Source organism: Pantoea alfalfae (assembly GCF_019880205.1).
Taxonomy (GTDB): domain Bacteria; phylum Pseudomonadota; class Gammaproteobacteria; order Enterobacterales; family Enterobacteriaceae; genus Pantoea; species Pantoea alfalfae.
On sequence record NZ_CP082292.1, the window covers coordinates 859238 to 1320610 of the forward strand.

The following is a 461373-nucleotide window of genomic DNA, read 5'->3' on the forward strand; positions in this document are numbered from 1 at the left end:
TGGATGGTGGTGTTCTTTATGGCACTGGCGTTCTTTGGTAAAGGCATCGGTGCGCTGGGCTGGGCGGTAATGGCAGATACCGCGCCGAAAGAGATCAGTGGCCTGAGCGGCGGTCTGTTTAACATGTTCGGCAACTTCTCCGGCATCGTAACGCCTATCGCCATCGGCTACATCATTGCCACCAGCGGATCCTTTGAGGGCGCGCTGATCTATGTCGGCATTCATGCCTTTGTCGCAGCCTTCAGCTTCCTGGTCATTGCGGGCGATATCAAACGTGTCGAACTGAAAAACTGGCCCGGTAAGGATGCATTATGAATACGCAAAGTTCGCCGGTGATTACTGAGATGCAGGTTATCCCGGTCGCCGGTTATGACAGCATGCTGCTCAATATTGGCGGTGCGCACAACGCCTGCTTTACCCGCAACATTGTGGTCCTCACCGACAGCGCCGGTCACACCGGCGTGGGTGAAGCGCCTGGCGGTGACACCATCTATCAGACGCTGGTGGAGGCGATTCCGCAGGTGAAAGGCCAGCAGATTGCGCGAATGAACCGTCTGGTGCAGCAGGTACATAAAGGCAATCAGTCGGCTGACTTCACCACTTTTGGCAACGGTGCCTGGACCTTTGAACTACGTGTCAATGCGGTGGCCGCGCTGGAAGCGGCGCTGCTTGATTTGCTGGGGCAGTGTCTGGGCGTCCCGGTGGCTGAACTGCTGGGGCCGGGCAAACAGCGCGATGAAGTCACGGTGCTGGGCTATCTTTTTTATCTTGGCGACCGCCGCAAGACGGATCTCCCTTATCTCAGTGGCGATCAGGCCAGCCACGACTGGTATCACCTGCGTCATCAGGAAGCGCTGACGAGCGATGCCGTGGTGCGGCTGGCTGAGGCGGCTGCGGATAAATATGGCTTTAAAGATTTCAAGCTCAAAGGTGGCGTGCTCCCCGGCGAGCAGGAGATCGCTACGGCGGCAGCGCTCAAGCAGCGCTTTCCCGAGGCGCGCATCACAGTCGACCCCAACGGTGCCTGGCTGCTGGACGAGGCGATAGCGCTGTGTAAAGGGATGCAGGATGTGCTGAGCTACGCCGAAGATCCCTGCGGAGCAGAGCAGGGCTATTCGGGGCGTGAAGTGATGGCCGAGTTCCGGCGCGCCACCGGCCTGCCGGTCGCGACCAATATGATTGCCACCAACTGGCGCGAGATGAACCACGCGGTGATGCTGAATGCGGTCGATATTCCGCTGGCGGATCCGCACTTCTGGACGCTGAGCGGTGCCGTGCGTGTCGCGCAGCTATGCGATGAGTGGGGCCTCACCTGGGGTTGCCACTCCAATAACCACTTCGATATTTCTCTGGCAATGTTCACCCATGTGGGTGCGGCGGCGCCGGGCAATCCCACCGCCATTGATACCCACTGGATCTGGCAGGAGGGCGATCAGCGCCTGACGAAAAACCCGCTGCAAATCCGCAACGGAAAAATTGCCGTACCGGATGCGCCGGGTCTGGGCATTGAGCTCGACTGGGAGCAGGTAAACAAAGCCCATCAGCTTTATCAGTCACTGCCCGCCGGTGCGCGTAACGACGCCACCGCGATGCAGTATCTGGTCCCCGGCTGGACATTTGACCGCAAGCGCCCGGCATTTGGCCGGACAACAGCATAAGGAGCAGGAGATGAGTTCAACACCGAAAGTGACCGCCATGCAGGTTATTCCGGTCGCAGGCTACGACAGCATGCTGCTGAACCTCAGCGGCGCTCACTCGCCATTCTTTACCCGCAACATTGTGATTATCAAAGATAACGCCGGACACACCGGCGTCGGTGAAATCCCGGGCGGCGAGAAAATTCGCCAGACGCTGGAAGATGCCGCCTCGCTGGTGATCGGCAAAACGCTGGGTGAGTACAAAAATACCCTCAGCCTGGTGCGCAGTACTTTTGCCGACCGCGATGCGGGCGGACGCGGCAACCAGACCTTTGATCTGCGCACCACGATTCATGTGGTGACCGGCATCGAAGCGGCGCTGCTTGATCTGCTGGGTCAGCACCTGGGCGTCAACGTCGCCTCGCTGCTGGGCGACGGGCAGCAGCGCGACCGCGTTGAGATGCTCGGTTACCTGTTCTACATCGGCGACCGCACTAAAACCTCGCTCTCTTATCAGAATCAGCAAGACGATCCGTGCGACTGGTATCGCCTGCGCCACGAAGAGGCGTTAACGCCGGATGCGGTAGTGCGCCTGGCAGAAGCGGCTTATGAGAAATATGGCTTTAACGACTTCAAACTCAAAGGCGGCGTGCTGCGCGGCGGTGAAGAGGCTGAAGCGGTCACGGCGCTGGCTAAACGTTTTCCTGAAGCTCGCATTACCCTCGATCCCAACGGGGCCTGGTCGCTCAACGAGGCGATCATGCTCGGCAAACAGCTCAAAGATGTGCTGGCTTACGCAGAAGATCCCTGTGGTGCAGAGCAGGGCTATTCAGGCCGCGAAGTGATGGCGGAGTTCCGCCGTGCGACCGGCATGCCCACCGCCACCAATATGATCGCCACCGACTGGCGGCAGATGGGGCATACCCTGTCGCTGCAGTCGGTGGACATTCCGCTGGCCGATCCGCACTTCTGGACCATGCAGGGCTCGGTGCGGGTGGCGCAGATGTGTCACGACTTCGGCCTGACCTGGGGCTCGCACTCTAACAACCACTTTGATATTTCGCTGGCGATGTTTACTCATGTTGCCGCCGCCGCGCCGGGTGCCATTACCGCCATTGATACCCACTGGATCTGGCAGGAGGGCAATCAGCGCCTGACCAAAGAGCCGTTCCAGATTAAAGGCGGCATGGTGCAGGTGCCGCAGAAGCCAGGTCTTGGCGTAGAGCTGGATATGGATCAGGTGATGCAGGCCAATGCGCTCTATCAGAAGCAGGGACTGGGCGCGCGTGACGATGCTGAAGCGATGCAATTTTTAGTACCGGGATGGACTTTCGACAATAAACGCCCGTGCCTGGTACGTTAACCTTTCTGGCTCCCGCCGCGGAGCCACCGTCACAGGAGTTCAACCATGAGTAATGCAGCCTGGCCTAATGGATTTCGTCGTCGCCTGTTAGCGGGCGACACCCTGATTGGCAGCTGGTGTGCGCTGGCCAGTCCGATCTCAACTGAAATCCTGGGGCTGGCCGGTTTCGACTGGCTGGTACTGGATGGCGAACACGCGCCCAACGACATCACGACCTTCGTGCCGCAGCTGATGGCGCTGAAAGGCAGCCATAGCGCGCCCGTGGTGCGTCCGCCCTGCAACGAGCCGGTGATCATCAAGCGCCTGCTGGATATCGGGTTTAACAACTTCCTGGTGCCGTTTGTCGAGACCGAAGAGGAAGCCCTGCGGGCGGTCGCCTCAACCCGCTATCCGCCAGCCGGGATTCGCGGTGTCTCGGTGTCGCACCGCAGCAACATGTACGGCACGTTGCCGGATTACAACAGCACCATTAATGACAACATCACGGTGCTGGTTCAGATCGAAACTCAGCAGGCAGTCGACAACATTGACGCGATTGCAGCCGTTGACGGCGTCGACGGTATTTTTGTCGGGCCGGGCGATCTCTCCGCTGCACTGGGCTATCTCGGCCAGCCTGCGCATCCTGAAGTGCTGAAAGTGATTAAACACATTTTTGAACGTGCCAAAGCCGCCGGTAAGCCGAGCGGCATTCTGGCACCGGTGGAAGCGGACGCGCGTCGCTATCTGGAGTGGGGTGCCACCTTTGTGGCCGTCGGCAGCGATGTCGGGATGTTCCGCAACGCTTCGCAGACGTTATGCGACAAATTTAAGCGTTAATCAATCAAGGGGAAACGCAATGAAAATTGGATTTATCGGCCTGGGCATTATGGGCAAACCCATGAGTAAGAATCTGGTGAAAGCCGGTTATTCGCTGGTGGTACGCGACAACAACACCGAAAACGAAGCGGAACTGGCTAAACTGGGCGCGACCGTGGCGAAAACGCCAAAAGAGGTGGCTGAGCAGTGCGATGTGGTGATTACCATGGTGCCAAACTCGCCGCAGGTTATCGACGTCTGTCTGGGGAAAAACGGCATCATTGAAGGGGCGAAGCCGGGCCTGGTGGTGATCGACATGAGTTCGATTGCGCCACTGGCGAGCCGGGAAGTGCATGATGCGCTGGCAGAAAAGCAGATAAAAATGCTGGATGCACCGGTCAGCGGCGGCGAGCCAAAAGCGATTGAAGGCACACTCTCTGTGATGGTCGGCGGTGATAAAGCCGTGTTCGATTCCTGTTATGACATCATGAAATCAATGGCGGGATCGGTCGTGCATACCGGCGACATCGGTGCAGGCAACGTGACCAAGCTGGCAAACCAGGTGATTGTGGCGCTGAACATTGCGGCAATGTCCGAGGCGCTGTCGCTGGCGACTAAAGCGGGTGTGAATCCGGATTTGGTTTATCAGGCGATTCGCGGTGGGCTGGCGGGCAGTACGGTGCTGGATGCCAAAGCGCCGATGGTGATGGATCGCAACTTCAAACCCGGCTTTCGTATTGACCTGCATATCAAAGATCTGGCGAACGCGCTGGATACCTCGCACAGCATCGGCGCGCATCTGCCGCTGACGGCGGCGGTGATGGAGATGATGCAGGCACTGCGCAACGATGGACAGGGTAACGCCGACCACAGCGCGCTGGCCTGCTATTATGAGAAGTTAGCGAAGGTTGAAATCGCCCGCTAAAACCCGGTGCCGGTCTCCCCAAACCGGACTGGTCAGGAGCCGTTTTAATTACTCAACTGCGCTCGGATTGCCTATGAAAATCGTAATCGCACCGGATTCATATAAAGAGAGTTTATCCGCCCTGGATGTGGCATCGGCGATTGAAGCGGGTTTCCGTGACATTTTCCCCGATGCGCATTACGTGAAAATACCGGTCGCCGACGGTGGCGAAGGCACGGTAGAAGCGATGGTGGCGGCGACGAAGGGGAAAATCGTCAGGCTGAAGGTGACCGGGCCGCTGGGCACGCAGGTCGACGCCTTTTATGGCTTGTCCGGCGATGAGTCCACTGCTTATATCGAAATGGCAGCAGCCAGCGGACTGGAGCGGGTGCCAGCATCACAGCGTGACCCGCTGATCACGACCTCATTCGGCACCGGCGAGTTGATCCGACATGCGCTGGATAAGGGCGTCGGCCACATCATCATTGGTATCGGCGGCAGCGCCACCAACGACGGCGGTGCCGGGATGATGCAGGCGCTGGGTGCCCGATTGCTCGACACCCAGGGTAAAGAGATTGGCCAAGGTGGCGGCGCGCTCTCTCAGCTCGCTAGCATTGATATTGACGCCCTGGATGCCCGCATCCATCAGTGCCGCATTGAAGTGGCCTGTGACGTCACGAATCCGCTGACCGGCAAAGAGGGCGCATCGGCTATTTTCGGTCCGCAGAAAGGGGCGACCCCGGCGCTGGTGCAGCAGCTCGATCAGGCGCTGGCCCATTACGCTGAGATTATTCACCGCGATCTCGACATCGATGTGCTGCATATTCCCGGCGGCGGCGCGGCGGGCGGCATGGGCGCGGCGCTGCACGCCTTCTGTCAGGCGGAGCTGCGGCGCGGCATTGAGATTGTTACTGAGGCACTGGGCCTGGCTGAAGAAGTCAAAGATGCTGACCTGGTGATTACCGGTGAAGGGCGTATCGACAGCCAGAGTATTAATGGCAAGGTGCCGATTGGGGTTGCCAACGTGGCAAAGCGTTTTAACAAGCCGGTGATTGGCATCGCCGGAAGCCTGACGGCGGATGTCGGCGTGGTGCATCAGCACGGGATTGATGCAGTGTTTAGCGTGCTCTACAGCATCTGTACACTCGAAGAGGCACTTGCGGATGCCGGAAAGAATGTCGAGATGACAGCGCGTAACGTGGCCGCGACGTTAAAACTGGCCGGATTTCACTGACCGTCAGGACTATCAGGCCAGGCAATGCGGGCCTGATAGTCCTGACGGTGATGCTGGTGGTAAGCATAGTTTTACGGCATCAGCCTTTTACCCCGGAGGCAGGTGCGTCAGCGGAAGCTAACGCACCTGCCGGTTAGCGTTTGCGCGAATAACAGGCGTGGCAGCAGGTCCGTCAGACTTCCCCGAATCCTAACAGTCGCCGGGCTTCTCTGGCGACGTTCTCCATCTCATCCTGCAGTTCCAGCAGTTCCGGCTCCAGCGCAGCGATATCGCTGGCCTCCAGTAGCCCGCGTTCCAGCTGATGACAGAGTTGCTTCATGCGCGGCACGCCGCTGTAGCTGGCACTGCCGTGCAGCTTGTGAATAATTTCACGCAGGGCGTTGACCTCATTGGCCGCCATAAACTGCGCCATCTTCGCATGCACTTCCGGTAAAAATTCCAGCAGCATGCGTAGCAGATCGCGCGCCAGATCCGGTTTGTTCGCCGCCTGTCGCAGCGCCAGCTGCCAGTCCAGCGTCGGTAATATCGGCTGCAGTTCCGGCAGGGAGACCACTGGCGGCGGCGTATAGCGTGCCAGCAGTTGTCTCAGCTTGCTCTCATCAATCGGCTTGGCAAGATAGTCATTCATGCCCGCCTTGATCAGCTGCTCACGCTCGCCATCAATCGCATGTGCGGTCACCGCCACAATCGGTGTATTCGCGTGATGCGGCAGACCCCGGATAATTTCGCTGGCACGAATGCCATCAATTTCGGGCATCTGAATATCCATCAGAATCACATCCAGCGACTGCTGACGCGCTGCGCGGATGGCGTGTTCGGCGCTGCTGCACAGCAGGATGTTCTGCACCTGCTCCTCCAGCAGCGCGCCAATCAGCTTGAGGTTGGCGGGATTGTCATCCACCGCCATCACCGTTAGCGGTAGACGCGGTGACAGCGGCAGCTCGCTGATCTGACGGGTATGGAGATCCAGTAACATCGGCAGAAGCCGTGTCAGTGAGATCGGCTTAGCAATGCAGCCGTCAATGCCGCGTACCTTCAGTTCATCAGCCAGCAACATCATCGGGCTGGGAAGGGCCATCAGCACGTTGTCTGCCCGATCCAGCAGCCCATTGATCAGGCGCTCATTAAGTAGTGCAGGCTGGCTGATACCGACCGGCATCGCCATCAGCAGCAGCGGATAGTGAGATTCTTTCAAACCTTCCAGCGTTTCGCTGTAGTCGATCTGCAATGGAGTGGCGCTTAACATCTCCAGCGCGGCGCTGGCAACGTTAGCATCCGCTTCCACATAGGCAATGCGCGCATGGGACAGCGCATCCAGCACGCGAGGCATACCGGGTGCATTGGGATTAAGATCCAGCTGTACGCGAATCACAAAGGTCGACCCCTGATCCGGCTGGCTGCTGAAGGTGATTTCTCCTCCCATCTCCCGCACCAGTTTCTGGGTGATGACCAGACCCAGCCCGGTGCCGCCATGGCGGCGCGTAATGCTGGCGTCAGCCTGACGGAACGCCTGGAACAGCTGTGTCTGCTGCTGCTCAGAGATGCCGATGCCGGTGTCCTCAACCTGAATCTCCAGCTCGACGCGCGACTGGGTAATCACCCGCTGTCCGACGCGCATGCCGATGTAACCCTGCTCGGTAAACTTGATGGCGTTACCAATCAGGTTGATCAGAATCTGTTGCAGACGCAGCGCATCGCCAATCACGTTGTCCGGTACGCTGCTGTCACATACCACCGTCAGCTCCAGCCCCTTTTCATGCGCCGACGGCGCCAGCAGCACCAGGGTTTCATCCAGCGTGGCGCGCAGCGGGAAGGGGATTGCCTCCAGCATCAGCTTGCCTGCTTCCAGCTTCGAAAAATCGAGAACGTCATTGATAATACTGAGCAGGTTATTTGCCGAGCGCTCAATGGTCTGCATATAGTCGCGCTGGGTGGTGCGCAGTTGGGTTTTCAGCATCTGCCGGGTAAAGCCCAGCACGCCATTGAGCGGCGTTCGCAGCTCATGCGACATATTGGCCAGAAACTCAGATTTGATACGCGCGGCTTCCTGCGCGCGTTTCTTCGCCAGATCCAGTTCAACGTTCTGAATTTCCAGCTGCTCCAGCGTCTCTCTTAAATCCCAGGTTGCCTGGTCGATATTGTGCTGCATCTCTTCGTGATAGGCGGTCAGCGACATCGCCATCGCGTTAATGCCGTTTTTCAGAATGTTGAGTTCACCCAGCATGTAGCCCTCAACGCGGCTGTCGAGCTGGCCGCGACGGATGCGGTCAACGGTAGTGACCATATTGCGGATCGGGCCGGTGACATCGCGCATCAGACGATAAGCAAATAGCATGGCAAGACAGAGGCAGAAGAGCAGCATCAGCGTGGCAACAAACACCTCTTTGTACTGCTGCAACCGCACCGACTGCAGATCCAGTTCAATCGCCACATAGCCCAGCGGATTGCCCGCTGGCTTGGCATCTTCATCCGGTAATTCGTCCACATCGTAACGCTCAGAAGTAATCGGCGTACGCAGAATTAATAGGCTGCCGTGGCGCTCCATTGAGACATCGTCAGGCAGGGCGCGGATATCATTCTGTTGCAGCAGGCTGAGGTTTTGCTTGTGGTTCGAGGTGACATAAAGCTGATTGTGATTATCAAACACCGAGATGGCCCGGACGATGCCGGAATGGCGGCGGTGCAGCAGGCTGACCAGTTCACGCATGGCATCACGGTTGTGCCACGTCATGCTGTATTCGCTGGAGATCGCCAGGGGTTCGATGATGTTAGCCCCGGCATCAATCACCTGGCGCTGCAGTTCGTTGTAGCGGTGCACCACAAAAAAGGAGCTGAGCAGCAGGCCAACCATCAGCGTGGGTGCCAGGATTAAAATCATCATTCGCGCCCGCAGGCTGTATTTGGTCATAATAGTCGCCTGGCTACTCCGGCATTAACGTCCCTGTGCATGCTGTCGACAAAACGATGCAGGCCGTTTTCGATAAAGAGAATGAATAACACTATGGCGCAATTCTACGTTGCAAAACAGCGCGTGACGACGCAACAACGGATCACCGTCACCATTGAGGAGCTCGACCCGTTCGGGCAGGGGGTGGCGCGCCACAAGGGCAAAACCCTTTTTGTCACGGGTGCTCTGCCGGGTGAACAGGCGGAGGTCGTGCTGACAGAGGATAAACGTCAATTTGCCCGGGCGAAAGTGACACGACTGATTAGCCGCAGCCCGGAGCGCGTCACGCCGCGCTGCCCGCACTACGATCGCTGCGGCGGCTGCCAGCAGCAGCATGCCGATGTGGCGCTGCAACAGCAGAGCAAATCCCAGGCCCTGAGCCGGATGCTGAGCCAGGCCGCAGCACAGAACGTGGCGGTAGATGAGGTGATCGCCGGTCAGCCCTGGGGCTACCGTCGTCGCGCCCGTCTGGGTCTGCAATGGCAAAATAAAGCGCAACGCTTACAGATGGGCTTTCGTCAGGAAGCCAGCAACGATCTGGTCGATATTCAGCACTGCCCCATTTTAGCGCCCGAACTTGAAGCGTTACTGGTTCCGCTGCACCAGTGCCTCAGTGAGTTGCGCGCCGTCAGGCGTCCCGGACATGTGGAACTGGTGCTGGCGGATAACGGCCCGCTGATGATTCTGCGCCATCTTGATGCGCTGCATGCCAGCGATCGTGAAAAACTGGAACAGTTTTCGCATAAGCATCAGCTTATGCTGTTCCTGGATGCCGGTGATGAAGCATTGACCGCGTTAAGTGAATCGACGCCGTTTTATCATTCGCACCAGCTTAAGCTAACCTTCAGCCCACAGAATTTTATTCAGGTTAACGATGCGGTTAATCAGCAGATGGTCGCGAAGGCGATCGCCTGGCTCGATCTGCAGCCGGAAGACCGGGTGCTGGATCTGTTTTGCGGCATGGGAAACTTCACACTTCCTATAGGAATCTTCGTACATAATGTGGTTGGTGTGGAGGGGATTGCAGCATTACTACGGCAGGCAGCGTATAATGCTGATTTGAATAATCTTAAAAATGTCAGTTTCTTTCAGCATAATCTGGAAGAAGAGGTGTCGCGCCAGCCGTGGGCGGCACAGGGATTTAACAAGGTATTACTCGATCCGGCACGCGCCGGGGCTGCGGGCGTCATGGCGCATGTGGTTAAACTTGCACCAGAACGCGTGGTCTATGTTTCGTGTAATCCCACAACACTCGCCCGCGACAGTCAGACATTGCTGTCGGCAGGCTACCAATTGGAAAGGGTCGCGATGCTGGATATGTTCCCACATACCCGTCATCTCGAATCCATGGTGCTGTTCAGAAAAACATAAGCGATGAATGTCGTTGTGCAGGAGAGGTTATGGTTGCGGTCAGAAGTGCGCATTTAAATACTGAGGGGGACTTCGCCCTCGACCAGTGGATCGCCAGTCTCGGTATTGCCAACCCGCAATCCTGTCAACGCGTTGCTGAGACCTGGCGCTACTGCGAAGCGCAGACGCAGGGCCATCCCGATCAGTCGCTGCTCCTGTGGCGCGGTATTGAGATGGTGGAAATCCTCTCCATGCTCAGCATGGATATTGAAAGCCTTTGTGCGGCGCTGATTTTCCCGCTGGCTAACGATGAAGTGGTGAGTGAAGAGGAGCTGGAAACTGCCGTCGGCAAAGGCATCGTCTCGCTGGTACACGGCGTGCGCGATATGGACGCCATCCGCCAGCTGAAAGCGATCCATAACGACTCCATGGCCTCTGAACAGGTCGATAACGTCCGCCGCATGCTGCTGGCGATGGTGGAAGACTTTCGCTGCGTGGTGCTCAAGCTGGCCGAACGCATCATGAACCTGCGCGAAATGAAAGATGCGCCGGAAGATGAGCGGGTGCTGGCCGCCAAAGAGAGCACCAACATCTATGCGCCCCTGGCCAACCGTCTTGGTATTGGACAGCTCAAATGGGAGCTGGAAGATTACTGCTTCCGCTACCTGCATCCCGACGAATATAAGCGCATCGCCAAATTACTACATGAGCGAAGAATCGACCGCGAGCAGTACATCGATAACTTCGTCAGCAACCTGCGCAAAGAGATGGCCAAAGAGGGCGTGCGCGCCGAAGTCTATGGTCGCCCTAAACATATCTACAGCATCTGGCGCAAGATGCAGAAAAAGTCGCTGGCCTTCGATGAGCTGTTTGACGTACGGGCGGTGCGCATCGTGGCCGATCGCCTGCAGGATTGCTATGGCGCGCTGGGTACGGTGCATACGCTCTATCGCCATCTGCCCAGTGAGTTTGATGACTACGTCGCTAACCCCAAACCCAACGGCTATCAGTCAATTCATACGGTGGTGTTAGGGCCGCAGGGCAAAACGGTGGAAATCCAGATCCGTACCCGCCAGATGCATGAAGATGCCGAGCTGGGCGTGGCGGCGCACTGGAAATATAAAGAGGGGCCAACCTCCAGCAGCGCGCGCGGCGCGGCGGGTCATGAAGAGCGTATTGCCTGGCTGCGTAAGTTGATTAGCTGGCAGGAAGAGATGGCCGACTCCGGCGAGCTGCTGGAAGAGGTCCGCAGTCAGGTGTTCGACGACCGGGTCTACGTTTTCACCCCGAAAGGTGACGTGGTGGATCTGCCGGCCGGTTCGACGCCGCTCGACTTTGCCTATCATATTCATAGTGACATCGGTCACCGCTGCATCGGTGCAAAAATCGGTGGTCGCATCGTGCCGTTCACCTATCAGCTGCAGATGGGCGATCAGGTTGAAGTGATCACCCAGAAACAACCGAACCCGAGCCGCGACTGGCTCAATCCGAATCTGGGCTATATCACGACCAGCCGTGGACGCTCGAAGATCCACAACTGGTTCCGAAAACAGGATCGCGACAAGAACATTATCGCCGGACGGCAGATTCTGGATAACGAACTGAATCAGCTCGATATCAGCCTGCGCGAAGCGGAAAAACTGCTGCTGCCGCGCTATAACGTGACCTCACTGGAGGAGCTGCTGGCGGCCATTGGCGGCGGCGATATCCGTCTTAACCAGATGGTTAACTTCCTGCAGGCGAAGCTGAATAAGCCGAGTGCTGAAGAGGAAGATCGCGAAGCGCTGCGCCAGCTGACCCAGAAATCCTACTCGCAGCCCGCACGCAAAGAGAGTGGACGCGTGGTCGTCGAGGGCGTAGGCAATCTGATGCACCACATTGCCCGCTGCTGTCAGCCGATTCCGGGCGATGATATTGTTGGCTTTATCACCCAGGGGCGCGGCATCTCAATTCACCGCGCCGACTGCGACCAGCTCTCTGAACTGATTTCACATGCGCCGGAACGTATCGTCGATGCCGTGTGGGGCGAGAGCTACTCCAGCGGTTACTCGCTGGTGGTGCGCGTCACCGCCAACGATCGCAGCGGCTTGCTGCGTGACATCACTACCATTCTCGCCAACGAGAAAGTGAATGTACTGGGCGTCTCAAGCCGCAGCGACACTAAAAAGCAGCTGGCGACCATCGACATGGATATTGAGATCTACAACCATCAGGTACTGGGACGTGTCCTGGCGCGCCTGAACCAGGTCTCTGATATTATTGACGCCCGCCGCCTGCACTGATATTCAGCTGCACTGCGGCAACCGGCAACAGGAGGTTGCGCGGACGTTTTCTGCGGTACTTGAGAGTGCCGGACGCGGTTCATCCCGTCCGGCACTGTTATACGCCTCGCCTCCTTGCCCGCTTCCTGTCACCTGACTACTCAAGGACCCGTCTGAATGAACGCTATTGAGCGCCTGCTTGGCATCATGAAAACCCTGCGCGATCCCCTCCATGGCTGCCCGTGGGATCGTGAACAGACCTTCACTTCTATCGCGCCCTATACGCTGGAAGAGACCTACGAAGTGCTGGACGCCATCCAGCGCGAAGATTTTGACGATCTGCGCGGCGAACTGGGCGATCTGCTGTTTCAGGTGGTGTTCTATGCGCAGATGGCCAGCGAACAGGATCGCTTTAATTTTGAGGATATCTGTCACGCCATCAGTGACAAGCTGGAGCGCCGTCATCCGCACATTTTTGGCGATGCCACGGCAGAAACCAGCAGTGACGTGCTGAAAAACTGGGAAGCGATTAAAACCGCCGAACGGGCTGATAAAGCCCAGCATTCAGCGCTGGACGACATTCCTAAAGCGCTGCCCGCACTGATGCGTGCTCATAAGATTCAGAAGCGCTGTCACAATGTGGGATTCGACTGGACTACGCTGGGGCCGGTGGTGGCAAAAGTGCATGAAGAGATTGATGAAGTGATGCACGAAGCACAGCAGAGCGTGGTGGACAGTGAAAAGCTGGAAGAGGAGATGGGTGACCTGCTGTTCGCCACCGTTAACCTGTCGCGCCATCTTGGCAGTAAAGCGGAAACGGCGCTGCAAAAGGCCAATGACAAGTTTGAGCGCCGGTTCCGCGAAGTCGAAGCGATCATCGCAGCACAGGGGTTAAGCATGCCGGGCGCCACGCTGGAGCAGATGGAAGCGGCCTGGCAGCAGGTAAAACTGGGCGAAAAAAGCTGATTATTCCAGCGCTGTGCATAAAGTCGCCATGTGTGCTTACTCGTTTCAGCGCGGCAACAACTTTGTGACGCACATCAACATTTCATTGGCAGCTATCCGCTATGGTAGGACGCAGCAATGCGTTGGAGGATGGCTGTGATTCATCAATTGTGGCTGATAGCGGTTTCCAGTATACTGTTTTCCCGTCCTGGTTATTCCACCGTCTTTAAACCTAAACTCTCAGGTTCAGCATGACAACGAATTATATTTTTGTGACCGGCGGGGTCGTTTCCTCTCTGGGTAAAGGCATTGCCGCCGCCTCCCTCGCAGCCATTCTCGAAGCTCGTGGTCTGAACGTGACCATCATGAAGCTGGACCCGTATATCAACGTGGATCCAGGCACCATGAGCCCGACCCAGCACGGCGAAGTTTTCGTCACTGATGACGGCGCTGAAACCGATCTCGATCTGGGTCACTACGAGCGCTTCATCCGCACCAAAATGTCGCGTCGTAACAACTTCACCACCGGCCGTATCTACTCAGAAGTCCTGCGCAAAGAGCGCCGTGGCGACTATCTGGGTGCAACCATTCAGGTTATCCCGCACATCACCAACGCCATCAAAGAACGCATTATTGAAGGCGGTGAAGGTCATGATGTGGTGCTGGTCGAAATCGGCGGCACGGTAGGGGATATCGAATCACTGCCATTCCTGGAAGCGATTCGCCAGATGGCCGTGGATGTGGGCCGTGAACACACCATGTATATGCACCTGACGCTGGTACCGTACATGGCGGCTGCCGGTGAAGTGAAAACCAAACCGACTCAGCACTCCGTAAAAGAGCTGCTGTCGATTGGTATCCAGCCAGATGTGCTGATTTGCCGTTCTGACCGTGCCGTACCGGCCAACGAACGTGCCAAAATCGCCCTGTTCTGTAACGTTCCTGAAAAAGCGGTAATCTCGCTGAAAGACGTTGATTCCATCTACAAGATTCCTGGCATGCTTAAGTCGCAGGGCCTGGATGACTATATCTGCAAGCGCTTCAACCTGAATGCACCGGAAGCCAACCTGGCCGAGTGGGAGCAGGTGATCTACGAAGAAGCTAATCCGGGTGGTGAAGTCACCATCGGTATGGTGGGCAAGTATGTTGAGCTGCCGGATGCCTACAAATCCGTTATCGAAGCGCTGAAACATGGTGGCCTGAAAAATCGTGTCACCGTGAACATCAAACTGATCGATTCGCAGGATGTTGAATCCCGCGGTGTCGAATTACTGAAAGATCTGGATGCGATTCTGATCCCGGGTGGCTTCGGCTACCGTGGTGTGGAAGGCAAGCTGATGACCGCACAGTACGCACGTGAAAACAACGTGCCGTACCTGGGCATCTGTCTGGGCATGCAGGTTGCGCTGATGGAGTTCGCGCGTAATGTTGCGGGCATGCCGGGCGCCAACTCCACTGAATTTGTGCCAGACTGTAAATACCCGGTGGTGGCATTAATCACCGAATGGCGTGACGAAGAAGGCAACGTCGAAGTCCGCAGCGAGCAGAGCGATCTGGGCGGCACCATGCGTCTGGGCAGCCAGCAGTGTCAGTTAACGCCGGGCAGCCAGGTTCGCCAGCTCTACGGCTCTGACACCATCGTTGAGCGCCATCGCCACCGCTATGAAGTGAACAATATGCTGTTAAAGCAGATTGAAGCAGCCGGTCTGCGCGTAGCAGGTCGCTCTGGTGATGATCAACTGGTTGAGATTATCGAGATCCCGAACCATCCGTGGTTTGTGGCCTGCCAGTTCCACCCTGAGTTTACCTCGACCCCACGCGACGGCCATCCGTTGTTTGCCGGCTTTGTTAAAGCCGCGCATGAGCATCAGAAGCGTTTAGCGAAGTAAGTTTCACAGACAACGCGCGAACTTTTCGCGCGTTGTCTGTCTTAGGATTGACTAACTTGTACTGAGGAAAATCGTAATGTCCAAAATCGTAAAAGTCATCGGTCGCGAAATTATCGACTCACGTGGTAACCCGACTGTTGAAGCTGAAGTGCATCTGGAAGGCGGTTTTGTAGGCCTGGCCGCTGCGCCATCAGGTGCCTCTACCGGTTCACGCGAAGCGCTGGAACTGCGTGACGGTGACAAATCACGTTTCCTGGGCAAAGGCGTAACCAAAGCCGTTGCTGCAGTAAACGGTCCGATTGCTGAAGCGGTAAAAGGCAAAGACGCGAAAGATCAGGCGAACATCGATAAGATCATGATCGACCTGGACGGTACTGAGAACAAATCTAACTTCGGTGCTAACGCCATTCTGGCTGTGTCACTGGCAGCGGCTAAAGCTGCTGCAGCTTCTAAAGGTCAGGCGCTGTATGAGCACATCGCTGAGCTGAACGGCACCCCAGGCAAATACTCTATGCCACTGCCTATGATGAACATCATCAACGGCGGCGAACATGCCGACAACAACGTCGACATCCAGGAATTCATGATCCAGCCGGTTGGCGCTTCTAACGTTAAAGAAGCTATCCGTATGGGTTCTGAAGTATTCCACAACCTGGCAAAAGTGCTGAAAAGCAAAGGCATGAGCACGGCAGTGGGTGACGAAGGCGGCTACGCGCCTAACCTGGGTTCCAACGCCGAAGCGCTGGCTGTCATCGCTGAAGCGGTAAAAGCAGCAGGCTACGAGCTGGGCAAAGACATCACTCTGGCGATGGACTGTGCGGCATCTGAGTTCTACAAAGATGGCAAATACGTTCTGGCCGGTGAAGGCGGTAAAGCGTTCACCTCTGAAGAGTTCACCCACTTCCTGGAAGATCTGACTAAACAGTATCCGATCGTCTCTATCGAAGATGGCCTGGATGAATCTGACTGGGACGGCTTCGCTTACCAGACCAAAGTGCTGGGCGATAAAATCCAGCTGGTGGGCGACGACCTGTTCGTGACCAACACCAAAATTCTGAAAGAAGGTATCGATAAAGGTATCGCTAACTCCATTCTGATCAAATTTAACCAGATCGGTTCTCTGACCGAAACCCTGGCTGCGATCAAAATGGCGAAAGATGCAGGCTACACTGCCGTGATCTCTCACCGTTCAGGCGAAACTGAAGATGCAACCATCGCTGACCTGGCGGTAGGTACTGCAGCGGGCCAGATCAAAACCGGTTCAATGAGCCGTTCTGACCGTGTTGCTAAGTACAACCAGCTGATCCGTATCGAAGAAGCGCTGGGTTCTAAAGCGCCATTCAACGGTCTGAAAGAAGTTAAAGGTCAGTAATGACCCTGTGCTGATGGCGCGTTAAGCGGCATCGCATACACTGAAAGCCCCGCCTTGTGCGGGGCTTTTGCTTTTTCGTGTCGCGCAGCTGTTATTGTGCGGTACACGCTGGCATAATCAGCGCCCCGATTTATCCAGGCGAGTAAAAAATGTTCTACCCGATTAACGAAATGTTCCAGACACTGCAGGGCGAAGGTTATTACACCGGCGTGCCTGCTATTTTCATCCGCCTGCAGGGCTGCCCGGTGGGCTGTAGCTGGTGTGATACCAAACATACCTGGGAAAAGCGGGCAGATCGGGAAACGTCGCTGGGCGATATTTTGATCAAGACAGTGGAAAGCGACGCCTGGGGTGATGCCGATGCGGCGACCCTGGTGAGTGCCATTGCGCAGCAGGGCTGGACGGCGCGCCACGTGGTGATTACCGGTGGTGAACCGGCGATTTATGACCTGCGTCCGTTAACGACTGCGCTGGAGCAGCACGGTTTCCAGTGCCAGATTGAGACCAGCGGAACCCACGAGATCCACTGTTCCGAACAGACCTGGGTGACTGTCTCCCCGAAGGTCAACATGCGCGGCGGCTACGATGTGCTGCCCCAGGCGCTAAGCCGGGCCGATGAAATTAAACATCCTGTGGCGCGTCAGCGTGATGTGGACGCACTGGATCTGCTGCTGGCGGGGATGGATGACACCAAAGCCCGAATTATCGCCCTGCAGCCCATCAGTCGCAAAGATGAGGCTACCCGACTCTGCATTGAGACCTGTATTGCACGCAACTGGCGTCTGTCGATGCAGACCCATAAATATCTCAATATCGCCTGATAAAGCGCGCGATGTCGTTAACCGCAGGAAAGAGGTGATTCAGATACGTGACGGAAAGGGAAATAGTGTCGGATCGAAGGGTTCGATCCGACAGGTTTAGCCGCGGTAAACGCAGCCTGCGGTGCAGGTTTCTTTGATCATGACCGCGCTTAAAAGCGGCAGTTGTGGCTTCATCTGATCCCAGATCCATTTCGCCAGCACTTCGCTGGTGGGATTTTCCAGGCCAGGAATATCATTCAGATAGTAGTGGTCCAGCCGATTGTAAAGAGGCTTAAACACCGCCTTCAGTTCAGCAAAATCCATAACCCAGCCGGTATGCGCATCCACTTCGCCGGTAATCTCCAGACGAACCAGGAACGAATGACCGTGCAGACGGCCACATTTGTGTCCGGCCGGCACATTCGGAAGATGGTGCGCGGCTTCGAACTGGAACTCTTTAAACAAGGTGGTAGACATAGTGGTTCTCAGACATTTAAAAACCGCTGAATTCTACCTGATTACCGCTTTTTTCGCACCCGCGCCGCACAAAGCGATACTTCCCCATCCGGTTACCGGATCGTGTCGAGCTAATTAACTAATAAATCACCCGTTTGCTTATCAGTTTTAACGATTAACCCTACCAGAAAAACCACTTAGTCATTTTGGTTATTTGATATGTCGAAGGTGTATTTAATCGTTAATATACGGACCGGTAACCTACGCACTCTTCCGCCACTTTACGGTCCGGACTTCTGATACTGGAATTTTTAACGCGATGACGACTCAGGCACCTGGTTCACTGCTTCCGCTCTCACCGGAACAACTCGCCCGCTTACAGGCGGCGACGACAGATTATTCCCCGACTCAACTGGCGTGGCTGTCAGGCTATTTCTGGGGCCGGGTAGAGCAGACGCCGGGTGGCGCCGTCGCCAGCAGCGCACCGTCCGCGCCCGCCGCTGAAGCGCCGGTTATTACCTTGCTTTCCGCCTCTCAGACCGGCAATGCCCGTCGCCTGGCGGAGCAGCTGCGTGATGATCTGCTGGCTGCGAAGCTGAACGTAAACCTGGTGAATGCCGGTGATTACAAGTTTAAGCAGATTGGCCAGGAAAAAATGCTGGTGGTGGTCACCTCTACTCAGGGCGAAGGTGAGCCACCGGAAGAGGCGGTGGCGCTGCATAAATTCCTGATGTCGAAGAAGGCACCGAAAATGGAGGGGGCGGCCTTTGCAGTGTTTGGCCTGGGCGATACCTCTTATGAATTCTTCAGTCAGGCGGGCAAAGATTTTGACAGCCGTCTGGCGGAGCTGGGCGGCGAACGTCTGCTGGACCGCGTTGATGCGGATGTCGAGTATGCAGAGCAGGCCACGGCCTGGCGCGGTGCGCTGACGGAAATTCTGAAAAAGCGCGTGCCGACCGAATCCCCGGCGCAGGCTGCGGCGACAGCGGCAGGCACCGTCAACGAAGTGACCACCAGTCCCTACAGCAAAGAGTCTCCACTCAGCGCCAGCCTGGCGGTGAATCAGAAAATTACCGGACGTGACTCAGACAAAGATGTGCGCCATATCGAAATCGATCTGGGCGACGCCGGTCTGCGCTATCAGCCTGGCGATGCGCTGGGCGTCTGGTATGAAAATGACGCGGCGCTGGTCAGCGAACTACTGGAGCTGGTCTGGCTGAAAGGCGATGAGTCAGTGGAGGTTCAGGGCAAAACCCTGCCGCTGGCTGAGGCGCTGCAGAAGCACTTTGAGCTGACAGTGAATACCGCGCAGATTGTCGCACAGTACGCTCAGCTGTCCCGTAACGCCGAGCTGCTGTCGCTGGTGGATGATAAAGCCCGGCTGCAGCAGTATGCGCAGCACTATCCGATTGTGGATATGGTGCGGCTGGCACCGGCTGAACTGAGCGCTGAACAGCTGACCGGGCTGCTGCGCCCGCTGACGCCGCGACTCTACTCTATCGCCTCTTCACAGGCCGAAACCGACACCGAAGTGCACATCACTGTAGGTGCCGTGCGCTTCGATATTGAAGGCCGCCAGCGCGGCGGCGGTGCATCGACCTGGCTGGCCGATCGTGTTGAAGAAGAGGGCGAAGTCCGCGTCTTCATCGAGCACAACGACAATTTCCGCCTGCCGGCTAATCCGGACGCGCCGGTGATCATGATTGGCCCGGGCACCGGCATCGCGCCGTTCCGCGCCTTTATGCAGCAGCGCGACAACGACGGTGCCAGCGGCAAAAACTGGCTATTCTTTGGTAATCCGCACTTCACCGACGATTTCCTCTATCAGGTGGAGTGGCAGAAATATGTGAAGGATGGCCTGCTGACGAATATTGACCTTGCCTGGTCACGCGATCAGGCAGAGAAGATTTACGTACAGGATAAGATCCGCGCGAAAGGGGCCGAAGTCTGGCGCTGGATTGAAGAGGGCGCGCATCTTTATGTCTGTGGCGACGCGAATCGTATGGCAAAAGACGTCGAGCAGGCATTGCTGGATGTGGTGGTCGAACACGGCGGAATGGATCGTGAAACGGCCGACGAATTTTTAAGTGAGCTGCGCATTGAGCGCCGTTATCAGCGAGACGTTTACTAATGAGTGATAAACACCCTGGACCGCTGGTTGTAGAAGGTAAGTTAACCGACGCTGAGCGCCTGAAGAAGCAGAGCAACTATCTGCGCGGCACCATCAAAGAAGATCTGGAAGAGGGTCTGACCGGTGGCTTTACCGGCGATAACTTCCTGCTAATCCGTTTTCACGGCATGTACCAGCAGGACGATCGCGACATTCGCGCTGAACGTGCGGAGCAGAAGCTGGAACCGCGCCACGCCATGATGCTGCGCTGCCGACTGCCGGGCGGGATCATTACGCCGACGCAGTGGCTGGCCATCGACAAATTTGCTACCGACAAAACTATTTATGGCAGCATCCGTCTGACCAACCGTCAGACCTTCCAGTTTCACGGCATTCTGAAGAAGAACGTCAAGCCGACGCATCAGATGCTGCATGAAGTGGGGCTGGATGCGCTGGCGACCGCCAACGACGTCAACCGTAACGTGCTCTGTACGTCGAACCCGGTTGAGTCGGAACTGCATCAGGAAGCGTATGAGTGGGCGAAGAAGCTCTCCGAGCATCTGCTGCCGCGCACCCGTGCCTATGCCGAGATCTGGTGGGATAAAGAAAAAGTCGCGACAACAGACGAAGAGCCGATTCTCGGTGAAACCTATCTGCCGCGTAAATTCAAAACGACGGTAGTGATCCCGCCGCATAACGATGTGGATCTGCACGCCAACGATCTGAACTTTGTCGCCGTCGCCGAGAACGGCAAGCTGGTGGGCTTCAACCTGCTGGTGGGAGGCGGTCTTTCGATCGAGCACGGTAACAAAGCGACTTACGCGCGTACCGCCAGCGAATTTGGTTACTTCCCGGTTGAGAAGATCCTCGATGTTGCCGAGGCGGTCGTGACGACGCAGCGTGACTGGGGTAACCGTACCGACCGTAAAAACGCCAAAACCAAGTACACCCTGGAACGCGTTGGCGTCGAGACCTTTAAAGCGGAAGTTGAAAAACGCGCTGGCCTGACGTTTGAGCCGATCCGGCCCTATGAGTTCACCACCCGTGGCGATCGCATTGGCTGGATCAAAGGCATCGACAACAAATGGCATCTGACGCTGTTTATCGAAAATGGTCGCCTGCTCGACTATCCGGGCCGACTGCTGAAAAGCGGCATCGCGGAAATTGCGAAAATCCATCAGGGTGACTTCCGCCTGACCGCCAACCAGAACCTGATTGTGGCGGGCGTGCCGGAAAGCGAAAAAGCGCAGATTGAAGCGATCGCCCGCGCACATGGTCTGATGGATCATGTGACGCCACAGCGCGAAAACTCGATGGCCTGCGTCGCGTTCCCGACCTGTCCGCTGGCGATGGCAGAAGCCGAACGCTTCCTGCCCGCGTTTGTGACTAAAGTCGAGGGCATCATGCACGCGCATGGCGTTGGTGATGAGCACATAGTGTTACGCGTTACCGGTTGTCCGAACGGTTGCGGCCGTGCCATGCTGGCTGAACTGGGTCTGGTGGGTAAAGCGCCAGGCCGCTACAACCTGCATCTGGGCGGAAACCGCAGCGGAACGCGTATTCCCCGTATGTATCGTGAAAACATTAACGAAAGCGAAATTCTCGCCACCATTGATGAGCTGGTGGGACGCTGGGCCACCGAGCGCCAGGCCGCTGAAGGCTTTGGTGACTTCACCATCCGCGCAGGCATTGTTGCGCCGGTGCTGGACCCGGCACGCGACTTCTGGGAGGAAGCAAAATGAGTCAGCCCGACCTCGCAGCACTGAATGAGATGTCCAAAGTCCAGCGTGCGATGGCGCTGGCGGCGACCAATGCGCAGCTGGAGAAGTCATCAGCAGAAGAGCGGGTCAGCTGGGCGCTGGAGAATCTGCCGGGCGCCTATGTGCTCTCCTCCAGTTTCGGTATTCAGGCCGCGGTGTCGCTGCATCTGGTGACGCGTCAGCAGCCCGATATTCCGGTGATCCTGACCGACACTGGCTATCTGTTCCCGGAGACCTATCGTTTTATTGATGAGCTGGCGAACCAGCTTAATCTCAACCTCAAGGTGTTCCGTGCCGAAACCTCACCGGCCTGGCAGGAAGCGCGCTATGGCAAACTGTGGGAGCAGGGGGTCGAAGGGATTGAGAAGTATAACGAGATCAATAAAGTCGAGCCGATGAACCGGGCTATTGAAAGCCTGGGTGCCCAGACCTGGTTTGCCGGTCTGCGCCGCGATCAGTCCGGCAGCCGGGCGAATCTGCCGGTGCTGGGCGTGCAGCGAGGCGTCTTCAAGCTGCTGCCGATTATCGACTGGGATAACCGCCAGATTCATCAGTATCTGGAGCAGCACAAGCTGAAGTATCATCCGCTGTGGGATGAAGGCTACCTTTCGGTGGGCGATACCCACACCACCCGCAAGTGGGAGCCGGGTATGGCAGAAGAAGAGACGCGCTTCTTTGGTCTTAAACGCGAGTGTGGTCTGCACGAAGGCTGATGCCGTGCTTCTCTCCCCCGCCAGGGGGAGAGAATGTCTTCGTGCAGTCAGTCAGGCAGGAAGTTAAACGCCTTTTAATCCGGCAAACGCCTCCGCTGCACGGGTCACATTCACTTTCGTCACCTCATACTCCGCCACCGCGACAAACGGATCTTCCGCTAAGATCGCATCCAGCTTTTCACGTTCCATCTCCCTGACCATCAGCATGCCGCCCGTGCGTGGATCTTTACGTCCCGCGGCAATAAAAAAGCCCGCATCAAAATAGCGATCGAGCCAGTCGATATGGCCTGCCAGCAGCGCTTCAACCTCTTCTATCGGACGAACGTAATTCAGAAATACCACGTACATGTCAGATCCTCACACTTTGGGATTGGTCAGTTCGCTGAGTAGCGGCAGCAGCACGCGAACACTGTCGCGGGTTCGCAGGGTTATCTGGCCCGGCAGCCAGCGGTCGAGATAGCTCAGATTATCCAAATCAGTCTGATGACGGGTTACGCCATCAGGAAAGTGGTGGCTGCGATGACGCTGTAACGTGCCATCTTTATTTCCCAGCGTCCAGTTGCTGGCGGTGACATCCAGCAGCGGAAAGCCCGCCCTGTCGAAGGCATTCAGACCGTTGAAGTCTTTGCGATTCAGCTGGTGGCTGGCAGCGGGAATGCCCAACTGACGGGCCAGTAGCAGAGCGCGGTCGCTGGTCTGCTTGCGAACCGCCCGAGGCGTGTTCATGCCGCTGTTGAAATAGAGATGATCGCCGGTGATCAGGCTGTTCAGATCGATGACCAGCAGCGTATTTTTCTTCTCACGCGTGCTCATCCGCTCAACATAATCATCCATGCCGTGCAGATCGGTTTCTCCGGCGCTGAGCGCCACAAAGCGGATACCGTAGTGCAGCGGTTTGTGACTCAGCTGCTGTGCCAGCTCCAGCATCACGCCAAGACCCGACGCATTATCGTCGACGCCCTGCAGACGCAAGCCGCCCAGATTATGATGGACCTGGCTGCTGTTCTGCGGCGTCCAGGTATCCAGATGCGCCACGATCAGAATCTCCTGCGGCACGCTGCCTGCACGCGCGGCTATCACCGAGGTGGCCGTGAGCTTATGCCAGCGCTGCGTACCGTCATCCTCCTGCCATTTATAGCCGGTGTTGAACTGGCGGGTATCGGTTTTATACCCCAGCGCGGTAAATTGCTGTTGCAGATAGTCAGCGGCCATCAGTTCAGCCGGACTTCCGCTCATCCGGCCAGGAAAATAGGTGGCGATGTGCCGGACCTGCTGTTCGGCAAACTGACCCGCTGGCGCGGCCAGGACCAGCGGGGAAATGAGTGCGCTAAACAAAACTGTCGCGACCCTCAGGCGGAGGGAACAAAACATAGTGCATCCTTTTTTTTCATTATCCGGGAGCCAACAGGCATGCGGGCCAGGGCCAGCCATGCCGCGCGCATTATACGCCTTTTGTTCTGTGAGCTGGTTAGCGGAATCGGGCGCTGCTCTGAGCGAAAGCACGAACACACATTTATTACTGGCATTTATCTGCTTTTGCAGACGCAGGCGCGGCCCTGAATGTGTGAACCTGTTCACAAAAAAGCCATTAAATACATCTGCTAAGAACAAATTGTTCTGTGCTTTGCGGCGTCGTTATTCCATTCGGTAACTACTCATTCCAATTCGTAATTTCATCTGGATAAACTCAGCGACGTATAGTCGCGTTAATACAAAGTTAAATCATCAGGGTTAACGTGGACTATTTGCCTCTTTTTGCCGATCTCTCTGGCCGCCCGGTTCTGGTTGTCGGCGGTGGAGATATTGCGGCGCGAAAAATTGAACTGCTGCGTCGCGCGCGCGCGCGTATTCAGATCGCCTCTCGTGAACTCTGCCCTGAACTGCAGGCACTGCTGGATAAGCAGGAGCTGGAGTGGGTGGCGACCGCATTTGACCCGACCCAGCTGGATGATGTTTTCCTGGTGATTGCCGCCACCGACGACAACCAGCTTAATACCCAGGTTTTTGAAGCCGCAAACGCGCGGCATAAGCTGGTTAACGTGGTCGACGACCAGCCAAAATGCACCTTTATCTTCCCGTCGATTGTTGACCGCTCACCGCTGGTGGTGGCGATCTCCTCCAGCGGCACCGCACCGGTGCTGGCACGCATGCTGCGCGAAAAAATCGAAACGCTGCTGCCCGCCAGTCTTGGTCAGATGGCGGAGGTAGCCGGACTCTGGCGCGATAAGGTCAAACAGCGCTTCAGCCGCATGTCCGATCGTCGGCGTTTCTGGGAGCGTGCCTTCGACGGTCTGTTCGCCAGTCAGATGTCCGCCGGTAACGTCGAAGAGGCGAAGCGCACGCTGGATCGTGAACTGCTGGAAGAGCCAACCCGTCAGGGCGAGATCTTTCTGGTCGGTGCCGGGCCGGGCGACAGCGGCCTGCTGACGCTGCGTGGCCTGCAGGTAATGCAGTTAGCCGATGTGGTGCTCTACGACCATCTGGTCAGCGAAGAGGTGCTGGACCTGGTGCGTCGCGACGCCGACCGCATCTGCGTCGGTAAACGCGCCAGCGCGCATACGTTGCCGCAGGAAGAGATTAATCAGTTGCTGGTTTCACTGGCGCTGAAAGGTAAGCGCGTTGTCCGCCTTAAGGGCGGCGATCCCTTTATCTTTGGCCGCGGCGGCGAAGAGCTGCAGGCGGCACAGCAGGCGGGCGTGCCGTTCCAGGTGGTGCCGGGCGTCACCGCGGCTGCCGGCGCGACAGCCTATGCCGGGATTCCGCTGACCCATCGCGATTACGCGCAGAGCGTGATGTTTATTACCGGTCACTGCCGTCCCGATGGCGATGATATTGACTGGCCATCGCTGGCGCGTGCGCGTCAGACGCTGGCGATCTACATGGGCACGGTTAAAGCAGCCGCTATCAGCGCAGCGCTGATTCAGCACGGTCGCGCGCCATCAACGCCAGTGGCGGTGATCAGTCGCGGCACCCGTCAGGATCAACAGGTGCTGACCGGCACCTTAGAACAACTTGAGGCGCTGGCCGCCTCGGCACCTACTCCGGCGCTGCTGGTGATTGGAGAGGTGGTTAATCTGCACGGGCAACTCGCCTGGTTTAAACATTCAGCACAACAGGGGACTCGCGAGTCCGCCGTTGTCAATCTGGCTTGAGGGAAAATCATGGACCAAAAACGACTCACTCATCTGCGTCAGCTGGAGGCGGAGAGTATCCACATCATTCGCGAAGTGGCAGCGGAGTTCAGCAACCCGGTGATGATGTACTCCATCGGCAAAGACTCCTCGGTGATGCTGCATCTGGCGCGTAAAGCCTTTTATCCGGGCACGCTGCCGTTCCCGCTGCTGCATGTGGATACCGGCTGGAAATTCCGTGAAATGTACGCGTTTCGCGACCGCACCGTGAAAGCGATGGGCGCAGAGTTGCTGGTTCACCGCAATCCGGAAGGCGTGGCGATGGGGATTAACCCTTTTGTCCACGGCAGTGCCAAACACACTGACATTATGAAGACCGAAGGGCTGAAGCAGGCGCTGAACAAATATGGTTTTGATGCGGCCTTTGGTGGCGCTCGTCGCGATGAAGAAAAGTCACGCGCCAAAGAGCGTATCTACTCCTTCCGTGACCGCTTCCATCGCTGGGATCCGAAAAACCAGCGTCCTGAGCTGTGGCACAACTACAACGGCCAGATCAACAAAGGCGAGAGCATCCGTGTCTTCCCGCTGTCGAACTGGACCGAACTGGATATCTGGCAGTACATCTTCCTGGAAAACATCGAGATCGTGCCGCTCTATCTCGCCGCGCCGCGTCCGGTGCTGGAGCGTGATGGCATGCTGATGATGATCGATGACGATCGCATCAACCTGCAGCCGGGTGAAGAGATCACCCAGCGGATGGTCCGTTTCCGTACGCTCGGCTGCTGGCCGCTGACTGGGGCGGTAGAGTCCGAAGCGCAGACGCTGCCGGAGATCATCGAAGAGATGCTGGTCTCCACCACCAGCGAGCGTCAGGGTCGCATGATCGATCGCGATCAGTCCGGTTCGATGGAACTGAAAAAACGCCAGGGTTATTTCTAAGGAGACGCCAGATGAATACCGTAATTGCACAACAGATTGCCGACCAGGGCGGCGTTGAAGCCTGGCTGACCGCTCAACAGCATAAGAGCCTGCTGCGTTTTCTGACCTGCGGCAGCGTGGACGACGGAAAAAGTACCCTGATTGGGCGTCTGCTGCATGACACCCGTCAGATCTATGAAGATCAGCTTTCATCACTGCACAACGACAGCAAACGACACGGCACCCAGGGCGAGAAGCTCGATCTGGCGCTGCTGGTGGATGGCCTGCAGGCGGAGCGTGAGCAGGGCATTACTATTGATGTGGCCTACCGCTACTTCTCGACCGAAAAGCGTAAATTTATTATCGCGGACACGCCGGGACATGAGCAGTACACCCGCAACATGGCGACCGGCGCGTCAACCTGCGATCTGGCGATCCTGCTGATCGATGCACGTAAAGGCGTACTGGATCAGACCCGCCGTCACAGCTTTATCTCAACGCTGTTGGGCATCAAACACCTGGTGGTGGCGATCAACAAGATGGACCTGGTGGAGTACGATCAGGCACGCTTCGAGCAGATCAAACAGGATTACCTGGATTTTGCTGCCCAGCTGCCGGAAGACCTTGATATCCGCTTTGTGCCAATGTCAGCGCTGGAAGGGGACAACGTTGCCTCTGCCAGTCAGACCATGCCGTGGTACAGCGGACCGACCCTGCTGGATGTACTGGAAACCGTGGAGCTGAAGCGCGTTGTCGATCATCAGCCGATGCGTTTCCCGGTGCAGTATGTGAACCGTCCCAACCTGGATTTCCGTGGCTATGCCGGTACTCTGGCGTCGGGCAGCGTGCAGGTGGGCCAGCGGGTAAAAGTGCTGCCGTCTGGCGTGGAGTCGACTATTGCCCGTATTGTGACTTTTGATGGCGATTTGCAGGAAGCGGGTGCAGGCGAAGCGATTACGCTGGTACTGCAGGATGAGATTGATATCAGCCGTGGCGATCTGCTGGTGGATGCCAGCGAAGCACTGGCTGCGGTGCAGTCTGCCAGCGTTGATGTGGTCTGGATGGCGGAACAGCCGCTGCAGGCCGGTCAGAGCTATGACCTGAAAATCGCCGGTAAGAAAACCCGTGGTCGCGTTGAGAAGGTGCTGCATCAGGTCGAGATCAATTCGCTGGAGACGCGTCAGGTCGATTCGCTGCCGCTGAACGGTATTGGTCGCATTGAGATCACCTTTGACGAACCAATGGTGCTCGATAGCTATCAGCAGAACCCGGTAACCGGCGGCATGATCTTTATCGATCGCCTGAGTAACGTCACCGTGGGTGCCGGCATGATCCATCAGCCAAACCATGATGCGCCGGTTAACAGCGGTGAGTTCAGCGCGTTTGAGCTGGAACTGAATGCGCTGGTGCGTCGTCACTTCCCACACTGGAACGCGCGCGACCTGCTGGGCGGTCAATAATGGCGCAGCACGATGATAACGTGGTGTGGCATGACCATCCGGTAACACGTGCTTCTCGCGAGCAGCAGCACGGCCATCAGGGCGTGGTGCTGTGGTTCACCGGGCTTTCGGGCTCGGGGAAATCCACCGTCGCAGGTGCGCTGGAGCAGGCGCTGCACCGCATCGGTGTCAGCACCTATCTGCTGGATGGTGACAATGTGCGTCACGGCCTCTGTCGTGACCTCGGCTTCAGCGATGATGACCGCAAGGAGAACATCCGTCGGGTCGGTGAAGTGGCGAAGCTGATGGTGGATGCCGGACTCGTGGTGCTCACCGCCTTTATTTCGCCGCATCGCGCCGAGCGTCAGATGGTGCGCGACCTGCTGGAGCCAGGGCAGTTTATCGAGGTGTTTGTCGATACACCGTTAGCGGTGTGTGAAGCGCGCGATCCGAAAGGTTTATATCGCAAAGCGCGCGCCGGTGAGCTGCGTAATTTCACCGGCATCGACAGCGTCTATGAGGCGCCAGACAGCCCGGAAATCAAGCTGGATGGCGAACAATTGGTTACAAAACTGGCTGCCCAATTGTTAGACCTGCTGCGCGACCGCGATATCATCAGATCCTGAAGAGACAGCGGCAGATCGGGTCTGATCTGCCGCCCTCGCGCCAACAGGATGCCTATGCAGAACATTACCCCAATGCTCGCCCGTAAAGATGACTCAGCCCCGGATGAGCCACGCTCACTGCTGCCGGGCGGCGTTATCGGCTTTCTTGCTTACTGGTGTGCGCTGGCGATTCCATTCCTGCTGTTCGGCTCTAACACGCTGTTTTTCTTTCTCTATACCTGGCCATTCTTTCTGGCGCTGTTGCCGGTCGCTGTGGTGACGGGTATTGCACTGAATACGCTGCTGAGCGGGCAGTGGCTCTGGGCCGCGCTTGCCACAGTGATTATGGTGGTCACGCTCTTCTGGTTAATGTTCTCATTTCTTTCTGGCTGGTAAGCCATCACTGCGTCTGTGCTGATGTGCAAACGCATCGGCAGGTTACAAATCTTTTCCCGCCAGAATCGGTACTGATTACCCGGACGCGCAGCAAAGCATGCCATTTTCGCCGCTGGTGTGGAGTCCTGTGCAAAGTTATGGGATGATTGGGCCGTTTTTAGGGGGCGGGATGGGAAAACTGACGTTACTGTTATTGGTGCTGCTAGGCTGGCTGCAATATTCATTGTGGCTGGGGAAAAATGGCATCCATGACTATACGCGCGTCAATGATGATGTCGCGGTGCAACAGGCAAACAATGCCAAACTGAAATCGCGAAACGATCAGCTGTTTGCCGAAATTGATGACCTCAATGGCGGCTCGGAAGCGATCGAGGAGCGTGCGCGCAATGAACTGGGCATGATTAAGCCCGGTGAGACCTTCTATCGTCTGGTGCCTGACCAGAATAAACGCAACGCGCAACAATCAGCGCAAAACCTACAACGATAAATCATGAACACTCTGGCCTCCCTTGCGGATGTGATTGCCGTGGTGCCCGCTGCCGGGATCGGCAGCCGCATGCAGGCAACCTGTCCAAAGCAGTATCTGACGATTGGTCAGCACACCCTTCTGGAACACAGCATTGCACGTCTGTTTTCCCATCCCGCTATCAGACAGGTGATTGTTGCCCTTAGCCCCGATGACGAGCACTTTGCTTCCCTGCCGCTGGCACGCGATCCGCGCGTGGTCAGGGTCACAGGCGGAGAGACCCGTGCCGAATCGGTGCTGGCAGGACTCCAGGCCGCACAGGGTTCCGCCTGGGTGCTGGTCCATGACGCTGCGCGTCCCTGTCTGCATCCCGACGATCTCCAGCAACTGCTCAACGTGCGCGAACAGAGCCACGTAGGCGGAATTCTGGCCGCGCCCGTGCGCGACACGATGAAGCGGGGCGAGCCGGGCAAAGCGGCAGTGGCCCATACCGTAGAACGTGACGATCTCTGGCACGCTTTAACACCGCAATTTTTCCCTCATGCACTGCTCACCGCCTGCCTGACGCGGGCGCTGGCAGAAGGCGCGACCATCACCGATGAGGCGTCGGCGCTAGAGTATTGCGGCTACCATCCGCTGTTAGTCAGCGGACGCAGTGATAACATCAAAGTCACCCGGCCAGAAGATCTGGCGCTGGCGGCTTTTTATCTGAGTCAGATTCAATTAGAGGAGAGCGCATGATGCGTATCGGTCACGGTTTTGACGTTCACGCCTTTGGCGGAGAAGGTCCGTTAGTGATTGGCGGTGTGCGGATCCCGTTTGAACACGGTTTTATCGCCCATTCGGATGGCGATGTAGCGCTGCATGCGCTGACTGACGCGCTGCTTGGCGCAGTAGCGATGGGCGACATCGGCAAGCTGTTTCCCGACACCGATCCGGCCTTTAAAGGGGCGGACAGCCGCGGCCTGTTGCGAGAGGCCTGGCGTCGTATCGAAGCCAAAGGCTATCGTATCGGTAATGTCGACGTTACGATTATTGCTCAGGCTCCGAAAATGCTGCCGCACGTGCCACAGATGCGCATCAACATTGCAGAAGATTTAGGCTGCCATATGGATGCGGTCAACGTCAAAGCGACCACCACCGAGAAGCTCGGCTTTACCGGGCGCGGCGAAGGCATCGCCTGTGAAGCGGTCGCGTTAGTTCTGAAAGCTGACAGCCAATGACGCTGAATTACCTGCACGGCACGCCCACAGCCGTCGGCGTGATCAAAGCCAACCCGGAAGATTTCGTGGTGGTGGAAGACCTCGGGTATGGCGCGGATGGGGAAGGTGAGCATCTGCTGGTGCGTATCCGTAAGGTCGGGGCCAATACCCGCTTTGTGGCGGAGGCGCTGGCTAAGTATCTTGGTATTCATCAGCGCGACATGAGCTATGCCGGGATGAAAGACCGCCATGCGGTCACGGAGCAGACCCTCTGTTTTCGTCTGCCAGGCAATGCGATGCCCGATCTGCGTGGTTTTTCGCTTGAGGGCGTCGACATTCTGCAGGTGGTACGCCACAAGCGTAAGCTGCGCATCGGCGCACTGGCAGGGAATGCGTTCCGGCTGGTCATTCGCCAGATCAGCGATCGTGATGCGGTTGAAACGCGTCTGGCGCAGATTCGCGATGCGGGCGCGCCCAACTATTTTGGTGAACAGCGTTTTGGTCGCGGCGGCAATAACCTGGAGATGGCGGAAAAGTGGGCGCGCAATGAGATCATTATTCGCGACCGCAACAAGCGCAGCCTGATGCTTTCTGCCGCACGCAGTGCGCTGTTTAATCAGGTGACCAGTGCGCGTCTGCAAAAGCAGGGCAGCCTGACGCAGGTGCTCAACGGCGATGCTTTGCAGCTGACTGGCCGTGGCAGCTGGTTTGTTGCCCAGCCTGATGAACTTGCAGAGTCACAGCGCCGGGTTGAACAGCATGAGCTGCGCATTACCGCGCCGCTGCCCGGACGCGGTGAGCCTGGCCCGCAGGCTGACGCGCTGGCCTTTGAGCAGCAGGCGCTGGCGGATGAGTCGCTGCTGCTGGAATTAATGGAACGTGAGAAGGTCGATGCCGCCCGCCGCGCCATGCTGGTGGTGCCGCGCGATATGCAATGGAGCTGGTGGGATGACGTCACGCTGGAACTGGCGTTCTGGCTGCCTGCGGGTAGCTTTGCCACCAGCGTGGTCCGGGAGCTGCTGACTCAAACGGATGCGCCCGATCAGCCTGATGAGTAATCTTCGCTGCAACATGACCCGACTTGTGGGTAATGTTGCGGCAAACCCCCACCGTCGTGTGATTTACGCCTACCACTTCCTTGCGTGCCTCGCTAGAATGCAAAAATCGCTGTCCATTCATCACCTGTTGCCATGCCGTTGAAACAGGTTCAGTCACGGCGACCAGTCGAATAAAAAAAGGTCAGAACGAAATGCGGATATTGCTCAGCAACGATGACGGCATTCATGCGCCAGGCATTCAGACTCTGGCAAACGCTCTGCGGCAGATTGCTGACGTGCAGGTTGTTGCTCCCGATCGTAACCGAAGCGGTGCCTCCAACTCCTTAACGCTGGAAACACCTCTGCGTACTTTCACCCATGAAAACGGCGATATCGCGGTTCAGATGGGCACCCCGACCGATTGCGTCTATCTGGGGGTGAATGCGCTGATGCAGCCGCGTCCTGACATTGTGGTGTCAGGCATCAATGCCGGCCCTAATCTTGGCGATGATGTCATCTACTCCGGCACGGTGGCGGCGGCGATGGAAGGGCGACATCTTGGTTTACCGGCGATAGCGGTTTCGCTTAACGGCCATCAGCACTACGCCACTGCGGCAGCGGTGACCTGCGCAATCCTCAGGGCGCTGACGCATGAACCGCTGCGCACCGGCCGCATTCTCAACATCAATGTCCCCGATCTGCCGCTGGCCGAACTTAAAGGCATCCGCGTGACGCGCTGTGGCAGTCGCCATCCAGCGGATCAGGTGATTGCGCAGCAGGATCCGCGTGGCAATACCCTCTACTGGATTGGCCCGCCGGGCGAAAAACTGGATGCGGGCCCGGATACGGACTTTGCCGCCGTGGATCAGGGCTACGTTTCTGTGACCGCACTACATGTCGATTTAACGGCGCACAGCGCGCAGAATGTGCTCAGTGACTGGCTGGCTAAAGCTGAGGTGAACCTGGCATGGTGAATCGGCGTATTGAGACATTGCTGTCACAACTGCGTCAGCAGGGTATTGATGATGAGAACCTGCTGAAAGCCATCAGCGAGGTGCCACGCGAACGGTTTATTGACGAGGCGTTTGAGCATAAAGCCTGGGACAATGTAGCCTTGCCTATCGGCTCCGGTCAGACGATCTCACAGCCCTATATGGTCGCGCGGATGACCGCGTTACTCGGCCTGAATCCGCATTCGCGTGTACTGGAGATTGGTACGGGGTCCGGGTATCAGACAGCGATTCTTGCCCATCTGGTAGACCATGTTTATTCAGTGGAACGCATCAAAGGGCTGCAGTGGCAGGCCAAGCGTCGTCTGAAACAGCTGGATCTGCATAATGTCTCAACCCGCCATGGCGATGGCTGGCAGGGCTGGCCTTCTCGCGGGCCGTTCGATGCCATTATCGTTACAGCCGCTCCACCGGAAATTCCGATTGCGCTGATAGCACAACTGGCAGAAGGCGGCATTATGGTGCTGCCGGTTGGCGAAGATCATCAGGTACTGAAGCGCCTGCGTCGCCAGGGCGCAGAAGTTACGGAAGAGATCATTGAACCGGTGCGTTTTGTTCCGCTGGTGCAGGGCGATCTCGCCTGACGCTCTTCGTATTTCTTCACAACTGTTTCATGGCACCACCTGGTTGATATTGTTACTATCCAGTTTATTCAACGAAAACACAGATTTTATCGCGCCGCGCAGAGCATTCTGCTGGCCGGTGCAGTGAAACAGATAGATCAGCGTTGCCATCACGGGGGATTAATGAGCACGGGAAGCACACTTTTTCAGTTACGCCGTCTGGCGGCACTTTCACTGGTAGGATTCTGGCTTGCAGGCTGTAGCTCCGGCGACAACTCACAGGCACCCATCAGTCGCGTTGGCGATGATGGTGGCATGATGAACAGCCAGGCTGGCGCAGGCCCGGTTTCGGGTGGTGTTCCTGCCGCGCCGTCTCAGGGACAAATGTTAAGCAGAAATTCAGCATCTGTTCCCAGCAATGGTGGAATGATTAGTACCAACAGTAATGTTGAGACGCAGAACGGCCGGATAGTGTACAACCGCAGTTACCAGAATATTCCTAAGGGTAGCTACTCCGGTGAAACGTATACCGTTAAGCGCGGAGACACCTTGTTTTACATTGCCTGGATTACCGGCAATGATTTCCGTGATTTAGCCCAGCGCAATAACGTTGCCGCGCCATATAGCCTGAATGTAGGCCAGACTTTACAGATTGGTAACGGATCGGGCCAGCCGATTACCGGTGGAAATCCCATTACCGTTGCTGATGCAACGCAGGGCGGCGTGCCGGCCGCGCCACAAATTAAATCGCCTGCTGTTGCACAGCAACCTGTTATTACGTATTCTGATGATTCAGGTAATTCGGGTGGCAGCAAATTGTTGCCTTCGAAAGGAGCAAATGTTGCAACGACAACAGCTCCGGTGATTACCGCACCCCCAACGGTTAGCAGTACTACCAACAGTTCAACGCCGGTCGGAAGCTGGCGCTGGCCGACTGACGGGAAGATTATCGATAACTTCTCTGCCGCCGAAGGTGGCAATAAAGGTATCGATATCGCCGGGACGCGCGGACAATCTGTGGTTGCCACTGCTTCAGGACGAGTGGTTTACGCAGGTAACGCACTCCGGGGTTACGGTAATTTGATCATCATTAAACACAACGATGATTACCTGAGCGCCTACGCCCACAACGATACAATGCTGGTTCGGGAACAACAGGAAGTTAAGGCGGGGCAAAAGATCGCTACCATGGGTAGCACCGGAACCAGTTCAGTCAGATTACACTTTGAAATTCGTTACAAGGGGAAATCCGTAAACCCGTTGCGTTATTTACCGCAGCGATAATCCGGCAGAACAAAACTGTTTTATGTTCTGCCCTGGAATCACGGGTAGGAGCCGCTTATGAGCCAGAATACGCTGAAAGTAAACGAGTTACATGAGAACGCGGAATTCGATGAGAATGGAGCTGAAATTTTTGACGAGAAGGCACTCGTTGAAAACGAAGCCAGTGATAGCGACGTAGCGGAAGAAGAGTTGCTATCACAGGGTGCGACGCAGCGTGTATTAGATGCGACGCAGCTCTATCTTGGGGAGATTGGCTATTCTCCGTTGTTAACGGCAGAGGAAGAAGTTTTCTTCGCTCGCCGTGCATTGAGAGGTGACATCCCTTCCCGTCGCCGCATGATTGAAAGTAACTTACGCCTGGTAGTGAAAATCGCCCGTCGTTACAGCAATCGTGGTTTAGCCCTGCTGGACCTGATTGAAGAAGGTAACCTCGGCCTGATTCGTGCCGTTGAGAAATTTGACCCCGAGCGCGGGTTCCGTTTCTCAACCTATGCTACCTGGTGGATTCGTCAGACCATTGAACGGGCGATCATGAATCAAACCCGTACCATTCGTCTGCCGATTCACATTGTAAAAGAACTGAATGTTTATCTGCGAACTGCGCGTGAACTTTCCCACAAGCTCGACCATGAGCCGAGTGCGGAAGAGATCGCCGATCAGCTTGATAAACCTGTTGAGGACGTAAGCCGTATGTTACGTCTCAACGAACGCATTACCTCAGTTGATACGCCATTGGGCGGTGATTCTGAAAAAGCGCTGCTGGATATTCTGGCCGATGAGAAAGACAACGGCCCTGAAGACACCACGCAGGACGATGATATGAAACAAAGCATCGTCAAATGGCTGTTCGAACTGAACGCCAAGCAGCGTGAAGTGCTGGCACGTCGTTTCGGCCTGTTAGGCTATGAAGCGGCAACGCTTGAGGATGTGGGTCGTGAAATCGGCTTAACCCGTGAGCGTGTACGTCAGATTCAGGTTGAAGGTTTGCGCCGTCTGCGAGAAATCCTGCAGGCGCAGGGCCTCAGCATCGAAGCACTGTTTCGTGAATAATCGTCTGTAAGATGGTCTGAGTTCGAATGCAAAAAGCGGTGGTGAAAACCACCGTTTTTTTTATGCCTGCAGAAAAGTGATTTACAGAAGTGTGCCAGCGCCGCACCGTGCGTTCACACGATGCGGCGTGCTATCACACCAGTGATTTAAGCCGGTAAATCCAGTCGAGCGCCTGACGCGGTGTCAGCGTATCCGGATCCAGCGCCTCAAGCGCCTCCACCGCTGGCGAGGTCTCTTCAACCAGCAGCGGCAGCTGAGAACCATCTACCGTTGATGATGCCGAGTGATTTGAAACGGTTTCCAGCTCTTTCAGCTTGTTGCGCGCTCGCTTGATCACCTCTTTAGGCACGCCGGCCAGCGCGGCTACGGCCAGACCATAACTCTTGCTCGCTGCACCTTCCTGAACGCTGTGCATAAAGGCAATAGTGTCGCCATGCTCAACCGCATCCAGATGGACGTTGACCACGCCTTCCATTTTTTCCGGCAATGTTGTCAGCTCAAAGTAGTGGGTGGCAAACAGCGTCATCGCCTTGATGCGGTTCGCCAGGTTTTCGGCGCATGCCCAGGCCAGCGATAAACCGTCGTAGGTCGAGGTGCCGCGTCCAATCTCATCCATTAGCACCAGACTGTTTTCAGTGGCGTTATGCAGGATGTTTGCGGTTTCGGTCATCTCAACCATAAAGGTCGAGCGCCCGGAGGCGAGATCGTCAGCGGCACCGACGCGGGTAAAGATGCGATCCAGTGGTCCAATCAGCGTCTCATCGGCAGGAACGAAACTGCCAATCCATGCCATCAGCGCAATCAGTGCCGCCTGTCGCATATAGGTACTTTTACCACCCATGTTAGGACCGGTAATAATCAGCATTCTGCGCTGGGGTGCCAGTGACAGCGGGTTAGCAATAAACGGCTCTTTCAGGACCTGTTCAACCACCGGATGGCGACCGCCACTGATTTTAATGCCGGCTTTATCCTGCAGCACAGGACGGCAATAGTTCAGGGTCCAGGCACGTTCTGCCAGGTTGCTCAACACGTCCAGTTCGGCCAGCGCGGCGGCACTCAGCTGTAGCGCTTCAAGGTGCGGCAGCAACTGATCGAACAGCGCCTCATACAGGCTCTTCTCCAGCGACAGGGCTTTACCCTTCGAGGTGAGAACTTTATCTTCGTACTCTTTCAGTTCCGGGATGATGTAGCGCTCAGCGTTTTTCAGCGTCTGACGACGGACATAGTGCATCGGAACCTGATGACTCTGTCCCCGACTCACCTGGATGTAATAACCATGCACACCGTTAAAGCCGACCTTCAGCGTATCCAGTCCCAGCTTCTCGCGTTCACGGATCTCCAGCCGGTCAAGGTAGTCGGTAGCGCCATCGGCCAGCGCGCGCCACTCATCCAGCTCCGCGTTGTAGCCTGGCGCAATCACCCCGCCGTCGCGAATCAGCACCGGCGGTGACTCAATCACCGCCTGTTCCAGCAGCTCACGTAACGCGCTGAATTCGCCCATCTGCGTGCGCAGCTTCTGTAGCTGTGGCGCTTTAACGTCGGCCAGCAGTTGGTTGAGTTCCGGCAGTTGTTGAAACGCATGACGCATGCGGGCCAGGTCGCGCGGACGCGCGGTGCGCAGTGCGAGACGCGCCAGGATACGCTCCAGATCGCCGACCTGACGCAGCACCGGCTGCAGCACGTCGCTGAGATTCTGCAGTTCAGCAATCGACTCCTGACGCTGGTTAATGATGCGCACATCACGCAGCGGCATATGCAACCAGCGCTTCAGCATCCGGCTGCCCATCGGGGTGACGGTTTTATCCAGCACAGCCGCTAAGGTGTTGTCAGTACCGCCAGCCAGGTTCTGGGTAATCTCCAGATTGCGGCGGGTGGCGGCATCCATGATGATGCTGTCCTGCTGCCGCTCCATGCTCAGCGAGCGGATGTGGGGCAGCGTGGTGCGCTGGGTATCTTTGACATATTGCAACAGGCAGCCCGCCGCACTCAGTCCGAGGTGCGCGTTCTCTACGCCGAAGCCATTGAGGTCGCGGGTGCCGAACTGCAGATTCAGCTGCTGGCGCGCGGTGTCAATTTCAAACTCCCACAGCGGACGACGGCGCAGGCCACGACGCTGATCGATCAGCGACATCGCCTGAAAATCTTCAGGGTAGAGCAGCTCAGCAGGATTGGTGCGCTGTAGCTCTGCCGCCATGGTTTCGGCATCAGCCGGTTCGCTTAATCGAAAACGGCCTGAGCTGATATCCAGCGTGGCGTAGCCAAAACCGCGCGGACTTTGCACAATCGCCGCCAGCAGATTGTCATGCCGCTCCTGCAATAGCGCCTCATCACTGATGGTGCCGGGTGTTACAATGCGCACCACTTTGCGCTCGACCGGTCCTTTGCTCAGCGCCGGATCGCCTATCTGCTCGCAGATGGCAACCGATTCGCCCAGCTGAACCAGCTTAGCCAGATAGCCTTCAACCGCATGATAGGGCACACCTGCCATCGGGATCGGTTCGCCCGCGGACGCGCCGCGTTTGGTGAGTGAAATCTCCAGCAGCTGTGAGGCGCGTTTTGCGTCGTCATAAAACAGCTCGTAGAAGTCACCCATACGGTAAAACAGCAGAATATCAGGATGCTCAGCCTTGAGGCGCAGGTACTGCTGCATCATGGGCGTATGGGAAGGAAAGTCCTTTTCGGTTGGCTCTTGCATAAGGTTTTAACTCATCTTTAATGCGGTAAATTTCTGGCGGTCAACGCCCATGAAACCGAAAGGATTCGCGTCGGCGCGCAGGATAACCAGATGATAACGAATAGGGCAGGGCATATGCCAGCCTGATAATCGCCCTGATCCTGACCGGGTGTAACCTGACAGGCATCCTGGCAAATGTGGCGACGGCTGGCGACAGAAAAGTGGCGTTTTTCATGATGCTGGCGTGGTGCTGCGAGACGGCTCGCGATTTCTGCGTCAGTTTATGGCGGAAGGGGCGGCGCTACAGCGCACAGCAGAAGGAAAATACTCAGTGCAGCCCGTTCTGCAGCGCCCAGACGGCGGCTTCAAGGCGGGATTTGAGGTTCATTTTTTTCAGCAGATATTTGACGTGAACCTTGACCGTGCTTTCACTGATAGCCAGTTTGCGGGCAATCGCTTTGTTGGTCATTCCATCGCTGATCAGTTGCAGGATGTCGCGTTCACGTCGGGTCAGCTGGCTGATATCGCGCGTCTGCGCAGGCTGTGAATTGCGCAACCGCGCAACCAGAATTGGGGTTAACGCTTCGCTCAGTACGATCTGCCCGGCGGCCGCCTGATGCAGCGCTTTCAGCAAGGCTTCGGGTTCCATATCTTTCAGCAGATAACCATCCGCACCGCGCTTCAGCGCGCTGACCACATCCTCTTCATTATCGGAAACGCTGAACACCACCACCCGGCCAGAAAGGGCGATTTGGCGCAGTTGGGTGAGGGTATCCAGCCCGCTCAGACCCGGCATATTAAGATCCAGCAGGATCAGGTCGGGATCGTGCTGTTGTGCCAGCGCCAGACCATCAATGCCGTTACCCGCCTCGGCCACTACCTGCAGTCGTTCATCCAGCGCAATCAGCTGCTTCAGACCGTTGCGCAGCATAGGATGATCATCGATTAATAAGAGCGTAAATTTCTCTGCCGTCACAATCTTTCCTGTCCTATACGCCAGCCCTGTACGGGCGGAGGTGCCTATCTTACCGGTGAAGCGGGGTCGCTATATACCCCCAAAGGACTACTCCTTTATTTCCATTCAGATGCCCTTTTGCTGAAGATGTTCGCAGCTGCAATTAAACCGCATGATTTATAAGGGTTATCTGCATTCAGTTAACTACTTAACCGGGATGAGCTGAGATTGCCACGCCTTTGTAACCTGCATTGCCGTTGATTTGTATCAAGCAAGCCACCAGGCCGGATGCGCAGGATATGCACAATTATTATTCTGCTGATGAGAGATTTATGACCCAATCTGCCCCATTGCAAACCCCGACGCGCGGCGCGTTAATCCAGGACTGGCAACCTGAAAATGAGGCGTTCTGGCAGACGCGCGGCAAGCGTATCGCCAGCCGTAACCTGTGGATTTCTGTTTTTTGCCTGCTGCTGGGCTTCTGCGTCTGGATGCTGTTCAGCACCGTCGCGGTGAATCTGAATAAAGTCGGCTTTAACTTCACTACGGAGCAGCTCTTTTTGCTGACCGCGCTGCCGTCTGTGTCCGGCGCGCTGCTGCGTGTGCCTTACTCTTTTGTTATTCCCATCTTTGGTGGTCGCCGCTGGACTGCTTTCAGCACCGGCATCCTGATTATCCCCTGCCTGTGGCTCGGCTTTGCGGTACAGGACAGCCAGACCTCATTCGCCACATTTATGGTGATCTCCCTGCTGTGCGGATTTGGTGGCGCTAACTTTGCTTCGAGCATGGGCAACATCAGCTTCTTCTTCCCTAAAGCCCATCAGGGGGGCGCGCTGGGTATCAACGGCGGCCTTGGTAATCTTGGCGTCAGCGTGATGCAGTTTGTCGCACCGCTGGCAATCTCCTGTGCCATTTTTGGCTTTGCCGATGTGGGTCAAACCACCGTCACCGGCGACAGCATCTGGCTGGAAAATGCGTCCTGGATCTGGGTGCCTTTCCTGGCGATCGGCACGCTCGCAGCCTGGTTCGGCATGAACGATCTCGCGGCGGCGAAATCCTCGCTGCGTGAGCAGTTGCCGGTGCTGAAACGTCCACATTTGTGGATTATGGCACTGCTCTATCTGGCGACCTTCGGTTCCTTTATCGGATTTTCTGCTGGTTTCGCCATGCTGACGAAAACGCAGTTTCCAGATGTTGTGATCATGCATTACGCCTTTTTCGGCCCGTTAATTGGTGCGCTGGCCCGTTCAGCAGGCGGCATCGTTTCTGACCGCCTCGGCGGTACCCGCGTCACGCTGGTTAACTACATCCTGATGGCGCTGTTTGCCGCACTGTTGTTCCTCACACTGCCGGGAGATGGACATGATGGCTCGTTCATTGCCTTCTTCGCCGTGTTTATGGGCCTGTTTCTGACCGCCGGTCTGGGCAGTGGCTCCACCTACCAGATGATTGCGGTGATCTTCCGCAAGCTGACGCTGGAACGTATCAAAGCTGAAGGTGGTGACGATGCGCATGCGCAGCGTGAAGCGGCAACTGAAACCTCGGCTGCGCTGGGCTTTATCTCCGCCATTGGTGCACTGGGCGGCTTCTTTATTCCACAGACCTTTGGCCTGTCGCTTGCCATGACAGGTTCACCTGCTGGCGCGATGAAAATCTTCCTGGTCTTCTATCTCTGCTGCATCGCCGTGACCGGGCTGGTTTACGGACGAAAAGCCCGCGCCTGATAACGACAAAGCCGGTGTGGCGCACCGGCACCATTTTACTTTCTGTATCGCGACAGATGCAGAGTCAGCAATGTCATACCAGGCCTTCAGGAGTATTCCGGATGAGCAAGTTTCTTGATCGATTTCGTTATTTCAAACAGCTGGCTGAGCCCTTTTCCGGCCAGCATGGGCAGACTTTAAACAGTAACCGCGACTGGGAAGATGGTTATCGCAGCCGCTGGCAGCACGATAAAGTCGTACGCTCTACCCACGGTGTTAACTGTACCGGCTCCTGCAGCTGGAAAATCTACGTCAAAAATGGATTGGTCACCTGGGAGACCCAGCAGACCGACTATCCGCGTACGCGTCCCGATCTGCCTAACCATGAGCCGCGTGGTTGCCCACGTGGAGCCAGCTACTCCTGGTATCTCTACAGCGCTAACCGCCTGAAATATCCGCTGATGCGTAAGAAGCTGATTCAGCTGTGGCGCGACGCGAAGGCGCAGCACAGCGATCCGGTGGAGGCCTGGGCATCCATTATCAGCAATCCAGAGAAAGCGAAAAGCTACAAGCAGGCGCGCGGACGCGGCGGCTTTGTGCGTTCCAGCTGGCAGGAAGTGAACGAGATGATCGCTGCTGCGAACATCTGCACCGCGAAGACCTACGGCCCTGACCGAATTATGGGATTCTCGCCGATTCCGGCGATGTCGATGGTCTCTTACGCTGCCGGCGCTCGTTATCTGTCACTGATCGGCGGAACCTGCCTGAGCTTCTATGACTGGTATTGCGATCTGCCGCCTGCGTCACCGATGACCTGGGGCGAGCAGACCGACGTGCCGGAATCGGCCGACTGGTACAACTCCTCTTACATTATTGCCTGGGGCTCCAACGTGCCGCAGACCCGTACCCCGGATGCGCACTTCTTTACGGAAGTCCGCTATAAAGGGACAAAAACCGTGGCAATCACCCCGGACTATGCAGAAGTCGCGAAGCTGTGCGACCAGTGGCTGAGTCCGAAGCAGGGCACCGACAGCGCGATGGCGCTGGCGATGGGCCATGTGATGCTGAAAGAGTTTCATCTTGATCGCGAAGTCGGTTATTTCCGCGACTATGTGCGCCGCTACACCGATATGCCGATGCTGGTCATGCTGGAGCCACGCGAGGGTGGCTACTACGCCGCAGGCCGTCAGCTACGCGCCAGCGATCTGGTGGATGGTCTGGGTCAGGAGAATAACCCGGAGTGGAAAACCGTGGCGCTGGATCAGGCGACCGGTGAATTGATTGCGCCGCAGGGCTCTATCGGCTTCCGCTGGGGCGAAAAAGGGAAATGGAACCTGGAGCAGCGCGACGGCCTGTCACAAAAAGAAGTGGAGCTGCAACTCAGCCTGCTCGGCAGCCACGATGAGGTCGTTGAAGTCGGTTTCCCTTACTTTGGCGGCATCACCAGCGAGCATTTTAACAGCGTCGCGCTGGATGAGATTCTGCTGCACAAGCTGCCGGTGAAACGCCTGAAACTGGCGGATGGCAGTGAAGCGCTGGTCACCAGCGTCTACGATCTGACGCTGGCGAACTACGGTCTGGATCGCGGCCTTGATGATACTAACTGCGCGCAAAGCTACGACGAAATTAAAGCCTACAGTCCGGCCTGGGCAGAGCAGATTACGAGTGTTTCCCGGCAGAACATCATCCGCATTGCCCGTGAGTTTGCCGAAAACGCCGAGAAAACCCGTGGCCGTTCAATGATTATCGTCGGTGCCGGTATGAACCACTGGTACCACATGGACATGAACTACCGCGGCCTGATGAACATGCTGATTTTCTGCGGCTGCGTCGGTCAGAGCGGCGGGGGCTGGGCGCACTATGTCGGTCAGGAGAAACTCCGTCCACAGACTGGCTGGACCCCGCTGGCCTTTGGCCTCGACTGGCAGCGTCCGCCGCGTCAGATGAACAGCACCTCTTTCTTCTACAACCACTCCAGTCAGTGGCGCTATGAAACCCTGGCTACCAGCGAACTGCTGTCACCGCTGGCGGATAAAAGTCGCTACAGCGGCAGCCTGATCGACCTCAACGTGCGTGCCGAACGCATGGGCTGGCTGCCTTCCGCACCGCAGCTTAACGTCAACCCGCTGCACATCGCGGCGCAGGCGAAAGCCGCCGGTCAGTCCCCGCTGGATTACACCGTGGAAAGCCTGAAGCAGGGCACCATGCGGTTTGCCGCTGAACAGCCGGACGACCCGCAGAACTTCCCGCGTAACCTGTTTGTCTGGCGCTCTAACCTGCTCGGCTCCTCAGGTAAAGGGCATGAGTACATGCTCAAGTACCTGCTGGGCACCGAAAACGGCATTCAGGGTAAAGATTTAGGTCAGCAGGGCCGCGTGAAGCCGGAAGAAGTGGAATGGCTGGATCAGGGTGCCGAAGGCAAGCTGGATCTGGTGGTCACACTCGACTTCCGTATGTCGAGCACCTGTCTCTACTCCGATGTCGTACTGCCAACCGCCACCTGGTATGAAAAAGACGATATGAATACCTCGGATATGCATCCGTTTATTCATCCGCTGTCGGCGGCCGTCGACCCGGCCTGGGATTCAAAAAGCGACTGGGAGATTTATAAAGGCATCGCGAAAGCCTTCTCCGATCTCTGCCCTGGCCATTTAGGTGTTGAAACGGATGTGGTGACGCTGCCGGTGTTGCATGACTCACCGGCCGAACTGGCGCAGCCGTTCGAGACTAAAGACTGGAAAAAAGGCGAGTGCGACCTGATTCCGGGCAAAACCGCGCCACACATTATGGTGGTAGAGCGCGACTATCCGGCGATCTGGGAACGCTTTACCTCGCTGGGACCGTTGCTGGATACCCTGGGTAACGGCGGCAAAGGCATCAGCTGGAACACCAGCAAAGAGGTCGATTTCCTCAAGCTGCTTAACTATGTCAAAGCCGATGGTCCGGCAGCGGGGCGGCCAAATATTGACACGGCGATCGATGCAGCAGAAGTGATCCTGGCACTGGCACCAGAAACCAATGGTCAGGTGGCGGTGAAAGCCTGGCAGGCGCTGGGGGCGATTACCGGTCGTGACCACACGCATCTGGCACTGAACAAAGAAGATGAGAAGATCCGCTTCCGCGATATCCAGGCACAGCCGCGCAAAATTATCTCCAGTCCGACCTGGTCAGGTCTGGAAGATGAACATGTCTCCTACAACGCCTGCTACACCAACGTTCATGAGCTGATCCCGTGGCGTACCCTGAGCGGTCGGCAGCAGCTCTATCAGGACCATGAGTGGATGCGCGCCTTCGGTGAGAGCCTGATGGTTTATCGTCCGCCAATTGATACCCGTGCGGCGAAGCCGTTGCTGAACAGCAAACCCAACGGTAACCCGGAGAAGGCGCTGAACTTCCTGACGCCACATCAGAAATGGGGCATTCACTCCACCTACAGCGACAACCTGCTGATGCTGACGCTATCACGCGGCGGCCCGATTGTCTGGATGAGTGAAGATGACGCCCGCGAGCTGGGCATTGTGGATAACGACTGGATCGAGGCGTTCAACGCCAACGGTGCACTGACCGCGCGTGCGGTGGTGAGCCAGCGTATCCCGGCCGGTATGACCATGATGTATCACGCTCAGGAACGCATCGTGAATATCCCCGGTTCGGAGATCACCAGCCAGCGCGGCGGCATCCATAACTCCGTGACGCGAACCTGCCCGAAACCGACCCATATGATCGGCGGTTATGCCCAGCTCTCCTGGGGCTTTAACTACTACGGCACCGTCGGCTCTAACCGCGATGAGTTCGTGGTGGTCAGAAAAATGAACAACATTAACTGGTTAGATGGGGAAGGCAACGATGCCTGCCAGGGCAGCCAGCAGGAGGTAAAACCATGAAAATTCGTTCACAGGTCGGCATGGTGCTGAATCTCGACAAATGTATCGGCTGCCACACCTGTTCGGTGACCTGTAAAAACGTCTGGACCAGTCGCGAGGGCATGGAATACGCCTGGTTCAATAACGTCGAAAGCAAACCTGGCGTCGGCTATCCGCACGCCTGGGAAAATCAGCAGAAATGGAAGGGTGGCTGGATCCGTAAGATCAACGGCAAGCTGGAGCCGCGCATGGGCAGTCGCGTCGGCCTGCTGTCGAAGATCTTCGCTAACCCGGATGTGCCTGCACTGGATGATTACTACGAGCCGTTCGATTTCGATTATCAGCATCTGCACAACGCGCCTGCCGGTAAACATCAGCCGATCGCACGTCCGCGCTCACTGATCACCGGTGAGCGGATGAAAAAGATCGAAAACGGCCCGAACTGGGAAGAGATCCTTGGCGGCGAATTTGCCAAGCGCTCGCAGGATAAGAACTTCGATAATATCCAGAAGGAGATCTACGGCCAGTTTGAGCATACCTTCATGATGTATCTGCCGCGCCTGTGTGAGCACTGCCTCAACCCGGCGTGCGTGGCGACCTGCCCCAGCGGCGCGATCTACAAGCGCGGCGAAGATGGCATTGTGCTGATCGACCAGGATAAATGTCGCGGCTGGCGGATGTGCCTGACCGGCTGTCCGTACAAGAAGATCTACTTCAACTGGAAAAGCGGCAAATCGGAAAAATGCATTTTCTGTTATCCACGTATTGAAGCGGGCCAGCCCACCGTCTGCTCGGAAACCTGTGTCGGCCGTATCCGCTATCTCGGCGTGCTGCTCTATGACGCTGACCGCATTGAACAGGCGGCCGCAGCGGAAAACGAGAAAGATCTCTATCAGAGCCAGCTGGATATCTTCCTTGATCCCCACGATCCGGCCGTGATCGCCCAGGCACTGAAAGATGGCGTTGCGCAGAGCGTGATCGACGCCGCGCAACGCTCTCCGGTCTACAAAATGGCGATGGAATGGAAGCTGGCGCTGCCGCTTCATCCTGAATACCGCACGCTGCCGATGGTCTGGTATGTGCCGCCATTATCACCGATTCAGTCGGCGGTGGATGGCGGGGCGCTGGCGCATACCGGCGTGCTGCCGGATGTGGAAAGCCTGCGCATTCCGGTTGAGTACCTGGCGAACCTGCTGACCGCAGGCGACACCGCGCCGGTGCTGCTGGCACTGAAACGCATGCTGGCGATGCGCCATTACAAGCGCGCAGAAAGCGTGGACGGTGAGCATGATGTCCGGGCGCTGGAGCAGGTCGGTCTGACCGAAGCGCAGGCGCAGGAGATGTACCGTTATCTGGCGATCGCTAACTATGAAGATCGCTTTGTGGTGCCTTCCAGCCATCGTGAACTGGCGCGTGAAGCCTTCCCGGAAAGCAAAGGCTGTGGCTTCAGCTTTGGCGATGGCTGCCACGGCAGCGACAGCAAATTTAACCTGTTCAACAGCCGCCGTATTGATGCCATTGACGTCAGCAGGAAAACCAGCCGTCCGGAGGATGCCTCATGATCACGCTGCGTGTTGTGTCGCGTCTGCTGGACTACCCGGATGAGGCGCTGTTTACCCACTATCCCGACCTGATCGCGGCGCTGGAAGAGGCCAGCGAACTCAACCTGCAACAGAGCGCACGGCTGGTACGCTTCATCAATCAGCTCTGCACCCGGCCCATGCTGGATGTGCAGGCTGACTACTGCGAACTGTTTGATCGCGGCCGCGCCACCTCGCTGCTGCTGTTTGAACATGTGCACGGTGAGTCGCGCGATCGCGGTCAGGCGATGGTTGATCTGCTGGAACAGTACCGGGCTGACGGTCTGGAACTGGACAGCAAAGAGTTGCCCGATTATCTGCCGCTCTACCTGGAATATCTCGCCTGCAAAAGCGATGAGGCCGCGCGTCAGGGGCTGGAGGACATCGTGCCAATTCTGGCCTTGCTGGCCGCGCGTCTGGAAGAGCGACAGAGTCCTTATGCTGACCTGTTCACCGTGTTACTGACGCTGTCCGGCAGCGCAGTCGATCCTGCGGCCCTCAAGCCCCAGGTGGCGCAGGAAGCGCGTGATGATACCCCGGCAGCACTCGATGCGGTCTGGGAAGAGGAGCAGATTAAATTTCTCGGCGAACAGGGCTGTGCCTCAGCGCAGCAGGCGAGGCATCAGCGTCGCTTCGCCGATGCGGTCGCGCCGCAGTATCTGGATATCGCCGCGGTGACGGCGCGCACCACAGGAGAATCAGCATGAATTTTATTAACACTTTCTTCTTCGATATTTACCCTTACCTGGCCGGGACGGTTTTTCTGGTTGGGAGCTGGCTGCGCTATGACTACGGGCAGTACAGCTGGCGGGCCGGTTCCAGTCAGATGCTGGACAAAAAAGGAATGCGGCTTGCCTCTAACCTTTTCCACATCGGCATCATCGGTATCTTCTTCGGTCATATCGTCGGGATGCTGACCCCGCACTGGATGTATGAATCCTTCCTGCCGATCGACGTGAAGCAGAAGCTGGCGATGATTGCCGGTGGCCTGTTCGGTGCGATGACGCTGGCGGGTGGGGCGCTGCTGCTGAAGCGCCGTCTGACCAATCCACGAGTGCGGGCGACCAGCAGCGTCGGCGACATTCTGATCCTGACGTTGCTGGTGGCTCAGGCCACGCTGGGTCTTCTGACCATTCCGTTCTCTGCTCAGCATTTGGACGGCAGTGAGATGATGAAGCTGGTGGGCTGGGCACAGGCGGTGGTGACCTTCCACGGTGGTGCGTCGCAACATCTTGAGGGCGTCGCGTTTATCTATCGCGTGCACATGGTACTGGGCATGACGCTGTTCCTGCTGTTCCCGTTCTGTCGTCTGGTGCATATCTGGAGCGCACCAGTTGAATATCTGACCCGCCGTTATCAGCTGGTGAGAAACCGCCGCTAATCCCGGAAAGGCTGTGGGGGGAGATACCGCCCCGCAGCCATGTTAACCCACGGCTGCGTTGACGTTTTTTTAAGATTCCGGACTGTATGTCAACGCGCTGAACGACTACTATTACCGCATCTGAATTTACCCTTCGTTTATGGATAACCGATGCGTCTCAAGTTAGCCCTCCTTGCGTTCATCCCGCTTCTGGCCTCCTGCAGCAGCAAACCTGACGTTCCTTCCCAGCAGAAGATGCTGGCTGCGCCACAGGGCGGTTTCTTACTGCAGCCGTCGCACAGCGGGCAGGCGATGTTCGGCGACTTTGCCGGTAATCCGGCCGCAGAGCAGTTTATCGATAAGATGGTTGAGAAGCATGACTTCGACCGTGAGCAGCTGCACAACATCATCGGTCAGGCTAAGCGACTTGATTACGTGCTGCGGCTGATGGATCGTCAGGCACCGAGCTATACGCCTGCACCGGGACCTAACGGTGCCTGGATCCGCTATCGCAACAAGTTCATTACGCCGGATAACGTGCAAAACGGCGTGGCGTTCTGGAACCAGTATCAGGATGCGCTGCAACGCGCGCAGCAGGTCTATGGCGTGCCGCCGGAAATCATTGTCGGCATCATTGGCGTGGAAACCCGCTGGGGTCGCGTAATGGGGAAAACGCGGATTCTGGATGCGCTTGCAACCTTATCGTTTAACTATCCGCGCCGTGCCGCGTACTTCAGCAGCGAGCTGGAAACCTTCCTGCTGATGTCGCGTAAAGAGCAGGATGATCCGCTGGCGCTGAAAGGCTCTTTCGCCGGGGCGATGGGCTATGGTCAGTTTATGCCTTCCTCTTACAATGATTACGCGGTTGATTTCAACGGCGACGGCCATGCAAACCTGTGGGATCCGGTGGATGCGATCGGCAGCGTGGCGCACTACTTCCAGAAACACGGCTGGCGCAGCGGTGAAAATGTGGCGGTCCCGGCAAGCGGTCAGGCACCGATGCTGGAAGATGGCTTCAAAACCCGTTACAGCGTGAGCATGCTGGCGGCGTCAGGCCTGTCACCTCAGGGTTCGCTGGACGGTAACAATCAGGTCAGTCTGCTGCGCCTCGACTTAGGCACCAGCTACCAGTACTGGTACGGCTTACCCAATTTCGATGTCATTACCCGCTACAACCACAGTACTCATTATGCGATGGCGGTATGGCAACTGGGTGAGGCGGTGAGCAAGGCACGGCAGGGCGGCCTGTTATAAAGGCTATCCTTGTTAACTGTAAGGTTATATGATGACGCCCTTTTTCAGGCCATACAGCCACTGATACCTCTGGAGTCGTTATGTCTTTACCTGCCTGCCCAGCTTGTCACGCCGATTACACCTGGCAAGATGGTGATAATCTCAACTGCCCCTCCTGCGGCCATATCTGGACCGAAGGAGAGGGGGACAGCAGCAACGGATCGCTGGAAGTGCGTGATGCCAACGGCAATCTGCTGGCAGATGGCGACAGCGTCACGGTGATCAAAGATCTCAAGGTGAAGGGCAGTTCCTCATCGTTGAAGATCGGCACCAAAGTGAAAAGCATTCGCCTGGTTGAAGGGGACCACAACATCGACTGTAAAATCGACGGTTTTGGCCCGATGAAATTAAAATCTGAGTTTGTAAAAAAGAACTGAGATCCGGGGCGCAGGGATGCGCCCGCCTTTCTTTTAGCTGAACAGCCGATCGATTGCGGCGCACTGTTCCGCGTTCAGAGCACCACCGTAATTACGCGAATTACTGCTCATTGAGTCATAGCGACGCGCTACAGCCGTTTTAATCGTTGTCACAAAATCATCCCCGATACTGTAAATCGCCATCAGCCGACCAATCTGCTGCTGCAGACGCGTCAGCTCAGGAAGATTGCCTGTCCGCCACGCGTTCATCATTCCGGCGAAGTACTCCGGCACAATATTATTCAGGCCTGAAATCACCCCGGCCCCCCCCACCAGCAGATTGGGAAGCAGGTATTCGTCATATCCTGACAGCACGGCAAAATCACTGCGTACCTTGCGGGTCTCCTCAATCATTGCCCGGTTATGCGACAGGCAATCCACCGTATCTTTGATACCGACAAAGTTGGGCAGCTTTGCCGCCAGAGCGGCAATCAGCGTTGGCGTCAGATCGCAGCCGGTGCGAGCCGGGAAGTTGTAGGCAAACCATTTGCCACCCAGCTGCGCATCAAGCGCTTCGAAGTAGTGCAACAGCTGCCGTTGCGTCTGTCCGTAGTAGTAGGGCGGCAGCACCATCACCGCGTCAAAGTCATTTTTCCAGGCGGCTTCGGCCAGTGTCAGCATGTCCGGGATACAGGTTGCTGAGATGTTCGCTACCATTTTTAGTGGTGACAAGGGTCTGGCTTCCTGAATCAGCTGTAAACGCTCCTGCTGCGTCAGTGAGGCAAACTCGCCAATGCTGCCCATCACCAGCAGGGTGTCAATACCGGAGTCATTGAGGCGGGAGAAGTGTCGCCCGAGCGCGTCGATATCAAGGCCGCCCTGCGCACTGAAAGGGGTGACGGTAGGGCACCAGACACCGGCAAAGGCCGATTTTTCACGCATAGCTGTCTCCTGAAGTAAATGTTAAAAATGAAACAGTGTTTTAACTTAATGGATCCAGCCAGTCTCTGCCAGCGCGTGATGCAAAAATGAGCAACGAGTCGCACTTTTTCGCCTTTCATCCGTCTCAGTAAGCGAATACTTCTTACAACTGAGCGAGAGGTGATGATGAAAGAGTGGGATCCCGTGCTGTATCGCAAATTTGAAGCGGAACGAACCCGTCCAGCCCGCGAACTGCTGGCTCGGATCAGCCTGGAACAGGTTGAGCAGGTGACGGATCTGGGCTGCGGACCCGGCAACAGCACCGAGCTGCTCGCCGATGCCTGGCCGCTGGCGCAGATCACAGGACTAGACAGTTCAGCGACGATGCTAACTCAGGCCCGTGAACGTCTGCCGCACTGCCGTTTCGTCCAGGCAGATATCCGTACATGGCAGGCGGATACGCCGCAGCAAGTGATTTATGCGAACGCATCTCTGCAATGGCTGGATAATCACGCCACGCTGTTTCCTCATCTGGTCAGCCAGCTTGAACCCGATGGCGTGCTGGCGATACAGATGCCTGATAACCTCAATGAGCCGTCGCACCATCTGATGCGCGAGGTGGCGGCTGGAGATCGCTGGTCGTCACTCATTAATGCCAGTGTCGCTGAACGTACACAGCTGCTTTCTACGGGCGAGTACTACAATCTGCTGACCGAGGCTGGCTGTGAGGTAGATATCTGGCGGACCACCTATTATCACGTGATGGCCGATGCACAGGCGATTATCAGCTGGTTGCAGGCGACCGGCCTGAGGCCTTTCCTGGCTATGCTGAATGAATCTGAACAGTCGGCTTTTCTGTCTGATTATCATCAGCGCTTACTTACTGCTTATCCGGCTCAGGCCGATGGTCAGATTCTGCTCGCCTTTCCGCGACTTTTTATGGTTGCAGTGAAAAAAGGTGATGGCGCTGGAAAGCATGCCGCAAAATCAGGGCAATAATGATAAGAGCCCTTGAAAAAGTGGTTTTTCTGCACCACCTTCAACCTACGACCAAAGGGAGAGTTGCAATGGACGATCAGCAATTGCAGGCGTTAAGCGCGCAGATAGGTGAGAAGCTGAAGCAGCGTAATGCTACCGTAACCTGTGCGGAATCCTGTACCGGCGGCTGGATTGCCAAAGTCTTTACCGATATCAGCGGCAGTTCCGCCTGGTTCGAACGCGGTTTTGTCACCTACAGTAATGAGGCTAAACAGCAACTGGTCAATGTGCAGACAGACTCGCTGGCGCAGTATGGCGCGGTGAGTGATGCGGTGGTACGTGAGATGGCGCTGGGTGCCCGTAAGGCGGCCCATGCTGACTACGCGATCTCCGTAAGCGGCATTGCCGGTCCGGATGGCGGCAGTGAAGAAAAACCGGTCGGCACGGTGTGGTTTGGCTTTGCCGGGCCGCAGGATAACGTATTGACTTTTCAACAGCATTTTAGCGGCGGTCGTGATGCCGTCCGCCGCCAGTCGGTGGCATGGGCCCTGCAGAAACTGTATGGCGAATTTCTGACAAATTAAACTTGATACTGTATGACTATACAGTATAATTGTCGGCAACAGAAAGAGTGCAGGCACCCTGAGTGCGTGTTTACCCGGCTTGATTAGGAGTTGAAATGGCGATTGATGAAAACAAACAGAAGGCTTTAGCTGCCGCGCTGGGCCAGATTGAGAAACAATTTGGTAAAGGCTCCATCATGCGCTTGGGTGAAGACCGCTCAATGGATGTGGAAACCATCTCTACCGGTTCGCTCTCGCTGGATATCGCATTAGGTGCAGGCGGTCTGCCAATGGGACGTATCGTTGAGATCTACGGACCAGAGTCTTCCGGTAAAACCACGCTGACCCTGCAGGTTATCGCATCTGCACAGCGTAAAGGCAAAACCTGTGCCTTTATCGATGCTGAGCATGCGCTTGATCCGGTTTACGCCAAAAAACTGGGCGTAGATATCGAAAACCTGCTCTGTTCTCAGCCCGACACCGGTGAGCAGGCGCTGGAAATCTGTGATGCGCTGGCGCGTTCTGGTGCTGTTGATGTCATCATCGTCGACTCCGTTGCGGCGCTGACGCCGAAAGCGGAAATTGAAGGTGAAATCGGTGACTCACATATGGGCCTCGCGGCACGTATGATGAGCCAGGCGATGCGTAAACTGGCTGGTAACCTGAAGCAGTCCAATACGCTGCTGATCTTCATCAACCAGATCCGTATGAAAATTGGTGTGATGTTTGGTAACCCGGAAACCACTACCGGTGGTAACGCGCTGAAGTTCTATGCGTCTGTCCGTCTTGATATCCGTCGTATCGGTGCCATCAAAGAGGGCGATAACGTGGTGGGTAGTGAGACCCGCGTTAAGGTAGTGAAAAACAAAATCGCCGCGCCATTTAAACAGGCTGAATTCCAGATCATGTACGGCGAAGGTATCAACACCTTTGGTGAGCTGGTCGACCTGGGCGTTAAGCACAAGCTTATTGAAAAAGCGGGTGCATGGTACAGTTACAATGGCGACAAGATTGGTCAGGGTAAATCGAATGCCGGCAACTTCCTGAAAGAGAATGCTGCTGTGGCAAACGAAATTGATCTGAAGTTGCGTGAGATGTTGCTCAACGGCGCAGATGAGAAACTCGCAGCAGCCGACAAAGCTGCTGAGAAAGAAGACGCGGCAAGTGAAGCAAACGAAGACTTCTGATTTATGATGCGGGAGGGGCAAAAGCCTCTCCCGCTGTTTTATCCCCCTCATACCTTTCCTGCCTTCCCTCTGTCCTGTTCTGTCGCCATAATCTCCCTCTGTTTGTAGAAGGTGCGCAGTATGACTGAATCCTCTCAGCCCCAACCCAATGTTGTCTCTTATTCTCGTCTGCTTGACCGTGCGATGCGCATTTTGGGTCAGCGCGACCACAGCCGTGCAGAGTTATCCCGTAAGCTACAACAGTCAGCTCAGCGTGCCGCATGGGCGCAGAAAAAAGAGCCTGAAATTATTACTGAAGCGCTGCTGGAGCAGGTACTGGACTGGTGTCAGGAAAGCGGCTGGTTAAACGACGAGCGTTTTACCGATCGGTTTATTCAGAGCCGAAGCCGTAAAGGTTTTGGGTCGCAGCGCGTACGGCTTGAACTGGCCCAGAAAGGCATCGATCGTGAAGCCATTGATATTGCGATGGAAGAGACTGAAGTCGACTGGGCGGCCTGCGCGGCTCAGTTGGCTGAAAGAAAATTCGGACATCCGCTGCCTACAGAGTGGAAAGAGAAAGCGAAAGTACTACGCTATCTGCAGTCAAAGGGCTTTCAGACCGACGATATCCAGTCCATTTTCAGAAATTTTGATGACTAAAAGCCGATGTAATTTTACTTCCCACCGAAGAAAATTTATCTTATTCCCACTTTTTGTTCCGCTAATCAGGCACCACGAGAATGTGGCCGCGCCGATCAGAGGGAACGTTCGTTAGCGTGATTCCAGGACATATATGAGCAAGAGCACTGCTGAGATCCGTCAAGCGTTTCTCGACTTTTTTCATAGCAAGGGACATGAGGTTGTAACCAGCAGCTCCCTCGTACCGAATAACGATCCAACGTTGTTGTTTACTAACGCCGGGATGAACCAGTTTAAAGATGTGTTCCTCGGTCAGGACAAACGTGATTATACACGTGCGACCACGTCACAGCGCTGCGTACGCGCAGGCGGCAAACACAACGATCTTGAAAACGTCGGCTACACCGCACGTCACCACACCTTCTTTGAAATGCTGGGTAACTTCAGCTTTGGTGACTACTTCAAGAAAGAGGCGATTGGTTTTGCCTGGGAACTGCTGACGAGCGAGCAGTGGTTCAGCCTGCCGAAAGAGCGTCTGTGGGTGACGGTCTATGAAACCGATGATGAAGCCTACAATATCTGGGCGGACGAAATCGGCGTGCCACGCGAGCGCATTATCCGCATCGGCGACAACAAGGGCAGCGCGTACGCGTCAGATAATTTCTGGCAGATGGGCGATACCGGTCCTTGTGGTCCGTGCAGTGAAATTTTCTACGATCATGGCGATCACATCTGGGGTGGCCCGCCAGGCAGCCCGGAAGAAGATGGTGACCGTTATATTGAGATCTGGAACATCGTCTTTATGCAGTTCAATCGTCAGGCTGATGGCACTATGCTGCCGCTGCCAAAACCGTCGGTTGATACCGGAATGGGCCTTGAGCGTATTTCTGCCGTTCTGCAACACGTTAACTCCAACTATGAAATCGACCTGTTCCAGAAACTGATTCAGGCTGTGGCACAGGTTACCGGCGCGACCGATCTGAGTAATAAATCGCTGCGCGTGATTGCCGACCATATCCGCTCCTGTGCTTTCCTGATTGCCGATGGCGTGATTCCGTCGAATGAGAACCGTGGCTACGTGCTGCGTCGTATCATTCGTCGTGCCGTACGTCATGGCAATATGCTGGGCGCCAAAGAGGCTTTCTTCTATAAGCTGGTTGCGCCACTGGTTGAGGTTATGGGGGCTGCGGGCGAAGAGTTACAGCGTCAGCAGGCTCAGGTTGAGCAGGTGCTGAAAAGCGAAGAGGATCAGTTTGCCAGAACGCTGGAGCGCGGACTGGCGCTACTGGACGAAGAGCTGGAAAAACTGCAGGGCGACACGCTGGATGGCGAAATCGTCTTCCGTCTTTACGATACCTTTGGCTTCCCGGCTGATTTAACGGCTGACGTCTGCCGCGAACGCAACCTGAAAATTGATGAAGCGGGCTTTGAGCAGGCGATGGAACAGCAGCGTCAGCGTGCACGTGAAGCAAGTGGCTTCGGCGCTGACTACAGCAACGTTATCCGCATTGATGCCGCCTCCTCCTTCAAAGGCTACGACCAGCTTGATCTGGCCGCCACGGTGAAAGCGCTCTACGTTGCGGGCGAGGCGGTTGATGAAGTGACCGCCGGTCAGGATGCTGTAGTCGTGCTGGATGAAACGCCATTCTATGGCGAATCCGGTGGTCAGGTAGGCGATACCGGTCTTCTGAAAGGGAAGAATGCTGAATTTAGCGTCCAGGATACACAAAAATATGGTCAGGCAATCGGTCATGTCGGTAAGCTGACCGCAGGGCAGTTGCGTATCGGAGATCGTCTTGAGGCCCAGGTTGATGCGGCACGCCGTGCACGCATCCGTCTTAACCACTCCGCGACCCACTTATTGCATGCCGCATTGCGTCAGGTTTTAGGTGAGCATGTGGCGCAGAAAGGCTCGCTGGTTAACGACAAATACCTGCGTTTCGATTTTTCGCATTTCGAAGCGATGAAACCTCAGGAGATTCGTCAGGTCGAAGATATCGTCAATGCGCAGATTCGTCGCAACCTGCCGGTTGAAACTGAAGTGATGGATCTGGATGCGGCAAAGTCTAAGGGTGCGATGGCACTGTTTGGCGAGAAATATGATCAGCGCGTACGCGTTCTGACCATGGGTGATTTCTCTGTTGAGCTGTGCGGGGGGACTCATGCTGCGCGCACGGGTGATATCGGCCTGTTCCGTATTCAGGCTGAGTCAGGAACGGCGGCAGGCATCCGTCGTATCGAAGCCATTACCGGTGAAGGGGCGCTGGCGCAGGTCAATGCGCAGAGCAGCCAGCTGCAGGATCTTGCGCAGCTGGTCAAAGCGAACAGCAGCAACCTGAACGAGAAAGTACGTGGTCTGGTTGATCATGTGCGGGCTCTGGAGAAAGAGTTGCAGCAACTGCGCGATCAGCAAGCCGCGCAGGAGAGCGCTTCACTGAGCAGCAATGCCATCGACGTTAAGGGAGTGAAACTGCTGGTCAGTGAGCTCAACAATGTTGAACCTAAAATGTTGCGTACCATGGTTGATGATCTTAAGAATCAGCTGGGGTCGGCGATTATTGTGCTGGCAACGGTTACTGAAGGTAAGGTGTCGCTGATTGCGGGTGTGACCAAAGATCTGACTGGCCGTGTTAAAGCGGGTGAGTTGATTGCCGGTCTGGCTCAGCAGGTTGGCGGGAAGGGCGGTGGCCGTCCTGATATGGCACAAGCTGGTGGTAACGATGCGGGTGCTCTGAAAGGCGCATTAGCAGGGGTTGAGGACTGGGTCAGCAGCCGTCTGTAAGTGAATTAAAACAAGGCATCGTAAAAAGCGTCAGAACGGTTGTTCCGGCGCTTTTTAATACGATGCTAAAGCAGCAAATGACAAAGTCAGGTTGATGTAGTGTATTTCGGCTAAACTAACTATCAGCAGAATGTATTGGCGCATCGATGTGCATTGGTGTATTTCTCATACACATTGTGCAGCGTTAAATGATGGATAATGCCGGGAGCCTGTACAAGCCCGACTCTTTTAATCTTTCAAGGAGCAAAGAATGCTTATTCTAACTCGTCGAGTTGGTGAAACCCTCATGATCGGTGATGAGGTAACTGTAACGGTGCTGGGTGTTAAGGGTAACCAGGTTCGTATAGGGGTTAACGCGCCGAAAGAAGTGTCTGTGCATCGCGAAGAGATCTATCAACGCATCCAGGCTGAAAAAACGCAACAAACCAGCGTTTAACGGATTCAGCGTCTCGCACAAGTGCGAGGCGCTACCGCTTTGTTAAAAATCCTGCTTTTTCTTTTCTGCTTTCTCTTCCCGGTTTCGTTAACGACATCACCTTTCATTGTTGATAATTCACTCTTTTTGTCGCCATTTTGTCCCAATTGTGTGTGATTTGCGCAATCAAACAAAGTTTCGGAAAAATTGTTTGACTTAAAAGTCCGGGAAAGTAATATGTGCGCCACGCAGTGCCGATGAGCAGAAACAACGTTCAGACGCACAGTTCGAAAGAAAGCGTAAGGTGAGGTGGCCGAGAGGCTGAAGGCGCTCCCCTGCTAAGGGAGTATACGGTCAAAAGCTGTATCGAGGGTTCGAATCCCTCCCTCACCGCCATTTTCGATGCATCCATAGCTCAGCTGGATAGAGTACTCGGCTACGAACCGAGCGGTCGGAGGTTCGAATCCTCCTGGATGCACCATATTTTCGAATATGGGAAAGTGCCTCGGTGTGACATGACGCATTAGCGTTCAGGCCGCACTAAGGAGGATAACGTTGCTTTAGCAACGGCCCGCAGGGCGAAGCGCAAGCTGAGTAATCCTCCTGGATGCACCATCGAAACAAAGCGAATTAGCAATTCCTTTCATGGTGAGTAGTTAGCACCCTGCGTTGTACAAGAATTTGATTTATGCATCCATAGCTCAGCTGGATAGAGTACTCGGCTACGAACCGAGCGGTCGGAGGTTCGAATCCTCCTGGATGCACCATATTCTTCCCGAATATGGACAGTGCCTCAGTGTGTCATGACGTGATTATCGTTCAGGCCGCACTAAGGAGGATAACGTTGCATCAGCAACGGCCCATAGGGCGAAGCGCAAGCTAAGTAATCCTCCTGGATGCACCATTCTTTGTAACATCCTCAGGTTGGTTTCCGAAAGTCCATAAAAAAGTGTGACCCCCAAAGATAGACCCCAATGCATCCATAGCTCAGCTGGATAGAGTACTCGGCTACGAACCGAGCGGTCGGAGGTTCGAATCCTCCTGGATGCACCATCTTCTCGAATGTTGGCAGTTCCTCAGTGTGACATGACGCAATAAGCGTTCCGGCCGCACGAAGGGGGATAACGTTGCATCAGCAACGGCCCGCAGGGCGAAGCGCAAGCTGAGTCATCCTCCTGGATGCACCATCTTCTTCTTTAGTCTCAAAATCCAGTCTTAAAATCCCTCAAAGTATCATGGCGCGATGATCGCTAAGACCTCACTAAACACGCTAGCGTTACTTCCGTAACCGCCCGTACAGCAAACGCTGAGTGAGTATCCTGAAAAACCTCTGCAGTTTCCCTCTGGCTTCACACGCCCTCTTTTCCTGTTTAATCTGCCCCATTGATTCATCATCCTGACTTAAGCGATCCGAAACGCCTGTTTCCCGCATCAACGCCTTCTGTTTTGCTGCCCACGCCCGTCCGCCGCCGCCTGTCAGCCAAAAGAATGTTAAAAATTCGCTTAAAATTCGTACTGTTATCACTGGCCGCGCACGATCACCTTTATCTGAAAACAAAAATTGCTAATGCTTTCAAAGCATTTGCTGTTCATCCCCCCTGGCGACAACCTGTCCACATTAGGCTAAAGTAATGTCTCATTTGGTGGATGTCCGGAGTGACAATGTACGATCAATATGACGCCCTGATTTTCGATATGGACGGCACGATTCTTGATACTGAGCCGACACATCGAAAAGCGTGGCGTCAGGTACTGGCGCGTTATGGATTAACGCTGGATGAAGCTCGTATTATCGACTTCAATGGCGCACCAACCTGGCGGCTGTCGCAGTTCATCATTGAATCCAATCAGTCGTCACTCGACCCTCATCTTCTTGCCGCAGAAAAAACCGCTGCCGTGAAAGCGATGCTGCTGGAAAACGTGAAGCCACTGCCTTTAATGGAGGTGGTGAAAGCGTACTACGGGCGTCGTCCGATGGCGGTGGGTACCGGAAGCGAACACAGTATGGCAGAGGCGTTACTGACGCAGCTGGGCGTGCGTGAGCTCTTCTCTGCAGTCGTTGGTGCTGACGACGTACAGCGTCATAAACCTGAGCCTGAAACCTTCTTACGCTGCGCTGAGCTGATGGGTGTGACGCCGGCACGCTGTGTGGTGTTTGAGGATGCGGACTTTGGTATTCAGGCAGCGAAGGCGGCAGGTATGGCTGTGGTGGATGTCCGCTTACTGTGAGTGACGTTCTTACCTATGCCTCAATGTTCGGCAGCAGCTTTTTAAGTGCAACGCTCCTGCCGGGAAGTTCTGAAGCACTGCTGATAGCACTATTGATAGCAAAAAAGACATCAGTTTACGGGTTGCTTTTGGCCGCATCACTGGGAAACACCTTGGGCGGCTTAACCAACATTCTTATTGGTCGCTTGCTGCCGTTAAAACGTCAGGGGCGATGGCATGACACAGCAATGACGTGGTTGCACCGACTGGGACCTGCAGCACTGTTATTCAGCTGGCTGCCAGTGATAGGTGATCTGCTCTGCGTTCTGGCAGGCTGGTTACGTTTCGCCTGGCTACCCGCGATGCTGTTTCTCGCTGTCGGCAAAACACTGCGTTATATCGTTATCGCGACTGCCACATTACAGGGTATGCAATGGTGGCATTGATTCGCATAGATTCGAGGCTACGGTTAACATTATGCTGAACAAAAATAAATTATTATCACAGCGGGGGGGTAATGTGATCCCGGACGTATCTAAAGCGCTCTCCTGGCTGGAAGCGCATCCCAATGCCCTTAAAGGTATTGGCCGTGGCATCGAGCGTGAAACGCTGCGTGTACAGGCAAATGGCGAACTGGCAAAAAGCGGCCACCCGGAATCTCTGGGGTCGGCGCTGAAACATGACTGGATCACCACTGACTTTGCCGAAACGTTGCTGGAATTTATTACGCCAGTGGATCACAGCATTGATCATATGCTGGCATTCCTGCGCGATATTCATCGTCACGTGGCCCGTGAACTGGGTGATGAACGCATGTGGCCTTTCAGTATGCCATGCGAGATTGACGACGCAGACAATATTGAGCTGGCGCAATATGGCACGTCCAATATCGGTCAGATGAAGACGCTCTACCGCGAAGGCCTTAAAAACCGCTACGGCGCGTTGATGCAGACCATCTCCGGCATTCACTATAACTTCTCGCTGCCACTCTCATTCTGGCAGGAGTGGGCTGACGTGAAAGATCAGGAAAGCGGAAAAGAGACGATTTCGGCGGGCTATCTGCGGCTGATCCGCAACTATTATCGCTTCGGCTGGGTCATCCCCTATCTGTTTGGCGCATCGCCTGCTATCAGCTCCAGCTTCCTGCAGGGCCGTGAGAGCGCGCTGCCGTTCGAAACCAACGACAAAGATACGATGTGGCTGCCGTACGCCACCTCGCTGCGTCTGAGCGATTTAGGCTACACCAATAAATCGCAGAGCTCTCTGGGCATCACGTTTAACTCGCTGGAAGGCTATGTCACCGCGCTGAAAAAAGCGATTAAGACGCCGTCAGAAGAGTATGCAGCGATGGGCACTAAAGATGCCGACGGTAACTGGCTGCAGCTCAACACCAACGTGCTGCAGATTGAAAACGAGCTCTATGCGCCAATCCGGCCTAAGCGTGTGACACGCTCGGGTGAAGCCCCATCTGATGCGCTGCTGCGTGGTGGTATTGAGTACATTGAAGTGCGTTCGCTGGATATCAACCCATTCTCTGCCATCGGCGTTGATGAAAATCAGGTTCGCTTTCTCGACCTGTTCCTGATCTGGTGTACCCTGGCGGATGCGCCGGAGATGAGTGCCGATGAGCTGCAATGCACCCGCATAAACTGGAACCGGGTTGTGCTGGAAGGGCGTAAACCGGACCAGAAAATTGCCGTAGGATGCGGAGAAGCGGAACATTCGCTGGTGGAAGTCGGCAAGACCCTGTTTGCCGATCTGCGTCGGGTTGCTGAAGTCTTAGACAGCAATAATCAGGACAGCACGGAATATCAGCAGGTTTGCGATCAACTGGTAGCATCGTTCGACGATCCTGAGCTAACCTACTCGGCGCGCATCCTTCAGGCAATGAAGGACAATGGTGTAACCGGAACCGGCGTGGCGCTGGCTGAACAGTATCGCCATCTGCTCTGCGAAGAGCCGCTGGAAGTGCTGACAGAAGACGATTTCACGCGTCAGGCGCAGGAATCTGTTGCTGCACAGCAGCAGCTGGAAGCGAGTGATAAGCTGGATTTTGAAGCATATCTGGCGAGCCGGGAAGGGTAGAAAAGAAAAAGGCCACATCAATGTGGCCAAATTAACATCTCTGTTGTCAGGGATGATGATAACAAATGCGCGTCTTTCATATATTCAGACGTTGGGCGAACAGAAAAGTTTCATCGTTTTAAAAAAAATTCTCAGAACAGGAGGTGACGTATGCCACTACTGGACAGTTTTACCGTTGATCACACCATCATGGGCGCACCGGCAGTACGCGTTGCAAAAACCATGAAGACTCCGCATGGCGATACGATTACCGTTTTTGACCTGCGTTTTTGCCGCCCGAACATTGATATTCTCACTGAGCGTGGCATTCATACGCTGGAGCATCTCTTTGCCGGATTCATGCGTGATCACCTGAATGGTGACGGTGTGGAAATCGTCGATATCTCGCCAATGGGTTGCCGTACCGGCTTCTACATGAGCCTGATTGGTACGCCAGACGAGCAGCGCGTTGCGAAAGCGTGGAAAGGGGCGATGGAAGATGTTCTGAAAGTGAAAGATCAGAACCAGATCCCTGAGCTGAATGAATACCAGTGTGGCAGCTACAAGCTGCACTCACTGGATGAAGCGCAGCAGATCGCGCGCAATGTGCTGGCGCATGAGATCGGCGTTAACCGCAACGACGATCTGAAGCTGCCTGCTGAAAAGCTGAAAGAACTGCACATCTAGCCAGAGCCTCTCTGCTAAAAAAAACGCCGCATCATGTCGATTGCGGCGTTTTTTATGGCTTCAGGAACCGACCGATTTTTTCAGTGGCGTCTTTGGCGTGATGCGCACCTGTTTAATCATGTTGTCCTGCACGTCCAGAATATCGACGTTGTAATGGCCGATCTGAACACGGGTGGCGATGGCAGGGATCTCTTCCAGCGCTTCCAGCAGCATGCCGTTAATAGTGCGGGCTTCCTGCTCTGGCAACTGCCAGTTAAATGCCTTGTTGATTTCACGCACGTTAGCACTACCCTCAATCAGCACCGAGCCATCATTCTGCGGCATTACTTCTTCTGCCAGTGACGGTGACATGGAGGTAGTGAAGTCACCGACAATCTCCTCCAGAATGTCCTCAATCGTCACCAGCCCTTTGATGTCGCCATATTCATCCACCACCACGCCCGCTTTCTCTTTATTGCGCTGAAACTTCACCAGTTGGGTGTTAAGCGGTGTCCCTTCCGGGATGTAGTAGATCTCATCGGCGGCACGCAGCAGCGTCTCTTTGGTGAACTCTTTTTTCTCCGTCATCATGCGCCAGGCTTCGCGTACCCGCAGCATGCCGACGCAGTCATCCAGCGAGTCCCGGAACAGCACGATGCGGCCGTGTGGCGAGTGGCTTAATTGACGTACGACCGACTTCCAGTCATCGTTGATGTTGATGCCGACAATCTCATTACGCGGCACCATGATGTCGTCAACGCTGACTTTCTCCAGGTCGAGAACAGAGAGCAGCATGTCCTGGTTCCGGCGTGACATCAGGCTACGCGACTCATAGACGATAGTACGTAACTCCTCTTTGCTCAGCGCAGAGTTAATGGCACCGTCAGCGCGGATACCCGCTATCCTCATCAGCAGCCGGGTAATGGTGTTAAGCAACCAGACCAGCGGCAGCATGATGTATTGCAACGGGACCAGCAGCAGGCTGCTGGGAAAGGCGACACGCTCAGGATAGAGCGCCGCCACGGTTTTTGGCAGCACTTCAGCGAAGACCAGCACCACAAAGGTCAGGATGCCGGTCGCAATCGCGACGCCTTCATCACCGTGAATGCGCATGCCTACGATGGTGGCAAGGGCAGAGGCCAGAATATTGACCAGGTTGTTACCGATTAAAACCAGACTGAGCAGCCGGTCAGGACGACGCAGTAGCTTCTCCACCCGGCGTGCGGCGCGATTACCGTTTTTTGCCTGATGGCGCAGCTTATAGCGGTTAAGCGTCATCATTCCGGTTTCCGACCCGGCAAACCAGGCGGAAACCAGGACCATGACGCAGAGAATAATAATCAGCGTGGTGGTTGAAACATTCTCCAACGCAGAACTTCCTTTTTAACGAGAGGTAGGGACAAGCAGATGCTGCAGGATGCGACTGCCGAAGTAAGCCATGGTTAACAGCACCGCACCGCTGCAGTTAAACCAGACAACGCGGCGACCACGCCAGCCTTCATGATAGTGCCCCCAGAGCAAAACGATATAAACAAACCACGCAATGATGGAGAGAACGGCTTTATCGACGTTTTCTGCGCTGAAGAGATCCTGCATATAAAACAGACCGGTGCAGAGCACCAGCGTCAGCAGCACGACGCCGACCTGAGTAATGTGAAACATCTTACGTTCGATGGTCAGCAGTGGCGGCATATCCTGAGTAAACGCCAGTCGCTTGTTTTTTAGCTGGTAATCAATCCACGCCAGCTGCAGCGCATAGAGCGCGGCAATAATCAGCGTCGCATAGGCGAACAGCGACAGACCGATATGGATCATCATGCCTGGCGTGGTTTCCAGATGGGTAATGAACGCATTGGGGACGAAAGTGGCGAAGGCCAGATTAATCAGCGCGAAGCTGTAAACAATCGGCAGCAACAGCCAGCCACGGTTGCGTGACGCCACAATGGTCATGATGGCGCAAATCAACAGGCTGACCAGCGAGCCTATGTTGAGCAGGCTTAAATTCTGTCCGCTATCAACCGCAAATATGCGTTGCTGCAAGGCCACCGCGTGTGTCACCAGCGCCACACAGGCAGAGAGCATCGCCATTCGCCGCCAGCCGCCGTTACGTTTCAACAGGCTGGGAATGATCAGGGCAAGGCTTAAAGAGTAGGCGAATAGCGCCACTATCGCGAAAACGAACATAGATCCTTTCAGGTTCAGTCAGATAAGGAAAAAGGCAGTATAGCGCCAGCCGAAGCAGGCTCCAAACGATCTGAGGGGCAATTGCAGAGATCGCCGAGGCTTCGTGTTATAATCCGCCGCATTCTGCCGATCAGGCACCTCGCGATCTTTTTAAGTGAGAGACCATGTTTGATAATTTAACCGATCGTTTGTCGCAAACCCTGCGAAATATCAGCGGCCGCGGAAGGCTGACTGAAGAGAACATCAAAGAGACCCTGCGTGAAGTGCGCATGGCGCTGCTTGAAGCTGACGTTGCCCTGCCAGTGGTACGTGACTTCATCAACCGTGTGAAAGAGAGCGCGGTCGGCCATGATGTGAATAAAAGCCTGACGCCAGGTCAGGAGTTTATCAAAATCGTTCGCAACGAGCTGGTTGCGGCGATGGGTGCAGAGAACAACGCACTCGACCTGGCGGCTCAGCCACCAGCCGTAGTACTGATGGCGGGCCTGCAGGGTGCCGGTAAAACCACCAGCGTCGCTAAGCTGGGTAAGTTCCTGCGTGAAAAACACAAAAAGAAAGTCTTAGTGGTTTCTGCCGACGTCTATCGTCCGGCGGCAATCAAACAGCTGGAAACGCTGGCACAGCAGGTTGGCGTGGATTTCTGTCCGTCCGATCTCAGCCAGAAGCCGGTCGATATCGTCAATAATGCGCTGCGTGAAGCCCGCCTGAAGTTTTACGATGTGTTGCTGGTGGATACCGCCGGTCGTCTGCACGTTGACGAAGCGATGATGGACGAAATCAAACAGGTTCATGCCGCGATTAAGCCGGTAGAAACGCTGTTTGTGGTCGATGCCATGACCGGTCAGGATGCCGCAAACACGGCTAAGGCCTTTAATGAAGCCCTACCGCTGACCGGGGTTATCCTGACCAAGGTTGACGGTGATGCCCGCGGTGGTGCAGCGCTGTCGATTCGCCATATCACCGGCAAGCCAATTAAATTCATGGGTGTCGGTGAAAAAACCGAAGCGCTTGAACCGTTCTATCCTGACCGTATTGCGTCACGTATCCTCGGCATGGGCGACGTGCTGTCACTGATCGAAGATATCGAAAGCAAGGTTGACCGTGATCAGGCGGAGAAACTGGCTAAGAAGCTGAAAACCGGCGACGGTTTTGATCTCAATGACTTCCTTGAGCAGCTGAAGCAGATGCGCAACATGGGCGGCATGGCCAGTCTGATGGGCAAACTGCCCGGTATGGGACAGTTGCCTGACAATGTGAAATCGCAGATGGATGACAAAGTGCTGGTACGCATGGAAGCCATCATCAACTCGATGACACGCAAAGAGCGTGAGAAACCAGAAATCATCAAAGGCTCGCGCAAGCGCCGCATCGCAACTGGCTCCGGAATGCAGGTGCAGGACGTTAACCGCTTATTGAAGCAGTTCGACGACATGCAGCGTATGATGAAGAAAATGAAGAAGGGCGGTATGGCGAAAATGATGCGCGGCATGAAGGGTATGATGCCGCCAGGATTCCCTGGCCGCTAAGCGTTCTACAAAAAAGCCCGGAAAGGCACGGTTTAGGTTGCTTTTTTCGCCAAAATGAGTAAAATTTTCGGGCTTTTTATACAGCACCCGGACCCCGTTCCTCGATGGGGGCCGGGTGTTTTATTAACTGAAGAGGATGTTATGGTAACAATTCGTTTGGCACGTCACGGCGCTAAAAAGCGTCCGTTCTATCAGGTCGTCGTCACTGACAGCCGCAATGCACGCAACGGTCGTTTCATCGAGCGCGTTGGTTTCTTCAACCCGATCGCATCTGGTCAGGCTGAAGGTCTGCGTCTGGATCTGGACCGTATCGAGCACTGGGTTGGCCAGGGCGCAACACTCTCTGATCGCGTTAACGCGCTGGTCAAAGAAGCTAAGAAAGCAGCTTAATCTGTCACGGTGGTGAGCATGAGCAGACAACTTGCCGCACAGCCTCCTGTTAACCCGATTGTATTGGGTAAGATGGGAGCCGCCTACGGTATTCGCGGCTGGCTCAAAGTGTTTTCCTCCACTGAAGACGCTGAAAGCATCTTCAACTACCAACCCTGGTTCATCCAGCGCGCCGGTAAATGGCAGCAGGTCGAACTGGAAGGTTGGAAGCACCACAATCAGGACCTGATCATCAAAGTCAAAGGCATTGACGATCGGGATGCGGCGGCTCAGTTAACCAATTGCGAAATTCAGGTTGACTCGACGCAGTTGCCATCGCTGGAAGAGGGTGATTACTACTGGAAAGACCTTATGGGCTGCCAGGTAGTTAACCTCGAAGGCTACGAGATGGGTAAAGTCATCGATATGATGGAAACCGGCTCGAACGACGTACTCGTCGTTAAGGCAAACCTGAAAGATGCATTCGGTGCTCAGGAGCGGTTAATTCCGTTTCTTGATGAACAGGTTATCAGGAAAGTCGATCTCTCTACTGGCGTCATTGAGGTAGATTGGGATCCTGGTTTTTGATCTCCGAATCGAACGGTAACGTAACGGCGAATACAATGTGGATTGGTGTTATCAGCCTGTTTCCAGAAATGTTTCGCGCTATTACCGATTACGGGGTAACTGGCCGGGCTGTAAAAAACGGTCTGCTCAGCATTCAGAGCTGGAGTCCTCGTGACTTCACGCACGACCGGCACCGTACCGTGGATGATCGTCCTTATGGCGGCGGACCGGGAATGCTGATGATGGTACAACCCTTACGGGATGCCATCTCCGCAGCGAAAGCAGCGGCAGGTGATGGCGCCAGAGTGATATATCTTTCACCTCAGGGCCGCAAACTGGACCAACAGGGCGTTTGCGAACTGGCGGCACGAGACAAGTTAATTCTGGTCTGTGGTCGTTATGAAGGGATTGATGAGCGCGTAATTCATTCCGAAATTGACGAAGAATGGTCAATCGGTGATTACGTTCTCAGCGGCGGGGAACTGCCAGCGATGACGATGATTGACGCAGTTGCCCGGTTTATTCCAGGCGTACTCGGCAAGCAGGCGTCAGCCGATGAGGATTCGTTCTCTGACGGTTTGCTGGATTGTCCGCACTATACCCGTCCTGAAGTGTTAGACGGCGTGGAGGTCCCGGCAGTATTACTGTCAGGTAACCATGCTGATATTCGCCGCTGGCGTCTGAAGCAGTCGCTAGGCCGTACCTGGCTGAGAAGACCTGAACTTCTGGAAAACCTGGCTCTGACTGAAGAGCAAGCAAGGTTGCTGAACGAGTTCCAGCGGGAATCCCGGCAGCAACAAAACGATGATGTGGAAGAGTGATCTTCCCCGACTATCAGTTTACCCAGGATATGAGATTTAATTATGAGCAACATTATCAAGCAAATTGAACAAGAGCAGATGAAACAGGACGTACCTTCCTTCCGCCCGGGTGATTCCGTGGAAGTGAAAGTATGGGTCGTTGAAGGTTCTAAAAAACGTCTGCAGGCATTCGAGGGCGTGGTTATCGCTATCCGTAACCGCGGTCTGCACTCTGCATTCACTGTTCGCAAAATTTCTAACGGCGAAGGCGTTGAGCGTGTATTCCAGACTCATTCACCTGTAATTGACAGCATCGCTGTTAAACGTCGTGGCGCTGTGCGTAAAGCCAAACTGTACTACCTGCGTGAGCGTACTGGTAAGTCTGCTCGTATTAAAGAGCGTCTTAACTAAGGTATCGCTAACGCGACATCTAAAAGTTAATAGCAAACAAGGGGTTGGCGTGATGCCAGCCCCTTTTTTTATTGTCTTGTCCACGGATTGGCTACGCAGATTTATTTTGTAGTCAAATGTAGGCATTAAAAAACCCGCCGAAGCGGGTTAGAGCCAGAGTTGGCCTTGGGACGTTTTGGCGCCTCCACGGGCAGGGTGGGGCGGTACGGGATTTACTCTACCTGGACACATGATTATATCAGTTACAGTTTCTAAGGATTTGAAAGTACATCCGCAGTTGATGTTCTGGCACTGGTTGTATCGTTCTTTTGTGTTCTCAGAGAGCACAACACTGCTGCGTGTATGTGCAGCGTGAGAGCACTTTGGACAATTCATCATTTAGGATTCGCCCTGTTGAATATTTAACTTGATCATACCTATTGATTACCCAAAAGGATAATAAATATTACTATTGCAAGATTGAGTCCTCGATTTTAACTTCCAGTTCGATGCTGGTCGTATATCCGCTGTCAGCGCTCAGGCTGTGCGTCAACGTTGTGATGATCCATTCCCCCGCATCTACCTGCTGTTTGAAGCCACTTACCTTCACCGGCATTTCCGTGTATAGCTCTGCGCATCCCTTCGCCAGCTGGATTGAGAACGTTGCTACACCACGCTGCAGGCGTTCCCACTGCATTTTGGCCGCCCGTTCGGCGTTGCCCCTGTTCGCGTAAGTGCGGCTCAGTACCAGCACGTTTTCATCAGTGCCGATCAGGTAATCTCCCTGCTTCGCCTCCGGTTCTTTCTTCTTCTTCGCCGTGGTTTTACGTCGCCTGCGCTTCACCTTCGCTACAGGCTTTTTTGCCGGTTCGCGGGTGTGGAGCCAACTGGCGATCACGCCGGTGTAGGCATCGCGGTCCGCAAGGGTGAAGCGGTGGCTGTCTCCGTCCCTGCGCTGAAGGGTGATTACTGGAAGCGCCTTGCCGCTTGCCGTTTTACCCTGACCCTGTCGGATAAAAAGCAAATTACCGTCCTTGACGCAAGCCACTGCGCCGCACTGTTTAGCCAGGCGCATCAGAAAGCTGGCGTCTGATTCGTTGGTCTGATCAAGGTGATCAATTTCTGCGGCGGCCATGTCTTCACCCATTGCCGCCTTTAGCTTATGGCGTCCGGCGATGTCCCGGACAATTTCGCCTGCAGTGGTTTTGTGCCAGGACTTCTCCCGCTTCGTGTTTAGCGTCTGCCGGAAGTCCGCGCTGCGCGCCCTCAGCGTCAGCCGGTCAGGTGTGCCGCTGTGCTCGATTTCGTCAACCGTATAGCTGCCTTTCGGAAAAAGTGCCTCTCCCTGCCAGCCCAGCGACAGTGAAAGCACGACGCCCCGGCGTGGCAGCTGCAGCTGGCAGTCCGCGTCGTCCAGTTCAATGTCCAGCTGATCCGCCTCAAAGCCCCGGTTATCAGTGAGCGTCAGGCTCAGCAGGCGCTTTTCCAGCTTCTGCGTGATGTCTGCCCCGTCCATCGTCAGACGGAATGCGGGGGAATTTTGCTGGCCGTTAATCCAGGGGCTGGTCATCATGAGAATAACCCTCCGGCAGCGGCGCTCACCTTCCCGGCAGCGCTAACTGCTGCGCCCTGCATCGCAGACAGCTGATCGCTGAGGCTGCCGAACATTTCCCCCAGTGATTCATCGGTGCGCTTCAGCGTCAGCGTGAATTCAATGCGGCGGCACACGCCGCTGCTGAAGAATTCCGCTTTGGTCTGACTCAGGCTTTCAATCACGAACATGCCGTAAATTGTCCCGCTGCCCTCAATAAGCGGCCACGCGCGGCCCAGCTCCGCAATCTGTTCCAGCGCAAACAGCGACAGCCTGCCGCCAGTAATCTCCGGCAGCAGCACACCGGAAAGCGTCAGCGTGTCATTGTCCGGGCCTAAGAACTGCAGCGACGGCCTCACCCCAACGCAGCTGTTTGACGGAAAGCGCCAGCTGCGCTGATACTGCAGTTCCTGATAGGGCACCGTCCTGAGCATGAAAACAAATAAGCCCAGCGTCATCATCATCCCTCAAATCCTCCTCTGTCACTGTAACTGCTGCGGGCGCGTGCTTGCGCCTGTCGCTCTTTTGCCTCAAGCCTGCGCATCACCTCATCAACCAGATCCTGCTGGCTCTGCCCCGGCTGCTGCACGATGGTGAAGGAGGCGTGAATCTGCGGCGCAGTTCCCTGTTTAGCACTGCCACTCATGCGCGGTGCTTCCTGCCTGTACGCCTGAACTGGCAGGCTGAGCGGGTGCAGCGGCTTTACCTCCGCCGTCGCTCCGGCACCGCCCAGCGTCAGCGCAGCCAGTGCTGCCAGCCGTGCAGTGCTCCGGCGGCTGGTCACGTTCGCCGGACCGCTGACCAGTTCCGGCCCGTTTTCACCGGCAACACCGAACTGCCCGGACGGAATAAAGCCGCCGCTGTCGTACATGCCCGCAAATCCGGGGAACCCGCCCGGCGGCAGGGATACACCGCCGCCCGTTTTTACTGTCGCCAGTCGCGGCAGCTGCGGCCCGCCGGTCTTATCGCCGCCCGGCTTCAGAAAGTCCGGCAGGTAGTCGGTCAGGGACGACAGCTTGTTTTTAATCGCATCCCATTTCTGGCTGATGCCCGCCATCAGGCCGTCAATCATCTGTGAACCTGCTTCCTGAAAACGCGCGGGCAGCGCCTTCGCGTCGGCGACAATCTCCCCCCACTTTGTGCTGATGTAGGTGCGGATCGCGGTCCAGATACTGCTGACCTTTGTGCTGATAGCTTCCCAGATGGCGGCAAGTTTCGGTCCCAGCGTGTCCCAGTTCTGCCAGATAAGCAGCGCCCCGGCGGCAATCAGCCCGATAACGGCCAGAATCGGGTTTGCCATCATCAGCCGTCCCAGCCACAGCACGCCGTTACCCACGAAGCCGATGGCACTTTTAATCAGCCCAAAGGAGCTAAAGGCTTTTATCCCCAGCACGTTAAAGCTGAACCTGAGCAAAGCAAGCGGTCCAAAAAAAGCCGCGAGGCTCACCAGAAAAGCCCCGGCACCCAGCACAAGTAATGAGAGAACAGCGGCAGTCTTAACCAGCGTTCCGGCCAGCTCCTTGTTATTTTCCACCCAGCGACGGGTCACACCGGTGACTTTCTTCACCATGTTCATGATGTCCATCAGAGGCGTGCGCAGCGAATCGCCCAGGCCGCTCATGGTGTTGGAAACGCCGGTTTTGGTCAGCATCCACTGTGCAGAAAGCGAGTCCTTATTGATGTCCGACTCTTTCTGCATGGAGCCTTTCGCCCCGTCGCCCTGCGTCAGCTGCAGCTGACGCCTCAGCTCCGGCATGTTGTTAGCGAGTTTGGCCGCATCCTTGCCATACTCCTTGCCGAAAACCATCATCATAGCCGTCAGGCGTTTGTCTTTCGGCAGGTTGTTGACCTTTTCCAGCACGCGCTGGATGGTGCCCATGGCGTCCGTGGTCATCTGCTTTTCAATCTTCGCCGGGTCCAGTTTCAGCAGATCCATGCCGTCCATAAACCGGTCGCTCTGCATGGTGGCTACGGACAGCTCGCGCACCATGGCGTTCGCTGCACTGGCGGCGGTTTCCGACGTCGCGCCCAGGCTGAGGAATGTCGAACCAAGCGCGGCCGCTTTGCGGTAGTCCAGCCTGTCAGCCACGCCGCCCATGCGCTGCAGCACGTCGATGATGTCTGAACCTTTGGACATGGCGTTATCGTCCAGGTAGTTCAGCGCGTCGCCCAGCTGCTCGATGTTGCGCGTAGGGATCTTGTACAGCTGCGCAATCTTGCCCAGCCCTTCGGCCAGCTCACCGGCAGGCAGCTCAAACGCGGTGGACGCCTTCGCCGCCGTGGTGGCAAAGGCCATCAGGTCGCGTTTCTGGTCCTCATAGGAGTCGTTCTGGTTCGTCACGCCCATGCGCGCGCCGCCCTCAACCAGCGCGGCGTAGTCAATCGCGCCGTTTTCCATCGGCAGCTGCTCACTGGCGGCCTTGATGGCGGCCTGCATGTCATAGAACTGTTTTGTGCGGTTTCCTTTGTCGTCGCGCAGCCCGTTAACCTGCTTTGCCACGCCTTTCATGGCGTCTTCCATTGCCGCTGAAGATTTCACGGCGGCCAGTACCGGCGCACCCATTGCCAGCCCGGCGGCAGACGTTGCCGCTCCCGCACCGGCCACGCGATCGCGCACCTCAAGCGATCGGGAATATCGCTCACGTACCGCGCTCAGCTTTGCCTGCCGTTCTCCCAGCTTTTTAAGCGACTGCTGCTGCCGGTCAATGGCGGCGCGCGCCTCGTCAGACTGACTTTTAAGTTCGCGCTGTGCCTGGCTCAGTTTCTTCGTGTCGATACCGGCAGCGCCCAGCGCCTCACGCTGACGCTGCACCGACAGGCGCAGCCCGTTGTAAGTCTGCTGCAGCTGGCTGGCGCGGTTTTTTGCCTGCTCCAGCACGCGGGCCTGTGCAGCTGTGGGCCTGTTTGTTTCCGTAAACTGCACGGCCAGCCGGGCCGCTTCTTCGCGGGCGGCTTTAAGGTTATTCGCGGTGATGGCAAGCTGTGAGCGGGTCTTGCGAAAGCCGTCGATACGCCCGGCCTGTGCGTCCAGCTCTTTAAGGGTGTTGCGGGTGTCTCGCAGCGTGCCAGCCAGCTCCCGTGTGCTGTCGCGGGCGCTGCGGAAGGGGCGCGTCAGCTTATCGACTGCGCCCAGCACGACCTGCAAACGCAGATTTTTATCACTCATCGCTGGCCCTGTGTCGCAGGATTGCTTTGTGCCGCCACTCCAGAACTTCCGTCAGCGTCATGGACTCGGTAACGGAGGGCGGCCAGTGAAAGACGGTAGCGATATCCGCCACCAGATCGTCTACCGTCAGGCCGTCGCTAAATCCGACAGGACCGACTTCTTCAGCAAAAAAGTGACCACCTCTACCGACAGGCTCACCAGATCGGCGGGGTCCATTTCGTTGATTTCCGCCGTGGTCAGGGCCGGGGTTGTGATACGCGGCAGCACGGTGATCAGTGCGTTCACGTCCATGTCCAGCAGCGCCTGCAGGCGGGTGCCCCGCAGCGCACCGGACTGCGGCTTGCGCACGGTGACGGAGGTGATTTCAGTTTTGCCGCGCAGGATCGGGGTATCCAGCTCGACGACTTTTTCATTTGGAGCGGTTTTATTAGTCATGATGCTTTTCCATTAAAAAGAGAGATAAGCGGCAGGCGCGCGGCCTGCCGGTGTAATTACAGGCCCAGCGCGTTGCGGTGCGCTTCCATCAGGTCCTTTCCATCCACGATGTGGATCATGTTCACGATGTCGATCTCATAAACCACTTCGCCGTTAATGGTCAGCTTTGCGTAGCTGTTGGTTGCGGACACTTTGGTGGTGCTGGATTCACCGGTTTTCCATTCGCCTGAGTCCAGCTCCTTATAGCGTCCGCGCGTGACCAGCTCGACCGCCTGCACTTCACCGGTATCGTCGCGCTGAATGGAGCCGGTATAGCGCAGCTGGATGCCGTCCACGGTTTCGGTACCAAGCTGCTTAAACAGCAGGGCTTCAGTGCCGCCTACGGTAAACTCCGTATCCAGCGCACCATCATCCAGGCCCATGTCGATGTCCACCGCACCGGCCATGCCACCGCCGCGATATTTTTCGAACTTACGGGTGACTTTCGGCAGCGTCACGGACTCAACCAGCCCCTGCCAGTTGTTACCTGCATTGAACACGTTCAGGTGCTTGAGTTTGCGGGGTAATGCCATCTCTCCTTCTCCTTATGCGCTGACGCGGCTGCTGAAATCGACCAGGTACTGGTCAGTGATGCGCTGGCGCAGCAGCAGGTTTTCTAGTGGCGGCACCGGCGTATAGTCGTAATCGATCAGCAGCTTGCCCGCCTTAAGCGTGTCCTTATCGTTCACGCTCTCGTCCAGCCAGCAGTCCGCGCCAATCAGATAGCCCTGATTCACCAGGCTGCGCAGTTTCGCGCGGATGCTTTCGATGATGTCACGGGCCAGTGACGGGTTCAGCGCGCCGTCAACGGACCACATCTGCGCTTCAGCCATCGTGTCCATGAGCACCTGCGCCGTGCGGGTGTAACACTCAAACTGAAAGAGCGCGTCATCACTGAGGCAGCGGGAACCCCAGAAGCGGAAGCCGTCTTTGCGGATCAGCGTGGTCACGTCGTTCTGGTTCAGCAGGCCCGCATCAGTGGCCGGATCCTGCAGGTCCCAGAAGACGTCTTTTGAAATCCCGGTGACGCCGTTCACGCCCACGTTTGACAGGGATTTATGCCAGCCGGTCTGCTCGTCGATTTTGGCACGCAGGCCCAGCGCGCGGGCGGTAGCGTAGGCCGTTGCGTCCGCTTTCAGCACGGTGTCAAAACTGATGAAGTCAGGCCAGATCAGCATCCCTTCGCGCTGGCTGAAGTTGCTGCGGTAGGCAATCGCCTCTTCAACGCTCTTGCAGCCATACGCGGACAGGTAGGCAAAGCCGCGCAGGCTCTGCGCCACGCTCAGCAGCTCGGTGGCGACGGCTTTTGTGTCGTGCCCCGGTACGCCCAGAATGCGGGGCTTTACGCCGCACACGGACTGCGCGGCCAGCAGCGCCTTCATGCCGGTGCGCTGGCCATCGGTCACGCCGCCGATGATGTTAGCTGTGGTTTCCGCTTCAGTTTCTCCCTGCGGCACGCGCACAACGACGGTGACGGGTTTCGACTGGTCCGCGATGGCGTCCAGTGAACGGGCCAGCGTACCTGATTCCCCGGCCTTGCCGCTGGCGGTGAGTACGTCGGTTAACAGCACCGGACGATTAAGCGGGAAGGTGGCCGCGTCGGCGTCGTCGCCGGTGCAGACCAGCCCGACAATCGCGGTGCTGACGGTGGTGATGGTTCGGGTGCCCTCGTTGATTTCCTCAACGCGCACGCCGTGGTGATAATCCTGTGCCATGTGGCGGTTCTCCTGTGAAGGGGTTCCGCTATGGTCTATGGTCCGCTATGACGAGGCACGCGCTGGCTGTTGTGCCATACCTGACACAACAGGCGCGCCGTTTTCACGCAGAGTTTTCTGTTCCGGGGCGGGGATATAGCGGTAAAGCGTCTTCACTGACACGTCCAGCACCAGTGACACCTGCAGCAGCGTTGCGCCCTGCGCCAGCATCCGCCGGGCACGCTCCACCGTTTCCGGCGTCATCTTCCGCCGCCTGCCGCCGATGCGCCCTTTATCACGCGCAGCGGCCAGCCCGGCACGGGTGCGTTCTACGATCAGCTCGCGTTCCATTTCCGCCAGGGCACCCATAACATGGAAGAAAAACCGGCCCATTGGCGTACTGGTATCGATGCTGTCGGTAAGACTGCGAAAATTTACGCCCCGTTCCCGCAGCTCTTCAGTCAGCATGACCAGATGGCGCATACTTCTGCCCAGTCGGTCCAGCTTCCACACAACCAGTGTGTCGCCTGCCTGCAGGCAGCGCAGCGCCTTTTTCAGCCCCGGCCTGTCGCTGGTTTTCCCGCTTATCCTGTCCTCGAAAAGCAGCTCACAATCTGCGCTCTGCAGCGCAATCCGCTGTAAGTCCGTGTTCTGGTCATTTGTTGACACCCTGATGTAGCCAATCAGCACGCTGAGTTCTCCGCAAATGGCCGCAAGTGTGCCAGCGCCGCCCGGCACAGGGCCAGGCGTTTGTTTCTCAGAAACCTCGGTATTAGCGAAAAGTTTTCCGGGCGTTTTATGGGTTGTCAGATTTTCATCACGCCGGGCGCAATCAACTACAACCCCACTAAGGGAACTAAACGTATCAGGATTATCCTGACCGGCGGTGGTGGCAGAGGCTATGGATATCTTGGATGGGGTAATAACTTTACGAGCCGTGGCGCTGGCGGTGGCGCTGGCGGGACGGTCATTGCGTGGCTGGACGTGGACGACACTAAAACATACCCCGGTGTTGTAGGTCGTGGCAGTGATGAAACCCTGTCTGCAACGAGCAGCACATTCAACGGTCTGCTGACGGCAGGCAATGGCGTGAATACTTCATCAGGTGATGCGGGCGGCGCGGGCGGAAAGGCTGTCGGTGGCGATTTGAATATTCAGGGCGGTGACGGCAGTGATGCGCCCGGCCTTATATCGACCGGCACAAACCCTTACCGTGGCGGCTCTGGTGATGGCGGTGTGAGTTACTGGGGCGGAGGCTTCCGAAGCGGGGAAGGTACAGTAACCGGCAAAAGAAACACCTTTGGCGCTGGCGGTAGCGGCTCTACCCGCTCGGATCCCTATATCGGCAGTTACGGCTCTGACGGGGTTATTTACATTGAGGAGTTCAGCTGATGAAAACTTATGCCCGGATTGAAAATCAGTGCGTTGCTGAAATCGTCTCGCTGAATGTGAAGCCTGAAAAACTCTATCATCCGTCACTGGTATGGGTGGATATTACCGCGCTACCCGAACAGCCCGATGTAAATTACCGTTACAGTGACGGCGTGTTTGCGGCCCCGGTTACAGAAGCTGAAAACGCAGTGCTGATTGCAAGCAGCAGGCTGGCTGCTGAAATGGATGAGGCAAACAGGACAATCGCGCCGCTTCAAGATGCAGTTGATATCAGCATTGCAACAGATGCTGAGATAGCCCGCCTGGCAGAGTGGAAGCGTTACCGGGTGGCGCTCAGCCGGATTGATACCAATAAAGCGCCAGACATCGAATGGCCGGTCATGCCGGAATAAGCGAAGCCCGCAATGCGGGCTTTTTTTATGCGGGCTGTTCAGGCCAAATGATATTTTCAACGTCTTTCGTATTAATCCGCATAAGCATGACGCGGTATTTTTTCCAGGCGACAAGCTGGCTTGCCTCATCATCTGTTGCTATCCCCAAATCGCTCGCATCCTGCAGGGGTTGAATGGCCGTATCGGCTTCAGTTCTCAACCTGCTGCGCTTGTCTTCGGCCTGGCTGATAAGTTCTTCTGTTGTTGGCAGCGGCTGATCGGTCAGGCACGGAAGCATGTCAGCACCGCAGGCAATCAGCTTTCCGTCTGCCTGTCCGGCGAGTAAGTCAGCCCATTTTTTATCAGTGATTTTTACGGCATCATCAGGGATAACCAGATTGATGCTGGTATCGTAAAAAGCATTTGCAGATGGTGAATATTTTTTCATTCAGTACCCCAGCGCCAGCCATGTAATTCCCTGAAGAGTTGAGTCAGGGCCTGTATTTGTGAGATCAAAAGAGGATTTATTGCGAAATCCCGCCCCTAAGCCATATTCGCCGGACGACGGTAAAGCCGATCCCTTACAGGCGATCACGACGACACCCGCATTAGGGAATTCAATCGGCAGAACAACGGTTGTGGTTGTTTTCTGTTTAAAGCCGCCAGAACCCCACTGCAGAATCACACCGTTTGGTAGCCGGGTGTAACCATTGCCCGATTTCACAGCGGCGAAGAAACTCATATCAGGCAGCTGATCTGCGCCATTACCGACAGTCTTTTTTGCTGCGTCGCCTAAACCGAGGTTTTTGAGAACGTCAGCAACCAGCCCGGCGTCTTTGATTTCTGCCAGGGCGCTTGCGATCTGCAGGTACTGGCTGTGTGGGTTTTTAGCATCAGTGTGAGTTTTCATTACGCTGTCAGCGTAGGCTTTCACCTCGATCACAGCATCATCAACATATTTACGCGTTGCCAACACCACGGACGGGTCAATCTTAAGGGTGATGGCGTCGGTGCTGTTGATAATCAGGATCATGCGCACGGTCTGCGTGCGGCCACTGCCTTCCTGCAGTGCAGGTTTGTAGGTTTCCGGCGTGTTGCATACCGCGATCAGCGTGCCGTCGGCATCAAAGAGTCCCATTTCTCTGATCCAGAATCCGCCCGAGGTTTCAGGGATCACCTGTTCGGCAATCATCTGGCTGGCGTTGGCCGGGTCAATGCTCAGCGTGTTGATGGCTGCGCGGCGCACCTCGTTAACCAGCTTTGTCTGGCTGGCGTTCGGTGTCGGCAGCGTGCCCCCGCCGTCACCCACGGCCATCTGTGTGATATTCAGTTTCGTGCCGAGTGCGGCAGCGTTGGCAATTTTTGCCGCGCCCAGGTTGGTTACGATTGCATAGTATTTTTGTGTCATGGTCCCACTTCCATCAGATCAATAACGTGAACCGCCGCGCCGCCATAGACTGCGCCGCTAACGGAAATAAGTTCCGGGGTGTACGGGTAAACGGTCAGGTCATCACCGTCATAGCTGGCCGCTGCCATACGTGTTTCGCCACTGACCTGCAGGTTAATTGACATCCCCAGCAGGTGACGGCTGCAGGGCTTCGCATCGCTGATCAGCCGCTCAAGTTCCTGATAGGTTTCTTCAGTAATGCCCTGGTCCTGCACGCCGATGTCCAGCCGGAACGTGCCCGGCGCTTCACCATTTTTCCACCACTCAATAACACGGATCAGGAAGCCGAACGGCTCCACCACGCGGCGGATGGCGCTGATGGTGCCCTTGTGCTGATGAATGTAAAACGCATCGCTCACCACCTGCCGCTTGACGCTTTCCGCCCAGCTCTCGTCCCAGCGGTCCACCGAAAACGCCCAGGCCAGATAGGGCAGAAAGCTCACCGGGCAGGTGGCCGGGTTCCATAAATCGCGCAGCGGCACGCTCAGCCCGGAAATGCCGCTGCAGGTTTCTGCTAGGCGGCGCTCAAGCGCAGACGAACCGGGCGGCATCAGGCTGCTGTTGCTCATGTCACCCCCTGATCGCCCGCCACGGACACATCCGTGCCGGTGCAGTAGCCCGCCTGTGTGCGGTCCATGATGATGTCCTGCGCCGGTTCGGTGATTTCCACCCAGTCCACACCGGCCACGCGCATTACCGCCCCGTAAGACTCACGCCGCACGCTGCGGCCCAGCTTTTTCTGCTCGGTCAGGTAAGCGGCCAGCTTCGCGTTTGCCGCCTCAAGGCAGGGACCGGCGGCCACCCCGTCAAACAGGTGAAGCCTGGCCTTCACGCTGTAGCTGCGGATGGTCGCCCCCTGAACCGTCACCCGGTCGGCTACCGGGCGCACGCTGTCTGCGCTCAGCGCGGTATTCACTGTGGTCAGCAAATCCGCTGCTGCCGTGCCGTCGCCCTCGCGGCTCAGGACGGTGATCAATACCGTCGCCGGTGACGGGCTGGTTGCAGACACGTCCTGCACCCGGCCATCGGCGCTTTTTGCGTGGAACTCATATGCGCCCGTCGGCCCAGCCACGCTCAGCCCCTCAAACGCTTCCGGCACGCGCACGCGCAGATCATCGTCCGATTCCATTACCGCATCCACCGGCGGCACCGCTTCGGGGTTCGCAGGGATAACAGTCAGGCGCTGCACGTTGTTGCGGGCGGCCATCTGGTCCAGATCGCTGCCGATGGAGTAAGCCACCATTACCGCCTGTGCCGCCTCGTTAATGCGCTGGCGCAGTAGAATTTCACGGTAGACGTTCTCCTGCAGGCTTTTAATAATCGGGTCAGATTCCAGCGCCAGCACGCGGCGCATGGCGTCCTGTTCATCCGCCGGATAAAGCGCAACCAGCGCCTCTTTACGCTCTGCCAGCAGCGATTCAAAGTCCGGCACCTCAATAATCTGCGGTGCAGGCAGCTGGGAAAGATCAATTACTGCCACTGCTCACCCCCGTTGGTACAGACATAGCAACCGGCGAGCCGTCATCCCGCTGACCGGTCATTTCAACCACCATAGAGCCGTCAAAGTTGCTGGGAAGATTTACGGTGCTTAGCCTTACGCGAGGTTCCCAGCGGCTGATGGCGATATACACCGCCGCCATTACCTGCAGGCGGATCACGTCGTTCTGCGGCTGGTCAATCAGCACTGACAGCAGCGAACCGTACTCACGCCGGGCGATGCGGCTGCCTTCAGGTGTGATCAGGATGTCGCGCACACTCTGCCGGATGTGATCGATGTCGGTAATACCTTCGCCGGTGTCACGGTTCATGCCGAGGTACATCATTGCGGGCCTCCTGACGTATCGCTGCCACTCTTAACTTTGTTGTGTAAGTGCTTATCAGCAATCACGCCGTTAGAACTCATTGAGCCGCCGCCGTGGGTCACATCGCCGTTCATCGTGGTGTCACCGTTAATCCGTGTCTGGCTGGCCTCTATACCCAGCGCATCGGTAATCAGCTGAATGCCGTCTGCCGCTTCAATGCGCACGCTTCTGATATTTTTTATCAGCAGCTGGCCGGTTTCCGGCTCGTACTGGAACCAGCCGCCGTCCTTAAACACGGTAGTGGTGCCGTCTTCTGAATAGTCGGGCGGCGGGAAGGCTTCGGAATAGATGGCAGGCAGCGCGAAGGCAGTTTCAAGATTGCCGCCAAGGCTCAGCAGCACGACCTGTTCCCCCACGGTGGGCTTCCACCATGTGCGTGTATTACCGGCGCGCAGGGTGAGCCAGTTGACCCAGTTGGTTTCGAGGTCGCCCGTTTTCACCCGGCACAGCCAGTTCACCGGGTCCACTTCGGACACAATGCCGGTGCGGATCAGGTTGGTGATAAGGCGCATAATTTCGGTAAATTGTGTATTCATCAATTCACTTTGTTGAAAAAATGAAATTTTTAAAAGCCTTTGCATTTGTTCTGTGGATGATACAAATTGATTACTAAATCTTAATGCAGATGGAACCCGCATCGAAATGAACCCTGTAGTGTCAAATGGTGAAATTACCTTTATCTTTTGGAACTGTGCGTTAAACCCGCCTAGAGTTAAAAAGATACCCACATTGTCGGATGTAGAATTTGTCATATCCCAAATATCCGAAATAATTAACAGCAGCAATGCTGATGTCATAGTGCTATCTGAGATAACTCACGTGAGCTTTGACCAGTTAGGAAAGGCTGCTGATCCTGAAAAATATGACGCTGAACTATTGAATTTCAAAACCAATCGTAGCATTTTCGATATAGCAATTATTTACAAGAAGGAGATGAAAATATTAGAGGCAGCCCCTCTTATAAAAGAGGTTTATGGAGCTGAGTTGAAGGTGGCAGTAAAAATAAAAATTGAAGAGCCATATCAAAAGCAACCCATCAGTATTTATGCATCCCACTGGCCTAGCTTTAGAACTCCAAACTCAGAGGTATTAAAAACGCACGCGGCAACCGCTCTAAAAATTCAAATTGAGAATGGGTTGGCAAATGATGAAAATATTGTCTGCATGGGTGATTATAATACCGAACCTTTTTCTAGTATTATTTCAGTGAACTTATCAGCAACGAACGACAGGCATAACGTGATAAAAAAACCTCACCATTGGTTATACAATCCTTTCTGGAAATTATTGAATTCAAGATTGTGTTTCGAAAAGTCAGAGGGAAGTCATGATTTAGGCACATGTTTTGGCAGATCTAACCACAGACCGAATTGGGCCACATTTGATCAAATGTTTTTCTCCGCCTCCTTCCTTCGCAACAAAGGCTGGTCTATAATTGAGGAGGATACAGGAAGGTATTTCGATGATTCATTGTTGATACAACTAAGAAAAAACACATCTTCAATTAATCACTTTCCAGTTAAAACTAAGATTAGGTATTTATGATGGTCATGAAAAATAGATTCGACTCTATCCTTGAAAGCGGCCTCGAACAAGCTGATAAAGTTCAAAGCAATCTAAGTGAAATCTATGAGATTTTTAATGAGCTTGATAACTCGATTAAAAAAAAGCTTGGCGGTGAATTTTCTCTTGTTCTCGAAACAACTTCAGGAGCTGAAATTTTCTTCGATATGATCACGAAAAAATTAGATAAGCTTGAAAATTATGAGCTACGTGGTAGTTTAATATTGAAGTCCAATGTTGGTGAGCTAAAGGTATGTAAGTGGCGTAGAACTCAAAATGGCTACCCCCTTACTTTAATAAATGACATGACTCAATATGAATGTTATGAAAAAGATACGCTAATTGAGGCGCTGGGGGATATTTTTTCATCAGGAGCTCTTTGGTTGAAGGTAAAGAAAACCCTAAATTCATCTAATTCTCAAGTTAAAGTATTTAATGCCTCCGCAGCAAGCATTAGTGAAAAAACCATTATCACAACAGATTCTAAAGTTGAAAAAGATGAACACTCCGAACCAGAGTGATAGATATCTTCTTAGCATGTACTTTATTTTCTTTTTTTGTATGTGCTTTTCAATAAATTAGCATTTAAATATTGCCTCTTTCAATAAGCCAGCTAATTAAAATTTTTTCCACTATGTCTTCTGTTGTACCATTTACACCCAGCAGCGGACGTTCAGCATATTTCACCATAGGGCCACGACGGCTTACCCGGTCCCGTAGGCCGTAGTGATGGACGCGGGCCAGCTTCTGAACCCCCGGCACAAAGGCAACCTCAGCGGCGTCCGCGCCAGCCTGCGCCTTCAGATACTTCGCTGTTTTCAGCTTCGCAAACATGCCGCGACGGATGCGGCCCTTTTTGCTGCGTGCGCTGACGCGGCGCGGCTCCCATGCGGTGCCGTCAGGCGAGCGCTGCGCGGTGATGTTTGCCTGCTGAATGCGGCGCACGTCGCGTGCCACCTCGCGCAGCATCTTTTTCCGGGCGGCAGGCTCCAGCTGTGACAGCAGCGCCGCCAGCCATGCATCCACTTCATGTAGCTCAGCCACGTTTCACCGTCCAGACTTCCTCCGACGCGCCCGGCTCGGGCATCGCCTCAATACTGACTTTACCGTCTACAGTGGTTGCTACCACGCGCTCGGTCAGCTTCAGGTCCATACTGATGTCGCAGCGGTCATTCCCCAGAATATCGACTTCAAACGAAAACAGCCTTTCGCGCGCTTCGCTGTTCTGCAGCGCGTCGGGCTGATTTTCCCGCAGCCACAAAAGCACCGGGGCCATCAACAGGTTCTGGTCGCCGGTAAAGTCGGTGATCACCACGTTCAGGGTGTAGCGATACTCCCACGACAGGGACGCGGCGGACGTGGCGACCAACTGGCCGCTGTCCACGAACAGGTGCAGGCGGTCCGGGTTGTCGGCCACATACTGGACCGACTTATTGAGGGCGCTGCGTAAGGACTGCGGCTTGTTCATCGTCTTTTTCCTGACAGCTGATGATGGTATCGACTTTACCGGCACATGCCGCCCAGGCGGCCTCCGTTTCGTCCAGCAGGGCCAGAAGGTCGCCGTTAGTGCGCGGCGCTGCCGGGTCCAGCTGGCAGCGGGTGATTTTCGGACAGCCACTCACGGTAAGATTCACCTCCTGCGAGAGCCGGTCGCTGGCGCAGCCGGACAACATGATCAGGCAAAGCGGTATCGCTCCAGCGGCGAAGGTCTTGATTTTCACGTTTCAGTTCCTCAATCTTTCGCTGCCGGTCGCGCAGCAGCTGGCCGTTGCGTTCGGCGGCGGCGTAAAGCTGCGCCTGCGCCTGGTTGCTGGTCTGCATCAGGATGTTCAGGGCAATCAGCTGGCTGTTTTTCTGGCTCAGCTTTTTGCCTTGGCCCGCAATGGTGGTCTGCTGTACATCAATCCTGCCGTGGGCGCTGCTCAGCCGGTAAGACTGCACGCCGGTAATAACCAGCAGGATCAGCACGATGACTGCCAGTGCGCGCGTCATGCTGCGGCCTGCTTAAGCTCTGGCCTGATCATCCAGCGATAAAACAATGCGTTCAGGCTCATGAGTACCGTCAGCTTCCAGCCCGCTGTCCACATCACCACTGCGATAATTACGCGGTGATACCACCTCAGCGGCACGCGATCAGCCAGCTGCGCAAACCGCAGCAGCCAGGCAAACGTCCGCTTGCGCTCCCTGCCGGTTAGGGTTGCGGCGCAGAACAGCCCGGAAAAGCCGATGAAAGCCCATGAGATGAATTCCGCCCACAGCAGGACCGCCAGCGGATAGCCCGCAAAGCTGCCGTGACTGATACTGACCAGCGTCAGCAGGACCGTGAGTAAAGCCGTAAACCACCATGTTTTAACCATCTGCATTTCAGACTCCTTTAAGGCACCAGGCCAGCTCACGCCCGCGCCGGTTATCCAGCCCCTGATTGAATACGCCTTTCACGTACACCCAGCGCGGCAACTGATAACACGCGTCGCGCCACTGGCCCTTTTTCAGCAACGCCACCATCGTGGAGCCGCAGACGTTGCCGGTGCCAACGTTGAACGCCAGCGACACCAGCGCGTCATAAACCTGCTGCGGCATGGAGACCGCCACGCAGCGCGCCAGTGCCGCCTCAGTGCGTAACACGTTGGTAATGAAATTCCCCGCCGCCTGCCGTTCCGTGATGGATTTACCCGGCACAACGCCGGACGTGTTGCCGATCCCGTCGGTCCACTTTCCCGCGCTGCACTGGTACGGCTGCAGGCGGCAGCCCTCATAGTCGGCAATCAGCCGCAGCCCTTCCACAGAGGTATGCAACAACTGAAAACCGGGCATCGTGGCAGCCAGTGCCAGCACCACGCCAACGGCGCAGCGTTTAACGGTCTGCAGATTCATATTCACTCCGCGTAATGCGCCCGCTTGCCAGCAGCTGATAAGTTTTGTGTTTGTAGTACCAGCTGATAAGCGCCATAAGCAGGCCGATAAGCACACCGGCCACGGTGGACATGTCTTTCAGGTCCATGCCGCCCAGCCACGCCATTACCACCGCAATGCACCAGGTTAAGAAGGTGCTGATTTTTTCCCACATGATTCAGTCCCAAAGCTGGACGGCCTGCACGGTGGCCGTCGCTGTCACGTCCGGCAGCTCCACCTCCAGCCCGTGCGGTAAGAGGGGGCCGTGCTCCGCCAGCCCCGGATTTGCCTGCAGCACCTGTTCCGTCATGCCCTGCGTGCGCCCGTAGTGACGCCAGCAGAGTGCGTCCACCGTGTCATACTGCTGCGCACGCACTTTCATCAGATAAGCTCCACGGTGCAGTGCGGCATGTCCTGCACGCGGCTGACGGCCCAGCGCGCATCGCGCCAGAGATCGCCGCTGGCATCAGTCAGTTCTTCGCCGCGCTTCACGGCGGAGGCGGTGGCGTCAAAATCCTGATAGCGCTCGTTCAGCACCGCGCGGGTCCAGCACCACACCGCATTTTCATAGTGATGCAGCCGTACGCTCACACCGGCCAGCTTCTCAGCCGGAACATCGGCCAAACCGTTATGACCGGCCAGCTCCTGCCGCTCACGCCACGGGTAAAGCTCCGTGTTAACCTCCGCCATCGCGGTCAGTACCACCTGACGCAGACGCTCCGGCGTCACGGTGCCGTCAACGCGCATGACGCTGCGGAACTTCGCCAGATCAACATCGGGCCAGAATGAATTGTTGGGGATGATGTCCGGCGTTCCCGTCGCCTTCTGTGGCGCGATAAATTCCATTGCTCTGTTACTCCTGAATAGGTGGGCGGTGGACGGGGTTTTGATGCGGCGCTGCCTGTCGCCACCCCGTGCCGCCCCGCGCGTGGGCACGTCCGGTTATCAGCTGGCGTTACGGATTTTCCGCTCCAGCTGCTCAATGTCTTTTTTAACGCCGCATTTCTCATCCAGCTGCAGGGCGCGCTTCAGATGGTTCAGCGCGGACGCGGGGCTGCTTTCCGTCAGCACCCAGCCAATGGACTTGTGCAGACGGGCGCGTGACTGATCGGGCATGTCGTGTGCGTCGACGACCTCCAGTGCCTCCAGCAGCAGGGCCGGATCAAACGGCATCTTTGCTAGGATGGCGGCCTTTGCCGCGTCGGCAATTTCTTCGGCCAGCACCGTCGCCGTGGTGCGTTGTCCCAGCGGCATCGCCCAGCAGTGCTTCAGTGCGTGACGGCCAATCGCCAGCGCACCGGCATAGTCACCGGCGTCAACGCGCCACAGCATCACGTACATCAGTACGTCGTCCTGCTGCGCGCCGTCAGCACTCAGCACGCCCTCAGCCCAGGCGGCGTACTTTGGCAACACCTCCACCTTGATTTCAGCCTTACGGACGTTGGACTGAATGCCCTTGAGGCGGCGGCGGTCTTCGTTCAGCTGCAGCAGCATCAGGTCATAGCCCTTTGTGCTGCGGCCACTGCCGCCCGACCGGGCGGCCTCCTGTGCCTGAATAAAGCGTGTATGTGCGCGGAAAGGGTTAGTCACGGGTTACGCTCCGCCTTTGCTGCCATCACCGGCATCACCGGCATCACCGGTCTGCGTGGTGTCCGCGCTGGCGGCTGAACTGCCCGCGCCGGTCATGGTCTTGACCACGCTGGCCGCCACGGCGGCGATACGTGCAATTTCCGCTTCGCTCATTTCGCCCGGTGCTTTTTCTGGCTCCTGCTCCAGCAGCTCGATGTTCTCTACCAGGCAGGTGCAGTCGTAGTCCTCGACCACGTAAGCCTCGTTAACCGACTCAAGGTTTTCGATGCGGTCACGTTTCGGGTTGTCGATGATAGAACGGCGGCGCGTCTCTTCCTGCCAGTAGATGGACAGGTTATCCAGGCGGGTGATCAGCAGCGCATTGGCCGGGAAGTACGGCGCGCGCACCGCCTGCAGGCCACCGATGCGCTTCTGGCTGATGATAAGATCAGCGGCCAGTGCTTCGGTGTTGGGCTGGCTCTGATTGACCAGCGGGAAATACTTGTCAGCCAGCAGCTGGCGTCCGCAGATCACCACCAGTTCGGTGTCGTCTTGGTACTGCACGCCGATTTTTTCCGATACCGCACCCATCACCACCGCGTCCAGGTTACGGAACAGGCCGTTTTTACCCACGGTGATTTTGTCCGACACCACTTTGCCGTCGTCACCGATGTGCTGACCCAGCACCTGCGCGGGTTTTTCCTGACGGATTTTTTCCAGCCAGCCAATGTTTACATCCTGCAGCAGCGGGTTCTGTACACGGTTGGAGGTTTTTTCACGCTTCAGGCCGTTGAAGCCGATCATGATGCGGTCCAGCGCCTGACGCTTCACGATGGCGTCACGGATGCGCACCTGGAAATCGCTGAACTTCGCCCACATGTCCAGCTTTGAATAAGGCAGCGCCGTGTCAAAGTTAGTCTGGGTGCATTTGTAGCCGTCGCCGTCAATGTAGGTCGGATCGGTCGGCTCACGCTCTTTCTGGGTGGTGTCGGTGGTGCCTGCAATGGTGGTGCCGATCCCCAGCCCCAGCCGCTCGCCGCTCTGCTCACTGACCGGCATGATGTTGATGGCCTGCAGGAACGCGGACGACTCCTGAATTTTGCTTTCCAGCGTCTGCGACACGGACGGCTCAATGGTGAATTTGCTGTTCAGCGCGGACAGGTCAATCTTGTTGATTTCTGCCAGCACCGACATGTAAGCATTCAGCTTAAAACGGGTTGTATTTTTCATCGCTTCGCTTTCTCTGTTCGTTAAAAAGGTTTGCCGCCGCTGTATCAGCAGTCGGTGCGCACTTCGCCGCCGCTGCCATTACCCTGCGTGCGCGGGCGGACCTGCTGACGGCCATCTTCCCGGCTCAGCTGCTGCTGCAGTTCGGTGAAGTCCGCCTGCAGCTGTTCGCGCTTCAGCACTTCCTCACCCAGCGCACTGCTGAAATGTGATTTCAGGCTGTCGGCCTGTTCGCTCAGCGCCGTTTCAATGCGCGCGCTCAGGTCCTGCTGCTCGGTGGCAATCAGCTCAACGGCTTGATGCACGTCACTGAAGCGGGCCGCGTCGGTCTGCTGCTGTTTACTGAACATCGCCTTGATGCGGGTAAACAGGGTGGGTTTTACGTCGGCCACCTCCTCAAACTCGATCAGGGTTTCTTCAGCGGCAGAGAAAACGTTATCAGGATGCTGCTTGCGGTTTGCCAGCGGGTTCGCCCCGGCGCTGGCGCTGAACTGCAGCATTTCCGTGCCGAGGCTGGCCGGATCGTCGGTCACGGCCAGGCCAATCAGATAGGCCGCGCCGGTATCCGCGAATTCCGGGCGGATTTCCATTGAGGTAAAGATTTTCTGCATGGTGCCGGTCAGCGTGACCAGCTCGTCAGTCGGGTTGATCAGGGCATACAGCCCCAGCCTGCCTTTCAGCGGGCCGTCGCTGATTTCTTCGGCGTCCAGCGATTCCACTACGCCAAAGCGGCGAAACGGGCTGTCAGGCGTGTAGCCCTTGATGTGCTCCATGTTGATCACGGCGGTGTACAGCTCAGGGCTGTAATTTGCCGCCATCTGCTCAAGCCAGCTGCGCTCGATGGTGCGCCCGTCCGTGGTGGCACCTTCCACCCCGATACGAAAACGCTTTGCTTTCTTTGCCATTGTCCAGGCTCCGGTCAGTAAAACTCTGTGAGGCCCTATGGTTGCGGTGGCAGGGGTATCGAAACAACGCGCGGACGTTGTGCTGGAAACCACACAATGAGGGATGGCGGAAAAGACGGCGGCGGGGCCGTATTTTGGCTGCATGAACATGACACCCGCCCCCGACGACCTCGATCCCCGCAGGCAGGCTTTACTGCTGTACTTTCAGGGATACCGCATCGCCCGCATTGCTGAAATGCTGGGAGAGAAACCCGCAACCGTTCACAGCTGGAAGAAGCGCGATAAGTGGGGCGACTATGGCCCGCTGGATCAGATGCAGCTCACTACCGCCGCGCGCTACACCCAGCTGGTCATGAAGGAGCACAAAGAAGGAAAGGACTATAAAGAGATTGACCTGTTAAGCCGTCAGGCTGTGCAACAGGCTCGCATCGGCAAGTTTACTAATGGCGGCAATGAAGCGGATCTGAATCCCAACGTGGAGAACCGCAACAAAGGTCCGCGCAAGCCCCCGGAAAAGAACCTGTTTAGCGACGAACAGATTGAGAAGCTGCAGGAAGTTTTCCACGGCTCGATGTTCGGCTACCAGCGCCAGTGGTGGGAGGCAGGAAATAAGTATTCGGTCCGCAATCTGCTGAAGTCGCGCCAGATTGGTGCGACCTACTTTTTTGCCCGCGAGGCGCTGATCGATGCGCTGATCACCGGGCGCAATCAGATTTTCTTAAGCGCCAGTAAGGCGCAGGCGCACGTGTTCAAGCAGTACATTATCGAATTTGCCCGCGAGGTGGACGTAGACCTGAAGGGCGATCCGATGACGCTGAGCAACGGCGCGTGCCTGTATTTCTTAGGCACCAACGCCCGCACCGCGCAGAGCTATCACGGCAATCTGTACCTGGATGAATATTTCTGGATACCCAAGTTTCAGGAACTGCAGAAAGTGGCGTCCGGCATGGCGCTGCACAAGAAGTGGCGCGAAACATACTTTTCCACCCCGTCCAGCCTCACGCACAGCGCCTATCCGTTCTGGTCCGGCTCGCAGTTCAACAAGGGCCGGGCCAAAGCGGACAGGGTTGACATCGATCTCAGCCATCAGTCACTGGCCGCCGGCCGCCTCTGCGAAGACGGCCAGTTTCGCCAGATCGTCACCGTTGAAGATGCGGTGCGCGGCGGCTGTGACCTGTTTGACCTGGAGCAGCTGCGCACGCGCTACAGCCCGGAGGACTATCAGAACCTGCTGATGTGCGTCTTTATGGACGATCTGGCGTCGGTGTTCCAGCTGGCCATGCTGCAGAAGTGCATGGTGGACAGCTGGGAAGTCTGGACCGATTTTGAAGCGTTGGCGCTGCGACCGTTCGGCTGGAAAGAGGTCTGGATCGGCTATGACCCGGCGAAGGGAACGCAGAACGGCGACAGCGCCGGATGCGTGGTCATGGCACCGCCTGCTGTGCCGGGCGGCAAGTTCCGCATCCTTGAGCGCCACCAGTGGCGCGGGATGGACTTCAGGGCGCAGGCTGACGCCATCAGAACGCTGACGCAGCAGTATAACGTCACCTATATCGGCATCGATTCCACCGGCGTCGGGCTGGGCGTGTATGAAAACGTCAAAGCGTTTTTCCCGCAGGTGAAGGAGTTTGTTTATAACCCGAACGTTAAAAACGCCCTGGTGCTGAAGGCTTACGACACCATCGCCAGCGGGCGGCTGGAATTTGACGCCAGCCACCTCGACATTGCGCAGTCGTTTATGTCTATCCGCAAGGCCACCACGGCCAGCGGCAACCGTCCGACCTATGAAACCAGCCGCAGCGAGGAAGTCAGCCACGGCGATTTAGCCTGGGCGACCATGCACGCGCTGGCAAACGAGCCGCTGCAGGGACAGGCGGCACACACGCAGAACATTGTGGAGATTTATTAATGAGCAAACGCAGGAACCGCACCCGCACGCAGCCCGTGCCGCAGCCGGATAACATGACCAGCGGAGCAGCGTCGGAGGCGTTTACCTTTGGTGACCCGATCCCGGTGCTGGACCGCCGCGAACTGCTGGATTACGTGGAGTGCGTCATCAATGATCGCTGGTATGAACCGCCCGTGAGCGTTGACGGGCTGGCGCGCACGTTCCGCGCCGCCGTGCATCACAGCTCACCCATCAGCGTAAAATGCAATATTCTGGCTAGCACCTTTATCCCGCACCGCCTGCTGAGTCAGCAGGCGTTCAGCCGCTTTGCGCTGGATTACCTGATTTTCGGCAATGCCTATCTGGAGAAGCGGACCAGTCGTCTCGGTAACGTGCTGAAGCTGGAGCCTTCGCTGGCGAAGTTCACGCGGCGTGGTCTGGATCTGGATACATACTGGTATGCGCACTACGGCATTAATACGGAGCCGTATGAGTTTGAGAAGGGCAGTGTCTTCCACCTGATGGAGCCAGATATCAATCAGGAGATTTACGGCCTGCCGGGCTACCTGTCGGCTATCCCGTCGGCGCTGCTGAATGAGTCGGCTACGCTGTTCCGCCGCAAGTATTACCTCAACGGCAGCCATGCGGGTTTCATCATGTATATGACCGACCCGGCGCAGAGCCAGCAGGACGTGGACAATATCCGCGGTGCCATGAAGAGCGCAAAGGGCCCAGGTAACTTCCGTAACCTGTTTATGTACAGCCCGAACGGGAAAAAGGACGGCATTCAGATCATTCCGCTATCAGAGGTGGCGGCAAAGGACGAATTCCTGAACATTAAGAATGTGAGCCGCGACGACATGCTGGCGGTGCATCGCGTACCGCCGCAGCTGATGGGGATCATCCCGAACAACACCGGCGGATTTGGTGATATTGAAAAGGCCAGTAAGGTGTTTGTACGTAATGAACTTATGCCGCTGCAAAGGCGTTTCAAAGAGTTAAACAGCTGGCTGGGTGAAGATGTCATCAATTTTGAAGAATATATTCTAAATTAAGTATGACGGGGGACTAAGCCCCCGTCATAAAAACATAAATTATGCACGCAGGTAGTTTAGCATTTTCATATATTCCTCTACCTTTCCCTGCCATATTTTACTCCCATCGCCTATCACATCAGTAATGTTGCGAAACAACAAATCACCAGCATCTTTTATTTTTTTTATATCATGTACGCCTTCTGGTAAGAAATCGGCCATATGCATGTCAATGCTGGCTTTTTTTGTCTTAAAAGAAGTGTCGCATTCAGAGCAATAATCTATAAATTGGTTAATGGAAATATTCTTTGCTCTGCACATTCCTAATAGGTGCTCTAAACCATCGATAGTAATATAATAAACGCGACTTAGAGAAATGGGTATACCCCCGTACTCCTGAATGAGTTCCTCGCTCAATGATTGATAAATTAATGACTCAACATCGGTGCCAGTTGAAAGATAGTGGTCTCTATGTACAACTATAATGATGGACTTTTTCTTGCAATCATCAATAAACCCTGCCCTCAAAAGATTAAAAGCAGTGTGCTGCCCCTGAAAGATACCTTTAATAAAGCTGGATTTTAGCCTTTGTCTTAATCGCTCCGGGTCACTAGTGGTTTTAATGTACGGAGCAGGCTCAATAGCCTTGCAGTCTATTAAAGTAAAACCATCATCCTCATGAATCAGAAAATCAACGGATTTACCATCTAACCCGTGAGTTTTATACAGTTTTTTTATGTCATTTTCCCTAATAAAACCATAATCGTAGTGACTAAAGACATCAGCAGTATATGCTTCAAGGGCTGTTCCGAAAGCAACCTTATAATCTTCTTTGAAATGGCTCTTAAGTATTTCCGGCACTAAGTTTACTAATCCTGCTTTCAAGATTTTTTTTGAAAGTACAACCAATCCATCTTCTGCAAGAAATACAGGTTTTCTTAACATAGGGGTGTCTTCATAATATTCAATGGTGAGATTTTTATTTAATTTAAAATCTGCCATGAAATTTCTAAGACCCTCAGGCCTGACGGTAATTAGATCGTAAAACCTTTTAACCTGCTCAATGCCAATCAATGGAACCCAATGAAGAATGAAAAGCTTATGAGGGAAAATCTCAGAGTCAATTCTTTTATTTATTGAGGATAGAATGACGAAGTAGCTCGCCATTCGGTAGTAATTACTAAGGCTGAGTCCTGTAATTTCAAAAAATCTATCATTAAAATATAAGTCATCACCATACCAAATATACTGCCTAATTAGAGATGCATAATTAAACTTGTCTGTGTGCTGATAAAGAAACTGATTTATCATCAGCCTTCTAATACCTAAAACCAAATTATTTTCCGAGTTAAGATTAGATGCTTCCGATTGAAGATCGTAGATTCTATTTACTATTGAAATGAAGTCTGAATAAGACATGCTTTTTGCATCTTTATTTTCTATATTGGAAAACTTCCACTTCAATGCAAGAAAACAACACCATGGGAAATTGGAAGATATTCCAGAATGTTCATCACGAAAAGAATGGAAGTGCCTATAAAAGTTTGTGATAAAGTCGCAATCTTTAAATCTAGCCAGTTTTTTCTTTATGGCATCAACTTTCAGAGAGTAGGAAATAGGAGTTAAAGTTTTTACTCTGATTGACATTTTCCACCTAACTAGTGCTATAAGTGCCTGAGATTTTATTGTAAGCAAGTTATATACGATGATTTTACATTCAAGCTAAAAAAATTGCCCCCTTTAATATACATACCCTCAGCGCGCGCTCGTAGCCCCGCCACGCCTGCCCGCTTTATAGAGTGGTTTTCATGCACCTGCATGACATAAACAAAAGCCCGCCAGTTCTGGCGGTCAAAAGGGTAAACGATCCTTTTGGGATCATGCGGATTCATGCAGCATAGACATGCACTCACCGGCAAAGAGTCAGAACAGGGGCAGGTTGTTATCTGGTTCAGTGCTTTTCGGATCGACCGTAACAGGATTTTTTAGCGACTGCAGATAAAGCAGACCCTGCGAAAGAGAGACTGGAGCTGAAATCTCAAGCCAGAAAACACCATCATAAGTCCGGCCTAACCAGAAGCCGCCGCCGTTCTCTTTTGGCCGCTGAAAGAAAACCAATCCGGCAGGCGCATAATCAGTCAGGGTTTCGCCCCGGTAAACTACTTGGTAATTCGAATCGCTTCCGGCCATAGCCTAACGCCTCGTGGTACTCGTTGTTCAACCTTGCCAGTGCCAAAAATAAATTTTGTCACCAGCAACGTTATCAATATGCCTAGCTGCGAACTCACGCTACTCCGCAGCGTAAAAAATCTCATCGTCGGGGACTTTTTCGCAGCTCGAATGCGCTAACTCAGCGATGATACTCATCGCCAATTTCATGTCAGATTGCTTGCAATTTGCTATGAGCGACACTTCAGCAATGAACTGAACGCAAGCCATCTTACGGTTTATCGGTGCCAAATCTTGAGTGTCCATCTAACCCTCCCTTTACTCTAAATACTGTATAACTATACAGTAGTAGATGCGTTACGAAATGTGAAATGTTTTTTCATTCAATCGGACCTAATCTGAAAGTGAAATGTAAGTCTATCAGTGGTTACAAACTGTTATTTTGATTAGATAAAGCCTTGCTTTCTCCTGACTAACGGCTTCGCTTATGGCTGCTGCCTTAGTTCAGATCAATTGACTCCATTTATCATCTTCCTGCAGCCGCCCGTTCTTATAGAAAATGCGCATCCCCGCGCCTGAATTGAGACTGCCATCGCACAGAAGCAGGTTTATTTCAGAGTCTTCACCGGTAAAGCCTCTCGTTTTCAGCTCTGCAACAAGAGCAGCCCGCTGAACATCGTCAATTACTTGCTTATAACTCTGCTTCTGGCGCGGCTTCACCACCCGAAGACGCGCCAGCAGATCCCTACGCTGTTTTCTGGTCATATTGTCGAAGTCTGCCGGACCATAAAGAGGCGTTTCACCTGGTTCTATAGGTTCAACAGATAACGTATTGCCCTCTGAAATGTTCAGTTTTCCATCAGGGGGACAGTTATTGCCACGAGTCCAAGGGGCGCAAGCGCCCTGGTCGGCTGTCGCCTCCTGAACGTCAACGGCCTTACGGACCATTTTCCACTTCGTGGCGTGCGTGCAGATGCGTCCCGCCACTAACGGGGACCAGATGCCATAAATACGGGTGCCGTGATCGCCGTAAGGGGTCGGCTCGTCGTTAAGCTCATAAGCCGTTCTGACGATGTGATGTTTTCGCGGAACAAGCACGCCGCCCTGTTTCATGATGTAGGTGGCAAAGCAGCCCACATCTGCTGCGGCCAGCACGGCGTCCAGTTGCGCGTTTTCAAGCACCGGCGCACCTGCCTTTTTATCGCTCTGATTTCTCAGCGCCTGACCGGCAAGCAGGCGCAGTTCCCGGTAAGCCTGGCGGCCCGGAATGCCAAAGAAGCGGAACTGCTGAACACGATGAAGTGATGCCCACGCGCCTACGTTCTCTGCACTGTCACGCAGTGATTTACCCGTTTCTGCGCTGGTTTCATCAGACAGGCCATGCCCGTCGATATTCTTGCTCACGTATTTGGCTATATAACTGGTTGGCGAACCTTTGCGCGGGTTGATCAGCTCAGCTTTAAAACGTGGCCCGGTGTTGTTGCCAAGCTCTTCGCGGTCTTCGCGAATAGCAAATTTCCGCAGCAGTGCGGTGACTGAACGGCGCTCTTTTTTGCGCATGAAGCACAGCAGGTGCCAGTGTACGGTGCCATCATGATGTGGCTCAGCAACCCGCACGCCATACCAGCGCATACCGGCTTTGTGCATGGCCTTGCGGAAAGCGGCAAACGTATCAACCAGATAATCACTGCTCTGACGAACAGTGGCCGTGGTCCACTTCGGATTGGGCCTGCCATTGTTAAGCGTTGCGTGGAAACGTGACGGGCAGGTGATGGTGTAAAACACGGCGCAGTCGCCGCGCATTTCCGCAATAAGCTCCAGCCCCTTAACGCAGGCCATCATTTCATTGCGGCGGTGAGCCGGATTGCTGTTACTGGCATTCACCATGTCTTCCATATCCAGCGTATCGCCTTCATTGCTGACCAGCTCATGCGAACGGAAGAACTCCAGAGACTTTCTGCGCTGCTCACGCTTATGGATCACCGCTTCAAAGCTGACGTAGGGGGACGCTTTTTTGTTGACCAGGCAGACAGCACGCAGCTGCTCTTCACGCCATTCACAACGCAGCTGCCATAACTTGCGATACCACCAGTCCGCGCAGAGCAGACGGGCCAGCGAGGGCGGGATCAGATCATAGGGCGCGGGTTTGCGGCGGCGCTTTTTGCGGCGCAGCTGCTCAAAGGCTGGGGGTATAACGTCCAAGCGCATAGCTTCGGCCGCGACAACTTCCCACGCCTGGCGGACCTGCTCTGGCTTTACGTCGTCACTTATGAACAGATGGCCGCTGGCTTTATCCAGACACATGCTCATGTGCGCAGCGACCAGTGTTGATAAACGCTTGACCTGATTCTGGTTCATTTCAGGCAACGCCAGCAGGCCGTCAAGCCCGTCATGACCGGCCATAAAACGGAATGAGGCTGAAATCTGGCTTTCGCGTACGCGGGCCAGCCTCTCAAGGCAGGGGCGGATAGTTTCGCGCAGGTAACGTGAATAAGCCTGCGGCCTGCCGAGATTGTGGAAAAACTTAACCCGCTCTATGAGAGGCTTGCTGATGTGTGAAGGCTGGGCGTTGACATCGGCCACAATGACCAGATCGGGATTAAACTGCTGCTGCTCGCGGACCATCTTTGCCCGACTGATAATTCTGTCCTGCACAATTTCGCGCTGAACAGGATCGCGTGACTCGTTAAAAAAGTAGCGGTCCCAGACCTGATCGCTCACTGCCTCACGGCGCAGCTGCTCCTGCTCATTATCCGCAGCATAGAGAGCGATCAGGTTTGAAAGCGCGGACTCCGGCGCAACTTCCGCCGGGTCCAGCTGTGGATTGATTGCTTTTTTCGGGGCGTTCCACGGGTAAGCGTAACTCTGGCTCACTCACAAACTCCCAGATAAACACTGCTGCAAACCGACTTATTGTCCATAGCAGCCAGCATGTCGAACTGGCGACCACCGCGTGTAGTCAGCGCCCAGTCCCGATAGGTTTCGATGCCGTGCGAGGCGAGAGATACTTTGCTGCCGTTTGTTTCAGCTTTTACCGGGTCCATACCTGAATGAAAAAACGCTGCATTCCCGCGACGCGAGCACATGGCAACAATCCGTTCCCACTCAGCCACCCGGCTGATCTCTTCAGGCCAGCGGGTGAAAATCTCCGCCAGTTCGGCTTTATTGACGTTAACGCATGGCATGCAACCAACACGACTGCATCCTTGCTGATAAAGTGGGTTTGGTTTGATGCCGTGACGCCGGGCCAGTGCAAACACGTCATCATGTGTCCAGTTGAGAATCGGGCGGTACAGCGACAGGCCCGGACCAAGGTCGAATCCTTCCTCCCATTCAGCCAGTGCTGCCCGGCTTGCTGATTCTTGGGCACGAACTCCCTGCCACGTGATAACGTGATTACCTTCAGTAATGAGCCGGTCTACTACCTGCTCCTGCATGGGGATCTGTTTAAGCTCGAAAGAGCAGAACTTGCGCTGGCTCGAAGGGAATGTGCCTTTCCAGATACATAAATCAAGAAAAGGGATGCCGGTAGGCTTCAGGGCATTCAGCGCACGGCGTACTGTCTGCGCAGCTTCTTCCTCAGTAAATCCCAAATCTCTGACCAGAGAGACAGGCCACTTATCTTTTACAAACGTTCTCTTGTCAGCGATACGCTGTGAGAAGTCAGCCCTGACGCGACGCAGCGGACCGAGTTTCGTTTCCAGGTAATCAAGATATTCGACGGTTTCGGGGTGCTCGTGACCTGTATCAGCATGCGCGGCCTGAAACTCGACGCCAGATTCAATAGCGAGCAGCCAGTCCGCGAGGCTGTCTTTCCCTCCCGAAACGGTGACAAGGTTCATCATGCCTGGTGCGAAGCAACGAGCATCGATCATGGTTTCACCTCTGATTCAGGGGAATAATCCGTTCCCGTCGCCATATCAAAGCCCATCCAGCTCGGTGACAATTCAGGACGACGAACTGCGATGATTTCTGCCGCCTGCTTCTTCTCGCCTGCACTCAGGCTGATAGAGCGGGCCGCAGTGACTTTATTCAGACCAAACTCGCGGTAGATGCTGCGTGTAAAGAGGGTGTCACTGTTTGAAACGATGACCGGGTTACGCTCAGAAATATCCAGCAGGATGCAAGCCAGTGAGTGCTGATCATCGTCGCTGAAACCAGCAGTATGATAAGCAGTGAATGTGCCGTGATACGGCGGATCGCAGTACACGACATCACCGGCACAGACCATGTTCAGGGTTTCGCTGTAGTTCAGACACTCAAACGTCGCACGCTGGGCCTTTGCGGCAAACGCCTCAATTTCGGCCAGCGGGAAATATGGCTGTTTGTAATAGCCGTAAGGATTATTGAATTCGCCGCGCTTGTTATAGCGGCAAAGGCCACGGTGGCCGTGGCGGTTCAGATAGAGGAATTGCGCAGCACGCTCCAGCAGTGGCAGCGCCGCGTTCAAGTTAAAATCTTTGCGAACCTGATAATAATTTTCTTCAGTCTGATTCTGATTAAAAAGCGATAACGCAACGACGATAAACGGGCGCGTATGCTCTTTAACCTGACGATAGAGATTAATCAGATCGGGATTAACATCTGCCACCAAATAGGCCGGATAATCCGTATTCATCATGACGGCACAGGAACCGGCAAACGGCTCAACCAGTCGATTACCGGCGGGCAGGTGCTTAATCAGTTCAGGCATCAGGCCGGACTTGCTGCCGGCCCATTTCAGGATGGTCTTCATAATGCCGCCCCTTTGTAATGCACGCTTTTCAGCTCACTGATTTCTTTGCAGGTCACGCAGAGTGAAACGCCCGGCAGTGCGCGGCGGCGCTTCTCCGGGATTTCTTCGCCGCACGAAAGACAGAAGAACTCACTCGCCCCTGCCGGGCGGTGAGTAGCGTTAGCCAGATTGCGCGCCAGTTCTTCCTGCACGCGCTGCTGTACCATGTCCATTGAATCAGCCATCAGTGCCGCTCCTGCGCCTGGTTCTCAAAGCGTTCTGCTTCTTTATCCAGCAGCTCGATGATTTCCGCCGCTGACATTTCCTGCTGACGGGCATGAATTGCCAGTGCGGCCAGGCGGATAGAAACGGACAGCGCATCATCAGAACGCTGCTCAGTTTTTGCCTTGCTCAGCAGAGCGCTTAGCGCGTCGTCGTCAGCTTTAAAATTACGGGTCTGGATATTTCGCATTTCTCTTTCTCCTGAATTCGGGCAAAAGAATGCCCGGCGGGTTTACGCCATTTAATTTCGGTGTGTTAATTAATTAGGTAACGTCAGATTCTTTGGAAATAAACTCACGACTGCTTTTAAGTGATTCATTGCGCTAATCAGCGCCGTTTTTTCGTCACTCGTCAGTTCACTGAAATCAACGCTGTGACGTTCTTTGCTGATATTAGCCAGGAAGAAAATTGCGCTCAGTGCGCGGCCATTCTGTTCAGCCTGGTGATCGCGCTTATTACGCATGTCTGCGATAAAGCGGTTTAGTTCGTGGCTGCAATCGCCGTACATCATGGTGCGAAGTGCAGAGATATGATTAAGCGCACTGGCACGCTGCCCCGCGTTCATCTGAACAGTGATACTTTCAGCTTTGTAACCCATGATTTTTTCCTCTTACCCGTTAATCCTGCCAGCAGTTCGGCCTGTGAGATTGCCGGGTGCCAGCGCCTGCCCTTATCTGCCGCAATCCAGCCGTGGCCGTATGCGTGGGACGGGCTTTGCCGCTTCAAAAGCGGAGCCACTGAAAACGCCACCATTTATCCCATACCTATTGACGCACCGATCCCGCTAATAACATCGGCGGTGCCAGCCAGTGCAGGGTTTGAATGAATGCGAGCCTGAACTGCCAGAGCAGCAAGAGTAAGGCAGCGAATACCGGTGTTAACGCTTTGAACCACACTGCGACGGCATGCCGTAGTGATTTTTTCCTGGCTTGCAGCGTTAGCCGCCAGCACGCCAATCTCGGCGGTTGCTTTCAGCACATAAGCCGGGAATTTGTCATTAGCAACTTCGTTTACCGGCACACATGGAAGACACTGCAATTGAGCCAGTGCCCCATCAATCAGCGTTGCATCTTCAGTCAGGTCAGTAAGGAGCAGCATCTCACTTACCGTTAATTGATGAATCTGATCAGGGTTCAGTTTGTTACGCAGTGTTTGCACTTTCATGCCAGCCTGTTGGGACAATTCAACCATGTTGTGTGCTATTGCAAACTGACGGCAGGCATCGTCATAGTGTTTTTGGGTGGAAGTCTGATAATCAAACATGCCAATTGCTCCTTTTAACTTACAAAATTAAGTTACTGAAACACGGCGTAGTTTGAATTCAGCGCCTGAGCCAAAAGACGAGCGCGGAATGCGACCATATTGATACGGCCTAAACCACCCTCACGGGAGCGAGGGACAATAAGGAGTTCGCCTCTTTTTACCATTTCCTTAACGGTGTTTAGGCAGCATCCATACTGCTGTGCAAACTCGTCATATGAGAGAAAGTCAGGGCCTGAAGGGATTGCAATTTGAATACTCATAGGTGAATATCCTTAGTTACGTTGGTTTTGAGTGTGTTCTGGCACATTAGCAGTGTGCAGGACGAATATTATGATCCAAATGGATGTGTGTAAAGTATCTTTATGGATTAATTTGAGGTTCCGTTTACATGGAAAGCGATAAAGCTAAGCAGGTTGTTGAAAGAATCCTTAGTTCTTATGGAGTTAATTCGAGACAGGCTTATTCTGAGCTTACAAAAACCCCTCTGCCTACTATCCAGAATTGGGTGCAACGCGGAAAAGTACCGGGTGACTATATCCTGCAATGTGCGCTTGATACGGGAGCTGACATTAGATGGTTAGCTGAAGGTGTTGAACTTGCAAATGTAAGACGGTGTGATCCAGTTGATTATGCTTTGAAGGGAGAGATCTTACTTGAGGCGATGCAAAATTCGGGCGGGCGAGTAGTTCTCCGCAGAATTATGGATGCATATAAATTCGACCTTCAGAAGCAGTTGGGCGACCATCTTGGCATTCCATCTGGCACGATGAGTGCTTGGGTTCGTCGTGAGCACTTCCCTGGTGAGGTTGTGATTGCATGTGCACTTGATACCGGGGTGTCGCTGTATTGGTTAGCAACCGGTAATGGCGGTATGTATGAAGAGCGGCCACTGGCATCAACCGAAACCAACGATTTGGTTAAGCCAGATTTCAGAAAGTTAAAGAAATTCGACATTCAAACCGGTCAGTTAGTAGAAGAGGGAGATTGGGTATGTGATCCTTCCTTTATAAGCTCTTCAGTTATAAATGCTGCGTTGCTTTTCAAAGGCTCTAATCAGTGGTGTGTCAATCTGGATGCAAAAGCAATCGGCAATGGTCGTTGGGTGATTGACCTGGATGGAATCATTGACGTTTATGACGTATCGCGTTTACCAGGCAACAGGTTAAACGTAAAAAACGAGTCGTCACATTTTGAATGTCATGCTGATGATATTGAATGCGTGGGAATGGTATTGGTCACTCTCAGCAAAAACTCATAAATTTATGGCGGCTAAAAAACTCCCAACAGGTGAATGGCTTTGTGACTTCTATATAGATGGAAGGGGAAGCCGTCGCATCCGTAAAACATTCACGACTAAAGGCGAGGCTGTAGCTTATGAAACTTACAAACGCGATGAAGCAAAACAAAAGCCGTGGTTGGGTGAAAAAGAAGATCGCCGCAAGCTCAGTGAACTAATCACGCTTTGGAATGACCTACATGGCAAACAGCTTGCTGCCAATAAATCCCGCAAGGCAAAACTTGATATTGTTTGCAACGGTCTTGGCGATCCCATCGCTTCGCAACTCACCCCTAAAGAGTGGGCGCGTTACAGGGAGCGCCGTCTCAGCGGGGAAATCAGCAACGGTTATCACTCCGACCCTAAAAAATGGAAAGTCAAACCGATAACAGTCAATCGCGAGCATCAATATCTGTACGCCGTATTCAATGAGCTAAAACGCCTTGGCGAATGGAAATTGCCAAACCCGCTGGATGGGCTTCGGATATTTAAAGAAACCGAAAAGGAAATGTCCTGGCTGACTGACGAGCAGATCAGGAAGTTACTTGATGCAATGGATCGATATGGAAAACCACATCTGACGCAGATTGTTAAAGTTTGTCTTGCCACTGGTGCTCGCTGGAGTGAAGCCGAAAGGCTAACCCGTTCGCAGCTTTCAAAATACAAAATTACTTTCACCAAAACCAAAGGTGGTAAAAACCGAACTGTGCCTATCCCTATTTGGCTGTTTAAGGAAATGGAAAAGTTGGAAGGGCGGATGTTTAAACCCTGTTATCAGGAATTCAAAAAGGCGCTGGCATTAACCGATATCGAGTTAGTGGAAGGACAGATGACCCATGTTCTGCGCCACACTTTCGCAAGCCATTTTATGATGAATGGTGGAAATATCTTGGTTCTGCAACGCATACTTGGACACGCGAATATTCGTGAAACGATGCGCTATTCGCACTTTGCACCTGATCATCTTGAGGAAGCAGCGGAGCTGAATCCTCTTAATAGACTCATACTAGCAGATGTTTAGAATGATCATTTTAATAGACTCAGTATAAATAAAAAGGAATGAGGGTTATGAATGATAAATTAGATGGTGTTACTGAATCTTTTATAGAGTCATATGGAAGGGAATATTACTTTTTTCATGAGCTGGCTAAAGAAGTTAAAACAATAATAGAGAATAAGCTGGACTCATCAGGTGTAAAGGCTATGGTCACTTTCAGGGCCAAAAGCGTGAAAAGTATAAAGGATAAAATAGATAAGAGAAACGCATCTTCAGGTGGAAAATCCTACCAGTCAGCCAAGGATATATATGAAGATATCGTTGATCTTTCAGGAGTAAGAGTTGCATTATATTTTCCTGATGAGTTAAAAAAAGTATCAAAGATAATTGATGAGGAGTTTGATGTCATCAAGGTAAAGGATTTTCCTGATGATGAGGAAAACAAAAATGCAGGAATATACACTAAGAAATTTGATGGCTATCATGCAAGGCACTATAGGGTTAAGTTAAAAACGAATGATAATTTTTCTAATCATGTAGTGGAAGTTCAAATCGCATCAGTATTAATGCATGCATGGTCTGAAGTTGAGCACGATTTAGATTACAAGCCAGCGAGTGGTTCGCTATCCGTCGAAGAATTAATGATTTTAGATGAAATCAATGGGTTGGTTATTAGCGGAAATATTGCTTTGGAACGTCTGCAACACGCCATGTTAAATAGAATTAATGATGCAGATTATATATTTAGAGACCATTTTGATTTGGCTGCATTTTTATCATTAAAAGTCGACTATGGAGAAATAATAAATTCGCGAGAAATTTACAATTTGCTAAAGCGATTAGATGCCATTTCAAAAAGTAAAGTTAATACTTTAGTGGTGGCTGTCAATAGTCACATTGAGCAAAAAATAAAAGCATTAGAGGACCGCCACAAACAGGTGACACCAGATGGTTTGGCATCTTTTAAATCTGGCTTTCTTGAAGCGCTCATTTGTTTGATAATTTGCAGAGAATGGTCAACCAAAGTATTAGATTTAATGATGACCGGCTATAAAGTATTTGATGAACAATTTAAAAATCAGGATATTATTTTTAATTGTCTTAGGTTCGGTGAGGATAAAGAAATATCTACCGCTTTCAATATGCTTTGGAAGCTGCGTTATCTTGGGGAAAACAGGTTTGATGAGTTTGATTTGAACAAGTTTGATAAGCACTTTAAACCGATAAACCAATCTGTAACAAGAGATGAAGCACTCGCAGCTGTTGAAGAACTGGTGGAGGCTCTGAAGATAGCTGGCTCCATGTATTTCGATGCAGATAGCCTTAATAAGATTGCAAGCGCTGCAAAGGTAGTGAACGAGAAAGTCAGTGATTTGGAGGTTGTGTAACACTCCAGATTGCCTACATGTTGACTACGCAACATGTGCGAGGGTGTTCTAAACCATGCTTAGGATGTGCTTAACTTGTTGTTGTTATTGTAAATTATTGTTTTCTAATATGCGCTAGTAAAAGCGTCTTAACTAAGGTATCGCTAACGCGACATCTAAAAGTTAATAGCAAACAAGGGGTTGGCATCTGCCAGCCCCTTTTTTTTTCCTGATGGCAGCCAGCTGACAGAAGCTAACCGGCAGCCGGCCGCTGAAAATGATAAATCGCAGTATTAACCGGCCCTTTCTCTAATACGATCAGGCCATAGCGACAGCCAATGAACTGACCACCGCACTTCTCAGCCACGCTCCGACTGGCCAGGTTATCCTCTGCTGCCAGAATCTCAATCACCCGGGTCTCTGGGCGTGAAAACCCCAGCGGCAGCAACGCGGCCACCGCGCGGCTGGCGATTCCCTGACGCTGTGCATCACTGCGAACCCAGTAACCAATTGCGCTGGTGTCACCCGGATGACGGGCAAAGCGTATTCCTGCGCCCCCCAGCAGCTGGTCATGCTGATCAACGATTGCAAACTCTTCCGCCTCCTCCCTCATCCGTTGCCAGTGAGTAAAGCGGATCCAGCTTTCTGCTTCGTGAGGCTGATAATCGTGATGCGCCCAGACCATCCAGGGGATCAGGCTGTCCAGTGAGTCATTCACCGCAGCAGTAAACGCGGAAACGTCGTTAAGCTCAAAAGGTCGCAGATAGATGTTAAGTGGGGAGGCGTGCATGATGGACTCAGCATTAAAATAAACATTATGTTCATTTTGCCTGCAGCAGGCAGAAACGCAATAAAGCTAATCGTAAACTTAAATTTACGATTACCGGAAATTATTGTAGTGCGGTTATTTTTTATGATATTGATATTTATGGTTTTTATTAAGGTGCTGTTTGTTGCTTTTGAACTGTGGTAATGAATGTGTACATATAATATTGCGCTATGTATTGCCTGTGATACAGTATTTGTATTCCTCGATGAGGAGCCCCAATCAGCTAATACGAGCCAAAGGATCGCCATCATGCAAAAAGACGCGCTGAACAATGTGCATATCGCCGGTGAACAGGTACTCATCACGCCTGAAGAGCTGAAAGCGAAGTTTCCACTGACCGCTGAACAGCAGGATCAGGTTGCGGCGTCCCGCCAGACCATCTCTGACATTATTGCCGGCCGCGACCCGCGTCTGCTGGTGGTGTGCGGACCCTGCTCAATTCACGATACCGAAGTGGCACTGGACTATGCTCGTCGTCTGCAAACCCTTTCTGAAGAGCTGAAAGATCAGCTTTTTATCGTGATGCGCGTCTATTTTGAAAAACCTCGTACCACCGTCGGCTGGAAAGGGCTGATCAACGATCCTTTCATGGATAACTCGTTTGATATGGAAGCGGGTCTGCACATTGCGCGCCAGCTGCTGGTGAACCTGGTTGAAATGGGTTTGCCTCTGGCCACTGAAGCGCTGGATCCTAATAGCCCGCAATATCTGGGCGACCTGTTCAGCTGGTCTGCCATTGGTGCACGTACTACTGAATCTCAGACGCACCGTGAAATGGCCTCAGGCCTGTCGATGCCGGTAGGCTTTAAAAATGGCACCGATGGTAGTCTGGGAACGGCAATCAACGCCATGCGTGCTGCCGCAATGCCGCACCGTTTTGTCGGGATCAATCAGGCTGGTCAGGTCTGCCTGCTGCAGACGCAGGGCAATCCGGATGGTCACGTGATCCTGCGTGGTGGCAAAGCGCCGAACTACGGTCCTGAAGATGTCGCGCAGTGTGAAAAAGAGATGCTCAAGGCGGGACTGCGTCCAGCCTTAATGATAGATTGCAGCCATGGTAATTCGAACAAAGACTACAGCCGTCAGCCTGGCGTAGCGGAATCCGCTATTGCGCAGATCAAAGACGGGAACCGTTCTATCATTGGTCTGATGCTGGAAAGCCATATCAATGAAGGTAACCAGTCTTCTGAGCAGCCACGCAGCGAAATGAAGTATGGCGTTTCCGTAACCGATGCATGCATCAACTGGGAAGTGACCGAAACGTTGCTGCGTGAAATGCATCAGGATCTGCAGGGAGTGCTGTCGGCGCGTCTGTCACAAGAGGTGTAAGAGCAATGGTGGCTGAACTGACCGCGTTACGCGATCAAATTGACAGTGTTGATAAAGCGCTGCTGGATCTGCTGGCTAAGCGACTGGAACTGGTGGCCGAAGTAGGAGAAGTGAAGAGCCGTTACGGCCTGCCTATCTATGTGCCTGAGCGTGAAGCGTCGATGCTGGCTTCGCGTCGCAAAGAGGCCGAAGCGCTCGGCGTACCACCGGATCTGATTGAGGATGTGCTGCGTCGCGTAATGCGGGAATCCTATACCAGCGAGAATGACAAAGGCTTTAAAACCCTTTGTCCTGAACTGCGTCCGGTGGTCATCGTCGGTGGTAAGGGCCAGATGGGCCGGCTGTTTGAAAAAATGCTCGGGCTATCTGGCTATACGGTTAAAACGCTGGATAAAGAGGACTGGCCACAGGCTGGGGCACTGCTTAGCGATGCCGGCATGGTGATCATTAGCGTGCCGATTCATCTGACCGAGCAGGTCATTGCTCAGCTGCCGCCACTGCCTGAAGATTGTATCCTGGTCGATCTGGCGTCAGTGAAAAACCGGCCTCTGCAGGCGATGCTGGCCGCTCATAACGGCCCGGTACTGGGTCTGCATCCGATGTTTGGCCCGGACAGCGGCAGCCTGGCAAAACAGGTGGTGGTCTGGTGTGATGGAAGACAACCGGAAGCGTATCAGTGGTTCCTGGAGCAGATTCAGGTCTGGGGTGCGCGTCTGCATCGTATCAGCGCTGTTGAGCATGACCAGAACATGGCATTCATACAGGCGCTGCGTCACTTTGCGACCTTTGCGTATGGTCTGCATTTAGCCGAAGAGAACGTCAATCTGGATCAGCTGCTGGCGCTCTCGTCACCCATTTACCGGCTTGAACTGGCGATGGTGGGGCGGTTGTTCGCGCAGGATCCGCAACTCTATGCGGATATCATCATGTCTTCAGAGAGTAATCTGGCGCTGATAAAACGCTATTACCAGCGGTTTGGTGAAGCGATTGCGCTGCTGGAGCAGGGCGACAAGCAGGCATTTATCACCAGCTTTAACCGGGTTGAACAGTGGTTTGGCGATCACGCAAAACGCTTCCTGGTCGAAAGCCGAAGTCTGCTGCGTTCGGCCAATGACAGCCGCCCATAAATAACAGCCATCCATCTATGAAAAAGGCATCCAGCTGGATGCCTTTTTTTATTCTTTTTATTCGCCAGGCTCAGCGGGCACCACATTTTCGCTGGGGTAGCAGCCCAGTACCTTCAGAGAGCGGGTCATGGTCTGTAATTCCTGAAGCGCCTGCTGCATCCGCTCCGATTGCAGGTTGCCCTGCACATCAATGTAAAACATCTCTTCCCACGGATTGCCATTAATCGGGCGGGACTCCAGCTTGCTCATAATCAGATTGTGCTGACGCAGAACCAGCAGCGCATCAACCAACGCACCCGCCTGCTGGCCTGTTGCCATAATCAGCGTGGTTTTCGCTGGCACCTGATCTGAAACCTCGATGGCTTTGCGGGCCAGCACGATAAAGCGGGTATGGTTCTGCTGCTGATTCGCCAGATTACGCTCCAGCACCTGCAGCTGATAGAGCTCGCCACCGGCTTCACTGCCCAGCGCCGCCACCTTAGGTGAGTTGAGCGCAGCCACTTTCTCCATCGCTGCAGCGGTACTCTCGGTATATTCGATCTTCCAGTGCGGGAAACGGTTAATGAACTGACTGCACTGCTGGAAGGGCTGAGGATGGCTGTACACCGTCTCAATCTGCTGCAGATCGGTAGAACCATTCACCAGCACGCAGTGGTCGATAGGTAAGGTCAGCTCGCCCACAATAGAGAGACTGGTCTGTTGCAGCAGATCGTAGACATCGTTGATCGAACCCGAACTGGTGTTCTCAATCGGCATCACGGCGTAATCAGCCACGCCATTTTCGACCTGCTTAATGATGTCGTGAAACTTCAGGCAGCCACACTCCACCATGCTATCGAAATGACGTGACGCGTAGTTGCGTGCGGCAAGGTGCGAGTAAGAGCCTTTCGGACCCAGGAAAGCGATGCGGGCGGCATGTGCATGGGGATGATTGAGGTTTTTCTGCAGCAATGCCTGCTGCGTCAGTACGGAATCTTCGATGACCAGCTGGAACAGGCGGGTGATGTAGTGCGCATCCAGTTTATGCGCTTTACCCAGCACAATCAGATTCTCCAGCAGCGCGCGTTCGCGCTCCACATCGCGAATCGGGCGATGCGTTGCCAGTTTCGCTTGTGCGACTTCCACTGCCAGCAGACGACGCTCGGCCAGCAGCGTCAGAAGTTTTTTATCCACTGCGCTGATCTTATCGCGTAGTGCCAGCAATGGATTGTCGGGATTCATAGGGCTCACCTGTATGCTATCCAATAAAAAAGCCTCCCGGTTGGGAGGCTTCGTTGTTCGTCTTCGCTTTCATTTTCACACGACGAATAGCCTCCCGTTCAGGGGAAGGTAAAAAAGAAAGCGAAGAAAAACAGATCAGGTTTCATGTGAACGTCCGAAAAAAGAGTGACCTGAGAGTAACCGTACTGATTAAAAGCTGTCAATAAAAAACGCGCCCGGAGGCGCGTTATGAAAATCAGGACTCTTCGTCGGCGGGGATAATGTCTTTTACGCTGGCACTGGCGCGGCGCGCTTCAGACTTATGCTGAACTTTATTCAGCTGACGTTCGAGCTTCGCGATTAAGTCGTTGATCGCGGTATACATATCATCATGCTTGGCGCTGGCCACCAGAGTCCCGTTAGGTGTGTTAATAGTGGCGTCAGCCACGAATTCTTTGGGCTCTTTGGAGAGGACAATATGTGGGTTAATCAGGTCGGTTTGCCATTTTTCGAGCTTGGCGAGACGGTCTTCAACATGGCTTCGGATTGCCGGAGTGATGTCCATTTGTTTACTGGTAATGTTCAGAACCATCTTTCTTACCTCTCTGTCATTTCCGTCTTGGTCTTTTCAGCATAGCGCGAAAAAGCGTTGAATGTGAGATTTCGGTCACGAAAAAATGTCACTTTTTGTCAGTCACAACATTCTGTGAGAAAGGCAGAGAAACTGGCCGAAATGGCTTGAAGCGAAACGATTAACACGGCATGCTTGATGAGTTAGCTCGCTGGCAGCAGATCCACTTATGACTGTTATTTGAGCAAAAAAAAGCAGCCATCACAGGCTGCTTTTTTTATGGCTGAAAAGCTACCGGGCTATCAGCTGTTGTTCGCTGCAATGATTTTCGCCACTTTGTCTGCTTCAGCGTTCAGTTGCAGATTGCGGTAAGCATTTTCCATCAGCGGCAGTGCATCGTGTGTTGCCTGAGTATCCGGATAATCGCGCATCATACCTTCGACACGGTTAACAACCGCGACATACGCCTCGCGCTTAGTATAGAATTGCGCCACTGACAGCTCATATTTCGCCAGGCGGTCTTTCAGATAGACCAGACGTTTCTGAGCATCAGCCGCATACTGGCTGTTCGGGTAACTGCGCAGCAGTTGTGAGAAGTCGCGGAAGGCATCACGAGCGTGCGTCGGATCGCGGTCAGAACGATCAATACCAAAGAAGCCCTGCAGTGCTGAGTCATCCAGCGCCATATCCGTCAGACCTTTCATATAGATGACATAGTCAATGTTCGGATGTGTGGGGTTAAGACGCATAAAGCGGGCAATGGCAGCCTGTGCCAGGGGCAGATCGGCATTTTTATAGTACGCGTAGATTAAATCCAGCTGCACCTGCTGCGAATAAGGACCGAACGGATAACGATTATCCAGCGCTTCCAGTTGCTTAATCGCAGCTTTAAAGTTACCGTCCTGCAGCTTTTGCTGCGCTGTAGCATAGATTTCAGAAGGCGGGCTGTCCGGTACCGCGTCATTTGAGCCGGAACAACCAACAAGTGCCAGGCTCAGTGTGGCAGCAGCCACCAGATGTTTCATACGCGTCATGACGAAGTGATTATCCTCAAATGTTATGGCGGAAGCTGTCCGTATAGCTCCCGGTAATGACCAGGTACGATAGCACATTATATTAAACGGCATCGCCGTGAAAACCCAACGTTAACGAAGAAGCTGTATATGGCACAACAAGTTCAACTCACCGCAACGGTATCCGAATCACAACTCGGACAACGCTTAGATCAGACTTTGGCGGAATTGTTCCCTGATTATTCACGTTCCCGCATAAAAGAGTGGATCCTCGACCGTCGCGTGACAGTAAACGGCGTCATGGTCGATACACCTAAAGAAAAAGTGCTGGGCGGCGAGCTGGTCGCGATTGACGCTGAGATCGAAGAGGCACAGCGCTGGGAACCGCAAAATCTGCCACTCGACATCGTTTATGAAGATGAGGACATCATCGTCATCAACAAACCACGCGACTTTGTGGTTCACCCTGGCGCCGGTAACCCGGATGGTACGGTACTCAACGCCTTACTGCATCACTATCCAGCGATTATGGATGTGCCGCGTGCGGGCATCGTACACCGCCTGGATAAAGACACCACCGGTTTAATGGTGGTTGCGAAAACTGTACCGGCTCAGACGCATCTGGTGGACTCGCTGCAACGTCGCGAAATCACCCGTGAATATGAAGCGGTTGCGATTGGTAATATGACGGCGGGCGGTACTGTTGAGCAGCCTATCAGCCGTCACTCAACCAAACGCACCCACATGGCGGTTCACCCGATGGGTAAGCCGGCGGTGACGCATTACCGCATCATGGAGCACTTCCGCGCGCATACCCGTCTTCGCCTGCGTCTGGAAACCGGTCGTACTCACCAGATCCGTGTGCATATGTCTCACATCAGCCATCCGCTGGTGGGCGATCCGCTTTATGGGGGCCGTCCGCGTCCGCCAAAAGGCGCATCAGAGGCATTTATCACTACGCTGCGCGGTTTCGATCGTCAGGCACTGCACGCCACCATGCTGCGTCTGTATCATCCTATCAGCGGGATTGAAATGGAATTCCATGCGGCGCTTCCACAGGATATGGTTGATCTGATCGCGGCGTTAAAAGCAGACACCGAAGAATTCAAAGACCAGATGAACTGGTGATGAATCTGATTACGCCTCAATGGCCTGCTCCGTCACGCGTTCGGGCCTGCTCGACGCAGCGACAGGGCGGCATCAGTACATCGCCCTGGGATGCACTGAATCTCGGCGGGCACGTGGGGGATAATCCGGATACGGTAACGCGTAACCGGCAGTTGCTGATGGAAGAGGCGGGCTTGCCTGCGATGCCGCAGTGGCTGGATCAGGTTCATGGCACTGAAGTTGTGCGTCTGGCTGCAGGAGCAAGTACGCCATTGTGTGCCGATGCCTGTATCACCGATCAGCCTGGCGTCGTCTGCGCCATCATGACCGCTGACTGCCTCCCGGTCCTGTTCTGTTCGCAGGATGGGACGGAAGTGGCGGCGGCACATGCAGGCTGGCGCGGACTTTGTGCGAGTGTACTGGAAAATACGCTGGCGCAGTTTCGTTCGCCATCGGATCAGATCCATGCCTGGCTGGGTCCGGCAATCGGGCCGGATGCATTTGAAGTTGGTGCAGAAGTACGTGAGGCCTTTATGGCTCAGGATCCTCGCGCCGTGCAGGCTTTCCGTCCTTCAGGCGGCAAATTTTACGCTGATATCTGGCTGCTGGCGCGTATGCGACTGCAGGCAGCGGGCGTGAAATCAATCAGTGCCGACAGCCGTTGTACCTTCACCCAGCGCGACGATTTCTTTTCCTTCCGTCGCGATGGGATCACCGGGCGTATGGCAACTTTGATCTGGCTGTTATAACCTTACGCCATAAGACGGTCCAGTTAGCGTGTTTTTTACTCAAATCTCAGGTCATTAACCTTGAAAATTTGAGGGATGACCTCATTTAATCTCCAGTAGCATTTTGACCTGTAATGGGAGGAATTATGCGTCTGGATCGTCTTACTAACAAATTTCAGCTGGCTCTCGCCGACGCGCAGTCCCTGGCTCTGGGACACGACAACCAATTCATTGAACCTCTGCACCTGATGAGCGCGTTGCTCAAACAGGAAGGCGGATCGGTTTCACCTTTACTGACTTCTGCGGGTGTCAACGTTACGCCTTTTCGCGCTCACATTGAGGAGGCCATCGATCGCCTGCCACAAGTTGAAGGCAGCGAAGGGGATGTACAACCCTCATCTGACCTCGTACGGGTATTAAACCTGTGCGACAAGCTGGCGCAGAAGCGCAATGATAACTTCATTTCATCCGAATTATTTGTTCTGGCCGCCCTTGAATCACGTGGTGCACTGGCCGATCTGCTTAAAGCCGCGGGCGCAACGCGCGAAAAAATCACCAGTGCGATTGAACAGATGCGGGGAGGAGACAACGTGAACGATCAGGGGGCTGAAGATCAGCGCCAGGCATTAAAAAAATACACCATTGACCTGACCGAGCGAGCCGAGAAGGGCAAACTCGATCCGGTGATTGGTCGTGATGAAGAGATTCGTCGCACTATCCAGGTTCTGCAGCGCCGAACCAAAAATAACCCGGTGCTGATTGGTGAGCCTGGCGTGGGTAAAACCGCGATTGTTGAAGGGCTGGCGCAGCGCATCATTAACGGTGAAGTCCCTGAAGGCCTGAAAGGCCGCCGGGTACTGGCGCTGGATATGGGGGCGCTGGTGGCCGGGGCGAAATATCGTGGTGAATTCGAAGAGCGTCTGAAAGGCGTACTGAGTGACCTGTCGAAACAGGAAGGCAACGTCATTCTGTTTATAGACGAGCTGCACACCATGGTGGGAGCCGGTAAAGCGGACGGTGCGATGGATGCCGGTAACATGCTCAAGCCAGCGCTGGCGCGTGGTGAACTGCACTGCGTAGGTGCCACTACGCTTGATGAGTATCGCCAGTACATTGAAAAAGATGCCGCGCTGGAGCGTCGTTTCCAGAAAGTCTTTGTGGCTGAGCCGACTGTGGAAGATACCATCGCCATTCTGCGTGGTCTGAAAGAGCGTTATGAGCTGCATCACCATGTGCAGATCACTGACCCGGCGATTGTCGCAGCAGCAACGCTTTCTCATCGTTACATTGCGGACCGCCAGCTGCCGGACAAAGCGATTGACCTGATCGATGAGGCAGCTTCCAGCATTCGTATGCAGATGGACTCGAAGCCGGAGTCACTGGATCGCCTTGAGCGCCGTATTATTCAGCTGAAGCTGGAGCAGCAGGCGCTGAAGAAAGAGGCGGATGATGCCAGTATCAAACGTCTGGAGATGCTGGAAACTGAGCTGAACCAGAAAGAGCGCGAATACGCCGAGCTGGAAGATGAGTGGAAGACTGAAAAAGCCTCGCTGTCCGGCACGCAGAATATTAAAGCTGAACTTGAGCAGGCGCGTCTGAACTTAGAGCAGGCTCGTCGTCAGGGCGATCTCGCGCAGATGTCAGAACTGCAGTACGGTAAAATTCCTGAACTGGAAAAACAGCTGGCCGCAGCGACTCAGGCGGAAGGCAAAACCATGAAGTTACTGCGCAACCGGGTAACCGATGTGGAGATTGCCGATGTGCTGGCGCGCTGGACCGGGATTCCGGTGGCGCGAATGATGGAAGGTGAGCGCGATAAGTTACTGCGCATGGAGCAGGATCTTCATGGCCGGGTCATCGGACAGGATGAAGCGGTTGAAGCAGTATCAAATGCGATTCGCCGTAGTCGTGCTGGCCTGTCAGATCCTAACCGGCCTATTGGTTCCTTCCTGTTCCTGGGCCCTACCGGGGTAGGTAAGACCGAACTGTGTAAGTCGCTGGCTAACTTCCTGTTCGACAGTGACGATGCGATGGTTCGTATCGACATGTCCGAATTTATGGAAAAACATTCAGTGTCGCGGCTGGTGGGCGCACCTCCGGGTTATGTCGGCTATGAAGAGGGCGGTTATCTGACCGAAGCTGTACGTCGTCGTCCTTATTCGGTAATCCTGCTGGATGAAGTCGAGAAGGCGCATCCTGATGTCTTCAACATTCTGCTGCAGGTGCTGGATGATGGGCGTCTGACGGATGGGCAGGGTCGTACGGTCGATTTCCGTAACAGCGTGGTGATCATGACCTCTAACCTGGGATCGGATTTAATCCAGGAACGGTTCGGCAATCTCAGCTATCCGGAAATGAAAGATATTGTTATGGGTGTGGTCGGACAGCATTTCCGTCCGGAATTCGTCAACCGTATCGATGAGGTGGTGGTGTTCCATCCGCTGGCTGAGAAACACATTGCTTCTATTGCGCAGATTCAGCTGCAGCGGTTGTACAAACGTCTGGATGAACGTGGCTATCAGCTGCACATCTCCGATGATGCGATCAAACTGCTGGCGGAGAACGGGTATGACCCGGTCTATGGTGCGCGTCCGCTGAAACGGGCGATACAGCAGCAGATTGAGAACCCGCTGGCTCAGCAGATCCTTGCAGGTTCGCTGGTGCCGGGTAAAACCATCGAAATGGATGTTGTAAACGACGTCATAACTGCACATCAGTAAGGGTGCGAGTTGAAAAACGGGCCTCTGGCCCGTTTTTTTTGCCCTTTTGAGGGGTTTTTGCTTATTTATTACTCCTTTTGAGCGCAAATTGAACGGTCAGTAAAAAAGTTGTGATTTGCACTTGCGCTATCTCAGCCGTTCCCTATAATGCGCCTCCACTGACACGGCAAACCGGAAACGGGAAACGGGTTGAGAGGCACAGGAGACTGCGCCGCCGGAGAAAAACTTCTGAAATAGAGGTTGACTCTGCAGGGGGAAAGCGTAATATACGCCACCTCGCGACAGGACGCTAACGCACTGTTCGCACTGCTCTTTAAAAATTTATCAGACAATCTGTGTGGGCACTCGCAGGATTGATATCAGCGTCTTTGGACGCACAAAAGTATCAAAGCCTCACGAGTGAACACATAATGAAATTCATTATGACGTTTTACAGATGAGCATCGCTGCACTTGTTGCAGCAAATCAAACTTAAATTGAAGAGTTTGATCATGGCTCAGATTGAACGCTGGCGGCAGGCCTAACACATGCAAGTCGGACGGTAGCACAGAGAGCTTGCTCTCGGGTGACGAGTGGCGGACGGGTGAGTAATGTCTGGGGATCTGCCCGATAGAGGGGGATAACCACTGGAAACGGTGGCTAATACCGCATAACGTCGCAAGACCAAAGAGGGGGACCTTCGGGCCTCTCACTATCGGATGAACCCAGATGGGATTAGCTAGTAGGCGGGGTAATGGCCCACCTAGGCGACGATCCCTAGCTGGTCTGAGAGGATGACCAGCCACACTGGAACTGAGACACGGTCCAGACTCCTACGGGAGGCAGCAGTGGGGAATATTGCACAATGGGCGCAAGCCTGATGCAGCCATGCCGCGTGTATGAAGAAGGCCTTCGGGTTGTAAAGTACTTTCAGCGGGGAGGAAGGCGGTGCGGTTAATAACCGCGCCGATTGACGTTACCCGCAGAAGAAGCACCGGCTAACTCCGTGCCAGCAGCCGCGGTAATACGGAGGGTGCAAGCGTTAATCGGAATTACTGGGCGTAAAGCGCACGCAGGCGGTCTGTTAAGTCAGATGTGAAATCCCCGGGCTTAACCTGGGAACTGCATTTGAAACTGGCAGGCTTGAGTCTTGTAGAGGGGGGTAGAATTCCAGGTGTAGCGGTGAAATGCGTAGAGATCTGGAGGAATACCGGTGGCGAAGGCGGCCCCCTGGACAAAGACTGACGCTCAGGTGCGAAAGCGTGGGGAGCAAACAGGATTAGATACCCTGGTAGTCCACGCCGTAAACGATGTCGACTTGGAGGTTGTTCCCTTGAGGAGTGGCTTCCGGAGCTAACGCGTTAAGTCGACCGCCTGGGGAGTACGGCCGCAAGGTTAAAACTCAAATGAATTGACGGGGGCCCGCACAAGCGGTGGAGCATGTGGTTTAATTCGATGCAACGCGAAGAACCTTACCTACTCTTGACATCCACGGAATCTGGCAGAGATGCCTCAGTGCCTTCGGGAACCGTGAGACAGGTGCTGCATGGCTGTCGTCAGCTCGTGTTGTGAAATGTTGGGTTAAGTCCCGCAACGAGCGCAACCCTTATCCTTTGTTGCCAGCGATTCGGTCGGGAACTCAAAGGAGACTGCCGGTGATAAACCGGAGGAAGGTGGGGATGACGTCAAGTCATCATGGCCCTTACGAGTAGGGCTACACACGTGCTACAATGGCGCATACAAAGAGAAGCGACCTCGCGAGAGCAAGCGGACCTCACAAAGTGCGTCGTAGTCCGGATCGGAGTCTGCAACTCGACTCCGTGAAGTCGGAATCGCTAGTAATCGTGGATCAGAATGCCACGGTGAATACGTTCCCGGGCCTTGTACACACCGCCCGTCACACCATGGGAGTGGGTTGCAAAAGAAGTAGGTAGCTTAACCTTCGGGAGGGCGCTTACCACTTTGTGATTCATGACTGGGGTGAAGTCGTAACAAGGTAACCGTAGGGGAACCTGCGGTTGGATCACCTCCTTACCTGAAGATACCTTCCCGCGCAGTGTCCACACAGATTGTCTGATAAAAAAGTAATGAGCAGGACGGCTGCGAAGTCGTGACACTATCGTGTCCCCTTCGTCTAGCGGTTAGGACTCCGCCCTTTCACGGCGGCAACAGGGGTTCGAATCCCCTAGGGGACGCCACCTGCTTGGTGACAGGTGAAAGATGTCTCCATACAGTATCTCAAAGCCGTTCTGGCTGCGTAAGCAGCCGGGTCGCGTTTGAGATATTTGCTCTTTAACAATCCGGAACAAGCTGAAAATTGAAACGACGTGTCGCTTTCATTCTCCGTAATAAGAATGAAAAATGCGGCACGTTCGAGTCTCTCAAATGCTTGCAGTCTGCAGCGTTGCAAAACGCCTGTGGGTTGTGAGGTTAAGCGACTAAGCGTACACGGTGGATGCCCAGGCAGTCAGAGGCGATGAAGGACGTGCTAATCTGCGTAAAGCGACGGTAAGGTGATATGAACCGCTACAGCCGTCGATGTCCGAATGGGGAAACCCGGTGCACTCTGTGCATCATTGCAGCATGAATACATAGTGCTGCAAGGCGAACCGGGGGAACTGAAACATCTAAGTACCCCGAGGAAAAGAAATCAACCGAGATTCCCCCAGTAGCGGCGAGCGAACGGGGAGCAGCCCAGAGCCTGAATCAGCATGTGTGTTAGTGGAAGCGTCTGGAAAGTCGCAGGGTACAGGGTGATACTCCCGTACACAAAAGCACACGCGCTGTGAGCTCGATGAGTAAGGCGGGACACGTGGTATCCTGTCTGAATATGGGGGGACCATCCTCCAAGGCTAAATACTCCTGACTGACCGATAGTGAACCAGTACCGTGAGGGAAAGGCGAAAAGAACCCCGGCGAGGGGAGTGAAACAGAACCTGAAACCGTGTACGTACAAGCAGTGGGAGCCCTCTTTACGGGGGTGACTGCGTACCTTTTGTATAATGGGTCAGCGACTTATATTCTGTAGCAAGGTTAACCGTATAGGGGAGCCGCAGGGAAACCGAGTCTTAACTGGGCGTTAAGTTGCAGGGTATAGACCCGAAACCCGGTGATCTAGCCATGGGCAGGTTGAAGGTTGGGTAACACTAACTGGAGGACCGAACCGACTAATGTTGAAAAATTAGCGGATGACCTGTGGCTGGGGGTGAAAGGCCAATCAAACCGGGAGATAGCTGGTTCTCCCCGAAAGCTATTTAGGTAGCGCCTCGTGAACTCATCTCCGGGGGTAGAGCACTGTTTCGGCTAGGGGGCCATCCCGGCTTACCAACCCGATGCAAACTGCGAATACCGGAGAATGTTATCACGGGAGACACACGGCGGGTGCTAACGTCCGTCGTGAAGAGGGAAACAACCCAGACCGCCAGCTAAGGTCCCAAAGTCATGGTTAAGTGGGAAACGATGTGGGAAGGCACAGACAGCCAGGATGTTGGCTTAGAAGCAGCCATCATTTAAAGAAAGCGTAATAGCTCACTGGTCGAGTCGGCCTGCGCGGAAGATGTAACGGGGCTAAACCATGCACCGAAGCTGCGGCAGCGACACTATGTGTTGTTGGGTAGGGGAGCGTTCTGTAAGCCGTCGAAGGTGTGCTGTGAGGCATGCTGGAGGTATCAGAAGTGCGAATGCTGACATAAGTAACGATAAAGCGGGTGAAAAGCCCGCTCGCCGGAAGACCAAGGGTTCCTGTTCAACGTTAATCGGAGCAGGGTGAGTCGACCCCTAAGGCGAGGCCGAAAGGCGTAGTCGATGGGAAACAGGTTAATATTCCTGTACTCGGTGTTACTGCGAAGGGGGGACGGAGAAGGCTATATCAGCCGGGCGACGGTTGTCCCGGTTTAAGCGTGTAGGCGGAGGGTCCAGGTAAATCCGGTCCCTTATTAACGCTGAGGCGTGACGACGAGGCACTACGGTGCTGAAGTGATAAATGCCCAGCTTCCAGGAAAAGCCTCTAAGCATCAGGTAACACAGAATCGTACCCCAAACCGACACAGGTGGTCAGGTAGAGAATACCAAGGCGCTTGAGAGAACTCGGGTGAAGGAACTAGGCAAAATGGTGCCGTAACTTCGGGAGAAGGCACGCTGGCGCGTAGGTGGAGGGATTTACTCCCCGAGCCGAAGCCAGTCGAAGATACCAGCTGGCTGCAACTGTTTATTAAAAACACAGCACTGTGCAAACACGAAAGTGGACGTATACGGTGTGACGCCTGCCCGGTGCCGGAAGGTTAATTGATGGGGTTATCCGCAAGGAGAAGCTCTTGATCGAAGCCCCGGTAAACGGCGGCCGTAACTATAACGGTCCTAAGGTAGCGAAATTCCTTGTCGGGTAAGTTCCGACCTGCACGAATGGCGTAATGATGGCCAGGCTGTCTCCACCCGAGACTCAGTGAAATTGAACTCGCTGTGAAGATGCAGTGTACCCGCGGCAAGACGGAAAGACCCCGTGAACCTTTACTACAGCTTGACACTGAACATTGAGCCTTGATGTGTAGGATAGGTGGGAGGCTTTGAAGCGCGGACGCCAGTCTGCGTGGAGCCAACCTTGAAATACCACCCTTTAATGTTTGATGTTCTAACGTAGGCCCGTTATCCGGGCTGCGGACAGTGTCTGGTGGGTAGTTTGACTGGGGCGGTCTCCTCCTAAAGAGTAACGGAGGAGCACGAAGGTCAGCTAATCACGGTCGGACATCGTGAGGTTAGTGCAATGGCATAAGCTGGCTTGACTGCGAGAGTGACGGCTCGAGCAGGTGCGAAAGCAGGTCATAGTGATCCGGTGGTTCTGAATGGAAGGGCCATCGCTCAACGGATAAAAGGTACTCCGGGGATAACAGGCTGATACCGCCCAAGAGTTCATATCGACGGCGGTGTTTGGCACCTCGATGTCGGCTCATCACATCCTGGGGCTGAAGTAGGTCCCAAGGGTACGGCTGTTCGCCGTTTAAAGTGGTACGCGAGCTGGGTTTAGAACGTCGTGAGACAGTTCGGTCCCTATCTGCCGTGGGCGCTGGAGAATTGAGGGGGGTTGCTCCTAGTACGAGAGGACCGGAGTGAACGCACCACTGGTGTTCGGGTTGTCATGCCAATGGCACTGCCCGGTAGCTAAGTGCGGAAAAGATAAGTGCTGAAAGCATCTAAGCACGAAACTTGCCCCGAGATGAGTTCTCCCTGACTCCTTGAGAGTCCTGAAGGGACGTTGAAGACTACGACGTTGATAGGCCGGGTGTGTAAGCGCAGCGATGCGTTGAGCTAACCGGTACTAATGACCCGTGAGGCTTAACCTTACAACGCCAGAGGCGTTTTTGAGAGACACGATTTTCAGCTTATTCCGGATATTCTGCGCGGCCCTGAGGGGCGGCGCGGAGACAGAATTTGCCTGGCGGCTTTAGCGCGGTGGTCCCACCTGACCCCATGCCGAACTCAGAAGTGAAACGCCGTAGCGCCGATGGTAGTGTGGGGCCTCCCCATGCGAGAGTAGGGAACTGCCAGGCATCAAATAAGTGAAGAAGCCTCGCACGCAGTGCGGGGCTTTTTTACGTCTGAATTTTGCTCTTTTGAGCAGAAACATTGACCACAAACCCACTTTCTGCAACCCTCATCACCTCATATGGTCTTACGGCATCGCCAGCAACCCGCTGATTTTTCGATAATTGGCGATATGGCTCACAATATTCATCTCAGATTACCCCGCCTTTACCTCTGGTAGACTTAAATGCTTTACTCAATCCTTTAAACGCTGTTGATCAGCAAGGAACAGAGGTAAGGCATGACAACAACAAATAATAAAATTCAGCCGGATGATACCAGGAAACGCATCTGGGCTATTGTTGGCGCGTCATCGGGCAACCTGGTCGAGTGGTTCGACTTCTATGTCTATTCATTCTTCTCGCTCTACTTTGCGCACATATTCTTCCCGCAGGGAGATACCACCACGCAGTTGTTGCAGACGGCGGGCGTTTTTGCGGCAGGATTTTTGATGCGTCCGATTGGTGGCTGGCTGTTCGGCTATATCGGTGACAAACATGGCCGAAAAAATTCGATGCTGGTTTCGGTCTGCATGATGTGTTTCGGGTCACTGGTCATCGCCTGCCTGCCGGGTTACGCAACGATCGGCGTGGCGGCTCCCGTCATTCTGCTGCTGGCGCGTATGTTTCAGGGATTATCGGTAGGTGGGGAATATGGGACCAGCGCAACCTACATGAGCGAAGTGGCTTTGGAAGGACGCAAAGGATTCTACGCCTCATTCCAGTATGTCACGCTGATTGGTGGTCAGTTAGCGGCGGTACTGACCGTAGTGGTGCTACAATTCCTGCTTACTGATGCAGAACTGCGCAGCTGGGGCTGGCGAATTCCGTTCTTCCTCGGCGCACTGCTCGCGGTTGTCGCATTGTGGCTACGGCGCTCTCTGGAAGAAACGTCAGACAAGACCAGCCGGGAACATCGCGATGCGGGAAGCGTAATCGGATTGCTGCGCAATCATACCCGTCCTTTCCTGATGGTGCTGGGTTTTACCGCGGGCGGTTCCCTGAGTTTTTACACCTTCACCACCTACATGCAGAAGTATCTGGTTAACACGTCGGGTATGGATCCTAAAACAGCCAGCGGGCTGATGACCGGTGCGCTGCTGGTCTTTATGCTGATTCAGCCAATTATCGGTGCGCTGTCAGATAAAATTGGTCGTCGCACTTCGATGATGATCTTTGGCGCAGCTGCGGCGATCTGTACGGTGCCAATTCTGACCCTGCTGCAAAACGTGCAAAGTCCCGGCGTGGCTTTCCTGTTGATTATGCTGGCCTTGCTGATCACCAGCTTCTACACGGCCATCAGCGGCATTCTTAAAGCCGAAATGTTCCCGCCACAGGTGCGTGCACTGGGTGTCGGGCTCTCCTACGCCGTCGCGAATGCGATCTTCGGGGGTTCGGCAGAGTATGTAGCGTTGCTGATGAAGAAGCAGGGGATCGAGACTACCTTCTTCTGGTATGTCTCTGCGATGGGCGCGGTGGCGTTTCTGGTGTCGCTGTTGCTGCACAAGCGTGGTAAGGGGATTAAGCTTTAAAATAGCTACTGGCTCAGATTCCAGAGAGCAATGCCGCTGGCTGCACCGGCGGCATCCCAGCGAAATCTTTCCAGCTCCAGCCGCTGCCATTCGGGCGGCTGTCATACAGCTCTTTTCCCGCCCCAGAACTTAACGAAACAACAGCACAGCAAGCAGCACACTTCGCATAATGGATGCCTTATTGACCGCAGTGATTAAAGAATCCGGCTGATCAGGCGATCGATACGTATCCGGCGCAGACGGCGAATGAGCTTGCGCACCTTGGCCGGGTAATCAGCAATACTCTCTAGCTCACGGAAATGCGTCACTACCGTCGTGTTCTGCCGGATTAACGTCAATTCCTTCTCACGCTGAGCCGCTAACTCCTGATGAGGATCGTGGATCAGCACGGCATTTTCCAGATCGAGCCGCCAGGCACGTGGATTGAGGTTATTACCGGTAATCAGCTGCCATTCGTCATCAACCCACATTCCTTTAAGGTGATAACTGTTCTCGCCATCCTTCCACAGTCTCACGACCAGCTGATCGGTCGTAACGTAGTAGTGCAAACGGCTCATAAAGCGACGCAGATTGATTTCATACAGGTAAGGCAGCGCGCCTATGATTTTGAACGGCTGATCAGGCGCAATATAGAAGTCATTGGCTGTTTTATCGCCGACGATGATCTCAACCTGCTTTCCCTGGCGCAGAAGATGAATGATATTACGTACCAGCAAGGCGGGCATGTTGAAGTAGGGGGTACAGATAATCAGCTTCTGTTCTGCACACGGCATCAGATGGAAAATGGTTTTATTGAGCAGGCTATGCTTACCCAGACCGACCAGCGGTGTAACTGCCAGTTCATCGTTGCCGGCATTCCCTTCAAACTGATAATTGAAGCCACGCAGATCCTGACGGAACTGGCGCGTCTCATTTTTAATTTCGGGGCTGGAAGGGCGCTCAGCGAAATCGAGCCGGTTAACCGCTTCTGCTGGCTTCAGATTGAGCGTGATCCAGTCATACATGGTATCGGTCAGCTGCGAATTGCGGATAACCTGGTAGCGATCATAACGATACTTGTCATGCTGATGCAGGTAAACATCATTGATGCTGGCGCCGCTGTAGAGCAGCGTATCATCTATGATGAAACCTTTAAGATGGAGTACACCCAGGGCTTCACGGGTATTGACCGGGATACCATAAACCGGGATGGCAATATCGGCATAACGCGTCGCCATTTCGCAATACCAGTCGGCATTGGTTACGCCTCGTGCTGCGCCAATTCGGCCACGCTGCGCACGATGCCAGTCTACCAGAATCGAGATATCCAGCTCCGGTCTCGCCTGCTTCGCATGATAAAGCGCATCCATAACGGCGCGCCCGGCGTCATCGTTTTCCAGATAGAGCGCAACGATACAGATGCGGGTCTGCGCTGCCGCAATCTTCTCCAGCAACGTCTGACGAAATTCGGCAGGCGAGTAAAGTGTCGACATATCCGCAACGGATTGTGACAGTTTCGGCAGCTCTGCGAGGTGTTGTTGGTGTTTATTACGTTTAAATTTAGACAACATCACAGTGCACTTCTTCTCTGTTCATTGCATGGCCTTTTGCCATCAAATCAGGGTTATAACCATAAATAATAACATCAACTCCGTCGATTCGAACGTTTTTTACCTTTCTGTACAAGGTTAGTTGATCTCATTCTGTAAAGACAATTTCAGGCTGACGATACCGTCATCCAGTTGAATATCAACATGAAAATTGAGTTTTCGGGCCAGGGTAATCATGCCGCGGTTATGGGGCATGGTGATACCGTTCAATTGTTGCAAGCCGTGATGTCGGGTGTAGCGGATCATCTTTTCCAGCAGACGACGGCCCATGCCTAACCCTTTCAGGTCAGAACGGACCAGCACTGAAAACTCCGCATCGATGTTATCGGCGTCAGAGATCGCGCGAGTGACACCAATGATCTCATGACGTTCCTGATGCTGACGGACCGCCACAATCGCCATCTCGCGGTCATAATCGATCTGAGTCATATTGGCGAGGTCATCATGCGTGAACTCATTGATCTCACTGAAGTAGCGGTAGTAAAGATCCTCTTTGGTCACCTGGCTGATAAAATCGCGCAATAATGGTTCATCCTCTGGCAGGATTGGACGGAACAGGCAGAATTGCCCATCTTTTAACTCTACCTGTTCTTCCAGATGCTGCGGATAAGGGCGAATGGCCAGCCTTGCTTCGTTATCGCCGTGGAACGGAGCCAGCGTCAGGGTGACATCCAGCAGGGTAAAATCATTGCCTGCCGCCAGCAGCGGATGAATATCCAGTCGCTGGATCTCCGGGCAATCCACTACCAGATCAGAGACCTGCACCAGCAGCTGGCTTAAACCAGAGATATCCAGCGGATTCAGGGCGCTGCGGCTGCGGATTTTTCCGCTCTTAATAGCCTGAATGACCAGATAGCGTGCCAGCGTCATATTCAGTGGGGGCAGGGCAACGGCAGCCTGTTTATCAGCCTGCCATTCCACCCCGCCTTCACCCAGCATAATGATTGGGCCAAACAGTGCATCCTGTTCGACCACGACCCGCAATTCCTGCGCGCCCGCCCGGCTGGCCATGCTCTGAACCAGCAGTCCCTCTATACGCGCCTGCGGCAGCGTCTGCTTTACCCGATCAAAAATGGCTTCGGCGGCATGCTCCACTTCACTGGCATTACGCAGGTAGAGCATCACACCCTGAACCTCTGATTTATGGGCGATATCGGGTGAACGCAGCTTTAGCGCCACCGGATAGCCAATCTGGCCGGCAATGGTTACCGCTGCCGCGCTGTCACTGGCGATCCAGGTTGGCAGCGTGGCCAGCCCATAAGCCTGCAGCACCGGCTGCACTTCGTGAGTATCCAGTGAGGTAATGCCACGCGCCAGCGCCTGTGACAGCAGCTGGTGAGCATGTGCACTATCCTGGTTCAGTGTAGCGGGCAGGGCAGGCGTCTCGCGCAGCTGCTTCTGATTGCGTCGGTACTCAACCTGATGCATAAAGGCGGTTACGGTGCCTTCCGGCGTGCGCCAGGTGGGTATACCCGCCTGCGTAAAGGCACGACGTGCAGCCTGTGAAGAGAACTCGCCGCTCCAGTTGGTCAGCAGCGTCACCAGCTTACCGCGCGGGTGGCGGGCCACAGTATCGATCAGATGTGCGGCCGTTTCAGTCGCAGGCGCGACCGCGCTTGGCGCATGAATGATCATTAAGGCATCAAGTTCATGGCTGTCGAGCAGGATCTCTGTGCAGGCAGCGTAGCGCTCAGCGGTGGCGTCATCTTTTAAATCCAGCGGATTACCGCGACCCGCACCGGCAGGCAAAATAGCCTCAAGCTGCTGACGCGTTTCATCGCTGAGCTGCGCCAGTTTCCCATTGCGGGCGTAAAGCTCATCCAGCGCCAGCGCGGCGGGCGCCGCACCATTACTGATGATCATCAGCCTGTCGCCGCGCAGTGGCCGCATATGGCTTAGCGATTCAACAGCGGAGAACAGCTCATGGGTATCCTGTACCCGCAGCAATCCGGCACGCTGAATGGCCGCATCCCAGGCAGCATCCAGACCACTGTGGGTGCCCAGCAGCGCCTGCGCTTCACGGCTGCGACCACTCTTGATCACCAGAATCGGTTTATTACGGGAAGCGCTGCGTGAGGCAGAAACAAAGCGACGTGCGTCACTGAGGTGCTCCAGATAAAGGAGGATGGCACTTGTTTTACCGTCGCGGGCCAGGAAGTCGAGCAGGTCATCAACATCGGTATCCAGGCTGTCACCCAGCGCGATAAACCACGAAAAACCGAGGTTACGCTGCTGCGCCCAGTCGAGAATGGTATTCGATACGGCGGCAGACTGGGAGATAAATGCGATACGGCCTTTCTCTATCGGCACCGGCGAGAAGCTGGCATTGAGACCCTGCCAGGGCGCCAGCAGGCCAAGACTGTTCGGCCCCAGCAGACGTATCTGCCACTGGCTGGCGCAGGCTTTGAGTTCAGCCGACTGGCTGGCAGGTGCAGAGAGAATAATACAGGCCTTGCAACCTTTCTCGCCGAGCTGTTGCAGCAATTCGAGGTTACGTTTTGAGTGGGTGCAGATCACCGCCAGGTCAGGCGCGAAAGGTAAGCTGTCGATGGTGGGCCAGGCGAGTACGCCGCTGACCGCTTTATATTTTGGCGTGACCGGCAGTACAGGCCCGCTAAAACCGCCTGCCAGCAGGTTACGCATCATAAAGTAGCCGGCACGCCCGGGCGTGACCGAGGCACCTATCACCGCAATTGACTTAGGTCGTAACAGCGCTTCCAGTCCGCGTTGGCTCATCTCGCCCTCCAGAGATCGGGATTTGCGTGATTGTAAACGCTTTTTGCTGGCCGCGCTTCCGGGCAGATCGCAGGCTGAACATCCGGATCCTGAAAACTGTCAGAGCAGGCTCACGCCTGCCAGCCGGAGAGGGACACGGTTAAGCCTGTCCGGGGTGATGCGGTTTTCCTGCCAGATAGGCCGCGCGGAACTGATCGAAATGGTGAGATAACGCTTCTGCCGCCTGCCGATCGCCCGCCTGTGCCAGTAGCGCCGCCGCCACTTCAGCGGTGCAATGCTGACCTTCGCCGTGCGCCTCACGCAGCGTATAACGCGAAGGCGTGCTGACATCCAGCGACATTACCGGCAGGGCGTCGAGCCAGGGACTTTTGCGAAACATCTTGCGCGCTTCGGTCCAGGTGCCATCCAGCATAATAAACAGCGGCGGCTTGCCGCTGGCGGGCGGCGTTGTCAGCACTTCGCGACCGGGATCGGCATAGGCGGCCGGGAAGACCACCAGCGGCTGATATTCAGGGTTGCGCACAGCCGCAAGCAGCAGCGGATCCGGCTCGGTGCGTGACCAGCCAAATGCCTGGGTATGCGGCAGAATATCGGCAATCAGACGGCCAGTGTTACTCGGCTTCATTGGCTCGGTATCAAACATCACCAGGCAGAAGCGACTACGGGCAGACTGCGGCACAATCTGATTGCAGAGACAGTTGGCCTCTGGCAGCAGGCAGCCCTGGCAGCGAATGACCCGATTTCCGCGCGCCAGGAAAGGACGGGTGGCGCGGGCCAGGCGTTGGGTGCGCAAGCGCAAAACAGCATTATCAGACATGAGTATTCAGGGCAGGAAAAACGTCAGTGTAATCGAAGCGCAGATGAAAAGGAAAAGGCCAGACTGGCTGGCCGTTGAAGTTTAAAGTGATTCGTCGAGCCATTCGTTAAATGGCGCTTTGGGCATAGCGCCGTTCAGCATGTCGACCCGCTCGCCGTTTTTAAACAGCATGATGGTCGGGATACTGCGAATATTGAAACGGGCGCTCAGGGCTGGTTCCGCTTCGGTGTTCACTTTAATAAAGCGGACCTTGCCGCTGCGTTCACTGGCGACATCTTTAAACACTGGCGCAAAATTGACGCAGGGGCTGCACCAGGGCGCCCAGAAATCGATCACCACCGGCAAATCATCCTGCAGATATTTGTCAAAGTTGGCGCTGGTGGCATTCACCACTTCGCCATCGAACAGCTCATTTCCACAGCGACCACATTTCGCCACGTCGGCAAGGCGTTCGTCAGGAACGCGATTGGTTGCCTGACAGGAAGCGCATACCGTATTCATAGGAACCTCTGATGTTGAAAAGTGTCAGTCTGGTAATCGTTGTCCATTATGAAAGGGGGCGGATTTTCGCTCAATCTGGATTGCTCTATAGGTTCAATAGTTGATAGCTAAGCGCCAGCACATCAGGTAATCTGCGCGCTCTAAATGCGGGAGGAAGAGATGAACGACGAATATAAAGGCAAGAGCGGCAAAGTTAAGGTGATGTACGTGCGTGGCGAGGACGATAAAAGCGCGCGCGCGCCGAATCCTCGCACAGGCAAAGGTGGTCACTCTGCTGCCCGCCAGGATGATAATCGTCGTTCATCTGGCCCGCGCACTGAACGCACTCAGGAAGGCGGTCGCTCCGCTGGTCGTCGTAGTGACGACACCGGTCGCAGCAGTTCACCGCGTCGTGATGAAGGCGGACGTGGCGCACCACGCCGTTCAGACGATGGCGCAGGTCGCCGCAACGATCGTGGTGATGACAGCCGTGGCGCTTATGGCAGCAGCGACTCCCCGTGGCGCACCGTGTCACGCGCGCCTTCTGCCGATCGTGCGTCATCGCCTGAGAACGATAAGCCGGATCACGGCGGTATCAGCGGCAAGAGCTTCGTCGATCCTGAGCAGATCCGTCGTCAGCGTAATGAAGAGACCCGCGTCTATGGCGAGAACGCCTGTCAGGCGCTGTTCCAGAGCCGTCCGGAAGCGATTGTTCGCGCCTGGTTCGTGCAGGAAGTCACACCGCGTTTTCGCGAAGCGCTGCGCTGGCTGGCGGCTAACCGCAAAGCCTATCACGTGGTAGAAGATGCTGAGATCACCAAAGCGTCAGGTACTGAGCATCATGGCGGCGTCTGCTTCCTGATCAAAAAGCGTATGGGCATGGCGGTGTCTGAATGGCTGAGCCAGGCGAATACGAAAGATTGCGTACTGGCACTGGAAGATGTCAGCAACCCGCATAACCTCGGCGCGATTATGCGCAGCTGCGCGCACTTTGGCGTAAAAGGTTTGCTGGTCAATGATGCTTCTCTGCTGGAGTCAGGTGCAGCGGTGCGTACTGCAGAAGGCGGCGCTGAGCATGTGCAGGCCATCAGCGGTGCAACCTTCAGCGAAGGTCTGGAAGCGTTTCGTAAAGCGGGTTACACCATCGTGACCACCTCCAGCCATCAGGGCACGCCGCTGGCGCAGGCTCAGCTGCCGGAGAAAATGGTGCTGGTGTTAGGTCAGGAGCGTGAAGGTCTTTCTGACACAGCGTTCAGGCAGGGCGACATGAGCCTGTCAATTGGCGGCACCGGCAACGTGGAAAGCCTCAATGTCTCGGTCGCAACCGGCGTACTGCTCGCCGAATGGTGGCGTCAGAACGCATAAAAAAACGGGCCGAAAGGCCCGTTTTGCTGTGTGACATCAGTGCGCGCCACCGCCACCGCCACCACCACCACCGCCTGCGCCAAACGGCGGGCGGGCAAACCAGATCAGCACCAGCAGAATCAAAAAGACCCCCGCCGACGCCCAGAAGATTTCATTCGCTGAAATAATCAGTCCCTGATTGGTAATCTGCTGCGCGATATAAGCTGACGCCTGCTGCTGTGTCATCCCCAGGCTCTCCAGCTGGCTATACATCTGTTGCGAATTGGTGTTGTAAGGGGTAATCGACTCCGTCAGGTAGCTATGATGCATCGACTCGCGATTCGTCCACATGGTGGTGGTAATCGACGTTCCCACTGAGCCGGCAAAGGTACGCATAAAGTTCGACAGGCTGGAGGCAGCCGCCATGCGCTCCGGCGGCAGTCCCGATAGCGTAATGGTGGTCAGCGGCATAAAGAAGCAGGCCACGGCAAAGCCCTGAATAAACTGTGGCCAGGCTGAGGCACCAAAGTCCATCCCCGGTTCAAACGTATAAGCACGCCAGTAAAAGCAGACGGCATACATAATGAAGCTGAACGTAACCAGTCGCCGCATGTCGAGCTTATGGGCGAAGCGACCAATGATCGGCGACAGGATCACCGGCAAAATCCCTACCGGCGCAGACGCCAGCCCTGCCCAGGTTGCGGTATACCCGTAAACCTCCTGCAGCAGCTGCGGCAACAGAACTATTGAGCCGAAGTAGAGCATATAAGCCAGGCTGATCGACAGGCAGCCGATGGTGAAGTTGCGCGACTTAAACAGCGACAGGTCAATGATCGGGTGATCGTCCGTCAGCTCCCACACCAGCAGGACGGACAGCGCAATTACAGCCACGACCCCCAACACGATAATTTCGGACGAGTTAAACCAGTCGAGCTCCTTCCCGCGGTCCAGCATCACCTGCAGACAGCCGATCCCCACGACCAGCAGCACCAGCCCGACCATATCGATCCGCCGGATTTCGGTTTTGGTTTCCCGACCACGCAGGGTTTGCAGCGTCAGTATCACCACTGCCACACCAATCGGCACGTTGATAAAGAAGATCCAGCCCCAGTGATAGTTATCGCTGATCCAGCCGCCCAATATCGGGCCGCAGATCGGTGCCACGATCACCGTCATCGCCCATAGCGACAGTGCAACACTGCGCTTAGCGGGCGGATAGTTGTTGAGCAGCAGGCTTTGCGACAGCGGGATCAATGGACCTGCGACTATCCCCTGAATGACGCGGAAGAAAATCAGCATCTCCAGGCTGTCTGACATGCCACACGCCCAGGAGGCGATAGCAAACAGAATGGTCGACCAGGTAAACAGCTTCACTTCACCGATGCGTTTTGCCAGCCAGCCGGTCAGGGGGATCGAAATCGCATTGGCGACGCCAAACGAGGTGATTACCCAGGTGCCCTGCGAGTTCGACGCTCCCAGGTTACCGGCAATGGTGGGGATAGCCACGTTGGCGATGGTCGAATCCAGCACCTGCATGAACGTCGCCAGCGACAGCGCAATGGTCATCAGGACCAGCGGCATCCCTTCAAGCGGTTTTTGTGCCATTACAGCCTCCGCGTCATCATCCGGCGTTGGCGCGGACGATATCGGTGATCAGCTGATTGACCGGCGTAAGGTCAATCGCCAGAGCATTACTACTGTAAGCGGCCTGCTGACGGGCGCTGGTGGCAAGCGCGCTACCCTCTTTGCTGGTGGTATCGATTTTGACCAGCGTGGAGAGGCCGATGCGCAGCGGATGTCTGGCGATATCATCCTGATTCAGTTCGATACGGACCGGCAGACGCTGAACCACTTTAATCCAGTTACCAGTGGCGTTCTGTGCTGGCAGCAAAGAGAAGGCGCTGCCGGTGCCCATATCCAGACCCACCACTTTACCCTGATAAACCACTTCGTCACCGTAGATATCGGCGACCACGGTGGCAGGCTGACCGATACGGACTCCAGCCAGCTGCGTCTCTTTGAAATTCGCATCGACCCACAGATTGGTGGCAGGTACGACAGCGAGCAGCGGGGTGCTGGTAGAAATTTGCGAACCGACCTGTACGCTGCGACGGGAGACAAAGCCATCCATCGGGCTGCGGATTTCGGTGCGCTGCAGCGCCAGCCAGGCGTCACGCAGTTCAGCCGCGCTCTGTTGCACGGCAGGCTGATTTTCCAGCGAGGTGTTGAGGATCATCGCCTGATTGGCATTGTATTGCTGAATGGCCACGTCCAGCTGCGCTTTAGCCGTTGCAACGGCGTCACGGGCGTGCTGCAACTCTTCACGGCCAATCAGGTTGGCTGCGCCTAACGGTTCACGGCGTTTCAGGTCCGCCTCTGCCTGTGCCAGTGCGGTCTGCTGCAGCGTGATGCTGGCCTGATACTGTTTGCCATTGATCATCAGCTGATGCGTCTGACGCACGCTGGTAGCCAGAGCCGTCTGGGCTTTTTCAAACGCCTGCTCGGCATCGGTCTTATCAAGTGAAACCAGTACATCGCCTTTTTTGACGAAATCGGTATCTTCAAACCAGACCTTATTCACGCTACCGGAGACCTGTGCCATCACCTGCACCTGATTGCCCGCAACGTAGGCGTCATCAGTCTCCTGAAAATGGCGCAGGACCAGGAACCAGTAGGCGCCCCAGGCAATACCAATCAGCACAAAGATAAGCGCCAGCACAATGAGCACACTTTTGCGCTTTCTTTTCTTACTGGCTGACGGTTGCGGGCTTTGTGCTTCTGCCGTTGCACTCATGACTTTCTCCACGTTTTCCATTTAGTCGGGCAGCAGTAATCCTTTTCTGCCAGCGCCCGAGTCGAAAAAGCCAGCGACTGAGCGCTGGCCAGATTAAAAAGGAAATTAAGATAACGATTTCGACAGGTGATTGTGTCGCACTTGTTGCTATTAGCGGGACAGCGAGGCGATCAGCTGATCTTCATCCATTTTATCAAGACGATTAAGCAACTTACGGGTAATGCCTTCCAGCTGAGACTTCTCATCGACTGACAGCGACGACCAAAGATACTGCAGGCTCTGATGCTGAGGTGGCAGCAGCTGACGCAGGAATTCTATGCCTTTATCGGTCAGATGCAGGTGCAGGCAGCGACGGTCGTGATCGCTTTCGCGACGCTCAATCCAGCCGCGCTTCTCCAGCTCATCAGCAATGCGCGTAGCATTGGTGCGTGAAGAGCCAAGGGCAGAACTGAGCTCAGAGGGCTGAATGCTGTGATTTTCCTGCGCATCCAGCGTAATCAACGCCATAAACAGGGTCTCATTAATACCCTGTGCTTTCAGCATCTTATTGCGGTTGTCCAGCAGTTTACCCTGCATATGCATACAGAGACGCGTCAGAATAATTTCCTGTAACGGAAAATCCTTATGGCGATTGGCACGGATGTTTAGCATCTGCTCAATGGGAGTAAACGAACTTTCCATTAAAAAAAACCTCACTAATTGCAACTTGTATAATAACTATGGTGACAGGCTAAGCGTAGTCACTTTTCAGCAAGTGATCGCTGACAGACTCGCACGCTGCACCATCAAAGGTATTCCAGGCCAGTCCCTGGCCCTGGGTCAAAAACCCGTACGCCCGGCGGCAGCCGCAGTGCCAGGACGTTATCAAAAAGGGGGCAAATTTATTAATATCGCGAGGAAAAATAACTGAAGTGAATAGGTTTGTTACTAACCATAACAAACCTAACCATTTGTGACCAGACCAATGCGTTGTCCGGACAGCCTTCAGTTGATTTTTTCCGGCTCAAAGCGCGATCCCCCTGCCCAAATCAGCAGATTAATCAGCGTCAGTAGCGCGCCAGCTCCACAGACGCCATACCAGCCCCAAAGATGGTAAGCGGTAGCGGAGAGCAGCGAGCCCGCCGCGCCGCCGATAAAGTAGCTGGTCATGTAACCGGCATTCAGACGGTTTCGCGCCTCCGGCATCTGCGCATAAATCACGCTCTGGTTGGTGATATGCACGGCCTGCACCGCCAGATCCAGTAGCAGGATACCGACGATCAGCGGCACAAGCTGCTCCGCACCCCACGCAATGGCGGCCCAGGAGAGCAGCATAAGCAGCAGGCCCAGTCGGGTGGTCAGCTTCGCTTTACCTTTGTCGGCCAGTGAACCCGCCTGACGTGCGGCCAGCGCACCCGCAGCACCCACTAATCCCAGCAAACCAATCCTGCCCTCAGAAAAATGATAAGGCGCGCCGGAGAGCAGAAATGCCATTGAGGTCCAGAGCAGGCTGAAATTGGCAAAGGAGAGACAGCCGGTCCAGGCGCGTGTGCGGATCACCCGATTGCCTGCATACAGACGAAAGATGGAAGCCAGCAGTTGCGGATAGCTCATGGCCATTGACTGCTTTACGCGTGGCAACGATCGCCAAAGCGCCAGCGCCATAACAATCATCAGCAGACTGGCGGTCCAGTAAACCGTGCGCCAGCCGCCGAGCTGCGCCAGGCCACCTGCCACGGTGCGTGCCAGCAGAATCCCCAGCAGCAGACCGCTCATGACCGTCCCAACGATTTTGCCGCGCCGCTCTGGCTCGGCCAGCGTGGCGGCCAGCGGCACCAGAATTTGTGCGGCGACCGAAAACAGGCCGGTCATGATCGTGCCCAGCAGTAAAAAGAGGAACGTGTGCGACAGGGCGATAATTACCATGCCCGCCGCAGCCAGCAGGATCATCGTCACAATCAGGCTGCGTCGTTCAAAGCGATCGCCCAGCGGCACCAGCAACAGAAGACCGCAGGCGTAGCCGAGTTGCGCCGTGGTGACAATAAACCCGGCGAGGCTAACAGAGAGATCAAACTGTTGGGCGATAGTATTAAGCAGTGGCTGAACGTAATAGTTACTGGCTACGCAGAGGCCGGTTGCTACCGACATCAGGACCACTAAAGCAGGCGTCAGACCCTGGCGAGTCGCATTCATAAACAGCATCGGTCGCTAATAATTATTTGAGGTTAATAATAACTCAAAAAACTATTTCACACGCATGTTTATTAACAGGCCATACCAGTCATAACGAGAGGTTTAAACAACGGTAGAGGAGGTGCGCCCTAAGAAGAATGGGGCAACTCACGGCTCAGGGCTTAACGTCTTCAGAAGTTTAAAGGGATGGGAGCATACGCCTGTAGCAAAGCATAGCGGGCCATGGACAAAAACGCCGGGAGCGTTTTGAACAACGCAACGCGTTGGCCCGGTACGGGCGCACTTCAGGCATGTGGTGCGTAATCGCCCGCCCTGAGCCACGCCTTAGAGGGCATGTTTTGCGCCTTTGCGGAAGGCGTATGCTCCCTGAGCCGGCCTCTTTATCCTCTGTCGCAGGCCATCCTGACAATCAGAATGACCTGCCCGACCATCAGAAATTCCAGTCTTCGTCTTCAGTTTCGACTGCTTTACCCATCACATAGGAGGAGCCTGATCCGGAGAAGAAGTCGTGGTTCTCGTCAGCGTTGGGTGACAGTGCCGACAGAATGGCCGGATTGACGGCCGTCAGCTCTGCCGGGAAGAGCGCCTCGTAGCCCAGATTCATCAGTGCTTTATTGGCGTTGTAGTGCAGGAAGGTTTTCACTTCGTCCACCCAGCCGACATCGGCGTAGAGCGCCTCGGTGTAAGCCACTTCATTTTCATACAGCGCCAGCAGCAGATCATAGGCGAACTGCTGCAGTTCTTCACGACGCAGATCGTCAGCGCTGGCCAGCGCCTGCTGATATTTATAGCCGATGTAGTAACCGTGCACTGCTTCATCGCGGATAATCAGGCGAATCAGGTCTGCGGTATTGGTCAGCTTACCCCGGCTTGACCAGTACATCGGCAGCCAGAAGCCGGAATAGAACAGAAACGACTCCAGGAAGACGCTGGCGATCTTCTTCTTCAGCGGATCGTCTGCCCGGTAGTGCTCCAGGATGATGCGCGCCTTGTTCTGCAACGGCGCATTCTCTTCGCTCCACTGGTAGGCGGCATCCACATCCTGCGTGTTGCACAGGGTCGAGAAGATCGAACTGTAGGAGCGGGCATGTACCGCTTCCATAAAGCTGATATTCGACAGCACTGCTTCTTCGTGTGGGGTAATCGCATCCTCCATTAGCCCCGGCGCGCCGATCACGTTCTGGATGGTGTCGAGCAGCGTCAGGCCGGTAAAGACCCGGATGGTCAGCTGCTGCTGCTGTTTATCCAGCGTCTGCCAGCCGGGCAGATCGTTGGAGAGCGGCACCTTTTCCGGCAGCCAGAAGTTGCTGGTAAGACGGTTCCACACCTCAAGATCTTTATCATCCTGAATGCGGTTCCAGTTAATGGCCTGAATCTGTTTAAGTTTCATCGTTATTATTACAGGGAGCAGGAAACGCAGCCCTGAACCTCCGTGCCCTGAAGCGCCATCTGACGCAGTCGAATGTAATAGAGCGTTTTGATCCCTTTTTTCCACGCGTAAATCTGCGCTTTGTTGATGTCACGGGTGGTGACGTCATCGCGGAAGAACAGCGTCAGCGACAGTCCCTGATCGACGTGCTGCGTTGCTTCTGCGTAGGTATCAATAATCGCTTCCGGCCCAATCTGATACGCATCCTGATAGAGGTGCAGATTCTCATTGGTCATAAACGGCGCGGGATAGTAGACGCGGCCGGTTTTGCCCTCTTTGCGGATCTCGACAGGGGAGACAATCGGATGGATGCTGGAGGTGGCATGATTGATGTAAGAGATCGAACCGGTCGGCGGGATAGCCTGCAGGTTCTGATTAAACAGCCCGTACTGCATCACCGCATCACGCAGTGCCTGCCAGTCCGCCTGAGTTGGCAGCGTCAGTCCGGCATCGGCAAACAGTTGAGCTACCCGTTCAGTACGCGGCAGCCACTCGCGCTGCAGATACTTATCAAAGTAAACGCCGCTGGCGTAGTCCGAATTCGCAAAGCCGTCGAAGGTCTGCTGATGCTCCTGCGCCAGCTGATTAGAGGTGCGCAGCGCATAGTAAGTGATGCAATAGAAGTAGAGATTGGTGAAGTCCAGCGCTTCCGGCGAACCGTAGGCGATGCCTTCGCGCGCCAGATAGCCGTGCAGGTTCATCTGTCCCAGGCCAATGGCGTGCGAACGGCGGTTGCCTTCGGCAACAGAAGGTACCGAGCCGATCTCGCTCATCATTGACACCGAGGTCAGCGCGCGGACCGCCACATCCACGGTACGCGCCAGATCGCGCGAATCCATGGCGTGCGCAATATTCAGTGAGCCAAGATTACAGGAGATATCTTTGCCGATCCTGCGATAGCTGAGATCGTCGTTGTACTCGCTGGCGCTGTTGACCTGCAGAATCTCCGAGCAGAGGTTGCTCATATTAATGCGACCAGCAATCGGGTTACTGCGGTTCACGCTGTCCTCATACATGATGTAGGGATAGCCCGACTCAAACTGAATCTCGGCCAGCGTCTGGAAGAAGTCACGTGGCTGAATATAGGTTTTGCGGATGCGATCGTCTGCCAGCATCTCGTCATACTTCTCGCTGATGCTGATATCACCAAAGGCCTGGCCGTAGATCCGTTCCACGTCGTAGGGCGAGAACAGCGCCATCGGTTTGTTCTCTTTTGCCAGCTGGAAGGTGATATCGGGGATTACCACGCCTAACGACAACGTTTTGATGCGGATCTTCTCGTCGGCGTTTTCGCGCTTGGTATCCAGAAAGCGGAAGATATCGGGATGGTGCGCATTGAGCCACACCGCGCCAGCGCCCTGACGTGCGCCAAGCTGATTTGCATAGGAGAAGGCATCTTCCAGCATTTTCATCACCGGAATGATGCCCGACGACTGATTTTCGATGCGTTTGATCGGCGCACCGGATTCTCGCAGGTTCGACAACAAAAAGGCGACGCCGCCGCCCCGTTTCGACAGCTGCAGTGCTGAGTTTACGGCACGACCAATCGACTCCATATTGTCTTCGATTCGCAGCAGGAAACAGGAGACCAGCTCACCGCGCTGCTGTTTGCCGCAGTTCAGAAAAGTCGGCGTGGCGGGCTGGAAACGGCCACTGAGAATCTCTTCCAGTAGCGCCCGCGCCAGCGTTTCATCGCCCTGAGCCAGCGTCAGCGCAACCATGCAGGCACGCTGCTCGAAGGTTTCCAGATAGCGTTTGCCGTCAAAGGTCTTCAGCGTATAGCTGGTGTAGTACTTCCAGGCACCAAGAAAGGTTTTGAACTCAAATCCCCAGTTTTCGGCCACCTCATGCAGCGCAAGCAGGAAATCAAAATCGTACTGGTTCAGCATGTCCGCTTCGTAATAGCTCTCTGCCACCAGATAGCGTAAACGCTCAGCGTTGCTGGCGAAGGAAACCGTATTGGGCTGCACATGCTGCAGATAGAACTGCCGTGTCGCTTCGCGATCCTTATCGAACTGGATGCGGCCCTCTGCGTCATAGAGGTTCAGCATGGCATTGAGGGCGTGATAATCGAGCGTCACGCCGTTGAGGGTATCTGTTGTTGCCAAAATTGGGTTACTCCCGCTTTAACTTTCGCAATATCGTCAGGCGTTCCCATCAGCTCGAAGCGGTAGAGGCAGGGCACCTGACATTTTTTTGCAATGATGCTGCCCGCCAGGCAGTAACCGGCACCGAAGTTACGGTTGCCTGCCGCGATCACGCCCCGAATACCGCGTCGGTTCGCCTCATCATTAAGAAACTGAATCACCTGACCGGGTACCGCACCACGACTGCTGCCACCGCCATAGCTGGGCACCACCAGAATATAGGGCTGGTCGATATGCAGGTGCTCGCGGGCATCAAGCGGGATGCGCCGGGCGGGCAGGCCGAGGCGCGTCACAAACCGGTGGGTGTTTTCCGACTGGCTGGAAAAATAGACCAGCGGGAACATACGATTAGCCCCCGACGGCAGAAAGCGTGCGCAGAGTGGCGATCTTGTCCGGACGGAAACCGCTCCAGTGATCGTTATCTGCCATCACCACCGGAACCTGGCGATAACCCAGTGATTTCAGGTTGTCGATCGCCTCCGGCTGGCTGTCGAGATTGATCAGCTGATAAGCGAGACCCTGACGGTCCATCGCATTTTTGGTCGCCGTGCACTGGACACAATTGTCTTTAGTGTAAATAATAATGCGCATGATTCGTATTTCCTTCTGTATGCGGTTCTGATGACCGGAAATAAAGTCGATGCAGCCTGTTGCGGGCTTCATTCGGTCGGACATCGGGTGTCGTACTGATGAGATAAATACTAGATGTAGTGGTTTTGGTGGTCAAGTCCACCATATATAGGGTTTTATGATTTGCATTTGCGCAACAGAGGCAAAGCCAGCAGTAATGCGCCCTGCAGCCTGAAAAAATCTTTTGTAAATGTCGTCGGCCAGAAAAAGGGCAAAAAAAAGCCCCGCACAGGGCAGGGCTCAGGGGATTTTTTATACTTAGCGGCGAGAAGCCAGCAGTATACCGACTACGATACCGAACGCAGCACCGACACCCACACCGTGCCATGGTTTGTCATGCACGTAGGTATCAACCTGCGCACCGGCATCACGCGCAACCTGGGATACACGGTTGCTGCCGCCGTTCAGTTTAGAGCGGGTCTGCTTGAGCAGTTTTTCTGCCTGACTGCGGGCTGAATCCACTTCGTCTTTGGCGTCACTGCCATAAGATTTCAACAGCGCTTCGAGTGAATCGGCCAGCTCATTCACATCCTGATTGATATCAATGTCATCGTTTTTTACAGTGCGATTAAACATTTTTTAGCTCCCTTTGATTTAAAAACGTAATACTAGTGTAGACGACCTTTTGATAAACGAGACGCGGGAGTGTTCTTTAGGGAAAATTCCGAATGCCCACTCTGTCATGCTGATGTAAGGTTGCGAAGCTTTTGAAAGAGGAGAGGATCGAGCATGTATTTACGACCAGATGAGGTAGCGCGCGTACTGGAAAAAGCGGGTTTCGAAGTCGATGAAATTACTCCACGGGCCTATGGCTATCGCCGTGGTGAGAACTACGTTTATGTGAATCGCGAGGCGCGCATGGGGCGCATGGCTTTAGTGATTCACCCGACGCTGAAAGAGAAGAGCCAGCCGTTCGCTGAACCTGCTTCAGAAATGAAGACCTGCGATCACTACACCCAATTCCCTCTCTATCTGGCGGGTGATTCACAGGAACATTACGGCATCCCGCACGGATTCAGTTCCCGCATGGCGCTGGAACGCTATATTCAAAGCGTTTTCGGCTAACGCATCAGGCCCCGCCGCGACGGGGCACTGAACCGCCTGTCCGTCCTCCCTGTTTACCCTGCCGTTGCAATTACCCGCTGTGACGCGTATAAATTTGTCCCTTATAGATGTTTAGACGTCCATACGGATAAAAGTGATGAGCGAACAGCCAACTCCCTCGCAGGAACAATTCAAACGCACCATGAAAGTGCGCCATCTGGTGATGTTATCGCTGGGCGGCGTGATCGGCACCGGCCTCTTTTTTAACACTGGCTATATCATTTCAACCACCGGGGCAGCGGGTACGCTGCTCGCCTATCTGATTGGCGCGCTGGTGGTCTGGCTGGTGATGGTGTGTCTGGGCGAACTTTCCGTGGCGATGCCGGAAACCGGCGCGTTCCACGTCTATGCCGCACGCTATCTCAGCCCGGCAACCGGCTACACCGTGGCCTGGCTCTACTGGCTCACCTGGACCGTCGCCCTCGGCTCCAGCCTGACGGCGGCGGGCTTCTGTATGCAGTACTGGTTCCCGCAGATCCCGGTCTGGATTTGGTGCCTGGTCTTCTGCTGCGCCATCTATCTGCTCAACGTCATCTCCACCCGCTTCTTCGCAGAAGGAGAGTTCTGGTTCTCGCTGATAAAAGTTGTCACGATCGTCGCCTTTATCGTGCTGGGCGGCGCGGCGATGTTTGGCTTTATCCCGATGAAAGATAGCACCCCAGCGCCGGGCCTGAGCAATCTCACCGCGCACGGCTGGCTGCCCAACGGTGTACTGCCGATTCTGATGACCATGGTGGCAGTAAACTTCGCCTTTTCCGGCACCGAGCTGATCGGGATTGCGGCCGGTGAAACTCAGCAGCCGGAGAAAGTGCTGCCGCTGGCGATCCGCACGACGGTGGCCCGACTGATTATTTTCTTTATCGGCACGGTATTTGTGCTGGCGGCGCTGATTCCGATGGATCAGGCGGGGATTGTCAAAAGTCCGTTTGTGCTGGTGTTTGAAAAGGTCGGCATCCCTTATGCGGCTGACATTATCAACTTTGTCATTCTGACCGCTATCCTGTCAGCGGCCAACTCGGGCCTCTATGCCTCCGGGCGGATGCTCTGGTCGCTGGCCAACGAAAACACGCTGCCGCGCGCCTTTGCCAGCGTCAACAAGCGCGGCGTGCCCCTGCTGGCCATCACCGTCAGCATGATCGGTGGCTTACTGGCGCTGGTCTCCAGTGTAGTCGCGCCAGACACGGTATTTGTGGCGCTGTCGGCTATCTCTGGTTTCGCGGTCGTCGCGGTCTGGCTTAGCATCTGCGCCTCGCATTTTGTTTTCCGTCGGCGTCATCTTCAGCAGGGCAAATCGCTGGCCGATCTGGGCTACCGCGCGCCGCTCTATCCGCTGACGCCGATCCTGGGCTTTCTGCTCTGCCTGCTGGCCTGTGTCGGGCTGGCGTTTGATCCGACCCAGCGCATCGCGCTGTGGTGTGGCATCCCGTTTGTGCTGTTCTGCTATGCCGCTTACCATCTGACCCACAAATCATCCCCGAAGCCTGAGGAGGCCAAAGATGTCGCATAACCCTGTCGCGCAGGCTTTAACAGAGTCGCCGTTACTGATTCTGGATGGCGCGCTGGCCACCGAACTGGAAGCCCGCGGCTGTCATCTGGCCGATGCGCTCTGGTCAGCGAAAGTGCTGATGGAAAATCCTGAGCTGATCTACCAGGTGCACTACGACTATTTTGTTGCCGGGGCGCGATGTGCCATCACTGCCAGCTATCAGGCGACGCCGCAGGGCTTTGCCACACGTGGCCTTGATGAGGCGCAGTCACTGGCGTTGATCGCCCAGAGCGTCGAGCTGGCGCGGCGCGCCCGTCAGGATTATCTGGCGGTCCGGCCCGACGCAAAAACGCTGCTGGTGGCGGGATCGGTGGGGCCGTATGGTGCATTCCTGGCGGATGGTTCGGAATATCGCGGCGATTACGCGTTGCCGGAAGCGGAGATGATGGCTTTTCACCGCCCGCGCGTGCAGGCGCTGCTGGCGGCGGGTGCCGATCTGCTGGCCTGTGAAACCCTGCCGTCCTTTGCTGAAGCGCAGGCGCTGGTGAAGCTGCTGTCTGAATTTCCTGAAAGCCGCGCCTGGTTCACGTTTACCCTGCGTGACGCCGGGCACATCAGCGACGGTACGCCGCTGTCAGAGGTGGTGAGCTGGCTGAATCAGCAGCCACAGGTGGTAGCGCTGGGGGTTAACTGTGTGGCACTTGAGAGCGTGACGCCTGCGCTGCACCAGCTGCAGAGGCTGACCGACAAACCGCTGGTGGTCTATCCCAACTCCGGCGAGCAGTATGATGCCAGCAGCAAAACCTGGCATTCAGCGCCATCAGGCTGCACGCTGCATGACAAACTGGCAGAGTGGCAGCAGGCGGGCGCGAAGCTGATTGGCGGCTGCTGTCGCACCTCACCCAACGACATCGCGGCTATCGCCCGCGCTTGTCAACCGCAATAAGCTGGCTGAATCGGGCGATGATAGCCCGATTGAGGTGGAGAGGGCGGTCTACACTCTGATCACTGATCACTCTGTGGACCCCTTCATGAAACAGCGAATTCTGGCCCTGGCCGCCGCGCTGCTGCTTAGCGGCTGTGCCACTATTGTCGGCAATGAAACCCAGCTGGTGCGCATCGACTCTCTGCCGCAGGGCGCGCGCTTTACCGTGCAGGATGAGCGTGGTTATGCGGTGGCGCAGGGTTTCACGCCGCAGACCGTTGAACTGGAAAAATCTACCGGCCGCTACTTCGGCAAAAAGCACTACCTGCTGATGCTGGAAAGCCCGGGCTACGTGCCGGTCACGGTGCCGATCGAGGCACGCGCTAACCTGTGGTATCTGCTGGGCAATATCCCGCTGGGTGGCTTCCCCGGCTGGCTGCTGGTCGATCCCTTCTATGGTGGCATGTACGACCTCAAGCCGGAACATCCGCGTCCCTTTATGAACCCGGTTGGCGCGCGCGGCTGATTACTGCGCGGTCGGCTTCACCATTCCGCCTGGCGTTTTATGGCGTTCCAGATACTGATGCTGGAAAATGCACATGCGGATGGTGTTGCGGTACTCCCCGTTAATGAAAAACTCATGCTTAAGCACGCCTTCGATCTCAAAGCCGAGCTTGGTGTAGATGTGGATCGCTTTTTCGTTTTCCTGATCGACAATCAGGTAGAGCTTATAAAGATTCAGCACCGAGAAGCCGTAATCCATCGCCAGCTTTGCCGCCTGTGTGGCCAGCCCTTTGCCCTGATGGGCCGGATCGATGATGATCTGAAACTCAGCGCGGCGGTGCACATGGTTGATTTCGACCAGTTCCACTAATCCCGCTTTCTGCCCGCTGTGTTCCACTACAAAGCGGCGTTCGGTCTGATCGTGAATATGTTTGTTGTAGAGATCGGACAACTCCACAAACGCCTCATAAGGCTCCTCGAACCAGTAGCGCATCACGCTGGCGTTGTTATCCAGCTGATGGACAAAGTGCAGATCTTCCCGCTCCAGCGGACGCAGTTTTACCGTCATTACCTGACTCCTTTTTTAAAGAAACTGCCGCGAGTATACCGCATCAGCCTTGTGCTGCGATTTGCGCAGTCGCATACCTGTTCTGGCTTTAGGCGTTATGGCGTGGGAGAAGAGAGGTAACGGCGGGCATAGGGGCGTGTTAAGACAGGCGGGAGAAAGCAATAGCGCCGGACGGCAGATTAACGCCGTCCGGCCTGATTTCAGGCAGAGATCTGTTCGATGATGCGACCCTGCGACATGTGCACGGCGCGATCGCACATATGATCGATCACATCGGGATCGTGGCTCACCAGCACCATGGTCAGGCCATCCTGCTGTTTCAGATCGTTGAGCAGATTAAGGATCTCCGCCTGCACTGACATATCCAGCGCCGACGTCGGCTCATCCAGCAGCAGGATCTTCGGCTGCAGCAGCAGGGCGCGCACGATGGCGACGCGCTGACGCTGACCGCCGGAGAGCTGATGCGGATAGCGATCCGCCAGCGCGGGATCGAGTCCGACGTGACGAAAGCCCTGATCGATACGATCGTTGATATTGTCGCGTTTCAGTAGCTTGAGCGGCTCCGCCAGGGTGCGGCGCAGCCGGTGACGTGGATGCAGCGAGGCATAGGGATCCTGAAACACCATCTGCACTTCCTGACGCAGCGCGCCGGTAAAGACTTTGCCCGGCTGAACCGCGTGACCGGCAAGTTGCATCTGGCCCTGCCAGTGTGGATTCAGACCTGCCAGCACCCACAGCAGCGACGACTTACCGCAGCCCGAAGGCCCCACCAGACCAAAACACTCACCAGCATTAACCGCCAGGTTGACCTCGTGCACCACGGTGCGCAGGTCATAACCCTGTTTGTGGGCGACGCTTAGATTCTGCAGCTTAATCATAATTTGCCTCCAGCGCAGCGCGATCCAGCACCGGTAAAGCCTGTCCGTGAGTCGCTTTGCCCGGACGGCAGGCCCACAGCGTGCGGGTATAGGGATGGGTGGCGCGCGACAGGTCGGCGGCGGGCAGCGTATCCAGCAATCGGCCTTTGTACATCACCATGACCCGCTCGCAATGTTCTGAAACCTGCTGCAGATCATGGCTAATCAGGAGCAGCCCCATGTTGCGCGCTTCCACCAGACCGCGGATCAGCGCCAGCACCTGATCGCGCATGGCATGATCCAGCGCAGAAGTCGGTTCATCGGCGATCAGGAAATCGGGATCGGTAATCAGGGCGATCGCCAGCATCACCCGCTGACCCATGCCGCCAGAGAGCTGATGCGGATACTGCTGCATCAAACGACGCGGATCGGGCAGGCCGACCGCATCCAGCATTTCACACACTTTCTCTTTGCGCTCGGCACGGCTCAGGCGGCGATGCAGGATCAGCGGCTCTTCCACCTGCCAGCCAATGGTGCGCGTCGGGTTAAGGGCATACTTCGGGTCCTGCATCACCATCGCCACGCGGTTACCGCGCAGCTGATTCCAGTGACGCTCACTCAGCGTCAGCGTATTCTCACCGGCGACCTGAAGCTGGCTGGCCTGCAGATGCAGCGCGGGCGAGAGTAAGCCCATCAGGCTGCGGGCGGTCAGTGATTTGCCGGAACCGGACTCACCCACCAGCGCCACGCGCTCGCGACCCACGGAAAAGCTGATGTTATCGACCAGCAGCGCATCATCGCTGCGAATGGTCAGCCCTTCGGCATGGAGCAGATTATTTTGCATGACGGGTATCCAGTCGGTCGCGCAGGCCATCGCCTGTCAGGTTAAAGGCCAGGCTGGCAAACAGAATGGCCGCGCCTGGGGCGGCGGCAACCCACCACTGATCGAAGATCACTTTACTGCCTTCGGCGACCATTGAACCCCATTCCGCCGTCGGCGGCTGAACGCCCATGCCGAGGAAACCAAGACCGGCAGCAGCCAGGATAATCCCGCCCAGGCTCAGCGCGGCGCGGACGACCGCCGTCGGCATACAGAGCGGCAGGATATGACCAAACATCAGGCGAAAGCCCGTAATGCCCTGCATCCGCGCGGCAGCAAGGTAGTCGCTGCGACGCAGCGCCAGAGTCTCGGCACGCGCCTGACGGGCAAACGGCGGCCAGCTGGTCAGCGCCAGTGCCAGCGCACCGTTCATCAGCCCTGGGCCGAGAATCGCCACCAGCGCCAGCGCGATCACCAGGTTCGGCAGCGACAGGAAGATATCGGTAATGCGCATCAGCAGGCGTTCGGTCCAGCCGCCGACGTAACCAGCGGTGATGCCGATCAGCAGCCCTGCCGGAATGGTCAGCACCAGAATCAGCGACACCAGCAGCAGCGTAGGACGTGCGCCGTAAATCACGCGCGACAGCAGATCGCGGCCAAAGCCGTCGGTACCAAACCAGTGCTGCGCCGACGGTGCCAGCAGGCGGCTCGACATGGTCTGCATATTTGGGTCGAACGGCGCAATCAGCGGTGCCAGCAGCGCCATCAGGATAAGAATCGCCACCAGCGTCAGCCCAACGGTTAACGAGGTCACGCGTTGACGGCGACGGCGTGGTCGCAGCGTTTCGAGTTCAGAGAGTTGTTGCGTCATCGGGTTCTCGGATCGGTTAACCAGGTTAAAACATCCGCCAGGGCGTTAATCAGAATAAAGCAGCTACCGATCAACAGGGTGGAGCCCAGAATCGCCGGCACATCGCCGGAGAACAGCGCATTGGTCATGTAGCGACCCACACCCGGCCAGGCAAAGACAGTTTCGGTCAGCACCGAACCTTCCAGCAGCGTGGCGTAGGAGAGGGCGATTACCGTAACCAGCGTGCCCAGCACGTTAGGGAAGATATGGCGCAGCAGGATGCGCACCCGACCCGCGCCTTTAGCACGCGCCAGCACCACATACTCTTTGCTGCTTTCTTCCAGCAGCGCAGCACGCAGCAGGCGGGTAATGCCCGCCATCGCCAGCAGGCCGAGGATTACCACCGGCAGCCAGAGGTGCGCAATCGCATTGCGGAACATTTCCGGTTCACCCGACAGCCAGCTGTCGATCAGGACAAAGCCGGTCTTCGGCTCCAGGGTATAGACCCAGATATCATCCAGCCGTCCCGGTCCGGCGGACCAGTGCAGCACCGCATAAAAGAGCAGCAGACCCAGCAGGCCGAGCCAGAACACCGGCACCGAGTAGCCCAGCAGCGAGATAAAGCGGGCGAGATTATCAATCCAGCTGCCTGGTTTCCAGGCGGCCAGCAGCGCCAGCGTGACGCCGAACACCACTGCGAAGATCATCGCGCAGGTCGCCAGCTCAATGGTGGCGGGGAAGGTGGTCATCAGGTCGCCGCTCACCGACTGATTGGTCAGACGGGAGACACCGAGATCGCCGTGCGCCAGATGTTCGATGTAGCGCCAGAACTGCATCAGCACCGGTTGGTCGAGACCCAGGTCGTGACGCACCTGTTGATAGGTTGCTTCACTGGCATGATCGCCAGCGATCTGCTGCACGGGATCAATCGGCGAGAGATGCGACAGCATAAAGGTGAAGGCGAGCAGGCCAAGCAGCGTGACCAGCAGCGACAACACGCTACCGATCAGCCGTCCGCCACGCTGCCAAAAAAGCCGGGCGAACCCGGCTGAAGGAACAGACTGTGCCATTACTTAGTGACCTGCGAGTAATACACCATGTCAGGGTTGATGCCCTGCACATAGCCTTTCAGGTTGTCGCGCAGGGCAATCAGGTTCTTCGCCTGCATGCCAATCACGTAAGGAGAGCTCTTCATCACGTCACGCTGCATCGCTTCATACAGCGCGATGCGCTTCTTAGGATCGCTCTCCGCCGTGGCCGCAATCACCTGCTTGTTCAGCTCAGGAATATGCCAGTCTGAACGGTAAGCGATGGTTTTGCTGCCATCTTCCGGGTTATATGCAAACGAGGCGGCATTGGTGTTCGGATCGAAGTAGTCGGAACCCCAGGCGTTCAGCGTCGCTTCATATTTATGCGCTTTCACGTTGGTAGAGACTTCGGAACTCAGGCCCGGCACCACTTCCACTTTCACGCCCGCTTTGGCGAAGCTGCCCTGCAGCGCCTGCGCGATATCCAGATAAGGCGGCTGGTTGCTGGTGGAGAGCTTGAAGGTGACGTTGTTCAGGCCCGCTTTCTTCAGAATCGCTTTGGCTTTTTCCGGATCGTAGCTGTATGGCGTGTCGTTGATTGCGCCCAGGAAGCCCTTAGGCAGGAAGCTCTGATGTACGTCGAACTGACCTTTCAGCAACTCATTAGCAATACCTTTGTAGTCCCACAGGTAGCGTGCTGCTTCCCAGAAGGCCGGGTTCTTCATCGTCTCATTCGCGCCGATGTTGAACTGGATGTAGTAGAGTGACGCCATTGGAATCGCTTCCGTCTTCACGCCAGGTTTGCCGTTCAGGGCAGCAATCTGATCGGCACCCAGGTTACGGGCGATATCGGCATCACCCTGTTCCAGCAGCAGACGACGCGCAGCCGGTTCCGGGACGTTTTTTATCAGGATGTTCTTCATTTTTGGCGCGCCCGCCGGTGAGGTCGGGTTGGCGCTGAGCAGCACCACCTGATGCATCACCACTTTACGGATCTGGTACGGACCGCTGCCCGCTGAGTGGGTTGCCAGCCAGGCGTTACCAAAATCGCCGTTCTTCGCGTTTGCCATCGCGGTTTTTTCATCGACGATCGAAGAAACCGGTGCAGAGAGCAGGCTCAGCACGTAGGTCGGGCTGACGTTGGCGGTCCAGCTGATCTGCACGTGATTGTCGTCAATCTTCTTCAGGAAGCCATCAACGTTATCTTTGGTCCAGCCGAGCTGCGTCAGGATGAAAGAGGGATCGAGGTTCAGTTTCACCACGCGGCCCAGCGAGAAGATCACATCTTCCGGGCGCAGCGGGTTACCGGTGGAGAATTTCGCATCTTTGCGCAGTTCAAAGGTCAGGCTGCGGTTGTCGCTGCCGGGCTGCCATGAGGTCGCCAGTGTCGGTTTCAGGTCCACCGGATTCTGCGGGTCAGACTGTACCAGACGCTGATAGATGTTCGTAAAGGCCTGAACGCTGGTCAGTTCAAACCCTTTGGCCGGGTCGAAGCTGTCGGCGTCGTCGGTAGATTGAGCAATGACCAGCGTATCTTTTGGTGTTGCGGCCTGGGCTGTGAAGGCGGCAGCCAGCGTCAGCGCCAGCAGGGATGGAATTATAGTTTTCATGAAATTTCCTTGCCTCTGAAAAGTTACGCGAGTTTACGAAAGGGCCGATGCGAAGAATAGTCGAATATGGGCTAATCATATGCCAAAAGGTTATAAGGGCTATCGGGAGGTTATAAGAAGATCGCCACGCTGTTACCGAAGCGGCAACCTGAGCAGAAACAAATCCTCAACGAAACCGTTATTCAATACGTTATTGCTTTACCGAAGCCGGCCTCTCTTTATAATGGCGGCAGATAACTTCAGGAGAATTCAGTTGGACAGTCACCCGAGATTACCCTTTATTCTGGCAAGCTGAATTTCCTCTGCTGCTTGCCAACCGGCGAGCAGCGATCCCCGCTTTAATTAACGATCGCGCTCCTTATTTTTAATCCTGTTATCACCAGGAGTGCGCGTTATGCTGCTGTTTATATTGGCTCTTTTTCCTCCGCCCCGTCTGGCGTAGCCCAGGCTGCGCCCAATCGCTGATATCAGACTTTTAAAACGCCGCGTATAAACGGCGTCAGGTAACCCTGCGCGCGTCATTATTTTTCACGCAGGCGGAATAACCTGACTGTTTCTGAAAGTCACTCCATTAAATAACCCGGCCACGCCAGGTTTTATCCATGCACGTTATTTTCCGTGCAGGACAACTATTGCTTTAAATCAGGGAGATGTCGAAATGAGCGACATGAAACTGGAACAGGTTACGATCACTTCATCCGGCAACCGTAATGATAAAAAAAGTAAAAAAATGTTTGCTGTGGCGCAGCAGGCAGACCAGCACATTGATATGACGCTGGCGAACCTGCGCAGCCAGCGTCAGGGGCTGAGTCAGGATGAAGCGGCGAAACGACTGGCTTTGTATGGCCGTAATGAAGTGGCGCATGAGAAAGCGCCACCTGCGCTGATTCAGCTGCTGATGGCATTTAATAACCCGTTTATCTACGTATTACTGGTCCTGGCGCTGGTGAGCCTGTTTACCGACTATATTCTGCCGCTGCGCGCCGGTCAGGAGACCGATCTCTCCGGCGTCATCATCATCTTCACCATGGTGATGCTGAGCGGGCTGCTGCGTTTCTGGCAGGAGTTTCGCACCAACCGTGCGGCGCAGGCTCTGAAGTCACTGGTGCGCAGCCAGGTCACCGTGCTGCGCCGTGAGCCGGGCAGCGAAACCGCGCAGCGCCAGGATGTGGATATGAGTGAACTGGCGCCAGGCGATATCATTCTGCTCAGCACTGGCGATCAGGTGCCTGCCGATGTCCGTCTGCTGAGTTCACGTAATCTGTTTATCAGTGAAGCAGTACTGACCGGCGAGTCGCTGCCGGTTGAGAAACAGAGCTGCGATGCGGGTATCGATGCCGAAGGTCAGACCGCCCAGGAGCGGCTGGCATCACCGAATATCTGCCTGATGGGCACCAGCGTGGCCAGTGGCACAGCCAGCGCAGTCGTCGTCGCGACCGGTGGCGAAACCTGGTTTGGTTCACTGGCTTCATCGCTGACCGGAAGCCGTCCGCAGACCGCGTTTGACCGCGGGGTGAACAGCGTCAGCAAGCTGCTGATCCGCTTTATGCTGGTGATGGTCCCGGTGGTGCTGCTGATTAACGGCTTCACCAAAGGGGACTGGATGGATGCCACGCTGTTTGCTTTGGCGGTCGCGGTCGGGTTGACCCCGGAAATGCTGCCGATGATTGTCAGCGCCAACCTGGCTAAGGGCGCGATTGCGATGTCACGTCGCAAAGTGATCGTTAAAAAGCTCAACGCCATTCAGAACCTCGGCGCGATGGATGTGCTCTGCACCGATAAAACCGGCACGCTGACCCAGGACACCATCCTGCTGGCGCATCATCTGGATGCGCGGGGCAACGAAGATGCACAGGTGCTGCTGCTGGCCTGGCTCAACAGCGGCAGCCAGAGTGGCGCGAAAAACCTGATGGATCGCGCCTTACTCTGCGCCGGCGACAAGGTCATTTCACAGTCTCAGCGCAGCCAGTTCCAGCTGATCGATGAGCTTCCGTTTGATTTTACCCGCCGTCGGGTGTCGGTGCTGGTGGAAGATCTGACTCAGCATCGTTCACAACTGATCTGCAAAGGCGCAGTGGAAGAGATGCTGGCAGTGAGCATTGCTGTGCGGCAGGGCGACACGGTGGTCGCACTGGATGCGGCACAGCGTGCGGCGCTGCTGGCGCAGACTGAACACTATCATCAGCAGGGTTATCGCGTGCTGCTGGTGGCAACCCGTGATGGTGAGCTACACGCGCCGCTCAGCGACAGTGATGAGCGCGATCTGATTATCCAGGGAATGCTGACTTTCCGCGATCCACCTAAAGCCAGCGCGGGTAAGGCGATTAAAGCCCTGCGTGACAGCGGTGTGACGGTGAAAGTGCTGACCGGTGACAATCCGCTGGTGACGCTGCGGGTCTGTGCCGATGTCGGGCTGACCGATCCGGCGATGCTGACCGGCGATCAGATTGAGGCGATGAACGATGATGAGCTGGCGCAGGAAGCTGAACGCTGCACCCTCTTTGCTCAGCTGACGCCGCTGCAGAAATCCCGTCTGGTGCGGCTGATGCAGCAGAACGGTCACACCGTCGGGTTCCTGGGCGATGGCATTAATGACGCACCTGCGCTGCGGGCGGCTGATACCGGGATTTCCGTGGACAGCGCGGCGGATGTGGCGAAAGCCTCATCGGACATCATCCTGCTGGAGAAGGATTTACAGGTGCTGAATGAGGGTGTACTCAAAGGACGCGAGACCTTTGGCAACATCATCAAGTATCTCAACATGACCGCCAGCTCCAACTTCGGCAACGTTTTCTCGCTGCTGGTGGCCAGTGCCTTTATTCCGTTTCTGCCGATGCTGTCGATTCATCTGCTGATTCAGAACCTGATGTATGACGTTTCTCAGCTGGCGCTGCCGTGGGACAAGGTTGACCGCGAGTTTCTGAATAAGCCGCGTAAATGGGATGCCGGCAACATCAAGCGCTTCATGCTGTGGATGGGCCCGACGTCATCAATTTTTGACGTCACCACCTTTGCGCTGATGTGGTTCGTTTTCGGCGCTAACCATGCAGGCGTGCAGTCGCTGTTCCAGTCCGGCTGGTTTATCGAGGGGTTACTGTCACAGACGCTGGTGGTGCATATGCTGCGTACCCGGAAGATTCCGTTTATCCAGAGTCGCGCCACCTTACCGGTGATGCTGACCACGCTGGTGGTGATGGCGCTGGGCATCCTGATCCCGTTCTCACCGCTGGGTGCGATGGTCGGACTGGTGCCACTGCCATGGCAATATTTCCCGTGGCTGGTGCTGACGCTGTTCAGCTACTGCCTGGTGGCGCAGGGCATGAAGCGTTTCTACATCCGTCGGTTTGGTCAGTGGTTCTAGGGAGGCGAAGATGAAAAAAGGCAGGCTCGATACGGTTTTTTTCGGCGTGATGATCATCGGCTTAACTCTGATTGCGCTGACGGTCATCGTGCGGTGATGGCGTTGTGATAGAGCGGTAATTGAGAGGCAGCGAGGCAACTCGCTGCCTTTTTTATTGATGCAGTTACTCTTCGTCGCGCTCACGGCTGGCGCGCTGGCGCTCATAGTATTCATCTTCTGCTGTGATGATCTCATCCATCAGCGAATCCATATCCACCACGCGCTCCTCTTCCACAAACTTCCCGGTAAGCGGCGTTTCCGGGGTCAGTTTGCCATCTTCGTAAAGTTGCCAGATCTCTTTGCCATAGCGCGTCTTCAACAGCTGCGGAGCGAACTGACCGTAGTAAGAGGTGATGTTGTCCACGTCACGTTCGAACATCGACTCAGCATGATTGTTGGCTGCCGCATCGACCGCCTGTGGCAGGTCGATAATCACCGGCCCCTGATCGTCCAGCAGCACGTTGAACTCGGATAAGTCACCATGGACGATACCGGCGCAGAGCATACGCACGATGTTGCGGATCATGGTGTGGAAGTCGGTAATCGCTTCCTCTTCGGAGAGCGTGACGTCGCTGAGGCGCGGCGCGACAGAGCCATTGGCATCGGTCACCAGCTCCATCAATAACACGCCGTCAATGCAGAGATAAGGCTGGGGCACGCGAACACCGGCATTAGCCAGGCGGAACAGGGCGTCCACTTCAGCAGTCTGCCAGGACTCCTCCTGCTGCTTACGGCCAAACTTCGTGCCTTTCTGCATGGCACGGGCGTTACGGCTGTTGCGGGTTTTACGTCCTTCCTGATACTGCACCGCCTGCTTGAAGCTACGCTGGGTCGCTTCTTTATAAACTTTGGCGCACTGCACCTTGCCGCCGCATAGCACGGTATAGACGTCTGCTTCTTTGCCGCTTTTCAGCCGCTGCAGGACATCGTCAATCAGGCCGTCATCGACCAGGGGCTGGATTCTGTTTGGGATTTTCATGCGGCTTTATACCTTATTTCACCCGCTTTTCGTATCACTTTGCGATGATGGAAAACATTGGCAATGACTGAACAAAGTATCTGATTCTACCCTGGAAAGTGGCGTTGTGGGGATGAACCTTGATGCGTTGCGCTTTTGACCTTTGTTTTATCATAAACAACGGATTAGGCGGGAGAGCAGGGCGGTTTTATCTGCCAGAGATTCGCTTTTTCACGTCACAGGGCAGCATCATGTCAGCGAGATGTACCTGAATAGCGGGCGGATGCGGGTATAAAGGCCGAAATCCTGCTCAGAGAATTTCAGCCCGCCTGCGGGATTACTTCAGACCTTTAAGCACTTTAACCGTGCTTTCAATGTCGATCTCATCTTCGGAGAAGATCAGTGTCGTTCCCTGGAACGTGGTGACCGCCAGCTTTTTCAGCGAGCGCATCTCACTGGCGTTCGGGTCAGACTTTGGCCGGATATTATTCAGCAACAGGCCCACTGACAACACTGCGTTCTCTTTGTCGACACCGGCATCGACCGGCACTTCTTCGTTGTAGACCAGATAAGACTTAATCGAGGTGATCTTGAGCCGCTCGCCTGCGATATAGATGTATTTGCTGGTCGGCGCGACTTTCACCGCATAGGCGGATAAGCCTTTATTGTTGGTGGTGGGTTCAAATGTCACCGCCGCATCTTTCTTAATCAGATCAGGATTGGCGACTTTAATCACATGAAAATAGCGGTTATCACCGTTTTCATCTTTGATAAAGCCAAAACCTTTATCTTCAAACCAGGTTGTGATCGTTCCGTTCATCGCCATTTTTGCCTGCTTAATCTACTCAGTTTTTTACAGCGCGCAGTGTAAAGCACAATGCCTGCGCAGACTATATAAGTCTGGATGATAATTTTCGACCGGGCAAGAGGATGTGTGGGGGGCCAGCGCTGAGGTGAAAGCGCTTTGGGACAGAGAGATTAACCGGCGGACGGCGCAACGCTCGCCTGCCGGTGAATGTTAGCTACTCGTTGCCCCAGCGGTTCAGGAACTCGGCGATATCATCAATACGCTGCTCATCGATACCCGCTTCGCGCGCCATATCCTGCTGCGACTCTTCACTGATCTCTTCGTTATTCATCAGACGGGTGATCAGCAGCTGGAAGTAATGCGCCAGTGGCGTACGTTCAGCTTCGCTTACCGGCTTAGCGGACTCCGTCGCATACTCATCTGCGACATCATAGTATTTGAGAGAGATTTCGTTATTCATAAGGTGTCCGCAGAGTTGAGAGTAAGTAGCGACCGGATTCTGACCCGGTTTGTGGGGCTATTATTTCGTGTTTGGGTTGAGGCTGTAAAGGAGCTATTTTGGGGGAGTAAGACGAGGCTCTGGAGAGAAATTTTTGGCATTCAGGGTTGAGGATTTTTTAAAAGCGCCGCAAGCAAAATAACAGACACAAAAAAGCCCGCAAGGCTTTCACCTTGCGGGCTCTCAGGACTTCGATGATGGTTCTGGTAACCATCAACCAAGAATTTTGGTGGAGCTGGCGGGAGTTGAACCCGCGTCCGAAATTACTACACCGTCGGCACTACATGCTTAGTCAGTTTTTACATTCGCCGGTTAGCTGCGAACAGACACGCCACTAACAGACTAGCCTGATTGGATTTAACGCTTCAACCCCAGGCAAGGTATCCACGCGATCTCTTTTGGGTTTGACTTCTCTTGATCCCCGTCTTAAGAGCGGAAGCTAGGGAGAGAAGGCTCTAAGCAGGTTATTAAGCTGCTAGTGCGTAGTTTTCGTCGTTTGCGACTATTTTTTTGCGGCTTTTTACGAGGCAAACCGCCCCTCGGCATGCTCCTAAGGCTTCACAATCCCGTCGAGTCCAGAATCAGCCCCAGAACTTTAAATACTAGCAACTAAATAGCTTAAAATCCAGTGCTTAGCGCGCTGAATTCTTCATGATACGTGCTTTGTCTAATTTCCATTCGCGATCTTTAATGTCATCGCGCTTGTCATGCTCTTTCTTACCGCGTGCAACACCAATCTTCAGTTTGCACCAGGCATTCTTCCAGTACAGCGACAGTGCCACGATGGTGTAACCTTCGCGATTGACGCGTCCATACAGGGAGTCGAGTTCACGTTGCTTCAGCAGCAGCTTACGGCTGCGCGTCGGGTCACAGACCACGTGACTGGAGGCAACGGCTAAGGGTTGAAAGGTTGAACCGAACAGAAAGGCTTCGCCATCGCGCAGCAGAATATAGCTGTCGCTGATGTTAGCTTTACCAGCACGAAGTGACTTAACTTCCCATCCTTGTAACGACAATCCCGCCTCATACTCCTCTTCGATGAAGTACTCGTGGCGAGCGCGTTTGTTCATGGCAACAGTGGCAGAACCGGGTTTGTGTGCTTTTTTCTTTGTCATAGTGTGGCGTATTTTACATCACTTAGTCGGTTATCGCATCCCCAGTCCAGCGGGGCAGCAGGAAACGGGATATTCTAGCACACCCTCACTCGGGGACATTTTTGTTTAATCGCTGAAAATGCTACTATTCAGCGGTTTTGTGATGAACAGGAACCATTATGGCTCAGATTAGTCGTTCGGCGCTGGTCCCGTTTAGTGCCGGGCAGATGTACAAACTTGTAAATGATGTGGATGCCTATCCGCAATTCCTGCCGGGTTGCACCGGAAGCCGCGTACTGGATGCGTCTGAAAATCAGATGACGGCGTCGGTAGATGTGTCGAAGGCGGGCATCAGCAAAACATTTACTACCCGCAACACCCTTACGGATAACCAGAGCATTCATATGGAACTGGTAGATGGACCGTTCCGCAAGCTGACCGGCGGCTGGACGTTCGTCTCGCTGGGCGATGACGCCTGTAAGGTGGAGTTAAGCCTGGAGTTTGAATTCACCAACATGCTGGTAGAGATGGCCTTTGGACGTATTTTCAAAGAGCTTGCCAACAGCATGGTGCAGGCTTTCACTCAGCGTGCCAAAGAGGTATACAGTGCCTGAGATCTCCGTTGAGGTGGTCTACGCCCTACCTGAAAAACAGTATCAGCTTTACGTGAAAGTGGAGCAGGGCAGCACGGTTGAACAGGCTATCCTGAAATCAGGCCTGCCTGAACTGCGTCGTGAGATTGACCTCGCCAGCAACAAAGTAGGCATCTACAGTCGGCCAGTGAAGCTGGATGATGTGGTTCAGGAGGGCGATCGTATTGAGATCTATCGTCCGCTGATTGCTGATCCAAAAGAGCTGCGTCGTCAGCGTGCAGAGCGAGCGGCAGAAAGCAAAAAATAAGTCGTTATACCGCCAGAATCAGCGGATAGCCGGCATAAAAAAAGGCGCTCAGTGCGCCTTTTGTGCTGTCTTTAAACGGTCTGTCGTGAAATCAGTCGTTGTTCTTTGACAGATTCTGCTTGTTATCGATATTGGTCAGAACACCGTTGCCATCAAAGGTCAGCGTCAGCGTCTGCTGCTTCACGCGCTCATGACCTGGCTCCTGACGGAAAACGTAATACCAGACGTTGCTGCCAAACGGATCTTTCATCATCGGCGTACCGAGCGTGTAAGCCACCTGCTGCTGTGTCATACCGGTATGGATCTTGGCCACATCGTTGGCAACCAGATAATTACCCTGGTTGATATCAGGACGATAGACCACGCGCTCTAAGGTGGAACATCCGGCGGTCATCATCAACATTACCACTGCCGCGGCAGTCAGCGTTTTACAGCGCATCTATACATTCCTTTTCCGGGGCCAAACGCCTTTAACAGGCGGCTTTCTTGCCATCAAAATCTGAACTCTGCCTGCGGCAGGCTTTATTACTCTGGCGACATAAGTGCCGATGATAATAAACCTTTTCGCCGTTGGAAACCTCTACAGAGCAAGCATATGACCACGGTGGGTTAAAAAAGTGCGCTGCTATGCGGCTAAAAGTTCTTTTGCGTTGGCCAGGGTATTGCGTGTCACCTCGCTGCCGCCCAGCAGTCGCGCCAGTTCCTGCAGACGCGCCCGCTTATCCAGCGGCTGCATATGGGTTTCGGTCATCGCGCCATCGGTCTCTTTGCTGACATAGAAGTGCTGATGACCACAACCGGCAACCTGCGGCAGGTGGGTGACACACATGACCTGGGTCGATTCACCCAGTTGACGGAGCAGTTTACCGACGACGGCGGCGGTCGGGCCGCTGATTCCGACATCCACTTCATCGAAAATCATCGCCGGCGTTTCCATTTTCTTCGCGGTGATCACCTGAATCGCCAGCGCGATACGTGACAGTTCACCGCCCGAAGCGACTTTGCCTAACGGCTGAAGTGGCTGACCTGGGTTCGTCGTCACCTGGAAGTCAACGCGGCTCGCGCCATCTGCCGTCAGTTGATCCGGATTAAAGTTCAGGGCGATTTTAAACTGGCCATGGGGCATTGAAAGCAGATGCATACTCTGGGTAATCAGCTGCTGCAGTTCATCGGCAAAGTGGCTGCGCTGCTGATGCAGCTGCTCTGCGCTTTGCAGTGCCGCCTGATAATGTTCACCCACCAGCGATTGCAGGCTTTCCTGGTCGCTTTCGTGCTGTGACAGCAACTCGGCTTCTGCCAGCAACTGCTGATGCAGTTCAGGCAGACCTTCTGGCGTGACATGATGCTTACGTGCCAGCGCAATCTGGCGGGAAATACGCTTTTCCAGTTCGTACAGGCGATTGGGGTCAAGGTCAAGGCTGTCGCAGTAGTGACGCAGTTCGTCGCTGGCTTCGCTCAGCTGAATCGCCGCCTCCTCCAGCAGGTTATGAACGCCGTTCAGCTTCTCATCCAGCGAGGTCAGTTCTGAAATCATCTCACGCGCGGTGTAGAGCAGGCTGTTGAGATTATTGTCATCGCTGTCTGCTAATAGCTGCAGCGCCTGCTGGCTGGTCGACAGCAGCTGTCCGCTGTTGGCAAGGCGCTTGTACTCTTCGTCAATCTGCTCGTATTCGCCCTGCTGCGGGGCAAACTCGTTCAGCTCTTTGAGCTGATACTGCAATAGCTCGCGACGTGATTCGCGCTCCTGCGCCTGCTGCTGATGCAGCGCCAGGGTGCGACAGCTCTGGTGCCAGGTCTGATAACTGGCGCGCATTTGCTGCAGGAGATCGTCGTGACCGGCATAGGCATCCAGCAGATGCTTCTGATGATCGGGTTTGAGCAAAAGCTGGTGGGCATGCTGACCGTGGATCTGGATAAGCAGCTGGCCCAGATCGCGCAGCTGAGAGAGCGGCACCGCTGTGCCATTGATAAAGCCGCGGGAACGACCGTCAGCGCTGATGACCCGACGCAGCAGACACTCGTTGCCGTCGTCGAGTTGATTATCCATCAGCCAGCGCTGAGCAGAAGGGGAGGACTTAAGCTGGAAGCGGGCGCAAAGGTCAGCCCGGCTGGCACCCTGACGCACCATGTCAGCATCGGTACGGCCGCCCAGACATAATCCCAGCGCATCAATCGCGATGGACTTACCGGCACCGGTTTCACCAGTGATTGCAGTCATGCCGCGTTGGAAATCAATGTCGAGCTCACGAACGATAGCGAAATTACTGATGGTCAGTTGGGCCAGCATAGGTTCACCTGTACGAATAAACATATATGGTTTTTCATACAGTATAAACTGGTTTTTTATCCAGTAAAGAGGAGAGGCCGGTTTTTAGAACAATTTTTTTGACCAGCCTAGCTTTGAACTCAGCGTGTTGAAATAGCTATAATTTTTAGGATGAATTAAATCAAGATGACCGGCACTGCGTCGAATCAGTACATCTTCACCTTCCTGAATAGGCAGCGCAATCTGGCTGTCACAGCTGATTTCCAGGTCGCTGCGACGTGAAGAAAAGCGCAGACGGATGGTACTGCTGCTGTTGATGACCAGTGGACGCGCAGACAGCGTATGCGGGAACATCGGTACCAGCACAATGGCTTCGAGTGACGGCGTCAGAATCGGACCACCCGCAGAGAGGGAATAGGCAGTAGAGCCGGTGGGTGTTGAGATAATCAGCCCATCAGAGCGCTGGGAAAAGGCGAACACTTCATCAATGTAGACTTCAAATTCGATCATGTGCGCGACTTTACCGGGATGCAGCACCACTTCGTTGATGGCAGAGCCAATACGCGGTGAGCAGTCAGATTTGCACACCTGCGCTTCCAGCAGAAAGCGGCTCTCAACGAAATAGTTGCCCTGAAGCACCTCATCCAGCTGTTGCTGCGCATTGTCCGGGTCAAGGTCGGTGAGAAAACCGAGATTACCGCGGTTAATGCCAATCACTTTAATATCATAGCGCGCCAGCACCCGCGCAGCGCCCAGCATATTACCATCACCGCCCACGACGACTGCTAAATCAGCCTGCTGACCAATCTCCGCCAGCGTGCCGGTCTGCACGTCGTGAAGCGACAGCTCCTGGGCAATCTGCTTCTCAACGATCACCTGATAACCTTTGGCCGTCAGCCAGCGCCAGAGCATCTCATGCGTGGTTAGCGCGGTGGGATGGCGCGGATGACCCACGATACCAATGCAGTTAAAGTGTTTGTTCATCTGGTCGGTGTTCCTTATAAGCCAAAACGGCAAGGCAATGTGATAGGTTCCCTTGAATCCGTCATACCAATCCCCATAATAAGCCAACCAGCGAAATGAATGTGCAAAACGCGGAGAAATTCATGAGTAGTAAAGAACAGAACACCCCAAACGAGCAAGTCTCAGACGAAATTCAGCAGGATCAGCAGCAACCTCAGGAAGCGGAGACAGCAGCAGAGGTGGATCCGCGTGATGAGCGTATTGCTCAGCTCGAAGCTGAATTAGCGCAGTTGCAGACCGGTGTACGCGATGCCCAACTGCGTGCGCAGGCTGAGGTTGAGAACATTCGTCGTCGTGCCGAGATGGACGTTGAGAAGGCGCACAAGTTTGCGCTGGAGAAGTTTGCCAATGAACTGCTCCCGGTCATCGACAGCCTGGAACGTGCGCTGGAAGTGGCCAATAAAGAGGACCCACAGCTGGCATCCATGATCGAAGGGATTGAACTGACGCTCAAAGGCTTGCTCGGTGCCGTGCGTAAGTTCGGTGTTGAAGTGGTCGGCGAAACCGGCGTGCCATTCAACCCTGAAGTCCATCAGGCGATGTCGATGATGGAGTCTGAAGAATTTGAACCTAACCATGTCATGCTGGTGATGCAGCGTGGCTATACGCTGAATGGTCGCCTGCTGCGCCCGGCGATGGTTGCGGTTTCTAAAGCTAAAAGCTGATTCAACGCCTGAATCCTGTTACACGGCCGCGCACTGACGCGGCCGTGTGCGATCTGGCGCTATGCAGGTAAGACCGGCGTCCAGTCCACCGGATTTTTACCGGCAGCGCTCAGCAATTCATTGGTCGCTGAGAAGTGTTTGCTGCCGAAAAATCCACGATGTGCAGAAAGCGGCGAGGGATGGGGCGCCTGTAGCACATGATGGCGCTTGCGATCAATAATGCTGCCTTTCTTCTGCGCATGTGAGCCCCACAGCAGGAAAATCACCCCTTCACAGTGCTGGTTAATCGCCGCAATGACGTTGTCCGTAAAGGTCTCCCAGCCAAAACGAGCATGGGAATGAGCTTTACCCGCCTCGACCGTTAACACCGTGTTCAGCAACATCACCCCCTGTTTTGCCCAGCTCTCAAGAAAGCCGTGATCGGGTTTCCGGAAGCCGGGAATATCCTGCATCAGTTCTTTGTAGATATTCTGCAGTGACGGAGGCACCTGAACGCCCGGCAACACTGAGAAGGCGAGTCCATGCGCCTGATTCGGCCCGTGATAGGGATCCTGCCCCAGAATCACGACGCTGACGTCACCGAGTTCCGTCAGGCGAAACGCATTGAACACATCTTTCTGCGGCGGATAGACGGTTACACCCGCGGCGCGTTCATCGGCGACCTGCTTCAGCGTCTCAATAAAATAGGGTTTCTCTTTCTCTTCAGCCAGCACGTCGTGCCAGGTCAGCTTTTCAGCCATGTTTAACTCCCTTAACGTTAGTGGAGTAAGCTTAGCCGTTCCTGCCGCTGACCTGAAGGCAAAAATAATTTGAAAAATACAAATTATTTTTAACTGGCAGGTATTTTGAGATCAATGGTTTAGCGAAAAAGTGCGCCGAATGGCTGATTAATATTGATACAAGTCAAGGCTGTTGCGAATGAACGATGGTATACCGGGGCCTCAAATTTGATTTATTCACGTATTATCCGGGAGACGCAATCATGATCACTGGTATCCAGATCACTCAAACTAACAATTCTCAACTTCTGAACTCCTTCTGGCTGCTGGATGAAGAGAAAGCTGAAGCGCGTTGCCTGTGTGCAAAAGCAGGCTATGAAGAAGATCAGGTTGTCGCCATCAGCGAACTGGGCGAGTTCGCTTACCGTGAAGTGCCGGTTGAAATTAAACCGCAGGTGCGCGTTGAAGGCGGACAGCATCTGAACGTCAACGTTCTGCGTCGTGAAACGCTGGAAGATGCGGTTAAACATCCTGAAAACTACCCACAGCTGACTATTCGTGTTTCAGGCTATGCCGTACGTTTTAACTCGTTGACGCCTGAGCAGCAGCGCGATGTAATCACCCGTACATTTACAGAAAGTCTGTAAACCGCCTGAATTATCGGGTGCTGCCAATTAGCGCAAAGCGCACACAGCAATTTTTATTAGTATTGTTAAAGAGATAAGCAGTTAACTACAGGGCATGCGAATGCCAGTGTTGTCAGGAAAACGTACTGGCAGAAAAAACACTCTTAAAAGGCCGTAACTGACTATCAGATAAAAAAAATCGCCTCCTGAGAGGCGATTTTTTTATGCGTATGATGTTTTATTCCGCATTCTCGTTAGCTGGCGTAGTGCCGCTTGCCTTGCGGCGTTTGCCGACATTTTTGGCATCACGATGGCGTTTTTTCACTCGCGGTTTTTCCGTTTCGCTGGCTTTCTTCTCTGCACGCTTCGCCAGCACCTTTTTCGACGGTTTACCCGTAGTTTTAGCATTTGGCGCACGCGTTTCAGGGCGCAGCTCATCAATCACGCGCGCTTTGATCGGTTCGTTCACATAGCGGGTGATTTTGCCCAGCAGAACGAAGTCGTGCGCTTCGACCAGTGAAATGGCGATGCCTTTACGGCCCGCACGACCGGTACGACCGATGCGGTGCAGATAGGTATCGGCGGTACGCGGCATGTCATAGTTGAAGACATGGCTGACATCTTCAACATCGATACCACGCGCGGCGATATCCGTCGCAACCAGCACGTTAACGCGTCCTTCACTCAGACGCTTAATCGCTTCGTTACGCTTGGCCTGAACCATTTCGCCTTCAAGATAGCTGCTACGAATCCCCGCTTCGTGCAGCCAGCTCACCAGTTCATGCAGACGTTCACGCTTACGCACAAACACGATGCTGCGCGTCACATCCGGCTGCTTCAGCAGATGAATCAGTAATTTGGTTTTATGCTGCAGATCATCAGCGCGGTAGTACCACTGCTGGATCTTTTTGCGCTCGCGACGGCTCGGATCCGCTTCCAGCTCAACCGGTTCGTTAAGCAGACGCTCGGCGAAGTCACGGATATTGTCGCCTTCCAGCGTGGCGGAAAACAGCATGGTTTGCTTGCGCCAGCGCGTTTCAGCCGCGATGGTTTCGATATCCTGAGCAAAGCCCATATCAAGCATGCGGTCCGCTTCATCCAGTACCAGGGTTTCTACGGCGCGGCAGTCAAAGTTCTCTTCTTTGATGTACTGCAACAGACGGCCGGTGGTCGCGACCACAATGTCCTGATTTTCGCTGAAGACTTCGGCATGGTTCATATAAGCCACGCCGCCGGTGATCGTGGCGATGTCCAGATGCGTATGTTTCGCCAGCTCACGCGCATGATCGGCAACCTGCATCGCCAGTTCACGGGTCGGGGTCACAATCAGGATGCGTGGCGGCCCGGATTTCTTGCGCGGAAAATCAAGCAGGTGCTGCAGCGCCGGTAACAGATACGCGGCGGTTTTCCCGGTTCCTGTAGGTGCCGAACCCAGAACGTCACGGCCCTCCAGCGCGGGCGGAATTGCAGCGGCCTGGATCACTGTTGGGCGCGTAAAGCCTTTTTCCTGCAACGCTTGTAGCAGGCTTTCGTCGAGTTCGAGTTCGGAAAATGTGGTTACTGTCATGGTCTACCTCAGTTTGGGGCGCTGATTATAGACAGATCAGACTGAATCTTCATCTGTTAATCCGTTTCCGCTGCGCCTGGGGTTGTCTGCTGCGTGAATTCCCACTGTTGTCACGTTACACTCATGCGCTGCCGTGCGGCAGGAAAAAAACGATGGTAGTGACGAATGATGCAGGATCAGCCGCGTGAACGGCCTCAGTTAAACAAGAACGGATTTACCTTTAAACAATTTTTTGTTGCCCACGATCGCTGTGCGATGAAAGTGGGCACCGATGCCATTCTGCTTGGTGCCTGGGCACCGGTCGCCGGAGTGAGACGCATTCTGGATATTGGCAGTGGCAGCGGATTAATCGCGCTGATGCTTGCGCAGCGCACGCCGTCACAGATTCAAATCGATGCGGTGGAGTTAGAACCTGAAGCCGCACAGCAGGCGCAGGAGAATGTGCAGCAGTCACCGTGGCCTGAACGTATTCAGGTTCATCAGCAGGATATCGCCAGCTGGGCTGAACAGTGTGATAAACGTTATTCACTGATTGTCAGCAATCCCCCTTATTTCGCGCCGGGCGTAGCCTGCTCTACCGTGGCTCGGGACAACGCACGTGCAACGGCCTCGCTCGATCATCAGACGCTGTTACGCAGTTCAGCCTTATTAATTGAAGAAGAGGGGATGTTCTGTGTGGTGCTGCCCATCGATATTGGGCAGACGTTTATCACCCTGGCGCAGGCCGATGGCTGGTATCTGCGTTTCCGGCTGGACGTGGCGGAATATGCCCATCGTCCGCCGCACCGCGTCGTGCTGGGGCTGTCGCCGCAGGCCGGTGAAACGCTGCTGGAGCGTCTCGCAATCCGCGCACCAGACACCCGCTATTCTGATGAGTGGTGTAGCCTGACGCAGGACTTTTACCTCTTCATGTAACCTGGCGGGGTCAGAATAGTTGGCAGCGCTTCTGGCAGTAAGTCAGGATAGTCACGGATATAGTGCAGGCCGCGACTTTCTTTACGCTCCAGCGCGCAGCGCACCATCAGGTCAGCGACCTGCACCAGATTCCGCAGCTCCAGCAGATTATTGGAGAGGCGGAAATGGCGGTAATATTCATCAATCTCCTGCTGAAGCAGGTTTATGCGACGCAACGCCCGTTCCAGCCGCCGGGTAGTGCGGACAATTCCCATATAATCCCACATGAACAGACGCAACTCATGCCAGTTATGCTGGATCACGACGCGTTCATCGGCGTTATCAACCTGACTCTCATCCCATGCGGGGAGTGCAGTGACGGCTTCAATGCCGGGCAGGGTACGCATCAACTCCTCTGACGCGGACCAGCCATACACCAGACACTCCAGCAGCGAATTGGAGGCCATGCGGTTAGCGCCATGCAGGCCGGTATAACTCACCTCACCAATGGCATACAGGCCACTGACGTCGGTCTGACCGTGCTGATCGACGACGACGCCACCGCAGGTGTAGTGCGCGGCGGGTACAATCGGGATCGGCTCTTTGGTCAGGTCAAAGCCAAAGGTCAGCAATTTCTCATAGATCATCGGGAAGTGTGCGCGCACAAACTCTTCAGGCTGGTGGCTGATATCCAGATACATACAGTCAACGCCCAGCCGTTTCATCTCATGGTCGATAGCCCGGGCAACAATATCGCGCGGGGCCAGTTCGGCGCGCTCATCGAAATCGGGCATAAAACGGCTACCATCGGGACGTAACAGCCAGGCACCTTCTCCGCGTAACGCTTCGGTTAACAGGAAATTCTGCGCCTGCGGATGAAACAGGCAGGTCGGATGGAACTGGTTAAATTCCAGATTGGCCACCCGGCAGCCCGCGCGCCACGCCATCGCTATGCCATCACCGGAAGCAATGTCAGGGTTAGTGGTATATTGATAGACTTTGGCGGCACCGCCGGTTGCAACGACGACGGCCCGCGCCCGACAGGTTTCGACCTGCTCGCGATTACGGTTCCAGATCCACGCACCCACCACCCGGCGTGGGCCAGGCAGGCCGATTTTATCTGAAAGAATCAGATCGACCGCATTAGTCCGTTCCAGAATCCGGATGTTAGGGTGGCTTAATGCCTGGCTCACCAGCGTGGTTTCCACCGCATGGCCGGTGGCGTCAGCGCTGTGCAGAATGCGGCGATGACTGTGGCCGCCTTCGCGAGTCAGGTGATAGCGCATGTCACCCGCCGCCTGCGGATCGAGATCAAAGGCAACGCCGTTGTCGATCAGCCACTGCACGCAATGCCGGGCATTACTGGCAATAAACGACACGGCCTCACGATCGCATAATCCTGCGCCGGCAATCAGCGTATCTTCGATATGCGACTCGATGCTGTCCGTCTCATCAAATACCGCAGCAATACCACCCTGCGCATAAAGGGTTGACCCTTCATTGACCTGCGCTTTACTGAGAACGGTTACCTGATACTGTTTCGCCAGCCGTAACGCCAGCGACAGGCCGGCCGCACCGCTGCCCACAATCAACACATCACACTGATAATCCGGATTCGCATTCATCATAATGTTTAATTTACTAAACAAGACCAGGCCTGAGCATAAGCGCAACAGGAGGTTCTGTGAAGTATTTTAAACACATGCCACGCGCGTTCATCTGGCTATGATCATAAGTCTTCTATAATCAGTACGTTAAAAACGGGCTGCTTTAACTCTGGTTTTTTATAGCAAACTTATTAAACCTAAAGGATTTAATGATGAAAAAGCTGCTGTCATAGGTTACTCTGCCTGCGATTTACGCTCCTGACACTGAACGAAAACGAACAACCTGTGTTATCTCCATCGGAGCGGTAAATATCACGGCGGGAAGTGAACTTCGCACCACATCACAACTCTAAGCGCATGCTTGCTCAGAACATGAGATGTGCTGGCAGTTACTTTATGCATATGAAAAATTTGGGGAGACATTACCTCGGATGAGCGAGCAGTTAACGGATCAGGTCCTTGTCGAGCGGGTACAGAAGGGAGATCAAAAAGCGTTCAACTTACTGGTGATTCGTTACCAGCATAAAGTGGCGAGTTTGGTTTCACGCTATGTTCCCTCGGGCGACGTGCCTGATGTAGTACAGGAATCGTTTATTAAAGCGTATCGCGCACTGGACTCTTTCCGGGGCGATAGCGCGTTTTATACCTGGCTGTACCGCATTGCGGTAAACACAGCGAAAAATTACCTGGTTGCTCAGGGGCGTCGTCCACCATCCAGTGATGTGGATGCTATTGACGCCGAAAATTTCGAAAGTGCGGGTGCATTAAAAGAAATTTCGAACCCTGAGAACTTAATGTTGTCTGACGAATTGAAACAAATTGTCTTTCGTACCATCGAGGCGCTACCCGAGGACTTGCGTATGGCAATTACCCTCAGGGAACTGGACGGTCTGAGTTATGAAGAGATCGCCGTCATTATGGATTGCCCGGTAGGCACTGTTCGATCACGTATCTTTCGTGCGCGAGAGGCCATTGATAACAAAGTTCAACCGCTTATCCAACGTTAGTGATAACGGCTACTGGAAGGGTACATAGGCATGCAGAAAGAAAAACTTTCCGCTTTAATGGATGGTGAGACCTTAGATAACGAGCTGTTTTCCGCCTTGTCTAAGGACGCAGAACTACAGAAAAGCTGGGCGAGCTATCATCTTATTCGCGATACCATGCGCGGTGATGTGGGTGATGTCCTGCATTTTGATATCTCTGCGCGCGTCGCTGCTGCTATCGAAAAAGAACCGTTACGTACGGTTACCACGCTGATCCCTGAAGCTCAGCCAGAACCTTCCCGCTGGGAAAAAATGCCGTTCTGGAAAAAAGCGCGTCCGTGGGCTGCGCAACTAACTCAGGTGGGTGTGGCTGCCTGCGTGTCACTGGCCGTGATCGTGGGTGTTCAGCACTACAACCAGCCGCAGGGTAGCGCCACGCAGACATCTGACTCTCCGGTGTTCAATACGCTGCCGATGATGGGTAAAGCCTCACCGGTGAGCCTGGGCGTGCCGTCTGATGCCTTTGACACGAACAGCTCTAATCAGCAGGTTCAGGATCAGCGTCGTCGCGTGAACGCCATGCTGCAGGACTATGAACTGCAACGCCGGCTGCACGCTGATCAGCTGCAGTTTGAAACCGATGCGCCAAAACAGGCGCAGGTTGATGTTCCCGGAAACCAGTCATTAGGACAGCAGCAGCAGTAATGAAGCCGTTTTGGTATGCTGTTAGCCTGCTGACAGGCAGCCTGTTATGGTCATCTGCCGCCCCGGCGCAAACTACTGCGTCCGGGGCGCTATTGCAGCAGATGGAGCAGGCAAGTCAGAACCTCAACTATGAATTTGCCTATATTAACGTCTCACGCATCGGCATTGAATCGCTGCGCTACCGTCATGCTGTGATCGATAACCGAATATTCGCGCAGCTGTTGCAGATGGACGGGCCACGGCGGGAAGTGATCCAGCGTGGCAACGATATCAGCTACTTCGAACCAGGCCTTGATCCCTTTTCGCTCCCGGGCAATCACATTATTGACGCTTTGCCGTCGGTGATTTTTGCTGACTTCACCAAACTTGCCACTGCCTACGATTTTATTACCGTGGGTCGCTCGCGCATTGCCGATCAGATGTGTGATGTGCTGCGTATCGTGTCTCGCGATGGCACCCGTTACAGCTATGTGGTCTGGCTGGATGTGGATACCAGGCTACCGCTACGTATCGACCTGCTTGATCGTGACGGTGAAACGCTGGAACAGTTCCGCGTTATCAGCTTTGCAGTGGATGAAGGAGTACGCAATCTGATGCAAGGGCTGGAGAAAGCGAATCTGCCACCATCGCTTTCCGTGCCAAAAGGGGACGCGGTTACTGTCGCATGGCAGCCAGGCTGGATACCCGCAGGCATGACGCTGGTGTCGCAGAATCGTCGCACGCTGCCGGGGCTGAACAAAAATATTGAGTCGAAGCTCTACAGCGATGGGCTGTTTAGTTTCGCGATCAATGTGACGCCTGCCGATAAAAGCAGCACAACGCAGACATTGCGCACTGGGCGTCGTACGGTCCAGACCGTTGTGCGCAATAATAACGAAATTGCGGTGATCGGCGAATTACCGCCTTCAACCGCAAAACGTATTGCTGACAGCATCGACCTGGGGTCACAAAAATGATGAGAGAATGGGCCACCGTGGTGGCATGGCAGGATGGCATTGCCACACTGCATACCGAAGCAAAAACGTCCTGCAATAGCTGCCAGGCGCGCAAAGGTTGCGGCAGCCATATGCTGAATAAACTCGGTCCGAAGAATGCTCATGTGATGCAGATTGCCAGCAGCAAGCCGCTGCAGCCGGGACAGCGCATTGAGTTAGGCATCAAAGAGAGTAGCCTTCTGGGTTCAGCGCTGCTGGTCTATATGACGCCGCTATTTGGTTTGTTCCTGATTGCCGGACTGTTTCAGTCGCTGTTCAGCAGCGATCTGGCGGCCGCCTGCGGTGCACTGCTGGGTGGCATCGGTGGCTTTATTGTTGCGAAAGGCGTTTCAATGAAATTTGGCGATCGCGAAGCCTTTCAGCCGGTTATTCTGAACATCGCCCTCCCGCCCGATGCGCTGCGTGTTGAAAGCGAAGCGTGATGTACGCCCAGGCCGCGCATCCCGCGGCCTTTGTCCGTTCTGCCTTGCGCAGATATCTGTTTCGCTTCCACCACGTTCCATTCTTTTATGCGCGGCGTTAACAGTGTAATATGCGTCGTCATTAATGAGGCTGACAGGATTGTGGGTAAAGAGCGATCTTCCTGAATGTGTCTGTGCTCAGATTTTCAACTGAATTTTAAGCGAAGATATCCCTATAAATGAAGCACATAAGAAATTTCTCCATCATCGCTCATATCGACCATGGTAAATCTACGCTCTCTGACCGCCTTATTCAGATCTGCGGTGGCCTTTCTGACCGTGAAATGGCTGCGCAGGTTCTTGACTCCATGGATTTGGAGCGTGAGCGTGGCATTACTATCAAAGCACAGAGCGTCACACTCGATTACCACGCGAAAGACGGCGAAACTTACCAGCTCAATTTCATTGATACTCCGGGCCACGTAGACTTCTCTTATGAAGTTTCCCGCTCACTGGCTGCCTGCGAAGGTGCATTGCTGGTGGTGGATGCGGGTCAGGGTGTTGAAGCGCAGACACTGGCGAACTGCTACACCGCGATGGAGATGGATCTGGAAGTAGTGCCGGTTCTGAACAAAATCGACCTGCCTGCTGCCGATCCCGATCGCGCTGCGCAGGAGATTGAAGATATCGTCGGCATCGATGCTGCTGATGCGGTGCGCTGCTCCGCTAAAACCGGCGTCGGCGTTCCGGACGTGCTGGAACGCTTAGTGCGCGATATTCCGCCGCCGGAAGGCGATCCGGAAGGTCCGCTACAGGCGCTGATTATCGATTCCTGGTTTGATAACTATCTGGGCGTTGTCTCGCTGGTGCGTGTAAAAAACGGCACCATGCGTAAAGGTGACAAGATCAAAGTCCTCAGCACCGGTCAGGTTTATAACGCTGACCGCCTGGGTATCTTTACCCCGAAACGTGTCGACCGTAATGAACTGAACTGCGGTGAAGTCGGCTGGCTGGTCTGCGCCATTAAAGATATCCTCGGCGCACCGGTGGGCGATACCCTCACCACCGCTCGCAACCCGGCAGACAAAGCGCTGCCAGGCTTTAAAAAAGTGAAGCCGCAGGTTTATGCCGGTCTGTTCCCGATCAGCTCTGACGATTATGAAGCGTTCCGTGATGCGCTCGGCAAGCTGAGCCTGAACGATGCCTCGCTGTTCTATGAGCCAGAAAGCTCAACGGCGCTGGGCTTTGGTTTCCGCTGTGGCTTCCTCGGTCTGCTGCACATGGAGATCATCCAGGAGCGTCTGGAGCGCGAATACGATCTCGATCTGATTACCACTGCACCGACGGTAGTGTATGAAGTCGTGACCACCGGTGGCGAAATTGTTCATGTCGATAGTCCATCCAAGCTGCCGCCACTGAATAACATCGAAGAGCTGCGTGAGCCGATCGCGGAATGTCACATGCTGCTGCCACAGGAGTATCTGGGCAACGTCATCACGCTCTGTATTGAGAAGCGTGGCGTGCAGACCAACATGGTTTACCACGGCAATCAGGTTGCACTGACGTATGAAATTCCGATGGCAGAAGTGGTTCTCGACTTCTTTGACCGTCTGAAATCCACCTCGCGCGGTTATGCCTCGCTGGATTACAACTTCAAACGTTTCCAGCCTTCAGACATGGTGCGTGTCGACGTACTGATTAACTCTGAACGTGTGGATGCGCTGGCGCTGATTACTCACCGCGACAATGCGCCTTATCGTGGCCGCGATCTGGTTGAGAAAATGAAAGATCTCATCCCGCGCCAGCAGTTTGATATTGCGATTCAGGCTGCCATCGGTAACCACATTATTGCGCGCTCAACGGTTAAACAGCTGCGCAAAAACGTTCTCGCCAAGTGTTATGGCGGTGACGTCAGCCGTAAGAAGAAACTGTTGCAGAAACAGAAAGATGGTAAGAAGCGTATGAAGCAGGTTGGTAACGTTGAGCTGCCACAGGAAGCGTTCCTCGCCATTCTGCATGTCGGTAAGGACAGCAAATAAGGATTTCCAATGGCTAATATGTTCGCCCTGATTCTGGCGATAGCGACGCTGATTACTGGCATCGTCTGGGTAATTGATCGTTTCAAATGGGCACCCGAGCGTCGCGCGAAACAGGCGGCGGCGCAGGCCCAGACCGGTAACGCGCTTGACAGCAAAACGCTGGCGAAAGTCTCTTCACAGCCAGGCTGGGTTGAGACGACCGCCTCCGTGTTCCCGGTGCTGGCCGTGGTTTTCATCGTGCGTTCGTTTATTTACGAACCGTTCCAGATTCCCTCTGGCTCGATGATGCCAACGCTGCTGATTGGCGACTTTATCCTGGTGGAGAAGTTTGCTTACGGCATTAAAGATCCGATTACCCAGACGACGCTGATCCCAACCGGTCAGCCGAAGCGCGGCGACATTGCGGTATTTAAATACCCGAAAGATCCGAGCCTGGATTATATTAAGCGCGTGATTGGCCTGCCAGGCGATAAAGTCATCTATGATCCTTACAGCAAAACGCTAACGGTGAAACCGACCTGTGGTGATGATAAAGCCTGTGACACAGCGTTGGCAGTGACTTATACCGACGTTGAACCAAGCAACTTTATTCAGACTTTTAGCGGCTTTGATGGCAACGAAACCGGCAACGGTTTTTATCAGGTGCCACAGGGCGATACCCTGCGCGGTGGTCTGCGCATGGCAACCCGTAAAGAGACTATCGGTAACGTGACCCATGACATTCTGCTGGTTAACGAAGCGCAGAGTCAGGCGGGCATGTATTATCAGCAGCCGGGTCAGCCGCAGGCGAGCTGGGTCGTGCCGAAAGGGCAATACTTCATGATGGGCGACAACCGTGATAACAGCGCCGACAGCCGTTACTGGGGCTTTGTCCCGGAGCGTAATCTGGTCGGTAAAGCGGTCGCTATCTGGATGAGTTTTGAGAAACAAGAAGGTCAGTGGCCAACCGGCGTGCGATTCAGTCGCATCGGCGGTATCCACTAATAATTTTGTCTGATTAACAGGCAAATCGGGTGGCCTCCTCAGGGAGGCCACTGCACACCAAACGGAACGTGTTGGACTGCCAGCCCCGTTTGGTATGCAGAGTCACAGACGCAACAAAGAACTGGAATCGCATGAACCCCATCCTGATTAACAAGCTTCAGCGCAAACTGGGCTACACTTTTACTCATTCGGAACTGTTACAGCAGGCCCTGACTCACCGCAGCGCCAGCAGCAAGCACAACGAGCGCCTGGAATTTCTGGGCGATTCTATTCTTAGCTATGTGATTGCGAATGCCCTTTATCACCGCTTCCCGCGGGTTGATGAAGGTGACATGAGCCGCATGCGTGCCACGCTGGTGCGCGGCAATACGCTGGCTGAAATGGCACGCGAATTTGATCTTGGCGAGTGCCTGCGCTTAGGGCCGGGTGAGCTGAAAAGCGGCGGTTTCCGTCGCGAATCGATCCTGGCGGATACGGTGGAAGCGCTGATTGGTGGTATCTTCCTCGACAGCAGCATCGAGCGGGTAGAGCAGCTGATCCTCGACTGGTATCAGACGCGCCTGGATGAAATCAGTCCTGGCGACAAACAAAAAGATCCCAAAACGCGCCTGCAGGAGTATCTGCAGGGACGTCATCTGCCGCTGCCAAGTTATCTGGTGGTGCAGGTGCGCGGCGAAGCCCACGATCAGGAATTCACCATTCACTGTCAGGTGAGTGGCATGGCCGAGCCGGTCGTCGGCGTCGGCTCCAGCCGTCGTAAAGCCGAGCAGGCAGCGGCTGAACAGGCACTGATAAAATTAGGTCTCGAATAGGTCTGTCGGGTGACAGTGCCATAACCGGCGCTGAATCAATCACCCTCTGACATCTCTATCCCGGCGTCAGAAGACGCTGAATGACACATGACTCAAATAGCACTCTTCGGCGCCGCATCAGGCGCTGAACAATTCAGGACTCGAATGAGCGAAAACGTTACTTATTGCGGCTTTGTCGCGATTGTTGGCCGACCGAACGTCGGTAAATCCACCTTACTGAACCAGTTGCTGGGGCAGAAGGTGTCGATCACCTCGCGTAAGCCGCAAACCACGCGCCACCGCATCATGGGCATTCATACTGAGGGCAACTATCAGGCGATTTACGTCGATACCCCCGGACTGCACATGGAAGAGAAGCGCGCCATTAACCGTCTGATGAACCGTGCAGCCAGCAGTTCTATCGGCGACGTAGAGCTGGTGATCTTCGTCGTTGAAGGTACCCGCTGGACGCCAGATGATGAGATGGTGTTAAACAAACTGCGCGACAATAAAGTGCCGGTTGTGCTGGCTGTGAATAAAGTCGACAACATCCAGGATAAAACCATCCTGCTGCCGCATCTGCAGTTCCTGAGCCAGCAGATGAACTTCCTTGATATCGTGCCAGTCTCTGCGGAGAGCGGCAAAAACGTCGATACCATTGCGGCCATTACCCGCAAGCATCTGCCGCAGGCCGATCATCACTTCCCGGAAGATTACATCACCGATCGCTCTCAGCGTTTCATGGCGTCAGAGATGATCCGTGAAAAACTGATGCGCTTCCTGGGCGCTGAACTGCCTTACTCGGTCACCGTGGAGATTGAGCGCTTCGTGACCAACGAACGCGGCGGTTACGACATTCATGGACTGATTCTGGTCGAGCGCGAAGGGCAGAAGAAGATGGTGATTGGCAACAAAGGTGCCAAAATCAAAGTCATCGGAACAGAAGCGCGCAGGGACATGGAAGAGATGTTCGAAGCGAAAGTGCATCTCGAACTGTGGGTGAAAGTGAAATCCGGCTGGGCAGATGACGAACGAGCGCTGCGCAGCCTGGGTTATACAGACGATCTCTGATTCAATGGAAGGCTGGCAACGCGCCTTTGTGCTGCATAGTCGTCCCTTCAGCGAAACCAGCCTGCTGCTCGACCTGTTCAGCGAAAACGAAGGGCGGGTACGGGTGCTGGCCAAGGGCGCACGCTCGCGGCGCTCTCAGCTGAAAGGTGCATTACAGCCTTTTACCCCGCTGCTGGTTCGCTGGAGCGGGCGCGGGGACGTCAAAACCCTGCGCAATGCTGAAGCGGTGTCGCTGGCCTTACCGCTCAGCGGCATCACGCTCTACTGCGGTCTCTACGTCAATGAGCTGGTCTCGCGCGTATTGCAGCCGGAATCTCCCTTCCAGGAACTTTTCTTCGACTATCTCAACTGCCTTCAGGCATTAGCTTCCACGCACGGCAAGCCCGAACCGGCACTGCGCCGTTTTGAACTGGCGCTGCTCGGTCATCTGGGGTATGGCGTCGACTTCCTGCATTGCGCCGGTAGCGGCGAGCCGGTCAGCGAAGACATGACGTACAGCTACCGTGAAGATCGCGGTTTTATCGCCAGTCTGGTGGTCAATCAGCGCAGCTTTACCGGCCGTGAGTTGCACGCCCTGTGTGAACGTGAGTTTCCCGATGCCGATACGCTGCGCGCTGCTAAGCGCTTTACCCGCATCGCCCTGAAGCCCTATCTGGGTGGCAAGCCGCTGAAAAGTCAGGAGCTGTTCCGCCAGTTTATCCCGAAGAAAAAGCCCGAACAGGAAGAAGAATAGCGCTGGTCGTACCGCCTGTTTACATTTGCGCGGTACACTCAACATCACGATGGAAAAGAAGTGAGGATGGTCATGGCTGAGTTGCTGTTAGGTGTCAATATCGATCACATTGCCACGGTGCGTAACGCCCGTGGGACAAACTATCCCGATCCGGTGCAGGCGGCGTTCATCGCCGAGCAGGCAGGCGCAGACGGTATTACGGTGCACCTGCGCGAAGATCGCCGTCACATTACCGACCGCGACGTGCGTATCCTGCGTGACACTATCCAGACGCGCATGAATCTGGAGATGGCGGTCACTGATGAGATGATCGGCATCGCCTGCGATATCCAGCCCCATTTCTGCTGTCTGGTGCCCGAAAAGCGTCAGGAAGTGACCACGGAAGGCGGACTGGATGTGGCAGGGCAGCAGGAGAAGATGAACGCGGCTGTACGACTGCTGCGTGATGCGGGCATTCTGGTTTCACTGTTTATTGATGCCGACCACCGCCAGATCGAAGCGGCCGTTGCCACAGGTGCGCCTTATATCGAAATTCACACCGGCGCTTATGCCGAGGCACCAGAGGGACGGGGACGTGACGCGGAGCTGGCACGCATTCGCCATGCCGCCACCTTTGCCGCCAGCCTGGGGCTGAAGGTCAACGCCGGTCACGGTCTGACCTACCACAACGTGTTGCCGATTGCGGCGCTGCCGGAAATGCATGAGCTGAACATCGGCCATGCCATTATCGGTCGTGCGGTGATGAGTGGCCTGCCGGAGGCGGTTAAAGAGATGAAGCAACTGCTGCGTGAAGCCCGCCGCTAATGGCTATTCTGGGACTGGGCAGCGACATCGTTGAGATTGAACGCATCGCCGGGGTGATTGAGCGCTCCGGCGACCGGCTGGCGCGCCGGGTGCTGAGCGAAGCCGAATGGCAGCAGTATCAGGCACACAAGCAGCCGGTGCGCTTTCTCTCCAAGCGGTTTGCAGTCAAAGAGGCGGCAGCAAAAGCCTTTGGCACCGGCATTCGCGGTGGTCTGGCGTTTAATCAGTTTGAAGTTTACAACGATGCGCTGGGTAAACCGGGGTTACGCTTCTTTCAGCATGCAGCTGACGTGGCGGAGAGGCTGGGCGTTAAACACGTTCACGTGACGCTGGCCGATGAGCGTCACTATGCCTGCGCCACAGTCATCATTGAGAGCTAGCCGTGCAGCAGCACGAACTTCTCCCACAGCGCATCGCGTGATTCGGTGTGCTGTGGGTCAGTGATGATGGTGTTGTCGATGGGGCAGACCTGCTGACAGGTTGGCACCTCATAATGCCCGACGCATTCCGTGCAGCGGCTGACATCAATCTCATAGATCGCATCGCCCAGTGAAATCGCCTGGTTCGGGCACTCCGGTTCACACATATCGCAGTTAATGCATCTGGCCGTAATCAACAGCGCCATTTTTCCCACCTGATAACAACAGAAAAAGCGCGGGTATTATACGCGCTGTCGCTGATCAGACCAGCTTTTTCACCAGCGCTTCGCTGTGACGAATATGACTCGACGCACGCTCCGGATCGTTTTGCACCAGCGCCATAAACAGCAGATCGGTCAGCGCCAGCTGTGCGGTGGTCGAAGAGATCGCTGCGCTGCGGGTGCTCTGTTCTTCCGCCACCGTGTAGAGACAATAGCTGGCACTCTGCTGCAGGGTGTTCGGCGTAAAGCCGGTAAACGCCACCACATCGGCGCCCACCTGCACCGCTTCCTGCGCCGCCAGATTAATCTCGCGCCGTTCCCCGGTGTAGGAGATGGCCAGCAGCACATCGCCTGGCCCCATCGCCTGCACGCTGGCCAGCAGGGCGTGCATATCCTGTTCCGCCACTGCATTAATGCCAATCTTCATCAGCTTCCAGGAGAAATCCTTCGCCACCAGGCCCGATGCACCGATGCCGACCAGTAAAATGCGCCGGGCATTTTTCAGCAGCTGTAACACATCGTTGAGCTTCTCTTCGCTATTAATATCCAGCGTGGCGCGAATCGCCGAAAGCTTTTCGGTCAGCAGCTTTTCCCCCACCATTTTAAGCGGGTCGTCGCTGAGGATATGGTTATGCACGGTAATAGCATCCTTGTCCGCCAGTGACTCACTCAGAGCCAGCTTAAGCGCCGGAAAGCCTTTGTATCCCAGCTTCTGAGCAAACTTCACCACGCTCGACTGGCTGACGCCGGACTCTTCCGCCAGCTTTTGCGAACTCAGGTGACGTGCCTTATCGGGTTGCGACAGTAAAAAATCCGCCAGCCGACGCTCGTTCAATGCCAGACGTGGATAAAGCTGGCGAATGCGCAGCAATGAACTCATGCCCAATCCTCGTAATTCAGGGATAATCAGTGAAGAATAAACTATTCATCAGGCATTGTAGTCATCGGAATTAAAAATGACCGTCATCGCCGTACCGCCTGATGATGGCTACACTACTCTTTATCATCCCGGAATCAGCCGTTAAGGAGAGTTGTTTGACCAGGGGAACACAACGTCGCATCGTATTTTTCGACCTCGATGGCACTTTGCATCAGCAGGACATGTTCGGCACCTTTATGCGCTATCTGCTGCGGCGCCGTCCGCTGAATCTGCTGCTGGTGGTGCCGTTACTGCCGGTGGTGGGCATGGGCTTGCTGTTTAAAGGCCGCGCGGCACGCTGGCCCATGAGCCTGCTGCTCTGGTCAATTACCTTTGGCCGCTCCGAGCAGACATTGCTGCGCCTCGAAGCCGAGTTTGCCCAGTGGTTTCGCCTGCGCGTAAAAGCTTTCCCGGTGGTGCAGCAGCGCCTGACGGATTACCTCGGCAGTGATGATGCTGACGTCTGGCTCATCACCGGATCGCCACAGTCATTGGTAGAGCAGGTCTATTACGACTCCGCGTTTCTGCCACGCGTGAAGCTGATTGCCAGTCAGATGCAGCGCGGCTGGGGCGGGCGGGTACTGGCAATGCGCTGCCTCGGCCATGAGAAAGTGGCCCAGCTTGAAGAGAAAATCGGCACGCCGCTACAGCTCTACAGCGGCTATAGCGACAGCAAACAGGACAACCCGCTGCTGTTTTTCTGTCAGCATCGCTGGCGCGTAACACCCGCAGGTGAGCTGCAACAGCTGGAATAAATTTCTAAAGGATCGGTGAGACCGCTATAATGCGCCGCTTTTCTGTCGCCCGGAGTGGTCAGCATGAAACAACAAGATGAATACTGGATGCGCCATGCGCTTGACCTGGCGCGCCGGGCGTGGGAGCAGGGCGAAGTGCCGGTGGGTGCGGTGCTGGTTCAGAATGATCGGGTGATCGGTGAAGGCTGGAACCGACCCATCGGCCAGCACGATCCGACGGCGCATGCGGAGATTATGGCGTTGCGGCAGGGCGGTAAGGTACTGGAAAATTATCGTCTGCTGGACACCACGCTCTACGTGACGCTGGAGCCGTGCGTGATGTGCGCCGGCGCCATGGTTCACAGCCGCATCAGCCGGCTGGTCTATGGTGCGCACGATATTAAAAGTGGGGCGGCGGGGTCGCTGCTGGATGTGCTGGGCCACCCCGGCATGAATCATCAGGTTGAACTGCACAGCGGCGTGCTGGCTGAAGAGTGTGCCGCTATGCTGAGCGACTTCTTCCGTATGCGTCGCGAGCAGAAAAAAGCGCTGCGTCAGGCGCAACGCCAGGATTAATTCATGGCGATCTTTGGTTCGACCGCCGGGTAGCCTTTGGCCAGTTCGGCTTGTGCTTCTTGTGCTTCAGCCTGCTGCGCCAGGCGTTTTTCCTGCTCCTGCAGATAACCCACCAGGCTTAACTGATATTTGCGGATGTTCTCCACATAGTTATAGGCTTCATGCCCACGGGCATAGCCATAAGCCGTCTGGGTGTAGTAACGCTTCTGACTCAGCATGGGCAGACGCAGCTTCACATCCGCCCAGCTGTCCGGATTACCGCCCTGGCGTGCCGTCAGCTTGCGGACGTCAAGCATATGGGCATAACCCATGTTATAAGCCGCCAGCGCAAACCAGATGCGCTCATCTTCCGGGATGGTCTGCGGCACCTTCGCCATCATATCCTGCAGATACTGACTGCCACCGCGAATGCTCTGTTCGGGATCGGTTCGATCGCCCACATCCAGGCTATCAGCGGTGTTACGCGTCAGCATCATCATGCCGCGCACGCCGGTCGGCGAGGTAGCCTGCGGGTTCCAGTGCGACTCCTGATAGGAGATTGCCGCCAGCAGCCGCCAGTCGATGCTGGTGGCGTACTTCTCAAACAGTGGCCTGATGTCGGGCAGCGTATTGTCGATGGCGCGCAGGAACGTGCGCGTATCAACATAGTCAAAGGTGCCGACGTGACCGAGATATTTCTCCTCCAGCCGCGCCATCGCGCCTTCTTCGCCCATACCATTAAAGAAGTCGAGCATTGCTGCATTCAGGCTATCGTCATCGCTGTGCCGCACATACCAGGTTACCGGCTCTTCATCGGTAACATCGAACGCCACCGCCAGCTGCGGATAGATGCGCTGCAACAGTGCAATAGTGACGGAGTCACCAATGGTATAGTCGAGCTTGCCGTCGGCGACCGCTTCCAGCAGAGCTTTAGGACTCTGATCGGTGGAGATCGCCCAGTCCAGATCGGGGAACTGATTGGAACGCGCGCTCTTTAGCGTTGACAGATAGGCCGATCCTGATGCAACCGTCAGCCGCCCCTTTAAGTCACCGAGGTTTTTAGGGCGTGGCTTATCCACGCGATAGACCAGCTGTTGTGAAACGTTGTAGTAACCTGGCCCGGTCTGATAGCGCGTCAGGCGTTCATTGTTGTAGTTCAGGCCAGCGGCCAGCAAATCGGCTTTACCATCGTCAAGGTCATCAAACAGATCGCTCAGGTTAGGACGAACCGTCACCTTCAGTTTGACGCCAAGATAATCGGCGAAGCGTTTTGCCAGCTCATAATCCATACCGGCCGGTAACTGGTTAACTGTGTAGTACGTCAATGGGGAGTTGATGGTACTGACCCGCAGGACTCCCCGTGATTTAATCTGTGAAATCCTGTCCTGCCCACTCCCATACCAGGGAATGGATGGCCACAGCGCTAACGCTAACAGCACGGCAACCAGACCGATAAACAGATAATTAAATTTTAGGCGTTTCAAATAGTTATCTCTCGCTGGCTCTAAGGCCTCTGTCTTTTAAAGGCAGTATTTATCTTCTTTGAACTCCCAGAGCGAGGGGCATTTTGCGCAACAAAATCACACTGAGCAACTTTTATAGCAGCTTTTGCGCAAAATTCAGGCAAATCCGGGTTGCCAAAAATTGTGCGCAAACGGTTTCGTCGCGAGGTCGCTTTCTCTATAATACGCCCCGTTTTCCCTGTTGCGCCCAATCAAGCGTCGCCCGGCGCCCTGACGAGAGACTTATTAATGGAAATTCTGCGTGGTTCGCCCGCCCTGTCGGCATTTCGTGTAAACAAACTGCTGACCCGCTTTCAGGACGCTCATCTGCCGGTGAGTGATATTTACGCTGAGTACATCCATTTTGCTGATGTCAGTACGCCCTTAACCGCTGACGAACAGAGCCGCCTGCAACGCCTGCTTAAATATGGTCCCTCTCTCGCTGAACATGCTCCACAGGGACGTCTGCTGCTGGTGACGCCACGTCCCGGCACCATTTCGCCCTGGTCATCCAAAGCCACCGACATTGCTCATAACTGCGGCCTGCCGCAGGTACGTCGTCTGGAACGTGGTCTGGCTTTTTATGTGCAGGCTCCGCAACTGACGGAAGCTCAGTGGCAGACGCTGGGTACACTGCTGCACGATAGGATGATGGAAACGGTCTATAGCGATCTGGCGCAGGCTGAGCAGCTGTTTGCGCACCATACGCCGCAGCCAGTGAAGAGTGTCGATCTGCTGGGTGAGGGCCGTCAGGCGCTGGTTCAGGCAAATATCTCGCTGGGTCTGGCGCTGGCAGACGATGAAATTGACTACCTGGTGGCGGCATTTACCGCGCTGGGCCGCAATCCCAACGACATTGAACTCTATATGTTTGCGCAGGCGAACTCTGAGCACTGTCGTCACAAGATCTTCAACGCCGACTGGATTATCGACGGCGAGAAACAGCCGAAGTCGCTGTTTAAGATGATCAAAAACACTATGGAGCAGACGCCGGACTTCGTGCTCTCTGCTTATAAAGATAATGCCGCCGTGATGGAAGGGTCAGAGGTTGGCCGCTTCTTTGCTGACGCCGGCGAAAGCGAATACCGCTGGCATCAGGAAGCCGCGCACATCCTGATGAAGGTGGAAACGCATAACCATCCAACGGCCATCTCGCCGTGGCCAGGCGCCGCGACCGGTTCCGGTGGTGAGATCCGTGATGAAGGCGCAACCGGACGCGGCTCCAAGCCCAAAGCGGGCCTGGTTGGATTCTCGGTCTCTAACCTGCGCATCCCTGGCTTTGAACAGCCATGGGAAGAGGACTTCGGCAAACCGGCGCGCATCGTCAGCGCGCTGGAAATCATGACCGACGGGCCTCTGGGCGGCGCTGCGTTTAACAATGAATTTGGTCGTCCGGCACTGAATGGCTATTTCCGTACCTATGAAGAGCAGGTCACCAGCCACAACGGCACCGAGCTGCGTGGCTATCATAAGCCGATTATGCTGGCGGGCGGCATCGGTAACATCCGCGCCGATCACGTGCAGAAAGGCGAAATTACCGTCGGCGCGAAGCTGGTGGTGCTGGGTGGTCCGGCCATGAACATCGGTCTGGGCGGCGGCGCGGCGTCATCCATGGCTTCGGGTCAGTCTGATGCCGATCTCGATTTCGCCTCCGTTCAGCGTGACAACCCGGAGATGGAACGCCGTTGCCAGGAAGTGATCGACCGCTGCTGGCAGCTGGGCGATGAGAACCCGATTCTGTTTATCCACGACGTGGGCGCGGGCGGCCTTTCCAATGCCATGCCGGAGCTGGTCAGCGACGGCGGTCGTGGTGGCCGGTTTAACCTGCGTGACATCCTGAGTGATGAGCCAGGCATGAGCCCGCTGGAAGTCTGGTGTAACGAATCACAGGAACGTTATGTGATGGCTGTAGCGCCCGATCAGCTCGCACAGTTCGAGGCGATCTGCCAGCGCGAACGCGCACCGTTCGCGGTGATTGGTGAAGCGACCGAAGAGCTGCACCTGAGCCTGGAAGACAGCCATTTCGATAATAAGCCCATCGACATGCCGCTTGACGTGCTGCTGGGCAAAACGCCGAAGATGACGCGTGATGTGGTGACACAGCAGGCACAGGGTACCGAACTGCAGCGCGACGGCATTACGCTGGTCGATGCGGTGAATCGCGTACTGCATCTGCCTGCCGTGGCGGAAAAAACCTTCCTGATCACCATCGGTGACCGCAGCGTGACCGGCATGGTAGCGCGCGATCAGATGGTCGGCCCGTGGCAGATCCCGGTTGCCAACTGTGCGGTGACCACCGCCAGCCTCGACAGCTACCACGGTGAGGCCTTTGCCCTCGGCGAACGTTCACCGGTTGCGCTGCTGGATTTCGCAGCGTCGGGGCGTCTGGCTGTCGGTGAAGCACTGACCAACCTGGCGGCAACGCAGATTGGTTCGCTGAAGCGTGTGAAACTCTCCGCTAACTGGATGTCTGCAGCCGGTCACCCGGGTGAAGATGCCGGTTTATATGCGGCGGTGAAAGCAGTCGGCGAAGAGCTTTGCCCGGCGCTGGGGATCACTATCCCGGTCGGTAAAGATTCGATGTCGATGAAAACCCGCTGGCAGGAAGGCACCGAACAGCGTGAGATGACCTCGCCGCTGTCGCTGGTGATTACCGCGTTTGCCCGCGTCGAAGATGTGCGTCGTACCGTCACGCCACAGCTGCAGGCCGAACAGGACAACCTGCTGCTGCTGATTGATCTGGGTAACGGCGCGAATACGCTGGGCGCAACCGCGCTGTCGCAGGTCTATCGTCAGCTCGGCGACAAACCTGCCGACGTGCGTGATGCCACACAGCTGGCGGGCTTCTTCAATGCGATTCAGGCGCTGGTGGCTGAGCAGAAACTGCTGGCTTACCACGATCGTTCCGACGGCGGTCTGCTGGTGACGCTGGCCGAGATGGCCTTTGCCGGTCACTGCGGTATTGACGTTGATATCGCCTCGCTGGGCAACGATGCGCTGGCCGCCCTGTTTACCGAAGAGCTGGGCGCGGTGATCCAGATCAATGCCGCCGATCGCGCAGCGGTAGAGCAGATCCTGGCGGATCATGGCCTTGCCGCTTCGACGCATCTGCTGGGCAGTGCACAGCCGGGCGATCGCTTTGTGATCCGTGCCGGTGACAGCGCGGTTTACAGCGAAAGCCGTACCACGCTGCGCACCTGGTGGGCGGAAACCACCTGGCAGATGCAGCGCCTGCGCGACAACCCGGCGTGTGCCGATCAGGAACATGAAGCGAAGAAGAACGACAGCGACCCTGGCCTGAACGTGAATCTGACCTTCAATCCGCAGGAAGATGTGGCTGCACCGATGATCGCTACGGGCGCACGTCCACGCGTCGCCGTGCTGCGTGAGCAGGGCGTCAACTCCCATGTGGAGATGGCCGCCGCCTTTGATCGGGCCGGTTTCACCGCCATTGACGTCCACATGAGCGATCTGCTGGCCGGACGTCGCGGTCTGGAAGAGTTCCAGGCGCTGGTGGCCTGTGGCGGCTTCTCTTACGGCGATGTGCTGGGTGCCGGTGAGGGCTGGGCGAAATCGATTCTGTTCAACCCAAGCGTGCGTGACGAGTTCGAAACCTTCTTCCACCGTCCGCAAACTCTGGCGCTGGGCGTCTGCAACGGTTGCCAGATGATGTCCAACCTGCGCGAACTGATCCCAGGTAGCGACCTCTGGCCGCGCTTTGTGCGTAACCAGTCTGAGCGCTTTGAAGCACGCTTCAGCCTGGTTGAAGTGGCCGCCAGTCCATCACTGCTGCTGGACGGCATGGCCGGTTCGCATATGCCTATCGCGGTGTCGCACGGTGAAGGCTTTGTTGAAGTCCGTGATGCGACACATCTGGCGGCGCTGGAGTCGAAAGGGCTGGTGGCACTGCGCTTTGTCGATAACTTCGGCAAGGTGACAGAAACCTATCCGGCTAACCCGAATGGTTCTCCTGACGGCATCACCGCGGTGACCAATGAAAGTGGCCGCGTCACCATTATGATGCCGCATCCGGAGCGCGTGTTCCGTACCGTCAGCAACTCCTGGCATCCGGCCGAGTGGGGCGAAGACAGTCCGTGGATGCGCATTTTCCGCAATGCGCGCAGACAGCTGGGTTAATTTAATCCACTGAAATGAACAGGAGGCCAGCGTGCCTCCTGTTCTTTTTTGCGCCGCTGTTGGCAAATAGCGACAACAGAGCCTTTGCGCTGTCGCTGTATGGCGACATTTATCTCGTTGATTTTTAATGCGTGCTTATCAGACTGATTTTAGTGTCGCCTTACGGAGACAGACAGCCTGTGCTGATATAAGATTTTTCGCGACAGTCAGCGGGCGGGTCTGCTCAATTTGCTGAAAAATATAATGATTTATTTTCTGGCATGGAACTTGCTATACTCATGCAGCTGCTCATTCACCTGTTTATGATTGCCCCGCTTAGCGGATAAGAGCTCATAAAGCCCGAATGACGCACCAAACGGAGCCTGCCGTCCACCTGACCGATAATCGCTTGCGTTATCAAACACCGGACGTAACGTTGAGTAAGGCTCCACCCATTCTTACGCGATGCATCACGCGTCGTGCCAGCGGCAGGCCATTGAGCCTGCCGTTTTCTTTCGTTCCCCTTTCTTCCGCAGACAGAGTCCGCTAGCATCCAGACAGCGAATCTTAAGGAAGCGGCTGCGTGAAAAAATGGCGTTTATTTCCCCGTTCTCTGCGTCAGCTGGTGCTGATGGCGTTTGTCCTGGTGCTGCTGCCCCTGCTGGTACTGGCCTGGCAGGCGTGGGAAAGTCTCTCTGCATTAAGCGAACAGGCTGCGGACACTAACCGCAATACCTTTACCGATGTGCGCAGAAGTGAGGCGATGGCGCGAACGGCGGTTGAGCTGGAGCGTAGCTATCGCCAGTACTGCGTGCTGGATGATGCCTCGCTGGCGCGCCTCTATCAGACTCAGCATACCCGCTACAGTCAGATGCTGAGCTCGCACAGCGCCAGCCTGCCCGAACTGCCCGCATTCCAGACCTTACAGGCGACGCTGCCGCTGCTGACGCCACTGAAATGTGACAATGGTAATCCGGTGCCGGTTGCCGCAGAGGCGCTGGATCGCTTTTCTGCGACCAATGCGCAGATGGTGCAGGACACGCGCGAAGTGGTCTTTTCGCGTGGCTTACAGCTGCAGCGCGAAATTGCCGATCGCGGCCAGTTTTTTGGCTGGCAGGCGCTGATTCTGTTTATCATCAGTCTGGCACTGATGACGCTGTTTACCGGCATGATTATCGGTCCGGTTAAGCGCATTGAACGGATGATCAACCGGCTTGGCGAAGGGCGGGCACTGGGTAACAGCGGGACATTTCGCGGTCCGCGCGAATTGCGATCGCTGGGACAGCGCATCGTCTGGCTCAGCGAGCGGCTTCAGTGGCTGGAATCGCAGCGTCATGAATTTCTTCGCCATCTCTCTCACGAGCTGAAAACGCCGCTGGCCAGCCTGCGTGAAGGCACGGAACTGCTGGCGGACGAAGTCGCCGGCTCGCTGAATGTCGATCAAAAAGAAGTGGTCACTATCCTCGACAGCAGCAGTCGCCATCTGCAGCAGCTGATTGAACAGCTGCTCGATTACAACCGCAAACTGGCGGATGGCCCGATCGCGCTGGAGCCGGTCAGCGTGGCGGAGATTGTGGAAGATGTCGTTAACGCACATGCGCTTTCGGCGCGCGCCAAACTGATGCAGACGGTCGTCGATCTTAAGGTCAGTCACTGCCTCGCAGAACCGATGTTACTGATGCGGGTCATCGACAACCTCTATTCGAACGCCGTGAACTACGGCAGCGAATCCGGTACCATCTGGCTTCGCAGTCAGCAGCAGGGCGATCGGATCTGGATTGAGGTCGCGAATAGCGGCTCGCCGATCCCGCCTGAAGAGCAGGCGATGATTTTCGAACCGTTCTACCAGGGCAGCCAGCAGCGTAAAGGGCCGGTGAAAGGCAGCGGGCTGGGATTGAGTATCGCCAAAGATTGCCTGCGCCGGATGCAGGGCGATCTGACGCTGGTCTCCTGCGAGCAGGCTGACGTCTGTTTTCGAATTGAACTGAACACCACAGCCGGGAAAGTCTGACTGATGAAATATTTACCCGCTTTGCTGTTGAGCACGCTGACTACGCTGCTCCTCAGCGGATGTACGACCTCCCCGGCCACCTCCTCTTTGCCGTCAGGCCATCAGGTGGCGGAACCCGAGGTCAGAATCGCTGATTACCTGGCGACCCGTTGCAGTGACCTGTGGCCGATAGAAAATAGTACGGCGCTGGGTAACACCCTCTACTGGATGCGGGCGATCGACTGTGCCGAACGTCTTTCTCCCGCGGAGGCCCGTGCCGAAGCCCATCGCTGGCCGGCTGAAAACTGGTCGCGCGCCTTCAAGCAGGGCGTACTGATGTCCAACGGCAACGTGACGCCTGTTGAACGTCGTCGCTATGTTGAAACCCTGGATCGCTACAGCAGCGATTTTCCGCAGTCTGTGCGCCCGCTGATTCAGCTGTGGCGCAGTAATCAGACCGCGCAGCTTGACCTCAGTGAAGCGCGCACCCGTTATGCCCATCTGCAGCAGAGCAGTGATACGCAGCTTGAGGCGATACGCCAGCAGATGGTGAAACAGCAGCAGCAGCTCAGCGACACGCAGCATAAGCTGGAGCGGCTGACTGACATTGAGCGTCAGCTTTCATCACGCAAAGCCCCGGATGTGTCTGACAGCGGTCACGGCACGGCACTGCCGCAGGATGAGGAGCAATAATGGTGAGGCAAGCGGCAAAATTGCTGCTGGTGGATGACGATCCCAGCCTGCTGAAGCTGCTGGGCATGCGTCTTCGCAGCGAAGGGTATCAGGTCACCACGGCAGGCAGCGGACCCGAAGCGTTGCGCCTGCTGCAGAAAGAGAAAATTGAGCTGGTGATCAGCGATCTGCGTATGGATGAGATGGACGGTCTGGCGCTGTTTGGCGAAATCCAGAAACGCCACACCAACTTGCCAGTGATTATCCTGACGGCGCACGGCTCTATTCCGGACGCGGTCTCTGCCACCCAGCAGGGCGTTTTCAGCTTCCTGACCAAACCAGTAGACAAAGATGCGCTCTATAAAGCCATTGATGAGGCGCTGGCACAGCAGGTGCCGGTCAGTGATGACCGCTGGCGCGAAGCGATTGTCACCCGCAGCCCGCTGATGTTGAAGCTGCTGGAGCAGGCGCACATGGTGGCGCAGTCGGATGTCAGCGTGCTGATTAACGGTCAGAGCGGTACCGGTAAAGAGATGCTGGCGCAGGCGATTCACGCCGCCAGCCCGCGCAACGGCAAGCCGTTTGTCGCCATTAACTGTGGCGCACTGCCGGAGCAACTGCTGGAGTCAGAGCTGTTCGGTCACGCTAAAGGGGCGTTCACCGGTGCCGTCAGTGCCCGTGACGGTTTATTTAAAACCGCTGGCGGCGGCACGCTGTTCCTGGATGAGATTGGCGATATGCCGCAACCGCTGCAGGTGAAATTGCTGCGGGTGCTACAGGAGCGTAAGGTCAGGCCGCTGGGCAGCGATCACGATATTGAGATCGACGTGCGCATCATTTCAGCTACCCATCGCGATCTGCCAAAGGCGATGGAGAAGAAGGAATTCCGTGAGGATCTCTTCTATCGTCTGAATGTGGTGAATCTGAAGATTCCGGCACTGCATCAGCGCACCGAAGATATCCCGCTGCTGGCTAATCATCTGTTACGTCAGGCGGCAGAACGGCATAAACCGCAGATTCGCAGTTTTTCCGTCGATGCAATGAAGCGTCTGATGGCGGCCAGCTGGCCGGGCAACGTGCGTCAGCTGGTGAACGTGATTGAGCAGTGCGTGGCACTGAGTTCATCGCCGGTGATTAGCGATGCGCTGGTGGAGCAGGCCTTAAGCGGTGAAAACAGCGCGTTGCCGACATTTGCGGAGGCGCGCAATCAGTTTGAGCTGAACTATCTGCGCAAGTTGTTGCAGATGACCAAAGGCAATGTGACCAACGCCGCACGTCTGGCCGGGCGTAATCGGACGGAGTTCTATAAGCTGCTGTCTCGTCATGAACTGGACGCCAGTGATTTCAAAGAGTAGCGGGGGCGGCGAAGTGATACCGGGAGGTTGACTGCTCAGGCCCGACGCAGAATGGTTGCAGTCAGCACAATCTGACAGCGCTTGCGGCAACCTGAAGAAACCCGGATATTACCGCCCGACAGCGCCAGTAACATTTATACTTGATAAACCCTCTGACCATGGAGGGAGTGAAAAAGGGTCTGACATGAAAAAGATTGATGCGATTATCAAACCATTCAAACTCGATGATGTTCGTGAAGCCTTAGCGGAAGTGGGCATCACCGGGATGACCGTGAGTGAAGTAAAGGGCTTTGGTCGCCAGAAAGGGCACACCGAGCTGTACCGCGGCGCAGAGTATATGGTCGATTTCTTACCTAAAGTGAAAATCGAGATGGTGGTGGGCGACGATATCGTTGATACCTGCGTCGAGACCATTATGCGCACGGCGCAGACCGGCAAAATCGGTGACGGTAAGATTTTCGTCTTTGACGTGGCGCGTGTAGTGCGTATCCGTACGGGCGAAGAGGATGAAGAGGCGATCTGATAGTCTTTTTATCAGCTCTTTATCAGCATAAAGAAGCCCGCGCTGCGGGCTTTTTTTATGCCTGGGGAGCCTGGGACGAATAGCTTTGAGATCGAGCCAGCTCTGGGAACACGGTCAGATCGGAAAGACGCAAAAGCCAGTCCCTTAGTGCCTCATCTGGAATCGTTGGCTGTGTGATCGCGCCTGCTTAGAGAACACGGACAGATCGGAAAGACGCAAAACCCGCCATCCATGGCGCGGGACGCTTTCCTCTTCTGCCCGTGTTCCCTTCGCTTTGAGCTTATGCGTTGCTGCAAGACTCACATTGGGCAGATTCAATCTGGTACGGTTAGCGGTGAGAGCATTCCCTGCGCTTTTAGCTGATTCATTGCTGTCAGATTTAGATCGGGTTTGCCAGTAATCTAAGCCCGCAGCGCGGGCTTTTTTATCGCTCAATCACATGCCTTTATGCGGGCCAAAGAGTTCGTAATGAATGCGTGTATCTGCCACGCTGGCATCGCGCAGTTGCGCCACCACATGCTGCATAAAGGGCAGCGGACCGCAGAGGTAGAAGTGGGTGTCGGGTGAGGCGAGACGTGCGGAGATCGCGGTGATATCCATCAGACCCTGCGCGTCATAGCGACCGGCATCTTCAGCGGCGGGATCGCGATACCAGACCTCGCTGACGAAATCGGTGAGCTGCGCGCCTGTAGCTATCACTTCCGGGCCAAATGCATGCTGTTTGCCGTTCTCTGCGGCATGCAGCCAGCTGACCGGCGCGCGGTGCTGGCTTGCTGCCAGCGCATGGAGCATCGCCAGCAGCGGCGTCTGACCCACGCCTGCAGAAATCAGCGCCACAGGCGTGACAGGGTCGACCTCAAGGAAGAAGTCGCCGTGCGGTGCGGCGAGCATCAGCTCATCACCCACCTTGCCATTCTGATGCAGCCAGCCGGAGACGGTGCCCTGTGCTTCTCGTTTCACCGCGATGCGATACTCTTTGCCGTTGCTGAGATGCGTCAGCGAGTACTGACGAATCTGGTGATGTTCGAAGCTGGCAGGCTGCAGGTGGACTGTCAGATACTGACCGGGCTTAAAGGCGGCGACCGGGCCGCCATCCACCGGCGTGAAGGTAAAGCTTTTAATCACCTCGCTCTGCTGCTCAATCGCACTGATGCGAAACGCCCGGGTGCCACGCCAGCCGCCGGTTTGCTGCTCTGTGGCCTGATAAATTTCCTCTTCGCGATTGATGAATACCTCTGCCAGCACGCCGTAAGCCTGGCCCCATGCCGCCAGCGCCTCTTCGCCCGGATCCAACAGTTCTTTAATGGTTGCCAGCAGATTTTCACCGACGATGGCGTACTGTGCAGGCTGGATATTCAGGCTGGTATGTTTCTGCGCAATCTTTTCCACCGCAGGCAGCAGCACGGCCAGATTCTCCAGGTTTGCGCCATAGGCGCAGATGGCGTTGAACAGGGCTTCCCGCTGATCGCCATTACGCTGGTTATTCATATTGAAGACGTTTTTAAGTTCCGGATGGTGCGACAGCATGCGGTCATAGAAGTGGGCGGTAAGCTTTGGACCGCAGGCGGCGATGGCAGGCAGGGTCGATTTAACGGTGGCGATGGCGTGTGCATCAAGCATAAAGGCGGCCTCTTATTAAACATGTATTTTAAATGCATCTTATAGCCACTTCGTCTGCGGTGTAAATAATCCAATGAATTTTCTGGTTGTCTGAGTGGCAACTTTTTAGTGCATCAAGAAAGCCTTCGGCACAGCCTGAAGAAAAAACGTGGCGTCTGAACAGAGTAAAAAGGTGTAAAAATGCTGTGCCAGCAGCCAGCCAATCGTTTGCGTAAAAAGAGGCAGCTCACCCTACCTTCACCTGTTAAAACGGTTTACACTGTGGGCCTTCGCCCCTGAAGGGGGGTAAATACCGTCAGAAAGTTAGCTGAGTCAGGAGATCCGGATGTTAAAGCGTGATATGAACATTGCCGATTACGATGCCGAGTTGTGGCAGGCGATGGAGCAGGAGACAGTGCGTCAGGAAGAGCACATTGAACTGATTGCTTCTGAAAACTACACCAGCCCGCGTGTTATGCAGGCACAGGGTTCTCAGCTCACCAATAAATACGCTGAAGGCTATCCGGGCAAACGCTACTACGGCGGCTGTGAGTACGTTGATATCGTTGAGCAGCTGGCGATCGATCGCGCAAAAGAACTGTTTGGTGCCGATTACGCTAACGTGCAGCCACACTCAGGTTCACAGGCTAATTTTGCGGTTTACACCGCGCTGCTGCAGCCGGGCGATACTATTCTGGGGATGAACCTGGCGCACGGTGGGCACCTGACTCACGGCTCACCGGTTAACCTGTCCGGCAAACTCTATAACGTGGTGGCTTACGGTATCGATGAGACCGGTAAAATTGACTACGACGAACTGGCTGAACTGGCGAAAACCCACAAGCCAAAAATGATCGTAGGCGGATTCTCGGCGTACTCCGGCGTCTGTGACTGGGCGAAAATGCGCGAAATCGCAGACAGCGTGGGAGCCTGGCTGTTTGTCGATATGGCACACGTTGCTGGCCTGATTGCTGCTGACGTTTACCCAAGTCCGATCCCGCATGCGCACATCGTGACCTCCACCACCCACAAAACGCTGGCGGGTCCGCGCGGCGGCATCATTCTGGCGAAAAACGGTGATGAAGATTTCTATAAGAAACTGAACTCTGCTGTCTTCCCTGGCGGTCAGGGTGGTCCACTGATGCACGTTATCGCCGGTAAAGCGGTTGCCTTCAAAGAGGCGATGGAGCCGGAGTTCAAAACCTACCAGCAGCAGGTGGCAAAAAACGCCAAAGCGATGGTAGAAGTGCTGATCGAGCGTGGCTATGACATCGTGTCTGGCGGCACGCATAACCATCTGTTCCTGATCGATCTGGTGAGCAAGAACCTGACCGGTAAAGAAGCCGATGCGGCGCTGGGCCGTGCCAACATCACGGTTAACAAGAACAGCGTGCCAAACGATCCGAAAAGCCCGTTTGTGACGTCTGGTATCCGTATCGGTACACCAGCGGTTACCCGTCGTGGCTTCAAAGAGGCAGACGTACGCGAGCTGGCTGGCTGGATCGCCGATGTGCTGGATAACATCAATGACGAAGCGACCATTGAGCGCACCAAGAAGAAAGTGCTGGATATCTGCAGCCGTCTGCCGGTCTACGCTTAATCGCTAACCTGTTGTGAGACAGCATAAAAAGGATGGCATCTGCCATCCTTTTTTATTGCCTGTGCCGCAGGGCTCTGCCAGAGTAGCGCCCACTTATGCTGCGAAGCAGCAAACCTGCTGGAGGGAATATGGCAATCGGCTCCGCCAGATGGCTCGGATTGGGCTACTTCACTTACTTCTTCTGTTACGGCATCTATCTGCCATTCTGGGGCGTGTGGCTGAAAGGCACCGGTCTGGATGCTGAGAAGATTGGCCTGCTGCTCGGCTGTGGTATGGTTGCGCGCTTCGTCGGTAGTCTGCTTATTGCCTCGCAGGTTAAGAATCCCGGCCGGTTAATTACGGCGCTGCGTCTGCTGGCGCTGATGACCTCTCTGTTTGCTGCCGGTTTCTGGGTGGGTGAGCAGTGGATGTGGCTGCTGACTGTGATGATCGGCTTCAACCTCTTCTTCTCGCCGCTGGTGCCGCTCAGCGATGCGCTGGCTGCTACCTGGACACAGCAGATTGGGCTGGCGTACGGGCCGGTGCGACTGTGGGGATCGCTGGCCTTTGTAATCAGCTCGGCGTTAACCGGCGTGCTGGTCAGTGCTTACTCCTCTCAGGCCATTCTGCTGCTGCTTTCCGTCGGTGTCATCGCCATGCTCGCTGGCATGATGCTGAGACCAGCCACCCAGCCACAGGGTCATGAGCGTCAGGGTGCTGCAGGCGGCGGCTGGCAGGAATGGCGTGATTTGCTGCGTGAAAATGCTGTATGGCGATTTATGCTCTGCGTGACGCTGCTGCAGGGCGCGCATGCTGCCTATTACGGCTTCAGTGCTATCTGGTGGCAGGAGAGCGGCTACTCCGCCTCAACGGTGGGTTATCTCTGGTCGCTGGGCGTGGTAGCGGAAATTATTGTGTTCGCTCTGAGCAACCGCCTGTTCCGCCGCTGGCGCGCGCGTGACCTGCTGCTGCTTTCAGGCATCTGCGCGCTCATTCGCTGGGGCCTGCTGGGAGCCAGCACCGCGCTGCCGCTGCTGATTGTGGCGCAAATCCTTCACTGTGGCAGTTTCACCGTCTGTCATCTGGCGGCGATGCGTTTTATCGCGGCGCGGCAGGGGGCGGAAGTGATCCGGCTGCAGTCACTCTATTCCGCGCTGGCGATGGGCGGGGGTATTGCGATAATGACCATGATCTGCGGCGTGCTGTTCGCGCATCTGCAGGGGCATCTTTTCTGGGTAATGGCACTGGTAGCCCTGCCCGCACTGTTTCTGCGTCCCGGCTACGACTCCAGTAAATAACGAATGCGCTGCTGATGGTGCAGCGTCAGCGGCAGTTCAGCATGCACCAGCGGCGGTGAGAACAAGGGCAGCGAGGTCGGGTAGGGCGAGATAATGATGTCGGTGTCCCGTGGCGCGCCATCCCGCTGAAACTGCTTCACATCCAGATAAGAAATATTGATCGGCAGCAGCGTGATCTCCCGGATCTGCTGCTCCACATCCTGCTCCAGGTCGGCATCGTCGCCGGTCAGTATCAGGACCTGCTTCTCCTGTAGCGCACTCTCCTGCATCAGCCAGGCACCAAAAATAATGGTGACTAAACTCACCTCTTCCGGCGTAAAAGTAATGTTGTAGTGCTGCTCAAAAGCCTGCAGGGCCTGCTGAGTCGTACGCAGCAGGCGAGGATAGAGTCGGCTGACATCCAGTGCCACGCTATTGTCGATACCGATAGTAAAGTGAGTGCGATCGAGTGCCTGCGCCAGATGCGGATAGAGCTGGTGCAGCAGTTCGTCGCGGTCAGCAAAGGTGATTTCGGCACAGGCTTCAAAGTCATTAATCAGTTGCTGCGTCGCGTTCATCAACTGCTGTTCAGCAGGATGTGCAACCGCGTCCACGACCGGCGTATGAATCTGGCTGAACAGCAGCGTCCAGAAGTCGGTTTCACTGACATGCGGGGCAAGATGGCAGCGTTTTCGCCAGTGATGTATCACATCTTCGGCGGCCTGCCGCTCAGGCTTCTGCTGCAGCCAGAGGGACTGCGCCTCACTGAACAGCACCGGCTGACGCTGGCACAAGCCATACTTCATAAATATCTGCAGAAAAAGCCGGTCGCGTTCGCTGAAATCACGCTTCAGACGCAGGCTGCAATGCTGAATCAGCGCCTGTAAATTGGTCTCATCCCACAACGCTTTCTCAATCTTCATGACCTTCAGGCGCTGGCGCAGGGGCGCAGCAAAATGCTCGCAGACAAAATCCTGCGATAAACGCAGACTGCGTCGCAGGTTGTGCAGCAGACAAAGGCGACGGTCCAACTCTGTACCATGAAGACGAAAGCTGCCATCCACCATCTGATGCAATTCCAGCTGGTGATATCGCTGTATCTCAAGGCCTACATCCGCGATATCCTGTCGGGCAACGGCAGGATCGATGCCATTCAGCTGGCAGATTTTTTCAAGCGTAAGCACGGGTGCGGGCAGAAACAGCAACAATAAAAGATGGCACTGACGCTGTGAACGGGTGAAGAGTGGTGCCAAAGGGGTAGCAGAACTCATCAATCAGATTTCCAGCAGACTATTTTGAGCTAAGCGTAGTCAACCCGGTCAGCGCCCGCGCGGTTTACGCGGTTTATTTGCCGGAGGTTTAAAGCGGGTCACAAAATTTTGTTACTTATAGATTCTTTTCATCAGGAACGTTACTTTATAACATTATGAAACGCGCACTCTTTGCCTTACTGATGGTATTAAGTCCGGCTCTGCTGGCCCATCCTCACAGTTTCATCGATATGAAAACCGAACTGGTGGTGCAGGGTGACACCTTCACCGGATTAAAGATGACCTGGACCATGGATGAGATCACCTCCGCCGATCTGCTGTATGACGCGGGCGAGGCGAAGCCAGGCAGCGTGGTGTGGAAAAAGCTGGCGGCGGGCGTGATGGCGAACGTACTGGGCCAGCACTACTTTTCTGAAATCTGGCACAACCAACAGCGGGTAAAGTTTTTGAATCTGCCAACGGAATATAATCTGTCGCGTAACGGCCACAAAGCGGTACTGGAATTTGTTCTGCCGCTGGCGGAACCCCCGACGCTGGCCGGGCAGCGCTTTGAGATCCTGACCTTCGATCCCACTTACTTCGTCGATATGTTCTATGACAATCCCGGCGCGTTAACGCTGCCGCCGGCATTGCAGACCCGCTGTAAATTTGCGCTCAATACGCCAAAACCTAATGACTCTCTGAAGCAGTATGCGCTGTCGCTGGATAAAGCCGACGCGCCTGCAGAGGAGATGGATTTAGGCCGCCAGTTCGCACAAACGGTGGTACTGACATGTCAGTAATTTCTGCGCCCCTGCGGGCTTCCCGGCTCTGGCCTCTGTGGTTGCTGGCGGGACTCTTCATAGGCGGCGCGCTGCTGGTCTGGCTTTACTGGTCGCAGATTTTGCTGCAGAGCGTGCTGTGGCAGAAAGATCTGCACCGGCAGATGACCCAGCTGTTACAACAGGTGGCGGAGCAGCCCCATCAGGCTGGCATGTCGCTGGTGATATTCAGCCTGCTATATGGTGTGCTGCACGCGCTGGGGCCGGGCCACGGCAAAGTTGTTATCGCGACTTTTCTGGCGACTCATCCGAGCCGCGTCAGAACCAGTATCAGGCTGACGCTGCTCGCCTCACTGTTGCAGGGCTCAGTCGCGATTGTGCTGGTAACGGTGATGCTGGTGCTGCTGAAAACCTCGTCGCGCCAGCTGCATCTCAGCAGTTTCTGGCTGGAGAAGGGCAGTTACCTGCTGGTGATTGGGCTGGGTGTGATGATCGGCTATCGGGCGCTGCGCTCACTGTGGCGGGCATTGCGTCCGCGGCCAGCTCCGGTGTTCCGCGCCTTCCGTGCTCACCATCAGCATGATGAACATTGTGGCTGCGGACATGCGCATCTGCCGACGCCGCAGCAGATGAGCGGCAACATTAGCTGGAAAACCCAGCTGCTGGTGGTGGTATCAATGGGATTACGTCCCTGTTCCGGCGCGATTATGATGCTGCTGTTTGCCAAAGTAATAGGTGTTTATGGCTGGGGCATTCTCTCTGCTGCCGTGATGGCGGTCGGCACGGCACTGACCATTTCGGCGATTGGCCTGCTGGTTCAGCAGGCGCGTTCGGTGGCGCAGCGGCTGGCACAACCTGGTGCTGTCTCAGGTATCTCGCGACTACTAATGCCAACGCTGGCCTTAACCGGTAGCCTGATTTTAATTGTGGCGGGTATCGCATTATGGCAGTCAGCACAACTCACGCCGGGCGGCGGAATTCGACCTTTCTGACTATAAACGCAGCGGGAATAAAATTCCCGCGGTTATACTTACCTCGCTAATTATCTCTGAATTCATCTCTTTATTTTTTTTCTCGGGGCAGTTTAGTGGTGAAATGACTATTCCCTGTCTACGCTGTTAATACCAAAACGGCATTCCGCCGTCGGGATGATAAAAGATCAGAACAGCTTGCTGTTTATTGCGAGGAGTATATTTCATGGCTGATACCCGTATTAATAATGGCTACACCGAAACGCTGGCGACCGGGCCGGCAGGACTACCGTTAAAACGTATTTCCTGGAGCGCGGTCTTTGCCGGTGTTATTTGTGCATTAATCGTTCATATCATTCTGACGCTGCTGGGCACAGCCATTGGGGCCACCACCATTGATCCGATGAAAGAACAGAATCCGCTGGACGGCCTTGGCACTGGCGCGCTGGTCTGGACGGCTATTGAGATGCTGGTTGCGATGGCGGCAGGTAGTTATGTTGCCGGCCGACTGGCACAGCGTGAAGGCGCACTGCACGGTTTACTGATGTTTGGCCTTAGCACAATTTTCACTATTTACCTGGCTATTGCGCTGGCAACCAGCGTATTAGGCGGCGCGATGAATATTGTGGGTTCAGGCTTCCAGGCGCTGGGTAGTGGTATTTCCGCTGCTGCGCCTTCGGTTACTCAAATGGCAAAAGAAAAGCTGCAGGAAAATAATATTAATTTAGACAACCTGCAAAACGAACTGGAAACCACATTACGTCAGACCGGTAAGCCGGAATTACAGCCAGAGAATCTGAAGCAGGACGCAAATAAAGAAGCGCAGAATGCGGAAAACCAGGCTAACAACACTGCGAACCACCCACAGACAGCGGATACCGATCTGACTAACTGGGTAAAAGGTGTAATGGATCGTCATTCAGATACTCTGCAGGCAGCCGATCGTGACGCACTGAAAAATATCATTAAAGCGCGTACCGGTAAAAGCGATGAGGAAGTGGATCAGATCGTTGCGAAAACCGAGCAGAGCTATCAGCAGGCCGTCCAGAAGTATAATGAACTGAAACAGCAGGCTGAGCAGAAAGCACGTGAAGCGGGCGAAAAAGCCGCTGCTGCGACCGCTAAAGCGAGCTGGTATGCCCTGATTCTGCTGATCATCGAAGCCGCACTGGCTGGTGTGATGGGTATGGTGGGTCGTCGTACTCAGCCCCGTCAGGTGCTGGCACACGAACGTCGTTAATCATCACTGATTAGCAGGCAATAAAAAAGGCGGCTGAAAAGCCGCCTTTTTCCGTAATGAAACTTAGCGTTTTAACGCTTCGCTCAGCTCATCACGCATGTTCGACAGCATAGCTTTCACCACGCGCGGGTTACCCGCGACCAGGTTACCTGACAGCAGATAACCGTGGTTACCGGTGAAGTCAGTGACCAGACCACCCGCTTCACGAACCAGCAGTTCACCCGCCGCAAAATCCCACGGCTTCAGGCCAATCTCATAATAGCCATCTACGCGACCCGCAGCCACATAGGCCAGATCCAGCGCAGCAGAGCCGGTGCGACGGAAGTCAGCGCACTGTGTAAAGAGTTTGGTCAGGATGTTCATGTAAGCTGGCGCGTGCTGCTTCATTTTGAACGGGAAGCCCGTTGCCAGAACGGTGCCATCCAGATCGCGGGCAATGCTGCCACGCAGACGATAGCCATTCAGCTGAGCGCCCTGGCCACGTGAAGAGGTGAACAGTTCATTGCGCATTGGATCGTAAACGACGGCGACTTCAGTGCGGCCTTTGATGCGCACAGCGATAGAAACAGCAAAGTGGGGCAGACGTTTGATGAAGTTAGAAGTGCCATCCAGCGGATCGATAACCCATTGAACGTCCTGATCTTCGCCCGCCAGTTCACCGCTTTCTTCAGTGATGATGGTATGTTTCGGGTAAGATTTACGAATAATTTCGATAATCAGGCGTTCTGCTTCGCGGTCAACATTGGTTACGAAGTCGTTGCTGCCTTTCTGGCTGGCTTCGACGGCGTCCGGGGTTTCATAATATTTGGCAATTAAATTTCCGGCCTTGCGCGCTGCGCGCACGGCAATGTTGAGCATGGGATGCATCGGTATCTCTCGCTGGATGTTAAAGAACGGGGAAAACGGCGCGGAGTATAGCAGCGTGTTCGGTAAATGTCCTGCTTTATGTTACGATTCTCTCCACTGATTTTACTGACCCGTTTCTGAGTATCCCTAATCATGTTGCAAAATATTCGTATCGTATTGGTCGAGACTTCTCACACCGGTAACATGGGCTCCGTTGCGCGCGCCATGAAAACCATGGGCTTAACCAACCTCTATCTGGTTAATCCGCTGGTCAAACCCGACTCACAGGCGATCTCCCTGGCTGCCGGTGCCAGTGACGTTATCGGCGACGCAAAAATCGTTGATTCACTGGATGAGGCCATCGCCGGATGCAGTCTGGTGGTCGGTACCAGCGCACGTTCACGTTCGCTGCCCTGGCCGATGCTGGATGCGCGTGAATGCGGCGTAAAAAGCGTGGAAGAGGGCCAGCAGGCACCGGTCGCACTGGTGTTTGGTCGTGAACGTGTCGGCCTGACTAACGAAGAGTTGCAGAAGTGTCACTATCACGTCGCGATTCAGGCCAACCCGGAGTACAGCTCACTGAATCTGGCGATGGCGGTACAGATTATCGCCTATGAAGTGCGCATGGCATGGTTACAGTCTCAGGAGCAGGCCAGCCCGCCACCGAAGTATGAAGAATCCCCTTATCCGCTGGTGGATGACCTTGAGCGCTTCTATCAGCATATGGAACAGATGATGCTGAACAGCGGCTTTATCCGCGAAGCCAATCCAGGCCAGGTGATGAGCAAACTGCGTCGTCTTTATACCCGCGCCCGCCCGGAACGTGATGAACTCAACATCCTGCGCGGTATGCTTTCGTCGTTTGAAAAGCGGAAAAACGAGAAAAAAGAAGCAGATAATAGTTGAGTAAATTACCTGGTTAAATACCTGACTAATTTACCAGGTTAAATAGTTGACCAATTTACTCGGGAATGTCAGACTTCATGGCATCTGTTGCTAATCCTCCGATAACCGGACGCTATTGAGGTTGTACGCTATGAGACTGACATCCAAAGGACGTTATGCCGTTACTGCAATGCTGGACGTTGCCCTTCACTCCCATGAAGGTCCGGTCCCGCTGGCTGATATTTCAGAACGTCAGGGCATCTCGCTCTCCTATCTGGAGCAGTTATTCTCCCGACTGCGTAAAAACGACCTGGTTTCCAGCGTTCGTGGCCCGGGTGGCGGTTATCTGCTGGGTAAAGCGTCAGACACCATCTCTGTCGGCGAGGTAATTACTGCGGTTGATGAGTCGGTTGATGCGACCAAATGCCAGGGCAAAGAAGGCTGCCAGGGCGGCGAGCGTTGTCTGACCCACGTTCTGTGGCGCGATCTGAGCGTACGTATCAGTGACTTCCTGAACAATATTACGCTGGCTGAGCTGGTGAATAATCAGGAGATTCTGGATGTGGCCGATCGTCAGAATGCGATCGATAATCGCCGCTTCCAGAGCCCGCGTTCGCAGGAAATTAACGTCAACCAGCGCGCCTCGTAGTCCCCGCTATTGCGGCCCTTACTGCTAACGCGGTCAGGGCCGAATCTGCTATAAAGACGTATGATTTTTAATACGGAGCTGTAGCGCAATGAAATTACCGATTTACCTGGATTATGCCGCCACCACGCCGGCCGATCCGCGTGTGGCCAGCAAAATGATGCAGTTTCTGACGCTGGATGGCACGTTCGGTAATCCGGCTTCGCGATCGCACCGTTTTGGCTGGCAGTCTGAAGAAGCGGTCGATGTTGCCCGCAATCAGATCGCCGAACTGGTCAACGCCGATCCGCGCGAAATCGTCTTTACCTCTGGCGCCACCGAATCCGATAACCTCGCGATTAAAGGCGCAGCCCATGCCCATCAGGCGCGCGGCAAACATATCATCACCAGCCAGACGGAACACAAAGCGGTGCTCGACAGCTGTCAGCAGCTGGAGCGCGAAGGTTTTGATGTCACGTATCTGGCGCCGGCGGCAAACGGCATTATCACGCCTGACCAGCTGCGTGCGGCGCTACGCGACGACACCATTTTAGTCACTCTGATGCACGTGAATAATGAAACCGGGGTGATTCAGGATATTGCCGCCTTTGGCGAACTCTGCCGCGAACGTGAGATTCTGTTCCATGTCGATGCGACCCAGAGCATCGGTAAGTTGCCCATCGATCTCAGCCAGTTACCGATCGATTTAATGTCCTTTTCAGCTCACAAACTCTATGGACCGAAAGGCATTGGCGCGCTCTATGTGCGGCGTAAACCGCGCGTACTAATCGCTGCGCAGATCCACGGCGGCGGACATGAACGCGGGATGCGCTCCGGCACCCTGCCGGTGCATCAGATTGTCGGCATGGGCGAGGCCTATCGTATCGCGGCAGAAGAGCGCGAAACCGAGATGGCGCGTCTGCAGGCGCTGCGCGATCGTCTGTGGCAGGGTATCAGCGTATTGCCGGACATTACCCTCAATGGCGACCCGCATCAGCGTGCGCCGAACATTCTTAATATCAGTTTCGCTGACGTTGAGGGTGAATCCCTGATCATGGCGCTGAAAGATCTGGCCCTCTCTTCCGGCTCGGCCTGTACCTCTGCCAGCCTGGAGCCTTCCTATGTTTTACGCGCGCTGGGCGTAAGTGAGGAGCTGGCGCACAGTTCGCTGCGCTTCTCGCTGGGACGCTTCACGACCGAGGAAGAGATCGACTACGCCATTGCCCTGGTGCAGAAGTCGGTGACCCGGCTGCGGGCCTTAATGAAATCCTGATACCCGGTCATAGTCCGGAAACTGCGCCAATATGGGCGCTTCGCTGGCAACGTCCGGCGGAATCTGTTATCAGGTCTCTGCGAAATACATTTAACATCTTATTAAAGCCGTCATAACAATCAGGCTGGACGAAACAGATAACGATTACGGAGCTTTTCGATGACCACACAACCCATGAACATTACGCTTAGCAGCCAGCCCGCCGATGCGCGCTGGGGCGAAAAAGCGATTCTGAGCAGCAACGACAGCGGCATGACGCTGCATCTCACCGGCGTGGATGCGCTGAATACCATCCAGCGTGCGGCGCACAAAATCGACAGCCAGGGGATCCGCCACGTGGCGCTGACCGGCGAAGGCTGGCACCTGGAGCAGTGCTGGGCATTCTGGCAGGGCTTCCGTGGCCCGAAAGGTCAGCGTCAGGTTGAGTGGCCAGCGCTGGGCGAACATGAGCAGGCGGAGTTTGATCGCCGTCTGAAAATCATCGACTGGGTCCGCAACGTGATTAACCTGCCTGCAGAAGATCTGGGGCCGGAACAGCTGGCGCATACGGCAGTTGATCTGATCAGTGAAGTGGGCGGCAGCGCCGTCAGCTATCGCATTACTAAAGGCGACGATCTGCGTGTTCAGGGCTATATGGGCCTGCACACGGTGGGACGTGGTTCAAATCGCCCGCCGGTTTACCTGGCGCTCGACTACAACCCAACCGGCGATGAGAATGCACAGGTTTACGCCTGTCTGGTCGGTAAAGGCATCACCTTTGATACCGGCGGCTACAGCCTGAAGCAGAGCAGCTTTATGGACTCGATGAAGTCTGACATGGGCGGTGCGGCGACCGTTACTGGTGCACTGGCTATGGCGATTTCGCGTGGTCTGAACAAGCGCGTCAAACTCTACCTCTGCTGTGCCGATAACATGGTCAGCAGCAACGCCTTCAAGCTGGGCGACATCATTCGCTATCGCAACGGCAAATCGGTGGAAGTTATGAACACCGATGCGGAAGGTCGCCTTGTCCTGGCCGACGGTTTAATCGACGCCAGCGAGCAGAACCCGACGCTGATCATCGATGCTGCAACGCTGACCGGCGCGGCCAAGACGGCGCTGGGCAACGACTACCATGCGCTGTTTACCTTTGATGATGTGATGGCGCAGTCGCTGATGGGCAGCGCGGTAAGTGAGAACGAGCCGTTCTGGCGTCTGCCGCTGGCTGAATTCCACCGCAGCCATCTGCCGTCTAACTTCGCCGATCTCAATAACATCGCCAGCCCGTCTCATGCGGCAGGAGCCAGCAGTGCGGCAGCGTTCCTGTCCCATTTCGTGAGCAACTATCAGCAGGGCTGGCTGCACATCGACTGCTCCGCGACCTATCGCAAGGGCGCGGTTGATCAATGGGCGGCGGGTGCTACAGGTCTTGGCGTGCGTACCATCGCCAATCTGTTACTGAAATAAGTAAGGCTCAGCGGTGGCGGATGCCGCCGCTGTTCAGAGGGAAACTATGAACCGTCTTGAAGAGGTGCTGAAGCTGGCAGCCACCGAGCCTGCCCATCGGCCCGAATTTTTCCAACTGCTGCTGGAGTCTGATGTCTTTGTTCCAGGCGAAAGCACCACGCAACAGCTTGATGCCAGCACGCCCGTTGATCTGCAGCACTGGGAAAAAGAGGATGGCAGCAGCATCATTCCTTTTTTCACGTCTGAAGAGGCGATGAGTGAAGCGGTGAGCGGTGAGCAATCCTGGCTGCGTCTGCCGGTCCGGACGCTGTTTGAGATCACACGCGGCGAGACGCTGTTTCTCAATCCCAAACTGCCTTCCGGTAAAGAGTTTACTGCAGCCGAGATCACCCATCTGCTGGCTGAGGAGGGCAGTGCGCTAAGCCAGCAAACCGTGCTGGAAGGCCGACAGTCCCTGCTCTTGTCTGAAGTGGCCGAGCCACCTGCGCAGATGATCGATTCGCTGACGCAGTTGTTCAGTAAGCATAAACAGGTGCGCCGGGCATTTGTCGCCAGTATTCGTGAGCGGGCTGATGAAGCGCCCAATCTGTTGATTGGTATTGAAGCTGACAGCAACATTGAGGCGATTATTCAGGCGGCGGGCAGTGTGGCAACGGACACGCTGCCGGACGATGCACCGATTGATATCTGTGAAGTCACGCTGCACGACCGTGGCATCAGCCACTTCTTTACCGCCCACATCCCGCCATTTTATGAGCGTCGCTGGGGCAGTTTCCTGCGCGACTTCAAGGGCAGTGAGCGGATTATCTGATTCACTTAAAAGAACAGGCGGCTCATGGGCCGCCTCAGACAGTTGATAATCCCGCATCAGGGGAATCTGGCCGCAACGAATAAGCTTAACGCGCAGAGAGCAGGGCCAGAAGAGGAAAGCGTCCCGCGCCATGGACAAAAACGCCAGGCGTTTTTGAACAACGACGCGTAGGCCGAGCGGCCATGGATTGGCTTAAGCGACTTTCCGATCTGACTCTTTTTCCTGTGCAACGTCGGTATTACAGCAGAACGAACCAGGCATTATCAATAAACAGGCGGCTTATCAGCCGCCTGTTTATTATTTTGCAATCGGTAAGTCGTCACGACTGCCCCATTCGCCCCAGGATCCGTCATACAGCGTGACATCCCGAGCGCCCAGCGCCGTCAGCGCCAGAATCAATACCACCGCCGTTACGCCTGAGCCACAGCTGGCGACTACCGGTTGGGTAATATCAACGCCCGCGTCGGCAAACAGCCTGCGCAGCTCCGCTTCCGGCTTAAGTTTTCCCTGCTCAACCAGCGTATTCCACGGCACATTCAGGCTGTTGGGAATATGTCCGCGATGCAGGCCGGGACGCGGTTCGTCCACTTCAGCGTTAAAACGATTAGCGGCACGCGCATCAACAATCTGTGCGCCGCCTTCATGACTGATCAGCAGCACGTCCGTCAGGCGTTTAACCCGGCTTTCATCCGCGTGCGCTTCAAACTCACCTTCCGGGAGATTCACGTTGCCAGTTGCGAGCGCAAAACCGGCTTCTTTCCAGCCCTGCAAACCACCGGCCAGAATTGACACCTGCGCCACGCCAAAGGTTTTGAGCATCCACCAGGCGCGTGGCGCGGAAAAGAGGTTGCCCTCGTCATAGACCACCAGATGCTTATCACTGCTGATGCCCAGCTCGCGCATCGCGACGGCAAAGGTCTCGGCACGTGGCAGCATATGCGGATAAGGGCTGGTGTGATCGGAAAGCGCTTCAATATCAAAGTAAGGGGCGTCGGGTAGATGACCCGCCAGATATTCAGCCTGAACATCGCGAACCGCTTCCATCCCGGGTGGCAACAGACGTGCATCCAGCACCTGAAGCCGCTCATCATTGTAGTGCTCTTGTAACCAGTCGGCGGACACAATCAGTGGCGTCGTCATAACAACCTCATCTCAGCAATCTGTCATACCAGTGTCAGGGAATGTGCGCGCCATCTCAAGAGAAGCGTTGATTAAATGCGAGCATTGATATGAAATTGCGCAGCGTAATTAAACGACACTCCCTGCGTCCCGGTGAAGGAACTACCATGAAGAAACGCACTACCCGGCTGCTGCTCAGTATGCTGATCGGTGGCTCGCTGCTGTCAGCGACCCTGTTACCTGTTTTGCCTCTCCAGGCGGCAGAGGTACCCGCAACCGCCTTGGTCAGCAAACCGCTGACGATTATCGATCTTTCGGAACTGCAGATCGACGGTGCCGCTGCGCTGGTCTTAACCTTCAGCCAGCCACTGGATGACAAACAGGACATCACGCAGAAAGTCAGGCTGACCGACGATAAACAGGGCCGGGTGGATGGCGGCTGGGAACTTGCCGCTAATCGTAAAACGTTGCGCTTCCGCCATCCCGAGCCGTCGCGCCACTTCACCGTCACGGTGGATGCGGGACTGCGTGCGGCCAGCGGTGAGACGCTTGCCGCCGATTACAGTCAGAAAATCGCCACCCGTGATATCCAGCCGATGGTGGGCTTTGCCAGTCGCGGTTCACTGCTGCCGCTGCGTATCACCCAGGGATTGCCGGTGCTGGCGCTGAATGTTGACCAGGTCGATGTCGATTTCTTCCGGATAAAGAATGCCGGCCTGGCGGAATTTCTCTCGCAGTGGAATTACGGCAACAACCTCTCAAGCTGGCAGTCGCAGGAGCTGCTGAAAAGCAGCCAGCTGGTTTATAGCGGACGCTTTGAGCTCAACCCGGCGCGAAACACGCGTGAAAAACTGCAACTGCCGATGAGTGACATCAAGGTGCTTCAGCAGCCCGGCGTCTATCTGGCCGTCATGAAGCAGGCCGGGACTTATCACTACAGCCAGCCCGCCACGCTTTTCACCCTGAGCGATATTGGCCTGTCACTGCACCGCTTCCCGGCTCAGTTCGAACTCTTTGCCCAGAGTCTGGCAAGCGGCCAGCCACTTTCCGGCGTCAGCGTCAGATTGCTGGATGAGAAAGGGCAGGTTCTGCAGAGCGGCACCAGTGACAGCACCGGTCATCTGCGCCTGAAAGCGGATGAAAAAGGTAAGCTCCTGCTGGCCGTGCAGGGTGAACAGACCTCGATGATCGACCTGGCGCGTCCGGCGCTGGATCTCGCTGAGTTTCCGGTTGCCGGACCGCAGGGCTATGACAAACAGCTGTTTGTCTTTGGCCCACGTGATATCTACCGGCCCGGCGAAATCGTCATCGTCAATGCGCTGCTGCGCGATGCCGACGGACATCCGTTGCCCGCCCAGCCGATCAAAGCGGAGCTGGTGCAGCCTGACGGCCAGGTGATGCGGACCTTTGTCTGGCAGTCTGAAGCGGGATTCTACCAGCAGCGACTGGCGCTGCCCGCGTCGGCCATGACCGGCGACTGGATGCTGCGACTGAATACCGGCGATAACCTCAAGCGCGAGTGGAAGTTTCACGTCGAAGATTTTCTGCCGGAGCGTATGGCGTTAACCCTGAAAAATGACCCTCAGCCACAGGCCGCTGATGCCAGTGTTGAATTCGGCATTGAAGGTCGCTATCTCTATGGCGCCCCAGCAGCAGGTAACACGCTACAGGGTCAACTCTATCTGCGACCGGCACGCGAGGCGGTGACTGCACTGCCAGGCTACCAGTTTGGTGACATCACCGAAGAGGGATTAAAGCGCACGCTGGATGAGGTGGACCTCAAGCTCGATGCCAGCGGTAAAGCACAACTCACGGTAGAAAATCAGTGGGATCAGCTGCACTCCCCGCTTAACCTGATCCTGCAGGCCAGCCTGCTGGAGACCGGCGGACGTCCGGTCACCCGTCGTGCCACCCAGGCCATCTGGCCCGCTGACGCCCTGCCGGGTATCCGGCCGCTGTTTGGTAACAAGGCGGTTTATGACTACCGCAGTGACAGCTATCACGATGAGCCTACCGTGCCGGAACAGAGCCTGGCCGAATTCGACATTGTTTATGCCAACAGTCAGGGCAAAAAACTGGCAGCGGACAAGCTGGATGTGCGCCTGATCCGTGAGCGCCGCGATTACTACTGGAGCTTCTCTGACAGCGAAGGCTGGCAGTCGCAGTATAGCGACAAGGATCTGCAGGAAGATGAACGCGCCATCTCTATCCCGGCAGATGGCAGCACCAAAGTCAGCTTCCCGGTCGAGTGGGGCCACTACCGGCTGGAAGTGCAGGCGGGCGAGAAGATCGTCAGCAGCGTCCGGTTCCAGGCGGGTTATGACTGGCAGGATAACACCAACGGCACAGGTGCATTGCGTCCCGATCAGGTCAGACTGAAGCTGGACAAAGCCGCTTACCAGCCGGGCGATACCGTGCACCTGCAGGTCGAATCACCGGCGGCCGGTAAAGGTTACCTGATGGTGGAGTCGAGCAGCGGCACGCTCTGGTGGCAGCCGTTGACCGTACCAAAGGGCGGCACAACGGTGGATGTGCCGGTGGCTGAGAGCTGGCAGCGGCACGATCTCTACTTCAGCGCTATTGTGGTGCGTGACGGCGATAAGGTCAGCGGCGCAACACCCAAACGCGCGGTAGGGCTATTGCACCTGCCGATGGCGACTGAAGCACGTCGCTTAAACCTGACGCTTGCGGCACCCGATAAAATTCGCCCGGAGCAACGCCTGACGGTCAACATTCACGCCAGTCGTGACGGCGGTCCGCTACCAGAAAAAGTGAATGTGCTCCTGTCCGCGGTGGACAGTGGTGTACTGAGCGTGACGGATTATAAAACCCCCGATCCGTGGCAGGCTTTCTTTGGCCGTAAACGCTACAACGTCGATCAGTATGACGTCTTTGGTCAGTTGATCGAAGGCGGCGGCCGGCTTGCGGCACTGCGTTTTGGTGGTGATGGCGAGGATGAATCGATGACGCGCGGCGGTAAAAAACCGGTGACGCACGTCAATATCGTCGCACAGCAGTTACAGGCGGTGACGCTGGATAAAGAGGGCAACGGATCGATTACGCTGCCGATCCCGGCGTTTAACGGCGAACTGCGACTGATGACCCAGGCATGGAGCGATGACAGCTTCGGCGCGGCCGAACGCAAACTGGTGGTTGCGGCGCCGCTGATCAGCGAACTGGCCACCCCGCGCTTCCTGGCCAGCGGTGACTCGGCATCTCTGGCGCTGGATCTCACTAACCTGACCGATCTGCCGCAAACCCTGAAGGTGGATCTCTCCAGCAGTGGCCTGGTGGATCTGGCCGGTGCTGCCAGCCAGAGCGTCACGCTGGCTAAAGGTGCACGCAGCACGTTGCAGATTCCGGTCACGGCGAAAATGGGTTTTGGTGATGGCGAGATCACCGTACAGATTTCCGGTCTGAACCTGCCGGGTGAGCAGGTTAAGCCCGGCAGACAGCAGTGGAAAATTGGCGTCAGACCGCCTTATCCGGCGCAGACGCTGAACTTTGATGCCGTGATCAGCCCCGATCAGCCCTGGGAGGTCGCGGCGGCGGCGCTTACGGGGCTGGATGCACAAACCCTGAGCGGACAGCTGACGCTGAGCAATCGTCCGCCGCTGAATATCGCCAGCTATATCAGTGCGCTTTATGCCTATCCCTACGGCTGTCTGGAGCAGACTACCAGCGGGCTCTGGCCTTCGCTCTATACCAGTCATGCTGAGCTGACCGCGATGGGCATTAAAACCAGCAGCGATGAAGCACGACGGGCCGCCGTCGACACCGGTATTGCCCGTCTGGCCGGGATGCAGCGCGCTAACGGCAGCTTCGGGCTGTGGGATAAACAAGGTGAAGAGGAGTTCTGGCTGACACCTTACGTGACGGACTTCCTGCTTCGCGCCAGCGAGGTGGGCTATGCGCTGCCGGATAATGTGGTGGAGCGCGCTAATGCACGGCTGCTGCGCTATCTGCAGGATCCCTCGCAGATAAGCGGCGGCGGTGATAACAATGCCGCGCTGCAGTTCAGCGTACAGGCTTACGCCGGACTCGTGCTGGCGCGTCAGCAGCGTGCGCCACTGGGTGCGCTGCGTGCATTGTATGAAAAACGAGAGAAAGCTCGTTCCGGCCTGGCGCTGATGCAGCTTGGTGTAGCGCTGAAGCTGATGGGTGACGGACAGCGTGCACAGCAGGCGATCATGCAGGGAGCTACGCTGACGCGTTCAGACAACGAGTGGTATGGCGACTACGGCAGCACGGTGCGCGATCAGGGGATGATGATTGCCCTGTTAGCAGAAAATAAGCTGCAGCCGGATTTGCAAAATAGTCTGCTGCTGTCCCTGTCCAAAGAGGTCAACGGCAAACGCTGGTTCTCGACGCAGGAAAATAATGCACTTTATCTGGCAGCACACACTCTGCAACGTGCACAGGGCGGAAGCTGGCAGGCGCTATTATCGGGCAATCCTGAACCTCTGCAGGGCGATGCGCCACTGAATAAAGGGCTGGCGGCTGAACGCCTGTTGCAGGGCTTAGCCATCCGTAACCCGGGCAGTGCACCGCTGTATGGTCGTCTGGATGTGACAGGCTATCCGCTGACCGCCCCACAGCCGGAGAGCAATGTGCTCGGGATAAAACGTGAATACTTCACCCTGGATGGCAAAGCCGCCGATCTCAGTAATCTGCGCAGCGGGGAGTTGCTGGTAGTGCGTCTGACCGTTTCGTCAAAGCGCAGCATCAATGATGCGCTGGTGGTGGATCTGCTGCCTGCCGGTCTGGAGCTGGAAAACCAGAATCTGGCCGACAGCAGCGCCAGCCTCGGTGACAGTGCGGATGCGCTGAAGGAGAGCATGGGCGACATGCAGCAGGCCGACATTAAACACATTGAGTTCCGCGACGATCGCTTTGTCGCGGCACTGGCGGTGGATACTTATCGTCCCGCAACGCTGGTCTATCTGGCGCGGGCGGTCACGCCGGGTCGCTTCCTGGTGCCGCCTCCACAGGTGGAGTCGATGTATGTGCCGGAGTGGCGCGCCACCGGCAGCACGCCGTCGCAGTTGCATATTCAGTAAGTGACGCGACGCGTGTTAAAACCTCGCACCCTTAAAAAGGGGTGGCTCGTGCTGCCGCTTTTTTTTCTGGGTTTATGGCTGGCGACGTGGGGACTGGATCGGCTGTTTCCGCTTCCGCTTAAACAGGTGCAGCCTGCACGGGTCATTGTGGCCAGCGACGGTACGCCGCTGTGGCGCTTTGCTGACAGCAAGGGTATCTGGCGCTATCCGGTCACGCCAGAGGAGGTGGCACCGGCTTATCTGCAGGCGCTGCTGACCTATGAAGATCGCTGGTTCTGGTATCACCCCGGCATCAACCCTCTGGCCCTGCTGCGTGCCGCCTGGCAGGATTTGCGTCATCAGAGTGTGATTTCCGGCGGCAGCACCCTGACTATGCAGGTGGCGCGCCTTATCGACCCGCAACCCCGCACGTTGCGGGGCAAGCTGATTCAGGCGTGGCGTGCGCTGCAGCTGGAGTGGCATCTTTCCAAACGTGACATCCTGACGCTCTATCTTAACCGTGCGCCCTTTGGCGGTACGCTGGAAGGGGTGGGCGCAGCAAGCTGGAGCTGGCTGGGAAAAGCGCCGTCACAGCTGACACCAGGCGAAGCGGCGCTGCTGGCCGTGTTGCCGCAGGCACCCAGCCGTCTGCGGCCCGATCGCTGGCCTGAACGGGCGGAAGCCGCTCGCAATAAAGTGCTGGATCGACTGGCGCAATACCGCATCTGGTCCGCTGAACAGGTGGCGGAAATCCGTCAGGAGCCGGTGTGGCTGCCGCCGCGCCAGATGCCGCAGATGGCACCGCTGCTGGCCCGGCGACTGCTGTCGAGCAGCCGCAGCGATAAGATTGTCTCTACGCTCGATCCTTCACTGCAGCGCGAACTGGAAAGCCTGGCGCTGAACGTTAAAAATCAGCTGCCGCCGCGCACCTCACTGGCCATGCTGGTGGTGGATCACACCACCATGGCGGTTCGTGGCTACGTCGGCTCGGCTGACTTTACTGATGACAGCCGTTTTGGTCATGTGGATATGATCGCCAGCGTGCGCTCGCCAGGTTCGGTGTTAAAACCCTTTATTTACGGCATGGCGCTGGACGAAGGGCTGATTCATGCCGAATCGCTGCTGCAGGATGTGCCGCGTCGCTTTGGTGATTACCGGCCCGGCAACTTTGACACCGGTTTTCACGGACCGGTCAGCGCCAGTGAGGCGCTGGTACGCTCCCTGAATCTGCCCGCCGTTCAGCTGCTGGAAGCACTAGGGCCAAAAAACGTCGCGGCGCGGCTGCGTAATGTGGGGCTGAATTTACGTTTTCCGCCTGGCGCGGAACCCAATCTTTCGCTGATTCTTGGCGGCACCGGGGCGCGCATGGATGAGATCGTGGCAGCCTACAGCGCCTTTGCCCGTCACGGCAATGCCGCTCAGCTGCGCTGGATGCCCGATCAACCGTTGCAGCAACGGCCGCTGCTATCAAAGGAATCGGCGTGGATCATCCGGCGTATCCTCGCAGGCGAAGCGCAGCCTGCCGGTAATGGCAGCGTACCCGACGTGGTGCCGCTGGCCTGGAAGACCGGCACCAGCTACGGCTATCGCGACGCCTGGTCGGTGGGTATCAATCCTCGCTATCTGATCGGCGTCTGGGTCGGGCGCCCGGATGCCACTCCGGTTGCCGGGCAGTTTGGTTTCGCCTCTGCTGTGCCGATTATGAATCAGATTAACAGCATGCTGATGAGCCGACTCGGCAGGCGTGACGTGCCAAGCGATCCGCGTCCGGCCTCGGTCACGGTAGCGACCCTCTGCTGGCCTGGTGGTCAGCCGCTGCCCGCCGGAGATGAAAACTGTCGTCAGCGGCGGCAAAGCTGGGTCGCCTCAGACACTCTGCCGCCAACGCTGCTGGCACCGGGTCAGGAGAGCCTCAGCGGATTACGCCTGAGTTACTGGCAGAATGCGCAGGGACTGCGCGTTGCCGCTGACTGCCCCGGCGCCACCCGTCACGAACGGCTGGTCTGGCCGCTGCCGCTGGAAGCCTGGCTGCCGCCTCAGGAGCGGCGGGCGCAGCGTCTGCCAGCTGTTGATACGCACTGTCCACCGCTACAGCAGGGCAGCAGTGCACCGCTGATCGTCACCGGCGTCATTGAGGGACAAATCGTTAAGCCACTGCCGGGCAACAGTGCACTGACGATCCCGGTCGCGGTGCAGGGAGGGCAGGGCGCGCAGCGCTGGTGGTTCCTGAATGGTGAGCCTCTCACGACGCAAAACGCCGCAGAGATGTCGCTGCATCTTGATCATCCAGGCGAGTATCAGCTGGTGGTGATGGATGAAGAGGGCCAGCTTGTCTCGGTCAACTTCAGTCGGGGATGATGGTTTTCTGCGCTAAATCATAACTGAAGCGCATCCGCTTCGACTCAGATCAAGAATTTTCAACAAATTAGGGATCTCTGATAGGCAATGCCGGACTCAGCCCCTATAATCGGCGCCGTTTATTAACCGGGGCGGACGCCACCGGTTTCTTCAGAACGTCAAGACAGAGGTCATCATGGCAATCGAACGTACTTTTTCTATCATCAAGCCAAACGCCGTCGCTAAAAATGTGATTGGTGCTATCTACAACCGTTTTGAAAGCGCAGGTTTCAAAATCGTTGGCGCTAAAATGCTGCAGCTGAGCAAAGAGCAGGCTGAAGGCTTTTACGCTGAGCACCAGGGCAAGCCATTCTTCGATGGTCTGGTTGAATTCATGACCTCTGGCCCGGTTGTTGTTTCCGTGCTGGAAGGTGAAAATGCCGTTCAGCGTCACCGTGACCTGATGGGTGCCACTAACCCGGCAAACGCACTGGCTGGCACTCTGCGTGCTGACTACGCTGACAGCTTCACCGAAAACGCGACCCACGGTTCAGATTCAGCGGAATCTGCTGCCCGTGAAATCGCTTATTTCTTCGGCGAAAACGAAATCTGCCCACGTACTCGTTAATCGCCCGGCGATAAACGTTACAGCGGCTTTACAAAAATCTGCGTAGGGGAGGTCACTCCCGCCTGTTATCAGGCCGCAGATGTTGTACAATATTGCGCCTTCATTGACATCGCTTAATGAAGGCGCAATTTTTTCACCTATCCCTGAACAGCGCCATAACGTGTAACAACGAGGCCAGAGAATATTATGTCCGAACAGATTGTGACGTCCGCGTCCGCATCCCCTATTGTCGTCTCCCCCAAAAACCAGAAAATTAACCTGCTGGATCTCAACCGTCAGCAGATGCGCGAATTCTTCCTGTCGCTGGGTGAAAAGCCGTTCCGCGCCGATCAGGTCATGAAGTGGATTTATCACTACTGCTGCGATGATTTCGAGCAGATGACCGACATCAACAAAAAGCTGCGTAACCGGCTAATGGAGCTGACGGAGATCCGCGCACCAGAAGTGGCGGAAGAGATGCGCTCTACCGACGGCACCATCAAATGGGCCATTCGTGTAGGTGACCAGCTGGTGGAAACGGTCTACATCCCGGAAGGCGACCGCGCTACGCTCTGTGTTTCGTCACAGGTGGGGTGTGCGCTGGAGTGTAAATTCTGTTCGACCGCACAGCAGGGCTTTAACCGTAACCTGCGGGTGTCAGAAATTATTGGTCAGGTGTGGCGTGCGGCGAAAATTGTCGGCGCAGCGAAAATCACCGGCCAGCGTCCTATCACCAACGTGGTGATGATGGGCATGGGTGAGCCGCTGCTCAACCTCAATAACGTGGTCCCGGCGATGGAGATCATGCTGGATGACTTCGGCTTTGGTCTGTCGAAGCGTCGCGTGACCCTCTCTACTTCAGGTGTTGTTCCTGCGCTGGATAAACTGGGCGATATGATTGACGTCGCGCTGGCCATTTCCCTGCATGCGCCGAACGATAAGCTGCGTGATGATATCGTGCCGATCAACAAAAAGTACAATATCGAAACCTTCCTGGCGGCGGTGAAACGCTACATTGGTAAATCCAACGCCAATCAGGGACGTGTGACCATTGAGTACGTGTTGCTGGATCATGTCAACGACAGCACCGACGATGCGCATGAACTTGCCGCATTACTGAAAGAAACACCGTGTAAAATCAACCTGATTCCATGGAACCCCTTCCCGGGTGCGCCGTATGGCCGTAGCTCAAACAGCCGCATTGATCGTTTCTCCAAGGTGCTGATGGACTATGGTTTTACCACCATCGTGCGTAAAACCCGTGGCGACGATATTGATGCCGCCTGTGGTCAGTTAGCCGGAGAAGTGATCGACCGTACTAAGCGAACGCTGCGTAAAAAAATGGCGGGTGAAGCCATATCTGTGAAGGCTCTCTAGAAGAGTGGCAGAGTGCGTTTCCTGAAGTGATGACGCGTGGCAGGCTGCAGCCTGTCAACGTCAACCGGATGGAAACGATTATGCGTAACGGATTACCTGCTGCTTTACTGGCGCTGTTTGTTGTAAGCGGGTGTGTCAGCCAGCCATACGAACCTGGCGCTGAAGAGGTGCGGCTGCAGTTAGGGATGCACTATCTGGCCGGTGGAGACTATACCGCAGCTGAGCGAAACTTTCTGCGTGCACAGGCCGCCGCGCCCGAGGACTACCGGGTCTCGCTTGCACTGGCACGGCTGGCGCAGCAGCAGGGTAATCAGACAGCGGCGCAGGCACGGTTTATACTGGCACAGCAGCAGGCCCCGGATAATGGTTTTGTTGCTAACAATTACGGTGCGTTTCTCTGCGCTTTAAGGCAGTATGACGAAGCGCATCAACAGTTTAGTCGGGCAGGCGCTGCACCTCAGTTTGATGCACGTAATGACACGCGTGAACTGGCAGGGTTTTGTTATCTGCAGGCGGGCGATGTTGCCACTGCCCGCAGGACGTTACGCCAGGCCCTTGAGGCCGACAGACGCAAAGCGGATTCGTTGCTGTCGGAAGCTGAAAAGCTGATGGCAGATAACCAACTGGCAAAGGTGCAGGTTTTGCTCGACGTTTACCAGCAACAGCTGCCCGAAACGGCACGAAGTCTGGCGTTACACTTACGTTTCGCCGCGCTACAGGGAAATGCCGCTGACGTTTCACGTTATGGCGACCAGTTAGCGCGACGTTTTCCGCAATCGATACAGTACCAGCGTTATTTAGCTAATGAATACTGAAGCCACTCAAGAAAACTCTGCATTACATTCAACAGGTGAACGCCTGCGTCTGGCCCGTGAGCAGATGGGGCTGACGCAGCAGAACGTCGCTGAGCGCCTGTGCCTGAAACTCTCTACCGTGCGTGACATTGAGGAAGACAAATCGCCTGCCGATTTAGCCTCTACGTTCCTGCGCGGCTACATTCGTTCTTACGCGCGTCTGGTGCACATTCCTGAAGAGGAACTGCTGCCAATGATGGCGAAACAGACACCGGTTCGGGCTGCAAAAATCGAACCGATGCAAAGTTTCTCACTGGGTAAGCGCCGCAAAAAACGCGACGGCTGGCTGATGATTTTCACCTGGCTGGTCGTGTTTGTGGTGGTGGGTCTGACCGGCGCCTGGTGGTGGCAGAATCATAAAGCGTCGCAGGATGATCTGGTGCCGATGACCGATCAGAACAGCAGCAGTGATAACGGTCAGTCGATTCCGCTGGGTGAATCCAGCGGTGACAGCGTGGCACCTGCCGCGCCTGACGAAAGCAATACCACGACCCGCGATAACAGTGCGGCCAGCACGCCAGCGAGTACGGCTCCGGCCGCCAGCGCCAGCAATGGCGCGACTGCTGCACAGCAGGACACCAGCAGCAATGCGGTGGTGTCGCCGAGTCAGGCTCCTGTGGAAAACACGGCGGCTGCGCCTGCAGCCACCCAGTCCGGTACCAGCACATCACCTCAGATGCCAGTCGGCGCAGCCGCGGTCAGTGAACCGGCTGCTGACCCTAACGCAGTGGTCATGACTTTTAACGCCGACTGCTGGCTGGAAGTGAGTGATGCCACCGGCAAAAAACTGTTCAGCGGTATTCAGCGCAGTGGTGGTAAACTCAGCCTGGCAGGAACGCCTCCGTATCGTCTGAAAATTGGCGCGCCGTCCGCGGTTCAGGTGCAATATCAGAATCAGCCCGTTGATTTAAGCCGTTTTATCCGTAATAACCAGGTTGCTCGCCTGACGTTGGGTGCGCAATAACAGCGTATCGCGTACCGGGCAATTGTGGAGAAGAAATATGCATAACGAAGCACCCATTATCCGCCGTAAATCCAAACGCATTTACGTCGGCAAGGTGCCGGTCGGTGACGGCGCGCCAATCGCCGTACAGTCGATGACCAACACCCGCACCACTGACGTGGAAGCGACGGTAAATCAGATCAAAGCCCTTGAGCGAGTCGGTGTCGACATCGTTCGTATCTCGGTGCCTACCATGGATGCCGCAGAAGCGTTCAGGCTGATCAAACAGCAGGTGAACGTCCCGCTGGTTGCAGATATTCATTTTGACTACCGCATCGCCCTGAAAGTCGCCGAATATGGCGTTGACTGCCTGCGCATCAATCCCGGTAACATCGGGAACAATGAGCGCATCCGTATGGTGGTCGACTGCGCACGCGACAATAATATTCCGATCCGAATTGGCGTAAACGCCGGTTCGCTGGAAAAAGATCTGCAGGAGAAGTATGGCGAGCCGACGCCACAGGCGCTGCTGGAATCCGCCATGCGCCACGTCGATCATCTCGACCGTCTTAACTTCGATCAATTCAAAGTCAGCGTAAAAGCGTCAGATGTCTTCCTCGCCGTTGAATCTTATCGTCTGCTGGCGAAACAGATCGAACAGCCTCTGCATCTCGGCATTACCGAAGCGGGTGGCGCACGTGCGGGCGCGGTGAAATCGGCGATTGGCCTGGGACTGCTGCTGTCAGAAGGGATCGGCGATACGCTACGCATCTCGCTGGCGGCCGATCCAGTTGAAGAAGTCAAAGTCGGTTTCGATATCCTGAAGTCACTGCGCATTCGTTCTCGCGGTATCAACTTCATCGCCTGTCCGACCTGCTCACGTCAGGAGTTTGACGTCATCGGTACGGTCAACGCGCTTGAGCAGCGTCTGGAAGATCTCATCACGCCGATGGACGTCTCCATTATCGGCTGCGTAGTCAACGGACCGGGCGAAGCGACCCTCTCTACGCTGGGCGTGACCGGCGGCAGCAAGAAGAGCGGTTTCTACGAAGATGGTGTGCGTCAGCGCGATCGTCTCGACAACAATGACATGATCGATCAGCTGGAAGCGCGCATTCGTGCCAAAGCGTCGATGCTGGATGCCAGCCGCCGTATTGATGTTCAGCATCTGGAAAAATAATGGCGTGCGCGGCCTGCGTACGTGACTTTTTTGACTGAACCTGTGCGGTTTCATCCTCATAAGGTATGATGCCGGACAGGTTTTTTTGCATTAAGAGATTTTAACGTGGCGAAGAATATACAGGCAATTCGCGGGATGAACGACTACCTGCCTGCGGATACTGCCCTCTGGCAACGGATTGAAGGCGTTCTCAAGCAGACGCTGGCGAGCTACGGTTACAGCGAAATTCGCTTACCGCTGGTGGAGCAAACCCCACTGTTTAAACGCGCCATCGGTGAAGTCACCGATGTGGTTGAAAAAGAGATGTATACCTTTGATGACCGCAACGGTGAAAGCCTGACGCTGCGTCCGGAAGGCACGGCAGGCTGCGTGCGCGCCGGTATCGAACACGGTTTACTCTACAACCAGGAACAGCGCCTGTGGTACATGGGACCCATGTTCCGCTATGAGCGTCCGCAGAAAGGCCGCTATCGTCAGTTCTATCAGATTGGCGTGGAAGTGTTTGGTCTGCAGGGACCGGACATTGATGCTGAACTGATCATGCTGAATGCCCGCTGGTGGAAAGCCCTGGGTATCTCTGAGCACGTTCGCCTGGAACTCAACTCTATCGGTTCACTGGAAGCACGCGCGCATTATCGTGACGCACTGGTTGCCTTCCTTGAGCAGCACAAAGCGGTGCTGGACGAGGATTGCAAACGCCGCATGTACAGTAACCCGATGCGCGTTCTCGACAGTAAAAATCCCGAGGTTCAGCAACTGCTGAATGATGCGCCACAGCTTGGCGACTATCTGGATGACGAGTCTCGCGAGCACTTCAGCGGCCTGTGTGCGCTGCTGGATGACGCTGGCATCAGCTACACAGTCAATCAGCGTCTGGTACGCGGCCTGGATTATTACAACCGCACCGTGATTGAGTGGGTCACCGATAGCCTGGGTTCACAGGGCACGGTGTGTGGCGGCGGTCGCTACGATGGCCTGGTTGAGCAGCTTGGTGGTCGTGCAACACCTGCCGTGGGTTTCGCCATGGGCATGGAGCGTCTGGTGTTGCTGGTTCAGGCGGTTAATCCTGAATTTGAACCGACGAGCAATGTGGATGTCTATGTTATCGCTTCAGGTCAGGGCGTGCAGTCTGCTGCGATGCAACTGGCTGAGAAATTGCGTGATGAAGCGCCGGAACTGAGGCTGATGACTAACTTTGGCGGCGGCAACTTTAAGAAGCAATTTGCCCGTGCTGACAAGTGGGGCGCACGCGTTGCCCTGGTGTTAGGCGAAGATGAAGTCAAAGCCGGTCAGGTCGTGATTAAAGATCTGCGCCGTGGCGAGCAGCAAACGCTGGATCAGGCAGAGGCTGCTGCTGTATTACGCACGCTGTTACAGTAAGCGTGACACAGCACCAACCATAGAAAGGAGAGGGATTGCGTGGAAGTGTATAGCAATGAGAACGAGCAGACCGACGCGCTGCGCAACTTTTTTGCCAGTAATGGCAAAGCGTTAGCCATTGGCGTAGTCATCGGCATTGCTGCGCTGGGTGGCTGGCGTTACTGGAGCAGTCATCAGGATGATACGGCGAAATCCGTGTCCGCGCAGTATCAGCAGCTCACCAGCGCCATGCAGGCGGATAAACCGGAAACGCTGGAAGCGGTTAACCGCTTTGCCAGTGAAAACAGCAATACCTACGGTGCGCTGGCTGCGATGGATCTGGCGAAGCAGTATGTTGACGCCGGTCAGCTTGATAAGGCCGCAACGCTGCTGCAAAACGGACTGAAAGATACGAAAGATGCCAATCTGCAGGCGGTGATTAACCTGCGCCTGGCACGCATTCAACTGCAACAGAATCAAGCGGATGCGGCGCTTAAAACCCTTGACGGTGTGAAGGGTGATGGCTGGACAGCCATTGTGGCCGATATTCGCGGCGAAGCGCTGCTGACCAAAGGTGACAGGCAGGGCGCGCGCGATGCCTGGAGTAAAGGAGTCGAATCTGACGCCTCTCCGGCATTGAAGCAAATGATGCAGATGAAGATGAATAACTTAAGCTAAGCCAGTCAAGAGAGAGCGCATGGAATTACGTAAATACCTGCTGCCGGGACTGATTTCAGTCACTTTGCTCAGCGGTTGTTCGCTGTTTAGCGGCGAAGAAGATGTAGTAAAAATGGCCCCGTTGCCGAAGGTGGAAAATCAGTTCACGCCACAGAAAGTGTGGAACACCTCGGTAGGCGATGGCGTCGGTGACTTCTACTCAAATCTGCATCCTGCCTGGCAGGACAACACCGTTTTTGCAGCCGATCGTTTTGGTATTGTCAAAGCGCTGGATGCCGCAGACGGTAAAGAAAAATGGAAAGTCGATCTCTCTGAGAAAACCGGTTTCTTCTCGAAAAACCGCTCAGCGCTGTTATCCGGCGGCCTGACCGCTGATGGCGATCGGGTTTATGTTGGCAGCGAGCGCGGCAAAGTTTATGCCCTGAACAGCAGCGATGGCAGCCTGGCCTGGCAGACCAGCGTCGCAGGTGAAGCGTTGTCTCGTCCTGTAGTCAGCGATGGTCTGGTACTGGTACATACCAGTAACGGCATGCTGCAGGGACTGGATCAGAGCAGCGGTGCGGTGAAGTGGAGCGTCAACCTGGATATGCCAGCGTTGTCTCTTCGCGGCGAATCTGCACCTGCTGTCGCATTTGGCGGCGCCATTGTCGGTGGCGACAACGGTCGCGTCAGTGCCGTGGTGATGAACCAGGGACAGCTGATCTGGCAGCAGCGTATTTCTCAGGTCAGCGGTGCCACTGAGATCGACCGTCTTAACGACGTCGATACCACGCCGGTTATCGTCAATGGCGTAGTGTATGCACTCGCTTACAACGGTAACCTGTCGGCGCTGGATCTGCGCTCTGGCCAGATTTTGTGGAAACGCGAAATTGGCGGTGTGAAAGATCTGATTGTCGATGCCGGTCGCATCTATCTGGTCGATCAGGATGACCGCGTGATTGCGCTGAACGCTGACGGCGGTGTTGCCATCTGGCGTCAAAGCGACCTGCTGCATCGCAACCTGACTTCTCCGGTGCTCTACAACGGCTACCTTGTGGTTGGCGACAGTGAAGGTTATCTGCACTGGCTAAACACCACTGATGGTCGTTTTGTTGCTCAGCAGAAACTGGATAGCTCAGGCTTCCAGACTGAGCCGGTGGTTGCCAGCGATAAGCTTCTGATCCAGTCGAAAGACGGCGAGGTTTATGCGATTACCCGTTAACGGGTAAACGTCTGGCAGGTGAAATCCTCCGTTCTGACGGCTCCTGATTTAATCAGGGGCCGTTTCGTTTTTAGTCAGGCATGGTATTCTTTGCGCCTTAAGCCTGAACTTAACGGCCAGAGCCGTTATAATCACGCCATTCGGGCGATTAATTATTCATTGAGGCATTTTGTTATGGTACCTGTGGTCGCGCTGGTTGGGCGTCCCAATGTGGGAAAATCTACGCTATTCAACCGCTTAACCCGCACACGTGATGCGCTGGTAGCGGATTTTCCTGGACTGACTCGCGATCGCAAATATGGTCGCGCCGAAGTGGAAGGGCGCGAATTTATTGTTATTGATACCGGTGGTATCGACGGCACCGAAGAGGGTGTTGAAACGCGGATGGCCGAGCAGTCACTGCTGGCGATTGAAGAAGCCGATGTTGTGCTGTTTATGGTTGATGCGCGTGCGGGCATGATGGCCGCCGATCAGCAAATTGCTAAGCATCTCCGCTCCCGTCAGAAAGCGACCTTCCTGGTGGCGAACAAAACTGACGGGCTCGATCCGGATCAGGCGGTTGTCGACTTCTATTCACTGGGCCTGGGCGAGATTCATGCCATTGCAGCCTCGCATGGTCGTGGTGTGAGCAGCCTGATAGAAGAGGCACTCCTGCCGTGGATGGACAAAGTTGAGGCGGTTGAGCTCACTGAAGAAGAAGAGAACCAGGCTTACTGGGCTGCGCTTGAAGCTGACGAGATTGCTGAGCAGGAAGCGGCGGAGGAAGAAGAAAACTTCGACCCGACTGGTTTGCCAATCAAACTGGCGATTGTTGGCCGTCCTAACGTAGGTAAGTCAACGCTTACTAACCGCATCCTCGGCGAAGATCGCGTGGTCGTCTACGACATGCCGGGCACCACCCGCGACAGTATCTATATTCCGATGGAGCGTGATGGACGTGAATACGTTCTGATCGACACCGCAGGCGTGCGTAAGCGTGCCAAAATCTCTGACACCGTTGAGAAATTCTCAGTAATCAAGACGCTGCAGGCGATTGAAGATGCCAACGTCGTGATGCTGGTGATTGATGCTCATGCCGGTATTTCCGATCAGGATCTCTCGCTGCTGGGCTTCATTCTTAACAGTGGTCGCTCGCTGGTGATTGTGGTCAACAAATGGGATGGCTTGTCGCAGGAAGTGCGTGATGAAGTGAAAGAGACGCTGGATTTCCGTCTGGGCTTTATCGATTTCGCCCGCATCCACTTTATCTCTGCGCTGCACGGGAGCGGCGTAGGTAATCTGTTTGAGTCGATCACGGAAGCCTATGACTGTTCGACGCGCCGCGTAAACACCTCGCTGCTGACCCGCATCATGAACATGGCGGCAGACGATCACCAGCCGCCGCTGGTACGCGGTCGTCGCGTTAAGCTTAAATACGCGCATGCTGGTGGCTATAACCCGCCTATCGTGGTGATCCACGGTAACCAGGTTAAGGATCTGCCTGATTCTTATAAACGCTACCTGATGAACTATTTCCGTAAATCACTTAACGTGATGGGAACGCCAATTCGCATTCAGTTCAAAGAGGGTGATAACCCTTATGAAGGCAAACGTAACCTGCTGACGCCAACGCAGCAGCGTAAGCGTAAGCGTCTGATGGCGCATATGAAAAAGAATAAGCGTTAACAAAATGAGGGCCATCTGGCCCTCTTTTTTTTTTGCGCTGAATAACGCAGGGTGGAGAACATAATGCGTGTGCTTTGTGAAAAATGTCAGCAACCGCTGTCGCTCAGCGACGGTGAATTTATCTGCACAGCCTGCGGAGCGCATTACCCGGCGCATCCCTGCTGTCCTGAGTGTCACCAGCCACTTGAAGTGCTGAAAGCCTGCGGCGCAGTGGACTATTTTTGCCGTAACGGACATGGTCTGATCTCCCGCAAGCGCGTACTTTTCCAGCCACCCGGTCACTGACCTCGCTTTCAGCTACGCTTAAAATGTCAGATAAGGCAGAGCGATGCCTGGCCCTTTTTGTAGCAAAAATGCTATTACTCCGTAACAAACGCGTTGTATATGTTCACTCTGTAATGTACCAGGTGGTACAATCCTGCCGCGTCGTGGGAGGGGGCAGCCACATCCGTGCTCTTCCGGCCCACAGATTCTCACGGACGCGGGTCTGTTTATATTCGTTTTGAAACAGAGCAATGCTCTGCGCGGACGTGCATAACGCGCCAGAGTCCGGACGGCATCAGTCCGGATGCTCTGTTTATTCAGGAGAGTAAGTGTTATGGCTGAAACATCCTCCCGCTCCGGAAAGGGGCTGGGAATCGCATCCGTGCTGCTCGGACTGGTGCTGCTTGCTACCGGTCTGTTTTTTGCCATTGGCGGCGGTAAACTGGTAGCCCTTGGCGGCAGCAGGTACTTTTTAATTGCGGGTATCGTCACTGTACTCTCCGCAATTCAATTCTTCCGTCGCAAATCATCGGCAGTGGTTCTGTTCCTGCTGGTCTTTGTCGGCACCCTGATCTGGTCGCTGTTCGATGCGGGTCTGGAGTTCTGGCCGCTGGTCTCTCGCCTGATGGTGCCTGCCGGTCTGATGCTGCTGGCCTTCCTGATCTGGCCTTCACTGCGTAAGCACGAAGGTAAGCACTCACTGGCAAAACCCTCTTACGCCTTCTCTGCGCTATTGGCGGCAGGCATGGTGGTCACGCTGGTACAGATGTTCCAGCCCCATCCTACCGTTGCCGGCACCGGCGAAGAGCTGCCACTGATCCCGGTTGATAAAACCAGACAGCAGAAAGACTGGGATAACTACGGTAATACCCCGCAGGGCAGCCGCTTTGTGGCGCTGGACCAGATTACCCGCGATAACGTGAAGGATTTGAAAGTTGCCTGGACCTTCCACACTGGTGATACGCCTGTCAGCCCGACCGGAAACGGCGCAGAAGATCAGCAGACGCCATTGCAGATTGGTAACACCCTTTACCTCTGTACGCCGCACAACAACGTCATCGCCGTTGAAGCCAATACGGGTAAACAGATCTGGAAACGTGAAATCAATGCCAAAGCAGACGTCTGGCCGCGCTGCCGTGGTCTGGCTTACTTTGACGTAACCAGGCCGCTGCAACAGCCGGATAAGCCGGGTTCTTCACCTGTCCCAGCCGCTGTGCTGCCAGCTGGTGACAGCTGCCAGCGTCGTATTCTGATGAACACCATCGACGCGCGTCTGATTGCGATCAACGCCGACAACGGTGAGTTCTGTGAAAACTTCGGCGATCACGGCATCGTTGATCTTAAAGCGGGACTGGGCCAGGCACCGGATCCACAGTATCAGCTGACGTCAGCGCCAACGCTGGCGGGCACCACCGTCGTGGTGGGGGGGCGTGTCGCAGATAACGTGCAGACTGATATGCCTGGTGGTGTGCTGCGTGGCTTTGACGTTATCACCGGTAAAATGCGCTGGGCATTTGACCCAGGCAATGTTGACCCGAATGCGATTCTGATGCCGGGTAAAGATTACACCCGCAGTACGCCGAACTCCTGGGCGCCGATGTCTTACGACCCGGCAATGAACACCGTGTTCATCCCGATGGGCAGTTCGTCGGTTGACCTCTGGGGTGCGAACCGTACCGAACTGGATCACAAATACGGTGCTTCGGTGCTGGCGCTGGATGCGACTACCGGTAAAGAGAAGTGGGTCTATCAGACCGTACATAACGATCTGTGGGACTTCGACCTGCCGATGCAGCCAAGCCTGATCGACTTCCCTCAGAAAGATGGCAGCACCACGCCAGCGGTGGTGATTGGTGGTAAAACCGGCATGATCTTCGTGCTTGACCGTATGACCGGCAAGCCGCTGACCAAAGTCGAAGAACTGCCGATGCCGCAGGGCCATATTCCGAACGAGCAGTACACGAAAACACAGCCACACTCGACCGGAATGCCGCAGATTGGCAACCAGACGCTGAAAGAGTCTGACATGTGGGGTGCAACGCCGTTTGATCAGCTTGCCTGCCGGGTCGCCTTCAAATCGATGCGCTATGACGGACTGTTCACCGTGCCAGACACCGACAAGTCGCTGAGCTTCCCGGGTTCGCTTGGGGGTATGAACTGGGGCAGCATGTCGATCGATCCGAACAACCATCTGCTGTTCGTCAATGACATGCGTCTGGGCCTGTGGGTACAGATGATCCCGGCGGATACCAGCAGCATTGCCCGTGGCAGCAACGGCGGCGAAGCAATTAACACCGGTATGGGTGCCGTTCCGCTGAAAGGCACGCCTTATGCAGTGAATAAAAACCGCTTTATGTCGCCGCTGGGCATTCCTTGTCAGAAGCCGCCGTTTGGTACGCTGTCGGCGATTGACCTGAAAACCCAGAAAATCGTCTGGCAGGTGCCGGTCGGCACCGTGCAGGATACCGGTCCATTTGGCATCAAAATGCGCGTGAAAATGCCAGTTGGTATGCCAACGCTGGGCGGTACGCTGGCAACACAGGGTGGCCTGGTGTTCATCGCCGGTACCCAGGATTACTATCTGCGTGCCTTTGATTCTTCAACCGGTAAAGAGGTGTGGAAAGCACGCCTGCCGGTTGGCAGTCAGGGTGGCCCGATGAGCTACGTTTCACCGAAAGATGGTAAGCAGTACATCCTGATTTCAGCTGGTGGCGCACGTCAGTCACCGGACCGCGGTGATTACGTGATTGCTTACGCGCTGCCAGACAGCAAGTAATAACGCATAAGGAAAAGGGCCGACATTGTCGGCCCTTTTTATTTGCTTATTTTCCGTCGTGCCACAGCGCTTTTAGCTCCGGCGGCGCGACCTGTTCCGGAATCAGCAGCACAATAGTGCCTACCTCACGGCGGGTGGCATACTGAATCTGGATACGGAAATAACGCTGATCGCCACTGCCCACCTGCGCGGCTTTCTCCTCGGGTTCGCCCAGCGGCATTGCCTGCTCCAGCGCATGACAGACGCGCTGTTTTTCTGGCGCCGGCAACTCGCCAAGCATAAAGCGTCGTTCGGCGCGCAGCCCCGGAATAAAGGCCATGCCGCCTTCACGCGCGACGATGATGGTGGCATCATCTGTGAGTTCGGGCAGTTCACTCATAGCACGCCAACCTCCTTCCACGCCTGTTCAATAGCACTGCTGACCGACTCGTTGAACCGCTTTTTACCATGCTCAATGGTGAAGCGGGCAAAGGTTTTGAAATCCGCATCCTGTGGCAGTTCGTCGTCACACACCGTGTCATACCAGGCATATCCCGCCTGTTCCCAGGCATAACCCCCCAGCGCTTTGGCCGCCAGATAAAAGGCCCGGTTAGGAATGCCGGAGTTGATATGAACACCGCCATTATCTTCACGGGTTTTCACGTAGTGATCCATGTGTGCCGGTTGCGGATCTTTGCCCAGCAGCGGGTCATCGTAGGCGGTGCCGGGTTCAGACATCGACCGCAGACCACGCCCATTAATACCCTTCGCCAGCAGGCCTTCACCAATAATCCAGTCTGCTTCATCCGCACGCTGCTTTTTGCTGAACTGTTTTACCAGCGAGCCAAAAACATCCGACAGCGACTCATTCAGTGCACCAGCCTGCTCAAAGTAGATCAACCCGGCTTCGTTTTCCGTGACGCCATGCGCCAGTTCGTGGGCCACAACGTCAATCGCAATGGTAAAGCGATTAAAAATTTCGCCGTCACCATCGCCAAATACCATCTGTTGACCGTTCCAGAAGGCGTTCTGGTATTTCTCACCGTAGTGCACGGTACCCAGCAACTTCAGGCCCTGACCATCCAGCGAATTACGCTGATACGCCTGCCAGAAGAAGTCATAGGTGACGCCAAGGTAGTCCCAGGCTTCTTCAGCCGCGACGTCATCATTACCTGGCTGGCCTTCCTGACGAACCAGCTTACCCGGCAGGGTTTCCTGGCTCTGGGCATCATAAATTTCACGGTCAACATGACCGCCCGCCGCCGTTTTCACGCCAGTCGATTTTTGCCAGTGTTCCGCCATCAGGTGCTGAACGTGCGTCAGGGTGCGGCGCGCCTGCGCCTGCTGATGGCCGGAACTGTGAGCGATAATCTTGCGAAGGATATAGGGAGGAATAACGCAGTAAGCCATGTGAGACTCCTTGGCAAAAAGGAATGAGTCAAAAGTATAGACCCGTCTGGCTGGTTAGACCTCATGAGTGAGGCCAGCGGTAATTGGAAAAATGTGAGGAGGCGCGCAGAGTCAGTATCAGGGAGCGGATTTGCGGCAGCGCTTATTTTTCAGACAATCATTCTGACGGATTATATGAGAACGCCTGGTAGCAAAAATTAGTCATAAAAATAGCCGGCCAGACCAGGTGAGCCTGATAAGTGAGACCAGTGGTTAATGGAGAAATGTAAGTTGGCGGGCAGCGTCAGGAGGTGGTTTTGCGGCGGCGCTTTTTCTCAGGTAACAGCTGCGTCACCTGGCTTTCAACCCAGCCATCATCCAGACGGGTGCGCAGCAGGTCGCCGCTCTGAAGCTGTGCGGTTTGCTTCACCACCTGACCGGCGATGTCGGTGGTCACGCTAAAACCACGCGCCAGCGTTGCCAGCGGGCTGACACCTTCGAGCTGTGCGACCAGCTGACCAAACTGTTGTTTATTGCTGTTCAGCTGCGTTGCCATGCTCTGCTGCAGGCGATAGTGCCAGCTTTGCAGCTGTTTTTGCGCCTCGAACAGACGCTGCTGCGGCTGCCGGGCGTTGAGTCGATGCGCCAGGCGATCCTGCTGACGTGTGGCCTGACGCAGGCGCGTTTCCATCGCTTCACCCAGACGCTGTTGCAGGCGGAACAGGGCGGTCTGCTGACGGGCCAGCCGCAGCTGCGGATGCTGCTGCTGCAGGCGATGCTCAAGACGCGTGTAAAGCCGCTGCTGGCGCGCCAGGTAGTAATCCATCGCCATCTCCAGCCGCTGCTGCTGCGACTGCAACTGGCGCAGCAGCTCCAGCTGGTTGCGGCTGACAATTTCTGCGGCTGCTGAAGGGGTAGGGGCGCGTAAGTCGGCGACGAAGTCGGCAATGGTGACGTCGGTTTCATGACCGACGGCGCTGACGATGGGAATGCGGCTGGCAAAAATGGCGCGCGCCACCCGTTCGTCGTTAAAGCTCCATAAATCTTCCAGCGAACCGCCGCCGCGCCCGACGATTAACACATCGCACTCGTTACGCAGGTTGGCAATTTCAATTGCCCGGACAATAGCGGCTGGCGCATCGACGCCCTGTACCACGGTCGGGTAGATGACCACGGGCAGGGAGGGATCCCGGCGATGCAGGACGCGTAACACATCGTGCAGCGCCGCGCCGGAGGAGGAGGTGATCACCCCGACCTGACGCGCCGGTTCCGGCAGCGGTTGCTTATGCTGTGGCTCAAATAAGCCTTCGCTCGCCAGCTTTGCTTTCAGCAGTTCAAACTGCTGCTGCAGCAAGCCTTCCCCCGCCGGATGCATGCTTTCGGCAATCAGCTGATAGTCACCACGAGGTTCATAGAGGGTAATGTTAGCGCGTACCAGTACCTGCTGACCATGCTGGGGACGGAAGGTGACGCGACGATTGCTGTTGCGGAACATGGCGCAGCGAACCTGAGCGCCATCATCTTTCAGCGTGAAGTACCAGTGACCGGAAGCCGGTTGGGTGAAGTTGGAGATCTCAGCGCTGATCCAGACCAGGCCCATCTCTTTCTCCAGCAGCTGACGCACTGTCGTATTGAGACGGCTGACGGTAAAAATATTGGCAGTAGATGGCAGCGACATGTGACGAAGATCAAATTCCAAATCAGCAGGTTAATTCATCGATACTACAGGGCTGTCAGTGCGGATCAAGGGTTTTTCGTAAATAATGCTGGAGGCAATCGATTACGGCCTGTATAATGCCGCGGCAATATTTTATCTATTCTCAATCACCCGAGGTGGAGTATTGCCATGTTAAGAATCGCTAAAGAAGCACTCACTTTTGACGACGTTCTGCTCGTCCCTGCACACTCCACCGTCCTGCCGAATACGGCCGATCTCAGCACTCAGCTGACCAAAAATATCCGTTTAAATATTCCTATGCTCTCCGCTGCCATGGATACCGTGACCGAAGCGGGTCTGGCGATTGCGCTGGCACAGGAAGGCGGTCTTGGCTTCATCCATAAAAACATGTCGATTGAACGCCAGGCGGACGAAGTGCGCAAGGTGAAGAAACATGAAAGCGGCGTGGTTACTGAACCCCAGACCGTTCTGCCAACGACACCCCTGGCTGATGTTAAAGTGCTGACCGAGCGCAACGGCTTTGCGGGCTACCCGGTCGTTAACCGCGACAACGAACTGGTGGGTATCATCACCGGTCGTGACGTGCGCTTTGTGACTGACCTTTCTCAGCCGGTCTCTGCGGTTATGACCCCGAAAGATCGTCTGGTGACGGTGAAAGAGGGCGAAGCGCGCGATGTGGTGCTGCATAAAATGCACGAAAAGCGCGTTGAGAAAGCGCTGGTCGTGGATGACAGCTTCCATCTGCTGGGCATGATTACCGTTAAAGACTTCCAGAAAGCCGAACGCAAACCTAACGCCTGTAAAGATGCGCAGGGTCGTCTGCGTGTGGGTGCAGCGGTGGGTGCCGGTGCCGGTAACGAAGAGCGTATTGATGCGCTGGTCGCAGCGGGCGTTGACGTGCTGCTGATTGACTCTTCACACGGCCATTCTGAAGGCGTGCTGTCACGTATCCGTGAAACCCGTGCTAAATATCCGGACCTGGAAATTGTCGGCGGTAACGTCGCCACTGGTGCAGGCGCACTGGCGCTGGTCGCGGCAGGCGTCAGTGCCGTTAAAGTCGGTATCGGCCCTGGCTCTATCTGTACGACCCGTATTGTCACCGGTGTGGGCGTTCCGCAGATCACTGCCGTTTCTGACGCGGTCACCGCGCTGGAAGGCACCGGCATTCCGGTCATTGCCGATGGCGGTATCCGTTTCTCTGGTGACATCGCCAAAGCGATCGCCGCCGGTGCGTCCTGTGTGATGGTGGGTTCCATGCTGGCGGGGACCGAAGAGTCACCGGGCGAAATCGAACTCTATCAGGGCCGTTCATTCAAATCCTATCGCGGCATGGGCTCACTGGGCGCGATGTCCAAAGGCTCTTCTGACCGTTACTTCCAGACCGATAACGCCGCTGACAAACTGGTGCCGGAAGGTATCGAAGGCCGCGTGGCCTATAAAGGCCGTCTGAAAGAGATCGTACATCAGCAGATGGGCGGCCTGCGTTCGTGCATGGGCCTGACCGGTTGCCCGACCATTGACGACCTGCGCACTAAAGCGGAATTTGTCCGCATCAGCGGCGCGGGCATCAATGAGAGCCACGTGCATGACGTGACCATCACCAAAGAGTCACCAAACTACCGCATGGGTTCATAATCCCGATTTCCCGCCCGGCTCATGCCGGGCGCTTTTATTGATCAAGTCACCGTTCTGGAAACCCCTCAATGACGACGGAAAATATCCATAAGCACCGCATTCTGATTCTCGATTTCGGCTCACAATATACTCAGCTGGTTGCCCGCCGCGTGCGCGAGCTTGGCGTTTACTGTGAACTCTGGGCATGGGATGTCACCGAAGAGCAGATCCGCCAGTTCAATCCAAGCGGTATCATCCTTTCAGGCGGCCCGGAAAGCACCACCGAACTGAACAGCCCGCGCGCACCTGACTATGTCTTCAGCGCTGGCGTGCCGGTGCTGGGCGTCTGCTACGGTATGCAGACCATGGCGATGCAACTGGGCGGCACCGTTGCTGGCTCAAACGAGCGCGAATTCGGTTATGCGCAGGTCGAAGTCACCACACCAAGTGCGTTGGTTCGCGACATTGAAGATGCGATCAGCGCCGCCGGTAAACCGCTGCTGGATGTCTGGATGAGCCACGGTGACAAAGTCACGGCGATCCCGGCTGACTTCGTCACCGTGGCCAGCACAGAAACCTGTCCGTTCGCCATCATGGCCAACGAAGAGAAGCGTTTCTACGGCGTGCAGTTCCATCCGGAAGTGACTCACACCCGCCAGGGTCTGCGGATGCTCGAGCGCTTCATCATCGACATCTGTGAATGTGAAGCCCTGTGGACGCCTGCCAAAATTATCGAAGATGCCGTTGAGCGCCTGCGTGAGCAGGTGGGTAACGACAAAGTAATCCTCGGTCTGTCAGGTGGTGTGGACTCCTCTGTCACGGCGATGCTGCTGCATCGCGCTATTGGTGATCGTCTGACCTGCGTGTTTGTGGATAACGGTCTGCTGCGTCTGAACGAAGCACAGCAGGTGATGGATATGTTTGGCGACCATTTCGGGCTCAACATTATCCATGTACCGGCTGAAATGCGTTTTCTGGATGCGCTGGCGGGTATCGATGAGCCTGAAGCCAAGCGTAAAACCATTGGTCGCGTCTTTGTGGAAGTGTTCGACGAAGAAGCGCTTAAGCTGCAGGACGTGAAGTGGCTGGCGCAGGGCACCATCTATCCGGACGTGATTGAATCGGCGGCCTCAGCCACCGGTAAAGCGCACGTGATCAAATCGCACCACAACGTCGGTGGCCTGCCGAAAGAGATGAAGATGGGCCTGGTTGAGCCGCTGAAAGAGCTGTTCAAAGACGAAGTGCGCAAAATTGGTCTGGAGCTGGGCCTGCCGTACGATATGCTCTACCGCCATCCGTTCCCGGGTCCGGGTCTGGGTGTGCGCGTGTTGGGCGAAGTGAAGAAAGAGTATTGCGACCTGCTGCGTCGTGCCGATGCTATCTTCATTGAAGAGCTGCACAAAGCGGATCTCTACAACAAAGTCAGCCAGGCGTTCACCGTTTTCCTGCCGGTTCGTTCGGTCGGCGTGATGGGTGATGGCCGTAAGTATGACTGGGTTGTCTCGCTGCGTGCGGTGGAAACCATCGACTTTATGACCGCACACTGGGCGCACCTGCCATATGATTTCCTTGGCCGTGTCTCTAACCGCATCATCAATGAAGTCGACGGCATCTCCCGCGTGGTGTATGACATCAGCGGTAAGCCACCGGCGACGATTGAGTGGGAATAACCAGGCCTCAGCCAGGTAATCTCTGATAATTCTGAAGCCCGCTCCCCAGCGGGCTTTTTTTATTGCTCTGACCGTGCGCAGACTCGCTGTTTTAACCTTTCACCACATCCACACCCATCGCTGGTGTTTTCCTGTTCACTTTGCCGAAAATTACGCTATCCTCCATGCAGTAAAAGCCCGCAACTGACGTCATTGGTGTCCCGCTTTTATCCGCCGCTTTCACCGATTGTCTGTATCCCAACGCCACCGCTTACTGAAACCGCCTGCTGATCAGGCGTTTCGTGATTTTTACGTCACCAGGAATGTTGTCATGCTCTCACTGAAAGTGTTCAGCCTGTTTTTTGTTGCCGTACTGCTGTTATCGCTCGGAGCCAGCATTGCGCAGGCAGCGCGTCACGGCGAAAGTTCAGAGCCAGGTGGCTGGGCGACTGCCCGGCGCGATTCGGCTGGCATAGCGCCCGATCCGCGCGCTTTATATAGCCTGGCTATCGTCCAGGTCTACGCTGCGCCGACCTATGGCTGGAAAGGGCGGGTGGCGGTGCATCCCTGGATCATTTTTAAACGTGCGGGTGAAACGCGCTACACGCGTTATGAAGTGATTAGCTGGGGCAGCGGCGATAAGGTTCGCCGTAACACCAACCTGCCAGATGGCTACTGGTATGGCGCAAAACCGCGGCTGCTGGTGGAACATCGCGGACCGGAAGCCGAAGCGATGATCCCGCAGATAGAAGCCGCCATTAACTCGTATCCGTGGCCGACAACCTACCGTGCCTGGCCAGGACCGAACAGCAATACTTTCCTGGCGCACATTGGCCGCGAAGTGCCAGCCCTGAGGCTTGATCTCCCCGCCAATGCGCTGGGCAAAGATTACCGGCCACTGTGGCGTCCTGTCGGGCTGCCGCCATCCGGGCGCGGTGTGCAGGTGTCGATTCTGGGCGTGGCGGGCGTGACACTGGGTGCAGAAGAGGGATTTGAAATGAACCTGCTGGGTCTGAACATGGGACTCGATTTTTCGCCGTTCCGGCTGCGGCTGCCGTTTATTGGCGGTCTGGGCAACGACAATCTTCAGCAGGATAAGCCCTGACAATATGGCCCCGTCAGGGGCCGTTTTGCCTCAGCACACGCCAAAGTCACCCTCTTCGTGATAGAGGTTGACGCTCTCTGCCTTTACTTCGATCTCTTTCTTCGCTGCATCATCAACGCGCGCGCACCACAGGGTGTCGCCTTCCACGCGCAGCACCTGCATTTTAGGGCCGCCGGTTTTGGACTGAACAAAATCCTCTGCTTTAAACATATTGCCTCCATTAATTATCGTTACTGCTGCCGATCGTTTTTTGCGTGACGTTTTCCAGTTTATACCCTGACTGTTTTACTGCGAGAAAAAGTCTCCGCATGCTGAACCGCGTTAAGAAATATTCATTGAGTTGTCAGTTGACAACTCACACATTCGGCGTCAGCATAGGGGGGACATATGGCAAGGAAGCGGCATCCCAGTAAAGAGATAGAGATGGCGTTACGTTACGCTGAATCCCACGGCTGGCTGGTGGTTACCGGAGGCCATCATGCCTGGGGCAAAATGTACTGTCCAAAAAATCTGTTGATGTGCCGATGCGGGGAGTTCTGTCTGACCTGTATCTGGAGTACACCGAAAAATGTACATCAACATGCCCGTGCGCTGCGGCGCGTGGTCGATAACTGTCATTATCTGAAGTCCTGACACAGCACAAGGAGAGGCATATGGAATATTGTTTTACGCTGCGGTTCAGCCTGCCGGAAGGGCATGCGCCGGTGGATGAACTGCTTGAAACGCTGGCAGCAGCAGGCTGTGATGATGCGCTGATCGGCCTGGGGATGCCAGGGCGAATAGCATTTGAGTTCTGCCGGGCGTCTGACTCTGCAACGGACGTATTAAAGCAGGCGGAAGAGGATGTACTGCGCGCGATACCGGGTGCCACACTGGTGGAAGCGGCACCCGATTTTGTGGGCCTGACAGACGTGGCGGAGATCATCGGCATGACGCGACAGAATATGCGCAAACTGATGCTTAGCCACCGCCCGCCGTTTCCGCTGCCGGTGCATGACGGTAAAACTGCCATCTGGCACCTGTCGGATGTACTGGAGTGGCTGAGCCAGCGCGGCAATTATGCGCTGCCTGCGGCCACCCGTGAGCTGGCGCAGGTGACGCGGCAGCGCAATCTTAATGGATCGCTTCAACGTTACGGCCTTCACACCTGATCAGTGCGGCAGCAGGAAGATCGTTGCCAGTCCCAGGAAGATAAAGAAGCCGCCGGTATCGGTAAGGGCGGTGATCAATACGCTGGAGCCAACGGCGGGATCGCGATTCATTTTAGTCATGACCAGCGGCACCAGCACGCCCATCAGCGCGGCCAGCAGCAGATTAAGCGCCATGGCCAGCATCATAACGCCGCCCAGCGCCATATTGTCATACATCAGCCAGGTGATGCCGCCCATGATGCCGCCCCAGAACAGGCCGTTGATCAGCGCCACGCCAAGCTCGCGGACGATCAAAAACGAAAAGTTGCCCGGTTCAACCTGATGTAAGGCCAGCGCCCGCACAATCATGGTAATGGTCTGATTACCGGTGTTGCCACCGATACCCGCGACAATCGGCATCAGGGTGGCGAGGGCGACGATCTGTGAAATCGTTCCTTCAAACAGTCCGATGACCCGCGAGGCGACAAAGGCGGTACAGAGATTAATCGCCAGCCAGGCCCAGCGTTTACGCACCGATTTACGCACCGGCGCGAAAACATCCTCTTCCTGACTGATACCGCCCATTTTACGGATGTTGCTTTCGTTTTCGGCATTCACCAGGTCGATGATGTCTTCAATGGTCACACGGCCAATCAGTTTGCCTTTTGCGTCAGTGACGGCGGCAGAGATCAGGTTATAACGCTCAAAGGCACTGGCGGCATCTTCGGCCTTATCGTTGAGCTGGAAGGTGGTCGGGCGCGCGTTCATGACGTCGCTGACCAGGGTTTTAGGTTTGTTAAGCAGGATATCCGTCAGCATCAGCTCGCCCAGCAGCTGGTTGTCTTTATTGGTGATAAACAGCTTATCCGTGCCGTTTGGCATGTCTTTACGCTTACGCAGAAAACGCTGTACCGTTGCCAGCGTGACATCGTCGCGCACCGTCAGAATATTGAAATCCATCACCCGGCCCACGCGATCGCGATCGAGCTGTACCATATCGAGCATGCGGGCGCGCAGAGCAGGCTCCACGGTCGCCAGCAGACGTCCGGTCAGGTCACGCGGCAGATAACGCGCCAGCCAGACCTGGTCGTCGATATCCAGCGGCTGGATAGCACGCAGAATATCGCGATCGCTCATCTCCTCGGTGAGGCTGGCCCAGACCGTTTCAGAGGCTTCGACCAGTACGTGTCCGCGCCGCTCATTCGGCACCAGCCGCCATAGCGCCTGACGCTCCTCTTCGGGCAGGGCTTCGAGAATATCCGCGAGGTCAGCGGCATGCAGTTGCAGAATGTCCTGTTCCAGCGCATCACGCTGGGCCGCATTTTCACGTTGCTGTTCAGGATTGAGATCGCCGGATTTCGCCAGCAGAGAATCAACCAGATCGTGCTCGTTGAGCAGCAGCGTCAGAATGCGATGACGTATTTCACTTAAACGTTGAGAGTGAGAGGCAGACACATTGGATCCCTTTAGTCTGAAAGCACCAGCACGAAGTGTAGCGTTTCGCCTGAAAAAGGGATGCAAAAAAGAGTCCAGTTGTCTGGATAACATTTACTTTTAAGGCGTCTTTCAGGCGAAAAATCAGTATTTGTTAGCGCGTATCACCTGATGTGACGGTAACGGGTTCAGGAATCGCTTTCTGTTGCTGGTGATGCTCGAAGGCAGCGGGCAGGATAAATATCAGGCGACTAAAGAGAATGATAAAACTGATCAACAGCACAATGCGGGTCATGGTGCCGGTTTTTTGACGTCTTCGGGGAGAAATAGCGCTGTTCACGCGGGGTGGTTCCTGTAATGACCCCATCAGGGGCGACTGCAATATTTAGTCACAGTCGCCTGATGAAATCAATCGCTGTTGAAAAAAACAGCAGATAAAGATCAGTAACTCGCTTTTTGCGCCAGCAGCGTCGCAAAGCGGCAGGTAATGCGGTTGCCATTTTCATCTTTGCGATGCAGCTGACCGGGATGTTCATTGTACTTCACGATGTGCCAGTTGCGGTAATAGTGGCTCAACTCGCCCGACTTAAAAGCAAAAGCGAAATCAGCCGGGCAGGGCATATCTTCCGTGTTCATCGCTGCCACAATCAGGTTGTAACCCTCCCTGACCGTACAGGCCTGCATGTCGGCAATCAGCTGTGGAATGGTCTGCGGCTGCAGGAACATCATCACCACGGTCGACAGCACAAAGTTGAAGCCGCCGTTAAAGCGCGTGTTGTTCAGGTCGCGCTGCTCGGTATGAATGCCGCTGAGATTTTCCTGCGCAATAATTTCCTGCAGGCGCGCCAGGCTTTGCGGATTATGGTCCCATGCCGTGACGTCAAAGCCGTGCTGGTTCAGAAACAGCGTATTGCGTCCCACGCCACAGCCCAGATCAAGCGCCTTGCCGACGTTGAGCTGGGGCAGCGCCGCAACCACTTCAGAGTGGGGCGGCGTTAAACCATAGGTTTCGGCAAAATAGTTTTCGCCTGAAAGGGGTGCAGTTGGTTGTGTCATATTCATCAATTCAGTTAAACGGGCGCAAGGCGCCCGGGTTGTCAGGCTTCTTCTTCGAGGATCAGCTTCCATCCTGTTACGTCGTTCCAGTAAACCTGCTCACGTTCCAGATCGAGCTGAACCAGGTTGTTCTGGGTGAAGTAGCCCGCCGGGAAAATCAGCGTCCAGTGGCCGTCATCGCATTTCAGGGTTAACGCATCCGGACGCGTAGTAGCCTGACGCTGATTATTCAGCAGAGTACCCAGGCGCAGCAGGAAAATCAGCGGCACAAACTGCTTTTTCTTAAACAGCGTCACGCGCGGCAACTCGTCGAGCTTCACTGCTTTGCGGTGGAATCTGACCAGCGCCGCCAGCAGCATCTGCTGATCCTGATTGAAGCCAGGCAGGTTGGTGTTTTGCAAAATGTAGGCGGAATGACGTTGCAGGGCGCTGTGATTAATTGTCAGACCCACTTCGTGCAGCATCGCCGCCCACTTCAGCAGGGCTGCCAGCTGCGGATTGGCCAGTTTCGGGTTCTGCTCGCGCCACTGCAGATAAAGCTGCTCGGTGGTATCCAGCACGCGGCGCGCCTGATCGCTGTCGATGGCGTAATGATTCGCCAGACTTTGTGCTGTACGGCTGCGAATATCCTGATGGCGGAAACGGCCCTCCATCTCATAGAGCACGCCTTCACGTAGCGCACCATCAGAAAGACGCAGCTCGCGAATCGCCAGCGCATCAAAGACGCCACACAGAATCGCCAGTCCGGGTACAAACACGCCTTTGCGCTCTTCTGACAGGCCCGGCAGGCTGAGGGCCGCAAAGGATTTATGTTTCATCACCTCGTCATAGAGCTTTTCGAGGCGCTCAGGCGTAATCAGCTTCTCTTTCTCATCCATTGCCTGCAGCACTTCGCAGGCGGCCTTGATGGTGCCGGACGCACCCAGCGCATATTGCCAGCCATGCAGACGATATTGCCACGCCAGCGTTTCCAGCTTCTGCGCCGCCGCTAAGCGGGCGCGACGGAAGTTTTCACGGCTGATTTCGCCTTTCGGGAAATAGAGCTGGGCGAAACTGACGCATCCCATGCGCCGGCTCTCAACCAGTTGCGGTTCAAAATCCTCGCCAATCACCAGCTCGGTAGAGCCGCCGCCGATGTCGATCACCAGCTTGCGACCTTTCTCTGGCTGCGTGTGCTCAACACCCATAAAGATCAGACGCGCCTCTTCATGACCTGAAATCACTTCGATCGGATAGGGGATCACTTCAGCCGCACGCTGCAGGAAGGTTTCGGCGTTAACCGCCTCGCGCAGCGTATGGGTGCCGACAATCGTCACGTTGCTGGAGCTGAAGCCCTGCAGGCGCTCGGCAAACAGCGCCAGACAGGCTAAGCCGCGCTCCATCGCCTCTTCGCTGAGGTTGTGTTGAGCATCCAGCCCGTCAGCCAGATGGACGCGCTGTTTAAGGCGGCCCAGTACCTGCATCGCACCATCGACAACCCGCGCAATCACCATATGGAAACTGTTCGAGCCCAGGTCAATCGCCGCAAACTCCTGGGGTTTTGGCGTACTTTTATGAGAAATTGGCATAGGATTTATTCAGGTTGTTCCAGTTTCTTGATGTAATCATAGATGGCCAGCTGCGAGCGCACTTTACGGCGATTGCCACGCTGGACGTAATGGTTACTCAACTCTTTATCGACGATGCGGGCTTTCACCGTATCACTTAACTGAATAGCAATAATGTCGAGTATGCGCTGCCGGATGTGGGGATCGAGAATCGCCACGGCCACTTCGATGCGGTAATCAATGTTACGTGTCATCCAGTCAGCGGAGGAGAGGAACACCTTCTTATCGCCGCCATTCTCAAAAATATAGACGCGATCGTGTTCCAGATAACGGTCAACAATACTGATGACACGAATATTTTCACTGATCCCAGGCAGGTCCGGGATTAATGAGCACATTCCGCGCACCAGAAGATTGACCTTCACCCCTACGCTGGAGGCTGTATAAAGCCGATCTACCAGACCTTTGTCTACCAGATTGTTGATTTTCAGAGTAATACCGCAGGGCTTATTCTGCTGTGCATTGGCAATTTCGGTGTCGATCAGTTCATACAGCATCCGGCGCGAGTTCTGTGGCGACACCATCAGGTGATCGAACGTCACGGGCCGATAAGGATTCTCAATAAAGTTGAACACCCGACGTACTTCATTGGTGATGCGCGCATCCGCGGTCAGCAGTGAGTAGTCGGTATAAAGCCGCGCGGTCTTCTCGTTAAAGTTGCCGGTGCCGATATGCGCGTAGCGCACAATCTCTTCGCCTTCGCGGCGTGAGATCAGGAACAGCTTGGCGTGGATCTTCAGGCCAGGTGCAGAGAAAATCACATGCACGCCTGCTTCGGTCAGGCGTTTCGCCCAATAGATGTTGGCTTCTTCATCGAAGCGTGCCTGCAGCTCAACGACCACCGTGACTTTTTTACCGTTATAGGCGGCATGGATCATCGCATCCATGATGCGCGAGTGTTTCGCGACGCGGTAGATGTTGATTTTGATCGCCAGCACGCTGGGGTCAAATGACGCCTGACGCAGCAGTTCCAGCACGTGTTCAAAGGTGTGGTACGGATAGTAGAGCAGCACGTCGCGGTCGCGAATCGCATCGAAGCCGTTGCGGAAGCCATCAAAACCGATGTGGCGAATCTGCGGCAGCGGGCGGTTCACCAGGTTATTTTTGCCGACGTTCGGGAAGCCGATAAAGTCTTTGAAGTTGTGGTAGCGGCCGCCTGGCAGGATGGAGTCCAGGTTAGAGATGGAAAGCTTGTGGCACAGCAGCGACACCATCGTGTCGGGCATATCGCGCTGATAGACAAAACGCACTGGTTCCGCCGTCAGTCGCTGCTTCAGGCTGGAGGACATCAGCTCCAGCAGGCTCGACTCCATCTCCGTGACCAGATCGTACTCGGCGTCGCGCGTCATTTTCATTGAATAGGCGTTGAGCGCGTCGAAGTCATAGAAGCCTTTAAAAATGTCATCCAGGCAGTAACGCAGAATGTTATCCAGCAGGATCATCGGTTTACGGCGGCGCGGTGGCTCTGCCGGTAAATTGATGAAGCGCGGCACTTTATCGGACGGGATCTCCAGCAGCGCATACTGAATATTGTCACCGCGAATGATCTCAACCGCCAGATAGGTGTAGTCATCTTTAAGGAATTCGGTCAGATCCGTTTCCTGGGTGATCAGAATCGGGGAGATATGCTGGCGCAACTCATGCTTGAAATAGTGACGCAGCCACGCCTGCTGATTGGATGAGAGCTGACGTTCGTTGATCAGGAAGATCTGGTTGCGAGCCATTTCCAGCAGCAGATCGTTATAAAGCGCATCAAACTCCTGATCGGACTTCATTACGCGCTGCTGAATTTTTTTAAAAAGATGGCGTGGCGTACTGGCAGAACCCTGCTCTTCACCAATCAGAATGCGGCGTTTGAGGTCGGCGAAACGCACTTTATAGAATTCGTCGAGATTGTTGGAGTAGATGCCCAGAAAGCGCATCCGCTCAATCAGTGGATTGCTTTTGTCTGCTGCTTCCTGCAAAACCCGTTCATTAAAGGATAACCAGCTTAATTCTTTTTCAATATAAAGCTTTACCTGACCCATTCTCACTCCATTTAGCGGTTGCAGGACTGAAGATCCAGTATCCATCAACATTATGGCGAGAGTATGGCAGCGTTGTCCAACGCAAGGAGTTGTCTTATCAATCGGCTACGGGCAACATAGCGGCTTATTTTGGCCTGCTACCGGAACCGCATGAGCGCAAACCACATTCCTGTCCAATTCAGCGATCGCAAGCGTCGTGCCGTTGATCGTCTGACGCGGCGGCTGATCACCTGCTGTGGCGTCGCGATCCTGCTGCTGATGCTGCTGCTGTTCTGCTGGCTGATTGGCGTGGTATTACCGCTGTTTAATGCGCCGGGCCTGCAGATCGCGGCCAGCCAGCAACTCTGGGATCGTACGCCCGCCTTAGCGATAGGCAATCAGGGCAATATCGGCTGGCGTATCAGCGCGCACGGTGCAGCACGTTTTATTCCACTGGATGGTCAGCCTGCGGAGCCGGCGCTGGCGCTGACCCCGGCGCCCGATGAGGTGGTGCAGAGTGCTGATGGGCAGACGCTGCTACTGAATATGCAGGGCGCGCTGACGCTGATGCAGCCTGCGACTGACCAGCAGTGGCGCTTCCCGCTAGGCGACAAACCCTTTCATCTGCCCGACGGTGCCGTGACAAAGATGGCGCTGGCGACGCGTCATGCGGGTCAGTGGCGCATCGCTGCTCTCACTGAGGCTGGACTGCGGGTACTGACGCTGGGCACCGATCGTCAGGCGTCGGTTATCCCGCTGCCGCAACGCCAGCTGGATCTGCTGGCGATCTCGCCCTCAGGCGATCTGCTCTACACCACCGAAGGCACGCTGCTGCGGGTCTGGCAGCTCGACGATGACCGTGCCCTGCTGCGCGAAACGCATACTCTGTCGCAGCCCCCACAAAGTCTGCATCTGCTGGTGGGCGGAAAAAGCCTGCTGATTCAGGATCGCAGCGGTGTCACCCAGTGGTTTGCTATCGCCAGCGATCAGGGGCCGCGCCTGCAGCGTATCCGGACCTTCGCCGACAGCGACGGCGAGACGATTCTGGTGACAGAATCACAGCGTCGCGTGTTTGCCACACTCAGTAAGCAGGGGATGCTGCGGCTCTTTGCCAGCAAGCAAAACGGCCCGATACTGCAGCGTCAGCTGGAACCTGGCATTGTGCAGGCACAGTTTTCACCCCATGGCGACAGCCTGCTGATTGAGCGGGCGGGAAGCTGGCAAACCCTGCGGCTCGATAATCCGTGGCCGGATGTGACATGGCGTAATTTCTGGCAGAAAATCTGGTATGAAAACTACCCCGGACCCGACTGGGTCTGGCAATCCACTGCGGCCGGTGACAGCTATCAGGCCAAGTTCAGCCTGATGCCAATGGTCACGGGAACGCTGAAAGCGGCCAGTTTAGCGCTGCTGTTTGCCACGCCGCTGGCGCTGGCCGCGGCGATGTACACCGCATGGTTCATGGCACCGGAGCTGCGGCGCTGGGTTAAACCGGCCATCGAGATGATGGGCGCGCTGCCAAGCGTAGTGGTGGGGCTGATTGCCGGGATCTGGCTCGCGCCGCATATTGGTCAGGCGCTGGTGGGGGTACTGCTGTTGCCCCTAACGCTGGGAGGCGCGCTGCTGCTGTGTGGCGTATTCAGCGCGCGTTTACCGCCGCGCTGGCGTAAGCCGGGCCGGGAAGTAGTGATTCTGCCGCCGCTGTTGCTGCTGGTTACGCTATTGACGCTGTGGCTGCCCACCCTGTTTATACCGGATGCGGGCGACTGGCTGCCGCATTACGAGCAGCGCAACCTGCTGGTGGCCGCGCTGGCGATGGGCTTTGCGCTGGTGCCGCTGATTTTCACCCTCTCCGAAGATGCCCTCTTCAGCGTACCTGCGGCGCTGGGCCAGGGTTCACTGGCTCTGGGCGCAACGTCGTGGCAAACCCTGACACGCGTCGTACTGCCGGGTGCTTCCGCCGGGATTTTTGCCGCGCTGATGATCGGTCTGGGACGTGCCGTAGGAGAAACCATGATTTTGCTGATGGCGACCGGCAACACGCCGCAAAGTGAAGGTGGCCTGTTCAGCGGCCTGCGCGCGTTGTCCGCCAATATCGCCATTGAGATGCCGGAAGCCGCAGCAGGCAGTGCGCACTATCGCGTGCTGTTTCTCAGTGCCCTGATGCTGCTGCTGTTTACGCTGGTGATTAACACGGTTGCCGAGCTGATCCGTCAGCGACTGCGTCAGCGCTACAGCCAGCATGAGGAACAGGCATGAAGGCGATGCGACAGAACGATCGCTGGCGCTGGTTAACGGCTGGTGCTGTCGCCGTCTGCCTGCTGGCCTTTACGCTACTAATCGGGCTGCTGGCGTGGCAGGGCGTCCGTGCTTTCTGGCCGCAGGGTGTGGACCTCTATACCTTCAGCCAGCCTGAAGGTGGCGAAGCGCGCCTGCTGGGCGAAACTCTGGAGCATCAGCGGCGTTTCCCGGCTCCGGCCGATGAGCAGGGCAACAACGGCGGACAGGTGCATCGCTATCTGATTAAAACCGGTAACCGTGACTGGGACGCCCCCGATTTCCGCATGGTCTACAGCCGCGCGGCCGCGAAGGTCAGTCAGCCGCCGGACGTCATGGTGCTGCAGCGGCGCAGCCACGGTCAGGCCTATGGCTGGTTTGTCGGCCTGCGTGAAGATAACGAAGAGCTGACCGCGCAGGATCCCGATGCGCTACTGCATCAGCGGCTTGGACAGGTGCAGATGCTGGTGCGGCAGGCTAACCAGATTCGCCGGGTGGATATGGCGCGCCTTAACAGCCAGCGCGAAGAGCTTGATGAGCAGGCGGCCACAGACCGGACAGCCGGACGCTTTGATCTGCAGGCAGAGTCAGAATATCAGGCCAATCAGGCGGCGTTGCAGCGGCGCTTTAATCAGCTGAGTGAAACACTGGCTTCTCTGCAACAGCAGAGTCAGCGCGATCTGTTAATCCTGCGGGATGTGCAGGGCAACGAACATGCTATTCCGCTGACCGAAATTGTCGATAGCTGGAAGCCGAACGCGATGACGCTGACCGGCAAAACCGGGCATTTTCTGCATCAGTTGTGGCGTTTCGTCAGTGATTCACCCGCCGGGGGCGAAAGTGAATCAGGCGCATTTCCGGCGATCTTCGGCACCGTGCTGATGGTGCTGCTGATGTCGGTGGTGGTGATGCCGCTGGGCGTTATCGCCGCTATCTGGCTGCATGAATATGCCGGACGGAATGCGCTGACCAGACTGGTACGCATCGCGGTGGTCAATCTGGCCGGCGTCCCTTCCATTGTTTATGGGGTATTTGGTCTGGGCTTCTTTGTCTGGCTGGCAGGCGGCACGATTGATCAGCTCTTCTTTGCCAGCACGTTGCCCAACCCCACCTTCGGCACGCCAGGTTTACTCTGGGCGTCGCTGACCCTGGCGTTACTGACGCTGCCGGTAGTCATTGTGGCGACCGAAGAGGGCTTATCCCGTATTCCCAACAGCCTGCGGCAGGGTTCGCTGGCGCTGGGCGCGACCCAGGCGGAAACGCTATGGAACGTGGTGCTACCGATGGCGGTGCCGGCCATGCTCACCGGCCTGATCCTGGCGGTGGCGCGAGCAGCAGGTGAAACCGCGCCGCTGATGCTGGTGGGCGTGGTGAAAATGGTGCCGGAACTGCCGGTCGACGCGGTATTTCCTTATCTGCATCTGGATCGCAAGTTCATGCATCTGGGCTTCCAGATTTACGATCTGGCGTTTCAGAGTCCGAATATTGAAGCCGACCGGCCGCTGGTGTTCGCCACCGCGCTGCTGCTGGTGCTGATTATTCTGTCGCTTAATCTGCTGGCAATGGGCCTGCGTCACCGCCTGCGTGAACGCTATCGTCTTATGACTCAATAACAGGCTATGACTATGACGTCCGACACGGATATCGCGCTGACCGTTAACCATCTGTCGCTGTGGTATGGCGAGCGCCAGGCGCTGCAGGATATCTCTCTGCAGGTGCCGAAAAACAGGATTACTGCGCTGATTGGCCCGTCGGGCTGTGGCAAGTCGACGCTGCTGCGCTGCTTTAATCGCATGAACGACGTGATTGACCACTGCCGGGTAGAGGGTGAGGTGTTACTGGGATCGCAGGCGATCCTGCGCCCCGAACAGGATCTCTCCGCACTGCGCCGTCGGGTCGGCATGGTGTTTCAGCGGCCTAATCCTTTTCCAAAATCGATTTATGAAAATGTGGTCTACGGGCTGCGTTTACAGGGTGTGCGCGATCGGCGGGTACTGAACGAAGCCTGTGAGCGTGCGCTGCGCGCAGCCGCGCTGTGGAGTGAGGTGAAAGACCAGCTGTCACAGAATGCGCTGACGCTCTCCACCGGACAGCAGCAGCGGCTGGTGATTGCCCGCGCCATCGCGATTGAGCCGGAAGTGCTGCTGCTGGATGAGCCGACTTCCGCGCTGGATCCGATTTCTACACTGGTGATTGAAGAGTTGATGACCACGCTCAAGCAGCATTTCACGCTGGTGCTGGTGACGCACAACATGCAGCAGGCGTCGCGCGTGTCAGATTACACCGCGTTTATGCATCAGGGCGCGTTAGTGGAGTTTGATGAGACCGACCGGATTTTCACCGCGCCGAAGCAGCGACGGACCGAAGATTACATTACGGGGCGTTACGGCTGAGCCAGCAACGGGAGCAGAGCAGGTTTTTGTGTCAGACGGCTCATAGGCTTAAAGCGATGGGAGCCTATGCCCGTAGTAAAGCATCGCGGGCCATGGACAAAAACGCCGGGTGCGTTTTTGAACAACGCAAAACGTTGGGCCGGCTTCGGGCGCACCTCAGGGATGAGGTGCGTAATCGCCCGTGCTGAGCTGCCATGGATGGCATTTTTTGCGTCTTTACGGAGGGCATAGGCTTCCTGAGCCTTTACTCTGCCAGTACTTCATAAGAAGCCCTGGCTTCCAGTGCATCAATCGTTAGCATAACCCTGCGGCGGCAGCGGTTCGCCATCCAGCCAGGCCTTGCCGTCACGCATCGCCAGACGACCCTCAACAAACCAGCCGATTACCATCGGATAGATGGCATGCTCCTGATGCTGCACCCGCTCCGTAATCTCCGCTTCGCTGTCGCCGGGAAAAACCGGGACTTTTGCCTGCAGGATCACCGGACCGCCATCCAGCTCGTCAGTGACGAAATGCACGGAGGTGCCATGTTCGCTGTCGCCGTTTTCCAGTGCCTGACGGTGCGTATGCAGACCCGGATATTTCGGCAGCAGGGAAGGGTGGATATTCAGCAGTCGATCGTGAAAATGCGCCACAAATGCGCTGCTGAGAATGCGCATATAACCCGCCAGCACAATCAGATCCGGACGGTAGGCTTCGATTTCAGCGATGAGCTGACGATCAAAAGCTTCGCGGTCAGCGAAGTCGCTGGCGGCAAGCGCGTGGGCGGGGATCCCCGCCTCCTGCGCCCGCGTCAGGCCATAAGCGGCGGCACGGTTGCTGAACACGGCAGCGACACTGCCGTGAATCCGCCCGCTCTCACAGGCGTCAAGGATGGACTGAAGGTTACTTCCGTTACCGGAAATCAGTACAACCAGCTTCTTCATCCGTTGATGACCACACGCTCTTCTGCATCAGACGCTTTAATCACGCCGAGCTTCCAGGCTTTCTCGCCCGCGGCCTGCATTAGCGCAATCGCGTTGTCCGCGTCTGTCGGGCTCAGTGCGATGATCATGCCGACGCCGCAGTTAAAGGTGCGGTACATCTCGAAGCGGCTGACGTTGCCCGCCTGCTGTAACCAGCTGAAGACCGCCGGCCACTGCCAGCTCTTCTCGTCGATCACGGCCTGGGTGTTGTCGGGCAGCACGCGCGGAATATTCTCCCAGAAGCCACCGCCGGTCAGGTGCGCGATAGCGTGCACATCGACCTGCTCAATCAGGCTCAGGATATTTTTCACGTAGATGCGGGTCGGTTCCAGCAGATGATCGGCCAGCGGTTTACCTTCCAGCTGTTCAGCCAGCGGATCGGTATTGCTGACTTCCAGAATCTTACGCACCAGCGAATAGCCGTTAGAGTGCGGGCCGCTGGAGCCGAGGGCGATCAGCACGTCGCCATCCTGCACCTTACTGCCATCGATAATTTCTGACTTTTCCACCACGCCGACACAGAAACCGGCCACGTCGTAATCTTCGCCGTGATACATGCCTGGCATCTCAGCGGTTTCACCGCCTACCAGCGCACAACCCGACTGCAGACACCCTTCGGCGATGCCGGTGATCACCGCAGAGGCGGTATCCACATCCAGTTTGCCAGTGGCGTAGTAGTCGAGAAAGAAGAGCGGCTCGGCGCCCTGAACCACCAGGTCGTTGACGCACATCGCGACCAGGTCAACGCCAATGGCATCGTGACGTTTAAGATCCATCGCCAGACGCAGCTTGGTGCCAACGCCATCGGTGCCGGAGACCAGCACGGGTTCACGGTATTTTTGCGGCAGCGCGCAAAGCGCACCAAAACCGCCCAGTCCACCCATCACTTCCGGGCGACGCGTCTTTTTCACTACGCCTTTAATACGGTCAACCAGAGCGTTACCAGCATCAATATCAACACCGGCGTCTTTGTAACTGAGAGAGGTTTTGTCGGTCACTGCGAGGTCCCCACGCGAGTTGCGGTTGGTGGTTTAAAATAAAGCGCGGCAATTCTATCAGTGCAGGCAAACGTTTGCGAGTCCGGCATTGCGCATCAGGCGATTTTCATTAATCCTCTATTTGTCCCGGTAAAACCCGCGGCTTTGCGCAAGAGCAGGTGGCGCAGCGCGCAAAAGGCGGTATAATCCCGCGATTTTTTTTTAGCTCAACTCATTCCGGGAGAACACCAATGAAGATCGTGGAAGTCAGACACCCGCTGGTCAAACATAAACTGGGCCTGATGCGTGAGCATGATATCAGTACAAAGCGTTTTCGCGAGCTGGCCTCTGAAGTGGGCAGCCTGCTGACCTACGAAGCGACCGCCGATCTGGAAACAGAGCGCGTCACCATTGAGGGCTGGAACGGCCCGGTAGAGATCGATCAGATTAAAGGCAAAAAAATCACGGTGGTTCCGATCCTGCGTGCCGGCCTGGGCATGATGGAAGGGGTGCTTGAACACGTTCCCAGCGCCCGTATCAGCGTGGTGGGTGTTTACCGTGATGAAGAGACGCTGGAGCCGGTTCCTTATTTCCAGAAGCTGGTCTCTAACATTGAAGAGCGCCTGGCGCTGGTGGTCGACCCGATGCTGGCGACCGGTGGCTCTATGATCGCCACCATCGACCTGCTGAAGAAAGCGGGCTGCACCAGCATCAAAGTGCTGGTTCTGGTTGCCGCACCAGAGGGGATTGCCGCCCTGGAGAAAGCGCATCCTGACGTCGAGCTTTACACCGCGTCAGTGGATCAGGGACTGAACGAAAAGGGTTACATCATTCCCGGGCTCGGCGATGCCGGGGACAAGATTTTCGGAACCAAATAAATCGCACAGCCGACCAGAGAGTCGGCTTTTTTTTGGCAAAAAAACTCCCCGAATGAATTCGGTCTGCCGCAAGGCGCATCGGCATCACTGCTGCTGTGCCAGAGGCGCGAAACCCCGGGGATAAAAAACATAAGGGGATAAATGATGACTCGTCGCGCCATTGGCGTCAGTGAACGGCCGCCGTTACTGCAAACCATTCCACTCAGCCTGCAACACCTGTTTGCCATGTTTGGTGCCACGGTACTGGTGCCGATTCTGTTCCACATTAACCCGGCGACGGTGCTGTTGTTTAACGGCGTCGGCACACTGATTTATCTCTTTATCTGTAAAGGCAAAATTCCCGCCTATCTTGGTTCCAGTTTTGCCTTTATCTCGCCGGTGCTGCTGCTGTTGCCACTGGGTTATGAGGTCGCGCTGGGCGGATTTATCCTGTGCGGCGTGCTGTTCTGTCTCGTGGCGCTGATTGTGAAACGCGCGGGTACCGGCTGGCTCGACGTGATGTTTCCCCCGGCGGCCATGGGCGCGATTGTGGCCGTCATTGGTCTGGAGCTGGCGGGTGTCGCCGCCAATATGGCCGGCCTGCTGCCCGCTGAAGGCAGTGCGCCCGACAGCAAAACCGTGCTGATTTCGCTGGTCACGCTGGCGGTAACGGTATTCGGTTCAGTGCTGTTCCGCGGTTTCCTGGCAATCATCCCGATTCTGGTCGGCGTCGTGGCGGGGTATCTGCTCTCTGCCTTTATGGGCATCGTTGACTGGAGTGGCGTGATCAAAGCCCCCTGGTTTGCCCTGCCAACCTTCTATACACCGCGCTTTGAGTGGGTGGCGATGCTGACGATTCTGCCCGCGGCGCTGGTCGTGATTGCCGAGCATATCGGTCATCTGGTGGTCACCGCCAACATCGTGAAGAAAGATTTGATTCGCGACCCTGGCCTGCATCGTTCGATGTTCGCCAACGGCTTATCCACCGTTATTTCAGGCTTCTTTGGTTCGACGCCAAATACCACCTACGGTGAAAACATCGGGGTGATGGCGATTACCCGCGTCTATAGCACCTGGGTGATTGGCGGCGCGGCGATTCTGGCGATTCTGCTCTCCTGCGTCGGCAAACTGGCGGCGGTGATCCAGGCGATCCCTGTTCCGGTCATGGGCGGCGTGTCGCTGCTGCTCTATGGCGTGATTGGCGCATCCGGTATCCGCGTGTTGATCGAATCCAAAGTCGATTACAACAAAGCGCAGAACCTGATCCTGACCTCGGTGATCCTGATCATCGGCGTCAGCGGAGCGAAGGTGCATATCGGCGCAGCAGAGCTAAAAGGCATGGCACTGGCGACGATCGTGGGTGTCGGCCTGGCGCTGATCTTCCGTGTGATCTCGCTGTTACGTCCGGAAGAAGTGGTGCTGGAGGCTGAGGAACCACGCGAGCATTGATCGCAGCGCGCCTGACAGGATCGGGGCAGGGACGCCCCATTCATCTCTTTCTGAAAACTGTGTTAGACTTCCCCCGATTTTTTGCTTGTTCTCTTGCTGAGGTGCTTCTGAACACGCCGGCACAATTGTCATTGCCACTCTATTTACCCGACGATGAAACCTTTTCCAGCTTCTGGCCGGGGGAAAACCCGTCGCTGATTGCCGCACTCAAAGGCGCTCTCAATCAACAACATGGCAGCTATCTCTACTTCTGGTCACGCGAAGGCGGCGGGCGGAGCCATCTGCTGCACGCCGCGTGCGCTGAAATGTCCGCGCGCAGCGAAGCGGTCGGCTACGTTCCGCTGGATAAACGCACCTGGTTTGTTCCGGAAGTACTGGAAGGGATGGAGCAGCTGTCACTGGTCTGCATCGATAACATTGAGTGCATTGCAGGCGAACCGGAGTGGGAGATGGCGATCTTCGATCTCTATAACCGCATTCTGGAAACCGGCAATACGCGCCTGTTTATTACCGGCGATCGTCCGCCACGCCAGCTGAATCTGCAGCTGCCCGATCTCGCCTCGCGGCTGGACTGGGGACAGATCTATCGCCTGCAGCCGCTCTCCGACGAAGACAAACTGCAGGCGCTGCAACTGCGTGCCGGGTTACGTGGTTTTGAGCTGCCGGAAGATGTGGGTCGCTTCCTGCTGAAGCGACTGGATCGGGAAATGCGCACGCTGTTTGATACGCTGGATCGGCTTGATCGCGCCTCGATCAGCGCACAGCGTAAGCTCACGATTCCCTTCGTTAAAGAGACGCTCGGCCTTTAAAGAATGTCGAGCACCGCTTCTGGCGGACGTCCAATCCGCGCCTTATCGCCATTGATCACAATCGGTCTTTCAATCAGCACCGGATTTCCCACCAGCGCATTCAGCAGCGCACTTTCGTTTTTGTCGCCAAGTGCCAGCTCGCTGTAGATCGCCTCTTTGGTACGCATCAACTCTCGTGCGCTCTGCATCCCCAGTTTCTGTAGCAGAATTTGCAGCGTCTCGCGGTCGGGTGGCGTCTGCAGATAGAGCACCACTTCCGGCTCAATCCCGCGCGCGTTCAGCAGCGCCAGCGTTTCGCGGCTCTTGCTGCAGCGCGGGTTGTGGTAAATCGTCACCATTTCAGACTCTCCTTTTATTTTTGGCATGTCAGCAACGTCGTTTCTCAGCCTTTCTGATATTGCTTAAACCGCTGCTGCAACTGACGAAGCTGATCGATACGGGCATCGTAGCGCGCCTGTTTCAGGCTGCCGAGCGGCACCTGTGCGCTGGCGCTGCCTAACGCGGTGATTGCCTGATCAAGCTGGCCATTCAGCGCCAGGCTCTCTGCCCGTGCCGACAACTCTTCATCATTCAGTCCCTGCTGGGCAGAAGCCTGTGCCAGTAAATCCCAGCCGTTAGGATCATCTTTATTGGCCCAGGTATAGCGGTTCAGAATACGACTGGCACTGGCATACTGCTTCGCTTCAACATAGGCATTCGCCAGGTTGAGCTGCACCACCGGACTGTTTTTGGCACCAGTGGCGGCGGTGAGCAGGGCGATCGCCTGTTGTGGCTGGTTCAGGCCGATGTCGATGTCTGACATGATATCCAGGAACCAGACGTTATTGGGCTGTTTCGCCAGCAGTGGCGTCATAATCCGCTTCGCATCGGCATAGCTCTTCGCCTGTAAAAACTGTATAGCCTTGCCATATTGTGACGCCAGCTGCTCGCGGGCATTACCGCTGGCATACTGACTCAGCAGTTCGTCAGTGAGCTGATTACGCCCGGTGGCGTACATCCCCAGCGCACGCACCTTCGCCAGGTAAAAATCTTCAGTAGACTGAACGACGACGGGGCGCATCTGGTTAGCACGGTTGCGGGCATCCGCCAGACGGCTGTCGGGCAGGGGGTGGGTCAGCAGAATTTCAGGTGGCTTCGAGGAGAAGCGGCTCTGATCGGCCAGCTTCTGCAGAAAATTTGGCATCGCCTGGGGATCGAAACCGGCGCGCTGCAGCACCTGAATGCCGATGCGGTCCGCCTCCTGCTCATTGCCCTGCGTAAAGCTGATAATTCCCTGCTGCGTACCCGCCAGGGTGCCGGTCAGCGCTGCCATGCCCGCCTGCGGACTGGCCATCGCCAGCAGAATCGAACCCAGCGCTCCGACCCAGGTCAGCGGCGCATTGCGCTTCTGATCTTCCATGGCACGCGCCAGATGGCGCTGGGTGACATGTGAAATTTCATGCGCCATCACTGATGCCAGCTGACTTTCATTTTCGGTAAAGCGGAACAGCGCCGAATGCAGCACCACGTTGCCACCGAAGAAGGCAAAGGCGTTGAGCTCATCATTCTGGATCAGAAAGAAATGGAACGGGGTTTTTACGGCGTCGGCGTGCGAGACCAGCCGCTGCCCCAGCTGATTAATGTACTGATTAAGCAGCGGATCGTTGATCAGCGGCGCACTGGCACGCAGCTGGCGCACATAAAAGTCGCCCATCTGCAGTTCCTGATTAATCGACAGGGTCGAACCGGCCGTTGTGCCAATATCGGGAAGTGAATCACTGACATCAGCGTGGGCCGGTGTCAGAGTGGTGAAAATGAGCGTCGGGAGGAGCGCGGCGATTAGCGTTTTCTTTAACCGGTTCAACATGCCTTAATCCTGTAGAGAGGCCCTGAAAATGGACAGGTGCGCAGCGGGAATGTTCCATTTTTCGCAGATAACGGCGGTTTGTGACTATCTTAACCAGAGCATCAAAAGAAAGAAATGTCGTTTTCTGGTCATGGCCTGATGTAATTTGTGCAAAATCGCAGATTTTGACGAAAAAAACTGAACATCCTGCCAACTTAAACCGCAGTTAAACGAGGTAAATCCGGCGAGGTTTTACCGGGATCCTGAGCAGGTAAGTTGCCACTTATCTGTTCATTCCCGTCGCGCTTCGCCGGAATAGAGCAGAATCCGCTGACAGACATCCGGAACAGTAATCGTTCTTTTTTTAAAGTTATGTAAATTCAATCAGAAAAACTGAATATGGCACGTGTTTTTCCAGGTCTACTCTGAAAAAATAGCCCACGCTGAGCCGCAAAATGTCTCTGCGCCATTGATAAATTAAATCGATTCGTCTGCCCCCTCTTCCTGATTCCAGCTAAGCCTGGATTTTATTTTTTCGCGTCAACTCAACAGGCAGAGATTAAATCCCTGATAGTCAGATCCACTGCTGCTAAGACACTTTTTTCTGCATGATGAAAATCTTCAATTAATTCTCTCTGTGAATAATTTCAGCGGTTATCAATAGCGCGTTGACCTGAATTTACAGAAGCGAGAATTAAACCCGCGCTGTGGTATAGATAGCCGACCGGATTCAGTCCTGAATCTGACAGACATTATTTGCCGGAGAGAAGTGTTATGCGTTCAGTTGTTTCATACGCGTTAATCGCCATTATTGGCGGCGTCGTTGGCGCGGCTGTCACACAGAGTGGCGATATTTACGACAAAGTGACACGTCATTTTGCAACCGAGCCACAGGAAGCCCCTGGATTCTGGAGCACCCCGGCGATTGAAGGTTATGGCAAAATTCATTACGAGCCTGATGCCGCGTTTAAACCGGTAGCGGGCCTGAGCAACAAAATTGTTTTCCAGATTACCCGAAGCGACGGCGCGATGACCGCACCGAATCTGGGACTGGAACGTGTGGCGCGCGTGGTCAATCTCTATATCGCCTCCGGCATTCCGGCGGACCAGCTGAAGTTTGTGGTTTCGGTTACGGGTGACGCGACACCTGCCATGCTGGATAACGCCCATTTCAAACAGTTTTATGGCATCGAAAATCCAAACCTGAAGCTGATTAATGAGCTGAATCAGGCGGGAGTGAAAGTCTCGGTCTGCGATCAGTCCGTGGCATTCCATCACTATCCGAATAACTGGATTGATAAATCAGTCGTCCATGCGCTTTCCAGTCCGACCACGGTATCCACCCTGCAAAACCAGGGGTACGCGTGGCTGGCAATGTAATTGATGTTTTAAACGACCGGGAGAAGAGTTAATGCGTCCAGCAGCGTTAGTAGTGATGGCAGCCGTAGCAGGATTTATTGGCGGCAATGTTTTACAGTTGCCGGAATTATTCGATAAGGTCAGCGGCAAAATGGCAGATAATAAATCTGAGCCCGCTGATTTCTGGAGTACGCCTGCGATTGATGGCTACGGCAAAATACATTATGTCGATACGCCGGCATTTAAACCCGGCACCACAGCGGGTCTGAGTAATAAAATTGTTTTCCAGATTAACCATAATGATGGCGATATTCGTAAGCCGAATCTGGGCCTGGAGCGTGTAGCGCGTGTCACCAACCTCTATTATGCAGCGGGTGTGCCACTCGACCAGCTGAAATTTGTGGTGTCGATCAACGGCGACGCGGTGTCGTCAGCGCTGAATAATGACCAGTTCAGCAAAGCCTACGGCGTGGATAACCCAAACCTGAAGCTGATCAGCGAACTGAAAAAAGCGGGCGTTCAGGTCACGATCTGCGACCAGTCCGTGGCGTTTCATCAGCTTGATCGCAACTGGATCGACCCGATGGTCACCCACACCATCTCCAGCGGCACCACCGTTGCCACCCTGGAAAACAGCGGTTACGCCTTCCTGATGCTTTAATTCTCCAGCAGCGGCGTCACTGCCGCTGTCACCTGCCAGTCAGATTCCTGTGATACGCCTGTCATATAACGCCGCTAGTTTACATCGCAATGAGATCGATCTCATTGACGATAAACGAGGCAGTCATGACCGATTTAATCAGCGTAGCCAGACTGGCAGGGGTTTCCCGCGCAACCGCGGCGCGCGCCTTTTCTGATCCCCATCTGCTCAAACCTGGCACGCTGCAAAAGGTGCTTGCCGCCTCAGAGCAGATGGGCTTTCGCCCGAATCATATTGCCCGTCAGCTCCGTACCCAACACTCCACCACGCTTGGCGTTCTGCTGCCTTCACTGCTCAATCCGGTTTTTGCCCTGCAATTGCAGGCGATGGAGCAGCAGGCCCGGCAGGCTGGGTATGCGCTGCTGGTGGCAACCAGTGATTATCAGCCTGAGCGGGAAGCGGCTATTGTCGAACATATGCTGCACCAGCGTGTCGCCGGTCTGGTACTGACCGTGGCAGACGCCGACCGCAGTGCGCTGCTGCTGACGCTGGCGGCGGCGAAGATGCCTTTCGTACTGACCCACAACGTGCCGCAACAGCACGACTGGCCCGCACTGTGCGTCGACAATCGTAAAGCGATGACGGAAGCGACCGCCCATCTTATCTCGCTCGGCCACCGCCACATCGTGATGGCCGCTGGCCCGATGCAGCAATCTGACCGTGCGCGTCTGCGTTACCTCGGCTACTGCGAAGCCATGCAGCAGGCGGGTCTGACGCCGCGGGCAATGATTGAGATGCCCAGCCATATTCAGTCCGACTTCAGGCGGCTGCTGCCATTGATGAATGTCCCTTCGCCGCTGACTGCAGTGATTTGCAGTAACGATCTGCTGGCTATCAGCCTGCTGGGGGCTGCTGCGCGTGCCGGTGTCAGCGTACCGAATCAATTGTCAGTCATCGGCTTCGACGGCATTGAGCTGGGTGAACAGCTTTCACCGTCACTGGCCAGCGTGGTTCAGCCGATTGCGCTGATGGGCACGCGCGCCATCGATCTGCTTCTGAATCCGGCCGGTAAGATCCCCTTGCTGGCCCATCATTTACGGCTCGGGGAGAGTATCGCCCCGGCATTTCATGGCTCTTCTTCAGGGAAACATCATGTCACTCACCGTTAATATCAAACAGATCGTCAGTGCTGCGCTGCTGGCCGGTTGCTCGCTAACCAGTTCGTGGGCGCAGGCGGCGGAAAATGCTATCTGCTACAACTGCCCGCCAGAGTGGGCTGACTGGGCCACGCAGCTCCAGGCGATTGAAAAAGCGACCGGCATTCATGTGCCGCAGGATAATAAAAATTCGGGGCAGGCGCTGGCGCAGCTGGTGGCGGAGAAAAACAATCCGGTCGCCGACGTGGTCTATTACGGCGTCAGCTTTGGTATTCAGGCTGTTAGTGCCGACGTTGTCAGCGCTTACAAACCCGCTAACTGGGATCAGATCCCGGCAGGCATGAAGGATCCGAATGGCAGGTGGGTGGCGCTGCACTCCGGCACCGTGGGGTTTATGGTCAATGTTGATGCGCTGGGTGGCGTGCCGGTGCCGCGTTCCTGGGATGATCTGCTGAAGCCGGAATATAAAGGTATGGTGGGGTATCTGGATCCGGCCAGTGCTTTTGTGGGCTACGTCGCGGCCGTGGCAGTCAATCAGGCCAAAGGCGGCAGCCTGCATGACTTCACCCCGGCGATTAACTGGTTTAAGGCGCTGCAGCGCAACCAGCCGATTGTGCCTAAGCAGACCGCCTATGCGCGACTGATTTCAGGCGAAATCCCGATTCTGATCGATTATGACTTCAACGCCTATCGCGCCCGCTACAAAGATCACGCCAACGTCGGGTTTGTCATCCCGAGCGAGGGAACGGTTACGGTGCCGTACGTTATCAGCCTGGTGAAGAACGCGCCGCATCCGGCAAACGGTAAGAAAGTGATTGATTTCGTGCTGTCAGATGCCGGTCAGGCGATCTGGGCCAATGCCTGGCTGCGTCCGGTGCGGGCTGGGGCGATGTCAGCCGAGGCGAAGAAATATTTCCTGCCTGACAGCGATTATGCGCGTGCCCATACGGTCGATTATCAGCAGATGGCCGATGCGCAGAAAGGCTTCTCCGCCCGCTATCTGAGCGAGATCCGCTGATGTCACTCTCAGAAATCAATCCGTTTGCTGCTGGCGACTCAGTTCGCCACCGCCTTCGGCCGCTGGGGGCAAACTGGCCGTGGATGCTGCTGCCTGCGCTGCTGTTCTTTACTGCCTTCTGGCTATTGCCGTTTGCTCGTCTGTTACAGATCGGTATGACGGAGGATCGCACGACTCACCACAGCGGCTACTGGACGGTAATCAGCCAGCCGCAGTATCTGCAAAGCCTGCTGAATACCGTGCTGCTCTCGGCGGCGGTTACACTGGTGACGCTGCTGATTGCTGCGGTGGTGGGCTGCTTTCTGGCGCGGCAGCGCTTTACCGGGCGCGGCATGCTGCTGGCGCTGCTGACCTTTCCGCTGGCCTTTCCGGGCGTGGTGGTGGGATTTCTGATGGTGATGCTGGCGGGGCGTCAGGGTGTTCTGGCGCAACTCAGCCTCAGCCTGTTTCATGAGCGCTGGGTTTTCGCCTATTCGCTCAGTGGCTTATTTATTGGCTATCTCTATTTTTCGCTGCCGCGCGCCATCGTGACGCTGGTGGCGGCCAGTGAAAAGCTGGACCGTTCACTGGAAGAGGCCGCCCGTTCGCTGGGGGCCAGCCAGTGGCGCATCATCGTCGACGTCATCATGCCGGGGCTGAAACCGGCGCTGCTCTCCTGTGGCGCGCTCTGTTTCGCCACCAGCATGGGGGCGTTTGGTACCGCATTTACCCTGGGCACAGAGCTGGCGGTGCTGCCGCTGACTATTTACGGCGAGTTCACCAATTACGCCAACTTTGCCACCGCAGCGGCGCTCTCGGTGGTGATGGGCGCGGTGGCCTGGCTGGCGCTGATGCTGGCTAATGGGCTTGCCCGTCGCAGGGAGCGTTCATCATGAAGCGCCGGGCTCTGTTCTGGCTGCAGGTGGCGATCACCAGCCTCACCGCGCTGTTTATGATCGTGCCGATCGTGCTCTCAATGCTGGCGGGCGTCACGCAGAACTATTTCGCGGGTCTGCGCAGCGGCCTGACGCTGAAGTGGGTGGAACTGGTGTGGCAGATGTATGCCGACACCTTCTGGCTGTCGCTGCTGATTGCGCTGAGCTGTCTGGCGGTGACGGTCATCGTGGGTGTACCCGCCGCCTGGGGCTTACTGAAGTCACCGTCGCGCTGGGCCTCACGCATCGAAGAGTGTCTGATGCTGCCGGTCGCGTTGCCGGGCCTGGCTACCGCGCTGGGGATCATTCTGCTTTATGGTCAGTTCAGCGCGTTGCGCGACAGCTGGCTCTTCATCCTGATCGGCCATGTGCTCTTTACACTGCCCTTTATGATCCGACCGGTGCTGTCGGTAATGCAGGCGATTGATCTGCCGCGTCTGGAAGAGGCCGCCGCCAGCCTGGGGGCGGGTTTCTGGCGTCGCTTTTTTACCGTGGTCGTCCCGAACTGTCGCAACGGCATTCTGGCGGGCGCGTTTATGGTGATCACGCTGTCGGTAGGGGAGTTCAATATCACATGGATGCTGCACACGCCCCTGACCAAAACCCTGCCGGTCGGGCTGGCCGACAGCTACACCTCGATGCGGCTGGAAGTTGGATCCGCCTACACCCTGATTTTTATCATGATGATTTTACCGCTGCTGCTGTTGCTCAACGCCTGTAATCACTGGCTGGAACGGCAATCAGCGCGGCAGCAGAGAGAGGAAACCTTATGAAAGAGGCTATCAACGTGACGCTGCGCCACTGCTCGCGTCGCTTCAATCAGCAGGTCGCGCTGCATCCGCTCGATTTGCGGGTTCACGCCGGTGAAACGCTGGTGCTGCTGGGGCCGTCGGGCTGCGGTAAAACCACGCTGCTGCGTATCATCAGCGGTCTGGAAAGCAGCGATCCACCGGGTGAGATCTGGTTTGATAAGCGTAACGTCACCGCGCTACCGATTGAGAAACGCAATGTCGGCATGGTGTTCCAGAACTACGCGCTGTTCCCGACGCTCAACGTGGCGCAGAACGTCGCCTATGGCCTGAAGGTGCAGGGCGTGCCGCGTGCTGAGCGTGAGGCGCGGGTGGCAGAGATGCTGGCGCTGGTTGATCTGACCCCTCTGGCACATCGCGCGATTGATAAGTTGTCCGGCGGGCAGAAGCAGCGTGTGGCCCTGGCTCGCGCGCTGGCCGCCCGGCCTAAAGTGCTGCTGTTTGATGAGCCGCTGGCGGCGCTTGATGCCAGGCTACGCGATCGACTGCGGCTGGAGATCGGTGCGCTGCTCAAACGGCTGGCGATCACCGCCGTTTACGTCACGCACGATCAGCAGGAGGCGATGGCGCTGGGCGATCGCATCGCGGTGATGGAGCAGGGCCGCCTGGTGCAGCTCGATACGCCGCAGGGCATTTATCAGCGCCCGGCTTCGCGCTTTGTGGCCGATTTTGTGGGGGCCATTAACTGCATTGCGCACGATCCTACGGGTCAGCCCCTGCGTTTTTGCCGCCCGGAAGATGTACTGCTGGCCGACGACACGCGTTATCCGCAGCGCGGCGTAGTGGTGGGCAGCACGTTTCTCGGCGCTTCGCAGCGCTTACTGATCGATATCGGGCTGGATAGCCCCATTCAGGTAGAACGTCATGCGCGCGAAATCTGGCAGGCCGGGCAGCGCATCAGCTGGTCGCTGACCAGTCAGGCCGCGCTGGAATTCAGTTGCTAAGGAGTCTGTTGTGTCAGTTCAACCCACAGTGATCGCCCACATCAGCGATCTGCATATCAAGGCCAATGGCCGCCTCTCGTACAAACAGGTCGATACCCATGCGGCATTGTTGCAGGTGATCGACACCCTTAATGCGCTGCAGCCGCGGCCAGATGTGGTGGTGATGACCGGCGACCTGGTCGATTTTGGCAGGCCTGAAGAGTACCAGACACTGCGGGAAGCTTTGCAACGCCTGCGATTGCCATTTTACCTGATGGCGGGCAATCACGACGACCGCGAGGCGCTGCGTGCTGCTTTCCCGGATCACACCTATCTGCAGGCGGGACCCACCCTGAACTGGCAGCTTTGCGTCGGCGGCGTCAGGCTGCTGGCGCTGGACTCCAGCGTGCCGCAACAGCCATGGGGTGAGCTGGACGAACACCAGTTGCAATGGCTGGATCAGGCACTGAGCGCGGCTGCCGAACAGCCCACGCTGGTGATGCTGCATCATCCTCCTTTTGCCTGCGGCATTGCCCATATGGACCGGCAACGGTTACGTCATCCGGAGGCCCTTGAGGCGATCATTGCCCGCCATCCGCAGGTTGAGCGGGTGTTATGCGGTCATCTGCATCGCAGTCTGCAGACCCGCTTTGCCGGCACGCTGGCCTGTGTTGCGCCGGGCGTATCGCATCAGGTGGCGCTGGATCTGCATCCCAGAGGGCCGGCTCACTTTATTCTGGAGCCGCCCGGCTTTTTGCTTCATTGCTGGCAACCCGGCCAGGGACTGGTCACGCATCAGTGTGCGATTGGCCGCTTTTCGGGACCCTGGCCTTTTTACGATAGTCAGGGATTAATCGATTAGTACCAGTCAAACCTGGATTCTCAGGCGTGAAATTTGTCTTAATGCTGCTCAAAAATGCCGACACCGTGTAGACTTAAACCCGGATATCAGGGCTTCTGGCACACATTAAAAAAATAATCAGGCATTGACAACATGACATTTATCTCCAGGGCGGCGACGCCATGCTAAAGCTCTTTCGGCCCAAGGCCGATTTGCGCAATCTGATCGCCCTGCTGGTGATTGTCAGCATTGTTATCACGCTCGCGAATACGCTTTATGCCACCTGGCGGGTTCAGCGCCAGGTGCTGATTGACACCACGCTTGAGGCCAACCGGGCCTATGCCGCCAAGCTGGCCTCAACCAGTGAGATTTTCTTCCAGCTGGCGCAGTCACAGCTGCACTACAGCGCAAATCAGCTCAGCCGCGACTTTAATAATGAGGCGCTGCTGGAAAGCGAAGTCAGCCGCCTGCGCGAGCAGACCAGCAGTTTCAACTCAGTGGCGATAGTGGATGCGCAGGGCGTGATCAAAGCGATTTCGCCTGAGTCGTTGCCCCTGAAAGGCATGCACCTGACCAGCGACGCCTCACGGGAAGCGCTGACCCTGCGCCAGCCAGGCATCAGTAAACCCACCCTTTCTGCCGCCAACAATTTGCTGGTGTTTGTCTCCTGGCCTGTCTGGAGTGCCGATGGCGACTATCTGGGCTACATCGGCGGCACCATCTATCTGAAGAAAAAAAGCATTCTGAATGCGCTGCTGGGTGAGCAGTTTTACCGGGATGGCACCACGGTCTATGTGCTCGACAGCAATAATGAAGTGTTGTATCACCCGAACCGGCAACTGGTGGGTAAAACGCTGCCGGCCATCGTCAGTCCACGCGATGAGCAGACCAATGGCTCGCTGATGCTTGCCGGTCCGGGTGAGTCAGCTCAGCTGGCGGGCTTTGCGATCGTGCCGACTACCGGCTGGACGGTGGTGGCGCTCAAGCCGATTAACGTCACGCTGGATCCGCTGTCGGGCCTGTTAATAAAAGTCCTGACAAACTCGGTGCCGTTTGCGCTGCTGACTCTGCTGGTAGCTGTGGTACTGGCGCGGCTGATAGCCCGACCACTCTTCCAGCTGGCCCGCAAAGCCAGCCGGATGGATGCGCAGGGGGTATCAAAAGAGATTGGTGGCATCACCGCCTGGTATTTTGAGGCGGCTCAGGTCAAACGTGCACTGCTCACTGGTATTAGTCTGGTGCAGGACAAGATTGGCCGTCTTAGCTCGGAAGCGCAGACCGATCCGCTGACCCAGTTGCTCAATCGCCGTGGTCTGAACGCGGTGCTGGAGTATTACCGTACGTTGCGCCAGCCTTTCTCGGTGCTGGCTCTGGATATCGACCACTTCAAAAACGTCAACGACAGCTGGGGTCATGATGTCGGTGACCGGGTGATTCAACAGGTGGCGAGCACGCTGCGTGCCAGCGCCCGTCAGTCTGATGTGGTGTGTCGCAACGGCGGAGAGGAGTTTCTGATGCTGCTGCCGGGCACGGCCCTGGATGAGGCACAGATCATCGCAGAGCGCGTACGGCTGGGTATTGCCGAAGCCTGGCTTACGGATGTAGGACGAATTACCTTGTCTATTGGCGTTGCGGCATGGAATGGCACCCAGGATACCGGGCTGGAAACGAGTCTGAAACAGGCGGATGCGGCGCTCTACGCGGCGAAAAATGCCGGGCGAAACTGCGTTATCGTAGCCGCAGCTTAATCACACAAATAGCGGATATTTTTTTACGGCAGGGAAGCGTGAAAGGAAAGAAGATAAGCAGGGCGCGGTGGTCGGGCTACCGCGCCCCTCAACATCAGGCTGACTTAACGTAATCCAGCACCATGTCGTGGTGATTCGAGGTCTTAAAGTTATCAAACACTTTCTCAATCCTGCCTTCAGCGTCAATCAGGAAGCTGATGCGATGAATGCCGTCATAGGTTTTCCCCATAAAGGTTTTTTCACCCCAGACGCCAAACGCCTGGCAGACTTCATGATTTTCATCTGACAGCAGTGTGAAGTTCAGCAGCTCTTTTTCGACAAACTTTGACAGTTTTTCCGGTTTGTCAGTGCTGATACCCAGGACTTCCACGCCCGCTTTTTTCAACTCATCCATGTTGTCACGCAGACCGCACGCCTGCACGGTACAGCCTGGCGTCATCGCTTTCGGGTAGAAGTACACCAGAACGCGCTGTCCCTGGAAGTCGGTCAGATTCACGTGTTCGCCGTCCTGGTCGGGCAGGCTAAATGCAGGTGCAGTATCTCCGGCTTTCAGTGGATTCATCACATCTCTCCATTTTCTTATTCAGGCTGTGGGTAATACACCATCCGGGCCGAAACGACCAGAGGGAACATTACCATCAGGGGGGATTTCACCACATAGCCGATCACGCGTCAGGCATGTGGAGAAATAGCTCCGGTTTATTAACTAAAGCTTAGCGTACCGCGCTGACAGATTCGCTGCTGTCGGCGTCAGACACACTGTAGAGACGCAGCGTTCCCTGCGCATTCAGCTCCTGACACAGGGTATTAAAAGCCTGCTCAAAAGTGGTGCCACTGGTTCGTGTTGGACTGTGGGCGGTCATTTGAATATAGAGCGTTGGTGGCAAATTGTGTTGCGCGGGTGTGATACGCGACACCAGTTCGGCCACATTCATCTGATGCTTATCAATAAGATCGGTAAAGCGTTCAATAATATGCGGCGAGTCGGCCACTTCCACCTGAATGAACGCGGTATCGGGCATCGGCGGACGAACCCCGGCGTTGGTGCGCTTCATGACGATAAGCAGCTCCAGCTCTGCGCCTTTCAGCGGCAGCGTCGATTCAATCAGCGTAATTGCGTTCCAGCTGCCCGACAGCAGCATGATAAAGGTGAACTCATCCCCAAGCATGGCAAGACGGCTATCTTCAATATTGCAACCGCAGCTGCTGACGTGTCGGGTAATCGTATTGACGATACCCGGCCGATCAACACCGAGCGCGGTGATCACCAGATGATGGGGCTGAGATTGCGGCAAAATGGCTTTTCCTCTGCTTTCGCTAATAACCATAAGGTAAACATAAAAAAAACTGCTGACAAGCGCGGGAATGGCGTGGCTTGCTTGCTTTTCCCTAAGTGTAAAACGTACCATGAAGCACTTGTTTGTCGAGGGGATCGCCAATGTTTACGGGAAGTATTGTTGCACTCGTTACGCCAATGGATGACAGCGGTAATGTCTGCCGGTTGAGTCTGAAAAAACTGATTGATTATCACGTCGCCAGCGGCACCGCGGCGATCGTTTCCGTCGGCACCACAGGCGAATCTGCAACCCTGAGCCATGAAGAACATGGTGATGTGGTGATGCTGACCCTGGAACTGGCCGATGGCCGTATTCCGGTGATTGCCGGAACCGGTGCAAATGCCACCGCTGAAGGCATCTCTCTGACGAAGCGTTTTGAAAATTCCGGCGTAGTGGGTTGCCTGACCGTGACGCCTTATTACAATCGTCCGACGCAGGAAGGGCTGTTCCAGCACTTTAAAGCGATTGCGAATAGCACCAGCCTGCCGCAGATGCTGTATAACGTTCCCTCGCGTACCGGTTGTGACATGCTGCCGGAAACCGTTGCCCGCCTGGCCGAAATTAAAAATATTATCGGAATCAAAGAGGCAACCGGGAACTTATCGCGGGTTAGTCAGATCCAAGAGCTGGTTAATGAAGACTTTATTCTGGTGAGTGGCGATGACGCGACTGCGCTGGACTTTATGCAACTGGGCGGCAAAGGCGTCATTTCGGTGACCGCAAATGTGGCTGCACGTGAGATGGTCGAGCTGTGTCAACTCGCACAGCAGGGCAATTTCGTTGAGGCACGCCGCCTGAATCAGCGTCTGATGCACCTGCACCAGACGCTTTTCTGTGAACCCAATCCTATCCCGGTGAAATGGGCTGCGAAACAGCTAGGATTAATCGCTAACGACACGCTGCGTCTGCCAATGACGCCACTGACTGCAGCCGGCCAGCCGAAAGTGGAGCAGGCGCTGGTGAAAGCGGGTTTGCGATAATTTAGGGAGTTTGAATGAATTACTCAGTAAAGCGGTCAACAGTAGCCACAGTAGTCGGGCTTTCTACTCTGATGCTGTTGTCGGCCTGTTCAAGCGATCAGCGTTATAAGCGCCAGGTCAGCGGTGACGAATCTTATCTTGAAGCCAGCCAGTTAAGTGAACTGAAAGCACCAGCCGGTATGATCCTGCCGGTTCAGCGTGGTGACTATGATGTGCCGCGCACCAGCAGCCAGGCACCAACCGGCAAGCAGCTCGACATCCGTCCGCCAGCCCAGCCGCTGGCGCTGATGAACGGGACCCGCGCGCAGTTCAGCAACAATACCGGTGCGCTGATGATCGACAACAGCCGCGGTTCAGTCTGGTCACGGGTCGTTAACGTCGTTGAGTCAAACAAATTCCCGATTGCTTCACGTAACGATGCCGGTCAGCAGCTGACGACCGACTGGGTGCAGTGGAACCGTGCTGATGAAGATCAGCAGTATCGTGGCCGCTATCAGATCAGCGTGCAGTCGCAGAGCTATCAGCAGCAGCTTACCGTGCGCCTGCTGGAGCTGCAGCAGGATGGTAAAACCATTACGTCGCCTGTGCAGATCCAGCGTTACACCGCGCAGATGATGAATGAAATCAGCAGCGGTCTGGACAAAATTGATACCGCCAGTGAAAACGCGGCATCAGGTCTGGTAAGTGGTGCTATTGATGTGCAGAGCGGCGCAGATGACACCGGTCTGCCCATGCTGATTCTGCGTACGCCATACAATGTGGCATGGCAGCGTTTACCAGATGCGATGAAACGCGTTGGAATGGAAGTGACCGATACCACCCGCTCAACCGGCAGCATGAAGGTGACTTACAAGTCACCGGGCAGCAGCGACTGGGATTCAGTGGGTGCAAAAGATCCGGAATTACCAAACGGTGATTACAAAGTGCAGGTCGGCGATCTCGACAACCGCACCAGCCTGCAATTCATCGACCCGAAAGGGCATGTGCTGACCCAGTCGCAGAACGATGCGCTGGTGGCCGTGTTCCAGGCGGCGCTGAACAAATAAAGTTGCCTCAGGCCGGAGATTCTCCGGCCTTTTTATTTTGTTTTTGGCATACTAGCGCGCGGCGAAGTAAACGATTGCGTCAAGGCAATCGCCGCAGCGGCACTGGTCGCTGAACACCCGTTATTTCAAGTCTGGAGTGAACAAGATGCAAAAGCGAGCTGAGTTGTATCGCGGTAAAGCGAAAACTGTATATAGCACCGATAACCCGGATCTGCTGATACTCGAATTCCGCAACGATACGTCAGCAGGTGATGGTGCCCGAATCGAGCAGTTTGATCGCAAAGGAATGGTTAACAACAAGTTTAACCACTTCATTATGACCAAATTGCAGGAAGCAGGTATCCCGACCCAGATGGAAGCGCTGCTGTCCGATACCGAAGCGCTGGTGAAGAAGCTGGAGATGGTGCCGGTTGAGTGCGTGGTGCGTAACCGTGCCGCAGGCTCGCTGGTAAAGCGTCTGGGCGTGGAAGAGGGCATTGTGCTCAATCCGCCGCTGTTTGATCTTTTCCTGAAAGATGATGCAAAACACGACCCAATGGTCAACGAATCTTACTGCGAAACCTTTGGCTGGGTCAGCAAACAGAACCTGGCGCGGATGCAGGAGCTGACCTTTAAAGCCAACGAGGTGCTGAGCAAACTGTTCGACGATGCGGGCCTGATTCTGGTCGACTTCAAACTGGAATTTGGTCTGTTTAACGGCGAAGTGACGCTGGGCGATGAGTTTTCGCCAGACGGTGCACGCCTGTGGGATAAAGAGACGCTGGATAAAATGGACAAAGACCGTTTCCGTCAGAGCCTTGGCGGCGTGGTTGAAGCCTATGAAGCCGTGGCACAGCGGCTTGGTGTGAAACTCGACTGAGTTTGCCTGCAGCGCAGAAAGAAAGCACACAGAACAAGGAGAGCCCCGGCTCTCCTTTTTTCATTTCAGGGTAAAGCTGGTGATTGCCCCGTCACACAACTAAAATCATGCCATCTGAAAAATGACTGAGGGAATACAGCATGCGCTGGCAAGGGCGTCGCGAAAGCGACAATGTAGAGGACCGTCGCGATCAATCGTCCGGTTTAGGTGGCGGAGGCCGCCAGATTCGTCTGCCGCGTGGCAAAGGCGGTATCGTATTGCTGATCGTGGTGGCAGTCGCCGGTTATTACGGATATGACCTGACCGGACTGCTGACGGGGGGGGATGTCGCACCGACCAGCCAGCAGCAACAGCGCAGCGTCAGTGCCAATGATGACGAGGCCGCGAAATTCACGAAAGTGATCCTGGCTACAACGGAAGACACCTGGGGCAAACTGTTCCAGCAGATGAACAAACAGTATGTGGCGCCGAAGCTGGTGATGTATCGCGGTGCAACCCGCACCGGCTGCGGAACCGGACAGTCTGTGATGGGACCGTTCTACTGTCCTGCCGATCAGACCGTCTACATCGACCTCTCTTTCTATGACGAGATGAAAACTAAGCTGGGTGCAGGCGGTGACTTCGCCCAGGGCTACGTCGTCGCGCATGAAGTTGGCCATCATGTCCAGAAACTGCTGGGCATTGAGCCGAAAGTGCGTGAAATGCAGCAGGGTGCCAGCGAGAAGCAGGTGAATCAGCTCTCCGTCAAAATGGAACTGCAGGCGGACTGTTTTGCGGGTGTCTGGGGACACTATATGCAGAAGGAAAACGTTCTTGAAGCAGGCGATCTGCAGGAAGCGCTGAATGCCGCTGAGGCGATTGGCGATGACCGTCTGCAGCAGAAAGGTCAGGGCCGCGTCGTGCCGGACAGCTTCACCCACGGTACTTCTGAGCAGCGCTACACCTGGTTTAAGCGCGGGTTTGATGGTGGCGATCCAGGACAGTGCAACACCTTCGCCAGCAACTGATGAACCCAACGCAGCTTATGCAACAGGCCGGTGTGCGTCGTCTGGCAGTCATCAGCGGCGACCCGGCCTGGTGCTTAGATCGGGCTGCGGCGTGGCGTGAAGCGCTGCCAGGCGACTGGCTGGCGCTGAGTCCGGCGCCACTATTTTCTGATTCATCTGACGAGTCAGCTCTGCACAGGCAGCCTGGCGCGGTACGCACGCTGCTGGGACGCGAGTTCCATCATGCGATATTCGATGCACGCCAGGGCTTTCATGCCGAGGCTTTCGCTGCGCTGGCCGGTACGCTGACCGCCGGTAGCTGGCTGCTGCTGCTGGTGCCGCCCTGGCAAGCGTGGCCGCAACAGCCTGACAGCGACAGCCTGCGCTGGGCGGACGTCGCTGAACCCATCTCAACCCCTCATTTTGTTCACCACCTGCAACAGCTGATCCTGGCGGATGACCAGGTGCTGCTGGAGCGGCAGCATCAGCCCTGCCGTTTTCCGGCGCAGCCGGACTGGCCGCAGTGGCACTGTCAGGCACCACAGCAGCAGCAGGCGATCCTCGATAAGCTGATCGCGCTGCCCTCGGGTATCGCCGTACTGACCGCTGCCCGTGGACGGGGTAAATCGGCGCTGGCGGGAATGCTGGCCCGGCAAAACAGACATTGCCTGGTGACGGCACCGGCCAAAGCCTCAACAGAGGTGCTGGCTGCTTTTGCCGCTGAGCATTTTCACTTTATGGCACCTGATGCACTGCTGGCGCAGGAGACGCCGCCACCGGCGGAGTGGCTGATTGTGGATGAAGCCGCGGCGATCCCGGCCCCGCTGCTGCAGGCGCTGGTCAGCCGCTATCCCCGCATATTGCTCACCACCACCGTTCAGGGCTATGAAGGCAGCGGGCGCGGCTTTATCCTTAAATTCTGCGCCGGGCTTACCGGGGTTCACTATTTCACACTGGATGAGCCGCTACGCTGGTCGCGTTTTGATCCGCTGGAGCAGTGGCTGAATCAGGCGCTGCTGTTTGACGATGCCAGCGCCAGTGCGCCTGATACTCTGGTAACACCGCATCGTGTTGAACGTCACGATTTCAGCGCGCTTGAAGCCGCTTACCGTCTGCTCACCAGCGCGCACTATCGCACGTCGCCGCTTGATCTGCGCCGCCTGCTGGATGCACCAGGTATGCAGCTGTGGCGGGTGGGCAATGCACCTGCGTTACAGGGCGCGCTCTGGCTGGTGGAGGAGGGCGGTCTTGAACCTGAGCTGGCGCAGGCGGTCTGGGCGGGCATCCGGCGACCGCGCGGCAATCTGGTTGCGCAGTCGCTGGCAGCCCACGCCGGTCTGGCTGAGGCGGCAACCCTGCGCTCGCAGCGCATCAGCCGGATTGCCGTGGCGGCGGAGAGCCGTCGTCGGGGAACCGGACAGCAGCTTGTTGCGGCGGCGGTTAATGCGGCTGCCGATCACGACTACCTCTCTGTCAGCTTCGGCTACACTGAATCACTCTGGGCGTTCTGGCGTGCCTGTGGCTTTGCTCTGGTGCGGATTGGCAGTCAGCGCGAAGCCAGCAGCGGCTGTTACGCGGCGATGGCCATATTGCCCTGTTCTGCTGCGGGTGAGGCACTGACGCGCCGGGCAGCAGAACAGCTGGCGCGTGACTGGCCGCGATTGCAACAGCATATCGCGCTGGAACTGCAGTTTGATAAGACCACAGATGATGGATTGATCGCTCAGGATAACCATCTGGCCATCGGTTTCGCCTGGGCGCAGCGGCCACTGGAGGCGAGCCTGCCGGTATTGCAGCGCCTGGTTGAGTCCAGTGCCGTCTCCGTACCGCTGCTGGCCTCCGCGGTTGCTGCACCTGATGCGCTAAGCGACCTGGCCCGGCAGGCGGGCTTAAGCGGCCGCAAAGCGCTGATAGCTAAGCTACGTCAGCAGGCGGCTTCAGCCCTCGAAAGCCTGGGCGTTACTGCTGACGCGCTGCATCTGCCGTTGAAATAATTCGACCAGCTGGTTCAAATTATCCCCATATCATTTTGTGCCAGGCGGCGTAGAGTGAACACAGGAGGTCAACATGACACTGAAATATGTAATCGTTCAACAGCCTGCCACCACCGCACAGCTGTTTCTGCTCTATCACGGCGTTGGCGACAACCCGGATTCAATGGGTGAGATTGGCAACTGGTTTGCGAAAACTTTTCCCGACGCGCTGGTGGTTTCCGTCGGTTCACCCGGCGTGGTTCGTCAGTGGTTTGGCGAGACTGACCTGCACGATCAGACTATCCAGCAGCGGGTTGATGCGGCAATGCCGCAGTTTGTTGCGTCGGTGCGTCACTGGCAGAAAAAGAGCGGCGTGCGGCCGGAAGCGACAGCCTTAATCGGTTTTTCGCAGGGCGGCAGTATGGTGCTGGAAGGGGTTAAAGCCCATCCGGACCTGGCAGGTCGCGCAGTGGTGTTTAATGGCCGATTTATTACCCTGCCGGAAAAGGCCACTACCCGCACCACGATTCACCTGATCCACGGTGATTATGATGAACAGATCCCGCTTCACCATGCCCGGGAGGCGGAACAGCGGCTGACCGCCTGCGGTGGCGACGTGACACTCGATATCGTTGACGATCTGGCGCATGCCATCGATCACCGCAGCATGGAGCTGGCGCTGAATCATCTGCGCTATACGGTGCCAAAACGCTACTTTGATGAGGCGTTAAGCGGCGCAAAACCGGGTGACGATGACGTTATCGTGATGATGTAAAAAAGCCCCTGCAGTGCAGGGGCTTTTTCATTTACTTCTTCTTCGGCCAGTTGTCGTCGTCATCCCATTTATCGTTGAAATCACGATGCGGTGGCAGGTCAGGTTTGTTATCCATAAATTTTTTGTGATCGATGCGTTTCAGATCTTTATAAACATTCATCAACACACCAACCATCAGCAGGATCACCAGGATCCACCAGTAATCTTTAATAAATTCCATTTGATGCTCCTTAACATCGCCGTCAGGCGATCAGTTGTTCCATGATGCGCTGGTACATCCGGCTCAGCATCTGCAGGTCGGAGGCTTTCACACACTCATTGATTTTGTGAATGGTGGCATTCACCGGCCCCAGCTCCACCACCTGCGCGCCCATCCGGGCTATAAACCGGCCATCAGAGGTGCCGCCCGTGGTCAGCAGCTGCGGCTTAATTTCATTATAGTGCGCTACAGCTTTCACGACGGCATCCACCAGCTTACCGCGTGAGGTCAGGAAGGGCTGCCCCGAAAGTTTCCACTCGATGGTATAACGCAGCTGATGACGATCCAGCAACTCTGCGACCCGCTGACGGATCATCTCATCGGTGAGTTCGGTGCTGAAGCGGAAGTTGAACTGCACAAACAGCTCGCCGGGGATCACATTGTTGCTGCCGGTGCCCGCCTGGACATTTGCAATCTGCATGCTGGTGGCCGGGAAGAACTCATTTCCCTGATCCCACTCCGTCGCGACCAGCTCAGTCAGCGCAGGCATCGCCCGGTGAACCGGATTATCCGCCAGATGCGGATAGGCGACGTGGCCCTGCACACCGTGTACCGTCAGGTTGGCGGTAATTGAGCCGCGCCGGCCATTCTTCACCACGTCACCGACGACTTCCGTGCTGGAAGGCTCGCCGACCAGGCAATAGTCCAGGCGTTCGCGACGCGCCATCAGCCGCTCAACCACTTTAACCGTGCCGTTGGTCCCACTGGCCTCTTCATCAGAGGTAATCATAAAGGCGAGGCGGCCCCGGTGATGGGGACGCACCGCCACAAAACGTTCGGCGGCCACCACCATGGCCGCCAGCGAGCCTTTCATATCAGCCGCGCCACGGCCAAACAGCATGCCATCGCGGATGGTCGGTTCAAATGGCGGGTTGATCCAGCGACTGGCATCGCCAGGCGGCACCACATCGGTGTGACCGGCAAACGCCAGCGTTTCACCTTCACCACGGGTGGCCCAGAAATTCAGGGTATCGTCGATGTTCATCGTTTCAATCTTAAAGCCAATGGCTTCAAGACGGGCGATCAGCAGAGCCTGACATCCGGCATCATCGGGGCTGAGAGAGGGGCGACGAATAAGCTGCTGCGTCAGCTCAATGACCGGGCAAAACATATTATGACTTCTCCTGAATAGCATTCTGATAGGTGGCTTCGCTGAAACCGGCGAGCAGGGAGCCATCCGGGGTGCGCAACAGCGGACGCTTAATCATGGCGGGATGCGCCAGCATCAGCGCCCTGGCGCTGCTGGCATCGTTAACCGCTTCACGATCAGCCTCGGGCAGTTTACGCCAGGTCGTGCCGCGTGTGTTAATCAGGGCTTCATAGCCCAGCGCATCGATAAATTCCTGCAGCAGGGCATCGCTCAGGCCATCGGCACGGTAGTCGTGAAAGTGATAATCAATACCTGCATCTGTCAAAAAGCGCCGGGCTTTTTTTATGGTGTCGCAATTTTTAATCCCGAACATCACCCACTGCGTGCTCATTGCCCGATCCTTATTGTCCTGTGAGAAGAGAAAGCTGAAAAAAGCAGCCAAAGCGCGAGTTTAGCATAGTGTAATCGGTTGCGGCATCCGCGCTGGCGCGGGAATCAGGCCGGGTGTCCTGCACGCCGTCTCTTAATTTCCCCTCGGGTAAACGCTATCAATTACGCAGGCAATTATTACCCTGCTTATCGATGCGTGCTTAAGAATTTCGCCATGTTGATAAAATAGTCTACCGCTGGGCTTAAAATAAATTATTTTCAATGAGGTTAAGGAGTTGCTGAAATGTGCGTCAGCTTCCAGAATCAGCAAGATTCATGTTTTTGTGAGGCTTGCCGATAGGTATAACAGGTGTAAACGTATTCACCTGCTTAAAAAAAGCGCGTAATATTGCCAGCACAATAAGAGAGGGCATTATGATTGACACTGAAATGGGAACCTGGAAAGAATTTATCGAAGCGATGTTACGCAACAAGTAATACGCTCAGAAAAAAGCAGGTCATTCCCACTTGCTGGAATTCTTACCACACACAGAAATAAAGCGGCCACTGAGTTCAGTGGCCGCTTTTTATTTAGCGTTAGTCGTGCAGTTTCTCTTTAAGCGGGAAGCGACGGCGGACCAGCACAAAGAACAGCGGCACAAAAAAGATCGCCAGCAGCGTGGCGGAGATCATCCCGCCCATCACGCCGGTTCCCACGGCGTGCTGGCTGCCGGAACCTGCACCGCTACTGATTGCCATCGGCAGCACCCCAAAAATAAAGGCCAGCGAGGTCATCAGAATCGGCCGCAGACGCTGACGCGATGCCTCCAGCGTGGACTCCACCAGTTCACGGCCTTTGCTGTTAATCTCATTAGCAAACTCAACAATCAGGATGGCGTTTTTGGCGGATAGCCCCACGACCGTCAGCAGGCCAACCTGGAAATAGACATCATTCTCCAGCCCGCGCATCCAGGTGGCGATAAGCGCGCCCACCACACCCAGCGGCACCACCAGCATTACCGAGAACGGGATCGACCAGCTCTCATACAGCGCGGCCAGGCAGAGGAACACCACCAGCAGCGAAATCGCATAAAGCGCTGGAGCCTGCGAGCCGGAGAGCCGTTCCTGATAAGAAGCACCGGTCCACTGGAACCCGACACCCAGCGGCAGCGCATTGACCAGCTTTTCCATTTCATCCATCGCCGTACCGCTGCTGACGCCATTCGCCGCTTCGCCGACAATCTCCAGCGACGAATAGCCGTTGTAACGTTCAAGGCGTGGTGAACCGGTCTCCCAGCGGCTGGTGGCAAACGCGGAGAAGGGCACCATTTTGCCGCTGCTGTTGCGCACGTACCACTTGTTGATGTCGTCCGGCAGCATGCGGAATTCAGCGGCGGCCTGCACATAGACCTTTTTTACCCGCCCCCGATCCAGGAAGTCATTCACATAGCTGGAGCCCCACGCGGTAGTCAGGGTGTCGTTGATGGTGTCCAGCGACACGCCCAGCGCCTGCGCTTTACGTGCATCCACATCAATCTGCAGCTGCGGGCTGTCATCCAGTCCATTGTGCCGTACCCGCGATAGCGACTTATCGTTGCCCGCCATCTCCAGCAGTTTGTCGCGCATTGCCATCAGTTGCGTATGACCGATACCCGCGTGATCCTGTAGCTGCATGTCAAAGCCGGAGCTGCTGCCCATGCCGGTAATGGCGGGCGGACTGCTGGCAATCACCCGCCCCTCTTTAATTTTCTGAAACGCCTGAGTCGCACGATCGATAATGGTGAATGAGGTGCGATCGGCACCTGGCCGATCTTCCCAGTCTTTCAGCCGCACAAACAGACGTGCCACATTCTGCCCGTTGCCGCCCGGGCCGGCCCCGATGGTAGAGAACACCGACAGCACGTTGGCCTTCTCCTCAGTGAGATAATAGTGTTCAACTTTCGCGACCACGCTGGCGGTTTGCTCAAGCGTTGCGCCCGCCGGAAGCTGAACCTGAGTCAGGAAGACGCCGCGATCTTCCAGCGGCAGAAACGAGGTTGGCAGACGCAGAAACAGAAACGCCATCAGGCCGATAATGCCGAGATAGAGCAGCAGCCAGCGACCGCCCCTGCGCAGAATGCCTGCAACGCCGCGCTGATAGCGGTCAGCATTGCGATTGAAGTGACGATTGAACCAGCCGAAGAAACCGCGACGCTCAGGCTGCTCGCCCTTCACCACGGGTTTCAGCAACGTGGCACACAGCGCCGGTGTCAGGATCATCGCGACCAGCACCGACAGCACCATTGCCGAAACAATGGTGATGGAGAACTGACGGTAAATCGCGCCGACGGTACCGCCAAAAAATGCCATCGGCACAAACACCGCAGAGAGCACCAGCGCGATACCAACCAGTGCGCCCTGAATCTGGCCCATCGATTTTCGCGTGGCGGCACGCGGCGAGAGCCCCTCTTCGTGCATGATACGTTCGACGTTCTCCACCACGACGATGGCATCGTCTACCAGCAGCCCTATCGCCAGCACCATGGCAAACATGGTCAGGGTATTGATACTGAACCCGCAGGCATAGAGCACGCTGAAGGTACCGAACAGCACGACCGGCACGGCAATGGTCGGGATTAACGTGGCACGGAAGTTCTGCATAAACAGGTACATCACGCCGAAGACCAGCACGATCGCCTCCAGCAGCGTCTTCACCACATCGGTGATCGACGCTTTAACGAACGGCGAGGTTTCATAGGCAATTTTCGCTTCCAGACCGTGCGGGAAGTAGTGCGACAGCTCCTCTATACGTGCACGGACCAGCTTATCGGTGTTCATCTCGTTGGCACCGGACGCAAGTTTTACGCCCAGGCCTGACGCGGGCTGGCCGTTATAGCGGCTCAGATAATCATACTTCTCCGCGCCCAGCGCCACGGTGGCGACATCACCCAGCGTCACCACAGAACCGTCGGGATTGTTCTTCAGCGTAATGGCCCGGAACTGCCCGGGGGTCTGCAGCATCGACTGGGCATTCACCGTCGCGTTCAGCGCCTGCTTCTCTACGGATGGCAGACCACCGACCTGACCCACGGCAACCTGAGTGTTCTGCGACTGAATTGCACTGACCACATCGTCGGTGGTCAGCGCGTAGGCGATCAGTTTGTTAGGGTCGAGCCAGATGCGCATCGCATATTGCGAGCCGTAAGCGTCTACCTGGCCGACACCATCAATACGGCTCAGCGGGTCCTGAATATTACTGGCGACATAGTCTGAAATATCCTGCTTATCCATACTGCCGTCGGTTGAGACGAAAGCGACCATCAGAATATTGCTGTCACCGGTTTTATTGACCGTCACGCCCTGCGACTGAACCGCCTGCGGCAATTTGCGCAGCGCTGACTGCAACTGGTTCTGAACCTGCTGACGGGCTTCATCGGGATTGGTCCCGGCGGTAAAGGTGAGGGTGATCTGTGCCTGACCCGTGTTGCTGCTGTTCGAGGACATGTACATCAGATTATCGATGCCGGTCATGTTCTGCTCGATAACCTGAGTAACGGTGTTCTCCAGCGTCTGGGCGGATGCGCCGGGGTAGTTGGCGGTGATGCGCACGTTGGGTGGTGCCAGATCGGGATACTGTTCAACAGGCAGCGAAATAATCGAAAGCGTGCCGCACAGGCACAGCAGAATCGCCAGAACCCAGGCAAAGATGGGACGGTCGATAAAGAAATTCGACATTAAATCGACACTCCTCAGGGACTTTCATAAGCGTTCAGGCCCACCGGCAACGGGCGCACTGGCCGACAAACCGGATGGTTTTTGCCACGATTTTCCGCCGCCATTTACTCTACGTGCGGCAGCGGGGGAAATCGTGGAGAAATTGAGGAGAAAATGTAAATTCGTTGGCTATTTGCGGCTTTCAAGCCACATTACCGTGGCAGCGACGCGTGAGCGGACATCCAGCTTACGCAGCAGGTTGCGGATATGCACTTTTACGGTCTCTTCAGAAATGTGCAGAATAGCCGCGATCTCTTTGTTCGACAGGCCGCGCGCCACCTCCTGCAGCACGTCGCACTCGCGCCCGGTGAGCTGACGCAGGGGATCGGCACTGTGCTGGCGATTAGCCAGATAACGGGCCACGCCTTCACTGAAGACCTTTTCACCCTGCGATGCCTGCAGAATATGCCCCAGCAGGATTTCCGGCTCGCTGTCCTTAAGCAGATAGCCATCGGCACCCGCATCCACCATGGCGAAGATATCACTGCGGGCATCAGAGACCGTCAGGACCAGAATGCGTGAACTGATCCCTTCATGGCGCAACGCCTTCAGCGTATCCAGCCCGGACATACCTTTCATATTCAGGTCGAGCAGAATAATATCGGGTTCCTGACGGCGGGCCTCGGCCAGCGCTTCCGTGCCGTTGTTGGCTTCTGCGATGACCTCAAGTCGGGGATCCAGCGCCAGCAGCTGACGAACACCGCGGCGCATTAGCGGATGGTCATCCACAATCATCAATGTTAATGCGGGCTGTTGCATAGGTTCTCCATTTCATCGGCTTCAGGCGGCGGCAGAAGAGCAGAGCTGGCACCATAGGGGTCCGTACCCGCTGGCCTGCGCGCTGAGACCGATAGATTATCTGAATAAGTTAACATCACGTCGGGCGCTTTATGTCAGTGAGCGCGCCGGTTGCGGTGGAAAGTGCAGTTCGACCCGGGTGCCCCGTTGCTGAGTGTGAATCGTCAGATTGCCACTCAGGCGCTGGGCACGCTCTGTCATAATCGTCAGACCGTAATGGCCCGCGGGTTCGTCAGTGCTGTTCATTCCCACCCCGTCATCCGTAATTGTCAGTAAGTGCTCACCTTGTTCGCTGTGCTGATAATCCACCCGAATCACCTGCGCGCTGGCGTGACGGATGGCATTCAGCAGCGCCTCACGGGCAATCTGCAACACATGCACCTGCTGTTGTGCCTCAAGACTCTGCAGGCCGGTCTGATAGTTAAAGTGTATCTCTGCGCCGCTTTTTTCCTGCAACGAGGCGATCATCGCCTGCATCGCCGCCACCAGATCCGCCTGCTCAATGGTCAGGCGGAAGGTGGTCAGCAGCTCACGCAGCTGACGGTAGGCATCGGCCAGCGCCTGATCGAAGTCAGCGATAATCGCGTGGGCGGCGCTGTCATCCTTATCCACAGTGCGGCGCAGCAGGGTCAGCTGAATACGTAAAAACGAGAGCGACTGGGCCAGCGAGTCATGTAATTCCCGGGCAATGGTGGCGCGCTCTTCAATCAGCAGCATCTGCTGATATTGCTGCTGTGCCTGCCAGATCCAGATTGCCCGTCCCAGCATCGCCGCCAGGCTGCGCATCAGCTCATTGGGATACGTAACGCCAGCCGACTGCCAGCGCAGTTCGCCAATCTGTTGATCGTCCTGCTGTAACGGCAGACGCTGCCACTCACCGTCAGCCTGAGCATCCCCCGCGCAGAACTGAAACTGGTCGCTGTCCAGCCGGATCGCTGTCAGTTTTTCGCGCGTCAGCACAGTGGTTAACACTGCCTCAAACAGTGCCGGATGCAACGGGCTGGCCGTCAGCATCTGCGAGCTGTCGTAAAGCAGTGACAGCGTGCGATTCGCCTGGGTTAAGTCTTCCGTTTTCGCGCGTACCGTACTTTCCAGTAGTTGATAGTGCGAATGCAGACGCGCCGCCATGCCGCTGAAAGCATGCGACAGTACCCGCAGTTCATTCTGCTGCTCAACGTGCAGCGGCGGAAAAGCAAAGTTGCCGCTTTCGACGTAGCGACTGGCCGTGACCAGCGCATTAAGTGGCCGCACCACCTGCAGCCGGGTAAAGCGAATCGTCATCAGTGCCAGCACGACAATAGCAATGACACCTGCCAGGCTGCTGGCCGCCACCAGACGCATTTTCAGCTCGGTATAGCGCTGCAAACCCAGTACAAAGCGATCAATTTCACCGACGTAGATCGGCACCTGCTGCTGGTATGCCACGGTATCACCCTGCTGCAACTGCTGCTGCAGGGAAGGCCATGCAGCGCGCAGTCGCTGATAGCGAGCGCTGACTTCGCGTGGTACCCAGGGCCGATCCAGCTTTTGCAGCACCGGGGCATCCAGCGTTTGCTGATAGAGCGTCAGGTGATGCGCAAGATTTTGTGGCTGACGGCTGGCGTCCCATGCCATGCGATAGCTCTGCATGCGCAGGGATCCCGCCAGATTGATCGCCTCCGCATCGCGCTGACTGCTGAGCAGCGTGACTAAGGCGAGACCGGTGGTGAGCAGCGACAGCAGGACAATGGCGCTGAGCGCCTTAGCGATGCTTTGAGTAACGGAACGTTTAACAATCACATGGATGGCCCTGTTGAAAGTGCGGGAATTATAAGAGCGCAATAACGTAACGCAAATGATCCATCCCCTGTTTATCGCACAGGCGGTTACACATCGCACATAAAATGACCACAACTGACAGTTCCCAGGATGGGCTACCGATTTGTGGTTAAAAAAGGAACAGGTTTACATCGTCCCGATGTTGCTTTTCATTGCAACGCTAATAATTCATCCAGTCATCAGCTCAACCCGATCACAGATTAAGGAGCATCCAATGAAAAAGCTGAATGCTGTACTGGCGGGCGCATTATTGGCTACCGCTTCCTTTACCGCTTTTGCTGCTGCGCCGGTCGACCGGTCACAGGCTCAGAACATGCAGAGCATCGGCAGCGTGTCAGTCTCCGGCGTTCGCGGCTCACTGGACGATGCGAATCGCCAGTTGTCGCAAAAAGCGGAAGAGATGGGCGCCAGCCATTACCGCGTTATCGGCGTCGATAACCCAGGCGACTCCAGCCTGTGGAGCGGCACCGCAGAGATTTATCGCTAACCCAACCCTCCTGTTTCCATCCCTGTAGCTTTTACCGGCCTGAAAATGGCCGGTTTTTTTGTTTTTGTGCATCAGGATGGATTCTTACAAATCAGCCTGTGCATCTGCCCGGTATATTTTGCTTCGTTCTTGCAGAACGGGTAGGATTCATCGCCGTAAATTCCCGCGCTGCCTGGCACTCACTCACAGGCAAACGCATAGAGGAAAATACCCCATTTCACAGGGCATTACGCCCGAAACGGGGATGCGACGACTGATAGTCAGGACAAACAGGAATGCTATGAAATCTAAAAACAAAACCCCAGGCGAGATGCGCGCTGCGAAACGACGCTGGCTCAACTCTCATGACGCCGGCTACCAGAAGGCGATGGGTAACCGTCACGTACAGATGATTGCGATCGGCGGTGCCATCGGTACCGGTTTGTTCCTGGGCGCAGGTGGCCGTTTGCAGGCTGCTGGCCCCGCTTTAGCCATCATCTATCTGGTGTGTGGCATCTTCTCCTTCTTTATTCTGCGTGCGCTGGGCGAACTGGTATTACACCGTCCCAGCAGCGGCAGCTTCGTCTCCTATGCCCGTGAATTCCTGGGCGAGAAAGCCTCTTATGTGGCGGGCTGGATGTACTTCGTCAACTGGGCGATGACCGGCATCGTTGATATCACCGCCGTCGCGCTCTACATGCACTACTGGGGCGCGTTTGGTGATGTGCCACAGTGGGTCTTCGCCCTGGGCGCGCTGGCGATTGTCGGCACCATGAACATGATTGGCGTTAAGTGGTTTGCCGAGATGGAGTTCTGGTTCGCGCTGGTAAAAGTGCTGGCGATTGTCATCTTCCTGGTGGTGGGCGTGGTATTCCTTGGCACCGGCAAACCGCTGGATGGCAACAGCACCGGCTTCCATCTGATCACCGATAACGGTGGCCTGTTCCCGCACGGTTTACTGCCTGCACTGGTGCTGATTCAGGGCGTAGTGTTCGCCTTTGCCTCTATCGAACTGGTGGGTACGGCGGCCGGCGAATGTAAAGACCCGAAAACCATGCTGCCGAAAGCAATCAACAGCGTGATCTGGCGTATTGGCCTGTTCTATGTCGGCTCTGTGGTGCTGCTGGTGCTGCTGCTGCCATGGAACGCTTATCAGGCGGGTCAGAGTCCGTTCGTGACCTTCTTCTCGAAGCTGGGCGTGCCTTACGTTGGCAGCATCATGAATATCGTAGTGCTGAGTGCGGCGCTTTCCAGCCTGAACTCCGGCCTCTACTCGACCGGGCGTATTCTGCGCTCCATGTCGATGGGTGGCTCTGCGCCGAAATTCATGTCAAAGATGAACAGTCAGCAGGTTCCTTATGCCGGTATTCTGGTGACCGTCGCCGTCTATGTGATTGGTGTGGTGCTTAACTACTATGTGCCTTCTCAGGTGTTTGAGATCGTCCTGAACGTTGCCTCGCTGGGCATTATCTCCTCCTGGGCCTTTATCGTGGTTTGCCAGTTGCGTCTGCGCAAAGCGATCAAAGAGGGCAAGGCGGATGATGTCAGCTTCAAGCTGCCAGGCGCGCCGTTTACCTCGTGGCTGACGCTGCTGTTCCTGTTCAGTGTGCTGGTGCTGATGGCGTTTGACTACCCGAACGGGACGTACACCATCGCCTCCATTCCGCTGATTGCGGTATTACTGGTGCTGGGATGGTTTGGCGTGCGTAAGCGCGTTCACGCCATAGCTGAGACCGAACAGGATCATCACGAAGAAGAGCCTCAGCCGACCCGCCTGGCTGACGACACGTCACGCTGATAAGTTTTGCAGCAATCAGGCCAGCCTCCGGGCTGGCTTTTTTTTGCCCGCAAATCGACACGTTACGACAAGAATTAGGATAGTTTTCCCGTAAGCCCCCCTCTATGATGAAAAGCTCCCTTTATGCGGTAGTGGAGTCCTCATGTCGTTTAAGATCACTATCATCAAAGATAAGCTCCTGTCTGAAAACTGGTTTGTGCTGCGTAACTACACCTATGAGATTACCGATCGTCGTGGCGAGGTTATCCGCCATAAACGCGAAGTCTACGACCGCGGAAATGGGGCGACTATACTGCTCTACAACCGTGAAAAGAACAGCGTGGTCCTGACACGCCAGTTCCGTATTGCGACTTACGTCAACGGTAACGACGACGGCATGTTAATCGAAGCCTGTGCGGGCTTGCTGGACGACGACTCTCCGGAAGATTGCATTCGCAAAGAGGCGATTGAAGAGACCGGTTATGCGGTGGGCGAGGTGGAAAAACTCTATGCCTGCTATATGTCGCCGGGCGGCGTCACTGAATTAATCCACTTTTTTGCAGCGGTTTATAATGAATCGCTGCGCGACAATGCGGGGGGCGGCGTTGAAGATGAGTCGATCGACGTGCTGGAATTAAGCTTTCCGGATGCGCTGGCAATGGTCGCTGAGGGTCGCATTCGTGACGGCAAAACCATCATGCTGCTTCAGCATGCACAGATTGCGGGCTGGCTGACGCCATAAAACCGTGCCAGTAAGCCTGTTGCCGCGTGCCGGCATTGAGGGAGAGTGGTGAGAGTTAATCCACTTTATGTGCGCTTTTTAAGCAGTTAACTGCGCTTTTTGCACAGGTTCACAGATTGTAAACCCTGGCAGGCCCGTTGATGCGCTATTCTCTCCACTCTGGGTATTCGGGGATCGATCTTCTTAATGTCGTATTGGATGAAATCGTTTTGGCTGTTGCCGTCTCTGTGGGTTGCCTCTGTTCAGGCGGAACCGTTGCAAAAGTCATTCAACGACTGGCAAATTACCTGTAACAATGAAGCCTTTTGCGTGGCGCGGAATATTCCGGGGGACAAAGGGCTGGTGATGACGATTTCGCGGCATGCGGGCGTCAACGATCGCCCCTTGCTCCGAATAGACTATGGCAGCGCCTACAGTGGTGCGCTGCCGGGTGGCCCGCTACAGGATAACCTGCTGCTCGATCAGCGCCGGCTTAAACCCGACCTCAAACACTGGACGGTAGAGCCGCATCATCTCGCCACCAGCAATGCTATCGCCATTGATGAATTTTTTGATCTGGTGATGGAGGCCAAAAACCTGCAGCTCACTTTTGATCCCAATGCGCTGATCTCCCTGCGCGGCATGAAGGCCGCGCTGTTGCTGATGGATGACACTCAGGGACGGGTCAACAGTATGAGCGCGTGGATTAAACGTGGCGACAGGGCCATCTGGGATGTCCCGCCACCGCCTGCACTGCCGCCGCTGCCGCCTGCGGTCAGGTCACCCGCTGCACTGACGCGCGATGAGACCAGCGGATTAATTGACTACGGCACCTGGCGGGTTAATACCGACGCCTGCTCACTCGATCCGCTGCGCCGTGAAGTCAGCGTGGCGCCACTTACCGACCAGCGCGCGCTGCTGCTGGTGAGTTGTGAAATGGGTGCATATAACGTGATCGATCTGGCGTTTGAAGTGACACGCAGTCCGCCCTATGTGGCGCGTGGGATCACCCTGACTCTGCCGTTCACCCCGCCAGGCGCCAGCGATCGTCAGCTTGAGCTGATTAACGCCGAATATGACGCGGCCAGCGGTCAGCTCTACACGTTTGGTAAGGGCCGTGGATTAGGCGACTGCGGCAGGGCGACACGCTGGCAATTTGATGGCACACATTTTGTATTAGCGGAATATGCGGAAGAGTCGACCTGTGATGCCTGGCATAGCAGTGATGACTGGCCAACCCTGTGGGTCAGCCAGTCTGACGGTGGCGTACAGCAGCGTTAACGAATGACCTGCACCATCATCGGTGAGCCAAGCTGGTTGCCGACCAGTTCGGCCAGCATATTATTCACACCGTCGCTCATCGGCGTAAAGCGGGTCAGCGGCGAACGCGTCACCACCACAAAAACCCCCACGTTATGCTGCGGCACCATCGCCATATAGGTGATGAATCCGCCGCCGCCGCCGGTTTTCTGAATGATACCGGGACGACCACTTTTCGGTCCCATGTAGACCCAGCCCATGCCCAGCGCATCCGCTTTACCCGGCACATCCATGCCTTCGACTTTAGTGAGCTGGTCGCGGCGATAGATCAGCGTCTGCAGGCGATCGATCTGCGGCGTGCGATGGTTAACCGACGAGTTCAGGAACTGCTGCATCCAGCGGCCCATATCATCCGGTGTTGAGTAAACCCCGCCGCTGCCAATCGCGGCCAGCGTGTTATTACACGGACTGGCCCCTTTTTCGGCCACCATCAGGCGTCCGCACTGCTCAGGCGATGGCGTAAACGTGGTGTCCTTCATGCCGAGCGGACGGGTAATCAGCTGCTGAAACAACGCCGGATAGGGTGTTCCACTGGCACGTGACAGCGCATCGCCCAGCAGATCGTAGCCCAGGTTGGAATAGGCGGCACTGCTGCCTGGTGCGGCTTTGAGGTTCGCGCGCGCCAGCCATGCCCAGCGTTCGCTCTTCGTTGGCCAGACAAACACCGGACGCTGCGCTTTGCCGCCTGGCTGCTCGCGCGGCAGTCCACTGGTGTGGGTTGAGAGATTAATCAGGCGAATCGGCTGGCCATTGTAAGTGGGCACCCGTGCACCCGGGGGCGCATATTTACTCAGGGGATCGTCAAGGCGAATCTGTCCGCGCTCAGCCATTTTTACCATTACTTCACTGGTCATCAGCTTACTCAGCGAGGCGATGCGAATCAGCGAATCTTTCTGCGGACGGACATTGTTGCCGGGACGGGTTTCACCAAAGCTGGCGAACACCCGCTGATTGCCATCAATTGCCACCAGTGCCATGCCGGTTGCACCGCTGCCGTAAAAGATATGTTCCGCATAGCGATCAACAATCTGAGAGGCCAGCAGCGGATCGGGCGCGACCTGCGCCATGCTTTTTAATGGAAGCAGTGAAACCATCAGGGCCAGTAAATAGGGTGTGCGCATGTTCAACGGAAGTGGCTTCGCTATAAAATCGGAGGAAATCTGCCTTCACTCATCGGGATGCATCAGGTCCGAACCGCGTTATCCCGGCAAAACAACAGCAGGGAAAGACGGACAGCCAGCGCACAGGCAGCATTAAGTATGACGGCTCTATAGTAATGAGTTTGCGCAGGGCGGGAAGGGGGGAATGGAGTTTTTTTTATGTATCAGGCTATATGTGGAAATGGCCCTTCCCGGTGAGCCGGGAAGGGCATAAGCATTAAACTGGCTTGAGTAATGCTTCAGCGTGGCTGACGATATTCTCAACCGTGAAGCCAAACTCCGGGAACAGCTGACTGGCCGGGGCGGATTCACCAAAGGTGGTCATACCGACAATCGCACCGTCCAGACCGACATACTTGAACCAGTAGTCCGCAATACCCGCTTCTACCGCCACACGCGCTTTCACGCCGCTCGGCAGTACGGATTCGCGGTAAGCAGCATCCTGCGCATCAAACAGGTCAGTTGAAGGCAGTGAAACCACCCGCACCTTGTGACCGCCTGACGTGAGCTTATCCGCTGCACCCAGGGTGATCTCAATCTCTGAACCGGTCGCGATAAGAATCACGTCTGGTGTACCGTCGCAATCCTTCAGCACGTAGCCGCCGCGTTTGATGTTTTCGATCTGCTCCGGGGTACGTTCCGGCTGCAGCAGATTCTGACGCGAAAGGATTAGCGCTGTCGGGCCGTGATGACGTTCGACGGCGGCTTTCCACGCTACAGCCGTTTCGACCTGATCGCACGGACGCCATACGCTCATGTTTGGCGTCAGACGCAGGCTGGCGATCTGCTCTACCGGCTGGTGCGTCGGGCCATCTTCACCCAGACCGATGGAGTCATGGGTGTAGACCAGAATCTGGCGTGCCTTCATCAGTGCAGCCATACGCGCGGCGTTACGCGCATATTCGACAAACATCAGGAAGGTTGCGGTGTAAGGCACGAAACCACCATGATGCGCGATACCGTTGCCAATTGCCGTCATACCAAATTCACGCACGCCGTAGTGAATGTAGTTACCCGCAAGATCCTCTTTGATCGATTTAGAGCCTGACCAGATGGTGAGGTTACTCGGCGCCAGGTCAGCGGAACCGCCAAGGAATTCCGGCAGCATTTTGCCGTAGGCTTCCAGTGAGTTCTGAGATGCTTTACGGCTGGCGATTTTCTGCGGATTAGCCTGCAGATCCTGGATGAAGCGGGTCGCTTCGGTTTCCCATGTGGCAGGCATTTCGCCATTCATACGGCGCTCATACTCTTTCGCCAGCTCGGGATGGGCCTCTTTATAAGCCGCAAACTTCGCATCCCAGGCTTTTTCGCGTTCAGCACCCGCTGCTTTGGCATCCCACTGCTGGTAGATTTCAGCCGGGATTTCAAATGCCGGATAGTTCCAGCCAAGCTGTTTACGGGTCAGCGCCACTTCGGCCTCGCCCAGCGCTGCGCCGTGCGATTCCTCTTTACCGGCTTTGTTCGGTGAACCGAAACCGATAATGGTGCGGCAGATAATCAGTGAAGGCTTATCGGTGACGCTCTGCGCTTCTTTGATCGCCTCGCGGATAGCATCAGCGTCATGGCCGTCGATGTCGCCGATCACATGCCAGTTATATGACTCAAAGCGTTTATGCGTATCGTCGGTAAACCAGCCTTCGGTTTCGCCATCAATCGAGATGCCGTTGTGGTCATAGAAGCCGATCAGTTTGCCCAGACCCAGGGTGCCCGCCAGAGAACAGACTTCGTGCGAGATCCCTTCCATCAGACAGCCATCGCCCATAAACACATAGGTATGGTGGTCAACGATTTCATGGTCCGGACGGTTAAACTGTGCAGCCAGCGTGCGCTCAGCAATCGCCAGGCCTACGGCATTAGCCAGACCCTGACCCAGTGGGCCGGTGGTGGTTTCAACGCCAGGCGTATAACCGATCTCCGGGTGGCCTGGGGTCTTAGAGTGCAGCTGACGGAAATTTTTCAGTTCTTCAATCGGCAGGTCATAACCGCTCAGGTGCAGCAGGCTATAAAGCAGCATGGAGCCGTGGCCGTTGGAGAGGATAAAGCGGTCACGATCAAGCCAGGCGGGATTGGTCGGATTATGCTGGAGGAAGTCGCGCCACAACACTTCGGCGATATCGGCCATACCCATCGGCGCACCGGGGTGGCCTGAATTTGCCTTCTGAACCGCATCCATGCTCAGTGCACGAATCGCGTTTGCCAACTCTCTGCGTGAGGACATAAAGTTCTCCCTTGTTATGCATCAGGGCGGGAACGTCCCGCCCGATTAAAATAAAGACTACAGGCGTGCGGCGAGCACATCTTCCAGCTTCTGCTGGTCAACCGCGAACTGGCGGATGCCGTCAGAGAGTTTTTCGACTGCCATTGGATCCTGGTTATGTTCCCAGCGGAACTCCGCCTCGGAGAGCGGTGACGGCTGATGGAAGCCTTCGGTAGAAGGTTCCAGTTTTCGTTCCAGCGGCGCATCGCTGTTCTGCAGCTCTTCCAGCAGGTTCGGCGACAGCGTCAGGCGATCGCAGCCGGCCAGCGCGATAATCTGCTCCACTTTACGGAAGCTGGCGCCCATGATGATGGTGCTGTAACGGTGCTTTTTGTAGTAGTCATAGATACGACGCACAGATTTTACGCCTGGATCTTCATCCGCCACGTAGGGTTCCAGTGGCTTGCGTGAGTTATACCAGTCGTAGATACGGCCAACGAACGGAGAGATCAGGAACACGCCCGCTTCGGCACAGGCACGCGCCTGCGCAAAGGAGAACAGCAGCGTCAGATTACAGTGGATGCCGTTTTTCTCCAGCTCTTCCGCTGCACGGATGCCTTCCCAGGTCGAGGCCAGCTTAATCAGTACGCGTGAGCGATCGATGCCATGCTCTTCATACATCCGAATCAGTTTTTCTGCTTTGGTGACACACATGCCACGATCGAAGGAGAGGCGCGCATCCACTTCGGTCGAAACACGGCCCGGTATGCTTTTCAGGATTTCCATACCGAGGTTGATCGCCACTTTGTCGCTTGCATTGATAATCTGCGTCTCTTTGCTGCCGCCCTGTTTTTTCGCGTACTCAATCGCGTCATCCATCAGGTGCTTATACCCTTCCAGACCGGACGCTTTCAGAATAAGTGAAGGGTTGGTGGTGGCGTCTTCCGGGTGGTAATTACGAATCGATTCGATATCACCACTGTCCGCCACCACGGTGGTGAACTGTTTTAGGGCTTCTAGCTGGTTCATCTCTAAACTCCTTGAAAAGAAAAATGAAAGCGAACAGGGTGCACCTCAGGCCTCGCAGCCGGTCTGTGGCATGTTCTGCTACCGGTAACGCGAACCCATAACATTGCAACAGAGACTTTCTGATGAAAATGCGGTTTCTCTGATTGTTGCGCTGCGAGGCGGTGAGAAGGAGCCGTCATGCGGTTTTTACCGTGGGGTGCGCCATATTCCATCCTTAAGCATAGCAGTCAGGACAAATGACGCAGGTAACACTGTAGCAATCTGTGCCCTGTGAAACGGAACGGGTCTGTCGGGAGAAAGGTAAGCGCAGCGCGGGTTGCGGGCCGCGCTGCAGCGGGAGAAGCGATCAGATCGGGAGGTTCAGCCAGTTTTTTACCGGCAGGAAATCGCGATAGAGCGCAGCTTCAGGAGAGTCGGCATCGGGCTGATAATCATATTCCCAGCGCACCAGCGGTGGCATCGACATCAGAATCGATTCCGTACGGCCGCCGGTCTGCAAACCAAACAGCGTGCCACGGTCCCACACTAGGTTGAACTCCACATAGCGACCACGGCGGTAGAGCTGGAACTGGCGCTCACGATCGCCCCACGGGTGATCTTTACGGCGCGCCACAATGGGCCGATAGGCATCCATAAAGCCGCGGCCTACTGCCTGCATAAAGCTGAAGCTCTGCTCAAAGTCGGGCGTGTTGAGATCGTCAAAAAAGAGGCCGCCAATGCCGCGCTGCTCATCACGATGCTTCAGATAGAAGTAATCATCACACCACTTTTTATAGCGCGGATAGACATCCTCGCCAAAGGGCTGACAGAGATTAGCGGCTGTCTGATGCCAGTGCAGCGCATCTTCTTCAAAGCCATAAAACGGCGTCAGGTCAAAGCCGCCGCCAAACCACCAGACCGGATCGGCCCCCGGTTTCTCTGCGATAAAAAAGCGCACGTTGGCGTGGCTGGTCGGCACATAGGGATTATTCGGGTGGATCACCAGCGACACGCCCATCGCTTCAAAGCTGCGACCGGCCAGCTCAGGCCGGTGCGCGGTCGCTGATGCCGGCATCTGATCGCCATGCACATGCGAAAAGTTGACGCCCGCCTGCTCAAACACCGCGCCGTTGCGCAGGACGCGGCTCTGACCACCGCCGCCGCCAGGGCGCTGCCAGCTATCTTCAGCAAACTGTGCGCCGCCATCTTCAGCCGCCAGCTGGTTACAAATCTCATCCTGCAATGCGAGCAGGAACGCTTTTACGCGGGAAATATCAGCCATCTTTTCGCTTATCGTTTATCAAAGTCTGACGCGATTATACGCAAAAGCGCGCCGCTTGTATGGGCGCGGCGCGTTGCACGACGCAAACCGGCCAGATGAATCAGGCATTGCGGCGGTCAAACTCATCGAAGTAGTTGACGATGCCGCTGGCAATAGCCGAAGCAATTTTCTGGCGAAATGCGATGGTGCCGAGCAACTGCTCTTCACGTGGATTGGTAATAAAAGAGGTTTCGACCAGCACTGAGGGAATCGACGGTGACTTGAGCACCGCGAAGGCCGCCTGCTCGGTGTGCTGGCTGTGCAGATGGTGCACCGGGCGGATCTGATCCAGCACGTGCTTGCCCAGTGTCAGGCTGTTCTTGATGGTGTCGGTCTGTACCAGGTCGAACAGAATCTGCTGCAGATAGTGATCCTGCTGCTGAGCTTTTACGCCGCCCAGTTTGTCCGCATCGTTCTCCCGCTGTGAGAGATAACGTGCCATCGAGCTGCTGGCACCACGGTTAGAGAGCGCAAATACCGAGGCGCCACTGGCATCGGGGCTGGTAAAACCGTCGGCATGAATCGACATAAAAAGATCGGCACCGTGCTGGTGGGCGATTTCCACCCGCTGATAAAGCGGAATAAAGTGATCACTGTCGCGCGTCAGTCGCACTTCAATGCGCGGATGGCTCTGCAGCTGGCGCTGCACGTTACCGGCAATCTCCAGCACGATGTGTTTCTCTTCAGAACCCTCTTCGCCAACGGCACCCGAGTCGATGCCACCGTGGCCGGGATCGATCATTACAATACGTTTACCGTTTTTCGCGGGCGGGGCAGGGCGTGCATGACGATTTGCCCCGGTAATGCCCGACTGCTCTTTAGCCTGAATCGCACGCGGCGATAAAATGGCCAGAGCCAGCCCGGAAAGAAGTAACTGACGACGATGAATCAAACGTTTAAGCAGCTGCATGTACGGGTCCGGTAACAGGAATCTTGCCGGTGTTATAGCCTAAGGCTATGTTGCCTGCGATCACAGAACCATTTCAGGGCATTACTTTGTATTGCAGGTCGCGAACAGAAAATTCGCGCTTTTTTATTTTCCGCCGGCCATCGAGGGTTGCGTGCAGCAGAGAATGCGTGATAATCAGCAAATTGTGCTTATCTGCAGGTAATTAAGATGGAAATCCGCGCCTTCCGCCAGGAAGATTTTGAAGAAGTGATCACCTTATGGGAACGTTGCGATTTGTTACGGCCATGGAACGATCCGGAGCTGGATATCGAACGCAAAATGAATCACGACCCCGATCTCTTTCTGGTCGCTGAAGTGGGCGGCGTGGTCGTTGGCACGCTGATGGGCGGTTACGATGGTCATCGCGGCGCGGCTTACTATCTCGCGGTGCATCCAGACTATCAGGGGCGCGGCTTTGCGAATGCCCTGATGAATCGTCTGGAGAAGAAGCTTATCGCGCGCGGCTGTCCGAAACTGCATCTGATGATCCGCGAAGAAAACGATCAGGTGGTGGCGTTCTATGAGAAGCTCGATTATGAGCCGGTCGACGCGCTACTGTTTGGTAAACGTCTGATCGAAGACCGTGAATACTAAGCCGTCACCGGGCTATCTGCCGGACGAGTATGACGCCAGAGGGCAGCTGCGGCTGCCGTTTCTTTTTTGGCTGATCCTGTTACTCCAGGCGCGGACCTGGCTGCTGCTGGTGATGGCCGGGGCGTCACGGCAGCAGGGCAACGACCTGCTGGCACTCTTCTATCCGGATCGTCAGACGTTCTGGATCGGTCTTGCGCTGGGTTTACCGGCACTGGCGGGCCTGCTGCTGACCGGATATCGCACCCGCCTGCCGCGACTCTGGCAGCACTGGCGCAGCGTGCTGGCGCTGTCGCTGCTGGTGAATCTGCTCTGGCAGGGCTGGCAGTTTGTGCAGGGCGATCTGCTCACCTCACCGCTGCCATTGCTGCTGACGTTGTTTGACCTGCTGGCGCTGATCTGGCTGCAATCCAGCCGCCGCTGTCGCGACTGCTTTCTGCCCGAACATCATCTTCACTAAACTTTTTGTCGCTTTGCGACTCCAATCAGTTCCGCCTTTCCGGCATCGCATTTACAGGAGTTCTCATGAAAGCTGTTCGTTCCACGCTACTGATCGCCGCCGTTGTACTAAGCGGCTGTGCCAGTTCGGGTTCCGGCGCTGACAGCAGCCAGCAGGCAAGCTGGTGGAATCCGCTGACTTATCACTGGTCTTCGGCGCTGCCGTGGAACTGGTTCGGTTCCTCGCTGACCGCGACTGAACAGGGGGTGGGCGGGGTAACTGCCTCGACCGCCATGAAAGAGGACGCGATTAATGCCGGACTGAACGGTGACTATAGCCTGCGTCAGGGCATGCGCAGTCAGAACGGTCAGGTGGTCTCTTTCTGGCAGGCGCTGGATGATGGCAACGTTAAGCTGGTGATTTACGGGCAGTCGCAGGTCGAACGTATTGAGGTGATGGACAGTGCGATTGCCAGCAGTGACGGCAGTAAAGTGGGAGACGCCTTCAGTAATAAGTTCAGCAAAGCCTTCGACAACTGCACCTTAGCCAGCGGCACCGATGCGCGTGACGTGGCGTGCCGTGCGCCAGGCAGTCAGCATCTGACCTATATCTATCAGGGTGACTGGCACGGTCCGGAGGGCTTAATGCCCTCTGACGATACGCTGAAAAGCTGGAAAATCAGCAAGATTGTCTGGCAGCGTTAATCCTTTTCTTCAGCGTGCTGCCCCTCAGGCAGCCGCTGACGCCTCTTAAAACTCCTGCCCGCACGGGCTGCCCGCGGTTCCGCTCCTCTATCGGCTTTTGCTGATTTCTGCATAAACTCTGCCGTCGTCTTATGCTTTTTTCGACTTTGAAATCATCAAACGATATATAAAACCGTTACTGGTTTTCACTGAGTTATAAATAAACTGATGCCTCAGCGGGTGAGATCCGCATCAAACTTTTTCAGGGTGCCAAATGACATTACAAGCGATGAGAAAAATCGTGAGCGGTATCGCGTTGTCGCTGAGCCTGGCCGGCGCAGCCAATGCCACTGAACTTCTTAATAGCTCATACGATGTGTCGCGGGAGCTGTTTGTTGCCCTGAATGCTCCGTTTGTTAAACAGTGGGATGCCAGTCACCCCGCGGATCCACTGACCATTAAGATGTCGCACGCCGGTTCATCGAAGCAGGCGCTGGCTATCCTGCAGGGCCTGCGCGCAGATGTGGTCACGTACAACCAGGTAACAGATGTGCAGGTGCTGCACGATAAAGGCAATCTCATTGCGGCAGACTGGAAAGGCCGCCTGCCGAACAACAGCTCGCCTTTCTATTCCACCATGGCGTTTCTGGTGCGCAAAGGGAACCCAAAGCAGATTCACGACTGGTCAGATTTGACCCGCAGCGATGTGAAGCTGATTTTCCCGAACCCGAAAACCTCGGGTAATGGCCGCTATACCTACCTGGCCGCCTGGGGCGCAACAGACAAAGCGGACGGCGGCGATCAGGCTAAAACCCGTGCCTTTATGACGCAGTTCCTGAAAAACGTGGAAGTATTTGATACCGGCGGTCGCGGCGCGACCACCACCTTTGCTGAGCGCGGCCTGGGCGACGTACTGATTAGCTTTGAGTCCGAAGTGAATAACATCCGCAACCAGTATGGTAAAGATGAATACGAAGTGGTGGTGCCGAAAACCAACATTCTGGCGGAGTTTCCGGTGGCATGGGTGGATAAGAACGTCGCGACAAATAAAACCGCTGATGCGGCCAGCGCCTACCTGAACTATCTCTACACGCCAGAAGCGCAGAATATTATTACTCACTACTATTATCGTGTGAATAACCCACAGCTGATGGCGGAGCAGAAAGATCGCTTCCCGCAGACCAGCCTGTTCCGGGTCGAAGATGCCTTTGGCGGCTGGGATAAGGTGATGCAGACGCATTTCGTCAGCGGCGGTGAGCTGGATAAATTGTTATCGGCGGGGCGTGGATAATGTTTGCTGCCAGCCAGAAACGCGTGTTGCCCGGCTTTGGTCTCAGCCTCGGCACCAGCCTGCTCTTTACCTGTCTGATCCTGCTGCTGCCGATCAGCGCGGTGATTATGCAGCTGTCGCAGATGACGCTGCAACAGTACTGGGATGTCGTGACCAACCCTCAGCTGGTGGCCGCCTATAAAGTGACGCTGCTCTCTGCCGGTGTCGCCTCCCTGTTTAACGCGGTGTTCGGCATGCTGATGGCATGGATCCTGACCCGCTATCGTTTTCCAGGCCGGACACTGCTGGATGGCCTGATGGATCTGCCGTTTGCATTGCCTACGGCGGTGGCGGGCCTGACCCTGGCCGGACTCTTTTCGGTTAACGGCTGGTACGGACAGTGGTTCGCTCAGTTCGACATCAAAATTTCTTACACCTGGATTGGTATCGCCATTGCCATGGCCTTTACCAGCATTCCGTTTGTGGTGCGTACCGTGCAGCCGGTGCTGGAAGAGTTAGGTCCGGAGTATGAAGAAGCCGCCGAAACGCTGGGTGCCACGCCGTGGCAGAGCTTCCGCCGCGTCGTGCTGCCGGAAGTGGCACCGGCGCTGCTGGCCGGTACGGCGCTCTCCTTTACCCGCAGCCTGGGTGAGTTTGGTGCGGTGATCTTTATTGCCGGTAACATCGCCTGGAAAACGGAAGTCACCTCGCTGATGATTTTTGTCCGGCTGCAGGAGTTCGACTATCCGGCAGCCAGCGCTATCGCCTCGGTGATCCTGGCGGCATCGCTGATTCTGCTATTCGCGATTAATACATTGCAGAGCCGCTTTGGCCGTCGTCTGGGAGGTCACTAATGGCTGAGGTTTCACAAATTAATCATGCTGCGCGTCAGCCTGTAAACTGGGGCAAGTGGCTGCTGATTAGTATCGGCACGCTGATCTCGATTCTGCTGCTGGTGGTGCCGATGGCCTCCATCTTCTGGGAAGCGCTGAATCAGGGGCTCATTGTCGCTCTCAGCAATCTGGCGGATCCGGACATGCTGCACGCCATCTGGCTGACCGTGATGGTGGCGCTGATCACCGTACCGGTTAACCTTGTGTTCGGCACGCTGCTCGCCTGGCTGGTGACGCGCTTTACCTTTCCGGGCCGGCAGTTGCTGCTGACCCTGTTTGATATTCCTTTTGCCGTGTCGCCCGTCGTAGCCGGTCTGATGTATCTGCTGTTCTGGGGCGTGAATGGCCCGGCAGGCGGCTGGCTGGATGCGCATAACATCCAGATTATGTTTGCCTGGCCTGGTATGGTGCTGGCGACGGTGTTTGTGACCTGTCCGTTTGTGGTGCGCGAACTGGTCCCGGTGATGCTGAGTCAGGGCAGTCATGAAGATGAAGCGGCGGTGCTGTTAGGCGCGTCAGGCTGGCAGATGTTCCGTCGTGTGACGCTGCCGAACATTCGCTGGGCGCTGCTGTATGGCATCGTCCTGACCAACGCCCGTGCGATTGGTGAATTTGGTGCGGTTTCGGTGGTATCGGGATCGATTCGCGGTGAAACCTACACATTACCGCTTCAGGTTGAATTGTTGCATCAGGACTACAACACCGTTGGCGCGTTCACCGCGGCCGCCCTGTTAACCCTGATGGCAATTGTGACGCTGTTTCTGAAAAGCATTGTGCAGTGGCGTTTAGAGCAACAGCACAAACGCCTGCAACAGGAGGGAAATCATGAGCATTGAGATTAACAAGATCAACAAGTCCTTTGGTCGCACCTCGGTGCTGAACGATATCTCTCTGGATATTGCCTCAGGTGAAATGGTGGCGCTGCTTGGCCCATCAGGCTCGGGTAAAACCACGCTGCTGCGCATTATTGCCGGGCTGGAGCATCAGAACAGCGGTCAGATCCGTTTTCATGGCAACGACGTCAGCCGCCTGCATGCGCGCGATCGTCAGGTTGGTTTCGTCTTCCAGCACTATGCGCTGTTCCGTCACATGACGGTGTTCGACAACATCGCCTTTGGCCTGACCGTGCTGCCGCGTCGCGAACGTCCTTCAGCGGCGGAGATCAAGCAGCGTGTAACCCGTCTGCTGGAGATGGTGCAGCTGGCCCATCTGGCAAACCGCTTTCCTGCACAGCTGTCGGGCGGTCAGAAGCAGCGTGTGGCGCTGGCGCGTGCATTAGCGGTTGAACCGCAGATTCTGCTGCTGGATGAACCTTTTGGCGCGCTGGATGCTCAGGTGCGTAAAGAGCTGCGCCGCTGGCTGCGTCAACTGCATGAAGAGATTAAATTCACCAGCGTGTTCGTGACCCACGATCAGGAAGAGGCGATGGAGGTCGCGGATCGCGTCGTGGTGATGAGTCAGGGAAATATTGAACAGGTTGGCACGCCAGATGATGTATGGCGCGATCCGGCGACCCGCTTTGTGCTGGAGTTCCTGGGTGAAGTGAATCGCTTTGATGGCGAAATTCAGGGATCGCAGTTCCACGTCGGCGCGCATCACTGGCCGCTGGGTTATACCTCAGCTCATCAGGGCGCGGTTGAGCTATTCCTGCGTCCGTGGGAAATCGATGTATCACGTCGCAGCAGCCTGGAAACGCCGCTGCCGGTGCAGGTGCTTGAAGTCAGCCCGCGTGGTCACTTCTGGCAGCTGGTGGTTCAGCCTGTCGGCTGGCAGAGCGAGCCGGTTTCAGTGGTGTTTGAAGGTGAGCAGACAGCCCCGATTCGCGGCGAGCGCCTGTTCGTCGGGTTGCAGCAGGCGCGCCTCTATAAAGGCGATACGCCGCTGCGTGCAGTTGCCTTTGCACAGAGCGCCTGATATTTTCTCATCCACAGCGGGCGGGAGTGTGACTCCCGCCTTTTTTTCGCCTCTCGTTTGTAAGATGCCAGGAACCGCACCGTGACGACTCTTGAACACACCATCGGCAATACCCCGCTGATTAAGCTGCAGCGCCTGACGCCAGCTAACGGTAGTGAGGTCTGGCTCAAGCTGGAAGGCAATAATCCGGCGGGCTCGGTAAAAGATCGCGCGGCCTGGTCGATGATTAATCAGGCGGAGCTGCGCGGTGAACTTTCACCCGGCGATCAGCTGATTGAAGCAACCAGTGGGAATACCGGCATTGCGCTGGCGATGATCGCGGCGATGAAAGGCTACCGACTTCGCCTGCTGATGCCGGACAACATGAGTCAGGAGCGACAGGATGCGATGCGTGCTTATGGCGCAGAGCTGATTCTGGTGCCGCGACAGCAGGGCATGGAGGGTGCACGCGATCTGGCACTGGCGATGGCGGCGCGTGGTGAAGGCCGGGTGCTGGATCAGTTTAATAATCCCGATAACCCGCTGGGTCACTATCAGACTACCGGGCCGGAGTTGTGGCAGCAGTCGAACCAGCGCATGACCCATTTTATCTCCAGCATGGGTACCACCGGCACGATCACCGGCGTGGGACGTTACCTGAAAGAGCACAACACGGGCGTGCAGGTGATCGGTTTACAGCCGAGTGAAGGCAGCAGTATTCCGGGCATTCGTCGCTGGCCGCTGGCCTATCTTCCGGGGATCTACCGGCCCGACTTAGTGGATGATGTGATGGATATGACGCAGAAAGAAGCGGAAGAGACCATGCGGGCGCTGGCGCGCCGTGAAGGCATTTTCTGCGGTGTCAGCTCAGGCGGTGCGGTGGCGGGTGCACTGCGTATTGCGCAGGCGAACCCGGGCAGCGTCGTGGTAGCGATCGCCTGCGATCGCGGCGATCGTTATCTCTCGACCGGACTCTATCATCAGTAACCTCTGCTGATGCGGAAATCAAGCCTGTGCGCGCGTTTGCTGCCCACAGGCTTTTTTTTAGCCAGGATTTCCCGTGCCGGATAGACTGAATCTGTAAGGATCGCGTAAATCAGGCTGCGCGAATGCCCGGCACAGGACAAAATAGCGCCAATTCCAGTGAGAGATAACCATGAAAATTTTGCTTGTTGATGATGATGTCGAATTGGGCACGATGCTAAGCCAGTACCTGATCGCTGAAGGGTTCGATGCCCAGCTGGTGCTGACCGGCAGCGCCGGAATTCAGGGCGCGCGCTCTGGCGATTTCACTGCCATGATTCTGGATATTATGCTGCCCGACATGAGTGGCATCGATGTGTTGCGTCAGGTGCGCCAGAACAGCCGGATACCGGTGATCATGCTGACTGCCAAAGGCGATAATATTGATCGCGTGATCGGCCTTGAGATGGGGGCGGATGACTATATGCCTAAACCCTGTTATCCCCGTGAACTGGTCGCCCGCCTGCGCGCGGTATTGCGCCGTTTCGAGGAGCAGGTACCGCAGCCGGATGCCAAAGAGCCGCTGCGCTGGGGAGGCCTGACGCTTAATCCTGCCACCCGCATGAGTGAATGGCAGGGTAAAACATTTGATCTGACAGCATCAGAATTTAATCTGCTGGATTTGCTGCTGCGCGCGCCGGACAGGGTCGTGTCAAAAGATGAGCTCTCTGAAAAGGGGCTGGGCCGTCCGCGTGAAGCCTATGACCGCAGCGTTGATGTGCACATCAGCAACATCCGTCAGAAACTCAGCGCACTGACCGCTGACAGCATCAATATCGAAACTGTTCGCAGCATCGGTTACCGTATTCGATGAAACAGAGTTACCGCGGACGCATGTTCTGGAAGATCTTTATCGGCTTCTGGCTTGTTTTTATCATCATGAGCCAGCTTATCTGGCTCGGTTTTTCGCTCTCCGGTAAACGGCATGAACCGCCTGAAATTATGGCTATCCGTCGCATTGTGGATCTGCAGATGACCTCTGCTGCATCGGTACTGGAGCGGGGCGGGCCTGATGAGCTGAATGCGATGCTGTCGGACTGGGATGAAACTGATCGTCAGTTCTTTCACGTCACGCAGCAGACTAAACCGCTACAATCACAGGACAGCGGCAACCTGGATTTCAGGGGCCGTCTTCCTGAAGAGGTGGTGCGCCGGGTACACTGCGCGGATGGAAAAGAATATCAGCTGCGCTACGACCTGGATGGCATGCGCATGAACAGCAAACAGAACATGATGCCGCGGAAATTTCTGAATATCCCCGAGCCGATGTTTGTCTTCGCCGGGTCGGTGGGGTTGCTGTTCAGTCTGCTGCTGGCCTGGAATCTGACGCGGCCCATGCGTCAGTTGAGGGAGGGATTTTCCCGCGTCGCCGAGGGTGATTTAAGCGTGCGTCTGTTCCCGATTATGCGAAAGCGGCACGACGAGATTTCAAATGTCGCTGAAGCGTTTGATGCCATGGTTGAGCGGCTTGATACCCTGGTGCGCGCCCGTGAAGAGCTGCTGCACGATATCTCACATGAGCTTCGTTCACCACTGGCGCGGCTGCAACTGGCGACCGGACTCGCCAGACAGACGCCAGAAAGCGTAAACAGTTCGCTTGATCGCATTGATGAAGAGGCGCGGCGGCTGGACAAAATGATCGGTGAACTGCTGACGCTGTCGCGAGCTGAACATGAAAGCATCCCGGATGAGCAATATTTTGACCTGACCGGTTTGCTGGAGGCGGTCATCACCGATGTCCGCTATGAAGCACAGATCCCTGGTGTACAGGTGGAGTTAAAGGTTGACGAGCGGGGCGACTACACCGTGCGGGGCAATGCGGAGCTGATACGGCGCGGGATCGAGAACGTCTTACGCAACGCGCTGCGCTTCTCTTTGCCAGGGCAGCGGATTGAGGTCGACTTACGCGCTGAACAGCAGTGGCTGGCGATTCAGGTACGCGATCAGGGGCCAGGTGTCGATGAGGAGAAACTCTCCAGCATTTTTGACCCGTTTGTGCGGGTAAATTCGCCGCTGATGGGTAAAGGTTATGGTCTGGGACTGGCTATTGTGCGTAAAGTGGTGCTGGCGCATCATGGTGAAGTTGAGGCGCGGAACCGGCCAGAGGGCGGACTTGAACTGACGCTGCGTCTGCCGCACTGGCAGCCCTGAAAACCTGTACCGCAGAAACGATAACGGCACCCGCAGGTGCCGTTATGTTATATACGAATGCTTACTTTTTGATGCGAATCACCGGCGTTTCGCCGACGGTGACCTGACCAGACAGCTTAATCAATTCCTTGATTTCATCCATGTTGGAGATGACAACCGGTGTCAGGGTTGATTTTGCTTTCTCTTCCAGCAACGGCAGATCGAACTCAATAACCACGTCGCCTTTTTTGACCTTCTGGCCTTCTTCAGCGATGCGTTTGAAGCCTTCACCTTTCAGTTCAACCGTATCGATACCAAAATGGACGAACAGCTCAATGCCGTTGTCTGATTCGATCGAAAAAGCGTGATTGGTTTCAAAAATCTTGCCGATAGTGCCATCAACAGGCGCAACCATTTTGTTGCCGCTGGGTTTGATCGCAATACCGTCGCCCACGATTTTTTCTGCAAACACCACATCTGGTACGTCTTCAATGTTCACGATTTCGCCCGACAGAGGCGCTACGATGTCGATTGTCCCAGCGCTATCCGTTTTTTCGCCAAAAAGTTTAGAAAACAAACCCATGATCTTCTCCTAAGCAGTAATTTGGGGCCAGCATCATGCAGGTTAGCAGAGCGTTTTTTCCTTAATGAACTTGTTAACCAGGTTCATTAAGTCTTCCGCTGTCGGTTGAGCCAGTGCCTGCTCTGCCAATGCCTTCGCATCTTCAAAATTAGTATTACGAATGATTTTTTTGATGCCAGGGATAGAAATGGCACTCATGCTGAACTCGTCCAGCCCCATTCCCAGTAACAGTAGTGTAGCACGTTCATCACCTGCCAGCTCACCACACATGCCGGTCCATTTACCTTCAGCGTGAGATGCATCAATGACTTGCTTGATTAAGTTAAGCACAGACGGCGTCATTGGGTTGTACAGGTGCGAGATCAAATCATTACCACGATCGACCGCCAGAGTATACTGCGTCAGATCGTTTGTCCCAATACTGAAGAAGTCGACTTCTTTCGCCAGATGATGGGCAATGACGGCTGAAGCCGGGGTCTCTACCATGATGCCGACTTCAATGCTTTCATCAAAGGCTTTACCTTCATCACGCAACTGCGCTTTCAGCAGTTCCAGTTCCGCTTTCAGGCTGCGTACTTCTTCAACCGAAATGATCATCGGGAACATGATGCGCAGTTTACCGAAGGAGGAGGCGCGCAGGATGGCACGCAGCTGTGCATGCAGAATCTCTTTGCGGTCCATCGCGATACGGATAGCACGCCAGCCGAGGAACGGGTTCTCTTCTTTTGGCAGGTTCATGTAAGGCAGATCTTTGTCACCGCCGATATCCATGGTGCGCACGATAACCGCCTGTGAGCCCATCGCTTCAGCAACGGCTTTATACGCCTGGAACTGCTCTTCTTCACTTGGGAGAGAGTCGCGATCCATGAACAGGAATTCGGTGCGGTAGAGACCTACGCCTTCCGCGCCGTTACGCTCCGCACCGGCGATATCGCGCACAGTACCGATGTTGGCACAGACTTCAACCTGATGGCCATCCAGCGTCACGGCTGGCAGATCTTTCAGCTTGGCTAATTCATGTTTTTCGGACAGATACTGATTCTGTACGGCTTTCAGTTCTTCCTGAATCGCTTCGGAAGGATTGACGTGAATCGCATTGTTAACGCCATCCAGGATCAGGAAATCGCCGTTTTTAACCGTGACGGTTACATTGCCGGTGCCGACAATGGCCGGGATTTCCAGCGAGCGCGCCATGATTGAGGTATGTGAGGTACGGCCGCCCAGATCAGTGATAAAGCCCAGCACCTTTTTCAGGTTCAGCTGTGCGGTTTCTGACGGCGTTAAATCTTTGGCCACCAGAATAGATTCGTCCGGAATAGCGCTCAGGTCGACGATGTGCAGACCGAGGATGTTTTGCAGCAGACGCTTACCGATGTCACGCACGTCAGCCGCACGCTCTTTCAGATATTCGTCATCTAATTCTTCCAGTGCTTTCGCCTGGCCATCAATGACCGAGTAAGCAGCAGCGTCAGCAGTCGCGTGATCTTTTTTGATCAGGTCGATGATTTCCTGCTCCAGCTCTTCATCTTCCAGCAACATGATGTGGCCTTCGAAGATGGCTGCTTTCTCTTCACCGAGGGTTTCACCCGCTTTGACGCGAATCGCTTCCAGTTGTAATGCCGCTTTGCTGCGGCCATCGAGGAAGCGCTGAACTTCCTGCTCAACCTGATCATCAGAAATTTTCTTGCGGTTGATGACGATCTCGTCTTCTTTCAGCAGCAGTGCTTTGCCGAAAGCGATACCTGGTGATGCTAAAATGCCTGAAATCATAACGCTACCTTTTAATCACGATGGCTGATGGGACTCTTTGCGGTGCCATTGTCGCGGGACACGTACTCTACGAAAGCAATAACGCGGACAGGTTGTCCGCGATCAAGATGTTTGCACTCAATGGCGCAGAGGAGTCGATTGGCTGGCGAGCTGAGCGGAGATTACTCCAGTTCAGCCATCAGTTTGACCAGATGCTCAACTGCTTTCTGTTCGTCTTCACCTTCCGCGGAAAGAGTCACAACCGTTCCCTGGGTTAAACCCAGCGTCTGCAGTTTGAACAGGCTTTTCGCGCTCGCTGATTTGCCGTTAGAGGTCACGGTGATTTCTGACTGGAAAGCTTTGGCTTCTTTAACGAATTGCGCAGCTGGGCGAGTATGCAGACCGTTTGGTGCAGTAATGGTAACTTCTTGCTGGAACATTCTATTTCCCCAACGTTATCAGGATGAGTGTTATGGATCTAAAGTCTAGCCTGGAGCCTTCACTTTAGCCTGTGTAGGTGCGCGGGTATAGCTTCATGCTGACCAAAGACGCGCATGCGTCAAATCTACAATCCGTTGCGTCTCAAAACCGATTCTACACGTCACCGGTTAATTATGCCGTGATTCGCCGTTTCACTGAATCCGTAAATCGATTCAGCTTGATCCACTTCAAGCGCGGATTAATTTCAGGCATCGAAATAATTGGCAGTCTGAATACCAGATCGGCATCACTGAAATCAATCTGCCGGGTGATGAAAGTGAGATCTGCACCACAAAAAAGCACCCAGATGGGTGCTTTTTTCGACATTTTCAGACTATCGGCTCCGGCTACTGCAGCTCTTTTTCAGTGAAGAGATCGGCGAACAGCGCGGTACTCAGATAGCGTTCGCCAGAGGAGGGCAGAATCACCACGATGTTTTTGTTGGCGAAGGTTTCGTCTTCCTGCAGCTTCAGCGCGGCGGCGACAGCAGCACCGGATGAGATACCGGCCAGGATACCTTCTTCTTCCATCAGCCTGCGCGCCGTGCTGATCGCTTCTTCATTGGTAATGGCCACCACGCGGTCAACCAGGTTCAGTTCCAGATTGCCCGGAATAAAGCCGGCACCAATACCCTGAATTTTATGCGGGCCGGGTTTGATCTCTTCACCCGCCAGCGCCTGCGCAATCACTGGCGAATCGGTCGGCTCAACCGCGACAGTAATCAGATCTTTTTTGCCTTTGGTGTTTTTGATGTAGCGACTCACGCCGGTCAGCGTTCCGCCTGTGCCGACACCCGCAATAAAGACATCCACTTCGCCATCGGTATCTTCCCAGATTTCCGGGCCGGTGGTCTTTTCATGGATTTCCGGGTTAGCCGGGTTGCTGAACTGCTGCAGCAGCACATATTTGTCCGGGTCGCTGGCGACAATCTCTTCCGCTTTGCCGATGGCACCTTTCATGCCTTTAGCACCTTCGGTCAGAACCAGCTTCGCGCCCAGCGCTTTCAGCAGTTTACGACGTTCAACCGACATGGTTTCGGGCATGGTCAGCGTGAGTTTATAACCGCGCGCAGCGGCAACGTAGGCCAGGGCGATACCGGTGTTACCGCTGGTCGGTTCAACCAGCTCAATGCCGGGTTTCAGAATACCGCGTTTCTCTGCGTCCCAAATCATATTGGCACCGATACGACATTTGATGCTGAAGCTCGGGTTACGGGATTCAACTTTCGCAAGAATGCGGCCGTTACCGATGCGGTTCAGTCGAACCAGCGGCGTATGACCAATTGTCAAAGAGTTGTCTTCATAGATCTTACTCATAGCCTGCCCTTAACTGTATGAATTATTGGGAACCCTATGAGCATACCTGTTCTGCCAGGGGGCGGAAGGAAAGAAATCGTATATCTATATGTCCCCCGGCAATAAGCCCTGCAAAAAAGAGCATAAGGCGCGCTGATAAGTTTAACGCACCTCACTGCGCGCCAGCTGCGGTCGGTAGCGATCGACCCACATGGCGGTGGCACCGCAAACGGCAACCGGCATAATCACGAGGTTCAGAATCGGAATCATCGTGAACAGGCTGGTGAGTGCGCCAAACTGCATATTGGCTGTTTTGTGCCGACGCAGGGCGTTTCGCATTTGCTGAAACGGCACTTTGTGGTTGTCAAACGGATAGTCGCAATACTGGATGGATAACATCCAGGCACTGAACAGGAACCACAGCACCGGGGCAACCGTCTGACCAAAGCCAGGAATAAAGTAGAGCAGCAACAGTCCCAGCGCGCGGGGCAGGTAATAGCCCAGTTTTTGCATCTCGCGCTTCATGATGCGCGGCACATCTTTAAGCATTCCTGCCCAGCCGCTGTCGGGCAGAGGCTTACCGGTCAGGCGTCCTTCGAGCTGCTCGGCCAGCAGACCGCAGAAAGGGGCGGCAATCAGGTTTGCCAGCGTCGAGAAGAAGTAGCTGAACACCAACACAATCGCAATCACCGACAGCGGCCACAACAGATAGCTCAGCCACTGCAGCCAATCCGGAATATGGGCCATCAGGCGCGGGATCCAGTCACCGAGACGATAAAACAGCCAGACGAATGCGCCACCGAGCATGATCATGTTAATCAGCAGTGGCATCACTACAAAGCGGCGAATGCCAGGCAGACGGACCAGTTTCCAGCCCTGGCTAAAGTAGTGCATGCCGTTAAAATCTGAGACCGAATTCTCAAGGGCCATAAAGCCATTTCTCCTGAAAGTGTTGAGGCGCGCCCACTATAACCTGGCTTTTTTTCCAGTCCAGGTGCCGTTTGGGTAAAAAAACAGCGAAAAAGCGTGGGTTGCCTATCTTATTTGTCAGAAAATAGTGCACAGACTTGCACTTGTGTAGCAGGGCAAATACAGTTAGAGGATAAAGTTTGCCGCGGTGGCAAGGTATTGGAACAACAGAGAATACAATGATGCAGGATTTGCGTCTGATATTAATCGTTGTTGGCGCGATCGCCATTATAGCGCTCCTTCTTCACGGGCTGTGGACCAGCCGTAAAGAGCGTTCGTCAGTGTTCCGCGATCGCCCGCACAAACGTCTGAAACAACGTGAAGAACATGATGAGCAGGACCTGATTGACGACGAAGACGACGGCGTCGGCGAGGTTCGCGTTCGTTCTGATCGCAGCACACATCAGGAACCGCGATTCGATGAGATTCGTGAGCCACAGCCAGAAGCGCCGCGTAAGCAAGCGCCTGCTGAGCCTGTGCGTCAGCCTGCGCCACGACCCGCACCGCAACCTGAACCAGAAAGCGATCCGCTTTTCAACACGGCACCGCAGCCTGCTCCGCAGCCGCGCTCTGAACCGGCTCGTCAGCAGCCAGCGCCGACTTTTGTCGCGCCGCCAGTCCAGGCTGACCCGCTGCTGGATCTCGATCCGCTGGAATCTGTCCAGCCCGCTCCGCAGTACCAGGCTGAACCTGAGCCACAGCCTGAAGTGACACCGGCTCCCGCGCCTGCACAGCCTGCAGCGAAAGCGCCAGCGGAAAAACCGAAAGAAGCGGTACTGGTACTGCATGTTGCAGCCCATTCGGGCGGTGAGCTGAACGGTGAGGCATTACTGCAGGGTATCCTGCAGGCGGGCTTCCAGTTTGGTGAAATGAACATTTTCCATCGTCATCTGAGTCCGGCAGGCAGCGGGCCGGTTCTGTTCAGTCTGGCTAACATGGTTAAGCCGGGCTCGTTCAACCCTGACCTGATGACCGATTTCAGCACGCCAGGCATCTCTATCTTTATGATGGTGCCTTCTTATGGTGATGCGAATCAGAACTTCAAGCTGATGCTGCAGTCGGCACAGCGTATCGCTGACGACGTTGGCGGTGTCGTGCTGGATGATGAGCGTCGTATGATGACGCCGCAGAAGCTGGAAACCTACAAAGCGCGTATTCGCGATGTGGTTGGTGTCTGAGCTCTGCGCTAACCGCTATCTGAATTGTTAAAACAAACCCCCGCCTGTCGGGGGTTTTTTATCTGATGGGGCTATATGAAATCCGTCCAGGATCACATCACCGAACTGCGCACCACGTTGCGCCATCACGAATATCTCTATCACGTCATGGATGCGCCGGAAGTACCGGATGCTGAATACGATCGTCTGATGCGCGAACTGCGTCAACTGGAAGAGGACCATCCCGATCTCATCACCCCGGACTCGCCAACGCAACGTGTGGGCGCTGCGCCGCTGACGGTATTCGAGCAGGTCCGCCATGAGGTGCCGATGCTGTCGCTGGATAACGCCTTTGATGAAGCCACGTTCATGGCCTTCAACAAGCGGGTGCAGGATCGGCTGAAAAGCAGTGACGACATTACTTACTGCTGCGAACTCAAGCTTGATGGCGCTGCAGTCAGCCTGATGTATGAAAATGGCCTGCTGGTTCGGGCTGCGACGCGCGGTGACGGCACGACCGGCGAGAACATTACCGCCAATGTTCGTACCATTCGCGCTATCCCGCTACGGCTAAAAGGCGACAACATTCCGGCCCGGCTGGAAGTACGCGGCGAAATATTTATGACGCAGCGCGGCTTCGAAAAGCTGAATGAGGAAGCGCGACGCACTGACGGCAAAGTCTTTGCTAACCCGCGTAACGCAGCAGCAGGTTCTCTGCGTCAGCTTGATCCGCGCATTACCGCTAAACGTCCACTGACCTTCTTCTGCTACGGTTTTGGCCTGCTGGAAGGCGGGGAGATGCCGCACAGTCACATGGGGCGTCTGCAACAGTTCAAATCCTGGGGCCTGCCGGTTAGCGACCGCATTAAGCTGGTGCATAACGCCGAAGAGGCCCTGGCCTTCTATCGAGATATTGAGCAACAGCGTCCGAACCTGGGTTTTGATATTGATGGTGTCGTAATCAAAGTAGATTCACAGGCTCTGCAGGAGCAGTTGGGGTTTGTTGCGCGCGCGCCGCGCTGGGCGATTGCTTTTAAATTCCCGGCACAGGAACAGCTGACCTGGGTACGTGACGTCGAATTTCAGGTTGGCCGCACGGGTGCGATCACACCGGTGGCTCGCCTTGAGCCGGTGCAAGTCGCAGGCGTTATCGTCAGCAATGCCACGCTGCATAATGCGGATGAAATCGAGCGGCTGGGATTACGCATCGGAGATCGGGTCGTGATTCGCCGCGCCGGTGATGTAATCCCGCAGGTGGTCAACGTGGTGATTGCTGAGCGCCCTGAAGAGACGCGTGAAGTGGTCTTTCCTGCCCATTGCCCGGTCTGTGGTTCCGAGGTGGAGCGGGTCGAAGGGGAGTCGGTCTCGCGCTGCACCGGCGGTCTGATCTGCGGTGCGCAACGCAAAGAGGCACTGAAGCATTTTGTCTCGCGTCGGGCGCTGGATGTTGACGGTATGGGCGATAAGATTATCGACCAGCTGGTGGAGAAAGAGTACGTCAATACGCCCGCCGATCTGTTCCGTCTTACGGCGGGCAAGCTGACCGGACTGGATCGCATGGGGCCGAAATCGGCGCAAAACGTTGTCGATGCGCTGGAGAAAGCGAAGTCGACCACGCTGGCTCGTTTTCTCTATGCGCTGGGCATTCGCGAAGTGGGTGAAGCCACCGCCGCCAATCTGGCTAACCATTTTGGTGAGCTGCAAAAAGTGATGGATGCCGACCTTGAGGCGCTGATTGCCGTGCCGGATGTCGGCAAAGTCGTTGCCGCACACGTGCGTAACTTCATGGAAGAGGAGAGCAACCGTGAGGTTATTCGTCAGCTGACCGAAGAGATTGGCATTCACTGGCCGCAGGTGGTGGTGGTGAAAGCCGAAGAGATCGACAGTCCGTTCGCCGGTAAAACCGTGGTGCTGACCGGTTCGCTGTCGCAGATGAACCGCGATGATGCCAAAGCGCAGCTTATCGCGCTGGGTGCAAAAGTCAGCGGCAGCGTATCGAAGAAAACCGATCTGCTGATTGCCGGTGAAGCGGCCGGTTCAAAGCTGGCGAAAGCACAGGAGCTGGGCATTGAAGTGATTGATGAAGCGGAAATGATCCGTCTGCTGGGTGCCTGAGATGGATGAACATCAGCTGGTGGCGATAGCCAATACGCCTATGCCGTTTGGCAAATATAAAGGGCGGATGCTGATCGATCTGCCTGAGCCTTACCTGCTGTGGTTTGCCCGCAGTGGCGACTTCCCGTCCGGGTTGCTGGGGGACTTGATGCAACTGACCCTGACGATAAAAATAGAAGGTCTGGAGGGATTAGTTAAACCGCTCCAGACCCGTAAGTAATCGTGCCCGCGCAGGCGGGCAATGGTTTTACTTCTGTGACTCCATCACCGAATCCTTAACCTTCAGAACCTGCTGTTTCTCATTGGTCCTCTTGTAGCGTCCGGCGATAAACGAGCAGACCATCAGCTGTACCTGATGGAAAATCATCAGCGGCAGCACAATAATTCCCACGGTACTGGCCGGGAACAAAATGTTCGCCATCGGCACGCCATTCGCCAGACTCTTCTTCGAACCACAAAACAGCACCACAATCTCATCGGCGCGTTTAAAGCGGAACAGGCGCGAGGCCAGCAGGTTGATAATCAGCACGGCAGTCAGCAGGATGATGGACCCCGCCACAATCCACAGCAGCGTAATCAGGCCAACGCGATGCCAGATGCCGTTCACCACGGCTTCACTGAAGGCGGAATAGACTACCAGCAGAATCGAAGTCTGGTCAGTTTTACCAATCAGGCTGCGGTGTTTCTCAATCCAGCCACCAATCCAGCGACGGGAGAGGTGACCCAGAATGAAAGGCACCATCAGTTGCAACATAATCTTGCCGATCTGCTCCAGACCATCACTCGGGGCGCTGCTGTGAATATCCATCACCAGGTTCACCAGCAACGGCGAAATAAACACACCCAGCAGGCTCGACGCCGAGGCGCTACATACCGCTGCTGCGACGTTACCGCCCGCCATTGAGGTAAATGCGATGGCAGACTGGACGGTAGCCGGCAGGATACAAAGGTAGATAAAGCCGGTATAAATTTCCGGACCGACATCAACCGGATGCCACCACACCAGCAGCAGACCCAGCGCCGGAAACAGCACGAAGGTGCTGAACATAATCCACAGATGCAGTTGCCAGTGACTGCTGCCTGCGATGATCTTTTCACGCGAAAGTTTGGCACCGTGCATAAAGAACAACAGCGCTATCGCTGCCGTCGCAAGGTAGCTGAAGATATCGACGTAGATTCCTTTCGCTGGCAGGAAGGAGGCCAGCAGCACGGTGATGATGAGTTTAACCATCATCGGATCGAGTTTTAAAAAGCCCATTGTTAAAATCCGGTAAATTTTTCAATAGCGCGATTGTGCGACAAGTAGTTTTAGAAATAAAATTGATTTATTGAATTAATCTATGAGCGAAATTGATGAATTACACCCTGCGTCAGCTTCGTACCTTTATTGCGGTGGCCCACTACGGTGGTTTCAGTCAGGCAGGGCAGGCGATAGGTCTGAGTCAGTCGGCGGTGAGCCACAGTATTAAAGAGCTGGAGGCGGAAACCGGCGTGCGGTTGCTGGATCGCACCACGCGTGAGGTGATGCTGACGGAGGCGGGCAAACAGCTGGCATCACGCATGGAGCGCCTGCTGGAGGAGGTTCATACCACATTGCTGGATATCCGCAGTTTTGGCGAGCAGCGCAGTGGCACCGTCAGAGTCGCCGCCAGCCAGACTATTTCCGCGCACCTGATGCCGCAATGTCTTGCCGCCAGTCAGCACCATTTCCCCGATATCAAAGTCATCCTGCACGATCGCGCCCAGCAATGGGTGCTGCAAAGTGTGCGTAACGCCGAAGTCGATTTCGGAATCGTGATTGGGCCACTCAGCGACAGCGATTTCGATAGCATTGCGATTCTGGATGAGCCTTTCCTGCTGTTATGTCGCGAGGATGATCCGCTGGCGAAGGTGGAAAGGGCTGAATGGGCGATGCTGGATGCCCGCACCATGGTATTGCAGGATTACGCGTCCGGCAGTCGGGTTTTGATTGATGCGGCAATGCAGCAGCAGAATATCAGGGCTGAAGTCGTGCAGGAGATTGGTCATCCCGCCACGCTGTTCCCGATGGTACAGGTGGGAATCGGCATCAGTATTCTGCCCGCGCTGGCGTTACCCTTACCGGCGGATCGCGCACTCACGGTGCGGCGTCTCTATCCGGAAATCAATCGTAGCCTGACGCTAATCAAACGGAAAAACCGTTCGCTGACGCCTGCCGCAGAAGCCATATGGCAGGAAGTGCGCCAGCAGGCGGCGCTGCTGGCGCAACAACGCGCGGTTAAACCGGCATTTTAAATATAAACATCAACTTTGTTAGTATCGGTAGGGCGGTTAATCCCGTCCGCTTTGATCTCACTGGCGGGCGCACTGTCACTTTTTGGCTGATCCTGCTCAGCCTGTTTCTGTTCCAGCTGCGCAATCTGTGCCTGCAGCATGGTGATTTGTGACTGGTACATCTGCTGCATCTCAGACTTCTGTTCGTCAGTCAGCTCTTTATTGTCAGCCAGCTCCTTAACCTGCGTTAACACACCCTGAATCTGTTTATTCAGCGCAGCGACCTGCGAGGCCACACTGCCGTTGCCGCTGTCACCATTACTGACCGCACCGCTTAAAATTCCGGAAATTGAAGACATCATTTTCTCCCTGTAAGTCGTCACATACGTTATCGGCACGCTGCGAAACGACTTGAGAGCTGAAATTGTTAAGGTTGCGAAAAGGTGAGAGCTTATCGGTTACGCCAATGTCAGTGCAGCAGAAAAAAACAGGCAGCAGAAAGGGCTAACAGACAGCAGATAAGTTTAAAGCGAGGGGAGCGCAGGCCTGTAGCAAAGCATCGCGGGACAGGGACAAAACGCCGGGAGCGTTTTTGAACAACGCAAAGCGTTGGCCCGTCTGCGGGCGCACCTCAGGGATGAGGTGCGTAATCGCCCGCGCTGAGCCTGCCATGGATGGCGTTTTTGCGTCTTTGCGAAAGGCCTGTGCTCCCTGAGCCAGCACGCTTTTTTAAAGACTGAAGTCGCAGAAAAGGGCAGCTCAGATTTAAGTCATGCTTAAGTCAGTGCAGCAGAAACGAATAAAGCGCCTGAAAGGCGCTTTATTCTGAATTGGTGGGTCGTGCAGGATAGCCTCGGCCCATCCAGGCCTCGCCCTCCGGGTGATGCTGTCGCATCAGCCTGAATCGCATAGCGATTCAGTCGAACCTGCAGCAGGTTCTCATCCTGCACGGTGAAGTCCGTGCTCCGGAAACGAAAAAAGCGCCTTAAAGGCGCTTTATTCTGAATTGGTGGGTTCTGCAGGATAGCCTCGGCCCATCCGGGCCTCGCCCTCCGGGTGATGCTGTCGCATCAGCCTGAATCGCATAGCGATTCAGTCGAACCTGCAGCAGGTTCTCATCCTGCACGGTAAAGTCCGTGCCCCGGAAACGAAAAAAGCGCCTTAAAGGCGCTTTATTCTGAATTGGTGGGTCGTGCAGGATTCGAACCTGCGACCAATTGATTAAAAGTCAACTGCTCTACCAACTGAGCTAACGACCCGAAGTGGTGGGTGATGACGGGTTCGAACCGCCGACCCCCTCCTTGTAAGGGAGATGCTCTACCAACTGAGCTAATCACCCACTTCGTACTTCGATACTGCTAACAGGCAAGATATGGTGGGTGATGACGGGTTCGAACCGCCGACCCCCTCCTTGTAAGGGAGATGCTCTACCAACTGAGCTAATCACCCATATCTTCATACCTGTTCACTGCGGGCACCCTGTTAAGAGTGGTGGGTGATGACGGGTTCGAACCGCCGACCCCCTCCTTGTAAGGGAGATGCTCTACCAACTGAGCTAATCACCCCCGCTGTGTGGAGTCGCATTATAGGGATAGTTGATTTTGAGTCAACGCTTTTTAAAACATAAATGTGCGTTCGGTTTATTTTTAAACATCCTGTCGCGCTTTTAGTCAATGTGCTGGTTTTACTGGCAGAAAAGCCCCTTTTCCCGGAAGGCAACCTGCGGCCACGCATTGAGGATTCACCGTCAGATGCTAGAATGTGCCCACTGTTTTTTCGCGTCTAACCTGTTTTTTGTCATCCAGACAGAGAACCCGCGCATCTAAGGCAATACTCAATGAAAATCAAAACACGCTTCGCGCCCAGCCCGACCGGCTACCTGCATGTTGGTGGCGCCCGTACCGCACTTTATTCCTGGCTCTTTGCGCGTCATAACCAGGGCGAGTTCGTGCTGCGCATTGAAGATACCGATCTGGAGCGCTCCACGCCGGAAGCTATCGAAGCCATCATGGATGGCATGAACTGGCTCAGCCTGGACTGGAATGAAGGCCCTTACTACCAGACTAAGCGTTTTGATCGCTACAACGCGGTCATTGATGAAATGCTGGAAGCGGGCACGGCATACAAATGCTACTGTTCTAAAGAGCGTCTGGAAGCCCTGCGTGAAGAGCAGATGGCCAACAACGAAAAGCCGCGTTACGACGGCCGCTGCCGTGACAGCCATGAACATCATGCCGATGATGAGCCGTGCGTGGTACGTTTCCGCAATCCACAGGACGGTTCGGTCATCTTTGACGACCAGATTCGCGGCCCGATCGAGTTCAGCAACCAGGAACTCGATGATCTGATTATCCGCCGCACCGATGGTTCCCCCACCTATAACTTCTGCGTCGTGGTAGATGACTGGGATATGGGCATCACGCATGTTATTCGCGGTGAAGACCACATCAACAACACACCACGTCAGATCAATATCCTTAAAGCGATTGGCGCGCAGGTTCCGGTCTATGCCCACGTCTCAATGATCCTGGGCGACGATGGCAAAAAGCTCTCCAAGCGTCATGGCGCAGTAGGGGTGATGCAGTATCGGGATGATGGCTACCTGCCGGAAGCGCTGCTCAACTATCTGGTTCGTCTGGGCTGGTCGCATGGCGATCAGGAAATTTTCAGCGTGCCTGAAATGACTGAGCTGTTTACTCTGGACGCCGTCAGTAAGTCTGCCAGTGCGTTCAACACAGAGAAACTGCAGTGGCTGAACCATCACTACATCAATACGCTGCCGCCAGAATATGTGGCGACGCATCTGCAGTGGCATATTGAAGAGCAGAAAATTGATACCCGTACCGGGCCGGAACTGGCGAAACTGGTTAGCCTGCTGGGCGAGCGCTGCAAAACGCTGAAGGAGATGGCGGCGTCCTGTCGCTACTTCTATGAAGACTTTGCAGAGTTTGATGCCGATGCCGCGAAGAAACATCTTCGTCCGGTGGCGCGTCAGCCGCTGGAAGTCGTGCGCGATAAGCTGGCCGCAATCACTGAATGGAACGCTGAAAACGTCCATCAGGCGATTCAGAGCACCGCAGATGAGCTGGACGTGGGGATGGGTAAAGTCGGCATGCCGCTGCGTGTGGCGGTAACCGGCGCCGGTCAGTCACCGGGTCTGGACGTCACTGTTGCAGCGATTGGCCGCAGCCGCAGTGTGGCACGTATTGAGCAGGCTCTGGCCTTTATCAGTGAGCGTGAAGCACAGGCTTAATAAACACAGCCGGAAGCATCACGCTTCCGGTTTCTTTACTCTTCACCAATTCCCAGACGCTGCATAACGCCCTTAATCCCTTCACGTAAGATTAATGCGGTGAACTGATCCTGTTCATCCTGACTCATTTGCTGGATGGAACTTATCAATAACGCAGGTAAAGAATTAGCCACTGCACCATAGGTCGCTGGGGGCTCGTTGAGATTGCGTGTTGACTGAATAAAACTTTTTACGCGTTCATCAATATGAATCAGACGTGCCTTACCGCCTTGTACACCGGGCTTTGGCGTGGTTGTCCAGTTCTCTCGCTTGATCCATTTGTTCACCGTTTGCCGACTGTAACCCGTTTCTGCAGCCAGCTCTTCGGGAGTAAGCCATTCCTTTTTCACGATGCTGTCCCTGTTAAATACATTAGCGGTACATATTACAGCAAAACGTAACGGGGGAAAGTAACTGAAGCTGAAATTGCCTTTTGTCTTTTGACAAAAGGCAAAACAGGATTACTGCGGGTTGCTGGCAGGTTCTGCGGCAGGGCGGAAGGCAAGGAAGTAAGCCAGGCCAACGAAGACGGCACCGCCCACAGCATTGCCCAGGAAGACGGCAACAAAGTTAGGGAGATACTCTGCCCAGCTCATCTGACCGGCAAAAATGGCGGCCGGAATGATAAACATGTTGGCGACAACGTGCTGGAAGCCAATGGCAACAAACGCCATAACCGGGAACCACATGCCGAAGATCTTGCCGACCACATCTTTACTGGCAAACGCCAGCCACACCGCCAGACACACCAGCCAGTTACAGCCAATGCCGGAAATAAAGGCGTGCAGGAAATCGGCATGGACTTTTGCAGAGGCAATCGCAACGGTCTTTTTCAGGTAATCGCCCTCGGTCATACCCAGCATGTGACCAAAGAACCAGGCGACCGCCACGCTGCCGAGGAAGTTCGCCAGGGTCACCCAGAACCAGTTTCGCGCCACGCTCATAAAGCTGATACGGCGGGCAAACCAGGCTACCGGCAGGGTCATCATATTGCCGGTCAGCAGCTCACCACCCGCCAGCACGGTCATGATGATACCCACCGGGAAGACAGCCGCGCCTAACAGGCCACCAAATGAGCCCCACTCAGCCGGCAGGGTGTTAATCACGTGAAGATCCAGCAGGAAGCCGGTCGCAATAAATGCGCCCGCCATAAAGCCGAGAATCAGGAGGATGCTGACAGGCGCACGGCTTTTGGCCACGCCTGACTGGATCGCCAGTTGTGCGATTTCTTTAGGTGTATGCAGCGACATAGTATCTCAATAGTTTTTTATGATTAATGGGACGATAACGCCTGGTGGACGCGTGGTGTGCGGGAGAGGGTCCCGGTGACCACTAAATTAGCGGGCTAAGTTTTGCACGCGAAAAAGACGAAGACAAGAAAATTCCTATAACATATTTAACCGGGAATTAACCTCACGGCAGACTGAATAACAGTTAAAAAACGGTCCTGCCTGACCAGACACGATTTTCACCTGCAGCATGCTGCTGAAACTTCGCAGGTTGCCGCCTTTTTCAGCGATCAAACAGAGAATGTCATTTTGCCGTTGACACCCTGGAGGCGGTTTCATATTATGCCGTCCGTCGCTTAACGCGACAGTTTTTCGGTTCGGGGCTATAGCTCAGCTGGGAGAGCGCCTGCATGGCATGCAGGAGGTCAGCGGTTCGATCCCGCTTAGCTCCACCAAACTTCTTCCCAAAAGTTTGGCACTGAAAAACGAGTCCAGATGTGGGGGTATAGCTCAGCTGGGAGAGCGCTTGCATGGCATGCAAGAGGTCAGCGGTTCGATCCCGCTTATCTCCACCATTTTCTGACACGTCGTTGTCAACATCCTTTCTGCTATCTCTTTCATTCGCCTTCTCGTGCGGATAAAAACCTTATTGCTTTACTATTCACGCCACGCTGCTGCATACGCTCAGGCGTTTCAACGGGCATGACCTTCCGGGACGCGGTGCTGTCTCTCGCGCATGGTTTAACAGCAGATGTGACTTTGTTGTGCGACGTGAGAAGTGACGCCTGTGGGCGAACCAGCGGGGAGCAGAGCAGGAATGGCGCAGAAAGAAGAGGGCGAGAGACACTCGCCCTTTATTGCTTAGAAACTTATCAGAACGCCAGAACCAGACCGGCGATAGCGGCGGAGAGCACGCTGACCAGCGTAGAACCGTACAGCAGCTTCAGGCCAAAGCGCGAAACCACGTTACCCTGCTCTTCGTTCAGACCTTTAATCGCGCCGGCCACGATGCCGATTGAAGAGAAGTTGGCGAACGACACCAGGAACACGGACAGAATACCTTCTGAATTTGGCGACAGCTGACCCGCGATTTTCTGCAGATCCATCATGGCTACAAACTCATTCGACACCAGCTTGGTCGCCATAATGCTGCCGACCTGCAGCGCTTCGCCAGAAGGCACACCCATCATCCAGGCAAACGGATAGAAGACAAAGCCGAGAACGCCCTGGAAGCTGATACCAAAAATCAGATCAAACAGCGCATTCAGACCTGAAATCAGCGCGATAAAGCCAATCAGCATGGCCGCAACGATAATCGCGACGCGGAAACCGGCCAGGATATATTCGCCCAGCATCTCAAAGAAGCTCTGACCTTTATGCAGATCCTGCAGCTGCAGGTCTTCTTCGTTCTCAACACGGTAAGGGTTGATCAGCGACAGCACGATAAAGGTACTGAACATGTTGAGCACCAGTGCAGCGACCACATATTTTGGCTGCAGCATCGTCATGTAGGCTCCGACGATGGACATCGATACCGTCGACATTGCGGTCGCAGCCATGGTGTACATGCGGCGCTGTGACATCTTGCCCAGAATATCTTTATAGGCGATGAAGTTTTCTGACTGTCCCAGTATCAGAGAACTCACGGCGTTGAATGATTCCAGTTTTCCCATGCCATTGACTTTCGACAGCACGGTACCGATACCGCGGATAACCCACGGCAGGATACGGAAATGCTGCAGAATACCGATCAGTGCAGAGATAAAGACGATTGGGCACAGTACGTTAAGGAAGAAGAAGGCGAGGCCTTTATCGCTCATGTTGCCGAAGACAAAATTGGTTCCCTGAGCCGCATACTTCAACAGATGGTCAAAGAAGCCCGCGAAGCCTTTGACGAAACCCAGTCCCGCTTCTGAGTTCAGGAAGAACCAGGCGAGCACAATTTCAATCACCAGTAGCTGTATAATGTAGCGAATGCGAATGCTTTTACGATCGTGACTGACCAGCAAGGAGAGTATCCCGACCACCACCAGTGCTAAAAGAAATTGCAAAATATGGGACATGGTTGCTCCAAATTTGAGGAGGGTTGTATTTTGTTGCGTATTCTATGTAACGCGTTACTTAAAAACGAGATCTGAACCACAATATAAGTATTCGCTATCGCTATATTTTCCAGAAAAGTTCCAGAGATCACGTCCTCTTTACAAATCATTCACTTCAGATAACCACATAATTATTGTCTATATTTTACACGGGGCGTAGAGTGACACTATTGCTCACATTTTTAGCAATCACCTCCTTTACTGTAATGTATAGCAATGGCTATACTTTATAGCAGCATCTATTACACCGATAACAATAAACGAATTTTACTTGCACATGCCAACCCCTAAGCTGCCGGGGCAGGCAAATGTTCAGACAGGGTACCGGATATGTTTGAAAGTCGTACCGCCGAGCGCGCCGCTCGCGGAGTCAGAAAAGTCAAACTCGCACTGCTGGGCCCCGCCTTTATCGCCGCTATCGGCTATATCGATCCGGGCAACTTTGCGACCAACATCCAGGCGGGCGCTGCTTACGGCTACAAATTGCTGTGGGTGGTGGTGTGGGCCAATATCATGGCCATGCTTATCCAGCTGATGTCTGCCAAGCTGGGGATCGCCACCGGCAAAAATCTCGCCGAGCATATCCGCGATCGCTTTCCTCGTCCCGCCGTCTGGTTTTACTGGGTGCAGGCGGAAATTATTGCGATGGCCACCGACCTGGCGGAATTTATCGGCGCGGCGCTGGGCTTCAAACTGCTGCTCGGCATCTCACTGATGCAGGGCGCGGTACTGACCGGCATCGCCACGTTCCTGATATTGATGTTACAGAGCCGCGGTCAGAAACCGCTGGAGCGGGTGATTGGCGGACTGCTGCTGTTTGTGGCGGCGGCCTATATCGTCGAACTCTTCTTCTCTCAGCCCAGTGTCAAAGAGCTGGTGATCGGCATGGCGCTGCCCGCGTTACCCACGTCGGATGCTGTATTCCTGGCGGCGGGTGTGCTGGGTGCGACCATTATGCCGCACGTGATTTATCTGCACTCCGCGCTGACGCAGGGCAAAAGTAAGGACAGCAAAGGTCAGCGGTACTCCTCAACTAAACTGGATGTGGCGATTGCCATGACCATCGCCGGATTTGTTAACCTGGCGATGATGGCGACCGCGGCAGCGGCCTTCCACTTCAGCGGCCACAGCAAAATCGCTGAGCTTGACCAGGCCTATCTCACGCTGCAACCGTTGTTAGGTCAGGCGGCGGCAACAGTATTTGGGCTGAGCCTGGTGGCTGCCGGACTTTCCTCAACGGTGGTCGGAACGCTGGCGGGACAGGTGGTGATGCAGGGCTTTATCCGTTTCCATATTCCGCTCTGGGTGCGGCGTACGGTAACCATGCTGCCTTCCTTTATTGTTATCTGGGCTGGCTGGGATCCAACAAAGGTGCTGGTGATGAGTCAGGTGCTGCTGAGTTTCGGTATTGCGCTGGCGTTGATTCCGCTGCTCTCCTTTACCGGCAACCGCGAGCTGATGGGCGATGATATGGTTAACTCGCGTCTGATGCAGAACACCGGGCGACTGATCGTGCTGCTGGTGATTACGCTGAATCTTTACCTGCTGGTGGGTGAAGCGCTGGGGCTGTAGCGGTTATGGTAAATAAGAAAACGCCCGGTTCTGCCGGGCGTTTTTATTAATGGCGATCGTGTCCGTGATGGTCTGGACCGCGATGGTCATGATGATCCCAGCCACGATCACGATCGCGGCGATGCTGATGATCCCAGCGGCGCTCACGGTCGCGCTCATGCCAGCGACGTTCACGCTCCCACTGCTGCTGACGACGCCACTCTTCGTGTCGCCACCAGCGGCGTTCTTTATAGGAATAACGATCATTCCACCAGCGTGGTTCACGCCAGCGACCGCCATCCCAGTAATAACCACGATTGTCGCGATCGCCCAGATTCAGCGTAACGCCGGGGGCCAGAGTAATAGAGGCACTGGAGGCCTCAGCTGTGTGATTTGCCAGCGGCGACAACACCGCCAGCAGGGCAGCAAAAATAAGTGCTCTTTTCATTATATTCTCCTCATCAACAGTCTGATGCTGTTGCGGCGCAGTGATTATGCCTGCGTAATGCTGTCGTTACCGCATCATTGTGTCGGAAGATTGTGAGGAAATTGGGGAGAGAAAGGGGATTGAGACTATTCTGGTGAGAAAACACCCGGCCTGCGCCGGGCGGGGAAAAATTACAGCAGGGCCGCGTCAATCGCCGCTAACTCCGTGTCGCTGAACTGACGTCGGGCGAGCATTGCCACCGCGTCATCAATCTGAGCCGTTTTACTGGCACCAATCAGCACCGAGGTGACACGATCGTCGCGCAATACCCACGCCAGCGCCATCTGCGCCAGCTTCTGCTCGCGCTGCTGCGCAATCACATTCAGCCTGCGGACCTTCTCCATCTTCTCATCCGTCAACTGACTTTCACTCAGGAACTTGCTGCCGCTGGCCGCACGCGAATCTTCCGGGATGCCCTGCAGGTAGCGATCGGTGAGCACGCCGCCTGCCAGCGGCGAGAAGGCGATACAGCCGACGCCCGCATCGCCCAGCGTCTGAATCAATCCCTGTTCAGGCGTTCGTTCAAACATCGAATAGCGCGGCTGGTGGATCAGACAAGGGGTGCCGAGATCGCGCAGGATAGCTATCGCTTCGGCGGCGAGATCGGCCGGATAGTTAGAGAGGGCAGCGTAAAGCGCTTTGCCCTGGCGCACGACATGATCCAGCGCGCGCATTGTCTCTTCCAGCGGGGTTTCCGGATCGGGACGGTGATGATAGAAAATATCCACATAGTCCAGCCCCATTCGCTTCAGGCTCTGATCCAGACTGGCGACCAGATATTTACGCGAACCCCAATCCCCATAAGGTCCCTGCCACATGGTATAGCCCGCTTTAGTGGAGATGATCAGCTCATCACGATGGGCACGAAAATCTTCCCGCAGAATACGCCCGAAGTTCTCTTCGGCTGAGCCCGGCGGCGGACCGTAGTTATTGGCTAAGTCGAAGTGGGTGATGCCGAGGTCAAACGCATGACGCAGCAGCTCACGGCTGTTATCGACCCGGGTACTGTCACCAAAGTTATGCCACAGCCCCAGCGAAATGGCGGGCAGTTTAATGCCGCTGCGGCCGCTGCGACGGTATTGCATCTGTTGATAGCGATCGGGATGGGGGAAAGAGGACATTCAGCGCTCCTGAGTAAAAACGGGCATATGTGCCAAAAGTCTATCAGTGTATACGGTTACACTCAGTGACAGCGCGCAGCAGTTCGCATTTTTACAGAATAATCCGCCAGCGTAACGCCGCCTTTCCAGCCAATGCGGCTGGCGAAAATCGTGGCCCTCCTCGCTAATTTCATCGGCTGTCAGATACTTAACCCAACTCTTCCCTGAAAGGATTGTGCAATGTCCACATTCACTATTGGAGATTACCTGCTGACCCGTCTGCAGGAGATAGGTATAAAGCATCTGTTTGGCGTACCGGGCGACTATAACCTGCAGTTTCTTGATCGGGTCATCGACCATCCGGACATCCGTTGGGTAGGCTGTGCCAACGAGCTTAATGCCGCCTATGCGGCGGACGGCTATGCACGCAGCAACGGTGCTGGGGCGCTATTAACCACCTTTGGTGTTGGCGAACTCAGCGCGATTAACGGCATTGCAGGCAGTTATGCAGAGTATCTGCCGGTGATCCATATCGTTGGCGCACCAGCGACTTCAGCACAGTTACAGGGTGACTGTGTCCACCATTCGCTGGGCGATGGCGATTTCCGGCATTTCATACGCATGGCCGCCGAAGTCAGTGCCGCAACGGCACAACTTACTGCCGATAATGCCACTGCTGAAATTGACAGGGTGATAGAGCACGCGTTAAAGGCCCGTCGTCCCGGCTATCTGTCGCTGGCCGTCGACGTGGCGGCTATAGAGGTGCAGCCCCCTGTTCAGCCCCTGAACCCCCATCAATCCTCTTCGCCCGAGGCGCGTCGTGCTTTCCGCGACGCGGCGGAGCGGTTGCTGGCACCAGCAGAGCGCGTTTCACTGCTGGCCGATTTTCTGGCACTGCGCTGGCAGCAGCAGTCTGCGCTGGCCGCGCTGCGTGAAAAGAGCGCAATTCCCTGCGCCAGCCTGCTGATGGGCAAAGGTGTACTGGATGAGCAGCAGCCAGGTTACGTCGGAACCTATGCCGGTGAAGCCAGCGCAGGTCAGGTGTGCGGGCAAATTGAGCAGGTGGATGTGGCGATCTGCGTCGGGGTGCGTTTCACCGACACCATTACTGCAGGCTTCACGCAGCAGTTTGCGCCTGAGCGACTGATCGATCTGCAACCCTTCAGCGCCAGCATGGGCGAGGAACATTTTGCGCCGTTGTCGATGGCGGATGCGCTTAGCGAACTGCAACCGCTGTTTGAACACTACGGCCAGCAGTGGCAGCCCGCCATAGCACCGTCTGCCGTGCAACCGGATGAACCGGCAGCCGTGATCAGTCAGCAGGCTTTCTGGCAGGCGATGCAGAAATTTCTGCAACCCGGCGACCTGATTCTGGCAGAGCAGGGGACAGCCGCTTTTGGTGCCGCCGCGTTACGACTGCCCTCGCAGGCGCAGCTGGTGGTTCAGCCATTATGGGGATCAATCGGCTATACTCTTCCTGCAGCGTTTGGCGCGCAAACCGCTGACCCCGATCGCCGGGTTATCCTGATTATCGGAGACGGTTCGGCGCAGCTGACGATTCAGGAACTGGGTTCCATGCTGCGTGATGAGCAGCGACTGATACTCTTTTTGCTGAATAATGAAGGCTATACCGTCGAACGGGCCATTCATGGCGCAACACAGCGTTATAATGATATTGCCCCGTGGAACTGGACGGCCTTACCGCACGCACTGAGTCTGCAGGGCCAGGCGCAGAGCTGGCGCATCAGTGAAACCGTACAGTTAGACGAGGTGATGGCGCGACTTTCCGCGCCTCAAAGGCTGTCGCTGGTTGAGGTGGTCATGCAGAAAGAGGATTTGCCGCCACTGTTACGAAAAGTCACCGCCTGCCTGAATCAACGCAACGGCGGCTAAGATTCAGATAGTTGCCGCTGTGCAGGGTGGACTATCGCGGTTAGGCTGTAGCACACCTGAGTAAGACGCTCACCAATCGCACCGGTGAGCGTTGTTGTTTTATGGGCAGAAATTTATAGTGTCCTCCAACTCTTAAGACCCCAAGCGGAGCAACAGAAGAATGACAACCTATGCCTTGGTCGGCGATGTCGGCGGTACTAACGCACGCCTCGCCCTGTGTGAGGTGGAAAGCGGCAGCATCACCCAGGCCAAAACATTCTCAACATCAGAATACGACAGCCTCGAAGCCGTCATCCGCCACTATCTTGATGAACAACAGCAGGATGTTAAAGATGGCTGTATCGCTATCGCCTGCCCGATTACCGATGACTGGGTTGAAATGACCAACCATGACTGGGCGTTTTCTACGCGCAAGCTCAAAGAGAACATCGGTTTTGAACACCTGGAAATCATTAACGACTTCACTGCGGTATCCATGGCGATTCCGATGCTGACCGCCGACAACGTAATTCAGTTTGGCGGCACAGCCCCGGTTAAAGACAAGCCTATTGCGATTTATGGTGCCGGTACCGGATTAGGCGTCAGCCATCTGGTGCACGTGGACAAACGCTGGGTCAGCCTGCCTGGCGAGGGCGGTCATGTCGATTTCGCCGCCAACAGCGAAGAAGAAGATCAAATTCTGGAAGTGCTGCGTGAAGAGCTGGGCCATGTTTCAGCAGAACGTATCCTGTCCGGTGCCGGTCTGGTCAACCTCTATCGTGCGATTGTTAAAGTTGATAATCGTGTGCCGGAAAACCTGAAGCCTAAAGATGTCAGCCAGCGTGCGCTGGATGACAGCTGCATCGACTGCCGTCGGGCGCTGTCGATGTTCTGCGTCATTATGGGCCGTTTCGGCGGCAATCTGGCATTGAACCTCGGCACCTTTGGTGGCGTCTACATTGCGGGTGGCATCGTGCCACGTTTCCTGGAGTTCTTTAAGGCGTCAGGTTTCCGTGCTGCTTTCGAAGATAAAGGCCGCTTCCGCGACTATGTTGCCAGTATCCCGGTCTATATGATCACGCACGATCAGCCTGGCCTGCTGGGCGCGGGCGCGCATCTGCGCCAGACGCTGGGTCGCATTATCTGATTCAGTTTCACCTCGCGCGCACGGCCACTTTGCGCGCGATCGATTTTCCCGACCTGACTGCTTCAGCAGGACAGGATCGGGAAATCACTCTCAGTTTCAGTACTCGCTCTCCTGAGACATTCCCCTCTCTCCTTTGCTACAGGCGCATCAGCTGCCGAAACTGCTTCACCTTGCTGCGGCTCACCGGTACCTGAAACTCCAGATCGCGCAGCTTCAACAGATAAGTGTTGTTAAACCACGGCTCGATTTCACGAATCTTGCTGAGGCTGACGCAGTAAGAGCGGTGGCAGCGGAAGAACTGTTGTTCCGGCAGACGTGAACAGAATTCGGTAATATTCATCGACATCACGTAAGACTCACGCCGCGTGTACACAAACGTCAGCTTTTCATGGGCTTCTACATAGTATATGTCGTTCACGTCCGTGACGATAATACGCTCATCTTTGATCAGGTTGACCGTCTGCGGTGCTGGCGTGGCGCTGAGATGGCTGACCGCCTGCTGCGCCTGTGCAGTGGCTTCCAGCTTGTTCAGCATGGTGACAATCCGCGACTCCTGATAAGGCTTGAGAATGTAGTCAAACGCCTCCAGCTCAAACGCCTCCACCGCATGCTCTTTCCATGCGGTGATAAAGACAATCAGCGGCTTGTGCGCAAACTGATGGATATTCTGTGCCAGCAGCATGCCATCCAGCGAAGGAATATTGATGTCGAGAAAAATCACATCAACCCGATGCTGTTGCAGATACTTCAGCACGTCGAGGCCATCATCAAAGCAGGCTTCAATCTCGATTTTGCTGTGATGCTGAATCATCCAGCTCAACTCCTGCTGCGCCAGGAATTCATCTTCCACAATAATGGCTTTCATAACAGATTCTCCGCCAGCCGCTGGCCATTCTTACTCAGCGTAAAGGAAATCTCGGTGCCCGGCTGGTGTCGCACGATGTTCAGTCCCTGACCTGACAGGAGTTTTACCCGATGATGCACATTGAGCAGGCCGATTTTATTACCGGGCATCTCATTGCGCGCCACTCTTGCCATGACTTCGTCACTGATGCCCTGGCCGGTGTCCCGCACCGAGATCTGCACCTTATCGCCCCGATCCCGAACGCTCAGCGTTACCACGCCTTTGCCTTTACAGGGCTGGATGCCATGCACAATCGCATTCTCCACCAGCGGCTGGATCAGCAGACTTGGCAGCAGAAAATGCAGATCTTCGTCTACGTCATAGATCATCGTCAGCTTATCGCCAAACCGCGCCTGCTCAATGGCGATGTAATCTTTGACCTGCCACAGCTCCTTACGGATATCGATCAACTCATCATCGTTCAGCTCCAGGTTGTAGCGCAGGTAGCGTGACAGGTTAATCACCAGCTGGCGGGCAGTATCGGGATTAAGCCGGATAGAAGAGGAGATGGCATTCAGGGCATTGAACAGGAAATGGGGATTTATTTTACTTTGCAGCGCCCGCAGTTCCGCTTTATTGGCCATCTCTCGCAGCTGCTCGGCACGTGACACTTCAAGCTGTGTAGAGATGATTTGCGACAGGCCTATGGCCATCTCCTTCAGCGAGCCGGTAATACGGTGCGCGCGGCGATAGTAGATTTTCAGCGTGCCGGTGACTTTGCCTTTTTCCCACAGCGGGATGACGATCATCGAATGGATATCTTTGGTGCGGTGCGCTTCATCGTTGTTCTTAATGATAATTTTACCGCTGGCGATCGACTGCGCGGTGGTGGGACTGATGCCATCATCCCCATGCTGATAGTTATTTTCGCCATAGCCGACGTAAGCCAGAATCTGTTTCTTGTCGGTCATCGCCACCGCATCGGCTTTGATCTCCCGCCGGATAATGTCACAGATATTGCGAAGTGAGTCGCTGTTCACCTGACGAAACAGCGGCAGGGTTTTGTTGGCGATCTCCAGCGCCAGCTTGGCCTGACGGGCGGCAATCGCCTCTTTCTCTCCCTCAACGCTCTGCACCAGCAACACAATGATACCGATACTGGAGGCACCGAGGATCATCGGCAGGGCAATTTCTGACACAATCGCCAGCCCGAGTGAGGTTGGCCGCGCCCACAGGACGATCAGCAACATCGTCAGGGCTTCACACAGCATGCCGCCGACAATACCGGCGCGCCAGCGATGCTCTTTCAGCACCCGGCGATTAATGCCGCCCGCGACGATACCGGCAATGATGCTGGTAATCAGACAGGGCACGGAGGTCACGCCGTGAATATCGATCAGAAAACGGTGCAGCCCCGCAATAATACCGGTGGCGATGCCGACCCAGGGACCAAACAGAATGCCACCCGCCATCACGGCAATGACACGCACATTCAGCAGCGAACCGTCGACATTGACCCCAGACCAGGTACTGAACAGCGCAAACAGGGAAAAGATGGCGGTTACCGCCATTTTCTCTGCGCGCGTGTGTTCATCTTTTTGAAGCAGCTGACGAAACGGGCGGGTGCGCGTCAGGAAGAACAGGCAGATCAACATCAGGGCGGCGCGGTCAAATACTGCCAGTAACATCGTGAAGTGGGAGGACACAGGCGGCTCGTCAGCAATGGAAAGTGTGCCTATGATAAAAAATGTGATCGCGAACCGCTAGCGCCCCGCACCATCACGCCGGGACTTCATGTTTCAGATCAATTTTTGAGGCCTGTGCATAAAAAGAGGAAAGGTTGAGTGCAATAAAGGGGAACAGTTTTTCAGCCTGCGAACGCTGGTCGCTGCGGTGTCGTTTTGCTATGTTGCGCGATGACGCGTGCCAGCGACAGCTGGAAAACTGGCCCATCGGGAGCAGCAGATGCAACTTGTCACCGCCAGATTAACCCTGAATAAATTACAGCCAGAAGACTGGCAACTGTTTCGTGCTGTCCATGAAGATCGCGACACGATGACGTGGGTGAGCGAGATCCCCGATGAAGCGGATATTCGCCAGCGCTTCACCGCGCGTCTGGCTCCATGGCAGCCAGGCAGTTTTCATATGCTTTGTCTGGTGGCACGGCGACGCGATAGCGGTGAGCCAATTGGCCTGTTTGGCTGCAGCCCCGAGTGGGAGCCACACCGTCAGGCCGAGGTGGGTTATATGCTGCTGCATCGCCACTGCGGACAGGGCTATGGCAGCGAGGCGCTGGCGGCGCTGTGTCAGTTTCTGCTTGAAGCCGATTTCCATAAACTCAAGGCGATGGTGGTTGAAGGTAACTGGGCGTCACGCCGGATTCTGGAGAAAAACGGTTTCCAGATGGAGGGCACGCTACGGGATAATTATCTACTGAACGGCTGCTGGGTGAACGATTGGCTGCTGGGACGCCTGAATTCACAAAAATAAAAATATTTTCTGCCCCTCGACAAAATGATCCTCACCGCGTTATGTTCGTAACGGGTCACCGCAGTGACCCGCGTCGCTCGGATGGTCCGGGCGCTTACGTAATCCAGAGGTCATCATGGCTGATAATAGCACACCCCGTCGTTTCTCACGTATTGAACGTTTACCCCCTTACGTTTTCAACATCACCGCTGAACTGAAGATGGCTGCGCGCCGGCGCGGCGAAGATATCATCGACTTTTCAATGGGCAACCCTGATGGTCCGACCCCGCCGCACATCGTCGAAAAGTTATGTCAGGTAGCGCAGCGCGACGACACCCACGGTTATTCCACCTCACGCGGTATTCCGCGTCTGCGCCGGGCGATTTCGCGCTGGTACGCCGATCGCTACCAGGTTGAAATCGATCCTGAATCTGAGGCAATTGTTACTATCGGTTCCAAAGAGGGGCTGGCACACCTGATGCTGGCGACGCTGGACCACGGTGATACCGTGCTGGTACCAAACCCTAGCTATCCGATTCATATCTACGGTGCGGTGATTGCTGGCGCGCAGGTACGCTCAGTGCCGCTGGTGGCGGGTGTCGACTTCTTCAATGAGCTGGAACGCGCCATTCGCGAGAGTTACCCCAAGCCAAAAATGATGATCCTTGGCTTCCCGTCTAATCCCACCGCACAGTGTGTGGAGCTCGACTTTTTCGAGCGGGTAATTGCGCTGGCAAAACAATACAACGTGCTGGTGATCCACGATCTGGCCTATGCCGATATCGTCTACGATGGCTGGAAAGCGCCATCGATTATGCAGGTGCCGGGCGCGCGTGATGTCGCCGTCGAATTCTTTACCCTGTCAAAAAGCTACAACATGGCGGGCTGGCGCATCGGTTTTATGGTGGGCAACAAAGAGCTGGTCGCCGCGCTGGCACGCATCAAAAGTTACCATGACTACGGCACCTTTACGCCGCTGCAGGTGGCGGCGATTGCAGCGCTGGAAGGGGATCAACAGTGTGTTCGCGACATCGCAGAGCAGTATAAACGGCGTCGAGATGTGCTGGTCAAGGGATTGCATGAAGCGGGCTGGATGGTAGATAACCCGAAAGCCTCAATGTATGTCTGGGCAAAAATTCCGGACCACTATGCGCATCTGGGGTCCCTGGAGTTTGCCAAACATATGCTGCAGGAGGCGAAAGTCTGTGTTTCACCCGGTATCGGGTTTGGCGACTATGGTGATACGCACGTGCGTTTTGCACTGATTGAAAACAGCGATCGCATTCGTCAGGCAATACGGGGAATTAAAGCGATGTTTCGTGCCGATGGCGTTTTGCCAGGCAGCATGAAAACAGAAGAAGAGAACTGACAGCCAGCAGGGGCGACGCAAGGGTCGCCCCGTGGCGGCACTGTCACGCCATTACTTCAGCAGCAGAACAAAGGTTCCGAACCAAAGTAACGCGAAAAAAGATATTCCCATCAAGGCATATTTCACAAAGCAACTCCTCTGAGCGGTTACGATGATGGCGATCCCAAACCAGTGCAACGCGAACAGCTGTGGAAAAGAGATCACCATTTCAGTCATGGTCTGCTCATTTCCGGGTCGATCTGAATAACTCAGAACAGGATCAGGCGCTAATTTACGCGTAATCCTGCCTAAATGAAATAGGTCCGTTCTGAGATATTGCTCACAATTTTACGGCACCTGAATGTCCGGGATCGCCGACATGCCGACACGTAACTGAGCCAGATGCTGTTGGTCACTATCCAGCACAATTTTAACCGGCAGACGTTGAACGACTTTAGTGTAGTTGCCGGTGGCGTTATCGGGGGCGATCGCGGAAAAAGTTGCCCCGGTGGCCGGCGCAATGCTGTCCACGTGGCCGGTGAAGGTCTTGCCTGGCAGGGCATCGACACGAATCTGTACCCGCTGACCCGGACGCACATCGCTTAGCTGCGTTTCAAGGTAGTTAGCGGTAATGTAGGTTTGCTGCAGGGGTACTACCGCCAGCAGACGGGTTCCGGCTGACACGTAAGCGCCAGTCCGCACCGAGCGCTGACCCACCATGCCGTCAACGGGCGCCGTAATACGCGTGTAGGAGAGGTTCAGCCTGGCCTGATCGACGCTGGCTTTAGCTGCGGCAACATCCGCTTCCGCTGAACGCACCGCCGCCTGTAACACGCCGACCTGTTTCACTGCCGACGTCAGCGCAGCCTGACTCTGATGCACGGCTGCCAGTGCTGAACGCTGGTTCGAGCTGGCTTTCTGCTGATCGTCGGCGGCCACAGTGCCGCTTTTATAGAGTCGGTTGTAGCGATCGGCGCTCTGTCCGGCATACTGCGCGGACGCCTGGCTGGCCGCGACGCTGGCTTTCTGCTGATCAATCACCGACTGCTGCTGTTCCAGCTGTGCCTGGCTGCTCAGCAGTTTCGCCTGACTCACCTGCAGGTCAGCCTCGGCACTCTCCAGCGCCACCCGATAGTCACGATCGTCCAGCGTTGCCAGCAACTGGCCGGCTTTGACCTGCTGATTATCCTGCACCTGCACATTGCTGATGTAGCCGGAGACTTTCGGTGCCACCAGGGTGTAGTCCGCATTGACGTAAGCGTCGTTGGTACGGTGATCGTTGCCGCTCATCATTGACCAGACTGCAAAAGCGATGGCCAGTAACACCAGCAGCAGCAGTGTGAGCACCAGAGTTCTTCTCATTTCGAAAGCACGCATATTCAGTTATTCCGGGAAGGGTTTTGAAGCAAAGTTTGAGGCGGCCAGACCCGTTTTGGCAGGATGGCGGTAAGCAGTAACAGGCACGCGGCAAAACCGGTCAGCATCAGCCAGCTGTCGCTCAGACTCAGTACCGTGGCCTGATGCCGGACCAGCGTGGCGAATCCGCTGAGATTTTCGCTGGCGCTGATGCTGCCATCCGGCAACAGCGGCAAGCTGCTGCTGGCCTGACTGGCCGTCGGCGTTGTCATCAGCCAGCTGCGACTGGCGGCCTGATTAATCAGGATACTGGAGTGAAACTGCTCGCGATGGGAGAGGAAAACCTCAACCAGCGTAGAGGCGGCGATGCTGGAGAAGCCGCGCACCGTATTAAACATCGCCGAGGCAAACGGGCCTTCCGGTGGAGCCACCACGCTGGTGGCGCTCATCAGTATCGGCAGAATAATCATCGGTTGTCCGAACGCCTGCAGAATCTGCAGCAGCCAGAAATTCTGGCGCGCCCACTCACTGGTGATTTGCGAGCCCAGCAGACAGGACGTTACCAGCAGGCCGACGCCCGCCGTCAGCATCCAGCGGCAGTCGATCCAGCGGATATTCAGCAGGGCCGCAATCAGCGGTGCGATCAGCAGTTGCGGCAGGCCCACTGCCAGCGCCAGCGGGGCAAACTCCAGGGTGCGAAAGCCGCTGACCTGCGCAAAATAGGCCGACGGCAGCGCAGAACCAGAAAGCCCAAGGATGAGCACGCAGGCCAGCCCCAGTAAGCCATGCGCCAGATTTGGCCGGCGGAGCATCTGCAATTTAAACAGAGGCAGCGGGTGAAACCACTCATTAATCAGGAAAACCAGCAGCAGCGGCAGCGCGGTCAGTAACATACCGACGATCAGTGGGGAGTTCAGCCAGTCCAGGCGCTCACCCTGGGTCAGCACCAGAACCAGCAGCGAGACTGCACTGCAGCCGGTCACCATGCCGAACAGGTCGATCTGCTGGAAGCGTTCAGGACGCAGCGGGTCCTGCGGTATCCCCCAGCTAATCATCACCATAGCAATGAGCATTAATGGCACGACCTGCCAGAACACCATCATCCAGCTGACATGATCGGTCCATAACGACGCCAGTGAGGCCGCCATATTGGGGCCAAACGTCGCGGTCAGGGCATAGCCCGCCAGACCAAACAGCTTAAAGGGCGGCGGCAGAAAGCGCAGGGCGACGGTCATCAGCATCGGCGGCAGTGCGCCACCAAACAGGCCCTGCAGCACGCGCAGGCTGATAAACAGCGTTGGGTCAGGCACCAGCGGCAGCAGAATGCCGGTCAGCATAAATCCCGACGAAACGCCAAGGGTGAAACGCCGCAGCGACAGAGTGACGGCAAACCAGGGCGCGATCATCATGGCAGCGACTTCTGCGGCCTGATAACCGGAAATAATCCAGCTACCCTGATCGTAACCGATGCCAATGGCAGCCCGGATATCTGCCAGCGCGATATCACTGACGCGATCGTTCAGCCCGGAGGTCAGCGCAGCAATGAGCACGCCGACCAGGCCAAACGCCAGTCGAAAAGTAAAAGGATGAGGGGCCGGCGCGGCGGCTGGCTTAGCGTTCATTGCAGGCGATCTCATTATTATGATGCAGTGTACTGCGATGTGATACAGGGCATAATATTACATCCCGGTATGCTGTATTGCAATGTGGTACAGACTGTAAAAAGTGCGGCATTCGCGCTACAGTAAGGCAGCTCAAACAGGACGACGCTATGGCACATCAACCCTCCAGCCGTGAGGATGAAAAAACGGGCGGCATTCAGGTCATCGCACGTGCGGCAAAAATTCTAAATGCGCTGGGCGAACAGCCGGGCGGCATGAGCCTTGGCGAGATTGCTCAGGCGGTAGAACTCCCCCGTTCAACGGTGCAGCGCATTGTCGCCGCACTCGACAGCGCCGAGCTGGTGCGCAGCAGCGGGGCGGGTGGACTGCGACTGGGTCCGGCACTGTTAAAACTGATCTCCAGCGTCCACACCGACGTGGTCGATCTGGTCAGTCCGCTACTGGAAAAACTCTCTTCCGACACCAATGAGACGGTTTCACTGGCGCGCGCCAGCGGCAGCCAGCTGGCGATTATTCACCACGTGGTGGCGTCGCGGGAGTTGCGGGTGGTTCCGCATATGGGACTCAATCTGCCGCTCTACAGCACCTCCGGTGGACGGGCGCTGCTGGCGCTGGAGTGTGAAAAAGATGTGCGGACGATTGTCGGTGAGGGCTGGCAGGAATTAACCGATATGACGGTGAAAACGCTGCCGCAGTTGCTGCAACTTATCAGGGAAGTGCGCGAAACCGGTATCGCTGTGGATCGCGGTGAAACGCTGGAAGGTATCTCTACCATGGCGTTTGCACTGGATACACTGTTTGGTCGCTTTTCTGTCTCTTTGCTGGTGCCCTCTGCACGTTTTCTGCGTCACGAAGCCCGTTTCCGTGACGAGATGCTGAAGTGCAAAGAGGCTCTGGTGCGTGAAATCGGCAAAGTCGCCGCGATAGAAGGATAAGCATCTGATGAAAACCCTGCTGATGGCTATTGATCACTCTCCGGTCGCGGAGAAAGTGGTTGCCTTAACCATTGAAGAAGCGCTGGCGCATCGCGCCGATGTGGTGGTGCTGTGCTGTGTTGATCCTGCTTACTCCTCCTGCAATCAGCCAATGGAAATCGATGCAGGTGAAGATCCCGCCGATTTTGTGGCGGCGCAGGATGAGCAGAATACGGCGGAAATGGTGGTGCGCCATGCGCTGGCACCGTTATTGCGCGCGGGCATTAATGCGCGTGGCATGATTCTGGCGGGTGACGCAGCAGACACCATCGTTGCCCAGTCGCAACAGCTTAAAGCCAGCATGATTATCATGGGACGTCGCCATCTCTCCTCTTTTAATCGGCTGTTAAAAGGCTCGGTCAGCGCATCAGTTATTGAGCGTGCTCACTGTCCTGTGCTGATCGATGTGCGTAAGGATTAATCGCGCAGCATGAACTCTCTGTTTTTTATTACGCTGGCCGCGTTTACGCTGCTGGCGCTGATTATCATTGTGCTGATCAGAACCACCCGGCTGCGTTTGTGGCAGGGGCTGATCCTCTTTCTGTTGCCACTGATACTGGCAAATCTGCTCTGGTTCAGCTGGGTCGCGCCGCATCAGCAGCAGACTGCTCAGCATGAGCAGGCGGTGAATCAGCTGGCAAAGATGCCGGGCTATCGGGTATTGCAGACGCAGGAACCAGCATTATGGTTGTTGCTGACTCAGGAGCTGACCCGGCGGATCCGTGCGGGCGAGCAGCCTGAAAGGGCGACAGGTGAACTGCGTGGCTGGCTGATTGAGGTGATTAATCAGCGACTGATGCGCGGAACAGATGCGGCGGTCGTTAACTATATCAGCGTCTCGGTAGAAGAAATGCGCGCGTTGAACCAGATCGATCCGGGCCTCTGCTTCCGTTATCTCTATCCGCAGGTCAGTGGTGGCATCAATTTGCAGACCACACTTCCAGCCTCGCTGAATCAGAAAGAGGCCGATGCCATGGAGCTGCTGCTGCTCAATAGTCCGCCACCCGAGCAGCCCCTTGATAAGGCTCAGGCGCAGGATGATCTGCAAAAGATTGTCGGCCGGCTTTATCTGAAGTGGGGCGACAAACTGCAGCAACTGAATATGCCTGCCGACACGGCGGTGGATCGCTCTTCGCTATGTGCCATGTCAATTGACCTCTACAGCGCCGTTCTGGCATTACCTGATAAGCGCGCCGCTAACCTGTTACGTAAAATGGTGGCACTGACCGGCCAGTAAACTCGCGTTTAGCGGGCGAAAAAAAGCCCGCTAAACGCGGGCAGGGAAGAGAGAGGAGCAGATTTTTATTTTTGGCATTTCCTGGTGTGGTGCAGTCTTCGTTTGGTCTGAATATATCCTGTCACTTTTGGACTGATAGTAATAGCCGTTTAATCGTATTGAATTAATCGGCTAAAGCTTCTCAATTTTTGATTTTTCGCGCATTAATCTTATGGATGCGTGGCATGCTGCGTCATACACTGCGTGACAACGTGAGGATAACTAAATGAAAAAATTAATTACCGGCGCACTGGCGCTGATTCTGCTGAGTGGATGTACCGCCAGCAAACCCGGGGCATTTGAACGCGTTGATGAAGATCCAGGCTCAAATACCGTGCAGTACCGTTATGACCCGGTAAAGGTCAATCGTGATGCAATGGATATTGATCTGGCGAATTACTGCAGCAATAAAGGCTTTGATAAAGTCGAGGCGTTACCTGCGCAGGAGAGTCATATTCCGGGACTGCAGAAAGCGTGGTTCCAGTGTAATTATGCTGTGAAAAGCTAAATAAAACGGGCGGGATAATTATCCCGCCCTTAAAGTTACTGCTTTTATTTTATGCTGTGTGACATCTTTGCCCGTTAGCGGCGATGGTGACCGCCATGATACCCACCGTGATAACCTCCATAGTAGCCTCCATGATATCCGCCGCCACCCCCGCGATGCCAGCCATTGTCGTGTCTGGGGCTGATGATACAACCACTTAATAAGGTCATCAGCGCAACCACCGAAGCGACTTTAATTAATCTCTTCATCGGAAGCTTCTCCTCTTTTCCAATGACTATGACACTACGCTGTAAAAGTGGAGTGAAGATGCAGGCTTTGTAGAGTTATTTAAGAAGATATGACGGAATATTTCAGATCGCTCTGTTCTTCAGCGGCAGGAAATAAAAAAATCGGAATCAACTGAATAATAAATACTATCAAAGAGAATAGTCTTAAAATCAAGCGAAAATAATTCTCATTTGAAAGTTTTTACCACTACATTATTAGCATGTCATTTCAATGGGAGAGAAACATGGCGCATAACGTAAAAAATATTCTGGCTTTACAGGCTGAACTGGGCGAATGCCCGCTCTGGTCAGTGGAAGAACAGGTGCTGTACTGTGTCGATATTCTGGCATCCGCCATTCACCGTTTTGATCCGGTCAGCGGTGAACTGCAAACCTTCCCGCAGGCGGAAGAGGTGGGATGCATCGGTCTGCGTGAGCAGGGCGGGCTGATAGCCGCATTGCGCAACGGTGTCTGGCTGCTGGATGCGCAGGGTAAACCCGAGAAAAAGATTGCAGAGAATCCCGGTGTGGCCGCTAAGAGTCGATTTAATGATGGCCGTGTGGATCCGTGGGGTAACTTCTGGTGCGGCAGCCTGTGGGAACCGCAGGATAAAAATGGCGGGCTGCTGTGCCGCGTGACGCCTGACCTGAAACTGGAGGTCAAAGCGCGTGATATTAAAATTTCCAATGGGCTGGCCTTCTCTCCCGACCGGCGCTGGATGTATCACAGTGACACGCCGAATGAATCGCTCTATCGCTATCCATTAAACGCGCAGGGCGAACCGGGCGAACGCACCCTGTTCCGCCGTTTCGACGCGAAAGGTGGATTACCGGATGGTGCCGCGGTGGATAGCGAAGGTTTCTACTGGTCAGCACAGTTTGATGGCGGACGCGTGGTGCGTATCGATCCGCAGAGCAGTGACATTGTCGATGAGATTCTGCTGCCGGTGAAGTGGCCAACCATGGTGGCCTTTGGCGGGGCCGATCTTAAAACGCTGTTTATTACCAGTTCACGTGAAGATCGCACCAAAGAGGAACTGGCGCGCTATCCGCAGTCCGGCGATATCTTTGCCGTGGACGTCGCGGTGGCAGGAATAGCAGAGCCGCGATTCCGCGGCTAAACGTTAACGGGCCGCGTAATGGCGGCCCGTGGTCGTTGCCCGTGATTAGTGACGTTGCAACACAGGTTCTGTTGTGACGGGACTTTGCGGCAGGCGAATGGTAAGCGACAGAAACAGGGAGATGACCAGTAGCGTCATAATCAGGCTGAAGGTAACGGTGAAACCACCAAACAGCGAGGCGACCAGCGATCCCAGCACGCTTCCGATACCAAAGCCCAGGTAGAGCAGGCCATAGTTTTTTGTCAGGTTGTTGAGTCCAAAGAAGTCACTGACCAGCGACGGGAACACCGTAATGGTCCCGCCAAAGCTGAAGGCCACACAGGCGAGTGACAGGAAGAAGGTGACCTCATTCATCCGGGTAAACAGCAGCACACTCATACCAATCAGCGACACAATTTGCGCCAGCGAAATGACCCGGATGCGCAGCATTTTGTCAGAGAGCACACCCAGCACCAGACGGCCACTCAGGTTGGCAATTGCAATCACCGTTACCGCGCTGGCAGCAGTCTGCGTGGAGAGATGCACCAGACCTTCGCCGATATCTTTGGCAACCCCTATCACATAGAGTCCACTCATACAGGCGGTCAGGAACATCAGCGCCAGCATCCAGTACTGCGGCAGACGCACTGACTGGGCCAGCGTGTAATCCCGCGCATGTTGCTGACCTTTAGCGGTGGTTCCGGTCTGTTGCAGTGGCGCTTCACGCATCAGCAGCGCACCGAGAATAATCATCGACATGGCCAGCACGCCCCAGATCATAAAGGTTTGCTCCAGACCGACCGTCACCAGCAGTGTTCCGCAGATAAACTTGAATCCCAGACTGCCAAGGCCGTAAGCGCCAATTGCACAGGCCGAGATCATCCCCTTACGCTCCGGGAACCATTTCACACAGTTTGAGAGCGTCATCAGATAACCGGCGCCATCGGCCAGACCAACCAACAGTCCGGCACTGAAGTAGAGCATCATCAGGTTATTAGCCTGCGCGGTGAGCCAGAAGCCCAGCGCCATCAGTACACCCGCGCCAATAGTGACGCGGCGTACGCCAAAACGTTCCTGTAATTTTCCGGCCAGTGAAGAGGCGATAGCCAGACCCAGGCTCAGCAGGCCAAAGGAAAATGCGACCTGACTGATCGGTGCATCCAGCTTCTGTGACAGCTGGCCGTTAAACAAACTCCATGTATAAACTGACCCCAGCGCAAACTGAGTAATAACCGTTCCGAACAATGTAAGCCAGCGGGAACGCTGGTAAGACGCCTGTTGAGTCTGGTTCATAATTTATCTCTCCCGTCCGGGAATCTGGAAACTGCGGTCAGAATAAAACAGTGATTCGCGCGCGTGAGCAGCAAAGGTATGAACGGAACGTATCAGGGAATGAAATGCCATTCAGGCGGTATGAATGACATCAAAAGGGGGCGCGACACTGCGTCACTAGTAAGCAAAGTGGCATGTTAATGATTAAGCGTAATTAGCCGTAAGATAATGTTTCAGATAGCTCTTTCTGTGAGCAGGTTTACAGATTATTTGCCATGCTTACAGTTCACTTAACAGGAGGAAATATGAAAGACCGGACATATGAATCCAGTACCAGTGAGGATGACGTTTGCTGCATCATCGGTCAGGCGGTGATTGAACTCAGTACAGAACAACAGCCTGTGACCAAATCGACGCTGGCATTAAAACTGCTGTCGATGGCCGATCGTGATAGTGACGATGAGCGTGTTCTGCTTTACTGGATTGCGCGTAAAGCGATCAATCAACCACAGAAACTTCTTCAGCAGCAGTGGGCGTAATGCCCATCCGGACGCGGGTCTGAGCCCGCTCCGTGTCAGGTAGTGACCCGGCAATGGCTTGCCGGCCAGCGGGCAAACATCACGATATTGCCCAGCAGAATCATGACAAGGCCAGGGATGGCGCTGACATGCCACTCATACCCCTCAAAGCGCGTAGAGAGTGCCAGCGCAACCAGCGGAAACAGGACCGTTGTATAGGCAGCCCGACTGGCGCCGATGCGTCCCGCCAGTGTGAAGTAAGCGCCGAAACCCATCACCGATCCCACGATAGCCAGATAGAGCAATGCCCCAAACCACTGTGTATTCCATGTCGGCTGCAGCGAAACACCCTGCAGCAGCGAGACCAGTGCCATGATCAGCGCACCGTATAACATGCCGTAACTGTTAGTTGTCAGCACGTCACGTTGCAGACGCTGATGCCGCTGACTGATCATATTGCCGAATGAAAATCCCAGTGTGCCCAGCGCACTTAACCCAATGCCCCACATCAGCCCGGCAGAGGCCTGCGTGCTGCGCAGATCGTGCCAGAACAACGCCACAATGCCTGCCATGCCCAGCACGATGGCCGGAATCAGACGTGCGGAAGGGCGCTGACGGAAAAATATCCAGCTGTTAATGGCGTTATACATCACGGCCATCGAGAAAATGACCGACTCCAGTCCGCTGCTGATATAGCCGGAAGCGTAATAAAAGCAGACAAAGTTGAAGCCAAAGACGCTGCAGCCCTGGAGCATGCAGAAGAGATGATCGCGCAGCGTCAGCCTGTGCAGACGCTTTATCAGCTTAAGCAGCAATAACATGACCAGCGAGGCCAGCAAAAAACGCCAGAAGACAGCGACAGTTACGGCCCCTATGCCCGCAGACTGTTGCGCATAAATCGCAATCCAGGTCGTGCCCCAGATCAGCACGACTGAGAGATACAAAAACAGGTTCATTGCCAGATTCTCCACCCTAAAACGCCGAGTCTGCACCCGCAACGCTCCCTGGTCTTGCAGCGGATTGCGCAAGGTTTGCAAAATCTTGCGCATTTTTGCCGCCCGTCCCGATATGGCCTGTTTTCTGTCCCCTGCAATCCGTAAACTGGCCTTCTGTTTATCTGAACTGATGCTCCAATGCGTACCTATCAGACCTTTGAAATGCTGCAACGCCACAAAGCACAACTGCGTGATCAGGTGCAGCTTCACAGCGGCATTCAGCTGGCAGCCTGGTTCAATAGTGGCGATCGCGTGACAAACCTCAGCGATCATCACACGCTGAGCCTTTACGTAGCGGGCGGCTACGATACCTGGCATAAAACCCCGCATGGCTGGCGTAACGGTGGCGCACCGGACCGCTTCTGTCTGATGCCGGCTGGCACGGAATCGACCTGGGATCTGCGTGCGGATCTCGCCTTTGTTCATCTCTATTGCAGCGAGAACCAGCTGCGGCAACTGGCCGAAAGGGTCTGGGACCGTAATCCGGCGCAGTTAAACCTGCATGAGAAAATCTTTTCTGTTGATGACCGCATTACCCAGCTCTATCGACACTTTCTGCTGAGCAGCGACTGGCAACAGCCCGCCAGCCAGCTGACGCTGAGCAGCGCATCAACACTCCTGTTGACCCATCTGCTGCAGCACTACAGTGAAGTTAAATGGCGACTGCCCCAGGTGCGGGGTGGACTCGCTCCAGTGGTATTACGGCGGGTTCTGGAATTTATTGAAACCCATCTCGATCAGCCTTTAACCCTGGCGGTGCTGGCGCAGGAAGCGGCATTGAGTGAGTTTCACTTTGCCCGCATGTTTCGTCATACCACTAGCGAGGCACCACACCAGTTCGTGATGCGCCGTCGTATGGATCGTGCAAGGATGTTGCTTGAGCGGCCCGAGCTGACGCTGACCGATATTGCCCTTCAGTGTGGTTACCACTCTTCAGCCCACTTCAGCCATCGTTTCCGGCAGGTTTATGGCATGACGCCCTCGGCGTGTCGTCGGGAAAGTCGATGAACTTCTTAGCGGTAACAGAAATATTAGCAGCGCATAATAGCGCCACAAATCATTAACATTTCTTACTATAAAAACTAACCTTTTTGGGTGGGTTCCCGTTTTCACTTTCTGCCGTGATCCTGTAAAAAAAGCATTAACCGCACTTTTTAGCTATGGGTCATTTTTCTGCTTAATCCCGCAATGAACTACTTACTGAAACATTTTTTATTCCCAGCTATCATGCGCCTCACAAGCAGAATCTTAAGAAAAATCTTATGTATCAAATCAGTATAAGATTTTTGTTGGCAACTTTATCCTGTTACATATGGTTACATATTATCATTTCCTTTGGCTGACCCACTATTTCTAAACTCGCGCCATGAGTGTTTATCTGAAAAATGAATTTCGGATTTACGCTCTTTCATCACGTCATATCGCCAGTAAATGGAATGTACTCGCTTCTGACTGCAGGTTCTGCTTTTCACTGAATGTTTAATGGCAGGAATGTTTTATGGCAGGGTAAGCCGTTCTTAATATTTGACACTGGCTGTGGCGGTTTCTATCACTCCATAGAACAGGGACAATGCATAGCGAAGAATTCCAGGCAGTGGAGAGCCTGTGGCGCGGCGTGAAATCGCTGGTCGACAAAACCGATTTCCGCCAGAACGTGAAAGTTGAACTGCTGGATATGTCTAAAGAAGATCTGCGTCAGGACTTCGAAGACAGCCCGGAAATCATTCAGAGTGGACTGTATAAACACACATATATCGATGAGTATGACACACCGGGTGGAGAGCCGATCGCTGCGCTGATTTCCGCTTATGAGTTTGATGCGTCTGCGCAGGATGTCGCGCTCCTGCGCAACATCTCTAAAGTGTCTGCTGCAGCACATATGCCGTTTATCGGCTCTGCCGGCCCGAAATTTTTCCTCAAGGATTCGATGGAGGAAGTTGCGGCCATCAAGGACATTGGTAACTACTTCGACCGTGCGGAGTACATTAAGTGGAAATCCTTCCGTGAGACGGACGATGCCCGCTATATCGGCTTGGTGATGCCGCGCGTGCTGGGTCGCCTGCCGTATGGTCCGGATACCGTGCCCGTACGCAGCTTTAACTACGTGGAAGAAGTGAAAGGCCCGGATCACGATAAATACCTGTGGACTAACGCATCCTTCGCCTTTGCATCCAACATGGTTCGCAGCTTCATCAACAACGGCTGGTGTGTACAAATTCGTGGCCCGCAGGCCGGTGGTGCCGTGCAGGACCTGCCTATTCATCTGTACGATCTGGGTACCGGCAATCAGGTGAAGATCCCGTCAGAAGTGATGATCCCGGAAACCCGTGAATTTGAGTTTGCGAACCTGGGCTTTATTCCATTAAGTTACTATAAAAACAGAGATTATTCCTGCTTCTTCAGCGCTAACTCCACCCAGAAGCCAGCCCTGTATGACACAGCGGATGCCACGGCCAACAGCCGTATCAATGCGCGTCTGCCGTACATCTTCCTGCTGTCGCGTATTGCACACTACCTGAAGTTGATTCAGCGTGAAAATATCGGCACAACCAAAGACCGTCGTCTGCTGGAGCTTGAGCTCAACACCTGGGTGCGCAGTCTGGTGACCGAAATGACCGACCCGGGCGACGAGCTACAGGCCTCTCACCCGCTGCGTGATGCGAAAGTTGTGGTGGAAGATATCGAGGATAATCCGGGTTTCTTCCGCGTGAAGCTGTACGCCGTGCCACACTTTCAGGTGGAAGGGATGGACGTCAACCTGTCGCTGGTTTCCCAGATGCCGAAGGCGAAATCATAAGCTAAGGCAGGAAGCCAATGAAAACGGAACAACCGTTATGGGGCAGGGGCGTTACCGCCCTCGTTCTGCGTATCGACGACCGGTCTGTAAAATTTGTGCCGGCGTTCCTTTATGGTCAGGGTGTGAACGGGTGCGTGGAGGCGACCTTCCGTGATGGGAGACATACGACTTCACTGGGACGTTTATTCATGCGGTCAGGAATGGTGAACAACTGGACCTTTAGTCCGCCAGGTACTTTATCCCGCCCTGGGCAGCATTTTGATGAAAGCATTTTCTTTGACCTGATTTTAGCGCTTCTGCCATAGCTGGAGCTGAAAATGAATCATTATTTTAATGCTTTAAATCATTGCTCGTTTTCCTGACGAAGCGGTTAATAGCTTTCGGATTACTTAGCCACAAAGTAACGAAATAAATAACGGATATGGAAATGAGAAAATTAATCTTTATTCTGGTCTCAGGGATACTGTTTACGGCACAAGCCGATGCTGCGCGTGGAAGGCAACCCTGCTCAGGTTCAAAAGGCGGTATAGCGCACTGCACATCGGATGGACGTTTTGTCTGTAATGACGGGAGCCTGAGCCAGTCGAAGCGATTCTGCTCCGGATATAGTTCTTCAGCAACCAGCAATCCGGTTAAACAGTCTACTTCCACTCCAAAGCTAAAACGAAAAAAGTGACAACTGCGAAAAAGCAGGAGCCGCAACGTGTTGCAGAAAATGACGAACCGGTCAGTACCCAACCCCGACAGCCCACATGCGCTCCCCTCTATATGGCCAGTAAGCCCGGATACACTCATTTACCGATTTGCTCAGGGAATCAGTATTAGTCGGATAGGGCAGAGATTCTCTTCTCGTTATTCAAATTAAATCGTCAGGATAAAAATAAGAAAGGAGAGACATAAAATATGACAAGAAGAAAAAAAGATGACAATGCTGCGGGTATTTTTCTGGTTATTATTGGCGTCATTGCCTGGGGTATTTATGTCGCGGTAAGAGCATTAATCAATATTAATGGGCGATTTAAGCAGCGTAAGGCGTTTTTCCGGGTCGAGCTCAGCCGGATAATCGATGAGGTTGAACGTCATCATGGGCAGGTTGAATATATTGCTGACCCGGTGGCGCTACAGTATCTGCAGAGTCTCGAATATGCAGAAAGCCAGGCCGCATAAGCAATAACCTTTAATAGTCCCTGGTACGTCAAATGGACAACTGGTCATGAATGACATCACCCCGCGTAAAATCAAAACCGGCGGCGACCCGCGCACGCTACCGGACTATGCCACCCTGCGTCATGAACTGAGTAAGCTGACACATCCGGCTCGCCCGGATGTGAACTGGCATTATGTCGAAAAACTCTGTCTCTCACTGTTTGAGCAGAACGGTGTGGAATTGCAAACAGCAGCCTGGTATACGCTTGCGCATACACAACTGACCGGCTTACCCGGGCTCAATAAAGGGCTGGCGATACTCGAGGCCCTGATAAGCCATCAGTGGGGGGCGCTGTGGCCGCAGCCAGTCCATGCGCGCATGGAAATCCTCAGCAGCCTGAGTCAGCGCCTGCAGCAACGGATGCGCTCGCTGCCGCTGAATTACAGCGACCTCAGCCACCTGTATCGGGCGGAGCAACTGCTTACCGGACTCGGAGAGGTACTGCAGCGTCTGGAACTTAAGCATCTGAGTCAGCTCGATACGTTGCGTACCCTGATGCACAACAGTGCTGTCCGGCTGGAAAACAGCGATGGGATAACCAGCAGCGGGTCGAACATTCAGCCAGGTATCGTGTTGGCTGCCACCGTGATGAATGATGCGACAGCATCCACCAGAGACTTTGCTGGTGATCCGGATGAAGATACGCCAGAGAGTGCAGTGAAGAGGGCTTACGTTGCGCAGTCGGAACAGCAGCCAAATGTGGAAGTGCTGGCAACTATGCCCACTCCGATAAAAAAATGGAAATCCTTCTCCGCCGGGATGTGTACCATGCTGGTAATAAGCATAGTTTCAGTGTGGAGCTGGCATTTTCTTCACCGGCCAGACCCTCTACAGAATCAGCTTGCTGCTTCACTGGCTCCGTTCCCTGCACCTCTCACGTCTGAACAGTTGGGGATGTTGCGTCAGCAGACTCCGTTACCGCAGGATCTTATCGCACAGACACAGCGGCAGCTTGCCAGGCTGGATAAGTTGCCGCCTGACTGGAATATGGACTTCAGTCGACAGCTTGTAAAACAGGCGCAGGTGCTTTCGCCAGAGCAGGCTAAACCTCTGGCACAAAACTGGCAGCAGCAACTCAAGGCGATTGCATTACCGACAGAACATCTTGCTGACTGGTATCAGGGAATGACAACGCTACAAAAACTCAGCGACAGACTTAACGGGCTTGATGAGCAGAAAGGTAAATACGTAACGGTCAGTGAGCTGAAGTCAGTCGTTTTTTCAGCCATGCAGTCTTTCAGCCAATCGATACCGGCTGAAGAGCAGCTAAGGGCATTGTCACAAAATCCCGCAGGCGAACCTCTGCCTGCTGCTGCCAAAGCTCAGATGGAGATGCACCTGAAGCAACTGACTGCCCGTTATGCAGAAATAAAACAGAATGCATCTAAATAAAAAATATCTGAAGCATTCGATGCAGCCAATTACCCATACCCGGCCGGTCATGATTACAACGCATTCGCAGGTGTTCATTCATTTGTCTGAAGAGCATAGCCATAGCCGTTAAACAATCAATGGTAAGTGAGCAGAAAAAAGGCAAAGGGGTGTAGCCGTCATTAATAGCATAATGTTGATTTTTAAGGGTTTTAAATGATGGGGGCGTTTTCAAAAGAGGAGAAGTCTGGTGTCCCCTGCAGGAATCGAACCTGCAACTAGCCCTTAGGAGGGGCTCGTTATATCCATTTAACTAAGAGGACCGCGGCGTGCAGTATAGCGAAAGAGGTCTGAAGATTCACCAGGTTGCCGTGCGTTTGCTCATTCCGCCAGCAACACTGCTTTTATGTCTTCCTTCTGCTGCTATTCAGGTCGTGACGGCGAAGGTGCTAAACCCAAAATAAGCGCATCGCCGCCAGTAAGCTTACTCATATTCCATATAGATAATAATGGTGCCGACCACGGTGCCAGGTGATGCGTTCGCTGCATCAAAAATTTTATAGCGTGCACCAATATCGATCGCCGTCAGCGATGAAACGAGATCTTTGCCTTTGGTCATCGCTGCCAGTGAGGTTGATGCGGAGTCATAACCGGTCGTGAATTTCAATGGATCAGAAAGGGTGTTAAACAGCTGAAATCCAATGCCTGAAGAGGTGGAAGAGGCATTCCTGACGATATAATTAGCACTATCAACAATATCGTTACTATAGGCGCGCAGGTTAAACGTTTTCGTTGCCTTACTGTCAATGCTTCCACTGCAGGAGAGGGGAATAGAGAAGCGCGTATCCGAGTAATCACCGGATTTAAGGGTAAACAGCGTTGTAGAAGGCAGGGTGAACTGCTGATTCTGGATGCTGCAGGTCGTGCTGACCGGCACAAATGAGATATCGATCGACGCAAATCCTTTTAGATCGATATAAGAAGCGGACGCGGCTGCAGCTTTAGTCGCTACCAGACCACGAAGCGCACTGGCAGTAGGATAAGCAGTACTGCCGTTCGATGAGATCAAATACATCAATGGAAGTTCTGTCTTGCCATTGGTGGTGGCGGTATCATAAGTAGTGCTGTCTGTTATTTCAGCATGAATTGTAATGTCAGTATCAAAATCGGAAGCCGGATAATCCTGTGACAGTCCCGCACTAAAATTTTTACTGGTCACCGGAAGAGATGCCGTAAATTTGATGTAATTTTCCTGGTCGCCTGTCGTGAATTTTACTGTGTAGCCGCCTTCAAGACCGTTACGGTAATAGAGGGTTTCACCACCATTGGCACAGCCCAGTTTAAATGCCGAAAAATTTGAGCTACTGGTGACGGAATAACTGCTTGCCAGTGAAAGCATATTAGCCAGATCAATATCACTTGTTGTGGAAGTGGCAACAGTCGCCTTATCAGTAGCCAGCGTATAAGGGTTACAATATGCCAGCGCCTGATTAATTGAAACGATGGCGAGTGCGAAAAATAATCCCGAGGCGATTAACAGATTCTTTATAAACGTGTGCATAGATTATCTCCGGTGAGAACCGCGTTTTTAATTACGCAGGACTGCTGTTTATCGGTCCGTGCCAGAATATAGTCAGGCAGGGTATCGGCTTTAACGTAAATAAGCCCACCCTGCGCCACATACCCTAATTCGCCACCTTTACGGTCGAACAGAGCGGCACCAAACGCCAGCGGCGTTCCATCTGTATAGCGCGCCTGCAGAGAAAAGGTTTTACGGGTATCCGTAATGTATTTCACATAAGAAATACTGCCTTTCCACGGCGCAATTTTTTTTATATTTCCCTGAATATCACTGGCTGATTCAGAGTTAAGATAAAACGTATTTTTACGCCACGGCGTCGCGAAGGGCACCAGCGCCTTACCCTGACTGTTAGTATAAATTGTCGCGTTACCATTAACTTTCGCACCCGCAACGCCTGGCGCATCAATAATCACGAAGTGATTACCGGTCTGTGGTGACGTTAGCAAGCCGTGCTGAGAGAGCAGAATCGTTCCCGAAGCCGTCGCGCCATATTGGGTATATTTCTCGCCCTGTGTCAGATTCCCGGTAAAGGTCGACCACGGAGAGGCATAAGAGAAATAACCGCCGGATGAGGCACCGTCACGGCTTCGATTATTCACTAACAGGTTATACCTGAACGCGTCTGAAACCTTTTCATTCCAGCCCAGCGAGGCGCTTGACTGGCTTCCCTCAACACTGGATGAAGCACTGACTGTGCCATCGTGCCCAAATAGGCTCCAGGGAATGCTGAGTGTTAAACTGGCGTACTCTTCCTGGCGATAAACCGCCTTACTGCGATTCTCTTCATACAGTTCAGCATTGGTATAGATTCTTTTGCCTGCGTTAACTGACCAGGAAATCTGATTATAAGTATTGCTCCATCCCACACTAAACTGGCGAGAGACTTTTTCGGTATTCCAGTAACCCACAGCGTACAGGCTGGCGTTTAACCTGCCGAAACCGGCTGGCAATTGTTGATCAATTGCCAGGTTCAGACTGTTCTTTTCCTGAGCTCGATAGCCTATACGGTCACTGATATATTCAGCGGTAGTGTCTGCCTGACTCAGCGTAATGAAATTTTTGTCGCTGTAAGAGGCCGCAACAGTGACGGATGTTCGGGTTGGAAAATGTTTATTCAGTGCTACCCGGACTTTCTCACCCTGCTGCTTATCCTCTGCTAAATTTGCCTGGGTATATTGATAGCTGGTGGTGAGTGTTCCGAGCCACGGAACGAGCAGACCGGTACCAATCAGTCCGGACTGATATTTTTCGGCAGCTATGGCACCGGTCACCAGCGTCAGATAATTATTGATCCCCCGGCTGTACTCTGCCTGTAAAAAATTACTCTGTCTGAACAGGGCGTCACTTTTGAATTTACCGGTATACATTGCCCAGTCGGTTGAGCCGCTCCTGAGCAGGCTGCCTGCAGACGAATAAGGAATGACGGTTGTAGTTTTACTGCCATCCGCGTTTTCAATCACCAGATAGAGATCGGAACGTGAACCGGTTGGCATCAGATCACTAAACTCAAAAGGGCCCGCGGGTACGCTTTGCTGAAAAACGATCCGGTCATCCTGCAGCACTTTAACTATCGCATTGGTTTGTGCTATGCCGCTGATCACTGGCATATAAGTTCGGTAGCTGTCCGGCAGCATGCCGAGATCTTTAGTCAGACTCACGCCACGGAACTTTACACTGTCAAACCAGGATGAACTGGTATTATCTTCACCCACTTTAACCGTCGAGCTTATTGAAGGTAGAGATTTTTCAATATAACGAGAACGGTTAATCCATCTTGAATCGGTCTGATTTCGATAATAGTAACTATTATCGCGCAGATGCCAGTCAGCAACATTAAACCCGCTGTTCAGGGTCAGGTAGAGGTTCGACTGGTCATTACTGTTATTGTATTTTCCTCCGGAATAGATTGCGCTGTAATTAGTGAAAAGTCCGGTGATACCTTTATCCCACAGTTCCGGCGGCATCCAGTTGCGGTCGTGCGCAATAATACGAGCCTGCGGGACGGTAATATCCAGCTGGAAAATATCCTGACGAAACTTAAGCGCGTCGCCAGTGAGAATATCCTGCAGGTCAACCCAATCCTGGTTCAGCGGCGTCAGTATCTTATTGTGTGCGTCAGGGTCGCTTTTGATATCTAAAGCACTGATATCTTTTCTGGCAATAAGAAAGACGCCATTCCCTTCTACTCTTAGCTGATGATTACCTTTCCACTCTTTATTAACATAAATATCCACGCTGTAGACGCCAGGAGAGATAGGGTTTCTCTCACCGGACCAGGCTTCATTCGAGGCGCTACCGAGCATAAAGCCCTGATTAAATTCTTCCTCAGCATAGCTGCGAATACACACAGCGATGCTGATGAAAAGTAACGTTGTTTTTAAAAGAGTCAGTCTGGTGTTCATTAGCGGCTGATATCAACTGTTCTTAAGGTTCCGAAATCATCAATATATGTCAGATAAAATTTCCCCTGGATGGACAAGCCCGCAGACTTACCTGTCGAAGCGCAACTAAAGGGTTTTGCCAGCACGGTTTCCTGCAGCAGGTTATCTTTTTTGCTGCCATTCCTGACTTTGCTTAATCCTGCCACGGTGACGTAATAGGGCGAGCTATTATTAATACAAATACCATTATTATCATGGGTCAGCTTAAGATAATCCTGTAGTTTATTTTGATCGACACTCAGATTAGCGGGGCGATAAAAAACTTTGACGCGGTTTCTGACAGCGAACTGGAGGTAGCTACCGCTTTTATCTTTCGGGTTAGGTGGGATATCAATGAAATTCAGCCAGAAGAGGCTTTCACGATCTTTTGGCAGCGAGGCTGCCAGATTGTTTTTTACTACAGTCAGAATCTGGCCATCATTGGCGCCGATGCGCACTACCGAGGGTACGACAGCCAGTGCCAGCCGGAGGTTTTCAGGCTTCGCATCAGGATTTCCGTTGTCTATCCATGACTGAACGAGATGAGCTTCTGCTGATTTATTGACGAGCTGTACGTTGACGCTTTTCCTGTCACCACTATAGATAACACGCGTATTATTCATCACCACGCTGGCGTTTGCGCTTAATGAAATAATGCACAGCAATGTGCCTAAAGAAACGAGTTTCATTTTCAGTCCTCATTTTTAGACATCCTTGTCTGAGCGAAATATCCTGTTTTACAATTAATCGTAATTGAAGGTATAAGTTGCAGTGGTCACTACTGAACCGGCTGTTACTGCTGCGCCACCGTAGTTGTAGTAGTTGGCATAGTAGTTAATAGCGCCAGAAGCTGGTGCGGTATCAAAGTTTGTACCATCTGAAGAGGTGGTTTTCAGGCCAGTGTCCAGCGCCGTGTTCAGGGTAACCAGCTGACTACCATCTTTAGTAATACCAATGCCTACACCGCTGGAGGTACCGGTTGTGTTTTTCAGGTAGGTGTTATCATCAGAAACATTTCCGCCTGAAAAGGTGATTTTCAGCGTTTGCGCTGTAGTGCTAGTGCTGTTGAAACCCGAACAGCCATCGACATTCAGCGTAAACTGTTTTGCATTCGTCGGAATGACACCGACCGTAGTTCCCATGTCGCTGCTGGTGACCGGATTTAAATCAACGGCGAAGTCACTTCCGCTGTTAGTTGTTACGTTACAGGTTGCATCAGTCACCGCACCGTAAAAGGTGATTGTGCCACCGCCGACGTCAGCGGTAGTCGAGGTGGCGAAAGCGACCTGGCAGGTCATTAACAGGGCAATTCCTGCAGTGATTTTATTAAACGCTAATTTTTTCATTTTTATAATCCTATTATTGAGTCTGATTAATGTGGCGTGCGTTGCTACATTAAAAAAGCTCTTAACGTGATGACGCAGGATTAATTACCCGGTCCTGGTTGTGTGTAATTAACAGGAAGTGGCCAGGCGCGAAAATAAATGTTTTTTCAGGACTTAACTTTTTCTCGCCTTAATAAAATTAAAGCAAAAAAATAAATAAGTTACCAGTCCGGTTTTTACAGCATCGCGTCAGGAATTAAGCTTTCCTGTTGGCGGTAAATGTAACAAAAAATCCGGTCGTGCAATATATGTTGAGGGTTATATATATTTATTCAAATGCTGATGAGGGTTAATATAAGGAAAGGATTTTGTTAGGTGCTTTCAGATTCTATTAACCTGTATTCCAGGATGGGAATATTCTGAAGGTATTAAGAAGTAAATTGACAAGAGGTCAAATTAATTTACGGTTGATGAGCGCTAAATGCAAACGATAATAGCTGCTCTTGCATACTCATCTTTCCTCAGCGAACGATTTCCATCTTTTTGCCGTCAGTGTGTCACGGAGTCATGCTGCCAGCAAAACCTGCACAGCATGACTCTGATTGACTGACTGTTACTCCGCCTTTTCCTGCTCTTCGCGCTGACGGCGTTTCTCCTGCTTCCGTTTTTCCGCCTTCGCTTTCGCTACTGCCGCCTCACTCATGTCATTACGGATCTGTGCGTGGCTGATCAGCGCAAAAATCAGGGTGCCGCCGGTAATGTTGCCAAGCAGCGTCGGCAGGGCAAACGGCCACAAAAATTCATGCCAGCTGATAGTGCCGTTAAACACCAGATAGAGCACTTCGACCGAGCCCACAACGATATGTGCGAGATCGCCCAGCGCAACCAGCCAGGTCATCATGACAATGACCAGCAGTTTAGCGCCGCCCGCAGAGGGGAACATCCAGACCATGGTGGCGATAATCCAGCCGGAAATCACCGCATTAGCAAACATCTCGCCAGGGGTGTGTTCCATCACCTTCATGCTGATATTGGTAAAGGCCTGACGGGTGGCATCGTCAAATATCGGCATCTCATTGAACGCCAGCGCACCGAGTGCCGTACCGATTAAATTTCCGAATAAAACAATGCCCCATAACCGCAACAGCAGACCCGCATTACTCCAGGTCGGTTTGTGCATCACTGGTAACACGGCGGTAACGGTATTTTCAGTAAACAGTTGCTGGCGCGCCATAATAACGATAACAAAACCAAAGGTATAACCGAGGTTTTCCAGCAGGAATGCGCCGGGTACGCCATCCAGATGCACCTGAAATATCCCCTTCGCCATCAGCGAGGCACCCATGGATAAGCCCGCCGCAATGGCTGACCAGAGCAGCGCCACACCGTCGCGCTCCAGCTCCTTCTCCCCATCCTGGCGGATCTCTTCATGGATGGCGGCGGCGCGGGAGGGTAAAGCCTCCTCATCGACTTCGATGTCAGTGCCCTTATCCTTCTCTTCACTCTCTACGTCGTTTGGACCCTGTTCATTACCTGATGAAGGCTTCATATTTTCTCCGGGTGATAGTGCTGTCGCGTAATAAGCGTAGCCGTTTTTTATTTGCTGATAATGTAACGACCAGTGCGAATAAGCGTAACAACGTTTTTCGGAACTGCATTTTTATTCAGACTCTTTGCGATATCGCACGAATAAGCTACTGGTATCGAAACTGAGCGGTAGCTCACACTTCGGCCCACAGCAACATTGTGGTAATATCCCGGCCACTTTTAGCTGGTGCGATTCTCCCCTCGATGTTGGAAATCATTACGCTCACTTGTGCATACGACGAACGCGCGCTGTTCCGGCGGCTCTCTTTTCGTGTCTCTGCTGGTGACATTGTGCAGATTGAAGGCCCCAATGGTGCCGGAAAGACCTCGTTATTGCGCCTGCTGGCGGGTCTTAGCCGTCCGGAAGAGGGTGAAATACGCTGGCAACAGCAGCCCATCCTGCGGCAGCGCGAAGCCTGGCATCAGGCGATGCTTTATCTTGGCCACCATCCCGGTGTCAAAGGCGTACTCACGCCGCTGGAAAATCTGCGCTTTTACCATCCCGGTTGCAATGATGCGCAGATCTTTGCAGCACTCGAAAGTGTCGACCTCACGGGTGACGAAGAGGTGCCGGTCAGCCGGTTGTCGGCGGGCCAGCAGCGTCGGGTAGCGCTGGCGCGGTTGTGGCTCAGCCAGGCCCGCATCTGGATTCTCGACGAGCCGCTGACCGCTATCGACAAAGCGGGTGTTAAAAAATTAATGGCGAAATTCGCCCGGCATGCCGATAACGGTGGCGCAGTGATCCTGACAACCCATCAGGATTTGCCCGCGGATGCTGCGCAGGTGCGTAAAATTCGCCTCGACGACGGGGAGGCAGGCTGATGCTGTTTCGCCTCATCCAGCGTGAATTGCGCATCGCTTTTCGCAGCGGTGCGGATGTGGTTAATCCGCTCTGGTTTTTCCTGATTATTATTACCCTGTTTCCGCTGGGAATCGGACCTGACCCGCAACAGCTGGCGCGCATTGCGCCGGGCGTTGCCTGGGTTGCCGCACTGCTGGCGTCGCTGCTGGCGCTGGAACGGCTGTTTCGCGATGACTTCAGTGATGGCTCACTGGAGCAACTGATACTGCTCCCCACGCCACTGCCGGTAACGGTCATTGGCAAAGTGGTGGCGCACTGGCTGGTCACCGGTGTGCCGCTGATCATTCTGTCGCCCCTGGCCGCGCTGCTGCTGTCGCTGGATTTTAATGGCTGGAGGGCGATGGCCCTGACGCTGCTGCTCGGCACGCCAACCCTGAGTTTCCTCGGCGCTATTGGCGTGGGTCTGACGGTGGGTTTACGGCGTGGCGGTGTGCTGCTGAGCCTGCTGGTGCTGCCGCTGGCGATTCCTGTCCTGATCTTCGCCAGCGCGGCGATGGAGGCAGCCAGTCAGGGATTGCCGATTGGTGGTTATCTGGCGATTCTCGGCGCGATGCTGCTGGGCAGCGCCACGCTCGCGCCCTTTGCCACGGCAGCGGCGCTACGCATTACTTTGCAGTAACCGGCTTGTATCCACCGCGCGTAAAAGACGCGGCAATACTCTTTTATCGTTAATGTGAGCATCTGATATGTGGAAAGCGTTACATCAGCTGGCCAGGCCTGAACGGCTTTATCAATTTTCGGGGCGACTGGTGCCCTGGTTTGCCGTTGCAGGGCTGGCGTCGTTGCTGCTGGGCTGGGTATGGGGATTCGGATTTGCCCCTGCTGACTATCAGCAGGGCGACAGTTTTCGCATCATGTATATCCATGTACCCGCGGCGATGTGGTCGATGGGCATCTATGCCTCAATGGCTATCGCTGCCTTTACTGGTCTGGTGTGGCAGATGAAAATGGCCGATCTGGTCTCTGCCGCCATGGCTCCGGTGGGCGCGGTTTTTACCTTTATTGCGCTGGTCACCGGGTCCGCCTGGGGCAAGCCGATGTGGGGCACCTGGTGGATCTGGGATGCGCGTCTGACCTCGGAACTGGTGCTGCTGTTCCTCTATATGGGTGTGATTGCGCTTTATCACGCTTTTGATGACCGCCGCACCGCAGGCCGGGCCGCCGGAATTCTGATTCTGGTCGGCGTGGTCAATCTGCCCATCATTCACTTCTCGGTGCAGTGGTGGAATACCCTGCATCAGGGCTCATCAGGCATTCTTCAGCAGGCAATTGCGCCGGTCATGCGCACACCGCTGCGCTGGGCGATTCTCGGTTATCTGCTGCTGTTTATCACGCTGACGCTGATGCGGCTGCGCAACCTGATCCTGTTAACTGAACGTCATCGTCCCTGGGCGATAGATGTGGCGAAGCAGGGAGAGCAGGCATGACCCCGGCATTTACCTCCTGGTACGCCTTCTTTGCGATGGGGGGCTACGCCTTCTTCGTCTGGCTGGCGGTTATCTGCACGCTGCTTCCGCTTATCGGCCTGACGCTGCATACCCTGTTGCTGCGACGTCGCCTGCTGGCTGAGATTCGCCAGCGCGAGGCGCGGGAACGCCGCATCCGGGCGGCGAAAACGAAAAAAGCCGCGGCTGAAGCGGCAGGAGAGACATTGTGAATATCCGTCGACGCAACCGTCTCTATGCGGCAGTAGCGATCCTGCTCGGCCTCGGCCTGGCCACCGCGCTGGTCATGTATGCGCTACGCTCAAACATCGATCTGTTCTATACCCCGGGTGAAATCCTCTACGGTAAAGGCGAGGCGCACGAGAAGCCGGAAGCGGGTCAGCGGTTGCGCGTCGGTGGCATGGTCATGCCCGGCAGCGTCCGGCGCGATCCCAATACCCTGGCGGTATCGTTCAAACTTTATGATGCGCGCGGTGTGGTCAGCGTCAGTTTTGAAGGCATCCTGCCGGATCTGTTCCGGGAAGGGCAGGGCGTTGTCGCACAGGGCGTGCTGGCGGCGGGCAACCAGGTGATCGCCAAAGAAGTGCTGGCGAAACATGATGAGAAATACACGCCGCCGGAGATTGAAGACGCCATGAAAAGTAATCACATCGGCCCGCAGTCGTTATATCAGGCGGGAAATAAATCCTCATGATGCCTGAAATCGGAACCTTTCTGCTCTGCCTGGCGCTGGGGCTTTCGCTGCTGCTGAGCAGTTATCCGCTGTGGGGCGCGGTGCGCCAGGATGCCCGCCTGATGGCAATGGCGCGTCCGCTGGCCTGCGGCCTGTTTGTCTGCATCGCGGCGGCGTTTGCGCTGCTGGTCTGGGCCTTTATCAGCAACGACTTTACCGTTGCCTATGTCGTCACGAACTCCAACAGTCTGCTGCCGGTCTACTACCGCATCGCCGCCACCTGGGGCGCGCACGAAGGTTCACTGCTGCTGTGGGTGCTGCTGCTCAGCACCTGGACACTGGCGGTGGCGATCTTCAGCCGCGGGATGCCGCAGGATGCGCTTGCGCGCGTGCTGGCGGTCATGGGAATGATTAACCTCGGCTTCCTGCTGTTTATCCTGCTGACCTCCAATCCGTTTAGCCGCACGCTGCCGGACTTTCCGATAGACGGGCATGATCTGAATCCGATGCTGCAGGATATCGGTCTCATTTTCCATCCGCCGCTGCTCTATATGGGCTACGTCGGCTTCTCGGTGGCGTTTGCCTTTGCCATCGCCTCACTGATGGCCGGACGGCTCGATACCGCGTGGGCGCGCTGGTCGCGTCCCTGGACGACGGCGGCCTGGATCTTTCTGACGATTGGTATCGTCCTTGGCTCGGCCTGGGCCTATTACGAACTGGGCTGGGGCGGCTGGTGGTTCTGGGACCCGGTTGAAAATGCCTCATTTATGCCGTGGCTGGCGGGCACGGCCCTGATGCACTCGCTGGCAGTCACCGAAAAGCGCGGCACCTTTAAAGCCTGGACCGTGCTGCTGGCGATTACGGCGTTTTCGCTTAGCCTGCTGGGGACATTCCTGGTACGATCCGGCGTGCTGGTGTCAGTGCATTCTTTTGCCTCCGATCCGGCGCGCGGGATGTTCATCCTTGCGTTTCTGGTGATCGTTATCGGCAGTTCACTGCTGCTCTACGCCATTAAAGGCGGGCAGGTGCGTGGCCGGGTTCAGAATGAAACCTGGTCGCGGGAATCGTTCCTGCTGGGTAATAACGTGCTGCTGATTGCCGCGATGCTGGTGGTGCTGCTTGGCACGCTATTGCCACTGGTGCACAAGCAACTGGGGCTGGGCAGCATTTCGGTCGGTGAACCCTTCTTCAACACGATGTTCAGCTGGCTGATGGCACCGTTTGCTTTGCTGATGGGGATCGGCCCGCTGGTGCGCTGGCGTCGCGATGAACCGCAGAAGCTGGCAAAACGGCTGGCGCTGGCGCTGATTGTCACTCTGGCCTGTTCCATGATCGTTCCCTGGTGGCTGCAGGATCGCATCGAAGCGATGACGGTGGTGGGTCTGCTGATGTCGCTCTGGATTATCGTGCTGACGCTGCTGGAACTGCATGAGCGCGCCACCCATCGTCATCCGTTCTTTGTGGGTTTACGTCACCTGTCACGCAGCCACTGGGGCATGGTGCTGGGCCATCTTGGCGTGGGTGTGACGGTGATTGGCATTGCCTTCAGTACGCAGTACAGCGTGGAACGCGACGTGCGGATGAAAGCGGGTGATAGCGTCGATATTCATCATTATCACTTTGTCTTCCGTGGCGTGCAGAATCTGCAGGGGCCTAACTACAGTGGCGGCATGGGCATTATTGATGTCACACGCAATGGCAAACATGAAGCGACGCTGCAGGCGGAAAAACGCTTTTATACCGCCGCCCGCACCATGATGACCGAAGCGGCGATTGATGGCGGTTTCAGCCGCGACCTTTACGCGGCGCTGGGAGAGGAGCTGGAGGATGGCGGCTGGGCCGTACGCATCTACTACAAACCCTTTGTCCGCTGGATCTGGTTCGGTGGTGCGCTGATGGCGCTGGGTGGGCTGTTCTGCCTGTTTGATCCCCGTTACCGTTCGCGCAAAAAAGCGGGCCCGGAGGCACGGACATGAACAAGAAAATCCTGTTTATTCCCCTGATGCTGTTTCTGCTGCTGGCGGCCGCGCTGCTGTGGCAGCTGACGCGTAATGCCGATGGTGACGATCCGACCCGTCTTGAATCGGCTCTGATTGGCAAACCGGTGCCGCTGTTCCGGCTGGAAGCACTGGATCAGCCGGGCAAAACGTACGATCAGCGCGTGCTGACAGATGGTAAACCGATATTGCTGAACGTCTGGGCGACCTGGTGTCCGACCTGCCGCGCTGAGCATCACTATCTGAATACGCTGGCGGAGCAGGGCATTCGCGTCGTCGGGTTGAACTATAAAGACGATCGTCAGAAGGCGGTTAACTGGCTGAATACGCTGGGCAATCCCTATGCGCTAAGTCTCTACGACGGCAACGGCATGCTGGGGCTGGATCTCGGCGTCTATGGCGCGCCGGAGACCTTCCTGATCGACGGTAAAGGGATCATCCGTTATCGCCACGCGGGCGATCTCAATGCGCGCGTCTGGGAGCAGGAAGTGAAACCCTTGTGGATAAAATACAGTGCGGAGGCGGGATCATGAAAATGCTGTTTCTGCTCTGCGGCCTGCTGTTCAGCATCAACCTGTGGGCAAGCATCGACACGCTGCAATTTGACTCGGAGGCTCAGGAAGAGCAATACCGCGATCTGACCGCGTCACTGCGCTGTCCGAAATGCCAGAATAACAGCATTGCCGACTCGAACGCGATGATTGCCGCCGACATGCGACTGAAAGTCTATCAATTGATGAAGCAGGGCCAGAGTCGCCAGCAGATTATCGACTACATGGTGGCGCGTTACGGCAACTTCGTCAGCTATTCGCCACCGGTCACGCCTTCTACCCTGATTCTGTGGGCGGGTCCCGCGCTGTTTGTGCTACTGGGTGGCGCCGTGATCATTCTGCGCAGTCGTCAGCGCAAAACCCGCAGTGAGCTGGATGAAGATGAGCAACAGCGTCTTAATGCGCTACTGAAGTCAGACAGGAAGCCGTAATGAGTGCATTCTGGATTACCCTTTTTTTGTTGCTACTGGCAGCCTGCACGCTGTTTCTGGCGGCAGGCTGGCGGCAACGTCAGGCGAGCGCCGGCGATCGCGATCGCCTTAATCAGCGTTTCTATCATCAGCGTATAGATGAGCTGGCGCAGGATGAAGCGCAGGGCGTCGTTGCTGAGCGTCCGCTAATGGAGCGGGAGCTACAGCAGGCACTCCTGGCGGATATTCCGCCAGCACAGACGCTGCGGTCACACAGCAGCCGCCGCTGGATTCTGCTGCCAGGTTTGATCGTACTGGTTGCGGTTTCGCTGGGGACTTATCTGAAAACCGGCGGACTGGCACAATACACCGGCTGGATGCAGGTGCAGCAGGCGTATCCTGAGCTGCGCGCCCGTCTGATGGACCCCGGCGCAAAATCGCTAAGCATGGAGGAGCTGGCGCGTTTACAGCTCGGATTGCGTACCGCGTTGCAAACTGAACCGGATAATCTGGCCGACTGGACAATGCTGGGACGGCTCGGCATGGTGCTGAATAATGCGGAGATTGCCAGCCAGGCCTTTGAGCATGCACTACAGCTGGCCCCCAACGATCTGGCGCTGAAGCAGGATTATGCAGAGGTGCTGACAAGATCCGCCGATCCGCAGGATAACCGTCAGGCATCACTGCTGCTGCAATCGTTGCTTAAAGCTGATCCGCAAAACCTGCGGACGCTGAGCCTGCTGGCGTATAACGCTTACGGTCAGCAACAGTATGATCAGGCTATTGATGCATGGCAGACTCTGCTGGGTCTGTTGCCTGCCGGTGATTCGCGACACGCGATGATCGCCCGCAGCATTGAAAAGGCCCGAAGCGACGCCGGGCAGCAGAGTCGTCAGCTGGCGCTGACAGTGACGCTGACCCCAGAGGCAGAAAAAATGTTACCGCAGGACGGAGTGTTGTATATTTCGGTTTCTGACGGGGATTCACCGGTACCGGTGGCGGTTAAGCGTATGCCACTCAGCCACTTCCCGCTGACGCTGACGCTGGATGACAGCAATGCCATGATGCCGAATCGCCTGCTTTCGGCGCAGCATCAGGTTGAGGTCCGGGTGCGGATTTCCCGCGATGGCAGCGCCAATCCGCAGCCAGGCGACTGGCTGGGTCTGAGCGCGGTGACGCCCTGGGATGGGCATCAGCCGATCGCGGTGGAGATCAATAAGCAGCTACCCTGAACGTCAAAATGATAACGTTAGAAATGATGCGTGCCATTGCCTGCTGCCTCTGGCACAAAGTCAGCTATGCTCATCGGATAAGCCGATACGACAGGGCTGTGACCTGAACGATGGGCTGACCTTTTTCATCCGCACAGGGAGATTGGAATGAATTATCGCCTGACCAGCCTGGCTGTCGCCAGCGTCCTTCTGGTGGGTTGTGCCAGTTCAAAGCCGGCGAATAGCGATCCTGCGCAGCGCAGCGATCCATTTGAAGGCTTTAACCGCACGATGTTTAACTTTAACTACAACGTGCTGGATCCGTACGTGCTTCGTCCGGTCGCTGTGGCCTGGCGTGATTATGTGCCGGTCCCGGCACGTACCGGGCTGAGCAATTTCCTCGGCAACCTGGAAGAGCCAGCCAGTATGGTCAACGCCATTCTGGTCGGTAACGGACGTGATGCGGGTATTCACTTTACCCGTTTCTTCCTGAACAGCGTGCTGGGACTGGGCGGTTTCATTGACGTTGCCGGCAAGGCGAACCCGGAACTGGCGCGTGAAGAGCCGCACCGTTTCGGTACCACGCTTGGTCACTATGGCGTCGGCTACGGGCCTTATGTTGAGCTGCCTGCTTACGGCAGCTTCACGGTGCGTCAGGATGGCGGCGACTACGTTGATACGCTTTATCCGATCCTCGGCTGGCTGACCTGGCCAATGTCGATTGGTAAATGGACGCTTGAAGGGATTGAGACCCGCGCGCAGCTGCTGGACTCTGATGCAATCCTGAAACAGCAGAGCGATCCGTACGCCTTTATCCGTAACGCGTACTTCCAGCGTCACGACTTCCTGGCACGTGGCGGCAAGCTCAAGCCGGAAGATAATCCTAACGCAGCCGCGATTCAGGATGACCTGAAGGATATTGACGCCGAGTAATCGCCCGCGCTGAGCAGCCAGGGATGGCGGTTTTGCGTCTTTGTGCAAGGCGTATGCTCCCTGAACCATTAAGCGATCCACGTCCATAAAAAAGGGCGACTCACCAGAGTCGCCCTTTATGATCGTACCATCCAGTCAGAACTTGTAATTAAAGTTCGCACCGTAGAGCCAGGCTTTACCTTCAGAGGTAAAGGTATAAGGCCCTTCTTTCACCGTCACTTTCTGTCCGTGCATATAAGAGATGCCTAAATCAACCGAGGCATCATCGTTAAAGGCATAAGACGTACCCGCACTCAGCCATAAACGATCCTGGTCCGGAATAGAGATAGAGCGCTTATCGGCCGGAACCGGGCTGTCATCAAACGCAATACCGGTGCGGAACGTCCAGTTCTTGTCGTAGGAATAGGTTGTGCCCAGTGCAATGCGGTAGGCATCGTGGAAGCTTTCATCTTTATAGAACAGCGTCTGGCCGTTAGAGCCAGTGGCTTTCAGCTCCTGGAACTGGCTCCAGCTGGTGTACGCCATGCTGTAGTGAACCGCCCACTGCGGTGCCACTTTATGCCAGCCCGATACTTCCCACATCTCTGGCAGATTCAGGGTTAACGCGCCAGGAACGGTGGTACCATTGGTGCCAAACGGCACACCTGACACTTCCGGATTATTCACTGCATTCAGTCGGGAAGAGAGGCTGCTTTTGTAATCGCCATCGAAGTCGACTTTCACTTCTGAACGATAGGTAAAGCCGAAGCGGTTATTCTCATCCACTTCATACAGGACACCGGCGTTCCAGCCATATCCCCACTCATCGCCTTTCAGATGGGCAACCTGCGTATCAGCCGGAACGCCCAGTCTTGCGCCTGACTCACCGGCATAGCGTTCAATTTTGGCTTTGGCATAAACCGCATCAAAACCGACGCCAAAACTAAAATGTTCATTTAAACGGTACGCGGTGCTGAGATTAAAATTGCCAGTCACCAGATCGGTTTTACCGCCGTAACCCCCCGCGGTGTAGCCATTATTAAACTCTGTTGCTAAGCCATAGTTAGAGGTTGCAGACGCGCCGATCCACCACTGATCGTTGATGGGCTGGACATAATGAATATTGGGAACCCACTGATTCGGGGCAATATTATTAGCATCCAGGCTGCGTCCGCTGGGACTGCGACCACTAATATTGACATCTGGCGCAATATAGACCGCACCGAGTGAAAATTCCGGACGATCCATTAATGCCATCGTCGCCGGGTTACGGCTGGCTGATGCCGCCGTATCGCCCATTGCCCCTTCGCCTGAATATGCGCGACCTAAACCAATCGTAGAAAACTCATTTAACTGAAACCCAGCTGCGTAAACGTGTGAAGAGACAAGCGCCACTGCAGCCGCCACGGCTGACTTTGCAAACAGGTTTTTATGGTTCATGACCACAACCTCATGTGAATTATTATTTAACGCTATAACGTCGCGTAACAAAGGACGGCGGATTGTAGGGACTGATGTAAAACGCACATATCAGACCAGTGCGGAGAGTATAGGTCCGACCTGTGTGCATGTTGCAATATTGTTTTTAAAATATTTCAGGTTTGATCGTTTAAAATTCGATCTGCATAACAAAACAGCCCTGATTCTGCACAGCATACCGATTCCAGTTTGTTCTGGATCAATTTTTATTGTGATATTCGTCACTTAGCGCCATGTACATGGCGCATCTTTACGCGAGCAGGTAAAATTTCGGCCATAAAATCGCTCAACCCACCAGATCGCTGGTCAGGAGAATGAAATGACTGATGCCATTAAAAAATGCAGTGCGACCGAAACAGCAGCCTGTTGTTGTGTTGATGTGGGCACGGTAATGGATAATACCGATTGCACCGCCAGCTGGTCGGAGTGGTTTGCTCAGCGTGCCGATGCGGAAGCCAAATTAGCTCTCCTCACCGAACGTGCACGTGAAGTTGAATCGGAACCCTGTGTGATTGAGTCACGCTTCAGTGAGGTGAATCAGGGTGTGCAGCTGGATATCGATTTTACTTTCAGCTGCCAGGCTGAAACGATGATTTTTCAGCTCGGTTTGCGTTAAGTCTCATAACGCCGCATTAATGCGGCGTTTTTCATTTTCGTGTTTCTCTTCGCACTTTTTCCTTTCCGGTATTGGCGGCTCACCCGCTTGTGGTTAACACTGATCAGGTCAGACCTCTTCAGGCAATGATGCCACAGTCCCAGCCACAGGTGAGAACAATGAGCAAAGCGCAGCCGCTGCTGACGCGTGATGGTGAACGCATCGCAATAACCCACGGATTACGCACCCCTTTCTTACGCCAGGCGACCGGCTTCCATGGCATTCCCGCCATTGAGCTGGGACGTATGGTGGTCAGCGAATTAATGGCGCGCAGTGAACTGCCGGCTGAGGTGATCGAGCAACTGGTCTTTGGGCAGGTGGTGCAGATGCCGGAAGCGCCGAACATTGCGCGTGAAATTGTATTAAGCAGCGGGCTGAGTGTGCATACCGATGCCTACAGCGTCAGCCGTGCCTGCGCCACCAGCTTTCAGGCGGTAGCGAATGTGGCAGAAAGTCTGCTGGCGGGCACCATCTCTGCCGGTATTGCCGGTGGCGCGGACTCTTCGTCGGTGTTGCCGATTGGGGTCAGTAAAACGCTGGCCCGCGCGCTGGTGGATCTCAATAAAGCCCGCAGCTTCGGTCAAAAACTGCACATCCTGCGGCGTCTGCGTCCGCGTGATCTGCTGCCGGTCCCGCCCGCAGTGGCGGAGTATTCGACCGGCCTGCGCATGGGCGATACTGCGGAGCAGATGGCTAAGCGTCACGGCATCACGCGCGAAGCACAGGATGCGCTGGCGCTGCGATCCCATCAGCATGCCGCCAGGGCCTGGCAATCCGGGGTACTGAATCAGGAAGTCATGGCAGCCTTTGTACCGCCGTGGAAAAGCGCCATTGATCAGGACAATAACGTGCGGATGAACGCCAAAGCGGAGGATTACGCCCGACTGCGTCCGGCATTTGATCGCCAGCACGGCAGCGTCACCGCGGCCAACAGCACGCCTCTCACCGACGGCGCGGCGGCAGTGATTCTGATGCGCGAGGGCCGCGCCCGTGAACTGGGCATCAGGCCGCTGGGCTATCTGCGCAGCTACGCCTTTACCGCCATTGGTGTGCAGCAGGATATGCTGCTGGGCCCGGCTTACGCTTCACCACTGGCACTGGATCGCGCCGGCATAACCCTGGCCGATCTGACGCTGATCGATATGCATGAAGCATTTGCTGCCCAGATGCTGAGCAACCTGCACATGTTTCGCGACGAGCGCTTTGCCCGTGAGGTGCTGAATCGGCCACACGCGCTGGGCGAAGTGAATGAAGAGCGCTTTAACGTGCTGGGCGGATCGATCGCCTATGGTCATCCTTTTGCCGCCACGGGCGCGCGCATGATCACCCAGACGCTGAATGAATTACGCCGTCGCGGTGGCGGGTTAGGACTGGTAACAGCCTGCGCGGCGGGCGGCCTGGGTGCGGCAATGATTCTGGAGGCCGAATAATGGAGCAGAATGCGTTTCACCTGAAGATGCGACTTGATCATGTTGGCATCATTACAATCGATGTCCCTGGCGAGAAGATGAACACCCTGAAAGCAGAATTTGCCGGGCAGATCACCGCCATCATTGCAGAGGCGCGACGCGATCCGCAGCTGGCAGGCCTGGTACTGATTTCGGGCAAAGCGGACAATTTTATCGCTGGCGCGGACATCAGCATGATCGATCGCTGTCAGAGCGCACAGGAAGCCGAAGCGCTGGCAAAACAGGGTCAGGAAGTGATGGCTGCGCTTGATGCGCTGCCATTCCCGGTAGTAGCCGCAATCCATGGTGCCTGCTTGGGCGGCGGGCTGGAGCTGGCGCTGGCCTGCGATGCGCGTATCTGCTCGCTGGATGAGAAAACCCGCCTGGGTTTGCCGGAGGTGCAACTCGGCTTACTGCCCGGCTCCGGAGGTACCCAGCGACTGCCTCGGTTAATTGGCGTGCAGCAGGCGCTGCCGCTGATTCTGACCGGCAAGTCGTTGCGGGCGAAACAGGCCCGTAAGCTGGGGGTGGTTGATGATGCGGTGCCGCAGGCGATTCTGCTGGAGACGGCTATCGCGCGGGTGAAAAAGGGCAAGGTCAGTGGGCGCACGCTGCCGCTGCGCGACCGTCTGCTGCACGGGCCGGTTGGCCGTCAGGCACTATTTACACTCGCAACCCGCCAGACTGCAGCCAAAACCCAGGGTAACTATCCGGCGGCAAACCGCATTATTGAGGTGGTGCGCATCGGGCTGGAGAGGGGCAGCCGGGCCGGACATGATGCTGAAGCGCGTGCCTTCGGTGAGCTGGCAATGACGCCGGAATCTGCGGCGCTGCGCGGACTCTTTTTCGCGACCACGGCCATGAAGAAGGAGCGGGGCGGTGAGGCGGAACCCGCTGCGGTGAAGGGTGTCGCGATTCTCGGCGGCGGTCTCATGGGCGGTGGCATCGCCAGCGTCACCGCAATCAACGCCGGATTACCGGTACGCATCAAAGATATCAGCCTGGAAGGCGTTAACCATGCGCTGAAAACCAGCTGGGATCTGCTGAGCAAAAAGGTCAAACGACGCCAGCTTACTCCGGCACAGCGTCAGCAGCAGATGGCTCGTATCACGGGCGGCATCGATTACCAGGGGTTCTCGCAGCGCGATGTGGTGATCGAAGCCGTGTTCGAAGATTTAGCACTCAAGCAGCAGATGGTCAGCGAAGTGGAAGCCCACTGTCAGCCGCATACGCTGTTTGCTTCTAACACCTCGTCGCTGCCGATTGAAGATATTGCCGCCAAAGCACAGCGTCCGGAAAACGTCATCGGCCTGCACTACTTCAGCCCGGTCGATAAAATGCCGCTGGTGGAAGTGATTCCCCATCTGAACACCTCCACCGCAACGGTAGTGACCATTGTGGCGCTGGCGCGCAGCCAGGGCAAAACGCCGATAGTGGTAGCGGACAAGCCGGGTTTCTATGTTAATCGCATCCTGACGCCCTATATAAATGAAGCGATGCGTTGCCTGCTGGAGGGCGAGCCGATTGACCATATCGATCGGGCGCTGGTGAAGGCTGGTTTTCCGGTCGGTCCGATTCAGCTGCTCGATGAGGTTGGCATCGACGTCGGCAGCAAAATCAGTCCCATCCTGCATCAGGCTTATGGTGAACGCTTTGCCGCACCCGCTGCTTTTGACGCGGTGCTTAAAGATGGCCGCAAGGGACGTAAAAACAGCAAAGGCTTTTATCGTTATGACCAGCCGCGCTGGCAGCGTAAAAAGCCGGACACCTCGCTGTATACGTTGCTGAAAGTCACGCCGCAGGCAAGACAGAGTGACGCGCAGATTGCAGAACGCTGCATGATGATGATGCTGAATGAGGCGGCCCGCTGCCTTGATGAGCAGGTCATTCGCTGTGCCCGCGATGGCGATATCGGTGCTGTGTTTGGTATCGGCTTTCCGCCTTTCCTGGGGGGTCCGTTCCACTACATGGACAAACTGGGTGCGGCGGAGGTGGTCGACCGCTTAACCCGCCTTACGCAGCAGCATGGCGATCGATTTACGCCCTGCGAAGCACTGGTTGAAGCGGCCAGAGAATAGACGAAATTTTACATTTCTGCTGTAAATGGAATAACCAATCCGATTCAGCGGGTTAGAAAAGCGCCGCCAGAGTGTGCGGCGCAGCATGATTCTGAGAAGCGCTTATTTAATAAACAACCGGTTGACTATACTGAAGCCATTAGGGTAAAACACAGCGTTCATTCGCAGAGTGAAGAGTCAGGCGCCAGGCGTCGGGCGATGTCGACAAACAACAGCGGTGCTTTATGCAAGTTTTTATCATGCGTCACGGCGATGCGGCTCTGGAAGCAGCCAGTGATTCAGTCAGGCCTTTAACCTTATGTGGCTGCAATGAATCACGCCAGATGGCCAACTGGCTCAACAGCCAGACGCCAGACATTGAGCGTGTCCTGGTGAGTCCCTATTTACGCGCGCAGCAAACCCTCGCGACCGTGCGTGAAGCTTTTCCCCTGCCGGAAAACCAGGATGTTCTGCCGGAGTTAACGCCGGGCGGCGATCCGGAAATGGTCGGGTGCTATCTGCAGACCCTCGCAAACGAAGGTGTGAAATCGGCGCTGGTGATCTCTCATTTACCATTGGTGGGGTATTTAGTCTCTGAACTGTGCCCGCAGGAAGCCCCCCCCATGTTTGCCACTTCCGCTATTGCCTGCGTGGAATTCGATCCCGCGCAGCATGCCGGTAAACTACTGTGGCAGGTCAGTCCCAAAAAGCTGGCGAAAGCGATCTGACGTCTTTGGGCCGATCCTCCCGGCCCCTATCAGGGCAACTCAGGCGGTTGCCACTCCTCAATCTCAATTAAAACCAGCAGCGCGGCGTCACCGCCAAACAGCTTCGGCGCCTGGTGAAAAGCCATCACCCACGGATGCTGGGCCAGCCACAGCGGCGTCTGCTGCTTCAGAATATGCTTTCCATGACCGGTCATAACGCTGGCGCAGAACAGATGTTCACGGCGGCAGGCGGCGATCAGTGCGCCCAGTTCCTGCTTGGCCTGCTGCTGCGTTAAGCCATGCAGATCGAGGAAAATCTCCGGCGTATAGTCGCCACGACGCAGTTTTTTCAGCTCAAAGTGGCTGACATCGGCACGCACGTAGCGGGTGGCTCCTTCGGTGGAGAGCAGCGGCTGGAACTCATCCGAAAAGTAATGGCTGTTGTCCGCCTGCTCTGAAAGCAGTCGTTTTACCGGCAATACGCGGGTTTTAACCGGTAATTTATGCACGAAAGTATCTTGTTTCAACTGACGCGTGCCAGTCATTAACTGTCGAAACAGCGCCTGGTCATCCGGGCTTAAGGGTGTTTTTTTACTCATGACGGGTCAGTTATCTAAGAAAAGTCTGCTACACAGCATAGGCGATACCTTACCGATTAATGTCATTAAATGTCAGCTTTTTCACCTTGCTGCGCTGAATTCTCCCCGGCTTCATGGCACACTACTGGCCGATTTAGCAAAAGGCCTGCGGAGGGCTACGTGGACAAAATTTTCGTCGATGAGGCAGTGAACGAACTGCACACTATCCAGGACATGCTGCGCTGGGCGGTAAGCCGCTTTTCCGCTGCCGGAATCTGGTACGGGCATGGCACAGACAATCCCTGGGACGAAGCCGTTCAACTGGTCCTGCCGTCACTCTGGCTGCCGCTGGATATTCCTGAAGATATGCGCAGTGCGCGTCTCACCGCGAGCGAACGTATTCTGATCGTTGAGCGCGTTATCCGTCGCGTTAACGAACGCATTCCGGTTGCCTATCTGACCAATAAAGCGTGGTTCTGCGGGCACGAGTTCTTTGTCGATGAGCGCGTGCTGGTGCCGCGTTCACCGATTGGCGAACTGATTGAAAACCGCTTTGCCGGTCTGGTGAGCACACCGCCGCGTCATATTCTGGATATGTGTACCGGCAGCGGCTGTATCGCGATTGCCTGTGCCTATGCTTTCCCGGAAGCCGAAGTGGATGCCGTGGATATCTCCACCGGTGCGCTGGCGGTAGCCGAACAGAACATTGAAGAACATGGACTCATCCACCAGGTGACGCCGATTCGTGCTGACCTGTTCCGCGAACTGCCACAGCTGAAATATGATTTGATCGTCACCAATCCGCCGTACGTTGATGCGGAAGATATGGACGATCTGCCGAACGAATATCGCCACGAACCAGAGCTTGGCCTGGCAGCAGGTAGCGATGGCCTGAAGCTGGTGCGCCGCATTCTGGCCTGCGCGCCCGACTATCTTAGCGAGCAGGGCGTACTGGTCTGCGAAGTGGGCAACAGCATGGTGCACATGATCGAGCAGTATCCCGACGTGCCCTTTACCTGGCTGGAATTCGACAACGGCGGTGATGGCGTCTTCACGCTGACGCGCCAGCAGATTGTCGACGCACAACACCATTTCTCTTTTTATAAAGACTAAAAGTGGGGCGAAGCCTCGCCCGCCGAACTCTGACAAGGAAACAGCATGGCCGGAAACAGCATCGGGCAATTTTTTCGAGTAACGACCTTTGGCGAGTCCCACGGTCTGGCACTGGGCTGTATCGTTGACGGCGTGCCGCCAGGCATCCCGCTGACCGAAGCCGATATTCAGCATGACCTCGATCGCCGCCGTCCTGGCACTTCGCGCTATACCACGCAGCGCCGCGAGCCGGATCAGGTGAAAATTTTGTCCGGTGTCTTTGAGGGTGTGACCACCGGCACCTCGATCGGCCTGCTGATTGAGAACACCGATCAGCGCTCGCAGGATTACGGTGCCATCAAAGATCTCTTCCGTCCGGGCCATGCTGATTACACCTACGAGCAGAAGTATGGTCAGCGCGACTATCGTGGCGGCGGCCGCTCATCGGCGCGTGAAACCGCGATGCGCGTGGCGGCCGGGGCGATTGCCAAGAAATATCTGCAGATGAAACACGGTGTCGTGGTACGTGGCTATCTGTCACAGATTGGTGATGTCGCCTGTGAGCTGAAAGACTGGAGCATCGTGGAGCAGAACCCGTTCTTCTGTCCGGATGCCGATAAGCTCGAGGCGCTGGATGAACTGATGCGCGGCCTGAAAAAAGAGGGCGACTCCATCGGTGCTAAAGTTACAGTGATGGCAGATAACGTGCCGCCAGGCCTGGGCGAGCCGGTCTTTGACCGACTGGACGCCGATCTGGCGCACGCGCTGATGAGTATCAATGCGGTGAAAGGCGTCGAAATTGGCGACGGCTTTGCGGTGGTTAACCAGCGCGGCAGTCAGCATCGTGATGAGATCCGCCACGACGGTTTTCAGAGCAATCACGCCGGCGGCATTCTGGGTGGTATCAGCAGCGGCCAGACCATCAGTGCCAATCTGGCGATGAAACCGACCTCCAGCATCACCGTGCCAGGTAAAACCATTACCCGCAACGGCGAAGAGGTGGAGATGATCACCAAAGGCCGTCACGATCCCTGCGTCGGGATCCGCGCGGTGCCGATCGCCGAGGCGATGATGGCGATCGTCCTGATGGATCATCTGCTGCGCCAGCGGGCGCAGAATGGTGACGTCAACAGCTCTGTACCGCGCTGGTGATGGCATGAAGGCGCTCCTGCTTACTCTTAATGCGCTGCTGATCAGCGCCTCCAGCCTGGCCGCAACGCCGTGGCAACAGATTCAGCAGCCGATCAGCGGCGCACCGCAGTCAATTGGTGGCTTTGCCAACGGCTGTATCGTCGGCGCGCAGGCACTGCCGCTCAATTCACCGCACTATCAGGTGATGCGTCAGGATCAGCGGCGCTATTTTGGCCATCCCGATCTGATTCAGTTTATTCAGCGGCTCAGCACCCAGGTGCATAACCTGCAACTGGGCAACGTGCTGATTGGCGACATGGGCATGGCGGCTGGCGGGCGCTTCAGCAGCGGTCACGCCAGTCACCAGACCGGCCTGGATGTGGATATCTGGCTGCAACTGCCAAAAACACGCTGGAGCGCGCAGCAACTGCTGAAGCCGCAGCCGCTGGATTTGGTTGGGCCGGGCGATAAGAATGTCATTGCGCGCCACTGGCAGCCGGAAATCGACAGCCTGATTAAACTGGCCGCAAAAGACGATGATGTTACACGGATCTTCGTCAATCCGGCGATTAAAAAGCAGCTTTGTGCGGATGCAGGTAACGATCGCGACTGGCTGAGAAAAGTGCGCCCGTGGTTCGCGCATCGTGCTCATATGCATGTGCGACTGCGCTGCCCTGCGGGCAGTATCGGCTGTGAAGATCAGCCCGCACCGCCTCCGGGCGATGGCTGTGGCGCAGAGCTGCAGAGCTGGTTCCTGCCGAAACAGCCGGGTTCTGGCGCGCCCGTGAAACGTGAGCCGCCGCCGTTACCGCCTGCCTGTCAGGCCCTGCTGGATAAACATTTACTGTAAGGGATTCCATGGAGTGGTTTGTTGTCAGCCCGCTGCTGGTCGGGCTGCTGTTTTTAATCGCCATGCTCGCCGGTTTCATTGACTCTATCGCCGGTGGCGGGGGGTTACTGACGGTGCCTTCACTGCTGGCGGCGGGCCTCTCTCCGGCGCAGGCGCTGGCGACCAATAAACTGCAATCGGTCGGCGGCTCGTTCTCCGCCAGTCTCTATTTTGTCCGGCGTGGAGCGGTCAATCTGAATGAGCAGTGGCTGAACATCGCCATGACGCTGTTGGGATCCATTCTGGGCGCGATACTGATTCAGCGACTGCAGGCTGATTTTCTGCGTCAGATGCTGCCGCTGTTTTTGATCGCGATTGGCCTGTGGTTCCTGCTGATGCCAAAGCTCGGTGAAGTGGATCAGGCACGCCGCCTGCATGGTCTGCCTTATGCGCTGGTGGGCGGCGGGGCAGTGGGCTTCTACGACGGATTTTTCGGGCCAGGCGCAGGCTCGTTTTATGCGCTGGCTTTCGTTACCCTCTGCGGCTACAACCTGGCCAAAGCGACCGCCCATGCCAAGGTGCTGAATTTCACCTCAAACATGGGCAGCCTGCTGTTCTTTATGTTCGGCGGCAAAGTGGTGTGGGGAACCGGTCTGATCATGATGCTCGGTGCCTTCTGCGGCGCGCGTCTGGGCGCACGACTGGTGCTGAGCCGCGGACAGAAATTGATCCGCCCGATGGTGGTGATTGTCTCTGCCGTCATGAGCATTAAATTACTGTGGGACAGCCACGGCAGCGACGTTGTGGCCTGGCTTACCACGCTGCATTCGTAACCTGAAACGCGATACCGTCATGAACCCGACCCATCATTATGAACAGCTGATCACGCTGTTTGATCGCTGCTTCAGCGATGAATTTCAGACCCGTCTAATTAAAGGCGACGATGAACCGATCTATCTTCCTGCTGATACGGAGTCGCCGTGGAACCGTGTGGTGTTTGCCCACGGCTTTTACGCCAGCGCTCTGCATGAGATCTCGCACTGGTGCATTGCCGGTGAAGCACGCCGCAAACTGGTCGATTTTGGCTACTGGTACTGCCCGGATGGCCGAGACGCGCTGACCCAGAGTCAGTTTGAAGCGGTTGAAGTGAAGCCGCAGGCGCTGGAGTGGATGTTTTGTATGGCGGCAGGCTGTCCCTTCAACGTGAGTTGTGACAATCTCGACGGAGATTGTGAGCCGGATCGCATTGCGTTCCAGCGTAAAGTGCATGCTCAGGTCATGAGCTATCTGACGTCGGGCATTCCCGACCGTCCCGCGCGTTTTATTACCGCTCTGGCGAAATTTTATGGCAGGCCTTCGCTCACCGCGTCGCAGTTTCCCTGGCCGGACGATCTGTGATGCAGGAAGGTATTATTAATAGAGGAATTGAGATGATCGCAGAATTTGAAGCGCGTATTCTGGCCCTGATTGACGACATGGTCGAGCATGCCAGCGATGATGAGCTGTTCGCCAGCGGTTATCTGCGCGGGCATCTGACACTGGCTGTGGCCGAAGTGGAGCAACTGGGCGAACATACGCCAGAAGCGCTGCAGATTCAGGTCTCCCGCAGTCTGCAAAATGCTATCGCTGCCGGAGAACTCTCACCGCGCGACCAGGCATTAGTGGTCGGAATGTGGGACAACCTGTTTGTTCAGGCACGCCAGCTCTCCGCATAACGTTGCAGGGCGGCGTGCCGCCCTCAGCATCGGCTAAACTGCTTTTCCCTTCAGTAATTTTCTCACCCAGTAGCGATTCGGATTAAGCGCTGCCAGTGTACTCACGTCCAGCGGCTGCGGTTCGCCCGTCAGCTGAGCTGCCAGTACTTCGGCTGCCAGCGGTGCACTGCACAGGCCGCGCGATCCCAGCGCACCAAACAGGTACAGGCCCGCCAGATCGGGCGCATCAGCGATATCGTGACTTGCGGCCAGCTGCGCCGGTAAATCAGCGTACTGCACCAACGTAGCGTCATAATCCGGCGCACCGCCCACCATCGGCAGGTGATCCCGCGTGGCGCAGCGCACACCCATTCTCGCCTCGCCGTCACTGACATCCACGCTCTCTGCCCAGCGACGGTCAGGCAGGCAATCCAGTAGTCGGCTGCGGTTCTCCTGCTGATCCTCTTCCCGGTAATCTATTGCGGTTTCGCCACGATGATAGCTGGCACCGATACAGTGGGTGCCAAACTGCGGGCTGACGGGCGTCAGGTAGCCGTCGTAACAGAGCACGGTCTGCAGCGCGTCGAGACCTGGGGTTGAAGGAACATGGCTCACCTGACCGGCCACCGGATAGGTCGGCAGCGGGGCGCTTTGCGCAACGTCGGCAATCGCATGGCCGTTAGCCAGCACCACTGTCGGATGACGGACCGCGGGGCGATCGCTGAACGTCAGCGTCCAGTGATCATCATCCCGTGAAAGGCTGCTCACCCGGTGTAGCCAGTGAATGCGCAATCCCTGGGTTTCACCATAAGCCAGCATCGCGGTGGTCAGTTCGGCCGGTGAGAGCCAGCCACCTTCCGGGTAGAAAATGCCGCTGCAGCCATGATCAACATTTGCCAGTGTCTCCGCCTCTGCGACATCCACGCCACGAGCGATGGATTCAGGCAGGCCCATCGCCAGCATCTGATCAATCTTCTTACGACTTTTCTCATCCCAGCCGAGCTGCAGCACACCGCTCCAGTGATGCTCATAGTGGACGGTTAACTGATCGTAGAGCCGCCGGGCGAAGCTGAAGGCCGCCGGGAAAAAGGTGGCGAGCGCCGGGTCGTGCTGGTTGAGCAGCGGATAGAGCGCGCCCTGACGATTACCGGACGCGCCCAGCGCGGGTGCTTCGTCGGCACAGTAAAGGGTGACCTGCCAGCCGCGACGCAGCAGCGCCAGCGCTAAGGTGGCACTGGCGACGCCGCCGCCAATCAGGGCAACATCACGCTGCTCCGCAGATTGACGATGATACCAGGGCTGCGGACTGGGTAACGGAGGCGCATCCTGCAACGGCCCGCACAGCATTTCGCGCTTGGGACCAAATCCTTTGCGGCGGATAACGTCAAAGCCTGCCTGCTGCAGGCCGCGCCGGACAATACCTGCGGCGGTAAAGGTCGCGAAGGTCCCTTGTGGACGCGCCAGTTTTGCCATCATGCTGAACAGTTCCGGCGTCCACATATCCGGGTTCTTCGACGGCGCGAAACCATCCAGGAACCAGGCATCCACCTGACGATGCAGGCTCTCATCCAGCTCTTCCATCAGCTGGTTGATATCGCCCAGCCAGAGATCGAGCGTGATCCGTCCCCCGTCAAACAGCAAACGCTGGCAGCCGGGCAGGGCCGCAGGCCACTGCGCCTGCAGCGTTTCGGCCCAGGGAGCCAGTTCCGGCCAGTGCTGCTGCGCAGCAGCCAGGTCTTCACGGGTTAACGGAAATTTCTCAAAGCTGATGAAATGCAGACGTTTTAAAGTGGCATCGGGCTGTTCACGCTGAAACGTATCGAACGCCTGCCACAGCGTCAGAAAGTTGAGGCCGGTACCAAAACCGCTTTCCGCCACGATCAGCAGATCGCGCGGATGCTCTGCAAAACGATCGGGAAAACCGTTGCCGCCAAGGAAGACATAACGTGTCTCTTCCAGACCATTGTCATTAGAGAAATAGACGTCGCCAAACGCTCGGGAAACAGGTGTACCCTGTTCATTCCAGTTTAGCTGTGCATGTTCAACCGGGGTTAGTTTCACGGTAAAGGCTCGTTTTTCAGGCAGTGGCGCGATTCTAACGACCCACGTGACATGACGCAAATTTACAAAAGGAAATAGCTGATCGGACTTGTTCGGCGTACAAGTGTACGCTAGAGTGCATGCCAATTAAGAAGAAGTGGATGAGGAAGATTGAATGAAACGTGCTGTGATTACTGGCTTAGGGATCGTTTCCAGTATTGGTAATAACCAGCAAGAGGTGCTGTCATCTCTGCGTGAAGGACGCTCTGGCATCACCTTTTCTGAAGAGATGAAAGATTCCGGCATGCGTAGTCACGTCTGGGGTAACGTTAAATTAGATACCACCGGCCTCATCGATCGCAAAGTTGTGCGTTTTATGAGTGATGCGTCCATCTATGCTTATCTTTCCATGGAAGAAGCGATTAAAGATTCCGGCCTCACCACTGAAATGTATCAGAGTAACCCACGTGTGGGTCTGATTGCGGGTTCAGGCGGCGGTTCTCCACGCTTCCAGGTATTTGGTGCGGATGCTATGCGCAGCCCACGCGGCCTGAAAGCGGTTGGCCCCTATGTGGTCACTAAAGCGATGGCCTCTGGCGTTTCTGCCTGCCTCGCCACGCCATTCAAAATTCATGGCGTAAACTACTCGATTAGCTCTGCCTGTGCCACCTCAGCGCACTGTATCGGTAATGCCGTTGAGCAGATTCAGCTCGGCAAACAGGATATCGTTTTTGCGGGTGGCGGCGAAGAGCTGTGCTGGGAAATGGCCTGTGAGTTCGATGCCATGGGCGCGCTCTCTACCCGTTACAACGACACGCCAGAGAAAGCGTCACGTACTTATGACAATGAGCGCGACGGCTTTGTTATCGCCGGTGGCGGCGGCATGGTGGTGGTGGAAGAGCTGGAGCATGCGCTGGCTCGCGGAGCACACATCTATGCCGAAATCGTCGGTTACGGTGCGACGTCAGACGGTGCAGACATGGTTGCACCATCAGGTGAAGGCGCAGTGCGCTGCATGAAGATGGCGATGAACGGTGTCGATACACCAATCGACTATCTGAACAGCCACGGAACCTCTACTCCGGTGGGTGATGTGAAAGAGCTGGGTGCGATTCGTGAAGTGTTTGGCGATAACACGCCTTACATCTCAGCGACCAAAGCAATGACCGGCCACTCACTGGGTGCGGCGGGCGTGCAGGAAGCGATTTACTCGCTGCTGATGCTGGAACATGGTTTTATTGCGCCAAGCATCAACATCACCTCGCTGGACGCCGCTGCAACCGGTATGAACATCGTCACTGCGCCGATGGAAAAAGAGCTGACCACCGTGATGTCTAACAGCTTTGGTTTCGGCGGCACCAACGCCACCCTGACCATGCGTAAATATCAGGCGTAATCATTACGTCAGTACGCTGAAGGGCCGGCTTGCCGGCCCTTTTTGTTTTTGGTGAACATGCTTCGCTGCAACGCATTGTATGCTCAGGGAACACGGGCAGATCGGAAAGACGCTAAAGCCAATCCCTGGCCGCTCGGCCCGCGCCGTCCATGGCGCGGGACGTTTTCCTCCTCTGCCCCTATTCCCTGCGCGTTGTGCTACTGTGTTGCGGTAAGATACATCCTGAATGGGGTTGGTCAGTCGTCTGACGTTTTACAGCCCATCCGCGTTACCTCGTTCAACCCTCCGTTTTAGCCCTCCCGCTGCAGCAGCCGCAGCAATGTATTGCATCCTGCCACAATCTCGTCAGGCGTCAGTGCGGCAAAGCCCAGCATCCAGCCTTGCTGAGACGAAGGCCCGGCATAGAGTGGGCTCAGACGCGGCAGCAGCAAACCCTGTTGAGCCGCCAGTGCGCTTAATCGCGCTTCATCCTGTTGCAGTCTGACCGTTACCTGTAATCCGCCGCTGCTGACAATCGGCGTGATCCAGGGCGAGAGCCGCTGAGCAATCTGCTCGAGTAACCGATCGCGACGGCTGCGATAGAGTTGACGCATCAGCCGCAGATGGCTGGCGAAATGTCCCTGCTGCAGGAAGGCAGCGGTGACAGCCTGCGGTAGCAGGGCGCTATGCCCATCAAGCACGCTGCGTGCCTGACCAATAGGCGTAATCAGCGCGGGCGGCACGACCATCCACGCCAGGCGCAGAGAGGGAAACAGCGATTTCGAAAAGGTGCCCAGCGTGATCACCCGCTGATGGCGATCCAGTCCCTGCAGTGCCGGAACAGGGCGATCATCATAATGAAACTCACTATCGTAATCATCTTCGATTAACCAGCATTGGTTGCGCTGCGCCCAGTCGAGCCACGCCAGACGCCGCGACAGGCTGAGCGTGACGCCGGTTGGATAATGATGCGAGGGTGTCAGATACATCAGCTTCGCACTGCCGCTGGCGGGGATAGCACCTTCGGCATCGACCTCAATGCCGCGCACCTGTGCGCCTGTGGCCCTGAAGGCGTTGCGCGCGCCAGGATAGCCAGGCTCCTCCATCCACACCGCATCACCGGGATCGACGAACATCATCGCCAGTAACTGCAGCGCCTGCTGTGAACTTGTCAGAATGATCACCTGCTCTGGCTGGCACGCTACGCCTCGTGAGAGCGCCAGATAATCAGCGAGTGCGCTGCGTAACGGCAGGTAGCCGCAGGGATCGCCATATCCCATTGCCGCGCTGCCCAGGGAACGCTGTACGCTGCTGCTCAGGCGTCGCCAGGTGTTGTGGGGAAAAGCGCGTAACTCCGGTGAACCGGCGGCGAATGCGTGCGGAAAAGGGGGATCCTGACAGCCACCGGTTGCCAGAACCTGCTGGCCCCGCGCCGAGAAGCGGACGGGCTGAGGCCGGGCAGGTAATGATGATGAATAGGAGGGGATGATGATGGCAACAAAAGTACCGCGACCGGTCTCGCGTCGCAGATAGCCTTCACTTTCCAGCTGTCCGTAGGCCGCTTCCACCGTCACACGTGACAGACGCAGATCCTGCGCCAGCTGCCGGCTGGAGGGTAACTGCTGACCGGCGTGCAGATGATGCCGGTTGATCGCCAGTCGCAGGGTAGAGCAGAGCCGCTCACGCACGCCGCCACTGGCCTGGTGCTGGAAAAATTGTAACCACGGTGAAGGCATATGGGTCTTAACCCTGCTGGATAATGGGTATCAGTAAGCAGTCCACTTTGCCGTAAACTGCAGCTTCATCACAACAGGAGAATCGCTATGTCATCGGTTTTACAGATTCCGGCCGCCACGCCGCAGCAAAGCCTCGACTATCTGCAGGCCAAACTCGCTTATTACACCGACGCCTGGGATCTGGCGGAAGATCTGGCCCGTCAGGCACCAGAAATTGTGGTGATCGATGCCCGTGCGCCGGAGGCTTATCGCGCCGGTCATATCTGCGGCGCGATAAATTTTCCGCATCGCGGGATGGATGCCAGCACGACGGCGCGGCTTGACCGCAGCAAAGTGTATGTCACCTATTGTGACGGTATTGGCTGTAACGGCTCGACGAAAGCGGCATGGAAACTGGCATCGCTGGGATTTCAGGTGAAGGAGTTAATTGGCGGGCTGGATTTCTGGAAACGTGACGGTCATCCGCTGACCTGGGGTGATGCAGCGGGCGAATGGCCTGCCGCCGCGCCCATAGCATCCTGCGGCTGCTGACTCAGAGTACCAGCCAGAGTAAAAGGGTGATGACCCCCAGTGCGACAAAAAATCCCAGCAGGGGACGCTGCGCCAGCGGCTGTATCGCGGGCGGCAGCGATGCCACAAAGGGTGACCAGATCGGCTGAGGTTTAATCTCGCTGGGTGCAAGCGGCTGCTCAAGAAGTTTTTCTGCCCGGTCAGCGCGACGGCTGAACAGGAAGTTCAGCAGATCCTGCGTCTGTGCAGTGGTCAGAACCATCTGCGGCGTCGCCTGAAAACGCTGCTGGCTGTAATCTTCCAGTTGCTGCCGTTCCTGCTGATCGAGCGGCTGCTTCAGGGACGCTTCCAGCAGTTGCAGCGTCGGTGCACTGTGCTGACTCAGCGTCTGGCGTACCTGCAGATACTGTGTCAGCAGCGGAAAGTGGCGTGAGGGGATCGGATCGCCGCTGGTCAGATTCACCAGTTTCAGCGCTGCCGACCACAGCTTACCGGTGGATTCGCCGGTGGCGGCGGCCAGGCGCACCACCTGCTGATTCAGGGTATGGTGCTCGGCAGGGAGCAGCGTGCGATCGCTGACGCGGATCTGCTGCGGCTGGGGAATCGTCATCTGCCCGTTCTGCAGCATCGTCAGCACCTGGCGCAGCTGATCCTGACTCAGCGCGCTCAGGACGGTCTGACCAAACTGCTGACGGATAAAATCACTGACGGCCTGACGGTTATTACCTTTCGGCAGCAGCTCGGTGAGCTGAGTCATCAGCTGGCGGGTGCCATGTCCGTTCTGCGCCTGCGTCAGGCGACCATTCAGATACTGTTCCGCAGCCGGAAAATGACGCGACTGTAACTCCGCTTCACTCTTTACGCCCACTTCATGACGGACGCCCGCCCAGAGTTCAGGCGCTTTAAGAGTGCTGAGCGATGAGATACGCACGATCAGGCGTTCTAACGTCGTGCGCTGAGCAGGGGAGAGTGGCTGTTCACCCGCCACAGAACCGTGACGGGTCACACCGGTTTGCGGATTGACAGATGAACGATCGACCGGCGCACCGGGGCCGCTGAGAGGTTGCATGGCGGATTCCTTGGGAAAACAGAACAGCGTGGGGTGCGCCGGAAAACGAATAGGCCATGATAGCAAAAGCCCCCGGGAAATCCCACGGGGGACTCGCGTTTCGCCGCGAGATTTACGCTTGAGTTGTGAACCTCAGCCGCCTTTATTTACCACCCTCTTTAGCTGCATCTTCACTCACCGCAGCCAGACTCCTTAATCGGCAGAAGGTATGATTCAGGATGGTGGCTGAATGACCGGTTTGTGCCGGGTTAGCGGCGTCCGCAGTCGCTGCGCCAGTATGACACCGCCCAGCGTCAGACCACCGCCAATCCAGTGGTAACTGTGCAGTTGCTCGTGCAGAAACAGCACGGCGATCAATGCGGTAAACAGCGGCGTCAGATTCATAAAGATGCTGGTGGTGCTGGCACCAAGGCGCTGCACGCCATGGATCCACAAAAAAGGCGCGATGATGGAGGCGAACAGCCCGGCAAACGCTACCAGTGGCAGGTTATGCCAGTTAAGCGACACGTCTGGTGCCAGTAAAAAGCCGGGCAGCAACAGCAGTACGCCGAATACGATCTGCACATAGAGACTCTGCCAGATTGGCAATGGCAGCGCCCAGCGTTTCGTCAGGACGCCATACAGCGCATAGGAGGTGGAAGCGGCCAGCATCATCAGTTCACCTTTGCCCATGCCATGATTCAGCAACTGCATCACGTCACCCTGACTGACCAGCCACACGAGTCCGCAAAAAGAGAGAATACTGCCGAGCAGGATACCGAGCGTTGGCGCAATCCGAAGGATAACCACGCTCAGCAGTACGGTGAGCAGCGGGATCAGCGCGCCAATAATGCCCATAAACAGTGCGCTGACACTATGTGCCGCGTAATAGGCAAGACTCTGATAGAGCACCATACCGAGCAGCCCAAGGATCGCCAGCCGCCACAGATGCGGTTTGATGATCTTACGCGAGCGCCACACGCCAGGCAGCACAAAGGGAGTAAGTACCAGCAGCGCCAGCAGCCAGCGATAGAATGAGATCGCTGCCGGATCGATCGCACTGGCCGACAGTTTGCTGACAATTGAGTTGATCGACCAGATCATCACCGCAAAGAGCGGGTACAGGAAAAACATGCTGACTCTCCATACGTCATTACACGCCATTGATGAGGCGCAGTGTACGCTTGTCCGGATTTATCCAGATAGTTAATATCGGACAAAATGAGCGAATGAGCGGACAGAATGAGCCTGAAAGTGACCTACCAGCCGCCGGTGAATGCGCCGCAGTTACGCTACTTTATGCGTTATGAACAGGCCAATGCCCGCACCGAATATCTGCCGCATGCGCATGCCTGGGGCCAGCTGATCATGGTGAAAAGCCACGTCCTGGAGATGCAGGTCGAGGGCGAGCGCTTGCTGACGCCGGCCGATATTCCGGTCTGGATCCCGCCGGGTCAGCTGCACAGTAGCTATAACCATCGTCAGGCGCAGTTTCGCACCTTTAATCTGGCGTCACCGCTCTGCGCCGACTTACCCCGGCGCGCCTGTCTGATGCTGATAGATCCCATTGCACACGCCATCATGGACGATTTCGCTGAGCAGCAAATCGAGCAACCCGCCACGGATGCCCAGTGGCGGCTGTGCGAGGTGCTGCGCGATCGCCTGAAGCTGGCGCAGGTGCAGGAGAGTTATCTGCCGACTTCAGATGATAAATTTCTGGCGCCTGTGTTACATGCGCTGGAAGCGCATCCGGGCGATAACACCACGCTGGCGGGCTGGGCGGCGCGGGTCTTTACGACCGAACGGACGCTGGCGCGGCGCTGCCAGCAGCATCTGCATATGACGTTTGGTGAGTGGCGGCAGCGTCTGCGGTATCTTCGCGCCATCGTACTGCTCGAGCAGGGAGAAAGCGTGCAGAGTATCGCCCATGAGCTGGGATACAGTTCCGCCTCGGCGCTGATTGTGATGTTCCAGCAACAGGCAGGCACCACGCCCGATCGCTACCGTGCGCGGTTAGGCTAACGCGTCGCTTTGTGCCAGAATAATTGCCTCACATGTAACAGACAGGAAAGCCGTGGTGAAAATTCTGGTCGATGAAAATATGCCTTATGCCCGTGAGTTATTCAGTCGCACCGGCGTCGTGGTCGCGGTGCCGGGGCGTCCGCTGCCAGTGGCTGAGCTGGCCGATGCCGATGGCCTGATGGTGCGCTCCGTCACCCAGGTGAATGAATCGCTGCTGGCAGGAAAACCGGTGAGGTTTGTCGGCACCGCGACGGCGGGCACCGATCATATCGACGAGAACTGGCTGCAGCAGGCGGGCGTTGCGTTTTCAGCCGCTCCCGGCTGTAACGCTATTGCGGTGGTGGAATATGTTTTCTCTGCGCTGCTGATGCTGGCGGAGCGCGATGGTTTTGAGCTGCGTGACCGCACAGTCGGCATCGTTGGTGTCGGTAACGTCGGCGGGCGGCTGCAAAAGCGTCTTGAGGCCTGGGGCATCAAAACCCTGTTGTGCGATCCGCCACGCGCCGATCGCGGTGACGAAGGCGATTTTCTGTCCCTGGAGGCGGTGACAGCGCAGGCAGATATTCTGACCTTCCACACGCCGCTGTTTAAAGACGGCCCCTACAAAAGCTGGCATCTGGCGGATGCAGCGCTGCTGATGGCGCTGAAGCCCAACACCATCCTGATTAACGCCTGTCGCGGCCCGGTAGTGGACAATAGCGCGCTGCTGGAGGTGCTGAAAATGCGCCATGACCTGAGCGTAGTGCTGGATGTCTGGGAACCGGAGCCGGATCTCTCGCTGGCGCTGCTGGATAAGGTCGACATCGCCACGCCGCACATCGCGGGCTACACGCTGGAAGGCAAAGCACGTGGCACCACTCAGGTCTTTGAAGCCTGGTGCGACTTTATTGGTCAGCCGCAGCAGGTGCCACTCAGCACCTTACTGCCGGAGCCGGAATTCAGTGAAATTACCCTGAATGGCTCGCTGGATCAGCCAACACTGAAACGTCTGGCGCATCTGGTGTATGATGTGCGCCGCGATGATGCCCCGCTACGTAAAGTGGCGGCGAAACCCGGCGAGTTTGATCGCCTGCGCAAGCAGTATCTGGAGCGCCGCGAGTGGTCTTCGCTGCAGGTAAGCTGCGATGACGCCTCAACGGCTGAGATGCTGAACCAGCTGGGCTTTAACGCAATCTACTCCCCAGAATAGCGGGCGCTGAAGGTCAGGCGCCCTGGCGCGGTTTCCGCACTGAATTAATCAGTGAACGGAAGGCGCGCGCTGCTGGCATGTCTGCATGACGGCGGGTTCTGGGGGGATATACCCAATGGATTTCGGGTTGCATTGAGGCGGCAAGAGAACGAATCCCGATGAGCTTACTCAGGTAAGTGATTCGGGTGAGTGAACGCAGCCAACAAAGATGCAACGTGAAAGACGACGGGGATAAATCTGAATCCCTGGGCGGTGAATATCACCGCCTTCTGTTTTTATGTCATTGTCTGGAGTAAACCAACATGTCTGACGGCTGGAATATTGCGCTACTTGGCGCGACAGGCGCAGTAGGGAACGCTGTACTGGAACTGCTGGCGGAACGCCAGTTCCCGGTTGGTGAATTATATTTGCTGGCCAGCGAAAACAGTGCGGGTGAAATCAAACGTTTCGAAGGCCGCTCGGTGCGGGTCGATAATGCAGAGACGTTCGACTGGTCACAGGCGCAGCTGGCCTTTTTCGTCGCGGGCCGTGACGCTTCGGCACGTTTTGCCGACGAAGCGGCCAATGCCGGTTGTCTGGTGATCGACAGCAGCGAGCTGTTTGCGCTGGAACCCGATGTGCCGCTGGTGGTGCCGGATGTGAATCCGCAGGTGCTGGCAGATTATCGCAATCGCAACATCATCAGCGTGGCGGACAACCTGGTGAGCCAGTTGCTGACCGCGATTAAACCGCTGGTAGATGCGGCCGGGCTGAGCCGTTTACAGGTGACGAATCTGATCTCGGTTTCCAGCTACGGCAAAGTGGCAGTCGATGCGCTGGCGGGGGAAAGTGCCCGCCTGCTCAACGGTATTCCGGCTGATGAACATCACTTTGGTCGTCAGCTGGCGTTTAACCTGATGCCACAACAGGCCGACGCAGAAGGTAGCGTGGAGAGTGAACGCCGTCTGATTGATCAGGTGCGCAAAGTCCTGCAGGACGAAGGCTTGCCCATTGCGGTCAGCAGCGTACAGGCTCCGGTGTTCTACGGTAACGCGCAGATTGTGCATATCGAAAACCTGCGCCCGCTCTCTGCGGAAGAAGCGCGTGCCGAGCTGGCGCTGGCGTCAGATATTCGTCTGAGCGAAGAGGATGACGTGCCGACGCCAGTGACGGATGCCTCAGGCAACGGCGAACTGAGCATCGGCGCTGTGCGCAACGACTACGGTATTCCAGAGCTGCTGCAGTTCTGGTCAGTGGCGGACAACATTCGTTTTGGCGGCGCGCTGATGGCGGTGAAAACCGCTGAGAAACTGGTTCAGGAGTATCTGTAACCATGTCCGATGGTCAGACGAAAAAACTGGCGCTCGGCATCGAGTATGACGGCAGCCGTTACTACGGCTGGCAGCGCCAGAATGAAGTTCGCAGCGTGCAGGAAAAGGTAGAGCGCGCGCTGTCGAAGGTCGCCGATCACCCGGTCAGCATTTTTTGTGCTGGTCGTACCGATGCGGGCGTGCACGGGACGGGGCAGGTGGTCCATTTCGAGACGACCTCGCAGCGGCCTGATAGCGCCTGGACGCTGGGCGTCAACGCCAATCTGCCGCCGGATATTGCAGTGCGCTGGGTGAAAGCGGTGCCGGATGAATTTCATGCCCGCTTCAGCGCCACGGCCCGACGCTATCGCTACCTGATCTACAATCAGCGCCTGCGTCCGGCGGTGCTGGCACAGGGCGTGACGCACTTCTACCATCCACTGGATGCAGAGAAGATGCAGCGCGCCGGGCAATGTTTGTTAGGCGAGAATGATTTCACTTCATTCCGCGCAGTGCAGTGCCAGTCACGTACACCCTGGCGCAACGTGATTCACCTCAACGTGATGCGTCAGGGTCCCTATGTGATTGTGGATATCAAAGCCAACGCTTTTGTGCATCACATGGTGCGCAATATCGTGGGCAGCCTGATGGAGATAGGCTGCGGCAATAAGCCGGAGTCATGGATGGCAACGCTGCTGGCGGCGAAGGATCGGACATTAGCCGCAGCCACAGCCCGGGCAGAAGGGTTGTATCTGGTGGCGGTGGATTACCCACCCCACTTTGCGTTACCACAGCCGTCGATGGGACCGTTGTTCCTTGCGGATTAATTCACTTTCAGGACTTAAAAGGGCGCGCTATGGAGTTTCTCCATTTTCTGGTCGATTTTATTCTGCACATCGATGTGCATCTGGCCGAGCTGGTTGCACAGTACGGTATCTGGATTTACGCTATTTTGTTCCTGATTTTGTTCTGCGAAACCGGGCTGGTTGTGACGCCATTCCTGCCGGGCGATTCGCTGCTGTTTGTTGCGGGCGCACTGGCTGCACTGCCGGGTAACGATCTCAATGTGCATGTGATGGTGGCGTTGTTAGTGGTGGCCGCGGTGCTGGGCGATGCGGTGAACTATACCATTGGCCGCCTGTTTGGCGAACGGCTGTTCAGTAACCCGAACTCGAAGATTTTCCGTCGTAGTCATCTGGATAAAACCCATGCGTTTTATGCCCGTCACGGTGGAAAAACCATTATCCTGGCGCGCTTTGTGCCAATTGTCCGCACGTTTGCCCCGTTTGTTGCCGGTATGGGCCATATGTCCTATCGCCATTTCGCGCTGTTCAACGTAACGGGTGCACTGTTATGGGTGCTGCTGTTCTCCTATGCCGGCTACCTGTTTGGCGATCTGCCGGTGGTGCAGGAAAACCTGAAGCTGCTGATTGTGGGCATTATCCTGGTCTCGATTCTGCCGGGTGTGATTGAAGTCTGGCGTCATCGCCGTCAGGCGAAGCAGCAGAAGCTGCCGTAAGACTTCGCTCAGGGGTAAGACCAGATTTTTATCCACAGTCTGAACAGGTTGTGGTTTAATGAGCGACATTTACCGTCTGCTGAAGCGGTTTTCAGCAGTATCAAGACGACTGGACCAGGTCAGTTTTAAACAGAAAGGTCATCAATGAGCTGGATTGAACGCATTCTTAATAAAAGCACCGGAACGCCTGTGCGCAAAGCCAGTATCCCGGAAGGGGTCTGGACCAAGTGTGACAGCTGTGGGCAGGTTCTCTACCGCGCCGAGCTGGAGCGTAATCTTGAGGTTTGCCCGAAGTGTGACCACCACATGCGTATGCACGCGCGTGAGCGCCTCGGCAGTTTCCTCGATCAGGGCACGATGGTTGAGCTTGGCAGTGAACTTGAACCCAAAGATCTGCTGAAGTTCCGCGATTCGAAGAAGTACAAAGATCGTCTGGTAGCAGCACAGAAAGATACCGGCGAGAAAGATGCGCTGATCGTCATGAAAGGTCAGCTGCACAGTATGCCAGTTGTTGCGGCAGCGTTTGAATTTGCCTTTATGGGTGGTTCAATGGGCTCTGTAGTGGGGGCACGCTTTGTACGTGCAGTTGAGCAGGCGCTGGAAGATAACTGTCCGCTGATCTGCTTCTCCGCCAGTGGCGGTGCCCGTATGCAGGAAGCGCTGCAGTCACTGATGCAGATGGCGAAAACCAGTGCGGCACTGGCAAAAATGCAGGAGCGTGGTCTTCCGTATATTTCCGTGCTGACTGACCCGACTATGGGTGGCGTTTCTGCCAGTTTCGCCATGCTGGGTGACCTCAACATCGCAGAGCCTAAAGCGCTCATCGGCTTTGCCGGCCCACGCGTCATCGAGCAGACAGTGCGTGAAAAACTGCCGCCGGGCTTCCAGCGCAGTGAGTTCCTCATTGAGAAGGGCGCGATTGATATGATCATCCGCCGCCCGGAAATGCGCTACAAACTGGCAAGCCTGCTGGCCAAAATGATGAACCTGCCGGCACCGCTGCATGACGGTGAACCGTCCGCTCCTGCGACGACTGAATCGGAAAGCAACGAGGCCTGACAGGAGATAGAGAGGCGCGCCTGTCGCGCCTCTTACCAATGCACCGTATACCGCAGCACCAGTCTGCCAGGTATAAATAAGCAAAACGGGACATATGGACAATCTTCACCTTCCTCAAGCCACGTCGCCTTTGGCCACGTGGCTTTATTATCTTGAGCACCTGCATACTCAGGCCATCGAACTGGGTCTGGACCGTATTCGTCAGGTAGCACTTCGTCTCGACCTGCTGAAACCCGCTCCGTTTGTCTTTACCGTAGCCGGTACCAATGGTAAAGGCACCACCTGTCGCATCCTGGAAACGCTGCTGATTGCCGCAGGCTATCGCGTAGGCGTCTACAGCTCGCCGCATCTGGTGCGCTATACCGAACGCGTCCGGGTTCAGGGCGAGGAACTGAGTGAAGCGCAGCACTGCGCCAGCTTTGCGGAGATTGAAGCCGGACGAGCTGATATTTCGCTGACCTACTTTGAATTCGGTACGCTCTCTGCGCTGAATCTGTTTCGCCAGGCGCAGCTGGATGTCGTGATCCTCGAGGTCGGCCTCGGCGGACGACTGGATGCCACCAACATCGTGGATGCCGATGTCGCCGTAGTCACCAGCATTGCACTGGATCACACCGACTGGCTGGGACCGGATCGCGAAAGCATCGGACGTGAGAAAGCGGGCGTCTTCCGCGCGGGGAAACCGGCGATAGTCGGTGAACCCGATATGCCACACAGCATCGCTGTGGTCGCGCAGGAAAAAGGCGCTCAGTTGTTACAGCGCAACCGCGACTGGTCCTGGCATGCGCAGGCCGAAAGCTGGTCGCTGCGTGATGTGCAGGGCGAGCTGAACGATCTGCCGCTGCCTCAGGTGCCGCTGCCTAACGCGGCGACCGCGCTGGTGGCGCTGCGTGTTTCAGGGCTTGAGGTCAGTGAAGCGCAGATTCGCGCCAGCCTGCCGCTGGCGATGCTGCCAGGGCGGTTTCAGACTATCAGTGAATCACCGCGCGTGATTCTGGATGTCGCCCATAATCCGCACGCGGCAGGCTATCTGGCGTCGCGGCTGGCGGCCCTGCCGAAACGTGGCAAGGTGCATGCCGTCGTGGGCATGCTGCACGATAAAGATATCGCCGGAACGCTCGCCGCATTGGCTCCAATAGTTGATGCCTGGTACTGTGCACCGCTTGACGGTCCGCGCGGTGCCAGTGCAGAGCAACTGCTGGACGCGCTGCCGCAGGGCGAGACCTTTGGTTCGGTTGAACTCGCCTGGCAGCAGGCACACCAGCGGGCTGCGCCGCAGGACACTGTGCTGGTGTGTGGTTCATTCCACACTGTGGCACAGGTCATGGAATCGATTGAAACGGAGAAAGGACGTGGCAAGTAAGTTTCAGAACCGTTTAGTCGGCACCGTTATTCTGGTTGCCGTTGGCGTGATTGTGTTGCCAGGGCTGCTGGATGGTCAGAAAAAGCATTACAAAGAGGAGTTCGCCGCCATCCCGCTGGTGCCGAAACCTGACGATCAGCAGGATAGCGAAATGGTGCCGCCGGTAACCCAGTCGCTGCCCGCTCAGCCGCCGGAAGGCGCAGGCAGTGCCGTCAATAGCAGCAATGGCAATGGTAAAACCAACGCCACGGCGGAGCAGGGACGGACGCAGCCGTATGAAGAGAGCGATCCTGTCGTCGTCTCGCCGCCGCCGGTCCATCAGTCTGTGCCTGCACAGACGGTGACGAAGCCGAAAGCGGCAGAGCAGCAGAAACCTAAAGTCACCGAGCAGCCTAAGCAGAAGCCGGTTGAACAGCAGAAGCCAAAAGTCGTGGAGCAGCCTAAACCGAAGCCGGTTGAGCAATCCAAAGCGGTTGAGCAGCCAAAGCAGGAAGAGGCGCCAAAAGTGGCAGAGACCACGGCTCCGGCGGGGCAGGCTTATGTGGTGCAGTTAGGTGCGCTGAAGAACGCCAGTAAAGTAAATGAGATTGTCGCGCAGTTGCGGCTGTCGGGCTATCGCGCCTTTACCGTGCCGTCAACGCCGGTTCAGGGTCAGATTACCCGTATCTACGTTGGCCCTGATGCCTCGAAAGCTAAAATGCAAGGCGCGGTGGGTGAACTGAAAAGCATCTCAGGACTGGGCGGTGTTGTAAAACCGTATAGCGCCCGTTAAACCGGCGATTGGCGCTGCCGATAGCAGTAACAGGCAGCGTCTTTTACCGGGCAGACAGCGCGCTTAACGCGCGCTGTCACGAAAAAGAGTGAAGATTTTCAACGGGCTGTCTGGTTGAGAATCACCCGGGCGATTGCAGTTTTTTTCATCGCCGCTTTTATGGATGCAGAAAAAGAAAACCGCTACGCAAACGTTTTCTTTTTCTGTTAGAATGCGCCCCGAACTGGATGCAGGGGTGCAATTGCACTGGCGCTGGAAGAGTTCATGATCTGGATTGATTACGTCATTATTGCGGTAGTTGGTTTTTCGGCTCTGGTCAGCCTGGTTCGTGGGTTTGTCCGGGAAGCCTTATCTCTTGTTACCTGGGGATGCGCGTTTTTTGTCGCCAGTCATTACTACGCCTACCTTGCAGTCTGGTTTACAGGTTTTGACGACGAACTGGTTCGTAACGGTATTGCCATCGGTGTGCTGTTTGTGGCGACGCTGATTGTGGGTGCCATTGTGAACTACGTTATCGGCACGCTGGTAGAAAAAACCGGCCTGTCGGGAACCGACCGGGTGTTGGGCGTCTGTTTCGGGGCGTTGCGTGGTGTGCTGATCGTAGCCGCTTTGCTGTTCTTCCTTGATACATTCACTGGCTTTTCCAAAAGTCCGGACTGGCAACAGTCTCAACTCATTCCCGAGTTCAGTTATATCATCAGGTGGTTCTTTGATTACCTGAAAAGCACGTCGAGTTTTTTACCCCGGTGATGTGACCGGGTGTGCGGCTAAATGAGGAAATGACAACATGTGCGGTATTGTCGGTATCACCGGTTTCATGCCGGTCAACCAGTCGATCTATGACGCGTTAACGGTGCTCCAGCACCGCGGGCAGGATGCCGCAGGCATTTGTACTATCGATGCGCTGAAATGTTTTCGCCTGCGAAAGGCAAACGGCCTGGTCAGCGACGTTTTCGAAGCACGCCACATGCAGCGACTGCAGGGCAATATGGGGATCGGTCACGCGCGTTATCCCACCGCAGGCAGCTCAAGTGCCTCTGAAGCGCAGCCATTTTATGTAAACTCCCCGTATGGCATCACCCTGGCGCACAACGGTAATCTGACCAACGCACATGTGCTGCGTAAGCACCTGTTTGAAAAGGGTCGCCGCCACGTTAACACCACTTCAGATTCTGAAATCCTGCTGAATATTTTTGCGCAGGAGTTAGATCGTTTCCAGAACGATCCGCTGGAAGCTGACAACATTTTTGCTGCGGTGGCTGCCGTACATCAGCAGGTGCGCGGTGCCTACGCCGTCGTAGCGATGATTATCGGCCACGGTATGGTGGCCTTCCGCGACCCTAACGGCATCCGTCCGCTGGTGCTGGGCAAGCGCGTTATCGCCGATGGCCGCACCGAATATATGGTCGCCTCCGAGAGCGTCGCGCTGGATACGCTGGGCTTTGAGTTCATCCGTGACGTTGCTCCGGGTGAAGCGGTTTATGTCACTGAAGCAGGCCAGCTTTCGACCCGTCAGTGTGCTGAAAACCCAAAAAGCAATCCGTGCCTGTTCGAGTATGTCTACTTTGCGCGTCCGGACTCCTTCCTGGACAAGATTTCGGTCTACAGCGCCCGTGTCCGCATGGGCACCAAGCTGGGCGAGAAAATTGCCCGCGAGTGGGAAGATCTCGATATCGACGTCGTGATTCCGATTCCGGAAACCTCTACCGATATCGCGCTGGAAATCGCCCGTATTCTTGACAAGCCTTATCGCCAGGGCTTCGTGAAAAACCGTTACGTTGGTCGTACCTTTATCATGCCAGGCCAGCAGTTACGCCGCAGCGCGGTGCGCCGCAAGCTCAACGCGAACCGCGCTGAATTCCGTGATAAAAATGTGCTGCTGGTGGATGACTCTATCGTACGCGGTACCACCTCAGAGCAGATCATTGAGATGGCGCGTGAAGCGGGTGCGAAACGGGTTTACCTGGCCTCAGCGGCACCGGAAATTCGTTTCCCGAACGTCTACGGCATCGATATGCCGAGCGCCACGGAACTGATTGCGCACGGCCGCGAAGTCGAAGAGATTCGACAGCTGATTAAAGCCGATGCACTGATTTTCCAGGACCTCGACGATCTGATCGAAGCGGTGCGTGAGGAGAATCCGGACATTGCACAATTTGAGTGCTCGGTGTTCAACGGCATTTACGTGACGAAAGATGTCGACCAGCAGTATCTGGAGTATCTGGAGTCGCTGCGTAATGACGATGCCAAAGCGCTTCAGCGCCAGAACGAAGTCGAAAACCTTGAGCTGCACAACGAAGGCTGATATCCACCCATAATCGGGCAGCATAAAACAGGGCGGGAGCAATCCCGCCCTGTTTGTTTTCAGAAACCCGCTGGCCGCGTATGATGGCCCATTGGCTGACATAAGGTTGGAATATGAAACGACTCATCATTGGCATCTCTGGCGCAAGCGGGGTGATCTATGGCGTGCGCATGCTGCAGGTGTTGCAGCAGGTGGAAGAGGTAGAAACACATCTGGTCATGAGTCAGGCGGCGCGTCAGACGCTGGGGCTGGAGAGCGACTATTCGCTGCGTGACGTGCAGGCGCTGGCCGATGTGGTGCATGACGTGCGCGATATTGCAGCAAATATCTCATCTGGATCGTTTAAAACGCTGGGCATGGCGATTTTACCCTGCTCAATGAAAACGCTCTCTGGCATCGTCCACAGTTACAGTGACTCGTTGCTGACCCGTGCGGCTGACGTAGTGTTAAAAGAGCAGCGTAAGCTGGTGTTGTGCGTACGCGAAACCCCGCTGCATGTCGGCCACCTGCGGATGATGACCACCGCGGCCGAACTGGGTGCCATTATCATGCCGCCCGTGCCGGCATTTTATCATCGGCCTGAAACCATCGATCAGCTCATCGACCAGACTGTTAATCGGGTAATCGATCAGTTCGATATCGAATTACCGGAAGATCTCTTTATGCGCTGGCAGGGTGCATAAAGTTCCCCTGGCGCACTTATTTAGTGCATAAGCGCGCCTCGGATCACTCTTCGTGCATTTGACGCACCAAAAGTTAACAACGTCGCTTTTTCTCGTTTACTTCACTGCTATATTCCCCTCACAAACTCAGCGTTTTCGCCTGTCTGTCATCACGTTAACGGCGTGGATAACTTGCAGAACTGGCATGAAACATGCAAATTACTTTGCGCAAACACATCACGAACCACATAACAAAAAGCACTTCACTTGAGGGTAATCTATGAAAAAGCGTGTTCTGGCTCTTTCCCTGATGCTGGGCTTAACCAGTGCTGCCAGCGTCTTTGCGGCAGTTCCGGGTTCAATCCGTATCGGCACAGATCCAACTTACCCACCGTTTGAGTCGAAAGACGCGCAAGGCAAGTTAGTAGGCTTCGATATCGACCTCGCTAACGAAATCTGTAAACGCATTCATACCCAATGTACCTACGTTGAAAGCGACTTTGATGCGCTAATCCCCTCGCTGAAAGCGAAGAAAATTGATGCCATCATCTCCTCACTTTCCATCACAGCAAAACGTCAGGAAGAGATCGCCTTCTCGGAAAAACTCTATGCGGCGAACGCGCGTTTAGTCGCACCGAAGGGATCGAAAATTGAGCCGACCATTGAGTCGCTGAAAGGCAAAAACATCGGTCTGCTGCAGGGCACCACCCAGGAAACCTACGCCAATCAGAACTGGCGGCCAAAAGGGGTGAACGTTACGCCTTATGCTAACCAGGATCTGGTCTATCAGGATCTGAATGCCGGTCGTATTGATGCTGCCTTCCAGGATGAAGTGCAGGCCAGCGAAGGATTCCTGAAGCAGCCGGTCGGTAAAAATTACGCCTTCGCGGGTCCGGCCGTGAAAGATGACAAGATTTTTGGCGTCGGTACCGGCATGGGACTGCGTAAAGATGACAGCGAACTGAAAGCCGCCATCGACAAAGCTTTTGCTGATATACGTAAAGATGGCACTTACGACAAGATTGCGAAGAAATACTTCGATTTCAATGTGTACGGCGACTAATCATCCTGTCGCTTTACCCGCTGTGACCCGGCTGCCGTTGTGTCGGGCCTGAGCTGGTTCTGCCTGGCGCGGAAACCGGACAGGCTTTCTGGCGTATGGCATTCACACAGGAGAGGTAAGGCTAAACTGCCCGTCAATCACTGGCGGGCAGCGTTTCGTTTTCACCCCACGACAGGACCCTCTCGATGCTGTATGGCTATTCTGATGTAATTCTCCGGGGCACGCTGGTGACGCTGGAGCTGGCGCTCACCTCCGTCGTGCTGGCAGTGCTGCTGGGCCTGATAGGCGCAGGCGCGAAACTGTCGCGCAGCCGGCCACTGGCGATGATTTTTGAAGGCTACACCACGCTGATTCGTGGTGTGCCAGACCTCGTACTCATGCTGCTGATCTTCTATGGTCTGCAGATTGTCCTCAACCAGGTCACCGACGCACTGGGCATGGCGCAGTTTGATATCGACCCGATGGTTGCTGGTATCATCACGCTCGGCTTTATCTATGGTGCTTACTTCACCGAAACGTTCCGTGGCGCCTTTATGGCGGTGCCAAAAGGGCAGATTGAAGCGGCTACTGCGTTTGGCTTTACCGGCGCGCAGGTGTTCCGCCGCATTCTGTTTCCGGCCATGATGCGCTATGCGCTGCCGGGCATCGGAAATAACTGGCAGGTGATCCTGAAAGCTACCGCGCTGGTTTCGCTGCTGGGGCTGGAAGATGTGGTGAAGGCAACGCAGCTGGCGGGGAAAAGTACCTGGCAGCCGTTCTACTTCGCCATTGTCGCCGGTGTGATCTATCTGGTGTTCACTACGCTGTCGAACGGCGTGCTGTGGTGGCTGAACCGCCGCTATACGGTCGGTGTGAAGAGGGCGAGTTATGATTGAGATTATTCAGGAATACTGGAAATCGCTGCTCTGGACGGACGGCTATCGTTTTACCGGTGTGGCTATCACCCTGTGGCTGTTAATTCTCTCCGTCACCATTGGCGGCTGTCTGGCCATTCTGCTGGCGATAGCCCGGGTTTCGCCAAACCGTTTTATCAGCTTTCCGGTCTGGCTCTTTACCTACGTCTTTCGCGGCACGCCGCTCTATGTGCAGCTGCTGGTGTTCTACTCCGGCATGTACACGCTGGAGATTGTGAAAGGCACTGAACTGCTGAATGCCTTTTTCCGCAGTGGTCTGAACTGTACGCTGCTCGCCTTCACCCTCAACACCTGCGCCTACACCACGGAAATTTTTGCCGGTGCGATTCGCTCGGTGCCACACGGTGAAATTGAGGCGGCACGGGCGTACGGCTTCTCTACTTTTAAACTTTATCGCTGCATTATCCTGCCATCGGCGCTGCGTACGGCACTGCCGGCCTACAGCAACGAAGTGATTCTGATGCTGCACTCCACGGCGCTGGCCTTCACCGCCACCGTGCCGGATCTGCTGAAAATCGCGCGGGATATTAACTCGGCGACCTATCAGCCGTTTACCGCCTTTGGTCTGGCGGCTGTGTTGTACCTGATTATCTCTTACGTGTTGATCAGCCTGTTCCGCCTGGCGGAACGTCGCTGGCTGGCCCACGTGAAACCCTCTTCATCGCATTGAGAAGAACTATGGCTGACAATAAATTAAGCGTCACCGAATTGCATAAACGTTACGGTGAACATGAAGTGCTGAAAGGGGTCTCGTTAACTGCTAAAGCGGGCGATGTGATTAGTATCATTGGATCGTCCGGTTCAGGGAAAAGTACCTTTTTACGCTGCATTAACTTCCTCGAAAAACCGAGTGAAGGCAGCATCATGGTGAATAACCAACAAATTACCTTAGTCCGTGACAAAGATGGTCAGCTCAAAGTGGCTGACAAAGAGCAGCTGCGCGCGTTACGTACCAGCCTGACCATGGTGTTCCAGCACTTTAATCTGTGGAGTCACATGACCGTGCTGGAAAACGTGATGGAAGCGCCGATTCAGGTGCTGGGGCTGAGCAAAGCGGCGGCGCGTGAGCGTGCCATCAAATACCTCGATAAAGTCGGGATTGATGCGCGGGCGCAGGCAAAATATCCGGTGCACCTTTCTGGTGGTCAGCAGCAGCGTGTGTCGATTGCGCGCGCGCTGGCGATGGAGCCAGAAGTGTTGCTGTTTGACGAACCCACTTCGGCGCTTGATCCGGAACTGGTCGGGGAAGTACTGCGCATCATGCAGAAGCTGGCGGAAGAAGGAAAAACTATGGTGGTGGTGACCCACGAGATGGAGTTTGCCCGTCACGTCTCAAATCACGTGATTTTCCTGCATCAGGGAAAAATCGAAGAGCAGGGTCCGCCTGCGGAGGTGTTCGGCAGCCCGAAAAGTCCGCGTTTACAGCAGTTCCTCAAGGGATCACTGAAGTAACGGTTATCGGGGAGGACAGGTGCGGGAAGCAGGACTCCGGCGTTACGTGCCCTGCGCCGGTACGCTGCCTGCCCGCTGCTTCACGTCTGCAGTAACTTCAGCGCCGTGTCCTCATCGGTCACCAGACCCGATACCCAGCCGCCCTGTAAGGCGGCTCGGATCGCCGGGTACTTGCGTTCGCTACCGGCAAAGCCAATGATTTTGCGTTGTGTCTGACTTTCCAGATGCACGCTGGTCAGGAGTTCATCCGTTTCCCCCCACACGCGTTCACCCTGCTGATTGAAAAAGTGACCGAGCATCTCGCCTGCGACGCCACGCGCATTCAGCGCCTCAACCTGCGCATCGGTAATAAATCCCTCGGCGTTCAGTGGACAGCCTGGCATCACTTCGCCAATCCCGACAAAGGCTACGTCTGCCCGTAAGGCGCGTTCGGTGACGCGCTGGTAGACCTTATGCTGCACCCACATCGCTTTATCCTCAGGCGTGTCGGCGTAGAGGGGGGCCGGAATAAAGAAATACTTACCCTGCATCTTTTCGGCCATCTTTAGCGGGACATCATAACGTGTTCCGGAATCATCCCGCGCGATGGCGCCAATCATCGAAACGCAATGATGCTGCGGGCGATCCACCCAGGGTAACGCGTCGATGATAGAGCGTAAGGTTTTACCGGAACCAATACCAAAGACCTGTGGCGCTTCCTCACTGATGAACTGTGCCATCACCGCCGCCCCTTCGACTGCCAGCATTTGCTGAATGGCATCCTCGTTCAGACTGGCCGAGGGCACGACGCGACAGAGATCCAGACCAAACTTCTCCTTGACCTCACGCGCCAGCTGCAGACAGTGCGTGACGGGATGATCGATTTTTACGTTTACCATGCCCATTTCACGAGCACTGGATACCAGACGCTGCGCCACCTGGCGCGATAATCCCAGTGCCTGCGCAATCTCCTGCTGTGTCACGCCCGCAACGTAATACATCCACGCGGCACGCGCGGCCAGCTCCTGCTTTTTCTCTTCTCTGCTCATCACGCTGTTCCGTCGAATTCAGGGAGACATCTTAACGCGAGCCGTGCAAAAAGCGCTAATCGGGCAAAAGCCCAATAAAAGAGCAAAAGCATTATTTGTGACAGAGCTCGCAGAAGGGTCTGCGTGATGAACACTATGCTAACGGCTATCGGGCAAATGCCCCTCATCGTGGCAAATGTTTAATTGAGGCGATTATGACCAATCAATCCGTGTGGATGCATATCGGCGCAGGATCTTTTCATCGGGCACATCAGGCGTGGTATCTGCATCAGTTGCGTAAGCAGGGCGACGAAAGCTGGGGCATCGCGCTGGGCAATATCCGCCAGGACGCCGCGCCGCTGCTTGATCAGCTCGCGCAGCAGCAGGGCGAATATGTGCTGGAAACCGTGACGCCTGAAGGTGAGCGCGACTATGAAACCATCACGTCGCTGCGCAAAATTTTGCCCTGGGACAGCGACATCAGCGCGCTGATTGAGCAGGGCGCGCGTGCGGAAACGCGTGTGATTAGCTTCACCGTGACTGAAGCAGGCTACTACCTGACGCCCGCGTTTACGCTGGATCTCAGTCAGGCGGACGTGAAGGCCGATCTGGGTGGCGATATCCGCACCCTCTACGGCGCACTCAGCCGCATTCTGACAGAGCGAGTTGCCGAGGGCGGGGCACCGGTCACGCTGCTGAACTGCGACAATCTGCGGCACAATGGTGAGCGTTTTCGTGACGCCTTCCTGGCGTTTCTGACTGCCAAAGGCGATACCACGCTGGCCGACTGGGTGCGTGCACAGACCCGTTCACCGAATACCATGGTCGATCGCATAACGCCGCGACCCACCCCGCAGGTGGCCGAACGCGTGCAGGCGGCGACCGGCAAACAGGATGGCGCAGCAGTAATGGCCGAATCTTTTATTCAGTGGGTCATTGAGGATGATTTCATTGCCGGACGCCCGGCACTGGAAAAGGCGGGCGTAGAGCTGGTGGAATCGGTGCTGCCGTGGGAAGAAGCGAAAATTCGCATCCTCAATGCGACCCATGCCGCGATTGCCTGGGCGGGCACGCTGATTGGGCTGAACTATATTGATGAGAGCACCCGTCATCCGGCCATTTATCAACTGGCGCACGACTACGTGACCCAGGATGTCATTCCCTCACTTTCGCCCAGCCCGCTCGATCTGGCGGATTATCGCGATGTGGTGCTGGCCCGCTTCAGTAATCCCTATATTCAGGACACCAATCAGCGCGTCGGTGCCGATGGCTTGTCCAAAATTCCCGGCATGGTGACGCCAACCCTGCAGGCGTGTTACCAGCGCGGCGTGCAGCCGGCCGCAACGGCGGTGATCCCGGCACTCTTCTTCCTGTTTATGCAGCGTTGGGCCAGTGACGACTTACCCTATCCCTATCAGGATGGTGCGCTTCAGGTCGAAACGCTGCGTAAACAGTTTGCCAGCGCCGATCCGCTCCGTGCGTTCCTGAGCGATCGCGCGCTGTTTGCGGAACTGGCGTCCGATAGGGCGTTTCATGAGCTGGTGACGCGCCGGGTGACGAGTCTGCAGCAGTGGCTGAAGCAGCCTGAACTGGCGGCGGTGTAATCATGTATCTCGGTATTGATATCGGTACTTCAGAGCTTAAAGCGCTGATCGTGAACACTCAGGGTGAGATTGTGGCGTCTCAGCACGCCACGCTCAGCGTGCAGCGTCCGCATCCTCACTGGGCAGAACAGGAACCTGAACGCTGGTGGCAAGCCTGCTGTGAGGTTCTGGCGGAATTGCGTCATCAGTTTCCTCAGGCATGGGCTGAGATTCGCGCGATAGGATTGTCCGGTCAGATGCACGGGGCCGTGCTGCTGGATGCCGGGGGCAGGGTGCTGCGTCCATGTATCCTGTGGAACGACACGCGCAGTGCACCGCAGTGTGAAAGGCTACGGAAGAGCAATCCCCGGATAATGGAAATTAGCGGCAATATGATTATGCCCGGCTTTACTTTGCCGAAACTGCACTGGGTCGCGGAACATGAGCCAGAAATCTTCAGCCGCATCAATAAGGTTCTGCTGCCGAAAGATTACCTGCGCTGGCGTCTGACCGGGCGCTTTGTCACTGAGCCTTCGGATGCTGCCGGAACGCTGTGGCTCGACGTGTCACGGCGTGACTGGTCGGACGAACTGCTGGCCATCACCGGATTGAAGCGTTCCCAAATGCCTGAACTGGTGGAAGGCAGTGCAGTAAGTGGACATCTGCAGCCGACACTGGCGAGCGAGTGGGGCTTATCCACCTTAGTCAAGGTTGCAGGAGGCGGCGGGGACAATGCCGCGTCGGCCGTCGGGGTAGGTGCGGTGAACGCCGGGGATGCTTTTATCTCACTGGGGACGTCCGGGGTGATTTTTGTCGTCAATGACCGTTTACAGGCGGACCCGCAATCCGGGGTGCACGCCTTTTGCCATGCGCTACCGGGCCGCTGGCATCAGATGAGTGTGATGCTCAGCGCCGCCAGTTGTCTGCGCTGGCTGTGCAATCTGCTGTCAGTGAGTGAAAGCCAGCTGATGGAGGAGATGGCACAGCTCAGTGATGGACAGCTGCGTAGCGCCCCGATTTTTTTGCCCTATCTCTCCGGGGAGCGCACCCCTCACAACGATCCTGACGCCTCCGGTGCTTTCTTCAATCTGCGGCATGAAATGCCGCGCGCCCTGCTGGGCTATGCGGTGATTGAAGGCGTGGCATTTGGACTGGCTGATGGGGCAGAGGCGCTCGGCGAGGCCCGGCACCACATTCAGCAATACAGCCTCACCGGTGGGGGAGCGCGCAGCACGCTGTGGGCGCAATTGATTGCCGATGTGCTGCAACTGCCGGTTATTACCCACCCGGCCAGCGCCTCTGGCGCGCTGGGGGCGGCACGTCTGGCGTGGCTGGCTGAGGGCGGTGCTGAGCATGAGGTGTGTCTGAAGCCGCCAGTCCAGGCGCGCTATCAACCGAACGACGCTCGCGGAGCCGTGCTGCAACAGCGGCTGCGTCTGTTCCGGGAACTTTACATCCAGCAGCAACAGGTGCGTAACCTGCTGCCTGCATAACGACTAACCAAACAGAAGGTGATTGTGATGCAATCGAACGAATACTGGTTTGGCTTACCGAAAAAGATGTTCTGGGGCTTCCTCGCTATCGCCATCTTTATGGCGGGTGATGGCTTTGAAATGGCGTTTCTGTCGCGCCATATCACCGACATGGGCTTTTCGCCCGCGCAGTCTGCCGTCGTGTTCACCTTCTATGGTCTGGCAGCAGCGCTGGCAGCCTGGGCATCGGGCGTGGTCGCCGAGCTGATCACGCCGCAGCGCGCGATGATGATTGGCTTTGTGCTGTGGATCGTCATGCATGCACTGTTTATGTCGCTTGGGCTTGGGCTGCGTAATTATCCCCTTATGGTGCTGTTTTACGGCATTCGCGGGCTGGCTTATCCGCTGTTTATCTACTCTTTCATGATGATGCTGGTGCAGGTCTTACCGCGCGAGAAACTGGCGGCGGCGACCGGCTGGTTCTGGGCGATGTATTCAATCGGCATTGGCGTGGTGGGCAGCTATCTGCCCAGTCTGACCATTCCGATGCTGGGGGAGACCGGAACGCTGTGGCTGGCCATCATCTGGGTCGCCTGTGGTGGGATTCTTGCCTGGTTCAGCCTGCGCAACGTGCCGGTAGATCGTTCCCGCGTGAATCTGCCGATGCGTGAGAAGATGACAGAGATGTCGCGTGCCGTGACCATCCTGTTCACCAATCAGCATGTCTTTTATGCCTGCCTGATTCGCATCATCAACACGCTGTCGCTGTTTGGTTTCGCCATTATCATGCCACTGCTGTTTGTCGACCGTCTCGGCTTTACCCTTTCTGAATGGCTACAGATCTGGGCGGTGTTCTTCTTTGTTACCATCTTTACGAATATCTTCTGGGGCCTCACCGGTGAGAAGCTAGGCTGGATCCGTCAGGTACGCTGGTTTGGTTGCCTGGGCATGGCTATCTCCAGCCTGACATTCTATTACCTGCCGCTGCATGCGGGGCATAATTTCTGGGTCGCATTAATTCCTGCGGTCATGCTGGGGATCTTTGTTGCCGCGTTTGTGCCGATGACCGCCGTCTTTCCGACGCTGGAGCCGCATCACAAAGGGGCAGCGGTCTCGATTTACAATCTCTCCGCGGGACTCAGTAACTTTGTGGCACCGGCTATCGCCTCCATCATGCTGCCATTTTTCGACATCGTCGGAGTGGTATGGGCCTATACCGCGCTGTATGTGTTCGCTGGCGTGCTGACCTTTATTATCCGCGTGCCACAACCGGGGCACACGCGGGAAGAGAAGGCAATGCAGTCGCGGGTGGCCGGACAGCGTAGCTAATTACCCCTGCGGCGGCCCTGGGCCGCTGCAGGGTTATCCTGCGACATCCTGTAAGGCTTCCTGCAAATCGTACCAGCGGAAGCCGAAACCAGAGGCTTCCAGCCGCTTTGGCAGCACATGCTGTCCTCCCAACACCAGTACCGACGATTCGCCCATCATGAGCTTAATGGCGCTGGCTGGCGTGCGCATAAAGGCCGGACGATGCATCACCCGCCCCAGCGTGGCGGCAAACTGCTCATTACGTACCGCGTAAGGGGCCACCATGTTGAACGGGCCGTGCAGATCCTCATGATCCAGCAGCCAGAGAATCGCGTTGACCATGTCATCGATATGGATCCATGGCATATACTGTTTGCCACTGCCGATCGGCCCGCCCGCGCCAAACTTAAAGGGGAGTTTCATTTTACTGAGTGCGCCGCCTTCACGAGCCAGCACCACGCCGGTGCGTATCAGGCAGACGCGGGTACGTTCACTCGCGGCGCTGAGCGCCAGCTGCTCCCAGCGGGCGCAGAGCTGATGGGTAAACTCATCCTGTCCCTGGTCCTCTTCAGTCAGCACCAGATCGCCGGTATTGCCATAGAAGCCAGTTGCCGAACCAGAAATCAGGACGGCGGGTGGCGTTGCACTGGCATTAATCAGTGAGGCAATCTGCTCGGTGATCTGCCAGCGGCTTTCGCACAGCTGCTGTTTGTGCGGCTCCGTCCAGCGCTTGTCGGCGATGGGTTCTCCCGCCAGATTAATTACCGCATCGATGTTATCCAGATTCGATTGTTGCGCCAGGCCTGACCAGAGTGCGACGTTCTCGCCCAGTTTTTCACGTGCGCTGACCACGTCACGTGTCACCACGCTTATCTGATGCCCCAGCTGTTGCAGGCGCGGGATCAGGTGTCGGCCAATCAGTCCCGTGCCACCGGTAATTAGAATGTGCATGTTGCGGCTCCCTTGATGTTTTTGTTATTTGCACCTTTCAGCATAGAAGAGTCGAGCCATTCCAGAGTGAGTCGCGTCGCGCTTTCTTATTCCGGTGGCAGAGATCGGAGCAGCTCAGCGTTGCCTTCGCAAAAAAAAATCGGTAAACATGATGCAACCCTGACAGCCAATTGAGGTAACCGATGAATTATCCGTCCATCACCCTGTGGTCAGATTCATCATTTTTCAGTCCTTACGCTATGTCTGCCTATGTTGCTCTTACCGAAAAAGGGATCCCATTCCAGCTGAAACGTGTCGATCTGTCGCAGAATCAGCAAAACGCCGCAGCATACCGCGAGCTGTCGCTGACCTGCCGTGTGCCGACTCTCCAGATTGATGACTTCCTGTTAAGCGAATCCTCGGCGATTACGGAATATCTCGAAGAGCGTTTTCCTGCCCCCGAATTTGAACGCCTCTATCCACGTGACCGTGAGAAGCGCGCCCGTGCCAGGGAGATTCAGGCCTGGCTACGCAGTGACTTCCTGTGGATCCGTCAGGAGCGTCCGACAGAAGTGTTGTTTGCTGGTGAGCGTTTTGCGCCACTGACTGCGTCAGCGCAGCAGGCGGTGGATAAACTGGTTACCGCTGTCGATCGTTTGCTGCCTGAGGGGCAACAGAACCTGTTTGGTGAGTGGTCCATCGCGGATACCGATCTGGCAGTAATGCTTAACCGGCTGGTATTACATGGCGATCCTTTGCCCGCCCGTCTGCGGCATTATGCTGAGTTTCAGTGGCAGCGCGCCTCGGTGCAGCTGTGGTTAGCAGAAAGTGGTAAAAATCGGTAACAGCCAGGGCTTGCTCAGGCTGTCGGAAGTGATTACCTTACGCCACATAAAAATAACGACGTGGCAAACTGCGTACACAACTGTACGCCAAACAGGAAAGGGTTACTGATGGTGGATCAAACTGCGGGTGACGGCATCGAGTGGGTCGATATCGTAAACGAAGAGAATGAAGTCGTTGCTCAGGCGACACGTGCGCAGATGCGTGCTCAATGCCTGCGTCACCGCGCTACCTATATTGTGGTTCATGACGGTATGGGTAAGATTCTGGTACAGCGTCGCACCGAGATAAAAGATTTTATGCCGGGCAAACTCGACGCAACCGCGGGCGGCGTGGTGCAGAGCGGTGAAGATATGCTGGAATCTGCGCGACGTGAAGCAGAAGAGGAGTTAGGGATCGCCGCGGTGCCATTTGCTGAACATGGCAAATTCTACTTCGAAGATCAGCACTGTCGTGTCTGGGGCGGTCTGTTCAGTTGTGTGTCACACGGGCCATTCGCCATGCAGGAATCGGAAGTCGATGAGATTATCTGGATGACGCCCGATGAGATCACCGCGCGTTGTGATGAGTTCACCGATGATTCGCTGAAAGCGCTCTCCCTGTGGATGAGCCGCAACGGCGATAACCGGGCCTGAAAACAGGCGCCTTAATTCAGGTTATTCATCTGCATCAGACCGGGCCGCTTTGTTACCGGCGAAAAAAAGGCATGCTCTGGGGCATGCCTTTTTCGTTATGACCAGCCGTTTAGCCTTCAGCCTGCTGAGACTGAATGGCGGTCAGGGCGATGGTGTAGACGATGTCATCCACCAGCGCACCGCGAGACAGGTCATTAACCGGCTTACGCATACCCTGCAGCATCGGTCCGATGGAGATCAGATCGGCTGAACGCTGTACTGCTTTGTAGGTGGTGTTACCGGTGTTGAGATCCGGGAAGATAAACACAGTAGCGCGCCCGGCAACCTGGGAATTCGGCGCTTTAGATTTCGCCACATCTTCCATGATCGCGGCGTCATACTGCAGCGGACCATCGATCACCAGATCAGGACGTTTCTCCTGCGCAATGCGCGTTGCTTCACGCACTTTCTCAACGTCGCTGCCCGCACCTGACGTGCCAGTAGAGTAGGAGATCATCGCAACACGCGGATCGATACCAAAGGCGCTGGCAGAATCAGCTGACTGGATAGCGATCTCAGCCAGCTGCTCAGCGGTCGGATCCGGGTTAATGGCACAATCACCGTAAACCAGCACCTGCTCCGGCAGCAGCATAAAGAACACCGAGGATACCAGTGAGCTGTTAGGCGCGGTTTTGATCAACTGCAGCGGCGGACGAATGGTGTTGGCGGTCGTATGAACCGCACCTGACACCAGGCCATCCACTTCGCCGCTCTCCAGCATCATGGTGCCGAGTACCACGTTATCTTCCAGCTGCTCCTGAGCGACGACTTCGGTCATGCCTTTGCTCTTACGCAGCTCAACCAGACGCGGCACATAGTTTTCACGAACCTGTTCCGGGTCAACAATCTCAACGCCTTTGCCCAGTTCAACACCCTGAGCCGCAGCGACACGCTGAATCTCCTCCGGGTTACCTAACAGTACGCAGGTGGCGATGCCGCGTTCAGCACAGATAGCAGCCGCTTTAACCGTACGCGGCTCATCACCCTCTGGCAGCACCACGCGTTTGCCCGCTTTACGCGCCAGCTCGGTAAGCTGATAACGGAAGGCGGGTGGTGACAGGCGACGGCTGCGTTCAGATGTGGCGGTCAGTGACTCAATCCACTCTGCATTAATGTAGCTGGCGACATATTCCTGCACTTTCTCGATGCGCTGCGTGTCATCAGCAGGCACTTCAAGATTAAAGCTCTGCAGGCTCAGTGAGGTCTGCCAGGTATTGGTTTTCACCATAAACACCGGCAGGCCGGTCTGGAAGGCGCGGTCGCAGAGACGGGCAATGCGATCGTCAATCTCGTAGTTACCGGTCAGCAGGATTGCGCCAATCTCAATGCCGTTCATCGCGGCCAGACAGGCGGCGACCAGCACATCCGGACGGTCAGCAGAAGTCACCAGCAGTGAGCCAGGACGAAAATGCTCCAGCATGTGCGGAATACTGCGGGCGCAGAAGGTAACAGATTTAACCCGGCGAGTCTGAATCTCACCTTCATTGATGATGCGAGCATCCAGGTGGCGGCACATATCGATCGCGCGGGTAGCAATCAGATCAAAGCTCCACGGCACGCAGCCCAGCACCGGCAGCGGACTGTCTGAGAACAGTTGCTTAGGATCGATATTGGCAATACTGGCTTTTGATGAGTCATCAAAGATTTCTGACAGGTCAGGGCGGGTACGTCCCTGATCGTCAACCGGTGCGTTGAGTTTGTTGATGATCACGCCAGTGATATTTTTGTTCTTCTGACCGCCGAAGCTGCTTTGCGTCAGTTCAATGCGCTCTTTCAGCTGTGCCGGAGAGTCATTGCCCAGCGCCATCACGAAGACGATTTCCGCGTTCAGGGTTTTCGCGATTTCATAGTTCAGCGCGTTGGCGAACTGATGCTTACGGGTTGGAACCAGACCTTCAACCAGCACCACTTCCGCATCCTGGGTGTTGGCATGGTAACGGGAGATGATCTCTTCCATCAGCACATCCTGCTGGTTGGAGCCCAGCAGTGACTCAACACGCGACATCTGCAGCGGTTCTGCGGCAGGAATCGAGGAGTTCTTACGGATGATGGTGGTGGTTTGATCCGGGGTGTCGCCGCCAGCACGTGGCTGAGCAATTGGCTTAAAGACGCTAAGGCGAACGCCTTTACGTTCCATGGCGCGAATAACGCCAAGGCTGACGCTGGTCAGGCCGACGCTGGTGCCGGTCGGAATGAGCATAATTGTACGTGACACGTTTGAACCTCTCAGTAGTGGCAGGGTGTCAAAAACAACTCCGTCAGCCTGAGCTGACGGAGAGAAGTATTTTACGCAGTCAGACGCGCGGCGTCCTGGGCAATGACCAGCTCTTCGTTGGTCGGAATGACCAGCGCCGGGCGGGTGCCTTCTTTATTGATGTAACCTGACTTGCCGAAACGGGCCGCCAGGTTGCGCTCGTGGTCGACGTCGAAGCCCAGCAGTGCCAGTTTTTTCAGTGAAAGCTCACGGACCATCGCGGCGTTTTCACCGATGCCGCCAGTGAACACGACGGCGTCAAGACGGCCATCCATCAGCGCGGTGTAGCTGCCGATATATTTCGCCAGGCGATGACAGAAGACATCCATTGCGCGCTTCGCATCTTCTTTGGTGGTGTAGTTGTCTTCTACGTAGCGGCAGTCGCTGGTGACTTCGGTCAGACCTAACAGGCCTGACTCTTTGGTCAGCAGTTTATTGATGGCGTCAACGCTCATACCCAACGTATCGTGCAGGAAGAAGATGATCGCGGGATCGATGTCGCCACTGCGGGTTCCCATCACCAGACCTTCCAGCGGAGTCAGACCCATTGAGGTGTCTACGCACTCGCCGTTACGAATGGCAGAAACTGAACCACCATTACCGAGGTGACAGGTGATAATGTTCAGGGACTCAAGCGGCTTATTAAGCATTTTGGCGGCTTCGTGAGTCACATAGAAATGGCTGGTGCCATGCGCGCCATAGCGACGAACGCCATGCTCTTTATATAATTTGTACGGTAGCGCATAGAGATAAGACTCTTCCGGCATTGTCTGATGGAAAGCGGTGTCGAATACCGCGACATTCTTATCTGACAGGTGCGGGAAGTTTTTCATCGCTTCATCAATACCGATCAGATGAGCCGGATTGTGCAGCGGTGCAAAAGAGGAGGCGTCTTTGATGCCCTGTACCACGTCTTCAGTGATGATGACTGACTGCGTCAGCTTCTCGCCGCCATGTACGATACGATGGCCGATTGCAGCAATTTGTGCCGAAAGCTCAGGTTTTTGTGCCAGAATGGTTTTAACGATAAAGTTCAGCGCTTCGCTGTGCGCTGCGCCAGCACCCAGAGGCGCTTCCTGTTTTTCGCCTTCCAGCTTCCATTTGATGCGGGCTTCAGGAAGATGGAAACATTCCGCCAGGCCTGACAGGAACTCTTCACCGCTGGCAGGGTTAAGGATGGCAAACTTGAGGGAAGAGCTGCCACAGTTCAGAACCAGAACTAACTTACTCGACATGGAAGTACCTATTTTTTGAGAGTGGCTAAATATAACGCAATCAGACTATCAGCGTAGCCCATGAAAGCTGGTAGATTAATGACAAACATCATGCGGTAGACAGAAATTCTCAATTCCGCAAAAAATTTTAGCAATCTTACGTGAAAATTTTAAGATTGCCTTGTCGAAATATGGCTCAGGCCTCTTCCCAAAGGCGCATTCCGCTCCCGGAGAGGTTTAAAACGGCGTCAGAATAGCCGGAGTCCTCTTTAAAGACAAAAATAATTGAAGGTTGTTACGTAAAGTTGTGTCTTTATAACTATTTTTTAATCTTTGCAGCATTAGTTGAGGTGAGCCATGGCGAATGAATCTGGCAGTACCAATTGGTTTCGGATGTTTCAGCGCGGCCAACACTATATGAAGACCTGGCCCGCTGATAAGCGCCTGGCCCCGGTGTTCCCGGAAAACCGCGTTTCATCGGCAACGCGTTTCGCCATTCGCTTTATGCCACCTCTGGCGATTTTTACGCTGACCTGGCAGATCGCGATGGGCGGTCAGTTAGGTCCGGCAGTAGCAACGGCGCTGTTTGCCTGCAGCCTGCCGATGCAGGGACTGTGGTGGCTGGGTAAGCGTTCAGTAACGCCGCTACCGCCTACGCTGCTTAACTGGTTTCATGAAGTGCGTGCCCGGCTGGAAGAAGCGGGGCAGGCGATAGCACCGGTAGAAGGCAAGCCGACTTATCAGGCACTGGCCGATCTGCTTAAGCGGGCGTTTAAACAACTCGACCGCACCTTCCTCGACGATCTCTGACCCATCCTGGGCTGGCGGTAAAATAGTTACCGCTAACCTGCGGCTAAATCAAAGAAAGGCGATACGGCGATTCCCGTGTTGCTAACGCTGTGCAATCATTTCTCCATTGTCGATTAACTGAGCGGTCTCTGACCGGGAGTAAATGATGGAAATGACCCATGCGCAGCGTCTGATTCTTACCAACCAGTACAAAATCATGGCCATGCTTGAGCCGGAAAACGCTGAACGTTTTCGCCGTTACCAGACCATTATCGAACGCGGTTACGCGCTGCAGATGCGCGAGCTGGATAAAGAGTTTGGCGAACTGAGTGAAGCGATCTGCCGGACAGTGATCGACATAATGGAGATGCATCACGCACTGCACGTCTCCTGGTCGAATCTTAAAGAGAAAAGTCAGATTGAGGAGCGCCGTCTCGCCTTTCTGGGCTTTGATGCGGCAACAGAAGCACGCCTGCTGGGCTACGTCCGTTTTATGGTCAATACCGAAGGGCGTTATACCCACTTCGATTCCGGTACACACGGTTTTAACGCGCAGACCCCGATGTGGGAAAAGTATCAACGGATGTTAGCTTTGTGGCAGACTTGTCCGCGCCAGTACCATTTAAGTGCAAACGAAATTGCGCAAGTGATTAATGCCTGATGAGGAGAAGCGCGTGACCTACAGAGGTTTTCTATTTGATTTAGACGGCACGCTGGTAGATTCACTGCCAGCGGTTGAACGAGCCTGGAGCCAGTGGGGTGCCCGTCATGGTATCGCCGCTGATGAGATCCTGGATTTCATCCATGGCAAACAGGCGATTACCTCTCTGCGTCATTTCATGGCAGGCCAGTCGGAAGAGGCTATCCAGGCAGAGTTTGTCGCGCTGGAGCAGGCTGAAGCGGCAGACACCGACGGTGTGCAGGCGCTGCCAGGCGCCCATGCGCTGCTGAACCGGCTGAATGAGTTGCAGATTCCCTGGGCGATAGTCACCTCTGGCTCGGTGCCGGTCGCTCATGCCCGTCACAAAGCGGCAGGATTACCGAAGCCCGCCGTGTTCATTACCGCTGAGCAGGTCGCTAAAGGCAAACCTGAGCCCGATCCTTACCTGCTTGGTGCGGAGAAGCTGGGGTTAGCGGCGACGTCATGTGTGGTGGCAGAAGATGCACCCGCGGGTATTTTATCCGGCCTGAACGCGGGTTGTGCGGTGATTGCCATCAATGCCCCGGCGGAGACACCGCGGCTGGATGACGTGGCGCTTCGGCTCGACTCACTGGCGTCTCTGGTTGTCACCCGCGAGTCTGACGGCAGCTTTACCTTCAGCCAGCAGGCTTAAAGATTTGCCCGGCGGCCAGGCCGTCGGGTTTACAGTGGCGTATCCTGCGAAATTTCATCCAGCGACAGGCTGAAACTCGGAATAAACACCTCAACGAAGTAATCCATCTCCGGCGAACGCCGCTGCGCTAACGTCTTTTCCAGTCGCGCTTTGGCCAGTAAAAATTCGTTATTTCCGGCAGACAACTCCTCAAGACACTTAACGTAGGCGCAGAGTGCATCCGCCTGTTTTACAACGGCCTGCTCCTCTTCACTGTGCAGATGCTCATCAATCAGCGGGCGATAGATTGCCTGAAACTCTTCCGGCAGCATCTCAATCAGCTTCTGCTGGGCAATCTTCTCGATTTTCTTATATTCGTGGGCAATCTGTGCGTTGTAATACTTAACCGGAGTGGGTAAATCGCCGGTGAGCACTTCGCTGGCGTCATGATAAAGCGCCAGCATGGCGATGCGGTCGGCATTAAGCGAGCCGCCAAATTTAAGATTTTTGATGACGGCCAGCGCGTGCGCCACCATGGCGACCTGCAGACTGTGTTCAGAAACATTCTCGGTACGCACATTGCGCATCAGTGGCCAGCGGTTGATCAGCTTAAGACGGGAGAGGTGAGCAAAGAAGTGGCTTTGTGTCATGAGCGTTCCTGTTAGCAGGCAGGGGAGAGACAGGCTCTCCCCAAATAGCATCAGTATACGCGGGCGTGATTACTGGCGATAGCCTTGCAGGAAGCGACCAAATTTATTAATCGCCATCTCCAGATCATCCACACGAGGCAGCGTAACAATGCGCAGGTGATCGGGCCATGGCCAGTTGAACGCGCTACCCTGTACCAGCAGCACCTTCTCCTGAAGGAGAAAATCCAGCACCATTTTTTGATCGTCAAAGATATTAAATTTTTTGGCGTCAATTTTTGGGAACATGTAGAGCGCGCCCTGCGGCTTCACACAGCTGACGCCGGGAATATCGTTGATCAATTCCCAGGCACGCTGGCGCTGCTCATAAAGACGACCGCCAGGCATGATAAATTCGCTGATGCTCTGGTAGCCGCCGAGCGCTGTCTGGATGGCATGCTGGGCCGGTACGTTGGCACACAGGCGCATAGACGCCAGCATCTCCAGCCCTTCAATGTAGCCTTTCGCATGTTTCTTCGGCCCGTTGAGTACCATCCAGCCCTGACGGAAGCCGGCTACACGATAGGTTTTAGACAGGCCATTGAAGGTCACGGTCAGCAGATCCGGGGCCAGGGCAGCGATGCAGTGGTGCTGTGCCTCGTCGTAAAGGATCTTGTCGTAGATCTCATCAGCAAAGATGATCAGGTTATGCTGACGCGCAATTTCAACCACCTCTAACAGCAGTTCTTTGCTGTAGACCGCGCCGGTCGGGTTATTCGGGTTGATAATTACAATACCGCGGGTACGGGGTGTTATCTTGCTGCGGATATCATCCAGGTCAGGGAACCAGCCTGCTGACTCATCACACAGATAGTGCACCGCTTTTCCGCTGGAGAGGGAAACCGCAGCCGTCCACAACGGATAGTCAGGTGCTGGCACCAGCATTTCGTCGCCGCTGTTCAGTAACGCCTGCATCGCCTGGACAATGAGTTCTGAAACGCCGTTGCCAATGTAGATATCTTCTACCGTGACATCACGCATGTCGCGCGCCTGATAGTGCTGCATGATCGCTTTACGGGCGGAATAGAGCCCCTTGGAGTCGCAATAGCCCTGAGCGCTGGGAAGATTACGAATTACATCGACCAGAATCTCGTCCGGTGCTTCGAAACCGAACGGCGCCGGATTACCGATGTTCAGTTTAAGAACTTTATTGCCTTCTTCTTCGAGGCGCTTCGCCTCTTTCAGGACCGGGCCACGGATGTCATAGCAGACGTTATCGAGTTTTCCGGATTTATCTATTTGAAAAGTCATTGTTACCGCCTTAACGGGCAGAATCCTTTTTGGCTGCCACTGAAATCGAACCAGCACAATGTACTCTCCTGCCGGTCACAAATGAAGGGTGCCGCCCCGTTTTGGCGGGTTCGACAACTTTTTAGACGGTGAGTAGCGTAAAAAAGATTTAACAAGGCGTGAGATGGTTGATAAAACCAAAAATGATGTATATAGAAATATTTTAAACTATCTAAAGGGGTGCTGAGACAACATAAGGCTCTGGTATTGTGAAATGAAATATGAACGTTATGTAAAGGACGCTTTTCTTTGCACCTGAAATATACACCCAGGTAAATAGTTAAAGGATATTTTATAAATGTTCACTTTGTGGACAATTTTATGACGCGTGCAACGTCTACGCCTTAACACTGCTTAAGAGTTGCCTGTTTAAGGCCTTGTGATCGCCGGAAAATTACCAAATGACGAGGCGTTTCTGGCACGCATTTATCAGGATTGTGAGCAGTACTTAACACTTCTTCACTAAATTTCGGAACGCTGAAGGCTTAAAAAGTGATCAATAATGTGGCATAAGGGTCCGGAAATGCCTTTAGCACAAAATTTACAGCGCTTTTCACAAAATCATTTCCATTTTGAAGTCAAAAATGATTAAGTATAATTTATTATTTAATACACATGGCCGCTTCGTCTTACTGGCCTGAAAAGTGCGATTTTTATCCCGCCCGATTATTTCTGGTGGGAATAAGACAACTACGCAGCTTCCTGCATTTGCGCACCCCAGCGCCATCGGTTCAGAAGTTGTATCTGTCTTGAAAAGTACTATGGATTGAAAAGCGCTATGGCCCTTTCAGGGGAGTCAACAGTGCAGGATCCACATAAATTTTTTTTGTGTCAGTCTTCACACAGGACTGTCATTAAGCACCATTACTGCTTATCACTTTGATAAGCTTGTAATAACACCAGGGTAGTAGTTCGTAAAAATCTTATAAGTGAAGAAAAAACATGACTAATGCAAATCGTCCGATACTTAATCTCGACCTCGATCTGCTGAGAACTTTCGTTGCCGTTGCGGATTTGAATACCTTTGCAGCGGCCGCTGCAGCGGTCTGCAGAACGCAGTCAGCAGTCAGTCAGCAAATGCAGCGTCTGGAACAATTGGTAGGTAAAGAGCTGTTTGCCAGACATGGACGTAACAAGCTGTTAACAGAGCACGGTATCCAGCTTTTAGGCTATGCGAGAAAAATTCTTCGTTTTAACGACGAAGCCTGCACATCTCTGATGTACAGTAACATTCAGGGCGTGCTGACCATTGGTGCCTCTGATGATACCTCTGACACTATTCTGCCTTTCCTGTTAAACCGGGTAACCTCGGTTTATCCGAAACTGGCAATCGATGTGCGGGTTAAACGTAATCCATTTATGATGGAAATGCTCAATCAGGGTGAAGTGGACCTGGTCGTGACCACCTCCAGCCCGGGCAACTTTACCTATCAGGTCCTGCGTACCTCACCTACGTTGTGGTACTGCGCAGCGGATTATATTTTCCAGCGCGGCGAAGCCATTCCATTGGTGCTGCTGGATGAGCCAAGTCCTTACCGCGATATGGCAATTGATCATCTCAATGAAGCGGGTATCCCGTGGCGTATCTCTTATGTCGCTTCCACACTGGCTGCAGTACGTGCCGCGGTGAAAGCGGGGCTGGGCGTAACTGCGCGTCCGGTAGAGATGATGAGCCCGGAACTGCGCGTGATGGGTGCGGCGGAAGGGCTGCCGGTTCTGCCAGATACGCAATATCTGCTGTGCCGCAATCCTGACAGCGATAATGAGCTGGCGCTGGCAATCTTCAACGCCATGCAGTCCACCAATGATCCTTATAACCTGAGCAACAATCCAGATGGTACATTGCTGCTGGATGACGAAGAGTAATTTCGCTAACGTGTTGTACTCAACACTGGCGTGATTGCCTTAACAAACGTTTATACATAGGCCTCTCTTTTCCTGAACAGAATGAGAGGCTTTTTTATTTCTGACACTCTTCAGACTTTTCCCACCTGCCACTCTGCCTGATGTAAAACCCTCACTACATTTCACTCACTAACGAACTGAAACTTGCCAACCGACTAAATGAACCATTTTTTCCGGATTGCAGCTTGAGGTGAAGAAATTTAACGCAAAAAGGGCAGAACTGTGTTCTGGATCAAGAAAATACCCCTGATAAGGGGAAGGAAAACAGAGTCATACCTGTCAAAATATGTTTGTTAAATGCACGATCCATGCATGTGAATACCCGCTACACTAAAATTAACCCTACAGACTGAAGCGATTTAGCTGGAAAGCGGGGCATCATTTGTTAATAATATGATGCAGGTGTGAAATAATGTTTGGATACTTTTGTCAAAGTTGACAAAAGGTTATAGAAAGGAGTAAAAACCCCATAAAATGGCTGCCTATTACCTGATAACAGCAACATTTAAAAGGTTTTTACCCTTCCCTTGAATCGATGTGGTCAGTTTGCTGCGGGAAACGCGTGCAGGATGCCAGCGCCACTTTTGATGAGTAAGCAATGAGTATGTCAACTACCACCGAAATCATCGCTCAGCACTGGGCGTTTATCGTATTTATCGTTATTGCCTTTGGCCTGTGTGCTTTCATGCTGACCGGAGGATGGCTGCTTGGCGGCAGAGCGCGCGCCCGCTACAAAGACACGCCATTCGAATCGGGCATCGAATCCGTTGGTGATACCCATATCCGTCTCTCGGCGAAATTTTATCTGGTTGCGATGTTTTTCGTCATTTTCGACGTCGAAGCCCTCTTTTTATACGCATGGGCGACTTCAATCCGTGAAAGCGGTTGGATCGGCTTTGTGGAAGCCGCAATTTTCATTTTGGTGCTCCTGGCGGGTCTGGTCTATCTGGTACGCATTGGCGCACTGGACTGGGCGCCAGCTCGCCGTCGCGTGGTGGTGAAAACCACTACGGTCAGCCACACCAATCCTCATAAGCAGTAAAAGAGAGGCAATAAGATGGACTATACGCTCACCCGCATAGACCCGAACGGTGGTGAGAACGACCGTTATCCTCTGCAAAAGCAGGAAATCGTCAGCGATCCGCTGGAGCAGCACGTTCATCGCAGCGTTTATATGGGCAAACTCGAAAATGCCCTGCATGACATGGTGAACTGGGGACGTAAAAACTCCCTCTGGCCTTATAACTTTGGCCTGTCATGTTGTTACGTAGAGATGACAACATCGTTTACCGCGGTCCACGACGTGGCGCGTTTTGGTGCTGAAGTTATGCGTGCCTCGCCACGTCAGGCGGATTTCATGGTTATTGCCGGTACGCCATTTACTAAAATGGCTCCGGTTATTCAGCGTTTATACGATCAGATGCTGGAACCAAAATGGGTGATCTCCATGGGTGCCTGCGCCAACTCGGGCGGTATGTATGACATCTATTCGGTGGTGCAGGGCGTCGATAAATTCCTGCCGGTCGATGTTTACATTCCTGGCTGCCCGCCACGTCCTGAAGCCTACATGCAGGCACTGCTGCTGCTGCAGGAATCGATCGGCAAAGAGCGCCGTCCGCTTTCATGGGTTGTCGGCGATCAAGGCGTTTACCGCGCCAATATGCCTTCAGAGCGTGAAAGAAAACGCGGCGAGCGCATCGCAGTCACAAATCTGCGCAGCCCGGACGAAGTTTAAAACCGTATGGATGGAAAACAGCGCCTGCAGCAGAACATCACAATTTAATGCATGGCCCCATCCTGACGCCTTCATTTGAGTGCCTGAGACCAGGCCGGAATGGTGAGTAACGTATGACAGATTTGACCACGCATGATCTCGCTCAGCCTCTATGGCAAACCCGTGATCACCTTGATGACCCGGTGATCGGCGAGTTGCGTAACCGTTTTGGGCCGGATGCCTTCACTGTTCAGCCAACCCGTACCGGTATCCCGGTGGTGTGGGTGAAGCGTGAACAGATACTGGAAATTATCGAGTTCCTGCGTAAATTACCCAAGCCTTACGTCATGCTGTATGACCTGCATGGCGTGGATGAGCGTTTACGTACCCACCGTACAGGCCTGCCTGCGGCGGATTTCTCCGTTTTCTACCACCTGCTGTCGATTGAACGCAACCGCGACATCATGCTCAAGGTGGCACTCTCAGAAAACGACATGCATCTGCCGACCATTACCCGTCTTTTCCCGAATGCCAACTGGTATGAGCGTGAAACCTGGGAGATGTTTGGTATCACCTTTGATGGCCACCCGCATCTGACGCGCATCATGATGCCGTCAACCTGGGAAGGCCATCCGCTGCGTAAAGATTACCCGGCGCGTGCCACTGAATTCGATCCTTTCACGCTGACCAGGCAGAAAGAAGATTTAGAGATGGAGGCGCTGACCTTTAAGCCTGAAGACTGGGGTATGAAACGTAGTACCACTAACGAAGACTTCATGTTCCTGAACCTCGGGCCTAACCACCCGTCGGCGCACGGTGCGTTCCGCATCATTCTGCAGCTGGATGGTGAAGAGATTGTCGACTGCGTGCCTGACATCGGTTATCACCACCGTGGTGCTGAAAAGATGGGCGAGCGTCAGTCGTGGCACAGCTACATTCCTTACACTGACCGCATCGAGTACCTCGGCGGCTGCGTAAACGAGATGCCGTACGTACTGGCGGTGGAAAAACTGGCCGGTATCGTGGTGCCCGATCGCGTTAACGTGATCCGCGTGATGCTCTCTGAGCTGTTCCGCATCAACAGCCACCTGCTTTATATCTCCACCTTTATTCAGGACGTCGGGGCCATGACGCCGGTGTTCTTTGCCTTTACCGACCGTCAGAAAATCTATGACGTGGTTGAGGCGATTACCGGTTTCCGTATGCACCCGGCGTGGTTCCGTATCGGTGGCGTCGCGCATGACCTGCCGCGAGGCTGGGAACGTCTGCTGCGTGACTTCCTCGACTGGATGCCAAAGCGTCTTAAAGAGTATGACAAAGCGGCACTGCGCAACAGCGTACTTATTGGCCGCTCCAAAGGCGTTGCCGCTTACAACATGGAAGAGGCGCTGGCGTGGGGCACTACCGGTGCTGGTCTGCGTGCGACAGGTCTCGACTTTGACGTACGTAAATGGCGTCCATACTCCGGCTACGAAAACTTCGATTTTGAAATCCCGGTTGGCGACGGCGTCAGCGATGCTTACAGCCGCGTCATGCTGAAAATGGAAGAGATGTGGCAATCGCTGCGCATTCTTGAGCAGTGTCTCAACAACATGCCAGAGGGGCCGTTTAAAGCGGATCATCCGCTGACCACGCCGCCACCTAAAGAGCGCACGCTGCAGCACATTGAAACGCTGATCACACACTTCCTGCAGGTGTCGTGGGGGCCGGTTATGCCTGCCAATGAATCGTTCCAGATGATTGAAGCGACGAAAGGGATCAACAGCTACTACCTGACCAGCGATGGCAGCACCATGAGCTACCGCACCCGCGTGCGTACGCCGAGCTTCCCGCATCTGCAGCAGATTCCTTCCGTAATCCGTGGCAGCCTGGTATCCGACCTGATCGTATATCTGGGTAGTATCGATTTTGTTATGTCAGACGTGGACCGCTAATTATGCACGATCAACACATTGCCATTAAAACGATCGACCCTAACGAGGTCTTCGTGCTGAGCGCGGAAGAGCATCACGCTATTGAGCACGAAAAACACCATTACGAAGACGCGCGTGCAGCCTCAATTGAAGCGCTGAAGATCGTGCAGAAACAGCGCGGCTGGGTGCCGGACGGTGCAATCAACGCGATTGCCGAAGTCCTGGGTATCCCGGCAAGTGATGTTGAAGGTGTGGCGACATTTTATAGCCAGATTTTCCGTCAGCCGGTGGGTCGTCATGTGATCCGTTACTGTGACAGCGTGGTCTGTCATATCACTGGTTATCAGGGCATCCAGTCAGCACTGGAACAGCAACTGAATATCAAACCGGGTCAGACCACGGCTGATGGCCGCTTTACGCTGCTGCCAACCTGCTGTCTGGGCAACTGCGACAAGGGCCCAACGATGATGGTGGATGAAGACACGCATGTGCATCTGACGCCGGAAGGCATCCCTGGTTTACTGGAGCAGTATCAATGACAATTAAACAGATCATTCGTACTGCTGAAACCCATCCGCTGACCTGGCGGATGCGTGACGACAAGCAACCTGTCTGGCTTGATGAATACCGCAGCAAAAACGGCTATGCCGGTGCGGAAAAAGCGCTGAAAAGCATGTCGCAGGATGAAATCGTCGCAGCAGTGAAAGATTCCGGCCTGAAAGGGCGCGGCGGTGCAGGCTTCTCTACCGGTCTGAAGTGGAGCCTGATGCCGAAAGATGAGTCGATGAACATCCGCTACCTGCTGTGTAACGCTGATGAGATGGAGCCGGGCACCTATAAAGACCGCCTGCTGATGGAGCAGATGCCTCACCAGCTGGTGGAAGGAATGCTGATCAGCGCCTTTGCGCTGAAGGCTTACCGTGGCTATATCTTCTTACGTGGCGAATACATTGAAGCCGCGGTGCATCTGCGTCGTGCGATTGCTGAAGCGACGGAAGCGGGCTATATCGGTAAAAATATTCTGGGTACCGGCTTCGACTTTGAGCTGATTGTTCACACCGGCGCAGGTCGTTATATCTGCGGCGAAGAGACGGCACTGATTAACTCACTGGAAGGCCGTCGTGCTAACCCGCGTTCCAAGCCGCCATTTCCGGCGAGTGCGGGCGCGTGGGGCAAACCGACCTGCGTGAACAACGTGGAAACCCTCTCCAACGTCCCGGCGATTCTGGCCAATGGCGTCGAGTGGTACAAAAACATCTCTAAAAGCGAAGATGCCGGTACCAAAATGATGGGCTTCTCCGGACGGGTGAAAAATCCTGGCGTCTGGGAGCTGCCATTCGGTATCACCGCGCGTGAAATTCTTGAAGATTATGCGGGTGGCATGCGTGACGGGCTGAAGTTCAAAGCCTGGCAGCCTGGCGGCGCAGGAACCGACTTCCTGACCGACCAGCACCTGGATCTGCCGATGGAATTTGCCAGCATTGGTAAAGCGGGCAGCCGTCTGGGCACCGCACTGGCGATGGCGGTCGATCACGAAATCAATATGGTTTCGCTGGTGCGTAACCTGGAAGAGTTCTTTGCCCGTGAGTCGTGTGGCTGGTGTACGCCGTGTCGCGATGGCCTGCCGTGGAGCGTGAAAATTTTGCGTGCGCTGGAGCAGAAACAGGGTCAGCCAGGGGATATCGAAACCTTACTGCAACTCTGCCGTCAGCTTGGCCCGGGTAAAACCTTCTGCGCGCATGCGCCGGGTGCGGTTGAGCCGCTACAGAGTGCGATTAAATATTTCCGTGAAGAGTTTGAAGCTGGCATGGCACCGCAGGTGTTTGGCAATACCCGCGCTATTGGTGGGATCCAGCCAAATCTGCTGAAAGCGCGCTGGTAATTCACCGCATCACACGGAACAGGCCTGGTGCCGCCGCCCCGACAATGTCGTGCGTCGGGGCAAGAATATGATTAACGCTCGTCTCTGACGAGCCTTACGGAAGCATGTCACTATGGCTACAATTCATGTAGACGGTAAAGAGTATGATGTGAACGGAGCGGACAACCTGCTACAGGCGTGTCTCTCTCTGGGCCTTGATATTCCTTACTTTTGCTGGCATCCGGCGCTGGGAAGCGTTGGGGCCTGCCGCCAGTGTGCGGTAAAGCAATTCCAGAATGCCGAAGATACCCGCGGCCGTCTTGTCATGTCCTGCATGACGCCGGCCTCTGACGGCACATTCATCTCCATCGATGATGGCGAAGCGAAAGAGTTCCGCGAAAGCGTGGTGGAGTGGCTGATGACCAACCACCCGCACGACTGCCCGGTGTGTGAAGAGGGCGGTAACTGTCACCTGCAGGATATGACAGTGATGACCGGCCACAGCTTCCGTCGCTATCGCTTCACTAAGCGTACTCACCGTAATCAGGATCTCGGCCCGTTCATCTCTCATGAGATGAACCGCTGTATCGCCTGTTACCGCTGCGTGCGCTACTACAAAGATTATGCCGATGGCAAAGATCTGGGTGTCTACGGCGCGCACGACAACGTCTACTTCGGTCGCCCGGAAGATGGCACGCTGGAGAGCGAATTCTCCGGCAACCTGGTTGAAATTTGCCCGACCGGCGTCTTCACCGATAAAACGCACTCCGAACGCTATAACCGTAAATGGGATATGCAGTTTGCACCGAGCATCTGTCAGCAGTGCAGCGTCGGCTGTAACACCAGCCCGGGTGAGCGTTATGGTGAGTTACGCCGTATTGAAAACCGCTATAACGGTACCGTAAACCACTACTTCCTGTGTGACCGTGGCCGCTTTGGCTATGGCTACGTGAACCGCAAAGATCGCCCACGTCAGCCGATGCTGCTGCGCGGCAACGACTGGGTCACGCTGAACGCAGAGCAGGCGGTCAACGCCGGAGCAGATTTGCTGCGTCAGGCGAAGAAAGTGATCGGTATTGGCTCGCCGCGCGCCAGCATTGAAAGTAACTTCGCCCTTCGTGAACTGGTGGGTGCAGAGAACTTCTCAACCGGCATGCCAGCGGATGAGCAGGCCCGTCTTGAACTCATGCTGAAAGTCCTGCGCGAGGGCGGAATCTATACGCCATCGCTGCGTGAAATTGAAAGCTACGATGCGGTGCTGGTACTGGGTGAAGACCTGACACAGGTGGGTGCTCGTGTGGCACTCTCTGTGCGCCAGGCAGTAAAAGGCAAAGCGCGTGATATGGCCGCTGCGCAGAAAGTCGCAGACTGGCAGATCGCCGCCATCATGAACATCGGTCAGAACGCGAAACATCCGCTGTTTGTTACCCACGTTGATGAAACCCGTCTGGATGATATCGCGGCATGGAGCTATCGTGCACCGGTTGAAGATCAGGCGCGCCTCGGCTTCGCTATCGCCAGTGCGCTGGATGAATCTGCGCCTGCAGTCACCGATTTCGACAGCAAACTCAGCGGGAAAATGGATGTTGTCGTTCAGGCGCTGGCCGGCGCGAAAAAGCCATTAATTATCTCCGGAACTCACTCAGGCAGCAGCGCAGTCATTGAAGCCGCTGCTAACGTGGCGAAAGCCCTCAAGGCACGTGGTGCAGATGTCGGCATTACCCTGCTGGCGGGTCACGCGAACAGCATCGGGCTGGGCATGATTGGCGGCAATCCGCTGGAGCAGGCGCTGGAGCAGCTGAGCAACGGTGAAGCTGATGCCCTGGTAGTGCTGGAAAATGACCTTTATCGCCATGCGCCGAAAGCGCTGGTGGATGCGGCGCTGGCTCAGACCACTAACGTGATTGTGGTGGATCATCAGCGTACCCCAACGCTGGAGAAAGCGGGTCTGGTGCTCTCAACCGCCAGCTTCGCCGAAAGCGACGGTACCTCAATTAACCATGAAGGCCGCGCTCAGCGTTTCTTCCAGGTTTATGATCCTGCTTATTACGACAACAACATTGTGATGCTGGAGAGCTGGCGCTGGCTGCATTCACTGCACAGCACGCTGGAAAGCCGTCATGTGGACTGGACGCAGCTCGATCACGTGATCGATGCGGTAGTCACCCGTCTGCCACAGCTCGCGGGTATTAAAGAAGCCGCACCTGACGCCAGCTTCCGCATTCGCGGACAGAAACTGTCGCGTTCACCGCACCGTGCCAGTGGCCGTACCGCGGCGCGCGCGAATATCAGCGTGCACGAACCGCGTCAGCCGCAGGATCAGGACACGATGTTCGCCTTCTCAATGGAAGGGAACAATCAGCCAGGCGCACCGCGTTCACAGATTCCGTTTGCCTGGGCACCAGGCTGGAACTCACCACAGGCGTGGAACAAATTCCAGGCGGAAGTGGGCGGCAAACTGCGTCATGGCGATCCGGGCGTGCGCCTGTTTGAAGCCAGCTCGAGTGAGTTGCCGTGGTTTACGACCGTACCAAAAGCCTTTGTCAGTGATGCACAGTGGCGCGTGGCGCCTCTTCACCGGTTGTTCGGCAGCGAAGAGATGTCACAGCGTTCACCGATCTTCCAGCAGCGTATGGCTGAGCCTGCGCTGGTGATAAACCCGGAGGATGCGGCGAAGCTGGGCGTCAACAATGGTGCGGCGGTGGAGTTCAGCTGTGCCGGAGAGACAGTGCGTCTGCCGGTCCGTTTCTCGGCGTCACTGCAGGCGGGACAGATTGGTCTGCCGCTGGGAATGCCGGGCGTTCCACCATTCCTGGCGAACGGTAAAATCGACACTCTGCAGGAGGCAGCGCAATGAGCTGGTTAACACCGGACGTGATCGACATTCTGCTGGCCATTGTTAAAGCCATCGTGATTCTGCTGGTGGTGGTGGCCTGCGGCGCGTTCATGAGCTTCGCTGAGCGTCGTCTGCTCGGCCTGTTCCAGAACCGTTATGGGCCAAACCGCGTAGGCTGGGGCGGTTCGCTCCAGCTGGTGGCGGACATGATCAAAATGTTCTTCAAAGAGGACTGGGTTCCGCCGTTTACCGACCGCTTTATCTTTACCCTTGCGCCGGTTATCGCCTTTGTTTCACTGCTACTGGCCTTTGCTATCGTGCCGGTTTCGCCAACCTGGATGGTAACAGACCTGAATATCGGTCTGCTGTTCTTCCTGATGATGGCGGGCCTTGCGGTCTACGCAGTGCTGTTTGCCGGCTGGTCGAGTAATAACAAATACTCGCTGCTGGGTGCGATGCGCGCCTCGGCACAGACCCTGAGCTATGAAGTGTTCCTGGGGCTGTCGCTGATGGGTGTGGTAGCGCAGGCGGGCTCGTTCAATATGAACGATATCGTCAACAGCCAGACGCATCTGTGGAACATCATTCCGCAGTTCTTCGGCTTCGTGACCTTCTGTATTGCGGGCGTGGCGGTGTGTCACCGTCATCCGTTTGACCAGCCAGAAGCGGAGCAGGAACTGGCGGACGGCTACCACATTGAATATGCCGGTATGAAGTTCGGTCTGTTCTTTGTTGGCGAATATGTGGCGATTACCACCGTTTCAGCGCTGATCGTAACGCTGTTCTTTGGTGGCTGGCACGGCCCATTCCTGCCGCCGTTCATCTGGTTCGCCCTGAAAACGGCGTTCTTTATGATGATGTTCATCCTGATTCGTGCTGCGCTTCCGCGTCCGCGCTACGACCAGGTGCTGTCATTCGGCTGGAAAGTGTGTCTGCCGTTGACGCTGTTGAACCTGCTGGCGACTGCCGCAGTGATTCTCTACACAGCGCCGTAAGGGGTTAACAAATGACTTTGAAAGATATTGTCGTAGGCTTTGGCACGACAGTTCGCAGTATCTGGCTGATCGGGCTGCACGCCTTCGCCAAACGTGAAACTCAGATGTATCCGGAAGAGCCGGTTTATCTGCCACCACGCTATCGTGGCCGTATCGTGTTAACCCGCGATCCGGATGGTCAGGAGCGTTGCGTCGCCTGTAACCTGTGTGCGGTTGCCTGTCCGGTTGGCTGTATCTCGCTGCAGAAAGCAGAAACCAAAGATGGCCGCTGGTACCCGGAGTTCTTCCGAATCAACTTCTCACGCTGCATCTTCTGCGGCATGTGTGAAGAAGCCTGTCCGACCACGGCGATTCAGCTGACTCCCGATTTCGAACTGGGTGAGTTTAAGCGTCAGGATCTGGTGTATGAGAAGGACGATCTGCTGATTTCGGGGCCGGGTAAATATCCGGAGTACAACTTCTACCGCATGGCAGGTATGGCGATTGACGGTAAAGATAAGGGCGAAGCAGAAAACGAAGCGAAGCCTATCGACGTCAAAGGCTTATTACCTTAAGGAGCAAGGCATGGAATTTGCGTTTTATCTTTGCGGACTGGTGGCGGTGCTGACGACGTTGCGCGTCATTACCCACACTAATCCGGTACATGCATTGCTGTACCTGATCGTTTCGCTGTTATCGATCGCGGGCGTCTTCTTCTCAATGGGAGCCTATTTTGCCGGTGCGCTGGAGATCATCGTTTACGCTGGGGCCATCATGGTGCTGTTCGTCTTCGTGGTCATGATGCTGAACCTGGGCAAACAGACTGAGAAGCAGGAGCGTGAGTGGCTCAGTCCGTCGCTGTGGATTGGTCCGGGCATCGTTTCGTTACTACTGCTGGTGGTAATGATCTACGCCATTCTGACGGCGAATGACCAGGGCATTGATGGCACCATCATCGACGCTAAAGCGGTCGGCATCAGCCTGTTTGGTCCTTACGTACTGGCGGTCGAACTGGCCTCTATGCTGCTGCTGGCGGGTCTGGTCGTGGCGTTCCATATCGGTCGTGAAGAGCGTCAGGGCGAAGTCCTGAGTAACCGCAATGCTGATGCCGCTCAGGTGAAAAAGGAGAACGCATGATCCCGTTACAACATGGATTGATTCTTGCTGCCGTGCTGTTTGTCCTTGGATTGACGTCGCTGGTGATACGCCGCAATCTGCTGTTTATGCTGATCGGCCTTGAAATCATGATCAACGCCGCCGCTTTAGCTCTGGTGGTTGCCGGGAGCTACTGGGGTCAGGCCGATGGACAGGTGATGTATATCCTGGCGATCAGCCTGGCGGCAGCGGAAGCCAGTATTGGTCTGGCACTGCTGCTTCAGCTCTATCGTCGTCGTCAGACGCTGAACATTGATACTGTGAGCGAGATGCGCGGATGAATCTTCTCTATTTAACTGTCTTGTTTCCGCTGATCGGCTTTCTGCTGTTAGCGTTTTCCCGCGGTCGCTGGTCTGAGAACCTGTCGGCCACGGTAGGTATGGGATCGGTGGGTCTGGCCGCACTGACGACGGCGTTGATCGGTTTCGAGTTCTTCGCCAGTGGTCAGCAAGCTTATACTCAGTCACTCTGGACCTGGATGCATGTCGGCAACTTCGACATGAAGGTGAACCTGACGCTGGATGGCCTGTCGCTGACCATGCTGTCGGTGGTGACCGGCGTCGGCTTCTTCATTCATATGTTTGCCTCCTGGTACATGCGTGGAGAAGAGGGCTACTCCCGCTTCTTCGCCTATACCAACCTGTTTATCGCCAGCATGGTTATTCTGGTGCTGGCCGATAACCTGATGCTGATGTATCTGGGCTGGGAAGGGGTAGGGCTCTGCTCTTATCTGCTGATCGGTTTCTATTACAGCAATCCGGAAAACGGCAAAGCGGCGATGAAAGCGTTCATCATCACCCGCGTGGGCGACGTCTTCCTGGCATTTGGCTTGTTCATTCTCTACAACGAGCTGGGCACGCTGAACTTCCGCGAGATGATGGAGCTGGCTCCTGCGCACTTTGCCGCAGATAACCATATGCTGCAGTGGGCAACGCTGATGCTGCTGGGTGGCGCGGTCGGTAAATCGGCACAGCTGCCGTTACAGACCTGGCTGGCAGATGCGATGGCCGGTCCGACACCGGTTTCAGCACTTATCCACGCCGCGACCATGGTGACGGCAGGTGTTTACCTGATTGCCCGCAGCCACGGTCTCTTCCTGCTGACGCCGGAAGTGCTGCATCTGGTCGGCATCATCGGGTCAATTACCCTGGTGCTGGCAGGCTTTGCCGCGCTGGTGCAGACCGACATCAAACGCGTTCTCGCTTACTCCACCATGAGCCAGATTGGCTATATGTTCCTGGCGCTGGGTGTTCAGGCGTGGGATGCGGCGATTTTCCATCTGATGACGCACGCCTTCTTTAAAGCGTTACTGTTCCTCTCTTCGGGTTCAGTGATTCTGGCCTGCCATCACGAACAGAACATCTTTAAAATGGGTGGCCTGCGTAAGAGCATTCCGCTGGTCTACACCTGCTTCCTGGTAGGCGGCGCGGCACTGGCGGCACTGCCGCTGATTACGGCGGGCTTCTACAGTAAAGATGAGATTCTGTTTGGCGCACTGGCTAACGGTCACATCAATCTGATGGTCGCGGGTCTGGTGGGGGCGTTCCTGACCTCTATCTATACCTTCCGCATGATCTTCATTGTGTTCCATGGCGAAGAGAAAATTCATGCGCACGCAGGTAAAGGCATTACCCATCATCTGCCGCTGATTGTGCTGCTGCTGCTCTCCACCTTTATTGGTGCGCTGATCACGCCACCGCTGGCAGGTGTACTGCCAGCCAGCGAGTTCGGTGAAGCGGGCAAAGTGGGACTGGAAATCACCTCGGGCGTGGTCGCGATCGTTGGCATTCTGATCGCTGCCGCGCTGTGGCTGGGCAAACGTGAGCTGGTTACCCGCATTGCAAACAGTGCGCCAGGCCGTTTCTTCGGCACCTGGTGGTTTGCGGCCTGGGGCTTTGACTGGCTCTACGATAAAGTGTTCGTCAAACCTTACCTGGGTATTGCGTGGCTGCTGAAGCGCGATCCACTGAATGGTCTGATGAACCTGCCTGCGCTGCTGTCACGCATTGCCAACAAAGGCCTGGTGGTCAGTGAGAATGGCTACCTGCGCTGGTACGTTGCGTCAATGAGCGTGGGTGCCGTGCTGGTGCTGGCTCTGCTGCTGGTGATTTAAAGATTGATGAGCGGGGCAGGTTAGCTAATCTGCCCATTGAGAATGTCAAAAATTGTCCTGAGCAAGGGCGTTATCGTCGCGGCCAGTTTGGCTACCGCCAGCGCACAGCAACCGGAGCATACCGAGGTATGTGAGGATTGCGAGCACTATCGGGAAGCAAAATGGCAAGTAAGATAGCCCGAACTAAGACAAAGAAAAGGGAAGTGTGCCGTGTTATTACCTTGGCTAATTATCATACCCTTCGTCGGTGGTCTGATCTGCTGGCTCACTGAGCGCCTTGGCGCGAAGGTGCCACGCTGGATCGCGCTGATCACCATGGGGCTGACGTTGGCGCTTTCACTGCAACTCTGGTTGCAGGGAGGCTATTCACTGACGCAGGCAGCGGGTATTCCGCAGTGGCAGTCAAGTTTCTCCGTTCCGTGGATCCCACGCTTCGGCATCAGCTTCCATTTAGCCATTGATGGCCTGTCACTGCTGATGGTAGTGCTGACCGGTCTGCTCGGTCTGATGGCGGTGCTCTGTTCCTGGAATGAGATCTCAAAGTATCAGGGCTTCTTCCATCTGAACCTGATGTGGATTCTGGGCGGCGTAATCGGTGTGTTCCTTTCCATCGACCTGTTCCTGTTCTTCTTCTTCTGGGAAATGATGCTGGTGCCGATGTACTTCCTCATCGCGCTCTGGGGTCATAAAGCATCGGACGGCAAAACCCGTATCTCCGCCGCGACCAAATTCTTCATCTATACCCAGGCTTCAGGTCTGGTGATGCTGATTGCGATTCTGGGCCTGGTATTTGTTCACTACAACGCGACCGGCGTCTGGACATTCAACTACGAACAACTGCTACAGACACCAATGTCGAGCGGTGTTGAATATCTGCTGATGCTGGGCTTCTTTATCGCCTTTGCGGTCAAGATGCCGGTGGTGCCTTTGCACGGCTGGCTGCCGGATGCACACAGTCAGGCGCCAACAGCCGGTTCTGTCGACCTGGCGGGTATCCTGCTGAAAACCGCGGCTTACGGCTTACTGCGTTTCAGCCTGCCGCTGTTCCCGAACGCGTCAGCCGAGTTTGCGCCCATCGCCATGTGGTTAGGCATCATCGGTATCTTCTACGGTGCCTGGATGGCCTTCTCGCAGACCGATATCAAACGTCTGATTGCGTACACCTCGATTTCGCACATGGGCTTTGTGCTAATTGCCATCTACACCGGCAGCCAGCTGGCGCTGCAGGGTGCGGTGATTCAGATGATTGCGCACGGTCTCTCCGCTGCTGCACTCTTCATTCTGTGTGGTCAGTTGTATGAGCGTCTGCATACCCGTGATATGCGTCAGATGGGTGGCCTGTGGTCGCGCATCAAATGGATTCCGGGTCTGTCGCTGTTCTTTGCTGTCGCCAACCTCGGTATGCCGGGCACCGGTAACTTCGTCGGTGAATTTATGATTCTGACCGGCAGCTTCCAGGTGGTGCCGATGATTATTATCATCGCGACCTTTGGTCTGGTGTTCGCCTCCGTATACTCGCTGGTGATGATGCAGCGCGCTTACTACGGCGAAGCGAAATCGAAAGATCCGCTGCCAGGCATGTCACCGCGTGAGTTTATGACCATCGGTGTTCTGGTGGTGCTGCTGGTGCTGCTGGGCGTCTATCCACAGCCGATTCTGGATACTTCGCACGCTGCCATGAGCAATATTCAGCAGTGGTTTACCGCTTCAATTTCAACTACAAGGCCGTAATTCGCCATGACAATAACTCCTCACCAATTGATTGCGTTGCTACCGCTGTTAATCGTCGGATTGACGGTGGTGGTTGTGATGCTGTCCATTGCCTGGCGACGCAACCACTTCGTTAACGCCACGCTAACGGTAGTTGGCCTGAACCTGGCGCTGCTCTCGCTTTACTTTGTCGGTCAGGTCGGGGCGATGGATGTCACGCCGCTGCTGCGCGTCGATGGCTATTCGATGTTCTACACCGCGCTGGTAATGCTGGCGAGTCTGGCAACCTGCACCTTTGCCTATCCGTGGCTGGCAGGCTATCCCGACAACAAAGATGAGTTCTATCTGCTGGTGCTGATTGCGGCGCTCGGTGGCATCGTACTGGCCAGCGCTAACCATCTGGCCTCGCTGTTCATCGGCATTGAACTGCTATCACTGCCGTTGTTTGGTCTGATTGGCTACGCTTTCCGCCAGAAACGTTCGCTGGAAGCGGCGCTGAAATATACCATTCTTTCTGCGGCGGCCTCATCGTTCCTGCTGTTTGGTATTGCACTGATCTACGCTGACTCCGGTAACCTGAGCTTTGTGGCGCTGGGTCAGAGCCTGACAGACAGTATGATCCACGAGCCACTGCTGCTGGTGGGTCTGGGCATGATGATCATCGGTCTGGGCTTTAAGCTCTCACTGGTGCCGTTCCACCTCTGGACGCCCGATGTCTATCAGGGTGCGCCTGCGCCGGTTTCAACCTTCCTGGCCACTGCCAGCAAGATTGCCATCTTCGGTGTCATCATGCGTCTGTTCATGTATGCGCCGGTGACCGACAGCGAAGCGGTGCGCACGGTGCTGGCCATGATCGCCTTCGTGTCGATTCTGTTCGGTAACCTGATGGCGATTTCGCAGAGCAACATCAAGCGTCTGCTGGGCTACTCCTCTATCGCCCATCTCGGTTATCTGCTGGTCGCGCTGATTGCGGTGAAAGATCATCAGCTGTCGCTGGAAACCTCGGGTGTATACCTGGCGGGTTATCTGTTCAGCAGCCTGGGTGCCTTTGGTGTGGTGAGCCTGATGTCCAGCCCGTATCGTGGCCCGGATGCCGACTCGCTCTACTCCTATCGTGGTCTGTTCTGGCATCGTCCTATCCTGTCAGCCGTGATGACGGTGATGATGTTGTCGCTGGCGGGTATCCCGATGACGCTGGGCTTTATCGGTAAATTCTACGTTATCGCATCAGGTGTGAGTGCGCACCTGTGGTGGCTGACCGGAGCTGTGGTTGCGGGTAGTGCGATTGGCCTCTACTACTATCTGCGCGTGACGGTGAGTCTCTATCTCAGCCCGCCGGAACTGCATACCCGTGATACTCCGGCTAACTGGGCATTTACGGCTGGTGGTGTGGTCGTGCTGATCTCCGCCATTCTGGTGCTGCTGTTAGGGGTTTATCCGCAGCCGCTGATCAGACTGGTGCAGATGGCACAGCCACTGATGTAAGCAGCTGACTGCAAGTGATGAATCAGGCCTTCGGGCCTGATTTTTTTTGCCTGTCAGACGCCGTGACCAGCAGGTGCTGGCGACACCGCACTGATGTAGAGTGTGTGGTTTAAAGGAGAGACGATGAACATTGACTGGCAGGATAAACATCATAGTGGACTCACCGCCCCGGAACTCTATGCGCTGCTGGCGCTGCGCAGCGCCGTGTTCGTAGTCGAACAGCAGTGTGCTTACCTTGATGTGGATGGCAAAGATTTGGAGGCGGAAAACCGGCATCTGCTGGGCATGGCGGATGACCAGCTGGTGGCCTATGCGCGCCTTCTCTCTCCGATTGATGAAAACAGCCCGGTAAAAATTGGACGGGTAATTGTATCAGATCGGGTTCGCGGTGCGCGGCTGGGCAATCGTCTGATGGAGCAGGCGATCAGCAGCTGTCAGCAGCACTGGCCGGGTCGTGACATGTTTCTCTCCGCTCAGGCGCATCTGGAAAACTTCTATGAGCAGCATGGATTTGTGGCGACAGGGGAGAGTTATCTGGAAGATGGTATCCCACACGTCGATATGCTGAAGAAGGCGCCGTAAAAACGCGAGGCCTGAGCCTCGTCTCATACAGCTGACAAACTCAAATCAGGGTGCAACTGGCAGCGATGGATTAGTTCAATACGCAGGGGATATGGTCAGAAGAGGAAAGCGTCCCGCGCCATGGACGGCGCAGGCCCAGCGAGGCAGGGATTGGCGTAAGCGACTTTCCGATCTGACCATGTTTCCTGCACTGGCTTGGTCTCACAGCTAACCGGGCCACACTTTGTCATTAATCTCAGGCGAGGCCTGAGCCTCGCCTGTTTACATCAACCCACCGTCATCTGGCGGTCATCAACATATTTGCGCTGATCCGGCGCAGGCGGGAAATACTGATAAAGCCAGGTTTCACTCAGCGTCTCATCCTTGCTGCGCAGGAACAGACGCATCTCAACCGGCTGGGTGGAATCGCTGTTCGGATACCAGTCAAACAGGATGCGGTAACCCTTGAGCGGATCGACATACAGAATTTCAACCTGCTTCATACTGCCCGATGAGACAGTAATCACCGGCTCAATGCCTTTCGGCGCAGCGGCCTGCAGATCACCACCAATAAAATCGATGGCGAAGCGACGGCACCAGGTTTCAGGGAAGTGCTCGCCAGGCGCCCAGCCTTCCGGGAAGCCACCGATACCGGTACGGGTAGCATCCACGCGCGCCAGACCGCTTCGTACTGGCGGCAGACCACTCCAGTAAAGCTTGTAGGAGAAGTTCAGCTCGCTGCCCGCTTTGACTGGTTCAGCCGGTTGCCAGAAGCAGACCACGTTATCCAGCGTTTCACCGGTTGTCGGGATCTCCATCAGGTTGATCGCGCCTTTGCCCCACTTGCCGACCGGCTCAACCCACAGGCTCGGACGTTTGTCATACCAGCCGATCACATCCTGATAATCTTTGAAGTCGTGATTCAGCTGCAGCAGGCCAAAGCCACGCGGATTCTCATCTTCATAGGCGTTGAACTGCAGACGCTGCGGATTATTCAGCGGGCGGGCAATCCATTCGCCTTTACCGGTCCACATCGCCAGACGGTCGGAGTCATGGATCTGCGGATGGTAGGTATTGCACATGCGACGCTCGTTGGTACCACAGCTGAACATGCTGGTCATCGGTGAGATGCCGATCTGACGGATCTCTTTACGGGCAAACAGGTGGTTTTCTACTTCCATCACCACACGTTTCTCTTCGCAGTGGATGATGAACTTATAGGCACCGGTAAGGCTGGCACCATCCAGCAGGGCGTAACAGGTGAAGGTGGTATCTTCCGCCTTTGGCGTTTCAAACCAGAAGGCAGTGAAGTCCGGAAACTCTTCCTGACCGTTGCTGAAAGTGTTAATCGCCACACCACGCGCCGAGAGACCGTACTGGAAGGTATCGTCCACGGCACGGAAGTAGCTTGCGCCGAGGAAAGAGACGATGTCGCGACGGGTCAGCTCCGGCTTTTTAAAGGCGCGGAAACCGGCGAAGCCGAGGTCAGTTTTGCCCTCCAGCTGCTTTGTATCAACGTGCGCATTGTTGTAGTTGAACAGCTCGGGGCGGAAATGAATCTCGCGCGCCTCGCGGCTTGCGCCATCAACAGAGAACATACGGATGCGACGCTTAAAGCCCATACCGACATGGAAGAACTGCACATCCAGCTGACGGTCGGGCAGGTTATTCCACAGCGAGTGGTTAGCGTCATACTGAATTTCGTTGTACGCCTGCGGGGTCAGTGTAGCCAGCGTCTCCGGCAACGCGCCTAGCGCACCGCCCCAGGGTTTTTTCGCCAGCGCGGCCGCATTTTTCTTCAGTACGTCAAAATCGAAGCGTACGGCGGTGCCGTCAGCAATGCCATCTTCTGCCCATGCTGATTGCGCAAACAGCGTTGACAGGCCGGTCATGCCGCTGACGGCGGAGAAGGCCATTGACGCTTTCATAAACATTCTTCGATTCATGCCAGAGATCATTCCTTAGCTGTTCGAGGGTGTCGTGACTGTCGTGCAAAATGCACTTTCATGGCCCGATAATCACAGGCAACAGAGGGGTACGACAGTAGGGTTACTGGAAAATTCAGTCCCGACAAAATTTATCAGATTAATCAAAGAAGCGAAGCGAAATTCGGTGGTTGCCGTGGCGTCTTACATTTCTTTGCGCAGCGAAACGGCGCACCGCCTGAACTGAGCAACTTTAGCAGATGAAAAATCAGGTGATTCCTGGAGCAGGAAAACAGCAGAGCGCCAGATTATGACTATAGTTAATGAACTGCTTTGCAATTCACACGGAGGAAATGATGGTAAATCAGACAAATCAATTCGAATCGGGCCTCGATGACGATATTGCGTTACTGACCGAAACCCTTGAAGAAGTGCTTAAGGCATCAGGCGATCCGGCCGATCAGAAGTATATTGAGCTAAAAAGCAAAGCTGAACAGGCGCTGAACGATGTGAAATCCCGTGTCAGCCAGGCGTCAGATAGTTACTACTATCGCGCTAAACAGGCGGCTTACCGCGCTGACGATTACGTGCATGAAAAACCGTGGCAGGGCGTCGGTATTGGTGCAACTGCCGGTCTGGTGCTTGGTCTGCTGCTGGCGCGTCGCTAATCGCGACCTGCTCACACAGTTGTAGCAGACAAACGTAGTAAAAAACGGCGGGGAAATCCCGCCGTTTTTGTGGGTCTCTCACTATCCTGAATACTCTCATCTGAGTCATACAATCCTGCTCCACCCTCTGACTTTCAGGCGCTACGTGCTGCCTCCGCCGCAACAATCATAATCGCGGGTAATGCCGATTGTGTTTCCCGGGTGGACTTCATACAGTGAAGCAAACGTGAAAAGGAGGATCCGATGTGATTAGAATAGAGATGCTGTCAACCGGGGATGAGGTGCTGCATGGCCAAATCGTCGACACCAATGCAGCCTGGCTGGCGGATACGTTGTTCCAGCAGGGTTTACCCATGACCAGTCGCACCACGGTAGGCGATTCACTCGAGTCGCTGATCGCCACGCTGCAGGCGCGCAGTCATGAGGCCGATGTGCTGATAGTCAATGGCGGCCTGGGGCCAACCAGTGACGATCTCAGCGCGCTGGCTGCCGCGCATGCCTGTGGCGTAGAACTGGCAATGCAGCAGGACTGGCTGGAACAGATGGAAGCCTGGTTCGCCAGTCGCGGACGGATAATGGCGGCCAGCAATCGCAAACAGGCTGAAATTCCGGCCAATGCGGAGCTGATTGATAATCCCGTCGGAACCGCCTGTGGTTTTGCCCTGCAACTTAATCGCTGCTGGATGTTCTTCACGCCTGGCGTGCCGTCTGAATTTAAAGTGATGGTGGAGCAGCAGATCATTCCCCGTCTGAAAGCCAAATTCTCGCCCCCCGAGCCGCCGGTTTGCCTGCGACTGACGACCTTTGGTCGCGGTGAAAGCGATATTGCCGCTGAACTGGAGCCGCTGGCGTTGCCGGAAGGCGTGGTGATGGGGTATCGCTCATCGATGCCGATTATTGAGATCAAACTTACCGGCCCGGCCAGTCAGCGGGTAGCGATGGAGCAGGTGTGGCAGCAGGTGCGTCTGCTGCTGGCGGAGTGCACCATTTTTGAAGGCACCGAAGGTCTGCCCGCCCTGCTGGCCCGCGAGCTGGAGCAGCGCGGTGAACAACTGGCAGTCAGCGAGCAATACACCGCCGGTCTGCTTTACTGGCAGCTGGCTACCGCCAGCGTGCCGTTGCGTGGTGCTGACATTCTGCCACCACAGCAGGAGACGCTGGAGCAACAGGTGAACCGCACCCGTGATTTTGCCGCGCAGCAGCAGGCAGCGCTGGCACTCTCTGTTGGCAGCCTTGAGCAGGAGGAGATTTCGGTGGCGCTGCATACGCCGGATGGCAGCTTTGGTCAGCGCGTGAAGTTCAGTACCGGTCGCCATAATCTGGAGACGCGGCAGAAGGTGGTGGCAATGATGGCGATGAACATGCTGCGCCGCTGGTTACACGGCAGTGAAGTCAGCACCGGTCACGGCTGGATTGATGTGGTTGAAACTGTCAGACAGTAATATCAGTGAAAATAAAACGGGCGCCTGAGGCGCCCGTCTTGTATGTGACTGCGAATTAACCCCATACAGCGTCATTCTCGCAGCAATAAATTAGCTCAAAGCGCAGGGAACACGGGCAGAGGAGGAAAGCGTCCCGCGCCTGGGACTAAAACGCCGGGAGCGTTTTTGAACAACGCAACGCGTTGGTCCGGCTACGGGCGCACCTCAGGGATGAGGTGCGTACTAAAAACGCCGGGAGCGTTTTTGAACAACGCAACGCGTTGGCCCGGCTACGGGCGCACCTCAGGGATGAGGTGCGTACTAAAAACGCCGGGAGCGTTTTTGAACAACGCAACGCGTTGGCCCGTTTACGGGCGCACCTCAGGGATGAGGTGCGTAATCGCGCGGGACGAGCTGTCAGGGATGACGCTTTTTGCGTCTTTCCGATCTGACCGTGTTCCCTAAGCTGACTCGATCTCACAGCAAATCAAGCCAGACTTATTCCACCTCAGTTATAACTCCAGCTCAATCTCGCCTTTGGCTTTGCAGCAGCAGGGCAGGATCTCATCCTGCTGCACAAAGGCCAGCGGCCGCTGTGGATAATGCACTTCGCCTTTCAGCAGCCGCATCCGGCAGGAGCCGCAGTAACCTTCGCGGCACTGAAACTCCACGCAGAGATTGTTGGCTTCCAGCAGCGTCAGCAGATTGGTATGCTCGTCTGTGCATTCCAGCCGGGTGCCGGAACTGCGCAGAATAACAACGTCACGGCTCATGATTAAAGCTGGAAGTCGTCGAAGTCGTTAGCGCCCACTTCAGAGTCGATCTGACCGACCAGGTAAGAGCTCACTTCCACTTCCTGCGGCGCGACCTGAACGTTATCAGACACCAGCCACGAGTTGATCCAGGGAATCGGGTTAGAGCGCGTCTGGAAGGGCAGGTCAAGACCCACCGCCTGCATACGGATATTGGTGATGTACTCAATATACTGGCAGAGAATGTCTTTGTTCAGGCCGATCATAGAGCCGCCGCTGAACAGATATTCTGCCCACTCTTTCTCCTGCAGCGCCGCCTTCTTAAACAGCTCGAAGCACTCTTCACGGCACTCTGCTGCAATCTCTTTCATCTCTGGATCGTCTTCACCGCTGCGCAGCAGGTTCAGCATATGCTGAGTGCCGGTCAGGTGCAGCGCTTCATCGCGAGCAATCAGTTTGATGATTTTTGCGTTACCTTCCATCAGCTCACGCTCAGCAAAAGCGAATGAACAGGCGAAGCTGACATAGAAACGGATTGCTTCCAGCGCATTGACGCTCATCAGGCAAATATAGAGCTGCTTCTTCAGGGCGCGCAGGCTGACCACAACCTGCTTGCCGTTGACCTGATGCGTGCCTTCGCCCAGCTGATGCCAGTAGTTAGTCATCTCAATCAGGTCGTCGTAATAACGTGAGATATCCTGGGCACGCGCCAGAATCTGTTCATTGGTAACGATATCGTCAAACACTACCGCCGGATCGTTAACGATGTTACGGATGATATGGGTGTATGAACGAGAGTGAATCGTCTCAGAGAACGCCCAGGTTTCAATCCAGGTTTCCAGCTCAGGAATTGAGATCAGCGGCAGCAGGGCAACGTTCGGGCTGCGACCCTGAATCGAATCCAGCAGCGTCTGATACTTCAGGTTGCTGATGAAGATATGCTTTTCGTGATCCGGCAGTGCCTGGTAGTCGATACGGTCGCGTGAGACATCCACCTCTTCCGGACGCCAGAAGAAGGAGAGCTGCTTTTCGATCAGCTTTTCAAAGATGTCATATTTCTGCTGGTCGAAGCGCGCCACGTTGACGGACTGACCGAAAAACATCGGCTCTTTCAGCTGATCATTTTTGTTCTGTGAGAAAGTAGAGTAAGCCATAAAAGTTGTCCAAAAGTAGACGAAGCCAGGCCTCGTGAAATGAATGAGGCGGGAGAGTCTCCCGCCTGACCATTAGATCTTACAGGCGCCGCTCTCGCAGCCATCATCCTGGATAGAAGGTGCCAGGTCATCCTGCGCATCTTCCGCACCGTCACGGGTGTTCTGATAGTAGAGCGTTTTCACGCCGAACTTGTACGCCGTCAGCAGATCTTTCAGCAGCTGTTTCATCGGCACTTTACCGTTGGCAAAGCGTGACGGATCGTAGTTGGTGTTGGACGAAATGGCCTGGTCGATGAATTTCTGCATCAGACCCACCAGTTGCAGGTAGCCATCGTTGTTAGGCATTTCCCACAGCAGCTCGTACTGATCTTTCAGACGCTCGTACTCCGGCACCACCTGACGCAGGATGCCATCTTTTGATGCTTTGATGCTGATGTGGCCACGTGGCGGCTCAATGCCATTGGTGGCATTGGAGATCTGCGACGAGGTTTCAGACGGCATCAGCGCGGACAGGGTCGAGTTGCGCAGGCCGTGCGTCTTGATCTCTTCACGCAGGCTCTCCCAGTCGAGATGCAGCGGTTCGTTGCTGATCGCGTCCAGGTCTTTCTTATAGGTATCGATCGGCAGAATGCCCTGTGCATAGGTGGTTTCATTGAACCACGGGCAGGCACCTTGCTCTTTCGCCAGCTCGTTTGACGCTTTCAGCAGGTAGTACTGAATCGCTTCAAACGTTTTGTGGGTCAGGCCATTAGCGCTGCCATCGGAGTAGCGCACACCGTGCTTCGCCAGATAGTAAGCGTAGTTGATGACGCCAATGCCCAGGGTACGACGACCCATGGCACCACGCTGTGCAGCCGGAATCGGGTAATCCTGATAATCGAGCAGGGCATCAAGGGCACGCACCGCCAGGGTAGCCAGCTCTTCCAAATCGTCGAGGCTTTCAATGGCGCCAAGGTTGAACGCAGAGAGCGTACACAGGGCGATCTCACCGTTTTCGTCGTTAACATCTTCCAGCGGTTTGGTCGGCAGGGCGATTTCCAGGCAGAGGTTAGACTGGCGAACCGGCGCGATGCGCGGATCAAACGGGCTGTGAGTGTTGCAGTGATCGACGTTCTGAATGTAGATACGGCCAGTTGAAGCACGTTCCTGCATCATCAGCGAGAAGAGATCGACCGCTTTAACACGCTGCTGACGGATGCTCTTATCCTGCTCATATTTGGTGTAAAGGCGCTCAAACTCATCCTGATCGGCGAAGAACGCGTCATACAGGCCAGGCACGTCAGACGGGCTGAACAGGGTGATGTCTTCGCCTTTCAGCAGGCGCTGATACATCAGCTTGTTGAGCTGAACGCCATAGTCCATGTGACGCACGCGGTTACCTTCAACACCACGGTTGTTTTTCAGCACCAGCAGACTTTCGATTTCGAGATGCCACATCGGGTAGAACAGCGTCGCTGCGCCGCCACGTACGCCGCCCTGAGAACAGGACTTCACTGCGGTCTGGAAATGCTTATAGAACGGAATACAGCCGGTGTGGAACGCTTCACCGCCGCGAATCGGGCTGCCCAGCGCACGGATACGACCGGCGTTGATGCCGATACCGGCACGCTGAGAGACATATTTCACAATTGCACTGGAGGTGGCGTTGATGGAGTCCAGGCTGTCGCCGCACTCGATTAGCACACAGGAACTGAACTGACGCGTCGGGGTACGCACGCCCGACATGATTGGCGTCGGCAGTGAGATTTTAAACGTGGAGATCGCATCATAGAAACGCTTGATGTAATCCATACGCGTGTCGCGCGGATAGCCAGAGAAGAGGCAGGCAGCGACCAGAATGTAGAGGAACTGCGCGCTCTCGTAGATTTCACCCGAGACGCGGTTCTGGACCAGATATTTGCCTTCCAGCTGCTTTACCGCTGCGTAGGAGAAGTTCATGTCACGCCAGTGGTCGAGAAACTCGTCCATCTGCGCGAACTCTTCCTGGCTGTAATCTTCCAGCAGGTGGCGATCATATTTGCCCATGTCGACCATCTTAACGACCTGGTCATAAAGCTTCGGCGGCTCAAACTGACCATACGCTTTTTTACGCAGGTGGAAGATTGCCAGGCGGGCAGCCAGGTACTGATAGTCAGGGGCATCGCGAGAGATGAGGTCTGCTGCGGCCTTGATGATGGTCTCATGAATGTCAGAGGTTCTGATGCCATCATAGAACTGAATGTGGGAGCGCAGCTCCACCTGTGACACTGAGACGTTGTTCAGCCCTTCAGCTGCCCAGTCCAGCACACGGTGAATTTTGTCGAGATCAATGCGCTCCTGGCGGCCATCGCGTTTAGTAACGAGCAGACTCTGGTTCATGTCGCGTTTTTACCTTTGCGTGAGTATCCAAAAATTAAAAGAAATCCCGGTTTATACACAGCCTATTCATTGTGAATAATGTGTGGATAAACACTACATCTAGGGGGTGATGAGAAAAGTCATAACTACATGGGGGCATATTTTAGTATTTTACGGCCGCTTAACAAGAGCAAAAAATGATGGCTGGAGGGGTTGTAATTCTTGCGAAATTTCTTAGCCCACGCCTTGTAAGGCCTGGCAACATGTCAACCAGATCACACTTTTTTTTCTAACTTTGATCGGACGCGTATTTCTTATTCAATCCTCCCTTTTCGGCCCTGCAGGGGAGGAAAAAAAGCGAAAAGAGACTACGTGCATGGGCCGTTGCAAGATGACGCGGACTGAAATCTGAGGCAGAAGAGAGTGGGTGAGACGTAACCCACTGGCAGATAACACTATGCCTCTGTTGCGGTTGGTTCCGGCGGCAGCAGGCGATGAAAAGCAGAAAGGGAAGGACAAGCCCGCCCTGATTCAGGCGGGCCGATCACTTATACGGCGCGGTGCGTGTGCACCATATAATTCACGTCAGTGCCGGGGGCCAGTTTGAAGCGATTGGTCAGCGGATTGTAGTGCAGGCCGATAATGTTACGTTCACGCAGCGTCGTTTCATCCACCCAGCCCAGCAGTTCGGAAGGACGGATAAACTTCTTCACGTCATGGGTGCCGCGCGGCAGCATGCGGAGCACATATTCCGCGCCAAAGATCGCCAGTAGCCAGGCTTTGGGATTGCGGTTTAGCGTAGAGAAAAAGACTTCGCCGCCGGGTTTGACCAGTTTCGCACAGGCGTGAATCACCGAGCGGGGATCCGGCACGTGCTCCAGCATCTCCATGCAGGTCACCACATCATATTTCCCTGCGTTCTGCTCCGCATGCTCTTCAACGGTCTGCTGAACGTAGTCCAGCGTGACGCCGCTCTCCAGAGCATGCAGACGCGCCACGGCCAGTGGTTCGGCACCCATATCCAGACCGGTCACAACTGCGCCTTCACGCGCCATGCTTTCGGATAAAATGCCGCCGCCGCATCCAACGTCGAGCACGGTTTTACCGAACAGGCCATTGCTGTGCTGCGCGATGTAGCCCAGGCGCAGGGGGTTGATACGGTGCAACGGTTTAAATTCACCCTCCAGATCCCACCAGCGTGAGGCAACGGCCTCAAACTTGGCAATTTCCTGCGCATCGACGTTATGCTGATGATTCTGCGGTTGTGCATTCATTGAATCGTAACTCCTGACAAAATGTGCCCACAGTATAAACGCTTAACCGCAGTTGGCACACCTTTCAGGGGCAATGAAAAGCAGGGGAAATCGGTGGTTAACGTTCACCAGAGCATTGCAGTGTGATATACTTTCGCACCTTTAAAATCCGGGATTAAGTAGAGGGATAGCGGCTCCATGAGCGACCTTGCGAGAGAAATTACACCGGTCAATATCGAAGAAGAATTAAAGAATTCTTACCTCGGTTACGCCATGTCGGTCATCGTTGGCCGAGCTTTACCCGATGTGCGTGATGGCCTGAAGCCGGTTCACCGTCGCGTACTCTATGCGATGAGCGTACTGGGTAACGACTGGAACAAACCCTATAAAAAATCTGCCCGCGTCGTCGGTGACGTTATCGGTAAATATCACCCGCATGGTGATTCCGCCGTTTACGACACCATTGTACGTATGGCCCAGCCTTTCTCCCTGCGTTACATGCTGGTGGACGGACAAGGCAACTTCGGTTCCATCGACGGCGACTCCGCTGCAGCGATGCGTTATACCGAAATTCGCATGTCGAAAATCGCCCACGACCTGTTAGCTGACCTGGAAAAAGAGACCGTCGATTTCGTACCGAACTATGACGGCACTGAGCAGATCCCTGAAGTTCTGCCGACCAAAATCCCTAACCTGCTGGTGAACGGTTCTTCCGGTATCGCCGTGGGTATGGCAACCAACATTCCACCGCACAACCTGCGTGAAGTGATTAACGGCTGCCTGGCGTACATTGAAGATGAGAACATCAGCATTGAAGCGCTGATGGAGCACATTCCGGGGCCTGATTTCCCGACCGCCGCCATCATCAATGGTCGCCGTGGCATCGAAGAAGCGTACCGCACCGGACGCGGCAAGATTTACATTCGCGCACGTGGCGAAGTGGAAGCCGATGCGAAAACGGGCCGCGAGACCATCATCATTCACGAGCTGCCGTATCAGGTGAACAAAGCACGCCTGATTGAGAAGATTGCGGAGCTGGTGAAAGAGAAGCGTGTCGAAGGCATCAGCGCACTGCGCGATGAGTCTGATAAAGACGGCATGCGCATCGTGATTGAAATCAAGCGTGATGCGGTCGGCGAAGTGGTGCTGAATAATCTCTATTCACTGACCCAGTTGCAGACATCGTTTGGCATCAATATGGTGGCGCTGCATCAGGGCCAGCCGAAGATTATGGCGCTGAAGGAAATTCTGGATGCCTTTGTTCGCCATCGTCGTGAAGTCGTAACGCGTCGTACCATCTTTGAACTGCGTAAAGCCCGTGACCGCGCGCATATCCTGGAAGGTCTGGCGATTGCGCTGGCGAATATCGATCCAATTATCGAGCTGATTCGTCGTGCACCAAACCCGGCAGAAGCGAAAGCGGGTCTGATTGCACAGGCGTGGGATCTGGGTAACGTGTCAGCGATGCTGGAGCGTGCCGGTGATGACGCCGCGCGTCCCGAGTGGCTGGATCCGCAGTACGGCATCCGTGATGGTCAGTACTATCTAACCGAGCAGCAGGCTCAGGCGATTCTGGATCTGCGTCTGCAGAAACTGACCGGCCTTGAGCACGAGAAGCTGCTGGATGAGTATAAGGCACTGCTGGAGCAGATCGCTGAGTTGCTGCACATTCTGTCGAGCGCTGAGCGTCTGATGGAAGTGATCCGCGAAGAGCTGGAGCTGATGCGCGATCAGTTTGGCGACGATCGTCGTACAGAGATCACCGCAAATACCGCCGATATTAACATCGAAGACCTGATCAATCAGGAAGATGTTGTGGTGACATTGTCGCATCAGGGCTATGTGAAGTATCAGCCGCTGACCGACTATGAAGCGCAGCGTCGTGGTGGTAAAGGCAAGTCAGCCGCACGTATCAAAGAAGAGGACTTCATTGATCGTCTGCTGGTGGCGAATACCCACGACACGATTCTTTGCTTCTCAAGCCGTGGCCGTCTCTACTGGATGAAGGTTTATCAGCTGCCGGAAGCGAGTCGTGGCGCACGTGGACGTCCAATCGTCAATCTGCTGCCGCTGGAAGCCAACGAGCGTATTACGGCGATTCTGCCGGTACGTGAGTATACCGAAGGCTTCAATATCTTTATGGCAACCGCGCTGGGTACCGTGAAGAAGACTGCGCTGAAAGAGTTCAGTCGTCCGCGTAGCGCCGGCATTATTGCCGTGAATCTGCGTGATGACGATGAGCTGATCGGTGTGGCGCTGACCAACGGTAATGACGAAGCGATGCTGTTCTCAGCGGCCGGTAAAGTGGTGCGCTTCGCAGAAACCGCAGTTCGTGCCATGGGTCGTACCGCTTCTGGCGTGCGCGGCATCAGGCTGGCTGAAGGCGATCGTGTCGTGTCGTTGATTGTGCCGCGTGAAGAGGGTGCCATTATGACCGTAACGCAGAATGGTTACGGTAAGCGGACTGCCAACAGCGAATACCCGACCAAGTCGCGTGCGACGCAGGGTGTTATTTCAATCAAAGTGACTGAACGTAATGGTCCGGTAATTGGCGCGGTTCAGGTTGTCGATGGCGATCAGATTATGATGATCACCGATGCCGGTACGCTGGTGCGTACTCGCGTTTCAGAAGTGAGCGTCGTGGGTCGTAATACCCAGGGTGTGATCCTGATTCGTACCGCAGAGGATGAGAACGTAGTCGCTCTGCAGCGTGTTGCCGAGCCGGTTGAAGAAGAAGAGCTGGATTCAATCGACGGCAGCGTGGCGGAAGGCGAAGATGATATTGCGCCGGAAGCTGAGATTGACGATGAAGAGATTGCACCGGAAGCGGATGCAGAAGACGAAGACGACGCAGCTGAAGACGAAGAGTAATTTGTCTGACGTGAGCTGAGGTTCGTTGCAGAAACGGCAGGTCAGGGGAAACCCGGCCTGCCGTTTTTTTGTGTGTGATGGACAGATTGCAGGGGCAGAGAGTTTATGGCGGGTGGCTGGGAGCTGATGGCTGTGAGTCGGGAGCCGTCGCAATGCCTGCTGTGCCCGATCGCAAAGGATTCCCGCATCCCTGCGGATCGGCCACGCCATCCCTGCCGTGGACACGTTGCTCTTCGGGCACAGCAGGCCTTTTTTGTGGGGATTTGGGTGTCGCTTTGAGGGGATGGGCGTGGTGTTTGAGGGGTGAGATGTGGGGCGGGCACATGGCTGGTGGCTATGAGTCGGGAGCGGTCGCAATGCCCGATCGCAAAGGATTCCCGCATCCCTGCGGATCGTCCATGCCATCCGTGGCGTGGACGCTTTGCTCTTCGGGCACAGCAGGCCTTTCTTACTGGGGTTGTGGTGTCGCTTTGAGGAGATGCAGATGGCGCTTTGGCTGTCTTAAAAGATTCCCAAACCTTCCGCTAAGCCTGCGGCTGGCTGGCTTTTTTCGCCCGATAAAGCTAGTGTATGGGCATTAAAAATCGATGATGCGACTAACCTTGCCAACTGCGAGTTACCTTTGAAATATCCTGTCTCTTTCCGCACTACGCTTCGCATCTCGCGCTATCTTTTTCGCGCGCTGGCGCTGCTAATCTGGACGCTGGGTGCCGTTCTGACAGCGTTTTACATCATCAGCGTACTGCACAATAAAGAGACGCAGGTCCGGCAGGAGTTCGCCAGCAACTACGGCACGATACAGTGGTATGTGCGCCATTCGGCGGACATGATGCGTGAGCTGAAGTACATCACTGAAAACCGCTTAACCAACGCCAGCAGTGGTCTGGATGTGCTGACCGGCATGATGCCAGGTAAAGCCACCCAGCCGCAGTATACGCCGCTGTTCTCGGATGGCGACTGCACCTCAATGAGCAATACCTGGCGCAATTCGCTCGATTCACTCAGCTACTACATCAATTACTGGAAAAGTAACTTCGCCTCATCGTATGAACTGAATCGGGTGTTTTTTATCGGTGGCGAGAGCCAGTGTCTGGCCGACTTTACCATTGGCAGCAGTAATGCCGATCGGGAACGCAGCCTGAAATCGCTGCGTGAGAATGTGCTCCGCTATCGCAATAGCAGTGAGGAGGATCGCCGCAATCCGATGTACTGGATCAACAGCAGTGCTCAGCCCGGTGTCGGCACCTTCTATATGGTGGTGCCGGTTTACGTCGCCAACAAGTTACAGGCGCTGCTGGGTGTTGAGCAGAATATCCGCCTGGATGAGTTTATTCAGCCGGGTAGCCTGCCGGTCATTGCGTCCATTACCGATGAAAATTATCGTCCACTGCTTAACTCGCGGCGCGGCGGGCTGGGCTTCTCGCTCGATAATCTGCCGGATGATAAAACCTGGTTCGGTTATCTGAATGGGTATCGTCAGCTGGTGCTGAAGAAACCGCTGCCGCCGTCCGACCTTAATGTGGTCTGGTCGATACCCACCGATGTGATGGTGGATCAGCTCAAGCTGATGATCATTAATGCGCTGCTGCTCAATATTTTCAGTGCGGTGATCCTGTTTACGCTTGCCTGGGTATTTGAGCGGCGGATGTTCCTGCCGGCGGAGGAGAATGCGCACCGGCTGGAAGAGCATGAGCAGTTTAACCGTAAGATTGTTGCTTCTGCGCCGGTCGGGATCTGTATTTTACGCACCAGCGACGGCACCAATATTCTGAGTAACGAACTGGCGCATAACTATCTGACGTTGCTGACGCAGGAAGATCGTCTGAAGCTGAATGAGATAATCGGCGGACAGCAGGTCAATTTTGTCGATGTGCTGACCGGCAGTAATACCAACCTGCAAATCAGCTTTGTGCATTCGCGTTATCGTAATGAGAACGTGGCGATTTGCGTGCTGGTCGATGTCTCAGCGCGTGTGCGGATGGAGCAGTCTCTGCAGGAGATGGCTCACGCGGCAGAGCAGGCGAGCCAGTCAAAATCGATGTTCCTTGCTACCGTCAGTCACGAACTGCGCACGCCGCTGTATGGCATTATCGGTAACCTCGACCTGTTACAGACCAAAGAGCTGCCCAGCGGCATCGACTCGCTGGTGACGGCGATGAACAACTCCTCCAGCCTGCTGCTGAAGATCATCAGCGATATTCTCGACTTCTCGAAAATTGAGTCCGAGCAGTTGAAAATCGAGCCGCGTCCGTTTGCCCCACGTGAAATCGTGACCCACATCGTCGGCAACTATCTGTCGCTGGTGGTGAAGAAGCGGCTGACGCTCTACTGCTTCATCGAACATGACGTGCCACAGGTGCTGGACGGCGATCCGCTGCGTCTGCAGCAGGTGATCTCGAACCTGCTGAATAACGCGATTAAGTTTACGCACACCGGTTGTATTATCCTGCATGCCTGGGTTGCGGAGGGCTATCTGGCCTTCCGCGTCCGGGATACCGGGGTCGGCATCCCGGCGAAGGAGCTGCCGCGCCTGTTTGATCCCTTCTTCCAGGTGGGAAATGGCGTGCAGCGTAATTTCCAGGGCACGGGGCTGGGACTGGCGATCTGTGAAAAGCTGATCAACATGATGGATGGTGACATCGAGGTCGACTCAGAGCCGGGCATGGGCAGCCAGTTCATTGTCCGTATTCCGATCTACAAAGGACAGAAGCCGTCGCTGATGCTGCTGGAGGGTTTGCAGGATAAGAAAATCTGGCTGGCGATGCGCAATGACTATCTGGCGCAATTTGTTACCCGCCAGATTCAGCAGCAGGGCATTGAGGTTGCGGAGTATAACGGTAAGCCGGGTCACGACGATGTGGTGATGACCGATTACGAACTGGAAATCGACTTACCGCTGCGGGCGCTGATCACCTTTGACGGATCGCATGTGGATATGCCGCGTGAACGTCAGCCGGGGCGCTGGATCCACTCGACAGCCACGCTGCACGAGGTGCCGGCTCTTCTGGCGCGCATCTATCGTATTTCGCTGGGCCACGATACAGCGGATGCGTTGCTGCTTGCCGCGCCGGTCGAAGAGAAAGTGCATAACGATGACATCATGGTGCTGATTGTTGATGACCATCCGATTAACCGCATGCTGCTATCGGAACAGCTTGGCACGCTGGGCTATCAGGTCAAAACCGCGCAGGATGGCGTGGATGCGCTTAACGTGCTGAGTCGTAATGAAATCGACATCGTGCTGACGGACGTGAACATGCCAAACATGGATGGTTATCGCCTGACGCAGCGGTTGCGTCAGCTGGGCCATCTCTTCCCGGTGGTGGGCGTGACGGCGAATGCGCTGGCGGAAGAGAAACAGCGTTGTATGGATGCGGGTATGGATAACTGTCTGTCGAAACCGGTGACGCTGGATGTGCTGAAGGTGACGCTGGCAATCTATGCTGATCGGGTGCGTAAAACGCGGCCAGGATAAAGCAGGATAGGGCAGGAGAAGAGGCGGTACAGACTGCACCGCCTCAGACGTAACTTAGTCTCTTTCGACCTGACTCTGGCTGACAGACGACAGGTAGTTCAGCAGCGCGATATCATTATCCACGCCCAGTTTCATCATTGCTGATTTCTTCTGGCTACTGATGGTTTTGATACTGCGGTTCAGTTTCTTGGCGATTTCGGTCACCAGGAAACCTTCTGCGAACAGACACAGTACTTCGCTCTCTTTCGGTGACAGGCGTTTGTCGCCATAACCACCTGCGCTGATCTTCTCCAGCAGCTTCGCAACGCTTTCCGGCGTATATTTCTTGCCTTTCTGCAGTGCAGCCAGTGCTTTTGGTAAATCGGTAGGCGCGCCCTGTTTCAGGACAATCCCTTCGATATCGAGATCCAGCACAGAACTCAGAATCGCCGGGTTATTGTTCATAGTCAGAACAATAATCGACAGATCCGGATAGTGACGTTTAATATATTTAATCAGCGTAATGCCATCGCCATACTTCTCACCTGGCATAGAGAGGTCGGTGATCAGGACGTTAGCATCAAGCTTGGACAGATTATTGATCAGTGCTGTTGAGTCTTCGAACTCACCTACAACGTTGACCCATTCAATTTGTTCCAGAGACTTTCGGATACCGAAAAGGACAATTGGATGGTCATCGGCAATAATTACGTTTAAGTTATTCATCTTATTGGTTACCTTGCTGCAGCAGTTGATTGACGTAAGCGTCAATATCACTGGTGGTATTTGTAATGTTTGAATCGTCACACGCTTTAATGTGGTGTTCTAACTCTTCACAAAGCTGTTTGCCGGGAGTCAGATTGAGCATGGCAAACACGCCCTTTAGGCGATGCGCTGTCTGAGCAAGCGAGGCGTAGTCCTTTTCCGCTGACTCAGTATACAGTCTCTTCACATCAACCGGTACTGTCTCCGTAAACAGCTGGAAATAGCCACCGCTCATCAATGGCGTGGCCGTGTCGTCTTCCATGTCATTATCCATCACATCATGCGACAGTTGCTTCTCAATCAGGGCCAGTAAGGCATCGAGCATCGCATTACTGAGATTGAAATTGACCCGATACTGCTGGTCGTTCAGTGCATGATGACCCAGCTCATCTTCCGCCAGCAGCAGTGCCCAGCCGCTAAGCTTTGCGGGATCGTCGGTCACCAGCACATCGTGATCCTGACCGGAAATGCGCTCATCGGGCGTCAGACAACGCGCGCCCCAGTTTTCCAGATGGCGGCAGACGATTTTATGTACGTCCTCCACGGTGATCTCCACCAGCGCGGTCACACCATCCAGAATCTTCTCCTCTTCTTCTTCGCGCTTCTCTTCCAGCACCAGCGGCAACTGCATGTTGTAGCGCGTGCCGATATCCGCTTTTGCCACGATATCGAGACTGCCACCCATCTGCTTGCAGAGCTGCTTACACAGGAAGAACGCCATGCCGGAAGCCTGTCCGTAGCGATCCTGACTGGTATCGCCCAGGAACGGGAAGTCGACATTCGCCAGCTCATCCACCGTCAGACCCGCACCGGTGTCCACCAGTTCGATGATCACTCTATCGGCCTGTTTGTCCGCAGCCTTAACTTCCAGGGTGATTTTTCCCCAGCGGGTGGTGGTCAGAGCATAGTGCATCAGCGTGGTCAGCACTTTGCGCAGTGCGCGACGGTCGCCAAATCGCGTCTCGTCATTCGCCAGATGATTATTCACCACCAGCGACAGTCCTTTGCGACGCATCAGCGGCAGGCTTTCCAGTGCGATTTCGTCCAGCAGCTCCTGCAGGTTAAAGACGGTCGCATCCGGTGACCAGTCATGCGCCTCAAGCCGGTTGAGCAGCACGATATCATCTACCAGTCGCGCCAGTCCCTGGCTCTCATCGAGCAGGTCCAGCACGGTCTCATCGGCATCACGCTGGCTGAGCTGCACCAGCTGCGTCACCATCTTCTCCAGAGGCTGATTCAGTGCATGGCCCAGATTGTGCAGCAGCTGCTGACGCATCTGATGATTGCGATCCAGCACCTGCTGCGCTTTCTGCAGTTTCTTATTCACCAGCAGCTCACGATCCTGGTCACGCATCATAAACAGCTGAGTATGTGGCGACAGCACGCTGCGGGCGTGGCGAATCTCATACACTTCGTTATTGATAGTGGCCTGCAGCACGCCCTGATGCTGGTCGGACATATTAATAATCTTCTGCAGATTGAGATGCGGCAAAAGATGTTCAGCAATCTTATTGCTCAGCAGGGTGCGGTTGCTGGCAAAGTCATACACCAGCAGGCCGACCGGCAGGCTGGCCACAATCTCTTCATTCAGTACCCGTAGCGAATCAAGTTCAGCGCTCTGATTCTCGCTGGGACGCAGCGACTGCTGGCGCAGCAGCACAATACCCGCCAGCGACAGCAGGAACAGCAGCAGGTTGATCAGCAGCGGCCAGAGCAGGTTGTGCAGGCTGTCGATAATCAGGCGGGTAATCGGCACCTGATAGACCAGTTGCAGCGACGTACTGGGCAGGGTGGCCGTAATCTCAATATTGGGATTAACCAGCGTGATGCGGGTGTTTTCCACCTCCTGCTGATCGGCTGTCGTGGCAGGCATTGAGCTGTCCTGACGTAGCTGGAAGTTTTCCAGCGGCATGTTCTGCGGAACAATATCGTTAACCGGCAGATCAAAGGCGACCACCGTGGCCAGATGGCCCGGCTGATTGAAGGTGGTGCGCAGCGTGAAATAGTGGTCGTTCTGGAAGGCGAGATGGCGCAGCGGCGAGAAGCTCTCGCGTTCATCCAGCGCATTGGCCTGCTGCAGCATCTCCGCGCGGCGGCTATCTACCATTGAGCTGATAGCGCTCTCTTTATAGCGCGTCGCCATATCTTTCAGCGGCAGGGTCGAGATCATAATCAGGCTGTTGTCCTGACCATTTAAAAAGTACATCGACCAGGTGGGATTTTCTGCGCCCCACAGCGTGTCGAGATAGTTCGACATCCGCATGGTCATATCCAGCGTGCTGCTGTCGTGTGAGCCGAAAATCAGCGCCTCGGTTTTACGCCGGGTTTTTTCCAGGTAATAGACGTCAGGACGCAGCCGCGTCTCCTGCAGATTACTGCCGGGTGTTGCGCCTGCCGCACTGGTGGAGAGATTTTCATAGATCTGCCAGGTGGCAAAGCGGTAGGCGTCGATGCGCTTCTGCACGTCACGCGCCAGATCGTCCATCGCATAGCGTTTGCCAGTCAGCCAGGCATTGACCGAGTTATGCACCATAAAGCCCAGCGCCAGCAGCAGCACCAGATTGAAAACCACAAAAAAGCGGGTGACATTGCCGGAGGTCAGTGGAAACTTATACAACATAGCGTGTCAGGTACCTGAATTATCGCGCAACTTTTCGCGCACTGGCGGCTACCGCTAGCAGCAACAGCGCGATCATTAGAAATGCGCCGCTGAGGCTGATCCATTGCGAAATGAATCCGATTAAAGCCGGACCTGAGAGAATACCCGCATATCCCAGCGTTGTCATGGCAGAAATCGCCAGGTTCGCAGGCATATCCTGTTGATTCCCGGCAGCATTGAACAACATCGGCACCGTATTGGATAAACCAAAGCCAACCAGCAGGAATGCCAGCAGGGCGATCTCCGGCCACGGCAGCCAGACGGCCAGCGTCATGCCCGCTGCGGCGGTCAGTGCGCCCGTCAGCATCACCGGATAGCGGCCAAAACGCTGGATGATCTTATCGCCGCTAAAACGGCCCAGCGTCATCGCCACCGAAAAGACCGCATAGCCCAGACCGGCGTAAGCGGGTGACATCGCCGGGTTCTGCAGCAACAGCAGCGCACCCCAGTCCAGCACTGCCCCTTCCGCCAGGAACAGGATAAAGCAGAGCAGGCCAAGAAATGCGACCCAGCCACGTGGGATCACCAGCCAGGGCTGATCGGGCTGGTGCAGACGCTGGCTCATTAACACCGGCAGTCGCCACAACAGCAGTAACAGCATTACGGCCATCACCACCAGGGTCGCGTGCAGCGGCGTAAATGAGCGGCTCAGCAACAGGCTCACCGTACCCGCACCGAGAATCCCGCCCAGACTGAAGAAGCCATGAAAGCCAGACATCATCGGCTTATCAGCAGCCTGCTCAACCTGTACCGCCTGATAATTCATCGCCACATCCAGCATGCCCAGACCGGCACCAAACAGCATCAGCGCCGCGGCCATTACCAGATGAGAGTCAGCCGTGGCCAGCAGCGGCATCATAAGCAGCACTAACAGCGTCGAGAAACCCATCACCCGACGGCAGCCAAAACGTGCCACCAGCGTGCCGGTCACCGGCATCGCGGCCAGCGAACCAATTCCCAGGCAAAGCAGTAACGCGCCTAAGGAGGCACCGCTGAGCTGCAGACGATCGCGGGCAAACGGCACCAGCGGTGCCCAGGCTGACATCCCCAAGCCATTAATCAGAAAGATAGTGCGCGTGCCCCAGTTCAGGCGGCTCTGATGCTTATGTTGTTGTGCAGCGTCCAGTGCAGTCATAGGTCAGATTCATCAAAGATAAAGCGGAAAAGTGTAGCTCTGGCCGCGAGTTCAGTGGCCGTTGCGCCTCTTATCAAAGTGGTGCAGCAACATCGTTTAAAGGGCAAAACCGGGAGTTTACCGACTTTTGCTGCGCCGCGAATTTTTTCCAGAACTTTCCTGGTATGACCACCACATTCGCGGCGTGACTTAACTCAAATTTCAAGACCAGTTTTCAACCACTTGCTGCCCAACAAGACGGAACAGGACCAGTCATAAATGATGGCTGAATCGCATAATTAACAAATTTATTTTTCCGGTCTCAGGTTTTCTAAAGGGTGGTTTTTTAACCGTTTTTTATCATTCATGGAAACAGTCAGCAATAAATTGACATAAAAAACAAGGGCAAAGCACATTTTTTGAAAACTGAACTTCATCTGTGGCTAATGTAATCAAGATTAAATCATAATGAAATCTGTACATTTACGTTGATTTTTATCGCGGTTACGCTAAAAATCACCCTGTCAGAACTGTTACATTTCGCGTCAGTCTGTACAGCTAAATCTAACAATAATACCGCCACGCTTCGCTTTTCCAGGGGCGTGTGACGCACTTTTGTTTTGCCGTTTCTATATGCACCAGGTTGAGACGCCTTCTGTTGTTCAGAAGGTGAAACTATGTGTGAAGGCTATAAGCATAAAATAATTTTATGTTTATAGATTCAGTATATTAGCCAATCTGGTGGAATAGAGGTTACAAATGGCAGAACTCACGCAAGGCCGTGTAGACATTATCTCGCGCGAAAACGGCACACTCCTCTCACAGACCGCTGGCGGTTCGTCACAATCCATTAACCTCACCGAACCCAGCGTTGTGCGCATCAGCGGCACGCGCGACATGGTGACGCAGTTCGAGCGCCAGGGTAACGATCTGGTGCTGAAAATGCGAGACGGTAGCACGGTACGCTATCAGAAATTCTTCCTCGACGACGCCGATGGTCAGCACAGCGAACTGGTGTTCGATGATGGGGTCAATCCACCGGAACATGCGCTCTTTCCGCAGACTGCCGAGGGTGCTGAACTCGCCTCCAGTTCGGTGCCGCCCACCTATGAATCACTCGACAGCGTAGAGCCACTGCTCCTGGCGGATAACACCAACACCTCAATGGGCGTGATAACAGCGGGCGGTCTGGGTGTGCTCGGCTTAGCCGGGCTGGCCGTTGGCATCGGCGGCGGCGGCGGTGGTGGTGGTGGTGGTGGCGGCAACGATGGCGGCACGGATCCCGGTACACCGGTTACGCCAGGGACACCTGCTATCACTCTGAATACATTCGCTGGCGACGATGTACTGGATAACGCAGAAAAAGCCACCGACCAGGTGCTGAGCGGCACCACCAGCAATGTTGAAGCGGGACAGATTGTCACTGTTACGCTGGGCGGCCAGACCTACAACGCTACCGTAGGTGCGGACGGCAGCTGGAGCGTTACGATCCCGGCAGCGGCGCTGGCGGGACTGGCTGCAGGCACCACCACCATCGATGTCAGCGTCACTAACACAGCAGGCACGGCGGCCACCGGCAGCCTGCCGATTACCGTCACCGCTGCCGATCCTGGCACGCCTGCGACGCCAGCTATCAGCCTGAACCCGTTTGCGGGCGACAACCTGCTGGATAACAGCGAAAAAACCACGCCACAAACGGTATCCGGCTCCACCAGCAATGTTGAGGCAGGTCAGATTGTTACCGTCACGCTGGGTGGTCAGACCTACAATGGCACCGTGGGTGCGGATGGCAGCTGGAGCGTTGCGATTCCGGCTGCGGCACTGGCAGGACTCGCGGCAGGCACCACCACCATCGGCGTCAGCGTCACGAATGCCGCAGGCACGGCGGCCACCGGCAGCCTGCCGATTACCGTCGCCGCCGCCGATCCTGGCACGCCAGCGACGCCGGTCATCAGCCTGAACCCGTTTGCGGGCGACAACCTGCTGGACAACAGCGAAAAAACCACGCCACAAACGCTGTCTGGCTCCACCGGTAACGTCGAAGCAGGACAGATTGTTACCGTGATACTGGGCGGCCAGAGCTACAGCGGCAGCGTAGCAGGCGACGGCAGCTGGAGCATCACCGTGCCTGCCGATGCGCTGAGCGCGCTGGCCTCAGGCACCACCACCGTCACGGCAACGGTCACTAACCAGGCGGGAACCGCCGCCAGCGGCAGCCTGTCTCTTACCGTAGAGGCACCGCTGACGCAGCCGGGTACGCCGGTCATCACCATCGATCAGTTTGCCGGGGATGACATCCTCAGCAATGCTGAGAAAAGCGGTGACCAGCTGCTGAGCGGCTCGACCACCAACGTCGAAGCCGGCCAGATTGCCACTATTACGCTGGGCGACCAGACCTATAGCGCGCTGGTGGATGCGCAGGGCAACTGGAGCATCACGCTGTCGCCTGCACAGCTGAATGCGCTGGCCGCCGGAACGGTTGCCATTTCGGCGGTCGTCACCAATCAGGCTGGCACTGAAGCCAGCGAAAACCGCGCCATCACCGTCGATACGCCGGTGGTTACGGGCCCGCCAGCGGTCACAGTGGATGACTTTACCGGTGACAATCAGCTGAGTAATGCGGAGAAAGCCGCTGACCAGATCGTGACCGGCAGCACCAGTAACATCGAACCCGGCCAGCGGGTGACGGTGACGCTGGGCGGTCAGACTTACAGCGGCAGCGTGGATGCGCAGGGCAACTGGAGCATCACATTGCCATCAGCGGCCCTGAGCGTACTGGCTGCTGGTGAAACAACCCTGACGGTTTCGGTCAGCAATGCTGCCGGTAACACCGTGACCGGCAGTCTGCCGATCAGCGTGGAAGCGCCAGTCACGCAGCCGGGCGAGCCGACCGTGACCATTGGTCAGTTTGCCGGGGATGACATTCTCAGCAACGATGAAAAAGGGACGGCACAGACCCTCTCCGGCACGACCACCAATATCGAAGCGGGCCAGACGGTAACCGTTACCCTGGGGGGGCAGACTTATCCCGGCACCGTCGATGGCAGTGGAAACTGGAGTGTGATTATTCCGACAGCCGCGCTGGGCAATCTGCCAGCGGGCTCGAATGCCATTGGCGTCACCGTCAGTAACGTCGCGGGCGTAACCACCAGCGAAACCCGCGATATTTCGGTGGATGCGCCGACAACAGAGCCAGGCGTACCCGCCCTGACCCTGAATGATTTCGCGGGCGATAACGCTCTGAGCAACGACGAAAAGGCGGTTGATCAGCTGGTCAGCGGCACCACCAGTAATGTTGAAGCCGGACAGCTGGTGACGGTTACCCTGGGCGGCCAGACCTACAGCGCCAGCGTGCAGGGTGATGGTAGCTGGAGCGTCACCGTTCAGTCAGCTGCGCTCAACGCGCTGGCAGCCGGCACGACCACACTCACCGTTTCGGTCAGCAATGCGGCGGGCGATGTCGCCACAACCGCGCAGCCGATCACCGTCGAAGCCCCGGCAACGCAGCCGGGTCAGGCCACCGTGACCATCGACGCCTTTGCCGGGGATGACATCCTCAGCAACAGCGAGAAAGCCAGCGACCAGTTGCTGAGTGGCACTACCACCAATATCGCTGAGGGGCAGCAGGTTACTGTCACGCTGAACGGAGAAACCTTCACCGCCACGGTTGGCGCAGATGGCAGCTGGAGCGTCACGATTCCGGCCAGCTCGCTGGCCGCGCTGACAGCCGGAAGTGCGACCCTGAACGCTACGGTTAACAATCAGCCCGGCACCCCCGTCAGCGAAACCCGCGACTTCCTGGTGGAGTCATCGGGCACTGCGCCAGGTACCCCGACATTAACCATCAATGCCTTCGCTGACGACAACGTCCTGACCAACGATGAGAAGCTGGACGCTCAGGCGGTCTCCGGCAGCACCACCAATGTCGAAGCGGGACAGATTGTCACGGTGACGCTGGGCGGCCAGAACTACAGCGGCACGGTCGGCGCCGATGGCAGCTGGAATATCGCTATCCCTGCCGATGCACTCGGTGCGCTGGCGGCGGGCGCAGCCTCGCTGGTCGTGACGGTCAGCAATGCGGCTGGCACCACCGTCAGCGATACGCTGGGAATTACCGTGGAACCACCGGTTACTGAGCCGGGCCAGCCGGTGATCACGCTCGATCAGTTTGCCGGTGATGATGTCCTGAGTAACGACGAGAAAACCAGCGATCAGCTATTGAGCGGTACCACCACCAACGTTGAGGCGGGTCAGATTGTTACGGTCACGCTGGGTGATCAGACCTACAGCGCCACGGTTGGCGCGGATGGCAGCTGGAGCCTGAGCATTCCTGCCAGCGCGCTGACGGCCCTGGCGGCGGGCAGTGCCACCATCGCGGCCACGGTCACCAGTCAGGCAGGCGTAACGGTAAGCGAAGATCGGGTGATCGCGGTGGAAGCGCCTGCGGAGCCGGGCACGCCGACAGTCACGATCGCTCTGTTTGCCGGTGACGATCTGGTGGATAACAGCGAGAAGGCCGTCGATCAGACGCTGTCCGGCAGCACCAGCAACGTGGAGGCGGGCCAGACGGTCACCATTACCCTGGGGAGTCAGAATTACAGTGCGCTGGTCAACCCGGACGGCAGCTGGAGCACGCAGCTCCCGTCTGCGGCGCTCAGTGCCCTGGCGGCAGGCACCACGGCCATCACGGTTAGCGTCACGTCGGTAGCCGGTGCTTTAGCCACTGACAGCCGTGACATCAACGTGGCGCCGGCAGCCGGTGAACCTGGCGTGGTCTCTATCAGTGAACCTGTCAGCGTTGATGGTTTCCTTAACCTGCAGGAATTGAGCAGCGATCTGATCATCGGCGGCTCGGCGGTGGGCGTCAATCCGGGCCAGGCGGTGCAGCTTAACTTCAACGGCAACAATTACAGTGCGGTGGTGGGCAGTAACGGCTTCTGGAGCGTTACCGTTCCGGCGGGCGATCTCAATGGTATCACCGACGGTGTGAAACTGATCTCCGTCACCGCAACCGACGCCAGTGGTGCGCTGCTGACCGACTCCGCTCAGCTGAATGTGGTCACCACCACACTGCCGCAAATCACGCTGAATGAAAGCGCGATTACCGATGGCATTCTCAATCAGACCGAAGCGGGCAGTGATCTGCTGATCGGTGGCAGCACCGGTAAAGCGGTGGCGGGCCAATTGGTCGAAGTACTACTCAACGGCAAAACCTACAGCACCACGGTCAATGACGACGGCAGCTGGGACCTGACGCTGCCTGCCGCCGATCTCGCCTTACTGTCGCAGGGCGCTAACAGCCTGACCATCACCGCGATTGATGAGGCGGGCAACCGCGTGGATGAGACGCAGAGCTTCAGTGTCGACACGCTGCCACCGAACCTGATTGTGGCGGAAGTCGCAGGCGGTGATGGTATCCTTAACAGCACGGAAGTAGCTGCAGGCGTGCCGGTCAGCGGTTCAGGTGCGCTGCCGGGCGAACGGGTAACGGTCTCGCTGAACAACGTCATTTACAGCGCAACCGTGGATGAGCAGGGCAACTGGACAGTCGATCTGCCGCCAGCGGCGCTGCAGGCGCTGTCAGATGGCAGCAGCTATACGCTGGTAGTGACCCTGACCGACGCCAGCGGCAATATCGCCACCCAGGCGCAGACGCTGGCAGTCAGCACGCAGCCGCCGGTTGCCACCGTCACCGTACCGGGCGGGGATGGCGTTCTGACCAATAATGAACTCACTGAGCCGCTGCTGATCAGCGGAACCGGCACCGCGGGCGACAGTGTAGCGGTCGGGTTAAATGGTAAAACGTATGCTGCTATCGTGGACGAAAACGGTAGCTGGCGTGCATCCGTCCCGGTTGCCGATCTTGCCACGCTGACCAACCAGACTTATCCGGTCACCGTGACCGTGACCGATCCGGCCGGTAACAGCAGCACGCAGGATACCGATCTGCGGGTTGCTACCGAAGTACCTGCTTTAACCCTGAATCCTCTGGACGCTGACGGCGTGATCAACATCAGCGACGCGCAGCAGCCGCTGATTGTCAGCGGAACCGGCGACGAAGGTGACATCATTCGCGTCACGCTGAATAACCTGACCTACAGCGCCGTAGTGGCGCAGGATGGCAACTGGAGTGTAAACGTTCCGGCTGCCGATCTGGTGGGTGTGCCCAACGGTACTCAGCTGGTCTCGATCGTGGCGACGGACGCGGATGGCAATACCACGCCAGCCAGCAGCTCGCTGATTTTCGCGACCACGCCGCCACTGCTGGACGTCTCTACGCCGGGCAGTGATGGTTATATCAACATCGCTGAACACACGCAGGATCTCACCATCAACGGGCGCGGAGGGACGCAGGGCGACACGGTGGCAGTCAGTTTCAATGGCGAGACTTACACCGCCACGGTTGACACCAATGGCGCATGGAGCGTGACGGTACCCGCTGCCATCATCAGTCAGCTGGGAGACGCTCTCTACCCGGTTGACGTGGTCATCAGCGACGCTTATGGCAACAGCACGACCGTCGCTTCCAGTGTCACGGTGCTGGCGGCAACGTCACCGGCACTGACTATTGATCCTGTGACCGGCGATAACCAGGTCGACAGCGCGGAACAGCTCACGGACATTCTGGTCACCGGTAGCGTCACTGGCGTACCGGCCGGTCAGCCGGTATTACTGACCATTAACGGTCAGTCTTATGATGGCGCAGTGCTGGGGAACGGAAGCTGGAGCGTGACTCTGCCCGCCGGATCGCTGGGTGCCGCAGGCGATAAAACCTTTACCGTGGCGATTACCGACGTGGCCGGAAATCCGGCACTGCCTGCCGAGGGGCAGTTCACCGTGATCGCCACCAACGTGCCGTCGCTGTCGATTGCCCCGATCAGTGATGACAACGCACTCAACGTGCTGGATGCGCAGAGCGATTTGATCCTCAGCGGCAGTTCCGCAAACCTGCCGGCGAACAGCCCAATCAGCGTGACGCTGGTGCCGGGCGGCACTCTGTACAGCACCACAACCGATGAAACCGGTAGCTGGACCCTGACCGTGCCCGCCGCCGACCTGGCGAACCTGGCGCAGGGTAATACCACCGTTACCGTCTCCTCAGGGGATGTACAGACCAGCCAGACGCTGCTGGTGGCAACGACGCCGCTGGCAGAACCCCAAATCAACACACCTTTCACTGACGGCATTCTCAACACTGAGGAAGCCAGCACAGCGCAGACGCTGACCGGCTCTGTCCAGCCTGGCCAGGCCGTCAGCGTGACCCTGGGTGGCATCAGCTATCCGGCAACGGTAGCGGCAAATGGTGACTGGAGCGTCACGCTGCCGCCCGATGCGCTACAGGCACTGGCGCAGGGCAGCAATCCCGTTACCGTAACGGTGAGCGATGTCGCGGGTAACAGCACCAGCATCATTGAACCGATAACGGTGGATACCGGGGTACCGGCGCTGACCGTTAATCCGATTGCCATCGATGGCATTATCAATGCGGCTGAAACAGTCACCGATCTGACCATCAGCGGCACCGTCGCCCCGGGCAGCAGCGTCAGCTTTGTGCTGAATGGTGAGACCTACAGCGCCACGGTTGCCGCGGATGGCAGCTGGACCGCCACCGTACCCGCTGCCGATCTGCAGCAGCTGACTGATGGCCGTTACGATCTCAACGTGACCGTTACCAGCGTCAGTGGCAACGTTGCTACCACGCCATTGCCGGTCACCGTGGCTACCACCGCACCCGACTTTAGCATTAATGCGCCCGCTGGCGATGGCGTGCTGAACATCGCGGAGCAGGCTGCTGGCTTCAGCTTCAGCGGCGCAGGCAGTGATGGCGACCGCGTCAGTGTGACGCTGAATGGCGTCACCTATACCGGCACGGTTGATGCTGATGGAAACTGGGCACTGGCCGTACCGCCTGCTGCGCTTGCCGGTCTGACCAACGGCAGCAGCTATCCGGTGGTGGTCACCGTCACCGACGCGGCTGGCAACAGCAGCAGCCAGAACAGTGCGCTGACGGTTGCCACCACGCCGCCGCCGCTGGTGGTCGCCCCGGTCAGCGGTGACAACGCGCTGAGCACCGCTGAACTGGCGGAGCCGCTGGTCGTCAGCGGCAGCGGTCAGAACGGCGACATTGTCACGGTCCAGCTCAGTGACCAGCTCTACAGCACCACCGTCGGCGTAAATGGGCAGTGGACGCTGCAAATCGACGCGAGTGATCTGGCGGCGCTGCCTCAGGGCACGAATCCGCTCACCGTTACCGAAATCAATGCTAACGGGAATCAGAGCAGCCAGGTGGTTGAGCTGAATGTGGCAACCTCGCCGGACGTGCTGCCTGTGCTGACTGTCGATAGCAGCGCCTTTGCCGGCGACGGTATCGTCACGGCCGCCGAACAGTTACAGCCGATTACGGTGCGCGGCAGCAGCAGTAACGTCGAAGCGGGCCAGCAGGTCGTCATCACCCTGAACGGCACCGACTACAGCGGCGTGGTCGGGGCCAGCGGCAACTGGAGCATTACGCTGCCTGCGGGCGCACTGGCAGAGCTGGGCGAGGGCAGCCAGACGCTGAACGTCAGCGTGATCAACGTCGTCGGCAACAGTGCCAGCAGCTCGCTTAATTTCAGTGTGGACAACACGCTGCCATCGATCGCGCTGGCACCGATCAGCGACGACAACTACCTCAATGCTCAGGAGCTGGGCGGTGCCGTTGTGGTCAGCGGCAGCACCAGCGGCCTGCCTGATGGCAGCATTATTACCGTGCTTGCCAACGGCACCACAGCCAGCACCAGCGTGGCGGCCGATGGAAGCTGGAGCCTGACCTTACCGGCAGGCGCCTTTAACGGCGCGGCCGATGGCGCGCAGACGATTACCGCCACAGCCAGCGACGGCAGTGGACAACAGCTTGCCACCAGCGACGCTACCCTGACGGTGGTGGCCAGCACACTGCCGGTGGCCACCCCAGGCGTGGCCTTTGATGACGGCATTCTCAACGGCGAGGAAGCCCTCAGCGGCGGCGTGATCACCGGTAACACTGGCGTGCCCGGTGACGGCCAGACGGTTATCGTCACGCTGGGCGGCACTAACTACAGCGGCACGGTCGACGCAGCGGGTAACTGGCAGGTCGCGGTTCCGCCAGCGGCGCTCTCTGCGCTACCACAGGGCACCACGCCTTACACCGTAGTGGTCAGTGATGTGGCAGGCAACAGCAGCCAGGCTGACGGCAACCTGGTGGTGGATACCCTGCCACCGGTACTGAACTTCATCACCCCTTCCGATGGCATTATCAACGCCGCTGAGAGTCAGCAGCCGCTGACGCTGACCGGCAGCAGTGAAGCCAATGCACTGATTGTGGCCAGCTTCAACGGCACCAGCCTGAGCACCACCGCAGACGTCAACGGCAACTGGTCGCTGGATCTGCCCGCCACGGTTTATACCGGGCTGGGCAACGGCACCTATCCTCTGACCGTGACCGCCAGCGACGCAGCAGGTAATGCCAGCACCACCAGCCGCGATCTGGCGCTGAAAGTAGAGGCTGGCACGCTGCCGACCCTGACGCTGGATGCCTTTGCCGGTAATAATGTGGTCGATGGTGCGGAACGCCTCACCGATCAGCGTCTGACTGGCACCACGTCCAACGTCGAAGCGGGCCAGCTGGTCACCGTGACCCTTGATGGCACGGTCTACAGCGCCGCCGTGCAGGCGAGCGGAGCATGGAGCCTGATCGTGCCAGCCGGTGCGCTGGCGGCGATTGCGGATGGCAGCGCCAGTTTCACCGTGGCGGTCAGCGACGTGGCGGGCAACACCACCACCACTAATCTTACCTTTGACATTAACAGCAATGCGTCTGGCCTGGCGATGGATGCCATCAGTCAGGACAACTATCTGAATGCACAGGAGCTGGGTCAGCCGCTGATTGTCACTGGCACCTCGGCGAATGTGCCTGAAGGCAGTCTGGTCACGCTGCTGTTTAACAACATCAGCTACACCGCGCAGGTCTCGGCCAGTGGTCGCTGGAGTGTGATCGTTCCGGCTGAGTCACTGACGGCGCTCGCCGACGGGCCTTACACCGTCGCGGTCACCGCGACGGACAGCGGCGGGGCGACCCTGAGCAGCGAAGCCGCGCTCAGCGTGCTGGCGACGCTGCCAGCACCGCAGATCGTCTCTGCTTTTGGCGATGGTCTGCTTAACAGCAGCGACATCACCACGTCACAAACCCTGAGCGGCACCACAGGTGTGACAGGTGACGGCCAGACGGTGAGCGTGCTTCTCAACGGCGTGACCTACAACGGCACGGTCGACAGCAATGGCAACTGGCAGGCCAGCGTGCCAGCCTCCGCGCTGGCCGTTCTGCCGGAAGAGACGCTTAACTACACCGTTAACGTACAGGATGCGGCGGGTAACACGGGCAGCAGCCAGGGCAGCGTCACGGTCGATCTGACGCCACCGACCCTGTCGCTTGATCCGGTTGCGGGCGACAACAGCGTCAATATCGCTGAAAGCACCGCGCCGATTGTGCTCAGCGGCAGCAGTAATGCCGAAGCCGGTCAGCAGGTCACTCTTACCCTTAACAACCAGATCTGGACCACCACCGTCACCCAGGATGGCGTCTGGAGTCTGACGCTGCCCGCGGGTGCCCTGGCAGGGATTCCGGCCGGTGCGTATACCCTGACCGTGACGGTCAGTGATGCGGCGGGCAATCCGGTTACGGAGACGCGTGAAATCACCGTCGCAACCGGTGCCCTGTCGGTCAGCATTAATACACCATTTGGCGATGGCTATCTTAACCAGGCTGAAACGACGGTCAGTCAGACGCTGAGCGGCAGCACCGGCGTCGCGGGCGAGGGTCAGACCGTCAGCGTGACGCTGGGCGATAATGACTACCCTGCTGCAGTCGATGCGCAGGGCAACTGGACGCTGATCTTAACGCCAGCGCAGGTGCAGGCACTGGGTGAGGGCGTGACGACCCTGGTGGTCAACGCCAGCGATGCCGCCGGTAACAGCGGTTCACTGACCAGCGCCGTCACGGTCGATCTCACACCGCCTCCGTTAAGCATCAATCCTATCGGCAGCGACAACGTTATCAATTCAGTTGAGGTGCTGGAAGCAGTCGCGATTAGCGGAACCGCCTCAGTCGCGGATGCCGGACAGACGGTCACCGTCAGTTTCCAGAATACCGATTACACCACCCGGGTCCTCTCTGATGGCACATGGCAGGTGACTCTGCCTGCCGGTGTCGTACAGGGGCTGGCGGATGGCAGCTATCCGGTCGATGTGACGATCAGAGATGCGGCGGGTAACCTGACCACGGTGACCCAGACGCTGACGCGTGATGCTGACAGCCTGAATCTGCCGACCCTGACCATCGGGACAATCAGTGACGATAACTTCCTTAACCAGGCCGAGTCGCTGCAGGATCTGAGCATCGGCGGCACCAGCACCAATCTGTTGGAAGGCCAGCTGGTCACGGTAACGCTGAACGCCATTCAGTACAGCGGCACGGTGGCTGCGGATGGCAGCTGGACCGTAATCGTTCCGGCTGCCGATCTGGGCAATCTGCCGGATGGCGATCAACTGCTGGTTGTCGTCTCAGCGGATACGTCTGGCAATCCGGCCAGCGCCAGCGCCAGCCTGGTCGTGCTGGCCAGCGCGCTGGTTCAGCCAACGCTGACTCTGAACGTGGTGGCAGGCGATGATGTGATCAATGCGACTGAGGCCACCACGGATGTCGCGGTCAGCGGCAGCAGTACCCTGCTGGCGGCAGGAACGCCGGTGACCGTGTCGTTTAACGGTACTGATTACAGCACTACGATTGATGCTGACGGCAACTGGACGGTGACGGTACCGTCTGCAGCCTTCATCAACGTTGCGCCGGGCAGCACGCAAACCTTTACCGTCACCGCCAGTGATGTTGCCGGTAACCCGGCCGTCGCCACGCAGGAGGTCAGTTTCAGCACCACACCGCCTGTGCTGGCAGATATTACGGTCAGCGCGGGTAACACCCTTAATCTGGCGGAGTCGCTGCAGGATCTCACCATCAACGGCACCACTACAGGCGCCCTGCCGGTGACGGTAACGGTGACGATGAATAATGTCAGCTACACGGCCACGGCGGATGCTGACGGGAACTGGACCCTCACCATTCCCACAGCCGACGTGCAGCAACTGGCAGACGGCCCTAACGTCATCATCGTGTCGGTCACTGACGCGGCGGGCAATGTCACCACCGACACCACCACCACACTGGATGTGGCGTTTAATACCCTGCCAGCGCTGACCCTGAACACGCCGTTTGGCGATGCGCTGGTCAGTGCAGCCGATGCCGAAGGCGCGTTAACACTAAGTGGTGACAGTACTAATCTGCCGGAAGGCAGCGTAGTGAATATCACCGTCGGCACACAGACTTTCAGCACCACCACCGATGCCAGCGGTAACTGGACGCTGAACCTGGCTGCAGGCGCACTGACGGGCCTGGACGATGGACTGACACAGGTAGTCGTCACCGCCGCGGATGCGGCAGGAAATCCGGCGCAGGTTACCGCAGGCGTTGAGATCCTGCAGAGTGATCCTGTTTCAGCCGCCTTCGACACGACACTGTTCGGCGATAACATCATTAATATCAGCGAAGCCGGTTCCGTTCAGCTGGTAACCGGCACCTCCACCGTCGTGCCGGGCCAGACCCTGAGCGTCACGGTAGGCGATGACAATATCCCGCTGTCGGTGACGGTCGATGCCAATGGCAACTGGACTGCCAGCCTGCCCCCAGAGTTCATCGCCAATCTGGGAACCGGTGAACACACGCTGACCCTGATTACCACGGATCGGGCCGGTAATAGTATTGAAACGACCAAAACGTTCGTCGCCGCGATTACGCCGATTGCTAATCCAACGCTGGATACGCCATTTATCGATGGCCGTATCAATGCTGAAGAGGCCGCTGCAGGCGGATCCCTGACCGGTACGGTAAACATTGATAATGCCACCTCGGTTACGGTAGCCGTTAATGGCACGGTCTATTCCGCTACGCTCAGTGCGGATGGTTCGCGCTGGTCGCTGGATCTGCCGCCTTCTGTATTGCAGTCATTGCCGGATGGCAACTGGCCGGTGAGCGTGACCGTCACCGACGCGAACGGCAACAGTGCCAGTACCAGTGGCACTGTGCTGGTGGCCGTCAATGCGCTGCCGGACGTGACGCTGAACCTGCCGTTTGGTGACGGTGCGCTGAACGCCACCGAAGCGGGAACAGAGCAAATCCTCAGTGGCACTACCGGCATTACGGGTGCAGGACAGACGGTATCGGTGCTGATCGCCGGCTTTAATGGCGACCAGCCGCTGGCCGCCACGGTGCAGAACGATGGCAGCTGGTCGCTGGCTCTGTCGCCGGCACAGTTAGCCACCTTCACCAGCGGCACGCATACCATTACCGTGACCGCCACCGATATTGCGGGTAACAGTGATGTGACGGCCCTGAGTGTGGTAACCGAAGTGGCTGTGCCTGTCCCAACCTTCAATACTGGCGCGTTTGGCGGCGATAACGTCCTGAATATCAGTGAAGCCGCGGCAGGTATCACCCTGACCGGCACCACCGGCAGCGTGGGGGATAATCAGGCGGTCAGCATCACTGTTGATCTCAATGGCAGTCTTTATTCCGGCTCGGTGGATGGCAACGGCAACTGGACCGTTGACCTTCCTGGCAACGCGCTGAGTTCTCTGGGTAACGGGACGCAAATCCTGACGCTTAACGTCGTGGATGCGGCGGGTAACAGCACATCAACACAGTTGCCGTTCACCTCCGATCTCAGCGCGCCGCAGCCTGCGGTCAATCCGGAATTCCTCGGCGGCTATGTGAATAGCGGCGATGTTGACACAGGCATTACGCTAAGCGGCACCACCGGTGAGGCGGGCGCGAATCAGACGGTGCAGTTAACGCTGGGCGGCACGACTTACCCTGCAACAGTGGATGCCAATGGCAACTGGACAGTGCCACTGACACAGGCGCAGCTTTCAGCGCTGCCGGATGCCACCTATCCGGTTACCGTGACGGCAACGGATGCAGCGGGCAACAGCACGACCATTAACAGTTCGCTGGTGCTCGATAAAACCCCGCCGGTGCTTAGCTTCACAGCCTTTACTGGCGACAACGCACTGAACTACGCCGAGAGCATTCAGCCGCAGATCCTCAGCGGCACCGCGTCAGGCGCTGAGACCGGTGCCGTCGTCACGGTGTCGCTGAATACCACAACCCTCGGCACGGCAATAGTTGACGGTAACGGCAACTGGAGCGTGACGCTGACGCCGGAGCAGATGGCCACCTTTACGCCATCGACCACCCTGGCGCTGGCCGTGACCGATCTGGCAGGCAATACTGCAACCAGCAGTGTCCCGCTGACGGTGGATCTGACGCCACCGCCAGGCCCGCTGGTCACGCTGGGTACGGTGTCAGGCGACAATATCATCAGTTCTCAGGATGTGGCGGGTGGCGTGGTGTTAAGCGGTACTTCGGCTAACCTCGGCACGAGTGGTTCAGTGACGGTCACTATTAACGGTCAGACCTATGCCACTACGCTGGATGCATCGGGCAACTGGTCAACGGCTGCGTTGCCGGTCACTGCCTTTGGCAATGCGGATGGCAGCGTCGCCATCACGGTAAATGCCACTGATGGCACGACTCCTGTCACCGTTAGCGGTAATGTGCTGATTGATCTGACGCCACCGGCTCTGACGATTAATGCCTTTGCGGGTGATAATCAGGTCAATGGTAATGAAAACGCCACCAGCCAGGCAATTAGCGGCACCGCCGATGTCGGTGAAGCAGGCCGTACGGTGGTTGTGACCTTCAACAACCAGACTTACAGCGCCGTAGTGCAGAGTAACGGCACCTGGTCCACCACCGTTCCTGCCAGCGCGATGCAGGCACTGACCGATGGCAGCGCGCCGGTGATCACCGCGCAGTTGGCGGATGTCGCCGGTAACGTGACGACCGTGACACAGCAGGTGACGGTGGATACTGCCGCGCCGCTGGTGCAGGTTGACGCGCTGGCGGGTGATAACGTGCTTAACGCCGCTGATCTGGCCGTCAGTCAGGTACTGACAGGCAGCGCACAGGGCGCAGAAGGCCAGACCATCGGCCTCTACCTGGGCGATGCCGCGCCGATCGCTACCGCAACGGTGGGTGCAGATGGCCGCTGGAGCATCGATCTTGCACCGAATGTCCTGTCGGGCCTCACTGACGGTGCGCTGGTGTTTGGCGTGCGGGTGAATGATTTAGCCGGTAACCAGACCGACGCGACGCTGACGGTCAACAAAGTAGTTAACAGTGCGCTGACGCTGGTGGTTGATTCGGTATTCGGCGACGGCACGCTCAGTGCGCTGGATACCACGGTGGCGCAGACCATCTCGGGAACGGCGACGTCGGCAGGTGTCGGGGCCACGGTATCGGTGGTACTGGGCGGCACCACGCTCTCTGCTTCGGTGGGTCAGGATGGTAAATGGGCCATCGTGGTGCCACCTGCGGTGCTGGATCTGGTCACGGACGGCAATCTTGCGGTTAACGTCACCCTGACCGATGCGGCAGGCAACACCCGCACGGTGGGTGAAACCGTGACGGCGATTGTCGATGCGGTGCCGGTGGTGGGCGCGCTCACCGGGCTGTTTGGCGGCGATAACCTGCTGAACATTGCGGAAGCGGCTGCCGGACAGCTGGTGGGTGGCGTAATCAGTAATGCGGCTGCAGGTTCACAGGTGACGGTGACCTTTGGCAGCAAAACTTACAGCACGACAGTGCAGGCGGGCGGAGCATGGAGCGTTAGCCTGCCGGGCAGCGATCTCACCTCACTGCTTGATGGCAATCTGACGCTGGGCGTCAGCGTCCGGGATGCGGCGGGTAACGTCGCCTCGAACAGCGCGTCGATTGGCATCTTTACCCAGACACCCTCCATTTCCCTGACCTCTCTGTTTGGCGATGGCGTGCTGAATCTGGCTGATATCGCCACCGGCCAGGTCATCAGCGGGGTGGTGAACAACGTTGCGCAGGGCAGTGTGGTGACGCTTTCAGTGGGCAACAGCCAGCTGACCGCGACCGTGGGTGCGGGCGGCGCCTTCAGCGCCACGGTGACGCCGGATATCCTGGGCACCCTGGCGCAGGGCAATCTGACGGTCGGCGCGTCAGTAACGGATGCAGCGGGGAATACCGCCAGCACCAGCGCCGGTATTCGCGTCGATACGCTGCTGCCAACCATCACGGTAAATCCGCTGTTTGGTGATGGTCTGCTGAACGTAGCGGATGCGCTGGTAACCCAGGTGATTGGCGGCGTCGTCGGTGGTGCAGAAGCGGGATCGCGTGTTGTCGTATCGGTGGGTTCACAGCAGTTTGTGACGGCAACCGATGCCAGCGGCAACTTTAACGTCTCACTGACGCCTGCGCTGCTGCAGGGAATTGCGGATGGCAATCTGACCGTCGGCGTCAGCGTCACCGACAGCGCCGGTAACACCAGCAGCACCACTGCCGGCGCGCTGGTAGGTATTCACAATCTGCCGAAGGTTACGCTCAATCCGTTGTTTGGTGATGGCGTGCTGAACCTGGCGGAATCGCTGGTTACCCAGACCATCAGCGGCACGGTCTCCGGCGTGGCAGCGGGCAGCAGCGTCAGGCTGGCCATTGGCAACACAACAGCCACCGCGCTGGTCAACGCTGATGGCACCTTCTCCACCACCGTTTCGCCAGCTGTGCTCTCGACACTGCTGAACGGTAACTTCACCGTCAGCGCGGCGGTCACTGACCCGGTCGGCAACGTCAGCAGCACCAGCGCAGGCGTGTCACTGGGGCTGGTGCAGCCAACCCTGACGGTGAATACGGTGTTCGGCGATGGCGTCCTGAGTGCCGCCGATCTGGCCTCGAACCAGACGCTGAGCGGGACCTCCAGCCTGTCGGCCGGTTCGACCGTCAGCGCCACGCTGAACGGTCTGACCTATACCACCAAAGTGGTGAGTGGCGGCAACTGGAGCATCAGCGTGCCGAAAGCGGATCTTGCCGCGATCACTGACGGCAGTAAAACCGTGACGGTGACCGGCACAGATGCCTACGGTAACGTGGCGAACAGCAGCGGAACACTGAGTGTTATCAGTCAGTCAACGCCTGTGGTCGCCATTACCTCACTGTTTGGCGACAATGCGCTGAGTGCAGCCGATGTCAAAACCGCGCAGACTATTTCAGGCACCGCCAGCAACGCCGAAGGATCGGTAATACGCGTTACGCTGGGTGGCCAGACTTACAGCACCACGGTGAGCAGTAACGGCAACTGGAGCCTCTCTGTACCGGCGGCCAACCTCGCCGCCATTGCGGATGGTCTGCAGACCGTGACGGCCAGCGTCATCAACGGCGCGGGCAGCAACGGTTCCACCTCGGCGTCGCTGGGTGTGGTGAGTCACACCATGCCGACCGTCAGTGTGAACAGTTTCTTTGGTGGCGATGGTTATCTCAACATCGCGGAAGCCAATACGGCTGAAACCATCAGAGGAACCAGTACCAACGCGGCGGGCGGTACGGTAACGGTTAACGTGGCAGGCAATGTCCTTACCACGACCATCGGCGCGAATGGGGCATGGAGCATCAGCGTGCCGTCAGCGACGCTGAAAGGGATCGCAGATGGCAGCCATCCACTGACCGTGACGGTGACGGATATTGGGGGCAATACCGCGACCAGCACCAGCAGCTTTACTGCGCTGTCCCATAATCAGCCGCTGGTCGGGGTTGATCCGGTGCTCAGCATCGTCGGTTCTCTGCTTACCGGTCTGGTCGTGCAGGGGGGATCGCTGAATGCAGCGCAGGGATCGAAAGTCAGCGTGACGCTGCTGCTTTCCAACGGCAGCAACGGGCCAACGCTGAACACCACCACCGATGCGCTGGGGCGTTACGCGGTCAACTTCTCACCCTCACTGCTGTCGGTGGGTGGCCTGCTGCTGTCGCTGAACACGCTGGCAAAAGTCTCCATCACTGACGTGGCCGGTAACAGCTACACCACCACCAACACTCTGTTGCTGGGTTCGCTGCTGCCGGCAACGCTGGCGGCAACCGAGTCGGTGGCACTCTTCTCGGTAGCGGACGACAGCGTTACCGTCGCCAGTGCCAGCGTGGAGACGCAGCATAGCAGCAGTACCAGCAGCGACGATAACAGCGCCCATGTAGCCGTGGCCTCGACGCTGATTACCGAAGCGGATACGGTGACGCCGGTCAGCAGCAGTGAAACCGTGGTAGCCAGTGACACCGCTGTGGCGGCGGCACCGGCAGAGGAGGTGGGCTACACCATTGGCGGCGTCGTGATTACGCTGGCCGATGGCAGTACGGCAGAGGGCGCTTCGGTGATCGGCAGCAGCGGTGCAGATACCGTGACGGTCAGCGATCTTAACTTTACCCATATTGATGGCGGCGCAGGCACCGATACTCTGGTGCTGAATGGTGAGTATCTCAATCTGGATCTCACCGCGCTGGGCCTGAAAGTTGAACACATTGAAGTGCTTGATTTGGGTAAAACCGGCACCAACTCCGTGAAACTCGATCTCAATGAGGCACTCAATATTACGGACAAACAGAGTGATGATTTGCTGATCAAAGGCGCAGAAGGCAGTCAGGTCACACTGGCGAACAGCAACGGCGGTATCTGGGAAGTGACCGGCGAGCGCACGGTGGAGGGCAGAGTCTTTGAGATCTACCACAACTCGGCGCTGAGCAGTGAAAACACCCTGGGTGATGTGCTGGTGCAGCAGAACCTGCAGGTCCACGTGGCGTAGTCACAGCAACGTCTGTCAGGTCGCTCTGAGAAGCGGGTGCGTAAGCACCCGCTTTTTTTATTTTAGTCACGTAATAATTTCACTTTCCAGATTATCGCCACTATCCATTAGCAGAATGAAAGATTAGGGTAAGCGCAGCAAACGGCGTTACGCCGTAAATCAGCATTCTGGCTCCATTTGTCGCTTTTATCAGCGTCCTCTTTCATCATCCCTGTTACCTGCGGGTAATCAGTTCCGACCAGCGAAAACGGGCAGCGTCAGCTGACCCACTACCTATCGACAGTCTTAACGTCCGGTTTATCCGGGCCCTTTGGTCTGCATTTCTGTTCTGAACTGAGGTTACCTATGTCAACACGCGATACGCTTCGTTCCGTCCGGTTCGAATCCATTTTCCAGACGGCGGTGAGCGACTTTGCCGTCGCCGACAGCGCGCTGCCCGCCATTGCGCCAGTCACAACGCAGAGTCTCTCTCTGCCTGTTACCCCTTTCTCTGCGGAGTCACCGCATAGCAGCCCGCTCAACTACAGTGCCCTGGCTGTCAGCGCGGTTGAGAGTCCCCCTCCTGTTGCGCTACGCCCCTATGAACCTCTTGCTATGGATGGTGTTATTGCCGGCTGGGAGGCGCAAAAACCGGTACATCTGCGCGGCCGGGCGGAAGGCGAAGCAGGCTCAACGGTCACACTGACGTTCAACGACCAGAGCTGGCACAGCACCGTTAACAAGTGGGGCTACTGGAACGCTTCCATGCCGGCTGAGGCGCTAAAAGGTGTGCCGGATGGCAATCACTCGCTGACGCTGACCCTTACCGATAAAGCGGGCCACAGCACCACAACCGACGTCGATTTTGGTCTCTATGTTGACCGCACCATCAAACCGACACTGACAGTGGACACGATCAGTGGCGACAACGCGGTAAATATTGCTGAGAGCATTTACGGCGTTGAAATCAGCGGTAGCGCAACGCACCTGCCGGCGGGGTCGGTGCTGAAATTAACGTTGGGCACGCAAACGACCACCGCCGTCATGGGACGTGATGGCAAGTGGTATGGCTCTTTCCAGGAAAGTGATATGAAAGCGCTGGCGGATGGCGTCTACAGTCTGAAAGTCGCGGCGACCGATCCCAATGGAAAAACCGTGACCGAATATCACGATCTGACGTTGATTACTCACCTGAGTAGCGTGCCCATCATCACCTTTGATAAGGTCACGTCGGACGACGTCATTAATCTGGCGGAAACCCAGCAGGATCTGCTGCTGAGCGGCACGCTCTCTACCGTGATGCCGGGTCACCGGCTGGTGATCACCGGTGCCAACCAGAAAGATTATGCCGCCACAATAGGCGAAGATGGACACTGGCAGGTGGTAATCCCGGCAGCGGATGTGCCCGCTTTTATCAACGTTGGAGAAATTCGTGCCTGGTCGATCGACGGGGCCAAAAACTACCTTGACGTCACGCATGAGCTGAATATCCACACCGGTTTTATTCCGATCTACACCGAAATGGATATCGGCGGTGACATGACGCTTAACTATCAGGAGGCGCAGCACGATCTGAGCTTCTACGTTGAAGGTGCCAACACCCTGGAGATCAACGGTAAAACCTACCAGCCTGATGCCAAAGGTATGGTAACACTGACCTCCAGCGAGCTGCTGGCACTGCCGGATGGCCCGGTCGCCGCCATCTTTCACCGCTGGGATGAATATGGCAACAGCGACACCCAGACCAGCGATAAACTCTTTACCGTAGCCGTGCATCAGCGCCCGACGCTGACCCTGGATACGGCTTTTGGTGACAATAAAATTGATGCTGCCGATGTCAACAGCTGGCATCTGATCCAGGGTAGCTCCAGCCATCTGCAACCGGGCAGCCTGGTAGAATTAACGCTGGGCGATCAGCACTACAGCGCCAGCGTAAAAGCGGATGGTGGCTGGGCGCTGACTATTCTGGCCGGACAGCTGGCACCGCTGGATAATGGTGAGTACCAGATGACGGTCAGCGGCAAAGACAGCGCCGGTAATCTGGCCACGGCCAGTCAGACGGTGCAGGTGGCATCGCATACCGAAACGGCCAGCCTGATGGCGGACCAGACGGTGGATAATGTGCTTGAAACCGTCACTCTCACTCAGCAGGCAGAGACTGCGTACGTTGCGCACACCTCCACGGCTTCTGCTGTTCCGCAGGAGAGCCATCTCTTCTCCGATGTTCCTTATACCCTTGCCGACCATCTGCTGCAGCATCCTGCAGCACAGCCGATAGTCTGACGCCGACACATTAGTAAAAGCACTGCCTTCCGGACAGGTTTGTTAAGCCTGTCTGGATTGGCATGGACTTGTCTGATGGTTGTTTTTCGTCCGTTCAGGAGAAATATTAATGATTTCATCTATTTTTAGCAGGAATAAGCGCGGGATATGATCTAATAATGTTAAATGTCGTTTGGCGTCCCGCTAACAAACCATAAAAAAAATAAAGCAATAACGCTGTCTGGCTCTGAGACATACTCCTTTTAGCTCGCTTTGTTCACCAGGAAAAACACCATGATGATAAGAACCCCTGCTGGTATTGATGATGAACAAAGCGCGATTAACTTTTTTGTTGTGCGCCCTGAGTGGCGTGGCAGTGCACGCGGCCTTTGCCGCACCGTTACCTAAAGCCGAATTTAACTGGCGTGCTGCGCCGACCGAAGAACAGATTGCCAGCTTAACGCTGCGCGACGCCATTCTCCGGGCCTTCGCCCGCAATCCGAAAATCTCGGAAGCGGCGGCACAGATCCACGTCGGCAAGGGGGATATGGATGCCGCCCGCAGCGCCTGGTATCCGCAGATCTCACTGCAGGGTGCCGCGGGACGCTCTCACCAGACCGACTCCGCTGGCAGTCTGAACAATAATGGCTCCGGCGGTATCACACTCAGTCAACTGCTTTATGATTTTGGCCGCACCGGCAGCGCCATC

General features: G+C 55.6%; 403 protein-coding genes, 12 tRNA genes, 3 rRNA genes, 3 other RNA genes, 6 pseudogenes and 1 other annotated feature (2 of these 428 only partly in view). Of the genes and pseudogenes, 260 read left to right on the forward strand and 167 right to left on the reverse strand.

Annotated features, from left to right (window positions below; translation table 11 throughout):
* From K6R05_RS04100 to K6R05_RS04125, 6 genes are all read left to right on the forward strand, one after another.
* Nucleotides 1-315, forward strand: the 3' portion of a protein-coding gene (locus K6R05_RS04100; protein ID WP_161732823.1) for an MFS transporter. It extends 1047 nt beyond the left edge of the window; 315 of the gene's 1362 nt are visible here — the last part of the coding sequence; its start codon lies beyond the left edge, outside the window; it ends in the stop codon at nt 313-315.
* A complete protein-coding gene (locus K6R05_RS04105) occupies nt 312-1658 on the forward strand; it encodes an enolase C-terminal domain-like protein (RefSeq protein WP_161732821.1) in 1347 nt (448 codons plus the stop codon). The genes K6R05_RS04100 and K6R05_RS04105 overlap by 4 nt, the downstream gene beginning before the upstream one ends.
* Before the next feature lie 10 nt (nt 1659-1668).
* Nucleotides 1669-3000: a glucarate dehydratase gene (gene gudD / locus K6R05_RS04110; protein WP_161732819.1), complete on the forward strand. Its 1332-nt coding sequence runs from the start codon at nt 1669-1671 to the stop codon at nt 2998-3000.
* Nucleotides 3001-3045: 45 nt separating this feature from the next.
* Entirely contained in the window at nt 3046-3816 is a 771-nt protein-coding gene (gene garL, locus K6R05_RS04115) for a 2-dehydro-3-deoxyglucarate aldolase (protein WP_161732817.1), read from the forward strand.
* 19 nt (nt 3817-3835) lie between these two features.
* Entirely contained in the window at nt 3836-4720 is an 885-nt protein-coding gene (gene garR / locus K6R05_RS04120) for a 2-hydroxy-3-oxopropionate reductase (RefSeq protein WP_161732815.1), read from the forward strand.
* Between the two features lie 73 nt (nt 4721-4793).
* Complete coding sequence (locus tag K6R05_RS04125; protein ID WP_161732813.1) at nt 4794-5933, forward strand: glycerate kinase; 1140 nt, start codon at nt 4794-4796, stop codon at nt 5931-5933.
* Between the two features lie 172 nt (nt 5934-6105).
* On the opposite strand, the gene barA is transcribed toward K6R05_RS04125, so the two are convergent.
* Nucleotides 6106-8841 (reverse strand): two-component sensor histidine kinase BarA, encoded by a 2736-nt coding sequence (gene barA, locus K6R05_RS04130; RefSeq protein WP_161732811.1) that lies wholly within the window; start codon nt 8839-8841, stop codon nt 6106-6108.
* Nucleotides 8842-8934: 93 nt separating this feature from the next.
* Between barA and rlmD the strand changes: the two genes are divergently transcribed.
* The 6 genes from rlmD to queE all read left to right on the forward strand — a co-directional run bounded on the left by rlmD (nt 8935) and on the right by queE (nt 17518).
* Nucleotides 8935-10251, forward strand: a complete 1317-nt coding sequence (rlmD, locus tag K6R05_RS04135) for a 23S rRNA (uracil(1939)-C(5))-methyltransferase RlmD (protein ID WP_222925045.1) — start codon at nt 8935-8937, stop codon at nt 10249-10251.
* Between the two features lie 29 nt (nt 10252-10280).
* A complete protein-coding gene (gene relA, locus K6R05_RS04140; RefSeq protein WP_161732807.1) occupies nt 10281-12512 on the forward strand; it encodes a GTP diphosphokinase in 2232 nt (743 codons plus the stop codon).
* A 156-nt stretch (nt 12513-12668) separates the two neighbouring features.
* The gene (mazG, locus tag K6R05_RS04145) at nt 12669-13457 is read left to right on the forward strand and encodes a nucleoside triphosphate pyrophosphohydrolase (RefSeq protein ID WP_161732805.1); all 789 of its coding nucleotides are present in this window, start codon (nt 12669-12671) and stop codon (nt 13455-13457) included.
* Nucleotides 13458-13687: 230 nt separating this feature from the next.
* Complete coding sequence (gene pyrG, locus K6R05_RS04150) at nt 13688-15325, forward strand: glutamine hydrolyzing CTP synthase (RefSeq protein ID WP_013358881.1); 1638 nt, start codon at nt 13688-13690, stop codon at nt 15323-15325.
* A gap of 76 nt (nt 15326-15401) precedes the next feature.
* Nucleotides 15402-16697: a phosphopyruvate hydratase gene (eno, locus tag K6R05_RS04155; protein WP_013358880.1), complete on the forward strand. Its 1296-nt coding sequence runs from the start codon at nt 15402-15404 to the stop codon at nt 16695-16697.
* Nucleotides 16698-16846: 149 nt separating this feature from the next.
* Nucleotides 16847-17518: a 7-carboxy-7-deazaguanine synthase QueE gene (gene queE / locus K6R05_RS04160; protein WP_161732801.1), complete on the forward strand. Its 672-nt coding sequence runs from the start codon at nt 16847-16849 to the stop codon at nt 17516-17518.
* A 96-nt stretch (nt 17519-17614) separates the two neighbouring features.
* Here queE and queD read toward each other — a convergent pair whose 3' ends face one another.
* Nucleotides 17615-17974, reverse strand: coding sequence for a 6-carboxytetrahydropterin synthase QueD (gene queD, locus K6R05_RS04165; RefSeq protein ID WP_161732799.1), 360 nt, complete (start codon nt 17972-17974; stop codon nt 17615-17617).
* Between the two features lie 298 nt (nt 17975-18272).
* Between queD and cysJ the strand changes: the two genes are divergently transcribed.
* From cysJ to K6R05_RS04180, 3 genes are read left to right on the forward strand one after another with little or no spacing between them, the layout of a single operon-like run.
* Entirely contained in the window at nt 18273-20084 is a 1812-nt protein-coding gene (gene cysJ, locus K6R05_RS04170; RefSeq protein ID WP_222925046.1) for an NADPH-dependent assimilatory sulfite reductase flavoprotein subunit, read from the forward strand.
* Nucleotides 20084-21805, forward strand: coding sequence for an assimilatory sulfite reductase (NADPH) hemoprotein subunit (cysI, locus tag K6R05_RS04175; protein ID WP_222925047.1), 1722 nt, complete (start codon nt 20084-20086; stop codon nt 21803-21805). The genes cysJ and cysI overlap by 1 nt, the downstream gene beginning before the upstream one ends.
* Entirely contained in the window at nt 21802-22536 is a 735-nt protein-coding gene (locus K6R05_RS04180) for a phosphoadenylyl-sulfate reductase (RefSeq protein ID WP_222925048.1), read from the forward strand. The genes cysI and K6R05_RS04180 overlap by 4 nt, the downstream gene beginning before the upstream one ends.
* A gap of 63 nt (nt 22537-22599) precedes the next feature.
* Here K6R05_RS04180 and K6R05_RS04185 read toward each other — a convergent pair whose 3' ends face one another.
* The gene (locus K6R05_RS04185) at nt 22600-22884 is read right to left on the reverse strand and encodes a YciI family protein (protein ID WP_161732792.1); all 285 of its coding nucleotides are present in this window, start codon (nt 22882-22884) and stop codon (nt 22600-22602) included.
* A 9-nt stretch (nt 22885-22893) separates the two neighbouring features.
* A complete protein-coding gene (locus K6R05_RS04190) occupies nt 22894-23907 on the reverse strand; it encodes an aminopeptidase (protein WP_222925049.1) in 1014 nt (337 codons plus the stop codon).
* Between the two features lie 365 nt (nt 23908-24272).
* On the opposite strand from K6R05_RS04190, the gene cysG reads away from it, so the two are divergent.
* The 13 genes from cysG to rpoS all read left to right on the forward strand — a co-directional run bounded on the left by cysG (nt 24273) and on the right by rpoS (nt 35637).
* A complete protein-coding gene (gene cysG, locus K6R05_RS04195) occupies nt 24273-25688 on the forward strand; it encodes a siroheme synthase CysG (RefSeq protein WP_222925050.1) in 1416 nt (471 codons plus the stop codon).
* 9 nt (nt 25689-25697) lie between these two features.
* The gene (gene cysD, locus K6R05_RS04200) at nt 25698-26606 is read left to right on the forward strand and encodes a sulfate adenylyltransferase subunit CysD (protein WP_013358871.1); all 909 of its coding nucleotides are present in this window, start codon (nt 25698-25700) and stop codon (nt 26604-26606) included.
* An 11-nt stretch (nt 26607-26617) separates the two neighbouring features.
* Nucleotides 26618-28045, forward strand: a complete 1428-nt coding sequence (cysN, locus tag K6R05_RS04205; RefSeq protein WP_161732786.1) for a sulfate adenylyltransferase subunit CysN — start codon at nt 26618-26620, stop codon at nt 28043-28045.
* A complete protein-coding gene (gene cysC / locus K6R05_RS04210; RefSeq protein WP_161732784.1) occupies nt 28045-28650 on the forward strand; it encodes an adenylyl-sulfate kinase in 606 nt (201 codons plus the stop codon). The genes cysN and cysC overlap by 1 nt, the downstream gene beginning before the upstream one ends.
* 54 nt (nt 28651-28704) lie before the next feature.
* Nucleotides 28705-29025 (forward strand): DUF3561 family protein, encoded by a 321-nt coding sequence (locus K6R05_RS04215; RefSeq protein ID WP_150014624.1) that lies wholly within the window; start codon nt 28705-28707, stop codon nt 29023-29025.
* Between the two features lie 169 nt (nt 29026-29194).
* Nucleotides 29195-29512 (forward strand): cell division protein FtsB, encoded by a 318-nt coding sequence (gene ftsB, locus K6R05_RS04220; protein WP_003849108.1) that lies wholly within the window; start codon nt 29195-29197, stop codon nt 29510-29512.
* Between the two features lie 3 nt (nt 29513-29515).
* Nucleotides 29516-30232 (forward strand): 2-C-methyl-D-erythritol 4-phosphate cytidylyltransferase, encoded by a 717-nt coding sequence (ispD, locus tag K6R05_RS04225; protein WP_222925051.1) that lies wholly within the window; start codon nt 29516-29518, stop codon nt 30230-30232.
* Nucleotides 30232-30714 (forward strand): 2-C-methyl-D-erythritol 2,4-cyclodiphosphate synthase, encoded by a 483-nt coding sequence (ispF, locus tag K6R05_RS04230; RefSeq protein WP_008927107.1) that lies wholly within the window; start codon nt 30232-30234, stop codon nt 30712-30714. Before ispD ends, ispF begins: the two co-directional genes overlap by 1 nt.
* Nucleotides 30711-31751, forward strand: a complete 1041-nt coding sequence (gene truD / locus K6R05_RS04235) for a tRNA pseudouridine(13) synthase TruD (RefSeq protein WP_222925052.1) — start codon at nt 30711-30713, stop codon at nt 31749-31751. Before ispF ends, truD begins: the two co-directional genes overlap by 4 nt.
* Before the next feature lie 191 nt (nt 31752-31942).
* Nucleotides 31943-32704, forward strand: coding sequence for a 5'/3'-nucleotidase SurE (gene surE / locus K6R05_RS04240; protein WP_150014618.1), 762 nt, complete (start codon nt 31943-31945; stop codon nt 32702-32704).
* The gene (locus tag K6R05_RS04245; RefSeq protein ID WP_161732778.1) at nt 32698-33324 is read left to right on the forward strand and encodes a protein-L-isoaspartate(D-aspartate) O-methyltransferase; all 627 of its coding nucleotides are present in this window, start codon (nt 32698-32700) and stop codon (nt 33322-33324) included. Before surE ends, K6R05_RS04245 begins: the two co-directional genes overlap by 7 nt.
* A gap of 162 nt (nt 33325-33486) precedes the next feature.
* On the forward strand, nt 33487-34587 hold the full coding sequence (gene nlpD, locus K6R05_RS04250) for a murein hydrolase activator NlpD (protein ID WP_161732888.1): 1101 nt from the start codon (nt 33487-33489) through the stop codon (nt 34585-34587).
* A 57-nt stretch (nt 34588-34644) separates the two neighbouring features.
* The gene (rpoS, locus tag K6R05_RS04255; RefSeq protein WP_161732776.1) at nt 34645-35637 is read left to right on the forward strand and encodes an RNA polymerase sigma factor RpoS; all 993 of its coding nucleotides are present in this window, start codon (nt 34645-34647) and stop codon (nt 35635-35637) included.
* A gap of 133 nt (nt 35638-35770) precedes the next feature.
* On the opposite strand, the gene mutS is transcribed toward rpoS, so the two are convergent.
* Entirely contained in the window at nt 35771-38332 is a 2562-nt protein-coding gene (mutS, locus tag K6R05_RS04260) for a DNA mismatch repair protein MutS (RefSeq protein ID WP_161732774.1), read from the reverse strand.
* A gap of 307 nt (nt 38333-38639) precedes the next feature.
* The gene (gene narL, locus K6R05_RS04265; protein ID WP_262390914.1) at nt 38640-39242 is read right to left on the reverse strand and encodes a two-component system response regulator NarL; all 603 of its coding nucleotides are present in this window, start codon (nt 39240-39242) and stop codon (nt 38640-38642) included.
* A 356-nt stretch (nt 39243-39598) separates the two neighbouring features.
* Here narL and K6R05_RS04270 point away from each other — a divergent pair, with 356 nt between their 5' ends.
* The 7 genes from K6R05_RS04270 to K6R05_RS04300 all read left to right on the forward strand — a co-directional run bounded on the left by K6R05_RS04270 (nt 39599) and on the right by K6R05_RS04300 (nt 49442).
* Nucleotides 39599-40990, forward strand: a complete 1392-nt coding sequence (locus K6R05_RS04270) for a NarK family nitrate/nitrite MFS transporter (protein WP_222925054.1) — start codon at nt 39599-39601, stop codon at nt 40988-40990.
* 101 nt (nt 40991-41091) lie between these two features.
* Nucleotides 41092-44853: a nitrate reductase subunit alpha gene (locus K6R05_RS04275; RefSeq protein WP_222925055.1), complete on the forward strand. Its 3762-nt coding sequence runs from the start codon at nt 41092-41094 to the stop codon at nt 44851-44853.
* Nucleotides 44850-46394: a nitrate reductase subunit beta gene (gene narH / locus K6R05_RS04280; RefSeq protein WP_222925056.1), complete on the forward strand. Its 1545-nt coding sequence runs from the start codon at nt 44850-44852 to the stop codon at nt 46392-46394. Before K6R05_RS04275 ends, narH begins: the two co-directional genes overlap by 4 nt.
* On the forward strand, nt 46391-47119 hold the full coding sequence (gene narJ, locus K6R05_RS04285) for a nitrate reductase molybdenum cofactor assembly chaperone (RefSeq protein WP_222925057.1): 729 nt from the start codon (nt 46391-46393) through the stop codon (nt 47117-47119). Before narH ends, narJ begins: the two co-directional genes overlap by 4 nt.
* Nucleotides 47116-47793: a respiratory nitrate reductase subunit gamma gene (gene narI / locus K6R05_RS04290; RefSeq protein ID WP_222925058.1), complete on the forward strand. Its 678-nt coding sequence runs from the start codon at nt 47116-47118 to the stop codon at nt 47791-47793. The genes narJ and narI overlap by 4 nt, the downstream gene beginning before the upstream one ends.
* 150 nt (nt 47794-47943) lie before the next feature.
* Nucleotides 47944-49026: a lytic murein transglycosylase B gene (mltB, locus tag K6R05_RS04295; protein ID WP_222925059.1), complete on the forward strand. Its 1083-nt coding sequence runs from the start codon at nt 47944-47946 to the stop codon at nt 49024-49026.
* An 80-nt stretch (nt 49027-49106) separates the two neighbouring features.
* Nucleotides 49107-49442 (forward strand): zinc ribbon domain-containing protein YjdM, encoded by a 336-nt coding sequence (locus K6R05_RS04300; RefSeq protein ID WP_222925060.1) that lies wholly within the window; start codon nt 49107-49109, stop codon nt 49440-49442.
* Nucleotides 49443-49475: 33 nt separating this feature from the next.
* Here the strand turns inward: K6R05_RS04300 and K6R05_RS04305 are convergent, their stop codons facing one another.
* Entirely contained in the window at nt 49476-50363 is an 888-nt protein-coding gene (locus K6R05_RS04305) for a dihydrodipicolinate synthase family protein (protein WP_222925061.1), read from the reverse strand.
* 165 nt (nt 50364-50528) lie between these two features.
* Between K6R05_RS04305 and tam the strand changes: the two genes are divergently transcribed.
* The 14 genes from tam to luxS all read left to right on the forward strand — a co-directional run bounded on the left by tam (nt 50529) and on the right by luxS (nt 61844).
* A complete protein-coding gene (gene tam, locus K6R05_RS04310; protein WP_222925454.1) occupies nt 50529-51341 on the forward strand; it encodes a trans-aconitate 2-methyltransferase in 813 nt (270 codons plus the stop codon).
* Nucleotides 51342-51409: 68 nt separating this feature from the next.
* Nucleotides 51410-51904, forward strand: coding sequence for a nicotinamide-nucleotide amidase (pncC, locus tag K6R05_RS04315; protein ID WP_161732754.1), 495 nt, complete (start codon nt 51410-51412; stop codon nt 51902-51904).
* Between the two features lie 95 nt (nt 51905-51999).
* Nucleotides 52000-53070: a recombinase RecA gene (recA, locus tag K6R05_RS04320; RefSeq protein WP_161732752.1), complete on the forward strand. Its 1071-nt coding sequence runs from the start codon at nt 52000-52002 to the stop codon at nt 53068-53070.
* Nucleotides 53071-53190: 120 nt separating this feature from the next.
* Nucleotides 53191-53709: a regulatory protein RecX gene (locus tag K6R05_RS04325; RefSeq protein WP_150014588.1), complete on the forward strand. Its 519-nt coding sequence runs from the start codon at nt 53191-53193 to the stop codon at nt 53707-53709.
* 133 nt (nt 53710-53842) lie between these two features.
* The gene (gene alaS / locus K6R05_RS04330) at nt 53843-56470 is read left to right on the forward strand and encodes an alanine--tRNA ligase (RefSeq protein WP_222925062.1); all 2628 of its coding nucleotides are present in this window, start codon (nt 53843-53845) and stop codon (nt 56468-56470) included.
* A 250-nt stretch (nt 56471-56720) separates the two neighbouring features.
* Nucleotides 56721-56906: a carbon storage regulator CsrA gene (gene csrA / locus K6R05_RS04335; protein WP_008927091.1), complete on the forward strand. Its 186-nt coding sequence runs from the start codon at nt 56721-56723 to the stop codon at nt 56904-56906.
* Nucleotides 56907-57188: 282 nt separating this feature from the next.
* Nucleotides 57189-57281 (forward strand) — tRNA-Ser (locus K6R05_RS04340).
* 8 nt (nt 57282-57289) lie between these two features.
* Nucleotides 57290-57366: transfer RNA gene (locus tag K6R05_RS04345), tRNA-Arg, on the forward strand.
* A 209-nt stretch (nt 57367-57575) separates the two neighbouring features.
* Nucleotides 57576-57652: transfer RNA gene (locus K6R05_RS04350), tRNA-Arg, on the forward strand.
* 209 nt (nt 57653-57861) lie between these two features.
* Nucleotides 57862-57938, forward strand: a tRNA-Arg gene (locus K6R05_RS04355).
* A 609-nt stretch (nt 57939-58547) separates the two neighbouring features.
* Nucleotides 58548-59114: a fructose-1-phosphate/6-phosphogluconate phosphatase gene (yqaB, locus tag K6R05_RS04360; protein ID WP_161732748.1), complete on the forward strand. Its 567-nt coding sequence runs from the start codon at nt 58548-58550 to the stop codon at nt 59112-59114.
* Nucleotides 59111-59539, forward strand: coding sequence for a YqaA family protein (locus K6R05_RS04365; RefSeq protein ID WP_010248498.1), 429 nt, complete (start codon nt 59111-59113; stop codon nt 59537-59539). Before yqaB ends, K6R05_RS04365 begins: the two co-directional genes overlap by 4 nt.
* A gap of 31 nt (nt 59540-59570) precedes the next feature.
* A complete protein-coding gene (gene gshA, locus K6R05_RS04370; protein ID WP_161732746.1) occupies nt 59571-61178 on the forward strand; it encodes a glutamate--cysteine ligase in 1608 nt (535 codons plus the stop codon).
* A 150-nt stretch (nt 61179-61328) separates the two neighbouring features.
* Nucleotides 61329-61844: an S-ribosylhomocysteine lyase gene (gene luxS, locus K6R05_RS04375; protein WP_003849049.1), complete on the forward strand. Its 516-nt coding sequence runs from the start codon at nt 61329-61331 to the stop codon at nt 61842-61844.
* Nucleotides 61845-61904: 60 nt separating this feature from the next.
* On the opposite strand, the gene K6R05_RS04380 is transcribed toward luxS, so the two are convergent.
* Entirely contained in the window at nt 61905-63191 is a 1287-nt protein-coding gene (locus K6R05_RS04380; protein ID WP_013358821.1) for an HlyC/CorC family transporter, read from the reverse strand.
* Between the two features lie 15 nt (nt 63192-63206).
* Nucleotides 63207-64007, reverse strand: coding sequence for a cytochrome C assembly family protein (locus tag K6R05_RS04385; protein ID WP_010248489.1), 801 nt, complete (start codon nt 64005-64007; stop codon nt 63207-63209).
* A 164-nt stretch (nt 64008-64171) separates the two neighbouring features.
* Here K6R05_RS04385 and ffh point away from each other — a divergent pair, with 164 nt between their 5' ends.
* From ffh to rplS, 5 genes are all read left to right on the forward strand, one after another.
* Complete coding sequence (gene ffh, locus K6R05_RS04390; protein ID WP_013358819.1) at nt 64172-65533, forward strand: signal recognition particle protein; 1362 nt, start codon at nt 64172-64174, stop codon at nt 65531-65533.
* Between the two features lie 141 nt (nt 65534-65674).
* Nucleotides 65675-65923, forward strand: coding sequence for a 30S ribosomal protein S16 (gene rpsP, locus K6R05_RS04395; protein WP_003849041.1), 249 nt, complete (start codon nt 65675-65677; stop codon nt 65921-65923).
* Between the two features lie 18 nt (nt 65924-65941).
* Complete coding sequence (gene rimM / locus K6R05_RS04400; protein ID WP_013358818.1) at nt 65942-66490, forward strand: ribosome maturation factor RimM; 549 nt, start codon at nt 65942-65944, stop codon at nt 66488-66490.
* Between the two features lie 35 nt (nt 66491-66525).
* The gene (trmD, locus tag K6R05_RS04405) at nt 66526-67290 is read left to right on the forward strand and encodes a tRNA (guanosine(37)-N1)-methyltransferase TrmD (RefSeq protein WP_050496505.1); all 765 of its coding nucleotides are present in this window, start codon (nt 66526-66528) and stop codon (nt 67288-67290) included.
* 42 nt (nt 67291-67332) lie between these two features.
* On the forward strand, nt 67333-67680 hold the full coding sequence (gene rplS / locus K6R05_RS04410) for a 50S ribosomal protein L19 (protein WP_003849035.1): 348 nt from the start codon (nt 67333-67335) through the stop codon (nt 67678-67680).
* Between the two features lie 147 nt (nt 67681-67827).
* On the opposite strand, the gene K6R05_RS04415 is transcribed toward rplS, so the two are convergent.
* The 9 genes from K6R05_RS04415 to K6R05_RS04455 form a co-directional block, all read right to left on the reverse strand.
* Nucleotides 67828-68058 carry an ogr/Delta-like zinc finger family protein gene (locus tag K6R05_RS04415; protein WP_222925063.1) on the reverse strand — a complete coding sequence of 77 codons (231 nt, stop codon included), beginning with the start codon at nt 68056-68058 and terminating at the stop codon, nt 67828-67830.
* Between the two features lie 70 nt (nt 68059-68128).
* A complete protein-coding gene (locus K6R05_RS04420; protein WP_222925064.1) occupies nt 68129-69232 on the reverse strand; it encodes a phage late control D family protein in 1104 nt (367 codons plus the stop codon).
* Entirely contained in the window at nt 69229-69714 is a 486-nt protein-coding gene (locus tag K6R05_RS04425; RefSeq protein ID WP_222925065.1) for a phage tail protein, read from the reverse strand. The genes K6R05_RS04420 and K6R05_RS04425 overlap by 4 nt, the downstream gene beginning before the upstream one ends.
* Nucleotides 69711-72416, reverse strand: a complete 2706-nt coding sequence (locus K6R05_RS04430; protein ID WP_222925066.1) for a phage tail tape measure protein — start codon at nt 72414-72416, stop codon at nt 69711-69713. Before K6R05_RS04430 ends, K6R05_RS04425 begins: the two co-directional genes overlap by 4 nt.
* Nucleotides 72409-72528 (reverse strand): GpE family phage tail protein, encoded by a 120-nt coding sequence (locus tag K6R05_RS04435; protein WP_033786692.1) that lies wholly within the window; start codon nt 72526-72528, stop codon nt 72409-72411. The genes K6R05_RS04430 and K6R05_RS04435 overlap by 8 nt, the downstream gene beginning before the upstream one ends.
* Nucleotides 72529-72542: 14 nt before the next feature.
* Entirely contained in the window at nt 72543-72851 is a 309-nt protein-coding gene (locus tag K6R05_RS04440) for a phage tail assembly protein (protein WP_222925067.1), read from the reverse strand.
* A 56-nt stretch (nt 72852-72907) separates the two neighbouring features.
* Complete coding sequence (locus K6R05_RS04445; protein WP_222925068.1) at nt 72908-73423, reverse strand: phage major tail tube protein; 516 nt, start codon at nt 73421-73423, stop codon at nt 72908-72910.
* A 12-nt stretch (nt 73424-73435) separates the two neighbouring features.
* Nucleotides 73436-74605 (reverse strand): phage tail sheath protein, encoded by a 1170-nt coding sequence (locus K6R05_RS04450; protein ID WP_137244586.1) that lies wholly within the window; start codon nt 74603-74605, stop codon nt 73436-73438.
* A 45-nt stretch (nt 74606-74650) separates the two neighbouring features.
* Nucleotides 74651-75274 (reverse strand): recombinase family protein, encoded by a 624-nt coding sequence (locus K6R05_RS04455; protein ID WP_222925069.1) that lies wholly within the window; start codon nt 75272-75274, stop codon nt 74651-74653.
* A 108-nt stretch (nt 75275-75382) separates the two neighbouring features.
* On the opposite strand from K6R05_RS04455, the gene K6R05_RS04460 reads away from it, so the two are divergent.
* Together K6R05_RS04460 and K6R05_RS04465 are read left to right on the forward strand one after the other, a co-directional pair.
* On the forward strand, nt 75383-75976 hold the full coding sequence (locus tag K6R05_RS04460) for a hypothetical protein (RefSeq protein WP_262390893.1): 594 nt from the start codon (nt 75383-75385) through the stop codon (nt 75974-75976).
* Nucleotides 75976-76368: a tail fiber assembly protein gene (locus tag K6R05_RS04465; RefSeq protein ID WP_222925070.1), complete on the forward strand. Its 393-nt coding sequence runs from the start codon at nt 75976-75978 to the stop codon at nt 76366-76368. Before K6R05_RS04460 ends, K6R05_RS04465 begins: the two co-directional genes overlap by 1 nt.
* Before the next feature lie 25 nt (nt 76369-76393).
* Here the strand turns inward: K6R05_RS04465 and K6R05_RS04470 are convergent, their stop codons facing one another.
* Genes K6R05_RS04470 through K6R05_RS04495 form a run of 6 tightly spaced genes read right to left on the reverse strand, consistent with a single transcriptional unit; the run spans nt 76394 to nt 80192 of the window.
* Nucleotides 76394-76795, reverse strand: a complete 402-nt coding sequence (locus K6R05_RS04470) for a tail fiber assembly protein (RefSeq protein WP_222925071.1) — start codon at nt 76793-76795, stop codon at nt 76394-76396.
* Nucleotides 76796-77755, reverse strand: coding sequence for a phage tail protein (locus tag K6R05_RS04475; RefSeq protein WP_262390894.1), 960 nt, complete (start codon nt 77753-77755; stop codon nt 76796-76798).
* Nucleotides 77752-78363, reverse strand: a complete 612-nt coding sequence (locus tag K6R05_RS04480; RefSeq protein ID WP_222925072.1) for a phage tail protein I — start codon at nt 78361-78363, stop codon at nt 77752-77754. Before K6R05_RS04480 ends, K6R05_RS04475 begins: the two co-directional genes overlap by 4 nt.
* Complete coding sequence (locus K6R05_RS04485) at nt 78360-79274, reverse strand: baseplate J/gp47 family protein (RefSeq protein WP_222925073.1); 915 nt, start codon at nt 79272-79274, stop codon at nt 78360-78362. Before K6R05_RS04485 ends, K6R05_RS04480 begins: the two co-directional genes overlap by 4 nt.
* On the reverse strand, nt 79261-79617 hold the full coding sequence (locus K6R05_RS04490) for a GPW/gp25 family protein (protein WP_222925074.1): 357 nt from the start codon (nt 79615-79617) through the stop codon (nt 79261-79263). Before K6R05_RS04490 ends, K6R05_RS04485 begins: the two co-directional genes overlap by 14 nt.
* Nucleotides 79614-80192, reverse strand: a complete 579-nt coding sequence (locus tag K6R05_RS04495) for a phage baseplate assembly protein V (protein ID WP_222925075.1) — start codon at nt 80190-80192, stop codon at nt 79614-79616. The genes K6R05_RS04490 and K6R05_RS04495 overlap by 4 nt, the downstream gene beginning before the upstream one ends.
* 106 nt (nt 80193-80298) lie before the next feature.
* On the opposite strand from K6R05_RS04495, the gene K6R05_RS04500 reads away from it, so the two are divergent.
* A complete protein-coding gene (locus tag K6R05_RS04500) occupies nt 80299-81201 on the forward strand; it encodes an endonuclease/exonuclease/phosphatase family protein (protein ID WP_222925076.1) in 903 nt (300 codons plus the stop codon).
* Nucleotides 81198-81740: a hypothetical protein gene (locus K6R05_RS04505; protein ID WP_222925077.1), complete on the forward strand. Its 543-nt coding sequence runs from the start codon at nt 81198-81200 to the stop codon at nt 81738-81740. Before K6R05_RS04500 ends, K6R05_RS04505 begins: the two co-directional genes overlap by 4 nt.
* A 64-nt stretch (nt 81741-81804) precedes the next feature.
* Here K6R05_RS04505 and K6R05_RS04510 read toward each other — a convergent pair whose 3' ends face one another.
* The 12 genes from K6R05_RS04510 to K6R05_RS04560 form a co-directional block, all read right to left on the reverse strand.
* Nucleotides 81805-82263, reverse strand: a complete 459-nt coding sequence (locus K6R05_RS04510) for a phage virion morphogenesis protein (RefSeq protein WP_222925078.1) — start codon at nt 82261-82263, stop codon at nt 81805-81807.
* Nucleotides 82256-82687 carry a phage tail protein gene (locus tag K6R05_RS04515; protein ID WP_222925079.1) on the reverse strand — a complete coding sequence of 144 codons (432 nt, stop codon included), beginning with the start codon at nt 82685-82687 and terminating at the stop codon, nt 82256-82258. Before K6R05_RS04515 ends, K6R05_RS04510 begins: the two co-directional genes overlap by 8 nt.
* Complete coding sequence (gene lysC, locus K6R05_RS22055) at nt 82650-82892, reverse strand: Rz1-like lysis system protein LysC (RefSeq protein WP_262390895.1); 243 nt, start codon at nt 82890-82892, stop codon at nt 82650-82652. Before lysC ends, K6R05_RS04515 begins: the two co-directional genes overlap by 38 nt.
* Nucleotides 82783-83211 carry an Rz-like lysis system protein LysB gene (gene lysB, locus K6R05_RS04520; RefSeq protein WP_222925080.1) on the reverse strand — a complete coding sequence of 143 codons (429 nt, stop codon included), beginning with the start codon at nt 83209-83211 and terminating at the stop codon, nt 82783-82785. Before lysB ends, lysC begins: the two co-directional genes overlap by 110 nt.
* Complete coding sequence (locus tag K6R05_RS04525) at nt 83208-83582, reverse strand: DNZ54_00345 family protein (RefSeq protein WP_222925081.1); 375 nt, start codon at nt 83580-83582, stop codon at nt 83208-83210. Before K6R05_RS04525 ends, lysB begins: the two co-directional genes overlap by 4 nt.
* 1 nt (nt 83583) lies before the next feature.
* The gene (locus tag K6R05_RS04530) at nt 83584-84093 is read right to left on the reverse strand and encodes a lysozyme (RefSeq protein WP_222925082.1); all 510 of its coding nucleotides are present in this window, start codon (nt 84091-84093) and stop codon (nt 83584-83586) included.
* A complete protein-coding gene (locus tag K6R05_RS04535; protein ID WP_191942352.1) occupies nt 84074-84286 on the reverse strand; it encodes a phage holin family protein in 213 nt (70 codons plus the stop codon). Before K6R05_RS04535 ends, K6R05_RS04530 begins: the two co-directional genes overlap by 20 nt.
* A gap of 3 nt (nt 84287-84289) precedes the next feature.
* Complete coding sequence (locus K6R05_RS04540; protein WP_033786650.1) at nt 84290-84493, reverse strand: tail protein X; 204 nt, start codon at nt 84491-84493, stop codon at nt 84290-84292.
* Complete coding sequence (locus K6R05_RS04545; protein ID WP_222925083.1) at nt 84493-84957, reverse strand: head completion/stabilization protein; 465 nt, start codon at nt 84955-84957, stop codon at nt 84493-84495. Before K6R05_RS04545 ends, K6R05_RS04540 begins: the two co-directional genes overlap by 1 nt.
* A gap of 99 nt (nt 84958-85056) precedes the next feature.
* Nucleotides 85057-85701 carry a phage terminase small subunit gene (gpM, locus tag K6R05_RS04550; protein WP_222925084.1) on the reverse strand — a complete coding sequence of 215 codons (645 nt, stop codon included), beginning with the start codon at nt 85699-85701 and terminating at the stop codon, nt 85057-85059.
* A gap of 3 nt (nt 85702-85704) precedes the next feature.
* Nucleotides 85705-86910 (reverse strand): phage major capsid protein, P2 family, encoded by a 1206-nt coding sequence (locus K6R05_RS04555; protein ID WP_222925085.1) that lies wholly within the window; start codon nt 86908-86910, stop codon nt 85705-85707.
* 44 nt (nt 86911-86954) lie between these two features.
* Nucleotides 86955-87812, reverse strand: coding sequence for a GPO family capsid scaffolding protein (locus K6R05_RS04560; protein ID WP_222925086.1), 858 nt, complete (start codon nt 87810-87812; stop codon nt 86955-86957).
* Between the two features lie 142 nt (nt 87813-87954).
* On the opposite strand from K6R05_RS04560, the gene K6R05_RS04565 reads away from it, so the two are divergent.
* The gene (locus K6R05_RS04565; protein WP_222925455.1) at nt 87955-89721 is read left to right on the forward strand and encodes a terminase ATPase subunit family protein; all 1767 of its coding nucleotides are present in this window, start codon (nt 87955-87957) and stop codon (nt 89719-89721) included.
* Nucleotides 89721-90755, forward strand: coding sequence for a phage portal protein (locus tag K6R05_RS04570; protein ID WP_222925087.1), 1035 nt, complete (start codon nt 89721-89723; stop codon nt 90753-90755). Before K6R05_RS04565 ends, K6R05_RS04570 begins: the two co-directional genes overlap by 1 nt.
* Nucleotides 90756-90794: 39 nt before the next feature.
* Here the strand turns inward: K6R05_RS04570 and gapS1 are convergent, their stop codons facing one another.
* The 12 genes from gapS1 to K6R05_RS22480 form a co-directional block, all read right to left on the reverse strand.
* A complete protein-coding gene (gene gapS1, locus K6R05_RS04575) occupies nt 90795-92381 on the reverse strand; it encodes a GapS1 family protein (RefSeq protein WP_222925088.1) in 1587 nt (528 codons plus the stop codon).
* 276 nt (nt 92382-92657) lie between these two features.
* Nucleotides 92658-92924 carry a hypothetical protein gene (locus K6R05_RS04580; protein WP_222925089.1) on the reverse strand — a complete coding sequence of 89 codons (267 nt, stop codon included), beginning with the start codon at nt 92922-92924 and terminating at the stop codon, nt 92658-92660.
* 99 nt (nt 92925-93023) lie between these two features.
* Nucleotides 93024-93209 (reverse strand): hypothetical protein, encoded by a 186-nt coding sequence (locus tag K6R05_RS04585; protein ID WP_064690404.1) that lies wholly within the window; start codon nt 93207-93209, stop codon nt 93024-93026.
* Between the two features lie 198 nt (nt 93210-93407).
* On the reverse strand, nt 93408-95777 hold the full coding sequence (locus K6R05_RS04590; protein WP_222925090.1) for a replication endonuclease: 2370 nt from the start codon (nt 95775-95777) through the stop codon (nt 93408-93410).
* A complete protein-coding gene (locus tag K6R05_RS04595; protein ID WP_222925091.1) occupies nt 95774-96778 on the reverse strand; it encodes a phosphoadenosine phosphosulfate reductase domain-containing protein in 1005 nt (334 codons plus the stop codon). Before K6R05_RS04595 ends, K6R05_RS04590 begins: the two co-directional genes overlap by 4 nt.
* Nucleotides 96775-97638, reverse strand: coding sequence for a DNA adenine methylase (locus K6R05_RS04600; protein WP_222925092.1), 864 nt, complete (start codon nt 97636-97638; stop codon nt 96775-96777). Before K6R05_RS04600 ends, K6R05_RS04595 begins: the two co-directional genes overlap by 4 nt.
* Entirely contained in the window at nt 97635-97862 is a 228-nt protein-coding gene (locus K6R05_RS04605; protein WP_061902057.1) for a TraR/DksA family transcriptional regulator, read from the reverse strand. Before K6R05_RS04605 ends, K6R05_RS04600 begins: the two co-directional genes overlap by 4 nt.
* Nucleotides 97862-98089 (reverse strand): DUF2732 family protein, encoded by a 228-nt coding sequence (locus tag K6R05_RS04610; RefSeq protein WP_222925093.1) that lies wholly within the window; start codon nt 98087-98089, stop codon nt 97862-97864. Before K6R05_RS04610 ends, K6R05_RS04605 begins: the two co-directional genes overlap by 1 nt.
* A 69-nt stretch (nt 98090-98158) precedes the next feature.
* A complete protein-coding gene (locus K6R05_RS04615; RefSeq protein WP_045139709.1) occupies nt 98159-98497 on the reverse strand; it encodes a DUF5347 family protein in 339 nt (112 codons plus the stop codon).
* Nucleotides 98461-98652 carry a phage filamentation protein Fil family protein gene (locus K6R05_RS04620; RefSeq protein WP_222925094.1) on the reverse strand — a complete coding sequence of 64 codons (192 nt, stop codon included), beginning with the start codon at nt 98650-98652 and terminating at the stop codon, nt 98461-98463. Before K6R05_RS04620 ends, K6R05_RS04615 begins: the two co-directional genes overlap by 37 nt.
* Nucleotides 98653-99162 carry a phage regulatory CII family protein gene (locus K6R05_RS04625; RefSeq protein ID WP_222925095.1) on the reverse strand — a complete coding sequence of 170 codons (510 nt, stop codon included), beginning with the start codon at nt 99160-99162 and terminating at the stop codon, nt 98653-98655.
* Between the two features lie 32 nt (nt 99163-99194).
* Entirely contained in the window at nt 99195-99422 is a 228-nt protein-coding gene (locus K6R05_RS22480; RefSeq protein WP_036626516.1) for a QIAIP family phage-derived DNA-binding protein, read from the reverse strand.
* A 128-nt stretch (nt 99423-99550) separates the two neighbouring features.
* On the opposite strand from K6R05_RS22480, the pseudogene K6R05_RS22360 reads away from it, so the two are divergent.
* From K6R05_RS22360 to K6R05_RS04645, 5 genes and pseudogenes are all read left to right on the forward strand, one after another.
* A pseudogene (locus K6R05_RS22360) lies at nt 99551-99697 on the forward strand (helix-turn-helix domain-containing protein); the annotation flags it as partial.
* A gap of 126 nt (nt 99698-99823) precedes the next feature.
* Nucleotides 99824-100043, forward strand: a pseudogene (locus K6R05_RS22365) (helix-turn-helix transcriptional regulator); the annotation flags it as partial.
* Nucleotides 100044-100159: 116 nt separating this feature from the next.
* Nucleotides 100160-100420, forward strand: a pseudogene (locus K6R05_RS22370) (S24/S26 family peptidase); the annotation flags it as partial.
* A 4-nt stretch (nt 100421-100424) separates the two neighbouring features.
* Nucleotides 100425-101459 (forward strand): phage integrase, encoded by a 1035-nt coding sequence (locus K6R05_RS04640; protein WP_222925456.1) that lies wholly within the window; start codon nt 100425-100427, stop codon nt 101457-101459.
* Nucleotides 101460-101506: 47 nt separating this feature from the next.
* Nucleotides 101507-102823 carry a GTP pyrophosphokinase gene (locus K6R05_RS04645; protein WP_222925097.1) on the forward strand — a complete coding sequence of 439 codons (1317 nt, stop codon included), beginning with the start codon at nt 101507-101509 and terminating at the stop codon, nt 102821-102823.
* A 232-nt stretch (nt 102824-103055) separates the two neighbouring features.
* Here the strand turns inward: K6R05_RS04645 and K6R05_RS04650 are convergent, their stop codons facing one another.
* Complete coding sequence (locus K6R05_RS04650; protein WP_222925098.1) at nt 103056-103592, reverse strand: GNAT family N-acetyltransferase; 537 nt, start codon at nt 103590-103592, stop codon at nt 103056-103058.
* A 288-nt stretch (nt 103593-103880) separates the two neighbouring features.
* Between K6R05_RS04650 and K6R05_RS04655 the strand changes: the two genes are divergently transcribed.
* Nucleotides 103881-104960 carry a 3-deoxy-7-phosphoheptulonate synthase gene (locus K6R05_RS04655; protein ID WP_161736782.1) on the forward strand — a complete coding sequence of 360 codons (1080 nt, stop codon included), beginning with the start codon at nt 103881-103883 and terminating at the stop codon, nt 104958-104960.
* Nucleotides 104961-104965: 5 nt separating this feature from the next.
* Entirely contained in the window at nt 104966-106087 is a 1122-nt protein-coding gene (gene tyrA, locus K6R05_RS04660) for a bifunctional chorismate mutase/prephenate dehydrogenase (protein ID WP_161736781.1), read from the forward strand.
* 57 nt (nt 106088-106144) lie between these two features.
* On the opposite strand, the gene pheA is transcribed toward tyrA, so the two are convergent.
* The 4 genes from pheA to bamD form a co-directional block, all read right to left on the reverse strand.
* The gene (gene pheA, locus K6R05_RS04665; protein WP_222925099.1) at nt 106145-107308 is read right to left on the reverse strand and encodes a bifunctional chorismate mutase/prephenate dehydratase; all 1164 of its coding nucleotides are present in this window, start codon (nt 107306-107308) and stop codon (nt 106145-106147) included.
* A 22-nt stretch (nt 107309-107330) separates the two neighbouring features.
* Nucleotides 107331-107455: a sequence feature (Phe leader region), on the reverse strand.
* On the reverse strand, nt 107407-107454 hold the full coding sequence (pheL, locus tag K6R05_RS04670) for a pheA operon leader peptide PheL (RefSeq protein WP_193555295.1): 48 nt from the start codon (nt 107452-107454) through the stop codon (nt 107407-107409). It overlaps the preceding feature by 48 nt.
* Nucleotides 107456-107543: 88 nt before the next feature.
* Entirely contained in the window at nt 107544-107879 is a 336-nt protein-coding gene (gene raiA / locus K6R05_RS04675; RefSeq protein WP_161736779.1) for a ribosome-associated translation inhibitor RaiA, read from the reverse strand.
* A gap of 281 nt (nt 107880-108160) precedes the next feature.
* On the reverse strand, nt 108161-108892 hold the full coding sequence (gene bamD, locus K6R05_RS04680; protein ID WP_009086788.1) for an outer membrane protein assembly factor BamD: 732 nt from the start codon (nt 108890-108892) through the stop codon (nt 108161-108163).
* 129 nt (nt 108893-109021) lie between these two features.
* Here bamD and rluD point away from each other — a divergent pair, with 129 nt between their 5' ends.
* From rluD to K6R05_RS04720, 8 genes are all read left to right on the forward strand, one after another.
* The gene (rluD, locus tag K6R05_RS04685; RefSeq protein WP_013358810.1) at nt 109022-109999 is read left to right on the forward strand and encodes a 23S rRNA pseudouridine(1911/1915/1917) synthase RluD; all 978 of its coding nucleotides are present in this window, start codon (nt 109022-109024) and stop codon (nt 109997-109999) included.
* Nucleotides 109999-110727 carry a purine nucleoside phosphorylase YfiH gene (gene yfiH, locus K6R05_RS04690; RefSeq protein ID WP_161736778.1) on the forward strand — a complete coding sequence of 243 codons (729 nt, stop codon included), beginning with the start codon at nt 109999-110001 and terminating at the stop codon, nt 110725-110727. Before rluD ends, yfiH begins: the two co-directional genes overlap by 1 nt.
* Nucleotides 110728-110840: 113 nt before the next feature.
* Nucleotides 110841-113426, forward strand: a complete 2586-nt coding sequence (gene clpB / locus K6R05_RS04695; RefSeq protein ID WP_202605109.1) for an ATP-dependent chaperone ClpB — start codon at nt 110841-110843, stop codon at nt 113424-113426.
* A gap of 473 nt (nt 113427-113899) precedes the next feature.
* Nucleotides 113900-115439 (forward strand): 16S ribosomal RNA (locus K6R05_RS04700).
* A gap of 89 nt (nt 115440-115528) precedes the next feature.
* A tRNA-Glu gene (locus K6R05_RS04705) sits at nt 115529-115603 on the forward strand.
* Nucleotides 115604-115833: 230 nt separating this feature from the next.
* Nucleotides 115834-118741 (forward strand): 23S ribosomal RNA (locus tag K6R05_RS04710).
* Nucleotides 118742-118832: 91 nt separating this feature from the next.
* Nucleotides 118833-118948: ribosomal RNA gene (gene rrf / locus K6R05_RS04715) — 5S ribosomal RNA — on the forward strand.
* The 16S, 23S and 5S rRNA genes sit together here with 1 tRNA gene alongside, the layout of an rRNA operon.
* A 275-nt stretch (nt 118949-119223) precedes the next feature.
* Nucleotides 119224-120513 carry an MFS family transporter gene (locus K6R05_RS04720; RefSeq protein WP_161735812.1) on the forward strand — a complete coding sequence of 430 codons (1290 nt, stop codon included), beginning with the start codon at nt 119224-119226 and terminating at the stop codon, nt 120511-120513.
* Nucleotides 120514-120707: 194 nt separating this feature from the next.
* On the opposite strand, the gene pssA is transcribed toward K6R05_RS04720, so the two are convergent.
* The 4 genes from pssA to trxC form a co-directional block, all read right to left on the reverse strand.
* Nucleotides 120708-122063: a CDP-diacylglycerol--serine O-phosphatidyltransferase gene (gene pssA / locus K6R05_RS04725; RefSeq protein ID WP_161735810.1), complete on the reverse strand. Its 1356-nt coding sequence runs from the start codon at nt 122061-122063 to the stop codon at nt 120708-120710.
* 117 nt (nt 122064-122180) lie between these two features.
* Nucleotides 122181-124838, reverse strand: coding sequence for a bifunctional acetate--CoA ligase family protein/GNAT family N-acetyltransferase (locus tag K6R05_RS04735; RefSeq protein ID WP_161735808.1), 2658 nt, complete (start codon nt 124836-124838; stop codon nt 122181-122183).
* Nucleotides 124839-124977: 139 nt separating this feature from the next.
* Entirely contained in the window at nt 124978-125655 is a 678-nt protein-coding gene (locus K6R05_RS04740; RefSeq protein WP_222925100.1) for a tRNA-uridine aminocarboxypropyltransferase, read from the reverse strand.
* A gap of 81 nt (nt 125656-125736) precedes the next feature.
* On the reverse strand, nt 125737-126156 hold the full coding sequence (gene trxC, locus K6R05_RS04745; protein ID WP_161735804.1) for a thioredoxin TrxC: 420 nt from the start codon (nt 126154-126156) through the stop codon (nt 125737-125739).
* Nucleotides 126157-126315: 159 nt separating this feature from the next.
* Between trxC and K6R05_RS04750 the strand changes: the two genes are divergently transcribed.
* The gene (locus tag K6R05_RS04750) at nt 126316-127500 is read left to right on the forward strand and encodes a tRNA/rRNA methyltransferase (RefSeq protein WP_161735802.1); all 1185 of its coding nucleotides are present in this window, start codon (nt 126316-126318) and stop codon (nt 127498-127500) included.
* A 36-nt stretch (nt 127501-127536) separates the two neighbouring features.
* Here K6R05_RS04750 and emrB read toward each other — a convergent pair whose 3' ends face one another.
* From emrB to K6R05_RS04795, 9 genes are all read right to left on the reverse strand, one after another.
* Complete coding sequence (gene emrB / locus K6R05_RS04755) at nt 127537-129084, reverse strand: multidrug efflux MFS transporter permease subunit EmrB (RefSeq protein WP_222925101.1); 1548 nt, start codon at nt 129082-129084, stop codon at nt 127537-127539.
* Between the two features lie 16 nt (nt 129085-129100).
* Nucleotides 129101-130273 (reverse strand): multidrug efflux MFS transporter periplasmic adaptor subunit EmrA, encoded by a 1173-nt coding sequence (gene emrA / locus K6R05_RS04760; RefSeq protein WP_161735799.1) that lies wholly within the window; start codon nt 130271-130273, stop codon nt 129101-129103.
* A gap of 150 nt (nt 130274-130423) precedes the next feature.
* On the reverse strand, nt 130424-130954 hold the full coding sequence (mprA, locus tag K6R05_RS04765) for a transcriptional repressor MprA (RefSeq protein ID WP_222925102.1): 531 nt from the start codon (nt 130952-130954) through the stop codon (nt 130424-130426).
* 303 nt (nt 130955-131257) lie between these two features.
* Nucleotides 131258-132445 carry an MFS transporter gene (locus K6R05_RS04770; protein WP_222925103.1) on the reverse strand — a complete coding sequence of 396 codons (1188 nt, stop codon included), beginning with the start codon at nt 132443-132445 and terminating at the stop codon, nt 131258-131260.
* Between the two features lie 430 nt (nt 132446-132875).
* Entirely contained in the window at nt 132876-133835 is a 960-nt protein-coding gene (gene nrdF, locus K6R05_RS04775; RefSeq protein WP_222925104.1) for a class 1b ribonucleoside-diphosphate reductase subunit beta, read from the reverse strand.
* A gap of 8 nt (nt 133836-133843) precedes the next feature.
* On the reverse strand, nt 133844-135982 hold the full coding sequence (gene nrdE / locus K6R05_RS04780) for a class 1b ribonucleoside-diphosphate reductase subunit alpha (RefSeq protein ID WP_222925105.1): 2139 nt from the start codon (nt 135980-135982) through the stop codon (nt 133844-133846).
* Entirely contained in the window at nt 135952-136365 is a 414-nt protein-coding gene (gene nrdI / locus K6R05_RS04785) for a class Ib ribonucleoside-diphosphate reductase assembly flavoprotein NrdI (RefSeq protein ID WP_161735791.1), read from the reverse strand. The genes nrdE and nrdI overlap by 31 nt, the downstream gene beginning before the upstream one ends.
* A 4-nt stretch (nt 136366-136369) precedes the next feature.
* Nucleotides 136370-136612 (reverse strand): glutaredoxin-like protein NrdH, encoded by a 243-nt coding sequence (gene nrdH, locus K6R05_RS04790; RefSeq protein ID WP_010257769.1) that lies wholly within the window; start codon nt 136610-136612, stop codon nt 136370-136372.
* A 297-nt stretch (nt 136613-136909) separates the two neighbouring features.
* Nucleotides 136910-137227: a DUF883 family protein gene (locus K6R05_RS04795; protein ID WP_033733577.1), complete on the reverse strand. Its 318-nt coding sequence runs from the start codon at nt 137225-137227 to the stop codon at nt 136910-136912.
* 153 nt (nt 137228-137380) lie between these two features.
* Between K6R05_RS04795 and K6R05_RS04800 the strand changes: the two genes are divergently transcribed.
* The 4 genes from K6R05_RS04800 to K6R05_RS04815 all read left to right on the forward strand — a co-directional run bounded on the left by K6R05_RS04800 (nt 137381) and on the right by K6R05_RS04815 (nt 140692).
* Nucleotides 137381-137716: a DUF2002 family protein gene (locus K6R05_RS04800; RefSeq protein ID WP_003850360.1), complete on the forward strand. Its 336-nt coding sequence runs from the start codon at nt 137381-137383 to the stop codon at nt 137714-137716.
* A 136-nt stretch (nt 137717-137852) separates the two neighbouring features.
* Nucleotides 137853-139262, forward strand: coding sequence for an S-methylmethionine permease (mmuP, locus tag K6R05_RS04805; protein ID WP_222925106.1), 1410 nt, complete (start codon nt 137853-137855; stop codon nt 139260-139262).
* Entirely contained in the window at nt 139252-140187 is a 936-nt protein-coding gene (mmuM, locus tag K6R05_RS04810) for a homocysteine S-methyltransferase (protein WP_222925107.1), read from the forward strand. The genes mmuP and mmuM overlap by 11 nt, the downstream gene beginning before the upstream one ends.
* 85 nt (nt 140188-140272) lie before the next feature.
* On the forward strand, nt 140273-140692 hold the full coding sequence (locus K6R05_RS04815; protein ID WP_010257757.1) for a hypothetical protein: 420 nt from the start codon (nt 140273-140275) through the stop codon (nt 140690-140692).
* Here K6R05_RS04815 and speG read toward each other — a convergent pair whose 3' ends face one another.
* From speG to K6R05_RS04845, 6 genes are all read right to left on the reverse strand, one after another.
* Nucleotides 140693-141238: a spermidine N1-acetyltransferase gene (speG, locus tag K6R05_RS04820; RefSeq protein ID WP_003850356.1), complete on the reverse strand. Its 546-nt coding sequence runs from the start codon at nt 141236-141238 to the stop codon at nt 140693-140695.
* A gap of 200 nt (nt 141239-141438) precedes the next feature.
* Nucleotides 141439-142116, reverse strand: a complete 678-nt coding sequence (locus K6R05_RS04825; protein ID WP_222925108.1) for an ABC transporter ATP-binding protein — start codon at nt 142114-142116, stop codon at nt 141439-141441.
* The gene (locus tag K6R05_RS04830) at nt 142109-142939 is read right to left on the reverse strand and encodes an ABC transporter ATP-binding protein (protein ID WP_222925109.1); all 831 of its coding nucleotides are present in this window, start codon (nt 142937-142939) and stop codon (nt 142109-142111) included. The genes K6R05_RS04825 and K6R05_RS04830 overlap by 8 nt, the downstream gene beginning before the upstream one ends.
* Nucleotides 142929-143786 carry an ABC transporter permease gene (locus K6R05_RS04835; RefSeq protein ID WP_033733571.1) on the reverse strand — a complete coding sequence of 286 codons (858 nt, stop codon included), beginning with the start codon at nt 143784-143786 and terminating at the stop codon, nt 142929-142931. Before K6R05_RS04835 ends, K6R05_RS04830 begins: the two co-directional genes overlap by 11 nt.
* A complete protein-coding gene (locus tag K6R05_RS04840) occupies nt 143783-144835 on the reverse strand; it encodes an ABC transporter permease (protein ID WP_033733570.1) in 1053 nt (350 codons plus the stop codon). Before K6R05_RS04840 ends, K6R05_RS04835 begins: the two co-directional genes overlap by 4 nt.
* Nucleotides 144835-146403 (reverse strand): ABC transporter substrate-binding protein, encoded by a 1569-nt coding sequence (locus K6R05_RS04845; RefSeq protein ID WP_161735782.1) that lies wholly within the window; start codon nt 146401-146403, stop codon nt 144835-144837. The genes K6R05_RS04840 and K6R05_RS04845 overlap by 1 nt, the downstream gene beginning before the upstream one ends.
* A 658-nt stretch (nt 146404-147061) precedes the next feature.
* Between K6R05_RS04845 and mgtA the strand changes: the two genes are divergently transcribed.
* Nucleotides 147062-149764: a magnesium-translocating P-type ATPase gene (mgtA, locus tag K6R05_RS04850; RefSeq protein ID WP_222925110.1), complete on the forward strand. Its 2703-nt coding sequence runs from the start codon at nt 147062-147064 to the stop codon at nt 149762-149764.
* Nucleotides 149765-149813: 49 nt separating this feature from the next.
* Nucleotides 149814-149861, forward strand: coding sequence for a hypothetical protein (locus K6R05_RS22375; RefSeq protein WP_370584677.1), 48 nt, complete (start codon nt 149814-149816; stop codon nt 149859-149861).
* Between the two features lie 66 nt (nt 149862-149927).
* Here the strand turns inward: K6R05_RS22375 and K6R05_RS04855 are convergent, their stop codons facing one another.
* The 5 genes from K6R05_RS04855 to smpB all read right to left on the reverse strand — a co-directional run bounded on the left by K6R05_RS04855 (nt 149928) and on the right by smpB (nt 153183).
* Nucleotides 149928-150782, reverse strand: a complete 855-nt coding sequence (locus K6R05_RS04855; RefSeq protein ID WP_161735778.1) for a PA4780 family RIO1-like protein kinase — start codon at nt 150780-150782, stop codon at nt 149928-149930.
* Nucleotides 150783-151098: 316 nt separating this feature from the next.
* A complete protein-coding gene (locus K6R05_RS04860; RefSeq protein ID WP_135907825.1) occupies nt 151099-151587 on the reverse strand; it encodes a cold-shock protein in 489 nt (162 codons plus the stop codon).
* Nucleotides 151588-151783: 196 nt separating this feature from the next.
* The gene (locus tag K6R05_RS04865; protein WP_161735776.1) at nt 151784-152029 is read right to left on the reverse strand and encodes a YmjA family protein; all 246 of its coding nucleotides are present in this window, start codon (nt 152027-152029) and stop codon (nt 151784-151786) included.
* 266 nt (nt 152030-152295) lie between these two features.
* Nucleotides 152296-152657: a transfer-messenger RNA gene (gene ssrA / locus K6R05_RS04870) on the reverse strand.
* A 43-nt stretch (nt 152658-152700) separates the two neighbouring features.
* A complete protein-coding gene (smpB, locus tag K6R05_RS04875; protein ID WP_033733561.1) occupies nt 152701-153183 on the reverse strand; it encodes an SsrA-binding protein SmpB in 483 nt (160 codons plus the stop codon).
* A gap of 158 nt (nt 153184-153341) precedes the next feature.
* Here smpB and K6R05_RS04880 point away from each other — a divergent pair, with 158 nt between their 5' ends.
* Entirely contained in the window at nt 153342-153776 is a 435-nt protein-coding gene (locus tag K6R05_RS04880; RefSeq protein ID WP_222925111.1) for a type II toxin-antitoxin system RatA family toxin, read from the forward strand.
* Complete coding sequence (locus tag K6R05_RS04885) at nt 153769-154062, forward strand: RnfH family protein (protein ID WP_222925112.1); 294 nt, start codon at nt 153769-153771, stop codon at nt 154060-154062. Before K6R05_RS04880 ends, K6R05_RS04885 begins: the two co-directional genes overlap by 8 nt.
* Nucleotides 154063-154153: 91 nt before the next feature.
* Here K6R05_RS04885 and bamE read toward each other — a convergent pair whose 3' ends face one another.
* The 3 genes from bamE to nadK form a co-directional block, all read right to left on the reverse strand.
* On the reverse strand, nt 154154-154501 hold the full coding sequence (gene bamE / locus K6R05_RS04890; RefSeq protein WP_161735770.1) for an outer membrane protein assembly factor BamE: 348 nt from the start codon (nt 154499-154501) through the stop codon (nt 154154-154156).
* 186 nt (nt 154502-154687) lie between these two features.
* Nucleotides 154688-156349: a DNA repair protein RecN gene (gene recN, locus K6R05_RS04895; protein ID WP_222925113.1), complete on the reverse strand. Its 1662-nt coding sequence runs from the start codon at nt 156347-156349 to the stop codon at nt 154688-154690.
* An 84-nt stretch (nt 156350-156433) separates the two neighbouring features.
* On the reverse strand, nt 156434-157312 hold the full coding sequence (nadK, locus tag K6R05_RS04900; RefSeq protein ID WP_003848582.1) for an NAD(+) kinase: 879 nt from the start codon (nt 157310-157312) through the stop codon (nt 156434-156436).
* Between the two features lie 122 nt (nt 157313-157434).
* Between nadK and grpE the strand changes: the two genes are divergently transcribed.
* Nucleotides 157435-158016 (forward strand): nucleotide exchange factor GrpE, encoded by a 582-nt coding sequence (gene grpE / locus K6R05_RS04905; protein WP_161735764.1) that lies wholly within the window; start codon nt 157435-157437, stop codon nt 158014-158016.
* A gap of 59 nt (nt 158017-158075) precedes the next feature.
* Here the strand turns inward: grpE and ung are convergent, their stop codons facing one another.
* Nucleotides 158076-158756 carry a uracil-DNA glycosylase gene (gene ung, locus K6R05_RS04910; protein WP_222925114.1) on the reverse strand — a complete coding sequence of 227 codons (681 nt, stop codon included), beginning with the start codon at nt 158754-158756 and terminating at the stop codon, nt 158076-158078.
* Nucleotides 158757-158998: 242 nt separating this feature from the next.
* Here ung and grcA point away from each other — a divergent pair, with 242 nt between their 5' ends.
* Nucleotides 158999-159382 carry an autonomous glycyl radical cofactor GrcA gene (grcA, locus tag K6R05_RS04915; RefSeq protein WP_013358769.1) on the forward strand — a complete coding sequence of 128 codons (384 nt, stop codon included), beginning with the start codon at nt 158999-159001 and terminating at the stop codon, nt 159380-159382.
* Nucleotides 159383-159599: 217 nt separating this feature from the next.
* Here grcA and srmB read toward each other — a convergent pair whose 3' ends face one another.
* Nucleotides 159600-160928 carry an ATP-dependent RNA helicase SrmB gene (gene srmB / locus K6R05_RS04920; RefSeq protein WP_222925115.1) on the reverse strand — a complete coding sequence of 443 codons (1329 nt, stop codon included), beginning with the start codon at nt 160926-160928 and terminating at the stop codon, nt 159600-159602.
* A 165-nt stretch (nt 160929-161093) separates the two neighbouring features.
* Here srmB and trmN point away from each other — a divergent pair, with 165 nt between their 5' ends.
* Nucleotides 161094-161843 (forward strand): tRNA(1)(Val) (adenine(37)-N(6))-methyltransferase TrmN, encoded by a 750-nt coding sequence (trmN, locus tag K6R05_RS04925; protein WP_161736176.1) that lies wholly within the window; start codon nt 161094-161096, stop codon nt 161841-161843.
* On the opposite strand, the gene nadB is transcribed toward trmN, so the two are convergent.
* Nucleotides 161828-163447, reverse strand: a complete 1620-nt coding sequence (gene nadB, locus K6R05_RS04930) for an L-aspartate oxidase (RefSeq protein WP_222925457.1) — start codon at nt 163445-163447, stop codon at nt 161828-161830. The two genes, trmN and nadB, sit on opposite strands and share 16 nt — an antisense overlap.
* Before the next feature lie 413 nt (nt 163448-163860).
* Between nadB and rpoE the strand changes: the two genes are divergently transcribed.
* The 11 genes from rpoE (at nt 163861) to acpS (ending at nt 173318) form a co-directional block, all read left to right on the forward strand.
* Nucleotides 163861-164436 (forward strand): RNA polymerase sigma factor RpoE, encoded by a 576-nt coding sequence (rpoE, locus tag K6R05_RS04935; protein ID WP_013358764.1) that lies wholly within the window; start codon nt 163861-163863, stop codon nt 164434-164436.
* Between the two features lie 30 nt (nt 164437-164466).
* The gene (gene rseA, locus K6R05_RS04940) at nt 164467-165120 is read left to right on the forward strand and encodes an anti-sigma-E factor RseA (protein WP_013358763.1); all 654 of its coding nucleotides are present in this window, start codon (nt 164467-164469) and stop codon (nt 165118-165120) included.
* Nucleotides 165120-166076, forward strand: a complete 957-nt coding sequence (rseB, locus tag K6R05_RS04945; protein WP_161736178.1) for a sigma-E factor regulatory protein RseB — start codon at nt 165120-165122, stop codon at nt 166074-166076. The genes rseA and rseB overlap by 1 nt, the downstream gene beginning before the upstream one ends.
* Nucleotides 166073-166537, forward strand: coding sequence for a SoxR-reducing system protein RseC (gene rseC, locus K6R05_RS04950; protein WP_161736179.1), 465 nt, complete (start codon nt 166073-166075; stop codon nt 166535-166537). The genes rseB and rseC overlap by 4 nt, the downstream gene beginning before the upstream one ends.
* A 218-nt stretch (nt 166538-166755) precedes the next feature.
* A complete protein-coding gene (lepA, locus tag K6R05_RS04955) occupies nt 166756-168555 on the forward strand; it encodes a translation elongation factor 4 (RefSeq protein WP_033783908.1) in 1800 nt (599 codons plus the stop codon).
* A gap of 9 nt (nt 168556-168564) precedes the next feature.
* Nucleotides 168565-169539 carry a signal peptidase I gene (gene lepB, locus K6R05_RS04960; protein ID WP_161736180.1) on the forward strand — a complete coding sequence of 325 codons (975 nt, stop codon included), beginning with the start codon at nt 168565-168567 and terminating at the stop codon, nt 169537-169539.
* Nucleotides 169540-169670: 131 nt separating this feature from the next.
* Nucleotides 169671-170351 (forward strand): ribonuclease III, encoded by a 681-nt coding sequence (gene rnc / locus K6R05_RS04965; protein ID WP_010257656.1) that lies wholly within the window; start codon nt 169671-169673, stop codon nt 170349-170351.
* Between the two features lie 144 nt (nt 170352-170495).
* Complete coding sequence (era, locus tag K6R05_RS04970) at nt 170496-171401, forward strand: GTPase Era (protein ID WP_161736181.1); 906 nt, start codon at nt 170496-170498, stop codon at nt 171399-171401.
* A 4-nt stretch (nt 171402-171405) separates the two neighbouring features.
* Entirely contained in the window at nt 171406-172134 is a 729-nt protein-coding gene (gene recO / locus K6R05_RS04975; protein WP_222925116.1) for a DNA repair protein RecO, read from the forward strand.
* 72 nt (nt 172135-172206) lie between these two features.
* Entirely contained in the window at nt 172207-172938 is a 732-nt protein-coding gene (gene pdxJ, locus K6R05_RS04980; RefSeq protein ID WP_161736183.1) for a pyridoxine 5'-phosphate synthase, read from the forward strand.
* Nucleotides 172938-173318: a holo-ACP synthase gene (acpS, locus tag K6R05_RS04985; RefSeq protein ID WP_161736184.1), complete on the forward strand. Its 381-nt coding sequence runs from the start codon at nt 172938-172940 to the stop codon at nt 173316-173318. Before pdxJ ends, acpS begins: the two co-directional genes overlap by 1 nt.
* On the opposite strand, the gene K6R05_RS04990 is transcribed toward acpS, so the two are convergent.
* Both K6R05_RS04990 and K6R05_RS04995 read right to left on the reverse strand, forming a co-directional pair.
* Complete coding sequence (locus K6R05_RS04990; protein ID WP_161736185.1) at nt 173315-173563, reverse strand: YfhL family 4Fe-4S dicluster ferredoxin; 249 nt, start codon at nt 173561-173563, stop codon at nt 173315-173317. The genes acpS and K6R05_RS04990 overlap by 4 nt on opposite strands.
* 55 nt (nt 173564-173618) lie before the next feature.
* Nucleotides 173619-174458, reverse strand: coding sequence for a MurR/RpiR family transcriptional regulator (locus tag K6R05_RS04995; RefSeq protein WP_150012637.1), 840 nt, complete (start codon nt 174456-174458; stop codon nt 173619-173621).
* A gap of 155 nt (nt 174459-174613) precedes the next feature.
* On the opposite strand from K6R05_RS04995, the gene yfhb reads away from it, so the two are divergent.
* Together yfhb and tadA are read left to right on the forward strand one after the other, a co-directional pair.
* A complete protein-coding gene (gene yfhb, locus K6R05_RS05000) occupies nt 174614-175252 on the forward strand; it encodes a phosphatidylglycerophosphatase C (RefSeq protein WP_161736187.1) in 639 nt (212 codons plus the stop codon).
* A 63-nt stretch (nt 175253-175315) separates the two neighbouring features.
* On the forward strand, nt 175316-175807 hold the full coding sequence (gene tadA, locus K6R05_RS05005) for a tRNA adenosine(34) deaminase TadA (RefSeq protein WP_161736188.1): 492 nt from the start codon (nt 175316-175318) through the stop codon (nt 175805-175807).
* On the opposite strand, the gene mltF is transcribed toward tadA, so the two are convergent.
* Nucleotides 175804-177270: a membrane-bound lytic murein transglycosylase MltF gene (mltF, locus tag K6R05_RS05010; protein WP_222925117.1), complete on the reverse strand. Its 1467-nt coding sequence runs from the start codon at nt 177268-177270 to the stop codon at nt 175804-175806. The genes tadA and mltF overlap by 4 nt on opposite strands.
* 267 nt (nt 177271-177537) lie before the next feature.
* On the opposite strand from mltF, the gene purL reads away from it, so the two are divergent.
* The 5 genes from purL (at nt 177538) to glnB (ending at nt 185944) form a co-directional block, all read left to right on the forward strand.
* Entirely contained in the window at nt 177538-181425 is a 3888-nt protein-coding gene (gene purL, locus K6R05_RS05015) for a phosphoribosylformylglycinamidine synthase (RefSeq protein WP_222925118.1), read from the forward strand.
* A gap of 562 nt (nt 181426-181987) precedes the next feature.
* Nucleotides 181988-183415, forward strand: a complete 1428-nt coding sequence (locus tag K6R05_RS05020) for a sensor histidine kinase (protein ID WP_222925119.1) — start codon at nt 181988-181990, stop codon at nt 183413-183415.
* 3 nt (nt 183416-183418) lie between these two features.
* Nucleotides 183419-184087: a two-component system QseEF-associated lipoprotein QseG gene (gene qseG, locus K6R05_RS05025; protein ID WP_107320023.1), complete on the forward strand. Its 669-nt coding sequence runs from the start codon at nt 183419-183421 to the stop codon at nt 184085-184087.
* On the forward strand, nt 184087-185421 hold the full coding sequence (glrR, locus tag K6R05_RS05030) for a two-component system response regulator GlrR (RefSeq protein WP_161736192.1): 1335 nt from the start codon (nt 184087-184089) through the stop codon (nt 185419-185421). Before qseG ends, glrR begins: the two co-directional genes overlap by 1 nt.
* Nucleotides 185422-185605: 184 nt before the next feature.
* The gene (glnB, locus tag K6R05_RS05035) at nt 185606-185944 is read left to right on the forward strand and encodes a nitrogen regulatory protein P-II (protein WP_003848647.1); all 339 of its coding nucleotides are present in this window, start codon (nt 185606-185608) and stop codon (nt 185942-185944) included.
* Nucleotides 185945-186379: 435 nt separating this feature from the next.
* Here glnB and hmpA read toward each other — a convergent pair whose 3' ends face one another.
* Complete coding sequence (hmpA, locus tag K6R05_RS05040) at nt 186380-187564, reverse strand: NO-inducible flavohemoprotein (RefSeq protein WP_222925120.1); 1185 nt, start codon at nt 187562-187564, stop codon at nt 186380-186382.
* 325 nt (nt 187565-187889) lie between these two features.
* On the opposite strand from hmpA, the gene glyA reads away from it, so the two are divergent.
* Nucleotides 187890-189143: a serine hydroxymethyltransferase gene (glyA, locus tag K6R05_RS05045; protein ID WP_161734376.1), complete on the forward strand. Its 1254-nt coding sequence runs from the start codon at nt 187890-187892 to the stop codon at nt 189141-189143.
* Between the two features lie 128 nt (nt 189144-189271).
* Nucleotides 189272-190420, forward strand: coding sequence for a 3-phenylpropionate MFS transporter (locus K6R05_RS05050; protein ID WP_161734374.1), 1149 nt, complete (start codon nt 189272-189274; stop codon nt 190418-190420).
* Here the strand turns inward: K6R05_RS05050 and csiE are convergent.
* Complete coding sequence (gene csiE / locus K6R05_RS05055; RefSeq protein ID WP_222925121.1) at nt 190402-191670, reverse strand: stationary phase inducible protein CsiE; 1269 nt, start codon at nt 191668-191670, stop codon at nt 190402-190404. The genes K6R05_RS05050 and csiE overlap by 19 nt on opposite strands.
* Before the next feature lie 155 nt (nt 191671-191825).
* Between csiE and K6R05_RS05060 the strand changes: the two genes are divergently transcribed.
* From K6R05_RS05060 to K6R05_RS05070, 3 genes are all read left to right on the forward strand, one after another.
* Nucleotides 191826-192452: a DUF1007 family protein gene (locus K6R05_RS05060; protein WP_161734369.1), complete on the forward strand. Its 627-nt coding sequence runs from the start codon at nt 191826-191828 to the stop codon at nt 192450-192452.
* The gene (locus K6R05_RS05065; RefSeq protein WP_161734367.1) at nt 192443-193423 is read left to right on the forward strand and encodes a nickel/cobalt transporter; all 981 of its coding nucleotides are present in this window, start codon (nt 192443-192445) and stop codon (nt 193421-193423) included. The genes K6R05_RS05060 and K6R05_RS05065 overlap by 10 nt, the downstream gene beginning before the upstream one ends.
* A 205-nt stretch (nt 193424-193628) precedes the next feature.
* A complete protein-coding gene (locus tag K6R05_RS05070; protein WP_222925122.1) occupies nt 193629-194642 on the forward strand; it encodes a TIGR04086 family membrane protein in 1014 nt (337 codons plus the stop codon).
* 63 nt (nt 194643-194705) lie between these two features.
* Here the strand turns inward: K6R05_RS05070 and suhB are convergent, their stop codons facing one another.
* Nucleotides 194706-195509: an inositol-1-monophosphatase gene (gene suhB, locus K6R05_RS05075; RefSeq protein WP_222925123.1), complete on the reverse strand. Its 804-nt coding sequence runs from the start codon at nt 195507-195509 to the stop codon at nt 194706-194708.
* Between the two features lie 132 nt (nt 195510-195641).
* Between suhB and trmJ the strand changes: the two genes are divergently transcribed.
* From trmJ to sseB, 5 genes are all read left to right on the forward strand, one after another.
* Nucleotides 195642-196394 carry a tRNA (cytosine(32)/uridine(32)-2'-O)-methyltransferase TrmJ gene (gene trmJ, locus K6R05_RS05080; protein WP_161734363.1) on the forward strand — a complete coding sequence of 251 codons (753 nt, stop codon included), beginning with the start codon at nt 195642-195644 and terminating at the stop codon, nt 196392-196394.
* A 130-nt stretch (nt 196395-196524) separates the two neighbouring features.
* Complete coding sequence (gene iscR / locus K6R05_RS05085; protein WP_013358736.1) at nt 196525-197022, forward strand: Fe-S cluster assembly transcriptional regulator IscR; 498 nt, start codon at nt 196525-196527, stop codon at nt 197020-197022.
* Between the two features lie 88 nt (nt 197023-197110).
* A complete protein-coding gene (locus tag K6R05_RS05090; RefSeq protein ID WP_222925124.1) occupies nt 197111-198271 on the forward strand; it encodes an IscS subfamily cysteine desulfurase in 1161 nt (386 codons plus the stop codon).
* A 159-nt stretch (nt 198272-198430) separates the two neighbouring features.
* Nucleotides 198431-199717 (forward strand): aminopeptidase PepB, encoded by a 1287-nt coding sequence (pepB, locus tag K6R05_RS05095; RefSeq protein WP_161734359.1) that lies wholly within the window; start codon nt 198431-198433, stop codon nt 199715-199717.
* 46 nt (nt 199718-199763) lie between these two features.
* Nucleotides 199764-200528 carry an enhanced serine sensitivity protein SseB gene (gene sseB / locus K6R05_RS05100; RefSeq protein ID WP_222925125.1) on the forward strand — a complete coding sequence of 255 codons (765 nt, stop codon included), beginning with the start codon at nt 199764-199766 and terminating at the stop codon, nt 200526-200528.
* Between the two features lie 297 nt (nt 200529-200825).
* Here the strand turns inward: sseB and sseA are convergent, their stop codons facing one another.
* Entirely contained in the window at nt 200826-201668 is an 843-nt protein-coding gene (gene sseA, locus K6R05_RS05105) for a 3-mercaptopyruvate sulfurtransferase (RefSeq protein WP_222925126.1), read from the reverse strand.
* A 146-nt stretch (nt 201669-201814) separates the two neighbouring features.
* Between sseA and K6R05_RS05110 the strand changes: the two genes are divergently transcribed.
* The 13 genes from K6R05_RS05110 (at nt 201815) to K6R05_RS05170 (ending at nt 221927) form a co-directional block, all read left to right on the forward strand.
* Nucleotides 201815-206707 carry an alpha-2-macroglobulin family protein gene (locus tag K6R05_RS05110; RefSeq protein WP_222925127.1) on the forward strand — a complete coding sequence of 1631 codons (4893 nt, stop codon included), beginning with the start codon at nt 201815-201817 and terminating at the stop codon, nt 206705-206707.
* 12 nt (nt 206708-206719) lie between these two features.
* Nucleotides 206720-209044, forward strand: a complete 2325-nt coding sequence (gene pbpC / locus K6R05_RS05115; RefSeq protein ID WP_222925128.1) for a peptidoglycan glycosyltransferase PbpC — start codon at nt 206720-206722, stop codon at nt 209042-209044.
* Between the two features lie 175 nt (nt 209045-209219).
* Entirely contained in the window at nt 209220-209651 is a 432-nt protein-coding gene (ndk, locus tag K6R05_RS05120; protein ID WP_003848684.1) for a nucleoside-diphosphate kinase, read from the forward strand.
* A gap of 186 nt (nt 209652-209837) precedes the next feature.
* Nucleotides 209838-211007 (forward strand): dual-specificity RNA methyltransferase RlmN, encoded by a 1170-nt coding sequence (rlmN, locus tag K6R05_RS05125; protein ID WP_161734349.1) that lies wholly within the window; start codon nt 209838-209840, stop codon nt 211005-211007.
* Between the two features lie 80 nt (nt 211008-211087).
* Complete coding sequence (gene pilW, locus K6R05_RS05130; protein ID WP_222925129.1) at nt 211088-211822, forward strand: type IV pilus biogenesis/stability protein PilW; 735 nt, start codon at nt 211088-211090, stop codon at nt 211820-211822.
* Entirely contained in the window at nt 211812-212825 is a 1014-nt protein-coding gene (gene rodZ / locus K6R05_RS05135; RefSeq protein ID WP_222925130.1) for a cytoskeleton protein RodZ, read from the forward strand. The genes pilW and rodZ overlap by 11 nt, the downstream gene beginning before the upstream one ends.
* 37 nt (nt 212826-212862) lie before the next feature.
* Nucleotides 212863-213984: a flavodoxin-dependent (E)-4-hydroxy-3-methylbut-2-enyl-diphosphate synthase gene (gene ispG / locus K6R05_RS05140; protein ID WP_003848692.1), complete on the forward strand. Its 1122-nt coding sequence runs from the start codon at nt 212863-212865 to the stop codon at nt 213982-213984.
* A gap of 105 nt (nt 213985-214089) precedes the next feature.
* Nucleotides 214090-215364 (forward strand): histidine--tRNA ligase, encoded by a 1275-nt coding sequence (gene hisS, locus K6R05_RS05145; protein ID WP_161734343.1) that lies wholly within the window; start codon nt 214090-214092, stop codon nt 215362-215364.
* 39 nt (nt 215365-215403) lie between these two features.
* Nucleotides 215404-216021: a YfgM family protein gene (locus tag K6R05_RS05150; protein ID WP_161734341.1), complete on the forward strand. Its 618-nt coding sequence runs from the start codon at nt 215404-215406 to the stop codon at nt 216019-216021.
* A 19-nt stretch (nt 216022-216040) separates the two neighbouring features.
* The gene (bamB, locus tag K6R05_RS05155; protein WP_013358724.1) at nt 216041-217222 is read left to right on the forward strand and encodes an outer membrane protein assembly factor BamB; all 1182 of its coding nucleotides are present in this window, start codon (nt 216041-216043) and stop codon (nt 217220-217222) included.
* A 174-nt stretch (nt 217223-217396) separates the two neighbouring features.
* Nucleotides 217397-218887 carry a ribosome biogenesis GTPase Der gene (gene der, locus K6R05_RS05160; RefSeq protein WP_033733523.1) on the forward strand — a complete coding sequence of 497 codons (1491 nt, stop codon included), beginning with the start codon at nt 217397-217399 and terminating at the stop codon, nt 218885-218887.
* Nucleotides 218888-218950: 63 nt separating this feature from the next.
* On the forward strand, nt 218951-219172 hold the full coding sequence (locus K6R05_RS05165; protein ID WP_222925131.1) for a zinc ribbon domain-containing protein: 222 nt from the start codon (nt 218951-218953) through the stop codon (nt 219170-219172).
* A 313-nt stretch (nt 219173-219485) separates the two neighbouring features.
* The gene (locus K6R05_RS05170) at nt 219486-221927 is read left to right on the forward strand and encodes a glucose/quinate/shikimate family membrane-bound PQQ-dependent dehydrogenase (RefSeq protein ID WP_222925132.1); all 2442 of its coding nucleotides are present in this window, start codon (nt 219486-219488) and stop codon (nt 221925-221927) included.
* A gap of 46 nt (nt 221928-221973) precedes the next feature.
* On the opposite strand, the gene K6R05_RS05175 is transcribed toward K6R05_RS05170, so the two are convergent.
* The 3 genes from K6R05_RS05175 to xseA form a co-directional block, all read right to left on the reverse strand.
* Entirely contained in the window at nt 221974-222306 is a 333-nt protein-coding gene (locus K6R05_RS05175; RefSeq protein ID WP_161734336.1) for a protealysin inhibitor emfourin, read from the reverse strand.
* Nucleotides 222303-223316, reverse strand: coding sequence for a M4 family metallopeptidase (locus K6R05_RS05180; protein ID WP_161734334.1), 1014 nt, complete (start codon nt 223314-223316; stop codon nt 222303-222305). The genes K6R05_RS05175 and K6R05_RS05180 overlap by 4 nt, the downstream gene beginning before the upstream one ends.
* A 283-nt stretch (nt 223317-223599) precedes the next feature.
* Nucleotides 223600-224973 carry an exodeoxyribonuclease VII large subunit gene (xseA, locus tag K6R05_RS05185; protein ID WP_161734380.1) on the reverse strand — a complete coding sequence of 458 codons (1374 nt, stop codon included), beginning with the start codon at nt 224971-224973 and terminating at the stop codon, nt 223600-223602.
* Between the two features lie 168 nt (nt 224974-225141).
* Here xseA and guaB point away from each other — a divergent pair, with 168 nt between their 5' ends.
* The 3 genes from guaB (at nt 225142) to K6R05_RS05200 (ending at nt 229341) form a co-directional block, all read left to right on the forward strand.
* Nucleotides 225142-226608 (forward strand): IMP dehydrogenase, encoded by a 1467-nt coding sequence (gene guaB / locus K6R05_RS05190; protein ID WP_161734332.1) that lies wholly within the window; start codon nt 225142-225144, stop codon nt 226606-226608.
* 68 nt (nt 226609-226676) lie between these two features.
* Nucleotides 226677-228257, forward strand: coding sequence for a glutamine-hydrolyzing GMP synthase (guaA, locus tag K6R05_RS05195; protein ID WP_161734330.1), 1581 nt, complete (start codon nt 226677-226679; stop codon nt 228255-228257).
* 310 nt (nt 228258-228567) lie between these two features.
* Entirely contained in the window at nt 228568-229341 is a 774-nt protein-coding gene (locus tag K6R05_RS05200) for a DUF3750 domain-containing protein (RefSeq protein WP_222925133.1), read from the forward strand.
* Nucleotides 229342-229371: 30 nt separating this feature from the next.
* Here the strand turns inward: K6R05_RS05200 and K6R05_RS05205 are convergent, their stop codons facing one another.
* Complete coding sequence (locus tag K6R05_RS05205; RefSeq protein ID WP_022624131.1) at nt 229372-229551, reverse strand: GDFGVC terminal motif YodC-like protein; 180 nt, start codon at nt 229549-229551, stop codon at nt 229372-229374.
* Nucleotides 229552-229728: 177 nt separating this feature from the next.
* Here K6R05_RS05205 and K6R05_RS22065 point away from each other — a divergent pair, with 177 nt between their 5' ends.
* Together K6R05_RS22065 and K6R05_RS05210 are read left to right on the forward strand one after the other, a co-directional pair.
* Nucleotides 229729-229974, forward strand: coding sequence for a hypothetical protein (locus K6R05_RS22065; RefSeq protein WP_135907869.1), 246 nt, complete (start codon nt 229729-229731; stop codon nt 229972-229974).
* 20 nt (nt 229975-229994) lie between these two features.
* Nucleotides 229995-230492 carry a helix-turn-helix transcriptional regulator gene (locus K6R05_RS05210; protein WP_222925134.1) on the forward strand — a complete coding sequence of 166 codons (498 nt, stop codon included), beginning with the start codon at nt 229995-229997 and terminating at the stop codon, nt 230490-230492.
* On the opposite strand, the gene mgtE is transcribed toward K6R05_RS05210, so the two are convergent.
* From mgtE to ppk1, 5 genes are all read right to left on the reverse strand, one after another.
* Nucleotides 230493-231926 (reverse strand): magnesium transporter, encoded by a 1434-nt coding sequence (gene mgtE, locus K6R05_RS05215; protein WP_161734324.1) that lies wholly within the window; start codon nt 231924-231926, stop codon nt 230493-230495.
* 133 nt (nt 231927-232059) lie between these two features.
* On the reverse strand, nt 232060-232245 hold the full coding sequence (locus K6R05_RS05220; protein WP_013358709.1) for a YfgG family protein: 186 nt from the start codon (nt 232243-232245) through the stop codon (nt 232060-232062).
* A 101-nt stretch (nt 232246-232346) separates the two neighbouring features.
* Nucleotides 232347-232961: a tellurite resistance methyltransferase TehB gene (gene tehB / locus K6R05_RS05225; protein WP_161734322.1), complete on the reverse strand. Its 615-nt coding sequence runs from the start codon at nt 232959-232961 to the stop codon at nt 232347-232349.
* A gap of 41 nt (nt 232962-233002) precedes the next feature.
* Nucleotides 233003-234529, reverse strand: a complete 1527-nt coding sequence (gene ppx / locus K6R05_RS05230; RefSeq protein WP_222925135.1) for an exopolyphosphatase — start codon at nt 234527-234529, stop codon at nt 233003-233005.
* Nucleotides 234530-234534: 5 nt separating this feature from the next.
* Nucleotides 234535-236595, reverse strand: a complete 2061-nt coding sequence (gene ppk1 / locus K6R05_RS05235) for a polyphosphate kinase 1 (protein WP_161734318.1) — start codon at nt 236593-236595, stop codon at nt 234535-234537.
* A gap of 150 nt (nt 236596-236745) precedes the next feature.
* Between ppk1 and K6R05_RS05240 the strand changes: the two genes are divergently transcribed.
* From K6R05_RS05240 to pstB, 3 genes are read left to right on the forward strand one after another with little or no spacing between them, the layout of a single operon-like run.
* On the forward strand, nt 236746-238833 hold the full coding sequence (locus K6R05_RS05240; RefSeq protein ID WP_222925136.1) for an ABC transporter permease subunit: 2088 nt from the start codon (nt 236746-236748) through the stop codon (nt 238831-238833).
* Nucleotides 238830-240464, forward strand: coding sequence for a phosphate ABC transporter permease PstA (gene pstA / locus K6R05_RS05245; protein ID WP_222925137.1), 1635 nt, complete (start codon nt 238830-238832; stop codon nt 240462-240464). The genes K6R05_RS05240 and pstA overlap by 4 nt, the downstream gene beginning before the upstream one ends.
* 12 nt (nt 240465-240476) lie before the next feature.
* Nucleotides 240477-241244, forward strand: coding sequence for a phosphate ABC transporter ATP-binding protein PstB (gene pstB, locus K6R05_RS05250; RefSeq protein ID WP_161734312.1), 768 nt, complete (start codon nt 240477-240479; stop codon nt 241242-241244).
* A gap of 287 nt (nt 241245-241531) precedes the next feature.
* Here the strand turns inward: pstB and purN are convergent, their stop codons facing one another.
* Together purN and purM are read right to left on the reverse strand one after the other, a co-directional pair.
* On the reverse strand, nt 241532-242170 hold the full coding sequence (purN, locus tag K6R05_RS05255) for a phosphoribosylglycinamide formyltransferase (protein ID WP_222925138.1): 639 nt from the start codon (nt 242168-242170) through the stop codon (nt 241532-241534).
* Entirely contained in the window at nt 242167-243207 is a 1041-nt protein-coding gene (purM, locus tag K6R05_RS05260; protein ID WP_222925139.1) for a phosphoribosylformylglycinamidine cyclo-ligase, read from the reverse strand. The genes purN and purM overlap by 4 nt, the downstream gene beginning before the upstream one ends.
* A 230-nt stretch (nt 243208-243437) precedes the next feature.
* Between purM and upp the strand changes: the two genes are divergently transcribed.
* From upp to hda, 3 genes are all read left to right on the forward strand, one after another.
* Nucleotides 243438-244064 (forward strand): uracil phosphoribosyltransferase, encoded by a 627-nt coding sequence (gene upp / locus K6R05_RS05265; RefSeq protein WP_009088774.1) that lies wholly within the window; start codon nt 243438-243440, stop codon nt 244062-244064.
* Nucleotides 244065-244208: 144 nt separating this feature from the next.
* Nucleotides 244209-245492, forward strand: a complete 1284-nt coding sequence (uraA, locus tag K6R05_RS05270) for a uracil permease (RefSeq protein ID WP_161734378.1) — start codon at nt 244209-244211, stop codon at nt 245490-245492.
* Nucleotides 245493-245599: 107 nt separating this feature from the next.
* Nucleotides 245600-246301, forward strand: coding sequence for a DnaA inactivator Hda (hda, locus tag K6R05_RS05275; protein WP_195719715.1), 702 nt, complete (start codon nt 245600-245602; stop codon nt 246299-246301).
* Here hda and arsC read toward each other — a convergent pair.
* Both arsC and bepA read right to left on the reverse strand, forming a co-directional pair.
* Nucleotides 246298-246639, reverse strand: a complete 342-nt coding sequence (gene arsC / locus K6R05_RS05280; protein WP_222925140.1) for an arsenate reductase (glutaredoxin) — start codon at nt 246637-246639, stop codon at nt 246298-246300. The genes hda and arsC overlap by 4 nt on opposite strands.
* Before the next feature lie 44 nt (nt 246640-246683).
* Entirely contained in the window at nt 246684-248147 is a 1464-nt protein-coding gene (gene bepA, locus K6R05_RS05285; RefSeq protein WP_150012547.1) for a beta-barrel assembly-enhancing protease, read from the reverse strand.
* 753 nt (nt 248148-248900) lie between these two features.
* Here bepA and K6R05_RS05290 point away from each other — a divergent pair.
* From K6R05_RS05290 to K6R05_RS05330, 9 genes are all read left to right on the forward strand, one after another.
* Complete coding sequence (locus K6R05_RS05290) at nt 248901-249506, forward strand: DsrE family protein (protein ID WP_222925141.1); 606 nt, start codon at nt 248901-248903, stop codon at nt 249504-249506.
* Between the two features lie 31 nt (nt 249507-249537).
* The gene (locus K6R05_RS05295; protein ID WP_222925142.1) at nt 249538-250146 is read left to right on the forward strand and encodes a DsrE family protein; all 609 of its coding nucleotides are present in this window, start codon (nt 249538-249540) and stop codon (nt 250144-250146) included.
* 125 nt (nt 250147-250271) lie between these two features.
* Entirely contained in the window at nt 250272-251294 is a 1023-nt protein-coding gene (locus tag K6R05_RS05300; RefSeq protein ID WP_222925143.1) for a LacI family DNA-binding transcriptional regulator, read from the forward strand.
* Nucleotides 251278-252300 (forward strand): ABC transporter substrate-binding protein, encoded by a 1023-nt coding sequence (locus tag K6R05_RS05305; RefSeq protein ID WP_161736929.1) that lies wholly within the window; start codon nt 251278-251280, stop codon nt 252298-252300. The genes K6R05_RS05300 and K6R05_RS05305 overlap by 17 nt, the downstream gene beginning before the upstream one ends.
* Complete coding sequence (locus K6R05_RS05310; protein WP_222925144.1) at nt 252300-253175, forward strand: ABC transporter permease; 876 nt, start codon at nt 252300-252302, stop codon at nt 253173-253175. Before K6R05_RS05305 ends, K6R05_RS05310 begins: the two co-directional genes overlap by 1 nt.
* Nucleotides 253172-253987 (forward strand): ABC transporter permease, encoded by an 816-nt coding sequence (locus tag K6R05_RS05315; protein WP_161736927.1) that lies wholly within the window; start codon nt 253172-253174, stop codon nt 253985-253987. Before K6R05_RS05310 ends, K6R05_RS05315 begins: the two co-directional genes overlap by 4 nt.
* On the forward strand, nt 253984-254967 hold the full coding sequence (locus K6R05_RS05320; protein WP_161736926.1) for an ABC transporter ATP-binding protein: 984 nt from the start codon (nt 253984-253986) through the stop codon (nt 254965-254967). Before K6R05_RS05315 ends, K6R05_RS05320 begins: the two co-directional genes overlap by 4 nt.
* Nucleotides 254968-254977: 10 nt before the next feature.
* Nucleotides 254978-255808 (forward strand): phosphodiesterase, encoded by an 831-nt coding sequence (locus K6R05_RS05325; RefSeq protein ID WP_222925145.1) that lies wholly within the window; start codon nt 254978-254980, stop codon nt 255806-255808.
* A gap of 161 nt (nt 255809-255969) precedes the next feature.
* Nucleotides 255970-257535 carry a sensor domain-containing diguanylate cyclase gene (locus K6R05_RS05330; protein ID WP_161736411.1) on the forward strand — a complete coding sequence of 522 codons (1566 nt, stop codon included), beginning with the start codon at nt 255970-255972 and terminating at the stop codon, nt 257533-257535.
* A gap of 94 nt (nt 257536-257629) precedes the next feature.
* Here K6R05_RS05330 and bcp read toward each other — a convergent pair whose 3' ends face one another.
* Nucleotides 257630-258097 (reverse strand): thioredoxin-dependent thiol peroxidase, encoded by a 468-nt coding sequence (gene bcp, locus K6R05_RS05335; RefSeq protein ID WP_010260016.1) that lies wholly within the window; start codon nt 258095-258097, stop codon nt 257630-257632.
* Between the two features lie 151 nt (nt 258098-258248).
* Nucleotides 258249-258830, reverse strand: a complete 582-nt coding sequence (locus tag K6R05_RS05340) for a glycine cleavage system transcriptional repressor (protein ID WP_150012539.1) — start codon at nt 258828-258830, stop codon at nt 258249-258251.
* A gap of 143 nt (nt 258831-258973) precedes the next feature.
* On the opposite strand from K6R05_RS05340, the gene dapA reads away from it, so the two are divergent.
* From dapA to ypfH, 6 genes are all read left to right on the forward strand, one after another.
* Nucleotides 258974-259852 carry a 4-hydroxy-tetrahydrodipicolinate synthase gene (gene dapA, locus K6R05_RS05345; protein ID WP_161736412.1) on the forward strand — a complete coding sequence of 293 codons (879 nt, stop codon included), beginning with the start codon at nt 258974-258976 and terminating at the stop codon, nt 259850-259852.
* Between the two features lie 14 nt (nt 259853-259866).
* Complete coding sequence (gene bamC / locus K6R05_RS05350) at nt 259867-260898, forward strand: outer membrane protein assembly factor BamC (RefSeq protein WP_222925146.1); 1032 nt, start codon at nt 259867-259869, stop codon at nt 260896-260898.
* Nucleotides 260899-261043: 145 nt separating this feature from the next.
* Nucleotides 261044-261757 carry a phosphoribosylaminoimidazolesuccinocarboxamide synthase gene (gene purC, locus K6R05_RS05355; RefSeq protein WP_010260002.1) on the forward strand — a complete coding sequence of 238 codons (714 nt, stop codon included), beginning with the start codon at nt 261044-261046 and terminating at the stop codon, nt 261755-261757.
* 140 nt (nt 261758-261897) lie between these two features.
* The gene (gene ypfJ, locus K6R05_RS05360) at nt 261898-262764 is read left to right on the forward strand and encodes a KPN_02809 family neutral zinc metallopeptidase (RefSeq protein ID WP_161736414.1); all 867 of its coding nucleotides are present in this window, start codon (nt 261898-261900) and stop codon (nt 262762-262764) included.
* Nucleotides 262764-264737, forward strand: a complete 1974-nt coding sequence (locus tag K6R05_RS05365; RefSeq protein ID WP_222925459.1) for a tRNA(Met) cytidine acetyltransferase TmcA — start codon at nt 262764-262766, stop codon at nt 264735-264737. The genes ypfJ and K6R05_RS05365 overlap by 1 nt, the downstream gene beginning before the upstream one ends.
* A 73-nt stretch (nt 264738-264810) precedes the next feature.
* Nucleotides 264811-265491, forward strand: a complete 681-nt coding sequence (ypfH, locus tag K6R05_RS05370; protein WP_161736415.1) for an esterase — start codon at nt 264811-264813, stop codon at nt 265489-265491.
* 31 nt (nt 265492-265522) lie between these two features.
* Here ypfH and K6R05_RS05375 read toward each other — a convergent pair whose 3' ends face one another.
* Genes K6R05_RS05375 through K6R05_RS05385 form a run of 3 tightly spaced genes read right to left on the reverse strand, consistent with a single transcriptional unit; the run spans nt 265523 to nt 267231 of the window.
* Nucleotides 265523-265711: a YpfN family protein gene (locus K6R05_RS05375; RefSeq protein ID WP_003848800.1), complete on the reverse strand. Its 189-nt coding sequence runs from the start codon at nt 265709-265711 to the stop codon at nt 265523-265525.
* A gap of 22 nt (nt 265712-265733) precedes the next feature.
* Entirely contained in the window at nt 265734-266861 is a 1128-nt protein-coding gene (gene dapE, locus K6R05_RS05380; protein ID WP_161736416.1) for a succinyl-diaminopimelate desuccinylase, read from the reverse strand.
* A gap of 1 nt (nt 266862) precedes the next feature.
* The gene (locus K6R05_RS05385; protein WP_161736417.1) at nt 266863-267231 is read right to left on the reverse strand and encodes an ArsC family reductase; all 369 of its coding nucleotides are present in this window, start codon (nt 267229-267231) and stop codon (nt 266863-266865) included.
* Between the two features lie 428 nt (nt 267232-267659).
* Here K6R05_RS05385 and K6R05_RS22485 point away from each other — a divergent pair, with 428 nt between their 5' ends.
* Entirely contained in the window at nt 267660-267707 is a 48-nt protein-coding gene (locus K6R05_RS22485) for a hypothetical protein (protein ID WP_488262409.1), read from the forward strand.
* Between the two features lie 99 nt (nt 267708-267806).
* Here the strand turns inward: K6R05_RS22485 and acrD are convergent, their stop codons facing one another.
* The 3 genes from acrD to narQ all read right to left on the reverse strand — a co-directional run bounded on the left by acrD (nt 267807) and on the right by narQ (nt 273539).
* Entirely contained in the window at nt 267807-270923 is a 3117-nt protein-coding gene (gene acrD, locus K6R05_RS05390; RefSeq protein ID WP_222925147.1) for a multidrug efflux RND transporter permease AcrD, read from the reverse strand.
* Between the two features lie 168 nt (nt 270924-271091).
* Nucleotides 271092-271721, reverse strand: a complete 630-nt coding sequence (locus K6R05_RS05395; RefSeq protein ID WP_161736419.1) for a response regulator — start codon at nt 271719-271721, stop codon at nt 271092-271094.
* A 129-nt stretch (nt 271722-271850) separates the two neighbouring features.
* Entirely contained in the window at nt 271851-273539 is a 1689-nt protein-coding gene (narQ, locus tag K6R05_RS05400; RefSeq protein WP_222925148.1) for a nitrate/nitrite two-component system sensor histidine kinase NarQ, read from the reverse strand.
* A 253-nt stretch (nt 273540-273792) separates the two neighbouring features.
* Here narQ and K6R05_RS05405 point away from each other — a divergent pair, with 253 nt between their 5' ends.
* The 4 genes from K6R05_RS05405 (at nt 273793) to K6R05_RS05420 (ending at nt 277823) form a co-directional block, all read left to right on the forward strand.
* Entirely contained in the window at nt 273793-274065 is a 273-nt protein-coding gene (locus K6R05_RS05405) for a YdgH/BhsA/McbA family protein (protein WP_161736421.1), read from the forward strand.
* A 280-nt stretch (nt 274066-274345) separates the two neighbouring features.
* A complete protein-coding gene (gene ansP / locus K6R05_RS05410; protein WP_161736422.1) occupies nt 274346-275842 on the forward strand; it encodes an L-asparagine permease in 1497 nt (498 codons plus the stop codon).
* A 142-nt stretch (nt 275843-275984) separates the two neighbouring features.
* Nucleotides 275985-276563, forward strand: a complete 579-nt coding sequence (gene nudK / locus K6R05_RS05415) for a GDP-mannose pyrophosphatase NudK (RefSeq protein ID WP_161736423.1) — start codon at nt 275985-275987, stop codon at nt 276561-276563.
* 186 nt (nt 276564-276749) lie between these two features.
* Entirely contained in the window at nt 276750-277823 is a 1074-nt protein-coding gene (locus K6R05_RS05420) for a DUF1176 domain-containing protein (protein ID WP_222925149.1), read from the forward strand.
* On the opposite strand, the gene ampH is transcribed toward K6R05_RS05420, so the two are convergent.
* The 5 genes from ampH to amiA form a co-directional block, all read right to left on the reverse strand.
* The gene (gene ampH / locus K6R05_RS05425) at nt 277820-278983 is read right to left on the reverse strand and encodes a D-alanyl-D-alanine-carboxypeptidase/endopeptidase AmpH (RefSeq protein WP_202605073.1); all 1164 of its coding nucleotides are present in this window, start codon (nt 278981-278983) and stop codon (nt 277820-277822) included. The genes K6R05_RS05420 and ampH overlap by 4 nt on opposite strands.
* A gap of 256 nt (nt 278984-279239) precedes the next feature.
* Nucleotides 279240-281240: a transketolase gene (gene tkt, locus K6R05_RS05430; RefSeq protein ID WP_222925150.1), complete on the reverse strand. Its 2001-nt coding sequence runs from the start codon at nt 281238-281240 to the stop codon at nt 279240-279242.
* A 57-nt stretch (nt 281241-281297) separates the two neighbouring features.
* A complete protein-coding gene (gene tal / locus K6R05_RS05435) occupies nt 281298-282248 on the reverse strand; it encodes a transaldolase (RefSeq protein WP_013358671.1) in 951 nt (316 codons plus the stop codon).
* Between the two features lie 346 nt (nt 282249-282594).
* Nucleotides 282595-283509 (reverse strand): oxygen-dependent coproporphyrinogen oxidase, encoded by a 915-nt coding sequence (gene hemF, locus K6R05_RS05440; RefSeq protein WP_161735143.1) that lies wholly within the window; start codon nt 283507-283509, stop codon nt 282595-282597.
* 100 nt (nt 283510-283609) lie between these two features.
* Complete coding sequence (gene amiA / locus K6R05_RS05445; RefSeq protein ID WP_222925151.1) at nt 283610-284458, reverse strand: N-acetylmuramoyl-L-alanine amidase AmiA; 849 nt, start codon at nt 284456-284458, stop codon at nt 283610-283612.
* 207 nt (nt 284459-284665) lie between these two features.
* Between amiA and K6R05_RS05450 the strand changes: the two genes are divergently transcribed.
* From K6R05_RS05450 to K6R05_RS05495, 10 genes are all read left to right on the forward strand, one after another.
* A complete protein-coding gene (locus K6R05_RS05450) occupies nt 284666-285091 on the forward strand; it encodes a GNAT family acetyltransferase (protein ID WP_003848834.1) in 426 nt (141 codons plus the stop codon).
* Nucleotides 285081-285548, forward strand: a complete 468-nt coding sequence (locus K6R05_RS05455) for a DUF2919 family protein (protein ID WP_161735137.1) — start codon at nt 285081-285083, stop codon at nt 285546-285548. Before K6R05_RS05450 ends, K6R05_RS05455 begins: the two co-directional genes overlap by 11 nt.
* A 65-nt stretch (nt 285549-285613) precedes the next feature.
* Complete coding sequence (locus K6R05_RS05460; RefSeq protein WP_222925152.1) at nt 285614-286231, forward strand: RpoE-regulated lipoprotein; 618 nt, start codon at nt 285614-285616, stop codon at nt 286229-286231.
* Nucleotides 286232-286484: 253 nt separating this feature from the next.
* On the forward strand, nt 286485-287501 hold the full coding sequence (locus tag K6R05_RS05465) for a sulfate ABC transporter substrate-binding protein (protein ID WP_161735132.1): 1017 nt from the start codon (nt 286485-286487) through the stop codon (nt 287499-287501).
* On the forward strand, nt 287501-288334 hold the full coding sequence (cysT, locus tag K6R05_RS05470; RefSeq protein ID WP_161735129.1) for a sulfate/thiosulfate ABC transporter permease CysT: 834 nt from the start codon (nt 287501-287503) through the stop codon (nt 288332-288334). Before K6R05_RS05465 ends, cysT begins: the two co-directional genes overlap by 1 nt.
* On the forward strand, nt 288334-289209 hold the full coding sequence (gene cysW / locus K6R05_RS05475; RefSeq protein ID WP_161735126.1) for a sulfate/thiosulfate ABC transporter permease CysW: 876 nt from the start codon (nt 288334-288336) through the stop codon (nt 289207-289209). The genes cysT and cysW overlap by 1 nt, the downstream gene beginning before the upstream one ends.
* On the forward strand, nt 289199-290287 hold the full coding sequence (gene cysA, locus K6R05_RS05480) for a sulfate/thiosulfate ABC transporter ATP-binding protein CysA (RefSeq protein ID WP_161735123.1): 1089 nt from the start codon (nt 289199-289201) through the stop codon (nt 290285-290287). The genes cysW and cysA overlap by 11 nt, the downstream gene beginning before the upstream one ends.
* An 81-nt stretch (nt 290288-290368) precedes the next feature.
* Nucleotides 290369-291253 carry a cysteine synthase CysM gene (gene cysM / locus K6R05_RS05485; protein ID WP_161735120.1) on the forward strand — a complete coding sequence of 295 codons (885 nt, stop codon included), beginning with the start codon at nt 290369-290371 and terminating at the stop codon, nt 291251-291253.
* A 169-nt stretch (nt 291254-291422) separates the two neighbouring features.
* Nucleotides 291423-292103: a response regulator transcription factor gene (locus K6R05_RS05490; protein ID WP_222925153.1), complete on the forward strand. Its 681-nt coding sequence runs from the start codon at nt 291423-291425 to the stop codon at nt 292101-292103.
* A complete protein-coding gene (locus K6R05_RS05495; RefSeq protein WP_222925154.1) occupies nt 292100-293440 on the forward strand; it encodes an ATP-binding protein in 1341 nt (446 codons plus the stop codon). The genes K6R05_RS05490 and K6R05_RS05495 overlap by 4 nt, the downstream gene beginning before the upstream one ends.
* Nucleotides 293441-293501: 61 nt before the next feature.
* Here the strand turns inward: K6R05_RS05495 and crr are convergent, their stop codons facing one another.
* The 5 genes from crr to cysZ form a co-directional block, all read right to left on the reverse strand.
* On the reverse strand, nt 293502-294002 hold the full coding sequence (gene crr, locus K6R05_RS05500; RefSeq protein ID WP_069728735.1) for a PTS glucose transporter subunit IIA: 501 nt from the start codon (nt 294000-294002) through the stop codon (nt 293502-293504).
* A 42-nt stretch (nt 294003-294044) separates the two neighbouring features.
* Nucleotides 294045-295772, reverse strand: coding sequence for a phosphoenolpyruvate-protein phosphotransferase PtsI (ptsI, locus tag K6R05_RS05505; protein ID WP_161735111.1), 1728 nt, complete (start codon nt 295770-295772; stop codon nt 294045-294047).
* A gap of 161 nt (nt 295773-295933) precedes the next feature.
* Nucleotides 295934-296191 (reverse strand): phosphocarrier protein Hpr, encoded by a 258-nt coding sequence (gene ptsH / locus K6R05_RS05510; RefSeq protein WP_003848868.1) that lies wholly within the window; start codon nt 296189-296191, stop codon nt 295934-295936.
* A 387-nt stretch (nt 296192-296578) separates the two neighbouring features.
* Nucleotides 296579-297547, reverse strand: a complete 969-nt coding sequence (gene cysK / locus K6R05_RS05515; protein ID WP_033733457.1) for a cysteine synthase A — start codon at nt 297545-297547, stop codon at nt 296579-296581.
* A 141-nt stretch (nt 297548-297688) separates the two neighbouring features.
* Nucleotides 297689-298456 carry a sulfate transporter CysZ gene (gene cysZ, locus K6R05_RS05520; RefSeq protein WP_161735108.1) on the reverse strand — a complete coding sequence of 256 codons (768 nt, stop codon included), beginning with the start codon at nt 298454-298456 and terminating at the stop codon, nt 297689-297691.
* A 218-nt stretch (nt 298457-298674) separates the two neighbouring features.
* Between cysZ and zipA the strand changes: the two genes are divergently transcribed.
* The 3 genes from zipA to K6R05_RS05535 all read left to right on the forward strand — a co-directional run bounded on the left by zipA (nt 298675) and on the right by K6R05_RS05535 (nt 301987).
* Nucleotides 298675-299673 (forward strand): cell division protein ZipA, encoded by a 999-nt coding sequence (zipA, locus tag K6R05_RS05525; protein WP_222925155.1) that lies wholly within the window; start codon nt 298675-298677, stop codon nt 299671-299673.
* Between the two features lie 75 nt (nt 299674-299748).
* Nucleotides 299749-301767, forward strand: coding sequence for an NAD-dependent DNA ligase LigA (gene ligA / locus K6R05_RS05530; RefSeq protein WP_222925156.1), 2019 nt, complete (start codon nt 299749-299751; stop codon nt 301765-301767).
* 1 nt (nt 301768) lies between these two features.
* On the forward strand, nt 301769-301987 hold the full coding sequence (locus K6R05_RS05535) for a DUF3820 family protein (protein WP_003848878.1): 219 nt from the start codon (nt 301769-301771) through the stop codon (nt 301985-301987).
* A gap of 27 nt (nt 301988-302014) precedes the next feature.
* On the opposite strand, the gene K6R05_RS05540 is transcribed toward K6R05_RS05535, so the two are convergent.
* Nucleotides 302015-303025: a bile acid:sodium symporter family protein gene (locus K6R05_RS05540; protein WP_222925157.1), complete on the reverse strand. Its 1011-nt coding sequence runs from the start codon at nt 303023-303025 to the stop codon at nt 302015-302017.
* 95 nt (nt 303026-303120) lie between these two features.
* Between K6R05_RS05540 and K6R05_RS05545 the strand changes: the two genes are divergently transcribed.
* The gene (locus tag K6R05_RS05545) at nt 303121-304041 is read left to right on the forward strand and encodes a LysR family transcriptional regulator (RefSeq protein WP_222925158.1); all 921 of its coding nucleotides are present in this window, start codon (nt 303121-303123) and stop codon (nt 304039-304041) included.
* Here the strand turns inward: K6R05_RS05545 and K6R05_RS05550 are convergent.
* The 7 genes from K6R05_RS05550 to K6R05_RS05580 all read right to left on the reverse strand — a co-directional run bounded on the left by K6R05_RS05550 (nt 304038) and on the right by K6R05_RS05580 (nt 305585).
* A complete protein-coding gene (locus tag K6R05_RS05550) occupies nt 304038-304379 on the reverse strand; it encodes a FlxA-like family protein (protein ID WP_222925460.1) in 342 nt (113 codons plus the stop codon). The genes K6R05_RS05545 and K6R05_RS05550 overlap by 4 nt on opposite strands.
* 472 nt (nt 304380-304851) lie before the next feature.
* A non-coding RNA gene (locus tag K6R05_RS05555) (RtT sRNA) lies at nt 304852-304984 on the reverse strand.
* A 43-nt stretch (nt 304985-305027) separates the two neighbouring features.
* A non-coding RNA gene (locus tag K6R05_RS05560) (RtT sRNA) lies at nt 305028-305160 on the reverse strand.
* A 43-nt stretch (nt 305161-305203) separates the two neighbouring features.
* Nucleotides 305204-305279 (reverse strand) — tRNA-Lys (locus tag K6R05_RS05565).
* A 4-nt stretch (nt 305280-305283) separates the two neighbouring features.
* A tRNA-Val gene (locus K6R05_RS05570) sits at nt 305284-305359 on the reverse strand.
* 34 nt (nt 305360-305393) lie between these two features.
* Nucleotides 305394-305469 (reverse strand) — tRNA-Val (locus tag K6R05_RS05575).
* Nucleotides 305470-305509: 40 nt separating this feature from the next.
* Nucleotides 305510-305585: transfer RNA gene (locus K6R05_RS05580), tRNA-Val, on the reverse strand.
* A 272-nt stretch (nt 305586-305857) separates the two neighbouring features.
* On the opposite strand from K6R05_RS05580, the gene gltX reads away from it, so the two are divergent.
* A complete protein-coding gene (gltX, locus tag K6R05_RS05585) occupies nt 305858-307273 on the forward strand; it encodes a glutamate--tRNA ligase (RefSeq protein ID WP_161735093.1) in 1416 nt (471 codons plus the stop codon).
* A 35-nt stretch (nt 307274-307308) separates the two neighbouring features.
* Here gltX and K6R05_RS05590 read toward each other — a convergent pair whose 3' ends face one another.
* Both K6R05_RS05590 and K6R05_RS05595 read right to left on the reverse strand, forming a co-directional pair.
* Nucleotides 307309-307662, reverse strand: coding sequence for a YfeC-like transcriptional regulator (locus K6R05_RS05590; RefSeq protein WP_161735090.1), 354 nt, complete (start codon nt 307660-307662; stop codon nt 307309-307311).
* 111 nt (nt 307663-307773) lie between these two features.
* Complete coding sequence (locus tag K6R05_RS05595) at nt 307774-308562, reverse strand: formate/nitrite transporter family protein (protein WP_013358647.1); 789 nt, start codon at nt 308560-308562, stop codon at nt 307774-307776.
* Nucleotides 308563-308920: 358 nt separating this feature from the next.
* On the opposite strand from K6R05_RS05595, the gene K6R05_RS05600 reads away from it, so the two are divergent.
* Both K6R05_RS05600 and K6R05_RS05605 read left to right on the forward strand, forming a co-directional pair.
* Nucleotides 308921-308996: transfer RNA gene (locus K6R05_RS05600), tRNA-Ala, on the forward strand.
* 44 nt (nt 308997-309040) lie between these two features.
* Nucleotides 309041-309116, forward strand: a tRNA-Ala gene (locus K6R05_RS05605).
* Between the two features lie 297 nt (nt 309117-309413).
* Here the strand turns inward: K6R05_RS05605 and K6R05_RS05610 are convergent.
* Complete coding sequence (locus K6R05_RS05610) at nt 309414-310604, reverse strand: NupC/NupG family nucleoside CNT transporter (protein WP_013358646.1); 1191 nt, start codon at nt 310602-310604, stop codon at nt 309414-309416.
* Nucleotides 310605-310973: 369 nt separating this feature from the next.
* On the opposite strand from K6R05_RS05610, the gene K6R05_RS05615 reads away from it, so the two are divergent.
* Entirely contained in the window at nt 310974-312215 is a 1242-nt protein-coding gene (locus tag K6R05_RS05615) for an Nramp family divalent metal transporter (protein WP_222925159.1), read from the forward strand.
* A 46-nt stretch (nt 312216-312261) separates the two neighbouring features.
* On the opposite strand, the gene K6R05_RS05620 is transcribed toward K6R05_RS05615, so the two are convergent.
* Both K6R05_RS05620 and mgrA read right to left on the reverse strand, forming a co-directional pair.
* The gene (locus tag K6R05_RS05620; protein WP_222925160.1) at nt 312262-312642 is read right to left on the reverse strand and encodes a DUF2502 domain-containing protein; all 381 of its coding nucleotides are present in this window, start codon (nt 312640-312642) and stop codon (nt 312262-312264) included.
* A gap of 170 nt (nt 312643-312812) precedes the next feature.
* A complete protein-coding gene (mgrA, locus tag K6R05_RS05625) occupies nt 312813-313802 on the reverse strand; it encodes an L-glyceraldehyde 3-phosphate reductase (RefSeq protein WP_161735082.1) in 990 nt (329 codons plus the stop codon).
* 219 nt (nt 313803-314021) lie between these two features.
* On the opposite strand from mgrA, the gene ipdC reads away from it, so the two are divergent.
* Nucleotides 314022-315674: an indolepyruvate decarboxylase gene (gene ipdC / locus K6R05_RS05630; RefSeq protein WP_222925161.1), complete on the forward strand. Its 1653-nt coding sequence runs from the start codon at nt 314022-314024 to the stop codon at nt 315672-315674.
* A gap of 160 nt (nt 315675-315834) precedes the next feature.
* A complete protein-coding gene (glk, locus tag K6R05_RS05635; protein ID WP_013358641.1) occupies nt 315835-316800 on the forward strand; it encodes a glucokinase in 966 nt (321 codons plus the stop codon).
* Between the two features lie 136 nt (nt 316801-316936).
* Here the strand turns inward: glk and K6R05_RS05640 are convergent, their stop codons facing one another.
* Both K6R05_RS05640 and K6R05_RS05645 read right to left on the reverse strand, forming a co-directional pair.
* Nucleotides 316937-317665, reverse strand: a complete 729-nt coding sequence (locus tag K6R05_RS05640; protein WP_003848909.1) for a LytR/AlgR family response regulator transcription factor — start codon at nt 317663-317665, stop codon at nt 316937-316939.
* Nucleotides 317662-319332, reverse strand: coding sequence for a sensor histidine kinase (locus K6R05_RS05645; RefSeq protein ID WP_161735149.1), 1671 nt, complete (start codon nt 319330-319332; stop codon nt 317662-317664). Before K6R05_RS05645 ends, K6R05_RS05640 begins: the two co-directional genes overlap by 4 nt.
* Before the next feature lie 277 nt (nt 319333-319609).
* Here K6R05_RS05645 and K6R05_RS05650 point away from each other — a divergent pair, with 277 nt between their 5' ends.
* Both K6R05_RS05650 and alaC read left to right on the forward strand, forming a co-directional pair.
* Nucleotides 319610-320134 (forward strand): GNAT family N-acetyltransferase, encoded by a 525-nt coding sequence (locus K6R05_RS05650; protein ID WP_161735077.1) that lies wholly within the window; start codon nt 319610-319612, stop codon nt 320132-320134.
* Nucleotides 320135-320249: 115 nt separating this feature from the next.
* Nucleotides 320250-321482, forward strand: a complete 1233-nt coding sequence (gene alaC, locus K6R05_RS05655; protein WP_222925163.1) for an alanine transaminase — start codon at nt 320250-320252, stop codon at nt 321480-321482.
* 51 nt (nt 321483-321533) lie between these two features.
* On the opposite strand, the gene ypdK is transcribed toward alaC, so the two are convergent.
* The 3 genes from ypdK to K6R05_RS05670 form a co-directional block, all read right to left on the reverse strand.
* Nucleotides 321534-321608 (reverse strand): membrane protein YpdK, encoded by a 75-nt coding sequence (gene ypdK / locus K6R05_RS05660; RefSeq protein ID WP_099257831.1) that lies wholly within the window; start codon nt 321606-321608, stop codon nt 321534-321536.
* 201 nt (nt 321609-321809) lie between these two features.
* Nucleotides 321810-322838, reverse strand: coding sequence for an HlyD family secretion protein (locus K6R05_RS05665; RefSeq protein ID WP_222925164.1), 1029 nt, complete (start codon nt 322836-322838; stop codon nt 321810-321812).
* Nucleotides 322839-322840: 2 nt separating this feature from the next.
* Nucleotides 322841-324439 (reverse strand): MFS transporter, encoded by a 1599-nt coding sequence (locus K6R05_RS05670; protein WP_222925165.1) that lies wholly within the window; start codon nt 324437-324439, stop codon nt 322841-322843.
* 149 nt (nt 324440-324588) lie between these two features.
* Between K6R05_RS05670 and K6R05_RS05675 the strand changes: the two genes are divergently transcribed.
* The 5 genes from K6R05_RS05675 to K6R05_RS05695 all read left to right on the forward strand — a co-directional run bounded on the left by K6R05_RS05675 (nt 324589) and on the right by K6R05_RS05695 (nt 328584).
* On the forward strand, nt 324589-325374 hold the full coding sequence (locus K6R05_RS05675; RefSeq protein ID WP_222925166.1) for an IclR family transcriptional regulator: 786 nt from the start codon (nt 324589-324591) through the stop codon (nt 325372-325374).
* Nucleotides 325375-325381: 7 nt separating this feature from the next.
* The gene (locus K6R05_RS05680; RefSeq protein WP_013358635.1) at nt 325382-325834 is read left to right on the forward strand and encodes a universal stress protein; all 453 of its coding nucleotides are present in this window, start codon (nt 325382-325384) and stop codon (nt 325832-325834) included.
* A 9-nt stretch (nt 325835-325843) separates the two neighbouring features.
* Nucleotides 325844-326650 (forward strand): hypothetical protein, encoded by an 807-nt coding sequence (locus K6R05_RS05685; RefSeq protein WP_161735063.1) that lies wholly within the window; start codon nt 325844-325846, stop codon nt 326648-326650.
* A gap of 265 nt (nt 326651-326915) precedes the next feature.
* Nucleotides 326916-327197, forward strand: coding sequence for a putative periplasmic lipoprotein (locus K6R05_RS05690; RefSeq protein ID WP_222925167.1), 282 nt, complete (start codon nt 326916-326918; stop codon nt 327195-327197).
* Between the two features lie 511 nt (nt 327198-327708).
* Entirely contained in the window at nt 327709-328584 is an 876-nt protein-coding gene (locus K6R05_RS05695; RefSeq protein ID WP_222925168.1) for an SMP-30/gluconolactonase/LRE family protein, read from the forward strand.
* 45 nt (nt 328585-328629) lie between these two features.
* Here K6R05_RS05695 and K6R05_RS05700 read toward each other — a convergent pair whose 3' ends face one another.
* A complete protein-coding gene (locus tag K6R05_RS05700; RefSeq protein WP_222925169.1) occupies nt 328630-329856 on the reverse strand; it encodes an L-lactate MFS transporter in 1227 nt (408 codons plus the stop codon).
* Between the two features lie 284 nt (nt 329857-330140).
* On the opposite strand from K6R05_RS05700, the gene K6R05_RS05705 reads away from it, so the two are divergent.
* Nucleotides 330141-330374 (forward strand): hypothetical protein, encoded by a 234-nt coding sequence (locus K6R05_RS05705; protein WP_090958994.1) that lies wholly within the window; start codon nt 330141-330143, stop codon nt 330372-330374.
* A gap of 35 nt (nt 330375-330409) precedes the next feature.
* Here K6R05_RS05705 and K6R05_RS05710 read toward each other — a convergent pair whose 3' ends face one another.
* Entirely contained in the window at nt 330410-331309 is a 900-nt protein-coding gene (locus tag K6R05_RS05710) for a DMT family transporter (protein ID WP_222925170.1), read from the reverse strand.
* A gap of 177 nt (nt 331310-331486) precedes the next feature.
* Between K6R05_RS05710 and K6R05_RS05715 the strand changes: the two genes are divergently transcribed.
* The 6 genes and pseudogenes from K6R05_RS05715 to K6R05_RS05735 all read left to right on the forward strand — a co-directional run bounded on the left by K6R05_RS05715 (nt 331487) and on the right by K6R05_RS05735 (nt 336744).
* Nucleotides 331487-332356 carry an AraC family transcriptional regulator gene (locus K6R05_RS05715; protein ID WP_161735049.1) on the forward strand — a complete coding sequence of 290 codons (870 nt, stop codon included), beginning with the start codon at nt 331487-331489 and terminating at the stop codon, nt 332354-332356.
* A 562-nt stretch (nt 332357-332918) separates the two neighbouring features.
* A pseudogene (gene tssC, locus K6R05_RS05720) lies at nt 332919-334145 on the forward strand (type VI secretion system contractile sheath large subunit); the annotation flags it as partial.
* Between the two features lie 17 nt (nt 334146-334162).
* On the forward strand, nt 334163-334450 hold the full coding sequence (locus K6R05_RS05725) for a hypothetical protein (protein ID WP_309568527.1): 288 nt from the start codon (nt 334163-334165) through the stop codon (nt 334448-334450).
* A gap of 122 nt (nt 334451-334572) precedes the next feature.
* A pseudogene (locus tag K6R05_RS22380) lies at nt 334573-334970 on the forward strand (YdcA family protein).
* 189 nt (nt 334971-335159) lie between these two features.
* Nucleotides 335160-335312 (forward strand): annotated as a pseudogene (locus K6R05_RS05730) (GIY-YIG nuclease family protein); the annotation flags it as partial.
* A gap of 46 nt (nt 335313-335358) precedes the next feature.
* Nucleotides 335359-336744 (forward strand): VasL domain-containing protein, encoded by a 1386-nt coding sequence (locus tag K6R05_RS05735; RefSeq protein ID WP_222925171.1) that lies wholly within the window; start codon nt 335359-335361, stop codon nt 336742-336744.
* A 227-nt stretch (nt 336745-336971) separates the two neighbouring features.
* On the opposite strand, the gene K6R05_RS05740 is transcribed toward K6R05_RS05735, so the two are convergent.
* The 6 genes from K6R05_RS05740 to K6R05_RS05765 form a co-directional block, all read right to left on the reverse strand.
* Nucleotides 336972-337046: transfer RNA gene (locus K6R05_RS05740), tRNA-Arg, on the reverse strand.
* Between the two features lie 161 nt (nt 337047-337207).
* The gene (locus K6R05_RS05745; protein ID WP_161733460.1) at nt 337208-338284 is read right to left on the reverse strand and encodes a fimbrial protein; all 1077 of its coding nucleotides are present in this window, start codon (nt 338282-338284) and stop codon (nt 337208-337210) included.
* Nucleotides 338269-340653, reverse strand: coding sequence for a fimbria/pilus outer membrane usher protein (locus K6R05_RS05750; RefSeq protein ID WP_222925172.1), 2385 nt, complete (start codon nt 340651-340653; stop codon nt 338269-338271). Before K6R05_RS05750 ends, K6R05_RS05745 begins: the two co-directional genes overlap by 16 nt.
* A 53-nt stretch (nt 340654-340706) precedes the next feature.
* Nucleotides 340707-341414, reverse strand: a complete 708-nt coding sequence (locus K6R05_RS05755) for a fimbrial biogenesis chaperone (protein WP_222925173.1) — start codon at nt 341412-341414, stop codon at nt 340707-340709.
* 54 nt (nt 341415-341468) lie between these two features.
* Nucleotides 341469-342071: a fimbrial protein gene (locus K6R05_RS05760; RefSeq protein WP_161733454.1), complete on the reverse strand. Its 603-nt coding sequence runs from the start codon at nt 342069-342071 to the stop codon at nt 341469-341471.
* 592 nt (nt 342072-342663) lie between these two features.
* Nucleotides 342664-343599, reverse strand: a complete 936-nt coding sequence (locus K6R05_RS05765; RefSeq protein ID WP_161733452.1) for a formate/nitrite transporter family protein — start codon at nt 343597-343599, stop codon at nt 342664-342666.
* Nucleotides 343600-343841: 242 nt separating this feature from the next.
* Between K6R05_RS05765 and ccmA the strand changes: the two genes are divergently transcribed.
* The 10 genes from ccmA to mlaA all read left to right on the forward strand — a co-directional run bounded on the left by ccmA (nt 343842) and on the right by mlaA (nt 351719).
* On the forward strand, nt 343842-344459 hold the full coding sequence (gene ccmA / locus K6R05_RS05770; protein ID WP_222925174.1) for a cytochrome c biogenesis heme-transporting ATPase CcmA: 618 nt from the start codon (nt 343842-343844) through the stop codon (nt 344457-344459).
* The gene (gene ccmB, locus K6R05_RS05775; protein WP_222925175.1) at nt 344459-345118 is read left to right on the forward strand and encodes a heme exporter protein CcmB; all 660 of its coding nucleotides are present in this window, start codon (nt 344459-344461) and stop codon (nt 345116-345118) included. The genes ccmA and ccmB overlap by 1 nt, the downstream gene beginning before the upstream one ends.
* Before the next feature lie 67 nt (nt 345119-345185).
* Nucleotides 345186-345926 (forward strand): heme ABC transporter permease, encoded by a 741-nt coding sequence (locus tag K6R05_RS05780; protein ID WP_161733446.1) that lies wholly within the window; start codon nt 345186-345188, stop codon nt 345924-345926.
* A complete protein-coding gene (gene ccmD / locus K6R05_RS05785) occupies nt 345923-346156 on the forward strand; it encodes a heme exporter protein CcmD (protein ID WP_161733444.1) in 234 nt (77 codons plus the stop codon). Before K6R05_RS05780 ends, ccmD begins: the two co-directional genes overlap by 4 nt.
* A complete protein-coding gene (ccmE, locus tag K6R05_RS05790; RefSeq protein WP_161733442.1) occupies nt 346153-346638 on the forward strand; it encodes a cytochrome c maturation protein CcmE in 486 nt (161 codons plus the stop codon). The genes ccmD and ccmE overlap by 4 nt, the downstream gene beginning before the upstream one ends.
* Complete coding sequence (locus tag K6R05_RS05795) at nt 346635-348593, forward strand: heme lyase CcmF/NrfE family subunit (RefSeq protein ID WP_161733440.1); 1959 nt, start codon at nt 346635-346637, stop codon at nt 348591-348593. The genes ccmE and K6R05_RS05795 overlap by 4 nt, the downstream gene beginning before the upstream one ends.
* A complete protein-coding gene (locus tag K6R05_RS05800) occupies nt 348590-349147 on the forward strand; it encodes a DsbE family thiol:disulfide interchange protein (protein ID WP_161733438.1) in 558 nt (185 codons plus the stop codon). The genes K6R05_RS05795 and K6R05_RS05800 overlap by 4 nt, the downstream gene beginning before the upstream one ends.
* A complete protein-coding gene (locus tag K6R05_RS05805; protein ID WP_222925176.1) occupies nt 349144-349596 on the forward strand; it encodes a cytochrome c-type biogenesis protein in 453 nt (150 codons plus the stop codon). Before K6R05_RS05800 ends, K6R05_RS05805 begins: the two co-directional genes overlap by 4 nt.
* Nucleotides 349596-350807 (forward strand): c-type cytochrome biogenesis protein CcmI, encoded by a 1212-nt coding sequence (gene ccmI / locus K6R05_RS05810; RefSeq protein WP_222925177.1) that lies wholly within the window; start codon nt 349596-349598, stop codon nt 350805-350807. The genes K6R05_RS05805 and ccmI overlap by 1 nt, the downstream gene beginning before the upstream one ends.
* Nucleotides 350808-350954: 147 nt before the next feature.
* Nucleotides 350955-351719: a phospholipid-binding lipoprotein MlaA gene (mlaA, locus tag K6R05_RS05815; protein ID WP_137229673.1), complete on the forward strand. Its 765-nt coding sequence runs from the start codon at nt 350955-350957 to the stop codon at nt 351717-351719.
* Nucleotides 351720-351854: 135 nt separating this feature from the next.
* On the opposite strand, the gene fadL is transcribed toward mlaA, so the two are convergent.
* Nucleotides 351855-353138, reverse strand: coding sequence for a long-chain fatty acid transporter FadL (gene fadL, locus K6R05_RS05820; RefSeq protein ID WP_161733434.1), 1284 nt, complete (start codon nt 353136-353138; stop codon nt 351855-351857).
* A gap of 358 nt (nt 353139-353496) precedes the next feature.
* Here fadL and K6R05_RS05825 point away from each other — a divergent pair, with 358 nt between their 5' ends.
* The 4 genes from K6R05_RS05825 (at nt 353497) to sixA (ending at nt 358065) form a co-directional block, all read left to right on the forward strand.
* Complete coding sequence (locus K6R05_RS05825; protein ID WP_161733432.1) at nt 353497-353793, forward strand: YfcZ/YiiS family protein; 297 nt, start codon at nt 353497-353499, stop codon at nt 353791-353793.
* 158 nt (nt 353794-353951) lie between these two features.
* The gene (gene fadI, locus K6R05_RS05830; protein WP_222925178.1) at nt 353952-355262 is read left to right on the forward strand and encodes an acetyl-CoA C-acyltransferase FadI; all 1311 of its coding nucleotides are present in this window, start codon (nt 353952-353954) and stop codon (nt 355260-355262) included.
* Nucleotides 355262-357358 (forward strand): fatty acid oxidation complex subunit alpha FadJ, encoded by a 2097-nt coding sequence (gene fadJ, locus K6R05_RS05835; RefSeq protein WP_222925179.1) that lies wholly within the window; start codon nt 355262-355264, stop codon nt 357356-357358. Before fadI ends, fadJ begins: the two co-directional genes overlap by 1 nt.
* Before the next feature lie 224 nt (nt 357359-357582).
* The gene (sixA, locus tag K6R05_RS05840) at nt 357583-358065 is read left to right on the forward strand and encodes a phosphohistidine phosphatase SixA (RefSeq protein ID WP_013358611.1); all 483 of its coding nucleotides are present in this window, start codon (nt 357583-357585) and stop codon (nt 358063-358065) included.
* A gap of 29 nt (nt 358066-358094) precedes the next feature.
* Here sixA and smrB read toward each other — a convergent pair whose 3' ends face one another.
* A complete protein-coding gene (gene smrB / locus K6R05_RS05845) occupies nt 358095-358643 on the reverse strand; it encodes an endonuclease SmrB (RefSeq protein WP_161733426.1) in 549 nt (182 codons plus the stop codon).
* 159 nt (nt 358644-358802) lie between these two features.
* Here smrB and prmB point away from each other — a divergent pair, with 159 nt between their 5' ends.
* The 6 genes from prmB to K6R05_RS05875 are packed head-to-tail and all read left to right on the forward strand — an operon-like array spanning nt 358803 to nt 363389.
* Nucleotides 358803-359735 (forward strand): 50S ribosomal protein L3 N(5)-glutamine methyltransferase, encoded by a 933-nt coding sequence (gene prmB, locus K6R05_RS05850; RefSeq protein WP_222925180.1) that lies wholly within the window; start codon nt 358803-358805, stop codon nt 359733-359735.
* Nucleotides 359736-359780: 45 nt separating this feature from the next.
* Nucleotides 359781-360866: a chorismate synthase gene (gene aroC, locus K6R05_RS05855; protein WP_161733424.1), complete on the forward strand. Its 1086-nt coding sequence runs from the start codon at nt 359781-359783 to the stop codon at nt 360864-360866.
* Between the two features lie 4 nt (nt 360867-360870).
* Complete coding sequence (gene mepA / locus K6R05_RS05860) at nt 360871-361695, forward strand: penicillin-insensitive murein endopeptidase (RefSeq protein WP_161733422.1); 825 nt, start codon at nt 360871-360873, stop codon at nt 361693-361695.
* A gap of 8 nt (nt 361696-361703) precedes the next feature.
* Entirely contained in the window at nt 361704-362507 is an 804-nt protein-coding gene (locus K6R05_RS05865; RefSeq protein ID WP_161733420.1) for a sulfite exporter TauE/SafE family protein, read from the forward strand.
* Between the two features lie 19 nt (nt 362508-362526).
* Nucleotides 362527-363072 (forward strand): elongation factor P hydroxylase, encoded by a 546-nt coding sequence (locus tag K6R05_RS05870; RefSeq protein ID WP_222925181.1) that lies wholly within the window; start codon nt 362527-362529, stop codon nt 363070-363072.
* Between the two features lie 32 nt (nt 363073-363104).
* Nucleotides 363105-363389: a YfcL family protein gene (locus K6R05_RS05875; protein ID WP_003854283.1), complete on the forward strand. Its 285-nt coding sequence runs from the start codon at nt 363105-363107 to the stop codon at nt 363387-363389.
* 33 nt (nt 363390-363422) lie between these two features.
* On the opposite strand, the gene mnmC is transcribed toward K6R05_RS05875, so the two are convergent.
* A complete protein-coding gene (gene mnmC, locus K6R05_RS05880) occupies nt 363423-365429 on the reverse strand; it encodes a bifunctional tRNA (5-methylaminomethyl-2-thiouridine)(34)-methyltransferase MnmC2/FAD-dependent 5-carboxymethylaminomethyl-2-thiouridine(34) oxidoreductase MnmC1 (RefSeq protein WP_161733416.1) in 2007 nt (668 codons plus the stop codon).
* A 154-nt stretch (nt 365430-365583) separates the two neighbouring features.
* On the opposite strand from mnmC, the gene fabB reads away from it, so the two are divergent.
* Nucleotides 365584-366804, forward strand: a complete 1221-nt coding sequence (gene fabB / locus K6R05_RS05885; protein ID WP_033783746.1) for a beta-ketoacyl-ACP synthase I — start codon at nt 365584-365586, stop codon at nt 366802-366804.
* Between the two features lie 290 nt (nt 366805-367094).
* Here the strand turns inward: fabB and pdxR are convergent, their stop codons facing one another.
* The gene (pdxR, locus tag K6R05_RS05890) at nt 367095-368519 is read right to left on the reverse strand and encodes a MocR-like pyridoxine biosynthesis transcription factor PdxR (RefSeq protein WP_222925182.1); all 1425 of its coding nucleotides are present in this window, start codon (nt 368517-368519) and stop codon (nt 367095-367097) included.
* Nucleotides 368520-368606: 87 nt separating this feature from the next.
* Here pdxR and K6R05_RS05895 point away from each other — a divergent pair, with 87 nt between their 5' ends.
* Complete coding sequence (locus K6R05_RS05895; RefSeq protein WP_161733411.1) at nt 368607-369050, forward strand: rhodanese-like domain-containing protein; 444 nt, start codon at nt 368607-368609, stop codon at nt 369048-369050.
* 1 nt (nt 369051) lies between these two features.
* On the opposite strand, the gene flk is transcribed toward K6R05_RS05895, so the two are convergent.
* Both flk and K6R05_RS05905 read right to left on the reverse strand, forming a co-directional pair.
* Nucleotides 369052-370098 (reverse strand): flagella biosynthesis regulator Flk, encoded by a 1047-nt coding sequence (gene flk / locus K6R05_RS05900; RefSeq protein ID WP_161733409.1) that lies wholly within the window; start codon nt 370096-370098, stop codon nt 369052-369054.
* A gap of 213 nt (nt 370099-370311) precedes the next feature.
* A complete protein-coding gene (locus K6R05_RS05905; RefSeq protein ID WP_222925183.1) occupies nt 370312-371211 on the reverse strand; it encodes a DMT family transporter in 900 nt (299 codons plus the stop codon).
* Nucleotides 371212-371319: 108 nt separating this feature from the next.
* Here K6R05_RS05905 and K6R05_RS05910 point away from each other — a divergent pair, with 108 nt between their 5' ends.
* The 15 genes from K6R05_RS05910 to hisP all read left to right on the forward strand — a co-directional run bounded on the left by K6R05_RS05910 (nt 371320) and on the right by hisP (nt 385686).
* Nucleotides 371320-372099: an AraC family transcriptional regulator gene (locus K6R05_RS05910; protein WP_161733405.1), complete on the forward strand. Its 780-nt coding sequence runs from the start codon at nt 371320-371322 to the stop codon at nt 372097-372099.
* A 55-nt stretch (nt 372100-372154) separates the two neighbouring features.
* Nucleotides 372155-373288, forward strand: a complete 1134-nt coding sequence (gene pdxB, locus K6R05_RS05915; RefSeq protein ID WP_161733403.1) for a 4-phosphoerythronate dehydrogenase PdxB — start codon at nt 372155-372157, stop codon at nt 373286-373288.
* 302 nt (nt 373289-373590) lie between these two features.
* Nucleotides 373591-374598 (forward strand): aspartate-semialdehyde dehydrogenase, encoded by a 1008-nt coding sequence (locus K6R05_RS05920; protein WP_161733401.1) that lies wholly within the window; start codon nt 373591-373593, stop codon nt 374596-374598.
* A gap of 2 nt (nt 374599-374600) precedes the next feature.
* Entirely contained in the window at nt 374601-375404 is an 804-nt protein-coding gene (gene truA, locus K6R05_RS05925) for a tRNA pseudouridine(38-40) synthase TruA (protein ID WP_222925184.1), read from the forward strand.
* A gap of 29 nt (nt 375405-375433) precedes the next feature.
* Entirely contained in the window at nt 375434-376096 is a 663-nt protein-coding gene (locus K6R05_RS05930) for a DedA family protein (protein WP_033783739.1), read from the forward strand.
* A gap of 144 nt (nt 376097-376240) precedes the next feature.
* Nucleotides 376241-377155: an acetyl-CoA carboxylase, carboxyltransferase subunit beta gene (gene accD, locus K6R05_RS05935; RefSeq protein ID WP_222925185.1), complete on the forward strand. Its 915-nt coding sequence runs from the start codon at nt 376241-376243 to the stop codon at nt 377153-377155.
* A gap of 94 nt (nt 377156-377249) precedes the next feature.
* A complete protein-coding gene (gene folC / locus K6R05_RS05940) occupies nt 377250-378518 on the forward strand; it encodes a bifunctional tetrahydrofolate synthase/dihydrofolate synthase (protein ID WP_222925186.1) in 1269 nt (422 codons plus the stop codon).
* Nucleotides 378508-379290, forward strand: a complete 783-nt coding sequence (dedD, locus tag K6R05_RS05945) for a cell division protein DedD (RefSeq protein ID WP_161733393.1) — start codon at nt 378508-378510, stop codon at nt 379288-379290. The genes folC and dedD overlap by 11 nt, the downstream gene beginning before the upstream one ends.
* 264 nt (nt 379291-379554) lie before the next feature.
* On the forward strand, nt 379555-380040 hold the full coding sequence (gene cvpA, locus K6R05_RS05950) for a colicin V production protein (protein WP_003854265.1): 486 nt from the start codon (nt 379555-379557) through the stop codon (nt 380038-380040).
* A gap of 37 nt (nt 380041-380077) precedes the next feature.
* Nucleotides 380078-381595 (forward strand): amidophosphoribosyltransferase, encoded by a 1518-nt coding sequence (gene purF, locus K6R05_RS05955; protein ID WP_013358590.1) that lies wholly within the window; start codon nt 380078-380080, stop codon nt 381593-381595.
* A 113-nt stretch (nt 381596-381708) separates the two neighbouring features.
* Nucleotides 381709-382278, forward strand: a complete 570-nt coding sequence (locus K6R05_RS05960; RefSeq protein ID WP_013358589.1) for a UbiX family flavin prenyltransferase — start codon at nt 381709-381711, stop codon at nt 382276-382278.
* A gap of 259 nt (nt 382279-382537) precedes the next feature.
* A complete protein-coding gene (argT, locus tag K6R05_RS05965) occupies nt 382538-383320 on the forward strand; it encodes a lysine/arginine/ornithine ABC transporter substrate-binding protein ArgT (protein WP_222925187.1) in 783 nt (260 codons plus the stop codon).
* Nucleotides 383321-383505: 185 nt separating this feature from the next.
* A complete protein-coding gene (locus K6R05_RS05970; RefSeq protein WP_033733384.1) occupies nt 383506-384195 on the forward strand; it encodes a histidine ABC transporter permease HisQ in 690 nt (229 codons plus the stop codon).
* Nucleotides 384188-384904, forward strand: coding sequence for an ABC transporter permease (locus K6R05_RS05975; protein ID WP_033733383.1), 717 nt, complete (start codon nt 384188-384190; stop codon nt 384902-384904). The genes K6R05_RS05970 and K6R05_RS05975 overlap by 8 nt, the downstream gene beginning before the upstream one ends.
* A gap of 8 nt (nt 384905-384912) precedes the next feature.
* Entirely contained in the window at nt 384913-385686 is a 774-nt protein-coding gene (gene hisP / locus K6R05_RS05980; protein WP_161733387.1) for a histidine ABC transporter ATP-binding protein HisP, read from the forward strand.
* An 80-nt stretch (nt 385687-385766) separates the two neighbouring features.
* Here hisP and K6R05_RS05985 read toward each other — a convergent pair whose 3' ends face one another.
* On the reverse strand, nt 385767-386714 hold the full coding sequence (locus K6R05_RS05985) for a sugar-binding transcriptional regulator (protein WP_161733385.1): 948 nt from the start codon (nt 386712-386714) through the stop codon (nt 385767-385769).
* 194 nt (nt 386715-386908) lie between these two features.
* On the opposite strand from K6R05_RS05985, the gene dalD reads away from it, so the two are divergent.
* From dalD to K6R05_RS06000, 3 genes are read left to right on the forward strand one after another with little or no spacing between them, the layout of a single operon-like run.
* Nucleotides 386909-388297, forward strand: coding sequence for a D-arabinitol 4-dehydrogenase (gene dalD / locus K6R05_RS05990; protein WP_222925188.1), 1389 nt, complete (start codon nt 386909-386911; stop codon nt 388295-388297).
* A 2-nt stretch (nt 388298-388299) separates the two neighbouring features.
* Nucleotides 388300-389769 (forward strand): xylulokinase, encoded by a 1470-nt coding sequence (gene xylB, locus K6R05_RS05995; RefSeq protein WP_222925189.1) that lies wholly within the window; start codon nt 388300-388302, stop codon nt 389767-389769.
* 27 nt (nt 389770-389796) lie between these two features.
* Nucleotides 389797-391077 carry an MFS transporter gene (locus tag K6R05_RS06000; RefSeq protein ID WP_161733380.1) on the forward strand — a complete coding sequence of 427 codons (1281 nt, stop codon included), beginning with the start codon at nt 389797-389799 and terminating at the stop codon, nt 391075-391077.
* A 33-nt stretch (nt 391078-391110) separates the two neighbouring features.
* Here the strand turns inward: K6R05_RS06000 and K6R05_RS06005 are convergent, their stop codons facing one another.
* A complete protein-coding gene (locus K6R05_RS06005) occupies nt 391111-392007 on the reverse strand; it encodes a TIGR01777 family oxidoreductase (protein WP_161733378.1) in 897 nt (298 codons plus the stop codon).
* A 182-nt stretch (nt 392008-392189) separates the two neighbouring features.
* On the opposite strand from K6R05_RS06005, the gene yfcF reads away from it, so the two are divergent.
* Entirely contained in the window at nt 392190-392831 is a 642-nt protein-coding gene (yfcF, locus tag K6R05_RS06010; RefSeq protein WP_161733376.1) for a glutathione transferase, read from the forward strand.
* Between the two features lie 108 nt (nt 392832-392939).
* The gene (gene yfcD, locus K6R05_RS06015) at nt 392940-393464 is read left to right on the forward strand and encodes an NUDIX hydrolase YfcD (RefSeq protein WP_003854255.1); all 525 of its coding nucleotides are present in this window, start codon (nt 392940-392942) and stop codon (nt 393462-393464) included.
* Nucleotides 393465-393573: 109 nt separating this feature from the next.
* Here the strand turns inward: yfcD and pta are convergent, their stop codons facing one another.
* Nucleotides 393574-395703, reverse strand: a complete 2130-nt coding sequence (gene pta / locus K6R05_RS06020; protein ID WP_033733375.1) for a phosphate acetyltransferase — start codon at nt 395701-395703, stop codon at nt 393574-393576.
* A gap of 86 nt (nt 395704-395789) precedes the next feature.
* Nucleotides 395790-396992 (reverse strand): acetate kinase, encoded by a 1203-nt coding sequence (gene ackA, locus K6R05_RS06025; protein ID WP_033733374.1) that lies wholly within the window; start codon nt 396990-396992, stop codon nt 395790-395792.
* Nucleotides 396993-397328: 336 nt separating this feature from the next.
* Here ackA and yfbV point away from each other — a divergent pair, with 336 nt between their 5' ends.
* The 3 genes from yfbV to K6R05_RS06040 all read left to right on the forward strand — a co-directional run bounded on the left by yfbV (nt 397329) and on the right by K6R05_RS06040 (nt 399094).
* A complete protein-coding gene (yfbV, locus tag K6R05_RS06030; protein WP_161733374.1) occupies nt 397329-397781 on the forward strand; it encodes a terminus macrodomain insulation protein YfbV in 453 nt (150 codons plus the stop codon).
* Nucleotides 397782-397926: 145 nt separating this feature from the next.
* Nucleotides 397927-398421, forward strand: a complete 495-nt coding sequence (locus K6R05_RS06035) for a YfbU family protein (RefSeq protein WP_222925461.1) — start codon at nt 397927-397929, stop codon at nt 398419-398421.
* A gap of 13 nt (nt 398422-398434) precedes the next feature.
* Nucleotides 398435-399094 (forward strand): sugar phosphatase, encoded by a 660-nt coding sequence (locus tag K6R05_RS06040; RefSeq protein ID WP_161733372.1) that lies wholly within the window; start codon nt 398435-398437, stop codon nt 399092-399094.
* Between the two features lie 29 nt (nt 399095-399123).
* Here the strand turns inward: K6R05_RS06040 and yfbR are convergent, their stop codons facing one another.
* Together yfbR and K6R05_RS06050 are read right to left on the reverse strand one after the other, a co-directional pair.
* Nucleotides 399124-399723: a 5'-deoxynucleotidase gene (gene yfbR / locus K6R05_RS06045; protein ID WP_222925190.1), complete on the reverse strand. Its 600-nt coding sequence runs from the start codon at nt 399721-399723 to the stop codon at nt 399124-399126.
* 69 nt (nt 399724-399792) lie between these two features.
* Nucleotides 399793-401010: a pyridoxal phosphate-dependent aminotransferase gene (locus tag K6R05_RS06050; protein WP_033733369.1), complete on the reverse strand. Its 1218-nt coding sequence runs from the start codon at nt 401008-401010 to the stop codon at nt 399793-399795.
* A gap of 981 nt (nt 401011-401991) precedes the next feature.
* Between K6R05_RS06050 and lrhA the strand changes: the two genes are divergently transcribed.
* From lrhA to K6R05_RS06125, 15 genes are all read left to right on the forward strand, one after another.
* On the forward strand, nt 401992-402915 hold the full coding sequence (lrhA, locus tag K6R05_RS06055; RefSeq protein WP_013358575.1) for a transcriptional regulator LrhA: 924 nt from the start codon (nt 401992-401994) through the stop codon (nt 402913-402915).
* A 637-nt stretch (nt 402916-403552) separates the two neighbouring features.
* Nucleotides 403553-403996 carry an NADH-quinone oxidoreductase subunit A gene (locus tag K6R05_RS06060; protein WP_010258058.1) on the forward strand — a complete coding sequence of 148 codons (444 nt, stop codon included), beginning with the start codon at nt 403553-403555 and terminating at the stop codon, nt 403994-403996.
* A 15-nt stretch (nt 403997-404011) separates the two neighbouring features.
* Nucleotides 404012-404689, forward strand: a complete 678-nt coding sequence (locus K6R05_RS06065) for a NuoB/complex I 20 kDa subunit family protein (RefSeq protein ID WP_003854245.1) — start codon at nt 404012-404014, stop codon at nt 404687-404689.
* Between the two features lie 113 nt (nt 404690-404802).
* Nucleotides 404803-406602, forward strand: a complete 1800-nt coding sequence (nuoC, locus tag K6R05_RS06070; protein WP_222925191.1) for an NADH-quinone oxidoreductase subunit C/D — start codon at nt 404803-404805, stop codon at nt 406600-406602.
* Between the two features lie 2 nt (nt 406603-406604).
* A complete protein-coding gene (nuoE, locus tag K6R05_RS06075; RefSeq protein ID WP_010258066.1) occupies nt 406605-407120 on the forward strand; it encodes an NADH-quinone oxidoreductase subunit NuoE in 516 nt (171 codons plus the stop codon).
* Between the two features lie 2 nt (nt 407121-407122).
* The gene (gene nuoF / locus K6R05_RS06080) at nt 407123-408463 is read left to right on the forward strand and encodes an NADH-quinone oxidoreductase subunit NuoF (protein WP_029519446.1); all 1341 of its coding nucleotides are present in this window, start codon (nt 407123-407125) and stop codon (nt 408461-408463) included.
* Between the two features lie 112 nt (nt 408464-408575).
* A complete protein-coding gene (gene nuoG, locus K6R05_RS06085; RefSeq protein ID WP_222925192.1) occupies nt 408576-411299 on the forward strand; it encodes an NADH-quinone oxidoreductase subunit NuoG in 2724 nt (907 codons plus the stop codon).
* The gene (gene nuoH, locus K6R05_RS06090; protein ID WP_003854240.1) at nt 411296-412273 is read left to right on the forward strand and encodes an NADH-quinone oxidoreductase subunit NuoH; all 978 of its coding nucleotides are present in this window, start codon (nt 411296-411298) and stop codon (nt 412271-412273) included. The genes nuoG and nuoH overlap by 4 nt, the downstream gene beginning before the upstream one ends.
* 11 nt (nt 412274-412284) lie before the next feature.
* Nucleotides 412285-412827 carry an NADH-quinone oxidoreductase subunit NuoI gene (gene nuoI, locus K6R05_RS06095; protein WP_003854239.1) on the forward strand — a complete coding sequence of 181 codons (543 nt, stop codon included), beginning with the start codon at nt 412285-412287 and terminating at the stop codon, nt 412825-412827.
* 10 nt (nt 412828-412837) lie between these two features.
* Nucleotides 412838-413389: an NADH-quinone oxidoreductase subunit J gene (gene nuoJ, locus K6R05_RS06100; RefSeq protein ID WP_003854237.1), complete on the forward strand. Its 552-nt coding sequence runs from the start codon at nt 412838-412840 to the stop codon at nt 413387-413389.
* On the forward strand, nt 413386-413688 hold the full coding sequence (gene nuoK, locus K6R05_RS06105) for an NADH-quinone oxidoreductase subunit NuoK (protein WP_003854236.1): 303 nt from the start codon (nt 413386-413388) through the stop codon (nt 413686-413688). The genes nuoJ and nuoK overlap by 4 nt, the downstream gene beginning before the upstream one ends.
* Nucleotides 413685-415520, forward strand: coding sequence for an NADH-quinone oxidoreductase subunit L (gene nuoL / locus K6R05_RS06110; protein WP_222925193.1), 1836 nt, complete (start codon nt 413685-413687; stop codon nt 415518-415520). The genes nuoK and nuoL overlap by 4 nt, the downstream gene beginning before the upstream one ends.
* 210 nt (nt 415521-415730) lie before the next feature.
* Nucleotides 415731-417251 (forward strand): NADH-quinone oxidoreductase subunit M, encoded by a 1521-nt coding sequence (gene nuoM, locus K6R05_RS06115; RefSeq protein ID WP_161733362.1) that lies wholly within the window; start codon nt 415731-415733, stop codon nt 417249-417251.
* 6 nt (nt 417252-417257) lie between these two features.
* Nucleotides 417258-418715 (forward strand): NADH-quinone oxidoreductase subunit NuoN, encoded by a 1458-nt coding sequence (nuoN, locus tag K6R05_RS06120; protein ID WP_003854230.1) that lies wholly within the window; start codon nt 417258-417260, stop codon nt 418713-418715.
* Nucleotides 418716-418838: 123 nt separating this feature from the next.
* Nucleotides 418839-419297: a GNAT family N-acetyltransferase gene (locus K6R05_RS06125; RefSeq protein ID WP_222925194.1), complete on the forward strand. Its 459-nt coding sequence runs from the start codon at nt 418839-418841 to the stop codon at nt 419295-419297.
* A 266-nt stretch (nt 419298-419563) separates the two neighbouring features.
* Here K6R05_RS06125 and K6R05_RS06130 read toward each other — a convergent pair whose 3' ends face one another.
* Nucleotides 419564-421222 carry a glucan biosynthesis protein D gene (locus K6R05_RS06130; RefSeq protein WP_222925195.1) on the reverse strand — a complete coding sequence of 553 codons (1659 nt, stop codon included), beginning with the start codon at nt 421220-421222 and terminating at the stop codon, nt 419564-419566.
* A gap of 335 nt (nt 421223-421557) precedes the next feature.
* Here K6R05_RS06130 and elaB point away from each other — a divergent pair, with 335 nt between their 5' ends.
* Nucleotides 421558-421869 carry a stress response protein ElaB gene (gene elaB / locus K6R05_RS06135; RefSeq protein ID WP_003854223.1) on the forward strand — a complete coding sequence of 104 codons (312 nt, stop codon included), beginning with the start codon at nt 421558-421560 and terminating at the stop codon, nt 421867-421869.
* A 245-nt stretch (nt 421870-422114) separates the two neighbouring features.
* Nucleotides 422115-423311 (forward strand): nicotinamide mononucleotide deamidase-related protein YfaY, encoded by a 1197-nt coding sequence (locus K6R05_RS06140; RefSeq protein ID WP_222925196.1) that lies wholly within the window; start codon nt 422115-422117, stop codon nt 423309-423311.
* 491 nt (nt 423312-423802) lie between these two features.
* On the opposite strand, the gene yfaE is transcribed toward K6R05_RS06140, so the two are convergent.
* From yfaE to ubiG, 4 genes are all read right to left on the reverse strand, one after another.
* Entirely contained in the window at nt 423803-424063 is a 261-nt protein-coding gene (gene yfaE, locus K6R05_RS06145) for a class I ribonucleotide reductase maintenance protein YfaE (RefSeq protein WP_010258095.1), read from the reverse strand.
* A gap of 2 nt (nt 424064-424065) precedes the next feature.
* On the reverse strand, nt 424066-425196 hold the full coding sequence (nrdB, locus tag K6R05_RS06150; protein ID WP_161733354.1) for a class Ia ribonucleoside-diphosphate reductase subunit beta: 1131 nt from the start codon (nt 425194-425196) through the stop codon (nt 424066-424068).
* A gap of 72 nt (nt 425197-425268) precedes the next feature.
* Nucleotides 425269-427554: a class 1a ribonucleoside-diphosphate reductase subunit alpha gene (nrdA, locus tag K6R05_RS06155; RefSeq protein ID WP_013358562.1), complete on the reverse strand. Its 2286-nt coding sequence runs from the start codon at nt 427552-427554 to the stop codon at nt 425269-425271.
* A 527-nt stretch (nt 427555-428081) separates the two neighbouring features.
* Entirely contained in the window at nt 428082-428807 is a 726-nt protein-coding gene (gene ubiG / locus K6R05_RS06160; RefSeq protein ID WP_090959232.1) for a bifunctional 2-polyprenyl-6-hydroxyphenol methylase/3-demethylubiquinol 3-O-methyltransferase UbiG, read from the reverse strand.
* A gap of 177 nt (nt 428808-428984) precedes the next feature.
* On the opposite strand from ubiG, the gene gyrA reads away from it, so the two are divergent.
* A complete protein-coding gene (gyrA, locus tag K6R05_RS06165) occupies nt 428985-431657 on the forward strand; it encodes a DNA topoisomerase (ATP-hydrolyzing) subunit A (RefSeq protein ID WP_161733352.1) in 2673 nt (890 codons plus the stop codon).
* 622 nt (nt 431658-432279) lie between these two features.
* Nucleotides 432280-435132 (forward strand): two-component system sensor histidine kinase RcsC, encoded by a 2853-nt coding sequence (gene rcsC, locus K6R05_RS06170; protein WP_161733350.1) that lies wholly within the window; start codon nt 432280-432282, stop codon nt 435130-435132.
* Nucleotides 435133-435186: 54 nt separating this feature from the next.
* Here the strand turns inward: rcsC and rcsB are convergent, their stop codons facing one another.
* Genes rcsB through K6R05_RS06185 form a run of 3 tightly spaced genes read right to left on the reverse strand, consistent with a single transcriptional unit; the run spans nt 435187 to nt 439670 of the window.
* Nucleotides 435187-435837: a response regulator transcription factor RcsB gene (gene rcsB / locus K6R05_RS06175; RefSeq protein ID WP_222925197.1), complete on the reverse strand. Its 651-nt coding sequence runs from the start codon at nt 435835-435837 to the stop codon at nt 435187-435189.
* A 1-nt stretch (nt 435838) separates the two neighbouring features.
* Nucleotides 435839-438496 (reverse strand): phosphotransferase RcsD, encoded by a 2658-nt coding sequence (gene rcsD / locus K6R05_RS06180; RefSeq protein WP_161733348.1) that lies wholly within the window; start codon nt 438494-438496, stop codon nt 435839-435841.
* 19 nt (nt 438497-438515) lie between these two features.
* On the reverse strand, nt 438516-439670 hold the full coding sequence (locus tag K6R05_RS06185; protein ID WP_150010514.1) for an MFS transporter: 1155 nt from the start codon (nt 439668-439670) through the stop codon (nt 438516-438518).
* Nucleotides 439671-440408: 738 nt separating this feature from the next.
* Here K6R05_RS06185 and K6R05_RS06190 point away from each other — a divergent pair.
* From K6R05_RS06190 to K6R05_RS06200, 3 genes are all read left to right on the forward strand, one after another.
* Nucleotides 440409-458423 carry an Ig-like domain-containing protein gene (locus tag K6R05_RS06190; RefSeq protein WP_222925198.1) on the forward strand — a complete coding sequence of 6005 codons (18015 nt, stop codon included), beginning with the start codon at nt 440409-440411 and terminating at the stop codon, nt 458421-458423.
* Between the two features lie 345 nt (nt 458424-458768).
* Nucleotides 458769-460685: an Ig-like domain-containing protein gene (locus K6R05_RS06195; RefSeq protein WP_222925199.1), complete on the forward strand. Its 1917-nt coding sequence runs from the start codon at nt 458769-458771 to the stop codon at nt 460683-460685.
* Nucleotides 460686-460989: 304 nt separating this feature from the next.
* A protein-coding gene (locus K6R05_RS06200; protein ID WP_222925462.1) for a TolC family outer membrane protein crosses the window boundary here: on the forward strand, nt 460990-461373 show its 5' portion. 972 nt of this gene lie beyond the right edge of the window; the window shows 384 of its 1356 coding nt (coding positions 1-384); its start codon is at nt 460990-460992; the stop codon falls past the right edge of the window.

Excerpts from the sequence above, each read along its gene's own strand:
- K6R05_RS05780 (WP_161733446.1), top strand. The coding sequence starts at position 345,186 with ATGTGGAAAGCGTTACATCAGCTGGCCAGGCCTGAACGGCTTTATCAA.
- bepA (WP_150012547.1), bottom strand. The coding sequence starts at position 248,147 with ATGTTGAACCGGTTAAAGAAAACGCTAATCGCCGCGCTCCTCCCGACG.
- mltB (WP_222925059.1), top strand. The coding sequence starts at position 47,944 with ATGCGTCTCAAGTTAGCCCTCCTTGCGTTCATCCCGCTTCTGGCCTCC.
- K6R05_RS05970 (WP_033733384.1), top strand. The coding sequence starts at position 383,506 with ATGCTGTATGGCTATTCTGATGTAATTCTCCGGGGCACGCTGGTGACG.
- ispD (WP_222925051.1), top strand. The coding sequence starts at position 29,516 with ATGAACACTCTGGCCTCCCTTGCGGATGTGATTGCCGTGGTGCCCGCT.
- pepB (WP_161734359.1), top strand. The coding sequence starts at position 198,431 with ATGACCACACAACCCATGAACATTACGCTTAGCAGCCAGCCCGCCGAT.
- eno (WP_013358880.1), top strand. The coding sequence starts at position 15,402 with ATGTCCAAAATCGTAAAAGTCATCGGTCGCGAAATTATCGACTCACGT.
- folC (WP_222925186.1), top strand. The coding sequence starts at position 377,250 with ATGGACAATCTTCACCTTCCTCAAGCCACGTCGCCTTTGGCCACGTGG.
- K6R05_RS04180 (WP_222925048.1), top strand. The coding sequence starts at position 21,802 with ATGAGTCAGCCCGACCTCGCAGCACTGAATGAGATGTCCAAAGTCCAG.
- K6R05_RS05800 (WP_161733438.1), top strand. The coding sequence starts at position 348,590 with ATGAACAAGAAAATCCTGTTTATTCCCCTGATGCTGTTTCTGCTGCTG.
- nuoJ (WP_003854237.1), top strand. The coding sequence starts at position 412,838 with ATGGAATTTGCGTTTTATCTTTGCGGACTGGTGGCGGTGCTGACGACG.
- fadJ (WP_222925179.1), top strand. The coding sequence starts at position 355,262 with ATGGAGCAGAATGCGTTTCACCTGAAGATGCGACTTGATCATGTTGGC.
- yqaB (WP_161732748.1), top strand. The coding sequence starts at position 58,548 with ATGTACGATCAATATGACGCCCTGATTTTCGATATGGACGGCACGATT.
- K6R05_RS05460 (WP_222925152.1), top strand. The coding sequence starts at position 285,614 with ATGAAAGCTGTTCGTTCCACGCTACTGATCGCCGCCGTTGTACTAAGC.
- K6R05_RS05895 (WP_161733411.1), top strand. The coding sequence starts at position 368,607 with ATGTCATCGGTTTTACAGATTCCGGCCGCCACGCCGCAGCAAAGCCTC.
- nadB (WP_222925457.1), bottom strand. The coding sequence starts at position 163,447 with ATGAATGCGAATCCGGATTATCAGTGTGATGTGTTGATTGTGGGCAGC.
- rseA (WP_013358763.1), top strand. The coding sequence starts at position 164,467 with ATGCAGAAAGAAAAACTTTCCGCTTTAATGGATGGTGAGACCTTAGAT.
- pheA (WP_222925099.1), bottom strand. The coding sequence starts at position 107,308 with ATGAATCCCGACAATCCATTGCTGGCACTACGCGATAAGATCAGCGCA.
- K6R05_RS05110 (WP_222925127.1), top strand. The coding sequence starts at position 201,815 with ATGAAGAAACGCACTACCCGGCTGCTGCTCAGTATGCTGATCGGTGGC.
- rluD (WP_013358810.1), top strand. The coding sequence starts at position 109,022 with ATGGCACAACAAGTTCAACTCACCGCAACGGTATCCGAATCACAACTC.
- dalD (WP_222925188.1), top strand. The coding sequence starts at position 386,909 with ATGACCAATCAATCCGTGTGGATGCATATCGGCGCAGGATCTTTTCAT.
- pdxJ (WP_161736183.1), top strand. The coding sequence starts at position 172,207 with ATGGCTGAGTTGCTGTTAGGTGTCAATATCGATCACATTGCCACGGTG.
- K6R05_RS04565 (WP_222925455.1), top strand. The coding sequence starts at position 87,955 with ATGAACATGACACCCGCCCCCGACGACCTCGATCCCCGCAGGCAGGCT.
- mazG (WP_161732805.1), top strand. The coding sequence starts at position 12,669 with ATGAACGCTATTGAGCGCCTGCTTGGCATCATGAAAACCCTGCGCGAT.
- sseB (WP_222925125.1), top strand. The coding sequence starts at position 199,764 with ATGAACCGTCTTGAAGAGGTGCTGAAGCTGGCAGCCACCGAGCCTGCC.
- guaA (WP_161734330.1), top strand. The coding sequence starts at position 226,677 with ATGACGACGGAAAATATCCATAAGCACCGCATTCTGATTCTCGATTTC.
- K6R05_RS05670 (WP_222925165.1), bottom strand. The coding sequence starts at position 324,439 with ATGAACGCTAAGCCAGCCGCCGCGCCGGCCCCTCATCCTTTTACTTTT.
- gudD (WP_161732819.1), top strand. The coding sequence starts at position 1,669 with ATGAGTTCAACACCGAAAGTGACCGCCATGCAGGTTATTCCGGTCGCA.
- mgtA (WP_222925110.1), top strand. The coding sequence starts at position 147,062 with ATGAGCGACATGAAACTGGAACAGGTTACGATCACTTCATCCGGCAAC.
- K6R05_RS05240 (WP_222925136.1), top strand. The coding sequence starts at position 236,746 with ATGAGCGCAAACCACATTCCTGTCCAATTCAGCGATCGCAAGCGTCGT.
- K6R05_RS05200 (WP_222925133.1), top strand. The coding sequence starts at position 228,568 with ATGCTCTCACTGAAAGTGTTCAGCCTGTTTTTTGTTGCCGTACTGCTG.
- purN (WP_222925138.1), bottom strand. The coding sequence starts at position 242,170 with ATGAAGAAGCTGGTTGTACTGATTTCCGGTAACGGAAGTAACCTTCAG.
- K6R05_RS04275 (WP_222925055.1), top strand. The coding sequence starts at position 41,092 with ATGAGCAAGTTTCTTGATCGATTTCGTTATTTCAAACAGCTGGCTGAG.
- cysA (WP_161735123.1), top strand. The coding sequence starts at position 289,199 with ATGAGCATTGAGATTAACAAGATCAACAAGTCCTTTGGTCGCACCTCG.
- K6R05_RS05825 (WP_161733432.1), top strand. The coding sequence starts at position 353,497 with ATGACTGATGCCATTAAAAAATGCAGTGCGACCGAAACAGCAGCCTGT.
- K6R05_RS04515 (WP_222925079.1), bottom strand. The coding sequence starts at position 82,687 with ATGAACAAGCCGCAGTCCTTACGCAGCGCCCTCAATAAGTCGGTCCAG.
- K6R05_RS05805 (WP_222925176.1), top strand. The coding sequence starts at position 349,144 with ATGAAAATGCTGTTTCTGCTCTGCGGCCTGCTGTTCAGCATCAACCTG.
- srmB (WP_222925115.1), bottom strand. The coding sequence starts at position 160,928 with ATGACAGTAACCACATTTTCCGAACTCGAACTCGACGAAAGCCTGCTA.
- rpsP (WP_003849041.1), top strand. The coding sequence starts at position 65,675 with ATGGTAACAATTCGTTTGGCACGTCACGGCGCTAAAAAGCGTCCGTTC.
- nrdF (WP_222925104.1), bottom strand. The coding sequence starts at position 133,835 with ATGAAACTTAAACAGATTCAGGCCATTAACTGGAACCGCATTCAGGAT.
- K6R05_RS04505 (WP_222925077.1), top strand. The coding sequence starts at position 81,198 with ATGATGGTCATGAAAAATAGATTCGACTCTATCCTTGAAAGCGGCCTC.
- ffh (WP_013358819.1), top strand. The coding sequence starts at position 64,172 with ATGTTTGATAATTTAACCGATCGTTTGTCGCAAACCCTGCGAAATATC.
- ispG (WP_003848692.1), top strand. The coding sequence starts at position 212,863 with ATGCATAACGAAGCACCCATTATCCGCCGTAAATCCAAACGCATTTAC.
- clpB (WP_202605109.1), top strand. The coding sequence starts at position 110,841 with ATGGGAGGAATTATGCGTCTGGATCGTCTTACTAACAAATTTCAGCTG.
- K6R05_RS05550 (WP_222925460.1), bottom strand. The coding sequence starts at position 304,379 with ATGTCTTCAATTTCCGGAATTTTAAGCGGTGCGGTCAGTAATGGTGAC.
- K6R05_RS05765 (WP_161733452.1), bottom strand. The coding sequence starts at position 343,599 with ATGAAGCCTTCATCAGGTAATGAACAGGGTCCAAACGACGTAGAGAGT.
- K6R05_RS04865 (WP_161735776.1), bottom strand. The coding sequence starts at position 152,029 with ATGAATAACGAAATCTCTCTCAAATACTATGATGTCGCAGATGAGTAT.
- rimM (WP_013358818.1), top strand. The coding sequence starts at position 65,942 with ATGAGCAGACAACTTGCCGCACAGCCTCCTGTTAACCCGATTGTATTG.
- nrdB (WP_161733354.1), bottom strand. The coding sequence starts at position 425,196 with ATGGCTTACTCTACTTTCTCACAGAACAAAAATGATCAGCTGAAAGAG.
- K6R05_RS04560 (WP_222925086.1), bottom strand. The coding sequence starts at position 87,812 with ATGGCAAAGAAAGCAAAGCGTTTTCGTATCGGGGTGGAAGGTGCCACC.
- uraA (WP_161734378.1), top strand. The coding sequence starts at position 244,209 with ATGACTCGTCGCGCCATTGGCGTCAGTGAACGGCCGCCGTTACTGCAA.
- K6R05_RS04830 (WP_222925109.1), bottom strand. The coding sequence starts at position 142,939 with ATGCAAAATAATCTGCTCCATGCCGAAGGGCTGACCATTCGCAGCGAT.
- lepB (WP_161736180.1), top strand. The coding sequence starts at position 168,565 with ATGGCTAATATGTTCGCCCTGATTCTGGCGATAGCGACGCTGATTACT.
- ccmA (WP_222925174.1), top strand. The coding sequence starts at position 343,842 with ATGTTGGAAATCATTACGCTCACTTGTGCATACGACGAACGCGCGCTG.
- narH (WP_222925056.1), top strand. The coding sequence starts at position 44,850 with ATGAAAATTCGTTCACAGGTCGGCATGGTGCTGAATCTCGACAAATGT.
- K6R05_RS04610 (WP_222925093.1), bottom strand. The coding sequence starts at position 98,089 with ATGCGAAATATCCAGACCCGTAATTTTAAAGCTGACGACGACGCGCTA.
- alaS (WP_222925062.1), top strand. The coding sequence starts at position 53,843 with ATGAGCAAGAGCACTGCTGAGATCCGTCAAGCGTTTCTCGACTTTTTT.
- K6R05_RS04605 (WP_061902057.1), bottom strand. The coding sequence starts at position 97,862 with ATGGCTGATTCAATGGACATGGTACAGCAGCGCGTGCAGGAAGAACTG.
- lepA (WP_033783908.1), top strand. The coding sequence starts at position 166,756 with ATGAAGCACATAAGAAATTTCTCCATCATCGCTCATATCGACCATGGT.
- K6R05_RS05680 (WP_013358635.1), top strand. The coding sequence starts at position 325,382 with ATGAAAACCCTGCTGATGGCTATTGATCACTCTCCGGTCGCGGAGAAA.
- mprA (WP_222925102.1), bottom strand. The coding sequence starts at position 130,954 with ATGGAAAGTTCGTTTACTCCCATTGAGCAGATGCTAAACATCCGTGCC.
- ccmD (WP_161733444.1), top strand. The coding sequence starts at position 345,923 with ATGACCCCGGCATTTACCTCCTGGTACGCCTTCTTTGCGATGGGGGGC.
- K6R05_RS04245 (WP_161732778.1), top strand. The coding sequence starts at position 32,698 with ATGGTGAATCGGCGTATTGAGACATTGCTGTCACAACTGCGTCAGCAG.
- K6R05_RS04735 (WP_161735808.1), bottom strand. The coding sequence starts at position 124,838 with ATGAGCCAACGCGGACTGGAAGCGCTGTTACGACCTAAGTCAATTGCG.
- alaC (WP_222925163.1), top strand. The coding sequence starts at position 320,250 with ATGGCTGATAATAGCACACCCCGTCGTTTCTCACGTATTGAACGTTTA.
- garR (WP_161732815.1), top strand. The coding sequence starts at position 3,836 with ATGAAAATTGGATTTATCGGCCTGGGCATTATGGGCAAACCCATGAGT.
- pstA (WP_222925137.1), top strand. The coding sequence starts at position 238,830 with ATGAAGGCGATGCGACAGAACGATCGCTGGCGCTGGTTAACGGCTGGT.
- gltX (WP_161735093.1), top strand. The coding sequence starts at position 305,858 with ATGAAAATCAAAACACGCTTCGCGCCCAGCCCGACCGGCTACCTGCAT.
- emrA (WP_161735799.1), bottom strand. The coding sequence starts at position 130,273 with ATGAGTGCAACGGCAGAAGCACAAAGCCCGCAACCGTCAGCCAGTAAG.
- K6R05_RS05725 (WP_309568527.1), top strand. The coding sequence starts at position 334,163 with ATGAAAACGGAACAACCGTTATGGGGCAGGGGCGTTACCGCCCTCGTT.
- K6R05_RS06190 (WP_222925198.1), top strand. The coding sequence starts at position 440,409 with ATGGCAGAACTCACGCAAGGCCGTGTAGACATTATCTCGCGCGAAAAC.
- K6R05_RS04500 (WP_222925076.1), top strand. The coding sequence starts at position 80,299 with ATGAACCCTGTAGTGTCAAATGGTGAAATTACCTTTATCTTTTGGAAC.
- crr (WP_069728735.1), bottom strand. The coding sequence starts at position 294,002 with ATGGGTTTGTTTTCTAAACTTTTTGGCGAAAAAACGGATAGCGCTGGG.
- ccmB (WP_222925175.1), top strand. The coding sequence starts at position 344,459 with ATGCTGTTTCGCCTCATCCAGCGTGAATTGCGCATCGCTTTTCGCAGC.
- K6R05_RS05715 (WP_161735049.1), top strand. The coding sequence starts at position 331,487 with ATGCGTACCTATCAGACCTTTGAAATGCTGCAACGCCACAAAGCACAA.
- K6R05_RS06195 (WP_222925199.1), top strand. The coding sequence starts at position 458,769 with ATGTCAACACGCGATACGCTTCGTTCCGTCCGGTTCGAATCCATTTTC.
- lysB (WP_222925080.1), bottom strand. The coding sequence starts at position 83,211 with ATGACGCGCGCACTGGCAGTCATCGTGCTGATCCTGCTGGTTATTACC.
- K6R05_RS04450 (WP_137244586.1), bottom strand. The coding sequence starts at position 74,605 with ATGGCACAGGATTATCACCACGGCGTGCGCGTTGAGGAAATCAACGAG.
- pssA (WP_161735810.1), bottom strand. The coding sequence starts at position 122,063 with ATGTTGTCTAAATTTAAACGTAATAAACACCAACAACACCTCGCAGAG.
- K6R05_RS04420 (WP_222925064.1), bottom strand. The coding sequence starts at position 69,232 with ATGATGACCAGCCCCTGGATTAACGGCCAGCAAAATTCCCCCGCATTC.
- K6R05_RS05685 (WP_161735063.1), top strand. The coding sequence starts at position 325,844 with ATGAACTCTCTGTTTTTTATTACGCTGGCCGCGTTTACGCTGCTGGCG.
- sixA (WP_013358611.1), top strand. The coding sequence starts at position 357,583 with ATGCAAGTTTTTATCATGCGTCACGGCGATGCGGCTCTGGAAGCAGCC.
- lrhA (WP_013358575.1), top strand. The coding sequence starts at position 401,992 with ATGACTAATGCAAATCGTCCGATACTTAATCTCGACCTCGATCTGCTG.
- K6R05_RS04465 (WP_222925070.1), top strand. The coding sequence starts at position 75,976 with ATGAAAACTTATGCCCGGATTGAAAATCAGTGCGTTGCTGAAATCGTC.
- ypfH (WP_161736415.1), top strand. The coding sequence starts at position 264,811 with ATGACACTGAAATATGTAATCGTTCAACAGCCTGCCACCACCGCACAG.
- pyrG (WP_013358881.1), top strand. The coding sequence starts at position 13,688 with ATGACAACGAATTATATTTTTGTGACCGGCGGGGTCGTTTCCTCTCTG.
- K6R05_RS04990 (WP_161736185.1), bottom strand. The coding sequence starts at position 173,563 with ATGGCGCTGTTGATTACGGCCAGATGCATTAACTGCGATATGTGTGAA.
- dapA (WP_161736412.1), top strand. The coding sequence starts at position 258,974 with ATGTTTACGGGAAGTATTGTTGCACTCGTTACGCCAATGGATGACAGC.
- arsC (WP_222925140.1), bottom strand. The coding sequence starts at position 246,639 with ATGGTGACGATTTACCACAACCCGCGCTGCAGCAAGAGCCGCGAAACG.
- aroC (WP_161733424.1), top strand. The coding sequence starts at position 359,781 with ATGGCCGGAAACAGCATCGGGCAATTTTTTCGAGTAACGACCTTTGGC.
- recA (WP_161732752.1), top strand. The coding sequence starts at position 52,000 with ATGGCGATTGATGAAAACAAACAGAAGGCTTTAGCTGCCGCGCTGGGC.
- K6R05_RS04650 (WP_222925098.1), bottom strand. The coding sequence starts at position 103,592 with ATGCACGCCTCCCCACTTAACATCTATCTGCGACCTTTTGAGCTTAAC.
- dapE (WP_161736416.1), bottom strand. The coding sequence starts at position 266,861 with ATGTTTTGCCCGGTCATTGAGCTGACGCAGCAGCTTATTCGTCGCCCC.
- csrA (WP_008927091.1), top strand. The coding sequence starts at position 56,721 with ATGCTTATTCTAACTCGTCGAGTTGGTGAAACCCTCATGATCGGTGAT.
- acrD (WP_222925147.1), bottom strand. The coding sequence starts at position 270,923 with ATGTCGAATTTCTTTATCGACCGTCCCATCTTTGCCTGGGTTCTGGCG.
- queD (WP_161732799.1), bottom strand. The coding sequence starts at position 17,974 with ATGTCTACCACCTTGTTTAAAGAGTTCCAGTTCGAAGCCGCGCACCAT.
- K6R05_RS05615 (WP_222925159.1), top strand. The coding sequence starts at position 310,974 with ATGTTTGAAAGTCGTACCGCCGAGCGCGCCGCTCGCGGAGTCAGAAAA.
- K6R05_RS05745 (WP_161733460.1), bottom strand. The coding sequence starts at position 338,284 with ATGCACACGTTTATAAAGAATCTGTTAATCGCCTCGGGATTATTTTTC.
- suhB (WP_222925123.1), bottom strand. The coding sequence starts at position 195,509 with ATGCATCCCATGCTCAACATTGCCGTGCGCGCAGCGCGCAAGGCCGGA.
- K6R05_RS05795 (WP_161733440.1), top strand. The coding sequence starts at position 346,635 with ATGATGCCTGAAATCGGAACCTTTCTGCTCTGCCTGGCGCTGGGGCTT.
- cvpA (WP_003854265.1), top strand. The coding sequence starts at position 379,555 with ATGATCTGGATTGATTACGTCATTATTGCGGTAGTTGGTTTTTCGGCT.
- K6R05_RS22065 (WP_135907869.1), top strand. The coding sequence starts at position 229,729 with ATGGCAAGGAAGCGGCATCCCAGTAAAGAGATAGAGATGGCGTTACGT.
- speG (WP_003850356.1), bottom strand. The coding sequence starts at position 141,238 with ATGACGGTAAAACTGCGTCCGCTGGAGCGGGAAGATCTGCACTTTGTC.
- pstB (WP_161734312.1), top strand. The coding sequence starts at position 240,477 with ATGACGTCCGACACGGATATCGCGCTGACCGTTAACCATCTGTCGCTG.
- nuoG (WP_222925192.1), top strand. The coding sequence starts at position 408,576 with ATGGCTACAATTCATGTAGACGGTAAAGAGTATGATGTGAACGGAGCG.
- rodZ (WP_222925130.1), top strand. The coding sequence starts at position 211,812 with ATGAATACTGAAGCCACTCAAGAAAACTCTGCATTACATTCAACAGGT.
- truA (WP_222925184.1), top strand. The coding sequence starts at position 374,601 with ATGTCCGATGGTCAGACGAAAAAACTGGCGCTCGGCATCGAGTATGAC.
- yfcF (WP_161733376.1), top strand. The coding sequence starts at position 392,190 with ATGAATTATCCGTCCATCACCCTGTGGTCAGATTCATCATTTTTCAGT.
- K6R05_RS04425 (WP_222925065.1), bottom strand. The coding sequence starts at position 69,714 with ATGATGATGACGCTGGGCTTATTTGTTTTCATGCTCAGGACGGTGCCC.
- mlaA (WP_137229673.1), top strand. The coding sequence starts at position 350,955 with ATGAATTATCGCCTGACCAGCCTGGCTGTCGCCAGCGTCCTTCTGGTG.
- K6R05_RS05170 (WP_222925132.1), top strand. The coding sequence starts at position 219,486 with ATGGCTGAAACATCCTCCCGCTCCGGAAAGGGGCTGGGAATCGCATCC.
- K6R05_RS05875 (WP_003854283.1), top strand. The coding sequence starts at position 363,105 with ATGATCGCAGAATTTGAAGCGCGTATTCTGGCCCTGATTGACGACATG.
- guaB (WP_161734332.1), top strand. The coding sequence starts at position 225,142 with ATGTTAAGAATCGCTAAAGAAGCACTCACTTTTGACGACGTTCTGCTC.
- rcsB (WP_222925197.1), bottom strand. The coding sequence starts at position 435,837 with ATGAATAACTTAAACGTAATTATTGCCGATGACCATCCAATTGTCCTT.
- tadA (WP_161736188.1), top strand. The coding sequence starts at position 175,316 with ATGAAACAACAAGATGAATACTGGATGCGCCATGCGCTTGACCTGGCG.
- K6R05_RS05070 (WP_222925122.1), top strand. The coding sequence starts at position 193,629 with ATGGCTGATACCCGTATTAATAATGGCTACACCGAAACGCTGGCGACC.
- K6R05_RS05665 (WP_222925164.1), bottom strand. The coding sequence starts at position 322,838 with ATGCGTGCTTTCGAAATGAGAAGAACTCTGGTGCTCACACTGCTGCTG.
- K6R05_RS04625 (WP_222925095.1), bottom strand. The coding sequence starts at position 99,162 with ATGTTTGATTATCAGACTTCCACCCAAAAACACTATGACGATGCCTGC.
- K6R05_RS04430 (WP_222925066.1), bottom strand. The coding sequence starts at position 72,416 with ATGAGTGATAAAAATCTGCGTTTGCAGGTCGTGCTGGGCGCAGTCGAT.
- trmN (WP_161736176.1), top strand. The coding sequence starts at position 161,094 with ATGATGCAGGATCAGCCGCGTGAACGGCCTCAGTTAAACAAGAACGGA.
- ung (WP_222925114.1), bottom strand. The coding sequence starts at position 158,756 with ATGGCTGAAAAGCTGACCTGGCACGACGTGCTGGCTGAAGAGAAAGAG.
- ptsI (WP_161735111.1), bottom strand. The coding sequence starts at position 295,772 with ATGATTTCAGGCATTTTAGCATCACCAGGTATCGCTTTCGGCAAAGCA.
- K6R05_RS22480 (WP_036626516.1), bottom strand. The coding sequence starts at position 99,422 with ATGAGTATTCAAATTGCAATCCCTTCAGGCCCTGACTTTCTCTCATAT.
- K6R05_RS04645 (WP_222925097.1), top strand. The coding sequence starts at position 101,507 with ATGAATGATAAATTAGATGGTGTTACTGAATCTTTTATAGAGTCATAT.
- amiA (WP_222925151.1), bottom strand. The coding sequence starts at position 284,458 with ATGCAGCTGCTTAAACGTTTGATTCATCGTCGTCAGTTACTTCTTTCC.
- K6R05_RS04815 (WP_010257757.1), top strand. The coding sequence starts at position 140,273 with ATGAAACAGCGAATTCTGGCCCTGGCCGCCGCGCTGCTGCTTAGCGGC.
- K6R05_RS05180 (WP_161734334.1), bottom strand. The coding sequence starts at position 223,316 with ATGGCTTACTGCGTTATTCCTCCCTATATCCTTCGCAAGATTATCGCT.
- K6R05_RS05650 (WP_161735077.1), top strand. The coding sequence starts at position 319,610 with ATGCAACTTGTCACCGCCAGATTAACCCTGAATAAATTACAGCCAGAA.
- K6R05_RS04185 (WP_161732792.1), bottom strand. The coding sequence starts at position 22,884 with ATGTACGTGGTATTTCTGAATTACGTTCGTCCGATAGAAGAGGTTGAA.
- ptsH (WP_003848868.1), bottom strand. The coding sequence starts at position 296,191 with ATGTTCCAGCAAGAAGTTACCATTACTGCACCAAACGGTCTGCATACT.
- K6R05_RS05690 (WP_222925167.1), top strand. The coding sequence starts at position 326,916 with ATGAAAAAATTAATTACCGGCGCACTGGCGCTGATTCTGCTGAGTGGA.
- surE (WP_150014618.1), top strand. The coding sequence starts at position 31,943 with ATGCGGATATTGCTCAGCAACGATGACGGCATTCATGCGCCAGGCATT.
- K6R05_RS05385 (WP_161736417.1), bottom strand. The coding sequence starts at position 267,231 with ATGAGCACGCAGTGGGTGATGTTCGGGATTAAAAATTGCGACACCATA.
- K6R05_RS04845 (WP_161735782.1), bottom strand. The coding sequence starts at position 146,403 with ATGAAAACTATAATTCCATCCCTGCTGGCGCTGACGCTGGCTGCCGCC.
- K6R05_RS05595 (WP_013358647.1), bottom strand. The coding sequence starts at position 308,562 with ATGTCGCTGCATACACCTAAAGAAATCGCACAACTGGCGATCCAGTCA.
- K6R05_RS04440 (WP_222925067.1), bottom strand. The coding sequence starts at position 72,851 with ATGACTAATAAAACCGCTCCAAATGAAAAAGTCGTCGAGCTGGATACC.
- bcp (WP_010260016.1), bottom strand. The coding sequence starts at position 258,097 with ATGAATCCACTGAAAGCCGGAGATACTGCACCTGCATTTAGCCTGCCC.
- K6R05_RS05175 (WP_161734336.1), bottom strand. The coding sequence starts at position 222,306 with ATGAGTGAACTGCCCGAACTCACAGATGATGCCACCATCATCGTCGCG.
- nrdA (WP_013358562.1), bottom strand. The coding sequence starts at position 427,554 with ATGAACCAGAGTCTGCTCGTTACTAAACGCGATGGCCGCCAGGAGCGC.
- K6R05_RS05205 (WP_022624131.1), bottom strand. The coding sequence starts at position 229,551 with ATGTTTAAAGCAGAGGATTTTGTTCAGTCCAAAACCGGCGGCCCTAAA.
- K6R05_RS06000 (WP_161733380.1), top strand. The coding sequence starts at position 389,797 with ATGCAATCGAACGAATACTGGTTTGGCTTACCGAAAAAGATGTTCTGG.
- K6R05_RS04525 (WP_222925081.1), bottom strand. The coding sequence starts at position 83,582 with ATGCAGATGGTTAAAACATGGTGGTTTACGGCTTTACTCACGGTCCTG.
- rplS (WP_003849035.1), top strand. The coding sequence starts at position 67,333 with ATGAGCAACATTATCAAGCAAATTGAACAAGAGCAGATGAAACAGGAC.
- cysJ (WP_222925046.1), top strand. The coding sequence starts at position 18,273 with ATGACGACTCAGGCACCTGGTTCACTGCTTCCGCTCTCACCGGAACAA.
- tam (WP_222925454.1), top strand. The coding sequence starts at position 50,529 with ATGAAAGAGTGGGATCCCGTGCTGTATCGCAAATTTGAAGCGGAACGA.
- K6R05_RS05060 (WP_161734369.1), top strand. The coding sequence starts at position 191,826 with ATGAAACGCGCACTCTTTGCCTTACTGATGGTATTAAGTCCGGCTCTG.
- K6R05_RS04580 (WP_222925089.1), bottom strand. The coding sequence starts at position 92,924 with ATGGCCGGAAGCGATTCGAATTACCAAGTAGTTTACCGGGGCGAAACC.
- K6R05_RS04270 (WP_222925054.1), top strand. The coding sequence starts at position 39,599 with ATGACCCAATCTGCCCCATTGCAAACCCCGACGCGCGGCGCGTTAATC.
- nrdH (WP_010257769.1), bottom strand. The coding sequence starts at position 136,612 with ATGCGCATTATTATTTACACTAAAGACAATTGTGTCCAGTGCACGGCG.
- cysC (WP_161732784.1), top strand. The coding sequence starts at position 28,045 with ATGGCGCAGCACGATGATAACGTGGTGTGGCATGACCATCCGGTAACA.
- relA (WP_161732807.1), top strand. The coding sequence starts at position 10,281 with ATGGTTGCGGTCAGAAGTGCGCATTTAAATACTGAGGGGGACTTCGCC.
- yfbR (WP_222925190.1), bottom strand. The coding sequence starts at position 399,723 with ATGACACAAAGCCACTTCTTTGCTCACCTCTCCCGTCTTAAGCTGATC.
- K6R05_RS04415 (WP_222925063.1), bottom strand. The coding sequence starts at position 68,058 with ATGATGAATTGTCCAAAGTGCTCTCACGCTGCACATACACGCAGCAGT.
- K6R05_RS06060 (WP_010258058.1), top strand. The coding sequence starts at position 403,553 with ATGAGTATGTCAACTACCACCGAAATCATCGCTCAGCACTGGGCGTTT.
- K6R05_RS04740 (WP_222925100.1), bottom strand. The coding sequence starts at position 125,655 with ATGTCTGATAATGCTGTTTTGCGCTTGCGCACCCAACGCCTGGCCCGC.
- narJ (WP_222925057.1), top strand. The coding sequence starts at position 46,391 with ATGATCACGCTGCGTGTTGTGTCGCGTCTGCTGGACTACCCGGATGAG.
- cysT (WP_161735129.1), top strand. The coding sequence starts at position 287,501 with ATGTTTGCTGCCAGCCAGAAACGCGTGTTGCCCGGCTTTGGTCTCAGC.
- trmJ (WP_161734363.1), top strand. The coding sequence starts at position 195,642 with ATGTTGCAAAATATTCGTATCGTATTGGTCGAGACTTCTCACACCGGT.
- narL (WP_262390914.1), bottom strand. The coding sequence starts at position 39,242 with ATGCTGCGCAACGGTCTGAAGCAGCTGATTGCGCTGGATGAACGACTG.
- ppk1 (WP_161734318.1), bottom strand. The coding sequence starts at position 236,595 with ATGGGTCAGGTAAAGCTTTATATTGAAAAAGAATTAAGCTGGTTATCC.
- K6R05_RS04535 (WP_191942352.1), bottom strand. The coding sequence starts at position 84,286 with ATGTGGGAAAAAATCAGCACCTTCTTAACCTGGTGCATTGCGGTGGTA.
- K6R05_RS05315 (WP_161736927.1), top strand. The coding sequence starts at position 253,172 with ATGAAGCGCCGGGCTCTGTTCTGGCTGCAGGTGGCGATCACCAGCCTC.
- cysW (WP_161735126.1), top strand. The coding sequence starts at position 288,334 with ATGGCTGAGGTTTCACAAATTAATCATGCTGCGCGTCAGCCTGTAAAC.
- smpB (WP_033733561.1), bottom strand. The coding sequence starts at position 153,183 with ATGACAAAGAAAAAAGCACACAAACCCGGTTCTGCCACTGTTGCCATG.
- K6R05_RS04995 (WP_150012637.1), bottom strand. The coding sequence starts at position 174,458 with ATGAGTTCATTGCTGCGCATTCGCCAGCTTTATCCACGTCTGGCATTG.
- K6R05_RS04840 (WP_033733570.1), bottom strand. The coding sequence starts at position 144,835 with ATGGCACAGTCTGTTCCTTCAGCCGGGTTCGCCCGGCTTTTTTGGCAG.
- nuoE (WP_010258066.1), top strand. The coding sequence starts at position 406,605 with ATGCACGATCAACACATTGCCATTAAAACGATCGACCCTAACGAGGTC.
- rnc (WP_010257656.1), top strand. The coding sequence starts at position 169,671 with ATGAACCCCATCCTGATTAACAAGCTTCAGCGCAAACTGGGCTACACT.
- barA (WP_161732811.1), bottom strand. The coding sequence starts at position 8,841 with ATGACCAAATACAGCCTGCGGGCGCGAATGATGATTTTAATCCTGGCA.
- queE (WP_161732801.1), top strand. The coding sequence starts at position 16,847 with ATGTTCTACCCGATTAACGAAATGTTCCAGACACTGCAGGGCGAAGGT.
- raiA (WP_161736779.1), bottom strand. The coding sequence starts at position 107,879 with ATGGTTCTGAACATTACCAGTAAACAAATGGACATCACTCCGGCAATC.
- xylB (WP_222925189.1), top strand. The coding sequence starts at position 388,300 with ATGTATCTCGGTATTGATATCGGTACTTCAGAGCTTAAAGCGCTGATC.
- era (WP_161736181.1), top strand. The coding sequence starts at position 170,496 with ATGAGCGAAAACGTTACTTATTGCGGCTTTGTCGCGATTGTTGGCCGA.
- emrB (WP_222925101.1), bottom strand. The coding sequence starts at position 129,084 with ATGGCACAAAAACCGCTTGAAGGGATGCCGCTGGTCCTGATGACCATT.
- nuoC (WP_222925191.1), top strand. The coding sequence starts at position 404,803 with ATGACAGATTTGACCACGCATGATCTCGCTCAGCCTCTATGGCAAACC.
- xseA (WP_161734380.1), bottom strand. The coding sequence starts at position 224,973 with ATGTCGCTGCCATCTACTGCCAATATTTTTACCGTCAGCCGTCTCAAT.
- yfcD (WP_003854255.1), top strand. The coding sequence starts at position 392,940 with ATGGTGGATCAAACTGCGGGTGACGGCATCGAGTGGGTCGATATCGTA.
- K6R05_RS05065 (WP_161734367.1), top strand. The coding sequence starts at position 192,443 with ATGTCAGTAATTTCTGCGCCCCTGCGGGCTTCCCGGCTCTGGCCTCTG.
- grcA (WP_013358769.1), top strand. The coding sequence starts at position 158,999 with ATGATCACTGGTATCCAGATCACTCAAACTAACAATTCTCAACTTCTG.
- K6R05_RS04300 (WP_222925060.1), top strand. The coding sequence starts at position 49,107 with ATGTCTTTACCTGCCTGCCCAGCTTGTCACGCCGATTACACCTGGCAA.
- hisP (WP_161733387.1), top strand. The coding sequence starts at position 384,913 with ATGGCTGACAATAAATTAAGCGTCACCGAATTGCATAAACGTTACGGT.
- K6R05_RS04750 (WP_161735802.1), top strand. The coding sequence starts at position 126,316 with ATGAACGACGAATATAAAGGCAAGAGCGGCAAAGTTAAGGTGATGTAC.
- K6R05_RS05490 (WP_222925153.1), top strand. The coding sequence starts at position 291,423 with ATGAAAATTTTGCTTGTTGATGATGATGTCGAATTGGGCACGATGCTA.
- glnB (WP_003848647.1), top strand. The coding sequence starts at position 185,606 with ATGAAAAAGATTGATGCGATTATCAAACCATTCAAACTCGATGATGTT.
- K6R05_RS06130 (WP_222925195.1), bottom strand. The coding sequence starts at position 421,222 with ATGAATCGAAGAATGTTTATGAAAGCGTCAATGGCCTTCTCCGCCGTC.
- sseA (WP_222925126.1), bottom strand. The coding sequence starts at position 201,668 with ATGACGACGCCACTGATTGTGTCCGCCGACTGGTTACAAGAGCACTAC.
- smrB (WP_161733426.1), bottom strand. The coding sequence starts at position 358,643 with ATGAGTAAAAAAACACCCTTAAGCCCGGATGACCAGGCGCTGTTTCGA.
- K6R05_RS05165 (WP_222925131.1), top strand. The coding sequence starts at position 218,951 with ATGCGTGTGCTTTGTGAAAAATGTCAGCAACCGCTGTCGCTCAGCGAC.
- ligA (WP_222925156.1), top strand. The coding sequence starts at position 299,749 with ATGAAATCCGTCCAGGATCACATCACCGAACTGCGCACCACGTTGCGC.
- K6R05_RS04445 (WP_222925068.1), bottom strand. The coding sequence starts at position 73,423 with ATGGCATTACCCCGCAAACTCAAGCACCTGAACGTGTTCAATGCAGGT.
- K6R05_RS04615 (WP_045139709.1), bottom strand. The coding sequence starts at position 98,497 with ATGGGTTACAAAGCTGAAAGTATCACTGTTCAGATGAACGCGGGGCAG.
- K6R05_RS04555 (WP_222925085.1), bottom strand. The coding sequence starts at position 86,910 with ATGAAAAATACAACCCGTTTTAAGCTGAATGCTTACATGTCGGTGCTG.
- K6R05_RS05620 (WP_222925160.1), bottom strand. The coding sequence starts at position 312,642 with ATGAAAAGAGCACTTATTTTTGCTGCCCTGCTGGCGGTGTTGTCGCCG.
- K6R05_RS05695 (WP_222925168.1), top strand. The coding sequence starts at position 327,709 with ATGGCGCATAACGTAAAAAATATTCTGGCTTTACAGGCTGAACTGGGC.
- K6R05_RS06065 (WP_003854245.1), top strand. The coding sequence starts at position 404,012 with ATGGACTATACGCTCACCCGCATAGACCCGAACGGTGGTGAGAACGAC.
- cysZ (WP_161735108.1), bottom strand. The coding sequence starts at position 298,456 with ATGGCCCTTGAGAATTCGGTCTCAGATTTTAACGGCATGCACTACTTT.
- trxC (WP_161735804.1), bottom strand. The coding sequence starts at position 126,156 with ATGAATACGGTATGCGCTTCCTGTCAGGCAACCAATCGCGTTCCTGAC.
- K6R05_RS05320 (WP_161736926.1), top strand. The coding sequence starts at position 253,984 with ATGAAAGAGGCTATCAACGTGACGCTGCGCCACTGCTCGCGTCGCTTC.
- argT (WP_222925187.1), top strand. The coding sequence starts at position 382,538 with ATGAAAAAGCGTGTTCTGGCTCTTTCCCTGATGCTGGGCTTAACCAGT.
- K6R05_RS05540 (WP_222925157.1), bottom strand. The coding sequence starts at position 303,025 with ATGGGCTTTTTAAAACTCGATCCGATGATGGTTAAACTCATCATCACC.
- mmuP (WP_222925106.1), top strand. The coding sequence starts at position 137,853 with ATGAGCGAACAGCCAACTCCCTCGCAGGAACAATTCAAACGCACCATG.
- rpoE (WP_013358764.1), top strand. The coding sequence starts at position 163,861 with ATGAGCGAGCAGTTAACGGATCAGGTCCTTGTCGAGCGGGTACAGAAG.
- ubiG (WP_090959232.1), bottom strand. The coding sequence starts at position 428,807 with ATGAATGCACAACCGCAGAATCATCAGCATAACGTCGATGCGCAGGAA.
- K6R05_RS06125 (WP_222925194.1), top strand. The coding sequence starts at position 418,839 with ATGAACATTGACTGGCAGGATAAACATCATAGTGGACTCACCGCCCCG.
- ansP (WP_161736422.1), top strand. The coding sequence starts at position 274,346 with ATGAAATCTAAAAACAAAACCCCAGGCGAGATGCGCGCTGCGAAACGA.
- K6R05_RS05735 (WP_222925171.1), top strand. The coding sequence starts at position 335,359 with ATGAATGACATCACCCCGCGTAAAATCAAAACCGGCGGCGACCCGCGC.
- K6R05_RS04460 (WP_262390893.1), top strand. The coding sequence starts at position 75,383 with ATGGGTTGTCAGATTTTCATCACGCCGGGCGCAATCAACTACAACCCC.
- K6R05_RS05090 (WP_222925124.1), top strand. The coding sequence starts at position 197,111 with ATGAAATTACCGATTTACCTGGATTATGCCGCCACCACGCCGGCCGAT.
- cysI (WP_222925047.1), top strand. The coding sequence starts at position 20,084 with ATGAGTGATAAACACCCTGGACCGCTGGTTGTAGAAGGTAAGTTAACC.
- rlmN (WP_161734349.1), top strand. The coding sequence starts at position 209,838 with ATGTCCGAACAGATTGTGACGTCCGCGTCCGCATCCCCTATTGTCGTC.
- zipA (WP_222925155.1), top strand. The coding sequence starts at position 298,675 with ATGATGCAGGATTTGCGTCTGATATTAATCGTTGTTGGCGCGATCGCC.
- ppx (WP_222925135.1), bottom strand. The coding sequence starts at position 234,529 with ATGCCAATTTCTCATAAAAGTACGCCAAAACCCCAGGAGTTTGCGGCG.
- tal (WP_013358671.1), bottom strand. The coding sequence starts at position 282,248 with ATGAACCAGCTAGAAGCCCTAAAACAGTTCACCACCGTGGTGGCGGAC.
- ampH (WP_202605073.1), bottom strand. The coding sequence starts at position 278,983 with ATGCGCACACCCTATTTACTGGCCCTGATGGTTTCACTGCTTCCATTA.
- K6R05_RS05545 (WP_222925158.1), top strand. The coding sequence starts at position 303,121 with ATGAATTACACCCTGCGTCAGCTTCGTACCTTTATTGCGGTGGCCCAC.
- flk (WP_161733409.1), bottom strand. The coding sequence starts at position 370,098 with ATGCAACCTCTCAGCGGCCCCGGTGCGCCGGTCGATCGTTCATCTGTC.
- der (WP_033733523.1), top strand. The coding sequence starts at position 217,397 with ATGGTACCTGTGGTCGCGCTGGTTGGGCGTCCCAATGTGGGAAAATCT.
- K6R05_RS05300 (WP_222925143.1), top strand. The coding sequence starts at position 250,272 with ATGACCGATTTAATCAGCGTAGCCAGACTGGCAGGGGTTTCCCGCGCA.
- K6R05_RS05905 (WP_222925183.1), bottom strand. The coding sequence starts at position 371,211 with ATGTTTTTCCTGTACCCGCTCTTTGCGGTGATGATCTGGTCGATCAAC.
- glyA (WP_161734376.1), top strand. The coding sequence starts at position 187,890 with ATGTTAAAGCGTGATATGAACATTGCCGATTACGATGCCGAGTTGTGG.
- nrdI (WP_161735791.1), bottom strand. The coding sequence starts at position 136,365 with ATGTTCCCGCTGGTCTATTTTTCCAGCCAGTCGGAAAACACCCACCGG.
- K6R05_RS05450 (WP_003848834.1), top strand. The coding sequence starts at position 284,666 with ATGGAAATCCGCGCCTTCCGCCAGGAAGATTTTGAAGAAGTGATCACC.
- K6R05_RS04835 (WP_033733571.1), bottom strand. The coding sequence starts at position 143,786 with ATGACGCAACAACTCTCTGAACTCGAAACGCTGCGACCACGCCGTCGC.
- purF (WP_013358590.1), top strand. The coding sequence starts at position 380,078 with ATGTGCGGTATTGTCGGTATCACCGGTTTCATGCCGGTCAACCAGTCG.
- K6R05_RS06005 (WP_161733378.1), bottom strand. The coding sequence starts at position 392,007 with ATGCACATTCTAATTACCGGTGGCACGGGACTGATTGGCCGACACCTG.
- K6R05_RS04490 (WP_222925074.1), bottom strand. The coding sequence starts at position 79,617 with ATGATGTACCTCGGCATGAACCGTGACACCGGCGAAGGTATTACCGAC.
- K6R05_RS05210 (WP_222925134.1), top strand. The coding sequence starts at position 229,995 with ATGGAATATTGTTTTACGCTGCGGTTCAGCCTGCCGGAAGGGCATGCG.
- K6R05_RS05365 (WP_222925459.1), top strand. The coding sequence starts at position 262,764 with ATGAACCCAACGCAGCTTATGCAACAGGCCGGTGTGCGTCGTCTGGCA.
- K6R05_RS04305 (WP_222925061.1), bottom strand. The coding sequence starts at position 50,363 with ATGCGTGAAAAATCGGCCTTTGCCGGTGTCTGGTGCCCTACCGTCACC.
- lysC (WP_262390895.1), bottom strand. The coding sequence starts at position 82,892 with ATGTTGTCCGGCTGCGCCAGCGACCGGCTCTCGCAGGAGGTGAATCTT.
- K6R05_RS06050 (WP_033733369.1), bottom strand. The coding sequence starts at position 401,010 with ATGACTTTTCAAATAGATAAATCCGGAAAACTCGATAACGTCTGCTAT.
- upp (WP_009088774.1), top strand. The coding sequence starts at position 243,438 with ATGAAGATCGTGGAAGTCAGACACCCGCTGGTCAAACATAAACTGGGC.
- rseB (WP_161736178.1), top strand. The coding sequence starts at position 165,120 with ATGAAGCCGTTTTGGTATGCTGTTAGCCTGCTGACAGGCAGCCTGTTA.
- K6R05_RS04640 (WP_222925456.1), top strand. The coding sequence starts at position 100,425 with ATGGCGGCTAAAAAACTCCCAACAGGTGAATGGCTTTGTGACTTCTAT.
- ipdC (WP_222925161.1), top strand. The coding sequence starts at position 314,022 with ATGTCCACATTCACTATTGGAGATTACCTGCTGACCCGTCTGCAGGAG.
- pilW (WP_222925129.1), top strand. The coding sequence starts at position 211,088 with ATGCGTAACGGATTACCTGCTGCTTTACTGGCGCTGTTTGTTGTAAGC.
- recO (WP_222925116.1), top strand. The coding sequence starts at position 171,406 with ATGGAAGGCTGGCAACGCGCCTTTGTGCTGCATAGTCGTCCCTTCAGC.
- hemF (WP_161735143.1), bottom strand. The coding sequence starts at position 283,509 with ATGGCTGATATTTCCCGCGTAAAAGCGTTCCTGCTCGCATTGCAGGAT.
- K6R05_RS06035 (WP_222925461.1), top strand. The coding sequence starts at position 397,927 with ATGGAAATGACCCATGCGCAGCGTCTGATTCTTACCAACCAGTACAAA.
- K6R05_RS05985 (WP_161733385.1), bottom strand. The coding sequence starts at position 386,714 with ATGAGCAGAGAAGAGAAAAAGCAGGAGCTGGCCGCGCGTGCCGCGTGG.
- K6R05_RS04105 (WP_161732821.1), top strand. The coding sequence starts at position 312 with ATGAATACGCAAAGTTCGCCGGTGATTACTGAGATGCAGGTTATCCCG.
- yfbV (WP_161733374.1), top strand. The coding sequence starts at position 397,329 with ATGGCGAATGAATCTGGCAGTACCAATTGGTTTCGGATGTTTCAGCGC.
- K6R05_RS04190 (WP_222925049.1), bottom strand. The coding sequence starts at position 23,907 with ATGTTTTGTTCCCTCCGCCTGAGGGTCGCGACAGTTTTGTTTAGCGCA.
- accD (WP_222925185.1), top strand. The coding sequence starts at position 376,241 with ATGAGCTGGATTGAACGCATTCTTAATAAAAGCACCGGAACGCCTGTG.
- pta (WP_033733375.1), bottom strand. The coding sequence starts at position 395,703 with ATGCTCATTCCGACCGGCACCAGCGTCGGCCTGACCAGCGTCAGCCTT.
- nuoI (WP_003854239.1), top strand. The coding sequence starts at position 412,285 with ATGACTTTGAAAGATATTGTCGTAGGCTTTGGCACGACAGTTCGCAGT.
- K6R05_RS05755 (WP_222925173.1), bottom strand. The coding sequence starts at position 341,414 with ATGAAACTCGTTTCTTTAGGCACATTGCTGTGCATTATTTCATTAAGC.
- purC (WP_010260002.1), top strand. The coding sequence starts at position 261,044 with ATGCAAAAGCGAGCTGAGTTGTATCGCGGTAAAGCGAAAACTGTATAT.
- K6R05_RS04385 (WP_010248489.1), bottom strand. The coding sequence starts at position 64,007 with ATGTTCGTTTTCGCGATAGTGGCGCTATTCGCCTACTCTTTAAGCCTT.
- K6R05_RS05640 (WP_003848909.1), bottom strand. The coding sequence starts at position 317,665 with ATGAAAGCCATTATTGTGGAAGATGAATTCCTGGCGCAGCAGGAGTTG.
- yfiH (WP_161736778.1), top strand. The coding sequence starts at position 109,999 with ATGAATCTGATTACGCCTCAATGGCCTGCTCCGTCACGCGTTCGGGCC.
- pdxR (WP_222925182.1), bottom strand. The coding sequence starts at position 368,519 with ATGCCTTCACCGTGGTTACAATTTTTCCAGCACCAGGCCAGTGGCGGC.
- K6R05_RS04800 (WP_003850360.1), top strand. The coding sequence starts at position 137,381 with ATGTATTTACGACCAGATGAGGTAGCGCGCGTACTGGAAAAAGCGGGT.
- K6R05_RS05330 (WP_161736411.1), top strand. The coding sequence starts at position 255,970 with ATGCTAAAGCTCTTTCGGCCCAAGGCCGATTTGCGCAATCTGATCGCC.
- rlmD (WP_222925045.1), top strand. The coding sequence starts at position 8,935 with ATGGCGCAATTCTACGTTGCAAAACAGCGCGTGACGACGCAACAACGG.
- K6R05_RS06185 (WP_150010514.1), bottom strand. The coding sequence starts at position 439,670 with ATGACTGCACTGGACGCTGCACAACAACATAAGCATCAGAGCCGCCTG.
- nadK (WP_003848582.1), bottom strand. The coding sequence starts at position 157,312 with ATGAACAAACACTTTAACTGCATTGGTATCGTGGGTCATCCGCGCCAT.
- K6R05_RS05375 (WP_003848800.1), bottom strand. The coding sequence starts at position 265,711 with ATGGAATTTATTAAAGATTACTGGTGGATCCTGGTGATCCTGCTGATG.
- K6R05_RS05710 (WP_222925170.1), bottom strand. The coding sequence starts at position 331,309 with ATGAACCTGTTTTTGTATCTCTCAGTCGTGCTGATCTGGGGCACGACC.
- K6R05_RS05930 (WP_033783739.1), top strand. The coding sequence starts at position 375,434 with ATGGAGTTTCTCCATTTTCTGGTCGATTTTATTCTGCACATCGATGTG.
- narI (WP_222925058.1), top strand. The coding sequence starts at position 47,116 with ATGAATTTTATTAACACTTTCTTCTTCGATATTTACCCTTACCTGGCC.
- K6R05_RS04770 (WP_222925103.1), bottom strand. The coding sequence starts at position 132,445 with ATGAATGCGACTCGCCAGGGTCTGACGCCTGCTTTAGTGGTCCTGATG.
- K6R05_RS04620 (WP_222925094.1), bottom strand. The coding sequence starts at position 98,652 with ATGGTGGCGTTTTCAGTGGCTCCGCTTTTGAAGCGGCAAAGCCCGTCC.
- K6R05_RS05920 (WP_161733401.1), top strand. The coding sequence starts at position 373,591 with ATGTCTGACGGCTGGAATATTGCGCTACTTGGCGCGACAGGCGCAGTA.
- nuoK (WP_003854236.1), top strand. The coding sequence starts at position 413,386 with ATGATCCCGTTACAACATGGATTGATTCTTGCTGCCGTGCTGTTTGTC.
- K6R05_RS05465 (WP_161735132.1), top strand. The coding sequence starts at position 286,485 with ATGACATTACAAGCGATGAGAAAAATCGTGAGCGGTATCGCGTTGTCG.
- K6R05_RS04325 (WP_150014588.1), top strand. The coding sequence starts at position 53,191 with ATGACTGAATCCTCTCAGCCCCAACCCAATGTTGTCTCTTATTCTCGT.
- tkt (WP_222925150.1), bottom strand. The coding sequence starts at position 281,240 with ATGTCCTCACGCAGAGAGTTGGCAAACGCGATTCGTGCACTGAGCATG.
- K6R05_RS05310 (WP_222925144.1), top strand. The coding sequence starts at position 252,300 with ATGTCACTCTCAGAAATCAATCCGTTTGCTGCTGGCGACTCAGTTCGC.
- K6R05_RS04795 (WP_033733577.1), bottom strand. The coding sequence starts at position 137,227 with ATGTTTAATCGCACTGTAAAAAACGATGACATTGATATCAATCAGGAT.
- nuoL (WP_222925193.1), top strand. The coding sequence starts at position 413,685 with ATGAATCTTCTCTATTTAACTGTCTTGTTTCCGCTGATCGGCTTTCTG.
- K6R05_RS05960 (WP_013358589.1), top strand. The coding sequence starts at position 381,709 with ATGAAACGACTCATCATTGGCATCTCTGGCGCAAGCGGGGTGATCTAT.
- K6R05_RS04720 (WP_161735812.1), top strand. The coding sequence starts at position 119,224 with ATGACAACAACAAATAATAAAATTCAGCCGGATGATACCAGGAAACGC.
- K6R05_RS05050 (WP_161734374.1), top strand. The coding sequence starts at position 189,272 with ATGGCAATCGGCTCCGCCAGATGGCTCGGATTGGGCTACTTCACTTAC.
- K6R05_RS04530 (WP_222925082.1), bottom strand. The coding sequence starts at position 84,093 with ATGAATCTGCAGACCGTTAAACGCTGCGCCGTTGGCGTGGTGCTGGCA.
- nudK (WP_161736423.1), top strand. The coding sequence starts at position 275,985 with ATGTCGTTTAAGATCACTATCATCAAAGATAAGCTCCTGTCTGAAAAC.
- K6R05_RS05705 (WP_090958994.1), top strand. The coding sequence starts at position 330,141 with ATGAAAGACCGGACATATGAATCCAGTACCAGTGAGGATGACGTTTGC.
- gyrA (WP_161733352.1), top strand. The coding sequence starts at position 428,985 with ATGAGCGACCTTGCGAGAGAAATTACACCGGTCAATATCGAAGAAGAA.
- K6R05_RS05865 (WP_161733420.1), top strand. The coding sequence starts at position 361,704 with ATGGAGTGGTTTGTTGTCAGCCCGCTGCTGGTCGGGCTGCTGTTTTTA.
- K6R05_RS05700 (WP_222925169.1), bottom strand. The coding sequence starts at position 329,856 with ATGAACCAGACTCAACAGGCGTCTTACCAGCGTTCCCGCTGGCTTACA.
- grpE (WP_161735764.1), top strand. The coding sequence starts at position 157,435 with ATGAGTAGTAAAGAACAGAACACCCCAAACGAGCAAGTCTCAGACGAA.
- K6R05_RS05420 (WP_222925149.1), top strand. The coding sequence starts at position 276,750 with ATGTCGTATTGGATGAAATCGTTTTGGCTGTTGCCGTCTCTGTGGGTT.
- luxS (WP_003849049.1), top strand. The coding sequence starts at position 61,329 with ATGCCACTACTGGACAGTTTTACCGTTGATCACACCATCATGGGCGCA.
- K6R05_RS05295 (WP_222925142.1), top strand. The coding sequence starts at position 249,538 with ATGCGTCCAGCAGCGTTAGTAGTGATGGCAGCCGTAGCAGGATTTATT.
- K6R05_RS04825 (WP_222925108.1), bottom strand. The coding sequence starts at position 142,116 with ATGATTAAGCTGCAGAATCTAAGCGTCGCCCACAAACAGGGTTATGAC.
- ackA (WP_033733374.1), bottom strand. The coding sequence starts at position 396,992 with ATGTCGAGTAAGTTAGTTCTGGTTCTGAACTGTGGCAGCTCTTCCCTC.
- K6R05_RS04125 (WP_161732813.1), top strand. The coding sequence starts at position 4,794 with ATGAAAATCGTAATCGCACCGGATTCATATAAAGAGAGTTTATCCGCC.
- K6R05_RS04880 (WP_222925111.1), top strand. The coding sequence starts at position 153,342 with ATGGCTCAGATTAGTCGTTCGGCGCTGGTCCCGTTTAGTGCCGGGCAG.
- K6R05_RS05610 (WP_013358646.1), bottom strand. The coding sequence starts at position 310,604 with ATGTCCCATATTTTGCAATTTCTTTTAGCACTGGTGGTGGTCGGGATA.
- K6R05_RS05395 (WP_161736419.1), bottom strand. The coding sequence starts at position 271,721 with ATGCAACAGCCCGCATTAACATTGATGATTGTGGATGACCATCCGCTA.
- K6R05_RS05760 (WP_161733454.1), bottom strand. The coding sequence starts at position 342,071 with ATGAAAAAATTAGCGTTTAATAAAATCACTGCAGGAATTGCCCTGTTA.
- glk (WP_013358641.1), top strand. The coding sequence starts at position 315,835 with ATGACAACCTATGCCTTGGTCGGCGATGTCGGCGGTACTAACGCACGC.
- elaB (WP_003854223.1), top strand. The coding sequence starts at position 421,558 with ATGGTAAATCAGACAAATCAATTCGAATCGGGCCTCGATGACGATATT.
- ndk (WP_003848684.1), top strand. The coding sequence starts at position 209,220 with ATGGCAATCGAACGTACTTTTTCTATCATCAAGCCAAACGCCGTCGCT.
- nuoN (WP_003854230.1), top strand. The coding sequence starts at position 417,258 with ATGACAATAACTCCTCACCAATTGATTGCGTTGCTACCGCTGTTAATC.
- iscR (WP_013358736.1), top strand. The coding sequence starts at position 196,525 with ATGAGACTGACATCCAAAGGACGTTATGCCGTTACTGCAATGCTGGAC.
- rcsD (WP_161733348.1), bottom strand. The coding sequence starts at position 438,496 with ATGTTGTATAAGTTTCCACTGACCTCCGGCAATGTCACCCGCTTTTTT.
- mepA (WP_161733422.1), top strand. The coding sequence starts at position 360,871 with ATGAAGGCGCTCCTGCTTACTCTTAATGCGCTGCTGATCAGCGCCTCC.
- K6R05_RS04595 (WP_222925091.1), bottom strand. The coding sequence starts at position 96,778 with ATGATCGATGCTCGTTGCTTCGCACCAGGCATGATGAACCTTGTCACC.
- K6R05_RS05305 (WP_161736929.1), top strand. The coding sequence starts at position 251,278 with ATGTCACTCACCGTTAATATCAAACAGATCGTCAGTGCTGCGCTGCTG.
- K6R05_RS04495 (WP_222925075.1), bottom strand. The coding sequence starts at position 80,192 with ATGAATACACAATTTACCGAAATTATGCGCCTTATCACCAACCTGATC.
- ispF (WP_008927107.1), top strand. The coding sequence starts at position 30,232 with ATGCGTATCGGTCACGGTTTTGACGTTCACGCCTTTGGCGGAGAAGGT.
- purL (WP_222925118.1), top strand. The coding sequence starts at position 177,538 with ATGGAAATTCTGCGTGGTTCGCCCGCCCTGTCGGCATTTCGTGTAAAC.
- bamD (WP_009086788.1), bottom strand. The coding sequence starts at position 108,892 with ATGACGCGTATGAAACATCTGGTGGCTGCTGCCACACTGAGCCTGGCA.
- bamE (WP_161735770.1), bottom strand. The coding sequence starts at position 154,501 with ATGCGCTGTAAAACGCTGACTGCCGCGGCAGTGGTAATGTTGATGATG.
- cysD (WP_013358871.1), top strand. The coding sequence starts at position 25,698 with ATGGACCAAAAACGACTCACTCATCTGCGTCAGCTGGAGGCGGAGAGT.
- csiE (WP_222925121.1), bottom strand. The coding sequence starts at position 191,670 with ATGAGTTCTGCTACCCCTTTGGCACCACTCTTCACCCGTTCACAGCGT.
- K6R05_RS04570 (WP_222925087.1), top strand. The coding sequence starts at position 89,721 with ATGAGCAAACGCAGGAACCGCACCCGCACGCAGCCCGTGCCGCAGCCG.
- tyrA (WP_161736781.1), top strand. The coding sequence starts at position 104,966 with ATGGTGGCTGAACTGACCGCGTTACGCGATCAAATTGACAGTGTTGAT.
- gapS1 (WP_222925088.1), bottom strand. The coding sequence starts at position 92,381 with ATGTCAATCAGAGTAAAAACTTTAACTCCTATTTCCTACTCTCTGAAA.
- ypfJ (WP_161736414.1), top strand. The coding sequence starts at position 261,898 with ATGCGCTGGCAAGGGCGTCGCGAAAGCGACAATGTAGAGGACCGTCGC.
- gshA (WP_161732746.1), top strand. The coding sequence starts at position 59,571 with ATGCTGAACAAAAATAAATTATTATCACAGCGGGGGGGTAATGTGATC.
- acpS (WP_161736184.1), top strand. The coding sequence starts at position 172,938 with ATGGCTATTCTGGGACTGGGCAGCGACATCGTTGAGATTGAACGCATC.
- K6R05_RS04655 (WP_161736782.1), top strand. The coding sequence starts at position 103,881 with ATGCAAAAAGACGCGCTGAACAATGTGCATATCGCCGGTGAACAGGTA.
- K6R05_RS05675 (WP_222925166.1), top strand. The coding sequence starts at position 324,589 with ATGGCACATCAACCCTCCAGCCGTGAGGATGAAAAAACGGGCGGCATT.
- recN (WP_222925113.1), bottom strand. The coding sequence starts at position 156,349 with ATGCTGGCCCAACTGACCATCAGTAATTTCGCTATCGTTCGTGAGCTC.
- fadL (WP_161733434.1), bottom strand. The coding sequence starts at position 353,138 with ATGAACCATAAAAACCTGTTTGCAAAGTCAGCCGTGGCGGCTGCAGTG.
- K6R05_RS04215 (WP_150014624.1), top strand. The coding sequence starts at position 28,705 with ATGCAGAACATTACCCCAATGCTCGCCCGTAAAGATGACTCAGCCCCG.
- rseC (WP_161736179.1), top strand. The coding sequence starts at position 166,073 with ATGATGAGAGAATGGGCCACCGTGGTGGCATGGCAGGATGGCATTGCC.
- K6R05_RS04470 (WP_222925071.1), bottom strand. The coding sequence starts at position 76,795 with ATGAAAAAATATTCACCATCTGCAAATGCTTTTTACGATACCAGCATC.
- K6R05_RS04540 (WP_033786650.1), bottom strand. The coding sequence starts at position 84,493 with ATGAAAGTGCGTGCGCAGCAGTATGACACGGTGGACGCACTCTGCTGG.
- ccmI (WP_222925177.1), top strand. The coding sequence starts at position 349,596 with ATGAGTGCATTCTGGATTACCCTTTTTTTGTTGCTACTGGCAGCCTGC.
- K6R05_RS04860 (WP_135907825.1), bottom strand. The coding sequence starts at position 151,587 with ATGGCGATGAACGGAACGATCACAACCTGGTTTGAAGATAAAGGTTTT.
- mutS (WP_161732774.1), bottom strand. The coding sequence starts at position 38,332 with ATGCAAGAGCCAACCGAAAAGGACTTTCCTTCCCATACGCCCATGATG.
- K6R05_RS04545 (WP_222925083.1), bottom strand. The coding sequence starts at position 84,957 with ATGGAATTTATCGCGCCACAGAAGGCGACGGGAACGCCGGACATCATC.
- K6R05_RS04480 (WP_222925072.1), bottom strand. The coding sequence starts at position 78,363 with ATGAGCAACAGCAGCCTGATGCCGCCCGGTTCGTCTGCGCTTGAGCGC.
- bamB (WP_013358724.1), top strand. The coding sequence starts at position 216,041 with ATGGAATTACGTAAATACCTGCTGCCGGGACTGATTTCAGTCACTTTG.
- nuoH (WP_003854240.1), top strand. The coding sequence starts at position 411,296 with ATGAGCTGGTTAACACCGGACGTGATCGACATTCTGCTGGCCATTGTT.
- K6R05_RS05975 (WP_033733383.1), top strand. The coding sequence starts at position 384,188 with ATGATTGAGATTATTCAGGAATACTGGAAATCGCTGCTCTGGACGGAC.
- glrR (WP_161736192.1), top strand. The coding sequence starts at position 184,087 with ATGGTGAGGCAAGCGGCAAAATTGCTGCTGGTGGATGACGATCCCAGC.
- garL (WP_161732817.1), top strand. The coding sequence starts at position 3,046 with ATGAGTAATGCAGCCTGGCCTAATGGATTTCGTCGTCGCCTGTTAGCG.
- pncC (WP_161732754.1), top strand. The coding sequence starts at position 51,410 with ATGGACGATCAGCAATTGCAGGCGTTAAGCGCGCAGATAGGTGAGAAG.
- K6R05_RS04600 (WP_222925092.1), bottom strand. The coding sequence starts at position 97,638 with ATGAAGACCATCCTGAAATGGGCCGGCAGCAAGTCCGGCCTGATGCCT.
- nlpD (WP_161732888.1), top strand. The coding sequence starts at position 33,487 with ATGAGCACGGGAAGCACACTTTTTCAGTTACGCCGTCTGGCGGCACTT.
- K6R05_RS04585 (WP_064690404.1), bottom strand. The coding sequence starts at position 93,209 with ATGGACACTCAAGATTTGGCACCGATAAACCGTAAGATGGCTTGCGTT.
- K6R05_RS05535 (WP_003848878.1), top strand. The coding sequence starts at position 301,769 with ATGGATGAACATCAGCTGGTGGCGATAGCCAATACGCCTATGCCGTTT.
- fabB (WP_033783746.1), top strand. The coding sequence starts at position 365,584 with ATGAAACGTGCTGTGATTACTGGCTTAGGGATCGTTTCCAGTATTGGT.
- qseG (WP_107320023.1), top strand. The coding sequence starts at position 183,419 with ATGAAATATTTACCCGCTTTGCTGTTGAGCACGCTGACTACGCTGCTC.
- mmuM (WP_222925107.1), top strand. The coding sequence starts at position 139,252 with ATGTCGCATAACCCTGTCGCGCAGGCTTTAACAGAGTCGCCGTTACTG.
- K6R05_RS05290 (WP_222925141.1), top strand. The coding sequence starts at position 248,901 with ATGCGTTCAGTTGTTTCATACGCGTTAATCGCCATTATTGGCGGCGTC.
- K6R05_RS05495 (WP_222925154.1), top strand. The coding sequence starts at position 292,100 with ATGAAACAGAGTTACCGCGGACGCATGTTCTGGAAGATCTTTATCGGC.
- cysK (WP_033733457.1), bottom strand. The coding sequence starts at position 297,547 with ATGAGTAAGATCTATGAAGACAACTCTTTGACAATTGGTCATACGCCG.
- K6R05_RS05870 (WP_222925181.1), top strand. The coding sequence starts at position 362,527 with ATGAACCCGACCCATCATTATGAACAGCTGATCACGCTGTTTGATCGC.
- K6R05_RS04855 (WP_161735778.1), bottom strand. The coding sequence starts at position 150,782 with ATGAAAATCCCAAACAGAATCCAGCCCCTGGTCGATGACGGCCTGATT.
- ftsB (WP_003849108.1), top strand. The coding sequence starts at position 29,195 with ATGGGAAAACTGACGTTACTGTTATTGGTGCTGCTAGGCTGGCTGCAA.
- cysN (WP_161732786.1), top strand. The coding sequence starts at position 26,618 with ATGAATACCGTAATTGCACAACAGATTGCCGACCAGGGCGGCGTTGAA.
- tehB (WP_161734322.1), bottom strand. The coding sequence starts at position 232,961 with ATGACACAACCAACTGCACCCCTTTCAGGCGAAAACTATTTTGCCGAA.
- mgrA (WP_161735082.1), bottom strand. The coding sequence starts at position 313,802 with ATGTCCTCTTTCCCCCATCCCGATCGCTATCAACAGATGCAATACCGT.
- trmD (WP_050496505.1), top strand. The coding sequence starts at position 66,526 with ATGTGGATTGGTGTTATCAGCCTGTTTCCAGAAATGTTTCGCGCTATT.
- K6R05_RS05910 (WP_161733405.1), top strand. The coding sequence starts at position 371,320 with ATGAGCCTGAAAGTGACCTACCAGCCGCCGGTGAATGCGCCGCAGTTA.
- rpoS (WP_161732776.1), top strand. The coding sequence starts at position 34,645 with ATGAGCCAGAATACGCTGAAAGTAAACGAGTTACATGAGAACGCGGAA.
- K6R05_RS04475 (WP_262390894.1), bottom strand. The coding sequence starts at position 77,755 with ATGACACAAAAATACTATGCAATCGTAACCAACCTGGGCGCGGCAAAA.
- yfaE (WP_010258095.1), bottom strand. The coding sequence starts at position 424,063 with ATGAGCCGTGACGTTGTTATTCTGCGCAGTTCCGGCACCCGGCTGGAA.
- bamC (WP_222925146.1), top strand. The coding sequence starts at position 259,867 with ATGAATTACTCAGTAAAGCGGTCAACAGTAGCCACAGTAGTCGGGCTT.
- hmpA (WP_222925120.1), bottom strand. The coding sequence starts at position 187,564 with ATGCTTGATGCACACGCCATCGCCACCGTTAAATCGACCCTGCCTGCC.
- K6R05_RS05405 (WP_161736421.1), top strand. The coding sequence starts at position 273,793 with ATGAAAAAGCTGAATGCTGTACTGGCGGGCGCATTATTGGCTACCGCT.
- truD (WP_222925052.1), top strand. The coding sequence starts at position 30,711 with ATGACGCTGAATTACCTGCACGGCACGCCCACAGCCGTCGGCGTGATC.
- K6R05_RS05645 (WP_161735149.1), bottom strand. The coding sequence starts at position 319,332 with ATGTTACTGGCAGTATTTGACCGCGCCGCCCTGATGTTGATCTGCCTG.
- fadI (WP_222925178.1), top strand. The coding sequence starts at position 353,952 with ATGAGCAAAGCGCAGCCGCTGCTGACGCGTGATGGTGAACGCATCGCA.